This window comes from Rhizobium sp. BG4, assembly GCF_016864575.1.
Lineage (GTDB): Bacteria > Pseudomonadota > Alphaproteobacteria > Rhizobiales > Rhizobiaceae > Rhizobium.
Map to the genome: position 1 here is coordinate 225,242 of NZ_CP044125.1, position 446,759 is coordinate 672,000.

Sequence of the window (446,759 nt, forward strand, 5' to 3'; positions counted from 1 at the left end):
CGCCCATCATGCGCAGCCCGGCGATCCGGCAAAGTTTGCGGCTGGTATCGTGACGCTTGTCAAGGCCGAGAACCCACCGCTGCGCATGCCCTTCGGCAGCGACACGGTTGCCAAGCTCGGCGAGAAGAATGCCTTCGTCGAGCAGGAGCTTTCGGCCTGGCGGGCGCTTGCGGTCTCGACCGACTTCGCGGCCTGAAGCAGACCTCATCGCCAAAACGCCGCCCGCGGGTTACGGGCGGCGTTTCGGTGTCTCAAGCGATATCGATCACCAGCTTGCCCTTGGCCTGGCGTTCCTCGATCAGGCGATGCGCCTCGGCGGTCTCTTCGAGCGTGAAGCGGCGGGCATCGAGGCGCGGGACGAGTTTTCCGGCTTCCGCAAGCCTGGTTGCCTCCTGCATGATTTCGCCGTGGTGCTCTCGGCCCTCGCCGGTCAGGAGCGGCAGCAGTGTGAAGACGCCGGAATAGCTCGCGGCCTTGAAGGAGAGCGGCGCCAGCGCATGCGTGCCCCAGCCGAGGCTGGTCACCACATGGCCGAAACGCTTGACGGCCTTGAAGGCGGCATCGAGCCCTGCCCCGCCGACCGTGTCATAGACGAGATCGAAGCCCTTGCCGCCGGTATATCTGGCGACATAGTCCTCGACGCTTTCGGCAGTGTGGTCGATCGGGGTCGCGCCGAGGCTGCGGATGTAATCGGCCTTGGAGGCGCCATCGGCAGCGTAGACGTCGGCGCCAAATGCCCTGGCGATCTGAACCGCGACATGGCCGACACCACCGGCGCCGCCAAGGACCAGAACGCTCTGACCGGATTTCACGGCGGCGCGGTCGACCAGTCCTTCCCAGGCGGTGATGAAGACCAGCGGCAGGGCTGCCGCCTCGCGCATCGTCAGGTTCGCGGGCTTGATCGCCAGCAGGCGGGCATCGACAGCGGCGAATTCCGCCAGCGAGCCCTGCACGCCGCCGACGCCGCCGGTCATGCCATAGACCTCGTCGCCGCGGCGGAAGCCGGAAACGCCCTGGCCGACCTCTTCGACGACACCGGCCATGTCGATGCCGAGAATGGCAGGCAGCGGCTGGCGGGCATGCTCTGCGGCACCGGCGCGGATCTTGGTGTCGAGCGGGTTGACGCCGCTCGCTTTGATGCGAACGAGGACTTCGCCGGCAGCAGGCTTCGGGCGGGCGATCTCGGCCAGCCGGAACGGTGCATTGTGGTTTTCAAGGATCAGGGCTTTCATCGTGCTCATGTCGGTCACTCCGGTTTCGATGGCCGGATGATCTCCCCAACGCGATTGAATGAAAATCAAAGATATCGCATGATCTCCATTCATTATTGAATGAGGCAATCATGGAATGGAGCGATGTCAGGATCTTTCTCGCGATTGCCCGCGAAGGCACGCTCGGCGCTGCCGCCCGCAAGCTCGGCCAGACGCAGCCGACCATGGGGCGGCGGCTGAAGGCGCTGGAGGCGGCGACCGGCCACATGCTGTTTCAGCGAACGGCCGACGGCTTCGTGCTGACCGACGAGGGCAGCATCGTCCTGCAGCATGCGTTGCGGATGGAGGAAGAGGCCGTTGCGCTGGAGCGGCAACTGCAAGGCAGCACGCGATCGCTCGAGGGCATGCTGCGGATATCGTGCTCTGACTGGTTCGGCCTTCACATGCTGACGCCGGTTCTGGCGGAATTCTCGCAGGCACATCCGAAGGTTTCGGTCGAATTGCTCACCGATGCGCGGCTTCTCAACCTCTCACGGCGCGAGGCCGATCTGGTGTTCCGCATCCGGCCGTTCACCGAACCTGAGGTGATCTCACGCAAGCTGATGCATATCGGCTATGGACTTTACGTTGCGAAAGGCGCGCCTCACCCAACGGCAGGAGACGGCAGCGGCTTTACCATCGTCACCATGGACGAGGCCTTTGCCGAAATGCCGGATGTGCATTGGGTGACGCGGACCTTCCCGAAGGCGACGATCACCATGCGCAGCAACAATCGCGATGTGCAGGCGGCCCTTTGCGCCCGCGGTGCGGGAATGGCCGTTTTGCCGCGGCCGCTCGGCGATCATTTTCCGGGATTGGAGCGCGTCGACGTGCCCGAAGCGCCGCCGGGGCGCGATACGTTTCTCGGCTATCACCGCGATCTCAAGCGGCTACCGCGGCTGCGGGCATTCATGGATGTGGTGATCAGCCGGCTCACTCCGGCCGGCTGATCACTGGTCGGTGACTTACTGCAGGGTGCGTGTCGGGATCGCCTGTGCGGCAACGCCCGGAGCGGCAGCGGGAACACCGTTGCCATCGAGGCCGGTCGCCACGACGGAGACGCGGAATTTGCCATCGAGGTTGCGGTCGAAGATCGCACCGACGACGATGTCGGCATCGTCCTGAACCTCGTCGCGGATGCGGCTTGCGGCTTCGTCGACTTCGAACAGCGTCATATCGGAACCGCCGGAGATCGAAATCAGCACGCCCTTGGCGCCCTTCATCGAGATGTCGTCGAGCAGCGGGTTGGCGATTGCCGCTTCGGCGGCCTTCATCGCACGGCTCTCACCGGCCGCCTCGCCCGTGCCCATCATCGCCCGGCCCATGCCGCGCATGACGGATTTGACGTCGGCGAAGTCGAGGTTGATCAGACCTTCCTTGACGATGAGATCGGTGATGCAGCCGACACCGGCGTAGAGAACGCGGTCGGCGGTCATGAAGGCATCGGCGAAGGTGGTCTTCGCGTCGGCGATACGGAACAGGTTCTGGTTCGGGATGACGATGACGGTATCGGCGGCTTGACGCAGGGCCTCGATGCCGATCTCGGCCATCTTCATGCGGCGGTTGCCCTCGAAGGTGAAGGGCTTGGTGACGACGCCGACGGTCAGGATGCCGGCCTGGCGCGCGGCGTGGGCAATCACGGGCGCCGCACCCGTTCCGGTGCCGCCGCCCATGCCGGCGGTGACGAAGCACATGTGCGAACCGGCCAGGTGATCCATGATCTCGTCGATCGATTCCTCAGCGGCCGCATGGCCGACTTCCGGCAGCGAACCGGCGCCGAGACCTTCGGTGACATGCGCACCGAGCTGGATGCGGCGCGAGGCCTTGGAGGTGGCGAGCACCTGGGCATCGGTATTGGCGGCGATGAAATCGACGCCCTCAAGATTTTCTGCGATCATGTTGTTGATCGCATTGCCGCCGCCGCCGCCGACGCCGATTACCGTAATACGCGGCCGCAGTCCCGAAATGCCGCTCTTGGCGTCCGTCATCCCATTCTCCTTTGATGCAAAGTGTATGCCCCGCCCTCGTTGCGGAACAGCGAATCGAGCGTCAGGTTATGGCTGCAAGAAGGCAGAGGCAGGGCGAAAGAACAAGATGGAGACCATCCGAAATAAAATACGGAACCTTTTCCACTGTCGTGCATTGTGGGGGATTCATGTCACCATCTAACGGAGAGGAGAAAAGCTGAAATGCCTAGCATTGCCGCACGCCAGACCGTCGCCCCGCCGCATGATCACGTCCTGACAGTCCAGGAGGCGCTCGAGCCGCTGTTCCTGGCGCTCGAACAGGAAGTCGAGGTCAAGATGGTGGCCGCAGCCCTTCGCGCCGGCTGGTCAGCCGAAGACGCGGTGGCCGCCATCGACGAGCTGCGCCGCAACGAACTCGTCGACCCTCCGGCCACGCATTAATTTGATGGCCCGCGAAAAATTGTCATTCGCCATCGCGCGCGAATGACCTAAGTCTAGCGCGACACTTCATGTTCGCGGAGCCTCCCCATGTCCTTCAAATCGATCTGCGTTTACGGCGCCGGTGCGCTCGGTGGCGCCATTGCGGCAAAGCTTGCCGCCGCCGGTAACGGCGTCACTATCTCCGCCGTCGCCCGCGGTGCCCATCTCAAGAGCATCCGCGAAAACGGCCTGAAGCTTTACGAAGCCGGCGCCGAAAAGCCGATCAAGGTGGAGATCACCGCGACCGACGATCCGTACAGCCTGCCGAAACAGGACCTGATCATCACCGGCCTCAAGGGCCATCAGCTCGGCGATGCGGCCGAGGGCATTGCTGCGCTCCTTAAGGACGGCACGCGGGTGATGATGATCCTGAATGGCATTCCCTGGTGGTATTTCCACCGCGACAGCCAGAGCCCGCATGCCGAGCTGCAGTTCGAAGAGCTCGATCCCGCGGGACGCCTGTGGCGGCTGATCGGACCGGAGCGCGTCATCGGCTGTGTTGCGATGCAGGGCGCCGAAGTCGTCAATCCCGGCGAGATCCAGCTGTCCAACAACGGCCGCTATATCCTCGGCGAGCCCTCGGGCGAGATGAGCGATGATCTCGAAGGCATCAAGGCGCTGCTGACGGCTGCCGGGCTCAACGTCTCGATGACGCCGCGCATCCGCGACGAGATCTGGAACAAGCTGACCGGCAACGCCGCCTTCAATCCGCTCAGCGCGCTGACACGAGCCCTGATGACCGACATCATGGCCGACCCGGCACTCTACGACATGGTCGGCAAGATCATGAACGAGGTGCGCGCCGTCGGCACAGCGCTCGGCGCGAAATTTTCGATCACCATCGAGGAACGCCTCGAGCAATCCCGCCATATCGGCGCCGTTAGAACATCGATGCTGCAGGATCTTCTGGCTGGCAAAGCGCTGGAGATCGTGCCTCTGAGCGGCATGGTCGTGGCGCTCGGCCGCCTTGCCTCGGTGCCCACCCCGGTATCCGAGACGGTGCTGGCGCTCGTCTCGCAACTCGACATCGAGAATCGCCGCGGCGCCTAGCGCCCGGCCTTTATGCTTTTCATATATGGCGCGTGAGGGCGCGGAATGGATTTCCTACGGGCCGCGGGATTAGCCTTTGCCGAGAATGCAGAGGTAATCCCATGCGAGACGTCATGCCTGCCAATCCGCTTCCGCGCCGCCCGCGCCGCGGCGCCACTCCGCGCCTGATGCGCGAACGCCGCACGGCGCAGGTGCTGATGGTGTTCGGCATCATCCTTGCCTGCGTCGAGCTCTACGTCATCCTCGGCTGGATGTGAGGCCCCGATGCGACGCAATGTTTGGCCGCGCCTTTCCGGCGCGATCACCCCGCTCGTCACGCCTTTCCGTCACGGCGCCGTCGATATCGCCAGCTTGGAGCGGTTGACCGAATGGCAGATCGCCAGCGGCATCGGCGGCCTGGCGGTCTCGACCGTCACCGGTGAAGGCCCTGTTCTCTCCGATACGGAGCGCGACCTTGTTCTCTCGACAGTGCTGCGCGCTGCCGATGATCGCGTGCCCGTCATTGCCGCGACGGGTACGAACGGCACGGCGAGCACGATCGCGCTCACAAGACGCGCCGAAGCGCTCGGCGCCAGCGCAGCCCTCGTCACCGTTCCCTATTACTCGAAGCCGGGACAGAAGGGCATTCTGCGGCATTTCAGCGAGCTTGCCTCGGCATGCAGCCTCCCCTTGATCATTTCAAGCGATCCCGGCCGTACCGCCTCGCCGTTGCTGCCATCGACCCTCGATGAACTGTCGCAGACCGGCACGATCTTCGGCCTGCTCGATGCCGGCGGCGACATCGGCACACTCGCGCCTTACCGCGACCGGCTCCACCTGTTCACCGGCAACGCGGTGGCGGCACCGGCCTTCATAGCTTGCGGCGGAGACGGCATCATCGCGCCCGCCGCCAATGTGCTGCCGAAGCTCGTGACCTCGCTGCAGCATGCGTCTGTCTGCGGGAACCTTCCGGCAGCGCTCGTGCTTGCCGACCGCCTTGCGCCGCTCGCCGAAGCGATCGGCGATGGTGAGCCTGCCAATATCAAATTCGCGCTCGGCGCCTTCCCCGGCATCCCCGCTGATGTGCGCCTGCCGCTGGTTCCTGCTGAGCAAATCGTGCAGGAGGCAATCTGTGCGGCTCTGCAGAGCTGCACCTCCCCGGTGCGCCATGCGCTATCCCTATGAGATTTTTATAGTTTCAGCCGTGGCCGCGAATGGAACGCCAACCGCACTCACCATAGATTTCCAGTGCTAGCCCGCAACGTTCCAAGGCAGATGCGGGAAAACTTCGAAAGGACATATCGATGTCACGACTTTCTTCCGGCGCGTCCGCCGATCCGCTTCAACGCAACAACGCGCCCGCCCGCTTCACCATCGGCAGGAACAGGCGCGGACAGTGGATCGTTGCCGACCGCGACGGACTGGTCGGCGGCCTCTTCATCAACGAGGCCGCCGCCCTGCATTTCGCCGCTGCGGAGTGCAATCACAACCCGGCCGATATCTGCCACGCGGCAGACGGAACACTGATGGAATTCGGCTTCTCCGACGGCAGCGGCATGCGGCTGCACTAGGCGCTACAGGCTCCCGTTGTGCCAAACCGGGAGCCTTCGCCGCCAGGCTGCCAAACCTTTCCTTAACCGCGCAGCCTTAAGATCACCGGTCAAATAGCAGCCAGTTTTCGGGACCGATGAGCAAGCCGAATTTCCGCTTCAAGCATTACGACCTTCATGAGCAGCGTGCCGGCACGATCGTCGAAGTGGCGCTGAATGCGGTGAACAACGTTCGCCTGATGACGGCACCGCAGTTCCAGCGCTTCACTGAGGTTCTCGATTTCAAATATATCGGCGGCGTCGCCAAGAAATCGCCGGTCAAGATGGTGATCCCCGATAGCGGGCATTGGCACCTGATCGTTGATATGGAAGGCCATCACGGTCTGGCGGAATCCGCCGTCAAGGTGATCGCGGCACCCGGTGGCCAGAAGAAAGCCTCCTGACGCCCTGCATCAGCGCGGATTGCGCTCTCTCCTGAGCTTCGACCACCATTCCAGCCGCTTGCGGATTTCCCGCTCGAAACCGCGCTCCGGCGGATCGTAGAAGGTCTTGCGGCCCATCTTCTCCGGGAAGTAATCCTGGCCTGAAAAGGCATCGGGCTCGTCGTGATCATAACGATAGCCCTCGTTATAGCCTTCATCCTTCATCAGCTTGGTCGGTGCATTGAGGATGTGCTTCGGCGGCAGCAGCGAGCCATTCTGCTTGGCCGCCATGATCGCCGCCTTGAAGGCCGTATAGACGGCATTGGATTTCGGCGCCGTCGCCAGATAGACGCAGGCCTGCGCCAGCGCCAGCTCGCCTTCCGGTGAGCCGAGATAGTCGTAAGCGTCCTTGGCGGCGTTGCAGATGACGAGCGCCTGCGGATCGGCAAGGCCGATATCCTCGACGGCCATCCGCACCAGACGGCGGCCGAGATAGAGCGGGTCTTCTCCGGCATCGAACATGCGCGCCAGATAGTAAAGCGCCGCATCCGGATCCGAACCGCGGACCGATTTGTGAAGCGCCGAAATCAGATTGTAGTGGCCGTCCTGCGCCTTGTCATAGACGGGCGCCCGGCGCTGAACGATGCGCATCAGGCCTTCGGTATCGAAGACCTCGCTTGGGCGCGCGGCGCGCCAGACCTCTTCGGCGAGCGTCAGGACGGCGCGGCCATCGCCATCGGCCATGCGCAGCAGGCTGGCGCGGGCGTCCTCCGTCAGCGGCAGCGGCTTCTGCTCGACCTCCTCGGCGCGCTTCAGCAATTCGCTGAGGCTTTCCTCGTCATGTGACTTGAAGGTCAGTACGCGGGCGCGTGACAGAAGAGCGGCGTTGAGCTCGAAGGACGGGTTCTCGGTGGTAGCGCCGACGAGGATGACGGTGCCGTCCTCCATCACCGGCAGGAAGCTATCCTGCTGGGCGCGGTTGAAGCGATGGATCTCGTCGACGAAGAGCAGCGTCTGGCGGCCATCCATGCGGCGCAGCCGGGCGGCCTCGAACACCTTCTTCAGATCGGCGACACCGGAGAAGATCGCCGAGATCTGCTCGAAGGCGAGGCCTGCCTCGCCCGAAAGCAGGCGCGCCACCGTCGTCTTGCCGGTTCCGGGCGGTCCCCAGAAGATCATCGAACCAAGCGATCCGCTCTCGATCATCCGCCGGAGAACGCCGTCCTCGCCGGTCAGGTGGCCCTGCCCCGCGACTTCAGACAGCGTCTGCGGCCTCAACCGATCGGCAAGAGGCCGCCGGCTGGCGACCTCATCTGGAATGCGCGGTGCGAAGAGATCATCACTCATCGGAAGAACTGCCTGATCCTCTGGCCGTCACGCTCGATTTCGACGCGCCAGAGACCTGCATCGTCGGATGCGATCTGCGACAGCTGCTCGGTGGTCTGCACCGGCGTGCCATTGATGGCGACGATGATATCCTTCGGCTCGAAGCCGAGACGGGCGGCCGGAGAGTCATCCTTGACCTCGGCGACGACGACGCCGGTCGATTCCGTCGGCATGCGCAGCTCGTCGGCAACGCGCGGCGAGAGGTTTTCGACGACGGTGCCGGTGAAGGGCGTGCGGCCGCCGATGGTGCGCTGGTCGCGCGGCGAGGTTTCGGGGGCGCGATCGAGCTTCAGCGCAACCTGCTGTTCGCCGCCATTCTCGACCACGCCCAGCTTGACCGTATTGCCGAGGCCGGCCGTCGTCAGACGATAGAGGAGCGCATCCGGATGCTCGACCGGGATGCCGTTGACCGAGGTGACGATCTCGCCGGCCTTCAGGCCAGCCTTCTGCGCCGGGCTACCGTCGGCCACCTTGACGATCAGTGCGCCGCGGGCCTTGTCGAGGCCGAGCGCTTCGGCGACTTCCGAGGTCACGGCGTCGAAGGTGGCGCCGACATAGGGCCGCTCGAAGGACTTCACGCCGGCATCGGCCGAGGTGAGGAAGACCTTCACCAGATTGGCAGGGATCGCAAAGCCGATACCGTTCGAGCCGCCGCCGCGGGAGAAGATCGCCGTATTGATGCCGATCAGCTCGCCCTTCATGTTCATCAGCGCGCCGCCCGAATTGCCGGGATTGATCGAGGCATCGGTCTGGATGAAGAAGCCGAACTCGTTTTTGACGACCTGATTGCGGGCGAGCGCGGAAACGATGCCCGAGGTCACCGTCTGGCCGACGCCGAAGGGGTTACCGATGGCGAGTACGAGATCGCCGACCTCGACGGCATCCGAATTGCCGATCGGCAGCGTCGGGAAATTGGCCTTGGTATCGATCTTCAGCACTGCGAGATCGAGGCGATCGTCACGCAGCACGACCTTGCAGGGAAACTCGCGGCCATCGGAGAGCGCCACCTTGATATCGTCGGCGCCTTCGATGACGTGGTTGTTGGTGACCACGGTGCCGTTCGCCTCGACAATGACGCCCGAGCCGAGCGACGACTGCTTCTCCGACCGGTTCGGCATCTGCTGGCCGAAGAACTGCTCGAAGAAGGGATCGCCGGCAAAGGGCGACTGCCGCTGCACGGTCTTTTCGGCATAGACGTTCACAACCGCGCCCGAGGTCTGCTTGACCAGCGGGGCGAAGGACAGCTGCATTTGCATCTGGCTCTGCGGTACGGTTTTCGCGTCCTCGGCATGCGCGCCGAGCGGCAGGAGAACCGCGAGCGCAAAAAGCGGGACAAACGAACGTTTCAACAGGCCTTGCATTGGAATCCCTTCTGAAATGCTTCCGGATCAGTGTTGTAGCGCCGGACGCTAGAAAGGAAAGAGGGCGGAAGCATGGAAGCTTCCGCCCGCCTGATGATGCTTCCGGCCTGCGAGTTTGATTCAGCAAAGCCGGATATGGAATTGATCGGCAAGGCAAAAGACCTCACCTGGTCACCGCAGCGTGACATCCACCTCGCAGAGAGACCCTAGAAGGCAACCTCGAGGTTCTGGCGGTCCTGGGCGATGACCCGGCAGGTGGTCTCGAAGCCCTCGCCCTTGATCGCCAGAATGAATTCCGGCGGGATCCCGGCCGAGTTCGAAACCGAGAGGCCGGCGCTATCGGCGCCGAGCGACTTGATGGTGCAGTCGATGGTCGAGCGGCGGTCGTTGAACAGGATAGAGCCTGCCTTCAGGACGCGGCGGCGGGCGCCTGCCGAACCTTCGGACCGGATGGAGTTCCACGATACGCAGCGATCGCGCCCGCTGTTCTTGGCGTGGTACATCGCGGCATCGGCCTGGGCGAGCAGCGTTTCGATATCCTTGGTGATGATCGACATCGAGGAGATGCCGAAGCTCGCGGTTACCGTCAGCGCGCCAAAGTCGCCCTGGATCGGCTGGGCCGAGATCGCCGCGCGCATCTTTTCGGCCACGGCTGCGGCACCCTCGCGGTCGATATGCGGCAGCACGATGCAGAATTCCTCGCCGCCGAGGCGACCGAACAGATCGCCGGCCCTGAGATTGGCCTTGCAGGTCGCGGCTACCGCACGCAGCACCTGATCACCCGCGGCATGGCCATGGGTATCGTTGACGCTCTTGAAGCGGTCGATATCCAGCACGATGGTGGAGAGATTGTGCTGATGGCGGATCGCCAGCGAAATCAGCTGGTCGGCTTCCTGCTTGAAGGCGCGCCGGGTCAAGGCTTCCGTCAGGCTGTCGGTCGCCGCTGATTGCAGCAGTTCGATACGGTCCATCGCCGCACCCGCGAGCTCTTCCAAGATAGCGAGGTCGCGGGCGCCGAAGGATCGCGGCCGGCGATCGATGGCGCAGACCGTTCCGATGATATGCCCCGCCTTGGTCGTCAGCGGCACGCCGGCATAGAAGCGGATATGGCTGTCGCCGGTGACTGCCGGATGCTGCGCGAAGCGTGGATCCTTGGTGGCATCCTGGACGATGACGGGCTCTTCGTAATCGACGACATAGCGGCAGAACGTATCTTCCCGCGGCACTTCATCGGCAGTGAGGCCAGAGCAGGCCTGATACCATTGCCGATGCGCATCGATGAGCGAGACGAGGCCGATATCGATCGCGAAGATCTGCTTGATCAGCCGGACGATGCGATCGAAGCCCTCGTCTCTTGGCGCGTCGAGAAGATCGAGCTGCTCCAACGCGGCCAGACGCTCCATTTCCCGCTTCCGTGCGTCTGCGGAAGACTTACCGAATGCACGTGCAACGACCATTGCCGCATTGCTCCTCAACCGACCGATATAGCGATGCATCCCATATATTGGTGAACAAATCGGATATATTGCATTTAGCGAATCCTTCATATTCCGATCGAGGCATGGCTGAAGGCGACGGCCGACCTGCGATCTTGATTCAGGAAATGCGCATATGGAATTGATCGGAAAGGCAAAAGCCTGGGCGAAGTCACTGAAGCGTGACGTCACGGCGCTGTGGCTCGCGGCCCGCGATCCCAGGGTGCCATGGTATGCGAAAGCGGTCGCCGCGGCCGTCGCCGCCTATGCACTGTCGCCCGTCGACCTCATTCCGGACTTCATCCCGGTGCTCGGCTATCTCGACGATCTGATCATCGTACCGCTCGGCATCATGCTGGCGATCAGGCTCATCCCGCAGCCTGTGATGGCGGAGCTGCGCCAGCAGGCTGCAGAGCGCGCGGGGCGGCCTGTCAGCCGGGCCGGATTGATTTTCATCCTTGCCGTATGGGCCTGCTGCATCATCTTTCTGGTCCGGGCGTTCCTATAAGCGCCTGCCAGGAAACAGGATCATAGCCCGCATGAAAGCAGCCATCGCCGCCCTCGCCTTCTCGACCGTCTCATTGCTCGCCCCCCTCGCACATGCCGCGAGCTTCGACTGCGATGCCAAGGAGCTGAAGCCCGACGAAAAGGCGATCTGCGACAACCGGGCACTCAACGACGCCGACGTGAAGATGGTCACCACCTTCGACCTGCTCTCCGGCCTGCTCGCCATGGGCACGCGCGGCACCCTGCAGGACGAACAGACGGCCTGGCTTAAGAAACGACAGGATTGCCAGGCGGACGCCGCCTGCATCAAGGCGGCCTATGACGAGCGGATGAAGCAGCTCGACGAGACGTATAAGAATATCAATCGGCCGCTTTAGCGTTTAGCCGCCAAGTTGAGCTCGGATTGCCGATATCACCACCGCAAGCGCGGCATCCGGTAGCCGTCCGATCCGGTCGATCTGCGATGTCTCGACGGTGGCGATCTTCGCCGGTCGAACGACCGAAGGCGCCGGCAGGCCTGCCGTCTGATGATCAGAGATCGCAACATCTCCGAGCCATGGCCGATTTTCGGCCGAGGTTATCATGACGGCCCAGACGAGAGCATCATTCTCGCCGAGCGAACCGGCGGAAACAACGAGCGCCGGACGCCGCTGGCGCGTATCGCGATCGGTATAGGGAAAGGGCACCCGTATGATGTCACCCTGCTCAAAGGTCGGCATAGGCTTTCCGATCGGCTTCGCTATCCCATTCCGAGAAGGTCGCAAAAGGATCGTCGGACATCGGTTCGGCAGCCCGCGATATCACCACGCGATTGTCAGCCTCCAGCGTATAGACGATGGAATCCCCTTCCTTCAGGTGCAACGCGGAGCGCACGGCCTGCGGGATCGTCGTTTGAGCCTTGCTGGTCATCTTGCTTGTGATCATCATTCACCTCGGAATGGAATGTAAGGAAATTCCTTACCGATGACAACGGCGGATAAGCAAACCGTGCCGAGACCCGGAACCTCTGAAAACGAAAAGACCCGCTGCCGATGAGACAGCGGGTCTTCTGATCAGATCGAAGCTTTTCAGCTTATTCCGGCAGGATCCGGACTGCGCCGCGATCGGCACTGGTGGCGAAGGCCGCGTAGGCCTTTAGTGCCGTCGTGACGTTGCGCTTGCGGACTTCGGCCGGGCGCCAGCCCTTGGCTTCCTGTTCGGCGCGGCGTGTCGCCAATTCGGCGTCGCTGACACGCAGGCTAATGGTGCGGTTCGGGATGTCGATGTCGATCATGTCGCCCGGCTGGACGAGGCCGATCGTGCCGCCGTTGGCGGCTTCCGGCGAAGCGTGGCCGATCGACAGGCCCGAGGTACCGCCCGAGAAGCGGCCGTCGGTGATCAGTGCGCAGGCCTTGCCGAGGCCCTTCGACTTCAGATAGCTGGTCGGATAGAGCATTTCCTGCATGCCCGGGCCGCCCTTGGGGCCTTCGTAGCGGATGACGACAACATCGCCGGCGACGACTTCGTTGCCGAGAATGGCCTTCACGGCGGCGTCCTGGCTTTCATAGACCTTGGCCGGACCCGAGAATTTCAGGATCGATTCATCGACGCCTGCGGTCTTCACGATGCAGCCGTCGAGCGCCAGATTGCCCTTCAGGACAGCGAGACCGCCATCCTTCGAGAACGGATGCTGGGCATCGCGGATGACGCCGTTTTCGCGGTCGAGATCGAGCTCGTCCCAGCGGGCGCTCTGGCTGAAGGCAACCTGTGTCGGTACGCCGCCGGGCGCTGCGCTGAAGAGCTTCAGGGCGACGGGATTGTCCGTGACCGAGATATCCCACTGCGCCAGTGCGTCGCCAAGCGTCGGCGAATGGACGGTCGGCAGGCCGGCATTGATCAGCCCGGCGCGGTTCAGCTCCCCGAGGATCGCCATGATGCCGCCTGCACGGTGGACATCTTCCATATGGACGTCGGACTTCGCCGGTGCGACCTTCGACAGGCACGGGACACGGCGCGACAGGCGGTCGATGTCTTCCATGGTGAAGTCGATTTCGCCCTCGTGGGCGGCTGCCAGAATGTGAAGAACGGTATTAGTCGATCCACCCATGGCGATATCGAGCGCCATGGCATTTTCGAAGGCGCCCTTGCTGGCGATGGTGCGCGGCAGTGCCGTTGCATCGTCCTGCTCGTAATAGCGCTTGGCGAGTGCCACGACGCGGCGGCCGGCCTCGAGGAAGAGTTCCTTGCGGTCGGAATGCGTGGCGAGCGTCGAGCCGTTGCCGGGCAGCGACAGGCCGAGCGCCTCGGTCAGGCAATTCATCGAGTTGGCGGTGAACATGCCGGAGCACGAGCCGCAGGTCGGACAGGCAGAGCGCTCGATAACCTTGACGTCCTCGTCGGAAACCTTGTCGTCGGCAGCCGCAACCATGGCATCGACGAGGTCGAGCGCGTGGGTCTTGCCGTTGAGCACGACCTTGCCGGCCTCCATCGGACCGCCGGAAACGAAGATCGTCGGGATATTGAGGCGCAGCGACGCCATCAGCATGCCGGGGGTGATCTTGTCGCAATTGGAGATGCAGACCATGGCGTCGGCGCAGTGAGCGTTGACCATGTATTCGACGCTGTCGGCGATCAGCTCGCGCGACGGCAGCGAATAGAGCATGCCGTCATGGCCCATGGCGATGCCGTCGTCGACGGCGATCGTGTTGAATTCCTTGGCGACGCCGCCGGCCGCTTCGATTTCGCGGGCGACGAGCTGGCCGAGATCCTTCAGGTGGACGTGGCCGGGCACGAACTGCGTGAACGAGTTCACCACCGCAATGATCGGCTTGCCGAAATCGCTGTCCTTCATGCCCGTGGCGCGCCAAAGGCCGCGCGCACCCGCCATGTTGCGGCCGTGGGTCGTGGTTCTCGAACGATAGGCTGGCATCGGTGTCTTCCTCAAAGTGCCGGATTTATCTGCGATATAGGGCGGCGAAGCTGTTTGCTGGCCGGCGATCGCCGTATTTTTGAATTGTCCTAATCCAATCGGCAGGGGCTGTCACTACCGGCAAGGGCAAATCCGGTACGGCGCGCGCGGCGTCCATCGGGCATATACGGAGCGGAGGAGCCTTTTGTTACAGGCTATTCCTTCACATCCGAACACAAAAAATTGGCTTTCCGTCAGGCCGGTTCAAGGCCTAGACACTAATCTGAAAACGCCGATCATGCGTTTAAAGAGATATTTGGGCCGCCCCCAGCCCAGGAGGTTTGAAATGCCGACCTACCGCCCCCGAAGATCCGCTCGTCGGAGATCACGCCGCATCAGGTCTATCTGCGCCGCCGCGAATTTCTCGGCGCTGCAACGCTTGGCGCCATGGCGCTCTACGGCGCCGGAAAGGCAAGCGCTGCCGCCCTCAATGCCGTCGACAGCAAATATACCGTCGATGAGAAGACGACGCCCCTGAAGGACGTCACCACCTACAACAATTTCTACGAGTTCGGCCTCGACAAGGGTGACCCAGCAGCGCTTTCGGGCGACTTCAAGCCCCTGCCCTGGACCATCAAGGTCGACGGCATGGTCAACAAGCCCGGCACTTTCGATCTCGATGCGCTGATGAAAGAATTCCCGGTCGAGAGCCGCACCTACCGGATGCGCTGCGTCGAGGCGTGGTCGATGGTCATCCCCTGGGATGGCTTTCCGCTCGCAGCACTGCTGAACAAGGTCGAACCGCAGGGAAGCGCCAAGTACGTCGCCTTCGAGACGGTCGTCCGCCCGGAAGAAATGCCGGGCCAGAAGGGCATCTTCCAGTCGCTGGAATGGCCCTATGTCGAGGGCCTGCGCCTCGATGAGGCCATGCATCCGCTGACGCTGCTTGCCGTCGGTCTCTACGGCCAGACGCTGCCGAACCAGAACGGCGCACCGATCCGCCTCGTCGTGCCGTGGAAGTACGGCTTCAAAGGTATCAAGTCGATCGTCCGCATCACGCTCACCGACCAGCAGCCGAAGAACACCTGGCAGGTCACCAACGCCCAGGAATACGGCTTCTATGCCAATGTGAACCCGGCGGTCGATCATCCGCGCTGGAGCCAGGCCACCGAACGCCGGATCGGCGAGAGCGGCTTCTTCGGCGCCAGCCGTCACCCGACGCTGCCCTTCAACGGCTATGCCGATGACGTGGCAAGCCTCTATTCCGGCATGGATCTCAGGGCGAATTTCTGATGGCGGGTTTTTCGTTCAGCCTGCCGAAGCGCTGGCAGCCGGCTTCGGTCTGGGCACTCTATGCCGTCGGCCTGCTGCCGGCGGCCTGGACCTTCTATCTCGGCGCCACCGACCAGCTCGGCGCCGATCCGGTCAAGACCTTCGAGCTGTTTCTCGGCCTCTGGACCATCCGCTTTCTGATCCTGACGCTTGCCGTCTCGCCTGCCCGCGATCTGCTGGGCTGGAACTACTTGCGCTATCGCCGGGCGCTCGGCCTGCTGACCTTCTATTACGCGCTGATGCATTTCACCGTTTACATGGTGCTCGATCAGGCGATGGACCTTCCCGCCGTCGTCGACGACGTCCTGAAGCGCCCCTTCATCATGTTCGGTATGGCGGGCCTCGCCCTGCTCGTCCCGCTCGCCGTCACATCGAACAATTTTTCGATCCGCAAGATGGGCATGAAATGGATCTGGCTGCACAAGCTGATCTACATCATCGCCGCCGCCGGTGCCCTGCATTTCGCGCTGTCGACGAAGATCCTCGACCTTGAGCAATATATCTATGTCGGCCTGATCATCCTGATGATTCTCTATCGCTCGTGGCGCCCGATCGCAAAGAGCCGCAAGCGCGCGGCACAGGGGCGCCAGCGCGGGCAGGCTGCGGCGACGGTCTCCTAACCGGTGGCCCGCGCCAGCTTCGCATCGATGAAGTAGGCCGCCGCTATGCCGAGCGTGTAGGAGACGATGTTCCAGATCGAGAAGATGCGGCCGATCAGCAGCGCTCCTGTCAGCGTCAGCCTGAAGGCGTCGAGCCACGGCGTGTGATAAAGCCGGAAGAACTCGACCGCGGCCGAAAGAACGACGGCGAGAACTGCAAGGTTCAGGGGCCGGACGCGCGGAGCGAACAGCAGGCTCAGGATGAGAAACACCATCCCGCCCCAGAGGGCCGCTGCGCCATAATTGACGATGATAAACGGCAAGCCGACGGGATACCCGAACCGGCGCAATAACAGTCCCGCCGCGATGACCAAAAGCGTAGCGACGGTATATCCTGCCCTCGAGCCGAGACCATTTTTGAACATCACAGGCTCGGTCACAATCTTAGCCACTTCCTCGATACTAGCTGCAGGTCGATCCGGCGGTTTGGTTCGAGTCCATCCGGATTAGCTTGCCCACTCCTGCTCCCCCGGTCCTCCGATGTCAAAGCCTCTTGCTCTCCGCATGCTCCTGCCGGCTCTCGACGAGCACCTGACCGCCATACCCGAGGCGCAGGGATTGCGAGGCATCAGACGCTTCGCCGTCGAATTCCTCTATTTCGGGATCAAGGAGGCGCGGGCTTCGCTGTTTGCGGGGTTGTTCTTTCTCGCGGTCTTTGCCGTCCCCCGCGCCGGTCTATTCGGTCTCGCGCGCTATGACCTGCTCTTGGTGATCGCGCTGGCGATCCAGGCCGCGATGGTGCTCACCAAGCTCGAGACGCTGGACGAACTGAAGGCGATCACGCTGTTTCACTTGATCGGCTTTGCTCTCGAGGTCTTCAAGACCTCTAGCAGCATCCAGTCCTGGTCCTATCCCGATTTCGGCTATACCAAGCTCTTCGGCGTGCCGCTGTTTTCAGGCTTCATGTATGCAGCGATCGGCAGCTACGTGATCCAGGCCTGGCGCGTGCTGGACCTCCGAGTGCGCCACCATCCGCCTTACTGGATGGCGACGCTGGCCGCCACAGCGATCTATGCGAATTTCTACACCCACCATTATATCGGCGACTATCGCTGGTATATCGCGGCCTGCACCCTTGGCCTCTATGCCCGCACGACCGTCATCTTCCGGCCCTATGACCGCGACAGGCGCATGCCACTGCTCGTCGCCTTCGTGCTGATCGGCTTCTTCATCTGGCTTGCCGAAAACGTCCACAGCTTCCTCGGCCTTTGGCAATATCCGAACCAGATCGGCGGCTGGTCAGTCGTCCATATCGGCATCTGGAGTTCATGGTCGCTGGTCGTGGTAATGACCTTCACGATCGTCGCCAATCTCAAGCACTTCAAGGAACGGATCCACGTGCCCGAGTGAGAAGTGCTCACCACCACAAACGAAAACAGCCGGGCTTTGCAGCCCGGCTGTTTTGCTTCCGGAGAACCGGAAAGAATTAAGCAGCTTCGGCCGCAGCGGCTTCGGCTTCGACGCGGGCCTTGTCGGCTGCGCCCTTGGCGTTGACGTCGCGGTCAACGAACTCGACGACTGCGAGAGCAGCGTTGTCGCCCTGGCGGAAGCCAGCCTTCATGATACGCAGGTAGCCGCCGTTGCGGGTTGCGTAGCGCGAAGCGATGGCGTCGAAGAGCTTGGCAACGACAGCGGCGTCGCGGATCTGCGAGATCGCCTGACGGCGAGCGTGCAGGTCGCCGCGCTTGCCGAGGGTGACGAGCTTTTCAACGATCGGACGGATTTCCTTTGCCTTCGGCAGGGTGGTCACGATCTGCTCATGGGTGATGAGCGAAGCCGCCATGTTGGCAAACATTGCCTTGCGGTGGCTGGCAGTTCTGTTCAGCTTGCGGCCGGCTTTTGCGTGGCGCATTGCTATTCTCCTTTGATGCAGGGCTCTTCGCTTCTAGCGGGCCTGCCGTTTCCTGGCACATACAGGCGATCTGCCTGCTGTTTGACTGGGAAAGGCAGCCTCAGAGCCTGCCTTTTTGGTTCTTAATACTGGTCTTCGTAACGCTTGGCGAGATCTTCGATGTTCTCGGGCGGCCATGCCGGCACTTCCATGCCGAGGTGCAGACCCATGGAAGCGAGAACTTCCTTGATTTCGTTCAGCGACTTGCGACCAAAGTTCGGGGTGCGGAGCATTTCTGCTTCGGTCTTCTGAATGAGGTCGCCGATGTAGACGATGTTGTCGTTCTTCAGGCAGTTTGCCGAGCGAACAGACAGTTCGAGTTCGTCTACCTTCTTCAGGAGCGCCGGGTTGAAGGCCAGTTCGGTGACGGCTTCTTCCTCGGTTTCCTTCTGCGGCTCGTCGAAGTTGACGAACACGCCAAGCTGATCCTGGAGAATGCGAGCCGCGAAAGCGACGGCATCTTCACCGGAGATCGAGCCATCGGTTTCGATGGTCATGTTCAGCTTGTCGTAGTCGAGAACCTGTCCTTCGCGGGTATTTTCAACCTTGTAGGACACCTTCTTGACCGGCGAATACAGGCTGTCGACCGGGATGAGTCCGATCGGAGCGTCTTCCGCACGATTGCGCTCGGCCGGAACATAGCCCTTGCCGTTGTTGACGGTGAATTCCATACGGATTTCGGCGCCCTCGTCGAGCGTGCAGATCACATGCTCGGGGTTGAGGATTTCGATATCGCCGACCGTCTGGATGTCGCCAGCCGTTACAACGCCCGGGCCCTGCTTACGCACGACCATGCGCTTTGCGTCGTCGCCATCCATCTTGATGGCGATTTCCTTGATGTTGAGCACGATGTCCGTAACGTCTTCGCGGACGCCCGGGATCGAGGAGAATTCATGCAGCACGCCATCGATCTGCACGGCCGTAACAGCGGCACCGCGCAGCGACGACAGCAGAACGCGGCGAAGCGCGTTGCCGAGGGTGAGGCCGAAACCGCGCTCCAGCGGCTCTGCTACGAGCGTCGCCTTGGTGCGCGAGCTCGAAGAGAACTCGACCTTGTTCGGCTTGATCAGTTCCTGCCAGTTCTTCTGAATCATGTCTTTGCCTTCCGTTCGTTACCACCATCCAATCGTGGTAACCGAGCTTGAGAAACACCGGGAGCGCGCTGGCGCTCACCGGTGTTGTGAGTGGCGATGATCAGACGCGGCGCTTCTTGCGCGGGCGGCAGCCATTGTGCGGGATCGGCGTCACGTCGCGGATGGACGTGATCATGAAACCAGCAGCCTGGAGCGCGCGCAGAGCGGATTCACGGCCGGAGCCCGGGCCGCAAACTTCGACTTCCAGCGACTTCATGCCATGTTCCTGAGCCTTCTTGGCGCAGTCTTCAGCAGCGATCTGGGCAGCGAACGGGGTCGACTTGCGCGAACCCTTGAAGCCCTTGGCACCAGCGGACGACCAGGCAATGGCGTTGCCCTGTGCGTCGGTGATGGTGATCATCGTGTTGTTGAAGGTCGAGTTGACGTGCGCCACGCCCGACGAGATGTTTTTACGTTCGCGACGGCGAACGCGTACGGCTTCCTTGGCCATTCTTATCCCTTTCTTGGATATCGTCACCGCCGTAATACCAGCGGCTCCACCAGAGCAATGCCTTGAGGCACCGCTCCAAACTCAAAAGAGGCCGGCGGACCGCCAGCCTCCCCTTCCCGGTTTCCCGGAAATTACTTCTTCTTACCAGCGATCGCCTTTGCCGGGCCCTTGCGGGTGCGGGCATTGGTGTGCGTGCGCTGACCGCGAACCGGCAGGCCGCGGCGATGACGCAGGCCGCGGTAGCAGCCGAGGTCCATAAGGCGCTTGATGTTCATCGCGGTGTCGCGACGAAGATCACCTTCGACCTGGTAATCGCGGTCGATGGTTTCGCGGATCTGGAGCACTTCGGAGTCCGTCAGCTGATGGACGCGCTTGTCAGCCGGAAGACCGACCTTCTCCATGATTTCCTGTGCGAATTTCGGACCGATCCCGTGAATGTAGGTCAGCGCGATAACAACGCGCTTTGCAGTCGGGATGTTGACGCCAGCGATACGTGCCACGCCTGTTCTCCTTGCATTCCTGTTGCCATCCGGCAAGAGGGCTTCGTTATGCCGCCCTCAAGGGGCCGCTCGTTCATATTGGGGTTCGTAACATGTCAAAACGACCGAACCCGGACTTCGTAGGAAATCCGCGCCGATCGCATCAAATGTCGCGAGTTGGCGCGGTGTTTAACGGAATCAGTGCCGAAACGCAACCGCTTCCGCCAAGTTTATTTTCGAGGCTCTAGAGCTTCGAAAGAATGGCGTCGATCTCCGTCGTGACATGATCGATGTCAGCCATTCCATCGACCACCTTCAGCTTACCCTTGGCATGGTAATAGCCGATCAGTGGCGAGGTTTCCTTGTAGTAAGCGGCCAGACGGGTCACCACGGTCTCGCGGTTATCGTCGGGGCGGCGCTTGAAATGGGTCAAACCGCAGCGATCGCAGACCCCTTCCACCTTCGGCTTGACGTTGGTGTCGTGATAGCCGGCGCCGCAGTTGGCGCAGGTGTAACGGCCGGAGACGCGATCAGCGAGAATCTTGTCGTCGACTTCGATCTCGATGACGGCCGAAAGCTCTATGCCCTTGCCCTTCAGCATCACCTCGGTGGCATCCGCCTGCACGAGCGTGCGCGGGAAACCGTCGAGGATGAAGCCATTGGCGCAATCCGGGGCATCGAGACGCTCGGAGACGATGGCATTGACGATCTCGTCAGAAACAAGCTTGCCCGCGTCCATGACGGCCTTTGCCCGCTTGCCCACCTCCGTGCCGGCCTGAACGGCTGCACGGAGCATGTCACCGGTGGAGAGCTGCGGAATGCCGTGCTTCTCCACGATCCGCTGGGCCTGGGTCCCCTTACCCGCGCCCGCGGCCCCAAAAGTATGAGTCTCATCGCCCCCTCTTTCCTCCACGCAACTTCGATTTCTTGATCAGTCCTTCGTACTGCTGTGCAATCAGGTGACCCTGAATCTGCGCAACCGTATCAAGAGTTACGCTAACCACGATCAAAAGCGAAGTCCCACCAAGGGATAATGGGATGCCGGTTTGCGACACCAGGATCTCAGGCAGGATGCAGACGAACACGAGGTAGATTGCGCCAATGACCGTGATTCGGGTCAGGACGTAATCGATATATTCGGCGGTACGCTCACCCGGACGGATACCCGGAATGAAGCCGCCATGCTTCTTGAGATTATCGGCCGTGTCCTTCGGATTGAAGACGATAGCCGTATAGAAGAAGGCGAAGAATGCGATAAGTGCGCCGTAGAGCAGCATGTAGAGCGGCTGGCCGTGGCCGAGCGCTGCGACGATCGAGGTTGCCCAGGACGGCAGAGCGGTCGTGTTGGCAAAGCCTGCAACGGTTGCCGGCAAGAGCAGCAGCGACGACGAGAAGATCGCCGGGATGACGCCCGAAGTGTTGAGCTTTAGCGGCAGGTGCGACGTATCGCCCTGGAACATCCGGTTGCCGACCTGACGCTTCGGATACTGGATCAGAAGGCGGCGCTGGGCACGTTCGACGAAGACGATGATGGCGATGACGGCGATCGCGATGACGATGACTGCGAGAATCAGCGTCGTCGACAGAGCGCCGGTACGGCCGAGCTCGAGGGTGCCGGCAAGCGCGCTCGGAAGACCGGCGGCGATACCTGCGAAGATGATCAGCGAGATGCCGTTGCCGATGCCGCGCGAGGTGATCTGCTCACCGAGCCACATCAGGAACATCGTGCCGCCGAGCAGCGTGATGACGGTGGAAATCTTGAAGAACCAGCCCGGATCGACCACGAGGCCGTTGCCGCTTTCGAGGCCAACCGCGATGCCATAGGCCTGCAGCGTGCCGAGCAGCACCGTGCCGTAGCGGGTGTACTGGTTGATGATCTTGCGGCCCTGCTCGCCTTCCTTCTTCAGGTTTTCGAGCGCCGGGACGACCGAGGTCATCAGCTGCACGATGATCGAAGCGGAGATGTAGGGCATGATGCCGAGCGCGAAGATTGCCATGCGCTGCACGGCGCCGCCCGAGAACATGTTGAAGAGGCCGAGAATGCCGCCTGCCTGGCCGCGGAAGGCCTGGGCATAAGCTTCGGGGTTGAGACCCGGAAGCGGAATGTGCGTACCGAGCCGGTAGACGAGGAGAGCTGCCAGTGTGAACCACAGGCGCTTCTTGAGATCCTCGGCTTTGGCGAAGGTCGAAAAATTGAGGTTGGAAGCCAACTGTTCCGCTGCAGAAGCCATGCGATTCTCCGCGCTACCTCTTCCGGCGCTTCGCGAATTGGGCCGGATCCGGAAAAGGCTGTCTATTATTTAAAGCCGGGCTTCGGACGGATTGCTGGCGCAATCGATGCCTCACCCTTGATTTCGTCGAAACCTGACCGTTGCGGGGTGCAACGTTTCAGGTTTTGTGAGGCCCACATATGGGAGCAAAATCGCCCGGTGTGAAGCACCCCGGGCGACATATCATAAGATTATTATTCTGCCGCTGCGGCAGAAAGAAGCGTGATGGAACCGCCAGCTTTTTCGATCTTCTCGACGGCAGACTTGGAAGCGCCTGCAACTTCGAGCTTGATCTTGGCCTTCAGTTCGCCGCCGGAGAGGACGCGAACGCCATCCTTGGTACGGCGGATAACGCCAGCAGCCTTCAGGGCAGCTGCGTCGACGGTCTGCTTGGCATCGAGCTTGCCGGCATCGACGGCAGCCTGGATACGCTCAAGCGACACGACAACGAAGTCGGCCTTGAAGATGTTGTTGAAGCCGCGCTTCGGCAGACGACGGTAGATTGGCATCTGACCGCCTTCGAAGCCATTGATGGCAACGCCGGAACGGGACTTCTGACCCTTGACACCACGGCCGCCGGTCTTGCCGGAGCCCGAGCCGATGCCGCGTCCGAGACGCTTGCGGCTGTGCGTAGAGCCTTCGTTGTCCTTGATTTCGTTCAGTTTCATGATCGTATCCTCTGGCTTACTTCTCGTCGACGATGCGAACGAGATGCTGCACAGCACGGATCATGCCACGAACGGAAGGGGTATCTTCCAGCGTGCGGCGGCGGTGCATCTTGTTGAGGCCCAGACCGATCAGCGTGCGCTGCTGAACGTCAGGACGGCGGATGGGGCTGCCGATCTGCTCGACGGTGATCGTCTTTGCTTCGGTCTTCTTGGTAGCCTTGGCCATAGGTCAGACTCCTCTTATTCTTCAGAGGCGTTGCCGGAGGCGGCACGGCGAGCCTGGAGCGTAGCATACTTGATGCCGCGCTGAGCTGCGATGTCCTTCGGGTGAACCTGATGCTTCAGAGCGTCGAAGGTTGCGCGAACCATGTTATACGGGTTCGAGGAACCGGTCGACTTGGCGACAACGTCGTGAACGCCGAGCGTTTCGAAAACGGCGCGCATCGGACCACCGGCGATGATACCGGTACCGACCTTAGCCGAACGCAGCAGAACCTTGCCGGCGCCGTGGCGGCCGTGAACGTCGTGATGCAGGGTACGGCCTTCGCGCAGCGGCACGAAGATCAGCTCGCGCTTGGCAGCTTCGGTTGCCTTGCGGATAGCTTCCGGCACTTCGCGTGCCTTGCCATGACCGAAGCCAACGCGGCCCTTCTGGTCACCAACAACGACGAGAGCGGCGAAACCGAAACGGCGGCCACCCTTAACAACCTTAGCAACGCGGTTGATCGCGACCAGCTTGTCGACGAATTCGCTATCGCGCTCTTCACGGGCCTGGCGGTCTTCCCGCTGCGGCCTTCTTTCCTGTGCCATTGTCCTCTTCCTTTTTCTTTTCCGGGTGCAATCGGCAAACAAAATGAGGACCGCCCCGGCCTCCCCTTCGGAGACGCCTGCGGTCCGGTGAGATCCGGCCGGAGCTTTTGAGGCTTCCGGCCGGAAACTTTATTAGAAGGACAGACCGCCTTCGCGGGCTGCGTCTGCCAGGGCCTTGATGCGGCCGTGGTAGATGAAGGCGCCACGGTCGAATACGACCTCCTTGACGCCTGCCTTCGTTGCGCGCTCTGCAACAAGCTTGCCTACGAGGGCAGCTGCTGCGGTGTCAGCACCGGTCTTCAGAGAACCGCGCAGATCCTTATCGAGAGTCGAGGCAGCCGCGAGGGTCTTGCCGGCAACATCGTCGATGACCTGAACATAGATGTTCTTCGAGGAGCGATGAACCGACAGGCGCGGACGGCCATTGGCCACCGACTTGAGATGACGGCGCACGCGGTTGGCACGACGTGCAAGTGCTTCTTTCCTGCTAGCCATTTCGCGTGATCCTTACTTCTTCTTGCCTTCTTTGCGGACAATCCGCTCTTCGGCATACTTAACGCCCTTGCCCTTGTAAGGCTCAGGACCGCGATATTCGCGGATTTCAGCGGCAACCTGGCCGACCTGCTGCTTGTTGATGCCGGTGACGACGATTTCCGTCGGCTTCGGCACAGCGATCGTGATGCCCTGCGGCGGCTCGTAAACTACGTCGTGGCTGAAACCGAGAGCCAGCTGCAGGTTCTTGCCCTGAAGCGATGCGCGGTAACCGACGCCGTTGATTTCGAGCTTGCGCTCGAAGCCGTCCTTAACACCCTTGAAGATGTTCTCGATCATCGTGCGGGACATGCCCCACTTCGAACGAGCATCCTTGGACTGGTTGATCGGAGCAACCGATACCGCGTTGTCCTTGAACTCGAGCTTGATTTCGTCGTTGGCGACGAAGAAGAGCTCGCCCTTCGGACCCTTTGCGGTGACCTTCTGGCCGTCAACCGATGCCGTCACACCTGCTGGAACCGGGACGGCTTTTTTACCGATACGAGACATGTTTCAATCCTGTCTGTTCGTTATGGAGTTCCCCTGCTCTGATCTTAGAAGACCGAGCAGAGAACCTCGCCGCCTACGTTCTGTTCGCGAGCCTGGTGATCGGCCATCACGCCCTTCGGGGTCGAAAGGATGGTGATGCCGAGGCCGTTCGCGACCTGCGGAATGGACTTGACCGAGACATAAACCCGGCGGCCCGGCTTGGACACACGGCCGATCTCACGGATCACCGATGCGCCTTCATAGTACTTGAGTTCGATGCTGAGCTCCGACTTGCCATTGCCGAAATCGACAACGGAATAGCCACGGATGTAGCCTTCGGACTGCAGAACATCGAGAACACGTGCACGGAGCTTCGAAGCAGGCGTCGAGACCGACGACTTGCGGCGGGAAGCGCCGTTACGGATACGGGTGAGCATATCGCCCAACGGATCAGTCATTGTCATCTAACCTGCTCCTTACCAGCTGGACTTGACGATGCCCGGCACCTTGCCGAGATTGCCGAGTTCACGCAGCGCGATACGCGACATGCGCAGTTTGCGGTAGTATGCGCGCGGACGGCCCGATACTTCGCAACGGTTGCGAATGCGGGTCTTCGATCCATCGCGCGGCAGGGATGCCAACTTGATCGAGGCCTTGAACCGCTCTTCGATCGGAAGAGACTGGTTCATGATGATCGCCTTCAGAGCTGCGCGCTTGGCAGCCTGATTTGCGACCGTATTACGGCGGCGCTTGTTCTTTTCAACTGCGCTGGTCTTCGCCATGTCAGGTTCCTTTTCTACGCTCGTCGTTACGGTTACTGACGGAACGGGAAGCTGAACTCTGTGAGCAGAGCGCGTGCTTCGTCGTCCTTCGTTGCCGTCGTGCAAACGATGATGTCCATGCCCCACATCTGATCAACCTTATCGTAGTTGATCTCAGGGAACACAATGTGCTCCTTGATGCCCATGGCGAAGTTGCCACGGCCGTCAAAGCTCTTCGGGTTCAGGCCGCGGAAGTCGCGAACGCGCGGGAGCGCGATGTTCACGAGACGGTCCAGGAACTCGTACATGCGGGCGCCGCGGAGGGTAACCTTCGCGCCGATCGGCATCTGTTCGCGGACCTTGAAGCCAGCGATAGAGTTGCGTGCACGGGTGATAACCGGCTTCTGACCAGCAATAGCGGCCAGGTCAGCTGCAGCAACAGTCGGCTTCTTCGAATCAGCCGTTGCTTCGCCAACACCCATGTTGATGACGATCTTGTCGATCTTCGGGATCATCATTTCGTTGGCGTAGGAGAACTTCTCCTGCATCGCATTGCGAATGCGCTCAACGTATTCCTTCTTGAGCCGCGGCTCGTACTTTGCCTGAGCCATTAGATCACCTCACCGGAACGCTTGGCCACACGGACCTTCTTGCCGTCAACGACCTTGAAGCCAACGCGGGTCGGCTTGCCGTCCTTGTCGACGATTGCAACGTTGGACAGGTGAACCGAGGCTTCCTTGTTGATGATGCCGGCTTCCTGGGTCTGCGTCTGGCGCTGATGGCGCTTTACGACGTTGACGCCACGGACAACCGCGCGATCTTCCTTCGGCAGAACCTGGAGGACTTCGCCGGTACGGCCCTTGTCCTTGCCCGTGAGCATGACGACCTTGTCGCCTTTACGAATCTTCTGCATCGGTCTCGCTCCTTACAGTACTTCGGGAGCCAGCGAGATGATCTTCATGTGGTTCTTGGCGCGAAGTTCGCGCGGAACCGGTCCGAAGATACGGGTGCCGATCGGCTCTTTCTTGTTGTCGATGAGAACTGCTGCGTTCGTGTCGAAGCGAATGACGGAACCATCCGCACGGCGGATGTCCTTGGCGGTGCGAACAACAACCGCCTTCATAACGTCACCCTTCTTCACGCGGCCGCGCGGGATCGCTTCCTTGATCGAAACGACGATGACGTCGCCGATCGAGGCATACTTGCGCTTCGAGCCGCCCAGCACCTTGATGCACATGACACGACGCGCGCCGGAATTATCCGCGACGTCGAGGTTTGTTTGCATCTGAATCATATCAGGTCGCCTTTTTGGTTTACCGGACTGGTTGGGCTTTCGCCCCCTACCCCGCTTATGAAAATTTGTCAGCCGACCGAGCCCGCAAAACGGGCACAGAAACGGCAATAGCTTGAATAGCGCGGGAAAAATCGTGCCAAGGTGGTTTCCCGGTGGGACCTTCCGTGCGCTCAAAGCAAAAGAACGCCCGGCTTTCGAGCGTTCTGACGCTGCTTCATACAGATATTTCCGCGAGACGCAAGGCCTCGCGAGAAATTCTTACTTGCCCTGGGCGGCGATAACCGTCCAGCGCTTGTCCTTGGAGATCGGAGCGCATTCCTCGATGGAAACGGTGTCGCCGATCTTGTACTGGTTGTTTTCGTCGTGGGCCTTGTACTTCTTGGAACGACGAACGGTCTTCTGAAGCAGCGGGTGAGCGAAACGGCGCTCGACGCGGACTACTACAGTCTTCTCGTTCTTGTCGCCAACGACGACGCCCTGCAGAATGCGCTTCGGCATGTTATTCTTCCTTTACGCCTTTGCTTCTGCCGCCTTCTGGCGGGCAATGGTTTTCACGCGGGCGATGTCCTTGCGGACTTCGTTGATGCGCGAGGACTTCTCGAGCTGGCCGGTTGCCTTCTGGAAGCGCAGGTTGAACTGCTCCTTCTTGAGGTCGGCGAGCTTGTCCTTGAGCTGATCGGCCGTGAGGCCGCGGACTTCTTCGGCTTTCATCTGCCTCTCCTTACTCTGCAATGCGCTGTACGAAGCGCGTCTTGACCGAGAGCTTGGCAGAGCCGAGACGAAGCGCCTCACGGGCGATTTCTTCGCTGACGCCGTCGATCTCGAACATCATACGGCCGGGCTTGACCTTGCATGCCCAGTATTCAACGGAGCCCTTACCCTTACCCATACGGACTTCGGTCGGCTTCGCGGTTACCGGAACATCAGGGAACACGCGGATCCATACACGGCCGGCGCGCTTCATGTAACGCGTGATCGCGCGGCGTGCCGCTTCGATCTCGCGTGCATTCACGCGGTTCGGCTCCTGAGCCTTAAGGCCGAATTCACCGAAGGCGAGGTCGGAACCACCCTTGGCGACGCCCTTGATGCGGCCCTTGAATTGCTTGCGGTACTTGGTACGCTTTGGCTGCAACATTTTCTTATTCTCCGAACTTCTTTGCCACCAACGCTATCAAGCGTTGTCGCGGCGACGATCGCGGTCGCGGCTTGCCGGACCCTGAGCGTCACCCTCGAGTGCGCGGCGCTCGGAGGCCATCGGATCATGCTCAAGGATTTCGCCCTTGAAGATCCAAACCTTGATGCCGCAGATGCCGAAAGCGGTTTCCGCTTCAGCTGTGCCGTAGTCGATGTCAGCGCGCAGCGTGTGCAGCGGAACGCGACCTTCGCGGTACCATTCGGTACGAGCGATTTCAGCACCGCCGAGACGGCCTGCGCAGGTGATCTTGATGCCTTCGGCACCAAGACGCATTGCAGACTGAACAGCGCGCTTCATGGCGCGGCGGAAAGCCACGCGACGCTCGAGCTGCTGGGCGATCGACTGAGCAACGAGCGTTGCGTCGACTTCCGGCTTGCGCACTTCAACGATGTTGAGGTGCGTTTCGGAGTTCGTCATGTCCGACAGCTTCTTGCGGAGCTTGTCGATGTCTGCACCCTTCTTGCCGATGATCAGACCCGGGCGAGCCGAGTGGATCGTGACGCGGCACTTCTTGTGCGGACGCTCGATGACGACCTTGGCGATACCAGCCTGCTTCAGTTCGCTCATGACGAACTTGCGCATCTTCAGGTCTTCGTGCAGCAGCTGACCGTATTCGGCATTGTCCGCAAACCAGCGGCTATCCCAGGTACGGTTGATGCCAAGACGGAAACCGATTGGATTGATTTTCTGACCCATTATGCGGCCTCCTCTTGTGCCTGCACTTCGCGGACCACGATCGTGAGGTGCGCGAACGGCTTCTCGATGCGAGATGCACGGCCGCGGCCACGAGCGTGGAAACGCTTCATGACGATCGACTTGCCGACGTAGGCTTCTGCTACGACAAGCGTGTCAACGTCGAGATCGTGGTTGTTCTCAGCGTTGGCGATCGCAGATTCGAGCGTCTTCTTGACGGCACCTGCGATGCGCTTGCGGGAGAACTCCAGCTCAGCGAGTGCACGGTCGACCTTCTTGCCGCGGATAGCCGCAGCAACCAGGTTGAGCTTCTGTGGGCTGACGCGGAGCGTGCGGGCGACTGCTTGCGCCTCGTTGTCCTTCAGCCGGCGTTCGGCTTTTGCCTTGCCCATTGTTACTTCCTCTTTGCCTTCTTGTCCGCGCCGTGACCGTAGTAGGTCCGCGTCGGAGAGAATTCACCGAACTTGTGACCGACCATGTCTTCGTTGACGCTGACCGGTACATGCTTGCTGCCGTTGTAGACGCCGAAGGTGAGACCGACGAACTGCGGCAGGATCGTGGAGCGGCGGCTCCAGATCTTGATTACTTCTGCACGTCCGCCTTCACGAACCTTCTCAGCCTTCTTGAGAAGATAGCCGTCAACGAACGGACCTTTCCATACTGAACGAGCCATTGGAGACTTCCTCTCTTACTTCTTACGCTGATGACGCGAGCGCATGATGAACTTGTCGGTCGACTTGTTCGACCGGGTGCGCTTGCCCTTGGTCGGCTTGCCCCACGGGGTAACCGGATGACGGCCACCAGAGGTGCGGCCTTCACCACCACCGTGCGGGTGGTCGACCGGGTTCATGACAACACCGCGGTTATGCGGACGCTTGCCGCGCCAAACCGTACGACCGGCCTTGCCGTCGTTGATGTTGGCGTGATCCGGGTTGGAAACGGCACCGATCGTCGCCAGGCACGAGCCGTGGACGAGGCGCTGTTCGCCAGAGTTCAGGCGAAGGATCGCCATGCCGGCGTCGCGGCCGACGAGCTGTGCGTAACCGCCAGCCGAACGAGCGATCTGACCGCCCTTGCCCGGCTTCATTTCCACGTTGTGGATGATGGAGCCGACCGGGATGTACTGCAGCGGCATGGTGTTGCCGGGCTTTACGTCGACAGCCTTTTCAGAAGCGATGACCTTGTCGCCTGCAGCGAGGCGCTGCGGAGCGAGGATGTAGGCCTGTTCGCCGTCCGTGTAGCTGACGAGCGCGATGAATGCAGTACGGTTCGGGTCGTATTCGATACGCTGAACGGTGCCTTCGACGTCGAACTTGCGACGCTTGAAGTCAACGATACGGTACGTACGCTTGTGACCGCCGCCGATGAAGCGGGCAGTGATACGGCCGAGGTTGTTACGACCGCCGCTCTTGGTCAGACCTTCCGTCAGCGCCTTGACCGGCTTGCCCTTCCAGAGGCCAGAACGGTCGACGATGACCAGCTGACGCTGGCTCGGGGTCGTAGGATTGAATGTTTTCAATGCCATTGTTTTATTCCTCAGAGACCGGTGGAGACGTCGATCGTCTGGCCTTCAGCCAGCGTTACGACAGCCTTCTTCACGTCCTGCTGCTTGCCGGCAAAACCGCGGAAACGCTTGGTCTTGCCCTTGCGGAGCAGCGTGTTGACGGCCGTGACCTTGACGCCGAAGAGCGCCTCGACTGCAGCCTTGATTTCCGGCTTCGACGCCGTCTTGGCGACATTGAAAACAACCTGGTTGTTTTCCGATACCAGAGTGGACTTTTCGGTGATCGCCGGCGAGACGATCACATCGTAGTGGCGAAGATCGGTCACTTGAAACGCTCCTCTAGAGCTTCAACGGCAGCCTTGGAAAGCACGAGCTTGCCGCGGCGCACGATGTCATAAACGTTGATGCCCTGGATCGGGAGAACATCGATGTTCGGGATGTTCTGGGCAGCGAGCTTGAAGTTGCCGTCGAGCTCAGCACCACCGATGAAGAGCGCGTTGGTCAGGCCGAGCGTCTCAAAGGTAGCGGCCAGAGCCTTGGTCTTGGCTTCAGCAGCAACGAGGTTGTCGATGATGATGACATCATCCGACTTCAGCTTTGCCGAGAGAGCGAGACGCAGGCCGAGAGCGCGAACCTTCTTGGGAAGGTCGTGTTCGTGGCTGCGAGCAACCGGGCCGTGAGCCTTACCACCGCCGCGGAACTGCGGAGCACGAGCCGAATGGTGACGAGCGCGGCCCGTACCCTTCTGCTTGTACATCTTGGCGCCGGTGCGCGAAACGTCCGCGCGGCCCTTTGCCTGGTGCGTGCCCTGCTGCTTCTTGGCAAGCTGCCAGCGGATGACGCGGGCAAGAATGTCTTCGCGGGGCTCGAGACCGAAGATCGCGTCAGAGAGAGAAACCTTCCCTGCGTCTTTTCCCTCGAGGGTCTTGACGTTGAATTCCATTGGTCTGGCTCCCTTACTTCGCGGCCGACTTGACGGCGTCGCGCACGATGATCCAGGCACCCTTGGAACCGGGTACTGCACCCTTGATCAGGATCAGACCACGATCTTCGTCGGTCGAAACCACTTCAAGGTTCTGAGTCGTTACGCGCGTCTGGCCCATGTGACCAGCCATCTTCTTGTTCTTGAAAACCTTGCCCGGATCCTGGCGCGAGCCCGTCGAACCGTGCGAGCGGTGCGAAACCGACACACCGTGCGTGGCGCGGAGACCGCCGAAGCCGTGGCGCTTCATGGCGCCGGCAAAGCCCTTACCAATGGTCGTGCCCGTCACGTCGACGAGCTGACCTGCTGCGAAGTGACCAGCCTTGAGCTCGGTACCGATCTCCAGCAGGTTGTCTTCCGAAACGCGGAATTCCTGGAGCTTGGCCTTCGGCTCGACGTTAGCGACAGCAAAGTTGCCGCGCATCGCCTTGGACGTGTTCTTAACCTTCGCCTGGCCAGCACCGAGCTGAACTGCGGTATAGCCATTCTTTTCTACAGTGCGCGTTGCGACGACCTGGCAGCCGTCCATACGCAGTACCGTTACCGGAACATGTTCGCCAGCGTCGTTGTAGACGCGGGTCATGCCCACCTTCTGTGCAATCACACCTGAACGCATCGGTTCAATCCTTCCAAATCCGCTCGAGCCAGGCTCAGAGCTTGATCTCAACATCGACACCGGCGGCGAGATCGAGCTTCATCAGCGCGTCTACCGTCTGCGGGGTCGGATCTACGATGTCGAGGAGGCGCTTATGCGTGCGCATCTCGAACTGCTCGCGGCTCTTCTTGTCGATGTGTGGGGACCGGTTAACCGTAAACTTCTCGATGCGAGTCGGAAGCGGAACGGGGCCCCGGACGCTTGCGCCGGTGCGCTTCGCCGTCGACACAATCTCGCGCGTGGAAGCATCGAGAATTCGGTGATCGAACGCCTTCAGGCGAATGCGGATATTTTGGCCGTTCATTCGACATTATCCTTGTGTTCTGTTTTTCGCGCGCCTTTCTCAAGACGCGTTTTTTGTTTTCGCTAAGGCGGACCACCGGTTTCAAAGATCGAGAAGGACACCGCGGAACGGCATCCCTATCCACTCTTCGGGCCTTTTCAGCCCACCTTATTGTTAGTTTTATTCGCCGCTTCGAAAACCGAAGCAGCACGCAAACAGCGCTCGCGCGCCATGTGCAACATTTCTGTGTAATAAGCAAGCGGCTAGAGCCGCTCACATCATAATAATGTCATCGAATCGGCCGCCCCTCTTGGAGGCGGCCGTTTCTCTGATTACTCGACGATCGAGGCAACGATGCCGGCGCCGACGGTACGGCCGCCTTCGCGGATAGCGAAGCGCAGCTTTTCTTCCATCGCGATCGGAACGATCAGCTCGACGTCAACCGTGACGTTGTCGCCCGGCATAACCATTTCCGTGCCTTCCGGCAGCGTCACGATGCCCGTCACGTCCGTCGTGCGGAAGTAGAACTGCGGACGGTAGTTGGTGAAGAACGGCGTATGACGGCCGCCTTCTTCCTTCGTCAGGATGTAGGCTTCTGCCTTGAACTTCTTGTGCGGCTTGACCGAACCCGGCTTGCACAGGATCTGACCACGCTCGACGCCGTCACGGTTAACACCGCGAACCAGAGCGCCGATGTTGTCGCCGGCCTGGCCCTGATCGAGCAGCTTGCGGAACATTTCAACGCCGGTAACCGTCGTCTTCGAAGTCGCGCGGATGCCGACGATTTCGACTTCTTCGCCAACCTTGACGATACCACGCTCGACGCGGCCCGTAACAACCGTACCGCGGCCCGAGATCGAGAACACGTCTTCGATCGGCATCAGGAACGGCTGGTCAACCGGACGCTCAGGCGTCGGGATGTAGGCGTCGACCTGAGCCATCAGCTCGCGGATCGCGTCTTCGCCGATCTTCTTGTCGGAATCTTCGAGAGCGGCCAGAGCCGAACCCTTGACGACCGGGATGTCGTCGCCCGGGAAGTCGTAGGACGACAGCAGTTCGCGAACTTCGAGCTCGACGAGTTCGAGAAGCTCGGCGTCGTCAACCTGGTCGACCTTGTTGAGGAACACGACGATAGCCGGAACGCCAACCTGGCGAGCGAGCAGGATGTGCTCGCGGGTCTGCGGCATCGGGCCGTCAGCAGCGGAGCAAACCAGGATCGCGCCGTCCATCTGTGCGGCACCGGTGATCATGTTCTTGACGTAGTCGGCGTGGCCGGGGCAGTCGACGTGCGCGTAGTGGCGGTTCGGGGTCTCATACTCGACGTGCGCCGTCGAGATGGTGATGCCGCGTGCCTTTTCTTCCGGAGCAGCGTCGATCTGGTCGTACGCCTTGAACTCGCCGAAGTACTTCGTGATCGCTGCCGTCAGAGACGTCTTGCCGTGGTCAACGTGGCCGATCGTGCCGATGTTTACGTGCGGCTTGTTGCGCTCAAACTTACTCTTTGCCATTTTCGGCTCTCCATTTTGCTAGGCCCCGAAGGGCGCTAATTCTTGTTATCGGTCAATTGGTATTCCGGTCACTTCTGACCGGAATACTTTGCCTGGATTTCAGTTGCGACGTTCGACGGGACCGGCGCGTAGTGATCGAAGGTCATCGTGTACTGAGCACGGCCCTGCGACATGGAGCGCAGGTTATCGACGTACTTGAACATGTTCGCCAGCGGAACGTTGGCGCTGATGACGATCGCGATGCCGCGCTGTTCCTGGCCCTGAATCTGGCCACGGCGGGAGTTCAGGTCACCGATGACGTCGCCGACGTAATCTTCCGGCGTTACGACTTCGACCTTCATCATCGGCTCGAGGAGCTGAGCGCCGGCCTTCTTGGCTGCTTCACGGAAGCAGGCACGCGAAGCGATTTCGAACGCCAGGACCGACGAGTCAACGTCGTGGAAGGCACCGTCAACGAGCGTCGCCTTGACGCCCAGCATCGGGAAGCCAGCCAGCGGACCGGACGACAGAACGCTTTCGATACCCTTCTGAACGCCCGGGATGTATTCCTTCGGAACAGCACCGCCGACGATCTTGGATTCGAACTTGAAGTCGTCGCCTTCCGGGTTCGGTTCGAAGATGATCTTGACGCGTGCGAACTGACCGGTACCACCAGACTGCTTCTTGTGCGTGTAGTCTTCTTCGTGCTGACGCGTGATCGTTTCACGGTAAGCAACCTGCGGAGCACCGACGTTGGCTTCAACCTTGAACTCGCGACGCATACGGTCGACGAGAATGTCGAGGTGAAGTTCGCCCATGCCGGCGATGATCGTCTGGCCGGATTCCTGGTCGGTCTTGACGCGGAAGGACGGGTCTTCAGCAGCGAGGCGATTGAGCGCGAGGCCCATCTTTTCCTGGTCGCCCTTGGACTTCGGCTCGATCGCGATCTGGATGACCGGCTCCGGGAATTCCATGCGCTCGAGGATAACCGGCTTCAGCGGATCGCAGAGCGTATCGCCAGTGGTGGTTTCCTTGAGGCCGGCGAGAGCAACGATGTCGCCTGCGAAGGCTTCTTCGATGTCTTCACGCGAGTTGGAGTGCATCTGCAGCATACGGCCGACACGCTCGCGCTTGTCCTTGACCGTGTTGATGACGGATACGCCCTTTTCGAGCTTGCCCGAGTAGATACGAGCGAAGGTAAGCGAACCAACGAAGGGGTCGTTCATGATCTTGAACGCCAGCATCGCGAGCGGCTCGGCGTCGTCAGCGTGACGCTCGATTTCGGCTTCGGTCTTGAAGTCGATGCCCTTGATGGCCGGAATGTCGAGCGGCGACGGCAGGTAGTCGACGACGGCGTCGAGGAGCGGCTGAACGCCCTTGTTCTTGAAGGCGGTGCCGCAGAACATCGGGTGGAACTTGACGTCGATCGTGCCGCGGCGAACCAGGGCGCGGATCTTGTCGTTGTCCGGCATGTCGCCGTTCAGGTAAGCTTCCATCGCTTCTTCGTCGATCTCGACAACGGTCTCGATCAGCTTTTCGCGATATTCTTCAGCCTTGGCCTTCAGGTCATCCGGGATTTCGACGACGTCCCACTGGGCGCCGAGCGATTCATCGCGCCAGACGAGAGCGTTCATTTCGATCAGGTCGACGACGCCCTTGAAGTCGCTTTCTGCGCCGATCGGCAGCTGCATGACGACAGCCGTTGCGCCGAGACGGGTCTTGATCATCTCGACGGAGCGGTAGAAGTCCGCACCGGTCTTGTCCATCTTGTTGCAGAAGATCATGCGCGGAACATTGTACTTCTCAGCCTGACGCCAGACGGTTTCCGTCTGCGGCTCAACGCCGGCGTTGGCATCGAGAAGAGCAATAGCACCGTCGAGAACGCGCAGCGAACGCTCGACTTCGATGGTGAAGTCGACGTGGCCGGGGGTGTCGATGATGTTGAAGCGGCGCATCTTGCCGTCACGGCCCTTCCAGAAGGTCGTGGTGGCAGCAGACGTGATCGTGATGCCACGCTCCTGCTCCTGCTCCATCCAGTCCATGGTGGCTGCGCCGTCGTGCACTTCGCCGATCTTGTGCGACTTGCCGGTGTAGTAAAGGATACGCTCGGTCGTCGTCGTCTTGCCGGCGTCGATGTGCGCCATGATACCGAAATTACGGTAGTCTTCGATTTTATATTCGCGAGCCATAATGGACTGCCTTTCGATACCGTTCGGGATTACCAGCGATAATGCGAGAACGCACGGTTGGCGTCAGCCATCTTGTGCGTGTCTTCGCGCTTCTTGACCGCGGAACCACGGTTGTTGGATGCGTCGAGAAGCTCGCCCGACAGACGATCGATCATGGTCGTTTCGTTGCGCTTGCGCGCAGCGGTAATCAGCCAGCGAATAGCAAGGGCCTGGCGGCGCTCAGGGCGGACATCAACCGGAACCTGATAGGTCGCACCACCGACGCGGCGCGAGCGGACTTCGACGTGCGGGGCAATGTTGTCGAGGGCGGCGTGGAAAACGACCAGCGGCTCCTGCTTGGACTTGCCCTGTACGGAGTCAAATGCGCCGTAAACGATGCTTTCAGCAACGGACTTCTTACCATCGAGCATGATGGCATTCATGAACTTCGTGACAACCAGATCGCCGAACTTGGGATCCGGGTTGATTTCACGCTTTTCTGCTCTGTGACGTCTGGACATACTTCTCGTCTCTTAATTGTTAGGGCGCTCAACCACGCGGAGAACCTCGCGCAGCGCCGGGGATTTCAAAACCGAAATTACTTCGGACGCTTCGCACCGTACTTCGAACGGCGCTGCTTGCGGTTCTTGACACCCTGGGTATCGAGAACGCCGCGGATGATGTGGTAACGAACACCCGGCAAGTCCTTGACGCGGCCGCCACGGATCATGACGACAGAGTGTTCCTGCAGATTGTGACCTTCGCCCGGGATATAGCCGATGACTTCGAAGCCATTGGTCAGGCGGATCTTGGCGACCTTACGGAGAGCCGAGTTCGGCTTCTTCGGGGTCGTGGTGTAGACGCGGGTGCAGACGCCGCGCTTCTGCGGGTTTTCCTGCAGAGCAGGAACCTTATTGCGCTTTACGTTCGCCTGACGCGGCTTGCGGATAAGCTGGTTTACGGTAGGCATTCAACCATCCCTTACGTTAATCTGTACCCTTTCGGGCGTAAATCGCGCCGTCTCCGGCAAGATCACACGCTAGTCTCAATGCGCAAAACGTGGCCCGATCCGCTTTCGCAGATGGACCACCGAGGGCAGAGGACGCAAAAGACATGCGTCATGCGTGCAGGCATCATATCTTCAACGTGCGTTTCGAACCTTGTTTGAGGAGAACTCCAGGGCAAGGCGCCCCAGAAAGCCATGCCTCACATGGGTTCCGATGGCGCGGGTACTACTGGTTTCCCTCACCTACGTCAAGGCCGCGCCGGAAATAATCTTTAACGGAATGCCTTGAAATGCCGGGCTATCGCCCTCTTTGCAGGGGTTCCGGCGGAATTTTGAAGCACCCGGCCAAGTTCAACTTGGGGCCGACATGAAAAGCCGCTAAGGAATCGGCGATTGCAAGCGAAATCCGCTGAGAGCGGATTCGTATTTTCGAATCGTCACGTACCCGAAGGACATGAGCATGATCGCGAGCCCAGACAATGACAACAATTCCGAAGGCCCGATGATCTTCATCATCATCGGCAAGGGCTACGAGACGGATGGCAGCGAAGGCGTCGACCTGCACGTCATGCTGAAGGCCGCCGACGACGACAGCGCGGTGCGCGAGGCGCTCAACGCGCTCGCCGAAGAAGGCTTCATCGAAGCCGACCTCGACCAGATCGGCATGCTGACCGAAGTGCCGGAAGAAGAGCCGCACGCCTCGGCCTATCAGGGCGCCCTCGAGGGCGAAGTCTCGATCATCCGCTTCAGCTGATGCCATGGTGCCGGACGCACATAAGGTCCTGATCTATGCGACCTGGCGCGGCCGGCTTCTTGTATTCGACGAGCCGGACTTTCCTGAGATCGAGTTTCAGGTACCTGGCGGAACAGTTAAACCCGGCGAAGCAACAGCCACCGCGGCGCTTCGCGAGTTCACGGAAGAAACCGGCCTAAAGCCCAACCGCCCTCTCCTGCCTCTGGCTATCGATGAGTACCGCTTCAATCGCGAAAACCGAAGCATCTGGCATCGGCGTCATTATTATACCGTAGCTCTACTCGGAACCTATCCCGAAAGCTGGCTTCATCACGAGCTGACGCCATTCGACGGTGGACCGCCGATCGTCTTTCGATTCCGCTGGCTGGAAATCGCCGAGGCCCGGACAAAGCTTGGCTATGGAATGGCGCATTGCCTCCACCGCCTCGGCGGCTAATGCGATCACCGCACCGCGGCCAATATGCCGCAGCCTCTGACACCGTTCTGTCATCTTCGCCAAACAATCCTCGGCTACCCGCGGGGTGCATTATTGCCCCCAAGGAGTCTCCCGATGCGTTCCATTTCCAAATTCGTTGCTTTCGGCCTCGCGGCCGCGATTGCCTTTTCGGCCCCGGCCTTTGCCGAAGAGAAGGCCAAGCCCTTTACCGACAATACCGAAGTCAACCTTTTGAACCTGCTGCCGCCGCCGCCGGCCAACGATTCCGCCAAGACCAAGGCCGAGATCGGCGAACTCCTGAAGATCCAGGTGACGCGCACGCCCGAGATGGAAGCCCGCGCGGTTGCCGATGCCGAGGAGAATGTCTGGCGCTATGCCGACGTGATCGACAATCCGAAGTTCACCAAGGAGAACCTGCCGAAGTTCTCCGCCTTCTTCGACCGCATCGTCGAGACCGAAGCCGCCGTCGTCGACCCGGCCAAGGACGTCTGGAAGCGCACCCGCCCTCACCTCCTCTATCCGGATCTCGTCAAGCCGGTCGTTCCGCTCTCCAAGTCCGGTTCCTATCCGTCGGGCCACACGACGCTCGGCACGCTGATGGGCGTCGTTCTCTCCAACATGGTTCCGGAGAAGAAGGACGCGATCATGGCGCGCGCCTGGGAATACGGCTGGAACCGCGTGATCGGCGGCATCCATTACCCAACCGATATCGAAGCTGGCCGCATTGCCGGTATCGCGACGGCACAGACGATCATGCAGCATGATGACTACAAGGCGGAATACGAAGCCGCCCGCACCGAGCTGCGGACCGTTCTCGGCATGTGATATCGCCAGCATATGATCTGAAGGCCGCGGCGAAAGCTGCGGCCTTTTGCTTTGCTGAAATCTGACGAGCTGAACTTTTCGGCGCCCTTGCCGTTCACCGGAGACATTTGCACTGTCCTGGGGAGGCACCGATGGCTCAATGCGAATATTGCGAGCGGGAGATCCCGCCGGGCCTGCTGATCTGCCCACAATGCGGGCAGCGGCCGCCCGGCGATGAGGAGCGAAAGCGGCGGATGAAGCGGATCTCCGTCGTCATCGGCATCACCGGCGTCTTCATGCTGCTGCTTCTACTGCGCGATGCAGCCATGCGCGGGACGATCCCGCACTTTTCCTAAGCCCTAAAAGAAAAACCGCCCGGATTGCTCCGGGCGGTTTTCGATTTCCAAGACGCTGGTCGCTTATTCGGCGGCCGGAGCGTTTTCGGCAGCCATGTCCTGCAGCATCGGCGTGGCCGATTCTGCACCACTGCCCTTGCGGCGCTCTTCGAGGATCATCTCGTCGCGCGACGTGGCGATGCGACGGATCTGGGTCATCGTACCGCCGGTACCAGCCGGGATGAGGCGGCCGACGATGACGTTTTCCTTCAGACCCTGCAGGCCGTCGGTCTTGCCGGCGATCGCAGCTTCCGTCAGCACCTTCGTCGTTTCCTGGAAGGACGCGGCGGAGATGAAGGACGGGGTCTGCAGCGACGCCTTGGTGATACCGAGCAGAACCGGATCGCCGTAAGCGGGCTTCTTGCCCTGTTCGATCAGGCCGTCGTTGACGTCCTCGAGCTCGATACGATCGACGTTGTCGCCGACGATATAGGTCGAGTCGCCTGCATCGGTGATTTCCACCTTCTGCAGCATCTGACGGACAATCACTTCGATGTGCTTGTCGTTGATGACAACGCCCTGCAAGCGGTAGACTTCCTGGATTTCGTTGACCAGGTACGAAGCGAGTGCCTCGACGCCCTTGATCGCCAGGATGTCGTGCGGAGCCGGGTTACCGTCGAGGATGTAGTCACCCTTTTCGATATAGTCGCCTTCCTGAAGGTGGAAGGGCTTGCCCTTCGGGATCAGGTATTCGACCGGCTCGACACCGTCTTCCGCCGGCTCGATGATGACGCGGCGCTTGTTCTTGTAGTCGCGGCCGAGGCGGATCGTACCATCGATCTCAGCGATGATGGCGTGATCCTTCGGACGGCGGGCTTCGAACAGTTCGGCAACGCGCGGCAGACCACCGGTGATGTCCTTGGTCTTGGCGCTTTCCAGCGGCGAACGTGCGAGAACGTCACCCTGGGAGACCTTCGTGCCCGGCTCGACCGACAGAATGGCATCGACCGAGAGCAGGAAGCGGGCGTCACCACCACGCGACAGCTTCATGACATTGCCGCTGGCGTCCTTGATGACGATTGCCGGCTTCAGGTCGGAACCGCGCGGCGTCGAACGCCAGTCGATAACCTGACGCTTGGTGATGCCGGTGGATTCGTCGGTCGCTTCGAGAACGGAGAGACCGTCGACCAGGTCTTCGAACTGAACGGTACCGGCTACTTCCGTCATCATCGGACGGGTGTAGGGGTCCCACTCTGCCAGACGCTGACCGCGCTTGACCTTGTCGCCTTCGTCGACATGCAGCTTCGAACCGTAGGCGACGCGCTGCGAGGAGCGCTCCACACCACGCTCGTCCAGGATCTGGACGGTCATGTTGCGGCCCATGGCAACGAGGTTGCCTTCCGAGTTACGCAGAACGTTGCGGTTCTTGATCTGGATCGTACCTTCGTACGAGGCTTCCAGGAACGACTGGTCGACCACGTTTGCCGTACCACCGAGGTGGAACGTACGCATGGTGAGCTGCGTGCCCGGCTCGCCGATCGACTGAGCCGCGATGACGCCGACTGCTTCGCCCATGTTGACAGGCGTACCGCGAGCAAGGTCGCGGCCGTAGCAGACCGAGCAGACGCCCGTCTGAACTTCGCAGGTCAGAGCCGAACGGATGCGGATCGACTGGATACCAGCCTTTTCGATCTCGATGACATCGGGCTCAAGGATCATCTTGCCAGCGTCGACAAGACGCTCGCCGGTGATCGGATGATCGATGTCGTCCAGAGCCGTACGGCCGAGGATACGAGCGCCGAGCGAAGCGACGACCTGACCGGCATCGACGATGGCGGTCATGGTGAGGCCCTTGTCGGTACCGCAATCCACGAGGTTGACGATGCAATCCTGCGCGACGTCGACGAGACGGCGGGTCAAGTAACCGGAGTTAGCCGTCTTCAGAGCGGTGTCTGCGAGACCCTTACGGGCGCCGTGGGTCGAGTTGAAGTACTCGTTGACGGTCAGACCTTCCTTGAAGTTCGACGTGATCGGCGTTTCGATGATTTCGCCCGACGGCTTGGCCATGAGGCCGCGCATGCCGCCCAGCTGGCGCATCTGGTTCGGAGAACCACGGGCACCCGAGTGCGACATCATGTAGATGGCGTTCATCGGCTTCTGGCGGCCGGTGTTCGGATCGAACTCGACAGCCTTAATGCGGGCCATCATGTCTTCAGCGACCTTTTCGGTAGCCTTGCCCCAGGCGTCAACGACCTTGTTGTACTTCTCGCCCTGAGTGATCAGGCCGTCGTTGTACTGCTGCTCGTATTCCTTGACCAGGTTTTCGGTGTCGCCAACGATCTTTGCCTTGGTTTCCGGAATGACCATGTCGTCCTTGCCGAACGAAATGCCGGCGCGGCAGGCATGGGCGAAGCCGAGCTGCATGATGCGGTCGCAGAAGATGACCGTGTCCTTCTGGCCGCAGTGACGGTAGACCGTGTCGATCATCTTGGAGATGTTCTTCTTGGTCATTTCCTGGTTGCAGACGTCGAAGGTCACCTTGCCGTTCTTCGGCAGGAGTTCGCCGATGAGCAGACGGCCCGGAGTCGTTTCATAGATCTTCGAGTACGGCTTGCCGTCTTCGCCGATCGACTTGAAGCGGCCGCGGATCTTGGTGTGCAGCGTCACGACCTTGTTTTCAAGCGCGTGATGCAGCTCGCCGAGATCGGAGAAGGCCATGCCTTCGCCCGGCTCGTTCTGGTTCATGATCGCGAGGTAGTACAGGCCGAGAACCATGTCCTGCGACGGAACGATGATCGGTGCACCGTTTGCCGGGTGCAGGATGTTGTTCGTCGACATCATCAGAACGCGGGCTTCGAGCTGGGCTTCGAGCGACAGCGGCACGTGAACGGCCATCTGGTCACCGTCGAAGTCGGCGTTGAAGGCCGTGCAGACGAGCGGGTGCAGCTGGATGGCCTTGCCTTCGACCAGGGTGGGTTCGAAGGCCTGGATACCCAGGCGGTGCAGCGTCGGTGCGCGGTTCAGGAGAACCGGATGCTCGCGGATGACCTCGTCGAGGATATCCCAGACTTCCGGCTTTTCCTTTTCAACCAGCTTCTTGGCCTGCTTGACGGTCGAGGAATAACCCTTGGCGTCGAGGCGGGCGTAGATGAACGGCTTGAAGAGCTCGAGCGCCATCTTCTTCGGAAGACCGCACTGGTGCAGCTTCAGTTCCGGACCGGTCACGATGACCGAACGGCCGGAATAGTCGACGCGCTTGCCGAGCAGGTTCTGACGGAAGCGGCCCTGCTTGCCCTTGAGCATGTCGGACAGCGACTTCAGCGGACGCTTGTTGGCGCCGGTGATGACGCGGCCACGGCGGCCGTTGTCGAACAGCGCGTCCACAGATTCCTGCAGCATGCGCTTTTCGTTGCGGATGATGATGCCCGGAGCGCGCAGTTCGATCAGGCGCTTCAGACGGTTGTTACGGTTGATGACGCGGCGGTACAGATCGTTCAGATCCGACGTCGCGAAACGGCCGCCATCGAGCGGAACGAGCGGGCGCAGGTCCGGCGGGATGACCGGGACGACCTTCATGATCATCCATTCCGGACGGTTGCCGGATTCCATGAAGTTCTCGACGATCTTCAGGCGCTTCATCAGCTTCTTCTGCTTGAGATCCGACGTGGTGTCGGCAAGCTCGGAGCGCAGATCGCCAGCGATCTTCTCGAGGTTCATCGATGCCAGCATCTCGTAGATGGCTTCAGCACCGATCATGGCGGTGAACTGGTCTTCGCCGTATTCGTCGACGGCCAGCATGTACTCTTCTTCCGTCAGGAGCTGGTGCTCCTTCAGAGCGGTCAGGCCCGGCTCGGTGACGATGTAGTTTTCGAAGTAGAGAACGCGCTCTACATCCTTCAGCGTCATGTCGAGCAGGGTCGAGATGCGCGACGGAAGCGACTTCAGGAACCAGATGTGGGCAACGGGAGCGGCGAGCTCGATGTGGCCCATGCGCTCACGGCGAACGCGCGACAGCGTGACTTCGACGCCGCACTTTTCGCAGATGATGCCCTTGTACTTCATGCGCTTGTACTTGCCGCACAGGCATTCGTAGTCCTTGATCGGTCCGAAAATGCGCGCGCAGAAGAGACCGTCGCGTTCCGGCTTGAACGTACGGTAGTTGATGGTTTCCGGCTTCTTGATCTCGCCGTAGGACCAGGAGAGGATCTTCTCCGGCGATGCGATAGAAATTCGAATGCTATCGAAATTCTGTGCAGGCACCTGCGGATTGAAAAGATTCATGACCTCTTGGTTCATGCCTGTCTCCTTCATGGGCGGATGCGCCCTTAGCTTGCGATCGACGGCGGCAAATCCCGGGAGCCGCGCCAACGCTCAAAACGACAATAACCGCAGAATGCGGCGAAATCGTCCCTGCCCGGCCAACACGTTACGGGGCCAGAGCGGGAACGGTGTGCGCTGATTTACAGCGCACACCCTATCAGATGGTTACTCGGCTGCGTCCGGCAGCTGGCTCGCCTGCTGTTCATCGACCTTGGAGTTCTCCAGTTCGACAGACAGACCGAGCGAGCGCATTTCCTTGACGAGAACGTTGAAGCTTTCGGGGATACCCGCTTCGAACGTATCGTCGCCACGGACGATGGCTTCGTAGACCTTGGTACGGCCGGCGACGTCGTCCGACTTGACCGTGAGCATTTCCTGCAGCGTGTAAGCCGCACCGTATGCTTCCAGTGCCCAGACTTCCATTTCGCCGAAGCGCTGACCGCCGAACTGCGCCTTGCCGCCCAGCGGCTGCTGGGTAACGAGCGAGTAAGGACCGATCGAACGGGCGTGGATCTTGTCGTCGACAAGGTGGTTCAGCTTCAGCATGTAGATGTAGCCAACCGTGACCTGACGGTCGAACTGCTCACCCGTACGGCCGTCGTAAAGGGTCGACTGACCGCTTTCCTTCAGACCGGCGAGAGCCAGCATCTCGTTGACGTCACCTTCGTGCGCACCGTCGAAAACCGGCGTCGCGATCGAAACGCCGCGCTTCCACTGGTCGGCAAGACGCAGGACCGACTCGTCGTCGAAATCCTTGACCTGCTCGGCCTTCGGACCTTCGCCGACAACGTCGCCGATCGTCTTGCGCAGAGGCTCGATGTTGCCGCTCGCCTTGTAGGCTTCCAGCATGTCGCCGATCTGGCGGCCCATGCCGGCGCAAGCCCAGCCGAGATGCGTTTCGAGAATCTGACCGACGTTCATGCGCGACGGCACGCCGAGCGGGTTCAGAACGACGTCGACATGCGTACCGTCTTCGAGGAACGGCATGTCTTCGACCGGCACGATACGCGACACGACACCCTTGTTGCCGTGACGGCCGGCCATCTTGTCGCCTGGCTGGATCTTGCGCTTAACAGCGACGAAGACCTTGACCATCTTCATGACGCCCGGAGGCATTTCGTCGCCGCGCTGGACCTTCTCGACCTTGTCCATGAAGCGCTGTTCAAGGCGCGACTTGGATTCGTCGTACTGGCCACGCAGAGCTTCGAGTTCGCTCTGGACCTTCTCGTCTTCGACGGCGAACATCCACCACTGCGAGCGGGGATATTCGGAGACGACGGCGTTCGACAGCTCGGCGCCCTTCTTGAAGCCCTTCGGGCCCGCGATGGACATCTGGCCGCGGAGCATGTCGATCAGACGGCCGTAGACGTTACGGTCGAGGATCGCCTGCTCGTCGTCGCGGTCCTTTGCAAGACGCTCGATCTCTTCGCGCTCGATTGCCATCGCGCGCTCGTCCTTCTCAACGCCGTGGCGATTGAAGACGCGCACTTCGACGATCGTGCCGTAGGTGCCGGGCGGCATGCGCATGGACGTGTCGCGCACGTCGGATGCCTTTTCACCGAAGATGGCGCGCAGAAGCTTTTCTTCCGGCGTCATTGGGCTTTCGCCCTTCGGCGTGATCTTGCCGACGAGGATATCGCCTGGCTGAACTTCGGCGCCGATGTAGACGATACCGGCTTCGTCGAGGTTCTTCAGCGCTTCTTCCGAAACGTTCGGAATGTCGCGGGTGATTTCTTCCGGACCAAGCTTGGTGTCACGGGCCATCACTTCGAATTCTTCGATGTGGATGGAGGTGAACACGTCGTCAGCAACGATACGCTCGGAGAGCAGGATCGAGTCTTCGTAGTTGTAACCGTTCCACGGCATGAACGCGACGAGCGCGTTGCGGCCGAGTGCGAGATCGCCCAGGTCCGTCGACGGGCCGTCGGCGAGAATGTCGCCGCGGTTGACAACGTCACCGACGGTGACCAGCGGACGCTGGTTGACGCAGGTGTTCTGGTTCGAACGCTGGAACTTCTGCAGGCGGTAGATATCGACGCCGGACTTGCCAGCCTCGAGGTCTTCCGTCGCACGGATAACGATACGCGTCGCGTCGACCTGGTCGACAACGCCGCCGCGGCGGGCGCCGATAGCAGCGCCGGAGTCGCGGGCAACGACCGGCTCCATGCCGGTGCCGACGAACGGAGCTTCAGCACGCAGCAGCGGAACGGCCTGACGCTGCATGTTCGAGCCCATGAGAGCGCGGTTGGCGTCGTCGTTTTCCAGGAACGGGATGAGAGCGGCTGCGACCGAAACGACCTGCTTCGGCGAGACGTCCATCAGGTTCATGCTGTCGCGCGGAGCAAGCATAACTTCGCCGGCGTGACGGCAGACGACGAACTCGTCAACGAAGGAACCGTCCTTCTCGAGCGCGGCGTTGGCCTGTGCGACGTAGTATTTCGCTTCTTCCATGGCCGACAGGTAGAGAACGTCGTTCGTCACCTTGCCGTCGACGATGCGGCGGTACGGGCTTTCGATGAAGCCGTACTTATTGACGCGCGCAAAGGTCGCCAGCGAGTTGATGAGACCGATGTTCGGACCTTCCGGCGTTTCGATCGGGCAAATACGGCCGTAGTGGGTCGGATGAACGTCGCGGACTTCGAAGCCTGCGCGCTCGCGGGTCAGACCACCCGGGCCAAGTGCCGAGAGACGGCGCTTGTGGGTGATTTCCGAAAGCGGGTTCACCTGGTCCATGAACTGCGAAAGCTGCGAGGAGCCGAAGAATTCGCGGACGGCAGCTGCTGCCGGCTTGGCGTTGATCAGATCCTGCGGCATGACCGTGTCGATTTCGATCGAGGACATACGTTCCTTGATCGCGCGCTCCATACGGAGCAGGCCGAGACGGTACTGGTTTTCCATCAGTTCGCCGACGGAGCGAACGCGACGGTTGCCGAGGTTGTCGATGTCGTCGATTTCGCCCTTACCGTCACGCAGTTCGACGAGCATCTTGACCACGGCCAGGATGTCGTCCTTGCGCAGGATGCGGACGGTGTCGTCGACCTGGAGGTCGAGACGCATGTTCATCTTCACGCGGCCGACGGCGGAGAGGTCGTAACGCTCCGCATCGAAGAACAGCGAGTTGAACATGGCTTCGGCCGATTCCATGGTCGGCGGTTCACCCGGACGCATGACGCGGTAGATGTCGAACAGAGCGTCCTGACGGTTCTCGTTCTTGTCTGCGTGCAGCGTGTTGCGGATGTAGGCGCCGACATTGATGTGGTCGATACCGAGAACCGGGATCTCGTCGAAACCGTTCGACAGGATGACCGGCAGGGTCTTCTCGTCGATTTCGTCGCCGGCTTCGAGATAGATCTCACCGGTCGAGTAGTTGACGATGTCTTCGGCCAGGAAGTTGCCGTACAGGTCGTCGTCAGACGCCTTGAGAGCCTTCAGACCCTTTTCGGAGAGCTGGCGGAGCAGACGCGGGGTCAGCTTCTTGCCGGCTTCGACAACGACTTCGCCGGTGTCGGCGTCGACCATCTCGGTGATCGCCTTGGCGCCACGCAGCGTTTCCGGCTTGAAGGGAATGCGCCAGCCTTCGCCGTCGCGCTTGTAGAGCGACTTCGTGTAGAAGGTGTCGAGGATTTCCTCACCGTCCATGCCGAGGGCCATCAGCAGCGACGACACCGGAATCTTGCGGCGGCGGTCGATACGGGCATAGACGATGTCCTTGGCGTCGAATTCGATATCGAGCCAGGAACCACGATACGGGATCACGCGGGCAGCAAAGAGCAGCTTGCCGGAAGAATGGCTCTTGCCCTTGTCGTGATCGAAGAATACGCCCGGCGAACGGTGCATCTGCGAAACGATGACGCGCTCGGTGCCGTTGACGATGAACGTACCGTTGTTGGTCATAAGCGGCATGTCGCCCATGTAGACGGACTGTTCCTTGATGTCCTTGATGGACTTCGCGCCGGTATCCTCGTCGATATCGAACACGATGAGGCGCAGCGTCACCTTGAGGGGCGCTGCGTAGGTCAGGTCGCGCTGACGGCATTCATCGACGTCGAACTTCGGCGGCTCGAATTCGTAGGAAACGAATTCCAGCATCGAAGCGCCGGAGAAATCCGTGATCGGGAAAACAGACTTGAAGACGGCCTGAAGGCCTTCATCAGGGCGGCCGCCCTTGGGCTCTTCAACCATCAGGAACTGGTCGTAGGACGCCTTCTGAACCTCAATGAGGTTCGGCATCTCTGCGACTTCGGGGATTTTACCAAAAAACTTGCGTACGCGCCTACGACCGTTGAACGAAAGGGTCTGAGCCATCGTCGCTCCTTCAAAAATTGCATCCGGGCCTGCAACGGACGGGAACCGATGGCCAGTCGACCCCGTCAACCAATGGGTTGGTTCAATCTCGTCTCACTTCCCGAAACAAGAGGCCGGATTGCCTTCATGCTGCGGTTCGAGACCATCCTCTTGAAGAACCCATTACCCAAAAGCCGTTTTCACGCGGCTTTTGGGTAATTTGTTCAGGAAAACGGCAAATGGGAGACGGTAAACATACCGCCTCCCAGATGCAGTTCAAGATTACTTGACGTCGGCCTTTGCGCCAGCGTCTTCAAGCTTCTTCTTGATGTCGGCAGCTTCAGCCTTGGAAACGCCTTCCTTGACAGCCTTCGGAGCGCCTTCGACGAGGTCCTTGGCTTCCTTCAGGCCGAGGCCGGTGATGCCGCGGACTTCCTTGATGACGTTGATCTTGTTGGCGCCAGCGTCAACCAGGATAACGTCGAACTCGGTCTTTTCTTCTTCAGCCGGAGCTGCAGCGCCACCAGCGCCACCAGCAGCAGCAACTGCTACCGGAGCAGCAGCAGAAACGCCCCACTTTTCTTCGAGCATCTTGGAAAGCTCAGCAGCTTCCAGGACGGTCAGAGCAGAGAGGTCTTCAACGATCTTTACGAGATCAGCCATGTTATCAGTTCCTTTTGTTCGGTTCGAACCGGTGTTTTATAAACAGCAAAAAACCGCCTTATGCGGCTTCGTCCTTCTTGGCGTAAGCCGAGAACACGCGAGCAAGCTGGCTTGCCGGTGCTGCAACAACGCCTGCGATGCGGGTAGCCGGGGTCTGAATCATACCGACCAGCTTTGCACGCAGTTCGTCCAACGACGGCAGGGTCGCAAGCGACTTGACTGCATCGGCGTTGAGCGTGGTTGTTCCCATGGCGCCGCCCAAAACAACGATCTTATCGTTGGTCTTGGCGAAATCCACGACGACTTTCGGAGCGGTGATCGGGTCATTGCTGTATGCAATGAGCGTCTGACCGGTGAAGAGATTGGAAATCCCTTCCGCTTCCGTACCCTGAAGGGCGATCTTGGCCAGGCGGTTCTTCGCGACTTTGACGGTACCGCCAGCTGCGCGCATCTTCGAACGGAAGTCGTTCATCTGCGCGACTGTAGCACCAGCATAGTGGGCCACGACAACCGAGCCCGAAGCCTTGAAGACTTCGTTCAGTTCCGTGACGAATTCGCGTTTTTCCGCTCTTTCCACTGCCTATCTCCAGTTGGCAGGACCTGTAAGGCCCTACCGGGTTGCCTTTTGCCTCCCGGAATCAATTGCGATCCCAAGCGACGCTTGAGGATCCTGTCCCCTCGCGCTTCGCGCCAGAAAAGGCCGAAGGCACAAGGCATCCAAGGCTCGAACCGGATCAATGAAGCGAACTTCAGAAATTCGGGTCTTACCCGTCTCATGCAGGCCAAGTGATTAAGGGAAAACCACCTGCAATCTCGGACAGGATTCCGGATTTCTCCGGAATATCCCGGCCCCTTGCGAGGCCGGAATTCTTGCTGCCGGGCAAAAGCCCGGCAAATTCACTAGGCGGCCGGAGCCGTGACCGAGCCAACCTCGATCTTGACGCCCGGACCCATGGTCGAAGAGATCGCTACGCGCTTGACGTAGTTACCCTTGGCGCCGGCCGGCTTTGCCTTGATGACGGCGTCAGCGAAGGCGCGGATGTTTTCTTCCAGAGCCTTGGCATCGAAGGATGCCTTGCCGATGCCGGCGTGTACGATACCGGCCTTTTCGACGCGGAATTCAACGGCGCCGCCCTTGGAAGCCTTGACGGCACCCGTGACGTCCATCGTTACCGTGCCAACCTTCGGGTTCGGCATCATGCCGCGCGGGCCGAGAACCTTACCGAGACGGCCGACGAGCGGCATCATGTCGGGGGTCGCGATGACGCGGTCGAAATCGATCTTGCCGCCCTGGACGATGTCGACCAGGTCTTCGGCGCCGACGATGTCTGCGCCTGCAGCCTTGGCTTCGTCAGCCTTGGCGCCGCGGGCGAAAACAGCGACGCGAACGTCGCGGCCGGTGCCGTTCGGCAGGTTGACGACGCCGCGGACCATCTGGTCGGCGTGGCGCGGGTCAACGCCGAGGTTCATCGAGATTTCGATGGTCTCGTCGAACTTGGCGACAGCACGCTCCTTGACCATGCCGATGGCGAGGCCGAGTGCGTAGAGCTTCGTGGGATCAACACCTTCGTTGATCTTCTTGGTGCGCTTGCCTGACATGGTCTTAACCTACCACTTCCAGGCCCATGGCGCGGGCAGAGCCCTCAATCATCGCCATTGCACCTTCGATATCTGCTGCGTTCAGATCCTTCATCTTGGCTTCGGCGATCGACTTGATCTGAGCCTTGGTGAGCTTGCCGGCGTTGGCGCCCTTGCCAGGCGTCTTCGAACCGGACTGGATCTTCGCTTCCTTCTTCAGGAAGTAGCTGACCGGCGGCTGCTTCATGATGAAGGTGAAGGACTTGTCCTGGTAATAGGTGATGACGACCGGGATCGGCATACCCTTTTCCATTTCCTGCGTAGCCGCGTTGAACGACTTGCAGAATTCCATGATGTTAATGCCACGCTGACCAAGCGCCGGGCCGATCGGCGGGGACGGGTTAGCCGATCCTGCCTTGACCTGAAGCTTGAGCTGGCCTGCAACTTTCTTAGCCATATCTCTCTGCCTTTCACTGACGGCCGGTTGCCCGGCCCTTGATGCCGGATTGCTCCGGCGGCTGCGGTTGCGTGGTTCGGATAATTGAGACCCGGCTAAGGCCCCTCACCTTCCACGCGCTGCGGCTTTCGCCGCCCGAAGGCCAGCCCCAAGGACCAGCCTCCGATTCTTGAAATCAGACCTTCTCGACCTGACCGTATTCCAGCTCGACGGGCGTCGCGCGGCCGAAGATCGATACTTCCACCTTCAGGCGCGAACGCTCTTCGTCCACATCCTGAACCGTGCCGTTAAACGAGGCGAACGGACCATCGGAAACCCGAACCTGCTCGCCGATCTCGAAGCTGACCGAGGCCTTCGGACGTTCGACACCTTCCTGGACCTGACCGAGAATGCGCTCGGCTTCGGAGTCCGGGATCGGAACCGGCTTGTTGTCGGAACCGAGGAAGCCCGTGACCTTCGGCGTGTTCTTGATCAGGTGGTAGGCTTCGTCGGTCAGGTTCGCGCGAACCATAACGTAGCCCGGGAAGAACTTGCGCTCGCTGTCGACCTTGCGGCCGCGGCGCACTTCAACCACCTTCTCGGTCGGCACAAGGATCTTTTCGAACAGGTGCTCAAGCCCCTTCTGGCGAGCCTTGTTCTCGATGTCCTCGGCAACCTTCTTTTCAAAATTCGAATACGCGTGGACGATGTACCAACGTGCCGCCATCTTTTATCTCCACCCGATCAGTTGCTGACGTTGAGCACGAAGCTCAGAAGCCAGCTGATCAGCTGGTCGGCAGCAAAGAAAAACAGCGCGGCAAAAACCACCATTACCAGAACCATGATCGTCGAGATCATCGTCTCACGGCGCGACGGCCAAGTGATCTTCGCCGTCTCGGAGCGAACCTGCCGGAGAAACGCTAGTGGATTGGATTTGGATGCCATCGACTGCCCACGCAATTACGGCGCGTAAAGCTGAACATATCAGCCCCACGCACCGCGTGTCTGTTGAACCCTACATAAACACCGATTCCCAATTCGACAAGAGGGAAACCGAAGTTTAACGAAATTAGCGGATGCGCGGCGCACTGGCCATTCAGCCTCGCCGTTCCTCGCCAGATACGGCCTCGGCCATATCGAAGCGCCCTGTTAGCACAACCGATCACCGGATTGCAATGCGCGAAGACGATCTTTCGTGCACAACTCCCCGAACGTTAGTTCGGCATCTCACCATAAAGGCGAAGCTCGATCGGACCAAACCGGCGTTCGACCACGATGGAGCGTCCGGAGCCGATTGCTGCGGCTGTCAGGCCGTTGGGATCGTAGAGATCGGCGCGGCGCGCCACCAGCCAGACACGATGGGGATTGCCGAGCCGCGCTGCGAGATCGGCGACATCGGCCTGCGTGATCGCCGGGGCTCCAAGGTTGCCGATGTAACGTCGTTCGCCGGCTGGCGCGAGATATGGAAACTCCCCGGAAGGTAGGTCACGCCGGCTGCGTCCGAATAATACCGGAAGCCCACGCCGAGCTCATTCGGGACGGCCAATATGGCATCACCCGGGCGGACGTCTGCAGCGATCGTGGCGCTCAGTTCACGCAGATCCTCGATTGGTGGAGCGGCATATTGCATTGTCACTGCATGGAGATTTGCCAACAGAAGCACAGCAAGCGCAGCACTTCGCACCGGCACACTTCTCGATATGCCAACAATGCCACAGGCGGTCAGCACCATCAGTATCGGCCCCATCCACCCGAATAGGCGATCGATGTAGATCGGCTTGAAGGCGAAGCTGATAATCAGCACAAGCGACAGCGGCACGCAAAGAATGATGCCGAGCATGACCGCAAGCTGCGGCTGACGCCGCCACATGAACCAAAGGCCCGGTACAGCAAGAAGGCAGGCAAGCACCGCGGGGGTTCTGCCGCCGCCGGCCAGAATCCAGGCGCTGATCAAGTCGAAGCGCGACAGCTCGATCCAGAACTGCATGGCGCCGAACGCCTGACTTTGCTTCAAGAACCAAGGCAGGAATGGAGACCAGAGAACCAACGCTCCAAAGCCCGAAATCACCGCAACAGCCAGCAACCGCCTGCAATCAGCGGCCGGCAACATCAACGCGGCGACGCCAAGTGCGCACCAGATACCGAAAGCAACAAACAGCGCCGTATTGTGACACCAGAGCAGCAACCCGCCTGATAGCGTGAGAACCACGGCTGCGGATGCCACGGAGCGCAGACCAATCCCCGGCTGACGGTAGACCAGCGTGACCAAGCGAGCGGCGGCGATGATCGCGATGGTGACGGCCAGCGTCTCCAGCGCGTAGGGCCGGGCTTCCTGCGCGTATTTTATATTTCCGGCGTTCATCGCCAGAAGCAGGCCGGCAAGGAGAGAAACCGCCTCCCCCTCCCGGCCAAGCTTTAATAGCCGCCCCGAGAGCGAGACTAACAAAACTGTCGCAACGCTTGCCGCGAGGGATAGGCCGCGCAAGCCGGCTTCACTCGCTCCGAACAGCCAACGCCAGCCCTTCAGCAGCGTATAATAGAGCGGCGCGTGCGTCTCGTATTGCGGCACGGAGTGCCAGAGCTCACCAAGCGGCAACGCCGAGAACCAGGCGCTATACGCCTCGTCCAGCCACAAGGAGCGGGAGGCTAGTCCCGGGGTCCGCAGAGCGGCAGCGAAGAAGACTATCGCAACCACGCCGATCCAGAAGAAGCGCAGCGCCACGTCTCGCCTTCCGCCCTCAGGAATACCGGCGACGCCAAGACCGGCCTGCGCTGATTGCGATATCACTGCGCCTTGGTCGCTCAAACACGGCTCCCGTAGCGGCCCTTGACGATGAAGATCGGCCGCTGCTTGACCTCGAAGTAGATGCGCCCGACATATTCGCCAAGAATGCCGATGCCGATCAACTGGATACCGCCTAGCAACAGGATCGCCGTCGCTAGCGACGCATAGCCCGGTACGTCGACACCCCAGACCATCGTACGGATCACGAGCATCACGGCGCGCAAGATCGCGCATACGGCGACGAACGCTCCGATGTACGTCCATATGCGCATCGGCAAGGTGCTGAAACTCGTCACGCCCTCGAGCGCGAAGTTCCAGAGCTTCCAGAAGGAGAATTTGGTTTTTCCGGCAGCGCGCGGCTCGCGCATATATTCAACCTCGGCCGTCGGAAAGCCGACCCAGGCAAAGAGCCCCTTCATGAAACGATGGCGTTCCGGGAGCATCGCAAGCGCATCGGCCACTTCGCGGCTGATCAGACGAAAATCGCCGGCATTTTCGGGAACCGGCACATCGGAGAGCTTGTTGTGAAGGCGATAAAAGGCCGAAGCCGTCCAGCGCTTGAGCGGGGTGTCCGAGGAACGGTCTACCCGCTTGGCAAGGACAACGTCATATCCTTCCCGCCACTTTGCCACCATCTTGCCGATCAGTTCCGGGGGATCCTGAAGGTCGGCGTCGATCGGCACGATGATATCGCCCCTCGCCTCCTGTATCGCCGCCGACAGTGCGGCCTCCTTGCCGAAGTTGCGGCTGAGGTCGAGCACTCGAATTCGAGCATCAGCCCGGCATGCAGCAAGCAACACTGCAAGTGTCTGGTCGCGGCTTCCATCATTGACGCAGACGATCTCGAAATCGATGCCGTCGATCCGGCTGAGCTCCGCGGTCACGCGGGCGAAAAACTGCGGGAGAACGTCCTGTTCGTTGTAACACGGCACGACAAGTGACAGCAGCGGCGCCGCAGTAGCGCGATCCATCGGAGCGGCATCGCTTGATAACGCGACGTCATCGAGCCCGGGTGGCTGAAGACTGCGGCTCTGCGCCGGATTATTTATGGTTTCTGGATGCACATCGTTCTCCGCCAGCCGGTCGCGGAAGAGAAATCCATGCAGATAACGACCGGTCACAATCCAGTCGGAAAATAGTCCATGAAAAGATAAGGAAGTCTGAAAATGGCAGGGGCAGAGGGGCTCGAACCCCCGACCTGCGGTTTTGGAGACCGCCGCTCTACCAACTGAGCTATACCCCTTTACGCTTTCGTTTCAGCTCCTTGGCCATTCGGCCGAAGCGCTTCCGCAAAGCATGGCGCTCCCTTTAAGACGGCGGCAAAGGATTGGCAAGTCCCGTTTTCGATTTTTCCCAATCCTCTGCCGCTTCAAGACGTTTCCGTCAGACCTTCACGTGGTTGCGCCAGTTGTGTTCTTCCTTGAAGCCCAGCACTTCGCGGATCTTGCGGTTGGAGAGAAGCCCCTCGTATTCGCCGATCTCGCGGGTGAAGGGAACGTTGGGGAAAAACCGTCTGGCGAGTTCCTTCGACGGCGTATTGGCCGAGACGGTGTCGTTCGCGGCGTTGAAGACCTGGTAGCCGAGACCATCCTTCTCGATGCAGAGATGGCAGATCTGGCCGAGATCGCGAGCATCGATATAGCTCCAGGCGATGCGCTTGCGAATCTCCGGATCGGCGAAGAAGGCGGGGAACTTCTCGTATTCATGCGGCTCGATGACATTGCCGATGCGCAGCGCATAGATGTCGGCGCCGGTGCGTTCGGCAAAGGCCCTTGCCGTCTTCTCGTTGATCACCTTCGACAAGCCATAGGAATCCATCGGATTGACGTCGTAATCTTCGTCCAGCGGAAACTGGTGGAAATCGCGATGTCCCTCGGCGAAGCAGACGCCATAGGTCGTCTCGCTCGAGGCGACGATGATCTTGCGGATGCCGAGCTTCACCGCTGCTTCGATGACATTATAGGTCCCCATCGTGTTGATGCGGAAGGTCTCGTTGTCAGGCTTGATGAGGATGCGCGGCACGGCGGCAAAATGAATGACCGCGTCGAACGGCTGGACGCCCTTCCCGCTCTCGAGATCGGGAAAGTCACGATGCATCGACAGCGCGTTAAAGACCTGGCCGCTATCGGTGATGTCGGCGATCAGATTGGTGACGCCGGGGCTTTCCAGCGGCACGAGATCGATATTGTGGACCTCATAGCCCTTGGCGACCAGCCACGGCACGGTGTGCCGCCCTGCCTTGCCCGAACCACCGGTGAAAAGAATACGCTTCTTCATGAAATATCCTCCGCGTCATGAAAATCGCAGGGATAGATAAAGGCTTTGCAGCGGAGCGCAAGGGTGGCGCCGCTGCGTCAGGCTGCCTCGACCTCGGGGATGGCGGCAAGCGCCGTCGCCATAGCGTCCTTTTGGACCTTGATGTCGTAGCTCACCTGCAGGTTCATCCAGAACTCGGGCGTCGTGCGGAAGAATTTGGCGAGCCGCAGCGCAGTATCGGTCGTGATGCCCACCTTCCCAACCGCGATACGCTCGATACGGGTCCGGGGAACGCCGAGCTTCTTCGCCAGCATATAGGGCGAGATTTCCAATGGCTCGAAATAGAGCTCCCGCAGGATTTCACCGGGATGGATCGCCGGCAGAATATTCTCAACCATGGTCCATAGCTCCATTCATTCTAATGATAGTCCGTGATTTCGACATCGCCCGGTCCGCTTTCCGTCCAGACGAAACAGATGCGCCATTGCTTGTTGATGCGGACGGAATGCTGCCCTTCCCGGTCTCCCGCCAATTTCTCCAAGCGATTTCCCGGCGGGGATCGAAGGTCGTTGAGATCGGCCGCGGCATTCAGCACTGCCAGCATCAGCTGCGTCCTGCGAACAAGATCAGCAGGAAACCCTTTCGGATCGATCCATCGGCAATCGATTGGCTGAGTTTGTCCTTATATGATCGGATCACCGGGCGGCTCGCATTAGTATCATACGATGATACCAATCGAAGTCAACAAAAACGAAAAAGGCCCCGCTGTTTCCAGCGAGGCCCTCTTTATTCAATGCGACAGTCGATTACTCGACGATCGAGGCAACGATGCCGGCGCCGACGGTACGGCCGCCTTCGCGGATAGCGAAGCGCAGCTTTTCTTCCATCGCGATCGGAACGATCAGCTCGACGTCAACCGTGACGTTGTCGCCCGGCATAACCATTTCCGTGCCTTCCGGCAGCGTCACGATGCCCGTCACGTCCGTCGTGCGGAAGTAGAACTGCGGACGGTAGTTGGTGAAGAACGGCGTATGACGGCCGCCTTCTTCCTTCGTCAGGATGTAGGCTTCTGCCTTGAACTTCTTGTGCGGCTTGACCGAACCCGGCTTGCACAGGATCTGACCACGCTCGACGCCGTCACGGTTAACACCGCGAACCAGAGCGCCGATGTTGTCGCCGGCCTGGCCCTGATCGAGCAGCTTGCGGAACATTTCAACGCCGGTAACCGTCGTCTTCGAAGTCGCGCGGATGCCGACGATTTCGACTTCTTCGCCAACCTTGACGATACCACGCTCGACGCGGCCCGTAACAACCGTACCGCGGCCCGAGATCGAGAACACGTCTTCGATCGGCATCAGGAACGGCTGGTCAACCGGACGCTCAGGCGTCGGGATGTAGGCGTCGACCTGAGCCATCAGCTCGCGGATCGCGTCTTCGCCGATCTTCTTGTCGGAATCTTCGAGAGCGGCCAGAGCCGAACCCTTGACGACCGGGATGTCGTCGCCCGGGAAGTCGTAGGACGACAGCAGTTCGCGAACTTCGAGCTCGACGAGTTCGAGAAGCTCGGCGTCGTCAACCTGGTCGACCTTGTTGAGGAACACGACGATAGCCGGAACGCCAACCTGGCGAGCGAGCAGGATGTGCTCGCGGGTCTGCGGCATCGGGCCGTCAGCAGCAGAGCAAACCAGGATCGCGCCGTCCATCTGTGCGGCACCGGTGATCATGTTCTTGACGTAGTCGGCGTGGCCGGGGCAGTCGACGTGCGCGTAGTGGCGGTTCGGGGTCTCATACTCGACGTGTGCCGTCGAGATGGTGATGCCGCGTGCCTTTTCTTCCGGAGCAGCGTCGATCTGGTCGTACGCCTTGAACTCGCCGAAATACTTCGTGATCGCTGCCGTCAGAGACGTCTTGCCGTGGTCAACGTGGCCGATCGTGCCGATGTTTACGTGCGGCTTGTTGCGCTCAAACTTACTCTTTGCCATTTGAATGCTTCCTGTGAACGAAATGGGTGACCCCGGCGAACCGGTTTAGTGCCGCCGTTTAAGGCTTTCGGCGGGATTGCGCAAGACCTAATTGCGAACGGTCTTCCGGGCTTTGCTGCCCATATGGGAGACAATCTTCGGCGCACAAGATCGATGCCGCTCGAGACTGCAGAATTATTTGAAAATGAAAAGAAAACCTGGAGCGGGTAGCGGGAATCGAACCCGCGTATTCAGCTTGGAAGGCTGCTGCTCTACCATTGAGCTATACCCGCGGGATTGGTCCGATCGAGACGAATGGTGGAGAGAGTTGGATTTGAACCAACGTAGGCTGAGCCAACGGATTTACAGTCCGTCCCCTTTAACCACTCGGGCATCTCTCCATAACTTTTCGTCTGGATCGGAAGACCAAGCTTGCGATCGTTTGGCGTCGCCGCCCTCGATCTGCGCCGCGTATATGACCGGTGCGTTTTCACATGTCAACACGAAGACAAAAGAAAAAATGTGAAAAAATTCATTGCCTGTTGAAAGGCCGGGAGACGAATGAGACCTATGCGCAGCGAGATCGCGCCGCTATAAAGCCGCATGAGCAAAGACAACAAATCCGGCGGCAAGCCCGCAACCGAAAAAACCCCGCGCGACACGCATTACGCAACGCTGCGCCGCCAGCACCGCGATGCAAAACGCGAGCGTGGCGAGATCCCCACCCCTGCCCCGCAAAAGCGCAAGCGCGGCGGCGACGACTGGAAGCCGCCGGTTCTGGCGCCCGAACAGGTCTATCTCTATGGCCTGCATACAGTGCGCGCCGCGCTCGACAATAAAGAGCGACGCAACATCAAGCTTTCGGTGACGCAGAATGCGCTCGCCCGCCTGGAGATCGATCCCGAGACACTCGGCATTCCGGTCGAGATGGTGGCGCCGCATGATATCGACAAGATGCTTGGCCCCGACGCCATCCACCAGGGCGTCATGCTGGAAACGCGGCCCCTGCCCGTACGCCGGCTGGAAGCGCTGAAGGACAGCCCGCTGCTTCTGGTTCTCGACCAGGTGACCGATCCGCACAATGTTGGCGCCATCATGCGCTCGGCCGTCGCCTTCAATGCCGGTGCCGTGATCACCACGCAGCGGCACAGCCCGACCGAATCGGGCGTGATGGCAAAATCGGCCTCCGGCGCCCTCGAACTCATTCCTTATATACAGATCACCAATCTCGCCGATGCGGTGGGCGAGCTGCACAAGCTCGGCTTCGTGACGATCGGGCTTGATTCGGAAGGACCGGCGCCGCTCGAAGGGACCTTTACCGGAGAGAAAGTGGCACTCGTTCTCGGCTCCGAGGGCAAGGGCCTGCGGCAGAAGACGCGCGAGACGGTCAATGCCCTGGCGCGGCTCGACATGCCGGGCGCGATCAAATCGCTCAACGTCTCGAACGCGGCAGCGATCGCGCTCTATGCGGCGCGGCTTTATCTGGCGAAATAGGAGAGATCCGCCGGCGGACTCAAAATGAACGCATGCGGCGGCTAGAAGCCGCCGGACCGAAACGGCAAGCGAGAAGGAAGCACTCCGGCATGGCAATCCGGCCCCTCCTGTTCGGCATTCTGTTCATCGCAGTTTTCGTCGGCATCATCCTCAGTCTGGTCTGGGTCGATCCCTCCCAGCCGACACGGCAATCCGACCCGCTGGCGCCCTCGCCACCTGCCGTTACCGACCCCACAGCGCCTGCTCCTGCGCAATAGGCGCCTGGAACCACAAACCGCACCGCGCGTTTGCCTCGCAGATTAACGCAAGGAAAACCGCATGCGAATCATGATCGTGGTCGTAGTTCTGATGGTCGGCTCGGTGCTCAGCATCGTGATGATGACGCCATCCGGCGCCGGACAGACCGGCAACGGCGCCAAGATCGAGGCTAGCATCAACGAGCCTGTGCAGCAGTAGACCTGAAATCCATCACCTGATGTGCAAAGCCCCGGCATGACCGGGGCTTTCTGCTGTCAGTTGCTGGCCTTCTCGACGGTGATCTCGCCGAACTCGTCGATCATCACGGTCCAGCCGTCGGGCTCGGCATCCGGATCGGTCTTCAGGTAGACCGTGGCGAAGAGGCCCGGCTGCTTGATGATGCCGGTGGAATTCTCCGGACGGATATCGGTCACATAGGGCTTGATGTCGGTGAACTCATGCAGCTCGAGCGTGGAAACGACCTCGGGGCCTTCGTCGGCCTGGGCAATCTGCTGCAGGTAGACCTTGGACGTGCGGTCCGGCTGACGGACGGCGAAGATCTTGTAGTAGCCGTGCCGCGGCTCCGCACTGATGGCAGCCGGCTGGGCTGCACCTGGCGCGCGCTCGATGGCAATCTCGCCCTTCGCCTCTTCCCAGTAGCCGGTGCTCGTCGCAAAGGTGATCGACGACGGCAGGATTGTATCGGCGGCTGGTGCTGCAACCGCTATGCCCGCGCTTGAAAAAAGAGCGGCGGCCAGAAGTAAGTTTGCGGCTCTCATCTCAATCCTCGAATTGTTCTGCCAGAATGCGGTCGGACCAGGAGCGGTCCGGATCGGAGAGGATGCGTGCTGTCATATGTTCCGACTGGGCGATGCGCACATGCAGCACCGACTTGACCTCGGAATTATCGGCAACGGCATTCACCGGCCGCTTCTCCGCTTCCAGAATATGGATATCGACCGTCACCTTGTTCGGCAGCAGCGCGCCGCGCCAGCGCCGCGGACGGAAGGCGCTCACCGGCGTCATCGCCAGAAGCGGCGCCTCCAGCGGCAGGATCGGACCATGAGCCGAGAGATTATAGGCCGTCGAGCCCGCCGGCGTTGCCACCATCAGGCCGTCACAGATCAGCTCTTCGAGCCGCACATGGCCATCAACCTCAACCCGCAGCTTGGCCGCCTGGTAGGACTGGCGAAACAGCGAGACCTCGTTGATCGCAAGTGCTGTCGAATTGGTGCCATCGGCATTGGCTGTCGTCATCTGCAGCGGACGGAAGACATTCTCGACGGCAGCGCAGATACGATCCTGCAGATCCTCCGTCTTGTAATCGTTCATCAGGAAGCCGACGGAACCGCGGTTCATGCCGTAAACCAACTTGCCGCTGTTCATCGTACCGTGCAGCGTCTGCAGCATGAAGCCATCGCCGCCAAGCGCGACAATGACATCGGCCTCCTCGGCCGGCACATCGCCATAGATGCGAATCAATTCCTCACGCGCCGCCAGCGCCTCGGTGGCGGAAGATGCCAGAAAACCAAGCGTCTGAAATGACCGGCCCATGCAATGCCCTTTATGATGCTCGCCTAGCTAAAGGATAAAGGGCTTGTGCGACAAGGTGTTTTGCGCGGTGATGTGTTCGCCCGGTACGGTGCAATATATCGGCACGGCACGGTCCACCGTTCACGAATTCGCGCCGATGCCGGATTTTGCCTTTACACAGGGACAGAATCTGCTAGTTGGCACGCAATGCCCTTGTAGCTCAGTTGGTAGAGCACCTGATTTGTAATCAGGGGGTCGCGGGTTCGAACCCTGCCGGGGGCACCACTTCCTTCCAGAAATTGGTGTTGCGATCGCCGTCTCAAGAACCTTCGAGACAGTGCGCCGCGAACTTGACACTGCCCGATGGCAGGCCTCAACCTCAAGCTCACTGAATGAGAATCAAAACCCGGGCATGCCTGTCATGATCGGGCGATCAGGAAGGTTTTCGATTGAGCGGCATCGACGGTAAATCGGCGGGCAAGCGCGAAAGCAAAGGCGGCATCACAAGTGCCGCCATCATTCTTCTTGTAGTTTCTGTCGCCGTGATGCTGCCGGCGCTCGGTTTCGGCGATATCCTACGCGGCCAGGATGCGCTGATCCACGCCCGCTGGCAGGCAGCCTATGCGCCGGTGTTCTGGAGCGGCGATATTTTCCCGCGCTGGCTTCCGGATATGAACAAGGGCTTCGGCAGCCCGGTGTTTTTCATCTACCCGCCGCTTTCGCAGATGTTTGCGGCGCTGGCCTATCCGCTTGCCCCCGGCACCGAATGGACGTCCTACCGGATCGCACTGTCCGTCACCGTGGCGATATTCGCCGGGGCGTTCGGCACGTTTCTCTGGCTCAAGAACCACACAGCGAGCCGCTCGGCGCCGATATGGGGCGCCATCGCCTATACGCTAGCGCCCTATCATTTATTCATCGATACCTATTTCCGTGGCGCCTTTGCCGAGGTCTGGTCGTTTGCGCCGTTGCCCTTCGCCTTGCTGGCCGTAGACCATTTCTTTCACAAGGTTCATGCCGCCTTTGCCGGGCTTGTATTGTCGCTCGCCTGCGCGATCCTGCTGCATGCGCCCTCGGTGCTGATCACCGTGCCGGTCGTCGGCCTCTATGCGGCTCTCGCAGCGTGGCGGCAGAGGAGCCTTGCTCCCTGCCTCCTGTTTCTCGCTGCCGCGGCGACGGCCATGTTGCTTTGCGGCGCGTATCTTGGCACGGCGCTGACGCAGGTGAACATGATTCGCAGCGAAAAGCTGTTTGGCGGGTTACTGGTCTCGACGAAATGGCTGCTGGGGCGAAACGTCTGGCCCGATATTCCGATCATGGTCATGGTCATTGTGGCGGCTGTCGCGCAAGTCGGCGTGGCGATCGATCTGTTTCGCAATGCAGTCACCCGAGAGCGGACGGGCCTGTTCACGTCTCGTCTCACTTTCCCGCTAATCCTCATGATCGTGTCGGTCATCATGACGACCGATATCAGCGAACCGCTCTGGAGCCTCAACACGCCGCTCAACCGCATTCAGTTTCCCTGGAGACTGCTGTCGATCCAGGCGCTTGCGATTGCCATCCTCTGCGCCTACGCGATCGACAAGGCAAACGTCCCGGCCACGGCAGTAGGCGCCGTAGCGCATAGGAGCGTCTTCTTTGCAATAGGGCTGATGCTGGCGATCAACGCCGCGCTTTATATCTTTTGCATCGTGTATGGCGGCGATTCAGGGCGGGTGCGGGAGGCGCTCATCGAAGACACGACAGATGCCCCAGAATATCAGCTGGGTGACATTAAGTTGCTGGAGGCGCATTTTCCCGGCAATGCACGAACGCTGGCGCTCTCCGGCAGTGGCGATATCGACGTGACGCAATGGAAGCCGCGGCGGATCGAGCTGGCAACCAGTTCACCGGAGGAGATGCGCGTCGCGATCAGGCAGTTCGCCTATACCGGATGGCAATACAGCCAGGATGGCGGTCCGATGCAGGATGCCGGCATCTTGAGCGACGACGAGCCAGTCGTCGTGATCAGCATTCCTCCGGGTGCCCACAACACCGTCATCTCGATGCCGCCGACGAAACAGGAAACTGTGGGATGGATGGCTTCGCTCGGTGGATTGTTGTGCCTTGCCGCTGGAACGGCTGCATTGGCCAGGTGGCGCCCCGCCCACACTGGCGACATCGGTTTCGGTCGAGCAACGCAAGCTCGGCAGAATTGATGTCGGCAACCGTTCTGCGCGCCGCCTCCCTCCGCATGAACCTAACATGAAGCCCGTCTTCAGAGCGAGTTCAGGCCGCGAGGGCCAACCTTGGGCATGAACTACCAAGGAGATGCGTTATGAAAATCGCCCATTTTGCCATTGCGGCCGTTCTTTCGATCGGCTCGGCCTTCGTTGCAGCGGAGCCTGTCTCGGCCATGCCGCGGTCGCAGGCGCCAGGTGTGGCTGTGGAAAAGAGCGATGTCGTTCAGGTCCGGCACCGTCACTACCGGAACAACCATCGTTACTATTACCGCCATGGCTGGCGCTATAATCGGCACCACTATCGTGACTGGCGCGCCGAGCGGCGCTGGCGGGAGCATCGCTACTGGCGATATCACGACCGTTACTACCGGCCGCATCGCAACGGCGTCTATTTCCGCCTGAACCTCTAGAACGAAAAAGCCCCGGGAGACCGGGGCTTTCTTTATTCACATGCCTGCAGCGATCAATCGATATCGTCGACGACGGCGTCGGGCTTGCCGCTGATGCGATGCGCGAGAGCCGCTTCCATGAACTCGTTGAGTTCGCCGTCGAGAACATCGCCCGGAGCGGTGCTGGCAACGCCGGTGCGCAGGTCCTTGACCAGCTGGTACGGCTGCAGGACGTAGGAGCGGATCTGGTGGCCCAGCCGATATCGGTCTTCGATGCGGCTTCGGCGCTGGCGGCGTCTTCCCGCTTCTTCAGTTCCGCTTCGTACATACGGGCACGCAGCATGTCCCAGGCCTTGGCGCGGTTCTTGTGCTGCGAGCGTTCCTGCTGGCAGGCAACCACGATGCCGGTCGGGATATGGGTGATACGCACGGCCGAGTCGGTCGTGTTGACGTGCTGGCCGCCGGCGCCCGAGGAACGGTAGGTATCGATGCGGCAGTCGCTCTCGTTAATCTCGATGTTGATCGAGTCATCGACGACGGGATAGACCCAGATCGACGAGAAGGACGTGTGACGGCGCGCGTTGCTGTCATAAGGCGAGATACGCACCAGGCGGTGAACGCCCGATTCCGTCTTCAGCCAGCCATAGGCATTGTGGCCCTTGACGAGCAGGGTCGCGGACTTGATGCCCGCTTCTTCGCCGTCATGGACTTCCAGAAGCTCGACCTTGAATTTCGAACGCTCAGCCCAGCGAGTGTACATGCGCAGAAGCATGTTCGCCCAGTCCTGGCTTTCCGTGCCGCCGGCGCCGGAATGGACTTCGAGATAGGTATCGTTGCTGTCGGCTTCGCCCGAGAGCATGGCCTCGACCTGGCGGCGCGCGGCTTCGGCCTTCAGGCCCTTCAGCGCTTCCTCGGCCTCGGTGACGACGCTCGCATCGCCCTCTTCCTCACCCATCTCGATGAGCTCGATATTGTCGTTCAGCTGCTGCTCGAGCTGCCGCACGCCGTTGATGCCGTCATCCAGCTGCTGGCGCTCGCGCATCAGCTTCTGTGCTTCCTGGGCATCGTTCCAGAGGTTCGGGTCCTCTGCCTTGTTGTTCAACCAGTCCAGCCGTCTTATCGCCTGGTCCCAGTCAAAGATGCCTCCTCAGCAGGGTGATAGCCTGCTTGGTTTCATCGACTACGTTTATGATCTCCGCGCGCATTTTCCTGCTTCTTTGCGTTGGTCTTGAGCTGGCCCGTCAAATAGTTGCGGCGGCCGAGGATGTAAAGCCCGCAGCCGCCGCCTGGCGTTCGACGAAGGTGATTAGTAGAGGCCGCCGCTGTTCGACTGAACGGCCTGGTTGGCCTGCGGCGAGGTCTTCAGGATCTCTTCCGGAGACATGGTGCTGTCCATGCCGATGACCGAGAAGCTGTCGGCCGGGCCGGTGCCGGGCTTGAAGGCTTCGATGATCGTGTTCGGATCGCCTTCCTGCGCCGCCATGCCGGTCTTGCGGTCGATGGCGACGAGGTTCATGCCTTGCGGGATCACGAATTTCGACGGCGGCATGTCCTTGACGGCGGCCTGCATGAACTCGTTGAAGATCGGCGCCGAAAGGCCGCCACCCGTACCGCCGCGGCCAAGCGGCGCCGGCGTATCGAAGCCCATGTAGAGACCGGCGACCAGATCCGGCGTGAAGCCGACGAACCAGGCGTCCTTTTCATCGTTGGTGGTACCGGTCTTGCCGGCGACATCGCGGCCGCCGAGATCGATCTTGCCTGCAGCGGTACCGCGGGTGATGACGCCCTGCATCATCGAGGTGATCTGGTAGGCGGTCATCGGGTCGAGAACCTGTTCGCGGTTGTCGACGATGTTCGGCTCTTCCTGGTTCTGCCAGTCGCCGGCATTGCAGCCGTCGCAGACGCGCTCTTCATGCTTGAAGATGGTCTTGCCGTAGCGGTCCTGGATGCGGTCGATCAGCGTCGGCTTGATCTGCTTGCCGCCATTGGCAATGACCGAATAGGCCGAGACCATGCGCAGAACGGTGGTTTCGCCGGAGCCGAGCGACATGGCGAGCAGCGGCGGCATCTTGTCGTAAATGCCGAAGCGCTCGGCATATTCGGCAACGATGTTCATGCCAAGGTCGTTGGCGAGGCGGACCGTCATCAGGTTGCGCGAATGCTCGATGCCCGAACGCAGGGTCGAGGGGCCGCCGACTTCGCCGCCGTAGTTCTCAGGCTTCCAGACCTGACCGCCGGAGACGATCTCGATCGGGGCGTCCATGATGACGGAGGCCGGCGTATAGCCGTTGTCCATCGCGGCTGCGTAGACGAAAGGCTTGAAGGAGGAACCCGGCTGGCGCATCGCCTGCGTCGCACGGTTGAATTCCGACTGGCCGTAGGAGAAGCCGCCAGCCATGGCGAGAACGCGGCCGGTTTTCGGGTCCATGGCAACGAGGCCACCCTGAACCTTCGGTGGCTGCTGCAGCCGGTATGATGTCGATGTCTCACCGCCCTGGCGCGCGACATAGACGACGTCGCCTGGCGACAGAACGCCCTCAGGCGACTTCGCCGTCTTGCGGTCGCCAGTCGACGAGCGATAGGCCCACTGCATGTTCTTTGCCTGGATGGTACCGCGCTCGCGATCCGGGCCGATCTTGCCGCCACCGTCCTTCGGCGGCTGCAGGCCGATATCGACGCTGTCGTCGGATACGGCGAGAACGACGGCAAGGCGCCATTCGGGAACGTCCGACAGGGCCGGAATGTCGGCGAGAGCCTTGCCCCAGTCGGCAGTCGTGTCGATCGTCTTGATCGGGCCGTGGAAACCGCGGCGCTCGTCATAGGTCGTCAGACCATCCTGCAGGGCGCGGCGGGCCGCCAGCTGCATCTGCGGATCGAGCGAGGTGCGGACCGAGAGACCGCCTTCATAAAGCGCCTTCTCACCGAACTGGTCGATCAGCTGACGGCGAACGGCTTCGGCGAAGTAATCGGAAGCAAAGAGCGACGGGCCGGTGCTGCGGGCGGTGACGCCGAGCGGCTGCTTTTTGGCTTCTTCGCCGTCTTCCTTGCTGACATAGCCGTTTTCGACCATGCGATCGATGACCCAGTTGCGGCGCTCAAGCGCTGCTTCCGGGTGGCGGAACGGATGGTAGTTTGCCGGGCCCTTCGGCAGCGATGCCAGATAGGCGGATTCGGCGATCGTCAGTTCGGTGACCGACTTGTTGAAATAGGTGAGTGCTGCGCTACCGATACCGTAGGAGTTCAGGCCGAAGAAGATTTCGTTCAGATAAAGCTCGAGGATCTTGTCCTTGCTGTAAGCCTGCTCGATGCGGAAGGAGAGGATCGCTTCCTTGATCTTGCGGTCGATCGTCTGGTCCGAGGTCAGAAGGAAGTTCTTGGCGACCTGTTGGGTAATCGTCGAGGCGCCGACCGGGCGGCGGCCGGAGCCGAAATTCTGGACGTTGACGAGAATAGCGCGGCCGAGACCGGTGAGGTCGACGCCCGGATGGTTGTAGAAATTCTTGTCTTCAGCCGAAAGGAAGGCAGCCTTGACGCGGTCCGGGATTGCCTGGATCGGCAGGAACAGGCGCTTTTCCTTGGCATATTCGGCCATCAGCGCGCCGTTACCGGCGTGAACGCGGGTGGTCACGGGCGGCGCATAGCTGTTCAGCACGGCGTAATCGGGGAGATCCTTCGCGACGTTGGCCAGATAAACGGCCACGACAGCTGCTGCGCCAAGAAACATGACGCAAGCAATGCCGAAGAAATATCCAAGAAGTCTGATCATGTTGGGCTACCGGTATTCCAAATCTTCAATCGGCGCAGGCGGTATCATCGCATCAGATCGCGCAATTTACACGTTGCGCGCGGCTTACTCCATGCGCGGCACTGCGACAAGCCGATTCCGCCTCTCGGGTCAGAAACATAGCCGGGAGTAACGGCCTGAATGTGAGCAAAATAGGGCTCCCCTGCCCCATTCCACTGCCATCCTCAGCTTTCGCTCAAACTGTCACATCTTCGCCACGGCATCAGCCGCCATTGGCGGCAACCGACGAATGGTATCGCTTTACGGCATCGGTCAGCAGATCGGCCATCTTCAGCCGCCACTGGTCGTCGAGGAGAAGCTTCTCATCCTCGACATTCGAGAGGAAGCCGAGTTCCAGCAGGATAGAGGGCACGTCGGGTGCGCGCAGGACCTGGAAACCGGCATGCCGGTGCGGATTGTTGATCGTGCCGATCTGATCCTTGAAGGAGCCAAGCACATTCTCGGCAAGCGAGATCGAGAAAGCCTGGGTCTCGCGCCGCGTCAGGTCGAGCAGGATGTCGGCGACTTCAGGCGGCTCGGCAACGGTTTCCTTGCCTGCGATCTGGTCGGAGAGGTTTTCGCGCTCTGCAAGATCGGCGGCGAGCTTGTCGGATGCCTTGTCGGAGATCGTGTAGACGGTGGCGCCCCTGATATCCTTTTGCTTCAGCGTATCGGCATGAAGCGAGATGAACAGGCCGGCATGGTGCTGGCGGGCAAGCTGCACGCGCTCGGAAAGCGACAGGAATTCGTCGCTATCGCGGGTGAGGAAGGCCTTGATGCCGGGCTCGCGGTTCAGCCGGTCGGCCAGCGCCTTGGCAAAGGCAAGCGTCACCTGCTTTTCCTCGGTCTTGGTGTCGACGCCGATCGCGCCGGTATCGATGCCGCCGTGACCGGCATCGACGGCAATGATGAAGTCGCCGGGCTTCGGCGCCTCTCCGGCCGGTATCGCGCTCGTCACCTGCTGATCGGCCGGATCGCTCCAAGACTGGCCTTTGACGAGGGCCGCGAATTCCTCCTTGGTCGTCATCTCGGCATCGAGCACCAGGCGGTGGCCCTTGCCGTCCTCATCCTTCTGCACCTTGGCGATCGCCAGTTTCACCGGTTTGATCGCCGTCAGCACGATGCGGGCACTGCCCTCGCCCATCGCGCCGTAGCGGATATCCTTGAAGAGACCGCGGGCACCGAGCTGCTTGGCATCGAAGCCGAAGGCGGTCGCCGGCAGGTCGATGACGATACGCTCGGGATTGGCGATGTAGTGAACGGAGAAAGCCGGTTCGCGGTCGAAATCGACGACGATGCGGGTGCGGGCGTCATCGCCGATGATACGTGCGCCATAGGCAAGCAGCGGTTCGGGCTTGCCGCCATCGGCAGCCGAAGCAGGTCCCACATGAAGACACAGCGCGACGGCAACGAGCGCGCCCGCCAAAACATTCATCCGCCTGCCGGATTGCCCTTTAGCGGGCCGCTCCCTCTTAACCAATCGACCGCCACACCCTATCTGTCATTGCATATCGGTCCCGGACGCCCGCCAGCGCCGTCAGGCTCCCCCGAGCCTTGTAACACAGCGCATGCCGAATCAGGACCGTTTATCCCCGATTTTCTATGCGTGCCGAAATCCATCAATATTATGGCACATTTGGCTTTTCCCTTGCTATTGTGACAGAGAAACCATACAACGAATTCAGGTTAGAAGTGCTGACGGGATAGAGTCGCCGCGAAGGCTGCCAACCCCACGAGGACCTGGCGCCGCAACCGGCAATCGTCCGCCGTCATATGTGTTTCTAGCCGAGTGAACTGGATTCTGAATTTTCCGGCGTATGCGGAAACTTCATCGGTGGATAGCCACCAAACGCTCTGAGGAGCAAACCCATCGGACCTACGGGTCTTAGTATTGTCGATCTCGCTTGGTCATAATGGTGTCGCAGCAGGTTTTATCCAAAGTCTACAGGCCCCGGGAGAATATCTTCCCCGCTGTTGCCTGGCTGCTGCCTACCCTCCCGAACCAATCGCGACTTTCATTATCCGGCGCAACCGCTCATAACCGTTCCCTGCCTGTCCTAGACACCGGCGGGAATGCGCGTATCGGGCTGCGCCGAGGAGCACAGCTTACATGGCAGACAAAATGCTTATCGACGCGTCTCACGAGGAAGAGACGCGCGTCGTTGTCGTTCGCGGGAACCGCATAGAAGAGTTTGACTTCGAGTCGCAGCACAAGAAGCAAATCCGCGGCAACATCTATCTTGCTAAGGTAACGAGGGTTGAGCCCTCGCTGCAGGCCGCTTTCGTAGATTACGGCGGCAACCGGCACGGCTTCCTGGCCTTTGCCGAAATCCATCCCGATTACTACCAGATCCCGCTGGCCGACCGTCAGGCCTTGCTGCGCGCCGAAGCTGAAGAGCATCGCCGCGACGACGACGTCGAGCATGTCGAGACCGCGCCGATGAACGATCCGGCGAACCAGGAGCAGCCCGATATCGGCATCGTCGCCAAGGACGAGCCTGCCGAGGAAGTCGCAGCCGAGGCTCCGGCCGAGGCAGAAGCTCCGGTTGCCGAAGAAGCCGCTCCGGCCAAGAAGAAGGCCGCGGCCAAGCCGCGCCGCAGCCGCAAGAAGGCTGTCGAAACCACCGCGACCGAAGACGCCGTTCCGACCGATGTCGAAGCACCGGTTGCTTCCGTCGACAGCGACGACGATTCGAACGGCGGCTCGATGGCTGCAATGGTCGAAAGCGACTCGATCTCGGAAGAAGTCGATTCCCGCCGCCGCGGCCATGACGACGATGACGACGACGATCACGACCATGAAGAAGAAGTGATCGAATCCGTCGGCGCCGAAGACGCGATGGAAGAAGTGCCGGATCGTGCAGCCCGCCGTCCGCGCAAGCAGTACCGCATCCAGGAAGTCATCAAGCGCCGCCAGATCCTGCTCGTGCAGGTCGCCAAGGAAGAGCGCGGCAACAAGGGCGCGGCTCTCACCACCTATCTGTCGCTCGCAGGCCGCTACTCGGTTCTGATGCCGAACACGGCGCGTGGCGGCGGCATTTCGCGCAAGATCACCAACCCGCAGGATCGCAAGCGGCTGAAGGAAATCGCCCGCATGCTGGAAGTGCCGCAGGGCATGGGCGTGATCCTTCGTACCGCCGGTGCCAACCGCACCAAGGTCGAGGTCAAGCGCGACTTCGAATATCTGATGCGCCTGTGGGAGAACGTCCGCACGCTGACGCTCGCCTCGACGGCTCCCTGCCTGGTTTACGAAGAGGGATCGCTGATCAAGCGCTCGATCCGCGACCTCTACAACAAGGATATCGGCGAGATCATCGTTGCCGGCGAAGAAGGCTACCGTGAAGCGAAAGACTTCATGAAGATGCTGATGCCGAGCCACGCCAAGGTGGTTCAGCCTTACCGCGACATTCACCCGATCTTCTCGCGCTCCGGCATCGAGGCACAGCTCGACCGCATGCTGCAGCCGCAGGTGACGCTGAAGTCCGGCGGCTACCTGATCATGAACCAGACGGAAGCGCTGGTTTCGATCGACGTCAACTCCGGCCGTTCGACGCGCGAGCACTCGATCGAAGACACGGCGCTGCAGACGAACCTCGAAGCCGCCGACGAAGTGGCGCGCCAGCTTCGCCTTCGCGACCTTGCCGGCCTGATCGTCATCGACTTCATCGACATGGAAGAAAAGCGCAACAACCGCGCTGTCGAGAAGCGTCTGAAGGAATGCCTGAAGAACGACCGCGCCCGCATCCAGGTCGGCCGCATCTCGCATTTCGGCCTTCTGGAAATGTCGCGCCAGCGCATCCGCGCTTCGGTTCTGGAATCGACGACGCAGGTCTGCTCGCATTGCGGCGGCACCGGTCACGTCCGTTCGCAGTCCTCCGTTGCCCTGCACGTCCTGCGCGGCATCGAGGAATATCTGCTCAAGAACACGACGCACGATATCACGGTACGCACCACGCCTGACATCGCGCTCTACCTGCTCAACCACAAGCGCCAGTCGATCGTCGATTACGAAACCCGCTTCGGCGTGGCGATCGTCATCGGTGCCGACAACAGCATCGGTTCGCAGCATTTCGCGATCGATCGTGGCGAGCCGGTCGAGAACCCGGTCAAGATCGAAACGCTCTTCAACTTCGCGGCTATCCCCGACGATGACGACGACGATGTCGTGATCGAGATGGACGAGGAAGAAGACGAAGAGCTCGAAGAAAAGGCAGCCAGCGCCGAGCGCCCTGCCCAGCAGCGTTCGGAAAGCGACAGCGAAGGCGGTAACCGCAAGCGCAAGCGCCGCCGCCGCCGTCGTGGTGGCCGTGGTGGCAATGGCGACCAGGCTTCAGGCCTCGAAGCCTCCGCTGAAGACGGCGCCGACGAAACGGAAGGCGATGAGGACGAGGCAGAGGGCGATGAAGCCGCTGCAACCGAAACCCGCGCCGAAGGCGATAGCGACAACGAGCAGCGCCGCAAGCGCCGCCGCCGTGGCAAGCGTGGCGGACGCCGCAACCGTGACGAAAACGGCGAACTGAGCGCCGATGCCGCCGACGGTGAAGGTGAAGGCGACGCCGAGTCGGAAGCTGAAGCCGGCGAGACCGCCGCGGTCGAAACCCAGGCCGAAGTGATCGAAGCCGTTGCAACTGATGCAGCCGAGGGCGAAGGCGCCATGGCAGCCGTCGAAACCGGTGCCTTCGTCACCGAAGAGGTCAAGCCTGCCAAGGGTCGCGGTCGTGGCCGCCGCAAGGCAGCTGCATCGCCGGTCGAAGAGCCTGTTGTCGCCGAAGAAGCGCCTGCAGCCGCTGCAGAGCCGGAAGCCGAGACTGTCGAAGCATCCGCCGATCTCGCCGCTCCTGCTGCTGAAGCCGCTGCGGCCGAAGAAGCAAAGCCGGTCCGTGCCAACCGCGAATCGAACATCTCCTCGTCTGCGCCGACCGTGAAGTCGACCCGCGAGGCTGCCGAGGCCGAAGGCGACGGCAAGCCGAAGAAGGCCGGCTGGTGGCAGCGCCGCGGCTTCTTCTAAGAAGCCTAACAGTTCAAAACAAAAATCCGGCCGTGGAGACGCGGCCGGATTTTTTTATGGCTTAAGGATTGATTGGGATCGGCGAAGGCTCAGACTTCGACATGGATCGCTAGAACGGCGGTCGCGGCGTGGTCGCGGACGTTATAGCGCAACTCGCCCTCGACCTTGACGAGGACGTAGGACTTGCGGCCTTCCTTCAGCTTGGCATCGATGTGATCGGTATCGAAGGGGCTGACCAGCGTCACCATATGCGAGCGGTCGGTTTCGAGGCTTCCGAGCTTCTGCAAAGAGGTCAGTATCTTGACCCAGTCGCGGTCGTCCGGAAGGTATATGATAAAGCGGTTCACTGCCTGCTCCTGAACAAGAAGCAGACGTCATATCACCCTCCAGCGTGACCTGAGCGTGACACCACCGGCAGTTATCAAAGGCATCGGAAGAGCCCGCTTTCCTGCTACCGGAAAGACATTTTCATGAGTAAGGCCGGAAGTACGGATGTAGCGCCATGCCGATTTTCAGGCCTCGCCGGCGCCGAAGACGACCGCGTCCAGCCAGGGATTCGAGAACTTGCGTTCCGGGTCCATCCTGTTGCGAAGATTGACGAAATCGCCAAACTTCTCATAGCGCGCACCGATGCCGCGCTCGTTGAAGACCTTGCCCCAATGCGGCAGCGCGTCGAAAGCCTGGAGCGCCTCCTCGATATGACGAACCGCCTCGTTGACGGCATCCTGATCCCGCTGCCAGGTGAAGTGCATCGATAGCGTATCGCGCTGATATTGAGGGCTGAGCCAGAGCGTGTCGGCTGCGACGGTACGGAACTCGCCGGCCTGGATAAGCGGCGCGAAACGCTCGCGAATCTTCAGCAATGCCTCGATTGCGGCTGCGCCATGCTGCCGGGGCACGTGGAATTCCGACTGTATCTCCGCGCCGCTGCTCGGGGTGAAGCCCATCTTGAAATGCGGCAGCCGGTCGGACCAGCGTCCGTAGCGGCCGAGCTGCTCCGTCGAGTTGCCGGCGTCGAGCCCGATGATCGGGTGACGGTTCACCGTGGCGCGCACCGCGCCATGGAGCTCTGCCGGCCAGTCAGCGTCGGAAGCCGTCCGCTTCAGCCAGATTGCCCCCGCCTTCTCCGCCCATTGCGTGAAGACGCTGACGCTGTAGCCGGCGGCCATGATCTGATCGAGATTGGCAAGCAGCTGATCCCAGGCGAGATCCTCATAGACGCTTTGCGCGATTCCGAATTCCGGTCTTACCTCGAGGCTTACCCGCGTCACGATGCCGAGCGCGCCGAGATGGACGACCATGCCGTCAAAGCCGGGCTCACCGCGCCTGACCTTGACGAGGCTGCCGTCAGCGGCGACGAATTCCAGAGCGGATACCGCGGTCGCCAGATTGCCGTTGCCGTCGCCCGATCCATGGGTGGCCGTGGCGATCGCGCCGGCAATCGAGATATGCGGCAGCGAGGCGAGATTGTGGATTGCCAGCCGCTGACCGTGGAGAAACTGGGCGAGATCGCCATAGGTCCAGTGACCGCCGACGCTGACCTCCGTGCCGTTGCTCTCGACCACCGGATTGGCGGGCATATCCGTCAGCCGGATCGCGGTGCTGCCATCGGCGATACCGTTGAAGGAGTGGCCGGAGCCGACTGCCTTCAGCGATCCCGATCGCGCAACGATGCCACAAAGCTCATCCACCGAGGTGGGGCTGAGGCATTCCCTGAAGCTGTAATGATAGCTCTCCGCCCAATTGGCTGCCGGAATCTGACGCACGCTACGAACCCTCCCGAATCCATTGTCACCTCGACGTTAGCCGAAACGCACCGGATTGAAGAGGCCGCTTGCCGTCAATTCCGTCCTGCCAGATAAGGCAGGGCGAAGAGATAGAGGCCGCTGAAAAGCAGCAGGAACAGCGGCAGAAGCGGTGAATAGACGACCCATGCCGGCGGCGTGCCGAAGGCCATGGTTGCGAAATTGGCGGCGACGGTCACCGTAAAGATGATCGAGATCCAGCGGTGCGCCTGCCGGATAAATCTGCTGAAAGCCACTGTTTCCTCCCTGAAGATATGGCCGAGATTCAAGCGCGCGCCAGCAGCTGCTCGAGGTTCTCGAAGAACTTGTGCCAGCCTGCGCGTGCGCCCATGAAGGCCTGCTGCTGGTCGGGGCGGAATCCGGATTGCTCCATGCGCAGATGAGTGCCCTTCACCGTCGGCGTCAGGGTCCACGTCACGACGCTTTCGAGGCCATGGGCGTCCCAGCTGTAGGAGAGCGTCCTGTTCGGTTCGACTTCGCGGACCGCGCAATCGACCGAGCCCCAGTCGCCGCTGAACTTGAAGCGGTGGTCGACCACCGGCTTGAAATCGTTCCGCATCAGCCAATCCTGCAAGAGATGCGGCTGCGTCAGCGCGCGCCATATCTTTTCCGGCGGAAAGGCGATCTCCCGCTCGACGATCACGGTGCGCCGTTCGTGGGTTGCGTCGCTCATTGGTCCATCCTCTTCAAAAGCTCTTCGAGATCATCGAACCGGCTCTCCCAGAAGCCGGCCATCTTCGTCGTCCAATCCGCCAGCGGGGCCAGAGCCTCGATGCGGGCGCTGTAATGCGTCTGGCGTCCCTCATGCCGGTCGCGCACTAGGCCCGCCTGCTTGAGGACGGCGAGATGCTTCGAGACGACGGGCTGCGAGACCCCTGCTCCCGATGTCAGCACGCCGACCGTCTTCTCGCCCTCCAGACACAGGCGCTCGAAAAGCGCGCGGCGGGTCGGATCGGCGAGCGACCGGAAAAGCAGGTCCTGGGTGCTTTGTGTTTCCAATTCATACCTCATTGGCTATGGGTTTATTCATAGCCATATGGGTATTGATTAGTCAAGAGGCTTGTGAACGGGCTCCGCTCGAACGCAGACAGGCCTTCACGTTGCCGCTACCCTAAAAGCAATGATTCCAGCACAAGGCCCCTCCACTGGCATGACCGAGATCTTAGACGCGCCGGATATGCGCCGCGGCCTCCACCTGTTCACCGATGGCTCCTTCGATCCGAAGTCCGGCCACGGCGGCTGGGCATTCGCTGCGTATCGCGACGGCGCCGAAATCGCATCGGCATCCGGTGGCGTCGTTAAGGCCGAGAATAACGGGATGGAACTGCGGGCAATCCTGGAAGCGGCGCGGTGGGTCGATGCAAACGCATCTGGCGAGACCGCAGTCATCTGGACAGACTCGGCCTATGCCATAAAGGGCTGCACGCTCTGGAGGCCGATCTGGCGGAACAACGGCTGGAAGAAGATCGGCGCCAACGCCAATCTGAGGAATCGGGCGATCGCCAACAAGGACATCTGGCAGGCGATCGACGGCGCGCTATCGCGCAACGCCGCCTTGACGATCGCCTGGTGCAAGGGCCATGCCGGCATCGGCGGCAATGAGCGGGCCGATGAGCTGGCGGAGCGCGGGCGCCTGTCGCTTCGCCCGCTCACAAACTGATTCAAGCGCCTGCGGAATTGATTCAGGAAACAGGCGCAAGCGCAGGAAAACAGACTCTATTTCAGCCAGCCGGCCATGCGCTCGACGGCCTCAGCGATCTCCGATTCGGATCCCGCGTAGGACATGCGCATCGTCCTGTTGCCCTCCAGCGGATCGAAGTCGAGACCCGGCGTTGCCGCGACATTGATCTCAGCCAGCATGCGCTTGGCAAAGGCCATGCTGTCATTGCTGAAGCGTGTGACGTCGACATAGGCGTAGAAGGCGCCATCCATCGGCGAGGCTACCGGCAGGCCGATCTCCGGCAGGCGGCGGAGCAGGAAGTCGCGGTTTGCGGCATAGCTCGCCTTGTAGACGTCGAGCTCGGCCGCAGCGCCGAGCGCTGCCGTCGCGGCGATCTGCGAGAGTTCCGGCGGCGAGATATAGAGGCTCTGGGCGACGCGCTCGATCGGGCGCACCAGGCGCTCGGGAAGCACCATCCAGCCGATCCTCCAGCCCGTCATGCAATAGTATTTCGAGAAGGAGTTGATGACGATCGCCTCGTCCGTCAGCTCCAGCGCGCTGGTCTCCTCACCGGCAAATGTCAGGCCGTGATAGATTTCGTCGGAGATGAAGGCGATCGAATTGGCGGCGCAATAGTCCGCAAGCGCCTTCAGCGCCGCTCTGCCCGTCACCGTTCCGGTCGGGTTTGCCGGGCTAGCGAGCAGGATGCCCTTCAGCTTCACGCCATTCTCGCGCTGTGCGGCTTCCAGGCTTTCCGGCGTCAGCGTGAAATGCGTCTCGGCCGTCACGGCGACTTCGATCACCTTCAGTCCGAGGGCGCCGAGGATGTTGCGATAGGCCGGATAGCCGGGCCGAGCGATCGCCACGGCGTCACCGGCATCGAAGAGCGACAGGAAAGCGAGATTGAAACCGGCAGACGAGCCTGTGGTGATGGCGATCCGCGCCGGATCGATCTCCAGACCGTGACGATCGCGGTAGTGCCAGGCGAGAGCATGTTTCAGCCGCGCTGTCCCCAGCGCATCGGTATAGCCGATCTTGCCTTCCGCAAGTGCCGCGCGGGCTGCCTCGAGCGCTGCCTGCGGGGCCGGATGCGAGGGCTGGCCGACCGCCATGGAGATGACCGGGTGGCCGGCGGCGCGCCGTTTGGTCGCCTCGGCCAGGACATCCATGGCGTGGAATGGCTCGACTTCGCTGCGCTTCGATACGGAAAACAAGGTCTGATAACTCCGGATATTCAATTGCGGCCAGACAATTGCCGCATTATCAGGTTCATCACAATCCCGCGATTGCGCGGCGATCCAGAAAAATCCTGTTTGATGGCCGGGCCGCACACCGTAATTTGATGCTTCGCATTCAAGCCCATTAACCGGGCGATGTTATGAAGCGGCATCGCATTCGATCAGCCGACGAGGACACAATGGCTCTCTTTCCGAAAACCTTCACCGCCCTTGCGCTCGCTGCCAGCTTTGCCATGCCGCTTCCAGCGCTTGCACTCGACGATGCGCAGAAGAAAGAATTCGGCGAGTTCATCAAGGAATACCTGATCCAGAACCCCGAGATCATGCTCGACGTTCAGGACGCCCTGCAGAAGAAGCAGGAAGAAGCCCGTCTCGTCAAAGCCAATCAGGTGATCAGCGAGAACAGCAAGAGCATCTTCGACGCCAAGGACGATATCTCGATCGGCAATCCGAAGGGCGACGTCACCATCGTCGAGTTCTTCGACTATAATTGCGGCTATTGCCGCCACGCGCTCTCCGACATGCAGACGATGCTGAAGAAGGACAAGAATGTCCGCTTCGTGCTGAAGGAATTCCCGATCCTCGGACCGGAATCGGTTGCCGCCCACAAGGTTTCGGACGCTTTCCGCAAGCTGGCGCCGGAGAAATACAAGCAGTTCCACCTGGCGCTGCTCGGCGGCGAAGGCCGTGCGGATGAAGACAGCGCCATGGAAGTCGCCTCCTCGCTCGGCGTCAACGAAAAGCAGATCCGCGACGAGATGGCGAAGAGCCCGGATACCGGCTCGGTGCAGAACGCCTATGACCTGGCGCAGAAGCTCGGCATTTCAGGCACGCCGTCCTATGTGATCGGCAACGAGCTGGTGCAGGGCGCGGTCGGCTTCGACGACCTGGAAGCCAAGGTCAAGAACATGCGGACCTGCGGCAAGACGAGCTGCTGAGGCTCTCGCCCATCAAATCGCCAAAATCCAAGCGTTTCAGCCATGTGGACAAATATGGCACGATTCGGGATGCCTACCCCAAGGGCTTTCATTAAGGCCATGGGGAGTCTATAGGTTGCCCTCGTGCATTCAATGGAACACTCGATGACGCAAACGATTTTCGTCCTGAACGGGCCAAACCTGAACATGCTGGGCAAAAGAGAACCCGGCATCTACGGTGGCAAGACGCTTCAGGACATCGAGGCGGATTGCCGGGCTGCGGGCAAGGAACTCGGTTTCGAGATCGACTTCCGCCAGAGCAACCACGAAGGCACGCTGATCGACTGGTTCCATGAAGCCAACGACAAGGCGGCAGGCGTTGCCATCAATGCCGGCGCCTACACGCATACATCCATTGCACTGCATGATGCGATCAAGGCTATTTCCATTCCGGTGATCGAGCTCCATATCTCGAACGTGCATGCACGCGAAGAATTCAGGCACAAGTCGATGATTGCCCCTGCCTGCAAGGGTGTAATCGCCGGCTTCGGCCCCCACAGCTACATTCTGGCGCTCCAGGCGCTGAAGAACCTCACGGCATAAGAAGAAGACAGGGCAAACACTCATGGCTGAAAAGAAATCCGGTATCGACCAGGCACTGATCCGTGACCTCGCGAACATCCTCAACGACACGGACCTGACGGAAATCGAAGTCGAGCAGGACGATCTGCGCATCCGCGTTTCGCGCGGCGGCAACATGCAGTACGTCCAGGCGCCGATGGCGGCTCCGGCTTACGCTGCTGCTCCGGCAGCTGCAGCACCCGCCGCTGCCGCGGCACCGGCCGCAGCGGCCGCTCCGGCGCGCAACCCGGCCAACACCGTCAGCGCTCCGATGGTCGGCACTGCCTATATGGCACCGGCTCCGGGCGCGCGCGCTTTCATCGAAGTCGGCTCGACCGTCAAGGAAGGCCAGACGCTGCTCATCATCGAAGCGATGAAGACCATGAACCAGATCCCGTCTCCGAAGTCGGGCAAGGTCACGGAAATCCTCGTCGAGGACGGAAGCCCCGTCGAATACGGCCAGGCCCTGGTCGTCATCGAATAAGGCGGGCGTCATGGTCTCCAAAATCCTCATTGCAAACCGCGGTGAAATTGCGCTGCGCGTCTTGCGCGCCTGCAAAGAGCTCGGCATTCCCTGCGTCGTGGTTCACTCCACGGCAGATGCCGACGCCATGCATGTGCGCCTCGCCGACGAGAGCGTCTGCATCGGCCCGCCGCCTTCGCGTGACAGCTATCTGAACATTCATCAGATCGTTGCCGCCTGCGAAATCACCGGCGCCGACGCGGTTCACCCGGGCTACGGCTTCCTCTCCGAGAACGCCAAGTTCGCGGAAATCCTCGAAGCCCACGGCATCACCTTCATCGGCCCGACGGCGGAGCATATCCGCATCATGGGCGACAAGATCACCGCCAAGACGACGGCGCAGGAACTCGGCATCCCCGTCGTTCCCGGCTCCGACGGCGAAGTGAAGACCGAAGAAGATGCGCTGAAGACGGCGGCCGAAATCGGCTATCCGGTTCTGATCAAGGCAACCGCCGGCGGCGGTGGACGCGGCATGAAGGTTGCCAAGTCCGAAGCCGACCTGATCGAGGCATGGTCGACGGCCCGTACCGAAGCGGCTGCCGCTTTCGGCAACGAAGCCGTCTACATGGAAAAGTATCTCGGCAAGCCGCGCCATATCGAAGTTCAGGTATTCGGTGACGGCGAAGGCAATGCGATCCATCTCGGCGAACGCGACTGCTCGCTGCAGCGCCGCCACCAGAAGGTCTGGGAAGAAGCCAATTCTCCCGCCCTCAACGTCGAGCAGCGCATGAAGATCGGCCAGGTCTGCGCCGACGCCATGAAGAAGCTGAAGTACCGCGGCGCCGGCACGATCGAGTTCCTCTACGAGAACGGCGAGTTCTATTTCATCGAAATGAACACCCGTCTTCAGGTCGAGCATCCGGTCACCGAAGCGATCACCGGTATCGACCTCGTGCATGAGCAGATCCGCGTTGCCTCCGGCGGCGGTCTCTCGGTGACGCAGGACCAGATCACCTTCGAAGGCCATGCCATCGAATGCCGCATCAATGCCGAGGACGCGCGCACCTTCGTGCCCTCGCCCGGCACGATCACGCATTTCCATGCGCCCGGCGGTCTCGGCGTGCGCATCGATAGCGGCGCGTATCAGGGCTACAAGATCCCGCCCTATTACGACAGCCTCATCGGCAAGCTCATCGTGCACGGCCGCACCCGCGTCGAATGCATGATGCGCCTACGCCGCGCGCTGGACGAATTCGTCGTCGATGGCATCAAGACCACGCTGCCGCTGTTCCAGGACCTGGTTTCCAACCAGGACATCGCGAATGGCGACTACGACATTCACTGGCTGGAGCAATATCTGGCCAGCACCAAACCGGCCTGATCCGGAATGGCAGGGTCGCGCAGGAAGTCCCCAGGTATTACCCCGGAGATCCTCCTGCGCGCCTACTCCATCGGCCTCTTCCCGATGGCCGAATCGGCTGACGACCCGGAAATCTTCTGGGTCGAGCCGGAGCTTCGCGGGGTGATCCCGCTGGACGACTTCCACATTTCGAAAAGCCTGGCGAAGACCATTCGCCGAAAGCCGTTCGACATCCGCTTCAACTCGGATTTCGACGCGGTGATCTCGGCCTGCGCCGAGGAAACGTCCGGGCGGCCGAGCACCTGGATCAACGGCACCATCCGGCAACTCTATTCGACGCTCCATCGCATCGGTCATGCGCATTCGGTCGAGGCCTGGGACGGCGATGAACTGGTCGGCGGCCTCTATGGCGTTTCGCTGGGAGCGGCCTTCTTCGGCGAGAGCATGTTCTCGCGACGCACCGATGCCTCGAAGATCTGCCTCGTGCATCTGGTCGAGCGGCTGCGGGAGAAGGAATTCAAGCTGCTCGATACGCAGTTTACCACCGAGCACCTGAAGACGTTCGGCGCGATTGATGTTCCGAAGGAAGAGTATGCCGTGATGCTTGATGCGGCGATGGATTCGCCTCATCTGCAGTTTTAGGGGCAGAGCGCCCGCCCTCCTCCTTCGAGGCCCTTTGGGCACCTCAGGATGAGGGCTCTCTTGGGTCGTTGCGCTTATCGTGGGGTTGCGGTTGGTGCGCCCGCCCTCGCCCTTCGAGGGTCGCCTTGCTCCCACCTCAGGGTGAGGGCTTCTCTATCTTGAATGCAGCTTCCCACACGACGGCATATGCTCCGCCCTCATCCTGAGGTGCCCGAAGGGCCTCGAAGGACGAGGGTCGGCCACAAGAGCCAAACCAATCAGAAATTCACTTGGCCTTTGCAGCGCCATCCGGCGCCGGCACGTCGGACTGCGCCTTGCAGTCCTTCAGCCAGACGTCATAGATCGGATGCTCGACGGCATTCAGACCCGGGCTGTCGGCGAACATCCAGCCTGTGAAGATGCGGCGGATCTTGCGGTCGAGGGTGATCTCGTCGACTTCGACGAAACCGTCGATCTTCTGCGCTTCCGACTGGTCGCGCGAATAGCAGGCCTTCGGCGTCACCTGCAGGGCGCCGAACTGGACGGTCTCGTTGACATAGACGTCGAAAGTGGTGATGCGGCCGGTGATCTTGTCAAGGCCGGAGAAGACGGCGACAGGGTTTTCGATGCGCGCGGCGGAGGCCGCCTGCGGCAGGAAAGAGGAGCCAAGCGCCAGGGCGATCCCGGCGGCACGCAGGACATGGTTCCGCGTGAAAAGCTGCATATCTACCCGTCTCCACCGCATCTCAAGATAATGGCCGCAGCTTCTGCGGCCAACCTGCGGGTAAAGGTCAATTGTGGCCAAAAGCGGGGCCGGATGGCCCGCTTCGCGGTCGAGAAACTCAGTTGCCCGGCGTCCAGGCGTCGTAGTCGCCGGTAACGCGCGGACGCTCGCCCGTTGCGGCCAGCGAACCCGGCGGACGGTAAGCCTGCGGCGAACCGGTCGGGTTGGCGCGGTGCGCCTTTTCCCATTCCTTGGCCGCGTAGTTTTCCTTGGACGGCGGGGTATCGGTGCGGTGATGCATCCAGCCGTGCCAGCCCGGAGGAATGGCGGAGGCTTCGGCATAGCCGCTGTAGATCACCCAACGCTTCGGCAGGCCGTAGGAAGACAGGCCGCCTTCGTAATAGACATTGCCGAGCTCATCTTCGCCAACACGCTTGAAGCCGCGAAGCGCAAACAGTGTTCCCAGCGTGTAGTGGTTCCACCAGGTGAAAATGTGCAGCAGGAAGTTCTTCATGTCTGTTCCTTGTGCTTGAGGGAGGTCAAGCGGGACTGGAATTCGTTCACTCGCTTATGCCGCCGGAAGACCTGATTGTCCAGTGATTCCAGATCGGCACAGGCTCATTTCAGGGCCATCTTGAAGCCGAGATGCGACGGCTCAAAGCCCAGGCGCTCGTAGAAGCGGTGTGCATCCTTGCGCTTGCCATTGGAGATCAGCTGAACGCGGGAGAAACCGCGGCTTTTTGCCTCTGCGATGCAGAACTCGATCATTTGCCTGCCGATGCCCTGCCCGCGCAAATCATCGCGCGTCTGCACCGCTTCGATGATCATGAAGGAGGCGCCGCGGCCGGTCAGCGTCGTCGCTATCGAGGTCTGAAACGTGCCGGCAACTTCGCCGGACAGTTCGGCAACATAGAGCGTCTGATCCGATGACGCGGCAATCGCGGAGAAGGCCTGCAAATAGTCAGGAAAGGCAGCCGCGTCTGTCGTATCGCCGTGGCCGCCGATATCGTCGGCGGCAAACAGCGCGATCAAGGCGGCAAGGTCGGATTCCCGGGCTTCACGAATGATGAGCTTGCCGGTCATGAGGCTCTCAGTGGGTGGGGAGGTGTTTTTCGAGCACGAGCGTGGCGATGCCCGACTGGCCGGGACCGACATTCTCGTTGCGGCCGACTTCGGCGAAGCCGAGCCTGGTGTAGAAGCTGATCGCTTCGGCGTTCTTCGGCTCCACCTCGAGGCGCATGATCTCGGCGTCGGGGAAGCAGGTTTCGAGCTCGGCGAACATGTCGCGGCCGATGCCCTGACGCTGCAGCGCCGGACGAACATAGAGAAGATGCAGCACTGCGGTCTTCGCCATGTCCGTGGACATCACGGCATAGCCGACGCCGCCGATATCCTTGCCGCTATCGGCAACGACGAATTCGGCGTTCTTCTTCGCCAGCCGCTCTTTCAGGGCTGCCGGAGAAAACAGATGGGCGATGAGTTCGTTGACCTTCGGCTCGCCATAAAAGCGATCGTAGGCGGCGTGAAAGCTCTCGACCAGGAGAGTGCGAACCTTCTCCAGATCACGCTCACCGGCGGTGCGGACGAAATAGACCATTGTCGCTTTCCTGTGGCGCGGCGGCAGCGCGGTGCTGCCGCCTGCCGAGGTTATTCCTCGACGATGCCGAGCTTGGCCTTGACCAGCGCCTGGACGGCCTGCGGATTGGCCTTGCCGCCGGTTGCCTTCATGACCTGACCGACGAACCAGCCGGCCAGTGTCGGCTTTGCCAGAACCTTGGCGACCTGATCCGGGTTGGCGGCGATGATCTCGTCGACAGCCTTTTCAATGGCGCCGGTGTCGGTCACCTGCTTCATGCCGCGGCTTTCGACGATCTCGGCCGGGTCGCCGCCTTCGTTGAGAATGATCTCGAAGAGGTCCTTGGCGATCTTGCCGGAGATGGTCTCGGCCTTGATCAGGTCGATGATGCCGCCGAGCTGGGCCGGGGAAACCGGAGTCGATTCAATGTCTTTGCCGAGTTTGTTCAAGGCGCCGAGCAGGTCGTTGATGACCCAGTTGGCAGCCATCTTGCCATCGCGGCCAGCGGCAACGGCTTCGAAATAATCGGCAATCGCCTTTTCCGAAACCAGAACCGAGGCGTCATAGATCGACAGGCCGAGTTCGCGCACGAAGCGCTCCTTCTTGTCATCAGGCAGCTCCGGCAGATCGGCCTCGAGCGCCTTGATGAAGGCGTCGTCGAATTCGAGCGGCAGCAGGTCCGGATCGGGGAAGTAGCGATAGTCATGCGCATCTTCCTTGGAGCGCATGGAGCGCGTCTCGCCCTTGTTCGGGTCGAAGAGGCGGGTTTCCTGATCGATGCTGCCGCCGTCTTCGAGAATGCCGATCTGGCGGCGTGCTTCGTATTCGATCGCCTGGCCGATAAAGCGGATCGAGTTGACGTTCTTGATTTCGCAGCGCGTGCCGAAACCTTCGCCCGGGCGGCGCACGGAGACGTTGACGTCGGCGCGCATCGACCCCTCGTCCATGTTGCCGTCGCAGGTGCCGAGGTAGCGGACGATCGAGCGCAGCTTCGTCATATAGGCCTTGGCCTCATCGGACGAGCGCATGTCGGGCTTGGAGACGATTTCCATCAGGGCGACGCCCGACCGGTTCAGGTCGACATAGGACATGGTCGCATGCTGGTCGTGCAGTGACTTGCCGGCGTCCTGTTCCAGATGCAGGCGTTCGATGCCGATCTCGATATCCTCGAACTGGCCCTGGCGATCAGGACCGAGAGAGATGACGATCTGGCCCTCGCCGACGATCGGATCCTTGAACTGCGAGATCTGATAGCCCTGCGGCAGGTCGGGATAGAAATAGTTCTTGCGGTCGAACAGCGAGCGCTTGTTGATCTGCGCTTTCAGGCCGAGACCGGTGCGCACCGCCTGCTTGACGCATTCCTCGTTGATGACGGGCAGCATGCCGGGCATGGCCGCATCGACGAGCGAGACGTTGGAATTCTGCGGCTTGCCGAATTCGGTCGAAGCGCCGGAGAACAGCTTCGAATTCGACAGCACCTGCGCATGGACTTCCATGCCGATGATGACTTCCCAATCGCCAGTGGCGCCGGGAATGAAGCGTTTCGGATCAGGCGTGCGAACGTCGACAAGGGTCATTTGATGCTCTTTGGAAGGCTGTTCTTTTCATCTGGTGAGGTAAAGGAAATGGCTTGCGGGTGCAAGGCTTTCGGCGCGCTTGAGCTATCGGCTCCCGTTTTCGGGCTGTTAACAGCGGCGCGCTAGCATTGATCCATGATCGCCTCTCATCTGCTTCAACTCGCCGCCCTGCTTCTCGGCTACAATCTCTTCGTCTTCGCAACCTATTTCATCGACAAGCGCGCCGCGCGGCTGGGACATCGGCGCGTCAGCGAGCGGACCTTGCTGATGCTGGCATTGTTCGCCGGCAGCCCGGGCGCCATCACCGCACAGCGTCTGCTGCGTCACAAGACGCAGAAGGAGCCGTTCCGCACGCTTCTCATGGGAATCGCCGCACTTCATATCGTGCTGATTGGCGGAGCTGTTGCGTTTTTCACCGCACGCCGATTGGGGCTCGTCTAGAAATCCGGCCCATAGGTGCCGTCGCCGGCGCTTTCCAGCGGCTTGGTCAGGCCGACGGATGGCACGTCGCGGTCGAGCTTCGGATTATAGACGATCGATAACCAGTGGATGGCATAGCCATGCTTCTGGAAGAAATTGATCGCCTCGTTGTTTCCCGAATGCGTCTGCATGCCGGCGCTGGAAAAGCCCTGATCGGCGATATCCGTCTCGATCTGCGAAAGCAGCGCGGCACCGACGCCCTGACGGGTGAAGGAAGGGTCGATCCAGAAATCCGAGATCGTCTCGTCGAATTTTTCCCGCGCGGCCCAGCCGACGATCTGACCGTTGAGCTCGGCAACGGTGATCGTCAGCCAGCTGTTATGGGTGAAGTTCGAAAAGGCACTGCGCGCGGCATCGAGCAGCGCGTCCGTCTCGCCCATGGCCGCCATCGCCTTTTGCCAGGCTCTGAGGCCGATCTCACTCAAAAGGTCCGCCTCGCCCTCGCGGGCATTGCGAATGTGGATCATGGAACCCCCGTTCAATGATCAAAGTAGAACACCGAATCGCCAGCTTTTCCATCGGTTTGCGCGGCTTGCGCACCGTTTTTGCAGGCCCGTGGCGAATCCGGCGCGCTTGACGGCAACCTGTGCGTGGGTTAGGCAAACCTTATGTTGAATTCGTCTGAGACCCGCTAAGGGCCCTGCCCGCAAATCTCTTTGCGCGCATGGGCCAGAAAAAAACGAAGCCCCGCCGTTCGCCTTGAACGACGGATCGTTTTTTATGCGCTTTCGAGCGCTACGACCGGATCAACACGACAATGGACATTTCACGCGCCGAACAGCGCATCCTGCACCTGCTCGCCCAGGGCGGCAGGATCGAACTCACCCGCGGCGAAAACCGCGTAATCGAGAAGCTGCAACTCTTCACGAGAGAAGGCTGGGTCTTCTCCGGCCTCGACATCCTGACCTTCCGCAAGCTGAAGCAGAAACGGGCGATCCGCTCACAGGGCGGCAAGCCCTACCGGATCACCGAGCGGGGTTTGGTGCTGGTGCGGGCGGAGCAGGATAACAGGTGACGATTGTGGGTCAGCTCGCTGATGAGCTGGCCCACCTCTAAATCGACAGGGTTGGCGCAAAACCTTCTTCGCGCTATCTTAGTGTTATGAGCGATCTGCGAGACACCATCCCTGTCGAAGACCTGACCGAAGTGCAGCCCACTGCGGCTGCCGACGCGGGCTATGATGCATGGAAGGAAAAGAAGATCCGAGCCGCACTGAAGCAGGCGGATGATCGCTCCTCAATGGTCCCGGCAAAAAAGGTCTGGGAACGTTTCGGGTTTGAACGTTAGTTTCACGCCACAGGCCACCGCCGACCTCAGCGAAATTCATAGCTATATCAGGGAATTCGACCCGAGTGCCGCCGATAGGATTCTCTCGCGCATCCGGCAAGTCATCGAGATATTCGAGAATTTCCCTCTGCTCGGCCGGGAGGGCAGCATCAACGGCACGCGAGAATTCGCGATTTCCGGACTGCCCTATACGATCGTCTATCGCATCATCTCCGCCGTCGATCTCGATATCCTGACCATCGTCCACCAACGCAAGCTTTATCCGCCGCAGCAGGATTGAAGTCATGCGCGGCTGGATAGCTCAGCCTTCATCGCAGCCCACTCCTCAGCAAGCGTCCCAGTCCCGCGGGATCGTCCAGCGCGGCGGTACCAATAGTCCGCATTCCAGTCGTCGCCTTCGATGCGGTGGCAAAGGGCGTGGCCCCAGTCGAAGGGACGCTGCCCTTCGTGCGCCTGGCAGATATCGTGAACCGCGGTCCACTCCGCGCCCATGACGAAACCGGCGGCCGCGAGGCGGTCGAGGGACGCTATCAGATTTTCGAGATCAGTTTTGGACATGGCCACCTCCCAGCGTTGCCTACCCCAGATGCATTTCGAGGTTCACCTTTTCAAGGTCTATTCCGAGGCTCGCGCCGGCATCGGAAAACTCCACCTCTCCCTCGACACTCCGGCAGTAGAATTGACTTCGCCGACCACGATGTGGTCGGCGACGGTCATTTTCCGAATTGTCAGTCCGCTTACCACCACTTGGCAGGCGAGAACTTGCCGGCAGCCTGTTCGATGACATGCGCGGTCTTGAAGAGGGTTTCCTCGTCGAAGGGCTTGCCGATCAGCTGGAGACCGAGGGGCAGGCCCTTGTGGTCGAGACCGGCGGGAACGGCGATGCCCGGGAGACCTGCCATGTTGACAGTCACCGTGAAGATGTCGTTCAGGTACATGGCAACAGGATCGGCAGCCAGATTTTCGTCGGCGACGCCGAAGGCCGAGGACGGGGTGGCGGGCGTCAGGATGGCGTCGACACCGGCATCGAAAGCGATTTCGAAGTCGCGCTTGATCAGCGTACGGACCTTCTGGGCCTTGATGTAGTAAGCGTCGTAGTAACCGGCCGAAAGAACGTAGGTGCCGATCATGATGCGGCGCTTGACTTCCTTGCCGAAGCCCGCGGCGCGGGTCTTCTCGTACATGTCGGCAATGTCCTTGCCATCCACGCGCAGGCCGTAGCGAACGCCGTCGTAACGGGCAAGGTTCGAGGACGCTTCGGCGGGAGCCACGATGTAATAGGCCGGAAGGGCGTATTTCGTGTGCGGCAGCGAGATGTTGACGATCTCGGCGCCAGCATCCTTCAGCCAGGCGATACCCTGCTGCCAGAGAGTTTCGATCTCCTCCGGCATGCCATCGACGCGGTATTCGTTCGGGATACCGATCTTCATGCCCTTCAGCGATTTGCCGAGTGCGGCTTCATAATCCGGAACCGGCAGATCGACCGAAGTCGTGTCCTTGGCATCGACTGATGCCATCGACTTCAGGAGGATTGCGGCATCGCGCACGTCGCGGGCGATCGGGCCCGCCTGGTCGAGCGAGGATGCGAAGGCGACGGTGCCCCAGCGCGAGCAGCGGCCATAGGTCGGCTTGATGCCGACGGTGCCGGTGAAGGCTGCGGGCTGGCGGATCGAACCGCCGGTATCGGTCGCGGTAGCGCCGGCGCAGAGATGGGCCGCAACGGCAGCGGCCGAACCGCCAGACGAACCGCCCGGAACGAGCTGCTGGTTGGAGCCGGAGGCGCGCCAGGGGTTGATGACCGCGCCGTAGTGCGAGGTCTCGTTCGACGAGCCCATGGCGAATTCGTCCATGTTCAGCTTGCCGAGCATGACGGCGCCATCGTCCCAGAGGTTCTGGGTGACGGTCGATTCGTAGCGCGGCTCGAAGCCGTCGAGAATGTGGCTGCAGGCCTGGGTGTGGACGCCGACGGTGGCGAACAGATCCTTGATGCCGAGCGGAATACCTTCGAGATCACCAGCCTTGCCGGCAGCGATACGCTCATCCGACTTCTTCGCCATGACGCGGGCGAGATCGGGGGTGGTCTTGATATAGGCGTTCAGCTGGCCATTGGCCGCGTCGATCGCCGAGATATAGGCTTCGGTGAGTTCGGTCGCGGTGATCTCTCTGGCGCGCAGCTTCTCGCGGGCTTCGGCAATGGTCAGGCTGGTGAGTTCGCTCATGGTCTCTACTCGGATATCTCTGTTGGTAACGGGTGTCGGAAAAAGCGGCAGCGCTTATTCGACGACTTTCGGCACCAGGAAGAAATTGTGGTCGGTGACGGGGGCGTTGGCGACGACGTCGTCGGCCTTGTTGCCGTCGGTCACCTGGTCGGTCCGCTTCTTCATCGCCATCGGCGTAACGGAGGTCATCGCCTCGACGCCTTCGACATTCACTTCGGAGAGCTGTTCGACGAAGCCGAGAATGCCATTGAGCTCGCCCACCATGCGATTTGCCTCGTCTTCGGAGACGGCTATACGGGCAAGGCGCGCAACGCGCTTAACGGTGGCAAGATCGACGGACATGGCATACTCCGAAAGGGAAATTTCCCACTCGCTATAAAGGCCATGTCCGCCTTGTGCAACGGGCTAAGGCCAAATCTCGCTACCCAGAAGGAGCGTCAGCAGGTGTCCTAGATCATCCGTACTCTGGAAGTGCTTCTTCGACACCAAGCGGTGACCCAATCGGTCATTCTTCTTACCTTGGGCGTCGCCTTTGGTATGTTTGACGACCTTCATCTGAGAAATATCGGGGAGACTGCTGCCCGGTGCTCCTGCGAACAACCGGAATTCTCTGAAGTCCAACTCATCATCAACCGTGATCCAGATCACGCATCCAGAAGGCTTGTCGGCCAATCGCATGCTCACGTTAACATCGGAGCGTTTGCCGCCTACGCGACTAACTTTCAGCTGTATATGCCGGGTAACGTTTTTACAGGTCAGAACTAGATCATAGCCACCAGCGTCGAATTCGCTTTTCAGTATTTCCGCATCGACCACATCCCGTTGCCAAAGGCGTTGGAGTACTGCGCCGACGAAAAGATGCTCGATAATATTCTCGCGCAAAGTCGAATGCAGCGAATGCTTATCTCTGTCGTCCAATTTATCTGCCCCACGTTGTCCATAGGGCAGATAAATTCATCAACCAGCAAGTGTCAAAGCCACAGCGTTTCGCCCGGCTTGATTGCCTTCACTTCGGTCTTCGAACCTTCCATGCCGGAGACGAACTTGTCGGCGGTCTGGTCGATGATCGGGAAGGTGCCGTAATGGCAGGGGATCGCGGTCTTGAAGTTGAAGTAGCGCTGGCAGGCGAGAGCCGCCACAGCACCGCCCATGGTGAATCGGTCGCCGATCGGCACGAGGCCGATATCGGGCTGGTGCAGCTCGTTGATCAGCGCCATGTCGGAGAAGATGTCGGTGTCGCCCATGGCGAGGATCGAGGCTTCGTCGTCGAAATGCAGCATCAGGCCGTTGGCATTGCCGAGTGCATGGGCGATGCCGTCTTCGGTGACCTGTGCGGAGGAATGCAGCGCATTGGTGAAGGTCGCCGAGAAGCTGCCGAGCGAAATCGTGCCGCCGGTATTGCCCATTTCGATCTTCGAGACGCCCTTGGCGGCAAGCCAGGAGCCGAGATCGGCATTAGCGAGGACGGTGGCGCCGGTTTCCTTGGCAAGTGCAATGGTGTCGCCGACATGGTCGCCATGGCCGTGGGTGAGGAGAATATGGGTGACGCCCGCCGATACATCCTTGATGTCCTGTCCCTCGAAGGAAGAGTTATAGGTCAGGAAGGGGTCAAGGAGGATAGTTGCCTTGCCGGTTTCGATGCGGAAGGCGGAATGACCGAGCCAGGTGATCTTCATGAAATGGGTCCCTTATTATCAGATGCAAAAGCGGATTTCGCTTGTTATGGACATAGCCGATATGGCCGCAAAGAAAAGCGCCGCAGGCTTCAATTTGTTTTGACGGGATGAAACGCCGATGACAGTGATGACGATCGAGGAGATGGCTGCCGCCCTGCGGCCCGGACAGGCGATCGCGGGCCTCGATCTCGGCACCAAGACGATCGGCCTTGCGATGTCCGATCTCGGCCGCCGCTTCGCCACACCCCGGCCGGTTCTGAAGCGCGAAAAGTTCACGCTGGACGCCGAGGCGCTGCTGGCTTTCGCGGAGAAGGAAAAGGTCGCGGGTTTCGTGATCGGACTGCCGATGAATATGGACGGCTCTGCCGGTCCCCGCGTTCAGGCGACGCGCGCCTTCGTGCGCAACATGGAGCAGAAGACCGCCCTGCCCTTCGTCTATTGGACGAGCGGCTTTCGACGGTGGCGGCCGAACGGGCCTTGCTTGAGATGGATGTGTCGCGCGCCAAGCGGGCTGAGCGGATCGATTCCGCTGCGGCAAGCTTCATTCTTCAGGGCGCTCTGGACAGGCTGTCGGCGCTTTCGAGATCAGCCGATTTCGACGACTGACGCGCCGCCCACCAGGCCGCGATCTTCTTGCGGCGGCGGAAGGCGATGATGGCGATGACGACGAGGCTATCGACGGCGATGGCACGGGCGACGAGCGGCGGAATGGTTTCCGGCGGAACGCCGAGGATCTTGCCATAGACCTCAAATGTCAGGTCGTGAACCTGCCGGCTCAGCATGAAGATGCCGAAATTGATGTCGTAGTAGGAAAGCCAGTACCAGCCGCTCAGGAAAACGATCGGACCCAACCAGAAGATCAGGAACCACTTCATGCGGCCTCCCCTCGGTGACGCCAGGTGTTTCTATAACGCCAGGCTGCCGGACTTTCGAGACCGACAACCCAGGTCGACAATGCCATGACGCTCAGGACGACCGCCGGGACGGTGATATCGAGGGCGAGCACCGCGAAAAACATCATCGCGGCGACAAGCAACGCAGCTTTGGCGGCTCTGGTTCCCATCATGGGTCCTGACAGCTAAGAATTTAACTGCCGGTACCCTGTCGCCTTAACGCCGATGGCGCAACGTAAACCATTTGTTAAGGTTAACGGCCGGGCGGACGCCTGTGGATGACCGGACGGACGATCAGCCGTAGACGCCGCGAACGATGCGCTTGACGGCGAGTGCCGCCTTTTCCCAGTCCTTGGCATTCTTCAGCGGCAGCCCGGCGCATTGGCCGCCGGCAGCGGCCGAGAGCACCAGATGCTGGATGGCGGCGAAGAGAATCGCATTGACGGCAGCGGTATCGACGCCCTTCGGGGGCGTCAGCGAGCCGCGCATACGGTCAAGCCATACCGACAGCGCCTTGGATCTTGCTTCCGAGAGCCGCCTCACCTGCTCGGTATTTTCCGAGACTTCCCAGGCAACGATGCGGCGCATCAGCGGATCGTCGCGCAGCGCCTCGAGGAAGAGCAGCGACAGCCGCTCCATCAGGTCGCCATAGGTCAGCAGGAACATGCCGCCGGTATCTTCCGGGATACGGTCCTTGACCCAGGTGCCGAGATCGGCGCCGATCGCCTCGACCAGACCGTTGAGACCCCCGTAATAGCGGTAGATCAGCTGCTTGTCGCAACCGGCGCGGCGGGCCACCGCGTTGATGCCGAAATTCTGGAAGCCTTCCTCGGCGAGCAGCGCCTTGGCGGCGTTCAGGATCGCCTTCTCGGTGGCGCTGCGGTCGCGGATGCGCTTTTCCGGCTCGCCGGGGGCGACAGGCGCCAAAACCATGGTGTCGTTCAGCATATCGAGGCCGATTCCGTTCGTGTCACTACAAGGTGAGTAACAACGGGGTTTCGGCCCGGCAACGTTCAAGCCCTTGAAAGCTTGTGGATAGACGGCGCGCTCCACAGATGTCTCCTCGCGGAGACACCTAGAGATACTGGCCGAACCAGACGGAGCGGTCTGCCGATGCCACCAGCGGCGGCGCCAGACGCTCGAAGCCGCGGGAGGCCCAGAAGCGCTGGCCGCTGACATTCTCGGCATTGGCGCCGAGATAGACGCCCTTCACCCCGGCCTCGCGCGCCGTCGATATCCAGAGATCGAGAAGCCTAGTGCCGAGCCCCCGCCCCTGCAGGCGCGGCAGCAGGTTCATGTGGATATGGGCGGGAAAGGCCGCCACCCTCGGTGCGAAAGCGGCTTCGGGATGATGGATCGTGTGGATGCGGCGTTCGTCGGCATTCCAGCCCGCGGGATCGCCTTGCGGCTCCTCATAGCGGGCGCGCAGGGCCGGCCACCATTCACGCTCGAGTCTCGCTTCGAAAGCCGCCGTATCATGGGGGCCGACGATATAGCCGGCGACGCCCTCTTCGTCCTCGACGACGAATGAGGTGTCGGGGCTCAGCACGATGTAGGGCGCCGAGTAGATGTGGCCTATCAGCTGGCCGTCTTTGTAAAGACGGGTAGCATCCTTGCCGGCATCGCCTGTTAGCAAAGAGATGGCGTAGATCTGGTCGAGATCGCCAAGACGGGCCTTGCGGATTTCGCTCATGCGTCAGCTGGCCGGCGGGTAGAGGAGATCGACGATGTAGCTCGCATCGAAACGGGCATCCAGCATGCCGTAGGTGGCGCGCCAGCCGCCGGCGAGACGGGTTTCGATAAAGGCATCGGCGATGCGTCCGGCACCGAGACGGTAGAGCTCGGCGGCACCGGCAGCGAGCGCCAGCTGTTCGATCAACAGGCGGGCAGCGCCCTCGTCGCGCTCGCAAAGCGCCATGGCAGCGCGCAGCACGTCGATGGTCTTCTTGCCGGCTGGACCGAGATCGCGGGCGAGACCGGCGAAAACCGTCTCGAACAGATCCTTGCCGCGCGAGAGCACCCGCAGCAGATCGAGCGCCATCACATTACCGGAGCCTTCCCAGATCGCGTTGACCGGGGCCTCTCTGTAATGACGGGCGATCGGGCGTTCCTCGATGTAGCCGCTGCCGCCGATGCATTCCATCGCTTCATAGATGAGCGCGGGGGCGATCTTGCAGCACCAGTATTTGGCAACCGGCGTCATGACGCGGGCGTAGGCCGCTTCCTCCGCATTGTTGCGCGCCTTGTCGAAGGCATCGGCAAGACGGAAGGAGAGCGCCGTCGCCGCCGCCACGTCGAGCGCCATGTCGGCGAGAACGCGGGTCATGATCGGCTGGTGGACGAGCATCTTGCCGAAGACGCTGCGGCCGCGGGTGTGATGAACGGCTTCGGCGAGCGACGCGCGCATGATGCCCGACGAGGCCAGCGCGCAATCAAGCCGCGTCAGTGTCACCATGTCGAGGATGGTGCGGATACCGGCATCGGGACCGCCGAGCAGAAAGCCGAACGTGTCGTTGAACTCGACTTCCGAGGAAGCATTCGAGCGGTTGCCGATCTTGTCCTTCAGGCGCTGGAACTGCAGGCCGTTGGCGGAGCCGTCTTCGAGCAGGCGCGGAACGAGGAAGCAGCCCATGCCCTCCTTGGTCTGCGCCAGCATGATGAAGGCGTCGCTCATCGGCGCCGACATGAACCACTTGTGGCCCGAGAGACGGTAGATGCCTTCGCTGACCTTTTCGGCCGAGCTCTTGCTGGAGCGGACGTCCGTGCCGCCCTGCTTTTCGGTCATGCCCATGCCGATCGTCACGGCAGTCTTTTGCATGGCCGGCTTGTTCGACGAATCGTATTTACGCGACAGGATCTTCGGCGCCCAGTCCTTCTGGACGGCGGGCGACGCCGAGAGAGCAGCAACAGAGGCGCTCGTCATCGTCAGCGGGCAGAGATGGCCGGATTCGAGCTGCGCCGTCAGGTAAAAACGGGCGGCGCGGATCTTGTGCGACTGGTCCTTGGCATCGGCATCGGCCTGCGGATCCCAGACGGAGGAATGCAGACCGACGGACATCGAACGGCGCATCAGCGCGTGCCAGGCCGGATGGAACTCGACGACATCCAGACGCTCGCCGCGCGGGCCATGGGTGCGCAGCTGCGGCGTGCCCTGGTTTGCCATGCGCGCCAGCTCCTGCGCCTCCGGAGAGGTGACGTAGCGGCCCATGTTTTCCAGGTCTTCACGCGTGCCGCGCGGCAGCCCTGCCGTCAGGTCGACGATCAGCGGATCGGAGCGGTAGGCATTGATACCTGACCAGAGGCTTGGCTGGTTCAGCTCGGCGAGTTTTTCTTCAGCGGGAGTCATGAGTCGCTTCTATTGCATGAGCCAGACAAAGGGAAACCGGAACTTGACGATTTCAACCTCAGCTCTAGCGGATTTACGGCAAAATTGCATGGGGACATAAGCCTTTGCCCACAGCGCAAGCTTGCGGCGGCGGGCAGCACTCATTATAGACCCCACCGGTATAGCAAGAGGCAGGTCCATGGTCTTTTTTCCCCACCGCCACCTCATCGGCATCAAGGGTCTCACCGAGCAGGATATTACCTATCTCCTCGACAAGGCCGACGAGGCCGTCAAGATCAGCCGTCAGAGAGAAAAGAAGACGTCGACGCTGAGAGGGCTGACACAGATCAACCTCTTCTTCGAAGCTTCGACGCGAACGCAGGCATCCTTCGAACTCGCCGGAAAGCGGCTCGGCGCCGACGTCATGAACATGTCGGTCGGCAACTCGTCGGTCAAGAAGGGCGAAACGCTGATCGATACGGCGATGACGCTGAACGCGATGCGCCCCGATGTGCTGGTCATCCGCCATTCGAGCGCCGGTGCGGCCGCCCTCCTCGCACAAAAGGTCTCCTGCTCGGTCGTCAATGCCGGCGACGGACAGCATGAACATCCGACGCAGGCACTGCTCGATGCGCTGACGATCCGCCGCGCCAAGGGCAAGCTCTCGCGCATCATCGTGGCGATCTGCGGCGACGTGCTGCATTCGCGCGTCGCACGTTCCAACATCCTGCTTTTGAACGCCATGGGCGCCCGGGTCCGCGTCGTCGCTCCGGCGACGCTGTTGCCGGCCGGGATCGCAGACATGGGCGTCGAAGTCTTCCATTCGATGAAGGAAGGCCTGAAGGACGCCGATGTCGTGATGATGCTGCGCCTGCAGCGCGAGCGCATGTCCGGCGCCTTCGTGCCGTCGGTGCGTGAATATTACCACTTCTACGGCCTCGATGCCGAAACGCTGAAGGCGGCGAAGGAAGATGCGCTGGTCATGCATCCGGGTCCGATGAACCGCGGTGTCGAAATCGCATCCGAAGTGGCCGATGGCCCGCAGAGCGTGATCGCCGAGCAGGTCGAGATGGGTGTTGCGGTGCGCATGGCGGTGATGGAGACGCTGCTTGTTTCCCAGAACCAGGGACCTCGCACTGAAGGAGTGGGCGCATGAGCAACCTCGTCCTCAAGAACGTCCGCATCATCGACCCCTCACGCAATCTCGATGAAACCGGCACCATCATCGTCAAGGATGGCGTGATCGTCGCATCGGGCAAGGATGCGCAGAACCAGGGCGTGCCCGATGGCGCCGAAGTGCGCGATTGCAACGGCCTCGTCGCGGTCCCCGGCCTCGTCGACGCCCGCGTGCATATCGGCGAGCCCGGTGCCGAGCACCGCGAGACCATCGCATCGGCCAGCCGTGCTGCGGCAGCGGGCGGTGTCACCTCGATCATCATGATGCCGGATACCGATCCTGTGATCGACGACATCGCGCTCGTCGAATTCGTCAAGAAGACCGCCAAGGACAAGGCGCTCGTCAATGTCTATCCGGCAGCGGCGATCACCAAGCATCTGGCCGGCGAGGAAATGACCGAGATCGGCCTGCTGATGGAAGCCGGCGCGGTTGCCTTTACCGATGGTCGTTCAAGCATCCATGACACGCAGGTGCTGCGCCGGGTGATGACCTATGCGCGCGAATTCGGCGCCGTCATTTCCTGCGAGACCCGCGACAAATATCTCGGCGCTACCGGCGTCATGAACGAAGGGCTGTTTGCAAGCTGGCTCGGTCTCGGCGGCATTCCGAAGGAAGCCGAGCTGATACCGCTCGAACGCGATCTGCGCGTCGCGCAGCTGACGCGCGGCAACTATCACGCGGCAATGATCTCGGTGCCGGAATCGGTCGATGCGATCAAGCTTGCCAAGAGCCGCGGCGCCAAGGTCACCTGCGGCATCTCGATCAACAATCTGGCGCTCAACGAAAACGACATCGGCGAGTACCGCACCTTCTTCAAGCTCTACCCGCCGCTGCGCACCGAAGACGATCGCGTGGCGATGGTCGAGGCGCTGGCCAAGGGCGAGATCGACATCATCGTTTCCTCGCATGATCCGCAGGACGTCGACACCAAGCGCCTGCCCTTCGGCGAAGCGGCTGATGGCGCCGTTGGCCTCGAGACCCTGCTAGCGGCGGCCCTTCGGCTGCATCACAGCGGCCAGGTCAGCCTGATGCGGCTGATCGATGCGATGTCGACCCGCCCGGCACAGATCTTCGGCCTCGATGCCGGAACGCTGAAGCCCGGCGCCAAGGCCGACATTGCGCTCATCGATCTCGAAGAGCCTTGGCTTGTCGCCAAGGACATGCTTCTGTCGCGCTCGAAGAACACGCCTTTCGAGGACGCCCGTTTCTCGGGCCGGGCGGTCGCGACTTACGTGGGTGGAACGAAGGTACATTCGCTGGACTGAGGAGGCCGCGCATGAATCAGAACGAAACCGAAAGGCATTTCCAGCAGCGCAATCTCGACAAGGACATGGCGGAGGCACACAAAAACGCCTTCCCCGTGCTTTCGAAGAAGCAGGCGTCGCGGCGCTACTCTTCGACCGTCGTGCTCGGCACGGTGTTCGTGGCGCTCTGCACGCTGATCGCCACCCTGCTCGGCGGCGCTGAAATCTGGATGATCGAAAACGGCTAAGGCAAGCGGCATCGGGACAATGCTGCGAAGGAAAAGGTAGAGGGGCATGATTTCGGAACTCACCAACTGGCAGATCGCCTTGCCGATGGCGCTTGTGGCAGCCGTCGTCGGCTACCTGCTCGGCTCGATCCCCTTCGGTCTGATCCTGACGCGGGCCGCCGGTCTCGGTGACGTCCGCAATATCGGCTCCGGCAATATCGGCGCCACCAACGTGCTGCGCACCGGCAATAAGAAGCTTGCGGCCGCAACGCTGCTGCTCGATGCGCTGAAGGCAACGGTCGCCGCCTGGATCATGGCCTATGTGGCAGGGCCGGAAGCCGGCGCGATTGCAGGTCTCTTTGCCTTCCTCGGCCACCTCTTCCCGGTCTGGCTCGGCTTCAAGGGCGGCAAGGGCGTCGCTACCTATATCGGCACGCTGCTCGGCATCGCGCCGCTTTTCGTCCTCGTCTTCGCGGCCATCTGGCTCGCGATGGCCTTCATCTTCCGTTACTCGTCGCTGGCGGCGCTGACGGCCATGCTTGTCATTCCGGTTGCATTGTGGATATTTGGAGCCGAAAAGGTTGCAGCCGTCATGGCGATCATGTCGGTCATCTCCTATTACAAGCACAAGGCCAACATCTCCCGGCTCCTAAGCGGGACGGAAAGCAAGATCGGGGCGAAGGGATAAGATGAGCGCCGAAAGCGCAAGGCCAAAGGGAATTGCGCTTTCAGACCGGCAACGGATCGCCTGGCTGCGTCTCATCCGCTCCGACAATGTCGGCCCTGCCACCTTCCGCGATCTCATCAATCATTTCGGTTCCGCCGAGGCGGCACTGGCTGCCCTGCCCGAGCTCTCAGCCCGCGGCGGCGCAACGCGCGCCATCAAAATTGCGACCGAACACGAAGCCCATCGCGAGCTTGAGATCGCCCGCCGCTTCGGCGCCCGTTTCATCGGCATCGGCGAACCCGATTACCCCCAGGCCCTGCGCCAGATCGACGGCGCACCGCCGCTGATTGCCGTCAAGGGCGACGTTTCCGTTCTCCATCGCCCGGCCGTCGGCGTCGTCGGCTCCCGCAATGCCTCGATCAGTGGTGCGAAGTTTGCGGCGATGATCGCCAGGGATTGCGGACGGGCCGGATATGCCGTGGTCTCCGGCCTGGCGCGCGGCATCGATACGGCCGCCCATCGCGCCAGCCTCGATACCGGCACCGTCGCCGCGCTCGCAGGCGGTCTCGACCAGCCCTACCCACCCGAGAACGTGCCGTTGCTGGAGGAAATCTGCGAGGGGCGCGGACTGGCGATCAGCGAAATGCCGTTCGGCTGGGAGCCCCGCGCCCGCGATTTCCCGCGCCGCAACCGACTGATCGCCGGCATGTCGCTCGGCGTTGCTGTGGTCGAAGCGGCCACGCGTTCGGGATCGCTGATCACCGCACGTCTTGCCGCCGAATTCGGACGGCTGGTCTTTGCCGTTCCCGGCTCGCCGCTCGATCCGCGCTGCCAGGGCACCAACGGATTATTGAAGGACGGGGCGATGATCATCACCTCGCCCGAGGACGTCATCGAGGCGCTAGCGCCGCTCTCGCAGCTCGACCTGTTTTCGGCACCGGTTGCCGAGGAGCCTGCGGGCAACGGCAGCGATCTCACGCCTCCTGATGATTCCGATCGCGCGCGGATTGCCGATGCGCTCGGGCCGACGCCTGTCGAGGTCGACGACATCATCCGGCATACCGGCCTTCCGGCGGCGTCCGTCTATCTCGTTTTATTGGAGCTGGATATTGCCGGACGGCTGCACCGGCATGCCGGCGGCATGGTCTCCCTTGCGATGGGAGACTGAGTGCACTACATGCGGTTGTGAAGTTCGCCCGCCTCAACATAGGCCATCTCGATCAGATAGCAGAGCATGCTGGCGTCCTCTTTCTCGGCAACCTGACGCAACTCCGCCAGCATCTGCCGGATGAAGGCGATGTTTTCGCGCGAAGCCGATCTGTCGGTTCTCTTGTTGAAACCCTTGGGCGACATGGACAGTCTCTGAATGACGGACGGCTGCTTGGGAGGGGCCTTGACCACACTTCAAAAACGATAACGCAATTATCTTAAATTGCAATACGTTTATAATCCCTCTCAGGTTGTATCGCGTTGCAAAGCGTAAAATTGAAGCAAACCCCTTGACCGAAGCGATTTCCCTGTCCATGTCGGAGAACCGGCAATCTGCAAGCGGCAAGTATTGCGCTCATCCTCCCGCCGGGCGCGGTAGTTTTTAGAGAATCATCATGAATGTAGTCGTGGTAGAATCGCCTGCGAAGGCAAAGACGATCAACAAGTATCTGGGCTCCGGATACAAGGTGCTCGCCTCCTTCGGTCACGTCCGCGACCTGCCTGCAAAGGACGGATCGGTTCTGCCCGATCAGGATTTCGAGATGCTGTGGGAGGTCGATGGGGCCTCGGCCAAGCGCATGAAGGATATTGCCGATGCGGTGAAATCCTCCGACGGCCTGTTCCTGGCGACCGACCCTGATCGCGAAGGCGAAGCGATCTCCTGGCATGTCCTCGACATGCTCAACAAGAAGAAGGTGCTCGGCGGCAAGACCGTCAAGCGCGTCGTCTTCAACGCCATTACCAAGAAGGCCGTTCTCGATGCGATGGCCGAGCCGCGCGATATCGACGTGCCGCTGGTCGACGCCTATCTGGCGCGCCGCGCTCTCGATTATCTCGTCGGCTTCAACCTGTCGCCGGTGCTGTGGCGCAAGCTGCCGGGCGCCCGTTCGGCCGGCCGCGTGCAGTCGGTTGCGCTGCGCCTCGTCTGCGACCGTGAATCCGAGATCGAGCGCTTCATCTCGGAAGAATACTGGAACATCTCGGCGCTCCTGAAGACGCCGCGCGGTGACGAATTCGAAGCCAGGCTGGTGGCTGCCGATGGCAAACGCCTGCAGGCCCGCTCGATCGGCAACGGCGAAGACGCCGGCAGGCTGAAGGCCCTGCTCGACGGCGCCTCCTATGTCGTCGACAGCGTCGAAGCGAAGCCCGTCAAGCGCAACCCGTCACCACCTTTCACAACCTCGACCCTGCAGCAGGCCGCATCCTCGAAGCTCGGCTTCTCGGCATCGCGCACCATGCAGGTGGCGCAGAAGCTTTATGAAGGTGTCGATATCGGCGGCGAGACCGTCGGTCTCATTACCTATATGCGTACCGACGGCGTGCAGATGGCGCCCGAGGCGATCGATGCGGCACGCGCCGCGATCCTCGACCAGTTCGGCGGCCGGTACGTTCCCGACAAGGCCCGCTTCTATTCCACCAAGGCGAAGAACGCCCAGGAAGCCCACGAAGCAATCCGCCCGACCGACTTCAACCGCTCGCCGGATCAGGTGCGCAAGTATCTGGATGCCGATCAGATCCGGCTCTACGACCTGATCTGGAAGCGCGGCATCGCCAGCCAGATGGCGTCGGCCGAAATCGAGCGTACGACCGCCGAGATCACCGCCGAGAACGGCGGCCAAACGGCCGGTCTACGCGCTGTCGGCTCCGTCATCCGTTTCGACGGCTTCATCGCTGCCTATACCGACCAGAAGGAAGACGGCGAGCAGAGCGACGACAACGACGACGAAGATGGCCGCCTGCCGGAGATCAATGCCCGCGAAAACCTCGCGAAGCAGAAGATCAATTCGACGCAGCATTTCACCGAGCCGCCGCCGCGTTATTCGGAAGCCTCGCTGATCAAGAAGATGGAAGAGCTCGGCATCGGCCGTCCGTCCACCTATGCGGCAACGCTCGCCACCCTTCGCGACCGCGAATATGTGACGATCGACAAGCGCAAGCTGATCCCGCATTCCAAGGGCCGGCTGGTGACCGCTTTCCTCGAAAGCTTCTTCACCAAGTATGTCGAATACGACTTCACCGCCGATCTCGAAGAGAAGCTCGACCGCATCTCTGCCGGCGAACTGAACTGGAAGCAGGTTCTGCGCGATTTCTGGCAGGACTTCTTCTCGCAGATCGAGGACACCAAGGAACTGCGCGTTACCAACGTGCTGGACTCGCTGAATGAATCGCTGGCGCCGCTGGTGTTTCCGAAGCGCGAGGACGGCAGCGATCCGCGCATCTGCCAGGTTTGCGGCACGGGCAACCTGTCGCTGAAGCTCGGAAAGTACGGCGCCTTCGTCGGCTGCTCGAACTATCCGGAGTGCAACTATACCCGTCAGCTCTCCTCGGAGAACAATGGCGAGGGCGAAGGCACCGCACTGAACGAACCGAAGAACCTCGGCACCGATCCGACGACGGGCGAAGAGCTGACGCTGCGTTCCGGCCGTTTCGGACCCTACATCCAGCGCGGCGACGGCAAGGATGCCAAGCGCTCCTCTCTGCCGAAGGGCTGGAAGCCTGAGGATATCGATTACGAGAAGGCCATGGCGCTGATCTCGCTGCCGCGCGATATCGGCAAGCATCCCGAGACCGGCAAGATGATCTCTTCCGGCATCGGCCGCTACGGACCGTTCCTGCTGCATGACGGCAGCTACGCCAATCTCGAGACGGTCGAGGACGTGTTCTCGGTCGGCCTCAACCGCGCTGTCACCGTGATCGCCGAGAAGGCGAGCAAGGGGCCGGGCGGGCGTACACGCGGCACACCGGCGGCACTGAAGGAGCTCGGCGATCACCCCGATGGCGGACCGATCACCGTGCGCGACGGCAAATACGGTCCCTACGTCAACTGGGGCAAGGTCAACGCGACGCTGCCGAAGGGCAAGGATCCGCAGGCGATCACCGTCGAGGAAGCCTTGGAGTTGATCACGGCCAAGGCCGGCAAGGCGCCGGCCGCGAAGGGCAAGGCCAAGGCGAAGACGGCCGCCGCCGAAGGCAAGGCGACCAAGACCGCCGCCAAACCGAAGGCTGCTGCGAAGCCCAAGGCCGCGGCAAAGCCGAAGGCTGCCGCCAAGACGACGAAGGCCAAGGCGCCGGCGAAACCGAAAAAGAGCTGAGTGTGAGCAAGATACCGCGCGAGAAGACTAGGGGCACGGGCAAGCGTCCGGGCAAGATCGGCCGCGCGGGCAACGATGCCCCCGCCGAAGAAGCGAAGATCACGCCCGGCGCCATGCCGTCGCGCGAAGTGATCCTGCGCTTCATCGCCGACCATCCGCAGAAGGCATCGAAGCGCGAGATCGCCAAGGCATTCGGCCTGAAGGGCGATACGCGCGTCGAGCTCAAGCATCTGCTGCGCGACCTCGAGCAGGAGGGCATGCTGCAGAAGACGCGCAAATCGCTGATCCGGCCGGGCGCCCTTCCCCCGGTCACCGTGCTCGACATCACCACCCGCGACAAGGACGGCGAGCTGATCGGCCGCCCGGCCGAATGGCCGGAGGATCAGGGCGTGGCACCTGCCGTCGCGATTCGCCAGACTTCACCTGCTGGACGCCAGGGCAAGGGCAAGGCGCCCGTCGCCGGCATGGGCGACCGGGTTCTTGCGAAGATCTTTCCGGCTGCCGACCGAGGCGGCCCCGCCTACACCGCCCGCATCATCAAGGTTCTCGACAAGCGCCGCGGCGCCAGCATGGGCGTGTTCCGCACCGCCCCCGGTGGTGCCGGACGCCTGCTGCCGATCGAACGGCGCGGCGAGGAGATGGTGATCGACCCTGATTATACCGGCGGCGCCAAGGACGGCGACCTGGTCGAGGTCGAAATCGCAAGGCTCGGCCGTTTCGGCCTGCCGCGCGCCAAGGTGCTCTCGGTCGTCGGTTCGGTCGGTTCCGAAAAGGCGATCTCGATGATCGCGATCCATGCCCATGGCATCCCGAATGTCTTCCCGCAGGCTGTCATCGACGAGGCTGAGGCTGCCAAGCCCGCCTCGATGTCGCATCGCGAGGACTGGCGCGACGTGCCGCTGATCACCATCGATCCGGCTGATGCCAAGGACCATGACGACGCCGTCTACGCCGAAGCCGACCCCTCGCCTGACAATGCCGACGGCGTGATCATCACAGTGGCGATCGCCGACGTTTCCTATTACGTCCGGCCGAAATCGCAGCTCGATCGTGAAGCGCTGAAGCGCGGCAACTCGGTCTATTTCCCGGATCGCGTCGTGCCGATGCTGCCGGAGCGGATCTCCAACGACCTCTGCTCGCTGCGCGAAGGCGTCGACCGGCCGGCGCTTGCCGTACGCATGGTGTTCTCCAAGGAAGGCCGCAAGATCGGCCACACCTTCCACCGCATCATGATGAAGAGCGCTGCAAAGCTCTCCTACCAGCAGGCGCAGGCGGCGATCGACGGCAAGCCCGACGACAAGACCGGTCCGATGCTGGAGCCGATCCTGAAGCCGCTGTGGAACGCCTATGCCGTGATGACGCGCGGCCGCGACCGGCGCCAGCCGCTCGAGCTCGACATGCCCGAGCGCAAGATCCTGCTGAAGGGCGACGGCACCGTCGACCGCGTCGTCGTGCCGCCTCGGCTCGATGCCCACAAGCTCATCGAAGAGATGATGATCCAGGCCAACGTCTCGGCTGCCGAGACGCTGGAGAAGAAGCGCCAGGTACTGATCTACCGCGTGCACGACGGCCCGACACTGGCCAAGCAGGAAATCCTGCGCGAGTTCCTGGCGACACTCGGCATCTCGCTTGCCAAGGGCGGCAACATGCGCGCCAACAACTTCAACGGCATCCTGGCGAAAGCCGACGGCACGCCGCATCAGACGATGGTCAACGAGATGGTGCTGCGCTCGCAGAGCCAGGCGATCTACAGTCCCGAGAATATCGGGCATTTCGGCCTCAACCTGATGAAATACGCGCATTTCACCTCGCCGATCCGCCGCTATGCCGACCTGATCGTGCATCGCGCGCTGGTGGGTTCGCTGGGGCTCGGCGAAGGCGGCATCACGCCCGAGGAAGAAGCCTCTCTCGACGATATCGCCGCCGAAATCTCGACCTTCGAGCGACGCGCCATGGCCGCCGAGCGCGAGACCGTCGACCGCCTGATCGCCCATCACCTTGCCGGCCGCGTCGGCGAGGAATTCGAGGGCCGCGTTTCCGGCGTCACGAAGTCGGGACTATTTGTCGCCCTGCCGGAGTATGGAGCAGACGGCTTCATCCCTATATCTACTCTGGGCCAGGACTATTTCATCTATGACGAGGCGCATCAGGCGCTGTCGGGTGAGAAGACTGGGCTCGGATACCGGCTTGGCGACAGCGTGACGGTGAAGCTTGCGGAAGCCATTCCGCTTGCAGGCGCGCTGCGCTTCGAGATGGTCAGCGAAGGCCGCGCCATGCCGACGGCGGTGCGCTCCTTCCACAAGGCCGGCCGCCGCGACAACCGCATGGCCGCCCGCAAGAAGGTCGGCACGAGACCGCCGAGAGGCCGGCGCTAGAAACGCCAGAGGAAAGAGCGATGACGACGCCTGCACAGGAACAGCCGATCCAATATGGCGGAAGCGACGCTTCCGAACGCCCGCTTGGCCGCTCCATCATGCGCGGCATGCTGAACAAGTGCCCGCATTGCGGCAGCGGCAAGCTGTTCCGCGCCTTTCTGAAGCCGGTCGACAATTGCTCGGCCTGCGGCGAAGCGATGCATCATCACCGCTCCGACGACCTGCCGCCCTATCTGACGATCTTCGTGATCGGCCACGTCGTTCTCGGCGGCTACATGCTGACCGATCTCGTCTGGCCGCTGCCGATGTGGCTCACCTTCGCGATCTGGGCGCCGGTGACGCTGCTTTCCGCCCTCCTGATCATCCAGCCGATCAAGGGCGGCGTCATCGGCCTGCAATGGGCGCTGAGGCTGCATGGTTTCGGCGGCCATAGCGACGATCACGACGTCTACGAGATCCCCGGCCGCGACCAGCCGTAAGCGGCATCGCGGCGACCTTCACCGTCCAGACATAATTCGCTTGTATTGGGCAACGCTCACGAACTGTGCGGGCGGCTTTTGCTGCGCGCATATGTTCTCCGGCGAATAAAATGGTGCGCGTTTTCTTGACCGATCTGACGTTCGACTATTCGATCTATTGCATTCTGCGCCGGACTTCCCGTAAAGCTCTGCCCGTCACCTGGTTTTGGCATCTCTGTGCCCTTCTATGTGGCACGAGACGGGCGATTCGTTTCAGTCATTCAAGGATGGATATATGTCTCAGCCGAGAAACGGCACGCCGGGCGATGTTGAAGAAATCCATTGGCCGTCGCTGGTTGCCGCCGTCTCGTCGATCTCTGCTGTCGGCATAGCGATCGGACTCGGACTGCCGCTGCTCTCCATCATTCTCGAGAAGCGCGGCGTTGCCTCCACTCTTATCGGGCTCAACACGGCGATGGCCGGCGTGGCCGCCATGGCTGCGGCGCCTGTGACCACCAAGCTCGCCCATAAATACGGCGTCGCCTCCACCATGCTCTGGGCGGTGGTGATCTCGGCGCTCAGCGCCATCGGCTTCTACTATGCCCAGGAATTCTGGATGTGGTTCCCGCTGCGCTTTGCCTTCCATGGCGCGACGACGACGCTGTTCATCCTCTCCGAGTTCTGGATCAACGCCGCATCGCCGCCGACGAAACGTGGTTTCGTGCTCGGCATCTACGCGACTGTGCTATCGCTGGGGTTTGCCGCCGGGCCCCTGCTCTTCTCGATCCTCGGCAGCGACGGCGTCTTGCCCTTTGCCGTGGGCGCCGTTGCCATCCTGCTTGCCGCCATCCCGATCTTCGTCGCCCGCAACGAGAGCCCGGTGCTCGAAGAGAAGCCGGAGCTGCATTTCATGCGCTACGTCTTCCTAGTGCCGAGCGCGACGGCTGCCGTCTTCATCTTCGGCGCGGTCGAGGCCGGTGGCCTGGCGCTTTTCCCGATCTATGCGACGCGCGCCGCCTTTACCGAATCGCAGGCCGCCCTGCTGCTGACCGTGATGGGAATCGGCAACGTCATCTTCCAGATCCCGGTCGGGCTTCTTTCCGACCGCATGAAGGACAAGCGGCCGTTGCTGGCCGCCATGGCCACAATGGGCCTGATAGGCTCGCTGATGCTGCCACTGCTCGTCCATAGCTGGGCGATGATGGCGGGCGTGCTGCTCTTCTGGGGCGGCTGTGTGGCCGGTCTCTATACAGTTGGTCTCAGCCACCTGGGCTCGCGCCTGACGGGTTCGGACCTAGCGGCCGCCAATGCCGCCTTCGTCTTCTGTTACGCCGTCGGCACGGTTGCCGGTCCACAGGTTATCGGCGCGGCCATCGATGTCGCGGGGAATAACGGTTTTGCCTGGGCAATTGCCGGTTTCTTCGGGATATATGCGGTGCTTTCAAGCATAAGACTGCTTTTCATTAGAAAGCGGGGTTGACTTTTCGGGCGGGATTCGTAGTTTCGCGCCAGAATTTGCCGTGGAGCCCATCCGGCTTGCCACGGCTTTCATTTTATTAAAGGCAGGACGACCATGGCCAAGGCTACCACAATCAAGATCAAGCTGCTGTCGACGGCCGACACCGGTTTCTTCTACGTCACGACGAAGAACAGCCGTACGATGACGGACAAGATGACGAAGACCAAGTACGACCCGATTGCTAAGAAGCATGTCGAGTTCAAGGAAACCAAGATCAAGTAATCCTTGATCCCTGGGTTTTAAAAAGGCGCGCGCCCAACGGCTGCGCGCCTTTTTCGTTTTAAGGTCTCTCATCGCGGGAAATGTTAGCGCAAACAAAAACGCCGCCCTACCGATCTATCGGCAAGGGCGGCGTTTTTACGAAAGGGGGTCGGCCAGCAAGCAACGCGGCACGAGGAACCGCTTAAGGTTGCGAACTAGCCGACCGACCCCACGACCCAGGAGATGCGGCGGACCTGAGCATCATGGGGTATCTCGGCCTCCCGGTTCCGGGAGCGCTTTTCTTATGGCTCGATAATTTGCCCGAAAATGAAAGAAAATCAACAAATTCTTAATGATTAGATTTCTTAGCTTGCTTCTATGGTTAAAAGTCCAATTTTGGGGCAGGCCCGAAAACAACGAATCACGTTTCTTTACTTGATGAAGAAAAACGCGATTGAATATAACCATAAATATACATCAGTACAATTATGGCGATCTTCCGTTACGTCAGGCGGACGCGTTACATCTCGCCGAATAGTAATACCACGATAACTCTATAAATTGCGGCAGCTATGCTTTACACGCGATACTTAGATTGATTCTATTCGTGAAAATGAGCACAAATTACCCTCAAATTGGACGATCGGGCGCGCTCTCCATTTTTGGGGTATTTGGTTGAAAACCGCCCGGCGCTTTGGCGGCTGCATCATTAAAATTTGTTAATCTTTCGCCGCCACCAGTGGAAACTGAGGATAACCTACGCGGCAAAGGCGCTCCGGCGTCAGGCCGCTGCAGCAACGACTCGGTTGCGGCCAGTATTCTTCGCTTCATAAAGCGCGAGATCGGCCTGCTTCATCAGCTGATCGGGCGTCAGTACGCTCGACAGACGAGAGGCGATACCGAAGGACGCGGTGACTTTCAACTCTTCGCCGGTTGACTTCAGCGTGAAGCCGCTGGTCTCGACCGATGCACGCAGGCGCTCGGCAACGGCGGCAGCCACCTCCGGCGAGGTATCGGGCATGATGATGACAAATTCCTCGCCGCCGTAGCGGCAGGCGAGATCGGCGCCGCGCACCGTGGAGCGGATGCGGTTGGCGAATTCCTTGAGCACCTCGTCGCCGGCATCGTGACCGTAGGTGTCGTTCACCTGCTTGAAGCGGTCGATATCGGTGATCAGCACCGAGAGCGGCTTGCCGCGCGCCATCGAGCGGTTGAACAGCACGTTCAGGTGATTATCGAGATAGCGGCGATTGTTGAGGCCGGTCAGCGCATCGGTGACGGCGAGCTCAATCGTCTGCTTGACGCTGGCGCGCAGGCGGTCGTTAAAGCGCTTGCGGCGGATCTGCGTCAGGCTGCGGGCGACCAGCTCGTTCGGGTCCAGCGGGCGGACGATATAATCGTTGACCCCGAGATCGAGCGCCCGGATGACCATCTCGTCATCGCCCTGATCGGTGACGATCAGGATAGGCAGGAAGCGCGTGCGCTCCAGCGAACGGAACTGCGAGCAGAGGCGCAGCGGATCGTAGTCGTCGAAATTGCTATTGACGATGACTAGTTCGAAGGCGTTTTCCGCGGCTTCGAAGAGCGCCGCCTGCGGATCCGAGATTGCCGTAATGTCGGCGATCGGCTTCAGCGTCCTGATGATGCGTTCCTGGGAATTGGCGCGGCCATCGACGAGAAGGACCTGCCCTGCATCCTCGGCGCGCCCCTCGCCTGTCCGCAAGAGATCGTCGATCCCCATGGTCTGCGCCGTCTCGGCGCGGATGCGCAGTTCGTCGCTCAGCGTCTTCAGGCGCAGCAGGCTCTTCACCCGCGAGATCAGCTGCAGGTCGTTGACCGGCTTGGTCAGGAAGTCGTCGGCACCGGCCTTCAGGCCGCGCACGCGGTCGGCCGGCTGATCGAGCGCGGTGACCATGACGACGGGAATATGCGAGGTCTTCTGGTTGGCCTTCAGCCGCTCGCAGACCTCGAAGCCGTTGAGGCCCGGCATCATCACGTCGAGAAGAATGATATCGACCTGATTGCGCTCGCAGATCGCCAGCGCCTCATAGCCGTCGGCAGCCGTCAGGACATCGAAATACTCCGCGACCAGCCGCGCTTCGAGCAGCTTCACGTTTGCCGGAATATCGTCAACAACCAGAATGCGCGCAGTCATAGGCTTCTTTCCGATGCGCTAGGCATCGCCGAGATAGGTCTTGATCGTTTCGATGAATTTCGGGACGGAGATCGGTTTTGAGACATAGGCCTCGCAACCGCCCTGGCGGATACGCTCCTCATCGCCCTTCATCGCAAAGGCGGTGACGGCGATGACGGGAATGACGTGCAGCTCGTCGTCTTCCTTCAGCCACTTGGTCACCTCAAGCCCGGAAACCTCCGGCAGCTGGATGTCCATCAGGATCAGGTCCGGACGATGTTTGCGAGCAAGATCAAGCGCTTCCATGCCATTTCGGGTCTGGATCGTGGTATATCCGGATGCCTCGATCAGGTCGCGAAAGAGCTTCATGTTGAGCTCGTTATCTTCTACAATCATCACCTGTTTGGGCATGGCAAGCTCGTTCCTATGTTCCGTCCCTGCAAATGTCCGCCTGACGTGAAGCGACATGCGAACGCGCGGCTCGACGAAACCGATAGCGGCAAGCTACCGGTATTTGGTTGAAAAAAAGGTAACTTACCCAGCGAAATGCAAAGCAACTTCAAGACTTCGAAACAACTCGCCAGAGATCCGCATGAAACGGCGATTGCCGTACTTGGCTGGCTCGCCAACGAACCCGACATGTTCTCGCGATTCCTGGCGCTGACAGGCGTCGAGCCGGGGCAGGTGCGCAACGCCATCAACGATCCGGGCTTCCTCTCGGGCATGCTCGATTTCGTCATGCAGCACGAGCCGACAGCCATGGCATTCTGCCAAGCCACAGAGACACCGCCGGAAGCGCTGACGGCTGCCTGGCAGCACTTCTCGTCGCCAGGCCTCGATTCCGGGCAGTATTGAAACCAATGCTGATCAACGGTCTCGACACATCCCATGTACGCCTCGGCGACAGGCCGCTGATCGTCTGCGATGTCGACGACGTCGTCTTGCAGTTCATCGTGCCGTTCGAGCGCTTTCTTGTCAGCGAAGGCTACCGGCTGGTGCCGCGCTCCTTCAAGCTGCATGGGAATATCGAGACGGCGGATGGCGCGCCAGCCGATGACGTGACAGTCAGCCGCTTGATCGAGACCTTTTTCGAGCGGCAGGAAGACTGGCAGGCGCCGCTGGCGCTTGCGGGGGAGAGCCTCGCCGCGCTGTCTGCGACAGCCGATATCGTTCTGCTCACGGCCATGCCACCCGTCTACCGCGACCAGCGCCGCCGGCTGCTCGACCGGTTCGAGCTCGACTATCCGTTGCTCGCCTCGCTGCAGCCGAAGGGGCCGATCGTCAAGGCCCTGCATGGCGCCCGCGACCTGCCCGTCGTCTTCATCGACGATATGGTGCGCAACCTGCATTCCGTGCACGAGCATGTCGATAGCTGCCTGCTGCTGCATCTGATGCCTGTATCGGAGATTCATCGCTTCGCGCCCTCCGCCATGGATGGCATTGCCAAGGTTGCGGGATGGGAAGAGGCCGCCGCCCATATCGGCGAACATCTGTCGTTGCCGCCGGCGTCTGCCCGCGGCTGACTGTCTACCCCCATCGATGAAACGGCCTCAAAATGCCGTCTGATATCCAACGCCTGGCTGCTCCTCTTGTCTTGAGACTCGAAAGCTTAGAGCGTAAAGTCGCCATGTTCAACATTTGTTCCAGCGATGACTCACCCTGCGCCTGACAAGACACACGGCTTCTGTCGCGACTGCCTTGCCGAGCAGAAGGGCGAAGCGCGCCGTTGCACGGCCTGCGGCAGCCCGCGCGTCGTGCGACACAAGGAGCTCTACGGACTGACGCTGGCGCATATCGACTGCGACGCCTTCTATGCGGCTGTCGAGAAACGCGACAATCCGGAGCTCGCGGACAAGCCCGTCATCATCGGCGGCGGCAAGCGCGGTGTCGTCTCCACCGCCTGCTATATCGCCCGTATCCATGGGGTGCGTTCGGCCATGCCGATGTTCAAGGCGCTGGAGGCCTGCCCGCAGGCGGTCGTCATCCGGCCTGACATGGAGAAATACGGCAGGGTCGGCCGCGAGGTTCGCAGCATGATGCAGGAGCTGACGCCGCTGGTGCAGCCGCTGTCGATCGACGAGGCCTTCCTGGAGCTTGGCGGCACTGAGCGCCTGCACCACGATCCCCCTGCCCGCACGCTGGCGAAATTCGCCCGGCGGGTCGAAAAGGAGGTCGGCATCACCGTTTCCGTTGGCCTCTCCTATTGCAAATTCCTGGCGAAGGTCGCATCCGATCTGCAGAAGCCGCGGGGGTTTTCGGTGATCGGCCGCGAGGAAGCGGTCGAATTTCTGGCGCCTCGCCCCGTCACCACGATCTGGGGCGTCGGCAAGGCATTTGCCGCCACGCTTGAATCCGACGGCATCCGCACGATCGGACAGCTGCAGCAGATGGAAGAGACCGACCTGATGCGCCGCTACGGCAGCATGGGCCAGCGCCTCGCCCGTCTCTCGCGCGGCATCGACGACCGCGAGGTGCATCTGAACGAGGCGGCAAAGAGCGTCTCGGCGGAGACGACATTCTTCGAGGATATCTCGCGGCACGACGACCTGGTGCCGATCCTGCGCAATCTCTCCGAGAAGGTCTCCTGGCGGTTGAAGAAGGATGACATCGCCGGGCATACCGTGGTGCTGAAGATGAAGACCGCGGACTTCAAGCTCCGGACGCGCAACCGGCGGCTCGAAGACCCGACCCAGCTTGCCGACCGAATATTTCGCACCGGCATCGAGCTTCTGGAGAAGGAGACCGACGGCACGAAATTCCGCCTGATCGGCATCGGCGTCAGCGATCTCTGCGATCCCGGCCGCGCCGATCCGCCCGATCTGATCGACCAGCAGTCGACACGGCGGGCGGCGGCGGAAGCGGCGATGGACAAGCTGCGCGACAAGTTCGGCAAGGGCACGGTCGAGACCGGCTATACATTCGGCGGCGGCAAGCGCGAGCGCTAGACCGGTTCGACCGCGTGCAGTTCGGCGAGAACGGCTGCCTTGTTCAATGCCGCCTGCGCGTAATCCGGTACCTTTTCAAGGGCATGCGAATAGCTCTCGACGGCTTCGTCGAGACGGCCCATGCGGCGCAGGACATTGCCGCGATTGTTGAAGGCCGTGGCATAGCCGGGCGACAGGGCGATCGCCCGGTCATAGCTCGCCAGCGCCGCCTCATCGCGCTTCAGGGCCGCCAGGATGTTGCCGCAAGTGCAATGGGCGGCGGCATCCTCCGGCCGCAGTGCCAGGGCCTCTGTGACCTTGCTCTGCGCGGCATCAAATTTGCCCTGCTGCAACAGAACCAGCGCCAGCTGATGATGGGCGGCGAAGTGAGTAGGCTCAGCCTCGATGACGCGGCGATAGCCTGACGCGGCCCGATCGAGCGCGCCCTGGCGGTGATCGTTGACCGCGGTCTGCATCAATGTGTCGAGCTCGCCCGCATTGGCCGGCCGGCGGCGGGCGGTTTCGAGGTTGGCCCAGAGGGCGCGGCCGCGCGCATGATCCGGATCAGCCGCAAGGATCTGCCGGCAGCAGAGCGCGGCATTTTCCAGATCGCCCTTCGCCGCCATATGCGAGGCACGGGTGCAGACGGCATCCAGCGATCGCGGATCGAGGCGATCGCCGATATTGCGCTCCGAGACCGTCATCACCCGGCGGCGCTCCACCTGGTGCTGTTCGGCGCCGAAGGTGAACTTGTAGGCGTAATCGCCGGTGCCGAAGTCATAGACACGAAAGCCGTTCTCGATCGCCCAGCGCAGGCAATAGCAATGCAGCGCGAAGCCCGGACTGTGAGACTGCGCCTCGCTATCCCGCCCGCCGATAAAGCAGTGCATCGTCTTCTTCTTATGGTCGAGATAGAGGATCTGCGCGGCAACCGCCCTGTCCTCCTCCCAGAGTACCGGCACGAAAAGCGATCCGTCATCGAGGGAACCGCGCAGCATCTTGCGGCAACCATCGATTATCCCCGCCGCATATTCCGGCTGGCGCGCACCCCATTGCGCATTCCACATGGCGTAGAAGGTTTCGAGGTTCTGCTCGAATGTCTCTGATGTCGTGTGGGTGATGTGCATCCCGTGCTTGCCGTTCGCAAGGTCGCGCAGCGCCCATCGCGCGTTGCGGCGCGTCTTGGGGCTGAGACGGGTGCTGAGGAAGGTCTCGAAATCATCCTCCAGCGGAATATAGACATAGGCGTCGTGATCGATGTCTTCGCCGGCATCGGTGATATGGCTGGCGCGGACCACCTTTGCCGGGACGAAATCGGCGCGCGGAAAGCTGCCGATCAGCGCCTGCAGGCGCTCGTCCGAGAGATAGATTTCATCGAGATTGAAGCGGCGCCAGTTGAAGGTCTGCAGGCTGGCGGCGAAAGCGGCCATCGCATCGTCCATCTGCTCCGGCAGCGAGAGGATGCCGCTATAGACCGAGAACGGCATGCCGGCCATGTGAATGGCATTGTAGAAGCCGTGGCCGGGCTCGAAATCGAGGCGGATCTGCAGCGGCAGGAAGGCGACATAGGCCGTGCCCTCGGCAGGTCTCGCCGCCAGAACATGCCAGTTGCCGCGCGTTTCCAGATAGCGCCGCATCCAGTTCCAGGACATGAAATAATGCGATTCCGGATCGGCATCGTAGACCGCTTCCCAATCCGGGCGCAGTCTGTCGAGCTCGTCGAACGCGGATACAATATCGACGTACATGGCGGGTCTCCCAACCGCTTAGTCCCGGCAGATTTGCATATATTCGATCACCCTACAATAAGCGGCCGCTTGATCACTAATGCGTGAGACGCGAAGCCGGGTGGCGCGGGTCAAGCCTTCCTTAAACTTCGTTGAATATTGTCCCAGCCAAGTATTGCGTATTGGTTGGGTAACATGTTCTCGCGTATTGTTTTCGGCCTCGGCTTGCTGTCGGCGACCGCCTTGGTGAACCCTGCTCTTGCGGCAGACGCCCGGACGCTGCAAATCATCGTCTCCAAGGACAAGCAGTCGCTTGCCGTCTATGACGGCACGGAGGTCGTGGCGACCTCGAAAGTCTCGACCGGCAAGCCCGGCCATACGACGCCGAGCGGCATCTTCTCGGTGCTCGAGAAGAAGAAATATCACGAATCCAATCTCTATTCGGCTGCACCCATGCCCTGGATGCAGCGGCTGACATGGTCCGGTATTGCGCTGCACGAGTCGAATTCCGTGCCGCGCTATCCGGCCTCGCATGGCTGTGTGCGCATGCCCGCCGCCTTCGCCAAGGAACTTTACAAGATGACGGACCTCAGCGTTCCCGTCATCATCAGTAATGCGGCCGTGGCGCCCGAACCGATCAACCATCCGGCGCTGTTCCGCCCGAATGCGCCGGAACCGGCGCTCCTGCTTTCCGACGTGCAGCTGCGCCCGGCAATCGGCAGCAGCGATGGCGAGCCGGTGCAGCTGGCGATGAATACGGTCTCGGCCTCGCTGATCCCGCCTGTCGCAGCGGCGCCCGAAAATGTCGAGCCGATCCGCATCCTGATCACCCGGCGCGCCCAGCGCGAGGCGGTCATCGACATCCAGACCTACCTCAATCAGCTGGGCTTCAACGCCGGCAATCCCGATGGCCTGCTCGGCCCCTCGACGGTGCAGGCGATCAACGCTTTCAAGGCATTGCGCCCCGCGCAGTTCAAGGGCGACCGTACGCTGACCAGCGATACTCTCCTAAGGGAAGTTTACGCCGCTGTCGGCAAGGGCGAGCCGCCGAACGGCGTGCTGATGATCCGCCAGGATTTCAAGCCGCTGTTCGAGGCGCCTGTGATCATCGACAATCCGCAGCTGGCGCTCGGCACGCACTTCTTCACGCTGCATAAGGTGGATCAGGAGAACGGCACGGCCGACTGGCTGGGCCTGACGCTCGACAACAATCTGCCTTCGCAGACGATGAAGCGGCTCGGCATCAAGACGCAGGAGGGCTCGATCATCATGGGCAGCCCGATCAGCAACGCGCTGTCACGCATCCAGATCCCGGACGAGACGCGCAAGCGCGTCGACGCGCTGCTTGCCGCCGGTTCGACGATGACGATATCCGATACCGGCATCGGCCCGGAGACCGGCGCCGGCACCGATTTCATCACCGTGACGCGTTAGACGAGCTCGACATCGATAATCCCGGGCGCGGCGCGCAATGCAGCCGCGATCTCCGGCGTGATCCGGTATTTCTGCGGCAGCGCCACCTCGACCTCGCGCTTGCCATCTTCCTTGATGACGATGAAGGACACGAGGCCGTCGCCCTTGGCATTCAGGTGCGCAGCGACCGCCTTCAGCGGACCGGAATCACGGACATAGACGCGCAGTGCCTTCTGCATCTGCAGCGATTTCTCTTCCAGCGACTGGACGGTCTGCAGGCGCAGGCTGACGCCTTCCGGGCGCTCTTCACCGGTTGCCGTGATCACGAAGGATTTTCCGGGCTCCAGGATATCGCGATACTGGTTCAGCATCTCGGAGAACAGCACGGATTCGAACTGGCCAGACGAATCCGAGAAGACGATGATGCCCATCTTGTTGCCGGTCTTCGTCTTGCGCTCCTGCTTGGAGATGACTGTGCCGGCGAGACGCCCGTTGGCGGCACCCTGCTTCACCGCCGCCGAGAAATCCGCGAAGGTCTGGACGCGCATCTTCTGCAGCAGGCTGTTGTAGGTGTCGAGCGGATGAGCCGTCAGGTAGAAGCCGAGAACCTGGAATTCCTTGAGCAGGCGCTCCGAGGCAAGCCAGGGCGAGAATGGCGGCAGCGCGATCTTCTCGGGGCCTGACGACAGAGCGCCGCCGAAGATGTCCGACTGGCCGCTCAGCTTGTTTTCCTGGGCGCGCTGCGCATAGCCGAGAACGCGGTCGAGACCGGCCGAAAGCTGGGCACGATCGATATTGAAGCAATCGAAGGCACCGGCATAGATCAGGCTTTCCAGCACGCGGCGGTTCACCTGGCGCGGATCGATGCGCAGGCAGAAATCCTCGATGCTGGCGAAGGGCTTGTCGCCGCGGACCTGAACGATGTGCTCGACGGCGTTTTCGCCGACGCCCTTGATCGCCGCCAGCGCGTAGTAGATCCGCTGGTCGCCGGTTTCGAAATGGCGGAAGGAGGTCTGCACCGAGGGCGCGATGACCTCGATGCCGAGACGCTTGGAATCCTGGCGGAAGTCGTTGACCTTGTCGGTGTTCGACATGTCGAGCGTCATCGAGGCGGCCAGGAACTCGACCGGATAATGCGCCTTCATATAGGCCGTCTGATAGGAGACGATCGCGTAGGCGGCGGCGTGCGACTTGTTGAAGCCGTAGTTGGCGAACTTCGCCAGCAGTTCGAAGATGTTATCGGCCTGCGGCTTCGATACGCCGTTCTTGACGGCGCCGTCGACGAAGCGCTCGCGCTGCTGGTCCATTTCGGCCTTGATCTTCTTACCCATGGCGCGGCGCAGAAGGTCGGCCTCGCCGAGCGAATAGCCCGACAGAACCTGAGCGATCTGCATGACCTGCTCCTGGTAGACGATAACCCCCTGCGTCTCCTTCAGCAGGTAGTCGATGGTCGGATGGATAGACTCGACCTCTTCCTCCCCATGCTTGCGGGCATTATAGGTCGGGATGTTTTCCATCGGTCCCGGACGGTACAGCGCCACCAGAGCGATGATGTCCTCGATGCAGTCGGGCTTCATGCCGATCAGCGCCTTGCGCATGCCGGCACTTTCCACCTGGAACACACCGACCGTTTCGCCGCGCGACAGCATCTCGTAGGTCAGCTTGTCGTCGAGCGGGATGGAGGCGAGATCGACCTCGATGCCCCGCTTCTTGCAGAAATCGACGGCGACCTTCAGGACGGTCAGCGTCTTCAGGCCGAGGAAGTCGAACTTCACGAGGCCGGCCTGTTCGACCCATTTCATGTTGAACTGGGTGACCGGCATATCGGAACGCGGGTCCCGATACATCGGCACCAGCTTCGACAGCGGGCGGTCGCCGATGACGATACCGGCGGCGTGCGTGGAGGCGTGGCGGTAGAGACCCTCGATCTTCTGGGCGATATCAAGGAGACGAGCGACAACCGGCTCCTTGTCGGCCTCTTCCTGGAACTTCGGATCTTCCTCGATCGCCTTGTGCAGAGGCGTCGGATTGGCCGGGTTGTTGGGCACCATCTTGCAGATCTTGTCGACCTGGCCATAGGGCATTTCGAGCACGCGGCCGACGTCGCGCAGGGCGGCGCGGGCCTGCAGCGAACCGAAAGTGATGATCTGCGCCACCTGCTCGCGACCGTATTTCTTCTGCACGTAACGGATCACCTCTTCGCGGCGATCCTGGCAGAAGTCGATATCGAAGTCCGGCATCGAGACGCGTTCCGGATTGAGGAAGCGTTCGAAGAGCAGCGAGAAGCGCAGGGGATCGACGTCGGTGATGGTCAGCGCATAGGCGACCAGCGAACCCGCACCCGAACCACGGCCCGGGCCGACGGGAATGTCATGCTGCTTGGCCCATTTGATGAAGTCCGCAACGATCAGGAAGTAGCCGGGGAACTTCATGCGCTCGATGACGCTGAGCTCGAATTCCAGCCGCTCGCGGTAATCCTTCTCTTCGTAGCCTGCCGACATGCCGAGCGTCGCGAGGCGCATATCGAGCCCCTCCTCCGCCTGGCGGCGAAGCTCCAGCGCCTCGGCGCGCTCGGCTTCCTCGGGATCGGCGGTGGCGCCGGTGAAGCGCGGCAGGATCGGCTTGCGGGTCTTCAGGACGAAGGAGCAGCGCCGGGCAATCTCGATCGTGTTCTCAAGCGCCTCCGGCAAATCGGCAAAGAGCTTCGCCATCTCGGCGCGGCTCTTCAGGTAATGGTCCGGCGTCAGGCGGAAGCGGCTGTCGTCGGAAACGATGGCGTTATGGGCAACCGCCATCAGCGCGTCATGCGCGTCGTAGTCGTCGCGCGTCGGGAAGAAGGCCTCGTTGGTGGCGACCAGCGGCAGGTCGTGCTCGTAGGCGAGACCGATGATCTTCTGCTCATGGCGCTTGTCGTAAGTGCCGTGGCGCTGCAGCTCGACATAGAGCCGGTCACCGAACAGTGACTTCAGCGTCAGCAGCCGCGATACGGCCGGCGCCAGGTGCCCCTGCTTGAGGGCCATATCGACCGGGCCGCTGAGCGAACCCGTCAGCGCGATCAGGCCTTCTGTGCCCGCCTCTTCCAGCCAGGACGAGCGAATGTGGATCGCCTGCCCGTCCTCGCCACCGAGATAGGCGCGGCTGACGAGATCGACGAGACGCTCGTAGCCATCATCGCTGGCGGCAAGGACGACGATCGACGGGAGCTTACCCATCATCTGCTGGCCGCCGCGCTTCTCGATTTCCAGGCCGTCTTCCATGTCGATCGACAGCTGGCAGCCGATGATCGGCTGAAGGCCCTCGTCCATGGCTTTTTGCGAGAATTCAAGCGCGACGAACAGGTTGTTCGTATCGGTGATGGCGATCGCCGGCTGGCTATCGCCCGCAGCCTTGTAAAGAACCTTTTTCAGCGGCAGCGCGCCCTCGAGCAGTGAATAGGCCGAGTGCACGCGCAGATGAACGAAGCCCGGCGTCCCGCCGATAAATCCGCTCTCTGCTTCCGCCATGACACGTCCCTTCAATCGCCCGTATGAATCGGCGCCATTGTCGGTCGTGGCCGTGGAGATGTCCAGAAGAAGACCCCGTCTTGAACCGCATGGCAGCCATGCGGTCCCCTGAAAAATTACATTGCCATCAGGATCAGCGAGAAGCTGGCAACGAACATTGCGATGGAGGTGAATGCTGCGACGTCACGGATCATGTCAGTCATTTGGCTCTCCTTTACTCGTTATGTTTTTAGTTTGTTCCACTCTTGTTCTTTCGTCAACAGGAATCTTTTCCGTTTGGTTAACGTGCGTCCGGGGGCGTTCGCCCACATCTCCCTGCCGGCGGCAACCGTTATGTTCTGCATTTGTTCTTTACAGAAGGCCACGCGTCTGCGACAACGCTCGCAGGAGGCGCGCCATGTATCTCACCTTGCTCAATGACTTCATCGTCGAGGCGAAATCGAGGACTTACGTGGGTGGCGGCAGTCCCCGCCCATCCTGCCGTCCGGGGTCGCATGACATCGGCTACGAGCGTGGCGAATGGCGCTATCTCGACAGCTATTTCGGCGGAACGGATTTTTGCGGCCAGGAGACGGTCTGGCTGAATGGCGAGCCCATCTGGGCGATGAACTATTTCGGCCACATCATCGAGCCCGGGCTGATCGACGGCAGCCGCGCCGGCGCCGTCATCAAGGCGGCCCTGTCGTCGATGTATTCCGAAAAGAAGCGATTCCTCGGCGGCATGGAATTCGACCACGCCTTCGGCTTCTATATCGACAACAGCGAGGGCGACTGCGCACATTTCCGTGGCATGGAAATGATCATCGTCGAGGAAAGGCGCGCCTATGAACTCGACTACCGCGGCGGCCTGATCCGGCTCTGAGGCTCAGAAGTCGACGACCTTGCCGTCGCTGATCGTCACCCGGCGGTCCATGCGGCTGGCAAGCTCGTGATTATGCGTGGCGATCAGGGCCGCCAAACCGGACTGGCGCACCAGCGCCTCCAGGGCGTCGAAGACGTAGTTGGCGGTTTCCGGATCGAGATTGCCGGTCGGCTCGTCGGCGAGCAGCAGGCTCGGCGCATTGGCAACGGCGCGGGCGATCGCCACGCGCTGTTGCTCGCCGCCGGAGAGCTCGCCCGGGCGATGGGCACCGCGATGGCCGATGCGCATGTAGTCGAGCAGCTGCTTGGCACGCTCGGCAGCTTCCTTGCGCGGCAGGCCCGAGATCATCTGCGGCATCATGATGTTTTCCTGGGCCGAGAACTCGGGCAGCAGATGATGGAACTGGTAGACGAAGCCGATCTCGCTGCGGCGGATCGCCGTGCGCTTATCGTCGGACAGTCCGTTGCAGGCATGGCCGTTGATGCTGACCTCACCGTCATCAGGATGTTCCAGGAGACCCGCCAGATGGAGCAGCGTCGACTTGCCGGTGCCCGAGGGCGCAACCAGAGCGACGATCTCGCCGCTATGCAGCGTGAAGTCGGCCCCCTTCAGGATGGAGAGCACCGTATCGCCCTGCCCGTAGTGACGCTCGACGCCGGAAAGCTTGAGAACGACATTGCGTTTCATGGAGTTCAGCATTCCTTATTCGTAGCGCAGCGCCTGCACCGGATCGAGCCGCGAAGCCCGCCAGGCCGGGAAGATGGTCGCAAGAAAAGACAGCGTCAGAGCCATGATGACGACCGAAGTCGTCTCGCTGACGCTCATCTGCGCCGGCAGCTGGCTCAGGAAGTAGAGCTGCGGATTGAAGAGTATCGTTCCGGTGATCCAGGAGAAGAACTGGCGGATTGACTCGATATTGATACAGACGACAACGCCGAGCAGAACGCCGGCGAGCGTACCGACGATACCGATCGCAGCCCCCGTCATGAAGAAGATGCGCATGATGGCGCCGGAGCTCGCCCCCATGGTGCGCAGGATGGCGATATCGCTTCCCTTGTCCTTCACCAGCATGATCAGACCCGAGATGATGTTCAGTGCCGCGACGAGCACGATCAGCGTCAGGATCATGAACATGACGTTGCGCTCGACCTGCAGGGCCGAGAAGAAGGTCTGGTTGCGCTGGCGCCAGTCGGTGATGGCGATCTGGCGGCCCGCGGCAGCCTCCACCTTCGGCCTCAGATTGTCGATATCATCTGGATTGCTGGCGAAGAGCTCGATCGATTGCACCAGCCCTTCGGAGTTGAAATAGAGCTGCGATTCCTCGAGCGGCATGTAGATGATGGCGGAATCATACTCCGACATGCCGATTTCGAAGACACCGGAGACGGTATAGGACTTGACCCGCGGATTGATGCCCATCGGCGTGACGTCACCTTCGGGCGAGATCAGCGTGATCGTATCGCCCGCCTGCAGGCCGAGCTGGTTGGCCATGCCGGAGCCGATCAGCACGCCCTGCCCGGACATGAAACCGACGAGGTCGCCCGACTTGATATTGTCGGAGACGGTCTTCAGCTTGGTCAGATCTTCCGGGCGAATGCCGCGCACCAGCGCGCCGGTGCCAGCACCGCCCTGACCGGAGGCCAGCGTCTGTCCCTCGACGAGCGGCAGGGCCATGCGGATGCCGGGAACGGCGGCGAACTTTTCCGTCAGCGCCGCATAATCGGTGAAGGGCGCATCGACCGGCTGAACGATCATGTGGCCGTTGATGCCGAGGATGCGCGAGATCAGCTCGGTGCGGAAGCCGTTCATCACGGCCATGACGATGATGAGCGTCGCGACGCCGAGCATGATGCCGACGAAAGAGAAGCCGGCGATGACCGAAATGAAGGCTTCCTTGCGCCGGGCGCGCAGATAGCGCCAGGCAACCATGCGTTCGAAGGTGGAAAATGGCTTGCTCGCCGGACCGAAGCCGGATTTCGAACCCCGCTTGTCCACTGCTGCCTCTGCCATTTCGCCTCCGTTATCAGCCCAAGAGCTTATTGATTGCCGCGTCGATGGTCATCGTCTCGCGGGCGCCCGTCTTGCGGTCCTTGACTTCCACTTCGCCGTTCGCGACCGCGCGCGGGCCGGCGATGATCTGAACGGGAACGCCGATCAGGTCGGCCGTCGCAAACTTAGTTCCGGCGCGATCGTCGGTGTCGTCATAGAGGACGTCCTTGCCACCCTTGGAGAGCGCTGCGTAGATCTTCTCGCAGGCACTGTCGCAGGCGGCGTCGCCGGCCTTCATGTTGATCACGATCGCATCGAACGGCGCGACGGAGGCCGGCCAGATGATTCCGTTCTCATCATGCGATGCTTCGATGATGGCGGGAACAAGGCGTGTCGGGCCGATGCCGTAGGAACCCATGTGAACATTGTGTTCCTTGCCGTCGGGACCCTGAACCTTGGCGCCCATCGGCTCGGAATATTTCGTGCCGAAATAGAAGATGTGGCCGACTTCGATACCGCGGGCCGACAGGCGTTCGCCTTCGGGGATCGCGTCAAAAGCGGCCTCGTCATGCATTTCGGAGGTCGCGGCATAGAGCGACGTCCACTTGTCGAAGACGCTTTCCAGGCCTTTGACGCTGTCGAAATCCGTGTCGGCTTCCGGAATGTCGAAATTGACGAAATCCTTGTGGCAGAACACTTCGGACTCGCCGGTGTCGGCAAGGATGATGAATTCGTGGCTGTGGTTGCCGCCGATCGGGCCGGTATCGGCGCGCATCGGGATGGCGCGCAGACCGAGACGGTCGAAGGTGCGCAGGTAGGCCACGAACATCTTGTTATAGGAGTGGATCGCCCCCTCCTTCGTCAGATCGAAGGAATAGGCATCCTTCATCATGAACTCGCGCGAGCGCATGGTGCCGAAGCGCGGACGGATCTCGTCGCGGAACTTCAGCTGGATGTGATAGAGGTTGAGCGGCAGGTCCTTGTAGGACTTGACGTAGGCCCGGAAGATGTCGGTGACCATTTCCTCGTTGGTCGGGCCGTAGAGCATCGGACGGTCCTGGCGGTCCTTGATGCGCAGCATTTCCTTGCCGTAGGCGTCGTAGCGGCCGCTTTCCTGCCAGAGCTCGGCGGACTGCAGCGTCGGCATCGACAGCTCGATGGCGCCGGCGCGGTTCTGCTCTTCGCGGATGATGTTGTTCACCTTGTCGAGAACACGCTTGCCGAGCGGCAACCAGGAATAGATGCCCTGCGACTGCTGGCGGATCATGCCGGCACGCAGCATCAGCCGGTGGGAGACGATTTCCGCCTCCTTGGGGTTTTCCTTCAGGATGGGCAGGAAGTAGCGGGACAGACGCATGGCGGATTCCAGAGCAGTTGGGATTCCACTTCAATCGCGGAATCGACGGCATTCGTTAATGGTGGGAGCGTTCATAGCTGCTTCGCAGCCGGAAAGAAACCCGCGAGCAGCGCAAGCAGCCTTCCGCAGACGCAAGTTGGCGTCCGGAAAACGCAAATGCAGAAAAAATCGCGCGTTTATAAGGGCTTGCATCAAAATCTTGTCAACAGGAATTTTTTGCCCGACTGTAGCAAAAATGCAAAAAAAGCTGGTGACAAAGCCCAATCTTTGAGCTAGTTTCAGCTCACAAAACAGGCAAGGAGATAAATTCTTGCCAATTCGCGGTCAAGTCTTGGGAGGATCAGATCTTAGGCGCGCTCGTCGCAGCCCCGGCAACGGTTACAGATCACGCGATACTTAAAACAAGGCTTTTAGCCTTGTTTTTTTTGGTTTTTCGGTCCATTCCCTAACGTGAACATCAGAGAATTGACGTAACGGCAGACATCGCTGCCGCCGCGTGAGCTCTTTGCATCATGTTGATGACAGCCGTATGACGGCATTTTCGCTGGCGCTAACACATATGCTCAAAGATTGAGCAAAAGCCCTATTCGATATTGAAGCTCGGGCCGATCTGCGGCAGGGCATCGAAGCCCCAGCCGAAATAGGTCGAAGACACGTACCAGGCGCCGTAGATGATCGCCGAAATCACTGTCGTCAGCGAGAAGACGAAGAGCGGCCGGAAGCGCGCCGGAGCGCTCGGAACCGTGCCGAGCACCACCTCATTGTCTTCCGCCTGGGTGCGCAGACCGATCGGCAGAACGGCGAATAGCGTGAGCCACCAGACGATGAAATAGACGGCGAAGCCCTGTAGGAAAATCTGCAGCATGGCGGGTCCCAAATCGCGTTACGACCATCGCAACGCCGCGCTTATAGAGTGGAATGGCGCAAAGCTCAAATCACGCCGCGACCAATGCTGGGGACTAGGTCACTCTGCCGCAGAAGCGGCTGTCAGACCTGCTCGAGCTCGATCAGTGTGCCGAAGAAATCCTTGGGATGCAGGAAGAGCACCGGCTTGCCATGGGCGCCGGTCTTCGGCTCGCCATTGCCAAGCACCCTCGCCCCTGAGGTGATCAGATGGTCGCGGGCGGCGGTGATGTCGGCGACCTCGTAGCAGATGTGGTGCATGCCGCCCGATGGGCTCTTTTCGAGGAAGGCGGCGATCGGCGAGTTCTCGCCGAGCGGTTCCAAGAGCTCGACCTTGGTATTGTCGAGCTCGACGAAGACGACGGTGACGCCGTGCTCCGGTAGGGGCTGCGGCGCCGATACCCTGGCGCCGAGCGTATCGCGGTAGCTGGCCGTCGCAGCGGCGAGATCGGGGACGGCAATCGCGATGTGATTGACGCGGCCGAGCATGATCAGACCTTGGTCAGGAAGGCGGTGACGACGGGCTTCTTGCCCCAGGCGTGGTTGGCGGCGGCGCGCACGGCGCGGCGGATCGCCTCCTGCACCATGTCGAGATCCTTGCGGCGGGCGCGCGGAATGCTCTCGACAGCGCCGATGACGGCGTCGAACAGCGTGTCTTCCATCTCGTCGCCTTCGTCGTCATAAACCGGCAGACCGATGGCGACGAGATCCGGCTCGCCGATGATGTCGTAGCGGCTGTCGAGCACAACGTTGACGGCGACATGACCGACATAGGCGAGCTTCTTACGCTCGCCGATACCCATCTCGTCGAAATCGCCGATCAGCGAGCCGTCCTTGTAGATGCGGCCATGCGGGGCTTCGTCGATGACTTCGGCCGGACCAGGTGCCAAACGCAGGATGTCACCATTGCGTACGCGCGGCACGCTTGCGATGCCGGACTGCTCCGCCAGCTCCTTATGCGCCGTCAGATGCGTCGCCTCGCCGTGGACGGGCACGACGATCTTCGGGCGAACCAGCTGATACATCTTTTGCAGCTCGTTACGGCGCGGATGGCCGGAAACGTGGACCAGCGCTTCACCGTCGGTGATGATATGGACGCCTTGCTCGACGAGGCCGTTCTTGATGTCCTGGATCGCCTTCTCGTTGCCCGGGATGGCGCGCGAGGAGAAGACGACGATATCGCCGGCGGCGAGCGCCACATTGCGCATCTCGTCGCGCGAGAGCTTGGCGAGTGCGGCGCGCGGTTCGCCCTGGCTGCCGGTCAGGATCACCACGACCTTGTCGCGCGGGATGTAGCCGTATTCGTCTTCGGAGATGAAGGGCTTGATGCCTTCCATGATGCCGATGTCGCGCGAGACGTCGACGACGCGCTTCAGCGAGCTGCCGAGCAGCAGCACTTCGCGGCCGGCGGCCTCAGCAGCCTCGGCGACGGTGCGGATACGGCCGACATTCGAGGAGAAGGTGGTGATCGCCACGCGTCCCTCGGCATTCTCGATGATCTTGCGCAGGCTTTCCGAGACGTCCTTCTCCGAGGGCGAGACGCCGTCGCGCAGGGCGTTGGTGGAATCGCACATCAGCGCCAGAACGCCTTCGTCGCCGAGTTGGCGGAAGCGGTTTTCGTCGGTCAGCGGCCCGAGCGACGGCTCGTGGTCGATCTTCCAGTCACCGGTGTGAATGACGTTGCCGAGCGGCGTGCGGATCATCAGCGACATCGGCTCGGGGATCGAGTGGTTGACGGCGACGCCTTCGATGCTGAAGGGGCCGACATTGATCGTGTCGCCTGCCTTGAAAATCGTGACCGGCACTTCGCCGATCGCGTCCTTCTCGAAATTGCGCTTGGCTTCGAGCAGGCCCGCGGTAAAGGGCGAGGCATAGACAGGAACATTGAGGCCCGGCCAGAGATCGGCCAGCGCGCCGTAGTGATCCTCATGGGCGTGGGTGATGATGATCGCCTTCAGGCTTTTGCGCTCGGTGGCGAGATAACGGATATCGGGCAGCACGAGATCGACGCCCGGCAGGTCCGGACCCGGAAAGGTCACGCCGCAATCGACCATGATCCACTGGCGGTGATCCGCGGGGCCATAGCCGTACAGAGCGAGATTCATGCCGATCTCGCCGACGCCGCCCAGCGGAAGAAATACCAGTTCGTCTTGTTTCGCCATTAGGTCCTACTATCCAAAGAAAACGTCGCCGGCGGCGATCTGCATCATCCTGCCTGCGCCGGTATCGAGCATCAACAGCCCATTATCATCAATTCCAGCGAAATGGCCGGAAATCGACCTGTCCGGTAAATTCACGGTAATCTTCTCGCCGACGCCGCAGGCGACTTCGCGCCAGCGCGCGGTGATTTCCTTGATGCCGCGGCCGGCGTTCCAGACATCCAGCACTTCGGCCATCGAGGCGAAGAGATGGGCGAAGAGCTCCTCGGGCGAGGCCGAGCTGCCCTGCTCGCGCAGACATGTCACCGGATACATCGGGTTGTCAGGCATGACCGAGACATTGATGCCGATGCCGATCACCAGCGCATAGCGCCCGTCCGGCAGCTGCTCGCCTTCGACGAGGATGCCGCAGGTCTTCTTGCGTCCGATCAGGATGTCGTTCGGCCATTTGACCTCGAGCGGCTCGGCGCCCGGCGGCAGGACCTGGCGGATCGCCTGATGGACAGCGACAGCAATCGCCAGCGGCAGCGATCCCATGCGCTCCATCGGAGCCAGATCGATCAGAAGAAGGGAAGAATAGAGATTGCCGGGTTCGGAGACCCACGGGCGTCCGCGGCGGCCGCGGCCGCCGGTCTGCCTGACCGCGGTCACCCAGAGGAGGCCGGGGTCCCCTGCCCGGGCTCGGGCAAGGCATTCTGTGTTGGTCGAAGGTGTCTCCGTCAGGGCTTCGTGCCTGATATCGCCGAGCGATATCCGGCGCCGCGCTGGAGACATCATCAGAACAGCGTCGCTGCCGCCAGCTCAGCCGCACCGCCGATCGGACCGCCGATGAGAACATAGGCGAGAACGAACAGGCCGGAGAGACCGTAGACCAGCTTGAGGGCGCCGGAGACGCGGGCAAACTCGCCCTTGGCTTCATCGAACCACATCAGCTTGATGACGCGCAGGTAGTAGTAAGCGCCGACGACCGATGCGAGAACGCCGATGATGGCGAGCGCATAGAGCTTGGCTTCGATGGCTGCGACGAAGACGAAGTACTTCGCGAAAAAGCCAGCGAGCGGCGGGATACCGGCAAGCGAGAACATCAGGATGGTGAGAACCGTCGCCATGAACGGGTTGGTGCTCGAGAGACCCGCCAGATCGTCGATCGCTTCGACAACGGTGCCATCCTTGCGGCGCATCGACATGATGATCGCAAAGGAACCGAGCGTCATGACCATGTAGATGACCATGTAGAGCATGACGCCGGAGACGCCCGTCTGGTTGCCGGCTGCGAGGCCGACCAGCGCATAACCCATGTGACCGATCGACGAATAGGCCATCAGTCGCTTGATGTTCTTCTGGCCGATAGCCGCGAAGGAGCCAAGCAGCATAGAGGCGATCGAGATGAAGACCACGACCTGCTGCCAGTCAGCCATGATCGGCTGGAAGGCGGTGATGACGATACGCGTCATCATGGCCATGGCGGCAACCTTCGGAGCGCTCGCCAGGAAGGCGGTGACCGGGGTCGGCGCACCTTCGTAAACGTCGGGCGTCCACATGTGGAACGGCACGGCCGAGATCTTGAAGGCGATACCGGCGAGGATGAAGACCAGGCCGAAGATCAGGCCGAGCGAACGCGCGCCTTCGACATTGAGCGCCTGGGCGATATCGGCGAAGTGCGTATGGCCGGTGAAGCCATAGACCAGCGACATGCCGTAGAGCAGCATGCCCGAGGACAGCGCGCCGAGGACGAAATACTTCAGGCCGGCTTCCGTCGACTTGACGCTGTCGCGGTTGATCGCAGCGACGACGTAGATCGCCAGCGACTGCAGCTCGAGGCCGAGATAGAGCGCGATCAGGTCGTTTGCCGAGATCATCAGCATGATGCCGAGGGTGCAGAGCACGAGGAGAACCGGGAACTCGAACTTGTCGAGCTGATTTTCCTTGGCGTGGCCGAGCGACATGAAGAGTGCCACGAAGGAGCCGGTCAGCGCCGTCACCTTCATGAAGCGGGAGAAGCCGTCCGCCTTGTAGACGCCGCCAAAGGCGAGGCCGTTGGACGGGATGAAGATCAGCCAGAGAGCTGCAGCCGCGAACAGGATCATGGCGAGCACGCTCACCAGACGCCCGGACCGCTCGCCCGTGAAGACACCGATCATCAGCAGGACAAGGGCGCCTACCGCGAGGATAAGCTCCGGCGCGGTGAGATGCAGGCTTGCAAGAATGGTTTCAGCGGTCATGTCCAAAAAGTCCCGTCATCAGTTCATCGACAGCGCAACGTTCTGCGCTGCGTGTACGGCGGCCGTATAATTGTTCACCAGCATGTCAACCGAAGCGGCCGTCGCATCGAAGACCGGAGCCGGATAGACACCGAAGAAGATGGTCAGCGCGATCAGCGGGTAGAGCAGCATCTGCTCACGCGGCGAAAGATCGAGCAGAGCCTTCAGCTTTTCCTTTTCAAGCGCACCGAAGATCACGCGGCGATAGAGCCACAGAGCGTAGGCAGCCGACAGGATGACGCCGGTGGCAGCGAAGAGTGCAACCCAGGTGTTGGCGCGGAAGACGCCGATCAGGGTCAGGAATTCGCCGATGAAGCCCGAGGTGCCCGGCAGACCGACATTGGCCATGGTGAAGACCATCATCGCCACTGCGTATTTCGGCATGTTGTTGACCAGGCCGCCATAGGCCGCGATCTCGCGGGTATGGGTGCGGTCGTAAACGACGCCGACGCAGAGGAAGAGCGCGCCAGAGACGATGCCGTGCGACAGCATCTGGAAGATCGAGCCCTGAACGCCCTGCATGTTGGCGGCGAAGATGCCCATGGTCACGTAGCCCATGTGCGCTACCGACGAGTAGGCGATCAGCTTCTTGATGTCGTCCTGCATCATCGCCACCAGCGAGGTGTAGATGATGGCGATGACGGACAGTGCGAAGACCATCGGCGCGAAGAAGTCGGAGGCAACAGGGAACATGCCGAGCGAGAAGCGGATCAGGCCGTAGCCGCCGAGCTTCAGGAGCACGCCTGCCAGGATGACGGAGCCGGCCGTCGGCGCCTGAACGTGCGCGTCGGGAAGCCAGGTGTGAACCGGCCACATCGGCATCTTGACGGCGAAGGAGGCGAAGAAGGCCAGCCATAGCCATGTCTGCATCTGCGGCGGGAACTTGTAGGCGAGCAGCGCCGAGATATCGGTCGTGCCGGCCTGCCAGTACATCGCCATGATGGCGAGCAGCATCAGCACCGAGCCGAGCAGCGTGTAGAGGAAGAACTTGTAGCTCGCATAGACGCGGTTCGCGCCACCCCAGACACCGATGATCAGGAACATCGGGATGAGGCCGGCTTCGAAGAAGACGTAGAAGAGCACGATATCGAGCGACACGAAGACACCGACCATCATCACTTCGAGGATGAGGAAGGCGATCATGTATTCCTTCAGGCGCTTCTCGATCGAGAGCCAGCTTGCCAGCACGCAGAAGGGCATGAGGAAGGTCGACAGGATGACGAACAGCATCGAGATGCCGTCGACGCCGACATGGTAGCCGATGCCGGTACCGAGCCAGGCGTGCTTCTCGACCATCTGGAAGCCCGGATTGGCGTTATCGAAGCCAGTCCAGATCAGGAGCGACAGCAGGAACGTGACGATCGTCGTGATCAACGAGATGTTGAGCACGTTGCGGCGGCCGTTCGGGCCGTTTTCATTCATCAGCAGCAGAAGCACCACGCCGACGAGCGGCAGGAAGGTGACCGTTGTAAGAATAGGCCAATCGGTCATCAGAACGAACTCCCGAGCATCATCCAGGTAACGAGCGCTGCAATGCCGATCAGCATCGCGAAGGCGTAGTGATAGAGGTAACCGGTCTGCAGGCGGACCACGCGGTTCGTGACATCGACGACGCGGGCGGCAATGCCGTTCGGGCCGTAGGTATCGATGACGCCGACGTCACCCTTCTTCCACAGGAAGTTGCCAAGAGCCTTGGCGGAGCGGACGAAGAGGAAGTCGTAGAGTTCGTCGAAGTACCACTTGTTGAGCAGGAACTGGTAGAGGACGCGGTGCTGCTGCGCGAGAACGCGCGGCGTCGACGGCGACTTGATGTACATGTACCAGGCGGTCACGAAGCCGATGACCATGGCAATGAACGGGCTGAGCGCGACCAGGGCCGGAACGTGATGGAAGTGCTCCAGCAGTTCGTTTTCCTTGGAGGTAAACAGCGCGCCCTTCCAGAATTCGGCATATTCTTCGCCATAGAAGCGGCCCTCGAAGAGGAAGCCGGCGAAGACTGCGCCGATTGCCAGGATGTAGAGCGGCACCAGCATGACCTGCGGCGATTCATGGACGTGATGCATGACTTCGTGGGAAGCGCGCGGCTTGCCGAAGAAGGTCAGGAAGATCAGGCGCCAGGAATAGAAGCTGGTGAACAGAGCGGCGATGACGAGCAGCGTGAAGGCGAAGCCTGCAGCCGGCGAGTGCGACGCGTAGGTAGCCTCGATGATCACGTCCTTCGAGAAGAAGCCCGCAAAACCGATCGGAGTGAACGGAATGCCGACGCCAGTGATGGCGAGCGTACCGATCATCATCATCCAGAACGTGACCTTGATGTGCGGACGCAGGCCGCCCATGTAACGCATGTCCTGCTCGCCATCGACGGCGTGGATAACCGAACCGGCGCAGAGGAAGAGCAGTGCCTTGAAGAAGGCGTGCGTAAAGAGATGGAAGATCGCGGCACCATAGGCCCCTACTCCGAGCGCCACGAACATGTAGCCGAGCTGCGAGCAGGTGGAATAGGCGATGACGCGCTTGATGTCGTTCTGAACGAGACCGACCGTTGCCGCGAAGAAGGCAGTGATCGCGCCGATGATGGTGACGAAGGTCAGCGCATCATGCGACAGTTCGAAGAGCGGCGACATGCGGGCGACGAGGAAGACACCGGCGGTAACCATGGTCGCGGCATGAATGAGCGCCGAAACCGGCGTCGGGCCTTCCATGGCGTCCGGCAGCCAGGTGTGCAGCAGGAACTGAGCCGACTTACCCATGGCACCCATGAAGAGCAGCAGGCAGACGGCGGTCAGCGCATGCGTCTTGTCGAGCTGCATGCCGAAGAGGTTGAGAACGACTTCGCTGGCAGCTTCTGCACCTTCATGCGGCGCGAAGTTCGCAGCGTTGGCGAAGATCGTGTCGAAGTTGATGGCGCCGAAGAGAACGAAGACGCCTGCGATACCGAGCACGAAGCCGAAGTCGCCGACGCGGTTGACGATGAAGGCCTTCATCGCCGCAGCCGAAGCCGACGGCTTCTTGAACCAGAAGCCGATCAGCAGATAGGACGCCAGACCAACGCCTTCCCAGCCGAAGAACATCTGCAGCAGGTTGTCGGAGGTCACCAGCATCAGCATGGCGAAGGTAAAGAGCGACAGATAGGCGAAGAAGCGCGGACGATGCGGGTCATGGTGCATGTACCCGATCGAGTAGATGTGCACGAGCGTCGAGACCGTGTTGACGACGATCAGCATGACCGAGGTCAGCGTGTCGATGCGCAGGGACCAGGAGACGTCGATGCCGCCGGACTGGATCCAGCGCAGGACTTCAACCTTGATCGCGCCTTCCGGATGGCCGAGGGCCACCGTGAAGAAGACGTACCAGGAGAGAGCGGCGGCGATGATCATCAGGCCGCTGGTGACATATTCCGATGCCTTGGCGCCGATCGCGCGGCCGAAAAGGCCGGCGATGATTGCGCCGATCAAGGGAAGAAAGACGATAGCCTTATAGAGGAACATGAGCCGCTCAGCCCTTCATCATATTGACGTCTTCGACCGCGATCGAACCGCGGTTGCGGTAGAAGACAACGAGAATTGCAAGACCGATGGCCGCTTCCGCAGCCGCGACGGTCAGAATGAAAAGTGCGAAGACCTGGCCGACGATGTCGTTGAGGAACGACGAGAAGGCGACCATGTTGATATTGACCGCAAGCAGGATCAGCTCGATCGACATGAGAATGACGATGATGTTCTTGCGGTTCAGGAAGATGCCGAAGACGCCGAGCGTGAAGAGGATGGCGCTGACCGTCAGGTAATGGGAAAGACCGATGACCATGTTCTTGTTCCTTGTCCCTGCGCTTAGAGGCCCTGCCCCGGCTTGACGGTGACCACCTCGACGGCGGTCGCCGGCGTACGGGCAACCTGCTGGGAAATATTCTGACGGCGAATGTTGGTGCGGTGCCTCAGCGTCAGCACGATCGCACCGATCATCGCGACGAGAAGGACCAGACCGGCGATCTGGAAGAAGTAAACGTAATTCGTATAGAGCACGTCACCGAGCGCCGCCGTGTTGGTGCGCTCCGTCAGAGCCGGGATCGGCATGGCGACGGTCTTGGCAATCTCGGGCGAGATCACGCTGCCGCCGATGACGATGATCAGCTCAGCGGCAAGGATGATGCCGATCAGCGCGCCGATCGGCGCATATTCGAGAACGCCTGCGCGCAGCTCCGTGAAGTCGATGTCGAGCATCATGACCACGAAGAGGAAGAGAACCGCGACCGCGCCGACATAGACGACAAGCAGGATCATCGCCAGGAACTCGGCGCCAAGCAGCAGGAAGAGGCCCGCGGCATTGAAGAAGGTCAGGATGAGGAACAGAACCGAGTGAACCGGGTTCTTTGCCCAGATGACCATGAACGCCGACGCGACCGCGACGAAGGCGAAAAGATAGAAAAATAGAGCCTGCAGACCCATGTTGGTGCCTTTTTCATCTTCCCCCGGGCAGCCGGGAGTTTCCCTGCCCGATGAAGCTCCGTCTACCCTGAAGGGCCGGCAAAGCTCCGGTGCATGTTGACCGCGGGCGGCTGTCGCCTGCCCTGCGGCATTTCAAATTCCAATCAGCGGTACGGCGCGTCGATCGCGATATTGCGCGCGATTTCGCGTTCCCACCGGTCGCCGTTGTCGAGAAGCCGCTGCTTGTCGAAATAAAGCTCTTCGCGGGTTTCCGTGGCGAATTCGAAATTCGGGCCTTCGACGATCGCATCGACCGGGCAGGCTTCCTGGCAGAAGCCGCAGTAGATGCACTTCACCATGTCGATGTCGTAACGCACCGTACGGCGGGTGCCGTCATTGCGGCGCGGGCCGGCTTCGATGGTAATCGCCTGAGCGGGACAGATCGCTTCGCAGAGCTTGCAGGCGATGCAGCGCTCTTCGCCGTTCGGATAACGGCGCAGTGCGTGTTCGCCGCGGAAGCGCGGAGAAACCGGACCCTTTTCGAACGGGTAGTTGATCGTCGCCTTCTGCTTGAAGAAGTAGCGCATCGACAGAAAGAATGCGCCGACGAATTCCTTGAGGAACAGCGAGCTGACGGTGTTTGACAAGCTTGCCATCTTCAACCTCCAAATTTGCCGGAAACGAGGGATGTCATGATCATGCCCATCCCGTCAGTTTCAGCACGAATGCAACGATAATGACCATGGCGAGCGACAGCGGAAGGAAGACCTTCCAGCCGAGGCGCATCAGCTGGTCGTAGCGGTAGCGCGGCACGAATGCCTTGACCATCGCGAACATGAAGAACACCAGGCACGACTTGAGCATGAACCAGATGATGCCCGGGACCCAATTGATGAGCCAGAAATCGACCGGAGGCAGCCAGCCGCCGAGGAAGAGGATCGTCGTCAGCGAGCACATCAGGCAGACGGCCGCATATTCGCCGAGCATGAACATCATGTACGGCGAGGAACCGTATTCGACCATGAAGCCGGCAACCAGTTCCGATTCCGCTTCCGGAAGGTCGAAGGGCGGACGGTTGGTTTCAGCGAGCGCCGAGATGAAGAAGATGATGAACATCGGGAACAGCGACAGCCAGTGCCAGTCGAGGAACGAGCTGGGCAGGCCGAGCTTGGTGCCGAGGCCGGTCTGCTGAGCCATGACGATATCCGTCAGGTTCAGCGAACCCACGCAGAGAAGAACGGTGACGATGACGAAGCCGATCGAGACTTCGTAGGACACCATCTGCGCAGCCGAGCGGAGCGCGCCGAGGAACGGATACTTCGAGTTCGAAGCCCAGCCGCCCATGATGATGCCGTACACTTCGAGAGAGGAGATCGCGAAGATGTAGAGAATGCCGACATTGATGTTGGCGATCACCCAGCCGTTGGAGAACGGGATGACGGCCCAGGTGGACAGTGCCAGAAGCACGGTCACCAGCGGTGCCAGCAGGAAGACGACCTTATTGGCGCCGGCCGGAATAACCGGTTCCTTGAAGACGAACTTCAAAAGGTCGGCGAAGGACTGGAAAAGGCCGAAGGGACCAACCACATTGGGTCCACGGCGCAGCTGAACGGCTGCCCAGATCTTACGGTCGGCAAGCAGAATGTAGGCGATGAAGACCAGCAGGCAGACCAGGAGCAGCAGCGACTGACCGACCATGAGAAGGCCAGGCAAGACATAAGTTGAAACAAACGATTCCATAGTCCCCTGCCCTTACTCTGCCGCGACTTTGAAGTTGTTGCGGGCCAATGCCGAGCACTCGGCCATGACAGCCGAGGCACGCGCGATCGGGTTCGTCAAATAGAAGTCTTTGACCGGTGAAGCAAACCCGGATTTGTTCATCTTCCCGGCTTTTTTCGCAACTGCGGCAATTTTGGCGCTGTCGCTTTCAGCGATCTCGTCGATGGCTGCGAAATGCGGGAATGCCGCATAGAGCTTGCCGCGCAATTCGCCAAGCGAATCAAAGGGAAGCTTCTTGCCGAGCACGTCGGAGAGAGCACGCAGGATCGCCCAGTCTTCGCGGGCATCGCCCGGCGCGAAACCGGCGCGGTTGCCCATCTGGACGCGGCCTTCGGTGTTGACCCAGGTACCGGACTTTTCGGTGTAGGCGGCAGCCGGAAGGATGACGTCGGCGTTATGCGCGCCCTGGTCACCGTGCGAGCCGATATAGACCGTGAACTTCGCGGCCTTGTTGGTGAAATCGAGTTCGTCGGCGCCGAGCAGGAAAAGCACGTCCATCGAGGACAGCATATCCGCAGCGTTGACGCCCTTGGAGCCCGGAACGAAGCCGAGGTCGAGGCCACCGACGCGGGCTGCTGCCGTGTGCAGGACTGCAAAGCCGTTCCAGCCGTCGGCAACTGCGCCGACCGTACCGGCGAGCTTGGCGGCGCTGGCGAGAACGCCTGCACCGTCAGCGCGCGACAGGGCGCCCTGGCCGATGATGATCAGCGGCTTCTTGGCGTCAGCCAGAACCTTGGCGAAGGCATGGTTGCCGTCGACGAGATCCTTCAGCGTATCCGGACCAGCGCCGAGATATTCGTAGTCGTAGCGCATTTCGCCGGCTTCGCCGATCACACCGATCGGGAAACCGCCACGGCGCCAGCGCTTGCGGATGCGGGCGTTGAGAACGGCGGCCTCGAAGCGCGGGTTGGCGCCGATGATGAGCAGCGCGTCGGCTTCTTCGATGCCCTGGATCGTCGGGTTGAAGATGTAGCTTGCGCGGCCGAGCGACGGATCAAGTGCCGTCCCATCCTGGCGACAGTCGAGGTTCTCGGAACCGAGCGACTTTACCAGTTCCTGCAATGCGTACATTTCCTCGACGGTTGCGAGGTCGCCGGCGATGGCGCCGATCTTCTCGCCCGTGGTGCCGGCAACTGCCGTCTTGATGGCGCCGAAGGCTTCGGCCCAGGTTGCCGGCTGCAGGCGGCCGCCCTTGCGGACGTAAGGACGATCGAGGCGCTGCGTCTTCAGGCCGTCCCAGATGAAGCGGCTCTTGTCGGAAATCCACTCTTCGTTGATCTGGTCGTTGACGCGCGGCATGACGCGCATGACTTCGCGGCCGCGGGTATCGACACGGATGGCAGAGCCGAGCGCGTCCATGACGTCGATCGATTCCGTCTTGTTCAATTCCCACGGGCGGGCCGTGAAGGCGAAAGGCTTGGAGGTCAGAGCGCCGACCGGGCAGAGGTCAACGACGTTGCCCTGCAGCTCCGAGGTCATCGCCTGCTCGAGATAGGTGGTGATTTCGGCATCTTCACCGCGGCCGATCAGGCCGAGTTCGGAGATACCGGCCACTTCCGTGGTGAAGCGGACGCAACGCGTGCAGTGGATGCAGCGGTTCATGACCGTCTTGACGAGCGGTCCGATATACTTGTCTTCGACGGCGCGCTTGTCTTCCTGATAGCGCGACGTGTCGATGCCGAAGGTCATCGCCTGGTCCTGCAGGTCGCATTCGCCACCCTGGTCGCAGATCGGGCAATCCAGCGGATGGTTGATCAGCAGGAATTCCATCACGCCTTCGCGGGCCTTCTTGACCATCGGCGTGTTGGTGAAGACTTCAGGCAGTTCGCCGTTCGGGCCGCCGCGGATATCGCGAACGCCCATGGCGCAGGAAGCCTGCGGCTTCGGCGGGCCACCCTTCACTTCGACGAGGCACATGCGGCAATTGCCGGCGACCGACAGTCGCTCATGGAAGCAGAAGCGCGGAACTTCAGCGCCGGCTTCCTCACACGCCTGAATGAGCGTGTAGTGATCCGGGACCTCGATCTCGTTACCGTCAATCTTCAGTTTTGCCATCGTCACTCAGTCCTGTTTCCCGTTCGCCGGATGGCGGCAAACAAACCTTATTCTGCAACATGACCGCTGCCTGGCGGGATTTCGTCCCCGCTGGCACCGGTGTCGCCCAAATTGTCTTTCCCCGGCCCGGGGAACCCGAGACCCGATCGGCTGGCCTGAGCGAGGCCCCTGCCCCGTCATCCCTGCCTTATTCCCTCCGGCCGCTTGGGTCAGCCAGAAAAACTCAAACTCACTTGCGGCGCTTCGCCGCGAGAGCCTTGGCCTGACCGCGCCAGTCGTCGCGGGCGATGCGACCGTCGAAACCGAGCTCGGTGTCGATGCCTTCCGCTTCCGCATCGCTCCAGGCTGCGATCGCAGCGAAGGTGCGGATGCCCCTGGCGTTCAGAACCTGCTCCAGCTTCGGACCGATGCCCGAAATCAGCTTCAGGTCGTCGGCCTTCCTGGCTCGGGTTGCCGGCTTCTTCGCAGCGACAGGAGCCACCTTCGGCTCCGGCGTTGCGACGATCGACAAGGCCGCCTTCTTGGCTGCAGCCGGCCGGATATTCTCCGGCTTGATGCGAACCTCGGGCTTTGCAGCCTGCGGCGGCGTCTCGTCGAGCGCTTCGGCAATCCGGCTCGTCGCTTCGAAGGCGCCTTGCAGCGCACCGAAGAAAGCGCCGGCCATCTGCGTCGAGAAACCGATGCCGACGGCGGTTGCCGCTGCCATCGCCGCAGCCGGATGGGCCATCATCGGATGGATCGGCATCGAGCGGGCATTCTCCAGCATCTCGGCAGCAAGACGGCCGAAGTCAGCCGAGAAATCGGCCGCTCCCTGCTTGTCCTTGCCGCCCGATGCCTTCGTCATCGCTTACTCCGCAGCCTCCAGAACCGCGCCATGATCCATGGCGCTGGCCGTGTACTGGTCGATACGCGCTTCGATTTCCGGACGGAAATTGCGGATCAGACCCTGGACCGGCCATGCAGCAGCATCGCCGAGCGCACAGATGGTGTGGCCTTCGATCTGCTTGGTGACCTGGAACAGCATGTCGATTTCGCGCTTCTGGGCGTTGCCCTTGGCCATACGCTCCATGACGCGCCACATCCAGCCGGTGCCTTCGCGGCACGGCGTGCACTGGCCGCAGCTCTCGTGCTTGAAGAACGCCGAGATGCGGGCGATCGCCTTGATGACGTCGGTGGACTTGTCCATGACGATCGCGGCAGCCGTACCGAAGGACGAGCCGACAGCGCGCAGGCCGTCGAAGTCCATCGGGCAGTCGATGATGTCCTTGGCGGGAACGATCGGGCACGATGCACCGCCCGGAATGACGGCGAGCAGGTTGTCCCAGCCGCCGCGGATACCGCCGGCATGACGGTCGACCAGCTCACGGAAGGTGATGCCCATCTCTTCTTCGACGGTGCACGGCTTGTTGACGTGACCCGACAGCATGAACAGCTTGGTGCCGACGTTGTTCGGACGGCCGATCGAGGAGAACCAGCCGGCGCCACGGCGCAGGATGGTCGGAGCAACGGCAATCGATTCGACGTTGTTGACCGTCGTCGGGCAGCCGTAGAGACCCATGTTGGCCGGGAACGGCGGCTTCAGGCGCGGCTGACCCTTCTTGCCTTCAAGGCTTTCGAGCAGCGCGGTTTCTTCGCCGCAGATATAGGCGCCGGCGCCGTGGTGGACGTAGATGTCCATCGGGTAGCCGAGCTTGTTGCTCTTGCCGAGCAGGCCGTAATCGTAGCACTCGTCGATCGCCGCCTGCAGCGCTTCACGCTCGCGGATATATTCGCCGCGGACGTAGATATAGGCAGCATTGGCGCCCATGGCGAAGCTGGCGATAACGCAGCCTTCGATCAGCGTATGCGGATCGTGGCGCATGATGTCGCGGTCTTTGCAGGTGCCCGGTTCCGATTCGTCGGCATTGACGACGAGGTAGTGCGGACGGCCGTCGGATTCCTTCGGCATGAAGGACCACTTGAGACCGGTCGGGAAGCCTGCGCCGCCACGGCCGCGAAGGCCGGAAGCCTTCATCTCGTTGATGATCCAGTCACGACCCTTTTCGAGGATCTGCTTGGTGCCATCCCAGTGGCCGCGGCTCATCGCGCCCTTCAGGGACTTGTCCTTGAGGCCGTAGATATTGGTAAAGATGCGGTCTTTATCTTGTAACATGCTTCACCTCTTACCGCGGCTTCTTGCCGAAGACCTTGATATATTCCGCTTCACCGCCCTTGGCGAGCGCCTTGGCCTGCTTGACCCAGTCGTCGCGTTCGATGCGGCCCTTGAAATTCAAGTATCCATCGACCCATTCGCGTTCAGCCTTCTTCCACGCCGCGACTTGCGCGAAGGTGAAGATGCCGAGTTCGTTCAAAATACCTTCGATCTTCGGACCAACGCCGGAGATCAGCTTGAGATCGTCGGGTGCTGCCGGCTTGGCGATCCCTGCAGGACGGTTCTTGTCCTCCAGCGACGGCTTTGCGGCGGCCGGAGCGGCAGCAGCCTTGGCAGGCTTCTCGGCAACGGCCGGAGCAGCTTCAGCAGCAGCGTTCTTGGCAGCAGCCTTCGGCGCCGTGTGCGGCGTCTTCAGCGTCGGATTGGTTTCCGCATCCGTGCTCTTCGGGCGAGCGGCCTCAGACGGCGGAACGCTGACAGCGTCGGCCTCAGCCTTCTTCGCGGAAGTCTTGGCCCTCGCCTTCGGCTCTTCGCTCAGAAGCGACGTCGGGCCGCCTTCCGGCGACGAGAAGTGACGGTCGATCTGCGGGCCGGGCGTGATGCTGGCGCCGTTGCCGGCGTTGAACGTGTCGATGATCTCTTCGAGACGCTCAGGCGTCAGATCCTCGTAAGTGTCCTTGCCGATCATGATCATCGGTGCGTTGACGCAAGCCCCGAGACATTCGACTTCTTCCCAGGACAGCGTGCCTTCGGCGTTACGCTCGAACGGATGCTGGTGGATCTTGCTGCGGCAGACGCCCATCAGCTTTTCCGAACCGCGCAGCATGCAGGGCGTGGTACCGCACACCTGAACGTGGGCGCGCGTGCCGACCGGACCGAGCTGGAACTGGGTGTAGAAGGTCGCAACCTCGAGCACGCGGATATAGGCCATATCCAGCATGTCGGCGACCTTTTCGATCGCAGCGCGCGTGACCCAACCATCCTGCTCCTGCGCTCGCATCAGCAGCGGAATGACCGCGGACTGCTGACGGCCTGCGGGATATTTCTGGATCGTCTTATCCGCCCAAGCCGCGTTTTCGTCATTGAAGGCGAATGCGGCAGGCTGGAATTGATCTTCGGCTAGTCGACGAACGGACATTCTTCCTCACGCCTTGTCAGTTTAGGGTCCCACACTGCGAAGCTGTCAATGACTGCATCTCGCATGCGTAGGCCGACTGGTCTTTCTGCAAAAACACTACGAATTTCTTGCCATTCGGTACGGCGGCCTTGATCTGGTAACCCTTGGACAAGAGCTCCCCCATCGTGGCCCGACCGCTTGGCGGCGTTACTTCATCAGAACCGAGCTTAGGGCCGAATCCCTGCGTGTTGTTGTCCTGGGCGAAAGCCGAGGCGGCAACGAGGAATGCAGCGGCCGAGAGCACGGTGAGCTTCATCAGCGATCAACCTCACCGAAGACGATGTCGAGCGAACCGAGAACGGCGGCGACGTCGGCCAGCTGATGACCGCGGCACATGAAATCCATCGCCTGAAGGTGGGCATAGCCCGGGGCGCGGATCTTGCAGCGGTACGGCTTGTTGCTGCCGTCGGACACGACGTAGACGCCGAATTCGCCCTTCGGCGCTTCGACGGCGGCGTAAACTTCGCCGGCCGGAACGTGGTAGCCTTCGGTGTAGAGCTTGAAGTGGTGGATCAGCGCTTCCATCGAGCGCTTCATCTGGCCACGCTTCGGCGGAACGACCTTGCCGTCAACAGACGAGAACGGGCCGGTCTTGGCATCCGACAGCAGGCGGTTGACGCACTGCTTCATGATCTTGCAGGATTCGCGCATCTCGATCATGCGGATCAGGTAACGGTCGTAGCAGTCGCCATTCTTGCCGATCGGAATGTCGAATTCGAGATCCGAGTAGCACTCGTAAGGCTGCGAGCGGCGCAGGTCCCAGGCAGCGCCCGAACCGCGAACCATGACGCCCGAGAAGCCCCAGGCCCAGCAATCTTCCAGCGAGACGACGCCGATATCGACGTTACGCTGCTTGAAGATGCGGTTGCCAGTCAAGAGGTCGTCGATATCGTCGAGCTTGGACGGGAATTCGTCGCACCACTTGCCGATATCCTGGACCAGCTCTTCCGGCAGATCCTGGTGAACACCACCCGGACGGAAATAGGCAGCATGCATACGGGCGCCACAGGCGCGCTCGTAGAACACCATCAGCTTTTCGCGCTCTTCGAAGCCCCAGAGCGGCGGCGTCAGCGCACCGACGTCCATAGCCTGCGTCGTGACGTTCAGAAGATGCGAGAGGATACGGCCGATTTCCGAATAGAGAACGCGGATCAGCTGGCCGCGGATCGGGATGTCGATGCCGAGCAGCTTTTCGACGGCCAGGGCATAGGCATGCTCCTGGTTCATCGGTGCGACGTAATCGAGACGGTCGAAATAAGGGACCGCCTGCAGATAGGTCTTGGTTTCGATCAGCTTCTCGGTGCCGCGATGCAGCAGGCCGATATGCGGGTCAACACGCTCCACAATTTCGCCGTCAAGCTCCAGGACAAGACGAAGAACGCCGTGCGCCGCCGGATGCTGCGGTCCGAAATTGATGTTGAAGTTGCGGACGTTATGTTCTGTCATGCTGCCTGCTCCGGGCCAGATGCGCTGTCAGCTAAGCGAATGGCGAATAGCGAATAGCGAATAGTTGCATTCCGTTTCATTGCTTCTCCTGAAGATTTCGTATCAGCGCGCGCAGCATCCTGCCGATTTCGTCGCATCTGTCCGTCATCTTCCTGAACTCGACCTCGCGGATCAATCCGACCCTTTGCGAGATGAGCATATGCGTTTCCAATTCCTTCAGCGAACCCTGGGCAATCCGCAAGAACTGAACGAAACTTCCCGTGACTTCACGGCCGTGACCTTCAGCAATGTTGGCTGCGACTGATGTCGCAGCCCTGCGGATTTGAGCAGTCAGACCGTAAGCCTCCTCCCTTGGAAATCCCTTGGTTAACTCGTAGCAATCGACAGCCAAGTCGATGGCCGCCTGCCACACCTTGAGATCTTTGTAGGAGCTTATCGTCTGCGCACCCTTTCCAACTATTCGCTATTCGCTACTCACTATTCGCTTCTTACTGCTTCGCCTTCTCATCACCCGGCAGCACATAATCCGTGCCTTCCCAGGGTGACATGAAGTCGAAGTTGCGGAATTCCTGCTTCAGTTCCACCGGCTCGTAGACGACGCGCTTGGCGGCGTCGTCGTAGCGGACTTCGACGAAACCGGTCGTCGGGAAATCCTTGCGCAGGGGGTGCCCCTCGAAACCGTAGTCGGTGAGGATGCGGCGCAGATCGGGGTGACCGGTGAAGAGGACGCCGTACATGTCCCAGGTCTCGCGCTCGAACCAGTCGGCGCCCGGATAGACGGCGCAGGCGGACGGCACCGGCGTATCTTCGTCGGTCGCGACCTTGATGCGGATGCGCAGGTTCTGCTTCGGAGACAGGAGATGATAGACGACATCGAAGCGCAGCTCGCGCTGCGGCCAGTCAACGCCGCAGATGTCGATCATGTTGACGAAGCCGCACTTGGCGTCGTCACGCAGGAACGTCAGCAGCGCGATCAGGTTTTCACCCGTCGTCGTCAGGGTCAATTCGCCGAACTTCAGCTGCGACGCGGCAACCAGGTTGCCACGCGCTTCCGAGATATAGGACGACAGCTCAGTGAGGGCTTCGCTCATATGTCTTGTCCTTAACCCTTACCGCTCGATCGTGCCGGTGCGCCGGATCTTCTTCTGCAGCAGGAGCACGCCGTAGAGCAGCGCTTCCGCCGTGGGGGGACAGCCCGGCACGTAGATGTCGATCGGCACGACGCGGTCGCAGCCGCGAACAACCGAATAGGAATAGTGATAGTAGCCGCCACCATTGGCGCAGGAGCCCATCGAGATAACGTAGCGCGGCTCAGGCATCTGGTCGTAGACCTTGCGGAGCGCGGGGGCCATCTTGTTGGTCAGCGTGCCGGCGACGATCATGACGTCGGACTGGCGCGGCGAGGCACGCGGCGCAAAGCCGAAACGCTCGACGTCGTAACGCGGCATCGACAGCTGCATCATTTCGACGGCGCAGCAGGCGAGACCGAAGGTCATCCACATCAGCGAGCCGGTACGGGCCCAGTTGATCAGCTCGTCGGTCGAGGTGACCAGAAAGCCCTTGTCGGCGAGTTCATTGTTGATCTCACCGAAGAACGCGTCGTTGGCGCCGATCGGCTTGCCGGTCGAGGGATCGATGATCCCCTTCGGAGCCTGCGAAACGAGCGGCTGATTGCCGGCGGGGGTCACTCCCATTCCAGGGCTCCCTTCTTCCATTCATAGATAAAGCCGATGGTCAGCACACCAAGGAAGACCATCATGGACCAGAAGCCGAACCAGCCAATGGCGCCGAAGGAAACGGCCCAGGGGAAGAGGAAGGCGACTTCAAGGTCGAAGATGATGAAGAGAATCGACACGAGATAGAAGCGGATGTCGAACTTCATGCGGGCATCGTCGAAGGCATTGAAACCGCATTCGTAAGCAGAGAGCTTTTCCGAATCAGGCGCCTTGAAGGCAACGGCGAACGGCGCAATCAGAAGCGCCAGGCCGATAACGAGAGCGATACCAATGAAAATAGCGATCGGAATGTAATTACCGAGCAGTTCAGTCATCATGTTCATCCCTGCTTGCCGGCTGCGCCGGGCGGCACAATGGGCAAATGCCCGGCAAGCGAACGTGCGTTGCAACAAGCCGTGGTTAGCGCAGGCTGAGCCACGGCGCAAGACTTTTAGAAGACCAATTCCAACTGCAATGATGCGACATTATCAAGCAGCTGCAACGATGTCGCGACAAATCCGCGTAAGTTGCGAAAGGCTGCATGGCAGCCCACCAAAATCTGCATGGCTTGGAGGAGAAATGGCGCGAGTGACGGGGCTCGAACCCGCGACCTCCGGCGTGACAGGCCGGCACTCTAACCGACTGAGCTACACCCGCGCATTGCGAAGGAAAGACCGGACAAGCACCTTTCGGCACCTCTTGAAAATGGCGCGAGTGACGGGGCTCGAACCCGCGACCTCCGGCGTGACAGGCCGGCACTCTAACCGACTGAGCTACACCCGCACTTCATTTCAAGCAATCCGGAGGCTTTCGCTTCCTTCACCGAGGCGGGCTGGCCGCTTCGATGAGCGGCTAACTAAGGGGTTCGCATTTGAGTGTCAAGCAGGTTTGGAGACAAAACGATGACAGCACAGAAATTGTTTTGGGCCACCCCGGGACAGCCTCCAATGGCACCCCGGCACATACGCGCCCGCACACATGAGAGGTACCGCGCCACCGCCAAGCAGCGCGCCTCCCCTCCCCTTTTTCCACAGGCAACCGACCCGCGGAAATCCGGGCTTGCCGCTGCCGCCCTCCAAAAAAATCAAAAAATCTTCACAAACACTCTTGCGGTTTTTTCCCGATCCGCATAGATCACGGCCACCGACGCGGCGGGCCGAACAGGCTTCGTGACGCGAGGGCGATTAGCTCAGTTGGTAGAGCGCCTCGTTTACACCGAGGATGTCGGGAGTTCGAGTCTCTCATCGCCCACCATTCTTTTCCTTATGTTGTCAGATATCTGCACCTCAGGCGCATTTCGCGGCTTTGCTCACGCGCACAACGAAAAAGCGCGGCATTTGCCGCGCTTTCGATGATTCCCGCTGCCTGACGCGCTCAGGCGCGGTCGCGGATGTTGTAATAGATCATCACGCCGACGCTCCAGGCGAAGAGGCAGCCGAGCAGGACCAGAATCGAATCAAGAAGGCGCTTCGGGTATTGCGCCTCCTCCGACAGCGTCGGACGGATGAAGGTCGCGAGATAGCGCTCCTTGCCATTCGCATCGATTCTCGCTTTCTCCAGGCTCGCCATGGCGGCTGTGTAGGCCTTCTCGGCGAATTCCTCTTCGGTGGCGAGATTCTGGAATTTTTCGATACGTCCGGCGACATCAGACGATGCGACGTTGTTGCCGGCGCCGCTGCCCAGCCGCTCCTTCTCGGTCGCGATCTGTTCGCGGATGCTGCTCATCTGCGCCTTCAAAACTTTGATACGCGGTGATTCTTCCGCCATCTGGGTCCGCGCCGTGGTCAGCGTCGTGTTCAGGCTGGCAAGCTTGCCTTCGAGTTCACCGATGATCTGCGAGGCGACCTTGGCGCCCTCGACAGGATCGACTTCCTGAGAGACGTCACGGTACTGGCGCACTTCGGTGCGCGCCTTCAGCAGCCGGTCCTCGGCGAACTTCACTTCCTGCTGGGCGCCGCGCATGATCTCTTCGCGAGCCCGGTCGGATAGCGTGTTGATCAGCGCTTCGCTCCTGCCGATGATGAAATTGGTGAGGTTCTGGGCATCGTTGGGATCGAAAGCCCGAAGATCGAGTGTCATGATGCCGGAGGCGTGGTCAAAGCTCACGGCAACCATGTTGCGCCAATATTCAAGCTTGTCCTCGATCGGCAGGCCCGGCGTCAGCGAGAAGAAGAAATCCCCTCCCCGCCGCGCGAACATCTTCTCCACATCGAAATTCTTCGAGACGTCGGCGAGCATCTCTTCGCTTCTGATGTAGTCGATCAGGATAAAGCCGTCCGAGACGGTGCTCGAGCCGGAAGCCTGCGAGAAGATGCCGAGAATGTCGCCTGCCGAGGCCGCCTCGATGCTGCGCACCGAGAAGGAGGCCGAGCTGTGATACTGGTCGGCGGCGATGAAGGCCATGTAGAAGCTGGCTGTCGATGCCGGCACGACGACGCAGAGCGCGAAGGTGGCGGCAATGATCGCATGGCGCCATTTGACGGGCTTGAGCAGACGTTTGATGAGACCCGGCTTTGCCTTGCCCTTGACGCCCTTGCGGGCCGATCCGTCATCCGTGCCAAGCAGCAGATGCAGATTCGGGGGGCCTTCGCGGGCACCTTCGGCTTTGCGGCAACAGGTGGATCAACTCTTACCGGCTGTGCCTCGGCGCCATCGATCCGTGCAGGTGTCTTGTCCGCAGCCGGACGTCCTGGATTTTCGCTCACCTGTCCTCGCCCTTCATTTCATTCTCATATTGCGGTCATGCGCTTCGATCGCATGCTCGACATCTTCGTAGTAAGTCAGTTTGCCATCTTCCAGCACGATGCCTGTGTCGCAGTAGTCGCGAATGGTCGATGTCGAATGCGATACCATGACCACATCGGAATCCTGGAGGCGATCCTCGAAGACCGCCTTGCACTTGGCCTTGAAATTCGCATCCCCGACGGCGGTAATCTCGTCGACCAAGTAGTAGTCGAAATTGACGCCCATCGATAGCCCGAAGGCCAGACGGGCCTTCATGCCCGAGGAATAGGTCGATGTCGGCGCTCTGAAAAACGGGCCGAGATCGGCAAAATCGGCGACGTAATCGACAAGCTGTTCTGTATCGACGCCATAGATGCGCGCGACGAAACGGACATTCTGCTCGCCCGTCATACTGCCCTGGAAGCTTCCGGCAAAGCCCAGAGGCCAGGAGACCTTGGCGCGGCGGACGATGCGCCCCGAATCGAGCTGGATCGTCCCGGCGATCAATCGCAGCAGCGTCGACTTTCCCGCGCCGTTTCGGCCAAGCAGCCCAACGCTCTTGCCGCGCGGCAAAACGAGATTGACCCTGTTGAGGATCGTCTTGTTGATGCCCTTGGCTCTGGCGAATTTGGTCGCCTCCTCGAGCCTGATCATTCTTTTCTCAACACATGCTTGTAGCCGGTAAACGTCAGCATACCGGCGAAAAGCCAACAGGCGGTGAAGCTGTATAGATACGGCATATCAAGCGAGCCGGGATCATATTCGGAATAGAAGCCCGAGCGAAATCGCATCAGGACATGGCAAAGCGGATTGATGAGCAGCATCTCGCGAAAAGGATGCGGGATCAGGTCCGGCAGGAAGAACACGCCGGCCACCATGAAAAGCGGCCGGTTCACGATGCCGAATATCTGCTCGTAGATTGGAAAGCGCAGAAACATCACGTTGTTGAAGAGCGCGGCGCCCAGGCCGAGCAGGCAGGCGAGCAGGCTTGCCTCCAGGATGGCGGCCCAATCGAGAACCAGCGGCGTCTTCAGGAACAACGAGATCGTGCCCAGGATGACGGCAGCGACCGCCGATGTCGTTCCGAGCTGCAGCAGGAAGCGCGCAAAAACCGGATCGACGGCCGCGACGTTGGGGTAGCTCAGCAACGCCTTGTTGGACTTCACAGCCCCGTTCACGTAGGTGACGACGGCGGAATAGAACTGAAAGCCGATGTAACCGGTGGCGAAAAATAGCGGAAAGCTGGTGCCGAGCGCCGGCTTGTGCGCGATGGCTCCGAAAATGACCGTCAGAAAGATGATATACGCAGCCGGGTCGAGGATCGCCCAGATGTATCCGCCGGGCTTGCTTCCGAAGCGCGTGGCCATCTCGCGAATCAACAATGCGGCGACGACACGAAAATGTGAGCCGACATAGTATCCGAACTGTTGGCCTTGTGCTGGCTGCATTCCTATCCTTCAAGCACTGTCTGGCGCCCGCCACCGGCAGATGCAATGGTTGCCGCGTTCGATATCGCGCCGCCATTGCAACGGCGTGTGCCTGCTTATACTACAACTTGAAGAGTGGCCGCTAGCTACTCAATCAGCGAGACCAGACGACGATGAAAACACGCGAAGAACGGCAGGCGCAGCGCGCGGCGATGCCGCGGACACAGCTTTCGGCTCACCATATGGAGAATGCCAAGCTCCTGCCGGATCGAGGGGAGCTGCTCTACCGCATTCCGAACGGCGGCGTGGGCGTCGAGGTCGGGGTGGCCTTTGGCGAGTATACGGCCGAGATCGTCGAGAAGAATCGCCCTTCGCAGCTCTTCCTTATCGATCCCTGGGGGATGGACCGTTACAGTTCCGGCCTGCATGACGTGCAGACCAAGTTCGAGGCGGAGATTGCTTCCGGACAGGTCACGCTGATGCAGGGCACGTCTCTGGAGAAGCTCAACGAGTTCGAGGACGGGTTTCTCGACTGGGCCTATATCGATACCGACCATTCCTTCGAGCTCACCTGGCAGGAGCTCCTGCTCTGCGACAGGAAGGTGAAGCGGACGGGGCGGATTGCCGGGCATGATTTCTGCACCGGCAATACGGTGAAGCCGATGGTCTATGGCGTGGTCGAGGCCGTCACCAAGTTCTGCAAGGATTATGGCTGGCAGTTCGAGTTCGTGACGGTCGAATCACACGCGCATTTTTCCTACTGCCTGAAGCGGCTCTGACAAAGCTGCGGCGGCCGGCACGGATGCCGGTCGCCTTTCCTGCCGGATGCTCACGCCTGACGCGAAACGCTCCAGCCCTTTCCTGCATACTGATCGTCACTGACATGCTCCATCCAGTCGACCGGAGAGCCGTTCAGCGCTTCCTGGATGGCAATGTGGCTCATTGCCGTGTGGGGCGCCGCACCATGCCAGTGCTTTTCGCCAGGCTCGAACCACACGACGTCGCCGGGGCGGATCTCGCGGATGTCCTGCCCCCAGACCTGCACGAGGCCCTTGCCTGACGTCACGATCAGCGTCTGCCCCAGGGGATGCGTGTGCCAGGCGGTGCGGGCGCCGGGTTCGAAAGTGACGGTGGCGGCGCGGACGCGGGCGGGATCCGGCCCTTCGACGATCGGGTCGAGGCGGACGGTGCCGGTGAAATAGTCGGCGGATGGCCTGGTCGAGGGCCGCGATCCGGCCTGCTTGATGTCCATTGTGATTCTCCTGCGATTGATCCGGTGCGTGCGTGCAAACGTAGGTCAGTGACAGGATGATTTGAAGTGGAGGAAGACCATGCGACGCACCGGTCTCATCATCATCGCCGCGATTCTCGCCATCATCGCCCTGCCGCATCTGGCGAGTGCGCGCGATTTCGCGCTCGAGGATTTCTTTGCCGGGCGCAGCGTGGCGCAGGGAGAGTTCAAGGCGATCAACGGCGTCGACCGCAAGTTTCGCGTGGCGCTGACCGGCCGCTGGAACGGCAGGCAACTGACGCTTCGTGAGGATTTCGTCTATGCCGACGGTCAGCGCGAGCGGAAGACCTGGCGCTTCATCAAGACAGCGCCCGGCCGCTACAGCGGCACCCGCGAGGATGTGGTCGGCCCGGCGGAGGTGACGATCAAGGGCGACGTGGCGCGCTACAGCTATCTCGTCGATATCGCGCCTGGGCCAAAGCAGAATATCGTCCGCTTCCACGATACGATCCGGCGCCAGCCTGATGGGACCCTGCTGAATACCGCCTGGGTCAGCAAATTCGGCTTCCCGGTTGCCACCGTGCGGGTCGTCTTCTCGAAGAAGTGAGGCCCTGCCCTATCTCCCTTGCGGTCGCGCGCTTGCCGCCCTCTGCGGCGGCTGCTAGGTGCGATGCAGTTTCATCACGAGGGAGATTTTCCATGAAAGAGCATAGTTTCGGCCGCATGCCGTTTTCGGTCACCAATGTCGGCTTCGGCGCCTGGCAGATCGGCGGCTCCTGGGGTGACGTCAGCGAGGCCGATGGCCGCGCCGCCCTGAACGCAGCACTCGATGCCGGCATGACCTTCATCGACACCGCCGACGTCTATGGCGACGGCCGCTCGGAAAAGATCGTCGCCGACGTCCTGAAGAGCCGCGGCGGCAAGCGCCCGATGGTCGCCACCAAGGCCGGACGCCGCCTGAACCCGCATGTCGCCGACGGCTACACCAAGGCCAATCTCGAAGGCTTCATCGACCGCAGCCTGAAGAATCTCGAGGTCGAGAGCCTCGACCTCGTGCAGCTGCACTGCCCGCCGACGGAGGTGCTTTACCGCGCGGAGGTCTTCGAAGGCCTGAACGAGCTGCAGAAGGCCGGCAAGATCAAGGGCTACGGCGTCAGCGTCGAGAAGGTCGAGGAAGCGCTGAAGGCGATCGAATTCCCTGGCGTCGAGAGCATCCAGATCATCTACAACATCTTCCGCCAGCGCCCGGATCACCTGTTCTTCCAGGAAGCCCGCCGCAAGAACGTCGCGGTGATCGCCCGCGTGCCGCTCGCCAGCGGCCTGCTCTCCGGCAAGATCACCCGCGACACGAAATTCGCGACCGACGACCACCGCAACTTCAACCGCAACGGCGAAGCCTTCGATGTCGGCGAGACCTTTGCCGGCGTCCCCTTCGAGGTCGGCCTGCAGGCGGTCGAGGAAGTGCGCAAGCTGGTGCCTGCGGGCGCCACGATGGCCGCCTTCGCGCTGCGCTGGATCCTGATGCATGAGGCCGTTACCGTGGTCATCCCGGGCGCCCGCAATGCCGAGCAGGCGAAGGCGAATGCCGAGGCTGCCAGCCTTGCACCGCTTTCTCAGGACGTGATGGCCGCGACGCGCGAGATCTACGAGCGGCTGATTGCGCCGCATGTGCATCATCGCTGGTAGGATTTGCACGGATTGAATGAGAGACGGCCGGGTTATTGCCCGGCCGTTTCTATTTGCGAGGACCTCTCCTCCTCTCCCCTCATTCCTGTGCTTGTCACAGGAAACCAGCCGACGCGCGTCTGCGCGGCGGGAAAGAGACTCTTCTGCCCAAGGACTTGGGCAGGCTGGATTCCTGTGACAAGCACAGGAATGAGGGAGGTGGTTGGAATGGGCGCGTCACATTCCGCCAACGTCCACTGAAACAAAAAGGCCGGGCTTGCGCCCGGCCTTCCTAATCTCATGCTGCCTGAACAGCTCAGTTCGTGCCGACCAGGTTGACCGGGAAGAACAGGGTCTCGCCGGAGGAGTCGCTGACGCCGTCGTTGTCGGTGACGGCGTAGGGCTTGCCGGCGGCGTCGAAGGTGAAGCCTTCGAGCTTGTCGAGGACGTAGCCGTTGGTTGCCGTCTTCAGTTCGTCGAGGAAGTCATGAGCTTCCGCCTTCTTGACGACCGGAAGTTCACCGCCGAGCTTGGCGGGCTTCAGGTCGGAGATGGCGACCTTGTAGAGCTTCTTCAGCTTGGCAGCATCGCCGACGAGGTTGTCGCGCTCGATGATGTAGACGCTGTCGCCATGGGCGGAGATTTCCGAGAGACCGACCCAGCCGTTTTCAGACTTGTCGAGCGGGTAGCGCACAGCGCCCCATTCCTTGCTCTTCGGGTTGTAGGAGACGAGCTTGACAAAGCCCTTCTCGTCGTCCTTCCACTCGCGCTGTACGGCCATCCACAGCGTCGCGTCGTCGCCGGAGCCAACGATCGTCACGCCTTCGAAGCCGTAGCGGATTTCGTTATCCGTCAGTTCCTTCGGCAGCGCGATCTCTTCCTTGATCTCGCCCTTCGGGTTGACGTGGTAGAGAGCGTGGGGCAGCAACTTTTCGCTATTGCCTTCCGAAGCCAGCCAGAACCAGCCCTTGGCGTCGACGGCGATGCCTTCGATGTCGAGCTTCTGGGCAGCGGCGCCATCGCGCTTGACAGTCATGGCATCGGTGATGACGGCAGGCTTCTTGGTGGCGTCGATCGTGTAGATCGTCGGCTGATTGCCGAGAACGCTGTCGGACACGGCAAAGAGCTGGCCGGCCTTTTCAGGAACGGCAGCAAGGCCCGAAAGCGCTGCGAAGCCGATCGGATTGCCGTCCTTCTCTGCCGAGACGATCTGCGGATAGGCCTTTTCGCCTTCGCTGCGCTCATAGATCATGACATGCGAGCGCGGGCCGCCGTCTTCGCCGAGATCGGCTTCGTTGGCCGTGGCGAAGAGATTGCGGCTCGGGATGGCGATCGCGCCTTCCGGCGAAACGCCCGACGGCAGGATCTGGAGCAGTTCCGGATCAGCGCCGGTGTCCTTGAAGACGCCGACGACCGAAGCGCGCTCTGCGAGCAGGAAGAACAGCTGGTCGTCGCCGAACTTGGCAGCTTCAAGACCTTCAGGCTCGACGCCCTTCGAGGACGAGCGTCCCTCGGGATAGTGGCCGAGATGGGCAACGGCGCGCTCGAAGGACGAGCCCGATTCGTAGAGAACCTTGCCGGTCTTGTCGAAGACGGTGAAGCCGCGCGAGCCGCCTTCATAGTCGCCTTCGTTGGCGACGACGAGACGGTTGTCGTCCAGCCACTTCACGGCGTCGGGCTCGCGAAGAACGCCCTTGGCTTCGCCGGTGAACTTCAGCTGGCCGTCCTTCTTGGTGTCGATGCCGGAGAGATCGGTGCTGCCGGCGGTGAAATGCGTCTTCACCGTACCGGTCTTGCCGTCGATGATGACGATCTCGTTGTTTTCCTGCAGCGTCAGGGCGATCTCGTCCTGGCCGTTGAAGGAGACGAATTCGGGCTCCGGATCTTCAGGCGCGATGCCGGCGAGACCCGTCAGCGTGACGTGCTTGATGGTGCCGCAATCGACAGTGCCGTTCTTGACCTGGAAGAGCACGAGATCGCCAGCCGGCATCTGCGGGATCTTGCCGTCGTTGATGTCTTCGTCACGCTCGTTCTCGATGGCGATCGTGCCGAGCGTCTTGTCCTTGTTGAGAGCGATCGAATCCGGCTGGCCGCCGAGATCGCAGGTGTTCTCGATCTTCTTGGTGGCAACGTCGACGATGGCCAGGCGGCCCGACGGCTTGACCTTGCTTTCGCTGGTGTTGACGGCGACGAGCGCCTTGCCCGAGGTCGAGGTGACCGACGTCGGCTCACCGTCCATCATCAGTGCGCCCAAGGCCTTCGGGGCCTTGGCGTCGGTGATGTCGACGAAGCCGATCGCGCCGAGCGGGCTGTCGCTGTAGATCAGCGTGTTGCCGTCGTCGGTTGCGGTGATGATTTCTGCAGAGGTCGTCGAAAGCTTGTCCTTGCCTTCAGGCAGGTTCGAAGCGACTGGAAAAGATGCGATGCGATTGAAAACAGGCTCGGCAACTGCCGGAAAGGCAACAGAAGCCAGGAGCACGGCAGCGAGCGCTGCCTTGCGCGATGAAATAGTCATGAAATCCCCCATGCGTCGAAAAATCGAAACATGGGGGTTTTGAGGGAAGCGGATGACAGGCAGATGACAACGGGCGCAATTTTGCACCGCTTTGCATCAGGCCGCATTTTTCTCCCGGCGCATCTCGTTGCGCATGATGAAGAGCGACGCCATCAGGATCAGTGCGGCGCCGAGCCAGAGATAGCCCGCCGGCGCATAGCCGAAGAACAGCCATCCGGCGAGAACATTGAGCGGCAGCTTCAGGTCGTCGAAGGGCTGGACATAGGCGGCGTCGGCGACGGTGTAGGCCAGCGTCAGCAGATATTGCGCAAAGACGGTCAGCAGACCGGCGAAGACGAAGAGCGCCAGGGTCATGCCCTGCGGCACCTCGAAACCGGCCACACCCGCGAGCACGCCGTTGATCGGCGTCAGCAGCACCAGCAGCCAGACGGTGATGGTCTCCGGCTTCTCGATGCCGGTCAGGCTCTTGGTGATTAGCGACGACGCGCCCCAGAAGAGCGCCGAGATAATCGGAAGGAGTGCCGCCCAGGTGAAGGCGTCCGACCATGGCTGCAGGATGATCATCGCCCCGGCAAAGCCGACCGCCGTCGCCGCCCAGCGTGCCGGGCCGACGCGCTCGCCGAGAAACAGGCGGGCGCCGAGGATGATGAAGAAGGGCGAGGTCATGACCAGCGCGATCGCCTGCCAGATCGGCACCGAGGCCAGACCGGACACCCAGGCTTCGACCCCGAGGGCTGCGAGCGCCACGCGAACGATATGGCGCCAGGGGTAAGAGGTGCGCATTGCCGAGAAGCCGGCGCGGCGCAGGAAGGGAAGCGAGAAGAGGAGCGCGAAGGCATATTGCCAGAAGGCGGCGGAAGCGGCTGCGAAGCCGAGCTTCATCGTCAGCCATTGGGTGACGACATTGAGAACGGAAAAGGCAATGCCCGCCAGCACCATGAAGGCGGCACCGGCCACCGCACGCGACGAGGAAAAAGCAAGGGAAGTCTGATTCATGTCTTTCATCCAGAAAGGGACCAACACAAATCAGGACGCATGATCGCAGGACGGCAGCCGGACAGACCCCTGCCCCGCTCACAGCTTGCGATCATTCTCTTTCATCCGGACTATACCGTCGGCTCCGGAATTGCACCGGATCTGCTGACCCCCGGCCTCTGACGGCCGAAGCGCTCGCGGGCTTGGGCCGAGACCCTTTACCGCCGGTGGGGACTTTCACCCCGCCCTGAGAACCGCCGATCCGTAGATCAAAGGCCTGCGCTCCGCAAGGCCAGGGAAATGCGAAAAGGGTCCGGCTTTCGCCGAACCCTTCGAAGTCATGCTCTTCTACCGGTAGCCGGTCTCAGAACTCGGACCATTCCTGCTTCACCGCGGCATTGCCGTGGGTGGCATAGGCGGGAGCCGGTGCCGCACTGCGCTGCGGGCGGGCCATGGCGGCTGCGGTCTGGCGCAAGGCGGATGCATTGGTCTCCGTGCGGCTGCCGCCGAGCTGGAACTGGCCGATCAGCTGGTTCATGCGATCGGCTTCGGCGGCGAGCGTGGCGCTGGCGGCATTGGTCTCTTCGACCATCGCAGCATTCTGCTGGGTCACCTGATCCATCTGGTTGACGGCGCTGTTGACTTCGGAAAGGCCGGTCGACTGTTCGCGCGACGACGTGGCGATGGCGTCCATGTGCTGGTTGATGGTGACGACCAGCTGTTCGATGGTCTTCAGCGCCTCACCGGTTTCGCGCACCAGCTTGACGCCGCCTTCGACTTCAACCGACGAGTTGCGGATCAGGTCCTTGATCTGCTTTGCGGCCTGGGCGGAACGCTGTGCCAGTTCACGGACTTCCTGGGCAACGACGGCAAAGCCCTTGCCGGCTTCACCGGCACGCGCCGCCTCAACACCGGCGTTCAGCGCCAGCAGGTTGGTCTGGAAGGCAATCTCGTCGATGACGCCGATGATGCTGGAGATCTGGTTCGACGACTGCTCGATCCGCTCCATCGCATCGACGGCATTGGCAACAACCGTGCCGGAAGCCGTGGCGCTGCGGTTTGCCTGGATCGCCACCTGGCGGGCCTCGTCGGCGCGCTTGGAGGAGTTCGAGACGTTGACGGTGATCTGATCAAGAGCGGCTGCCGTCTCCTCGAGCGAAGCGGCCTGCTGTTCGGTGCGCTTGGAGAGATCCTCGGCGCCCTGACTGATCTCGCGCGTACCCCCGGTGATCGAGACCGCCGACTGGGCGACGGCGCGGAGCGTGCCGCCGAGCTGCGAGATCGCACCGTTCAGGTCGTGGCGGAGCGCCTCGAAATCAGGGGCGAAGGCATCGTTGAGCTGGAAGTCGAGCTCGCCGGCTGCGAGGCGGCGCAGACCACCGGCCAGACCGGCCGTTGCCTGCTCGAGGCGCTGCTGGGCGGCAGCTTCTGCTTCGGAAGCAAGGCGAGCCCTGTCGGCCTCGGTCTTGGCGCGGGTCATCTCGGCATCGGCCTGCAGGCGCTGATTGTCGATCGCGGCAAGACGGAAGATCTCGACGGCATTGGCCATCTGGCCGATTTCGTCCTCCCTGCCCTTCCCCGGAATTTCCGACGCGGTGTCGCCGGCGGCCAGACCACGCATCGACTTGGTGATGCGGACGATGGGGCTCGCGATGCCCGAAATGCCGAAATAGATCGCGGCGAAGACGATCAGAGCGCTGAGGCCGAGAACGGCGGAGATCAGCGTCAGGGTCGTGGAATACTGGCTGCGGCTTTCGGCGAGACCGGCAGCAGCTGCGTCCTCGTTGAAGGCGACGAGCTTGTCGACATTGTCAGCCAGGATATCGGCGACCGGGCCGAGGTTTGCGTCGAAGGCATTGATCGCGTCCTGCTGCTTGCCGGCCTTCGCCAGCGCGATCATCTTCTGGCCCTCTTCGATATATTTCTGCGAGGAGCTGTCCATCTCCTGATAGATGCCGCGCTCGACATCGGTATCGACGAGGTCCTGATAGGCGAGGACCGTCTTGCGGAGCTTGGCTTCGCGCTCGCCGATCTTCTTTTCCAGCGCCGCCTCGTCGCCCGAGGTGCGGCCCATCGCCAGGTCGCCGTAGGAGCCGCGCAGCGAATAGCGGGCAAGCTGGATATCCTTGGCCTTGGAAATGCCGGGATGCATGCTGGTCGCGAACAACTCGTTGTTCTTGTTGGAATCGCGCAGGCCGGTGACGGCGATATAGCCGGTGGCTCCGAACATTATGGTGAGAACGGCGAAAATACTGATCATTGCCGTCTTAATATCAGGACGCTTCATCGAAAGACCTCATGAAAAACACGCCGCTACCGGCGCCAAAAATCAAGCAACAGAAAAAGGGAAAGCGGCGTCATGCCGACCGGATACGATCGGAGAGCAATGAAGGACGACCGTTGGGGGCGGATCGTATGGATCAATATTTAATCGAATGTGAACGATGCACGGCAGCTATTGCCAGAGAACTGCGCGCTTCTGCGCGGTGAAGCAAAGCCCTGAAATGCGAAAAGGGTCCGGCTTTCGCCGAACCCTTCGAAACTTTACCTGCCGGTCTCGTTATCCGGCGGCCAAGTTAAACCGGATTAGCCGTTGACGGCATCCTTCAGGCCCTTGCCGGGCGTGAACTTCGGCACGTTGCGAGCCGGAATATCGACTTCAGCGCCGGTGGACGGGTTACGGCCCTTGGTAGCTGCGCGATGAGAAACGGTGAAGCTGCCGAAACCGGCGAGGCGTACGTCGCCCTTCTTCTTCAGTTCGCCCTGGACAACGTCGAAAACAGCGTCGACAGCAGAAGCGGCATCAGCCTTGGTGAGGCCAGCCTTTTCAGCAACTGCGGACACGAGTTCATTCTTGTTCATGTTTCCACCCCTTTCAATGGTTTGAAACGACTCAAATCTGTAAGCCAGGCACAGAATAGGTTTCATCAGGCCCGCCGCAACCCAAAAGCCCTGCAAATCAAGGAAAAGCAAGCACCTCCGGCAGGTTTTCACAAAAAAGGCTGGCGATTTACGCCAGCCTTTTTCAGGATTTGCAGCAATTTGACATAAATGCGGCGGATATCGCTCAGTGAGCGATGCCGGCACCCGTGTCATCAAGGCCTTCGACCGTTGCGATGACCGGCGTTTCAACCGTTCCATCCCATTCGATCGGCTCCGGTCTGCGGATCAGAGCATGCTTGATCACCTCGCCCATGCGGGATACCGGGATGATCTCCATGTTGTTCTTCACGTTATCCGGAATCTCCGCCAGATCCTTGGCGTTCTCTTCCGGGATCAGCACCTTCTTGATGCCGCCGCGAAGCGCTGCAAGCAGCTTTTCCTTCAGACCACCGATCGGCAGGACGCGGCCGCGCAGGGTGATTTCACCCGTCATCGCCACGTTCTTGTCGACCGGAATACCAGTCATGATCGAGACGATCGCGGTTGCCATGGCCACACCAGCAGACGGACCATCCTTCGGCGTTGCGCCTTCCGGCACGTGGACGTGGATGTCGGACTTGTCGAAGCGCGGAGGCTCGATACCGAAATCGACGGCGCGCGAGCGAACGTAGGATGCAGCAGCCGAGATCGACTCCTTCATCACGTCCTTCAGGTTACCGGTGACCGTCATGCGGCCCTTGCCCGGCATCATCACGCCTTCGATCGTCAGCAGCTCGCCGCCGACTTCCGTCCATGCGAGACCGGTGACAACGCCGACCTGATCTTCGCGCTCGGCTTCGCCGTGGCGGAAGCGCGGAACGCCCAGGTAGGTGTCGATGTTCTCGGCCGTGACATGAACCGACTTGGTCTTGCCCTTGATGATCTCGGTGACCGCCTTGCGGGCGAGCTTCATCAGCTCGCGCTCGAAGGAACGGACACCTGCTTCGCGAGTGTACTGCTGGCTGATCGCCATCAGGGCATCGTCGCTGACCGAGAACTCGTTCGGCTGCAGCGCATGTTCCTTGATGGCCTTCGGCAGCAGGTGCCGCTTGGCGATCTCGCGCTTTTCATCTTCGGTGTATCCGGCGATACGGATGACTTCCATGCGGTCCATCAGCGGAGCCGGAATGTTCAGCGTATTCGCCGTCGTGATGAACATGACGTCGGACAGGTCGTATTCGACTTCCAGGTAGTGGTCCATGAAGGTCGAGTTCTGCGCCGGGTCCAGCACTTCGAGCAGAGCCGAAGACGGATCGCCGCGGAAGTCCTGGCCCATCTTGTCGATTTCGTCGAGCAGGAAGAGCGGGTTGGACTTCTTCGCCTTCTTCATCGACTGGATGACCTTGCCGGGCATCGAGCCGATATAGGTACGGCGGTGACCGCGGATTTCAGCTTCGTCACGAACGCCGCCGAGAGCCATGCGGACATACTCACGGCCGGTCGCCTTGGCGATCGACTGGGCGAGCGAGGTCTTGCCGACGCCCGGAGGGCCGACGAGGCACAGGATCGGGCCTTTGATCTTGGTCGAACGGGCCTGGACGGCCAGATACTCGACGATGCGTTCCTTGACCTTCTCCAGACCGAAGTGATCGGCCTCGAGGATCTTCTCGGCATTGTTGAGATCGCTCTTGATCTTGGACTTCTTGCCCCACGGAATACCGAGCAGCCAGTCCAGATAGTTGCGCACAACGGTGGCCTCAGCCGACATCGGGCTCATCTGGCGCAGCTTCTTCAGCTCCGCATCGGCCTTTTCACGGGCTTCCTTGGACAGCTTCGTCTTGGAGATGCGCTCTTCCAGTTCGGCCATCTCGTCGCGGCCTTCCTCGCCGTCGCCGAGCTCCTTCTGGATCGCCTTCATCTGCTCATTCAGGTAGTATTCGCGCTGGGTCTTCTCCATCTGGCGCTTGACGCGCGAGCGGATGCGCTTTTCGACCTGCAGAACAGAGATCTCGCCTTCCATGAAGCCGAGCGCCTTTTCGAGACGAGCCTTGACGCTGGTGGTTTCCAGCATTTCCTGCTTCTCGGTGATCTTGATCGACAGATGCGATGCGACCGTATCGGCGAGCTTCGAGTAGTCGTCGATCTGGCTGGCAGCGCCGACAACTTCCGGAGAGATCTTCTTGTTGAGCTTCACGTAGCTCTCGAATTCCGAGACGACGGAGCGCGACAGCGCTTCCAGCTCGACCGGATCGTCATGCGGCTCTTCGAGCACATGGCCGAGGGCTTCGTAGAAATCTTCACGGCTGGTGTAGGCGTCGATCTCGGCGCGGGCGCGGCCTTCGACCAGGACCTTCACGGTGCCGTCGGGCAGCTTCAGCAGCTGCAGGACGTTGGCCACGGTGCCGACATTGTGGATCGCGGACGGATCCGGATCGTCATCGCTGGCGTTGATCTGGGTAACGAGCATGATCTGCTTGTCGGAACCCATGACTTCTTCAAGCGCACGGATCGACTTTTCGCGGCCGACGAACAGCGGCACGATCATGTGAGGGAAGACTACGATGTCGCGCAGGGGCAAAACAGGATAGGCAACACTGCTCGCTACAGACGTTTTCTTCGTCATTTCTTATTCCTTTCCGTCGTCCCGTTTCCGGGCTCTCTGGCGCGGCCGCTTGGGACCCGGCCGGCACTCTCACTTGCCTATACAAGTGGAGGTTCTTCTTACGCTTTTCAAGCCACGCTAACGCCCGCGCTCCCTGCTTGTGACAGACTTATTACAATGGAACGCCAACACTATGACGCGCGTAACTGTAGTGGCGCTTACCAATTCCGGACCGGCTAAAACACAAGGCCGGAAAACACGCTACGGAATCATTCCATCATTGCCAAGGACGCGGCTTTCCGCAACGTCAGGAACAGCGTTTTCAAGCTTCTTCTGCAACAATTAACAGGCCCGGTCCCGGTTCTCAAAATAGAAAGGGGCCTGCCGACGGCAAGCCCCTAAATCTAACCATGCTGTCTACGACTATCAGGCAGAGGCGTTGGCCTTCTCATCCTGACGGTCAGCGTAGATGTAGAGCGGACGGGCAGAGCCGCGGGCAACCTCTTCCGAGATGACCACTTCGCGAACACCTTCCAGCGCCGGCAGTTCGAACATCGTGTCGAGCAGGATCTTTTCCATGATCGAGCGAAGGCCGCGGGCGCCGGTCTTGCGGACAATCGCCTTGCGGGCGATTTCGCGAAGAGCGTCCTCGTGGAAGGTCAGTTCCACGTCTTCCATCTCGAACAGGCGCTGATACTGCTTGCTGAGCGCGTTCTTCGGCTCGGACAGGATCTGGATCAGTGCGTCCTCGTCAAGATCTTCCAGCGTCGCCAGAACCGGCAGACGGCCGATGAATTCCGGGATGAGGCCGAACTTGACCAGATCTTCCGGCTCAAGCTCGCGCAGGACTTCGCCGACGCGACGGTCATCAGGAGCCTTGACGGTCGCGCCGAAGCCGATCGAAGTCTTCTCGCCACGGGCGGAGATGATCTTGTCGAGGCCTGCGAAAGCGCCGCCGCAGATGAACAGGATGTTCGTCGTGTCGACCTGCAGGAACTCCTGCTGCGGATGCTTGCGGCCGCCCTGCGGCGGTACCGAGGCAACCGTGCCCTCCATGATCTTCAGCAGTGCCTGCTGCACGCCCTCGCCCGACACGTCGCGGGTGATGGACGGGTTGTCGGACTTGCGGGAGATCTTGTCCACTTCGTCGATATAGACGATGCCGCGCTGGGCGCGCTCGACATTGTAGTCGGCAGCCTGCAGCAGCTTCAGGATGATGTTTTCAACGTCTTCACCGACATAGCCGGCTTCCGTCAGCGTCGTCGCATCGGCCATCGTGAAGGGAACGTCGATGATGCGGGCGAGCGTCTGGGCAAGATAGGTCTTGCCGCAGCCGGTCGGGCCGACCAGCATGATGTTCGACTTCGCCAGCTCGATTTCGCCGTTCTTGGTCGCATGCGCGAGGCGCTTGTAATGGTTGTGAACGGCAACCGACAGGATCTTCTTCGCCTGGCGCTGGCCGATGACGTATTCGTCGAGAACCTTGATGATGTCCTGGGGCGTGGGAACGCCGTCACGGGACTTGACCATCGAGGACTTGTTCTCTTCGCGAATGATGTCCATGCACAGTTCGACGCATTCATCGCAGATGAAAACCGTCGGTCCGGCAATCAGCTTCCGGACTTCGTGCTGGCTCTTTCCGCAGAAGGAGCAGTACAGGGTGTTTTTAGAGTCGCCGCCGTTGCTGCCGCTGACCTTGCTCATATCACTTTCCTTCCAGCACGCCGCATTTCAAGGTGAAATCGCGGTCCACTCAATGGCCCGCCAGCCCGCTCCGCCACCGGAGCGTCAGCCGGCCAAGCTTTAAAGGGGTAAGAACCGGAACCTAACCCAACACGCTCAAGTTCCGGCGGCAACGAATTCCCCTTCGAATGCCGAATGCTATGTCATAAAAATTCAACATAGCATTAATACTTATTCTTAGCGTGTTCGCTCCGCGATTAAACCCCTTGTTCAATCACAATTGGGATAGAACTGTGGCAGCGAAAACACCATCCCAATTATTCACTAGGCCGCATCGCCTTCCATCTCGCTGCGCGAGGTCAGGACCTTGTCGACGACACCCCAGTCACGGGCTTCGTCGGCAGTCATGAAATGGTCACGGTCGAGGGTCTTTTCAACTTCGTCGTAGGTGCGGCCGGTATGCTTGACGTATACCTCGTTCAAGCGGCGCTTCATCTTCAGGATGTCGCGGGCGTGACGCTCGATATCCGAAGCCTGGCCCTGGAAGCCGCCGGACGGCTGGTGAACCATGATGCGGGAGTTCGGCGTTGCGAAGCGCATATCCTTGTCGCCGGCGCAGAGCAGCAGCGAGCCCATGGAAGCGGCCTGACCGATGCAAAGCGTCGAGACGGCAGGCTTGATGAACTGCATCGTGTCGTAGATCGCCATGCCGGCGGTGACGACGCCACCCGGCGAATTGATGTAAAGGGCGATTTCCTTCTTCGGGTTTTCGGCCTCGAGGAAGAGAAGCTGGGCGCAGACGAGCGTCGCCATGTGATCCTCGACAGGACCCGTCAGGAAGATGATGCGTTCCTTGAGCAGGCGGGAATAGATGTCGTAGGAGCGTTCACCGCGATTGGTCTGTTCTACAACCATCGGCACGAGGGCCATAGCGGTATCGACTGGATTTCTCATGTGCGTCCTTTGTCAACGTCTTGCCGGCAGGGCCGGGAATCAAAGAAAATGCCTTACCCCTACATAGAGTGTCCCTGCCCTCTACTTCAAGACACGCATAAGGATAACGTTAAGAAGCAAGCGGGCGGTGGATAAGGCTTTCCCCTGCGATGTAGCTCCTATCTCCGAATTGCCTCTTAACGGCGAGAGACTGCAGGCCGCCAGCACAGCTTTTCTCGGCGACAGGATGAAGCAAAGCTTAATCCATCCGCAGGTGCTTTCGGACGTTCACGCTTTGGAAACGCTAACCGAGAATATCGCCGGCAGGCCCGCATCGAATTAATCAACTGGCGAGCTTTGGCGAATGACTATGCCCCGGATTTTGATGGGGTATTGCCGTGTTTAATATTGCTACAGGATTGGCGATCTGGTGCTCGGAAGCGATGACGCTCGCGTTGCTGCTGTTCATGGCCTGGCGCCACAACACGCGCAATCGTGCCTATCTCATCTGGGCGCTCGGCTTCCTGTTGAACGGCGCGGGTTTTGCCATGGTGGCGCTGCGCGGACAAATCCCCAACATTTTGTCGATCGAAGCCGGAAATGCCGTGGCGCTTGCCGGCCAGAGCGCCTGGGTCGCCGGTTTCATGGTGCTCGACCGCCGCAAAATCGAGTGGTGGGCGCTGCTGCCGCCGGCCGTTTGGCTCGCCGGCGTGTTCCTGCCCTGGGTCGCATCCGACTACGGCAACCGCGTCATTCTCTATAACCTCGCCTCGGCAACGGGCGCGACCGGCCTTGCCATGGCGGTTGCCACAGGCAATGTCAGGGGCGAGCGCACGCGCAGCAAGCTTGCCGCGATCTTCGTCGTCCAGGGCGTCCTCTGCTTCTCCGTGGCGCTGATGATGGCACTGACCTTGCCAACCGACGCGCAAGCGACCAATTACGGCGGTGCGGCGGCCATGGCGAGCGCCTTCCTGCTGACGATCGCCTTCGCGCTCACCTGCCGCATGATCATGGAACGCTCTGAAAGGCATTTGCGCGTGTTGAGCCTCACGGATTCACTGACCGGCGTCTGGAACCGCCGCGGCCTGTTTGCCCGCTTCGACGCCATCCAGGAAAAGGCGTTTGACGAGAAGCGCCAGGTCGCCGTCCTGCTGTTCGACCTCGACCATTTCAAACGCGTCAACGACCGCTTCGGCCATCAGGCGGGCGACGCCGTACTCTCCGCCTTTGCGCTGACGGCGCGCCAGTTCGTGCCGCACAATGTCTTCGGCCGTATGGGCGGCGAAGAGTTCGCGGCCTTTGCGACCGTTGCCGACCAGACCGAAGCGGAAGCGCTGGCGGAATCGATCCGCGCCGAATTCTGCCGCCTGCCGATCGCCACCGGCGAGGCGATCGTGCCTGCAACCGTCAGCATCGGCGTTGCCATTTCTTCGGCAATCGAAGCCAATGTCGACAAGATGATCTCCGCCGCCGACCGGGCGCTCTATGCCGCCAAGGGCGCCGGGCGCAATTGCAGCGTCATCTTCGGCGAACAGGAAACCGCAGCCCCTGCCCCGGCGCAGATGGACCAGAATGCCGGCGAACTCGTTCCTACCGTCGACGACCAGGTCGAGGCGCTGCGCCGCATGGGATCGCTCTCCCGCGCCGGTTGACGCGCGAGCCTCCCTCACGTCTTTTCGAGGCTTGGCAAATCCGCTAAGCCTCGGATCATGATGATAGCACCCTTCCTTTCGATCGATCCCGATACCCGCCGCGTCTCTCTCGACAGCAGCGATCCTGCTTTCTACGGCAACCCGAACGCCGTCTATTCGGCGCTCCACCAGCATTGTCCGACCTTCTACTGGGAACAGCAGAAGCAGTGGTTCTTCACCGGCTACGACCATGTGAACAGCCTGCTGCGCGACCGCCGTTTCGGCCGCCAGATCCTGCATATCGCGACCCGCGAAGAGCTCGGCCTGCCGAAGCCCGACCAGCATGTGGCAAATTTCGATCTCGCCGAGCGGTATTCGCTTCTGGAGCTAGAGCCGCCGGAGCACACGCGGCTGCGCACGCTCGTCAACCGCGCCTTCGTTTCCCGCCATGTCGAGCGGATGAAACCGGAGCTCGAAGAGCTCGCCAACCGGCTGATCGACGACTTCCAGGACAAGGGCGAAGTCGAGCTGCTCTCGGCCTTCGCCGACATCATCCCGGTGACGATGATCGCCCGGATGATCGGCATCCCCGAGGAGATGGGGCCGCAGCTTCTCGACTGGTCGCACGCCTATATCCGCATGTATCTCTTCGGCCGCACCCGCGAAGACGAGGACGGCGCCGAGAAGGCCGCCAAGGAATTTTCCGATTACCTGAAGACGGTGATCGCCGAGCGCCGCGCCAATCCGCGCGACGATCTGCTCAGCCACATGATCCATACGGAGCATAAGGGTCAGTTCCTCACCGAGGACGAGCTGATCTCGACGACCATAGTGCTGCTCAATGCCGGTCACGAGGCGACCGTTCACCAGATCGGCAACTCGGTGCGGGTCATCCTTGATAACGGCTGCGATCCCGCCCTCCTCTTCAAGGACGAACCGACAACGGAGCGGACCGTCGAGGAAACGCTGCGCATCTGCGCGCCCGTTCACATCTTCCAGCGCTGGGCGCTCGAGCCCGTCGAGATCGACGGCATCTCCTTCAAGCGCGGCGACAAGGTGAGCCTCATCCTGGCGGCCGCCAATCTCGACCCGGCGAAGTTCACCGATCCCCTCACCTTCAAGCCGGATCGCAACGAAGCCCCCAACCTCTCCTTCGGCGCCGGCATCCATTTCTGCATCGGCGCGCCGCTGGCGCGTCTCGAGCTCAACATCGTCCTGCCGATCCTCTTCAAGCGCCTGCCGGGTCTCCGGATGGCGAAGGTTCCGGAGGTCAAGGACGTCTACCACTTCCACGGGCTGGAGAGGCTCGATCTGGCGTGGTGAGCTCAGCGCTTATCCGCAATCTCCCCAAAGCCGCCGATTTCGCGCAGGAGCTTGCGGTATATGGCACTCGGGTAGTCGGCGGCCGAGCGGACCGGCATGGCGAAGGCGCCTGGGCCGCCAATGACCTCGCGGTGGAAATAGGAGAACAGAGCTTCCGGCGAGAGCGGCGGCTCGTCATCGTCGTGCTCGCCGCGGGCGCTGATGACGAGAGCGTTGATGGTCATGCCGCCGGCGATCAGTTCTCTTCGCACCGGCTCGACATCGCGGCCGATGCTGTTGACGCCGTCGCTGGAGATGTTGACGACGAGGCGTTCGGGCGCGTAGCCGCTCTGGCGTAGAAGCGACGCCGAATAGGAGAGCGCCTCGCTGATCGAGGTGCCGCGGCGCAGTTTCGTCGGGGAATTCTCCGCAAGCCGCAGCGAGAACATCCAGCAGTCGGCCTCGTCCTTCAGCAGCGTCCATGGGATGATCATGCGCTGACCATGGTCGCCACCCCATTCGAAATAGGCAACGGCGATGCGGCCATATTTCCCGCGGCCGATCGCGTCGATGATCTCGGGCTGGCGGAAGGCGGCGACGAAACCCTCCTGCTGCATCGCCTTTTCGCGCGGATCCATCGATGTCGAGACGTCGGCGGCAATCACCAGCGCCAGATCGATCCTTTCGCTGGCAGCGGCGTCCGATGTCATGCAGATCGAAAGCAGAACTCCTGCGACGGCTCCATGCAGAAGCCATCGGCGCATCATTGTCCGAACCATGGTGCCCCCCGCGCGGCATGCCGCTAGCGATGCGGCCGTCTTATCGAAAGCACCATCGGCTGTACATTAGCACATTTGGATACGCCTATATGGATATAACCGAGCGGTTGCGGCGTCAGCCGTAACGACCGGTGATATAGTCCTCGGTGCGCTTGTTCTTCGGTGCCTGGAAGATCTGCGAGGTCGGGCCGTATTCGACGAGTTCGCCGAGATACATGAAGGCTGTGTTGTCGGAGATGCGGCTCGCCTGCTGCATGTTGTGCGTGACGATGACGATGGTGAAATCGGTCTTCAGCTGCGACACCAGTTCCTCGACCTTGGCGGTAGAGATCGGGTCGAGCGCCGAGGTCGGCTCGTCGAGCAGCAGCACTTCCGGGCGAAGGGCGACGGCGCGGGCGATGCAGAGACGCTGCTGCTGGCCGCCGGAAAGGCCGAGGCCGCTGCCCTTCAGCTTGTCCTTCACTTCGTCCCAGAGGGCTGCCTGGCGCAGCGCCTGCTCGACGCGGACGTCCATGTCGGCCCTGCCGAGGCGTTCGTGGTGGCGGATGCCGTAGGCGATGTTGTCGTAGATCGACATCGGGAACGGCACCGGCTTCTGGAACACCATGCCGACGCGGGCGCGCAGCTCGTTCATCGAATAGCGCGGGTCGAGGATGTTCTCGCCGTCGAGCTTGACCGTGCCGGTGGCGCGCATCTTCGGATAGAGCATGTAGATGCGGTTGAGGATGCGCAGCAGCGTGGACTTGCCGCAGCCGGAGGGGCCGATCAGCGCCGAGACCTGACGTTCGGGGAAATTGAGGCTGACGCTGCGGATGGCATGGGCATCGCCGTAGTAGAAGTTGACGTCTTCAAGGGTGAGCTTGTCGTTAGCCATCGGCGTCGCGGTCCTGCGGGTGTCTAATGTGGAGGAAGATTGCAGCATCATTTGCCACCTTTGCGGTTCAGAACGGCGCGGGAACCCACGCTGAGCAGCAGCACGATTGCGGTCATGACGAAGGCGCCGGCCCAGGCGAGCACATGCCATTCGTCATAGGGGCTCATCGCATATTGGAAGATGACGACCGGGATGTTGGCCATCGGCTCGGACATGTCCGTGCTCCAATACTGGTTGTTGAGCGCGGTGAAGAGCAGCGGTGCCGTCTCGCCGGAGATGCGGGCGACAGCGAGCAGGATGCCGGTCAGAATACCGGCGGACGCTGCGCGATAGAGCACGGCGACGGTGACCTTCCAGCGCGGAATGCCGAGCGAGAGTGCAGCCTCGCGCATGACGTCTGGCACCAGCCGCAGCATCTCGTCGGTGGTACGCACGACCACCGGCAGGAAGATGAAGGCGAGCGCGATGCCGCCGGCATAGCCGGAAAAGTGGCCGGTCTGGCGCACGACGAGCTCGTAGACGAACAGGCCGATGATGATCGACGGCGCCGACAGCAGGATGTCGTTCATGAAGCGGATGATATCGCCGATCTTCTTGCCGCGGCTGAATTCGGCGAGATATGTGCCGGCCAGCACGCCGACCGGCGTGCCGATGATGACAGCGAGAACCACCATCATCAGGCTGCCCATGAAGGCATTGGCAAGACCGCCGTCTTCGCCCGGCGGCGGGGTCATTTCGGTGATGAGCTTCGGGCTCAGCGCCGAGAGGCCGTTGATCAGCGTCGTCCAGAGGATCCAGATCAGGAAGATGAGGCCGAGGCCGGTGGCGGCGACGCAAAGCGTCAGCGCGATGGCGCTCTTGATCTGGCGGCTGCGATAAAGGGAGGAGGAAACGCTCATGTTACTCGCCTCTCTGCTTTGCCATGCGCAGCAGCATCAGCTTTGCAGCCGCAAGGACGATGAAGGTGACGACAAAGAGGATGAAGCCAAGCGCGATCAGCGACGACAGATAGATGTCGGTATCGGCTTCGGTGAATTCGTTGGCGATGGCGGCGGCGATCGAGTTGCCGGGCTCCATCAGCGAGATCGCGATGTTGTGCGTATTGCCGAGCACGAAGGTGACGGCCATGGTTTCGCCGAGCGCACGGCCGAGGCCAAGGAAGATGCCGCCGACGACGGCGGTGCGGGTGTGCGGGATGACGATATCGCGCACCACTTCCCAGCGGGTCGAACCCAGCGCATAGGCCGATTCCTTCAGCTGCGCGGGTACGACGAGGAAGACGTCGCGCATGACCGAAGAAATATAGGGAATGATCATGATCGCCAGCACGATGCCTGACGTCAGCATGCCGATACCCATCGGAGCGCCGGAGAACAGCAGACCGATGCCGGGGATCGGCCCAAGCCAGTCGATCAGCGCCGGCTGGACATAATCGGACATGAAGGGGGCGAAGGTGAAAAGGCCCCACATGCCGTAGATGATCGAGGGAATGCCGGCGAGCAGCTCGATGGCGCCGCCGATCGGTCCGCGCAGCCAGCGCGGCGCGACTTCGGTGACGAAGACGGCAATGCCAAGGCTGATGGGAACGCCGATCAGCATCGCCAGCGCAGAGGTGACCAGCGTGCCGTAAATCGGCACCAGACCGGCAAAGTGCTGGGCGACGGGATCCCATTCGGTGCCGGTGATGAAACCGAAGCCGAAGGTGCGGAAGGCCAGAAGCCCGCCCCATGCCATGGAGATTGCAGCGGCCAGAAGGGCTGCGAGAACGAATAGGCCGCAGCCCATCACGATCCAGAAGAAAATGCGGTCGCCGGTGGCGCCATCGCGGCGCTTCACCTCCGGCCCAACGGCCGGCAGCGATGCCAGTGCTTCGCTCATATCTATACTCGACTTGCTTTTGAGGGGGCTTCAAAGCAATCGGGGCAGAGAGAAACGCTCCCTGCCCCGGCATTCACGGAGGACTTAGCCCTTGAAGGACGCGGTCCAGTAATCTTCGATCTGCTTGACCAGGCTGGCCGGCAGCGGAACGTAGTCGAGGGAAGAGGCTTCCTTCTGACCGTTCTCAAGCGCCCACTTGAAGAAGGCGAAGGCGGCCTTGGAGCGCTCGGCGTCCTTCGGCTGCTTGTACATGATCGCCCAGGTGGTTGCGGTGATCGGCCAGGCCTTTTCGCCCGGAGCGTTGGTCATGATCAGGTAGAAGTCCTGAGCCTTGCCCCATTCGGCGCTGGCAGCAGCAGCCGAGAAGCTGTCTGCATTCGGCTTCGGATACTGGCCGGCAGCGTTCTCCACGAGAACGTAGGGCAGCTTGTTCTGCAGGGCGTAGGCGTATTCGACGTAGCCGATCGAATCCTTGACGCGGGTGACGTAGGCAGCAACGCCTTCGTTGCCCTTGCCGCCGATACCGACCGGCCAGTTGACGGCGGTGCCTTCACCGACCTTGGACTTCCAGTCCGGGTTGACCTTGGAGAAGAAGTTCGTCCAGTTGAACGAGGTGCCCGAGCCGTCCGAGCGGTGAACGACGGCGATCTGGCTGTCGGGCAGCTTGAGGCCCGGGTTCAGGTCGGCGATGGCCTTGTCATTCCACTTGGTGACGTTGCCGAGGTAGATGTCGGCGAGAACCTTGCCCGAGAGCTTGAGTTCGCCGGACTTGATGCCCTTGACGTTGATGACGGGAACGATGCCGCCGACGACGACCGGGAACTCGCCGAAGCCACCGGCCGAAAGGTCTTCAGGCTTCATCGGAGCGTCGGAAGCGCCGAAATCGACCGTTGCAGCCTTGATCTGGGCGATACCGCCGCCCGAGCCGATCGACTGGTAGTTCAGCTTGTCGCCGGTCTGCTTGTTGTAGTCCGCAGACCACTTGGACAGAACCGGATAGACGAAGGTCGAACCAGCGCCGGTGATGTCGGCGGCAGAAGCGGAGACTGCGAAAGCCGCAGCCAGGCCGGCGCCGAGGCAGGCCGAAAGAAGTTTCTTGGTGAGCATTATGGTCTCTTCCCTGAATGGAACGAACAATCGACGAGACCGGCGCCATGGAGGGGGTATCCATTGGCAAGGGCGCTGAAATTTCCCGTCGCAAAGGCGGGCTAGGCGCTGCACATTACAGTTTGATGACAGTTCTGCGACAGTTCGGAGTCAGCCTGTCAGGACACACACGGCGTGCAAAGATGTTCGATCACTAAATCAAGGATTTAGCCGTTAAAGCCATGTAAACATTACAAAAAGTTAATGTCCGGCTGCGTTGGTTTGACGCAGCCGGACATATCGGATGCCGTCAGGCGACGCCGTAGCGGGCTGCCGGCTTGTCATGAGAGAGGTTCGGAGCAAGTGCTGCGCGCGCCGCGTCAAACGCATTCCAGTCAGCAGCATCGGGCAGTGACGGGATCGTGACTAGCTCACCCCGGTCGAAGCCGGCAAGCGATGCCTCGACCATATCGCCGGCATCCATCACCATCGACGGCGGCAGCTGCTCAAGCGAGCGGCCGCTGCGCTCGAAGATTTCGGTGCGCGTCAAGCCGGGCAGAACGGCCTGTACCTTGACGCCTTTGCCCGCAATCTCGGCATTGATCGCCTGCGTCAGATTGAGAACGAAGGCCTTGGTGCCGCTGTAGACGCCGTTGAAGCGCTCGGCGAGCAAGGCCACGACCGATGCGATGTTGATGATGCCGCCCCTGCCCCGCGCCGCGAAGGTCTGGGCTGCAGCAATGCCGAGACGGTTCACGGCGACGACATTGAGCTCGATCATCGTCTCAAGATAGTCGATGTCATCTTCGAGCAGCGTTCCCCGTGCGCCGATCCCGGCATTGTTGACAAGGAGAGTGATCGACGCATCCTCGCGCAACCGCTTCTCGACCTTGCGCACATCGTCGCGGCTGGTCAGGTCGGCAGCAAGCACTTCGGCCTCGATCCCATGCTCCGCCTTCAGCTTCCCAGCAAGCGCGGAGAGCCGGCCGGCATCGCGCGCGACGAGCAGCAGATCATAGCCGCGCTTGGCGAGGCGATCGGCATAAGTGGCGCCGATGCCAGAAGACGCTCCCGTGATGAGAGCGGTACCGAGAGAAGAGCGGGACATGAGGCAATCCTTTCCATCATTGGATTTAGTGGTATATGCCACTATATTGAGACGAGACGGATTATCCGCAAGAGCAGCCGCGAGATTTTTTAACGCCGATGTTGACGGCAGAGGGCCGAAGCGCGGATACCGGCGCAAGGAGAATGGCGATGAGTGATCAGAACACGCGTTTCGAGAGCTGGCAGGTCTGCAGCAACAGCGCGATCCGCCGTGCCACGCGCCAGCTCGGCCAGCTCTTCGACGAGGTGCTGGCGCCGAGCGGCCTGAAGGGTACGCAGCATACGCTGCTGACGCAGATCCATATGAGCGGCAATCCCTCGCTGAAATTCCTGGCCGACAGCATGGTCATGGACCTTTCGGCGCTCGGCCATACGCTGAAGCCGCTGATCCGCGACGGCCTGGTGGAACTCGTGCCCGACACGAAGGACCGGCGCGTCAAGCGCGTGACGCTGACCGCTTCTGGCCTCGCAAAATGGGAAGAAGCCCACCGCCTCTGGCAGGACGCCCGCCAGCGCTTCGACCATAACTTTGGCCCCGAAGCTGCCCAGGAACTGCGCAACGCCCTCAATCTGATCTCGTCCGATACTTTCGCGGACAGTTTCCGGCAGTGAGGGTTAGAGCCAGGTGTAGCCGCCCCGGCTCTGGGGACTGCAAGTGATCTCCGGACGGGAGGATATGTCCGGACTGTTGAAGCGGCTCTCCCGCTTGAAGGTCCAGCTGCCGTAGGACCAGTTGAGGACCCTGCGCCCGTCGGGATCATCGATGACCAGAATGGCATGGTTGCGAAGATATAGCGCTCCCCCACCATGCTGCGTTACCGGCTGTTCGCGCAATGTCAGTATCGACAGGTCAAGAGTATTGCGGACAGGCTCCCCGCCGGACTGAATGCAGTAAGAACGGCCTGCGGCAATTTCGACCGCTGACCGGTGCACTGCGGCTGCGGTGCCCGCGGTAACGAGGCCGATCGTCACGAAAGCCAGAAAGCCGACGGCGCAGATCCGTTTGAGAAACGCATCCGGCCACGCGAGCCTTCGATAAGCGGCAGCGCAGGCCAGCGCTATCGCGGCAACCATAGTGATGGCGATCATACCTGACATGCGCGCCAGCAGGCCGAACCAGATCAGGAATATCGCCGGCAAAATCGCAGCAAAGAGAATGGCCGCCAGCCAATCGCTTGCATTGGAATACCGCGTGAGCGCGGCCTCGCCTGCAGAGTAAGCAGACCTCACGGAACCGGACCGGGTTTTGCGGGCGGCGACAGCACGGACAGCGAGCGGAACGGAAAAGACCAGCAGCGATGCGGATGTCAGAACAATCGCCAAAGCGACATCGAGGCCCATCCGGTCATCGAAACGCGAGGCTGTCCAGACCCGGTAGTTCACGCAGGCAAGAACGACAGCCAGCAGCCAGAAGACCTTCTCCCAATGGCGATCGAGGCGTAGGGCGAGCCATCCCAGCGCCGCCAAAGGCACGACTGCGACGATCAGGGAGAAGGCAAGGACCGCAATCATCCGCAACGACGCCTACAGCCGGATCACGTAATCCTTGCGAGTCGTTTCAATGACTTCCCAGGTTCCCTTGAAGCCGGGTCTGAGGATCATGCGGTCACCGGCCTTGAGGTGAACGGCGGCGCCGCCGTCTTCGGTGACGATCGAGTGGCCGGAGAGGACGTTGAAATATTCCCATTCGTCGTAGGAAATGCGCCACTTGCCGGGTGTCGCCTCCCAGATGCCGGCGTAGAGGCCGCCTTCGGCTTCCTCGAAATTCCAGGTGCGGAACTGCGGATCGCCGGCGAGGATGCGGTCCGCATCGGGAGCACCGGCCTCCGGTTCGACGGCGTCGATATCGAAAACGAACTGGTTCGGCATAGGGCCTCCTAGCGGGCGGATGTGAGGAGCTTCATGCCGAAGCCCATGAAGATGACGCCGGCCATGGCATCGATGACGCGGCGGCCGCGGGCATAGGCACCGGCAACGGCCGGATTGCGCAGGATCGTCAGCACCAGCGTGTACCAGAGCGACGAGACCAGGACCATGGTGGCGACGGCAAGCGCGCCGTGCATCCAGGAGTGATCGGCCGGCAACGTCGCGGCGAATAGACTGGCGACGAAGAAGGCGGATTTCGGATTGGCGAGATTGGTGGCGAGGCCGGACCAGAAAGCCTGCTTCGGGCTGATTGCGGGGCGCAGCACGGGTTCGCCCGGCAGCGCGCCGTGCCGGTAGGTGCGCCAGAGCAGCTTGGCGCCGAGCCAGAGAAGATAGGCGCCACCGGCGATCTTCAGGAAGAGATAGGCGAAGGGGGCGGCCGCAAATAGCGCGCTGATGCCGAGCCAGCCCGCCAGTCCCCAGCAGAAGGTGCCGAGAATGACGCCCGCGATCACCGCGACCGCAGCGCGCGCAGAGCCTTCGAGCGCCGTGCGCACCACGAGGAAGAAATTCGGGCCGGGCGTGATGGCGGCAACGGCCCAGATGGCGGCAACGGAGAGAAGAAGCATGGGGCTGCGGACTCGCGAGAATGGATTTCGAGCGCGAGCTTAGAGGCTTTGCATCCGGCGGCCAAGGCCGTGGGCGGCGCTATTCCAGCCCGACGCGCTTTGCTCCATCTCGAAAGGGTGCCTGATCGGCCGGGGCCAGATGGAAGGCGATGAAGAAATCGTCCATGCGATAGCCGGGATATCGCTGGTTCAGTGCCGCGACATGCGCCCGCCCCTCATCGAGCCGGCCGGCGATCGCAAGGCAGAACGCGGCGATCGCCATGATATGGGCATGCGCATTCGGGCGGGCCGCCGCCCTCGCCGCCCAATCGGCTGCCTCGTCGAAACGGCCGAGGCGCACCAGCGCGATCGCCCGGCTGGCCAATATGCCGAAGAGCATCGGATCGAAGGGGCTGAGCGATTGCGACTGGTCGGCTGCGGCCAGCGCCGACAGCGGATCGCCGGATTGGCATTGAACGAAGGCCAGCGAATAATGCGCGATCGCAAAGCTCGGGCTGAGATCGACGGCCTGCTGCAGCTCGGCGACCGATTGATCATGCTGCTTGCGCAGGAAATGTGCCCGGCCGAGGGAGAGATGGGCGGCCGGATCGCGGTCGTCGGCCATGAGACCCTGATTGGCGGCGCGATAGGCGAGCTCGGTTTCCGCGTCGCGGTCCGCCCAATGCTGGAAGGCGCTCTGAAAGTGGGTGAAGGAAAGCCCGGCATAAGCGCGTGCGAATGTCGGATCGAGGCTGATCGCCGTTTCGAAGAAATTCCGTGCCTGGTCGTTATCACCCTTGGTGAAGCGAAACATGTGCCAGAGACCGCGGTGATGCGCCTCCCAGGCATCCAGCGAATTGGGCGGCTTCAGGATGGCGCGGTTGCGTTCCAGCGTCTCCACCTCGCGCTCGATCGAGGCGACGACGCGGGTGCCGATCTCTTCCAGCAAGGTCAGCGTTTCCGCCGCGTTCTGATCGAGGCTGTCGGCCCAGACGATGGTGTTGGTCCGCGCCTCCGTCAGCTCTAGCCGGACGATAAGGCGGGTTGCGATGCGCTCGAAGGTGCCGTTGACGACGTAATCGACATCGAGTGCGGCGGCGATCTCGCCGGGAGAGCGCGGCCGCTCCCTCAGCGCAAACATCGTGCCCTGGGCGATCACCCGCAGCGTGCGCAGCTTCGAGAGCCGGGTGATGATGTCATAGACCAGCGCATCCGCCGTGCCGCCGGGGATCGCCAGGGCCGACATATCGTTGAAGGGCATGACGGCGATCGAGGCGCGGCGGGCGCCGCTCTTGGCCGGCTCCGGCGGTTGCGGCTCGGCGGGCTGTGCAGCTGCTGAAGTTCTCGCACTTCGGGCGCCTTCCCAGGTCCGGCGCAGCGAACCGGCATCGAGCCCTTCAGCGGCGAAGGCTCTGGCCGCAGCCTTCATATGCTCCTCCGCCTCGCGGACGCGGCCCTCCGAGGCGAGTGTCGCCAGCAGCAGTTCATGCGGTTTCAGATCGAAAGGGGCGATCTCGATCCAGCGGTCGAGATAGGGAAGCCGTTCGCTGGCATCGAGCCGATCGGCGATGGCTGCGAGGATTTCCGCCTGGATTTCACGGAAGCGGCGGCGTTGGGAAACCAGCCATGTCTCGAAGGCCGGATGGCGCTCGATGACGAGGCCATCGAGGAACTCGCCGGATGACCGGTCCGCAAGCCGGCGCAGCCGCTCCTGCGGCAGGCCGCCCAGTCCCTCGCGGCAAGCGGCAGTGGCCTCGACGGCATCGATGGCGCAACCGGCAAGATCGAGTGCGACGGTATCGCCATGGGCGATGATGCGCTCGCCGATCAGCGAGCGGATCCGGCTGAGGCACCAGCGCAATTCGCCGCGCGGATCGTCTGCCACGTCCCAGAGGAGATCGCAGAGCTGCGCCCTGCCCTGCGGATAGGGAGCAAGGATCAGATAGGCGAGCAGCGCCCGCACCTTGCGCGATCCCGGCAGCTTCAGTTCCGCTCCCTCACGGCGGATGACCATCGGCCCGAGGAGGCAGATTTCGAGCGGCGGCCGCTGCTGGTCCGCCGTTTCCACGGTCGTTCCCACGCCTGATGACACGGCGCCCCCCATGGCCTGCGCCTATACCAGAGCCGTTCGAAGCGGCAGCATCTGTTCACCGGGCGGCCGCTCTTTCACGCTCAACCAATGTGACCCAGGGAGGTCCAAATGTCTACTTCCGCGGCCCTTGCCGGCATGCCCGCTCAACCTGTAACCGATCTTGCAGCGCTGAAAGCCCGCCAGCAGGGCGCCTGGTCATCGGGCGATTACGCCGTCGTTGGAACGACGCTGCAGATCGTCGGCGAATGCCTCTGCGAAGCGCTCGATCTGCGTGCCGGTTCGAAGGTTCTCGATGTTGCGACCGGCAATGGCAATGGCGCGTTGGCCGCCGCCCGCCGCTGGTGCGAGGTGACCGCCACCGATTACGTCCCTGCCCTTCTCGACAAGGCGATGGAGCGGGCGAATGCCGACCGGCTGGCGATGGAATTCATGGAGGCCGATGCGGAGAACCTGCCGTTCAAGGATCAGAGCTTCGACTATGTCATGTCGATCTTCGGCGTGATGTTCACGCCCGACCAGGAGCGCGCCGCCGCCGAGCTCACGCGCGTCTGCAAGCGCGGCGGGTCGATCGGCTTGTCGAACTGGACGCCGGATGGCTTCATCGGCCAGTTGTTCAAGACGATCGGCAAGCATGTGCCGCCACCGGCCGGCGCCCGCTCGCCTGCCCTCTGGGGCACGCGCACCAGGCTCGAGGAGCTGTTTCCGGCCCATGTCGCGTCGATTGCCGCGACGCCGCGCCAGTTCGTGTTTCGCTACAAGTCGCCGGCGCATTGGCTGGAGGTGTTCCGGACCTTCTACGGTCCGGTGCTCAAGGCCTTCGGCGCGCTGGACACGGCTGACCAGATGGCACTTGCCGGCGAGCTGACCGACCTGATGATCCGCTTCAACCGGGCCGAGGACGGAACGATCGTGGTGCCGAGCGACTATCTCGAAGTGGTCATCACACGGCACTAGAGGGGGCGCAGGCATGCAGCGGGCGGAAGCGTCCGCTGCATGTCGCGAGACAATTTCACGAGGCATATCATGTCCGAGACGAACGAATTCATCTCCGAGGTGACGAAGGCCGCCCATCAGCTCCAGACGCTTGGACAGGATGAGGCCCACCATCTGATCCTCCGGTCGGTCACCGAGATACGCACGATGCGCGCGCTGGTCGGCATTCCGGCCAACAGCAATCACGACGCCGTCTTCGATCTCCTGAAGATCGCCACGTCGGCCACAAGGCAGACGCCCGGAGATCTCGCACGGGCGCTGCTGATGGCGGCCGACATGATGCGCACGCTCGACATGGTGATCGACAGCCGCGCCGCCATCTGCCTGACCGGCACCTGCCAGTCGAAATAGCCGCTCGGGGGCCTCTCAGATGTGGTTCGTCAGAGATCGCCGGGCCGGCCGTCAGGAAGACGCGACGATGCCGCGCAAGAGCAGGTCGATGCCATCCAGATAGTCCTTTCGGTCGCCGTGGGCGGGCAGCTGCGCCGCCACGCTGCGCGTAAACGGATAGCTCTCGGGATCGAGTTCCGACCAGGCTGCCGCGACCTCCGCGAGAAAACTTGCTCGTTCAAGCCCTTGGACACCTGCAAGCTTGGCGTTTGCCGCGTTTTGGCCCGCCACGCCCAGAATGTACTTGAGCAAGGCAGAAACGGCAGACCATTCGTGTTCGGCAGAAACGCCGAGCAAGCGGACCTGCTGACCGATGCGCTCGAAAATGCGCACCATCGGCAACTGCCCGGGCGCCGACATCAAAGCCGCGCCGACCCATGGATGGGCGTCGATGGCATCGAATAGATCCAGCGCCAGGGCGCGGATCGTTTCCTGCGGCGATGCTCCCGCCGGCTTTGCTTCCATTGTCCGGGCGATGATCTCGTCACAGGCTGCCGTCACAAGATCGCTTTTACCAGCGACGTGCCAATAGATGGCACCCGGCCCCGTCGCGAGCAACTTCGACAACGCCTGGAAGGTCAGGCCGCCTTCTCCGCCTTCATCCAACAGCCGGATAGAGGCGTCGATAATCTGTTCTCTGGTGAGGGACCGCTGCCGCCTCGATCGTGTGTCGTTCCGTTCTTTCATGGAATATCCTTGACATGAATGGAACGGCATTCCAACTATGGAATGACATTCCATTAGAGTTGCGAGGCAGTTTGTCATGCAGAAATCAGTAACGATCATCGGTGCCGGTCTTGGAGGGCTCATGCTCGCCAGGGTCCTCCGCGTCCACGGCATCACATCGACCATCTACGAAGCAGAGACGTCTCCAATCGCACGCGGCCAAGGTGGTATGCTGGATATCCACGAGGAGAACGGACAGCGGGCACTCAAGGACGCCGGGCTGTTCGACGAGTTCACGAAGCTCGTCCACCCTGGCGGCCAGCAGAGCCGGGTCCTCGACATACACGGCAAGGTCCTGTTCGATCATCCGGACGATGGCACCGGCGGCCGGCCGGAAGTTCCGAGAGGCGAGCTTCGCCGTATTCTGATCGAGTCGCTTTCTGACGGTGCGATCCGCTGGGATCACAAGGTGACGTCGATCAGCGCGCTGGGCAGCGGGCAACATCTGGTGAAGTTCGCGAACGGTACGACAGCGGCCGCCGATCTTCTCGTAGGCGCAGATGGGGCGTGGTCGAAGGTGCGCCCGCTCATTTCAAGCGCCAAGCCGGCTTACTCCGGCATTTCGTTCATCGAGACCTATCTTCGCGATGCCGACGCCAATCACAAGCCGACCGCAGATGCCGTCGGCGGCGGTTCGCTGTTCGCCGTCGCTCCTGGCAAGGGCGTCCAGGCTCACCGCGAACCGGGCCAGGTATTGCATGCCTACATCGCCCTGAAGCGCGCGGAAGAATGGTTCGAACGCATTGACTTCTCCGATCGTGCGGCAGCATGCGCCGCTATCGCCGGAGAGTTCGATGGTTGGGCTCCCGAACTCACCGCCCTGATCACGCGTGCCGACACAGTGCCGGTTCTGCGGATGCTCCACACTCTGCCCGCCGACCATCGTTGGGATCGCGTTCCCGGCGTGACGCTTGTCGGCGACGCGGCGCATCTGATGATCCCCTCAGGTGAAGGGGCCAATCTGGCAATGTACGATGGCGCGGAACTCGGGAAAGCGATCGCCGCCCATGAGGACGATATCGAAACAGCGCTTTCTGTATATGAACGGGAACTCTTCGCTCGCAGCGCGGCTGCGGCAGTGGATGCCACCGGGATGATGGACGTGCTGTTTTCGATGCCGTTCCAGATGTTGAAGGTCACGGCACTGTTTACGCCATGGGCGTCGATAAGCCTCAGGCTGTAACCGTGAGCGGGTCGTCGCGCTCAGGGGAAAAATTCCAACGACTGAATGGGAGAACGCCCTCGATCATCACGACGGCTCCCGATCACTAAAGGGGACGAACGTCCGACCGCTGGGACGCCGATCCTCTGCGGCGATGCGCAGGTATTCGCGGGTGATCAACGGCGATCCTCGGTTGATCGCCATGTGACCTGAAGGAACGATCACGTTCATGATCTTCCCAGCCGAGCCGCCGCCGATCGTGATGAAATCATGCATGTATTCATCCTTGTGGAGATTGGAGGACGATGCGAACGGGAGCCTGGCATCGACATCCGCGAGAAAGGTTTTGAGGCGGCCGCGGCCCGCTGGCTTCGAATGATCGAACTCCGTCATTGGGAAATTCGGGAATAGTCCTCGGTTGTAGAGCTGCTTGTTCGCCTCGACGGCGACTTGGACGCTCCGCAGTCCTGCGAGCAGGATGTTGCACTGTCGCTGATTTGCGATGTGCTGAAGCAGCGCAGCATGAGAAGACGCTTTGGTTCTCGAGACCTCAAAAAGGAAATGCGCGTCGTCGATGATAAGGAGTTCCGTTTCCATGTCGCCGAGGCGGCGGGTGACGGTGGAGTTCATGGACGACAGAGTCATCCGAGGAATCGTCGACGCGCCGGTCGCGGTGAAAATCTGGCGCGCGAATTCAATGCGATCCCAGTCTTCCCGTGCCTCAACGTAAGCGACGGGGACGCGCCATCCTCGTTCGCCAAACACGGGCGGATGCTTGGTGGCGTAATACTGAACGAGGAAGGACTTTCCTGTTCGCGAGTCTCCGATCACCCCGCCGATCGAGCCGGAGGCATGCTTTCCGCCGTCGATGGGCCTGTGAAACCTGTCGATGAATTCGAGTCCCTTGTTGAACCGGCGGTGAGGTACGATCAGGAACGTAATCATGTCCTGACGTTTTTCGACGGGAAGACTGGCGGCGGCTCGTCGCTCCTCGTCCGATGTAAATGCCGTCAGATGGAATTCCGGAAGAAATCTCAGCTGTGGCTTGGCGAGTTCCAGGTTGGCCATCAATCGTCCTCGTCGTTGTCGTAAAGTTTCCGCAGATGTTCGATGTCGTCCGTGTCTAGGTAGCCGGACAGGTGTCCTCGGTGTTCCGCTACGCCGGGTTTCGGCTTGGGCTGTTTAAGCGCGGCATGTTCCGCAGCCTTCGCCACCAAAGGGTCGCGGGGAACGAGCCGACCGTCCTCATCGCGCTCGTGGATAACGGCCGGCGTATCGTCGGCGCGATAGTCGTTAGCGGCGGGAGAGGCGCGTTTGCGACCGCGCGGAGAGAAGGGATTGGCGTGATCGATGAAACCCGAACTGGCCGCTGCGCTCGTGACCGTTTCCGCGACACGACTGCGGCGCGTCTTGTTGGACACCCCTCGGTAGAACGCGACGAGCTTGTCAGCGGTCTTATGTTTGTTGCGCTCGGCATGGATTGCGCTCAGGTCATCCCCAAACGCCTTCAACGACGCCTCCAAGTCTCTGATGTTGGTCACGGAACGGCGACTGTGCTTGTTGTGATGCTGGATGGCGCGCTTGTGCTGATAGAGCCGAAGACCACTTGCATAGCTCAGATCGGCGGCGACAGCGGGCACCTTGACCGCCGTGTCCGCACCCGGAACGGTCACGTAGATGAAGCCAAGGTCGGAAGGATCGCGACAGCACTTGTAGAGCGTCGTCGGCTTGCGTGGTTTCCTGGCCTTTGCCCTGTTCGGAGGGGTACTCGTCGGCGACGTTGCCATCACCACCAGTTCAGGCGACGAATAACGGATGTAATCCCAAACGATGCAGCCGTCCTGGATGGCCGCCTCGTGTTGTTCGCCGGAAAGCCTGGCGAAGATTTCGGGATTGATCGGCTGGCGATTGCCCGTCTTGTGGATGTTATCGTCAAAGAGCTGCTGAGGAATGCCTTTGAGGCTTCGGAGGAAGCCCAATCCCTTGTGAGACGACCTGTTGTAGTCTCAGACCCACGCGGTGATGTGCTTTACCAGCTCGGAGAACGTGATCTTCGGCTGCCCCAGTTCCTTTTCCTTGCCGCCCTCCTTGCGCCTCACAACGTTGGAAAGAGTGGTCCCGGGAAGATTATGAATGAGGCTGTCGTTCAAGGTCCTGATCGTTCGCTCGAGCCCACCCTTGGAGTTCGGTTCGCCAGGTCGGACCTCGTGTAAGGTGACGCCGATCTCGTCGCAGAACGCCCTCATGTTGTCGCTCTGTAAGTGGGTGTCGGCATCCACCACGAGAACGCTCATGAGACCGTGCATGGTCCAGTCGAGGCCTGGGTACTCGGACATGTCTTTCGGGTAGACGGCTTGCTTGAAGCCGTGGAGGAACGCCTCGAAACTGGGCTTCCCAAAGAAAACCGTGAAACCAATGACGCCCGCGCTCATGCGGTCGCGAAACAGGATGATGTTGGGCCGTCCCCAGATGTAGCTGTAGAAGTCGTCGAAGACGGTTACGTCCAACTCCGTATAGTCAACCTCGACGACTTCGAGCGGGACGGTCGGCAGAAGCTGCGGAATTCGCAGGTCATGGATGCGCATCGCCGTCTCGAGGTCCTTGCGCAGGACATCACGCGTGAAATGATCGACACCGTAAAACCGCCTCTCGATTGTCGACTGATGTGGTTTGACGATGTTGCCCTCGTCGTCGGTAACAAGGGGAATGAGGTCCTTGTTCTCTTGCTTGAGAAGGAGCTTCTCGTACGCCTCACGCGCATCGAGTGCTGTCCCCTTGGGCAACGACCAAGCTTCCTCGACCGCTTCACGGAACAGGTCTTCGAGGCGATCACAGTAGGCATGCTCGCGATTGCCGCGTGACTTGCCAGGAGCCACCGCCAGCAGACGGTTGAACGGGTTGTCGATGTACGCGCGGATAGCATTTTTGAGGGTGTTGTAGCAGGGAGGCGTTTCGTCTCCGATCTTCGCTGCGTGCTTCAGGGCGGCACTGAGGATCAACTTGCGCTTGGGCATGACAGTGCCCTTCCCGCCTTCTCTCAGGATCGCTACGACGTAATCAAGCTTTCGCTCCCCAGCCTTTCTCTGCTCGGGATCAAGCGCGATCGAGGTCTCGATGTTCCTCCCCGTCTGCTTCGATTCATGCGGAATAAAGCGTCCCTGTCGCTCGAGCTGGCTGATTTGCCAGTTTGAAAGATGGCCAGGCTGATCGCTTGCTACGTTCTGGACATGGAATTTTCCCCCAAGGCCGTTCCACTCGGCATAGGAAACGACAATGAAGTGTCCGATCTTTGATCGCTCGACGTTGATGATCGAGAACCGATAACCCTTGGGGAAGCTATAGACTTGGACCTTCTCGCCTTCCCTCGGATTGGTGGGGATGTCGAGTTGTCGGATGTCGAGTGCCACCGGCAAGTTGTCGCGCTTGAGGAAGTCATTGTGTCTGACGAGAGACATGTCTCAGTCCTCCCCATCGATACCATCAGCGGTCACAAACGTGACTCGCGTGTTTTCCGAGATGGGCATCCCGAGATCGATCTGGACTTCTCCGGAGATGGCAAGCTGAAGCACGCAGGCGACGGCTGCCTCGCGGTCTTCATAGCGGGACAAATCGACGATCCAGCCAATGGTCGTTGCTCCCCCGCCAAGCCCGTCGATGACCCGGCGTACTGCGCGCATGGCCTGCGGATCACGGGCGCGGTTGTCGCGCCATAGGCGGCGGACGTTGTCCATGCGAGGCTGCATGTGGATGGCAAGCTCGGTGATGATCGAGTAGCTGGCACCGAATTGGTCGGCATACGCTTGTTCGAGCTGCCCCCTGCTTCGCTCGCGGAACCATTGCTCTTGCAGGATGGCTTCTGAGACGACATCAGCATAGATCACACCCCCATCCACCTTGAGGATGCCAAGGGTGGGAATATGAGTGGCCGTCCCATTCGGTCCGTAGCGGTCGAACGTCTGATACTCGAGCTTCAAAGGATACGGTGAGATCAGCAGGACGGAGGGATCGACCTCCAGATGCCAGAGGTAATCCCGCATCAAAGGCTCGGCGGCACGAATGCCCTTCCCGGAAACAGACTTTCGAGATGGCACGTGGTTCGGGGTTCCCCGGCTTTCTTTCTCTTTGGGACCTGAAAGACAGGCTCATGGCCGGGTGCGAACCCGTACGGCAACCTATCTCTCATTGCCGCCCTCTCTCGCAGCGCGCTCGGCTTTGCCTTTCTGGCTGGGGTGAGGACGACGATTTTGGTGATCGTCTCGGCCGAAACGCCAAGGCGTTCGGCCTGTGCGGTCGAAATTTTGAATGGCGGCGGACTTGGTGTGATCCGAACAAACATACGCAGTTCTCCATTCCGGCGCGCATAGCGGCCGGTTAACGCTGAACAAAACAGAGCGACGTCACGTCAGGCCGCTAAGCGACCTATTCGGAAGGTGGAGGATGCAAGTTTTCTCATGAAGACCCGCTGGAGCTAGTGGACTTGTCATTCAGATGGCAGCCGTAAGCGTTCCGGTTTCCCGGTCGGCTTTATATTCGGACTGTTAAAACCATCATGTTCGACATTGCTCTTCCTGCGGTTGGGATCGCGAGGCATCGCCTTCAATCAACGATCGATTCGAACAAATAGCGAACACATTTGATTTGTCAAGAGGGTAAAATGCTTGCGGGCACGGAAAACCGGTCACGCACGCGGGTATCGCCACGTGTCAACGATGCGTTAACCTCCACCGGTCATAGTGGGAAGGCTTAGAGAAGCATGCATACCTCCTTTCTTTCTTTGTCGGGAAGGATGGCAATGAGAGAGCCGGGCCGGTCGCCAAACCAGTTTTTCGCCGGCTCTCTCCTCCTCCCCGAAAATTCGATGGATTGTGATCGAGTTCGTTTGCCGAGGTCGAGCTTGTCGTCATCTACTTAAAGAGAACTTAACGGCTTCCAGAGCGACTTCGGCTTCATCGGCACCACGAGAAGGCCGCGTTAACTTTTCCGCACTCACGCTACGCTGCCATTGCAGGAAAGCCTGTGTGCCTCCGCCAAAAACCGCGAGTTCTTAAATTACCAAAATGCACTCGCTCGTCTCGCCATCTCCCATCGGGGTCTATGTTTGAAAGAATGGACGTCGACACGTTTCGCGGCAGACGTGACGGAAGCCTGCTGAGGCTCTGGTCTATCTCATTCGACACTTTGCCTGTCGTATGAGCCCGGCGTACCGGAGACCGATTGAGTTTTTCGAATTGTGGACTTCACGTGGCGTCTTCAATTGTGCCGCGCGACGGGGTCTTCGATAAAGAGTAACATTGCCCAGCGGCGCGGCTCCATCCGAGCGGTCTCCGCTCCGTGCGCCGCGACCGCGAGTTCTGTAATTTCTTGGAGGCGGTCTTTCGAGGTGGGTCGGTAGTGACCGCGGGAGGATTGACCTTGGATTGGTCTTCTGGCTGGCTTCGCGCGACCTCTGTCGCGCGGCAATGGGTTAACAAAACGGCCTTCGAGCACAACCAAAAAAAATTTCAAAAGACTGCTTTTTCTCGAAGTTCGACCACCGAAAGCGCCCTGTTTTCAGGGGTTTTGGTGGTCGACTCAATACAACCTGCTCAAAAAAGTTGTCAAAGGAACTGACGTAGGTGTCAGAGGTTTGTGACGAACTACATCAGATCTTCGCCAGCGACTGTTCGAGGTCGGCGATGATGTCCTTAACGTCCTCGATGCCGATCGACAGGCGCACGACATCAGGGCCGGCGCCGGCGGCGATGCGCTGCTCGTCGGTCAGCTGGCGGTGGGTCGTGGAGGCCGGGTGGATAACCAGCGAGCGGGTGTCGCCGATATTGGCGAGGTGCGAGAAGAGCTCCAGGCCTTCGACGAAGGTCTTGCCCGCCTCGTAGCCGCCCTTGACACCGAAGGTGAAGACCGAGCCGGCGCCCTTCGGCGAATAGCGCTGCTGCAGCGCATGGTTCGGATCGTCTTCCAGGCCGGCATAGTTGACCCAGGCGACCTTGCTGTGCGCCTTCAGCCATTTGGCGACGGCAAGGGAGTTCTCGCTATGGCGCTGCATGCGCAGCGGCAGGGTTTCGATGCCGGTCAGGATCAGGAAGGCGTTGAAGGGCGAGATTGCCGGCCCGAGGTCGCGCAGGCCGAGAACGCGGCAGGCGATCGCAAAGGCGAAGTTGCCGAAAGTCGAGTGCAGCACCACGCCGTTATATTCCGGGCGCGGGCTCGACAGCATCGGGTAATTGCCGGATTTCGACCAGTCGAAGGTGCCGCCATCGACGATGATGCCGCCCATCGAATTACCGTGGCCGCCGAGGAACTTGGTCAGCGAATGGATCACGATATCGGCGCCGTGTTCGATCGGGCGGATGAGATAGGGCGAAGCCATCGTGTTGTCGACGATCAGCGGCAGACCGTGCTTGTGGGCGACCTCGGCGATCGCTCCGATATCGACGAAGGTGCCGCCCGGATTGGCGAGGCTTTCGATGAAGATCGCCCGGGTCTTGCCGTCGATCTGGCTTTCGAAGCTCTTGGGATCGGCGACATCGCCCCAGCGCACCTGCCAGCCGAAATTATCGAAGGCGTGGCCGAACTGGTTGATCGAACCGCCATAAAGGCGCTTGGCGGCGACGAAATTGTCGCCCGGGCGCATGATGGTGTGGAAGACGATCATCTGCGCCGCATGGCCGGAAGCGACGGCGAGAGCGGCCGTGCCGCCTTCGAGTGCGGCAACGCGCTCTTCGAGCACGGCCTGCGTCGGGTTCATGATGCGGGTGTAGATATTGCCGAAGGCCTGCAGGCCGAAAAGCGAGGCGGCGTGGTCCGCGTCGTTGAAGACGTAAGCCGTCGTCTGGTAGATCGGCGTCGCGCGGGCGCCGGTCGCCGGATCGGGCTGCGCACCCGCGTGAACTGCCAGTGTATTGAAGCCAGGATTATTGCTTGCCATGAGGCCCTCCCATCGTTGTCGATGGCCGCAGCATAACCAAGGCGCAGCAAATGTTAATCGCCTGCCGTTTCAACCAACGGAAGAAACGTGGAAAATCCGTTCGCTATCCCGCAAGCCGCGGAATTTCGATTGCCGGGCAGCGGTCCATGACCACCTTGATGCCGCCGGCTTCGGCGCGCCGGGCCGCATCGTCATCACGCACGCCAAGTTGCGCCCAGATGACCCGCGGACGGACGGCGAGCGCCAGCGTCTCGGTCACCACTTCCTGCAGATATTCCGAAGCGCGGAACACATCGATCATATCGACCGGCACCGGTATATCCTCAAGCTTGCCATAGACCAGCTGGCCGTGAATCTGCTTGCCCGCCTGGCCGGGATTGACCGGGATCACCTGATAGCCGCGCGAGAGCAGATATCCCATCACGCCGTTGCTTGGCCGCGCCGGGTTTGGCGAGGCGCCGGTGAGAGCGATCGTCCGCACCGAATTCAGTATGTCGGCAATATAGCTGTCGCTGTAGTGATCGTGATCCATTGGCCCGTCCCCCGTCGGCATTTTTCCACCCAGTTGAAACCTGCAGTTATTTGGAGCGTATATATAGCCATAGGGTTCCCAAGGAGGAATGGCCCATGAAAAAACTTGCGCTCACGCTCGCCATCGTTCTGGTGGCATCTCCGTCTTTCGCGATCTCCCGTCTCAACCCGCTGGCGATGAGCTGCGCCAGTGCCCGGGCGGCGGTGCATAACCAGGGCGCGGTGATCTTCCGCTGGACCTCGCCGCGCGGCCTGCCGCTCTACGACCGCTTCGTGCGCAACAGCCGCTATTGTGACGCCAACCAATATGCCGAGTGGAAAAACATACCGACTCGCGACGATCGCTCCTGCCCGGTGCTCAATTGCCAGAACATAGACAATCTGGACGGGAATTTCCTGATTCCAGACAATTCATTGTGACGTATCGGGGCGTGTGAGAAACCGCTCTCACCCGGGAATGCCGGGCGCTGCATTTCGCGCATTTGCGAGGCCATTGCGATGAAATGCAGCCTATGGGAGCACAATTTTCACGATGCCAGAATAATAGAATAATCTCTATATTTCAGCAGGATAACCAGTTGGTGAATAGATCCGGACACAGATGTTCCACTTCCGTTTCATCTTTAAGCCAGCTTCGTTCACGCATATATTAGAAACACCTCACAGTTGAGTTCGGCGAATCGGAATAAACGCATGAGGAGTGCTCGCAAAACGGGTCCATGCAAAGTCCCGTCTTTGGATTTTGCGAGCCTCGAACAACCGATAAACGTGCCGTCAGGTTGCAAAATATGACAGGCGCATTGCTTTTTGCCCGGCCGGGGCTCATACCGCTGCAGCAGTCTCGCCCCACCGTTTCCGGTCTCGATCGTGCCCCTCGACGTCATTCTTCTGGTTCTCTTCGGCGCTCTTCTCCATGCGACATGGAACGCCATCATCAAGGCCGGCGTCGACAAGTCGCTGGATGCGGCACTGGTATCGGCGGGTGGCGCGGTCTCGGCCCTTCCCTTCCTCGCCTTCCTGCCGCTGCCCAATGCGGCGGCATGGCCGTTCATCGGCTGCTCGGCGATCCTGCAGTTCGCTTATTTCCAGCTGGTGGCCGGCGCCTACAGGGCGGGTGATATCGGGCTGGTCTATCCCTTGATGCGCGGCTGCGCGCCGCTTCTGATTGCCGCGACCAGTAGCTTCGTGCTTGGCGAAACGCTGACCGGTGGCGCCTTGATCGGCACGATGACGATCTGCGCCGGCATTCTGACGCTTGCCTTCGAGGCCCGGCATGGCAGCCGCCACGCGATCATGCTGGCGCTGATCAATGCCTGCGTTATCGCCACCTATACCTATGTCGACGGCATCGGCGCCCGGCTTTCCGGCAATGCGATTTCCTATACGCTGTGGATGTCGCTGCTGCCGCCGGTGCTGCTGTTTGCCTGGGCGATCTCGCGCCGCGGCGCCCGCGTCGTCGCCATCCATGTCCGGGTGCACTGGTGGCGCGGGCTGATCGGCGGCGCAGGCTCGATCGCTTCCTACGGTTTCGCACTCTGGGCGATGACCAAGGCGCCGGTCGCAACCGTCGCGGCGCTGCGCGAAACCTCGATCCTCTTCGCGCTGATCATCTCGGTGCTGGTGCTGAAAGAACGCGCCAGCCCTTGGCGCTACCTCGCCGGCGTCATCATCGCCGCCGGCGGGTTGATCCTGAAGCTTGGGTAGCTTCAGGCGGCCGACTGCGCGGGAATGACCTCACGCGAAATCTTCTCGCCATTTTCCCGTTCGGCAACGGCAAGATCGAAGGCCGACTGCAGGCTCAGCCAAAACTGCGGATCATTGCCGAAATAACGTCCCAAACGCAGCGCCGTGTCGGGACTGATGGCGCGTCGCTCGTTCAAAATCTCGGATACCCGGCCCGAATTGATGCGCAGCGCCAAGGCAAGCGCGTTGCCGCTCATATTGCGAGCCTCAAGCTCTTCCTTGAGAATGCTTCCGGGGTGAACCTCAAACATGTTCGTCCTCAATGATAGTCGACAATTTCCACATCCCAGGCGTGGCCGTCTTCGAAGCGGAAACACAAGCGCCACGGCCCGTTGACAATCATCGCCCATTGGCCTTTGCGATCGCCCGACAACTTGTGCAAGCCCACTGATTTCAGCGGGCTCAGATCGTCGAGTGATTTTGCGTTGTGCAGCATGACCACGCGCTGCTTTGCCTTAACGACGTCGAGGTCGGAAAACTTCGACTTGCCGGTTTTCAGGAACTGTTCAGTCGCGCTTGTCGCCACGCTACGGATCATTCGCCAAACATACTACGCGCGGCGTAGTATGTCGAGCGTTACTCCTCCGGCCAGACCGGCATGCGCTTGCCGAGGAATGCGCCGATCCCCTCTTCTGCATCGGCTGTCAGCATACTGTCGACCATGGTTTCGGCGGCGAAGGTGTAGGCTTCCTCAATCGGCATTTCGAGCTGGCGATAGAAGGCTTCCTTGCCGATGCGGATCGCTTCCGGCGATTTCGAGGCGATGACGGAGGCGTATTTCGTCACCACCTGCGTCAGATACTGCTTCGGCACGATGCGGTTGACGAGGCCGAAATCCTTGGCGGTCGAGGCGTCGATGGTTTCGCCGGTCAACAGCATTTCCATCGCCTGCTTGCGATGCGCGGCGCGCGATACGGCGACCATCGGCGTCGAGCAAAACAGACCGATATTGACGCCCGGCGTGCAGAAGGTCGCTGTGTCGGTGCAGATCGCCAGATCGCAGGAAGCGACCAGCTGGCAGCCTGCTGCCGTCGCCAGGCCGTCGATCTCGGCGATCACGGGCTTCGGCAGACGGGCGATCTCCAGCATCAGGTCGGCCGCCAGCGCAAAGCTCTCCTCGAAGAAGGCGACGCCGTCGTCGGCATCGGCGCGGTGTGCGGTCAGCTCCTTCAGGTCATGCCCCGCAGAGAAGACGTTGCCGGTCGAGGCGATGATGACGACGCGGACCGCGGAGTCTTCGCCAGCGGCCTGGAGTTCGCCCATCAACGTTTCCATGACGGCGATCGACAGGGCGTTGGCTGGCGGATTGTTCAAGGTCAGCCTGAGAACGCCGTCATTCAGCTGGCGCAGCACCAGCGCGCCCTCACCCGCCTTGTCTGGATCTTTCCGGAAGGAAACGACTTCGGCCATTGGTCTAACTCCCTGCATGTATCTTTCGTGCTAGATGTTCTGCCACAGCCAGCCGGCAATTTCGAGGAGAAGCGATGCAACCGGTCATGACGATCGACGAGGTCCACCGTTTTCTGGAGACGGCCTTTCCGCAGATCCACACGGACGGACGCGTGCTGGAGGTGATCGATATCGCGCCCGGCAAGGCCTCGATGCGGCTCGATCCCTCAGAACGGCATCTGCGGCCGGGCGGCACGGTTTCCGGCCCGGCGCTTTTCACGCTGGCGGATGTCACCGCCTATGTCGCCGTGCTCGCGCATATCGGCCCGGTGGCGCTTGCAGTGACCACAAATCTCAACATCAATTTCCTCCGATTGCCGAAGCCGGAGCCGACCTTTTGCACCTGCCGGATTCTCAAGCTCGGCAAGCGTCTGGCGGTGATCGACGCCTCGATCTTTCAGCGCGATGAGAGAGAATTGATCGCACAGGCCACCGCCACCTACTCGATTCCGCCGCGATAAATATGAGGTATCATAATACCGTATACTTATCATATTGATTTTGCTTATCTATTTTTTCGAGTGCCCGGTTTCGCGATATTGACCGCAGAAGGCATTGCCTCTATACACACCGCCAGAAACGCAGCCTTTCCGGGCTGCTTTCTTTTTGGTGCGTCCCAGGACCACTAAACCAAGCAACAAGAAACGCCCTTCGCCTTCGGGCACAAGGGATCCAAAAGAGAGTAACTACTATGGCAACTTTCTCCCAGAAGCCTGCAGAGGTGGAGAAGAAGTGGGTCATCATCGACGCCGAAGGGCTTGTCGTTGGCCGTCTCGCTTCCATCATCGCTATGCGCCTGCGCGGCAAGCACAAGGCAACCTTCACGCCCCACGTTGACGACGGCGACAACGTCATCGTCATCAATGCCGACAAGGTCGTATTCACCGGCAAGAAGTACTCCGACAAGGTTTACTACTGGCACACGGGTTACGCAGGCGGCATCAAGGAGCGTACCGCTCGCCAGATCATCGAAGGCCGCTTCCCGGAGCGCGTTCTCGAGAAGGCCGTTGAGCGCATGGTTCCGCGTGGCCCGCTCGGCCGTCGCCAGATGAAGAACCTCCGCGTTTACGCTGGTTCCAACCATCCCCATGAAGCACAGCAGCCGACCGTCCTCGACGTCTCCAAGCTGAACAAGAAGAACGTAAGGAGCGCCTAAGAATGGCTGACCTCTCCTCCCTGAAGGATCTCGGCACGTCCGCTGAAGCAGCTGCTCCGGTTCACGTCCGCAAGGTCGACTCGCTTGGCCGTTCCTACGCGACCGGCAAGCGTAAGGACGCCGTAGCCCGCGTTTGGGTCAAGGCCGGCTCCGGCAAGATCATCGTCAACGGCAAGGACTTCACGGCATACTTCGCCCGTCCGGTTCTGCAGATGATCCTGCGTCAGCCGATCGTCGCTGCTGCCCGTGACGGCCAGTTCGACATCATCGCAACGGTTGCAGGCGGCGGTCTTTCCGGCCAGGCCGGTGCCGTTCGTCACGGTCTGTCCAAGGCTCTCACCTACTTCGAACCGGGCCTGCGCTCGGTCCTGAAGAAGGGTGGCTTCCTGACCCGCGACAGCCGCGTCGTCGAGCGTAAGAAATACGGTAAGGCCAAGGCCCGCCGTTCGTTCCAGTTCTCGAAGCGCTAATCGCTTTCTGGATATACTTTTTGGAAAGGCCGGGTGCAAACCCGGCCTTTTCTTATTGGCGGGACGCGTGCTTTGACATCCCGAATTTGTGAACTATAATTCACAGATGATCGAAGTTCGCCAGACTGCCTTGTTCGGGAAATGGCTCGGCGAGCTTCGGGACGCGCATGCCCGCATCCGCATCGTCACACGCATCCGTCGCCTGGAACTCGGCAATCCCGGTGATGTCAAACCGGTCGGCGGTGGCGTCAGCGAGATACGCATCGACTACGGACCTGGATACCGCGTCTATTTCACCCGTGTTGGCGACGCGATCGTCATTCTCTTGTGCGGCGGGGACAAATCCTCGCAAAGCCGAGACATTGCCCAGGCCAAGCAATTGGCGAAGGAGATCTAAGATGCCTCTCGAAACCACGCGCTTCGACGTTCAGGATCACCTGAAGACGGAGGATGAGCGCATGCTCTATCTCGAAGCGGCGTTCGAAGACGGCGATCCAGCCCTCATTGCCCACGCCCTCGGAGACGTCGCTCGCGCCGCAGGCATGAGCGCGGTCGCCAAGGAGGCGGGCGTCACCCGCGAGGCGCTCTACAAATCGCTGAGCGAAACCGGAGATCCGCGGCTTTCGACATTCTTCGGCGTGATCAAGGCCCTTGGCCTGAAAGTCTCGATCTCGCCTGCTGATGCGGATGCCGCCTGACGCCTATTCCTCCTTGTGAAAGAAGGCCTCAAGCCGGTAGCCATCGGGGTCGATGATGAAGGCGGCGTAGTAGAACTGGCCGTAATCCGGGCGGATGCCGGGAGGTCCGTTGTCTTCGCCGCCATTGGCAATGCCGGCGGCGTGGAAGGCGTTGACGGATTCTTCGCTGGGCGCGGTGAAGCAGAAGTGCAGACCAGATCGCCGGTCGGCCGGGACCGGGCGCTCGACCTGGCTCACCCAGAAGGCCGGGCCATCGGCACCGTAGCCGACCGTTCCGTCGAAATTCGACAGCCGCTCATAGCCGAGCGGCGCAAGCAGCGCATCATAGAAGCGGCGTGAGCGCTCCAGATCCTTCACCCCAATCGATACGTGATCGAACATGCCCATGGGCGCCTCCTTGTCCGTTTCCGCAAACTTCATGGAAGCGATTGCCGAAGTCAACGCGGCATTCGGCAGCCCTGGCTTGCCCGATAAGGGACCGGCTGTTAAACCGGACGAGGTTTTCAACCGGACAAGACAGGACCTGACATGGGAGCCACCCCGTCCGCAGACAGATAGGCCGCAGCGACCCTTGATGTTGTTGCGGCGTCTGTCCCGTCAATCCAGACCGATGAGAAGGCAGATCGCCGTCGAATGAACGTTCGAACGGATGAAGACCCATGCCTTTTCGAAACAGAGACTGGACATACCCCTCCCCGTGGCGATGCTTCTGCTTGCGCCCTTCGATATCCTGGCTTCGCTTGCCATGGATATCTATCTGCCCATCGTGCCCCAGATGCCGGCAGCGCTCGGCACATCGGCCACCGTCATCCAGCTGACGCTCAGCCTCTACATGCTGATGCTCGGCGCCGGACAGCTGCTGTTCGGCCCGCTCTCGGACCGTATCGGCAGACGGCCCGTGCTGCTCGGCGGCGCGCTGCTCTTTGCCGGTTCGTCGCTGATACTGGCCGCCACCTCCTCCGCGCCGCTCTTCGTCGTCTTCAGGCTGCTGCAGGCGGCGGGAGCATCGGCGGCGCTGGTCGCGACATTCGCCACTGTGCGGGACGTCTATGCGGCGCGGCCTGAAGGCGCCGTCATTTATAGCCTGCTCGGCGCCATCCTCTCCTTCGTCCCGGCTCTCGGGCCGATTGCCGGTGCGCTGATCGCCGGTCATTTCGGATGGCGGGCGATCTTCATCCTGCTTGGCGCGCTGATGCTGACGGCGATGATCGCGGCCCTCGCACGATGGCACGAGACCCGGCCGGAGACGGCGGCTGGCGCGGCAATCGGCATCGGTACGATCCTCAGAAGCGGTGCCTTCTGGACCTATACGATCGGCTTCAGCGCGGCGATGGGGTCGTTCTTCGTGTTCTTCTCCACCGCGCCCCGCGTGCTGATCGAAAGGGCCGGTTTCTCGCAGATGGCTTTCAGCCTCTCGTTTGCGACATCGGCGATGGTGATGATCGTTGCCGCCCGCTTTGCCGGGCGCTTCGTCAAGCGCTGGGGAACAGCGGGCAGCCTGGCGCGGGGCATGGGGCTGCTCATTCTCGGCGCGATGCTGCTCGGCTTCGGCGAACTCTTTCTCGCGCCGTCTTTCGTCAGCTTCATCCTGCCGATGTGGATCATCTCGCTCGGCATCGTCCTGACGACGGCGGTGACGGCGAATGGGGCGCTGGCCGATTTCGGCGACAGGGCGGGCACGGCGGTGGCGCTCTATTTCTGCATCCAGAGCCTGATCGTCGCCTGCGCCGGGACGGGATTCGTGCTCGTTCTCGGCGGCGATACGGCCTGGCCGCTTGCGGGCTTCTGCACCGTCTCGGCTGCGGTGACGCTGCTGGCACTCCGGCGCCGCAGGTAAGAGACGACGCGATGGCGGCGGCCCGCCTGCCGCCATCGCTTGCAATCAGCAGCATCCTCGCCTAGGCCTGTCTTCCGAAGAGGAATTGCCATGTCTAGCCAGCCCTCACCCTTCGCTGAAACGCCAGAGCCGCCCTATTACGTCGTGACCTTTTCGTCGACGCGAACCGAGGGCGATCATGGTTATGGCGCCATGGCCGACCGGATGGCCGAGCTTGCGTTGCAGCAGCCGGGCTGTCTTGGCGCCGAGAGCGCCCGCGATGCCGGCGGCTTCGGCATCACCAATTCCTATTGGGCCGATGAGGAGAGCCTGAAGGCCTGGAAGCAGGTCGCGAGCCATCTTGCCGCCCAGCGCATCGGCCGCGACCGCTGGTACAAGCAATACAAGGTTCGCATTGCGCGGGTAGAACGGGCCTATGAATTCACCGCCCCGGATGACGGCGAGCAAGCCTGAGATCGGCGGACAGCCGTCGCTCGGAGCCTTCGCTTGCAATCGGCGGCATCCTCGCCTAGGCCTTTCTTCCGAAGAGGAATTGCCATGTCCAGCCAGCCCTCACCCTTCGCAGAGACTCCGGAGCCGCCTTATTTCGTGGTGACCTTTTCGTCGCAGCGCACGGGCGAGGAAAGCGGCTATCTGGAAATGGGCGGCGCGATGGTGGAACTCGCGCAACAGCAGCCCGGCTATCTCGGTTTCGAAAGCGCTCGGACCGCCAGCGGCTTCGGCATCATCAATTCCTACTGGAAGGACGAGGCGAGCATTCTCGCCTGGAAAGCGGTCGTCGACCATGTCGAGGCGCAGCGCCGCGGCCGGTCCGACTGGTATTCACGCTATGAAATTCGCGTCGCGCTGGTGCAGCGCGCCTATGGCTTCGACAAGACTGCCGCGACAAAGGGAGATTAACTTGGCCAATAAGACCATCGACCACGCCTTTACGGCTAAGAGCCTAACCTCTGCCGCCAGCGACCCGACATTTGCGGGCGCGCTCTCCTTCATGCGCCGCCGCTTCACCAAGGACCTGAAGGGCGTCGATGTTGCCGTCTGGGGCGTGCCCTTCGATGCCGCGGTCTCCAATCGGCCGGGCACGCGGTTCGGGCCGCAGGCGATCCGCCGGGCATCGGCGATCTTCGACAATGATCCGCAATATCCGTTCAACCGCGATCTCTTCGCCGACATGGCGGTCATCGATTACGGCGATTGCCTGCTCGACTACGGCAATCACCAGGAGACCCCCGCAGCGATCGAGCGTCAGGCGACCACGATCCTCGACAGCGGCGCCTTCATGCTGACGCTCGGCGGCGACCATTACGTCACCTGGCCGATCCTCAAGGCGCATGCCGCCAAGCACGGGCCGCTGGCGCTGGTGCAGTTCGACGCGCATCAGGATACCTGGCTCGACGACGCCGGGCGCATCGACCACGGCTCCTTCGTGGCGCGCGCCGTGCGTGACGGCATCATCGACCCGGACCGCTCGATCCAGATCGGCATCCGCACCCATGCGCCTGACGATTGCGGCATCCAGATCCTCTACGGCCATCAGGTCGAGGAGATGAGTGCGGGCGAGATCGCCTCGACGATCATCTCGCATACGAAGGGCGCACCGGCTTACCTGACCTTCGACATCGACTGCCTCGATCCGGCCTTTGCGCCGGGTACCGGCACGCCGGTCGCCGGCGGCCCGTCGAGCGCCAAGATCCTGTCGGTTCTGCAGCGGCTGCATCAGCTCGATATCCGGGGCGCCGACGTCGTCGAGGTCTCGCCGCCCTATGATCACGCCGACGTCACCGCCATTGCGGGGGCGACGGTCGCGATGTATATGCTGGGCCTTCACGCCGAAAGGCGCGCGGCCGCCAAGTGACGGCTGTTATCAAACTGATTCAACTTCATGGCAAACTGATTCCGAAAGAACCCGGAACCTATTGAAAGCGCAGGATTATCATGGCAGCGAAGATATTCATCGATGGCGAAGCTGGTACGACGGGTCTGCAGATCCGTGAGCGCCTGGCTGGCCGCCGCGATATCGAGCTGCTGTCGATCCCGGCCGAAAGCCGCAAGGACAAGGCCGTTCGCGCCGAGCTTCTGAACAAGGCCGACGTCGCCATCCTTTGCCTGCCTGACGATGCGGCCAAGGAAAGCGTCAGCCTGATCGAGAACGACACCACCAAGGTGATTGACGCCTCGACGGCGCATCGCGTCGCCGAAGGCTGGGCCTATGGCTTTGCCGAACTCAGCAAGGATCAGGCCGGCGTCATCGCCTCTGCCAAGCGCGTCGCCAATCCGGGCTGCTGGCCGCAGGGCCCCATTGCGACGCTGCGTCCGCTGATCGAAGGCGGCCTGCTGCCTGCCGATTTCCCGGTGACCGTCAACGGCATCTCGGGCTATAGCGGCGGCGGCCGGACGATGATCGAGGACTATGTCGCCAAGGGCGAGGATGCGCCTGAGTACATGCCCTACGGCCTTGGCTTCAAGCACAAGCACCTGCCGGAACTGCAGCACTATGCCAAGCTCGGCCGCGTGCCGTTCTTCCAGCCTGTCGTCGGCAATTTCGCGCAGGGCATGGTCGTCACCGTGCCGCTGCAGCTGTCGCACCTGCCGAAGGTGCCGACCGGTGCTGAAATCCATGCCGCGATCGCCGATTATTTCGCCGGCATCAAGGGCGTCGTCGAAGTCGCGCCGTTCGAGAGCACCGAGCGCACCCCCGATCTCAACCCCGAGATCTACAACGACACCAACCGCATGCGCCTGCACGTCTTCGCCAACGACGCGAACGCGCAGGCCCTGCTGGTCGCCGTCTACGACAATCTCGGCAAGGGTGCCTCGGGTGCCGCCGTCCAGAACATGGACCTGATGATCGGCGCCTAAGCGCCACGCCTGATTTCCGGTGGCTGCATCCATGCGGCCGCCGGCAGCCCACTTCCGCAGGCAATCATGTCCGCCTCCCTCTCCTTCGACAGTTTCTCGTCCTGGCTCGTGTCAGCGCTTCCCGATCACGGCGTCCCTGCCCTGATCGCCTTCGCTCTGATCGCCGGGCTTGCCCGCGGCTTCTCCGGGTTCGGGGCGGCGCTGATCTTCATTCCGCTTGGCGGCGCGATCGTCGGCCCGAAGCTGATCTCGCCGGTGCTGCTGGTCATCGATGGATTGGCGACGCTCGGGATGATCCCGGATGCCTGGCGCAATTCGAACCGGCGTGAGGTCTTCGTGATGATTGCGGGGGCGGCGCTCGGCGTTCCCGCAGGAACGGCAGTGCTGACGCTGATGGATCCGTTGCTGCTGCGCTGGATGATCTGTGCCGTGGCGATCTGCCTGCTGGCGCTCTTGGTTTCCGGCTGGCGCTACCACGGCGAGCCGTCTGCGCCGCTGAGCTCAGGCGTCGGTCTGCTGGCCGGGTTGTTCAGTGGAGCCGCCCAGCTCGGTGGACCGCCGGTGGTTGCCTATTGGCTCGGCGGCAAGAGCGACTTTCAGCGCGTGCGCGCCAACGTGATCTTCTACTTCTCGATCTCCACGATCTTCAGCACGATCAGCTATTATGTCGGCGGCCTCTTCGTTCAGGCCGTCTTCGCGCTGACGATCGTCATTCTCCCAGCCTATGCGGTCGGGCTCTACGGAGGCTCGAAGCTGTTCGGGCTGGCGAAGGAAAGTACCTTCCGCCTGATCTGCTATCTCCTGATCGGAGCCTCCGCGATATTCGGTCTGCCCGTCCTCGACGGCATCCTTCGTTAGGCGGGCTGGCGCAGCAGGCCCATCTTGACGCTGAGCTTCTCGCCCGGGCCATGCGCAAAAGCAAAGAGCAGGCCGGCCAGGAAGGTGAAGTGATCGACGAAGAAGCCGAACTCGGCCTGATTACCTTCCCAGCGGTTCGGACCGTGGAAAGCGAAAGCGAGGAAAATCACGTAGACGCCGGCAAGCAGCGCCGCTTCGCTGAAGAAGGCGCCGGTGAGGAAGGCTACCGCCAGACCGACTTCGAAGAAGGCCGCCACCCAGGCGAGGAACAGCGGGAACGGAAATCCTGCGGCGGCGATGTAGCCCGCGGTTGCGCCCATATCCATGAACTTGAAGCTCGTCGCCATCAGGAACATCGCACCGAAGATCAGTCTTGCGGCGAGAATTGCTATTGTCTTTGCCATTGTCCTACCCTCTTTCGTGGCCGCAGCCATTGTGGAACCATGTCACAAGGACGGGTGGCAGGCAGCATTGCCGACAGGGGCGCGATATTTTTCTCACGGCATCAAAAAGCCGCGGCGCATGGCACCGCGGCTTGAAGAATTCGGGAATGTGTCGGCGCGTCAGCTGCGCTCGGCAATCACCGTCTGGCGGGTGAATTCGCCGTAGTAACCCCGCCAGTTGGCGACGGCGAAGCCGAAGACGACGAGTGCGCCGCCCTGATGCAGCAGGCCCCAGTGCAGCGGCACATGCAGCAGCAGCGTGGTGATGCCGATCGCCGCCTGGATGGTTACCAGCGCGAAGAGCACGACCGCGCGGCGGGCATGGGTGGTCTTCGGCGCAGCGCGCAGCGCCATGATCATGTTGATCAGCGTCAGCGCGAAGAGCGTATAAGCGCCGATACGGTGGATGAACTGCACCGTCTTCGGGTTCTCGAAGAAATTGATCCAGGCCGGCTGCTGGATCAGCAGGTCGCCGGGAACGACAGAGCCATCCATCAGCGGCCAGGTATTGTAGGTGAAACCTGCATCGAGACCGGCCACGAGCGCGCCGAGATAGATCTGGAACAACGAGAAGATGGCGATAACAGCGGCCCAGGTCTTCGAGCTCGAGGTCGGCGGCGCCTCATTGGAATGCGGCGAGAGACCGCGCATGATCCACATGCACGAGGCAAAGATCAGGCAGGCCATGACGAGGTGGGTCGCCAGGCGGTACTGGCTGACATCGGTGCGCACCGCAAGACCAGACGAGACCATCCACCAGCCGATGAAGCCCTGGAGACCGCCGAGCGCCAGAATGCCCGCCAGCGGCCAGCGCAGGCGGCGCTCGACCTTGCCGGTGACCCAGAAATAGAGGAGCGGCAGCGCGAAAATGACGCCGATGCCGCGGGCGATCAGGCGGTGCGCCCACTCCCACCAGAAGATGCCCTTGAACTCCTCGACCGTCATGTCGCTGTTTAACTGCTGGAACTCGGGAATGCGCTGGTAGAGCTTGAATTCCTCGTCCCATTCGGCCGCGTTCAGCGGCGGGATGACGCCGTGGATCGGCTTCCATTCGGTGATCGACAGGCCCGAATTGGTGAGACGCGTCGCGCCGCCGACAAGCACCAGACAGAAGAGCGCAAGCAGCACGAAACCCAGCCAGATGCGAATGGCGCGGCGGTTGCGGTCCTGCTTGCGGACTTCGCCCCGGATTGCATGCTCGGTGGTGATATCTGCGACGGCCATGATTGCTCCTTGTTATCGGCAGTTGATTTGCCCTAGCGGCTCATGCAAAACAAGCCCCGAACCTTTGCGGCATGCCGTCGCGCTGGTTCCATCCTGCAATCCGGAAGCCAAGACTGATGCCCGTTCGCCTGCGCAAATTCATCGGCACGATCCTGATCATCATCCTCGTGCTCGGCTATGCGCTGATCGCGAACACGATCGCGGTGGCGACGCTGGGCGAAGCTCCCTGGTGGGGCCATCTCCTCTATTTCGCGCTGACCGGCCTGATCTGGATCCTGCCCGCAATGCTGATCATCAAGTGGATGGCAGGCCCGAAGCAGCAATAGGCATTAACAGGCAGATAACCCTGATCTGCGGAAAACCCGCCTGTTTGGCTTGCGTTTAAACCCTCTCTAGGCCTTGGCCGCTATATCTTCCGGTACGCAATCTTGACCGGAGATCTCCCGTGCGGACGCAGAAGCTCGATGCCGACCACCAGCCGCTTGACGATGCAGGCAAGGCCGATGCCGGTATTTCCCGGCTGAGATCGGTCGGCGCGCAGCTGGCGATCGCTGATCTGGACATCACCGTCCACACAAAACTGGAGCCGTTGGAGAGCGACTGGCGGGCGCTTGAGAAAGATCCCCTCGCCTCGCTGCATCAGGGCTATGAGTGGTGCCGCTCCTGGGTGCGCGCCTATGACAGGCCGCTTGCCGTGCTCAAAGGCACCGCGCAGGGCAAGGCCGCCTTCATCCTGCCGATCGAGATCGAAAGCCGCCAGGGCGTGCGGATCGCCAAGTTCATCGGCGCCGATCACAGCAATATCAATACCGGCCTGTTCTCGGCCGCCTTCCTCGAAGGCGCAGGCGGTCTCGATGCCGGTCGTTTCGCAGCGATCCTGAGAGAGGCGCTGCACGGTAAGGCCGATCTGTTGCTGCTGCAGAACATGCCGCTGGAATGGCGCGGGCGGGAAAACCCGCTGAACCTACTGCCGATGGTGCAAAACCAGAACCACGCCTACCAGCTGCCGCTGCTCGAAAATTTCGAGGCGACGCTGAAGCAGCTGAATGCCAAGAGCCGCCGCAAGAAATTCCGCGTGCAGTCCAAGCGGCTGGAGGCAATCGGCGGCTTCGACTATATCGACGGCGGCTCACCCGCCGAACAGCATGCGCTGCTCGACCTGTTCTTCAGGCAGAAGTCCGAGCGCTTCCGTTCGCTCGGTCTGCCCGACGTCTTTGCCGATGCCGCGACGAAGGCATTCCTGCATGGGCTCATCGATATCCGCGACGGTAGCGACTATGGCCTGGAAATGCATGCGCTGCGGTTGAAGGGTGAATTCGACGGCAAGATTGCGGCCGTCTCGGGCATCTCGCGCAAGGGCGATCATGTGATCTGCCAGTTCGGCGCGATCGACGAGAACCTCGTTCCGGATGCCAGCCCCGGCGAATTCCTCTATTGGCAGATGATCTCCGGATTGCAGAACAAGAGCGTCGCGCTCTTCGATTTCGGCCTTGGCGACCAGACCTACAAGCGCTCCTGGGCGCCCGTCGAGACCGACCATCATGACGTGGTTCTGCCGCTATCGCTGAAGGGACGGATTGCAGGGACGGCGCATCGCGCCATCACCCGCAGCAAGGCCTATATCAAGGCGCGGCCGGGCTTTTACCGAGCAGCCCAGCGCCTGCGCGCCAAGATCGGTATCTGACCGCCTCAGGCGGCGTGGCGGGTGAGATCGGGCTCGGCGCTTTCGCCGCCCGACATCAGCACGACGCGCTGGTAACCGGCCTTTTCGAACTCGGTCATGGCGGTTGCGAACTCGTCTTCCAGCACTTCCGGCATGGAGAGGATGATCTCGACATCCTTGCTGCGCGTCAGCCGCGACACGCCGGCGACATCGGCCGCGCCGCATTCGACGATGACGATATCGTAAGCCGACATCAGCGCATCGAGCAGCAACGACAGGCGATCTGCACCGCGCATCGCCTTGCGAACGTCGCTGATCCCCTGCGGGATGAGATGCGCATCCGACGAGCGGTCGCCATGGATCGTGTCGCCGAAGGCAGCTTCGCCGCAGAGCAGGTCGGTAACGCCAGGCGCTTCCAGGTCTTCGGCCATCATCGCGGTCGGATAGCCGGAGCCGGTCATATCGACGAGGATGGCGCGCTGGCCGGAGGCGGCGAGCCTGCGGGCAAGCGCAACGGTGGCTGCGGAGCCGTCGTCACCAGTCGGTGAAATGGCGATTGCGAGCGGCGCACGGCTGCCGGTGAGATAATCGGCAACGGAGCCGATCGAGAATTCGTTCTCTTCGACAGCTTCGACGGCGACGGCGAGCTCTTCGGTTTCAGGTTCTTCTGCCGGGGCAGAGAGCATGCTGGGGGCCACGGCACGTTTCGTCTTTGCGGGAGCGGCAACGATAACCGTTTCCTCTTCCTCGATACGGGCAACCGGCAAGGCGGGACCAACAGGACGCAACGCGCGGCCGCTGAAGAGCTCGGCGAGCATGATGACGATCGAGGTGATGATCAGCGTTGCGAAGGCGGCGACGATGACGATCGGGACGACCTTCGGGAAATAGGGATCGACCGGCTGGATCGCCTTGGAGACGACGCGGGCATCGGCCGGGCTGGAATTGCTGTCGGCGCGCGATGCGGCTTCGCGGTAACGCACCAGATAGGTTTCGAGCAGCTGGCGCTGGGCATTGGCTTCGCGCTGCAGCGCGTTCAGGCCGACTTCGTCTTCCCCGGCCTTGGCGCTGTTCTGCTGCAAAGCGCCGGACTGGCGCTCGAGCTCGGTGGCGCGCAGATCGGCGACCTTGGACTCGTTCTCAATGCTGGTCAGGATCTTCTGCGTTTCGGCGCGGATCTGCGTCTTGATGTCGGCGAGCTGGGCGCGGAGACTGCGCAGGCGCGGATGGTTGTTGAGCAGCGAGATGCTGAGATCGGAGATCTGCGACTGCAGTCCGGACTCGGTACCCTTCAGGCGCTGCATCGACTGCGAATTCATGATGTCGGGCAGCGTATCGGAGGCTTCGCCGGAGGACAGCGCGTTACGCACGGCCTGGGCGCGGGCTTCGGCATTGGCCTTCTCGCCGCGCACCCGGGTCAGTTCGGCGGAGATATCGTTCAGCTGCTGCGTCGGGAAGTTGCTGCCGCCATTGGTCGGCAGCAGGCCGTGCTGAGCGCGGTATTCGGCGACCTTCTGCTCGGCATCATTGACCTTCTGGCGCAGGCTTTCGATTTCAGGCTCGAGCCAGCGGGTGGCTTCGGAATTGGAGGCGAGCTTGGCGCCGCTCTGGGTAGCGAGATAGACCGATGCCATCGCATTCGGAATGCGGGCGGCGAGCTTCGGATCCTTGGAGGTGAAGTTGATGCCGATGACGCGCGAGCCCGGCACCTGGAAGACCTGCAGGCGCTCGGTGAAGGCATCGATGACGCGCTCTTCAGGCGGGTTTTCAGCCGGGTTCTTCTTCAGATGCAGGGCAACGAGGATATCCGTCAGCGCCGAGCCGTTGGCTGCCTCGTCGAATTCCGGGAGCTCGTAGAGCTTCTCGCTGTTGATGACCTTCTTGATCAGGTCGGCGGACTGCAGGAGCTGCACCTGGCTCGCAATATTCAGCTCGTCGAGCAACGGGCCTGCCGTGGCGTCGGATGTCTGGGTATTGGCGAAGGCCGGCGCGCGCTGCTCGATCAGCAGGCGCGTCTCGCCGCGATATTTCGGCGCGATCATCTTGGCGCCGGCGAAGGCAACCCCTGCCCCGATCAGCGTGATCGCAACGACCTTGAGCCGCCGTTCCCATACGGCACGGACAAGCTGGCCAAGATCGATGTCGACATCCTGATTTCCCGATACGCCGGACATACTCGTACTCCAAGAACAAAGGTGCCGCGAAGCGTAAACGACTATAGTAACCCAAGCGTTAATTGCCCCGCCCTCAAGTAAGAGGCGGGAGAATGCACGGAGCACAAAAAAAGCTGCGGATTTTTACCAGCCATTAACCCTAACGGATCGATAACGGCGGGGACCAATTTGTTTTCTGTGAGCCTGCACGGATGCCCCTCGCTACGCCAAAGATGTTTCTGGCCCTCGGCCTTGCCGCGATGACTGCGGTCCTGAGCGGCTGCAACACCTATAAGCCGGCGCCGAAGGCTTTCCAGCAGGCGACGATCCAGCCCTATACGCTGGATAGCGGCGACCGCCTGCGCATCACCGTCTTCGACCAGCCGAGCATGACGAACAGCTATACTGTCGATCAGGCCGGCTATATCGCATTCCCGCTTGTCGGCCAGGTCCCTGCCCGTGGCCGCACCCTGCAACAGCTTTCCGGCCAGCTGGCTGGCAAGCTGCGCCAGGGTTATCTTCGCGATCCCGATGTCACCATCGATGTCGATCGCTACCGCTCGATCTTCGTCATGGGCGAAGTCGGCCAGCCCGGCCAATACGCCTATGTTCCCGGCCTGACGGTTCAGAATGCCATCGCCGTTGCCGGCGGTTACACCTCGCGCGCCAATCAGGCCAGCGTCGACGTGACGCGCAAGATCAACGGTCAGGTCATCACCGGCCGCGTCAACATTTCCTCCGCCATCATCGCTGGCGACACGATCTATGTACGCGAACGGCTGTTCTGATCTGACATGACAGACGAACAACGGCCTCTCCGCATCATTCACTGCTTCAGGTCGCCGATCGGCGGAATCTTCCGTCATGTCCGCGATCTGGTCGAGGAGCACAGTAAGGCCGGTCACGAAATCGGCATTCTCTGCGACAGCTCGACCGGTGGCGAGCACGAGGACCGGCTGTTCGACGATATCCGTCCCTATCTGTCGCTTGGGCTGACGCGCGTGCCAATCCGCCGCGCCCCTGGCATCTCCGATATTCCGGTGATCTGGGATACATACAAGACAATCAAAAGTTTGCGGCCTGATGTGCTGCACGGACACGGCGCCAAAGGCGGTGTGCTCGCGCGGCTCGTTGGCTCAGCCCTGCGGGTGAACAGGTATCGCGTAGCCCGCCTCTATACTGCGCATGGCGGAAGCCTGCATTATTCCCGCACCTCGCTCCTCGGGCAGTTCGTGCTCAAGATGGAGCGGCTGCAGGAATATCTGACCGACGCGCTCGTCTTTATCTGCGAATACGAGCGCGACACCTATGCCAAGAAGGTCGGCAAGCCGAAAACCAAGACACGGCTGATCTATAACGGCATCGGGGAACGGGATTTCCAGGTCATTCCCACCCGATCCGATGCGGTCCACTTCATCTATATCGGCATGCTTCGGGACCTTAAGGGTCCCGATCTTTTTGTGGACGCTTTCGCCAAGACCGAGCGGCTGGCCGGGCGCCCCCTCTCCGCATTGATGATCGGCGACGGGCCGGATCGCGACAAGTACCGCGACATGATGGTCGAACGCGGCCTCGGCAAGCGCATCAGCATGCTGCCTGCAATGCGCGTGCAGGAGGCTTTCACGATGTCGCAGAATGTCGTCGTGCCGTCACGCGCCGAGGCCATGCCCTATATCGTTCTCGAAGCGCTCGGCGCCGGCAAGACGGTGATCGCCAGCCGCGTCGGCGGCATCCCGGAAGCGCTCGGCAAGGAGAGCGCAGCACTGGTGACGCCGGGTGACGCGACCGACCTCGCGCGGGTCATGGCCGAGGCGCTTGCCAAGCCCGAATGGGGGCATCAGACCATGCCTTCGACGGAAGCCGTGAAGGCGGTGTTTTCAGCGCCGGTGATGGCGAGAGATGTGCTGAAACTATACTACGAGCTCATCGGCCAGACGCCGACATCTTCAAATATATAAGATCCTGTAAACCTTTCTTAGGGGCTTCCTGCTATGCCGTTTGTATCAACGAGCGGCGGAAGCCTCATGAACAAGGCAGAAAAGAGCGGTCAGTTCGACGTCGAAACGCTGCGCAAGCAGGTCTCGGACATCCATGCGCGCGGCGATACGGCCGAGAAGGCGGATGAGGCAGGGTCGATCAACCCCTACGCCCTGCAGATCGCCGAACAGTTTCGCGAAGGCACGCATTCGCCCGCCATCATCATCGGCCAGTTTCGGCTCTTCGAATTCGCCTCGCAATTCGTCATTGGTCTCCTTGCCTTCCTGATCTGGCCGGGAGACGGCAGCACCGAGACCTTCGCCTCGCGCGTCGCGCTCGCCTTCTTCATCTCCGCCTTTGCCGTCGTCAGCCTGCAGATCAGCGATACCTATTCGATCCCGGCGCTGCGCTCTCGCGTGCGGCTCTTGCCGCGGATCTTCCTCTCCTGGGCAGCCGCCTTCCTGCTGACGGAAATGGTCTTTGCGCTGTTCAACGAGACCTCCTGGGCGAAGATCAACCTGCATCTTGCCTGGTTCTCGGTCGCCGGCCTGTTCCTCATCGGCACCCGCTTCCTCGTCGCCTACGGCATCCGCAACTGGGCGCGCAACGGCGTCATGGAGCGGCGCGCCGTCATCGTCGGCGGCGGCGATCCGGCCAAGGATCTGATCCGCCTGCTCGAATTGCAGCCCGATAACGACATCCGCATCTGCGGCATTTTCGACGATCGCGGCGAGAAGCGCTCGCCGATCATGGTCGCCGGCTATCCGAAGCTCGGCACCGTTGCCGAACTCGTCGAGTTCGTGCGCCTGACGCGCATCGACATGCTGATCATCGCCCTGCCGCTCAGCGCCGAAGCCCGCATCCTGCAGCTTCTGAAGAAGCTCTGGGTGCTGCCGGTCGATATCCGCCTTGCCGCCCATGCCAACCGCCTGCGGTTCCGCCCGCGCGCCTATTCGCATGTCGGCACCGTGCCGATGCTCGACATCTTCAAGAAGCCGATCCAGGACTGGGACTCAGTCGCCAAGCGCGGCTTCGACATCTTCTTCGCGACACTCGCCCTGCTCCTGCTCTGGCCGGTGATGATCGCGACGGCTGTTGCCATCAAGCTGACCTCGAAGGGCCCGGTCTTCTTCATGCAGAAGCGCCACGGCTTCAACAACGAAGTCATCAACGTCTTCAAGTTCCGCTCGATGTACACGAACATGAGCGACCCGAGCGCGAAGGCGGCCGTGACCAAGGGCGACCCACGCGTCACCCCCGTCGGCCGCTTCATCCGCAAATCGTCGATCGACGAGCTGCCGCAGCTCTTCAACGTGCTGCGCGGCGAGCTGTCGCTGGTCGGTCCGCGTCCGCATGCCGTCGCTGCCCAGGCCCACAACCGCGCCTTTGGCGATGTCGTCGAGGGCTATTTCGCCCGCCACCGCGTCAAGCCCGGCGTCACCGGCTGGGCGCAGATCAATGGCTGGCGCGGCGAAGTCGACAATGACGAAAAGATCAAGTTCCGCACGGCCTACGATCTCTATTACATCGAGAACTGGTCGCTCTGGTTCGACCTGAAGATCCTGTTCCTGACGCCGATCCGGCTGCTCAATACGGAAAACGCCTATTGAGCGCGATCGAGGCGACATATCCGCGCGTCGCCGACCCGCAGCGCGTGACGCTGCGTATCATCGGCTCGGCGCTGGTCGCCTTCGGCGTATTCCTCTCCGGCTTCGTCATCGACGAGCCGGCGCCCTACGAGCTCTGGATGGCCGGGCTGACCGGCATCTGGTTCATCCTCGGGCTGCGCATCTCCCGCTACAGCGGCATCCTGCTGGCGCTGCTCATCACCTTCAATGTCGGCGGCATGCTGTCTCTGACTCAGATGAAGGACATGACGGGCGGGCCGATGTATATCGCCGTCTCGACCTTCCTGGCGCTGACATCGGTCTTTTATGCCGCGATCATCGAGGACAATGCCAAGCGCCTCGTGCTGATCTTCAACGCGTGGGTGTTTGCCGCCGTCATCACCTCGCTGCTCGGCATTCTCGGCTACTTCCACGCCTTCCCCGGCTCGGAAGTCTTCACGCTCTACGACCGCGCCAAGGGCGCCTTCCAGGATCCGAACGTCTTCGGTCCGTTCCTCGTCGCCCCATCGCTCTACCTCGTGCACGGCATGCTGACGCGCAGCCTGCTGAGCTCGCCGGTCCGCGCCCTTGCGCTGCTGATCCTGGCGCTCGGCGTCTTCCTGTCCTTTTCGCGCGCCGCCTGGGGCCTCTTCCTGCTGACGATCGTCATCCTGATCTTCGTCATGCTCCTGAAAGAACGCACCGGCGCCTTCCGCCTGAAGATCCTGCTGATGTCGATGACGGCGGTGATCCTGATGGTCGCGGCACTCGTCATCGCCCTGCAGATCCCGCAGGTCGCCGACCTCTTCAGCACCCGCGCACAGCTGGTGCAGCAATATGACGGCGAATATCTCGGCCGATTCGACCGCCACCGCATCGGCTTCCAGATGATGATGGAGCGGCCGCTCGGGATCGGCCCGATGGTGTTCGGCACGATCTTCCCCGAAGACGAGCACAATATCTGGCTGAAGTGCCTGACGACCTATGGCTGGCTCGGCTTCGTCACCTATGTCTTGATGCTGATCTGGACCATCTATCTCGGTTTCAAGAACCTGCTCAAGGATCGCCCCTGGCAGCCCTTCCTGATGATCGCCTGGATCTGCGTCATCGGCCATGCGACGATCGGCAACGTCATCGATATCGACCACTGGCGCCACGTCTATCTGCTGTTCGGCATCGTCTGGGGCTGCGCCGCACTGGAGCACCGCCACCAGCTCGCCGAGATGCGCAAAACCGGCGTCAGCGCCACTTGAGAAGCGGCCCGTCCGCGCTAAACTTCTCCTCATGATCACGGGAACACAGATACGCGGCGCCCGCGCCATGACGGGCATGAGCATCGAGGAACTGGCCGCTGCATCCGGCCTTTCCGCAAAAATCGTTTCGGCGCTCGAACAGGGCGAAGGCAGCGGCGAGCCGCAGGCCTTTCTCGCCGCCAAGCACGCGCTGGAGGCGGCCGGCATCATCTTCATCGCCAGCGGCAATCATGACGAAGGCGGCCCCGGCGTGCGCCTCAAGGCACGCGGCAACGGCGACGACGGCCTGCGGCCCGAAGAGCTCAACGCCACCAATGACGATTAATCCGGAACCAAACCGGCCTTCACGCGTTTTCTGCGCGCAATCAATGCGTTGAGGGAAATCATCTTGAATCGTAACAGCAGTCTTTATTTCGTCATCGGCGCGCTCGTGGTCGTCGTCATCGGCCTTGGCGCCTATATTTATCGTGAAGAAAGCAAGCCGGAGGGCGTCGAGCTCAGCATCGGCCAGAACGGCATTTCCGTCGAGCAGAAGTAATCTTCAGAGATAGGCCTTGGTCAGGGCGGCGAGCTTTGCGCCGTCTCTGACACCCTGCCGGTAAAGCTGGATCATCACCGCGCCCAGGCGCTCGGCCTCCTGCGTGCGGCGGCCGACGCCGCGGTCCTCGCAGACTTCATCCAGGACATTGGAAATCACGTCGAGATCGTCCGAAAACAGCGGGAGGTCGCGCGGATGGATAGTCGTGTCGAGCATCGAGGCGGCACTTCCTGAAAGCCTGACGCAGAATACCTGCAGCGGCAGATGAGATCGGGAACGCCTGCACTATGCGCGCGGATTTCACGCTTTGCAACTCTCTGAAATTTAGCGGGAACAAAGGAACATGCCCGGCGTTCGATGCCAGGTTCAAATCAGTACAAAGACCGTGTCATGAGTCAGAGAAGCTTCCCCTCCCCCGTTCGCGTCAAATCCGCAACCGCAGACCTGATCATCTCCACCGCCTGGGATGCCGTCGAGTTCCTGAAGCGCTGGCCGGGCAACCGCGGCCGCGAATACCGCATCGCCATGCAGCATTGCCTCGACGCGCTCGACGGCCTGATCAGCGCCAGCAAGGCACGGCTTTCCTTCATCACCGCCGCCCGCATCGCCGGGCTGCTTGCCTGAACGGCCGAGGCGGCGGTCAGTGCTTGCGCAGCGGCACGACCTCGGCCAGCCGCGGATGCAGAGCACCTTCGGTGATCGCCCTGCCGCTGAGTTCGATGAGATATTCCCCGGCAAGCTCCGTCAGCGCTATCGCGACATCGCCTTCTGCCCATCCGGCCCTGACAGCCTCGTCCGTCAGCGCCTGAAACGCCTCGACAAGCCGCTCCCGCGAACCGTCCATCATCCTGCGACCGGTCATTGCTGTCCCTCCGCTGCGCCATCTGGCGTTTCGTCAGGATACGTGCGGTAGCGGCGAAAAGACGAGAACTATTCACAAAAGGTAGCGGCCAATTTTGGTGGGGTCGAGCGGACGCGCGTAGACGTGAAGCGTCCAGGCTGAGGGTCACCTAGTGAGACCTAGGTGGAAATTCTTGCTTTGCTCTGTTTTCCGTTGGGTCATCCCTGGCCCCAGGGATAGAGCGGCTTTAACCCGCCAATCCGTAGCAACGTAGCAGCGCTAGAAAACGTGTTGAAGAACTAGAAGCTAGAGTTGCAAGACTCGGCGACTAAGATCACCTTTTCCATGTAATATTTTGCGACGTGTAGGGAACGGACATGGCGTCGAATTTCGAAAGATACGAGAAAGATATTGAGCGCTTGGGGAAGTTTGGCGCGAAGCTTACCATGAGCCTCCAAAAGCTGACGCGCCCAAAAGATCCCGTCATACATGACTTCGCGCCTGAAGAGGTTGAGAACCTGCCGGACTTTGGTGCCAATTATCAAGCTTGGTATTCGGAGTCCTTAGCGTTGGTGAAGCAACTCATCCCCGAGCGCGAAGACGACTTCCGTAGCTACTACCAGCATAAAGGACAGCGCTCCACCATCATGTGGGCGAACTATACGATTAGCGATGCCCTGCGCGGTGTTCAAACCCATGCCGGGGTTACCCCTGCCGCCGCAATCCCAGCCATGTTCCAACAATTCAATATTATCAACGGTCTTCGGAATAGGTTCAGATCGTCACTGTATGACATAAGGACGCTTGTCCACGCCGACGTACTAGATGACGAACTGCACGCCGCCGAAGTGCTGAACACAAGCGGCTTTGTACGCGGCGCAGGCGCGGTTGCTGGTGTGGTTTTGGAAGGCCACCTTGGGGCGGTTTGTGCTCGTCACGGCTTGGCGATCAAGAAAAAGCATCCCACTATTTCAGACTTTTACCAAGCTTTGAAAGACGCTAGCGTTATCGATCTCGTGCAGTGGCGTTTCATCCAACACCTCGCGGATATTCGCAACAAATGCGATCACAAGGCGCCGACGGACCCGACAGCTACAGAAGTTGCAGAGTTGATCGAGGGCGTTCGCAAGATCACCAAGACAGTTATGTAGATCGGGATTGCAGTGGACTGATAAGGAAGGGATTACGTGTTTCTTGGGCCCATTCCGCGACCGGGCAGGAATTGGCTTCATTGAGTGGCAAGAAAAAATCGTGAGCTTTCCGTGCTCTTTTGTGGATCTTTTATCCTTTTCGTTCTCCTCTAGGCCATCTCGGCCCTTGGGGGAGAGAACGAAAACCCTTGGTGTTCAAGGGTTTAAATGGTCGGGGCGACAGGACTTGAACCTGCGACCCCTTGACCCCCAGTCAAGTGCGCTACCGGGCTGCGCTACGCCCCGACCTGCCTAAACGGCTTGCATCGTTTAGTTTTTCGACGGCTTGAATGCAAGCGGAAAAAGGATCTATCCGCTCAAAAAGCCGACAGTTGATTACGCCCTGGCGATCGAGACGGCGCCGGGCTTGGTTTCGACGCGGAAATCCGTGTAGCCGTCGGTTTCGGCGTGAGGTGTTTCGAAGGGCGTTGCGTGGGTCGTGGTGATGACGACGACGTCGGCGCCGGCGGCTTCACCGGCGAGAATGCCGGCGACGGCATCTTCGAAGACGAGGCAACGGGCCGGATCGACGCCGAGGCGCTTGGCGCCGAGGATGTAGCATTCCGGGCTCGGCTTGCCCGCCGAGACTTCCTCGCCTGTTACCATGACCTTCGGCAGCGGAATGCCGGCCGCCTTCAGGCGCTTGAAGGCGAGTTCGGCGGGGGCCGAGGTGACGATCGCCCAACGGTCGTCCGGCAGGCTCTTGACGAAATCGATGGCGCCGGGGATTTCGATGATGCCCTCGACATCCTCCATCTCGGCGTCGAGCAGCAGCTTTGCCTCATGGAAGGGATCGACGCCCGGCAGGCCGAGATTGCGGACGGTATCGGAGGCGCGAACGCCGTGCACGGTCTTCATGAACACCTCCGGCTCAAGGCCGTGGCGCTTTGCCCAGTCGCCCCAGACGCGCTCCACGACGGCGATCGAGTTCACCAGCGTGCCGTCCATGTCGAAGAGGAAAGCGTCGTAGTCTTTGCCGAAGATATTGGAGTTGGGCACTGCGTATTCCTTGTCTGCTAGGTGATTGGCGGGCGATGGCCGGGTTCAACCGGTCTGCTTTTCCATCGGCCAGGTGTCCGAGAGGCGGTAGCCCGCGGGATAGGGGTCGGAGGGATCGAGCATCAGCTGCTGCGTTCCCGTCACCCAGGCGCGGCCGGAAATGATCGGCACAATGCCCGGATTGCCGCCGATATCGGCTTCGGAATCGATCGAGCAATGGAACTCGGAGCCGATGATCGAGCGGCCGGTGAACCTGTCGCCGACCTTCATCTGGCCCCTCGCATGCAGGACGGCCATGCGCGCCGAGCAGCCGGTTCCGGTCGGCGAGCGGTCGATCTTGCCCGGCCGGATGGCGACGGCATTGGCGCCGGTCAGGATGCCGTTCTCGACGGCGACGGGGGCCGCGAACTGGCAGAAGGAGATGTGGTCCCAGCCGCTGTTGACGGGATGGACGAAGCCGAGCTGTTCGTTGGCGGCTTTGGTGATCTTCATGCCGAGTTCGGCGAGATCGCGGGCCTCGTGCGGGGCGATCGAGAAGCCGAGCGCATGGGCATCGACGATGACGAAGCTGTCGCCGCCATAGGCGGTATCGACGGTCAGCGTGCCGAGCCCCTCGACCTCCAGCTTGGCATCGAGCTTGTCGGCGAAAGAGGCGACGTTCTTGACGCTGATGCGCTCGGCCTTGCCGTTGCGGCAGGTGGCAGTGACCTCGATGAGACCGGCCGGCGGCTCGAGGATCATCTTGGTTTCCGGTTCCTGCATCGGGATGATGCCGGTGTCGAGGAGCACGGTCGAAACGCAAATCGAGTTGGAGCCGGACATCGGCGGCGTGTCGGCGGGCTCCATGATGATCCAGCCCATCTGCGCCTTCGGGTTTTTCGGCGGCACCAGCAGGTTCACATGGCGGAAGACGCCGCCGCGCGGTTCGTTGAGCACGAAATTGCGCAGCGTCTCATCCGTAGCGATGAAGCGGGACTGATCCCAGACCGTATCACCGGGCGGTGGCGCGACGCCGCCGACGATCACATCGCCCACCTCGCCTTCGGCGTGGCAGGTAACGACATGGATGACCTTGGATGTTCTCATCGCCCCCAACTCCTCTTCAGGCCTCCTGTCTAACCGTGGCAGCGGCGCTTGCCAAGGTCAGTAGCGGCCATCCGGGTGGGTCGCCTCGCGGACATTGGCGAGGCCGCGATTGGCGTCCTTGCTGCCGGTCGCAGCCGCCGCCTCGAAGACGCGGGTGGCATCGCCATACATCTTGAGGTTCAAGTAGCAGTAGCCGCGCAAGACCATCAGGTCGATGGTTTCCTGCTTCAGCTGGGCGCGCTGGTCGAGATAGATCAGCGTTTCGCGATAGCGCTTGGCGCCATAGGCCGAGAGCGCGCGGTCGGCGAGGATGGCGACCTGCAGCTCGGCGGCGCGCTGGCGGTTCTGTGGGGCGCGGGTTGCGGAGACGGCAGCGTTGTTCGACAGGCCGGCGCGCAGATAGGCGAGGCTCTGGCCGTAGGCAGCATCTTCGCGGTTCTGGCGCGCCGGGCTCTTCAGCGCCGTCTCGAAGGCGGCAATCGCTTCCATCGGGCGGTTGAGATCCATCAGGCACCAGCCGCGGGTCAGCGCATCGCCGGGGCTCAGCATGCTGGCATCGATCGTCGTGGCGCAGCCGCGGGGGGCGCGTGCCGTCTGCTGAACGGCGGCGGGCCGGGACGGCTCGGCATCGTAGCTCGCAACCTGCGTGCGCTGGCGCTGAACCGGCTGCTGGTAGGCCTGCTGCTGTTGCACGGGCTGATACTGCTGCTGCGCCGGCTGATATTGCTGGGGCGCCTGCTGGTACTGTTGCTGTTGCACCGGCTGCGGCGTGGGCGCGACGGCGACGGGCGCATTGGTCTGTGGCGCCTGGGTCGGGCCGGGCAGCGGCGCGGAGGCGTTCGGCGTCAGCGACGAGGTGTCGTCGAGCGTAGCGATACGCTGCGAGCGGCCGGCCCAGAGCCTCTGGACTTCGGCAACGCCCTTGCGGTCGTTCAGCTGCTCGCGGGTGATCGCCAGGCCATAGGCGGAAGGCTCGTCATCGGGCTTCCAGCGCAACGCCGTTTCGAACCAGCGCGCGGCCGTCTGCGGTTGATTGAGCGAACGGGCATACCAGCCATATTGCTGGGCGGTCGGCACGTATTTCTGGGCGATGATTTCGGTCGCCATGCGGCCGAGCACGTCCTCGGTAATGTTGGCCGGGGCTGCAGCGCCATCAGGTTGGCGGTGGCAGCCAGATAGGTGTCCATCGCGTCCTTGGAATCGTTGCGCCACTTGAACATGACGTCTTCGGCTTCCTGTGGCGCCTTGCGATCGACCAGCGCCAGCGCGAGGCCTTCAGAGGCCGAGGCGCTGTCTTCCTTGGTGCGGGCGGCACGGAACCATTTTTCGGCATCGGTCGCATTCTGGCGGCGCAGCTGGTACCAGCCGAGCAGCAGCGCATCGGCCGGTTCGCCCTGGGCTTCGGCAAGGCGCTCGACGCGCGAAATGTAATCGGCAGCGATCGTCAGCTTGTTGTCGGCATTGCCTTCGGCGAGGAAGCGGCGGGCAAGGTCGTCACGAATGCTGTCGAATTCACGCGCGCCGCTGACGGCCGGCTGTTCGAGCGCCAACAGCGACTGCATCGGCTGGTACGGCAGCACGGCTGCGGCCTTCTGGATGGTCGCCAGGCGCTCCTGCGGATTGGTGCAGTTCTTCAGGATATAGGTATAAGCGTCGATGCCGCGCTGCTGGCGGTCCGTATCGACGAAGGCTTCGGCGACGCGCCAGAGGACATCGATATCGCTGCAGGTCAGCAGGCTCGGCGTTGCGGCGCCGATATCGACGACGGTCGCATATTGCTTGAGATCGGATGCATTGATCAGCCGCGCACGGGCTTCGGCGACATCCAGGCGGTCGAGCAGGTCGGCCGGCGGCTGCCAGGCGGGCTCGGCGGTCTGCCGGTTGGCGATCGCCGAACGCAGCTCGGCATAGCGGCCCTCGGAATAGAGCTGCCACATGGTCTCGAGCTGCTTGTCGCCGCTTTGCGGCACGGCCAGCGGATCGGCCGGGGGAACCCAGTTCGGATAGAGCGCCTGAAGACGGGAGATTTCAGCCTGCAGACGCACCTTGTCGCCGCGGCTGGCGAAATAGCGCAGCGCGCTTTCATCGACCTTCGGCTGCCCCTGGGCCTGGCTCTGCGGCTGCGCAGCAGCTGTTGCCGGTACGGGCTGCGTCTGCTGTGCTGTCTCGACCGGAGCAGCATCGGCATTGACCGGTGCGGCCGGTGTCACGGTGACCGGCGGAACGGCCGAAACCGGCGCCTGTCCCTGCCCTTGCGCCTGCGTCTGGGCAGTCAGAACGGGCGCTGCAGCCTGCAGCCGGTCGGTGATCGCCTGAACGTCGATCTTCGGGTCAGCCGGCGCATCCGGACCCTTGATGCGCTCCATCAGCATCAGGTTAGGAGCGTTGTCTTCTTCACCAATCCCGAAGCGCTGCTGTAGCGCCGCGCGATCCTTCAGGCCGGTAATGACACCAGCCACGACGACTGCCGCGGAAATTGCAACGAGAGAGGACTTCACAGACACTCCGGATGTTTCTCCCCAACGAATGCCAGCCCGAGCAGCTGGAGGGTGGACGGATAGTAGAGCGCTGGCGAGAACTGCAGAGCTGATTCTGGCAGTTTCGCACCATGCACCACACAGGCCACAACATCGTTAACAATTCGATAACCAGCATCCGAAAGCGCGGCTTTCGGTTTACCAGTGGTGAGATCGATGGTGGCCGGAGCCCCGTCCACCGTCATGCCCTGCTGCAGCCGTCCGAAGAGCTCGGCGTCGGTCACACCGGCCCGCGCGAGATAGAGCGGGATGCGGATCGCGTTATACGCAAACTCGGCATCGAAGCCCTCTGCAGGTGCCGGCATGCGCGCCAGGCTCACCCATTCGGCCGGCAGCTTGCGCGGGCCGAACTGCATGCTGCGCAACAGCGCCAGACCATCGTCGTTGAGCTTCTGCCACTGGTCGGAGGGCGCCAGCAGCGCCATGACCGGCAGCGCCTCGTAGATCCAGTAGGATGGGTTGATGACGGGACCATCCTTGCGGCCGGGCGGCATGAAACCTTCAACGCCGGGCATCAGCAGCGTGCGGCCGCCGGATTGAACGACGGCTTCGGTCAGCAGCGAATGCGCCATCTTGGCGGCCGCCTCGATATATTCGGGCTTCTTCCAGGCAGCACCGGCAAGCGCCAGTGCGTAGGCAATCAAGAGGTCGCCGTCGGAGGCGTTGTTGATGTCGGTTACGTGCGGCTTGGAATTCGGATCCCACTTCCAGACCGCCAACCCGTCATTGCGCAGCAAGAGCTCGGTGCGGGTGAAGTACCAGATCTGCTCGAAATCGGAGGGGCTGTTGGCGAGGTAGGAAAGCAGCAGGCCATAGCCCTGCCCTTCGCTGTGGCTGATATTGCCGTTGCCATTGTCGATGACACGGCCGGTCTGATCGAGGAACTGCGTCTTGTAGGCCGCCCAGGCCTGAGGAGCGACCAGAACCTGTTGTGCCGCGGCTGGCTGCCACAGCAGGTTGAGGGCAACGACGCCCGCCATCAGCCGCGTCGCGATCCCCCTCATTTTCCTCGTCCCAGTCTGCCGAGCATGCTCGATGTCGCGACGCCGATCAGCATCGACAGGACGACCAGCAGGAAGGCGTAGGAGAGAATGTTGGTCGACAGCCAGTTGGCGGCGATCAGGCGATAGTTGGCGATCGTCCAGGTCTGCGACGGCACGAAATCGAAGCGCGTCACCGGGACGCTTTCGACCTTGCCCGTTTTCGACGAATAGGTGGTGATGTGGCCTGATATCTGCGGCCAGTTGGCCTGAGAGGTCAGCGCTTCGGCGCCTTCGCGCAGATCCTTTGCCGAGGGTGCGGTGACCAGCGTCCAGGTGCCGTTGCCTTCAGGGCTCGTGCCCTGCGCCACCATCATCGTTGCGACATTCGACGGGGCGAAGACTTCTTCGGCGCCCGGCACGAATTGCAGCGAGCTCAGCGAAATGTCGAAGTTGCGGCGCATCCATTCCTGGAAGGCGGTGACCTGCCCCTTCCAGGCGCCGCCGCTGACCTTCGAACGCCATTCGTCGAAGGCGGCGTTGGTGTCGGGTGCTGCTGCGCCGGTATCAGGCACGGGACGCCACGAGGCCTGGCTGGCGGTCGCGACATTGACCTGCGACAGCGCCGTTGCCGGAAGCTGCGAGATCGAGCCGATGAACATCGCGTCGCGGTCGCCGATCGTGCTCGGCGAGGCCGAGGTTTCGATATCGATCGGGTGACCGGCCATGCTCGCCATCTGGCCGAGCAGCGTTGCCGCAGCGGAGAGCGTATCGGCATCGGCGCGGTCCAGGAACAGCGGCATCGGCGCGGTCAGGCGCCCATAGGGATAGGCAGTGCCGGCCATCGCCGCGAGGTTCGGCCGCTGCCCGACGCGGGCGAAATCCGGCATGTGGAATTCGGTCGTATCGAAGAGCGCGAAACGCGGCGTGCCACCGGCCGTCGAGCCGGGCGCGCAGGCGGCGTCTTCCTTGGTTTGCAGGATCGCTTCGAGCGCCAGCTCGTTCAGGCCCGGCTTGAAATGCCGCATCGTGACGCGGATCGGCAGATGGCGCAGGATGCCGCCGCCGGTCGAAGTGATCGGCACGGTCGAGGCGATGTTGCCGTTGACATAGATGTCGATATGGCTGCCGGGGAGCACGTTCTCCGTATAGGCGGCATCGAGCAGCACGGTCGCTTCGCCATAGGCATTGGCATAGAAATCGGCGGGAACGGCGACGTTGAAATCGGTGCGGAAGCGGCGGCCGGAGAATTCGGTGGTCTTGACGCCGAGCTTCTGGAAGCTGAGGCGCGTGTCCTCGAAAAGCAGCGGCGCATCCGGCGCCGTCCAGCGCTGCGTCGTCAGCACGTCACGGCGTACATCGGGCGAACGGTCGGTGGGCTGAACGATCGTATCGATCGCCTGCGAGATCGCCGGCCAGGACGGGCCGCTGATCAAGAGTACCGTCGAGCCCGTCCGCGGATCGGTCGCGAAGGTGGCGAGCGGGGCGGACTGGACGGCCGGAGGCAGCGCCGGGAAGTAAGGCGCGAGCTCGGCCGGCGTGCCGACGAGAACGGTGAGCTTACCGGCACCACCGGTCGGCAGGCGATCGGCGCTGAAGGAGAAAGTCTGGTTCGGCATGCCGCTGAGAACGGACAGGCCCTGCGTCAGGCGCAGCAGCGGCTTCGTCGTACCCGGCTGCTCGAGCGCCGGGACCAGCAGATCGAATTCGGTCTTGCCCGCGCCATCGACGCCGATTGCGCGGATCGCATCGGTGCTCGACAGGCGCGCGGCATCCTGCCCTGCAAAGCTGAAATAGGTCTGTGACGGATCGATATTCGACCACAGCTCATAGGTGGACTGGATGCTGCAATCGGTGCGGTGACGCTGGTTGGTCTCGAAGGTCAGCAGATTTGCGCCCGGCTGCAGCAGCCCGCGCGGCACGTCGAAGCTGACGGAGGACTGGCTGTCGGGCGAGCCCACCTGCTGCTGGCCGACCGGCCGGTTGTTGATCAGCACGGTGATCTGCGAGGCCTCGGGGGCGACGACGATCGAGTTCTGATAGGCGAAGTTGAACTTTGCCGGTGCGGCCGCCTGCTCGGGCGTCAGATAGACGGACCAGGACTTGCGGTCATATTCGCCTTCCAGGCCGAACTTGGCGGCAGGCACGACATAGCGCACGACGTTGCCGGCTGCACGGGCGGTGGCTGCCGCATCCGGCGTCGCAGGCGTCTGTTGCGGCTGCGCTGCGGGCTGCTGTGCGGCGCCGGGCGACGCGGGAACCGGGGATGCCGGGACAGGTGCCGGAGCGGCCGCGGGCTGCGACAGGACCGGCGGCGTTGCCGGAACGGCAGGAACGGGTGCAGGTTGCGCAGCGACGGGTGCGGCTGGGACAGGTGCGGCGGGAACCGGCGCCGGCTGCGCAGGAGCTGCCGCCGGCTGCTGGGCCGGAACCGTCATGCGCGGCACCATCGGCTGCAGGCCGGCCGGACGCTCGCCGGACATGTCGAAGGGTGCGGGCGCCTGCGCGGTCTGCGCATAGGCGATCGCCGAGGCACTGAGAAGCAGAGCGGAGGCAGCGGCAAGCTTCTTCATCAGCCGTTCGCCTTTGCCGTCTGTTGCTGTTGCTGCTGTTGCGCCTCGCGCTCCGGCCGCATGCTGCGGAAGAAATACACCAGGCCGCGGCTGGTCTGATAGAAGGACAGGCCGAGGAACCAGATGGTGCCGCGGATGAGGCCCGGGTTGCGGCGGCGGCTCTGCTGGAACTGCGTCCACTGGTCGGAGTTCGCAAACATCAGGTCGGCGATCAGGCGGTGGTCGAGAGCGTTCTTCGGAACATACTGGCAGCCGACCATGGTGATGTCGCCCGAAGGCTCCATGTTGCGGACGATGAGCGGCAGGGTTTCGAGATCGGCGCCGCTATAGGGGCGGAAGCGGATTTCGCCCTCGGCCCCGACGGTCATCTGATCGAGCTGCTTGTTGAAGACATGCAGGCGGGCGCCGTGGACGGAGACGTCCTCGATCGAGGCCGTGTACCATTTGCCGTTGACCCCGAGCTCGCAGCGGCGGTTGACGCGCACGCGCCGCGACGAGGAGCGCTCGCCGCGCTCGGAGACGACGCCCAACGCACAGCCGGCCATGATCAGGTTGATGATGTTCCAGCCGCCGACGACGAGCGTCACATCGGCCTTATAGGGCTCGGCATAGATGCGGTAGATGGTGATGATCAAGGCGATGATCTGCACCGCGAAGATGACGAAGAACGGACGGCTGATTTCCGACAGCCGGCTGACGGCGATCGACTCGTCCTTCGCCGTGACCTTGAAGGTCGGCTTGCGCGGATTGAGCATGACCGAGACGACGGCGGGCAGAAGGTGGACCGTCTGCACATATTCGTAGAGCTCCGAGATCCACGGCCAGCGGAACGAACCGTAGAGATAGTTCTGCATCATCAGGTTCACGAGCATGTAGGCCAGCGTATAGGCCAGGAACTCGCCGCCCGACGCGGTGAAGATTTCGAGATCGAAGAACAAGTAGAAGAGCGGCGCGAAGAGGAAGATCGTGCGCGGGAACGGGAACAGCCAGAACAGCGTCGACGACATGTAGCAGAGACGCTGCGGGATCGTCAGGCCGCGCTTCAGGAGCGGGAAGCGGAAACGCAGGATCTGCATCATGCCCTGCGCCCAGCGGCTGCGCTGGCCGATGAAGCTCGCGAAGGTGGCGGGCTGCAGGCCGGCGATCAGCGGCTTGTCGACATAGATCGAGTTCCAGCCGGTGCCATGCAGCGCCAGAGCGGTCTCGCAGTCCTCGGTGATGCTGATACCGGAGAAGCCGCCCTGGCTCTCCAGCGCCTTGCGGCTGAGAACGGCTGCGGAGCCGCAGAAGAAGGCGGCATTCCACTTGTCGAGACCGCGCTGGATGATGCCGTAGAACATCTCGTTCTCGCTCGGCATGTTGTCGAAGGTGCGCAGGTTGCGCTCCAGCGGGTCGGGATTGATGAAGAAGTGCGGCGTCTGCACCAGGAAGAGCTTCGGGTCGTCGTCGAAATAGCCGACGGTCTCCAGCAGGAAGTCGCGGGCCGGCGCGTGGTCGGCGTCGAAGACGGCGATCAGTTCGCCGGTCGAGTGTTTCATGCCGTTGTTGAGGTTACCGGCCTTGGCATGCTCGTTGCGGTCGCGCGTCAGATATTTGACGTCGAGATCTTCGCAGAGCTGCTTCAGTTCGGCGTGACGCGCGACTGCGGCCTGTGCCTCGACGAGCTTGTTGGAATTGCGCTTCTGCAGCGTGCCGCCGTCATCGAGCAGCCAGACATGCAGCTTCTCTTTCGGATAATCCATCGCCTTGGCGGCCGCCAGCGTGTTGGCAAGCAGGTGGGCGTCTTCGTTGTAGGAGGGAACGAAGACGTCGACATGCGGGAAGCGCTCCTCGCGCGCGGCACGCGACGGGCGCGGCGGCAGCGGGGTGGCGACGATGAAAAGGCTGAGCGCCAGCATCGCCACCGAATACATTTCGGCGAGATAGAGCAGCAGGCCGGGGATGAAGTTTTCCAGCTGATTGACCGGCGGCAGCGTGTTGGTCGTGCGCCAGTAGACGTAGCGCAGAACGATCGCCGTGCCGAAGGCGAGCGCGATCAGGCGCCAGGTCCCCTCGCCCTTCATCACCTTGATGATCGCCATGATGGTGACGACGGTGATGCTGGCGATGAGCTGGGTCTGCAGGTTCACCGGCAGCGTGATCAGCGCAATCGTGCAGAGCGAGACAACCGCCCATATCAGGATGCTTCGGGCCTTATGCATCGACGTTCCTTCGAAATGACAGAACCGGGCCATGAGGCCCGGGCATGCAAGTCTATCTCCGGCAGGCGGCCGTCATGGCCGCATCGCCTATGCAGTCTGGCGAGGGCACGGCGACACCGCCTGCCCGCGCGGATTGTTGTGCCGGAGCCGCCGGCTGAGCGGGACTGCCCGGAGCAACCATCTGCGAGCTCTGTTGCGGCGCATCCGGCAGCGGCACGCGCGGCCCGACGGGCGGCGCCTGCTGCACGACCGGCTGCGGTGCCACGGCGGGCTGTGGCCGCGTGACGACGGCACGGCGCACGGTGGCGCGGTTGACAGCCTGCGGCGCCGGTTCATAACCGAGCGGCATCGACATCTGGCGATAGCCGCCCTCATCCGGATAGATCGGCGTGCCGGTCTGACCGAGCGTCGGGTCGGCGCCGCGAACGTCGCCGTAGGGGTTCCAGATTTCGCCGTTCAGCGTGCCGGTGATCGTGTAGCCATACATGACGGCGAGCAGCTGGCGCTCGCTGGCGCGGGCATCGCAAAGCCGGAGCTTCACCTGGATCATGCCGAAATTGCGGGTCTGCGTATGCGCGGCGCGGCTGGAGCGGATTTGCTGCCAGCCATAGATGCAGGTATCGCCACCGCGGCTGCGGCCGGAAGCGTAGGAGAACGGGCCGTAGCTGTTCTGCAGGAAGGTCGTGTTGCGCGCCATGGCAACGCCGGGCACGGAAGCGAAGGCTTCGCGCGACATGCCGGTTTCGCTGAACATCCTGTAGCCGGCGCTTCCGGTATCCGGATTGGAGCCGCTGGCGCCCAGGAACTGCACCTTCATGAAATTCTGGCCGGGAACCGAGGACGACGTGAAGAGCGACAGCGTCTGCTCGACGCCATTGCCGCGCTTGGTCTCGACGACGCTGACGATCGACGGCCCGCCGGGCGGCGGCATGACCAGCGCCTTTTCGCTGGCAATGGCTTCCGGGCCGGACGGCTGCTTGACGCTGCCGCTCGTTGTACTGCAGCCGGCCATTACGCCCGCCACCGCAACGATCGATATCAGATTCAGCAAACGCATTCAGGGAGCCGCCGTTATCGTCTTTCCTGTTCCCCAAAACGGGAAAATTCGCCCAGCGGTTTCTCGAATCAACAAGCCGCCAGCATTCAGGATGGAATAAACGCCGCTTATGGTTAATCACTTATTAACGGGATACGCAGAGATCGCGGGCAAAAGGTCTCAGCAGCGACCATCGGGAAAGGCTAAGCCGCGGATGCGCCATCCGTTTTAGTAAGGACTCAATTACTATCATTGCGCTTGCCGGTTGAAATGCGCCCCTGCCGCTCGCACATTGACATATGGCAGGAGGAAGAGTGGAGGAGTGAATGAACGCGGTGACAGAACGCGGGATACACGATCCGGTCGCGCCCGAAGAGGTCGATGTGCTTCAGGCCGTCTTCGATACGGTGGCGGCCGAGCGCCAGCTTCACAAGCAGAGTGTGGAGGCGCTGGATGTCGCCCGCAGTGTCATTCGCTTCTATTTCGACGGCATCCAGGACTACGATACGCTGCTCGCGATGATGCGCGTAGAGCTTGCCGCCCGCTGAGATCGGGCGGCTGATTTGGGAACAACGAACTTTCCGCCACGTTTCCATGACGGCTGGGTAGGAAAAGGAGTTTATCCCATGCGCAAGATCATGCTGGCCACGGCCGCCGCACTGCTGACGGTTAGCTCTGCTGCCTTCGCGCAGAGCACCGTAATCGTCACCGATCCGGCTCCCACCGGTGCGATCGTCCTTCCGGGCGAAGTCCGCACCTATGTGATGGAGCAGCAGACGCCTTCGGTCGTCTATGATGGCGATGTGGTCGTCGGCACGACACTGCCCGATACCGTCGAAGTCCATACCGTCCCCAATATGGATGGCTATGCCTATACCGTGGTCAATGACCGCCGTGTGATCGTGGAACCGCAGACGCACCGCGTCATCCAGGTTCTCGAGTAGACCGGCGTGTGTCACAAGACCGCGGAGAGAAAGGGGCGAGACCTGGAGGTCCCGCCCCTTTCCTCGTTCATGAGGACACTGTTTCCACGACCTTCCGCTCGCTCGACGGCGTTTCATCACTCGCCAAACTGGCCAAGTGATCGGCAAGCCTCAGCGCCAGAGCGATGGCCGGCAGCGTCGGATTGGCCTGTCCACCCGTCGGAAAGACACTGCTGCCGGCGACATAGAGATTGCCGACATCGTGCACCCGACAATCGGCGTTCACCACGCCGCTGCCGGGATCATCCGACATGCGGGTCGAGCCGATCTGGTGGTAGCCGTCGAGTGCCTGATCCCTGACGGCATCGTGCCGCTCGTCACAGCGGTGGATGTAATCGAGATGACCGAGCTTCTCGCGCCGCAGCCACCGATCAATGATCTCGTGGGAGCGGACGATGGAATCGAAATCCTGCATGCCGAACCGCAGGTCTATTTCGAGACCGGCCGCTTTCCCCTCGACTTGCGTCCGTAGCCGGACGATGCTTTCGGCATTCGGCGCCTGCTCGGCGTGATAGCGCAGCAGATAGCGGCGGCGCGGATTGCGCACCGCGCCCGCCGCCCGCCGGAAGCGCCGCAGCAGCATGTCGAATAGCGTCCGCGCCGCACCCGGGATAACGGCGACATCGTTGCGGATGTTGCGCCAGTGGGCGCGGTAGAGGCGCTGCGGCGTGATCGACGTAGCAGGCGCCAGGCCACGGGCAATGCGCGGGTAGAGGCCGGTCAGCGCGAAGATCAGATAGACCAGCGACAGCGCGCCGCTGCCATGGCTGGGATCCGCGATCGAAAGGCTCTCCAGCCAATAGGCGGCATTGAGCAATCCGTTCGCCGCCTGCACCGGGGGATCGATCATCAGGCGCTGGCGAACGATATCGCCGCCGCTCGCCTTGCGAAACCAGAGCAGGTCCTCGGTCTCGACATTGTTGAATTCGATGACGCCGAGATAGCCGGTCAAATGTCCTGCATAGAAGCGTCCGAGCGGTCCTTCCCGTCCACCGAATTTCTCCGGATGCCTCTCCTGCGCGGCCAGCAAAAGCCGGGTGTTTTCGAGACCGCCTGCCGCGAGTGCGTAGCGGCCGGCCCGCAGGTCCCTCCGGCCCTCCGATGTCAGCAGTTCCAGCCCCTCGATATCTCCATCGCCGGAGACCATCATGGCGCTGACGCGCGCATTGGTGATCACCGTGATACCGGCGGCGGCGACCAGGCGCTCGCGATATCTGCCGCCGAGATCAGGCTCCGGCGCCCAATGCTCCAGCGAATCCATTCGCACGTCGCCTTCGACTCGCGACTTCATCACCGAAGCCCTGGGATCGCAGCCGAGAAAATTCAGGGCATCGGGATAGTAGGGTTGCAGCGCGTCAGCCGGGATCGGCCAGCCCGACATCGGGACGTGGCTGCGCCTTCCGAAATCCAGCGGATCGAGTGCCACGCAGCGGCCGCCCAAAGCCGCGACGTGCCGCCGATGCCACTTGCGACCGAGGCCGCGCTTTCGACGTGATGACCGTTGGTGAAATGGACGGGACCGGGTGCGATATCGCCACCACTGCCGTCAGCGGAACCTGCCTCGACAATCGCTACGGAAAGACCGCGTTCGGCGCAGCGGAAAGCCAGCGAAAGGCCGACCGGACCGGCACCGACGATGCATATGTCAGATGAAGGTAATGCCCGGGCAGCGCCGTCTATAATCATCCAGAATTCCCCGTGCCGGATGCCTTACGGGGAGTTAGCTAGAAGCAAGGGCCATTGAAACAAGGGCAAAAGCGACTTCAGTCAGCGTACCTGATCGAGCAGGCGCTTGCATTCCAGGAGGTCGTAGAGCGCTTCCTGGAGCAGCGCGCGGTCTTCCTTGCCGACGCTCGACTTGCCGATCGAGACCTCGCCCTGCTCATCCTCGCCAGCGACGAAATTGAAGAAGCGGCGGGTGATCGGCGCCTTGGCGCGGCCGACGAGCTGGTCTTCATCGGCCATGCTGACGCGGGGTTCGGAGGACGAAGAGCCGCCGCCATCCTTGGAACTCGCCGCCAGCGCCTCCACGCTTGCGAGATCGCCATGGGCGACGGAGACGACAAACTTGTTGCCGTTGGTCTTCAGGAGCTTCTGCACGCCCTTAATCGTGTAGCCGTGATCATAGAGCAGATGACGGATGCCCTTCAGCAGATCCACATCTTCAGGGCGATAATAACGGCGTCCGCCGCCACGCTTCATCGGCTTTATCTGCGGAAAACGAGTTTCCCAGAAGCGCAAGACGTGCTGCGGCAGATCAAGATCATCCGCAACTTCGCTGATGGTTCGAAAAGCATCAGGGCTCTTGTCCAACGTCCTACTCCCTACGCGACCTCGGTGGCGGTCCAATCCGCGACTCATCATATTTCAACGGTTTGAACCGCCGAATTCAAGTCACGTCTTCGGGTTCCCACAGTTCGCGGGCAATGACATCAATGATTTATCGATTAGGCAGAGCCGATGGAACGGGCTCAGGAGGCCGGATTTGCAGGCTTCTGCTTGACCTTGCGCAGCGTGTGAGCCTTGAGAATCCGGGTCTTCAGGACGTTCGACGCCTTGAAGGTCATGACGCGGCGCGGCGAGATCGGCACTTCTTCGCCGGTCTTCGGGTTGCGGCCGATACGCTCGTTCTTGTCGCGCACCTGGAAGGTCGCGAAGGAGGAGAGCTTGACCGTCTCTCCGCGGACGATGGCGTTGCAGATTTCGTCAATGACGGTTTCGACGAGTTCGGCGGACTCTGTTCGAGAGAGACCAACCTTCCGGAAAACTGATTCCGCCAGGTCTGCTCGCGTCACTGTCTTTCCGGTCATGGTTTCCCCGCCCAAGCTGCAAAATATCTTATGAAAGCGAGCAAAGACTATTTGTCTTGCGCCTTACGGTCAAGCTCTTGTTCGTCGTCAGTTTTTTGCGATTTGCAGCACTACCAGCGCAGCAGCACGGCGCCCCAGGTGAAGCCGCCGCCCATGGCCTCGAGCATGACGAGATCGCCCTTCTTGATGCGTCCGTCACCGGCTGCAACGGCAAGCGCCAGCGGAATGGAAGCCGCCGAGGTGTTGCCATGCAGATCGACGGTGATGACGACCTTTTCTGGGGCGATGTTCAGCTTCTTGGCCGAACCATCGATGATGCGTCGATTTGCCTGGTGGGGGACCAGCCAATCGAGATCGTCAGAGGTCGTGCCGGTGGCGTCGAATGCCGCCTGGATGACGTCGGTGATCATGCCGACCGCATATTTGAAGACTTCGCGGCCTTCCATGCGCAGCTTGCCGACGGTGCCGGTGCTCGACGGGCCGCCATCGACGAAGAGCTTGTCCTTGTGCGAGCCGTCGGAGCGCAGATGCGCGGTCAGAACGCCGCGATCCGAGGTCTTGCCCTCGCCTTCGGAGGCTTCGAGAACCAGCGCGCCGGCGCCATCGCCGAAGAGCACGCAGGTGGTGCGGTCGTTCCAGTCGAGAATGCGCGAGAAGGTCTCCGCGCCGATGACGAGAACGCGCTTGGCGAGGCCGCCGCGGATATAGGCGTCAGCCGTGGTGACGGCATAGACGAAGCCGGTGCAGACGGCCTGAACGTCGAAGGCGAAGCCATGGCTCATGCCGAGACGGTTCTGGATGTTGACCGCAGTTGCCGGGAATGTGTTGTCAGGCGTCGAGGTCGCACAGATGATCAGGTCGATATCGGCGGGCGTCAGGCCTGCATTGTCGAGTGCTGCGCGCGCGGCCTGCTCGCCGAGCGACGACGTCGTCTCGCCCTCGCCTGCGACATAGCGCTGGCGGATGCCGGTACGCTGGACGATCCACTCGTCCGACGTGTCAACGACATCTTCCATGTCGCGGTTGGTCATTACGCGTTTCGGAAGTGCGGCTCCGAACCCGCGAACCACTGAACGGATCATTCTTGCTAAACCCCGTCGCTCACGCAGCTTCCGGCCCGATGGGCGGCTGCCGCTTGGCATGATATTTCTTGAGATCGTTTTCTATTTTCTGATTGAGGCCATTCTTGGCCATGTCGTAACCGACTTCGATCGCGGCCGCGATACCTTCGGCATTGGCGCCGCCATGGCTCTTGATGACGATGCCGTTCAGGCCGAGGAACACGCCGCCATTGACCTTGCTCGGGTCCATCTTCTCGCGCAGCATGTCGAAAGCGCTTTTCGCCAGCAGATAGCCGATCTTGGCCATCAGCGTGCGCGACATCGCTGCACGTAGATAGGTGCCGATCTGCTTTGCCGTGCCTTCGGCGGCCTTCAGCGCGATATTACCGGAGAAACCTTCGGTGACGACGACGTCGACCGTGCCCTTGCCGATATCGTCGCCTTCGACGAAGCCGGAATATTCGAGCGAATCAAGATTGGCTTCGCGAAGCAGGCGGCCCGCTTCCTTGACCTCTTCCTGACCCTTGATCTCTTCGACGCCGACATTGAGCAGGCCGATGGTCGGGCGCTCGATTTCGAAAAGCGCGCGCGCCATGGCGCCGCCCATCAGGGCGAAATCCATCAGCTGCTGCGAATCCGCGCCGATCGTCGCGCCGATATCGAGAACGATGCTCTCGCCGCGCAGGGTCGGCCAGATGCCGGCGATCGCCGGGCGTTCGATATTGGCCATGGTGCGCAGACAGAATTTCGACATCGCCATCAGCGCGCCGGTATTGCCCGCCGACACCGCAACATCGGCATCGCCCGACTTCACGGCTTCGATGGTCCGCCACATGCTGGAGACGTAGCGGCCGCGGCGAAGCGCCTGGCTCGGCTTCTCGTCCATGCGCACGGCAACCTCGCAGTCATGGAAGACCGACTTGGCTGCGACCTTGGGGAACTTGGCGAGAACGGGCTCGCACTCTTCCTTCAACCCGTAGAAAACGAAGGAAATATCCGGATGCCGCTCCAACGCTTTGGCGGCACCTGGGATGACAACCTGGGGACCAAAGTCGCCGCCCATGAGGTCGAGAGAAATTCTGATCACGCGTCCCTGATCCTTCTTTTTCGCCGGGGGAGGCGAAATTTCGGCCAAAATACCGGTTTTCCCATCGCTTACAACTGAATTGTGTCAAATACCCAACGGGTATTCAGTCCTTCTTCCAGTCCTTGAGCGCAGCGAATGGCGACGGCTTCTTGTCGTTCTGGCCATCGTCCTCGATATGCCCGTTGAATTCGATGCCGGGCTTGCGCGGATAGGGATCGATCGCCATCGCGGCAAATTCGGTCACCACGGCGCCGGCATCGATGCTGTCGCCAGTGAAGGGTTCCGGCAGATCCGGACCATCGGGATCGAGCACCATCTCGCCGGCATCATTGGCCGGGCGGCGGGCAAGCTTGGAATTTTCCGGCACGAAGATCTGCTCGAAGGGCTCGTCGATATCCGAGATAACGGGCTCGAGCGTCACGACACAGGCCTGTACGATGCGGGCATGCACCCTGCCCTTGACGCGGATACCGTCCTTCTTCCAGCGGTTGACCTGCAGCTCGGCGCGCAGCTCATCGACGGAGAGAATGTTCCAGCTCTCGGCGAGCGCCTTACGCTCCTTCTCGTCGGCTTCGAGGCGCACCTCGACGGGATTGGCCGAGATATGGCCGACCTTTACCAGATAGGAAAAGGGAATGGCGTCGTCCTGATGTTTCATGTCTTCCTCCTCAGGCCGCGTCCGGCAGCGTCGCCGAGCCGGTCGCTATCTGATCTTCGGACTGCTCCGAGAGTGCCGCTTCGGCCTTGAACATCCAGGCGGCGAGCGCGCTCATGTCGGCCGGAGCTTCCGCCTTCGGGTGAATGTTGCGCGACAGCGCCGTGGAGAGTGCTTCGCTGTCACCGGCATCCATCGCCTTGGAATAGGCTTCGAGGCGGCCGTAGAACATGCCCGCCAGCTTCTTCATGCGCTTCGGCACGCTGTTGTCGCCGATGCCGAGCTCGCGGATCGAATAGTCGATATCCTGAAAGAAGGCGTCGACGATCTCCTGGGCGATCTCCTGGCCGCTGGTGCCGGAGGCCCGCGTGCGGCGGAAGAATAGGATCATCACCAGCGAAAGCATCTCGAAGCGGCCCATGACGGTGTCGGGCACATCCATGCTTTCGTAGAACTCGGGCGTGCGGGCGGCCGACGTCAGCGTCGAATACTGCCGCTCGACGATCGCCTGATTGTTGTTTTTCTTACGAAAGAGCCCGAAGATCATTGTTTTTTCCGGAAATGCCTCATTCTTCACGCGGAGTTGCGTGGGCCGTGTTGCATGAATTCGAAAGCTGGTTTACCGAAGCAGGCGCGAATTGCAATGCCGAAGGTGGCCACTTTCGGGACAGCGCCCTTTCAGGGCAGCGACGCGGCGAATTGGGAGAATTCGACCCCGGAAAGGCCACAAAGGTTTTGCATCAGCGGTGCTTCGCATGGTCAAAAGCCGCCTACCGATACTCAAGGGGAGTAGATGTCGTTGAAGAAACGGTATTTCAAGTCTGACGTAAAGTTCTTCAGCAGCGCGGCCATTGCCATCATGATTGCCTCAGCAGGACTGACCGGTTGCCAGACCGGCACCGTGCTGAACGGCGGCTATGTCGTCGATCAGGAATCGTTGAACCTCGTACCCGAAGGTTCGAGCCGCGAACAGGTTCTCCTGTCGCTCGGCACGCCCTCGACGACGGCGACCTTCGACAACGAAGTCTTCTATTACATCTCGCAGAAGCGCACGCGCTCGATCGCCTACCAAAAGCTCAGGGTGGTCGATCAGAGCGTTCTCGCCATCTATTTCGACAAGGACGGCGTCGTGGCACGCCGCGCCAACTACACGCTGCAGGACGGCAAGGTGTTCGACACGATCTCGCGCGTAACGCCGACCGGCGGCCGCGAGCTGACCTTCCTTCAGCAGGTTCTCCAGGGCGGCGCGGGCAGCGCGGCAAAGAGCCTGTTCGGTACGCCGCAGGGCAACCCGCAGAACCCGGCCAGCATCCAGTAAGCACTGGAACGCATCAGACAATAAAGAAACCCGCCGGAGCGATCCGGCGGGTTTCTTCGTTTCAGTCCTTCCCTTCCCTTACATGCCGGCGAGAACCGCGAGCAGCAGGAGAGCAACGATATTGGTGATCTTGATCGCCGGGTTGACGGCCGGACCGGCTGTATCCTTGTAGGGATCGCCGACGGTATCGCCGGTGACGGATGCCTTGTGGGCTTCCGAACCCTTCATGTGACGATTGCCGTCCTTGTCGACGAAGCCGTCTTCGAAGGACTTCTTGGCATTATCCCATGCGCCGCCGCCCGAGGTCATCGAGATGGCGACGAACAGGCCGTTGATGATCACGCCGAGCAGCGAGGCGCCGAGGGCGGCGAAGGCCGAGGCCTTTGAGCCCGAGATCAGCAGCACGCCGAAATAGACGACGATCGGCGCCAGCACCGGCAGCAGCGACGGGATGATCATCTCGCGGATCGCCGCCTTGGTCAGAAGGTCGACGGCGCGGCCGTAATCCGGCTTCTCGGTTCCCTGCATGATGCCCGGCTTCTCGCGGAACTGCTTGCGCACTTCCTCGACGATCGCGCCGGCCGCACGGCCGACGGCGGTCATGGCGATGCCGCCGAAGAGATAGGGGATCAGGCCGCCGAACAGCAGGCCGGCGACGACATAGGGGTTCGACAGATCGAAGGAGATCGTGCCGATGCCCGCAAAGTACGGATACTGGTCGCCGTGAGCCGCGAAATACTGCAGGTCGTTCGAATAGGCGGCGAAGAGAACCAGCGCGCCGAGACCGGCGGAACCGATCGCGTAGCCCTTGGTGACGGCCTTCGTCGTGTTGCCGACGGCATCGAGCGCGTCGGTCGACTTGCGCACTTCCGGCGGCAGGTGGGACATTTCGGCGATACCGCCGGCATTGTCCGTAACCGGCCCGAAGGCATCGAGCGCGACGATCATGCCGGCAAGGCCGAGCATCGCGGTCACCGCAATACCGGTGCCGAACAGGCCGCCGAGCTGGAAGGTAGCGAGAATACCGCCGACGATGACGACCGCCGGCAGCGCCGTCGATTCCAGCGAGACCGCGAGGCCCTGGATGACGTTGGTGCCGTGACCGGTGACCGATGCCTGGGCGATCGAGACGACCGGGCGCTTGCCTGTGCCGGTATAGTATTCGGTGATGACGACGATCAGCGCCGTGACGACGAGGCCGACAAGACCGCAGATGAAGAGGTTCGTGCCGGTAATGTCATGCCCGGCGACCATACCCAACGAGCCCCAGCCGACGGTCAGCGAAGTTGCTGCACCAAGGCCGATGATCGACAGCAGACCGGTGACGATGAGGCCCTTGTAGAGGGCGCCCATGATCGAGCCGTTCGAGCCGAGCTTGACGAAGAAGGTACCGATGATCGAGGTGATGATGCAGACGCCGCAGATCGCCAGCGGATAGATCATCGCCGACTGCAGGATCGGCGCACCGGCAAAGAAGATCGCCGCGAGAACCATGGTGGCGACAACCGAGACCGCATAGGTTTCGAAAAGGTCGGCCGCCATGCCTGCGCAGTCGCCGACATTGTCGCCGACGTTATCGGCGATGGTTGCCGGGTTGCGCGGATCGTCTTCCGGAATACCGGCTTCCACCTTGCCGACGAGGTCGCCGCCGACGTCTGCGCCCTTGGTGAAGATACCGCCGCCGAGACGGGCGAAGATCGAGATCAGCGAGGCGCCGAAGCCGAGTGCGACCAGCGCATCGATGACTTCGCGCGAGCCGGTGTCATGACCGAGCACGCCGGTCAGGATGTAATAGTAGATAGAGACGCCGAGCAGCGCCAGACCGGCAACGAGCATGCCGGTGATGGCGCCCGACTTGAAGGCGATGTCGAGACCTGCCGAGAGGCTGTGGGAAGCAGCCTGGGCCGTGCGCACATTGGCGCGGACCGAAACGTGCATGCCGATGAAACCGGCGGCACCGGAGAGTACGGCGCCGATCAGGAAACCGATCGCGGCCGTGCCGGAGAGAAGCAGCCATGCTGCAATGAAAACAACGATGCCGACAATGGCAATGGTCTTGTACTGACGCGTGAGGTAGGCCTGCGCGCCCTCGCGGATATAGCCCGCGATCTCCTGCATGCGGCTATTGCCCTGATCGGCGGCCAGCACCGAACGGGTTGCCCAGATGGCATAGACCACCGAGAGCAGACCGCATGCGATTACGCATAAAAGAATGGTCATTTCGCTCTTTCCTCCAAAAGTGCCGGAACACTCCTCCGCCCGGCCACGCAAGCAGCCGAATCGTCTTCTCTCCTCAGAAACGCTCTAGCTTTGCGTGCGGAGATTGCTTGGTGGAAAACACGACGTCAAGACCGCAAGGGCCTAGAACCCTTGCAGCACAATGGATTGAGCGATTTGGTCCGATGGAGGACGGAGGAAGCTTACTTCCTGGTGTCGCCGCGTACCTGCTTGGCAATGCGATCGAGAACGGCATTGACCAGCTTCGGCTCGTCGTCTTCGAAGAAGGCCTGGGCGATTTCCATATATTCCGTGACGATGACGGCGACGGGAACGTCCTTGCGATCGGTCAGTTCGAAGACACCGGCGCGCAGGATGGCGCGGACCGTGCTGTCGAGACGCGACAGCGCCCAGTCGTCCTGCAGGGCAGAGGCGATCAGCGGATCGAGGCGGCGCTGTTCGCGCACCACGCCCGATACGATCGAGCGGAACCAGGACGGATCGGCCTTCAGATAGGTCTCGCCGTCAATTTCCTGGCCGAGGCGATGGGCCTCATATTCGGCGACGATTTCCAGCACGCCGGTGCCGCCGATATCCATCTGATAGAGCGCCTGTACGGCAGCGAGACGCGCAGCACCCCGCTGATTGGCCGACTTTACCTGGCGCTCCGGAGTTTCGTTGGTCATTCAAGCCCACCCAGTTTCTTCTTCAGCTCGATCATCGTGAGAGCTGCACGGGCAGCAAAGCCGCCCTTGTCCTTGTCGGAGCGGCGGGCGCGGGCCCAAGCCTGCTCGTCATTTTCGACCGTCAGGATGCCGTTGCCGATGGCAAGGGACTCGCTGACCGCCAGATCCATTATTGCACGCGAGGATTCGTTGGAGACGATATCGAAATGATAGGTCTCGCCGCGAATGACCATGCCGAGGGCGACAAATCCGTCATACAGCACGCCGCCATTGTCTGCCCCGTCGAGCGCCATGGCAATGGCCGGCGGAATTTCGAGCGCACCGGGAACGGTGACGACGTCGAACGTGGCACCGGCTTCCTTCAGCGCGTGGGTCGCGCCCTCGAGAAGGGCGTCAGCCATGTCATCGTAGAAGCGTGCTTCGACGATCAAAATATGGGGAGCATCATCCCGGGCCATGGTTCACCTTCGGTTTTAGAGAGTTCAGCCGTGCAGCAGGCCGCGGTCAAAACACGCCTACGCACGAATGGCAAGCAAATTCCGATCATGGCTGAAATGCAAATCCTGAAATCACTGCAAGCATATAGCGGCAGGTTATGCTGCACTGCATCAAGGACGGCCTCCGGCCGCCTCGATCATGGCGAAAAGAAGGCAGCAAACGTGAAGAATAATTAACGCGATTTCAGTGACTTAGCCCATTGAAGGGAGAGGTTTTGCGCCCCAATTCCTTTCTCGTAACGCAGACGATCCCCTGCACGACAGCCGACCGTCAGAGCAGATGAAAGGACACTACCATGAACCGCGTTGCTAAGATTGCCATCGTTTCCGCTTTCTCCTCTCTCGCCTTCGTCGGCGTCAGCCGTGCGGAAAACCTGAGTATGAACTCCGCCTCCGGGATCGAGCACACCTTGCGTACGTTCCAGGGCAACGACTTCGCCGTCCAGCAATATCAGGACTGGCGCAATATCGACAGCATGGACCAGTTCGGCCCGCGCTCTGCCCCGGTACGCGACGCCCAGGAAGTCCATCAAATCCAGGCCTCGATCGACGCCAACAAGAGCCTTACCCGCAAGCTCGCGGATCAGGGCGTCAGCGTCAGCAATGTCATCAACGCCGAACAGGCGGCGGATGGCAGCATCACGATCTATACCGATTAACAGCAGACGGGCGGCGCGTTCCTCACGCGCCGCCCGTCCATTTATCCTGCCCCTACTCTTGAAAATTGCATGCGAATGATGGTCTGTTGCGCCCTCAAAGGGAGACGAGACATGCCATCAGAAACAACCAAGCCGGTGATTGACCCCACCACGCTCGCACTCGAGCACTGGACGCAGGGCACGCTTTACGAAGGCACCGACATTTCTTTCGGCAAGCTTCTCGGCCTTTCCAATCTCGGCGTCAGCTATAACGAAGTGCCTCCGGGCAAGTCGGGCTGTCCGTTCCACAATCACCATGTCGAAGACGAGCTGTTCATCGTGCTTTCGGGCAGCGGCGAATACCGCTTCGGCGCCGAGCGGCATGCGATCTCCAAGGGATCGGTCCTCGGCGCGCCGGCAGGAGGCCCCGAAACCGCGCATCAGATCCTCAACACGGGGAGCGAGCCGCTGATCTATATCGGCGTCTCGACGATGTCGCCGACGGAGATCGTCGAATATCCCGATTCCGGTAAGTTCCTGGCGAAGACCCGCAAGGATGGCGGCTATCCGAGCTTCCGGGTCATCGGCCGCTCGGACGAGAGCCTCGACTACTGGCACAACGAACCCGGCGCATAAGACAGAAAGCGATTTTCAATGCTGAATATTCCGACGATCGAGACGGAGCGCCTGATCCTGCGCCCGCACCGGAAAACCGATTTCGAGGCCTACGTCACCTTCTGGGCTGATGAAGACGTGGTGCGCCATATCACCGGCGTTCCGAGCACGCGCGAACAGACCTGGGCGCGGCTGCTGCGCGCCACCGGCATGTGGCACCATATGGGCTTCGGCTTTCTCGCCATCGAGGAAAAGGAAACCGGCCGCTTCGTCGGCGAATGCGGCTTTCTCGAAACCCGCCGCGAAATGACGCCGTCGATCGAGGGGACGCTGGAAACCGGCTGGGCGCTCTCGCCGCACTTCCATGGCCGCGGCTATGCGAGCGAGGCGCTGCAGGCGATGATCGGCTGGGCCGAGCAACGCTTTCCCGACATGGAGATGACCTGCATCATCTCGCCGGAAAACGCGCCGTCGATCCGCCTTGCGGGAAAGCTCGGCTTCCGCGAGGTCACCCACACCGATTACAACGGTGAGATCATTCTGTTTTCGCGGCAGGGAACTCGGCAAGCCTAGCGGCGTAGCGGGCCATGGTGTCGACTTCGAAATTGACGAAGTCGCCTGCCTTGCGCTCGCCCCAGGTCGTGACCTCGAGCGTGTGGCGGATCAGCAGCACGTCGAAATCCGCGCCGTCAACGGCGTTGACCGTCAGCGACGTGCCATCGAGAGCGACCGAGCCCTTCGGCGCCACGAATTTTGCCAGATGTTCCGGTGCGCGCAGGCGATAGCGCGTTGCGTCGCCTTCGGCCGTCACGGAGAGGATTTCCGCCTTGCCGTCGACATGGCCGGAGACGATATGGCCGCCGAGCTCGTCGCCGATCTTCAGCGAGCGCTCGAGATTGATGCGGCTTCCGGCCTTCCAGCCGGCGATCGTCGTCAGCCGCAGCGCCTCTTCCCAGGCTTCGACCTCGAACCAGCGGCCGTTGCTGCCTTCGTCCGGCAGGCCGGTGACCGTCAGGCAGACGCCGGCATGCGAGATCGAGGCGCCCATATCGATGGTCGCCGGATCATAGCTCGTCGCAACGCGCAGCTTGACGCCCTCGTTCATCGGGGAAACGGATTCGATCGTGCCCATATCAGTGACAATGCCGGTGAACATCAAAGCTCTCTTTCGTATTCGTCCATCCGGTCGGAGCCGAATGAAAATGTGCCCCTGTGGGCGAAACCGGATGGCATATCGGTCTTCGTGACCGGCGATTCAATACCATCGGCGCCGATCACCACATCGCCCTGATAGAGCTGGATGCGATCGACGAGACCGGTATCGAGGAAGAGTTTCGCGGTCCGGGCACCGCCTTCGACGATCAACGAGGAAATGCCGCGCGATGCCAACGCCGGGAGCAGGACTTCCGGGTGATAGGGATTGCAGTAGAGGACTTCGACGCCGAGGGCCTCGAGGGCGGTGCGACGGGAGTCGAGATCATCTTCGGTGCTGGTGGGTGGGTTACCCCCTCTGCCCTGCCGGGCATCTCCCCCACAGGGGGGAGATTGGCTGGGAGCCACCGCTCGCTTTAACATCCATTGCTTGGGGAGGTGCCGTCCGCGGGTCGATCTCCCCCTTGTGGGGGAGATGCCCGGCAGGGCAGAGGGGGGTGAACCCTCGACGACGGCCAGATCCGACACCTCTTCCCGCGCCACAACGATCACCGGCACCTGCCGAGCCGTCCGCGCAAGCTTCCCCGTCACCGGCAGCGACAATGCCGGATCGAGCACGATCCGCACCGGCGAGCGATCCTCCTGCCTCGCAATCCGCACCGTCAGTTCCGGATCATCGGCAATCGCCGTACCGATACCAACGAGAATGGCATCCGACTGTGCGCGCAACTTCTGCACCTCGGCGCGCGCGGCGGGCCCGGTGATCGCCACCTGCCCATCGCCCCGGCGGCCGATCATGCCGTCGGCGGAAACTGCAAGTTTGAGAGTCACATAGGGCCGCTTCTTCGTCTGCCGGGTGAGATAGGCGGCGAGCGAGCGCCTGCCCTCATCCTCCAGCACGCCGATATCGACCTTGATGCCGGCATCGCGCAGCATGCCGATGCCGCGGCCGGAGACCCGCTCATCGGGATCGGTGACGCTGATGACGACGCGGGCGACGCCGGAGGCGATCAGCGCGTTGGCGCAGGGCGGCGTCTTGCCGAAATGCGAACAAGGCTCGAGCGTCACATAGGCGGTGGCGCCCTCTGCCCTCTCCCCGGCCTCGGCCAGCGCCTGCGGCTCGGCATGCGGACGGCCGCCGACAGCCGTCGTGCCGCGGCCGACGATCTCGCCGTCCTTGACGACGACGCAGCCGACGGAGGGGTTGGTGGAGGTTTGCCCAAGATGCAAAAGGCCGAGGCTTATAGCCTCGGCCATGTAACGTTCATCGTCTGATGTTGATGTCATCGCTCAACTGTCCAGAGTATCGCGGCCGATCTTGGCGTTGATCTCGGAAATGACCTTCTCGAAATCTTCGGCATGCGAAAAATCGCGATAAACCGAGGCGTAGCGGACGAAGCCGACGTCATCCAGGCTCTTCAGCGCTTCGAGAACCTGAAGACCGATGGCCTCCGAACCGATCTCGACCTCACCGGAGCTTTCCAGACGCCTGACGATGCCGGAGACGGCGCGTTCGATGCGGTCGCGATCGACCGGGCGCTTGCGCAGCGCGATCTCGAAGGAGCGCACGAGCTTGTCACGGTCGAAAGGCACCTTGCGGCCGGTCTTCTTGACGACCATCAGCTCGCGCAGCTGCACGCGCTCGAAGGTCGTGAAGCGGCCGCCGCAATCGGGACAGATACGCCTGCGGCGGATGGACGTGTTGTCCTCCGCCGGGCGTGAATCCTTGACCTGTGTGTCTTCCGATCCGCAGAATGGGCAGCGCATGCGCTATCCTTAGCCGATGTAGTCGTACATTGGGAAGCGGTTGGTGAGGTTCACCACCTTGTCCCGTACGGCGCCTTCGACAGCGGCATTGCCTTCGTCGGAATTGGCAGCCTTCAGGCCGTCGAGAACCTCGACGATCAGGTTGCCGATTTCCTTGAACTCGGCTTCCTTGAAGCCGCGCGTCGTGCCAGCAGGCGCGCCGAGGCGGACGCCCGAGGTGACGAACGGCTTTTCAGGGTCGAACGGAATGCCGTTCTTGTTGCAGGTGATGTAGGCACGGCCAAGCGCTGCTTCGGCGCGCTTGCCGGTGGCGTTCTTCTTGCGAAGGTCGACGAGCATCAGGTGGTTGTCGGTGCCGCCGGAGACGACGTCGAGGCCGCCTGCGATCAGGGTTTCGGCAAGCGCCTTGGCGTTCTTGACGATCTGGGCCGCGTAATCCTTGAATTCCGGCTGCAGCGCTTCCTTGAAGGCAACGGCCTTGGCAGCGATGATGTGCATCAGCGGACCGCCCTGGAGACCCGGGAAGACGGCCGAATTGAACTTCTTCGCCAGATCTTCCTCGTTCGTCAGGATGACGCCGCCGCGCGGGCCGCGGAGCGACTTGTGGGTCGTGGTCGTGGCAACATGGCAGTGCGGGAACGGCGACGGATGCTGGCCACCGGCAACGAGACCGGCGATATGGGCCATGTCGACCATCAGGTAGGCGCCGACTTCATCGGCGATCTCGCGGAAGCGCTTCCAGTCCCAGATACGGGAGTAAGCGGTGCCGCCGGCGATGATCAGCTTCGGCTTGTGGGTGCGCGCCTTCTCGGCAACGTCGTCCATATCGAGCAGGTTGTCGCCTTCGCGAACGCCGTAGGAAACGACGTTGAACCACTTGCCGGACATGTTGACCGGCGAACCGTGCGTCAGGTGACCGCCCGAGTTCAGGTCGAGACCCATGAAGGTATCGCCCGGCTGCAGGAGCGCCAGGAACACGGCCTGGTTCATCTGCGAACCGGAGTTCGGCTGGACGTTGGCGAAGTTGACGCCGAAGAGCTTCTTGGCACGCTCGATCGCCAGTTCCTCGGCGATATCGACATACTGGCAGCCGCCGTAATAGCGCTTGCCCGGGTAACCCTCGGCATACTTGTTGGTCATGATGGAGCCCTGGGCTTCCAGCACCGCGCGGGAAACGATGTTTTCCGAGGCGATGAGTTCGATCTCGTGCCGCTGGCGGCCGAGCTCCTTTTCGATCGCGCCGAAGATCTCCGGATCGGTATCGGCAAGATTGCGATTGAAGAAGGTCTGAGTGGAAGCATTGGTCATGGCGGGCTCCTCAACTGGAATGGCCGCAGCTTTAGCCTTCCGTTTGCGCCAGAGCAATACGAAGAACGACATTTGCTGGGCAATCTACGCGCGGGGTGACCTCCCTCCCTCATTCCTGTGACGAGCACAGGAATGAGGGAGGAAAGGTCTTGCCAAACAAAAAAGGCCGCGCAATCCGCGCGGCCTTTCCAAACTCAAGGAGAACCAGCCCCTACTGAACCGGCTGTTCCGTCGTCGCCGTCGTATCCAGCGCCAGTTCGGCATTGCCGTCCATCTGGTAGATGTCGTCGCGGAACTGGACGATGCCGTCGGGCATGCCCCAGGCGGAGATGTAGACGAAATAGACCGGCACTTCTTCGGCGAGCTTGATCGGCGTGTTGACGCGGCTGGCGATGACCTGTTCCATCTGCTGGCGCGGCCAGCCGGGGGTCTCGCCGAGCAGCCAGGTCGTCAGGTCGCGGACGTTCTGGACGCGCACGCAGCCCGAGGATTCGAAGCGCATGAGCTTGTTGAACAGGCCCTGCTGCGGCGTGTCGTGCATGTACTCGCCGTTCTTGTTGTAGAAGTTGATCTTCGTCGACGCCATGGCGTTGATCTTGCCCGGGTCCTGGCGGAAGGTCAGGTTCGGTGCCTTTTCGGCATTCCAGTCGATGGTTTCAGGCGCGACTTCGCTGCCCTTGCCGTCGATCAGGCGAATGTTGTTGCGCGTCAGGTAGGTCGGGTCCTTGCGCATCAGCGGCACGATGTCCTTTTCGACGATCGAGCGCGGAGCCGTCCAGTATGGATTGAGGATGACTTCGTAGATCTTCGAATTGACAAGGTGCGTCGGGCGGCTCAGACGGCCGACGATCGCGTTATGGCGGGTCGCGACGCTGCCATCCTGAACGGCTTCTACGTAAGCGGCCGGAATGTTGACCATGACGTGACGGCGGCCGAGATCTTCGGGGAAGGTCTGCAGGCGGATCAGGTTGGTGTTCAGCTGCTGCAGGCGCACATCGACCGGGATGTTCATCGCCTTCAGCGTGAATTCGCCGATGACGCCATCGGACGGAAGGCCGTGGCGGGCCTGGAAGCGCTTGACAGCACCGTCGACATAGGAGTCGAACGAGGACGACATGCCGGCTTCCTGCGGAAGATCGCCGGTGGCGAAGAGACGCTGGCGCAGCGCCTGGACCGACTGATCGGTGACGCCGAGCTGCAGGCGCTGATCGGCCGGCGGATTGACGGTCGGCCAGCCGCCGGCAGATGCGATCTGCTGGTACTGGGCGATCGCCTGCTGCATGCTGGAAACGGACTGCGGTCCGAGGATCGGGGTATTGGAAACGATGGCGTTTGCGGTGCGCGATGCGGCCTTGGCATCGAACTGATCGTCCCAGTCGCCGCGTTGAGGCGCATTGATCAGCGCATCGACGGCCGTCTGCGCCAATGCCGGGGCGGCCAGTGCGCTGACACCGAACGTTGCCGCGGAGGCAAGAAATGCGCGGCGCGAGAGAGCTTCAATTCCGTTTTTCTTCGACATAGTCCCAACCACTGAATGCCGCAGCTCTGAGAGGAAAACCGCGGGCTTTGCGAGTCACTGCGCGATAACGCAGACCACTATCATTCCGTTCTGCGGCGCATCACCGATTTTCCGCGTCCAGCCATCACAAGATTGCGAGCCGGAAGCGTGAATGCGTGAACTGCTGTTCGAGGGCGCCGTCTGCTGTGCATTTCCGCTGCCATACCAATATGGCCAATTCGTGTCGCCTGCCCTTCCGGGCACCTACCAGCGGTAGGAGACGGCACGCATCAAACCATAGCAATCCGTAAACGGTGCTGGTTAATAACGGCTAAAAAACGGCCTGAATACAGGCGATTACGCTTGGCAGGCATGCGTTGCAAAGATGACACGCTGGCGGCGAACGCGCAAAACCGGACGCGCAGGGAACGCATCCGGTTTTCTTCGACCTTGGAGGAGGTCTTGTGCCTTAGAGGCGGTACATGATGCTGTCGTTCCAGAAGCGGTCGAGGCGCTGCAGGAGCTTGTTCATCTGGGTGAACTCGTCGGTGCCGATGCCGCCGACCTTGTCGATCGAGGTGATGTGGCGTTCGTAGAGCTTGGCGACCGTCTCGGCGATCTCGGTGCCGGTTTCCGTCAGGCTGATGCGGACGGAGCGGCGGTCGATGCGCGAGCGCTGGTGGTTGATGAAGCCGAGGTCGACGAGCTTCTTGACGTTGTAGGAAACGTTGGAGCCCAGGTAGTAACCGCGGGAGCGGAGCTCGCCGGCGGTCAGTTCCGAGTTGCCGATATTGAAGAGCAGGAGCGCCTGGATGGCGTTGACGTCGCTGCGGCCCTGACGGTCGAATTCGTCCTTGATGACGTCGAGCAGACGGCGGTGCAGACGTTCAACAAGATGAAGGGATTCCATGTAAAGATCACGGATGTCCTGATCCTGCTGGTCACGGAAGTTCGATACCGCCTGCGGCTTGATTTTCGTGTTCATGATGACTGCCTCACTGTTTGTTTGGCGGTGTTGGTTTTCTTCCCGCCTTGAGACAGACCCTATCGAATACAAATAAAATTCTACTTAAACTGCAGGCTTAACAGCACCTTACCGAAAACCTCCCGTTGTATCAGGGTAAATCAACGCTTACCTGACGCCGCTGGCGGCGCCGCTCGAACCAGAGCGCGACGCGGAATGCGAGGTACATCACGGCCACCAGAACATGGGTGATGACGATCAGATGGTTGGAGCCGAAAGTCTCCGGCAGGAAGCCGTGCATCAGCACCTGCAGGCCGGCTGCAAGCACCCAGACGACCGGTCCCCAGGAGACCGTGAGCCATAGCCCCAGCGAGGCGACGGGGAAGACGACGGCGAGCGTCGTGGCCGCCACTTTCCAGGGAAGGCTGAGCAGATCGAAGCGGCCGGCGCCGAACAGCGAGTAGCCGACCAGCATGCCCCAATATTGCAGGCCGAACCAGAAACAGGTGATCGCCACCAGCCTCAGGAAGAGGATGAACATCAGGTCGGTCAGCGTGCGCTTCGGCAGGGCCGGAGAATCATTTTCCATGGGGCGGACTTTATGTTTGCCTTCTGCACTTCGCCAGACGGGATGAGGCGGCGCGGCCAATCGTCCGGTTTGGTTTTCGAAGATGGCATGATAATGAGCGCGCCAGCAAATGGAATGGCCAGGGACAAGACAATGCAGGACAAGACCCACCTCGTCGACGACATTACCGGACACCGCCGCATGCGCCGCAACCGCAAGGCCGACTGGACGCGCCGCCTGGTGCAGGAAAACCGGCTGACGGTGGATGACCTGATCTGGCCCGTCTTCGTCGTGCCCGGCAGCGGCATCGTCGATCCGATCCCGGCCATGCCCGGCGTCGTCAGGATGAGCGTCGACAAGCTCGTCGAAGCCGCCAAAGAGGCCGCCGATCTCGGCGTGCCCGCCATCGCCACCTTCCCGAATATCGAGATGGAGCTGCGCGACGAGACGGGTTCTAACAGCCTCGAGGCCAACAACCTGATCAATCAGGCGACGATGGCGCTGAAGAAGCATGTGCCCACTATCGGCGTGATCACCGACGTGGCGCTCGACCCCTTCACCAGCCACGGGCATGACGGGATCCTGCGCGGCGGCGAGATCGTCAATGACGAGACCGTCGAGCAGGTGGCGCGCGCCGCCGTCATGCAGGCCGATGCCGGTTCCGATATCATCTCGCCTTCGGAAATGATGGATGGCCGCATCGGCGCCATCCGCCGGGCGCTCGATGCGAGCGGCCACCAGAATGTCGGCATCATGAGCTATGCGACGAAATTCGCTTCGGCCTTCTACGGCCCCTACCGCGAGGCGATCTCGACCGGCGGCCTGCTGAAGGGCGACAAGAAGACCTATTATATCGACCCGGCCAACGGCACCGAGGCGATCCGCGATGCGGCACTCGACGTCGAGGAAGGAGCCGACATGCTGATGGTCAAGCCGGGCCTGCCCTATCTCGACATCTGCTGGCGGATGAAGGAGGCTTTCGGCCTGCCGACCTTCGCCTATCAGGTTTCCGGCGAATATTCGCAGATCAAGGCGGCGGCGGCAAACGGCTGGATCGATGGCGAGCGCGCGATGATGGAAACGCTGCTCGCCTTCAAGCGCGCCGGCTGCGACGGCATCCTGACCTATTTCGCGATCGAGGTCGCCCGGGCGCTCGCCAAACGCTGAAAATGGCGCATCATTGCATCTCCGGCCGCCGACACCATATCAGTGGCATCGTTTCACAAAGGAGACCCTAGATGAGCCTGAACCCCAACCCCGTCTATGCCGCACCGGAAGACTGGCGCGCCTATAGCGGGACGCTCAGCCGGCGGGTATTTGCGTTCATCCTGGATTACATCATCGTACTGCTGCTGTGCATTCCGGCAGCGGTGGTGCTGTTCTTCCTGTCGATCGTCACGCTCGGCCTCGGCTTTTTCCTCTATCCGGCGCTCTTCGTGCTGGTGGCGGGCATTTATTTTGGCCTCACGGTCGGCGGTCCGGCGCAGGCCTCGCTCGGCATGCGCGCCATGGGCATCCAGATGATGCGCGTCGACGGACGCCCGCTCGATTTCCTGACGGCGATCGTTCACCTGGCGTTGTTCTGGATCCTGAACTCGGTGCTGACGCCGTTGATTCTTCTGGTCGGCCTGTTTACCGAGCGCAGCCGCCTGATCCACGACTTCCTGGTCGGCACGGTCACGGTCCGCACCGCCTGACCGCGGAAATAAAGTCCCCGGCTGGCCTTTGCGGGCCGGTTCGGGGCGCCATATCAAAAAGCTACGACAAAATGATAGCGCGGAGAACCCGGCCGCGCTGTTGACGTTTTTTATTCTTAAGTCATGCTGTCAAGATTGACGGTCACCGAAGGAACCATCCGCGTCAGATGAATACGCAGTCAACGCCATCCCCTCAGTTTTATCTGACGGCACCGGCTGCATGCCCGTATCTGCCGCAGGAGATGGAGCGCAAGGTTTTTACCCATCTCGTCGGCCCCCGCGCCGCCGAAATGAACGATATCCTGACGCAGGGCGGTTTTCGCCGCTCGCAGAACATCGCCTACCGTCCTGCCTGCGAAGCCTGCCGCGCCTGCGTTTCCGTGCGCATCCTGGCACAGGAATTCCAGCCTACGAAATCGATGAAGCGGGTGCTGGCCAATAACAGCGACCTGATCGCCACCGAATTTCCGGCCCAGCCTTCGAGCGAGCAATATTCTCTGTTTCGCCGCTATCTCGACTACCGCCACCAGCAGGGCGGCATGTCCGACATGACGGTGCTCGACTATGCGATCATGGTCGAGGACACCCACGTCAATACCCGAATCATCGAATACCGCCGGCGCGAGGAAGGCTCCGGCCTCGAAACCCGGCCGCGCGGCGAGCTTGTCGCAGCAGCGCTGACCGATACGATGAGCGACGGTCTCTCCATGGTCTATTCCTATTTCAATCCGGAATATGAGCGACGCTCGCTTGGCACCTTCATGATCCTCGACCATGTGAAGCGCACCAAGGCGCTCGGCCTTCCCCATGTCTATCTCGGCTACTGGGTGCAGGGATCGCGGAAGATGGACTACAAGACCCGCTACCAGCCACAGGAGCATCTGACGCCACGCGGCTGGGAGCGTTTCGATCCATCGGTGTTGGAAGAGAGTGGCGGGGAGTAAGGCGGCCTGCCCTGCGTGAGCAGCGCGGCACTGCATAACGACAACGCCGCGCCAGCTTTGGCGAAAAGCTAGCTCGCCAGCCGATCGACTTGGTCGACCTCCCGCTCCAACCCTTCCATCACATGCGCCCAGCCCTGGCGGGTCTTTTCCTCGTGAGCGGACCATTCGGAGCACATTTCATGCGTCAGCGTCAGACGGCAGCCGCTGCCGAGCGGTTCGAGGTCGATCTGGACGCGGTCGGTGCAGTGGTCGTGATCTTCGACGGAAAAGCTGAAGACCATGCGTTTCGGGCGGTGAAGGTCGAGGAAGATGCCGCTGTGGCAGGCATCGCCGGTCGGGCGGCGGTCGACGACGAGGAAGCGTCCGCCGACATGGGCGTCGATTTCGGCGCGGATGACATGGCCGTCATCGGTGGCGAAGAGGAAGCGCTTGGCGATCGCAGGATTCAGCCATGCGTCATAGACGACGGATGGCGGCGCCTTGTAGCTATGCGTAACGGTGAGTTTGATCTTTTCGGCGGCAGACATTGATTTTTTTCCTCCGTGTTTTGGGCTCAGAGCACACCGCAAGGCATTGCCTTGCGGGGCCATTCCGTCCGCCTTTCGGAATGGAGCCGTTCCCAGTTTTTGGTGACAGGACTGAGATAGAGGAAGCGAGCCGCCCGCCAAGGGCGGATCGCCAAATTGTTACCGATGTCAGCCGGCGAACTTGCCGCTGCGCGGGAAGCCCTTCGGAACGGTGCGTCCGGCCGTTGCGCGGTCGGCCAGCCATTCGGCGAGCTCGTCCTTGTTCTTGTTGAACATACGGCCTGCGCTGTCTTCCCATGACAGGCCCGCATCGATCGCGAAGCAGCGGACGTCGGAGATGCCGCCATCCTTGTAGCGCTGCAGGCGAACGCCCTTGCCGCGGGCCATTTCCGGCACCTGCGCCAGCGGGAAGACCACCATCTTGCGATTCTCGCCGACGACGGCGACGTGATCGCCGCTGACCGGAACGATCAGCTTGGTCTCGTCAGGCATGGAGACGTTCATGATCTGCTTGCCCTTGCGGGTGTTGGCAGCCATCTCGCTTTCCGCCACGACGAAGCCGTTGCCGGCCGTCGAAACGATCAGCTGCTTGCGCTGGGGATCGTGAACGAAGGCGGTGAGCACGTCCTGATCGTTGTCCATGTCGATCATGATGCGCAGCGGCTCGCCATGGCCGCGCCCGCCAGGCAGCTTGTCGCCGCCGAGGGTGAAGGCCTTGCCGCCGGTGGTGACGATCAGGATCTTGTCCGTGGTCTGGGCCGGGAATGCCACCTTGAGCGCATCGCCCTCCTTGAAGGTCAGCGATGCCGTGTCGGAGATGTGCCCCTTCAGCGCGCGGATCCAGCCCTTTTCGGAGACGACGACGGTGATCGGTTCCTTCTCGATCATCGCCTGCTGGATCGCCTCTTCGTCGGCTTCCGGCGCATCGGCAAACTGGGTGCGGCGGCGGCCGAGTTCGGTCGCCTTGGCGAATTTCTTCTTCACTTCGCCGATTTCCCAGGCAACCGTCTGCCACTGCTTCTCGTCGGAAGCGAGCAGCGCCTCGATGCCGGCCTTCTCGGCGGTCAGTTCGTCGAATTCCTTGCGGATTTCGAATTCTTCGAGCTTGCGCAGCGAGCGCAGGCGCATGTTGAGGATGGCTTCGACCTGGATTTCGGTCAGATCCCAGCGGGCGACCATCACCGGCTTCGGCTCGTCTTCCTCGCGGATGATGCGGATGACTTCGTCGATATTCAGATAAGCGATCAACAGACCGCCGAGAATTTCGAGACGCCTTTCGATCGCGGCAAGGCGGAAGCGCGAGCGACGCTGCAGCACGTCGCGGCGGTGGTCGAGCCATTCCTTGAGAACCTCGTTCAGCGCCATGACGCGCGGAATGCGGCCCATGGAGAGAACGTTCATGTTCAGCGGGAAGCGGCTTTCGAGCTCGGTGAGCTTGAACATCGATTCCATCAGGATCGTCGGATCGACGGTGCGGTTCTTCGGCACCAGAACGATGCGGACGTCCTCGGCGGATTCATCGCGCACGTCTTCGAGCAGCGGCAGCTTGCGGGCAAGCAGCAGCTCGGCGATCTTTTCGATCAGGCGCGATTTCTGCACCTGGAACGGAATTTCGGTGACGATGATCTGGTAGCCGCCGCGGCCAAGATCTTCGGTCTCCCACTTGGCGCGGGTGCGGAAGCCGCCGCGGCCGGTCTTGTAGGCCTCGACGATGCTGGCGCGGCTGTCGATGATGATACCGCCGGTCGGGAAATCCGGGCCGGGAATGAAGGATTCGACCAGCGTCTCGACCGTCGCGTCCGGATGCTTGATGAGATGCAGGGCCGCATCGCAGAGTTCGTGGACGTTGTGCGACGGGATGGAGGTCGCCATGCCGACGGCGATACCCGAGGAGCCGTTTGCCAGAAGATTCGGGAAGGAGCCCGGCAGAACCACCGGCTCCTCGTCTTCCTCGTTATAGGTCGGGCGGAAATCGACGGCGTCCTGCTCGATACCATCGAGCAGGAGCGCGGTGACTTCGGTCATGCGGGCTTCGGTGTAACGATAGGCGGCGGCGTTGTCGCCGTCGATATTGCCGAAGTTCCCCTGCCCGTCGACCAGCGGATAACGCTGCGAGAAATCCTGCGCCAGACGCACCAGCGCATCATAGACCGACTGGTCGCCATGCGGGTGGAATTTACCGATGACGTCACCGACGATACGGGCGCATTTCTTGAAGGCCGCATTCGGCCGGATGCCCATCTCGCTCATCGCGTGGATGATGCGGCGGTGAACCGGCTTCAGGCCGTCGCGCACGTCAGGAAGGGCGCGGTGCATGATGGTCGACAGTGCATATGCCAAGTAACGCTCTTCGAGCGCAGCCTTGAGGTCGACCGGAAGGATGCTGTCGTCGTCTCCGCCAGAGGGCGGCAAAATCTCTTGTCCCATAGGCCTTGACTAGCCTAGAAGGCTCTCCACGGCAAGGAATCGGGAGGCTTGCGCCTGTGGATGACGTACCAGAATGACATCATGTGGCCATCAAGCATCGGCACGTCATTTGGACTTCGTTTTCTTTGCCTATCAACTAAAATTTAGAGTTCGCATCAATATAACGCGCGTCAACTTCGCAATAGACTAGCCTTAACCGCCACTAGAGGATTTCGTCATGACCTTTTACCGGACCACCCGGCTTATGCTTTCCGGCGCAGCATTCCTGTCGCTCGCCACCAGCGCATTCGCCCTTGATGGCCAGGATCTGCTGAAGAAGCTCAACGCCGCCTATATCGCCCAGGGCGGCACGCTCGTCGCTGACGGCGTCGATGTCGACGACACGACCGTGACGCTGAAGAACGCAAGCTTCAAGCCTGCGGCCGGCGATGCTCTGAAGATCGGCGACATCACCATGACCGGCGTCGAGGAAGACGAAGACGGCGGCTACTACATCGAGGAAGCAGCCTTCCCCGACATCAATGTCAGCGAAGAAGGCACGACGATCTCCGCCAGCGACATGAAACTCGGCGGCATCTCGATCCCGGCCGATGCAACCGGCGACGGCGTCGATTCCATGCTGCTCTACGAGACGGCCCATACCGGCCCGTTCAAGGTTTCTAAGGACGGCAAGGACATCTTCTCGCTCGGCCAGACCGACATGAACCTGACGCTGCGCGAAGACGAATCCGGCTTCGACTTCGACGGCGCCTTCAAGAACATGAAGGCAGACCTCACCGATGCTCCCGATCCGCAGTACAAGGAAGGGATCGAGAAGCTGGCGCTCGAGCATGTCAACGGCGACATTACGATGAAGGGCGCCTGGGATCTCGGCCCCGGCACGATCGACATTTCCGAATTCGCCTTCGACGTCACCAATGTCGGCCGCCTGAACCTCGCCTTCAAGATCTCCGGCTACACGCCTGCCTTCATGAAGTCGCTGCAGGAAGCCGCCAAGGCTTCGGAAGCCAACCCGAACAAGGAAGAAGCACAGCAGGCTCTCGGCCTCGCAATGCTCGGCCTGCTGCAGCAGCTTTCGTTCAACAGCGCCGAAGTCCGCTTCGACGACGCCTCGATCACCAAGCGCGCGCTTGAATATGCCGGTTCGAAGCAGAACATGACCGGCAAGCAGATGGGCGACGCGCTGAAGGCAATGGCGCCGCTCGCCGTCGCACAGCTCAACGTTCCCGAGCTGCAGAACGCGATCTCGGCCGCCGTCAACACCTATCTCGACGACCCGAAGAACTTCGCTGTCTCGGCAGCACCGGCCCAGGCCGTGCCGTTCCCGACGATCATGGGCGCTGCCATGGGCGCACCGAACACGCTGCCGAACGTTCTCGGCGTGAAGATCACGGCAAACCAGTAAGGTTCAGCCTCGCTGAAACGAAAAGCCCGGCAGCGATGCCGGGCTTTTTTGTTTGTCAGTGCGAGCCGGTGGAGGCCAGTGCAGCATCACCCTTGTCATGCAGGGCGAAGCGGTCGAGCATGTTGGCGCTCGCCTCGTTCAGGCCGCGGACATCGACGGCGATGCCGCGGCGGCGATATTTCAGGACCACCTTGTCGAGCGCGCCGACGGCGGTGATGTCCCAGAAATGCGCGGCGGTGACGTCGATGACGACTGACGTCACCTGCTCCTCGAAGTCGAAGGCAGCGGAGAAGCTTTCCGCCGAGGCGAAGAACACCTGGCCATCGACAAGATAGGTCCGGATACCGGCTTCCGCATCCAGCGACGAGCGGACATGGAACAGCTTGGCGACCTTGCCCGCGAAGAACACACCCGACAAGAGAACGCCGACCAGCACGCCCTTCGAAAGATCATGGGTCGCAACGACGGTGACGACCGTTGCCAGCATGACCAGCGACGACGATGGCGGGTTGCGGCGAATGTCTAGGATCGAGCGCCAGGAGAAGGTGCCGATCGACACCATGATCATGATCGCCACCAGCGCCGCCATCGGCACGACGCGCAGGATATCGTCGAGCACCAGAAGCAGGATCAGAAGGAAGGCACCGGCCACGAAAGTCGACAAACGGCCGCGGCCGCCCGACGCGATATTGATGCCGGACTGGCCGATCATCGCGCAACCACCCATGCCGCCGATCAGGGCCGACGCGATGTTTGCAGCCCCCTGCCCGTAGCATTCGGTGTTCTTGTTGCTCTGGGTATCGGTGAGATCATCGACGATCTGCGCCGTCAGCAGCGATTCCAGCAGGCCGACGGCGGCAAGGCCGATCGAATACGGGAAGATGATCTGCAGCGTCTCGAATGTCAGCGGCACCTGCGGGATCGTGAAAACAGGCAGGCCGGTCGGCAGCTCGCCGAGATCGCTGACCGTGCGGACATCGAGCCCCAGCATGACCGTTGCCGCCGTCAGCACCGCGATCGCCACCAGCGGCGATGGGATGACCTTGGTGATGTAGGGGAAGAGGTAGATGATGAGCAGGGCCGCGGCGATCATCACATAGGTCGTCTGCGGCATGCCGATCAGCTCCGGCAACTGCGCCATGAAGATCAGGATCGCCAGCGAATTGACGAAGCCGGTCATCACCGAGCGCGACACGAAGCGCATCAGCCGCCCGAGTTTCAGCATGCCCGCAATCATCTGCAGGATGCCCATCAGGATCGTGGCAGCGAAGAGATATTGCAGGCCATGCTCGCGCACCAGCGAGCCCATCAGCACCGCGGTTGCAGCCGTCGCCGCCGAGATCATGCCCGGCCGGCCGCCGGCGATGGCGGAGACGCAGGCAATGGCAACCGAGGCGAAAAGCCCGATCTTCGGATCGACGCCGGCAATGACCGAAAAGCCGATGGCCTCCGGGATCAAGGCGAGCGCCACAACGATGCCGGAAAGAATGTCACCACGAATGTTCGAAAACCATTCGCGCTTGTAAGCGGAGAGTTTGTTCATGTCGGATTGTTCACAAGGTTCAGCGCGACCGGACGCAAGTCCGGTTCAACATATTGGAAGATGTTGTGCGTTGTCTGGCGGATCGGCGGCCAGAAGAGCCACCCGGAGTTTCACCGGGTCCGGGGCGAATGGCCGGACTATAAAAGCAGCTTTGGCACTGCGCAATATGAAAAGCCCGGCATATAGCCGGGCTTTTCGAACTCTAGCGAAGGAAAGCTCAGTCCTTCTTGGGCTGCGGCATGACGCGCAGCGACAGTTCCATCAGCTGCTTCGGCGTTGCCGGCGACGGCGCGTTCATCAGGAGGTCCTGCGCCTGCTGGTTCATCGGGAACAGCGTGATTTCGCGCAGGTTCTTGGCGCCGAGCAGCAGCATGACGATGCGGTCGATGCCGAATGCGCAACCACCATGCGGAGGCGCGCCGTACTGGAAGGCGCGGTACATGCCGCCGAAGCGTTCTTCGACATCCGCCTGGCTGAGACCGACCAGTTCGAAGGCCTTGACCATGGCTTCCGGCGACTGGTTACGGATCGAGCCCGAGGCGATTTCGAAGCCGTTGCAGACGGCGTCGTACTGGTAGGCCTTGAGCGACAGCGGCTCCTTGGTCTGCAGTGCCTCGAGACCGCCCTGCGGCATCGAGAAGGGGTTGTGCGCGAAGTCGACCTTCTTGTCTTCCTCGCTCCATTCGTAGAACGGGAAGTCGATGATCCAGCACAGCTCGAACCGGTCGCGGTCAACGAGGTTCAGGTCTTCACCGGCCTTGGTGCGGGCTTCGCCTGCGAACTTGTAGAACTTTGCCGGTTCGCCGGCGACGAAGAAGGCGGCGTCGCCTGCTTCAAGGCCGAGCTGAATGCGCAGGGCTTCGGTGCGCTCTTCGCCGATGTTCTTGGCAAGCGGGCCGGAACCGGCAACCTTGCCGTCCTCTTCCTTCCAGAAGATGTAGCCGAGACCCGGCTGTCCCAACGACTGCGCCCAGGCGTTCATGCGGTCGCAGAATGCGCGGCTACCGCCGGTCTTGGCCGGGATCGCCCAGACTTCGACCTTCGGGTTTGCGGCGATCATGCCCGCGAAAACCTTGAAGCCGGAGCCGTCGAAATGTTCGGTGACGGCCTGCATCTCGATCGGGTTGCGCAGGTCCGGCTTATCGGAGCCGTATTTGCGGATAGCGACGTCATAGGGAATTCGCGGCCATTCCTTGGTGACCGGCTTGCCTTCGGCGAACTGCTCGAACACGTTGGTGATGATCGGGGCCATCGTATCCCAGACATCTTCCTGGGTGACGAAGCTCATTTCGACGTCGAGCTGGTAGAATTCGCCCGGCAGGCGGTCGGCACGCGGATCTTCATCGCGGAAGCACGGCGCGATCTGGAAGTAGCGGTCGAAACCGGCAACCATCAGCAGCTGCTTGTACTGCTGCGGCGCCTGCGGCAGCGCGAAGAAGGTGCCGGGATGGATACGGCTCGGAACGAGGAAGTCGCGCGCGCCTTCCGGCGAGGATGCCGTCAGGATCGGCGTCGTGTACTCGCCGAAGCCGGCCGAGGCCATGCGGTTGCGGATATCCGAGATGATCTGCGTGCGCTTGACGATGTTCTTGTGCAGCGTTTCGCGGCGCAGGTCGAGGAAGCGGTACTTGAGGCGAACGTCTTCAGGATAATCGGGCTCGCCGAAGATCGGCAGCGGCAGTTCCTTGGCAGCGGCCAGAACTTCGATTTCCTGGGCGTAGAGTTCGATCTCGCCGGTTGCCATGTTCTTGTTGACGGTGTCTTCCGTACGGGCCTTCACGAGACCGTCGATGCGGATGACCCACTCGCCGCGAACGGCTTCGGCGGTCTTGAAGGCCGGAGAATCCGGATCGGCAACGACCTGGGTGATGCCATAATGGTCGCGAAGATCGATGAAGAGAACGCCGCCATGGTCACGAACGCGGTGAACCCAACCGGAAATCCGGACGGTCGAGCCGACGTCCGACTTGCGGAGGGCGGCACAGGTGTGGCTGCGGTAGCGATGCATAATCTCTATTCCCGATGTCTGCTGAGACGGCTGCAAGGGCAAATTTCCACCCTCAAGCGCCGACAAGAAAATCGGGCGGACAAGCGCATGGACGGTCTGATTTGTCAAGACTTGGCGCGAGAGCGGGCCGGTTTCACGGCGGTTTATTGCCACCGCCACTGCGGCAGTTTGGCCGGTATTTGCTTATTGATGAAACCGCCAGTCAACTTTAAAGATGGCGCATATCAGCTGCCGGAGCCTCGCATGCCCCTCCTCACCCGCCGAAATCTGCTCAAAGCCTCAGCCGTCGCCGGTGCTTACGGCGTCGGGATCGGTGTCGCCGGGAAGTTCGGCTTTGCCGAGGCCGCACCCGAGCCGCAGCTGTTGAAGGCGGTGAAGACCGAGGCCGTACTGACGGAATTCGGCCCGACCAAGGATATCATGACGTGGGGCGACCAGGGCGTGCCGCCAGTATTGCGCATGCAGCGCGGCAAGCCCTATGCGGCGCGCTTGACGAACACTCTCGACGAACCGACGACGATCCACTGGCATGGGCTGCGCATCGACAACAGGATGGACGGCGTGCCGTTCATGACGCAGCCCTACGTCTATACCAACGACAGCTTCGACTATAATTTCACGCCGCCGGATGCCGGCACCTTCTGGTATCACCCGCATTGCAACACGCTGACGCAGATGGGTCACGGCATGACCGGCGTCATCGTCGTCGAGGACGCGGCCGATCCTCTCTTCGATGCGGAAGTGGTGCTCAACCTGCGCGACTGGCGGCTTGGCGGCGACGGGCAGTTCATCGCCCCCTTCCGGCCGCGCGATGCGGCGAAAACCGGCACCTACGGCACGGTGCGCACCGCCAACTGGCATCAGGAGCCGCAATATGACGCGCCGGCCGGCGGGCTGGTGCGGCTGCGCATCGCGATCACCGATGTCACCCGCATCTATTCGCTGAAGATGGAAGGCGGCGAGGCCACCGTCATCGCCATCGACGGCAATCCGGTCCCGAAGCGCTTTCCGCTCGAGCTTCTGCAGCTCGGCCCGGCCAGCGTCTGGACCTCGCCGTGCGCATGCCCGACAGCGAAGGCGCGGTCGCGACGCTCGAAGACATCCGCGGCACGACGCCAAAGACGCTCGCGAAGCTGCGCGCCACCGGCCAGTCGCTGAAGCGCGACGTCGCCGATCTAGGCGGGATTGCCGCCAATCCGGTGCCGGAGGCCGATCTTTCCTCGGCGGAAAAGATCCCACTGATACTGAGCGCCACCGCCGAGAACGCGCCCGTCGACAGCATCTGCGGCACGCTGGGCTACAGCTTCTGGGCCATCAACAAGGTGCCGTGGCCGGGCGATACCGCCGATCCGACGGCGCCGCTCGCAGAACTCAAGCAGGGCAAGAGCTACATCTTCCAGCTTGAGAACGTCACCCCTCACCTGCACCCGATCCATCTGCACGGCATGAGCTTCAAGGTCATCTCGTCCTCAACGCGCGAAGTCATGCCTGTTATCTCCGACACCTACCTGATCCAGCCAGACGAAAAGGTGCAGCTCGCCTTCGTCGCCGACAATCCCGGCGACTGGCTGCTGCATTGCCATATCATCGAGCATCAGAAGACGGGCATGACGAGCTACGTCAGGGTTGCTTAGGGCGATTGCACGATGAGCGCATAGATTGTATCAAGGTGTAAGAAACACCTTTCGAGCAATCCAGTATGAGCCTTGTAGAAAACGAGCGAACCAAACTTACCGCGACCTTCCTCAATGGCATTGCCATTGCCGTCTTCGCGGTCGGCTCCTTTGCTCCGACGATTGCAAGCCTCGGCGCAACCGGGACGACCTCGACAACCATCCGCATGATCGCCGTTATTTGTCTTCTGGCCTCGGGTGCATTACATTTGACGGCAAGAGGCACACTGAGAGGATTGAGAAATGACAACTGATCAGTTCATCAATTTTCTGATCATGCCTGTAGGCGGGCTGATCTTCGGCCTCATTGCGCTCTATGCCACGCGCAACAAGCGCGGCAAGGATGAAATGCGTCCCGGCAAATAGCGGCTTCTGCGCAACACGCACCGGTTCAACGTATTGACATATCTCTTCGAAAGGAGAAGGAAGGTTAACCGACCTTTTTCCTTGTGAATGAATTGATATGATCGAAACCACCGCCGATTTGGCGGCCGCGTGCAAAGAGCTGGCCAAGTCTGACTTCATCACGATCGACACCGAGTTTCTGCGTGAAACGACCTTCTGGCCGGAGCTTTGCCTGATCCAGATGGCGAGCCCGACGACAGAAGTCATCGTCGATCCGTTGGCGAAGGGCATCGATCTGACGCCATTCTTCGAGTTGATGGCGAACACCGCCGTCCTCAAGGTTTTTCACGCCGCGCGGCAGGATATCGAAATCATCTTCAACCGTGGCGGGCTGATCCCGCATCCGATCTTCGACACGCAGGTCGCCGCCATGGTCTGCGGCTTCGGCGACAGCGTCTCCTACGACCAGCTGGTCAGCCGCACCAAGGGCGTGCAGATCGACAAGTCGTCGCGCTTCACCGACTGGAGCCGCCGCCCGCTTTCCGAAAAGCAGCTCGATTACGCGCTGGCCGACGTCACGCATCTGCGCGACGTCTATCTCTATCTCAAGGACGAGCTCGCCCGCGAAGGCCGCTCCTCCTGGCTTTCCGAGGAGATGGACATCCTCGAAGCGCGCGAGACCTACGATCTCCACCCTGACGATGCCTGGCAGCGCCTGAAGATGCGCCTGCGCAAGCCGCAGGAACTGGCGATCCTGAAATATGTTGCCGCTTGGCGTGAACGCGAGGCGCGTTCGCGCAACGTGCCGCGCTCGCGCGTATTGAAGGACGACGCGATCTACGAGATCGCCCAGCAGCAACCGAAGGATACGGAAGCGCTCGGACGTCTCAGGACGATTCCGAAGGGCTGGGAGCGTTCGTCCTCCGGCGCTGCGGTCCTCGAAGCCGTCAACGAAGCACTGGCGCTGCCGAAGGCCGACATGCCGCATGTGCCGCGTCACACGCAAGCGCCGGAAGGTGCAGCCGCCGCGGTCGAGCTCCTCAAGGTCCTGCTGAAGCTGATCTCCGAAAAGCATGGCGTGGCGCCAAAAGTCATCGCCAACAGCGAAGATCTCGACAAGATTGCTGCCGAAGGCGAGAAGGCCGAGGTTTCGGCGTTGCACGGCTGGCGCCGCGAGCTGTTCGGCGAGCCTGCGCTGCAGCTCATCAAGGGCGAAATCGCGCTGCGCTTTGCCGGGCGCAAGGTCGATACCGTCCTTCTCTAAATTGCCCGCCTTCGAAATGCCTTGACCGGCGACTACATCGCCGGACACTATCAGGCAAATCAAGGCGATGGCGCATGCGGGAAATTTCTCCGGTCCAGAACTGGCTGCTTTTGACGCTGGTCATGGCTGGCAGCGGCGTGCTCTACGACGTGCTGTTTTACGGCGACAGCCGGCCGTTCATCGGCGCCACCTTTGCCCTGTTCATCGGCATGCCGATCCTCGCCTTCGAGCGCAAGGCGATCCTGCGCGGGCTGTCGCGGCGCATCCAGAAGCTGCCGACGTTCACCTATTTCCTGGCGCAGCTTTTCATCTACGAAGTGCTGATGAGCGCCGGCTTTGCCGTTGCCGGCGTTCTCCTGCGCGCCGTCGGCGCCATCCAGCCGACCTCGTGGATCGAGGCCACCATCCTGCCGTTCAACGTCTTCATGTATGCGCTCGTCGTCTGCGCGGCGATCATCTTCGTCGTGCGGGTGCGCGAGTTGCTTGGGCGAGACGTGTTCCTGGCGATGCTGACCAGCCGCTACCGCAATCCGGTCAGCGAGGAGCGCATCTTCCTGTTCGTCGATCTCGTCGATTCCACGCCCTTCGCCGAGAAGCATGGCGACCTGCGTGCCCAGCAGATGTTGAATTCGCTGTTTGCCGCCTTTGCCGAACCGGTGCGCCGCAACAGGGGCACGATCGACGATTACGTCGGCGATTCCGCCATCATCACCTGGCCGCTTGCCCGCGGCATGAAGAATGGCCGCTGCGTGCGCTGCGTCTTCGATATCCTGAACGCGATCGAGAAAGAGGCGCCAAGCTGGCTGAAGCAGTATGGGCAGGTGCCGCGGCTGCGCGCAGCGCTCCACGGCGGTTTCGTCATCACTGCGGAAATCGGCGTCGATCACCACAAGATCACCTATTTCGGCGACACGGTGAACACGACCTCGCGGCTTGAATCGCTCTGCAAGACGCTGAACCGGCCGATCCTCATTTCCAGCGAGCTCGCCAACCGGATGACGCTGCCCGACTTCGTCAATGCCGAGGATCTCGGCATGCACGCACTGAAGGGCCGCGGCCAGGGGCTTGGCGTCATGGCGCTCGCCCAGGCCATCCCGGCCTCTGCACAGTCACCAAAGCTTCACTCAACCGTCAATTCGGCGACATAGATCGGCTGCTAATCGGGACCGCCACTTCATTTTTTGGGGGTCTCCATGAAAAAAGCTCTTTTCGCTTCCGTTTCCTTGTTTCTTTTGATTGCGACGTCCGCTTCGGCCGACCAGCAGGAATTTACCGCCACTCTTGCTGGACAGGCGATCCTGCCTGCCAACACGATGACGCCGGCTCCTGCCGATGCCCCTGAATTTCTCAAGCATTCCGGCAAGTTCACCACGTCGGATCGCAAGCGCACCGAGGCGCTCGGCACCGTGCCGGGCAAGGACGGCGCCCGCGTGACCGATATCAAGCTGCCGTTCGACGGCCAGCCGATCCAGGGCTTCTCCGGCATCAAGACGATGCCCGACGGCACCTTCTGGACCCTCTCGGACAACGGCTTCGGCTCAAAGTTCACCTCGTCGGACTCGATGCTCTTCCTGCACCGGATGAAGTTCGACTGGGCGACGAACAAGGCTGACGTCGTCGAGAACCTGTTCCTCTCCGATCCCAACAAGATCGCCCCCTTCCCGATCGTCATGGAAGGCTCGGACAAGCGGTACCTGACCGGCGCCGATTTCGACATCGAATCCGTGCAGCCGGTCGCCGACGGTTTCTGGCTCGGCGACGAGTTCGGTCCTTACCTCCTGAAGTTCGACACCAAGGGTCAGCTCACCGACGTCATTCCGACGACCGTCGACGGCAAGCCGGTCATCTCGCCCGACAACGCGCTGATCCAGCTGCCGGGCACGCCGGTCGGCAAGAACCCGGTCTTCAACCTGAAGCGCTCCGGCGGTTTCGAAGGTCTCGCCATGTCGAAGGACGGCAGCAAGCTTTACGGCCTGCTCGAAGGCGCGCTCTATCAGGACGACGGCAAGATGGAGACGGTTGACGGCCACACGGCGATCCGCGTCATCGAGTTCGACGTCGCCTCGAAGAAGTGGACCGGCCGTAGCTGGTTCTACCCGTTCGAAGACAAGGGCGCCTCGATCGGCGACTTCAACATGCTGGACGAAACGACCGCGCTCGTCATCGAACGCGACAACGGCGCCGGCACGAAGGACAAGGCCTGCGCCGATCCGAAGCAGCCGAAGCCGGATTGCTTCGAGGCTCCGGCCGAGCTGAAGCGCGTCTACAAGATCGAGTTCAACGATGCCAACGCAGGCAAGGCCGTCCGCAAGATCGGCTATATCGACCTGCTCAACATCAAGGACCCCGACAACAAGAAGAAGGCCGGCAGCAAGGATGGCGTCTACGACATGCCGTTCGTAACGATCGAGAATGTCGATCGCGTCGATGCCACGCATATCATCATCGGCAACGACAACAACCTGCCCTTCTCGGCCGGCCGCGCCGTCGACAAGGCCGACAACAACGAGTTCAGCCTGCTCGAAGTCGGCGACTTCCTGAACGCCAAGTAAGCGCCGGATCCGGCTTGCAAAACGGGGAGCGTCCGGCCATGGCCGGGCGCTTCTTTTTGTATTGGGCGATATCATTGCGCTGCCGCCGGAATCGCGTAGTGATGCGCGGGCATCCCGCGAAAATTGCTCTTTGCTTGGTCAAGACAATGAAGTTGCAGAGGCTGATCGTCACCGGTGCAAATGGGACCGGCAAGAGCCACTTTGCCAGAGAGCTGGCGGCGGCACGTCCTGACATTCCCCTCATTTCCTATGATGCCATCAAACTTACCAGCGAGTGGAAACGCCGCCCGCAATCCGAAATCGCGGCAGCGCTTTCAGATGTCATTCAGGGCCGCAGCTGGATTCTGGAAGGCGGCCCAAGCCTGCTGCCTCAAGCCATCAAATACGCCGACGGCGTCATGTGGCTAGATCCTCCTGAATGGCTGAGAGCCTGGCGCCTGTTTGCACGGCCCCTCCGCAATCTCGGAAAGACGCGACCGGAGCTTCCCGATGGCAATGTCGATTGGCCGTGGCAGCAATACGGATTTGCGATACGAAGCCTGCGAAATCGCACCAGATTTCAAAGTGATATCACCGCTCAGCTCGCCGCCGCGAGCGCTTTGCGCGTCTGGCGCATCAGAAGCGCGACGGAGGGCGCGTCAGCGATTGCCGAATGGCGACGCACTGTGGCTTAGGATCAGATAACGAGCGGCATCGAACCCGCATCTCCACGCGATCCATGTGATGACAGAGCCCCTCCCGGGCGATACCTTGCCCGCCAGCTCAAGGGTATCCTCATGGCAAGGAAGCGCGATCGCGAGGTGAAGTCCTGGTACGAGGCCCCGGCGCCGGCGATCTGTCCGCTCTGCGGGCGCGTCGTGCCGGAGGATCAGCGTGACGAGCATCATCTGGTGCCGAAGAGCCGCGGCGGGCGTGAGACGCAGGTGCTGCACCGCATCTGCCACCGCCAGATCCATGCGCTGTTCTCGGAAGCGGAGCTGGAGAAATCCTATCCGACGATCCCGCAGCTGCTGGAACATCCGGCCATCCGGAAATTCGTCGCCTGGGTGCGCAAGAAGCCGCCGGGCTTCTACGACGGGACGCGGAAAAGCGGTCTGCGGCGGTGATCGCGCGGCGTCACATCTTGACGCCCGGCAATGCCGCCGCCTGCCTGATCCATGCGGCAAACTGCGCCTCATCCATCGCGTCTGTCTCGCGGATATCGAGATAGCGGACCTCGGCCTGTTTCGATTGTCCGGGCGGGATGGGGTCGAGCAAGCCGCCCTGGAAGAAGGAGACCTTCACGTATTTCTCGAAGCAGTGGAGGCCCAGAAACCAGGTCTTCTCGCCTGCCCCATAAAGCGGCGAGTTCCATTTGACCGCCTTGCGCACGCCAGGAAGGGCCTGCTGCACCAGCCGATCAATATTGCGGCAGACCTCCTGCTTCCAGCCGGGCACGGCGTCGATATAGGCCTGGACCGGAGCGTCGCCCTCCCCTTCGGCATCTGCGGGTTGCCGCCCGCCAGCAGTTTCGGCTTTTCCAACGGTGTCCTCCTTCCGTTTCAGTGAAGGAGCCTAGCAGAAGGCGGGCTCTCTGTCCGCCTTCTGCCGGCCGTGTCAGGCGGGCATCGGCTCGCGCTTGGCGAGCTTCAGGCCGAGAACCAGCGGAATGCCGACCGCATAGAGCGCCACGACCGAGAGCCAGATGGCGCCCGGCCAGGCATCGCGCACGACGAAATAGAAGCTCGAAAAGCCGAGCGGCGCGATGATCGAGGCAAGGCTGACGACGGAGGCGAGCACGCCCTGGAACTGGCCCTGCTGGTCTTCGCCGACCTGGCGGGTCGCCAGTGACTGCAGCGCGGGAACGCCGATGCCGCCGAGGGCAAAGAGCGGCATGATCGCAAAGATCATCCAGCCCTCGGTCGCAAAGGCCATGACGGCAAGCGCGATACAGACGGCGCCGACGCCGGTGAGGATGGCCGTGCGCTCGCCGAGCAGCTTGACGGCAGGCCCCGGCAGGAAAGCCTGCGACAAGGTCTGGCAGATGCCGAAGGTGCCGAGCGAAAGCCCGATCCAGAGGCCGTTCCAGTGGAAGGCATCGCTGCCCCAGAGCGCCCAGCAGGTGCCGTAGGCTTCGCCGGTGCCGCTGAAGACAAAGAAGATCAGGATCACCGGCAACAGGCTCTTCATCGAGAAGATCCAGCGCAGCGGCCGCAACGGATTGAGCGCGGCAAGATCGATCCTCTCGCGGCTCGGCTTGCGCGTTTCCGGCAGCACGGCGAATGCCAGCAGGAGATTGGCAGCGTTCAGCACTGCCGCGGCGATGAAGGGCAGCCGCAGCCAATAGTCCCGAGCGCGCCGCCAAGGACGGGGCCGATGATGAAACCGATGCCGAACATGGCGTTCAGCAGGCCGAAGCGTCTGGCGCGCATCTCGGGCGGCGAGATGTCGGTGACATAGGCGGTGGCGACGGAGACATTGGCGCTCGTCAGCCCGGCAATGGCGCGGCCGATCAGAAGCATCCAGAGATTGGGAGCGAAGGCGAGTACCAGATAGTTGATGGCCGCTCCGCCAAGGGAGATCAGCAGAACCGGGCGGCGGCCGAGCCGGTCGCTCAGCGCACCGAGCACCGGCGCGAAGACGAACTGCATGGCCGCATAAAGCGCGGTCATGATGCCGATATACTGGGCCACCTTATCGGCATGGGTGACCTCCTGCAGCAGCGAGGGGAGAATGGGGAAGATGAGGCCAATGCCGCCGGCATCGAGGACAATGGCGGTAAAGATAACAACAAGCGGTCTGTTCATGGCGCGATCCTATCGACGCAAACGCGCGGCGCGCACGCCGGGAGCTTGCGATTGGAGGCCTGACGAGGTCAGGCATTACAGGTTTGGGAAACGCTGGCCGAACCATGCGCATAGCGGGCATGGCTGACTTGTACTCGGCCGCCTGGACGACAATTCGTCCACCTGTTTACTCACGCCGATGGCGGATCAAGGGAAGCAGCCGCTTTTCGCGACCGGGATGATGTACACCCGGCCGCGGGCCGCGGCAAGCCCTTCGCCATTCAGTTGACCGCTTCGCCTTCGCGGAAGACGAGCTCGAGGAGGATGCCGCCCGGCGTGCGGACGAAAAGGCGGCGCTCGCCGAGATCCGGCAGATCCATGGTGGAATAGGGTATGGCTGCGGTGTCGAGCTTCCGGCGATGGGCGTCATAGCCTTCCAGCCGGAAGCCGACATGGTCGATCGTCTCCGCATTGCGGCCAACGGCGGCGCCGCCACCCGGGATCAGGTGAACGACGGGTTCGCCGCCGCTATAGAGCCAGTAGCCGGGGAAGCCGAAATCGGGTCGGCTTCCCGTGGTCAGGCCGAGCAGGTCTTCGAGAAAACGCCTGGTCGCCTCCAGATCGGCAGTGCGTAGCGTAACGTGATCTATGAGCATGGCATCACCCGATCACGCCGCCGCCATCGACGCGGACGGTCGAGCCAGTTGCGAAAGGCGTCGTCATCAGGAACAAGACGGCATTGGCGATATCGGAAGGCTTGCCCACCGTCTTTGCCGGCAGCGAGCCCGCGACACGCTCGAACATCGCGTTGCGGTTCGTCTCGTCCATCTTCGACCAGAGCGGCGTATCTATCAGGCCTGGCGAGACGGTGTTGACACGCGCCGGGGAGAGTTCGAGCGCGAGGCCCCGGGCCAGCGATTCCAGCGCCGCATTGATGGCGCCCTGAAGCACAGAGGATGCCGAGGGGCGCTCGCTCAGAAAGCCGGAAATGAAGGTCAGCGAGCCGCGTTCGGCAAGCTTTGCTGCCCGGGCGATGCGATAGGCGCCCCAGAACTTGCTCTCCATGGCGCGCTTGGCGTCGTCGAGCGAAAGCTTGCGCACCGGGCCGGAGGGCGTTTGCGCCGCCGAGATGACGATGTGGTCCCATGCTTCGTTTGCCGCGAAGAAGGCGTCGATCCCGGCCTCATCGGCGGTGTCGATGGCGGCGGTGCGCACGCCCTGCCCGATCCGGCTGGCGGCTTCGGCAAGCTTGTCTGCCGAGCGGGATGCGATCGTGACTGCGGCACCGGCGGCGGCGGCCTGCTCTGCAACGGCCAGACCGATACCGGAACTGCCGCCGACCACGAGAACGCGTTGATTTGCAAGGGATGTCATCTGCTGCTCTCCTCTTTGCGGCAACCGTGCCGCCGTTTCGATGAGGGGACAATAGTCCGGCGCCTCTCTTGCCGGAACGGAGATTGTCGTCGACTGTCTCTTGCGATATTAGCAATAATATGAGCGACAATTTTCTCGACATGCTGGTCTTCGTGCGCGTCGTGCAGGCGGGAGGCCTCTCCGCTGCGGCACGCGAGCTGAACTTCTCGCTGACCGTCGTCAGCCGCAAGCTGTCTCGGCTTGAGGAGAGGCTCGGGGTGCGGCTGGTCAACCGGACGACGCGCTCGCTGGCGCTGACGGAAGAAGGCGCACGCTTCTACGAACGCTGCGTGCAGATCCTCGCCGAGATCGACGATGCCGAGACGGAAGCGTCGAGCGGACGGGATACGGCAAGCGGGCTTCTCAAGGTCACGTCGACCTTTGCCTTCGGCTGCCGCTGGCTGGCGCCGATCCTCAAGGAATTCCAGGAGGCGCATCCGGAGCTTCTGGTGCATCTCGATACCGATGACGGCGTCGTCAATATCGTCGAGGAAGGCTACGACCTTGCCGTGCGCTTCGGGGCGCTTTCGGATTCCAGCCTGATCGCCCGGCAGATCGCCCCGAACCGCCGCGTCATCTGCGCCTCCCCCACCTATCTCGACCGCCGCGGGCGGCCCACGGCGATCGACGACCTGCCCGGCCATGACGTGATCGCCTTCGGCGAGCCGCCCAACACGCACTGGGTCTTTGCCGACGGGCGCAGCGCGAATGTCCGGTCCAAGCTGACGACGAACAATGGCGAGCTCGCGCATCGCTGGGCACTAGCCGGCGCCGGGCTGGTGCTGAAATCGATCTGGGATGTGCGCGACGATATCGATAGCGGCAAACTCGAAATCGTGCTGCCGGAGGCGAGGCTCGCGGCAGCGCCGATCCACGTCGTCTTCCCTCACAGCCGCTTGGCGGCGGCGAAGGTCCGGCTGTGCATCGACTTCCTGTCGCAGCGGCTGCGCAAGACCGCCGTTGCCGAGACAGCGCTATGACCAAGTGGCGGGCTCATGTAATGAGTTCAGCTCCAGATAGGGGAAAGCGCCGTTGAGCCAGCGAATTTCCGATTTCGACGCCAGCCTGCTGATGACATTCGACACGCTTCTGAAGGAGCCGAATGTCACGCGGGCGGCGGCGCGGCTGAACATCAGCCAGTCCGCCCTCTCCGCCCGCCTGAACCGGCTCCGGCATCTGCTCAACGATCCGCTGTTCATCCCCTCCGTCTCCGGCCGCGGAATGACGCCGACGCCTCATGCCGTCGCCCTTCAGCCGGAACTCACCCGGCTGCTGGAGCGCTTCGAGGATTTCGTCAACACCGCCCATCTCTTCGATCCGGCAACGAGCAAGCGGGTTTTCCGGATCGCCGCGACCGATAATCCCGCCGCCATCCTGGCGCCCGATCTCATTCCGCTGATCAAGGCGCATGCGCCCGAGGTCAGGATCGCCTTCACCCTGCCCGACAAATCGAAGATCGCCGGGCTGTTGGAACAGGGCGAAATCGATCTCTTCGTCGGCGCGGCGGAAGACGGATCGAATGAGCTGATATCGAGCACGCTCTTCGAAGAGAAGTTCATGACCGCCCAGAGGCGCGGCCATCCCAGGGGAATGCGGGAGCTGACGCTCGACGAATTCTGTGCCCTCGACCATATGCTGATCTCCACCAGCGGCGGGCATTTCACCGGCATGATCGACAATGCGCTGGCCGAGACCGGCCGCGAGCGGCGGGTGTCCGTATCGGTGCAGAGCTATGCGATGGCGCCGCTGGTGCTGGCGAGCACCGACTGCATCTGCACATTGCCGCTTCGCTTCCTGCAGCGCTTCACCGATACGCTCGATCTGTTCGAGCCGCCGGTGGCGCTCTCGCCGTTCAGCATCAATCTGTTCTGGCACCCGCGCATGCGCGCCGATCCGGCGCATAGCTGGCTCAGGAAGATGGTGATGAGCGCCTCACGGCCAGCCAAGAGCTGAACCCGGCGGCAGGCGGAGATATCGATCGGCGCGCTAGGTGCGATCCACAGGATCGATTGGTCAACATACTCACGCATCGGCATGGTCGCGGCACGCCTTCCCCTCGCGAAGGCCGCGACAAAGGATATAGCCGATGCTTGATTTCTATTTTCACGCGACACCGAACTCAATGAAAGTGGCGGTGCTGCTGCACGAACTCGACCTCGCCTTCAAGGTTCACCCGATCGATATCTTCAAGGGCGAGCAGCACGCACCCGAGTTCCTGAAGATCAATCCCAACGGCAAGGTGCCTGCCCTCAGCGATGACGGCGTGACGGTCTTCGATTCCCACGCCATCCTAATCTATCTCGCCGGGAAGCATGGGCGCTTCATCCCTGCCGGTGCCGTCGAGAAGGCGGCGATGCTGTCCTGGCTGCAGCTGGTGGCGACCGGCCTCTCGCCGTTCTCGGGACAGGCGATCCACTTCCTGCACTATGCGCCGGAGGATATCCCCTATGCGAAGAACCGCTACGTGAAGGAGCTGGAGCGTCACTACCGGGTGCTCGACCAGCGCCTCGGCGCATCACCCTGGCTGGCGGGAGCCGAATACAGCATTGCCGACATGGCGCTGTGGGGCTGGGCGGCGTCTGCCGGCTATGTGTTCGGCGAGAAAGGCTTGGACGACTATCCCAACGTCGCCCGCTTCATGCAGACGATGGCGGAGCGGCCTGCCGTCCAGCGCGCCCTGCTGCTGAAGCAGGAGCATACGTTCAAGCACACGCTCGACGAGGAAACGCGCAAGGCGCTGTTCCCGCAGAACGCCGCCGCCTAACTGAGACAAACGGGAATGCGGCCGGAAGACCGCATTCCCTGAGACTTATTCGAAAACGAAGGCGAGGCGCTTGTTGGTGAGCTTCGCAAGCTGCTGCAGGCGGCCGTCGAGGCGTTCGCCGGTGAAGTCGTGATATTCGTGCGGCACGACGAGCTCGATGTCGATATCGGGCTGCGCCGACTTGCGGAAATGCAGGTTCTTCACCAAGCCCGGCATCGATGCCGAGAACAGGTAGACGACGCGCAGCATGCCGCCCAGGAGCTTGGCGCGGTCGACGAATTGCGGGCCGGCGATGGTCGCCAGCGGCGCCGTCGAGCCGTCGTCGTGCAGCCCCTCGAAGCGGTAGTAATTGGTCAGCGCGATGAAGGCGCGGCCCGGGTGGCTGATACCGACGAAGGACGAGTGGGCAATCAGGTTCAGCGCCTGCAGGCCGCGATAATCAGGATGCGCGCGCCAGCTGATATCGGCGAGCAGGCAGGCAGCCTGGCGGTAGCGGGATTCTTCCTCGGTCTCGGTGATGCCGAAACAGGGCATCATCCGGCCGGTCCATTCGGCCAGTTCGCGCGCATGCTCGGGTGAACGGGCACGCAGGATCGCGAGTTCACCGGCAGCGGCCAGCAGCGGATCGGCGCGGCGCTCGCCTTCCGACAGCAGCGAATAGAGATAGCCTTCGCGAACGCCCTGCGCCGAGAAGGAAATGATCGAGGGCTTCATGGCGCTCAACACTTCCTTCATGGCGACGGCGCCGAAGGGAAGCAGTGCGCGGCGATGCTTGGAGACCGCCTGGAAGGCTGGGTCCTTGCTGTCTCTTGCGACTTCGACCTGATCGAGGAACTGCATCATGCTGTCGAGCGTGACTTCGTAGCCCTGCATCATGTGCAGCGGATACTGGGTCATCTCCATGTGCAGCTTGGCGATGTTTCGCCAGGTGCCGCCGACGGCATAGAAGGTGCGGCCGGTGCCCTTCCCCAGGATCTTCGTGGCGCTGCGCACATGCTTGCGGGCAAAGCTGCGGGCCTTGTCGAGCGAGCCGCCGGCATATTCCGACAGGCGCAGGCCGCCAAGCGGCAGCGTGATGCCGGTGCCGATCTCGCGTTCCCTGATATCGATGAGCTCGAGCGAGCCGCCGCCGAGGTCGCCGGCGATACCATCGGGATGGAAAAAGCCACTGACGATGCCGAGGGCGGAAAACTTTGCTTCTTCCTCGCCCGAGAGCACGCGGACCTTGCGCTTCAGGATGGTCTCGGCCTTGTGGATGAAATCCGGGCCGTTGGAGGCTTCGCGTGCGGCAGCGGTCGCGAGCACATACATGGTCGCGGCGCGGGCCTGATCGGACAGGGCCTTGAAACGGTGGAGAGCTGTCAGCGCCCGGTTGACGCTGTCCTCGTCCATCTTGCCGGTCAGCGCGATGCCTTTGCCGAGGCCACACAGAACCTTTTCGTTGAAAAGGATCGCAGGCGAGCGCGACATACCTTCATAGATGACCACGCGGATCGAGTTCGACCCGATATCGACGACGGAGACCGGGGCAATCCCTGGCAGGCGCCCCTGGGCTTCTGATTCAACCATGCAGGTCCAGTTATCTCTTGGTCCGGCCGGAAAGCAGACCGGCAATCAGCTTGGGCGCACTGGATTTCAGGGCTTCACCGCGGCCGGAAAGGCTGGGGTTGGTCATGAAATACTGCTGCGCGTTGAACGGCTCCTCGCCCTTGCGCACCTCCATGCGCCTGGACGTTCCGTCGGGCAATATCTCGTAGCTTTGCTGATTGTCAATGATATTGCCCAGCATGATCTGGGACAAAACCTGCTCCTTGACGGTCGGATTGGTCAGCGGCACCAGCGTCTCGACGCGGCGGTCGAGGTTGCGCGGCATCATGTCGGCCGATCCGATATAGACGAGCGCCTTGTCCGACGGCAGGCCATAACCGTTGCCGAAGCAGAAGATGCGGCTGTGTTCCAGGAAGCGGCCAACGATCGACTTGACGCGGATATTCTCCGACAGGCCAGGCACCTGCGGGCGCAGGCAGCAGATGCCGCGCACGACCAGATCGATCTCCACGCCGGCATGGCTCGCCGTATAGAGCGCGTCGATGATCTCGGGGTCGACGAGCGCGTTCATCTTCATCCAGATCGCCGCCGGCGCGCCGTTCTTCGCATGCATGATCTCTTCGTCGATGTGACGCAGGATGCGCGAGCGCAGCGTATAGGGCGAGACCGCCAGCTTCATGCTTTCTTCCGGCTCGCCATAGCCGGTGATGAAGTTGAAGATATTCGCCATGTCATGGGCGATCACGGGATTGCAGGTGAAGAAGGACAGGTCGGTGTAGATCTTCGCGGTGATCGGGTGATAGTTGCCGGTGCCGAGATGGCAGTAGCTGCGTAGCTTGCCCTCCTCGCGGCGCACCACCAGCGACATCTTGGAATGGGTCTTCAGTTCGATGAAGCCGAAAACGACCTGCACGCCGGCGCGCTCGAGGTCGCGCGCCCAGCGGATGTTCGCTTCTTCGTCGAAGCGCGCCTTGAGCTCGACCAGCGCCGTCACCGACTTGCCGGATTCGGCCGCATCGATCAGCGCACGGACGATCGGGCTGTCGTTGGAGGTGCGGTAAAGCGTCTGCTTTATCGCCAGAACGTCAGGATCGCGCGCAGCCTGGAGAAGGAACTGGACCACCACGTCGAAGGACTCGTAGGGGTGGTGAACCACCATGTCCTTTTCGCGGATGGCGGCGAAGCAGTCGCCGGCATGCTCGCGGACACGTTCGGGAAATCGGGCATTGTAGGGCGGAAACCGAAGATCGTCGCGCGGCGCCTTGGTGATCTCCGACAGCGTGTTCAGCGCCAGCAGACCCGGCAGAACGGCGATGCGGTTTTCGGGAACGCTGAGCGCCTGGACGACGAAATGGCGCAGCGAGGCCGGCATTTCGGAATCGGTCTCGATACGGATCACCTTGCCGCGGCGGCGGCGCTTCAGCGCCGTTTCGAAGAAGCGCACGAGATCTTCGGCTTCTTCTTCGACTTCGATATCGCTGTCGCGGATGATGCGGAACGTACCCGAACCCTGCACCTCATAGCCCGGGTAGAGCCGGTGGATGAAGATGTTGGCGACGTCCTCGAGCGTGATGTAGCGGATCGTGTTGCCATCATCGGGCAGGCGCACGAAACGGTCGAGCGCCGGCGGCAGGCGCAACAGCGCCGTCATCGGCTCGCGGCCATGCTTGCTGGCGAGCTGCAGGCCGATCGAGAAGCCGAGGTTCGGGATGAACGGGAACGGATGGGCGGGGTCGATCGACAGCGGCGTCAGGACCGGGAAAATCGCCTGCTCGAATTCGGTCGCCAGCCACTGACGGTCGGTGTCGCTCAATGCGCCCGGGCGGACGATCAGGATGTCCTCGCGGGCCAGATACTGCTGGAGCACGGCAAGCGATGCCTGCTGCTCCATCTGCAGATTATCGATCTCCTGCAGGATGGCATCGAGCTGCTCGGCCGGCGTCTTGCCGTCGGGCGTGCGCACGGCGATGTTCTGGCGCACCTGGGCCTCAAGGCCGGCGACGCGCACCATGAAGAATTCGTCGAGGTTGGCAGCCGAGATCGACAGGAAACGGACACGCTCAAGCAGCGGATGCTCGGTGTTCAGCGTCTCTTCGAGAACGCGGCGATTGAACTGCAGCCAGGAAAATTCCCGGTTGATGAAGCGCTCGGGGCTCTGCAGCAATTCTGCAAGTGGAGGGACGGCGGAGGACGCTTCCGGCTTCGGTTCCTGATGCTCCGCAACTGCACTGTCCATAGGCCGATCCGTCCCCATTTATTCGCCATCGCGAATTATATCAGTTTCACGACAGAACTGTGACAGTCAATCGACCGGGCCGGAATTTCCCAATTCATTCAATACTTCGGCCGCCATTGCCCGGGTGATCTTCGTGCCGCGCGACCAGGCGAGCCGGTCGAGCCGCTCGACGATCGTCTGGGCGGCGTTCAGCGAGCGTTCCATCCGGTTGACGATATAGAACACCAGTTTGTCATCTATATTAAGCTGCCGGTCAGAGAAGAGCTTGACGATCACCTGCGACAACAGCTCCTCATCCGGCTCGCCGATCTCGACGACGGTGGCGGCTTTCAGGCGCGACCGCAGGTCGGGAAGCTCGACCGGCCAGGACATCGGCCAGAGGCGGCTCGTCATCATCAGGCTATGGCCGTTTTCGCGCACGCTGTTGATGACGTGGAAGAGCGCCGTGTCATCGAAGCCTTCGCGGTCGACATCCTCGAACAGGACGGGACCGGCAGCGGCAGCGACTGCGGCATCGGAGCCGGCCTTCGGATGGATGCTCTGTGCGCCGCTATGCTCCTTCCAGATGCTGGCGAGATGCGACTTGCCCGAGCCGCCGGGTCCGGCCAGGATGACCACAGGCGACGGCCATTGCGGCCAGGCATCGACGATGGTGACGGCAGCACTCAGACGGTCGGAGATCAGGAGATCGTCACGACCGCTCGCGGCATCATGGGTAAAGACCAGCGGAAGCTGCTCTCCGGCCTTGCGCTTTGCATCGTTCATTTGGATTCGGCTTTGCTCTTGCGGGCAACAGACTTCGACTGACCCGCATAAAGATCGCTCTCAAGGTAGCGCGACAGGGCAAAGCGGACAAGAACGCCGACGGCAGCGGCTGCAGGCACCGCGATCAGCAGGCCGACGAAGCCGAAGAGCGCGCCGAACGCAAAGAGCGCGAACATCAGCCAGACCGGATGCAGGCCGACGCTGTGGCCGACGAGCTTCGGCTGCAGGATATTGCCTTCGAGAAACTGGCCGCTGAAGAATACGGCCAGCACGGCGCCGACCCAGATGTAATCGGGCCAGAACTGCACGATGGCGACGCCAACGGCGATCAGCAGGCCGAGCATCGAGCCGACATAGGGAATGAAGCTGATCATGCCGGCGAAGAGACCGATCAACAGGCCGAAATTGAGGCCGACCAGCGACAGACCGGCGGCATAGTAGATGCCGAGGATGAGGCAGAGCGAGCCCTGCCCGCGGATGAAGCCGGCGATGGCCTGATCGATCTCGCGGGCGATCTGGTGGACATTGGCAACGTAGTCGCGCGGAATGTAACGGTCGATCTGCGCCACCATGCGGTCCCAGTCGAGCAGCATGTAGAAGGCGACGACGGGTGTGACGATCAGCAACGAGATCAGGTTGACGACGGCAAGGCCGGAGCTCCAGATCTGCGCGAACAGGCCGGTCAGGAAGCCGACGCCCTGCGAGAGGATTTCCGAGAAATTGTTCTTGATCGTGCCGAGCTGGCTCTTGATCCATTCCGGCAGCAGCGAATTCTGCGAGGTGGTGATGAACTGCTGCAGCTGATCGATATAGCCCGGGAACTTGCCGGCGAAATCGGTGAACTGGCTCGCCAGGATCGGGATCAGCGTCATCAGCGCAATGACGATCACCAGCACGAAGCAGACGAGAATGACGATCGTGGCCATCATCCGGCTGAGGCCGATACGCTGCAGCCGGTCGGCGACCGGATCGAGGAAATAAGCGATCGCCATTCCGGCCAGGAACGGCAGCAGGATGGAGCTGAAGACGAGCAGGAACAGGATGAAGAATGCGAGCACGCCGAGCCAGAAGAAGACCTGGCGCTTCAGACTTGTCCCGCTGACCTGATTTGGCATCGATTACCCCGTGTTGTCCCGCCCGCGACACGATTTTGGCCGCGAACGCTTTCAAAGCACATAGGCTGCAGCCCGGAAGATGGTCAACCCTGCCCGGAGAAATCCCATTCGCAGACCTTGAAAGAGCGGGAAATTGGGGCTTTTCTCTGTGCACCGCCTTGCATAAAGCGCACTCTCATGCAATTGCGACCGGCATGTGAAGCGGTCATTTGTCCGCATTTTGTCCGCACGTGCAAAACCCACCGGAGAGCAGCATGAGCCAGTCTGGGAAAAACGGCCTGACCTATAGCGATGCAGGCGTCGATATCGATGCCGGCAACCTGATGGTGGAGAAGATCAAGCCTGCCGTGCGTTCGACGCGCCGCCCCGGCGCCGATGGCGAAATCGGCGGCTTCGGTGGTCTCTTCGACCTCAAGGCGGCGGGCTTCAAGGATCCGGTTCTGGTTGCCGCCAATGACGGCGTTGGCACGAAGCTGAAGATCGCGATCGACGCGGATTATCACGACACCGTCGGCATCGACCTCGTTGCCATGTGCGTCAACGATCTCGTCGTCCAGGGCGCCGAGCCGCTGTTCTTCCTCGACTATTTCGCCACCGGCAAGCTCGACCCGAACCAGGGTGCGGCGATCGTCGAAGGTATTGCCGCGGGCTGCCGCGATGCGGGCTGCGCGCTGATCGGCGGCGAGACCGCTGAAATGCCCGGCATGTATTCCTCCGGCGACTACGACCTCGCGGGCTTTGCCGTCGGCGCTGCCGAGCGCGGCGAACTGCTGCCGGCAGGCGACATTGCCGAAGGCGACGTCATTCTCGGCCTCGCCTCCTCCGGCGTTCACTCGAACGGCTTCTCGCTGGTACGCAAGATCGTGGAACTCTCCGGCCTCGGCTGGGATGCACCGGCACCCTTTGCAGAAGGCAAGAAGCTCGGCGAAGCGCTGCTGACGCCGACCCGCATCTATGTGAAGCCGCTGCTGAAGGCGATCCGCGAGACGAAGGCGATCAAGGCGCTGGCCCACATCACCGGCGGTGGTTTCCCTGAAAATATTCCGCGCGTGCTGCCGAAGCATCTGGCCGCCGAGATCGACCTGTCGGCCGTCAAGGTTCCGGCCGTATTCTCCTGGCTTGCCAAGACCGGCGGCGTCGAAGCCAAGGAAATGCTGCGCACCTTCAACTGCGGCATCGGCATGATCGCCGTCGTTTCGGCTGAGAATGTCGAAGCCGTGACCAAGGCGCTCGAGGCCGAAGGCGAGAAGATCGTCGTGCTCGGCCGGATGATCGCCCGCGCAGAAGGCGCGACCGGCACCCAGTATCAGGGTACGCTCGCCCTATGAGCACGCCGCGCAAACGCGTCGTCGTCTTCATCTCCGGCGGCGGCTCCAACATGCTGGCGCTCGTCGCCGCGGCGAAAGCCGCAGACTTCCCGGCGGAGATCGTCGGCGTGATCTCGGACAAGGCGGATGCCGGCGGCCTCGCCAAGGCGGCCGCCGAGGGCATCCCGGCCTTCGCCTTCGTGCGCAAGGACTATGCCAGCAAGGAAGCTCATGAGGCGGCGATCTTCGAAGCGCTCGATACGCTCTCGCCCGACATCCTCTGCCTCGCCGGCTACATGCGCCTGCTGAGCGCGACGTTCATCCAGCGCTACGAGGGACGGATGATCAACATCCACCCTTCGCTGCTCCCCCTCTTCCCCGGCCTCCACACCCACCAGCGCGCCATCGACGCCGGCATGCGGATCGCAGGCTGCACCGTGCATTTCGTCACCGAAGGCATGGACGAAGGCCCGGTCATCGGCCAGGCGGCAGTACCGGTGCTCTCGGGCGATACGGCCGACACGCTGGCCGGACGCGTGCTCACGGTCGAGCATCAGCTCTATCCGCAGGCGCTGAGGCTGTTTGCCGAGGGCAAGGTGCGGATGGAAGGCGGCAAGGCTGTCGGGACCGGTGCCGGCGCTGCGGCGGGGACTGAGCGGGTTATTTCGCTGATCGGGTGATGTTGACCGGTCCGCCGATGCGGATCATCATGGCTCCGGTATTGATGGAGCCCGCGCATGACGATAACCGTCAGCATCGATGAAGCCAGCCTCCCCGAACTTCTCGCCATGGTCGAGGCTGGTGAGGAGATCGTCATCGTCCGCGACGGGATGCCGGTGGCCAAGATGGCTGCGGTCGTTGCGGATGACGAGAAGCGCAGGCAAGCGATAGAGGCCGTCCGCGCCTTCCGGAAAACGATGCCTGCTATCACCCAGGAAGAAATTGCGGAATGGAAGACGATAGGCCGGCGATGACGGCCAAATTCGTTGTCGATTCTTCCATTGTGTGCAGTTGGGTTCTCCCAGACGAAAGCTCATCGATCGCGGCTGCCGCATTCGTCCATCTGCAAACCGCCGACGCGATTGCTCCCGATCTACTGTGGCACGAAGTGCGCAATGTCCTGATGATGGCCAGGAAGCGCAATCGCATCACCTTCGACAAGGCTTGTGAAGGTGTGAAACTCTTGCGTGGACTAGCTATCTTCACGCAGCGCTCGTCGAGCGACGACACGATTCTCGATCTGGCAGAACGGCATCAATTGACGGCCTATGACGCGGCCTATCTGGCGCTGGCGATCGAATCCAGGCTGCCGCTCGCCACGCTAGACAGGCAACTGATCGCAGCGGCAGCGCGCGAAGGCGTGCCGCTGCTCTCTGATTAGGCCGCAATCGCCTGAAGCCGATGCAGCGTGCCGTCGCTATAGACGAACTGCCCGGCGCGGAACGTCGCGCGGATGCGGTGCACATCCCCCTTCTCGACCGCCACCAGATCGGCGCGCTGGCCGAGCGCGATCTCGCCGCGATCCAGCAATCCGGCCGAGCGGGCGGCATTCGACGTTGCCATGGCAACGGCGGCCGGCAGGTTGTTATCCATCGCGTCGGCGATCTTGAAGATACCGGGGACGAAGGCGGCCGGGTGGTAGTCGGCGGCGATGACGGAGAGAAGGCCAGCCTTGGCGGCATCGAGGGCGCTGAGATTGCCGGACATCGACTGGCCGCGCAGCGCGTTCGGCGCGCCCATCAGCGTCCAGAGGCCACGGCGGCGGGCTTCTTCGGCGGCCGGCAGCGTGACCGGGAATTCGCTGATCGTCACGCCGAGATCATGCATCTCGGCAACCTTCTCGGCGCTGTCGTCATCATGCGAGGCGAGCGACAGCTTGTGCTGCAGCGACAGCGCGACGATCTCCCGGAGCTTCGCGTCGATTGCCGGATCCTCGCGCATGGCGATGCGCTTCTGGACGATTTCCAGCGCCATTTCCTTGGTGATCGCGCGGCGCTCGGAAATGCTCGCGACATAGGCTTCGATATTGTTGTACTGGCCCTGCCCCGGCGTGTGGTCGGTCAGCGAGACCATGTCGACCTGATCGGCAGCGAGCAGCTTTTCCAGCGTGGCCGCGGCGCCGACATTGGTGATCTCGTAGCGCGCATGAACCTTGTGATCGATCAGCAGCGAGTTGCGCAGACGATTGATGCCCTCGATGACGGCAGAGGTGGTCGCCAGCGAACGGACATGGCCGTAGACGCTCTCGGTCGCAAAGGAGATCGCCGCATAGGCCGTCGTCACGCCGGCTGCGGCGAGCTTCTTGTCGAGCTCGTGAATACCGAAATCGATCGGCATCATCGCATTCGGGCGCGGCGCGATCTCGCGCTCGATCATATCGCCATGCAGATCGACGAAGCCCGGCATCAGGAAGCGCCCGCCGCCATCGATCGCCGCACCGGCGACCGGCGCATCACGGATCTCGGCGATGACGCCATCCTCGACACGCACCGAGCCGTGGCTCACGATTTCACCGGGAAGGACGAGCGTGAAATTACTGAGCCACATGATTTTTCTCCTGTTGGGGCAAGGCGGGAAGACAAACCGCAGCGCATAGGCCGGATTCGTGACAAACGCGTGAAAACACCGTGGCGCGCGGCTATTTTCGGGCTAGCGCCAGATCCCTTTGTTCATCGCCGCCCATTGCAGCAGGATGATCGTCTTCATGTCGCGGATGTCGCCGTTGCCGATCATGGCCAGCGCGTCGTCGAACGCCACTTCCAGCACCTCGATATCCTCATGCTCCTCGGCCAGTCCGCCACCGTTTGAAACGCGATCTGCGGTATCGACCTCGGCGGCGAAGAAGTGGACGATTTCGGCGTTGGAGCCGGGGGAGCTGTAGGCCTTGAACAGGAAGCGGACGTCGCGGATGCGGAAGCCGGTTTCTTCCATCGCCTCGCGGCGGATGGCAGCTTCGGGCTCGTCGCCGTCGAGCAGGCCGGCGGGCGTCTCGAACATGAAGGGCATCTCGCCGTGCAGATCGGGCGGCAGGCGATATTGGCGCACGAGCACGACGGTGCCGCGCTTGGCATCGTAGAGCAGGATCGTTGCGGCCGGGGTGCGGTGATAAACCTCGCGGTCGAGCCGGTGGGTTACGCCTTCGGAATCGGTATAGTCGATCTTATAGGCGCTGAGCTTGGTCCAGCCCCGGGAGAGCACGGTTTCGCTGACGATTTTGGCGCCAGCCTTCTCGAATTTCGTCATGCGGCGTCCTTGCGTAGCCAGACCTTGTTGTCGTGGACGGCGGCACCGCCATAGGGCGCGACGGGATCGGCGCCGGTGAGCACGTTGATCCCCTCGCCGTCAACATGCGCCTTGTTCGGCCACAGGCCCTCGGCGATGAGGACGCCGGGCTTCACTTCCTCGGTGATCTTCACGTGGATGCGCAGGTCGCCCCTGGTGTTGCCGATGCGGACGAGATCGCCGCTCTCGATGCCGTTCGCTTCGGCATCGGCCGGATTGACCATTAGTTCCGGGCGGCCCTCCTTCTGGCGCGAGGTCTTCGTCTCGGCGAAGCTCGAATTGAGGAAGTTGCGGGCTGGAGAGGTGGCGAGGCGGAAAGGATGGTCGGCATCGGCGAGCTCGATGACATCCACCTGATCCGGGAAAGCAGGCAGCTGCTCATGCGGGCCGAAGGCGCCGAGGACTTCAGGCGGCTTGTTCGGCGCGGCGCCATTCACCCAGTCCGGGCGGAAGTGGAACTTGCGGTCGGCGTGGGCAAAGCCGTTCAGGAAATGCGCGTCGTCGAATTCCGGCTGGCGGTCGAACCACTTGTTTTCGAGGAAATAGTCGTAATCCGGCAGATTGCTGTCCTTCAGCACGCGATCGACCATTTCGCGCGCCGTAAAGCCAAAGCCCGGTCGGTCGGCGACGCCGAGGCGCTTGGCGAGCTCTTCGATGACGAAGAGATTGGTACGAACGGTTTCCGGCGGCTCGACGAGCTTGGGGCCGAGCAGAATGTGGTTCTGGCCGCCGGCGCGGTAGATATCGTCATGCTCGACGAACATCGTGGCCGGGATGACGATATCGGCCATCTCGGCGGTATCGGTCATGAACTGCTCGTGGACGGCGACGAAGAGATCGTCGCGGGCAAAGCCCTGTTTCACCAGCCGCTGCTCGGGGGCGATATTCACCGGATTGGTGTTCTGGATCAGCATGGCGGTGACAGGGCCGCGGTGGCGAAGCGCCACAGCATCACCGGTCAGCGCCCGGCCGATCTGCGACTGGTCGATCATCCTGATGTCATGATCCTTCATCGACTTGCCGGTCAGTTCCGCATTGTTCATGCGGAAGATATCGCTGTTCGAATGGAAGGCGCCGCCGCCCTCATATTGCCAGGAGCCGAGAACGGTGGCGATCGAGGCGGCCGCATGCATGGCGACCGCGCCGTTGCGCTGGCGGGTGAACCCGTAGCCGAGGCGGAAATAGCTCTTTTTCGTGGTGCCGACGAGTTTGGCGAAATCCTCGATCTCGGCGACGGAAAGCCCGGTGATCCCGGCCGCCCATTCCGGCGTCTTGGTCTTCAGATGCGCTTCGAGACCGGCGGGATCGTCGGCAAATTTCGCCATATAGGCGCGGTCGGCATAGCCGTCGCGGAAGGCGACGTGCATGACGGCGCAGGCGAGTGCGGCATCGGTGCCGGGCTTGACGATGAGCGCCATGTCGGCCTGCTTCATCGTCGGGTTGTCGTAGATATCGATGACGACGATCTTCGCGCCGCGTTCCTTGCGGGCCTTAATCGCGTGGGTCATGACATTGACCTGCGTGGCGACCGCATTGGTGCCCCAGATGACGACGCAATCGGTGCGCGCCATTTCGCGCGGATCGGGGCCACGCAGCGTGCCGGTTGCCATCGTGAAGCCGGTCCATGCCGGGTTGGTGCAGATCGACGAGAAGAAGCCGGAATAGCGCTTGGCATGACGCAGGCGCTCGATCGAGTCGCGCTGCACCCAGCCCATGGTTCCGGCATAGAAATAAGGCCAGATGGCTTCACTGCCATCCTTGGCTTCCGCCTTGACGAAGGCATCGGCGATCTCATCCAGCGCGTCGTCCCAGGATATCTGCTGCCAGCTGCCAGCCCCCTTGGCGCCCTTGCGGCGTAAGGGATGCATCAGTCTGTCAGGGTGATAAAGGCGCTCGGCATAGCGGGCGACCTTGGCGCAGATGACGCCCGACGTATAGCTGTGGTCGCCTGCCCCGCGCACGCGGCCGATCCGGCCGTCATCGGTGATATCGACCTCCAGCGCGCAGGTGGAGGGACAGTCGTGCGGACAGGCGGTGTGCCCGACCCGGGATTTCGCGTGAATGGGGGTCGCAATGTTCATATGATTTCTATATGCGAAGCGGAAAGCGGCCAAAAGCCGGAAAGTGCGCCGATCAGGCGAATTCATGACAGGCATCAGCAACGATGAACTACCGCCATATCTATCATGCGGGCAATTTTGCCGATGTGCTGAAGCATGCGGTGCAGGCACGGCTGATCCGCTATCTGCAGAAGAAGGACGCTGCCTTCCGCGTGCTCGATACGCATGGCGGCATCGGCCTCTACGACCTCTCTTCCGAGGAAGCCCAGAAGACCGGCGAATGGCAGACGGGCATCGGCAAACTGATGGAGGCCGATCTCGATCCGCAGGTGGCCGATCTGCTTGAGCCCTATCTCTCGGCGGTTCGCGAGCTCAATCCTGAAGGCGGTATCCGCTACTATCCGGGTTCGCCGAAGCTTTCGCGGATGCTGTTCCGCCCGCAGGACCGGTTGTCCGCCATGGAGCTGCATCCGGAAGATTTCGTGCGGCTGCATCGCCTGTTCGAAGGCGACCACCATGTGCGTATCACCGAGCTCGACGGCTGGCTGTCGCTCGGTGCGCATCTGCCGCCGAAGGAAAAGCGCGGCATGGTGCTGGTCGATCCGCCATTCGAAGAGGACGGCGAGTACGAGCGGCTGGTGGACGGACTGGTGAAGGGCTACCGCCGCTTCCCGGGCGGCACCTATTGCCTGTGGTATCCGCTGAAGAAGGGCGCGCCGATCAAGGAATTCCACGAGGCGCTGCAGGCGACCGGCATTCCAAAGATCCTCTGCGCCGAACTCAGCGTGCGCAGCGACCGGGGCATCACCGGCCTGACCGGCTCCGGGCTGATCATCGTCAACCCGCCCTTCACGCTGAAGGACGAATTGCACCGGATGCTCCCTGCCCTCAAGGATATCATGGCGCAGGACCGCTACGCATCGCACCGCGCCTTCTGGCTGCGCGGCGAAGAGAAGGCCGCGCGGGACGATTGACGCCTGCCCAACGACGACTGGCCATCGCCCCGATTGACCATGACGGCGGCGTGCGGAATAGTCCGCCGCGCCAACGCATTTCCATAGGTGTATGATGAAGCTCCTCTGCGCAACGACCTCACCCTATTCGAGCAAAGTCCGCATGGCGGCGCGCTATCTCGAGCTCGATGTCACGGAAATCCGCGTCGATACCAATGCCGGCCCGGCGATCCTCGTCGACAACAATCCGCTGGGCAAGATCCCTACCCTTCTGACCGACGATGGCGCATCGGTTTTCGACAGCATCGCCATCATGCATTATTTCCACCGGCTGAAGAAAAAGAAGCTCTATCCCGACAAGAACGGCAAGCGCACCGAGGCCGAGATTTTGGAAGCGCTTTGCGACGGCATCTGCGACTGCCTGCTGGCGATCGTCTATGAACGGCGTTTCCGGGACGAGGAAAAGGTGCATCAGCCCTGGATCGACCGGCAGTGGAAGAAGGCCGTCAGCGGCCTCAACCATATCAGCGCCCATCCGCCGAAACTCGGCAAGAAGCTGCACGGCGGCCATTTCGCCCTCGCTGCCGCAATCGGCTATCTCGACCTGCGCTTCAAGGGCCAGTGGGAAGCGGATCATTCCGAGCTGATCGGTTGGATCCGGGATTTCGAGAAGAAGTTCCCCGCCTATCCCGATCTCAAACCGCAACAATAAAAAAGCCCGGCTCGAAGCCGGGCTTTTTCTTTGACCGGAAACCGATCAGAACTTCACGCCGATACCGACCTTGACGCTCTGCTCGTCATAGCCGCGCGAAACGCTGCCGATGCCGGTGTCGTAGTTCTTGTTCTGGTAATCGCTGAAGCGATATTCGACGCGAGCGGTGATGTTGTTCGTGACGAAAGCTTCTGCGCCGACGCCGACGGTGTAGCCGTAGGAGGTCTTGTCGTCAGAATCGCCGCCAGCGCTAACCTTGTTGTTGGTCGCAGCAAGACCAGCCGTGCCGTACAGCAGGAAGGGGTTCAGGTCGTAGCCAACGCGGCCGCGAACGGAGCCGTTGAAACGGTTCTTTTCGGTAACGCCGCCAGCCGAATGGTCGAGGCCGGAATAACCGAGGTCGGCTTCAACACCGTAAACGATCTGACCAGCCTGCCAGTTGTAGCCCGTGTAGAGCTGACCACCGAGGGCGTAGCCGTCACGGCTGTTGTTGAAGTCACCCATGTTGTAGGTGCCTGCACCGCCGAGGTAGAAGCCTTCCCAGTTACCTGCCGGGGTAACCGGCTCGTTCTGGGCTACCGGAGCTTCCGGGACCTGGTCAACTGCATCGGCAGCATTTGCAGCGGTGAAGCCGGCTACGACGAAGGCAGAAGCCATCAGGCTAGCAATGAGTGTACGCATACTTGTCTCCTTTCAGTCCCGCGCTCTTCGTCAACTGTTTTACACCGAAGCATTCGCGAGCAATTACTAGATGTCCCTCTCGGATCGAGGGTGAAAGTGGAGCCCAATTGCGGATTTGAAAGAGCCAAATTGTGAAATGATTGTGGCGGCGGGGTGGCTGAAATTCGATGTTGCTATAGCGCAACAGACTATTTGTTAACCATAATGAATGGTTAAATTAACAATACTTATTTTACGAAAATCTATTCTCAAATAATACATAGAATAAATCGGCCTGAAACGCAATTGCATTCACCTATTTATCTACTCTTCGCCCGCCCCTATATAGGAAGCACTTAGCTTCATTGATGACGAAGGCAAGCTTTTGAGCGGGAAAAGACTTAAGGCCGCACTGGTAACCGGTGCCGCCAAAAGAATAGGCCGGGCGATTGCCAAGGATTTGGCGGATAACGGCTTTTCGGTCGCAGTTCATGCGAATGGTTCGCTCGCCGAAGCCGATCGCTTTGTGGCCGAATTGCGACAGAGCGGTGCGCGGGCGATTGTGGTCCAGGGCGATCTTACAAAAATAAATGAGACGGCAAGCCTGATCGAAAAGGCTTCTGCGGAGCTCGGACCGCTCGATCTTCTGGTCAACAACGCCTCGATTTTCGCCGAAGATTCGCTGCGCAAATTCGACGCCGCAATCTGGGACGAGCATTTCGCCGTGCATCTCCGCGCGCCGTCGATTCTCGCCGCCAAGTTCGCCGAGCAGCTGCCGGATGGCGCCGACGGGCTGATCGTCAACATCATCGACCAGCGCGTCTGGGCGCTGCGGCCGAGCTTCTATTCTTATACGCTGTCGAAATCGGCGCTGTGGACGGCGACGCAGACGATGGCACAGGCGCTGGCGCCGCGCATCCGCGTCAACGCGATCGGGCCCGGCCCCTCGATGCCGAGCGAGCGGCAACTGCAAGAAGACTTCCAAGCGCAGGTCGCAGCCCTTATCTTGAAGAGGGGTCCTGAACTGGAGGAATTCGGACGAACGATTCGTTTTCTGTTCGAAACGCCCTCGGTCACAGGCCAGATGATTGCACTCGACGGCGGCCAGCATCTCGCGTGGCAGACGCCGGATGTGCTGGAGATCAAGGAATGAATGCCAAGAAGCTGCCGGATGGCGGTGTTCTTTATGATGAGATCGACGAGACGGATGACGATATCGAGGTGGAGGGCGAACCTTCCGCCGCGCCGATCTCTGCCGGGATCGACTGGAACGAGGGCGGGATCAACGAGACCGGCCTAACCGGCCAGGAGCTGATCGGCGAATTCGTCAAGCGACTGCCGAACAGCCCGGGCGTCTATCGCATGTTCAATGCCGATGGCGATGTGCTCTATGTCGGCAAGGCGCGCAGCCTGAAGAAGCGTGTCAGCAACTATGCGATGGGGCGCGTCCACTCGAACCGCATCGCCCAGATGGTCCGCCAGACGGCCCATATGGAGTTCGTGACGACCCGCACCGAAATCGAGGCGCTGCTTCTCGAAGCGAATCTGATCAAGCGCTTGCGGCCGCGCTTTAATGTGCTGCTGCGCGACGACAAGTCGTTTCCCTATATCCTGATTACCGGGGATCACCGGGCACCGGCGATCTTCAAGCATCGCGGCGCGCGTGCCCGCAAGGGCGAGTATTTCGGCCCCTTCGCCTCGGCCGGCGCCGTCGGGCGGACGATCAATTCGCTGCAGCGCGCCTTCCTCATCCGCACCTGTACCGACAGCGTCTTCGAGACGCGCACCCGCCCCTGTCTGCTCTATCAGATCAAGCGCTGTTCGGGTCCGTGCACCCACGAAGTCAGCGATGCCGGTTATGGCGAACTGGTGCAGGAGGCGAAGGACTTCCTTTCGGGCAAGAGCCAGAAGGTGAAGGCGCATATGGCTGAGGCCATGAATGCCGCCGCCGAGGATCTCGATTTCGAGCGCGCCGCCGTCTATCGTGATCGCCTCGCCTCGCTGTCGCACGTCACCAGCCATCAGGGCATCAATCCTGCCGGTGTCGACGAAGCAGACGTTTTCGCCATCCACCACGAAGGCGGGGTTTCCTGCATCCAGGTGTTCTTCTTCCGCACCGGGCAGAACTGGGGTAACCGCGCCTATTTCCCGAAGGCCGACCCGCAGCTGACGAGCGCCGAGGTGTTGAGCGCGTTCCTGGCGCAGTTCTATGACGACAAGCCGGTGCCGAAGCAGATCATGCTGTCGGAAACCGTCGACGAGATGGAACTGCTGTCGGCTGCCCTCGGCGAGAAGGCCGGGCACAAGGTCTCGATCCTCGTGCCGCAGCGCGGCGAGAAACGCGATCTGGTGGATCACGTCGTCGGCAATGCCCGCGAGGCGCATGGGCGCAAGCTCGCGGAAACCGCATCGCAGTCGCGGCTGCTCGACGGCTTCAAGACGACATTCAATCTTCCCTACGTGCCGCAGCGCGTCGAGATCTACGACAACTCGCATATCATGGGTACCAATGCGGTCGGCGGCATGGTGGTCGCGGGGCCGGAGGGTTTTGTGAAGAACCAGTACCGGAAGTTCAACATCAAATCGGCCGACATCACCCCGGTGACGACTTCGGGATGATGAAGGAAGTGATGACCCGGCGCTTCCAGCGCCTCATCAAGGAAGAGGGCATTCCAGATCGCTCGCAGCCCGTTGCTACCGGCATCGACGCCGCCGACATGCCCTTCCCGGCATGGCCGGACGTTATCCTCATCGACGGTGGTCAGGGGCAGATGACGGCCGTCCGGGCAATCCTCGAAGAACTCGGCATCACCGACAGCGTCATCGCCATCGGCGTCGCCAAGGGTGTCGACCGCGAAGCAGGACGCGAACGCTTCTTTCCGCCGGGCAAGGAGAGCTTCTCGCTGCCGCCGCGCGATCCGGTGCTCTACTTCATCCAGCGCATGCGCGACGAGGCGCACCGCTTTGCGATCGGCTCGCACCGGGCGCGGCGCAAGAAGGAGATGGTCAAGAACCCGCTGGACGAGATCGGCGGCATCGGACCGTCGCGCAAACGCGCGCTGCTGCAGCATTTCGGCACCGCCAAGGCCGTCTCGCGCGCAGCGCTTTCCGACCTGATGGCAGTCGAGGGTATTTCGGAGGCGGTGGCCAAGGTGGTCTACAATCATTTTCACGACGACGCCGCGAAATAGGCTGTTACGGTCGCAAATTCCACGCAAAGGACAGCGAAAACCAGAAAGAATGTTGACGGTCGAGGGCCAAAGCCGTCATCTACGGGCACATCATTTCAGAGAACAGATTCATGGCATCGCGCGCATACAATATCCCGAACCTGCTGACCTACGGACGCATTCTTGCGGTGCCGCTGATCGTCATCTGCTTCTTCGTCGAGGGACGGCTGCAGAGCTCGGATCTCGCCCGCTGGGTCGCATTCTGGATCTTCGTCATCGCCTCGGTCACCGACTTCCTCGATGGCTATCTGGCCCGCATCTGGAACCAGACGTCGAATATCGGCCGCATGCTCGATCCGATCGCCGACAAGCTGCTGGTCGCCTCGATCCTGCTGCTCGTTGCTGCCGACGGCACGATTGCCGGCTGGTCGATCTGGGCGGCGATCATCATTCTCTGCCGTGAAATACTGGTCTCCGGCCTGCGCGAATATCTGGCGGCGCTGAAGGTCAGCGTTCCCGTGACGCGGATCGCCAAGTGGAAGACGACGGTACAGCTGGTCGCCATCGCCTTCCTGCTGGCAGGCCCCGCCGGTGACGCCGTGCTGCCCTACACGACGCAGATCGGCATCGGCCTTCTGTGGATCGCCGCGCTGCTGACGATCTATACCGGCTACGACTATTTCCGCGCCGGCCTCAAGCACATCGTGGACGAAGAGTGATGACACGCCTCGTCTACTTCGCCTGGGTGCGCGAGCGGATCGGCAAGAGCGAGGAAGAGATTTCGCTGCCCGCCTCCGTCGTCACCGTCTCCGATCTTCTGAGTCATCTGAAGGGCTTGGGCGAAGAGTATGAGACCGCGCTTCAATATGAGAACGTCATCCGCGTGGCGCTCGATCAGGAGCATGTGGAGCACGACGAACCGATCGGGAATGCCCGCGAGATCGGGATTTTTCCGCCGATGACGGGTGGGTGAGACGGTGAGCGCCGTGCCAGTCCGCCCCCCTCTGCCCTGCCGGGCATCTCCCCCACAGGTGGGGAGATTGGCTGGACGCACCGGCTTCCCCAAACAATTGACGTTGCAGAACCACCCAACGCAGGAATGGCGCGAGGAGCACGCCACTCGTAATCTCCCCACCCGTGGGGGAGATGGCCGGCAGGCCAGAGGGGGGCTGGCACGGCACACCCTCTCCGCCTCCGCGAGGGTGTGCCCATGACCCCCACCATCCGCGTCCAGCGCGACGATTTCGACCTACAGGCCGAAACCACCCTCCTCACCAAGGGCAAACCCGGCATCGGCGCCATCGTCACCTTCACCGGCCTCTGCCGCGACGAAGGCGGGACGCTTTCGGCGCTGGAGCTTGAGCACTACCCGGGCATGGCGGAAGCCGAGATGCTCAGGATCGCCAATCTCGCCATCGAGCGCTTCGAGCTCAAGGGCCTCACCGCCATCCACCGCTACGGCAAGATCGCGGCAGGCGAGAATATCGTGCTGGTCATCGCCGCCGCCCCGCATCGGCAGGCAGCCTTCGACGGCGCCAATTTCGTGATGGATTACCTGAAGACCTCGGCGCCATTCTGGAAGAAGGAACATGCCAGAGACGGCAAGAGCGGCGACTGGATCGCCGCCAAGGACAGCGACGACAGCGCCCGCGACAAGTGGAAATGAGCAGAACCTTTTAAGGTATTGCCCGCTCCCGCCGGCTCATCACCAGCAGGAAGACCAGCAGCGAGAAGACCGCGAAGTCGCGCCAGAGGAACGAGCCATAGGCCGTCCAGAGCGTTTCCGCGAAGCCGACACCTGCCGCCCCGCCCGCTGATTTCAACGGATCGGAATAGCCGCCGGCGGCCGAGATCATCAGCACTTTCAGGCCGAAGAGCAGGCCGGCGCCAAAATCCATCGTGCCGTAATAGAAGGTCGTGAGGATGCCGCAGCAGGTGGCGAAGAAGATGGCTGCCACATAGGCGATCAGGAAGACGCGGCCGGAGCTCGTGCCGCAAAGTTCGGCGGCGAGCGGATCATCGGTGACGGCGCGCCAGATGCGGCCGAGGCGGGTGTAGCGCAGGATCAGTGCTCCCGCTGCAATCAGCGCGATCATCATGCCGGTATTGACGAGCTGCATCAGCGTCAGCGTCACCTTGAAGGAGGCGTCGCTCCAGAGCACGACCGTGCTGTTCAGCAAGGGCGGCAGCCAGAGCTCGCGGGTCTGCGAGGCGAGCCTTACCGTTTCCATCAGCAGGATGGTGACGCCGAGTGCGGCGACAATAACCGTATTGGCGGAGCGGCGCACCAGCGGCCGCATGATGCTGCGGCCGATCCAGAAGCCTGTGAGCAGCGAATAGACGAAGGACAGGCCGATGCCGATCGCCAATGCAGCGGGCAGCACCAGCCACAGCTTGTTATAGGCGAAATCGGTGAACAGCAGCAGGATCTGGCCGGCGAAAGCGAACATCGCGCCATAGGTGATATCGGCCCGCTTGGTGACGCCGAAGGCCAGCGAATAGCCGAAGGCCAGCGCCGCATAGAGCGCGGCGAGCGGCACGGCATTGGCCAGTTGCTGCAGCAGATATCCCATTCACATGCTCCGTATCGCCTAAAATAATAACTGGCAAAATAGGTTTTACCAGTTATATTTTCAGCATGAGCTTTACCTGGACCCCGCATCGCTTTTCCGGCGGCGCTTTGGCGCTCGATGTCGCCAACAGCGTCATTCTGCGCCATGATGCCGAGCGCAGCATCGACCGTTTTGCCTCGACCGCGCAACTCGACGCCTTTCCGGCTGCAGCGACGGAATTCTGTGCCGAGCGGGCGCTGTTCGGCGATGTCCTGCCGGTCCATCAAGAGAACCGGCCGGCCTTTCTCGGCCTTCGCGAGGCTGTTGACCGCTATTTCCGCCAGCGGGTGCTTGGCGAAGCCGATGATGCGACGCTGGCCGATCTTCTGGAGCGGATCGCATCGGCGCTGCGCGGGGCGCGGCCGGATGGCCTCGATGCGGCGACGGCGCATTCGGCGCTACGGCTGATCGCCATGCCGGATCCTGACAGAATGAAGATATGCCGGAACTGCGGCTGGCTGTTCATCGACCGCAGCAAGAACAGGAGCCGCGCCTGGTGCGACATGGCCGTCTGCGGCAACCGGGCAAAGGCCAGCCGCCATTACCGGCGCAAGAAGGAGGAGATGCCATGAAGATCAAGGCGATTGCCGCGCTCGGCCTCTCGGCCCTGCTGATCGCAGGCTGCCAGCGCGAAATGGAAAAGATGGTCGAAGTGACCGGCCACATGTTCGTCTTCAACTACCGCGTGGCGACGGCCACCTATCTGGTGACGCTGCGAAAGACCTCGCCGATCCCCGATGGCGCCGTGGCGATCGCCGAGTTCGAAAACCCGGCGGGCGGCGATCCCATCACCCTGCAGGAGAAGATCTTCCCCGCCTGGGACAAGATCACCCTGCAGAGCCCGGCGATCCACTGCGTGCGCAAGGACAAGCCGTACAGCGCCAAGATCAAGCTGGTCTCCGCCGACGGCAAGACGCTGCAGGAACTGCAAACGCAATTCGTCTCCGATGTCGACCAGGCGGCGATGCTGCCGAGCAAGCCGCTGGTGGTCGGGCCATTCTACAATAAGAATCCCGAGGTGTTTAAGGCTGACGGGACGGTGGATTATTCGAATACGGACAAGTGTCCGGCGGTTTGAGGGGTCCGCGCCCGGAGCCCCCTCATCCGCCTGCCGGCACCTTCTCCCCAAGGGGAGAAGGGAACACGCCGCAACCTCTCCATCCCTTCTCCCCAGCGGGGAGAAGGTGGCCCGATAGGGCCGGATGAGGGGGCCGCACACGCCAATGCCCAACAGCACCCAAACAAAAAGCCGGAGCAAAAGCCCCGGCTTCAAGAGTCATTTCAATCACTTCAGCCCTCAGGCTGACATTCCGATTCAGCCGACGATTTCGGTGTCGGAGAACCAGTACTTGATTTCCTGGGCAGCGGTTTCAGGAGCGTCAGAGCCATGAACCGAGTTTTCGCCGATCGAGAGAGCGTGAACCTTGCGGATCGTGCCTTCGTCAGCGTTTGCCGGGTTGGTTGCGCCCATGATTTCGCGGTTCTTCAGGATGGCGCCTTCGCCTTCCAGAACCTGAACGATGGTCGGGCCCGAGGTCATGCCTTCAACGAGTTCGCCGAAGAAGGGACGTTCCTTGTGAACGGCGTAGAAGCCTTCAGCTTCGCGCTTGCTCATCCAGACGCGCTTGGATGCGACGACGCGCAGGCCGGCGTCTTCGAGCATCTTGGTGATAGCGCCCGTGAGGTTGCGCTTCGTTGCATCAGGCTTGATCATCGAAAAGGTGCGTTCAATCGCCATTGGGTCAAATCCTCTGGTTTAGCGGGAAAAGTGGGCGGTCTTTACCCGCCCGCCGCCCCGAAAACAAGGGGGATGAGGCAATTTCACGCCGCTGTCACAGTGCGCCCCCGGCTTTCGTGAAGATCGAGGCAGCGATCGAGCCATGCGATAACCGGATCATCCGGCGCCAGCATCGAGAGCCCCGCGGTGACCCGGAGCCATTGCAGCGCGCTAAAGACGATATAGTCGGCAAAGAGCGGGCTCTCGCCGCCGATGAAGGGCTGGAACTTCAGCATGTGGCGCATCGGCTCCAGCTTGGCGGCGAAGGCTGCCTCTTCGGCGGCGCGGTTCGCCACCACATCCTCCAGCTTCCGGCCGAGCCGCTGCTCGCGGCTTTCACGGAAATAGGCCTTGTCGCCCTCGTCGAGCGCGCCATGGATATCCATCAGCGCTATGCGCATGATCGCGGTATGGATCACCATCTGCGAATAGCCCTCGACTATGCGCGACAGCGCCTTGCCGCCCTCGCCGCCAAACAGCGAGGGGCGATCGGGATAGGCTTCCTCCAGATAGAGGGCGATCGCGAAACTGTCGGTGACGAGGTGGCCGTTATCGTCGAGCACCGGCAGGGTCGGCGAGAAGCCGCCGCCGATTTTTGCGATACCGGCATAGGTCGTCGGGATCTCCTCAAAGGCCAGGCCCTTATGCGCCAGCGCCATCACCGCCTTCCAGCAATGCGGAGAAAAGAAGTGCTGCGGATTGGCGCCGCAGAGCGAATAGAGCGCAAGCGTCATGGCGATCCTTTCATGAATGACAGGCGCATTTCACGGCAAAGCGGCGCGGCAATCAAATGACGAAATCTGATGGGCGCCATCGTCTTTGGTGAGCGCCGCTTCAAGGTTGCATTAACCGCATTTGCGCCTTTCCGACCGTGCCCAGCCGGAGATACTGAAAATTCAAGCTATTTTAAAATCTGCGGCGCATAGCGGGAAGATAAGCCGCGGCTAAAGCAGTGCCGAAGGTGCGAGGAACGGTGATGCAGAACACAACCAGGAATGCAGCACAGCGCGAGGGCGCCCGCCCTGCCCCGCAGAACGACGCCCAGAAGATCGCCGAGCATATGGCACGGCTGAACATTGCGGGCAGCCCGCGGAACTACGAGCTGCTGCACGAAGCCGTCTGCGGCCGCAACACGGCGCTCGCCACCGACATCTCCGCGCTCGGCAGTCATCCGGCGCAGGCCCGGCTCGATGAACTCGGCCTCAAATACCGGCTCGTCAGCCATTGCGGCCTTGCCGCCGAAACGGCCGGCACCGAGGCCAGCAAGCTGCTGCGCGAGGCGGCCGATCGTCTCTCTGACGGGCTGAAGCAGAAATATGCCTTTGCACGCGCGGCCGAAACGCTGCTGCAGTCGCTCTCCGGCAATTCCGAACAGGGCCTCGACGCCTTCATGAGCGAGATGGAATATCTCGCCTCGTCGCTCGCATCGGTGCTCGCCGCCGAGACCGAGCTCGAAGCCAAGCTGCTCTCCGATGTCGAGCGGATCGAGACCCTGGAGCGCGGCGTCGCCGCCGCCCAGGCCGCTTCCGTCACCGACCCGCTGACCGGCCTTCCAAACCGCATCGCGCTCGCCAAGACGATCGGTGATCTCTACGAGGGCGAGGATGCCGCCGGCAGCGCGCTTCTCATGGTCGATATCGACGACTTCCGCCAGCTGAATGCCAAATACGGCGTGCAGGCCGGCAACAAGCTGATGAAGAAGCTCGGCAACCTGTTCCGCAAGTCGATCAAGAAGAACGATTTCGTCTCGCGCGTCGAAGGCGACGAATTCGCCTTCCTGTTTGCCAATGTGGGCATGCGCGATGCGATCGCCATCGCCGACCGCCTGCGCCAGTCGGTCGAAGAGAACATGGTCTTTGCGACCTCGGACAAATCCGATCCAGGCAAGCTGACGATCTCGATCGGCATCGCGCTCAGCGGCGATGCGGCGACCGGCACGCAGCTCCAGGCCAATGCCCGCGTGGCCTTGCTCGCCGCCCAATCCAACCGCCGCCAGCCGATCCAGGCTTTCGGCCGCTGAGGCCCTAGGCGACCTTCAGCGACGCGCCCGCCTTCCAGCTCGCGCCGCCGGTGCGGAAGCCGGACATCAACTGCTCAAGCGTGTCGGCTTCGCGGGAAAGTGCTGCCGTCGCTGCGGAGGTCTCCTCGACCATTGCCGAATTCTGCTGCGTGCTGCTGTCGATCTGCGCGATGGCGGAGCTGATGTCGCGCAGGCCGGTCGCCTGTTCACGGGCGCCGGTGACGATCGTGGTGACATGCGAGCTGATCTCGGTGACTTCGGCAGCGATCTTGTTCAGCGCCTCGCCCGCCTGATCGACGAGCGTGACGCCGCTGCGGACGTGGCCGCTCGAGGCGGTGATGAGCTGCTTGATCTCCTTGGCGGCCGTCGCCGAGCGCTGGGCGAGCTCGCGCACTTCCTGCGCCACCACCGCAAAGCCCTTGCCTGCCTCGCCGGCGCGCGCAGCCTCGACCCCGGCATTCAGCGCCAGGAGATTGGTCTGGAAGGCGATTTCGTCGATGACGCCGATGATCTGGTTGATCTCGCGGGCGCTGTTTTCGATCCGGCCCATGGCATCGACGGCGCTGGTGACGATCTCGCCGGAGTGCTCCGCACCGCTGCGGGCGCGGGAGACGAGGACGCCCACCTGATCGGCCGTCGCGCTCGAATGGCGCACGGCATTCTCGACGCTCTCCAGCGCCGTGACGGTTTCCTGGATGGCTACCGCCTGCCGCTCGGTGCGGACGGAGAGGTCGCGCGCCGCATCACTGATCTGGCCGGCGCCGCTGCGCACGGTCGCCGTTGCATCGGTTGCCTGGGCGACGGCGCTCTGCAGGTTTTCGACCGACTGGTTGAAATGGGCGCGCAGATTATCGAGATCGCCGGCCAGCCGCTCGCCGATGCGAACCTGCAGGTTGCCGGAGGAAAGCTCGCTCAGCGCACCATGCAGGGTCTTGACGGCGAAGTCGATCGCGGCGCGCTCGTGCTGCTTTTCGGCCTCGCGCTGATGGCGCTCCTGATCCGCCATCCGGTCTGCCTCGCGCGCCTTGGCGCTCATGTCACGCTCGGCGGTCTGCGCGGCCTGAGCCGCAGCGATACCGGCATCGGCGGAAGAGAAGGAAAGCGTCACAGCCCGCGTCAGGCCGATCAATGCACCGGCCTGAAGCACGAGGACGACGGCGTGGAGGATGACGCGATCGAAACCGGAGGCGCCCGGGAAGACGGCGAGCGGCGCCAGGACATAGAGCAGCACGTGATGCAGCGCGACGACGCCGGCATAGGCCACGACCGCCTTCCAATCGATCCAGGCGGCGCAGATCGCCAGCGACGCGAAGAAATACATGTGGATGTCGATCTGCAGCCCCGAGCCTTCGAAGGCATAGACGAGGATCGAGACGCTGACGGCATGGGCGATCGAACTGATGATCCGTGTATTGGCGCCGGTACGGTCCTTCGCCCAGTTGGCGGTCGCCAGTGCAGCGACGAGGAACTGCGCGATCACAGGCATCGCCTGGAATTGCTCGGCGGCGACGATCTGGTGCAGCGCCGTCAGAAGCGCGTTCACCCATAGCAGGCCGACGACATAGGGGCCGACCATATTGCGCAATTTCTCAAGCGAATTCATTCAACTCTCCTTTTGCAGGCAACCCACCGCCAGAGCATGGTTGAGAACGAACAGCGCACCGGAACGTCTCAGGCGCGCGGGGAAATTATCGGCATCGGAATAGGCAACGGCGATCCAGGAAAATGCGCCTGGAGCGACGAAGGAGCCACCGGCCGTACCGATGACATTGATGACATGGCCGGCAGGTTCGCTAGGTTCTGTGACCACGACGACGAAACGCCCCGATGGCATGGCAGCCACGGAAAGGAAAAGGCAGAAAAACATGATGAAATATATCAATATCTTTCTGCCGCTTATCTCGGCGCGATCAGAATGCATAGCAGCTTCAAACGTCATGAATTCAATACTCGAAATATATACATTCAGATTTAAGCATTTATTACCGAACATGTTCTTGCGATCACGCAGAGACTATTAGAAAATACTCTTCAGAAGTTGCAGATGCGGCGACTTCGGCGAACGACTGCAACTTCTGCCCGAGCATTTGCGAAAGCGCGCGACGGCCTTGCCTTGATCCGCCGTTTCGGCCAAAACGCCGGGCATGATCACGATTACCGAAATCTCTGCCCGCATTGCCGGGCGCCTTCTCCTCGACCATGCCAGCGTGACGCTTCCGGCGGGTACCAAGGCAGGCCTTGTCGGGCGCAATGGCGCGGGCAAGTCGACGCTTTTCCGCATCATCACCGGCGACCTCGGTGCCGAGACCGGCAGCGTGTCGATCCCGAAGAATGCGCGCATCGGCCAGGTGGCGCAGGAAGCGCCGGCGACGGAGCAGTCGCTGATCGAGATCGTGCTTTCGGCCGACAAGGAGCGTGCCGCGCTTCTCAAGGAAGCTGAAACGGCGACCGATGCGCATCGCATCGCCGAAATCCAGACGCGGCTCGTCGATATCGACGCGCATTCGGCAGAAGCCCGCGCCGCCAGCATTCTCGCCGGCCTCGGCTTCAGCCAGGAAGCCCAGCTGCGGCCTGCCTCCTCCTACTCCGGTGGCTGGCGCATGCGCGTGGCGCTCGCCTCGGTGCTGTTTGCCGAGCCTGATCTCCTGCTGCTCGACGAGCCGACCAACTATCTCGACCTCGAAGGCACGATGTGGCTTGAGGATTACGTGCGCCGCTACCCGCATACGGTCATCGTCATCAGCCACGACCGCGACATGCTCAACAACGCAGTCAATTCGATCGTCCATCTCGACCAGAAGAAGCTGACCTTCTATCGCGGTGGCTACGACCAGTTCGAGCGCCAGAAGGCCGAAGCCGACGAATTGCAGATGAAGGCGAAGGCGAAGAACGATGCGGCGCGCAAGCACCTGCAGAGCTTCATCGACCGCTTCAAGGCCAAGGCCTCCAAGGCCCGCCAGGCGCAGTCGCGCGTCAAGGCGCTGGAGCGCATGGGAACGGTTGCCGCCGTGATCGAGGACCACGTCCAGCCGATCACCTTCCCGAGCCCGAAAAGCAGCCGGCCTCGCCGATCGTCGCCATCCAGGGCGGCGCCGTCGGCTATGAGCCGGGCAAGCCGATCCTGAAGAACATCACGCTGCGCATCGACAATGACGACCGCATCGCCCTCCTCGGCTCCAACGGCAACGGCAAGTCGACCTTCGCGAAGTTCATCGCCGGGCGCCTGAACGCCGAGAGCGGCGACCTCCGGGTCGCCTCCAATCTGAAGATCGGCTTCTTCGCGCAGCATCAGCTCGACGATCTCGTGCCGAACGAGACGCCGGTGGAGCATGTGCGCCGCCTGATGCCGACCGAACCCGAGGCCAAGGTGCGCGCCCGCGTCGCTCAGATGGGCCTTGCGACCGAAAAGATGGCGTCGGCCGCCAAGGACCTTTCCGGTGGCGAGAAGGCACGCCTGCTGATGGGCCTTGCCGCCTTCCATGCGCCGAACCTGCTGATCCTCGACGAACCGACCAACCATCTTGATATCGACAGCCGCCGGGCGCTGATCGAGGCGCTGAACGACTATGACGGCGCGGTCATCCTGATCTCGCACGACCGCCACCTGATCGAGGCGACCGTCGACCGGCTCTGGCTCGTCAATAACGGCACCGTCTCCAATTTCGACGGCGACATGGACGAGTATCGCGACCTGATCGTCTCCTCCGGCAGGAAGAAGGACGAGAAGGTACAGAGTGCCGACGATCCGGCGAGCAAGGCCGAGCAGCGCAAGCTGAATGCCGACAAGCGCGCCTCGCTGGCGCCGCTCAAGAAAAAGATCAACGAAATCGAATCGTTGACGGGCAAGCTGGAGAAACAGATTCAGGCGCTTGATGCGGAACTTGCAGATCCGGTTCTCTACGAGAAGGCGCCCGCCAAGGCGGCCGAGAAGGCCAAGCAGCGCGGCGAAGCGGCAGCAAAACTTTCCGCTGCCGAAGAGCAATGGCTGGAGCTTTCGGCCGAATATGAAGAGGCTATGGCAGGATAGCCACAAGCGCCCGGAAAAGGCTGCGGCAGAAGGGCACAAGTTAACGGCCGGACATCCGATTTAAACCGATCGTTAACCATAATTCGAAAGGTTGTCTCAACATTCATTACTGATTTGTTGAGCCCCTTTCATGTCCCGTATCGCCCTTCTTTCGAGTGTCGTTCTCGCGCTTGCCCTTTGCGGCTGCCAGACAACCAAGCAGCCTGCCCCCGACAAGACGATCAAGACGTCTTCGATCAAGACCGAGGAGAGCACTGCGGGCTTTCCCAAGCCCGCCAATCTCGCTTTCGGCGAAACCCATCATCTTGCCGGCCGCGTGCTGACCGTTTCATCGCTCAAGGATTTGAAGCTGGAGCCGAAGGAAGTCGTGCTCTCCTTCGACGACGGCCCGATTCCCGGCCGCACCGACCGGGTGCTCGCAACGCTCGACCGCTTCGGCGTCAAGGGAGCCTTCATGATGGTCGGCGAAATGGCGGCGCTGCATCCGGAGCTGGCGCGGCGCGTCGCCATGGAAGGCAACACGATCGGCAGCCACACCTACAAGCATCCGAACCTCAACACGCTGTCCTTCGACCAGGCGATCGCCGAGATCACCCGCGGCGAAGCGGCCGTGACCAAGGCGACCGGCACCGACGTCAACTTCTTCCGCTTCCCCTATCTCGCCGACAGCCGCAAGCTCCGCTCTGCCGTCGCGGCGCGCGAGATGATCGTCATGGATGTCGATGTCGACACCAAGGACTATTTCAGCTCGACGCCCGAACAGGTGGCCGACCGCGCCATGAACCGGCTGCGCCAGCGGGGCCGCGGCATCATCCTGATGCACGACATCCACAAGCGCACCGCGGCCATGCTCCCTGCCCTGCTCGCGCGCCTGGAAGCCGAGGGCTACAAGGTGGTGACGCTGAAGTTCAAGCGGGACGACAAGCCCGTCGTCATGGCTTCGCTTTGAGGGTGACATGGGCGCTTGCCCGGCTGTAGAGTTCTGTTAAAACAAGCGCCCAATAAATCATACTTTTGAGCACACCGGAGCGAGCACCTCTCATGTCCCCTATCAACCTCGCCATCGTCGGCGTCGGCAAGATCGTCCGCGACCAGCATCTTCCTTCCATCGACAAGAATGCCGACTACAAGCTCGTCGCGACGGCGAGCCGCCACGGCACGGTGGAGGGCATCCAGAGCTTCACGACGATCGAGGCGATGCTCGAAGCTGTTCCCGAGATCGACGCCGTCTCGCTCTGCATGCCGCCGCAGTACCGCTACGAGGCAGCCTACAAGGCGCTGTCGGCCGGCAAGCATGTGTTCCTCGAAAAGCCGCCGGGCGCGACGCTGAGCGAAGTGGCCGATCTCGAAGCGCTGGCTGCGGCCAAGGGCGTCTCGCTGTTTGCCAGCTGGCATTCGCGCTATGCCGCGGCCGTCGAGGCAGCCAAGGATTTCCTTTCGAAGACCGAGATCAAGAAGGTTCACGTCATCTGGAAGGAAGACGTGCGCCACTGGCATCCCAACCAGGACTGGATCTGGCAGGCCGGCGGCCTCGGCGTCTTCGACCCCGGCATCAACGCCCTGTCGATCGTCACCCACATCCTGCCGCGCGCCATCTTCCTGACCGGTGCGACGCTCGAATTCCCTGAGAACCGCGACGCACCGATCGCCGCCGACCTGCATTTCCGCGACGCCGGCGCGATGACCGTCCATGGCGAATTCGACTGGCGCCAGACCGGCAAGCAGAGCTGGGACATCATTGCCGAGACGGCGGCAGGCACGATGGAACTGGCCGAAGGCGGCTCAAAGCTTTCGGTCAACGGCGAGCTGACGTTCTCGGCGCCCGAGGAAGAATACCCCTCGCTCTACCGCCGCTTCGCCGAAATCATCAAGGCCGGCCAGTCCGACGTCGACCTGGCACCGCTGCGCCACGTCGCCGATGCCTTCATGCTCGGCAAGCGCAAGTTCGTGGAAGCCTTCCACGATTGATCACAGGGACGATGCGGCGTCTACGCGCCGCATCCCCAACCTGAAGCGAGGGCGGAGATGGCCGAAGACAAACCGGAACTGACCGCCCTCCTCAAGGAAGTCGCCGAGACCCCGAAACGCGACAACAGCGCCTACCACGCCGCCATGGCCGAAGCCCGCCAGGCCTTCGAAAAGGCCGAAGCCGTCCTCGGCGGCCCGGTGCGGCTGAAGACCAAGACGAAACTCAAGCGCAACGGCGACTATGTCGTGAAGTGGACGTTCAAGCGGGATGGCTGAACGTGCCTAGTTTGAAGGCTTAGGCCTTCTTCTCCCAGCGCCCCTCGGGCGTCTGCTGCCAATAGGTGAGGTTATGCCCCTCGCCTTTCAGCTTCTTCCATTGGGCGCGCGCGCCTTCCAGCTGTTCCGGATCGTAACCGTCGAACATGAAGACGATGCGCTCATAGGCATCGGCTTGCGGTGGTTCGGCGCCATCGACAATGAAGCGGACGGTCGCCTGGTTGGCGTTATCGCCGGTGACCGTGAGCAGAACCGGCTGGTTTCCTGCCAGTTCGCTCTCATCGGTGCCGTGCGGCAGAAAACTGTCGTCCCTATAGGTCCAGAGATGGGTGTCGAGCGCATCCCGTCTTGCCGGCTCCTTCATCTGGATGGCGACGCGCCAGCCGCGTTCGACGCTCTTGTCGACGAGCGGCGGCAGCGCGTCCTCCAGCTTGGATTCCGTCAGATGGTAGAAAAGGACTTCGGTCATGCCTGCATTCCAGCCTGTGATCAGGCCTCGTAATGGTCGCGCACGAGCTGATCAAGCAGGCGCACGCCGAAACCGGAGCCCCAGGACTGGTTGATCTCGTCCTGCGGCGAGCCGAGCGCGGTGCCGGCGATATCGAGATGCGCCCAGGGCGTTTCCTGCACGAAGCGCTTCAGGAAATGCGCCGCGGTGATCGAACCGGCATAGCGGCCGCCGGTGTTCTTCATGTCGGCGAATTTCGAGTCGATCATCTTGTCGTAATCGCGGCCGAGCGGCATGCGCCAGAGCTTCTCGTTGGTGGCGAGACCGGCGGACGTCAGCTGCGCCGAGAGCGTGTCGTCGTTCGAGAACAGACCGGCATGGACATTGCCGAGCGCGACCATGATGGCGCCGGTCAGCGTTGCCAGGTTGATCATGAAGCGCGGCTTGAAGCGGTCGTTGCAATACCAGAGCGCATCGCAGAGCACGAGGCGGCCTTCGGCATCGGTGTTGATGATCTCGATCGTCTGGCCGGACATCGAGGTGACGATATCGCCGGGGCGCTGCGCGTTGCCATCAGGCATGTTTTCCACAAGACCGATGATGCCGACGGCATTGACCTCCGCCTTGCGGGCGGCGAGCACATGCATCAGGCCGGTCACGGCTGCGGCACCGCCCATGTCACCCTTCATGTCTTCCATGCCGGCAGCCGGCTTGATCGAGATGCCGCCAGTATCGAAGACGACGCCCTTGCCGATGAAGGCGATCGGCCGGTCCTTCGCCTTGCCGCCCTTCCAATGCATGATCGCCAAACGCGGCGGACGGACGGAACCCTGGGCCACGCCGAGCAGCGCCCCCATGCCGAGCCGCTTCATTTCGCGTTCCGTCAGGATTTCCACTTCGACGCCGAGTTTCTCGAGCTCCTTTGCCTTGGCGGCAAATTCGACCGGGCCAAGCACATTCGGCGGCTCATTGACGAGATCGCGGGCGAGATTGACGCCCTCGGCGACAGCCTCGGCATCGGCCAGCGCCTTCTTGGCGCCGGAGGCATCGGCAGTGACGATCGTCACCTTGGCCGACTTGCCATTCGCCTTGTCGTCCTCGTCGGACTTCTTGGTCTTGTAATTATCGAAAGCGTAGGCGCGCATGAGCATGCCGAGCGCAAAGCCGGAGGCAGCCTTGGCGTCGATCGCCGCACCCGGCGCATCGATGAAGATCGTCGCCTTGTCGGCGCCCTTGATCTTGCCGGCAGCGATACCGCCGAGCTTCAGCCAGTCATGCGCAACCAAATCCTGCGGCTTGCCGAGACCGATGACGAAGAGTCGGTCCGCGGGGGAGCCTTCGGGGGCGACGAGGTCGAGTGCCGACATCGCCTTGGCGGAAAACTTGGCGATCTTCGAGGCCTTGGCGATGACGCCTGCGGGGTCGGCAATCTCTGCGCCAGCCGCAAGTTCGCCGTCGCCAGCCTTCAAGAGAACGGTAAGGCCGCCGCTAATCTTGGCGGATTTCGCGAATGAAATATCGAATTTAACAGACATGTCTTCTCCTTGGGATTCGCAGCGGAATCCTCTCCGGCGGCGATCATTCCGGGTTTCATGTCCGAAAACAAGACGTGATCGCCGGGCCATGGACAAATCCGCGCCGCCGGGGCAGAAAGCCAGCGCGCCGCGGGAAGGCCTGGCCAACGGAAGACATCGACAGTGATTGCAGCCCTCAAGACCTATATTTCCGGCTGGAGAATCAGCTTTCCGCCGACCGCTGCCGATATTTTCGTCGGGCTCTTCTGCCTGTGGTGGCTGCTGCTCGTCATCTTCTACGCCTTTCCCGGCATCGATCTGGCGACCTCCCGCTACTTTTTCACGCCCGCGACCTGCGACGCCACCGCGCTTGCCGGCGATGTCTGCGGCTCCTTCACGCTGGCCGGCAACTGGTTCCTCAAAAATCTCCGCGTTATCTTCTTCCGGCTACCCTACGTGGTGGCGATCGTTCAGCTCGGCTTCCTGATCGCCTGCTACACGCAGCATGGAGCGACGTTCAACGCGGTCCGGGCACGTAATCTTAAGGTCGCGCTCGGCTCGCTGCTGATCGGCCCAGGCCTGATCGTCAATCTGATCCTAAAGGAACATTGGGGCCGCCCTCGCCCGGTTTCCGTCACCGAATTTGGCGGCATGATGGACTTCGTCCAGGCCGGATCCTTCGCGGGCAAATGCGTCAGCAACTGTTCGTTCATCTCAGGCGAAGCGGCAAGTGCCGGCTGGCTTCTCTGTCTGCTGGTATTCATTCCGCAGCCGGCGAGAACCGGGCTTTTCCTGCCAGTTGTCGCAGTGTCGCTGCTGACGCCCATGATGCGGCTCGCTTTCGGCGGCCATTTCCTTTCCGACATCATCCTCGGCTGGCTGCTCGCGGTCGTCGTCTTTGCCGGTCTCTACGCGTTCACAGATTCGTCACACCGCCCAAAAAATTCTGAAATTTGAATGAATTTTTGAGCCGGACCGGTCGCAAAAGCGAAACAAACATCGTAGATGGAATCCGCTGCGGGGCGTTTGCCCGGCGGATCGTTCAAGGGCAGGCATGAAACTTCTCGAGATCTACATATTGCGGCGCGTCGGCCAGATGTTTTTCGTAGCGCTGCTGCCAGTGCTTGCGATCATCTGGACGACTCAGGTGCTGCAGCGCGTCAATCTCGTGACCGACAGCGGGCAATCCGTCGGATCGTTCGCGATGCTGGCAACGCTGATCCTGCCGTCGATCATTCCGATCGTCCTGCCCTTCGCTCTCGTCATCGGCATCACCCAGACGCTGACGACGATGAACAACGATTCCGAGCTGACCGTCATCGACGCTGCCGGGGCCAAGCGCAGCATCCTGGTGCGCCCGATCCTGTTGCTTGCGGCCGTCATCAGCGTTTTCTCTTTCTTCGTCGACAACGTCGTCGAACCGAAGGCTAAGACCGGCGTCCGCCAGATGGTAGCTGAGACCTACGCCGACCTGCTCTCGACCGTCATTGAGGAGAAAAACTTCCGCAAGATCGACGACGGCCTGTTTGTGCAAATTTCCGAACGTCTCGCGGGCCGCGTCCTGCGTGGGCTCTTCGTCGTCGACGAGCGCGATCCGGCCTTCGACATGATCTATTATGCGCGCGAAGGCGCCGTCGACCAGAGCGGCACGTCGCTGCTCATGAAGGATGGCGAAGTCCAGAGAAAGACCCGCGACGGCAACGTCTCGATCATCCGCTTCGATTCCTATTCGTTCGACCTGTCGGACCTGACGGAAAACCGTGGCGAGGCGACGCTGCGCGCCAGCGACCGCGATCTGTCGTTCCTTTTGAACCCCGACCCGACAGATAAGGATTACATTGCGAAACCAGGCAGTTATACCGCCGAGCTGCATCGGCGCCTGACGGACTGGACGCTGCCTTTCGTCTTTGCTCTGATTTCACTGGTGATTGCCGGCGACGCACGCTCGCATCGCGAAGCGCGCCTCCACCCGATGATCTCGGCGCTCGGGATCGCCTTTGCTCTTCGCTGGGCATCTTTCTACGCTGCAAACGAGATCGATACGCGCCCAGCCTACACGGTGATCCTTTACGGCATCCCTGTTGTCGCTTCGCTGATTGCGATCGTCCTTCTCAATTTCCATCGGCGACTCGTTCCGACGGCCATCAGCAATCGCCTTTCGGCGATTTCGCGTCTTTTGAGCGGCTATCTAGGCCCGCGTAAGAACGGAAAATCGGGAGGTGCCGCATGATTTTCGGCACGCTTGGGCGTTATTTCTTCCGCCGCTACATGGTGACGACCGTCTGGTTCTTCCTGGGAATCATCAGCATCGTCTTCCTGATCGACTTCAGCGAGACCGCGACCCGAATGTCCGGCCTTCCCGGCTACACGGTTGCGAGTGGCCTGTTGATGACGGCGGTTCGTCTGCCGCTGCTTTTGCAGCAGACTATTCCATTCATCGCCCTCTTCGTCGGCATGACCGTGCTGATCGGGCTCAACCGGAAATACGAACTGGTCGTCACTCGCGCGGCAGGCATTTCCGTCTGGCAGTTCATGACGCCCTTCGTTGTCGGCGCCTTGCTGCTTGGCGTCTTGACGGTCACGGTCATCAACCCGATTGCCGCTTGGGGCCAGCGCCAGGCCGCGCTCGTCGAGACCGATTGGCGCGGGCAGGACAAGCTTGCCAACAAGGCATCGCAGATCCCGTGGATTCGTCAGATCAGCGGCCAGGACGACGTTATCATCGGCGCGCAGACGATCCTCGAGAACGGCACGCTGCTGACCGACGCGGTGCTTATCCACTTCGATTCGGATGGCCGGGTGATCCTGCGCCAGGATGCGAAGTCGGCAAAGTTGGAAGATGGTTACTGGCTTCTTAAGGATGTGACGGAGCGCCGCCCCGGCGAAATCGTCCAGCGTAAGCCAACGGTACAACTGCGTACCAATTTGAAGCAAGATTTCGTCAGGGAGCGCCTGACTCCACCTGAAACCATTGCTTTTTTTGATCTTTCTAATCGAATTGAAATTGCGAAATCCTTCGGTGTTCCGACCAAGGCGCTGGAGACGCAATTCCACTCACTGCTGTCGCAGCCGCTGCTTCTCGTAGCGATGACTCTCATTGCTGCAACAGTGTCCCTGAAATTTAGCCGGTTCAACCAATCGAGGTCCGTGATTCTGGGTGGCATCATCTCAGGCTTCGTGCTTTATGTGCTGACCGTGCTTGTAAAAGCATTTGGAAGCAGCGGAGTTGTGCCGCCTTTCGTGGCGGCCTGGATTCCGGTAGTCGTCGCGCTGGCACTCGGCGCAACGATTCTGCTTCATCAGGAGGATGGCTAGTGGCGGCAGGCGACCGCAAGACTTTTAGTAAACAGTTGGTTGCCCTGCTCGCAGGCGCGACTCTGCTCAGCTATTCCGGCAGCATTCCAGAAGTCTTTGCACAGGAAAATCCAGCTATCCAGAAGCTGCAGCCGAAGGTCCAAGAGGGCCAGAAGCTGGTGCTTTCGGCAAACGAACTGGTCTATAACAAGGACCAGCAGATCGTTTCCGTCACGGGTGGCGTTCAGATCAATTACGCCGGCTACAAGCTGGTGGCGCAGCGCGTCGAATACAATCAGAAGACCGGCCGGATGATGGCGCTCGGCAACATCGAGATGATCAGTCCCGATGGCAACCGGATGTATTCCGACAAGCTTGACGTCACTGACGATTTTGCCAATGGCTTCATCAACGCTCTCCGTATCGAGACAGCGGACAATACGCGCATCGTCGCCGAAAGCGGTGAGCGCGTCGGCGGCACGCAGATGATCCTGAACAGGGGCGTCTATACGGCCTGCTTGCCCTGCGCTGAAAACCCTGAAAAGCCGCCATTTTGGCAGGTCAAGGCTGAACGCGTCATCCAGAACGGCGAGAAGCATACCATTCGCCTGGAGAAGGCTCGCTTCGAGCTGCTCGGCACTCCGATCGCTTACATTCCGTGGATCGAAGTCCCAGATAACACCGTGAAGCGCAAGTCGGGTTTCCTGTTCCCGACGATGAGCACGTCGCAGAATCTCGGATTCGGGCTCTCCATTCCGTATTACTACGTGTTCTCGCCGAGCATGGACGCAACGGTGACGGGTACCGGTTATACCGAGCAGGGCTTCCTGCTTGATGGCGAGTTCCGTCAGCGTTTCGAGAACGGCACACATACGCTTCGGATGGCGGGTATCAACCAGCTCAATCCGGAGAACTTTACGAGCGATACGAGCGATCAGCGCGAAAACCGCGGCATGATCGCCTCGCAGGCCGAGTTCAAGATCAATCCGCGCTGGACCTTCGGCTGGGACGTCATGTATCAGTCCGACAACAACTTCTCGCGGACTTACAATCTTAAAGACTACAACCAGACAACGCATACCAACCAGATTTACCTGACGGGCCTCGGCAAGCGGAATTACTTCGATCTGCGCTCATTCTATTTCGACGTCCAGGATGCGGATCCGACGAGCGAAGCCGAAAAGCAGCAGGCGATCGTCTATCCGACGATGGACTATCACTATGTCGCGCCGCAGCCGCTGGCAGGTGGTGAACTGTCGCTCGACGTCAATCTGACGAATATCTCGCGGACGCATGACAGCTTCTTCGACAACCCGCTTGGCGACGACAGGTTCTCGCTCAAGGGGCAAACTGCGCGCCTCAGCGGCGAGTTGGAATGGAAGCGGACCTTTGTGACGCCAGCAGGCGTCCTGATCACGCCGCTGCTTGCTGCGCGCGGCGATGCGTTCTCGCTCAATGTCGACGACCCGAACTCGATCAGCGGCACCTCCGTCTACAATGGCGACTTCGACAACGGCGATGCGGCGACCCGCGGCATGCTGACTGCCGGTCTCGAAGTCCGTTATCCGTTCCTGATCACGACCTCCAACAGCTCGCATGTGATCGAACCGATCGCGCAGGTTTATGCGCGCCCGGACGAGCCGCTTGCAGGCGCCCTGCCGAACGAAGATGCGCAGAGCTTTGTCTTCGATGCGACCAACCTGTTCGATCGTGACAAGTTCTCGGGTTATGACCGTATCGAGGGTGGCACGCGCGCCAATATCGGCTTCCAGTACACGGGCACATTCGACAGCGGCTACAAGCTGCACGGTATCTTCGGCCAGTCCTTCCAGCTCGCCGGTGACAACTCGTTCGCCAGCCCCGATCTGGTCAATGCAGGCGCCGAATCCGGCCTCGAAACATCGCGCTCCGACTATGTCGGTCTTGGCGGCATCGAGACGCCTCAGGGTCTGGCTCTCGCAGCATCCTACCGTCTCGACGAGAAGGACTTGTCGTTCCGCCGTGGTGATTTCACTGCAGGCTTCCAGAACGACACGTTCCAGAGCCAGTTGATCTATACCCATATCACCAAGCAGCCGGACTACGGCCTCCTGGAGGATGCGGACGAATTGCAGACGAAGGCGTCGGTCAAGTTCAAGGATTACTGGTCCATCTTCGGCGGCATCGCCTGGGATCTGAACAACGACGTCATCGCCCGCAAGAGCATCGGCCTCTCCTACGAAGATGAGTGCACGATCTTCACGATCGCCTATACCGACAAGCGCGACCTGAGCGACGAGTCCGCAAGCGACTGGACGATCGGCGCCAAGTTGACGTTCCGCACGCTGGGCGACATCAACGTCGGCAACTTCGACGATCCGGACAAGAAGATCTACAACAACTAAGCGTACAGAGCGGCGGCGAAAGAAAGAGAGCCTTTCTTTCGCCGCAAGACTTTTGCAGGACATTGCCGTCAGCAATTATCTGAGGCATAGGAAAGCATCATTTCGTTGGAAATGACGTCCTGTAGTCTCGATGGAAGGAAATAGGCGCGCATAGACTGTGTCGTCTAGGGAAGGGTCGATAGATGATTGGCGCCAGAAGAACGGTTACGGCAATCCTTGCAGGCGCTGCGATGTGCATCGCGGCTGCCGCGTTTCAGCCGGCCTTTGCCGCAAGCGAAGTCAAGGCCGTTGTCAACGGCACGGCGATCACCTCCGGTGACGTTGCCAAGCGTGTGGCCTTCCTGAAGCTGCAGCATCAGAAGGCAGATGCGAAGAGCGCCCAGGAATCGCTGGTCGACGAAGCGCTGAAGCGCCAGGAAGTCGCCCGCGTGCGCATGTCGGTCTCCAAGGACGACGTCGACGCCTCCTTCGCCCGTTTTGCGCAGGGTAACAAGCTGACCGTTGCGCAGCTGACCGACATTCTGACCCGCGCTGGCGTCGGTGCCGACCATTTCAAGCAGTTCATCGCGGTGCAGATGAGCTGGCCGCGCGTCGTCAATGCGCGCTTCGGCTCCGCCGGCCGCATGTCGAGCAGCGATCTCGTCTCGCGCATGATGGAAAACAACAAGCAGAAGCCCGAGACCACCGAGTATATGCTGCAGCAGGTGATCTTCGTGGTGCCGCAGTCGAAGAAGGGCATCACCGCCAAGCGCAAGAGCGAAGCGGAAGCATCCCGCTCGAAGTATCCAGGCTGTGATCAGGCGAAGGTCTTTGCCGCGACCATGCGTGACGTTTCCATCCGTGATCTCGGCCGCATGCTGGCCCCGCAGCTGCCGGCAGACTGGAAGCCGCTGGTCGAGCAGGCCAAGGGCAACACGACGGCAACCCGCGTGACTGACAAGGGCGTCGAGTATCTGGCGATCTGCAGCCAGCGTCAGGTTTCCGACGACACGGCCGCCGAGATGGTGTTCCGCCAGGAAGACCTCGACAAGGCGAAGGCCAACAAGGAAGCGCCGACCGACGAGAATTCCAAGAAGTACCTCGACGAACTGCGCTCCAAGGCGCAGATCATCTATCGCTGATCGCCATGGCAGTCCCCTTCTCGCGGCCACTGGCGCTGACGCAGGGTGACCCGGCAGGGGTCGGCCCGGATATCACGCTGACGGCGTGGCTGCGCCGCCGCGAGCTCGGTCTTGCGCCGTTCTTCTTCATCGGCGATCCCGACGTGCTGGCCGTGCGTGCCCGTCAGCTCGATGTTACCGTGCCGATCCGCCACGCGGATGCCGGCACTGCTGGCGAAATCTTTGCCGAAGCTCTGCCGGTCCTGCCGATAGCGGCCGGCGTTGAAGTCGCTGCCGGTGAACCGCATGTGGCGACGGCCGCCGGAACGATCGCCGCGATCGAGACCGCGGTCGCGCTGACCCACAAGGGCGAAGCGCTTGCGGTCGTGACGAACCCGATCGCGAAGTCAGTGCTTTACGAGGCGGGCTTCAAATTCCCTGGACATACCGAGTTTCTTGCCGATCTCGCAGCACGCGCGACGGGTAAGGCCATGACGCCGGTCATGATGCTTGCCGGACCGAAACTGCGCGCCATTCCCGTCACCATCCATATCCCGATCAAGGACGTGCCGCAGGCGCTGACCGGCGCGCTGATCGTCGAGACCTGCCGCATTGCCAATGCCGACCTGATCGAGCGCTTTGGGATCGCCCAACCGCGCCTTGCGGTGGCCGGTCTCAATCCGCATGCGGGCGAAAGCGGCACGATGGGCCGCGAGGACGAGGACATCATCCATCCGGCCGTGCAGCAGTTGCGCGCCGAGGGCATCGATGCCATCGGCCCCCTGCCCGCCGATACGATGTTCCATGACGAGGCCCGCGCCCGCTACGACGTCGCCGTCTGCATGTATCATGACCAGGCGCTGATCCCGGCCAAGGCACTCGGCTTCGACGATTCCGTCAATGTCACGCTTGGCCTGCCCTTCGTGCGCACCTCCCCCGATCATGGCACCGCCTTCGGCATTGCCGGCAAGGGCATTGCCCGCGAGCACAGCCTCGTCGCCGCACTGAAGCTCGGCGCCCAGCTGGGCCGCAACGCCGAGAGCCGCCGCTGATGGCTGCACTCGATGGCCTGCCGGCGCTGCGCGACGTCATCCAGCGTCACGGGCTCGACGCCCGCAAGGCGCTCGGACAGAACTTCCTCCTGGACCTCAACCTGACGCAGAAGGTTGCCCGCACTGCCGGCAGTCTCGAGAATGCGACCGTGTTCGAGGTTGGCCCAGGTCCCGGCGGCCTGACGCGTGCAATCCTGGCGCTCGGCGCCAAGAAGGTGATTGCCGTCGAGCGCGATCCGCGCTGCCTGCCGGCGCTTGCCGAGATTGCCGATCACTATCCGGGCCGTCTCGAGGTCATCGAAGGTGACGCGCTGAAGACCGATTTCGAGGCTATGGCGCCTGCGGGTCCGGTCAAGATCATCGCCAACCTGCCCTATAATGTCGGCACGCAGCTTCTGGTGAACTGGCTGCTGCCGAAGCAGTGGCCGCCCTTCTGGGAGTCGCTGACGCTGATGTTCCAGAAGGAAGTCGGCGAGCGGATCGTCGCCGAACAGGACGACGATCACTACGGCCGCCTCGGCGTGCTCGCGGGCTGGCGCACTCAAGCGCATATGGCCTTCGACATTTCCCCGCAGGCCTTCACGCCGCCGCCGAAGGTGACGTCGACGGTTGTGCACCTGACGCCGCGTGAAAACCCGATCCCCTGCTCCGTGGCCAACCTGGAGCGGGTCACGCATGCCGCCTTCGGCCAGCGCCGCAAGATGCTGCGCCAGAGCCTGAAGCCGATCGGCGGCGAGGCGCTGCTGCAGAAGGCGGGTATCGATCCGCAGCGGCGGGCCGAGACGCTTTCGGTGGATGAGTTTTGTTTGCTGGCGAATAGCCTCTAGGGAACTTGTTCGGACATTGGGCGCGGGGCGACCAAGTCCTTAGGCGCGCGCGACTTTTCTTTTCAGGCTAATGAGTCATTCGCCGCGCGGACGCGCGGCGGCTGGGTTCTTGTGAAGAGCACAGGAACCAGGGAAGTTCGCGGAGCCCCCGGCCCGCCCCTCAGAGAACCGGCGTTTCTTCCAGCAGCTTGGTGACGAAGTCGAAGACGCCGTGGCCGCGGTCTCGGCGGAGACGCTCGGCCTTGACGATCGACTGAACGGAGTCGAAGGCTTTCTCGAGATCGTCGTTGACGATGACATAGTCGTATTCGCGCCAGTGGCCGATTTCGGCGCGGGAATTGGCCAGCCGCTGGGCGATGACTTCTTCGGAGTCTTCGGCGCGACGGTGCAGGCGCGATTGCAGCTCGGTCATGGTCGGGGGCAGCACGAAGATCGAGACGACGTCAGCCGACATCTTCTCCTGCAGCTGCTGGGCGCCCTGCCAGTCGATGTCGAACAGCATGTCGCGTCCTTCGCTCATCGCCTGTTCGACGGGAGCGCGCGGCGTTCCGTAGAAATTGCCGTGAACCTCGGCCCACTCAAGAAGCGAATCGGAATCGCGCAGCACCTCGAATTCACGGATGCTGACGAAGCGATAGTGGATGCCCTCGACCTCGCTCGGGCGGCGCTGGCGCGTTGTGACACTGACCGACAGACCGATCTGGCTATCCTGCGCCAGAAGCGTGCGGGCAATCGTCGATTTTCCGGCGCCCGACGGCGATGAGATGACAAGCATCAGGCCGCGGCGCGCGATCTGAATGGGCGACGTTTTCGTCGGTTGCATGGATCACTCCAGATTCTGGACCTGTTCGCGGAACTGGTCGATGACGACTTTCAGTTCAATGCCGGCGGCGGTCACGGCCGAGGCATTCGATTTCGAACAGATGGTATTCGATTCCCGGTTAAATTCCTGTGCAAGGAAATCCAGCTTGCGGCCGACAGGGCCGCCTTTTGCCAGCAATTCGCGGGCAGCGGCGACATGCGCCTTCAGCCGGTCGATTTCCTCGCGAAGATCAGCCTTGGTGGCAAGCAGCGCCGCCTCAGCATGAAGGCGATCGCGATCGAGCGCTGCGGTGCCATCGAGCAGCATCGCCACCTGCGTCTTCAGGCGCTCGGCGATCTCCTGCGGCGAACGCGAAGGGTCGCGCTCGATGGTCTGCGTCAGCCTTTCGATGGTCGAGACATGGTCGAGGAGTACGCGCGACAGAGCCGCCCCCTCCTGCTCGCGCATCAGCTTCAGATCGGCAAGCGCGCCGACGAGGCCGCTGACGACATCGGCATCACGGGCAGCGAGTGCGTCTTCGCTGTCTTCGCTCTCGCGGAACTCCACGAGGCCGCGGATCGACAACAGCGTGTCGAGCTTCAGCGGCTCCGGATCGATGATGCCTGCCAGCTGGTCGCGCAGGGCAAGAACGGTCGCCAGCGCATCCTGATTGAGAACTGTTTCGAAGCGGTTCTCGCCGGCAGAAACCGAGAGGTTCGCCTGCATGTTGCCGCGGCTGAAGGTTTCGCCCGCCATGCGGCGCACGTCCACCTCCATCCGCTCCAGGCCGGGCGGCAGGCGCAGGCGCAGGTCGAGACCCTTGCCGTTGACCGAGCGCAGTTCCCATGCCCAACGCCAACGGCCGCTCGTTCCCTCACGCCGTGCAAAACCGGTCATGGACTGCAAAGCCATGCGAGCCTCCGAAATCAGTTGGTCTTCTTTTTCTTCTGGGCGGCAGGCGCATCCGCCTGTGCTTCGGGCTGGCCGTCCACCGCGATATTCGGATCGGCGCCCTTGTCGGCTTCCAGCTTGCGCCAGCGCCTGACATTGGCATTGTGGTCGTCGAGGGTGGCCGCGAAGACGTGGCCGCCGGTGCCGTCGGCAACGAAATAGAGGTCCTCGGTCTTCCAAGGGTTAGCCACGGCTTCCAGCGCATCGCGGCCCGGATTGGCAATCGGCGTCGGCGGCAGGCCCTTGATGATATAGGTGTTGAAGGGCGTGTCCTTCTTCAGGTCCGACTGATAGATCGGCCGGTCAGCCGGCTTGCCGTCGCCGCCGAAGAGGCCGTAAATGATCGTCGGATCCGACTGCAGGCGCATGCCCTTGCCGAGACGGTTGAGGAAGACGGAGGCGACATGGGCGCGCTCGTCCGGCACGCCGGTTTCCTTCTCGACGATCGAGGCGAGTGCCACCAGCTCTTCCTTCGACTTCAGCTGAAGCGCCGGATCGCGCTTGTCCCAGATCTGCTCGACGAGCTTGGTCTGGGCGGCTGCCATCTGGTCGACGATCTCGCCGCGCTTAGTGCCGCGCGAGAACTTGTATGTATCCGGCCGCAGGCTGCCTTCAGCAGGAAGCACGGTCGGCAGCTCGCCTTCCAGAACCTGGTCCTCGTTCATGCGATTGAACATCTGGCGGACCGTCAGGCCCTCAGGGAAGGAAATCGAATAGAGGATCGACTTGCCCGACTTCAGCAGCTCCATGATGTCGTTCATGGAAGCCTTGGCCTTGATCTCGTATTCACCAGCCTTCAGGCTTTCGCCTTCGTTCAGATGGGTGGCCGTCAGATAGCGGAAGATGCGGGCGTCGGAGATGATGTTGTTGCGCTCGAGATTGCTCGAAATCTCGGAGAGACCGGCGCCGCTGCGAACGATGAAGTTGGTGTTCGTCTCGAGCGGGCCCGGATCCTGATAGCTCGAGATCGCGTAGTAGAAGGCAAAGACCGCCGCGGCGCAGCCGAGCACCACCAGCGTCATCACGAAATTGAGGAAGATCACGACCTGGCTGCGCGCCTTCTTGGAGCGCTTCGGCGGCTCCGGAACGCGTTCCGGGCGCAGCGCTTCAGTCGGCGATTTCGGAATGATCCGGCCGTTCTGTGCCTGCTGCTCGCCCTGACCCGGCGTTTCGTTGCTCTGGTTCGTGTCGCTCACCCGGCATTCCTCTATATTTGGCCCCGTCTGCTTTTTAAGAAGCAATACGGCAAAAAACAGGTGGGCCGCCGCCACGAGGTGCCGGCCCTGCCTTCGTGCTCTGCCAAAATGCGCCGTGGCGCCCGCCTGTTAGGCGGCGTAGCGGCGCAGAACCAGCGATGCGTTGGTACCGCCGAATCCGAAGGAATTCGACAGTGCCACATTGATTTCCCGCTGACGAGCCTTGTGCGGAACGAGATCGATGGCCGTTTCGCGCTCGGGGTTGTCGAGGTTCAGCGTCGGCGGGGCGACGTTGTCGCGGATCGCCAGCGTCGTGAAGATCGCTTCGATAGCGCCTGCGGCACCGAGAAGGTGACCCGTTGCCGACTTGGTGGACGACATCGAGATCTTCGAAGCGGCATTGCCGACGAGGCGCTCGACGGCGCCGAGCTCGATCGTGTCGGCCATGGTCGAGGTGCCGTGGGCGTTGATGTAGTCGATATCGGCAGGCGTCAGGCCGGCGCGCTTCAGCGCCATCGCCATGCAGCGCTGTGCGCCTTCGCCGTCTTCCGACGGTGCGGTGATGTGATAGGCGTCGCCCGACAGACCATAGCCGACGACTTCGGCATAGATCTTGGCGCCGCGCGCCAGCGCATGTTCCAGCTCTTCGAGAACGACGATGCCGGCGCCCTCGCCCATGACGAAGCCGTCACGGTCCTTGTCGTAGGGACGCGAAGCCTTGGTCGGGTCGTCGTTGTGCTGGGTCGACAGCGCCTTGCAGGCGGCAAAGCCCGCGAGCGAAATGCGGCTGACCGGGGATTCGGTACCGCCGGCAACCATGACATCGGCATCGCCGAGTGCGATCAGACGGGCAGCATCGCCGATGGCGTGCGCGCCGGTCGAGCAGGCGGTGACGACGGAGTGGTTCGGGCCGCGCAGCTTGTGGCGGATCGATACCTGGCCGGAGACCAGGTTGATCAGGCGGCCGGGAATGAAGAATGGAGAGATGCGGCGCGGGCCCTTGTCGCGCAGCGTATAGCCCGCTTCGACGATGCCCTCGATGCCACCGATGCCGGAACCGATCAGCACGCCGGTGGCGATCTGGTCCTCGTCGGTCTGTGGATGCCAGTTTGCATCCTTCAGCGCCATGTCGGCCGCAGCCATGCCGTAGATGATGAAGGGATCGACCTTGCGCTGTTCCTTCGGCTCCATCCAGTCATCGGGATTGAAGGTGCCTTCGGTGCCGTCACCGACGGGAATGCGGCAGGCGATCTTGGCGGGAAGATCTTCGACTTCGAACTCGGTTACGAGGCGGGCACCGTTCTTGCCTTCGAGCAGACGCTTCCAGGTGATTTCAGTTCCGCATCCCAAGGGTGATACCATACCGGTACCGGTGATAACGACCCGTCTCATCGAGTGTCCCCGCCTATAGTCTTCTTGAAATTGGGCTTAGCCCCAAATGAAAAGGGCGGACTCGTGGCCCGCCCTTTGAAAATCGCTCAGGATTAAGCCTGGGCCTTTTCGATGAACTTGACTGCGTCGCCGACGGTCAGGATCGAGTCAGCTGCGTCGTCAGGAATTTCAACGCCGAATTCTTCTTCGAACGCCATGACCAGTTCGACGGTGTCGAGCGAGTCTGCGCCCAGATCGTCGATAAAGCTTGCGCCTTCGACAACCTTGTCGGCATCGACGCCAAGATGATCAATAACAATTTTCTTTACGCGTTCTGCGATATCGCTCATGTCGGTTTCCTCGACCTTATGTCCTGATCAGAGTGCCTTCTGGCACCCCTACCCTGTTTCAGCCTACGGCGCCCTCTCGACGCCTTCAGCAAACTCGTTGGCCCGGCTTCCAGGTGTACCAGGCTGGCTCAAAGCCTGCCGGTTCGCCTTGTTTCTCGGGACGACTGTTCACAGTCATTGGCCCGCTTAACACGGTTTATGTCTGCCGCAAAGCCAGAAAATCAACCCCGCCAGATTGGTCAACACGCTATTGACGTGAAAAACGGTGACGGGGCCGGTTTCCTGTTTCAGATCATGGCCATGCCGCCGTTTACGTGCAGCGTCTGGCCCGTCATGTAGGCTGCTTCGTTGGAAGCGAGATAGGTAACGGCAGAAGCAACTTCGGCGCCCGTGCCCATGCGCTTCATCGGGATCGCGCCCATGATCGCGTCCTTCTGCTTGTCGTTCAGCTTGCCGGTCATGGCAGACTCGATGAAGCCGGGGGCGACGCAGTTGACGGTGACGTTGCGGGTGGCGATCTCCTGCGCCAGCGACTTGGTGAAGCCGATCATGCCGGCCTTGGAAGCACAGTAGTTTGCCTGGCCCGGATTGCCGGTGACGCCGACGATCGACGTGATGTTGATGATGCGGCCGAAGCGGCGACGCATCATCGGATGGGTCAGCTCGCGGGTCAGCAGGAACATCGAGGTCAGGTTGACTTCGATGACGGCGTCCCAGTCCTCGTCGCTCATGCGAACGAAGAGGCCATCCTTGGTGATGCCGGCATTGTTGACGAGAATATCGACGCCGCCGAGCTCTTCTTCGGCCTTGGCGCCGAGCGCCTTGACTTCGTCACGGTTCGACAGGTTCGCCGGGAAGATCTTGACGCGGTCGCCGAGATCGGCGGCCAGCGCTTCGAGCTTTTCGACGCGCGTGCCGTGCAGGCCGACGATGGCACCCTGCTTGTGGAGGATACGGGCGATTTCCTCGCCGATGCCGCCGGATGCGCCTGTGACGAGAGCCTTGCGGCCGGTAAGATCGAGCATGGATGCGTTCCTTATGTCTGGTGGGGCCGATCAGGCCATGAGGGCGGCGACGGCTGCGTCGATATCGGCGGCCGTATTGACTGCAATGCCATTGACCGTCTTGTCGATGCGGCGCGCGAGGCCCGTCAGCACCTTGCCGGAGCCGAGCTCGTAGAGCGTCGTGACGTTATTTGCGGCGAACCATTCGACCGTCTCGCGCCAGCGGACCTGGCCGGTGACCTGCTCGACGAGAAGCTTGGCAATCTCGTCTGCATCGCTGACCGGTGCAGCGCGGACATTGGCGATGACGGGAACGATCGGATTGGACTTGGCAACGCCGGCGAGCGCTTCACGCATCGCGTCTGCGGCCGGCGCCATCAACGTTGAATGGAAGGGCGCGGAGACCGGCAGCAGGATGGCGCGCTTGGCGCCCTTGTCGGTCGCGAGCGCCGCAGCCTTTTCGACGGCTGCCTTCTCGCCGGAGATGACCAGCTGACCGCCGCCATTGTCGTTGGCGATCTGGACCGAACCGAGGGCGGACGCCTCTTCGCAGACGGCGATGACGTCAGCCTGCTCGAGGCCGATGATCGCGGCCATGGCCCCGACGCCGACCGGAACGGCTGCCTGCATGGCATTGCCGCGGATGCGCAGAAGACGGGCGGTATCGGCGAGCGAGAAGGTGCCGGCAGCGCAGAGTGCGGAATATTCGCCGAGCGAATGGCCGGCGACATAGGAAACCTTGGACTTGAGATCGAGGCCCTTGGCCTGCAGAACGCGAATGACGGCCATGGAGACGGCCATCAGCGCCGGCTGGGCGTTCGCCGTCAGCGTCAGCGTCTCTTCGGGACCTTCGAACATGATGGAGGACAGCTTTTCGCCGAGCGCCTCGTCGACTTCATCGAAGACAGCGCGGGCTTCGGCGAAGTTTTCGGCAAGCTCCTTGCCCATGCCGACAGCCTGGCTGCCTTGGCCCGGAAATGTAAAAGCGACCGTCATTTCTATATCCCTATTATGTCATTTGGGCGATTTCGCCTCCAATTGACGTTCTTTCCTGAGGAGTCAATAGCCCGTTCGCGGTCTCCAGAGCCTTTTGCAGGTGCGAAAAACCGGGCTTTTTGCACTTGCGCTCGCCGAATTCGCACTTAAATTTGCGCCGCCCCAGCGCGGGTTCCGCCGCACACTTGCTTTCAAGGTTTTCCAATGAAGTTCAACAAATTAGGCCGTACAGACATATCGGTTTCGCAAATCTGCCTCGGCACCATGACCTGGGGCTCGCAGAACAGCGAGGCAGAAGCCCACGCGCAGATGGATTACGCCGTCGAAAAGGGCGTGAACTTCTTCGACACCGCCGAACTCTATCCGACGACGCCGCTTTCCTCGGAAACCTACGGCCACACCGAAGAATTCATCGGCAGCTGGTTCGCAAAGACCGGCAAGCGCAAGGACATCGTGCTGGCGACCAAGGTAGCCGGCCACGGGCGCTCCTACATCCGCGGCGGCGAAGGCGCCGATGCCAAGAACATCAAGCTTGCCGTCGAAGCCAGCCTCAAGCGCCTGAAGACCGACTATATCGACCTCTACCAGATCCACTGGCCGAACCGTGGCCATTTCCATTTCCGCCAGAACTGGCACTACGACCCCTTCAAGCAGGACCGCGCCAAAGCCGTCGCCAACATTCTCGATATTCTTGAGGCGACGGATATCCTGGTGAAGGAAGGCAAGGTGCGCGCGCTCGGTCTCTCCAACGAGACGACCTGGGGCATCCAGAAGTACCTGACGCTCTCGGAGCAGAAGGGCCTGCCGCGCGTCGCCAGCGTCCAGAACGAATATAACCTCCTCTATCGTCACTTCGATCTGGATCTCGCCGAACTCTCGCATCACGAAGATGTCGGCCTGCTCGCCTATTCGCCGCTCGCCGCCGGCATTCTCTCCGGCAAGTATCAGAGTGGCGTGAAGCCTGAGGGATCGCGCGCCTCGATCAACGGCGACCTCGGCGGCCGCCTGCAGCCGCTGCAGGAAGCACCGACCAAGGCCTATATCGAGATCGCCGCCAACCACGGCCTCGACCCCTCGGCCATGGCACTCGCCTTCTGCCTCACCCGCCGCTTCATGGCCTCGGTGATCATCGGCGCGACGACGATAGAACAGCTGACGACCGATCTCAGCTCGGTCGATGTGAAGCTGTCGGGCGACGTGCTTGCCGAGATCGAGAAGGTCCACCGGCAGTATCCGATGCCGCTTTGATCATAGAGAAAGGCCGCGCGTGCGAAACGTGCGGCCAGCCCTTGCCTTCTGCCGAAAAATCCGTATAAGCGCCCCTGTTCGAAACCCGGTCTTCTGGCTGGTGGCTGAACGGAGGGCCGGTTTCCTTTAGGGGAATCGTTCGGAACGGAAGCGTTCCAGCCTCCCGTGTCTCCGCTCTCGACCGTCTCGGAAACGCTTTTCTTGCCTGGGTCCGCCCAATCAGGAGCAGTCGTTGAGGCTTAGCCGCCGAATACCGGGTTGACCAAACGCAAGAAAGGCAAAGCTGTCATGGCTCTTTATGAACATGTATTCCTTGCCCGGCAGGATATTTCCGCTCAGCAGGTCGACGCCCTCGTAGAACAGTACAAGGGTGTGATCGAAGCTAACGGCGGTAAGGTCGGGCGCGTCGAAAACTGGGGCCTCAAGTCCCTCACGTACCGCATCAAGAAGAACCGCAAGGCACATTACGTCCTCGTGGACATCGATGCACCGGCAGCTGCGATCCAGGAAATGGAACGTCAGATGCGCATCAGCGAAGACGTCCTGCGCTACATGACGATCGCTGTTGAAAAGCACGAAGAAGGCCCGTCTGCCATGATGCAGAAGCGCGACCGCGACGACCGCGGCCCGCGTGAAGGTGGCGACCGTGGCCCGCGCCGCGAGTTCGGTGACCGTCCGCCGCGCCGTGACGGCGACTTCCAGCGTGGCCCGCGTCCTGATCGCGCTCCCCGCGAAGACCGTGCATAAGGAGATATAAGAATGTCTGAAGCTTCCTCCGCTCCGGTCCGCCGCCCGTTCCATCGCCGCCGCAAGACCTGCCCGTTCTCGGGCGCTAATGCTCCGCGCATCGACTACAAGGACGTCCGTCTCCTGCAGCGCTACATTTCCGAGCGCGGCAAGATCGTTCCGTCCCGTATCACGGCTGTTTCGCAGAAGAAGCAGCGCGAACTCGCTCAGGCGATCAAGCGCGCCCGCTTCCTCGGCCTGCTGCCGTACGTCGTCGCCTAATCGGCTGACGAGACCAAATCGAGGGAAGGCAGCAATGCCTTCCCTTCTCCCTTTCGCGATGGGCGCGGATCGGAACTCTTAAAACCCATGTTGAGGCCTTTCTGAAACTGATTCAGAAAACGCCCTCTAACTGCTTGATGAAGCAGGACAGCGACCGTGAACAAACTGGACTTTAAAACGCTTTTGACCGGCGCCCTTGCCGGCATTACCGCCGCACTGCTGGTGCTCGGCGCGAGCGTTCAATTGTCGTTCAGCGCCGTCCTTTACGCGGCTTCCGCGCTTCCCATTCTTCTCGTCGGCCTCGGCTGGGGCAATGCTGCGGCCATCTCCGCCGTCGTGACTGCCGCCGTGCTCGGCGCCATCGCCATCTCGCCGACCTTCGCGCTGATGATGACGCTGGTGACGCTGCTGCCGGCCGGCTGGCTCAGCCACCTCGCCAATCTGGCGCGCCCCGCTTCCGAGCTCGGCGGTCCCGATCATCTGATGGCCTGGTATCCGCTGTCCGACATCCTGCTGCATCTCTGCGCACTCGTGACGCTCGCCGTCATCGTCACCGGCTTCATGATCGGCTACGGCCCGGATCTCGTCAGCCAGATGGTCGATGCGCTGTTCACGTCCTTTGCCCAGCAGCAGCCGGAAGTGAGCCTCGATCCGGCTGCGACGGCGCAGACCAAGTCGCTGCTGCTGCTGATGCTGCCAGCCATCCAGGGCGCCATGTGGGTGGTGCTCTTGTTTGCTGCCTATTACATCGCGACCCGCATCGTGAACGCTTCGGGCCGGGCGCTGCGTCCGCGCGAAGACATTCCGTCCGCGCTTCGGATGAATCGCAACTCGATTTTCGTCTTCCTCGCCGGTCTGGCTGCCACCTTCTTCGGCGGCGTTCCGGCGATGATCGGAGCAACCGTCGTCGGCACGTTCGGCGCCGGCTTCCTGCTTTCCGGCTTCGCCTCGCTGCATTTCCGCACGCGCGGCAAGGACTGGCGCCTGCCGGCGCTGATCCTTCTCTACCTGGCATCGCTCATCCTGATGCTGCCAGCCTTTTTCATCCTGGTCGTCGGCCTGTCCGATACGCGCAAAGCGATCGCACTGACCCCCAACAAGGATGCCGATGCCCCCAAACAAACAGATTCGAACATCTAAGAAAGGAACTCTAACATGGACGTCATTCTCCTCGAACGTATCTCCAAGCTCGGCCAGATGGGCGAAACCGTAAAGGTTCGCGACGGCTTTGCTCGTAACTACCTCCTGCCGCTCGGCAAGGCTCTGCGCGCCAACGAAGCCAACAAGAAGCGCTTCGAAGCCGAGCGTGCAACGCTCGAAGCCCGTAACCTCGAGCGCAAGTCGGAAGCCCAGAAGGTTGCCGACGTTCTCGACGGCAAGTCCTTCATCGTCGTCCGTTCGGCTGGCGAAACCGGCCAGATGTACGGCTCGGTTGCTGCTCGCGACGTCGTCGACATCCTCGGCGCAGAAGGCTTCAACATCGGCCGCAACCAGGTTCACCTGAACACGCCGATCAAGGCAATCGGCCTGCACAAGGTTGAAATCCAGCTGCATTCGGAAGTCGAAATCCACGTTGAGCTCAACGTTGCCCGTTCGGCTGAAGAAGCTGAGCGCCAGGCCAAGGGCGAGACCCTGACCTCGGTTGACGCGATCTACGGCGTTGACGAAGACGCTCTGCGTCCGGAAGACTTCTTCGATCCGGAAGCTGACGGCCTCGACGAAGACGAAGCATAAGCTTCTCTCCGATACAGCATACGGAAAGCCCGGCCTCGTGCCGGGCTTTTTCGTTTCAGGGGCCTACTGGTTCTCGGCAACACTCTTCAGAGGTGCTGCGCTCTTATCGATCCGCACCACGACCGAGAGGCCGGGCGACAGGTCCTTGGCCAGATCCTGCCCGGGATCGATGCTGATGCGCACGCCGACGCGCTGGGCGACCTTGGTGAAATTGCCGGTGGCGTTATCGGGCTTGATGACGGCGAATTCCGAGCCGGCGGCCGGCGAGAAGCGTTCGACGCGGCCAGTCAGCCGGTGATGGCCGAGCGCATCGACCGAGACCGAGACCGGCTGGCCGACCTGCATCCCATCGAGCTGGGTTTCCTTGAAATTGGCGATCACCCAGACGTCCTCGGGAACCACCGCCATCATCTGCGTGCCCAATGTGACGTATTGACCGATCCGCACGCCGATCTCTCCGAGATGGCCGTCGCGGGGTGCCACGACCGAGGTGTTCTGCAGGTCGATTTCGGCGAGCTGGACCGCCGCCTCGGCACCGGCGACATTGGCTTCCAGAGAGGCACGATTGACGATGATCGTCGCCAGGCTTTGCTTGGAGACTTCGAGGGCGGCCTGCGCCTGATTGAGCGCCGCCTTCGCCTGCTCGAGCGTCGCCTGGGCGGCTTCGGATTCGCTGGCCGAAGCGATGCCGCGGTTGCTCAGATTATCGACGCGATCCCAGGCAAGCTGGGCGCGCTTCAGCGCCGCCGTGGCGCTGTCGATCTGCGCCTGGCTGGAGGTGATGCTGGCTTGCGCCGAGAGCTCCTGCTGATGCGAATTGGCAAGCGAGGCTTTCTGGCCGTCGAGGGCGGCGCGCGACTGCGCCAGCTTCTGGGCATAGATGCGGTCATCGATCTTGGCGAGCACCTGCCCCTGCTTCACATGCTCGTAATCCTTGACCGGGACATCGACGACATAGCCGCTGACCTGCGGGCTCATCAGCGTCACATAGCCGCGGACATAGGCATTGTCGGTCGTTTCCACCGAGGTGACGAAAGGCGGCAGGCGCCAGGCATAGAGCACCAGCAGGATGCCGGCGGCACCGGCGATCAGCACGATCAGAGAGGTGGGCGAGCGGAGGGATTTGAACATGCGAGTGGGGCCTCTGGCTCAGGATTGCGCAAGGACGGCCTCCGGCCCGTTCTGCCAGGGCCGGCGCTTCCATGCGAGATGGAGAAGAAGGACGACGAGACCTGCCAGGCAGGACAGGAAGATGACGTAGAAGGCGTCGTTATAGGCCAGCACATAGGCCTCCCGCGTCACCTGCTGGCCGAGCAGCGAGAGACCCTCGGCATTCAGCAGCGTCTTGTCGGTGATGACCTTGCCGTAGGCCGCCGAAAGCTGCGAGACGCGCTGGGCGACGATCGGGTCCGTCAGCAGGATATGCTCGACGAGGACGTTGGAATGAAACTTCTCGCGGATGACGACGAAAGTGCCGAGCACCGACGAGGCAAAGAGCGAGCCGATCGACTGGGTGAACAGGAAGATCACCAGGAAGTTGACGATATAGGGCATGCCCTTGGCGAGAACGGCCGCGAAGCCCTTGGACATGACGGGCGGCAGGAACATCGCCGCACCGGCCGCGACCATCGCCTGGCTTAAATACATTTCCGGCGGCCGCGTCAGGCTGGTGGACTGGCTGTCGATATAGGCGCCCGCCGCGATCAGGATCAGCGCCAGTACATGCGCGGTCTCCACATAGCGCGTCATCATCAAATAGGCGCAGAACAGGCCACCCGCGAGCGACGAGAGCAGGATGATCGCATAGAGATGGATCGTCTGGTCGTTGAGCAGGCCGAGCTGCTGGTAGAAATTCGCAGCCGTCGTCGACTGCTCCGAGGAGACGAAGCGGAACAACAGCAGGAGACCGGCCATGCGCATGTTCGCGCCCGAGAAGACGAAGCGCAGGTCGAGCATCGGATTGGCGCGCGGCAGCTCGATCAGGAACATCAGCGTCAGCGCGCCGATCGAGACGGCAAGCACGATGCCGAGCCAGGATACTTCGAACCACCAGTAGAGCCGCCCGAGCGTCAGGACGACGGCCAGGCAGCCGAAGCTGATGGCGAGCAGCAGGTAGCTCAGGATATCGAGCCGCTGGATGACCTTGGCGCGCGGTGGCGCCGTGAGCGGCAGCAGATAGATGACCGGCAGGGCAATCAGCGCCAGCCCCATCTCGAAAGTGTAGAGCGCGCTGTAGCCGCCGAGATCCAGCAGCGACGGCGAGATGATGCGGGCGATCGGCGCTGCAAACAGCGTGTTCATCAGCGCGAGGCTGAGGCCCACCGAGAGCTTCTTCTCCGGCGGGAAGGCTTCCAGCATGTAGAGGAAGCCGAGCGTCGAGAGTGGGGCGGCGGCCATGCCGCTCAAGGCGCGCACGACGATCGCCGAATGCAGATCGGTGATCAGCAGGTTCATCATCGAGGCGAAGAGGAAGCAGATGATGCTGAACTCGGCAAAGCGGCGCAGGCCATATTGCGTGCGGATCTTGAAGAGCGCGATGGCAAGGCTGGCATAGGGCGCCATATAGGCGGCGGACAGCCACGACACCTTGATCGTGGTCGCCGAGAACGAGCCCTGCAGCTGGTAGATATTGGCGGTGATCAGGTTCATCCCCAACCCTTGGGTCAGGAAGAACAAGACCGAGGAGGCCATGTAGAGCGGCACCTTCCAGCGCGCCAGCGGCACCGGCAAGGGCGGCGCTGCGGGCGGCGGCGTGACGGCCTCTTCCTCGCCCTTGCGGGCGGCTACAGCATTGTCGTTTGCTGTCTCGGCGAGGCTCATTCACGCGTCCTCATTGTCCGCGAACGGCCGCCAGGTTCGCCTGCATTGCGCGGATAACATTCAAGGTAGTCCTGAGATCGCTTTCGGGAATACCGGCGATGATCTGGCCGCGCACTTCCTCCGCGAGCCCCTCGACTTCTGCGGCGACCACCCTGCCCGCATCGGTCATGTAGATCTCCTTGGCGCGGCGGTCGGAGCCGGCGACACGGCGCTCGACATAGCCCTGCCCTTCCATCGCATCGAGGATGCGCACGAGCGTCGGGGTTTCGAGCTCGAGGCGGTCTGCGAGCTCGCGTTGGTTGATGCCGTCCTTCTTGTTGAGATTGAAGAACACCCGGGCGCGCGGCAGCGTCATGTTGCGTTCCCTGACCCTGGCATCGAAAGTCGCTCTCAGCTTGCGGGTGAAGGCAGCAATGTCTTCGATCAATTCGCGGCCGAGCAGCTTATTCGCCATAGATTCCAGTCCAGTTAGTTAGTGTGCTAATTATATTATTACTATCTAAAGCAGATTTGGCATTTTTTCAAGTACTAACTCGGATGGCTTACGGGTAAAATAGCCATCAGTAAAAATGCAGGCTGAGTCGCAGCCGGGCCCGTGTCCCCAAGGTGACACGATAGCATTTTTTGTCCACAGGCTTTGAAGCGCTGTGGACAAGTCGAACAACGTGCAAAGCGCAGTGGATTTTGAAGACCGGCAGGCGCTGTTGCCGCCATGCACTTGCATTTGCAGGTGGCAGTCTTCAAATCCGGGATAGAAACGACAGAACGGATGACGATGAACGACGCCGCGCGAAAGATTGCCGCCGTTGCTCCTGCCGAGCAGCATTACCGCGAAGCACCCAACAATATCGAAGCGGAGCAGGCGCTTCTGGGTGCTATCCTGATGAACAACGACGCCTATTACCGGGTGTCCGACTTCCTCAAGCCGATCCATCTCTATGAGCCGCTGCACCGGAAGATCTTCGAGGTCGCCGGCGATATCATCCGCATGGGCAAGATCGCCAATCCGGTGACGATCAAGACCTTCCTGAAGGCCGACGAGAAGGTCGGCGACATGACGGTCTCCGAATATCTCGCCCGCCTCGCCCGTGAGGCCGTCACCATCATCAATGCCGAGGACTATGGCCGCGCGATCTACGATCTGGCGCTGCGCCGCGCGCTGATCACCATCGGCGAGGACGTCGTCAACATCGCCTATGACGCACCGCTCGACATGCCGCCGCAGGCGCAGATCGAAGACACCGAGCGCCGCCTGTTCGAGCTCGCCGAAAACGGCCGCTACGACGGCGGCTTCCAGTCGTTCAACGACGCCGTGGCGCTGGCGATCGACATGGCTGCCGTCGCCAAGGAGCGTGATGGCGGTCTCTCCGGCATCTCCACCGGCATCCATTCGCTCGACGGCAAGATGGGCGGTCTGCAGCGCTCCGACTTGATCGTGCTCGCCGGACGTCCGGGTATGGGCAAGACCTCGCTCGCCACCAACATCGCCTATAACATCGCCGCCGCCTATGAAGGCGAAGTGCAGGCGGACGGAAGCTTCAAGGCGAAGCAGGGCGGCGTCGTCGGATTCTACTCGCTCGAAATGTCGTCCGAACAGCTCGCCACCCGTATCATCTCCGAGCAGACGGAAGTCTCTTCCTCGAAGATCCGCCGCGGCGACATCAACGATGCCGATTTCGAAAAGCTGGTCGCCTGCTCGATGATGATGCAGAAGGTGCCGCTTTATATCGACCAGACCGGTGGTATCTCGATCGCCCAGCTTTCGGCTCGCGCCCGCCGCCTGAAGCGCCAGCGCGGCCTCGATTGCCTCGTGGTGGACTATATCCAGCTGATGACCGGCGCCGGTAAGGGCGACAACCGCGTTCAGGAAATCACCCAGATCACCACCGGCCTCAAGGCGCTCGGCAAGGAACTCAACGTTCCCATCATCGCCCTTTCGCAGCTGTCGCGTCAGGTCGAAAGCCGCGACGACAAACGCCCGCAGCTCTCCGACCTTCGTGAATCGGGCTCGATCGAGCAGGACGCCGACGTCGTGCTCTTCGTGTTCCGCGAGGAATATTACGTCAAGAACCTCGAGCCCCGCGATCCCGCCGATCCGAAATACGCGGAATGGGAAGCACTGTTCGAAAAGGTCAAGGGCACCGCCGACGTCATCATCGCCAAGCAGCGCCACGGACCGACCGGCACCGTCAAGCTCGCCTTCCAGTCGGAGTTCACCCGCTTCGCCGACCTCGCCGAGCCGTCGTTCACGCAGTACGAAGAACACTGAGCAGCGTGGCTGCAATCTGACACCGAGCCCTCATGTTGGCATTATCGCCAACATGAGGCTTTCTTATCGACGCCGTAGCGTAGTCGCCTCGCACGACCGTCACCTCTCCGATCCCCCTAATCTACCCACACGGCCACGGCCAGCGCTGCAAGGTTTTCGCCGACAGCTTGTAGTCCCGCGCAGACTATCCAAGATCGAAGACTATGCCGTTGGCGTTTAGCCAGTGAACTAACCAGCTACCCGCGAAATAGATTATAAACGGCGCTCCAGTTGCGCCAAAAATGAATGCCGGCTTGCGGATGTGCGAGGGGTCGTCTTCCTCCCATATTGCTCTGGCCGCGATATAATTTGCCTCAAACTTGGTATTTTTCTTCGGCGCGACCACGCCACTCAAAAAGAACAACGGAATAGAAGTCGCAAACATAAGTGCGCAACTTGTGGCTTGGAACGGCGAGAAAAAGACGGTCGAACCGTGTTCGTTGTGTTTTAAATACAAGTTCAAAGCGAGGTCGGGAGATCGCGGGGCGAGATCGACCCATCGTGATTGCAAGAATAGCAAGCAGATAAAAGACGCGATTCCGTAGCCTGCCAGGCTGCCACTGATGACATTTCTGATCTTGTTGGCGATCATTTCGCAACTCGAGGATTAACTCTGGAGTAAATACAACTAAAGACTTTCCGGCCGCCCATGCAATCGGTCTTTGCTGGCGTAGTAAACTTCCTCCTACTGAGAAGCATTCCCTGATGACAGCAATGTTCGCCGCCGTCACAATCATGCCCGCAACTCTCCGGAAGCCAGGGTATCCGCTGTAGCCGCGATGTGAACGCCACTTCGATGAGCGGGAAGAGTCCTACTAACTCACGACAGTCAACAAACTGAGCCATGATTTTTTGAGAAATGCAGAGAATACACGAGGACACCGTGCCGCTCATCGAATGGGATCTTGTGTTGCCTGACAAGAATGACATTGCTGCAATGCAGCGACGGGGTTCCCCTCACAGGTCATGAGCTTTAGACTGGCCGGAGACTCCTCTCCGGCCCTTATTCTTGATGTGTGCGATGACCGATATTTCCGACAGCTTCGAAGACGACCCTTTTGAATCCGCCGGCCTGCGGCTGACGGTGGATCTTTCCGCCCTCGCCCAGAACTGGCAGGACATGGCGCGGCGTTCTGGAAAGGCGCGCGCCTCGGCCGTCGTCAAGGCGGATGCCTATGGCATGGGGATCGAGGATTCCGGCGAGGCGCTCTATATGGCGGGCGCACGCGACTTCTTCGTCGCGACCGTCGACGAGGGCGTGACGCTGCGCCTCTATGCGCCCGATGCGCGGATCTTCGTGCTGTCGGGCATCTGGCCCGGAACCGAGCGGCGCTTCTTCGAGAATGATCTGGTGCCGGTCATTTCGTCCGAAGAGCAGCTCGCCTTCTGGATGGCGGTGCTTTCCGACTATGGCGATTATCCCTGCGCGCTGCATGTCGATACCGGCTTCAACAGGCTCGGTCTTCACATCGACGAGGCGCTGGCACTCGCCGACGACGTCTCGCGGCCGGCGAGCTTTGCGCCTGTTCTCGTGATGAGCCATCTCGCCTGCGGCGACGATCAGCTGTCGCCGATGAACAAGCAGCAACTTGAATCATTCCGCAGGGTTACCGCCGCCTATGAAGGTATCGAATCAAGCCTTGCGGCCTCCGCCGGTGTGTTTCTCGGCGAAAATTATCATTTCGACCTGACGCGCCCGGGCATCGCCATCTATGGCGCCGAGGCCGTCCACGGCATAAAGAACCCGATGCGCCCTGTCGCCACCGCCGAAGCCCGGGTGATCCAGGTCAAGACGGTGCGCGCCGGTGAATCCGTCAGCTACGGGCGGGCGCTGAAGCTGACCCGCGACAGCCGACTGGCGATCGTTGCCGCCGGTTATGCCGATGGCTACATGCGCAGCCAGTCCAGCGGCGGGGTGCCGCTGCGCAATGCGCTGCCGCAGGGCGGTCAGGGCTTCTTCGAGGGATATCACGTTCCGGTCGCCGGCCGTATCACCATGGACCTGACGATCTTCGACGTCACTGATCTGCCCGAAAACCTGATCCGCGCCGGCGATTACATCGAGCTCTTCGGCAAGAATATCCTCGTCGACGATGCGGCACGCGCCGCAGGCACGATCGGCTACGAGATGCTGACGAGCATCGGGCTGCGTCACGAGCGGAAATACGTGGTCGACGAGGAATAGTCCTCAGCGCGTCGTCAGCGCCAGGCGAACCCCGAGTGCGACGAGCAGCGCGCCGAGACCGCGATCGAGCCACAGGCCGATCTTGCGATTGCCCTTGACGAGCGCGGCCAGCTTGCCGCCCGCCAGGATCAGCGGCGGCTCGATGAAGACGGCAACGGCGATGATCAGCAGGCCGTGGACGGCGAGCTGCAACCAGACCGGCCCCGCGCCTTCGACGACGAATTGCGGCAGGAAGGCCAAAAAGAAGATCGCCACCTTCGGATTGAGCAGCGACACCAGCACGCCCTGCCGGTAGATGCGCTGCCAGCTCATGGTCTCCGCCGCAGCCTCGACGAAACCGCCCTCACCGCCCGACCGCAGCGCCTGGATGCCGAGCCAGACGAGATAGGCGGCACCCGCCCACTTCACCGCCGAGAAGGCGAAGGCAGAGGCGGCCAGCACTGCGGAGAGGCCGAAGGCGGCGAAGAGCACATGCAGGCAGGCGCCCGTCCACACGCCGAAGACCGCGGAAAAGCCGGCGCGCGTGCCGCTCTTGATCGTATGGCCGAGAATGAACGCCATATCCGGACCCGGCGACAGGTTGAGGAGCACGGCGGCGGTCAGGAAGGTGATCCAGTGGGCAAGCGAATAATCGAGCATGGGCAATGTTCCTATGAATATACAACGCAGCCTGCCACTGCGGCTGATGATAGGAAAATCATTAGTTTTGATTGATGCGCCCAGACGCAATGGACGGGCGGCCACTCTTGGCGAGCGGCCACCCCAATTCGGTTACTCTTCGTCGGAGCCGCCGTCTCCGTCGTCACCGTCGCCGTCATCAGCGCTATCGTCGCTGTCGTCGGCTTCATCGGCGCTGGTCTCTTCGTCCGTCGCCGATTCCTCCTGCGTCATCGCTTCCTCGACGGTGGTCTCTTCGCTCTCGTAGGACGACTCGATGGTCTCCGTTTCCTCGGACACATATTCCGAGTAGGAGAACGAGGCGTCGGACGTATCGCTTTCCCACGTCGCCACTTCGGTCACCGAGACGGCTTCGCTATAGGATTCCATCGTGATGACGGCCGCAACGGCCACAGGCGTACCGTCCCGCTGAAGGGAAAGCGCAATATCCGAATGACCGGCCTTCAGGTCGCGTCTAACCGCGACATCGACGTCGACAGGTTTATGAACCTTATGGCCATGAACCTCGGAGAGAACGTCGCCCGGCTTGATCCCTTGCTTGTCGGCAACACCACCCGGCTTGACGGAAAGAACCAGCACACCATGCTCTCCCTTGGCGAGCTTGAACTTCTTGGCGACGGCCTTGTTGACCGGCAGCAGAAGCGCATCCAGAGCCTTGGAAATGGAAGGTGCCGGCATTCCGTCTGCAGGGGGCGTTGCAGCGGCTGCGGGATATATTGCGAGCGGCGAAGCGATGTTCGCGGCAATCACCAGCGCGCGAACAGCAAGGTAGGTATTTCTCAAGTCAATCTCCACCGTAGATGCGAGCCGGCCGATGCCGTCTCCGCGTGTCATAAATGGCCCTCTCTCATTAAGAATTTGCCAATAGATCAGCAGATCATGAAACTAAAGTCGCATGCGCGTGTGCTGCTTGCGCCGTGTGCCTATCCCCTGTTGCGTCGGAGCAAGAACGGACCGACATATGGATGAAAGAGCGAATCATCCGCGACCGGATGATGCCGCCAACTCCAGCATCGAAAGTCCAACCTGATGGCGAAGGCCAGAACTCAATTCACCTGCCAGAACTGCGGCACGGTCCATAACCGCTGGGCCGGGAAGTGCGAAGGCTGCGGCGAGTGGAACACCATCGTCGAGGAAGATCCGATGGGCGGCATCGGCGGCGGACCGGCCAAGACGCCGAAGAAGGGACGTCCCGTTGCCCTGACCGCGCTCTCGGGCGAGATCGAGGAAGCGCCGCGCATCCATACCGGCATTTCCGAGCTCGACCGGGCGCTCGGCGGCGGCTTCGTGCGCGGGTCGGCCGTGCTCGTCGGCGGCGATCCCGGCATCGGCAAGTCGACGCTGCTTATGCAGGCCGCCGCCGCGCTCTCGCGCCGCGGCCACAAGATCATCTATGTCTCGGGTGAAGAGGCCGTTGCTCAGGTGCGCCTGCGCGCGCAACGGCTGAGTGCGGCCGATACCGACGTGATGCTGGCCGCCGAAACCAATGTCGAGGACATCCTCGCGACGCTTGCCGAGGGAAAACGCCCCGATCTCGTCATCATCGATTCCATCCAGACGCTGTGGAGCGATCTGGCGGAATCGGCGCCGGGCACCGTCACCCAGGTCAGGACCGGCGTGCAGGCGATGATCCGTTTTGCCAAGCAGACGGGTGCTGCCATGGTGCTCGTCGGCCACGTCACCAAGGACGGCCAGATCGCCGGTCCGCGCGTCGTCGAGCACATGGTCGATGCCGTCCTCTATTTCGAAGGCGACCGCGGCCACCACTATCGCATCCTGCGAACCGTCAAGAACCGCTTCGGTCCGACCGACGAGATCGGCGTCTTCGAAATGTCCGACAAGGGGCTGCGCGAAGTCGCCAACCCTTCCGAGCTGTTCCTCGGCGAGCGCAACGAGAAATCCCCGGGTGCGGCGGTGTTCGCCGGCATGGAGGGCACGCGGCCGATCCTCGTCGAAGTGCAGGCGCTGGTGGCGCCGACTTCGCTCGGCACGCCGCGGCGCGCCATCGTCGGCTGGGACTCGGCACGGCTTTCGATGATCCTTGCCGTGCTCGAAGCCCATTGCGGCGTGAAGCTCGGCCAACACGACGTCTATCTCAACATCGCCGGCGGCTACCGGATCTCCGAGCCGGCAGCCGATCTGGCCGTCGCTTCGGCCCTTGTTTCCTCGCTTGCCGGTATTGCTCTCCCGGCCGATTGCGTCTATTTCGGCGAAGTCAGCCTGTCGGGGGCCGTCCGACCGGTTGCGCACACCGCCCAGCGCCTCAAAGAAGCCGAGAAGCTGGGATTTTCTGCAGCGCTGCTTCCAACAGCGACCGCCGATCTGCCGAAGGGCACCGGGGGACGCTGGAACGAGATAGAGAGCCTGCCGGACCTGGTGGCGCGCATCGCCGGATCGAAGGGTGCGCTACGACGTGTGGAAGACGACGGTTGATCCTTTCATTGCCGTAAACGGTAGTGATATAGGATGCACACGAATGAGGCGCGGCCCGCTTGCGGAAACGCAGCAGCCCTGGAGTTGAATTTATATGCCCATTACGATTTTCGACGGTATTGTCATCGGCGTCGTGCTCTTCTCCGCCGTATTGGCGATGGTCCGCGGCTTTTCCCGTGAGGTCCTGTCGATCGCAAGCTGGGGCGGTTCTGCTGCCGCAGCCTACTACCTCTACCACTACCTGGTGCCCTACGCGAAGAAGTACACCGACGACGACCGCATCGCGATCGTCGGCTCGGCCGCCGTCGTCTTCCTGATCGCGCTGATCGTCATCTCCTTCATCACCATGAAGATCGCCGATTTCATCATCGACAGCCGCATCGGCGCGCTCGACCGCACGCTCGGCTTCCTGTTCGGCGCCGCACGCGGCATTCTTCTGCTGGTCGTGGCCGTCGCCTTCTGGAACTGGCTGGTCGATGCCGATCACCGTCCGGCATGGGTCAACAACGCCAAATCCAAGCCGTTCCTCGACTCGATGGTCGTGAAACTGCAGTCGGTCCTGCCGGAAGAGTTCGCCCAAATGATACGCACCAGCGTGATGGACAAAATTCAGCCGCAGGGCGAGAATACGGGCAATGCCAATGCGCCGGCAGCAGACCAGGCGCCGGCAGACGATGCAGCACCGGCCGCCCCTGCAGGCGGCGCGCAACCGCAGTCGAATTGACACAGTGTTCAACAGCTTGACCTGCACGATGGCAATTGCCATTTGAGCGGGACGTACAGTAAAGGTCCGGCCGGGCATCCGCTCTGCCGGGCCTCAGCCGTTTAAAACGCATGATGACGGCGTCATGCTATGGAAAGCCGATCCATTCTTGTGAGAGCAAAGGCCCGCATCGATGAACCAGTCCTATTCCCTGACGCTCAATGACGAACTCGATGGGGATACGCTCCATGAAGAGTGCGGCGTCTTTGGTATTCTCGGCCATGACGATGCGGCAACGCTGACGGCGCTCGGGCTTCACGCCCTGCAGCACCGCGGCCAGGAAGCCGCCGGTATCGTCTCCTTCGACGGATCGCGGTTCCATTCCGAGCGCCATATGGGCCTGGTCGGCGACCACTATACCAACCCGACGACGCTGGCCCGCCTGCCCGGCAATATCTCGATCGGTCACAACCGCTATTCGACGACGGGCGAAGTGGCGCTGCGCAACGTTCAGCCGCTGTTTGCCGAACTCGAAGTCGGCGGCATCGCCATCGCCCACAACGGCAACTTCACCAACGGCCTGACCCTTCGCCGCCAGCTGATCGCCGGTGGCGCCATCTGTCAGTCGACGTCGGACACGGAAGTCGTCCTCCACCTGATCGCCCGCTCGCGCTACGCCTCGACCGCCGACCGCTTCATCGACGCCATCCGCCAGATGGAAGGCGGCTACTCGATGGTCGCGATCACCCGCACCAAGCTGATCGCCGCCCGCGACCCCACCGGCATCCGTCCGCTGGTTATGGGTGAACTCGACGGCAAGCCGATCTTCGCATCCGAAACCTGCGCGCTCGACATCATCGGCGCCAAGTTCATCCGCGACGTCGAGAATGGCGAAGTCATCATCTGCGAAATCCAGTCCGACGGCTCGATCACCATCGACGCGCGCAAGGCCGGCAATGGCCAGTCGGAACGCCTCTGCCTGTTCGAATATGTCTATTTCGCCCGTCCTGATTCCGTCGTCGGCGGCCGCAGCGTCTACGTTGCCCGCAAGAACATGGGCATCAACCTTGCCAAGGAAGCGCCCGTCGAAGCCGACGTCGTCGTTCCTGTTCCCGATGGCGGCACGCCGGCTGCGCTCGGCTACGCGCAGGAAAGCGGCATCCCGTTCGAATACGGCATCATCCGTAACCATTATGTCGGCCGTACCTTCATCGAGCCGACGCAGCAGATCCGTGCCTTCGGCGTGAAGCTCAAGCATTCGGCCAACCGGGCGATGATCGAAGGCAAGCGCGTCGTGCTGGTCGACGATTCCGTCGTGCGCGGCACCACATCGCTGAAGATCGTGCAGATGATCCGCGATGCCGGCGCCAAGGAAGTGCACCTGCGCGTCGCCAGCCCGATGATCTACTATCCTGATTTCTACGGCATCGACACGCCTGATCGCGAAAAGCTGCTCGCCAACCAGTACGAAAGCCTGGAAGCGATGTGCAAATATATCGGCGCGGATTCGCTGGAATTTTTGTCGATCAACGGCCTCTACCGCGCCGTCGGCGGCGAAGACCGCAACGACGCCCGCCCGCAGTTCACCGACCACTATTTCACCGGCGACTACCCGACCCGCCTCCTCGACAAGGACGGCGAGAAAATGGGCCGCAAGGTCTCGCTGCTGGCGACGAACGGGTAAGGCTTGCCCTTTGGGGCATTAGCCGGGACGTTATCACCCGGAGTCCCCTCACCCTACCCTCTCCCCCAAGGGAGAGGGGATGTTGGCGTAAGCGGGTACCGCAGTCATGCCTTCTCCCCTCGGGGAGAAGGTGCCCGAAGGGCGGATGAGGGGGCCGCAGATGCAGGCCTCTCCCTCTTTCAACACGAAAGACTCTCCTGCGCGCAAAGACTTGCGCGCGCTGGATCCCTGTGACAAGCACAGGGATGAGGGAGGCGAGGTTGGCGGCTCGCCAAAAGCGACCATTCAATCGTTCCCACAAAGAACTCAAAGACCAGCCCCGCGCGGCATCAGGACGGCAGTATGAACATCAATCTTGAAGGCAAGATCGCGCTCGTGACCGGCGCTTCCCGCGGCATCGGCTATTTCACCGCGCTCGAACTCGCAAAGGCCGGCGCGCACGTCATCGCCTGCGCCCGCACCGTCGGCGGTCTCGAAGACCTCGACGACGCGATCAAGGCGGTCGGCGGCAGCGCCACGCTGGTTCCCTTCGATCTCGCCGACATGGAAGCCATCGACCGTCTCGGCGGCTCGATCTTCGAACGCTGGGGCAAGCTCGACATTCTCGTCGCCAATGCCGGCGTGCTCGGCGTCATCTCGCCGATCGGCCATGTCGAGGCGAAGACCTTCGAGAAGGTGATGAACATCAATGTCAACGCCACCTGGCGGTTGATCCGCTCGGTCGATCCGCTCCTGACCCGCGCCGAAGCCGGCCGCGCCGTCATCCTCTCGTCGGCTGCCGCGCACAAGTGTCGTCCGTTCTGGGGTCCCTACTCCGCCTCCAAGGCCGCCGTCGAAGCGCTCGCCCGCACCTGGGCCGGTGAAAGCCAGTCGACGCCGCTGCGCATCACCAGCGTCGATCCGGGCGCCACCCGCACCGCAATGCGCGCCCAGGCCGTTCCCGGCGAAGACCCGGCATCGCTACCGCATCCCTCCGAAGTCGCCAAGGCGATCCTCCCCCTCCTCGGCCCCGGCGTCACCGAAACCGGCAAGCTCTTCATCGTGCGCGAAAACAAGCTGGTGGATTACCACCTGCCGGCGTGAACTAGCTTCCCTTGATGGCTCCTCGAATTGTGCTACATATGTAGCACTCTCGGGAGCGCAACAATGTCCATCACCACCAAGATCAGACGCCAGGGCGGAGCTGCGATCGTCACGCTGCCGCCTGCCGTTCTGAAAATGATGCAGGTCGAGGTCGGCGATCAGCTTTCGCTCGATGTCGCCAATGGCGAATTGATCGGCCGGGCGACACGCCCTGCAAAGAAGCGGTACTCGCTCAGCGAATTGCTGGAGGGAGCCGACGAAATTCGCGCGCTCAACGCTGAAGTCGCCGATGCGCAGGATGGCGATCCGGTGGGCCGCGAAATCTGATGATGGTCCGCAGCAACGTTCCGAAGCGCGGCGACGTCTATTGGATCGATCCGCACCCTGTCGCCGGGCGCGAGATGAAGAACCGGCACCGTTTCGTCGTCATCACGCCGCGCGAAATCAATGCTCTCGGCGTGAGCATGACCGTGCCGATCACCAACGGCGGCGCCTTCACCCGTGATGTCGGCCTGGCCGTTGCGATTTCCGGGCATGACACGACGGGCGTTGCCGTCTGCAATCAGGTCCGCAGCTTCGACATTGCCGCGCGCATCCAGCAGAAGACCGCCCAATATATCGAAACGCTCGACGAGGCGACGATGAGCGAAATCGTCGCGCGCGTGGTCAGCGCCATCGATCCGGCGCCGGAAGGCTAGCTCACCGGCCGCACGAAATACGGCTCGAGCGCGCTTCCCGGGCAGAGCGCGTTGAGATCGACCGCACCCTTGATCCCCTCCACCTTGCCGTCGTCGGCGAATTGCCAGAGCGACCAATTCTGGCAGTCCGGCTGCTGACCGATGTTGCGGATCCACAGGAGATGCGGCGGGAAGCGGGTTTCGTTGCCCTTGAAATACTGCTCGAAGAAGCTCTCGTTCATGTAGAAGACCGGCTCGCCGGGATAGCGGCCGTTCAGCCGGGCATAGAAGGCTGCGATTTCGGCGCTGAGTTCGTCCAGCGTCGGCACCTTGCCGCAATTGCCGGTGAATTCGAGGTCGAGCGCCAGAGGCAGGGCGTCGGCTTCGGCGGGGATGGTGGCGATGACGTTATCGGCCTGCTCGGCGCCGGGGCGGCAGAAGGTGAAGAAGTGATAGGCGCCGCGGACGATCCCGGCCTGCTTTGCTGCCTGCCAGTTCTCGGCGAATTTCCGGTCGCGGTGATCACCGCCCTCGGTCGCCTTCATGATGGCGAAGCGGATGTTCGGTTGATCCTTCAGGCCCCCCCAATCGATGTCGCCCTGGTGATGGCTGATGTCTATGCCCTGGATCGGATAATCTGCGAGGGATGGCGGAGAGAACGGCGTCATGGCGCGATCGTATGCCAGATAGGCGCCGCAGGCGACAGCCGTCAGGATGATCGCGGTGATGAACAGGAGGAAGACGCGGCGCACGGGGTTATCTCATCTGTTTCGGCTGTGGTGATAGCATGGAAATACCGTAACTTTGACGCCCGGCCCTTCGCTTTCGCTTCGGGCGTTCGGCCCTGCAATCGATTCGCTGGATCGATTGCTGCGGCTTTGCCGCATCGGGCCTCACCCCCACTTGACCGATGGCCGTTCCCGCGCCATAAAACGCGCCATGAAAACGGTTATCTGCATTAACTGCCGGAAGATTATTCGCTAGCGCGCTCGCTGGCCTGGCCGTTTTCGTCTCCCAAATACGCAAAGATGAGAAACGCCCCGGCCCGCCGGTGGCAGTATTTTTCGGATCATTGCATTGGGAGAACAGGACATGGCCGGCCCGGCTGAACTCAAGCTTTACAACACGCTGACGCGCGAAAAGACGGCCTTCGAACCGATCGATCGCGACAATGTCCGCATGTATGTCTGCGGCCCGACCGTTTACGATTTCGCCCATATCGGCAATGCCCGCCCGGTCATCGTCTTCGACGTGCTGTTCCGGCTGCTTCGCCATGTCTATGGCGCAGACAAGGTCACCTATGCGCGCAACATCACCGACGTCGATGACAAGATCAACGCCCGGGCGCTTCGCGACTATCCCGGGCTGCCGCTGAACGAGGCGATCCGCCGCGTCACCGAGAAGACCGAGACGCAGTTTCTCGACGACGCCAAGTCGCTCGGCTGCCTGGAGCCGACGCACCAGCCGCGGGCGACCGAGAACATTGCCGGGATGATCGAGATCATCGAAAAGCTGCTCGATAACCGCCATGCCTATCAGGCCGAAGGCGAAGTGCTGTTCGACACGCGCTCGATGGCCGATTACGGCCAGCTCTCGAAGCGCAACCTCGACGAACAGCAGGCGGGCGCGCGCATCGCCGTCGATGCCCACAAGAAGAATCCTGGCGATTTCGTGCTCTGGAAGCTGTCTTCCGAGAGCGAACCCGGCTGGGAGAGCCCCTGGGGCCGCGGCCGTCCGGGCTGGCATATCGAGTGCTCGGCGATGAGCCAGCGCTATGTCGGCGAGGTCTTCGACATTCACGGCGGCGGGCTGGACCTGATCTTCCCGCACCACGAAAACGAGATCGCCCAGTCGCGCTGCGCTCACGGCACGGAGGTGATGGCGAATGTCTGGATGCATAACGGCTTCCTGCAGGTCGAAGGCCGCAAGATGTCGAAGTCCGAAGGCAATTTCGTCACCATCTACGAGTTGCTGCACACGGAGAAATTCGGCGGCCGGAAGTGGCCGGGCGAAGTGTTGCGCGTGGCGATGCTGATGACGCATTACCGCGAGCCGATCGATTTCTCGATCAAGCGGCTGGAAGAAGCCGAGCGCCTGCTCGCCAAGTGGCCGGCAGCCGATGCCGGCGATGCGGCACCGGACGCCGCGGTGCTTGCGGCACTGGCAGACGACCTCAACACGGTCGCCGCGGTGCAGGCGCTGCATGCGCTGGCGCAGTCCGGTGATGCTGCGGTGTTTGCGGCGAGTGCTGCGCTGCTCGGTGTGCTGCCGGAGAAGACGGAGGTCGATGAAGCCGTCGCGATCGAGATCGACCGTCGTGTTGCGGCGCGGCTTGAATTGCTGAAGGCGAAGAACTTTGCCGAGGCGGACAAGCTGCGTGATGAGCTGTTGGCGGAAGGCGTGCAGCTGAAGGACGGCAAGGATGCGGCGACCGGAGAACGCGTGACGACCTGGGAGTTGAAGCGGTGAGCCTACGGGTCTTGACCAAGTCCCCTCCCCAACCCCTCCCCACAAGGGGGAGGGGCTCAGCGGCCGCCTTGCCTGCTTTGGACCTTGCAGTTTGCGCCGACGCGTCGACAGTGTCGGCAAGCGGTGCCACGGGTAAGCCCTCCCCCTTGTGGGGAGGGTTGGGAGGGGTCTTTCTCCAAGACCCGGGATCACGGAGGAAGGTCCAATGACTGTTTACACCGGCGGATGCCAGTGCGGTGCCGTTCGCTTCCGGGTGGAGGGCGAGCTGACGCATTCGTCGATCTGTCATTGCCGGATGTGCCAGAAGGCGTCTGGAGGGTACTACGCGCCGCTGGTGTCCGTCCGCGGTGCGGAACTCGCGTGGACGCGCGGCGAGCGCAAGCGTTTCAAGTCCTCGAACTTCGCCTTCCGCGGCTTCTGTGGCGATTGCGGTACGCCGCTGACCTATGAGGCGCCGGATGGGCTGGCGATTGCCGCTGGCGCCTTCGACGATCCCGCGGCGCTGCCGCCGACGATCCAGTATGGCATCGAGGCGAAGCTGCCCTTTACCGACCGGCTGCATACGCTGCCGGGCATCCGAACCGAGGATGATGTCGAGGCGGCCGAGTTCATCAACGACATCGTCTCCTACCAGCACCCCGATCACGACACCGCGGCCTGGCCGCCGGAGGAGAAGGCGTGAGCGCAAGCGCGGATAGAAGCGGCGGTTGCCAATGCGGCGCGGTGCGTTACCGGGCCTCGGGCGAGCTCGGCTATCCGCATCTCTGCCATTGCCGCATGTGCCAGAAGGCGGCAGGCAATTATTTCCTGCCGCTTGCCGGTGTCTTGCGCGCTGATTTTACGCTGACGCGCGGCGAGCCGAAATGGTTCAGCTCTTCAGATCTCGTGCGACGCGGCTTCTGCGCCGAATGCGGCACGCCGCTCTTTTACGATATCCCGGAAGCCGATTTCATCAATATCACGCTCGGCTCGCTAGACGATCCGCAGTCCGTCGAGCCGGTGGCGCAGTCGAACATGGGCACCCGCATGCGCTGGTTCGATGATCTCGACGCCCTGCCCGTCGAGCCGGAACCCGAAAGCAGCGAGCGCGAAGACACGATCGCATCGAGCAACCACCAGCATCCCGATCACGATACCATTCAGTGGCCCCATGGAGCAGCAAGATGAGTGAACCCATTCGAACAGGCGGCTGCCAGTGCGGCGCGATCCGCTTCCGCATCTCGGGAAAGATCGGCCGCCCGTCGATCTGCCATTGCCGGATGTGCCAGAAGCAGTTCGGCGGCTTCTTCTCGGCGCTGGTGACGGCCCCAGAGGACGGCATGGAATGGACGCGCGGCGAGCTCAGCTATTTCCAGTCGTCGATCAATATCGACCGCGGCTTCTGCAGCAATTGCGGCACGCCGATGACCTACCGGCATCCCGGCGGACTGGAGCTGGCGATCGGCACCTTCGACGAGCGCAGCGACCTGCAGCCGCAGATCCAGGTGAACCATGAGGCGCGCCTGCCCTGGGTCGAGAAGATCTTCGACGCCCCTGTGCATACCGACCCGGATTTCTATTCGCGCCAGGAAGCGATCATCTCCTTCCAGCATCCCGATCACGATACCGAAACATGGCCCGCGAAAGGCTTCAAGGCATGACCGAAGTGTTGCGTACGCTCTATCCCGAAATCGAGGCCTATGCCTCCGGCCATCTCGATGTCGGCGACGGCCACAAGATCTATTGGGAGCGCTCGGGCACGCCGGGCGCCAAGCCGGCCGTCTTCCTGCATGGCGGCCCGGGCGGCGGTTTCTCGCCCGTTCATCGCCGGCTCTTCGATCCCAGGCTCTATGACGTCATGCTGTTCGACCAGCGCGGCTGCGGAAAGTCCACGCCGCATGCCAATCTCGAGGCCAACACGACTTGGGATCTGGTGGCTGACATCGAGCGGCTGCGCGAAATGGCGGGCGTCGAGAAATGGCAGGTCTTCGGCGGCTCCTGGGGCTCGACACTGGCGCTCGCCTATGCCGAGAAGCACCCGGAACGGGTCTCCGAACTCATCGTGCGCGGCATCTACACGCTGACCAAGGCCGAGCTCGACTGGTACTATCAGTTCGGCGTCTCCGAGATGTTCCCGGAAAAATGGGAGCGTTTCACCGCGCCGATCCCGCCCGAGGAGCGCCACGAGATGATGCACGCCTATAACCGCCGCCTCACCGGCTCCGACCGGGCGGTGGCGCTTGAAGCCGCACACGCCTGGAGCATCTGGGAAGGCGAGACAATCACGCTCTTGCCGGAGAAATCCACCAGCGGCAAGTTCGAGGAAGCCGAGTTTGCCTATGCATTCGCCCGCATCGAGAACCACTTCTTCGTCAATGCCGGCTGGATGGACGAGGGACAGCTGCTGCGCGACGCGCACAAGCTGAAGGACATCCCCGGCGTCATCGTCCACGGCCGCTACGACATGCCCTGCCCCGCCAAATACGCCTGGCAGCTGCACAAGGCCTGGCCGAAGGCGGAGTTTCATCTGATCGAGGGCGCGGGCCATGCGTTTTCGGAGCCGGGGATTCTGGATCAACTGATCCGGGCGACGGACAAGTTTGCGGGGAAATAGGCTGGCCCAGTGGGTGCCGGCCCCCCTCTGCCCTGCCGGGCATCTCCCCCACAGGTGGGGAGATCCGCTGGGCGCAGCCGCTCGCTCCAACCTGAATTGTTTCGGGAGATGCGAGCCGCAAGTTGATCTCCCCCCTTGTGGGGGAGATGCCCGGCAGGGCAGAGGGGGGTGCGCCTCCCCGAACACAACGCATGAAGCAGTGACCGCCTTGGAGGCATCGCAATGACCAGAGAACGCATCTACCTCTTCGACACGACGCTCCGGGACGGGCAGCAGACGCCCGGGATCGATTTTTCGGTCGAGGACAAGATTGCGATTGCGGCGATGCTGGATGATTTCGGTCTCGATTATGTCGAGGGCGGCTATCCCGGCGCCAACCCGACCGATACCGCCTTCTTCAGCGAGAAGCGCACGACGGCCGCCCGCTTCGTCGCCTTCGGCATGACCAAGCGGCCGGGGATCTCGACTTCCAACGATCCGGGCCTCGCCACGCTGCTGCAGGCCAAGAGCGATGCGATCTGTTTCGTCGCCAAGAGCTGGGACTACCATGTGAAGGTGGCCCTCGGCTGCACCAACGAGGAAAACCTCGAATCCATCTCCGAAAGCGTCAAGGCCGCGGTTGCTGCCGGCAAGGAGGCGATGGTCGATTGCGAGCATTTCTTCGACGGCTATAAGGCCAATCCGGAATATGCCACCGCCTGCGCCAAGGCCGCCTATGATGCCGGCGCGCGCTGGGTGGTGCTCTGCGACACCAATGGCGGCACGCAGCCGCCGGAGATCCGGGCGATCGTCGAGGCGCTGATTTCAGCCGGCGTTCCCGGAGACTGTCTCGGCATCCATGCCCATAACGACACTGGCCAGGCGGTCGCCAACTCGCTCGCCGCCGTCGAGGCCGGCGTGCGGCAGATCCAGGGTACGCTGAACGGCATCGGCGAACGCTGCGGCAATGCCAATCTGGTGACGCTGATCCCGACGCTGGCGCTGAAGGATGCCTATTCGACCCGTTTCGAGACGTCGATCGACGAGGATCGGCTCATCAATCTGACGCGCCTGTCGCATGCCTTCGACGAGCTCTTGAACCGCTCGCCCGATCACCAGATGCCCTATGTCGGCGCCTCCGCTTTTGCCACCAAGGCCGGCATCCATGCCTCGGCATTGCTCAAGGATCCGCGCACCTACGAGCATGTGAAGCCCGAAAGTGTGGGCAATTTCCGCAAGATCATGGTCTCCGACCAGGGCGGCAAGGCGAATTTCATCAATGCCCTGAAGCGCCGCGGCATCGAGGTCGGCAAGGATGATCCGAAGCTCGACCTCTTGATCTCCATCGTCAAGGAGCGCGAGGCGTCCGGCTATGCCTATGAGGGCGCCGATGCGAGCTTCGAGCTGCTCGCCCGCCGCACGCTCGGCACCATCCCGGAATTCTTCGGCATCGACGGTTTCCGCGTGATGATCGAGCGCCGGTTCGACAGTCTCGGCCGCGTCAAGATCGTTTCGGAAGCGGTGGTGAAGATCACCATCGACGGCCAGACGCTGATGTCGGTCGCCGAGGCAGAAGGCCCGGTCAACGCGCTCGACCTCGCGCTGCGCAAGGATTTCGGCAAATACCAGCACGAGATCGACGACCTCGTGCTTGCCGACTTCAAGGTGCGTATCCTCAACGGCGGCACCGAGGCCATCACCCGCGTCCTGATCGAATCGATCGATTCCAGCGGCGTGCGCTGGTGGACGGTCGGGGTTTCCGAAAATATCATCGACGCCTCGTTCCAGGCGCTGATGGATTCGGTTATCTACAAGCTGATGAAGAACCGGCAGCTGGCGGGGAAGATCGCGGCGGAGTGAGCGGATGTGGAATTCCACATCTGGCAAATCAAAAGTCCTTCACATCCATTCACGGAAATGAATTGGCCTATTCACGTCGGTTAGGTTAGAGCGGGCTCCATAACAATAAAATATGGAAACGCCCCCATGTCCGTCGATGCGACCGCGCCGATCATCAAGAACGAGGATAGTCCGCGAGGATTTGCCTTCGCGCTGACTGCCTATCTCTTGTGGGGCTTCCTGCCGATCTACATGAAGGCGCTGTCGCATATCTCGCCGGCAGAGGTTATCGCGCACCGTGTTCTCTGGTCGGTTCCGATCGCGGGGCTCGTGCTTCTGGTGCTCGGTCGCACGCAGGAAATCCGCGATGCGCTGCGTTCGCCGCGGATGATCGCCATGGCGACGCTGACGGCAGCGCTGATCACCGTCAACTGGGGCACCTATGTCTGGGCGATCGGCGCCGGGCATTCGCTCGATGCGGCGATCGGCTATTTCATCAATCCGCTGATCAGCATCTTCATGGGTTCGGTACTGCTCAAGGAAAAGCTGCGGCCGATGCAGATGGCAGCGATCGGGCTGGCGGCAATTGCGGTGGTGGTGCTGATCGTCGATGGCGGCGGCATGCCGTGGATTGCGCTGACGCTCGCCTTCAGCTGGGCCTTCTACGCCTTCTTCCGCAAGACGCTGCCGCTCGGACCGAACCAGGGCTTCCTGCTCGAGGTGCTGATCCTCAGCATTCCCGCGATCCTCTACATCCTCTACCTGGAACTCGTCACCGGCGAAGGCCATTTCATTGAGACCGGCTGGAGCGATACCGCCCTCCTGCTCGGCTGCGGCCTCGTCACCGCCCTGCCGCTGATGATCTATGCCAATGGCGCCAAGCTCCTGAAGCTCTCGACCATCGGCATCATGCAGTATATCGCGCCGACGATGATCTTCCTGATTGCCATCTTCGCCTTCCACGAGCCGCTCGGCACCGCGCGCATGATCGCTTTCCCGCTCATCTGGGCAGGTCTGGTGCTCTATACGCTGTCGATGCTGAAGGCGACGCGCGGGCGCTGAGCGCCCGCCTAACGTCTTACATTTTGGAGAGAACCTCGTCCTCGCCGCCGCGATCGGCGGCGATTTCGGCTGCCTGCGCCATGATCGCCGGAATGATGCCGGAGACGTCGTCGATGACGAGCGGCTGGACGCGATGGGCGGTGTGGATGAAGCCTTCTTCCGTCATGTGCTTCATCAGCTCCATCATCGGATCCCAGAAGCCGTTGATATTGGCGAAGACCATCGGTTTTTCGTGGCGGGCGAGCTGTGCCCAGGTCATGATCTCGACGATCTCTTCCAGCGTGCCGATGCCGCCCGGCAGCGCCACGAAAGCGTCCGAACGCTCGAACATCATGTGTTTGCGCGCATGCATGTCAGGCGTTACAATCAGTTCGTTGAGCTGGCCGAGCGAATGGCGCGTCGCTTCCATGTCGATCAGGAATTCCGGGATGATGCCGGTGACCTGGCCGCCCGCCGAAAGCACACCGCTGGCAACCGCCCCATGATGCCTTTCGTGCCACCACCGTAGATGAGCCTTAACCCATATTCGGCAATTTCCTTGCCGAGCGTGCGGCCGGCAGTCATGTATGCAGCGTCGCGTCCCGGCCTGGAGCCGCAGTAGACGCAGATGGATTTTATCGAGTGCGATTGATCAGTCATGGGGCCAAACAACTATTCCGGGGCTGGGCAGTCAAGAAAAATGAGGCAAAACCTACGTCTTAAGCGTAGGTGATCGCCTTGGATGCTTGTGAAGAGCGACGGGAATCGCTAGCAATTTCTGATACTACGGCACATTTGCCGCCTGGGGAGAATGAATGATGAGAAACCGCGCCGGCTTGCTGGCCCTCGCAGTGCTTGCAATTGCAATCCTTCTTATGGTCTTCGTGGTCATGCCCCGGATCGGCGGAGACGCGTCCAAGGTCGGCGATGCGATCAACCAGGCAAGCAACGAAGTCAAAAATACGGTCGAAGAAGCAGGCAAGACCGCCCGCAACGCCGTTGCCGATGCTGCCGCCACCACAGAGAAGGTCGGCCGCCTGACGGCTGACGCCGGACAGTCTCTCACCAAACTTAAGGCGCTCTTCGCCGACGGCAAGACCCCGGCTGCAGATGCGCTTGCGGCTGCCAAGACGAAGGCGACCGGCGCGCTGCAGGCGATTGCCGATTTTGCAGCGCCTGACGGCATCGACCCGGCGACCGCCGCGATCATCACCAAGGCCAAGGACGGCGCTTCGAAGGCGCTCGCCACCATCCAGGCGCTTCCTGAAAATGCCGCCGATGCGCTGGCCGCGCTCCTCAAGGCAGAATCCGAACTGACCGGCGCACCGGCAGCTCAGCCCGGCACGGCTCCCCAGCCGCAGGCTGACACGACGGCCCAGGCGCCGGCAGCAGCCGATGCCAACGCACCGGCCGCAACGGCGCCCGCCGCCGATCAGGCGAATGCCGGTCCGAAGATCCCGGCCTTTGACGTTCTGCGCGTCGAACCCGATGGCTCCACCGTCATTGCCGGCTCGGCCGAGCCGAACGGCAAGCTCGAAGTCGTCGATGGTGACAAGGTCGTCACCACGACCGATGTCGGCCCCTCCGGCGACTTTGCAGCCGTGCTCGACAATCCGCTCGGCCCCGGCGATCACCAGCTGGTGCTGAAAGTGACCGGCAAGGACGGCAAGGTTCAGACGTCGGAAGAAGTCGCGACCGTTTCCGTGCCGAAGGACGGCAGCGGTGCCGAGCTCCTCGCCATGGTTTCCAAGCCGGGTGAAGCAAGCCGCATCATCACCGCTCCGAAGGCCGAGCAGCAGACCGCTGCGGCTACGCCTGCCGCGAACGGTGCGACGCCCGCCCTGCCCGCAGCTTCCACCGATATCGCCAACACCGCACCGGCCGTTCCCGCCGCTCCGGCTGAAGTCATGGTCAATGCCGTCGAAATCGAAGGCAACAAGATCTTCGTTGCCGGTACGGCCAAGGCCAATGCCAACGTGCTCGCCTATGCCGACGACAAGCTGATCGGCAAGGCACGCGCCGGTGGCGACGGCCATTTCGTCATCGACGGCGCCATGGATCTGGCCGTCGGCGACCACAAGATCCGCGTCGATGTCGTCGATGGCGCCGGCAAGGTTCTCGTGCGCGCCGCCGTCAACTTCAACCGTCCGGAAGGCGATCAGGTTACCGTCGCTGCACAGACCTCTGCGCCGAGTGCTGCGCCGGCCGCGGCAACGCCCTCGATGGTGCCGCTTGAAGAAGGCGAACTCGCCAAGCTGAAGACGGATGCCGGCAAGGCTTTCGCTCTGCTGAAGGGCCTGTTCGTCAATGGCCAGCTTCCCGGCAACGAGCAGCTCGCCGCCGCCCGTTCGGCGACCGAGTTTGCGCTGCGCTCGATCTCGGAATTCCGCCCGTCGGTGGATGCCCGCGCCGAGTTCAAGGAAACCGCTGCCAAGTCCTCGCAGTCGGCAGCAAGCGCGCTGACGACGCTGCAGGCGCTGCCGCGTGATGCCAAGTCCGTTGGTGCGGCGATCGACAAGCTCGCCTCGATCATCGACGAGCTGACGACCGTTCCGGCTGCACCCGAGGCACCGGCCACTCCGGCTGCACCCGCACCGGCGACCAACGAAGTCGCATCGGGCAACAGCAGCGAGCCGAAGACGATCGAGCAGGCGCCGCTGACGACGAGCAACAACACCGTGATCATCCGCCGTGGCGATACGCTCTGGCAGATCTCGCGCCGCGTCTATGGCGCCGGTGTCCGTTACACGACGATCTACATGGCCAACGAGGACGAGATCAAAAACCCGGACCGCATCCTGCCGGGCCAGATCTTCGGCGTTCCGAAGGACGCGCTGCCGAACTCGGAAGAGCTGCATCGCAAGCTGAAGGCCGGCGAACACCTCTAGGCTTTGTGTCATTATGACGAAAAGGCCGGGCGAACCTCTCGCCCGGCCTTTTGCTTTGGCGGTTTGCCGTTGCATTCGGGCGCTGCAAATCCTATGTGCCGGGAAACGGCGAGACTGTCTGGCGGAGGCTCCGAAAGAGCCGATCCGCCTTTTGCAATTTGCCGCTATCGAAAACGATCAAAGCCCTGCCCCCGGGCTTGGAGATAGACATGGCAAACAAGACGGTCTCTGATTCCAACCTGATGCGCACGCTGTTCAATCTCTGGCCCTATATGTGGCCGAACGAGCGGCCCGACCTGAAGATGCGCGTCGTCTGGGCGTCGGTCTATCTGCTGGTCTCGAAATTCGTGCTGCTGCTCGTCCCCTACTTCTTCAAGTGGTCGACCGATGCGCTGAACGGCAAGACCGATCTTCACACCAATCTTCCGCCGCTGCTGACCGGCGCCATCGCGCTGATCATCGCCTATAACCTGACCCGCCTGATCCAGCTGGCGCTCAACCAGCTGCGCGACGCGCTGTTTGCCAGCGTCGGGCAGTATGCGGTGCGCAAGCTCGCCTACAAGACCTTCGTGCACATGCACGAGCTGTCGCTGCGTTTCCATCTGGAGCGCAAGACCGGCGGCCTGTCGCGCATCATCGAGCGCGGCACCAAGGGCATCGAAACGATCGTCCGCTTCACGATCCTGAACTCGGTACCGACGGTCATCGAATTCCTGCTGACGGCCTTCATCTTCTGGTGGGGCTACGGCTTCTCCTATCTCGCCGTCACCGCCTTCACCGTCTGGGCCTATATCTGGTTCACGATCCGCGCCAGCGACTGGCGCATCGCCATCCGCCGCTCGATGAACGACAGCGACACGGACGCCAATACCAAGGCGATCGATTCGCTCCTCAACTTCGAAACCGTCAAATATTTCGGCAACGAGGAGATGGAGGCCAAGCGCTTCGACAAGTCGATGGAGAAGTACGAGAAGGCGGCAACCGACGTCTGGACCTCTCTGGGATGGCTGAACTTCGGCCAGGGCGTCATCTTCGGCATCGGCACGACGATCATGCTGGTTCTCTCCGGCCTAGCCGTCCAGCGCGGCGAGCAGACGGTCGGCGACTTCGTCTTCGTCAATTCAATGCTCCTGCAGCTTGCCGTGCCGCTGAACTTCATCGGCTTCGTCTATCGCGAAATCCGCCAGGGCCTCACCGATATCGAGCAGATGTTCGATCTTCTGGAAGTGAAGGCCGAGGTCACCGATGCGCCCGACGCCAAGCCGCTGGCGATCGGCCAGGGTGCCATCAGCTTCAGGGACGTGCATTTCTCCTACGATCCGGCCCGCCCGATCCTGAAGGGCATCTCCTTCGACGTGCCCGCCGGCAAGACCGTCGCCGTCGTCGGCCCGTCCGGGGCCGGCAAGTCGACGCTGTCGCGCCTGCTCTACCGCTTCTACGATATCCAGAGCGGGGCGATCACCGTCGATGGCCAGGATATTCGCGGACTGACGCAGAAAAGCCTGCGAACGGCGATCGGTATGGTGCCGCAGGATACCGTGCTCTTTAACGACACGGTCGCCTACAACATCCGCTACGGCCGCCCGTCGGCCAGCGAAGCAGACGTGAAGACGGCCGCCGAGATCGCCCAGATCGCCCATTTCATCGAGCTGCTGCCGGAAGGTTTCGACACCAAGGTCGGCGAGCGCGGGTTGAAGCTTTCGGGCGGCGAGAAGCAGCGCGTGGCGATCGCCCGTACCATCCTGAAGGCGCCGCCGATCCTGATCCTCGACGAGGCGACATCGGCGCTCGACACCACGACGGAAGGCGAAATCCAGGCCGCTCTCGATGCCGTGTCGAAGAACCGCACCACGCTGGTCATCGCCCACCGGCTGTCGACCGTCATCGGCGCCGACGAGATCATCGTGCTGAAGAGCGGCGAGATCGCCGAGCGCGGCACGCATGGCGAACTGCTTGCCAAGAACGGCCTCTACGCCTCGATGTGGAACCGCCAGCGCGAGGCAACCGCGGCCGAAGAACACCTGAAGCAGGTGCGCGAGAGCGACGAAATGGGCGTTGTCACGCGCCTTGCGCCCGCCACCTGACCATCTGAACAAAACGGCCGATTTGCCGTTTTGCTGTTTAGAACCTTGACACAAAGGCCGCCGCAGCGGCCACGGCATTGCCCCGGCCGGAGTTTTTCTATAACCAGCGGTAACGAAAAAACCGAGGAGACCGGCGCATATGAGCCTGCTTGATACCGTTCGAAACACCATCGTTCCGGTCCATAAGGAAGGCTATCCTTTCGTCGCCGCCTTCTTCGTCGCGTCGCTGCTGCTCGGCTGGCTGTTCAAGCCGCTGTTCTGGGTCGGCCTGATCCTGACGCTGTGGTGCGCCTATTTCTTCCGTGATCCGGAGCGCATGACGCCACAGGACGACGATCTCGTCATCTCGCCTGCAGACGGCAAGGTCTCGTCGATCCAGATGGTGACGCCGCCGGCCGAGCTCAATCTTGGCAGCGAGCCGATGCTGCGCATCTCCGTGTTCATGAACGTCTTCAACTGCCATGTGAACCGTTCGCCGGTGCGCGGCCGCATCGTCAGCATCAACTACCGCTCCGGCAGCTTCGTGAATGCCGAGCTCGACAAGGCCAGCGAAGACAACGAGCGCAACGGCCTCGTCATCGAGACCGCGCATGGCAATATCGGTGTCGTGCAGATCGCCGGCCTGGTTGCGCGGCGCATTCTCTGCTGGGCCAATACCAACGAGCCGCTCGATGCCGGTGAACGCTTCGGCCTGATCCGCTTCGGTTCGCGCCTCGATGTCTTCCTGCCTGCCGGTGCTGCGCCCCGCGTCGCACTGGGCCAGACGGCGATTGCCGGCGAGACGGTGCTTGCCGAATTCGCCTCCGCCAAGGGTCCGGTCATCAGCCGCCGCATCTAAGACGATCAGGAGCGACAGATGGAGACGCCTTTCCCACCTTTCGAGCCCAACGGACCGAACGATTCGGCGCGTGGTCCGAGACTGCGTGAAATCCCGCTCCGGCTGGTCGTTCCCAATCTCATCACCATTCTCGCCATCTGCGCCGGCCTGACCGGTATCCGCCTCGCCTTCGAGGGCCGTTACGAGCTTGCCGTGATGATGGTGCTGCTCGCCGCCTTCCTCGACGGCATCGACGGCCGTATCGCGCGGCTGATGAAGGCGACGTCGAAATTCGGCGCGCAGATGGATTCGCTCGCCGACATCGTCAATTTCGGCGTGGCCCCTGCCCTCGTCGGCTATGTCTATGCGCTCGACCAGGCCCGCTCGATCGGCTGGATCGCGGCGCTGATCTATGCGATCGCCGCCGGCCTGCGCCTTGCCCGCTTCAACGTCATGTCGGAGCGCGAGAACCGGGCGCCCTGGCAGTCGGAATATTTCGTCGGCGTGCCCGCGCCCGCCGGCGCCATGCTGGTGCTGGCGCCCGTCTATCTCGGTTTCCTCGGCCTGGAGACGGACCGCCTCTTCGCGCTCCTGTCGTCCGCCTATACCGTTCTCATCGCCTTCCTGCTGATCAGCCGCCTGCCAGTCTGGTCGGGCAAGCAGGAGGGCAGCAAGCTGCGCCGCGATCTGGTGCTGCCGCTGATGCTCGGTGTCGTTCTCTATGTCGCGCTGCTGATGAGCTACACCTGGGAGATCATGGTCTTCACCGTAGTCATCTATCTGATATCGCTGCCCTTCGGCGCTCGGCGCTGGAAGAAGAAATACGGCACGCTGACGATCGAGGAACCCGGCGTCGGCGAAGACGATATGGGCCGCCATATCTGATTTGATTAGCACGCTACTCATGCGTGCTTTTCGCATCAAGCCTCGCGCAAAGTTTTCGCCTTACACACTTCCTGATAATCGATGCCTCTATTTTGTCGCTATTGCCGACAAAAGAGCAAATCAGAACATGTCCAGGGAACACGTAAGGAGAGTATCGTGACCTCGAAGAAGACTGGCTCCACGGAACAGCCGGCCAAGCATGACCTCAGCACCCACTACCGCCCGCTCGGCCTGAAGGCCGTGCTGGCAGCAGCACTGATGCTGAAGAAGCCTGCCCTCATCAAGAAGCCCGCCTAAGCGGCCGCGAAAAAGCGGATGAGCAGGCTGATCGCCAGCAGGCTCATGACGACACCGATGATGACGTCGAGAACCCGCCAGGCGGCGGGTTTCGCGAAGACCGGCTGAAGCAGCCGCGCTCCATATCCCAGCCCGAAAAACCAGACGAATGACGCAACGGCAGCACCGATGCCGTAAGCGAGGCGATCTGCGCCCTGATAGGCCGCCGACAGGCTGCCGAGCAGCACCACCGTATCCAGATAGACATGCGGATTGAGGAAGGTGAAGGCGAGGCATGTGGCGACCGCCGCCTTCAATCCCAGCGCCTGCGGCGCCCCGGCCTGCATGGCGCCCGGATGTAGGGCACGGCGGAAGGCCATGAAGGCATAGGAGCCGAGGAAGACGGCGCCGCCAAGCGTCACCACCGAGATCAGCACCGGAGACTGCGATACCAGCGTACCCAGACCGCCCACACCGGCGGCGATCAGCAGCGCATCCGACAGCGCGCAGATCAGGCAGAGAATGAAGACATGCGAGCGCAGCAGGCCCTGGCGGAGAATGAAGGCATTCTGAGCGCCGATGGCGATAATCAGGGATGCGCCAAGGAAGAAGCCCGAAAGGGCAGCCGAAATCGAGATCATGAAGATGGTCCGGGAATGAGAAGATTGGAAATCAGAAGAAGCTGAGCTGCCCGTCGCCGGGCTTCTTGGCAGGTGCCTTCGGGGGCTTTTCGAGAACGACGGGCGTCTGCAGGTCCTCGCCCATGTTCGCCACCTTGTTGACCTTGTCGGAAACAGGGATGGCTTCGAAGAAGTCTTCCTCGACAGGCCTCATCAGGTCGGCAACCTCGCGCGGCTCCTGCGTCTTGCAGTCGAGCCAGCGGGTATAGTCCTCGGGCTTGATGACGACGGGCATCCGGTCGTGGATCGGCGCGATCGCAGCATTGGCCGCCGTCGTCAGGATCGCGCCGGTATCGACTTCCGAGCCATCGGCCGACGACCATGTCTCCATCAGCCCGGCAAAGGCAACGATGCCGCCATGCTTCGGCTTGATCCAGTAGGCCTGCGATTTCTCGCCGCTTTCCTTCGACGGGCGGTGCCATTCGTAGAAACCGCTTGCCGGGATCAAGACGCGGCGGTGGCGCATGGCGGCGCGGAAGGACGCCTTGCCAATCGCCGTTTCGGCCCGGGCATTGATCAGCAGCGGAAATTCCTTGGGATCCTTGACCCAGGAAGGCGTGAAGCCCCAGCGCACCAGGACGGCGCGGCGATCCGGAAGATTGCTGCCCTTCTCCGGCGTTTCTCCGGAGACGACGACGAGGATCGGCTGCGTCGGCGCAATATTGTAGCGCGCCGGAAAGTCCTCGAGCTCAAAAAGCCCGAGCAGGTCCTGCAGCTCTTCCGGAGATATCGTCAGGGCGTAGCGTCCGCACATGCCCTGTCTTTGCACCCTGCCGCGCAACGGTCAAGGGTGGGCTCAACTGCGTGGCGCAAAGAGGATGATTGCTGTTCCGGCAAGGCAGATCGCGGCGCCGCCGATGTCCCACCGGTCGGGAATGCGGTTTTCGACGAGCCACAGCCAGAGGAGCGAGGCGACGATATAGATGCCACCGTAAGCGGCGAATGTGCGCCCCGCAGCCTCGCTCGGCACGAAGGTCAGCAGCCAGGCGAAGAGCGCCAGCGACACCATGCCCGGCGCCAGCCACCAGACGGACTTGCCCATCTTCAGCCAGGCCCAGAAGGCGAAGCAGCCGGCGATCTCGAAGAGCGCGGCAAAGGCATAGATCAGATAGGTCAGCGGGCTTCTCTTCGAATCGATGCTGCGTTAGTCAGGTTCATCGATACGCTCGGCGATCGCCCCGCAATTCGCAACCGGCAGAGCCACGGAAACGGCAGAAATGACTTCGACGGCCAAGGCAGCATCCTCCGCCATCCTCGAACGCGACGGCAAATATCTGCTGGTGCTGCGCCGCAATCCGCCATCCGCCGACATGTATGCCTTTCCGGGCGGCCGCGCCGAAGAGGGCGAGACGCCCGATGAGACGGCGCTGCGGGAATTCCAGGAAGAGACCGGTATTGTGGCTCGCAACCCTCAACTCTTTTCGGTCTACGATCTGAAGACGCATGCGCCCGATGGCAGCGTCACCAGCCATTTCTTCCTGTCGGTCTTCACCGTCGAGGCGGATGCCGATGCCGTTGCGGAAGCCGCCGATGATGCCGCCGATCTCGGCTGGTACAGCGTGGACGAGATCCGCCGGATGCCGGTGCCGCAATCCGTTCTCGAATGCGCCGAGCGGCTGGCGCTTCGACAATAACGGCGTGGAAACTCCGCCACGCGCCTTGTTCCCGACACGGCTTGCGTATCAACTGTTCACATGATTCCCGTACGACGCGTTGTTTTGTCCCTGTTCTTGTGCGCCGGTGCAGCGATGAGCGCGCCCGTCTGGGCACAGGGCAAGAATGCGGCGGCGCCTGCGGCACCCGAGGCACCCCCGCCTCCACCGGCGGCCGTACCCTACGACGACAAGCTTTTGCGGTTTGCGGAAGTGATCGGTTCGGTGCATTACCTGCGCACGCTCTGCAAGGCGCCAGGCGGCGACGAGTGGCGCAACAGCATGCAGCAACTGCTTGATTCCGAAGCGAAAGACGAGCCTCAGCGCAAAGAGAAGCTGACCGCTGCTTTCAACCGTGGATACCGTGCCTTCGCATCCGTCTATACCGATTGCACCGCATCGGCGATCGTGGCAGAAGAGCGCTACCGTAACGAAGGTGCAACACTTGCCACAGAAATTACTTCGCGGTTTGGAAATTGACGTTTAATTAACCTGTTTTCACTCCCGCGCGTGTCGTTTTGGGAAAAGGCTGATAGAGTTGTTAACCAGGCAGTAAGGCATGCAGTTCGAGGAAAAGAAAATGGAACCGAGCCTCAACGACATCGACGACATGATCGTCCATGAAAAGATGCAGGCGGCTTTGGAGTACCACAACGAAGCTTGGGCTGACGGCATGGCCGACGGCATCGAGCCTGAGATCATCGCCGACACCGCCATCATTCACGCCCTTCGCGAAACGATCCGCCTGCATGGCGAAAACAGCGCGGAAGCCCTGCTCGATTCGCTGCGTGAACGTATGCTTGCTGGCGAGTTTTCTCCGAACCGCAGACTGCAGTAAAAGTTAGAGAGTCGGATGCACACCGGTAAGGACAAGGCCCCGCGGCGGCTGATCGCGCCGCTTCTCGTTGCTCTATGCGCTGGCGCCGGCATTTTCGCGGCACCCGCAGCCTTTGCGCTTTCGGAGCTGCACAAGGCGCCCGGACAGCCTGATCCGCAGGCGACCGACCAGAAGAACACCCAGCAGACGCAGACACCGCCGGCGGCGACGCCCGGCGTGCCGATGCCCGATCCGCTGGTGAACAAGGATCATGCGGCGCAGAGCACCGACAAGACGCCCGGCGCATCAGACAGCGGCAAGCCCGTCGACGTGATCTACGACATCACCAAGGTTCCCGAGCCCGTGCGCAAGATGCGCGAACAGATCGTCGAAGCAGCGGCTTCCGGCGACCTCGAGCGTCTCCGCCCGCTGATGGGCACCGGCGCACAGCAGACGCAGGTCAGCGTCGGCCAGCCGACCGACGATCCGATCGGCACGCTGAAGGACCTTTCGGGCGATCCTGACGGCGACGAAATCCTGGCGATCATCCTCGACGTCATCTCCACCGGTTTCGTGCATGTCGGCGCGGGGACTGCCGATGAGGCCTATGTCTGGCCCTATTTTGCCGAGAAGGACCTGAAGGCGCTGACGCCGCCGGAGCGCGTCGAGCTGCTGCGCATCGTCACCGCAGGCGATCTTTCCGACATGCAGGAATTCGGCGGCTACAATTTCTATCGCCTTGGCATTGCGCCCGACGGCAAGTGGAAGTTCTTCACCGCCGGCGATTGATCGCCCCTGCCCGCCGCTTGCAGCGGCGGCGCGGAAGACTTAACTCTGAGCGATCACGAACGCGACAGGTTTCGCCATGCCCTCCGTCTTTCTTCCGCACCGCGCCCTTCTCAGGATCGGTGGCGCTGACGCCGGGTCATTCCTGCAGAACCTCATCACCACCGATATCGTCTCGATGGCGCCGGATGAGGCACGCCCCGGCGCGCTACTGACGCCGCAGGGCAAGATTCTCTTCGATTTCATGATCTGGCGCGATGGCACGGATTTCGTCATCGAGACCGAGCGCGAGCAGTTCGAAGCGCTGACGAAGCGGCTGACCATGTACAAGCTGCGCGCCGCCGTGACGCTTGCGCCGGTGGACGCCGAGGGCGTGACCGTTTCCTGGGACAGCGATGCGGCCGATGGCGCTGCCGACAGCCGCTTTGCCAGGGCGGGCATCACACTTCGCCGCCAGGCCGGAAAGCACGGCACTGACGACGCTTCGCTCTATGACGGCCTGCGCGCGGCGCATGGTGTCGTCACCTCGGGCGCCGACTTCGCGCTGCAGGACGCATTCCCGCATGACGTGCTGATGGATCTGAACGGCGGGCTCTCCTTCAAGAAGGGCTGCTATGTCGGCCAGGAGGTCGTATCCCGCATGCAGCATCGCGGTACGGCGCGGCGGCGCGTGGTGACGGTTTCTGCTGGCACACACCTGCCGGCATCGGGCACGGAGATCACCGCAGGCGGCAAGCCGGTCGGCACGCTCGGCACGGTCAGCGGCAAGAGCGGGCTGGCGATCGTGCGCATCGACCGCGCCGGCGAAGCGATGGCTGCGGAAACGCCGCTGCTTGCCGGTGACGTGCCTGTCACGCTCGCCCTGCCCGGCTGGAGCGGCCTTGCCTTCCCGTCCACATCCGACGAGGCCAGCGCGTGACCAAGCCGCCCCGCGCCTGGCAGCGCATGCTCTCCGGCAGGCGGCTCGATCTTCTCGATCCCTCGCCGCTCGATGTCGAGCTCAGCGATATCGCCCACGGTCTTGCCCGTGTTGCGCGCTGGAACGGCCAGACCTCGGGAAACCACGCCTTCTCCGTTGCGCAGCACAGCCTTGTCGTCGAGGACATCTTCCGCCGCCTCAACGAGGCGAGTGCCAGCGACTGCCTGATGGCGCTGCTGCATGACGCCCCGGAATATGTGATCGGCGACATGATCTCGCCGTTCAAATCTGTCGTCGGCGGCGGCTACAAGACCGTCGAGAAGCGGCTGGAAGCGGCCGTGCACCTGCGCTTCGGCCTGCCGCCGCATGCCTCGCGCGAGCTCAAGGACAAGATCAAGAAGGCCGACACCATTGCCGCCTATTTTGAGGCGACCTGCCTTGCCGGCTTCACTTCAGTCGAAGCGCAGAAGTTCTTCGGCCAGCCGCGCGGCATCACCAAGGAAATGCTGCTGATCGAGCCGCTGCCGGCCACCGAGGCGCAGCAGCTGTTCTGTGATCGCTTTGCGGCGATCGAGGCACTCAGGAGCGCCAAGCCGTGACGCGGATCGTCGTCTCGCCGCTTGCCCGCATCGCCGAGATGGCCGTGCGCCACGGCGCCCGCGAGATGGTGAGCCTGATGGCCAAGGAGCAGGCGTTCCACCGCCCGGGGGTGATTTCCGCCAGCCGCCATCTGCTGCTGCATATGAACGACATCGCCTTCAAGGGTACCGGCAATCTGGTAGCGCCCGGCGAAGCGCATGTGCGCGAGATCATCGACTTTGCCGCCGCCTGGGACCAGAGCGCGCCGCTGCTCGTTCATTGCTGGATGGGCGTGTCTCGATCACCGGCGGCTGCCCTTGTCGCAGCCCTTTCGCTGGTGCCCGATCAGGATGAGACGGCGCTTGCGGAGCGGTTGCGCGCCGCCTCCCCCTATGCCACGCCGAACACCCGGATCATTGAGATCGGCGATGCGCTGCTCGATCGCAAGGGCAGGCTTGTCGATGCCGTGCGCGCCATCGGGCGCGGCGCCGAAGCCGACGGCAATGCGCCTTTCATGTTTACGATCGCGCCCGAAAAAGCCGGTTGACGCTCCCCCACCCTGCCCCATCTAGCCAAGTGCAATGGAAATTCGAGGTGTGGCAGCAGGCATGGAACAGGCAACAGACGTCATCGTAGCAACCCGGACAGCACTCAGCCAGGCAAGCGCGCTTGCCGTCCAGTATTCCTTCTCGATCCTTGGCGCGATCATTCTCCTCATCGTCGGATGGGCGATGGCGAGCTTCGTCAGCCGCTGGGCCTATGAGGGGATTTCGCGGGTGCGGGGCATCGACGAAACGCTGGCGCGCTTCTTCACCAACGTCCTGCGCTACGCTCTCCTCATCCTCGTCTTCATCACCGTGCTCGGCCAGTTCGGGGTGCAGACGGCCTCGATCATCGCCGCTCTCGGCGCTGCCGGCCTGGCGATCGGCCTGGCGCTGCAGGGGACGCTGCAGAATATCGCGGCCGGCATCATGCTGTTGATCCTGCGGCCTTTCCGGGTCGGCGAATATATCGAGACCAGCAGTATTTCGGGCACGGTGCGCGAGATCGGCCTCTTCGCCACCGAGTTCAAGACCGGCGACGGGCTCTACCGGCTGGCGCCGAACTCGATCCTCTGGAACACGCCGATCACCAATTACAGCCGCGAACCGACCCGGCAGAACGAACTGAAGGTAACGGTCGCCTATGCCGACGACATCGACGCGGCGATGGACCGGCTGCTGTCGATCAGCAAACAGGATTCGCGCGTGCTGAAATCGCCGGCGCCGGCCGTGTTCATCGATACGCTCGGCGGCGCGACGCTCGGGCTGACGCTGCGTTACTGGGCCAAGACCGGTGACTGGTGGGCGCTGAGCCGCGACATGGTCAAACGCGTCAAGCTGAGCTTCGACGAAGGCGGCCACCTGATCCCGGTCTCCGCCGCCAATGGCAATGCGGTTCCGGAACCCGAGCCGGAGGAAGCGCAGAAACCGGCCCGCCGCCGCGCCTCCTCCAAGGATCAGACGACGCGTCAGTGACGCAGGGCGGAACGTTTTGACTCCCTGCCGGTTAATCTCTCAAGGAGATTGACCATGCCGCTGCCGAACTACCGGGACACATTCCTCCAATGCCTGACGACGCTGAAAGGGCTCACGGCGCAATCGGAGGAGTATGTCCGGTTTCGCTGGCAGGCGATCTATCTCACCCGCGGCCGGTTCTCCTATTTCTTCCGCGGCGCGCTGGATGGCGCCAGCATCGGCTTTTCCGGCCAGCAGATCGACCTGACGAATGGCGAGGTCAGCATCATTCCCGCCCGCTCCGTCGGCCTCTATGGCGCGACCTTCGGGCTGAACGAAGCGATTACTGCCTATAGCGGCCCGCAGAAATCGGTGATCGAGGTGGCGCATGCCTTCAACGAGGAGAGCGAGATGGATTATCACCCCGAGTTCTTCTACGTGCGCATGAACCTGCTGCACACCGCAAGCGACAGCAAGATGGGCTTTGCCCGCGATCCCCGGCTTCGCGAAAACACCAATCTGATCTTCGTCGGACTGGAAGACCAGATGACCGCCGACCTGCTGGAGGAAAGCGACATCGCGCGCTGGGTGGCGCAGGAGAAGCCGATGGCATCGACCGAATGGTATGCCGAGCGGTATTATTACAGCTGAGCGTTAAGCCGAGCCCTCACACACAACACCGCACCCGGCGCCCCCTCGTGGCAACGTCCCTTCTCCCCTCGGGGAGAAGGTGCCCGGAGGGCGGATGAGGGGGCCCCGCGCCGGAGGGCAAATCAATCCCCTACTCGATCACTCCACAAGCCAGCCGCTCACCCGCATCACCCGCCGGCTGGCTGCGGTAGTCGTCGGAATTGGCGTGGATCATCAGCGCCCGGCCGCGGATGCCGTCTTCCTTGCCGTCGAGGCTCACCATGCTGTCGAAGACCTGGGCGCGCAGGATGCCGTCCTGGCCGACATACTGGTTCGGCAGGTCGCCGGCATGGGGACCCTTGGCCGCCAGGAAGCCGTGCTCGGCCTTGGTCGGGTTGAAGTGCTTGCCGGCCGATTCGTGGTGCGTTGCCGGATCGCACTTGCCGGTTTCGTGAACGTGGAAGGCGACCCATTTGTTGGCCGGGAGACCTGCAATCTCGGCCTCGATGAAGACGCCGCCATTGGCGGCTGCCGTCAGCGTCGCCCGGCCGGTTTCCTTGCCCTTGGCATCGACGAAATTGGCGGTCGCCGTCTGCTTGTCCTGCGCATTGACGGCAAAGGCCGCCGCGGCGAAGGCGAAGGCCGCGAGCGCGATTGTCTTTTTCATGAGGGTTTCCTTCCGCTTGGCTGTTCGTTGTCCAACGTCTCAAGCCGGAAGGGGTTCCTGCAAAACAAAAGCCGGCCACGAGGACCGGCTTCGTACAATCGCCATTCCCGGCGCCTCAGGAGGCGATATCGAGATCGTACTGGCCGTAGGTGTTGCGGTAAACATCCGGAAGGCCGTCGTCGTTGGATGCGCTCATCGCCATGTCGCTTACGCCACCGCGAAGGCCCATCATCAGGGCGAGAACATTGTCGGTCGCCGTCGAGCGCGGCTCGGACTGCGGTTCGTCTTCGCTCAGCTGAGCGAGAATTCCAGGCTTTTCATCGGCAGCACGCTCGCCACGGCTCAATACGCCGTCGCCATTGGTGTCGAGCCGCGAAAGCGTTGCCAAATAGGCATAGGCCGTATCTGAAACTGATGAAACATTGCTCATGCAAACCTCCGTTCACCGTCTCTGTCCGGTGATGGCTGTACGCAATACAAAATGTTGGACGATCAAAACTGACTCGGTGAATACCGTGCTTAGTGAGTCGGGTCAATAAGCTGTTAACTTCGCATTAAGGAAGGTTGACAAAGAGTTTTCACCTGTGGCCCGGGCGCCGTTTTCCACGGCTTCCCGCCTTCGCCAAAAGCCTCATTGCAACTGGCGGCGCGAGGCCTTATCTCGGGCGTCCATACCAACAATTGCGGTGACGAGAATGCATCAGGCCGAAGCCTTTGCCCCCTTCGAAAGCCTTGCGGCAGAGCTTATTCCATTCGCCACGGAAGGCGACGACGGTTCGCACGATCTGGCGCATGTGCTGCGCGTCTTCAAGAACGCCATGCGTATCCAGAAGAACGAAGGCGGTGACGCCCGGATCCTGGCAGCCGCCGTGCTGCTGCACGATTGCGTCGCCGTCGAGAAAAGCTCGCCGCTGCGTTCCAAGGCATCGGCGCTCGCCGCCCAGAAGGCATCGGGGATCCTGCAGAAAATGGGCTGGACGGCAGAGGATATCGCCGCCGTCGCCCATGCGATCACCGCGCACAGCTTCTCCGCCAATGTGACGCCCGAGACGCTCGAGGCGAAGATGCTGCAGGATGCCGACCGGCTGGACGCGATCGGCGCCGTCGGCGCGGCGCGCTGTTTCTACATTGCCGGGCGCATGGTCTCGGGGCTCTACGATCCCTTCGATCCCGATGCCAGGGAGCGCCCGCTCGACGACAAGCGCTATGCCATTGACCACTTCCAGACAAAGCTGTTCAAACTGGCCGACGGCTTCCAGACGGAAGCAGGCCGCGCGCTTGCAGCCGAGCGCGACAAGCGGCTTCGCGATTTCCTCGCGGATTTCATGGACGAGATTTAGGAGACGGGCATGCGCATCAGCGATCTTTTCATCTATCCGCTCAAGAGCGCACGCGGCATTGCCATCCCCTTCTCCGATATCGACGCTTTCGGCCTGCCGGGCGATCGCCGGGCGATGATCACCGATGCTCAGGGGCATTTCATCACCCAGCGCGAATTGCAGGATCTGGCCCGCATCGAGGTGCGCCCGGAAGCGTCCGCTTTCCGCCTGTTGATGGATGGCAAGGGCGAGATCGCCGTGCCGCCGCTGCAGCCTGGCCGGCGCATGGATGTGTCGGTCTGGAAAGAGCCGGTGAACGCCGCCGTTGCCGATGACGACAGCAACCGCCGTCTCTCCGAATGGCTGGGGCGCGAGGTGAAGCTGGTGTTCTTCGACGGCGAGGCGAAGCGCATCGCCAGCACCGAATGGGCGGGCGGCGAAACGCCCGTGACTTTTGCCGACGGCTATCAGATCCTGGTGACGACGACCGGTTCGCTGAAGGCGCTGAATGCCGATCTTGCGGCCCACGGCGAAGGCGCCGTCGGCATGGAGCGGTTCCGCCCGAATATCGTCGTCGACATCGACGAGCCCTGGCCGGAGGATCGCTGGGCGGCGATCGAGATCAACGGCATCCGCTTCGATCTCGTCAAACCCTGCGCCCGCTGCATCATGACCACGCAGGACCAGCAGACGGGCTCGCGCGATGTGCCAAACCCGATGCCCGCCATGGGGCGCCTGCGCATGTCGGCGGACCGGCGCGTGCCCGGCCCGCTCTTCGGCTGGAACGTGACGCCGCGCGGCAGCGGCAAGATCGCCGTCGGCGACACCGTCACCGTGCTCGAGCAACGTGCCGAGGGCTGGCCGCTGAAGGTGCGCAACCGCGCCTAAAGGCCAGCAAGCGCCCGGTCGATCTCGTTCATCACATCTACGGGCAGCGGCCCTTTCGCCAGAGCGCCGGCATTTTCCTCGACCTGCGCCACCGTGCGGAAGCCGGGGATCGGCAGCGTGCGCGGCGAGCGTGCCCAAAGCCAGGCGAGCGCGCCCTGCGTCAGCGTGCGGCCGCCATCGGTCAGCAGGTTACGGACGGCCTCCAGGCGGGCGGCGAATTCCGGCGCGATCTTGCCATCCTTGAAATAGACCATCCAGTCGAGGCTGGCACCGCGGACATCCTTCTCGCCAACCGTCTTGCCCGGCGTGAACTTGCCGCTGAGCAGACCCATGGCGAGCGGGCCGCGATTGATCGAGATCAGGCCGTTCTTCTCGACGACATCGATCATGTCGGGCACCGGCTCGAAGACATTCATCGTATGCTGGATCGAGACGAAACCGTTGCGATGGACATGGCGGGCGGCGCGGTCCGTGTAGTCGGTGCTCCAGCCGAAAGCATAGACCTTGCCCTCTGCCTTCAATCGCTCCAGCGTGTCGAAGACCTCGTCGGATGCTTCCGGCGGGAAGTCGTTGAGATGGAACTGCAGGAGATCCAGCCGCTCGCGGCGCAGGCGGCGGAGCGATGTCTCGGCCGAAGCGCGGATGAAGGCCGGATCGGCAAAGGCGCCGGTCGCCTGCCTGGTCTTCTCGTCGGTCGCGTGGCCGAACTTGGTGGCGATGACGATGTCGTCGCGATTGCCGATGGCACGGCCGACGATCTCCTCGGAATGCCCTGCCCCGTAATTCGATGCGGTATCGAAAAAGCGGATGCCGAGATCGACGGCGCGCGCGATGGCGCGGAGCGATTCGGCGTCATCGACCTCGCCCCAGCCGAGCGGCACATCGCCGGCATAGAAGGGACCGCCGATCGCCCAGCACCCCATGCCGAGGCGCGGGATCTCGCGGCCGTTCCATAGCGTGATCGTCGTCGCGTTGTCGGGTTTCGTCAGCATGTCATCCTCCTCGATCATCTGCCGTTGCAGGCAGAGATAGGCAGCGCCGAGCGCGGGGTAAACCGCCAGGGCTGCAGGATATCTTTCACGGGTGAAAAACCGCTATTCAGGCCGGCAGCTTGCCGCCTGCCGCGAGGGGATGCGCCGCACCGGGTGGCAGCGCCCTGAGGGAGGGGTCGAGTGCCTTCAGGGCCGCCTGGATAAAGCCATCGCGGGCCGAGACGGCATCGATGCCGCGCGGCTCGTAGACATGGCGGTGCAGGAAGAAGCTGGTGAGCCGGAAACCGGCGAGCAGGCTGTCGTAATCGGCGGCGTGATTGCCCTCCTCCGACAGGAAGGTCGGCAGGACCAGCATCTTGTCGGCATAGGGCTTGCCCGCCGCGCGGCAGACGGCGCGGCCGGATTTCGGCGAGACATAGGCGAGATCGTTACGCACCCCCGTGGCGGCGCATTCGGTGAGGTCGATGCCGTAGCCGAGGTCGTTCAGCACCGCGAGCTCGAAGCGGACGAAGAGCTCGCCGGCATCGGTCGGATTGTGGAGATTGTCGAGGATGACTTCGAGCGCATCGTAGAGATGCGGATGCGGGTCGCGCTCCGGCAGCAGCCGCAGCAGCGCGCCCATCGCCTGCACGCCGTAAACGGCGGTGGCGCTCTCCATCAATCTCGCCGCGCGCAGTTGCAGCGGCTCGATGCGGAATTCGCCGAGATGCTCGTCGAGGCGGGCGCGCCAGATGACGTCGACCTCGTTGCCCGGCTGCAGCACCGGCTGCATGCTGCGCGAACGGCCGGAGCGCACGAGGCCGAGATGGCGGCCGCGGTCGCGCGTCATCACTTCGGCGATGACGCTTGTCTCGCCGTGGCGCTTCACGCCCAGAACGATTGCATTGCCTTGCCACTGCATCGGCAAAATCCCAAAACTTCAGGAATCGATCCTAGAGCAACCGCCCGCAAAAGTCATTGAAGGGCGTCATTCGCCCGGGAATAGCTTGGCGAGGAAATCGCGCATGGCGCCTTCGTCGAAGGGCTTCACGAGAAGCGGCACCTGCTGCAGGTCGGCGGGAAAATCCGTGGTGTCGGAATAGCCGCTGACGAAGCCGAAGGGGATCGAACGCTCCTTGAGATGACGGGCAAAGCCGAAGCTCATCGACTCGCCGAGATTGACGTCGAGCAGCGCGAAATCATAGGTCTCGGCGCTGACGGCCTCCATCGCCTGATCCAGGCTGTTGGCAATGTCGATCGTCTCAAGGCCGACGGCGCGCAGGATATCTTCCGCTTCCATCGCAATGATGAGACTGTCTTCCAGAACCAGAACACGGGTTGCGTTCATGATTTATGCCCCTCGCTGTGCGCCGCTGACGGCGCGCACCGTCTTCTCAAACCGCATTTCTACCTCTGATGCCCCTCTTGGCCGCCGCGATTGCAAAATCTCGCGGTCCACACCCTAACTTCCCCACCTGCTCGATAGAAAGCAAACCGGGAGGAAAAGTGGCATGTCCGCACCTTATTTTCCATAGCACCGATTTGCATTTAAAAAAGACATAGTTGTTGAAACGCTCATATAAAAGGGCGCCGGCCCTCCGCAAGCCCTTCCCAGCCGGCGATCTCCAAGAGGCCCTCGCCGTTCAGCACCTCGCAGCCGCGCTCCTGCCAGCGGATCAGTCCGCGCTCGGCCAGTTTCTTCAGCGTCTTGTTGGTGTGGACGATCGACAGGCCGAGCGTATCGGCAATGTGCTGCTGGGTGATCGGGATGAATTTTCTGCCGTTGAACAGGTTGAGCCGCTTGCCGCGTTCATAGAGGAAGGCGACGAGATAGGCGGCGCGCTCGAGCGCGGTGCGGCGGCCGATGCTCAGCAGATGCTCGTCGAGGATTCGCTCCTCCTGCGCGGCGATCCAGGTGATGTCGAAGGCGAGCGACGCATGCTTGTTATAGAGCGTCATCAGCTTGTCGCGCTCGAAGACGCAGAGCGAGACGGGTGACAGCGCCTCGACCGAATGCTGCATCTCGTCCATGATCGTGCCCTGCAGGCCGATCAGGTCTCCGGGCATCACATAGTTCAGGATCTGGCGGCGGCCGTCTTCCAGTGTCTTGTAGCGAAAGCCCCAGCCGGAGAGCACGGTGAAGAGATGGGCGCTGTTGGCGCCTTCGACGAGGATCGTCGCCCCCGCATCGGCGGCAAGCTCGCCCTTCTTGAAGCGACTGACGAAATCCAGTTCGTCACCGCTGAATTCCCTGAAATGCGGCAATGGCCGCAAGGGACATTGCTCGCACGGTGTCTTGAACGAATGCGCTGGTTTTGCCGTTGCCATCCCTGCCCGAGCCCGCAAAAATCGGCGCCGCCGGTCCGCAGCGCCGTTCGATGCTGGAAATGCGACGGCGGGGATTTTGTTCCGCGAACGGCCGGGATTTTTTATTGAAAAACAATGGCGTGAGGAGAGCAAGCGGGATTTCTTGCCGCTGGGTTCTTGGAGCCCCCTCATCCCCGGCGCAACAAGTTGCGCCTGAAACCTATCGGGCCACCTTCTCCCCAAGGGGAGAAGGGAACGGGAACGTTGCGGCTAGTCCCTTCTCCCCTTGGGGAGAAGGTGCCGGCAGGCGGATGAGGGGGCTACGGGCGCTGCAATCAAAGTTCTTGCACCGCCCCACCCCCGTCAGCGCGGGAAATCCAGGCCCATCTCGCGGAAGCGTTCCGGGTCATCGCCCCAGTTTTCGCGCACCTTCACGAACAGGAAAAGGTGGACGTTCTGCTCGAGGATTTCGGAGAGCTCGCGGCGCGATGCGGACGAGATCGCCTTGATGGTTTCGCCACCCTTGCCAAGCGCAATCTTCTTCTGGCTGTCGCGCTCGACATAGATGACCTGCTCGATGCGCACCGAGCCGTCCTTGCGCTCTTCCCACTTCTCGGTCTCGACGTGAGACGAATAGGGAAGTTCCTGGTGCAAGCGCAGGAAGAGCTTTTCGCGGGTGATTTCGGCGGCGAGCTGGCGCATCGGCAGATCGGAGATCTGGTCTTCCGGATAGTACCAGGGGCCTTCAGGCAGCGTCTTGGCGAGATAGTCCATGACATCGTCGCAGCCCGAGCCGTTTTCGGCCGAGATCATGAAGGTCTGGTCGAACTGGACGGTCTGGTTGGCGGTGGCGGCCAGCGCCAGCAGCAGTTCGCGGTTGACGCGGTCGATCTTGTTCAGGACGAGGATCTTGCGCTGCGGCACATCCTTCAGGCCTTCGAGAATGGCTTCGGCATCGCCACGCAGACCGCGCTCGCTGTCGATCAGCAGCATGATGACATCCGCATCCTTGGCGCCGCCCCAGGCCGACGTCACCATGGCGCGGTCGAGCCGGCGGCGCGGCTTGAAGATGCCTGGCGTGTCCATGAAGACGATCTGTGCGTTGTTGTGGATCGCGATGCCGCGCACGATGGCGCGCGTCGTCTGAACCTTGTGGCTGACGATCGACACCTTGGCGCCGACCAGCCGGTTGACCAGCGTCGACTTGCCGGCATTGGTCGGCCCGATCAGGGCAACGAAGCCGGAATGCGTTGGGCCATGCGTTTCTTGGGCGCCATCATGCGCCATGTCGTTTTCTTCGGTCATCGTTCCGTCAATTCCCGGCAGAGGACTTCTGCCAAATAGCTTCGCGTTCGAGCATTCTTGTCGCTGCGGCCTGTTCGGCTGCGCGCTTGGAGCGGTCGATACCCGTTTCCGGGGAGACACCGGCCACTTCCACCGTCACCGTGAAGCGTGGATCATGATCCGGCCCGGTGCGTTCTTCAACACGATATAGGGGCGTCACGCCAAATTTCGCGTGGGCCCATTCCTGCAATTCGGTCTTCGCGTCACGGCGAGCGCCATCGGCACGCACCGCCCGCTTCTCCCAGAACTTCAGGATGAAGCGGCGGGCGGTCTCCAGACCACCGTCGAGATAGAGCGCGGCGATCAGGCTTTCGACCACATCGGCGCGCACGTTCATCATCCGCTTGCCGGTGAGTTTCTTCACGTCGGCGCCAGTGCGGATGAAAAGATGCAGGTCGAGCTCGTCGGCGACGGCCGCGCAAGTGTCTGCGCTGACCAGCTGGTTCAGCCGGACAGAGAGCTCACCTTCCGCGGCAGTGCCGAAGGTCTTGAAAAGCAGCTCGGCGATGCAGAGGCCAAGCACTCTGTCGCCGAGGAATTCGAGACGTTCGTAATTGCCGCCCTTCTGCGTTCGGGCGCTGGCATGCGTCAAGGCGCGGTCCAGGCGCTCCTTCTCGGCGAACTCGTGACCGATCAAGGCTTCAAGCTTGGTCCGGTCTGCCGCCGAGAGCGTCTGAGCCTTGCTCATTCAACGACCTTGAAGAGACGGTCCCAACGCATGTTGGACGGCCATTTCCAGATTTCGCGGAACGAGGTGTCATTGCCGAGCGAGAAGAAGATGACGCTGGCGCGGCCAACGAGGTTCTCGGCGGGCACGAAGCCGACGTCGAAGCGGCTGTCCAGCGAGTTGTCGCGGTTGTCGCCCATCATGAAGTAGTGACCTTCGGGAACGACGAATTCCTGGGTGTTGTCACCACGGGACACCGGCGACTGGTCGAGCGTGTCGTAGGTCTTGCCGTCATCCAGCGTTTCGCGGAAAACCGGAACGTCCTGGCCCGGATCCTGCGCATAGTCGGAATTGAAGGTGCCGTCTGCGACCTTCGGAACCGGCTTGCCGTTGATCAGGAGAACGCCGTTCGTCACCTGGATCTTGTCGCCCGGGAGGCCGACGACGCGCTTGATATAATCGATCTCAGGGTTCGGCGGGAAGCGGAAGACGACGATGTCGCCGCGCGCCGGTTCGCTGCCGAAGATGCGGCCGCTGAACAGGTTCGGCGAGAAGGGCAGCGAGTATTTCGAATAGCCGTAAGCGAACTTGTTGACGAAGATGTAGTCACCGACCAGGAGCGTCGGCATCATCGAGCCGGACGGGATGGTGAAAGGCTGGAAGAAGACGGTGCGGATCACCATCGCCAGCAGCAATGCCTGGATGATGACCTTGATGTTTTCCCACAGAGCGTTCGGCTTGGTATCGGCTTTTTCGGACACGCAGTCTTATTCCTTAAAGGCGCCGAAGCGGCGCAATTCTATAGTTGCTTCTCTCTAGCGGCTTCGGCCGGTGGCGGCAATGGCGCGAACATTAAAAGCGACGACAGGCCGCGGCTCAGCCTGCTTCCGGCAGCGCCTCGATGATCACGAATGCCTGAGCAAGCGGATAATCATCGGTTATTGTCAAATGAATGACCGGACGGTGCCCGGCAGGCATCATCGCTTCCAGGATGACGGCAGCCCCACCCGTCAGCTTCATCGTCGGCTTGCCGCTCGGCAGGTTGACGACGCCCATGTCCTTCCAGAAGACGCCCTGGGCGATGCCGGTGCCGAGCGCCTTGGAGCAGGCTTCCTTGGCGGCAAAGCGCTTGGCGTAGGATTCGGCGCGGTTCGCGCGGCGGTCGGAGCGGGCGCGCTCGACATCGGTGAAGCATCGCTGCGTGAAACGCTCGCCGAAACGCTCGATCGATTTTTCGACGCGGCGGATGTCGATGAGGTCGCTGCCAATACCGATGATCATGAAAGGTCCTTCTGCGGGCGGAACGTCAGACGGTGGGCACGTCATGCACCTGATGGCTGAGACGCAGCTTGGCGCGCTCCATCAGGCGGGCGCGGCGGCGGGACTGGAAGCCCCTGACGGTGTAGAACGTCAGCGCGTAAAGCACAACCGAGGTGACGGCACCGGGCGGGATGGCGCCGATCAGCATCGGCTCCAGCACGGGGCGCCAGAGCTCGGTGAAATTCAGCTGGTGGAACATCTCGTGGAGATCGATCGACTGGCCGCCCAGCGTATCCTTGCGGGCGAGCACGAGATGGCCGATTTCCCAGGTGATGCCCCAGATGAAGGGATAGGTCAGCGGATTGCCGAAGGCGGCGCATCCGAGTGCCGCGGCCACCATGTTTCCCGAGAGAAAATAGGTGATCACGAAGGCCATGATGAAATGCACGCCGATGAACGGCGTCCAGGACACGAACACACCAGCGGCCACGCCCGCCGCAACAGCATGCGGCGAGGCCGTCAATCTCATGACGCGCATTCTCAGATAGCGCGCGGGACGCAGAAAGCCTTTGCGGGGCCACAAGGCCTCCCGCATTCTCTCGCGAAATCCTGCAGGTTTTCTACGGCGGAACAACATGGCGGCTATTTAGTGCAGCGCACCTCACCATGACAAGAGCGGCGAAAAATCACGGGGTCCGCCTACCGCTCTTTGCTATCGTCACACTTTTCAGTGTCTACTCACAGGGCGCACATAATGCATGGCGCCCCATCACATCTTCGCAAGTATTAACGGGTACGGAACAGACCGCGGTCAACCTGACGCTGACGATACTCAAGATCGATACGGTCGTACGAGCCGTTCAGGTAGGCCATTTCACGTTCCTGAGCATTCGGAGCGCGAAGAGCGCGGGCGATTTTCTTGATAGGACCAAACATAGCGTTGCCTCTTTCTTTCGTTCATTCTCTGATGACACGGAAGATAAGTGCTGCAGCGCACAATTACCAACGCTCTAATACAGGTGCAGCCATGCGCATTGCGCATGCCTCGCCTTTTCGTCGTGCAAATTCGGTCACAAAACGATCATAAAATGTGCAGACGCCTCAGTCGTAGAGGCGCCGCACCGTCGCAATGCAGTCCAGTTCCTTGAGCTGGGCGAGCATCTGGTTCAGCTGGCGGAGGTCCCAGACCTCGATATCCAACGTCATTTCGGTGAAATCGGCGGCAACGCGCACCGTGTTCAGGACGCGGATGTTGACGTCGAGACCGCCGACCGTCTGCGCCACTTTTGCAAGGGTGCCCGGCTCGTTCAGCGCATTGACCATGATGCGGGCCATGAAGCGAGACTTGTTGGCCTCGTCGAGATCCCAGCGTACGTCGATCCAGCGGTCCGGCTGATCGTCGAAGTGCTGGAGCGCCGAAGACTGGATCGGGTAGATGGTGATCCCCTTCCCCTTCTCCATGATGCCGACGATGCGATCGCCGGGCACGGCGCCGGTGGGTGCGAACTGCACGGCGATGTTGCTGGAGATGCCGCGGATCGGCACGGCATCGACGCCCGCCTCGCCTGCCAGCAACCCGGCTTCGGCGCCTTCCTTGGTCTTGCCCGGCACCTTGAAGATCATGCCCGAGGCGCTGCGGACGTTGAACCAGCCTTCATCGCCGCTCGGCTTGACGGTGACGCGCTCGTCCTGGTGATCCGGATAGACAGCGCGCAGCACGTCGAGCGAGGACATCTCGCCGCGGCCGACGGCGGCGATGGCGTCCTCGACATCCTTCTGGCCGAGGCGGTGAAGCGCGGGCTTCATGGCATCGCGCGAGAAGATCTTGCCGGCGCGGTCGAAGGTGCGCTCGAGAATGCGGTGGCCAAGGCCGACATATTGCTTGCGGATCGCCATGCGGGTGGCGCGGCGGATGGCGGCGCGCGCCTTGCCGGTGACGACGATCTCTTCCCAGGCCGCCGGCGGCACCTGCACGCCGGAGCGGATGATCTCGACTTCATCGCCATTTGCCAGGCGCGTCACCAGCGGCATGATGCGGCCGTTGATCTTGGCGCCGACCGTGGTGTCGCCGATATTGGTGTGAACGGCATAGGCGAAGTCGATCGGTGTCGCCCCACGCGGCAGCGCGATCAGCTTGCCCTTCGGGGTGAAGCAGAAGACCTGGTCCTGGAAGAGTTCGAGCTTGGTGTGTTCGAGGAATTCTTCCGGGCTGTCGCCCTCGGCCAGCGCCTCGATCGTATGGCGCAGCCAGGAATAGGCATTGGATTCGCGCGAGAGGATGTCGCCCTCGGGGCTGGTCGCACCGTCCTTGTAGAGCGTGTGCGCGGCGATACCGTATTCGGCGATCTCATGCATGCGCTTGGTGCGGATCTGCAGCTCGATACGCTGCGAGGACGGACCGACGATCGTGGTGTGCAGCGAGCGGTAGTCGTTCTGCTTCGGCGTCGAGATATAGTCCTTGAAGCGGCCGGGCACGACGCGCCAGCGGGTGTGGACGATACCGAGCGCCCGGTAACAGGCCGGGATCTCATCGACGAGGATGCGAAAGCCATAGACATCGGAGAGCTGCTCGAAGGAGAGCGACTTCGACTGCATCTTGCGGAAGACCGAATAGGGCTTCTTCTGGCGGCCCTTGACGTAGACGCTCTCCATGCCGTTCGCCACGAGCAGATCGCGCAATTCCGTCTCGATCTTCTTGACCAGGCCTTCATTGCGCTGGGAGAGCTCCTCCAGGCGTTTGGTGACGGTCTCGTAGGCTTCCGGATTGATATGGCGGAACGAGAGTTCCTCGAGCTCGTCGCGCATGTCCTGCATACCCATGCGGCCGGCGAGCGGCGCATAGATATCCATCGTCTCTTCCGAGATACGGGCGCGCTTGTCGGCAGCCATATGGTCCAGCGTGCGCATGTTGTGCAGGCGGTCGGCGAGCTTGACGAGCAGCACCCGCACGTCGTCGGAAATGGCGAGCAGCAGCTTGCGCAGGTTTTCGGCCTGCTTGGCCTTCTTGGTGACGAGGTCGAGCTTCTTGATCTTGGTGAGGCCCTCGACGAGACGGCCGATATCCTCACCGAACAATTCGTCGATCTCGGCGCGGGTCGCCGTCGTGTCCTCGATCGTGTCGTGCAGCAGGGCGACTGCGATCGTCGACTCGTCGAGATGCATGTCGGTCAGAATGGCGGCGACTTCGAGAGGATGGGAGATGTAGGGATCGCCGCTGGCCCGCTTCTGCTGGCCGTGCTTCTGCATGGCGTAGACATAAGCTTTGTTCAGCAGAGCTTCATTGGCATCGGGCTTGTATTTCTGCACCCGCTCCACGAGCTCATACTGACGCATCATGCCGCAACAACTCCGATAAAAATAAAAGCGCGCCAATCAACGATTGGCGCACAGATTGGCAATAATATGCCCTAGCAATAAAGGCGCAAGATTGACGATTGGTAATCGTCAATAAAGCCGCGAGACTTAGTAGTCGTCGCTCTTTTCCGGCGGCACGAGGCCTTCGATACCGGCAAGAAGTTCTTCTTCCGACATCTGGTCGAAAGTGATGGTTTCCGGCAGGTCGTCCTGCTCTTCGCCATCGGCAGCGGCAACACCGCCGGCAGCAATCAGGCTTGCCGGATCGGGCTCGGGCTCGTCGACTTCGACGTGCTTCTGCAGCGAATGGATCAGGTCTTCCTTCAGATCGTCGGGAGACAGGGTCTCGTCGGCGATTTCGCGAAGGGCTACAACCGGGTTCTTGTCGTTGTCGCGATCGATAGTGATCGAGGCACCCTGGGAAATCAGCCGGGCGCGGTGGCTGGCAAGCAGAACCAGCTCGAAGCGGTTCTCAACTTTGTCGATGCAATCTTCTACTGTGACACGGGCCATTGCCTGTCCTTTGCGGTCGTGATCTCGGGATTGACACGCCCGATACAATTAAAACCCGGCGAATTCAAGTTTTTCGTGCGTTGACCCGTAGTTTCCGGGCTATCCTGTTAAAATCACACAGGGAATATGACATTTCCACCAATAGTTGCTTGGAATATGCCGAATCGTGCCCTAAATCTCCTGTATATGAATAATTCATAAATTACGGATTATTCCTCTCGGCAGGCAAGTCATTGTTTTTATGTGATTTTGGCGAGAGCCCATTTGGATTACTCTAATTGGATTGGCAAGCGATGTTCGACCCACGGGAAAAAATTGCACTCTTCATTGATGGCGCCAACCTCTATGCGGCATCCAAGAGCCTCGGCTTCGATATTGACTACCGGAAGCTGCTGAAAGCCTTCCAGAAGCGCGGCTATCTGCTGCGTGCTTACTATTATACGGCGTTGATCGAAGACCAGGAATATTCGTCGATCCGCCCGCTGATCGACTGGCTTGACTATAACGGCTACAAGGTCGTGACCAAGCCTGCGAAGGAATTCACCGACTCCATGGGCCGCCGTAAGATCAAGGGCAACATGGATATCGAACTCGCGATAGACGCGATGGAACAGTCCGAAACCGTCGATCACCTGGTGATCTTCTCCGGCGATGGTGATTTCACGACGCTGGTGGAAGCGCTGCAGCGCCGTGGCCGCAAGGTTTCGATCATCTCGACGATGGCAACGCAACCGCCGATGATCGCCGACGATCTGCGCCGCCAGGCCGACCATTTCATCGACCTTCTGTCGCTCAAGGCCGAAATCGGCCGCGATCCGTCCGAACGTCCGCAGAAGCCGGTCGCCGAGACCACGGCTGCCGCCGACAGCGACGACTGACCAAGACGGCCGGTTGCAACCGGCCGCATCATTCCCTGGAAATTTGTGAGTTTCGCAGCCGGTCACGATCGGCTGCACCAAGCGGTTGCGCCTCGCAGGCGCTGAGGAACTCGCGCGAAGGCGGCTGAAGGATCAGCCGTTGTCCTTCATCAACCGGCTCTTCTGCCGGTTCCAATCGCGTTCCTTCTCCGTCTCGCGCTTGTCGTGCAGCTTCTTGCCCTTGGCGAGCGCCAGCTCCATCTTGGCGCGGCCGCGATCGTTGAAATAGATCTTCAGCGGCACGAGCGTCATGCCTTCGCGGTTGATACCGGAGCGCAGGCGATTGATCTCACGGGCCGAAAGTAGCAGCTTGCGGCGACGGCGCGGCTCGTGATTGAAGCGATTGGCCTGCAGATATTCCGGCAGATAGGAATTGATCAGCCAGATCTCGCCATCCTCATCCGACGCATAGGATTCGGCGATATTGGCCTTGCCCTCGCGCAGCGACTTGACCTCGGTGCCCTTCAGCACGAGGCCTGCCTCGTAGGTATCGATGATCTCGTAATTGAAGCGCGCCTTGCGATTTTCGGCGACGATCTTCTTGACGACACGCTGGCTGCCTTTGGGGGCCATGACGAAATTCCAATTCTTGGGGCGCGCAACGGCGCGCCCTCATTTGCTGCCCATTATGTAGGGGAACTGCAAGTGCTTGTGAAGACAGGAGCCCTGCCCTCACCCGCAGCTTAGTTCAGGAGGCCGGCGTGGCGGAGCGCCGCGTCCATGGCCGCCTCGGTGCCGGCTTCCAGCGAGGAGACCAGCGGCGAGCGGACATTGCGGCTCATACGGCCGAGCTTGTTGAGGCCGTACTTGGCGCCGCAGACGCCCGGCTCCATGAAGACGGCCTTGTGCAGCGGCATCAGGCGATCCTGATATTCCAGCGCCTTCACGTAATCACCCGCAAGCGTTGCCGCCTGGAACTCCGCACAGAGGCGCGGAGCGATATTGGCAACGACGGAGATGCAGCCGACGCCGCCATGGGCATTGAAGCCCAGCGCCGTCGCGTCTTCGCCGGAAAGCTGGCGGAAATCATTGCCGCAGGTAATGCGCTGGTCGGAGACGCGCTCGATCTTGCCCGTCGCGTCCTTGACGCCGACGATGTTGGAATGCGCCTTGGCAAGCACACCCATCGTTTCCGGCGACATGTCGATCACCGAACGGCCCGGGATGTTGTAGATGTAGATCGGCAGCTTGACCGCTTCGGCGATCGCCGAGAAATGCGCGATCAGGCCCTTCTGCGTCGGCTTGTTGTAATAGGGCGTGACGACGAGAACGGCATCCGCGCCTGCCTTTTCGGCATGCTGGGCGAGCTCGATCGCTTCGCGGGTGTTGTTCGAACCGGCACCGGCCATGACGGGCACGCGCTTGGCAGCCGCTTCGATGCAGAGTTCCACGACCCGTTTGTGCTCGGCATGCGACAGCGTCGGCGATTCGCCGGTCGTCCCGACAGGAACGAGGCCGCTGCTTCCCTCTTTGATCTGCCAGTCGACGTGAGCAGCGAAAGCCGCCTCATCAACATTGCCGGCATCTGTGAAAGGGGTGACGAGGGCGGGAATGGATCCCTTGAACATGCAGAACTCCCTAAGGCCGAAATCCACGCTTCGGCCGCATTCTTTGGATAAGAGTTGCGCACCATAGAGCGGTGAAAACGCCGCGACAAGCGTGGTGAGATCGGTTTAGGGCAAATTCCGATATCAAATGTGAACGAAGTTTACCGGTTCCGGTAAGCTTTCATTAAGATGCCGTTTGCGAGACTTGGGGCCACGTTTTCGTTGCGAGTATCCCGAATGAAAAGAGCTGTCCTGATCCTGACCGCCCTCGGCCTTTCGGCCGCCGCGTGGGGCAGCGCCGCGTCGCCATTGCCGCAGACGGACATTCCGGTACCCGACGCCAAGCCCCTCGGCTATCTGCCGCAGACCTCCGCCCCCGAAGCGATCATGACCGGCGCCATTCCGCGCACCGTCGCACCGATCAATGGCGACTTGAAGAGCGGCCTCGACGCGCTCTCGGCCAAGAACCCGCAGCAGGCAATCTCCATCCGCGACGGCATGGCCAAGGGAACGCTCGACCGGCATATCCTGACCTGGGCGATCGCCATGTCGGGCCTCAAAGGCGTGCCCTCCTACGAAATCGCCGGCGCCTCCCAGGAACTGAAGGGCTGGCCGGGGCTTTCCAGGCTGCGCGCCAATTCCGAGCGCGCGCTCTATGACGAGAACCCCGATCCGGCAGCGGTGCTCGCCGCCTTCGGCGAGACGGCACCTGAGACGACGCAGGGCGCGATCGTTCTGTCCCGGGCCTTGATTTCAGCCGGAAAGCAGCAGCAGGCCGCCAAATATATCCGCAAGGTCTGGCGCGGCGAAGGGCTGGACAAGGACACCGAGGACAAGGTCCTCGCCGAGTTCTCCGGCCTGCTTTCCCCCGCCGATCACAAGGCGCGCATGGACTATCTCATGTATCGCGGGCGCACGGCGCAGGCCAAGCGCTTCGGCGACATGGGCCAGGCGCAATCGCTCTACAAGGCTTGGTCGGCCGTCGCCGCCAAGGCACCGAACGCGGCTGCCCTGCTCAATGGCGTCGATGCGAAGTGGGGTACCGATCCCGGCTATCTCTTTGCCCGCATCGAATATCTGCGCAAGCAGGACAAATATGCCGAAGCGGCCAAGCTTCTGGCGCAGATGCCCTCGAAGCGCGACGAACTCGTCAATGCCGGCGAATGGTGGAACGAACAGCGCATCGTCAGCCGCGGCCTGGTCGATCAGGGTCAGTTCGCCGCCGCCTACAAGATCGTCGCCAACAGCGTTGCGACCAGCACGGCCGATATCGTCGAAGCCGAATTCCATGCCGGATGGTATGCGCTGCGTGGGCTTCAGGAGCCGGAGGCCGCCGAGACGCATTTCCGCAAGATCCTGCAGGTTTCCAGCGGACCGCTTTCGGTCTCGCGCGCCTGGTACTGGCTCGGCCGCGCCGCGGAAGCCGGTGGTCCCGGCAAGTCCGCCGAATTCTACACCAAGGCCGCAAGCTTCCCGAGCACCTTCTACGGTCAGCTCGCCAGCGAACGCCTGGGCCGCAAGACACTGAATGTCGCCTACCCCTCGCCGAGCGCCGCGGACCGGCAGAACCTGCAATCACGCGAAGCCGTGCAGGCAATCTCCCGCCTTGAGGCTGCCGGCCATGGATGGCGCGCCGCGACCCTTTATCTGGCGCTCGCCGACCAGATCCAGAGCCCCGGCGAGCTTGCGATCCTGACCGCGCAGGCCGAACGCTCCGGCGACCATCACCTCTCGCTGCAGATCGGCAAGATCGCCTATTCGCGCGGCATCGATGTCGCAGCCCTCGCCTTCCCTGTCGGCGTCATCCCGTCGAGCGCCAATATTTCCGGCTCCGGCAAGGCGCTCGCCTATGCGATCGCCCGCCAGGAAAGCGCCTTCAACCCGGCCGCCGTCTCCGCCGCCAACGCCCGCGGCCTGCTTCAGCTACTGCCGGGCACGGCCAAAGCTGTCGCCAAACGCCATAACATCACCTTCTCCGCCGACAAGCTGACGGCCGACGCCGGCTATAACGCCACGCTCGGCGCCCATTATCTGGGCGAACAGATCGACGCCTTCGGCGGCTCCTACATCCTGACCTTCATCGCCTATAACGCCGGACCGAAGCGTGTGCCCGAATGGATCGCCCGCTACGGCGACCCGCGCGGCAAGAATATCGACGAGATCGTCGACTGGATCGAGCGCATTCCTTCCCCGAGACGCGCAACTATGTGCAGCGTGTGATGGAGAATTACGAGGTCTACAAGGCAAGGCTGGGCCAGACGCCCGATATCGAACGCGACCTGATCGGCGGCCGCTCCTCCTGAGACCGCTTGCAGATTGAGGCGCCGGCGCTAACCTCCCTGGCAACAGGGAGATGACGATGACGACGAATTTCAATACCGGCTTCGTAGCGCAGACGATCACCACGGCCGACGGCCTCAAGCTGCATGCCCGGGATTACGACAGCGCGCATGGAGACGCCCTCCCCGTCATCTGCCTGCCCGGCCTGACGCGCAATTCCCGCGACTTCCACCAGTTGGCGATCATGCTTTCGAGCCATCCCCAATCCCCCCGCCGCGTCATCGCCTTGGACTATCGCGGCCGCGGACAATCGGATTGGGATCACAACAAGGCCAACTACAACATCGCCGTCGAGGCGCAGGATGTGCTCGCCCTTTGCGAAACCCTCGGCATCCACCGCGCCATCTTCATCGGCACCTCCCGCGGCGGACTGATTCTGCATCTGATCGCCGTGATGAAGCCGGAGCTGCTGGCGGGCGTGGTGCTGAACGATGTCGGGCCGGTGCTTGAGGTCGAAGGGTTGCGGCATATTCAGAACTATCTCGGCCATGCCAGAGCGCCCCGTGATTGGGACGATGCGGCGGCCATCCTGCAGGATCTACACGGCAAGGCGTTTCCGGCGCTCGGCTCGGAGGACTGGCGGGAGATGGCGGAGGCGCTCTACCGCCGCGATGGCGATCGCGTCGTCAGCGATTTCGACCCCGCGATTGCGGAAGCGATGGTTGCGGCGGATCTCAGCAAGCCGTTGCCGGAGATGTGGGCACAGTTCGAAGCGATGAGACTGGTGCCGCTGCTGGTCGTGAGGGGTGAGAATTCGACGCTGCTCTCGGAGGAGACGGTCAGGGAGATGGCGAAGCGGCACCCAAAGAGCGAGAGGATCATCGCCGCCGAGCAAGGGCATGCACCGCTGCTGCATGTTGATGGGATTGGCGAGCGCGTCGTGCAGTTCGTCAATGCCTGCGGATAGACGAACAACGCCTTTTCTAACGAACTAAGCCCGCAGCAATACCCGCAATACAAAAAGCCCGGCTCAAAGAGCCGGGCTTTCCTGATTAGACCGAAGTCAGATCAGATTAGAATGCACGCTGCAGGCGGAAGAAGCCCGTTACGCCATCCAGGTCGCCGCCGGTGAGGTCGGAGTCGTGGTTGACGTAGGTGACTGCCAGCTTCGTGGAGAGGTTCTCAACGATCTGGTAGTCGAGCGTTACGCCAGCGCGCCACTCATGACCACCGTCCCAACCGTCGCCGCCAGCTGCGGTGAGGGCTTCCGGATCGACGTTAGCCGTGTACTGAACGCCGGGGGTGATCGTGAACTTGTCGGTTGCCTTGATAGCGTACTGAGCAGCGATAGCCCATTCACCGTTGAAGTAGTACTGGCTCGGGCCGGAAGACCAGATGCCAGCGATACCGAAGGTGCCCGGACCAACATCAGCCGTCAGACGAGCGCGGATTGCGCCGTTTTCAGCGTCGACGTCGTAGCCACCGATCACCTGATAGGTGAAGGCGCCAGCAGTGCCGCCGACAGCAACGTCGATACCGACGTTGTTCGAGCTGTTCTGCAGGTCAACGGTGCCAGCAGCGATCGAGGTTGCAACACCACCCTTGATGCCATTGAACTGCGAGGCATTGCCGGCGTTGCCGCCGAGCTCTTCAACAGCGATACCAGCGTAGAAGTCGCCAGACTCATACTGATAACGGATCGAGTTGAAGCCCGTCGAACCGGAGTTCGTTACGTCGAATTCGCCCGAGAAGTCATCGTCCCACCAGTTGTAGATACGGCCGACACGCAGACCAGCGATGTCGATGTATGCGGTGTCGAGAACAGTCTCGTTGGTGGAAGCAGCGCCGCCGCCCGTGTAGTTAGCCTGGTAAACGATTACGCCGGTGAGCGGGCCGTATTCGGTGTCGCTCTTAGCCGTGAACTGAACCTGACCGCGGGTCTTGGCATTCCAGTCTTCGCCGCCGTCGTTGTCGAACGCATCGCCGAAGCCGAAGTTTACGTCAAAACGAACGTAGCCTTCGATCTTGAGGCAGGTTTCGGTGCCCGGGATGTAGAAGTAGCCAGTGCCGTATGCGTCGCAAACGCGAACGTATTCTACTGCTTCCGGCTCAGCTGCGACGATTGCGTCGGCAGCCTGTGCGCCAGATACTACTGCCAGAGCAGCAGCGGAGCCGAGAAGAAGGCTCTTGATTGTCATTGGTGACCTCCAATTCAAAGTTTCGATCGGGTCTGGGATTTTTCGCCGTTAGAGCAGCGTTCCCTGCCCCATCCCCATGTTTCAAGAAGTCGGACGATCAACCGCCCTCGCTTCCGAGGTTGAAAATACAAGACGGCGTCCGTCACGCAATCACCAACTGCCACCTTTGTGCTGTTTGCATCTGCCTTCACAGACCCCTGTTGCTCAAAGGACACAAAATAGACATACGCCCCATCGGCTTCTTTATACTTCGTTAAGAAACTCCCGGTTTTGCAGGGGTTTAGCGCTATAGAGCATGTGGAGAAACCGGCGATATGTGCCGCAATGATACCGGTTTTCCGCCGGATTCGGGGCTTTTCGTGATTTGCTTATAAAGGTGCCGATGCTGCAGCGAAGCAGTTCGAAGCTTGCCGAGCCGCGGTGAATCACTGACCGGCGCCGATGATTCCCGATTTTGATTCTGCACCGCGCTGAATTCGATTCCATCAACGACAAAATCCGCCGGAAGGATTCGCGGCGGACGATTCAGAATTCGATGCTGGGAAATCTCTAAGAAGGATGGCGGAGAAGATGGGATTCGAACCCACGATACCCTCTCGGGTATACTCCCTTAGCAGGGGAGCGCCTTCGACCACTCGGCCACCTCTCCGGTGCGAGCCTGATAGAGTCATTCGACTGGTGAAGCAAGCGGTTTTTCGGCTTTTCACAGTCGAGATCAACAGTCTCGCGGTCTTTATGCCAACAGCTGCTTCAGATCGGCCGAAGCGTCGGCCAGAACGGCCTTGTCCGGGTTGATTCCGGTTTCCAGCATCTTCTTGCCCGTCACATAGGCCTTGGCGTCGTTGATCGCATCGACGGCGATGAACTGGCCGTTCCTGAAATACCAGATCGAATGGGCGCCTTCGCGGGCGCCGGGGCGCAGCAGCGTCTGGTCGTAGCCGAGATTGAAGCCGGCGATCTGCAGCTTCACGTCATACTGATCCGACCAGAACCACGGCTTCGGATCGTAGGGAGCATTGCCCCCGGCGATGACGGCGGCTGCGGCATCGGCCTGGTCGACGGCGTTCTGCACCGATTCGAGGCGGATGCGGCCGCCCTGCCAGGGGAGCACGGCGCAATCGCCTGCAGCATATATGGAGGGATCGGAGGTACGGGCGAACTCGTCGACGACGATCCCGTTGGCGACTTCGAGACCGGCTTCCTTGGCGAGCTGGTCGTTCGGGACGACGCCGATGCCGACGATGGCGAAATCGATGTCGATGACCGATCCGTCCGAAAGTTCTGCGCCGGTGACGCGGCCGTTGGCGCCGATCAGATGCTTCAGACCGGTCTTTTCGCGGATGACGACATCGTGGGTTTCGTGAATCACCCGGATGATGTCAGCCGTCTCCTTGGCGGCGACACGCTGAAGGATCCGGTCGGCCATTTCGATGACGGTAACTTCGAGGCCGAGATGGCGGGCAACGGCCGCCGCTTCGAGGCCAATATAGCCGCCGCCTATAATAAGGACTCGGCGGCCCGGGCGCATTTCGCCGGCAAGCAGATCGGCATCGCGCTTGTCACGGGCGACATAGACGCCTTCGAGATCGCCGCCGATCGAAGCCGGCAGCTTGCGCGGCGTCGAGCCTGTCGTCAGCGCCAGCGCTCCATACTTTATAGAGGAGCCGTCCTGCAGCACCACCTGCTTTGTGTCGCGCTTGATCTGCTCGACCCAGGTCGAGAGGCGGATCTCGACGTTATTATCCGGGTACCACTGCTCCGGGCGAAACAGCAGGCGGTCGAAGCTCATCTCGCCGAGGAGATATTTCTTGGAGAGCGGCGGGCGCTGGTAGGGCAGCACGTCCTCGGCACCGAGAATGGTGATGGGGCGGGTGTCCTTCAGGGCGCGCAGCTTCGCCGCCATGGCGAAGCCTGCCTGCCCTGCGCCGATGATTACCAGTCTGTCCGTCACGGTCCCGCTCCCTGCATTCGTTATTGAGGCGAGAGGTAGTCCCCGCCCCTTGCGCCGTCAACAGGAAGAGACTGTCTCAGATCTCGATCCAGCGGCGCTCGTGGAACGACTGTGCCATGGCGTGAACAGACTTCTCTATCCTAAGACCGTCTTCAAATGTGACCAAGGACGACGGCTCACCGGATATTGCGCGGATCAGCTCGCGGCATTCGATGATCTTCAGATCGTTGAAGCCGAGACCGTGGCCGGGCGCCGGGATGAAGCGGTCATAGGGCTGGTGGGCGGGGGCCGCGAGAATCTTGCGATAGCCCTGCTCGGTGCCGCGGCCCGTCGCCTGATAGAGATCGAATTCGTTCATCCGCTCCTGATCATAGGCGATCGAGCCCTTCGAGCCGTAGATCTGCAGGGCAATGCGACCCTTGCGGCCCCATGCGGCGCGGTTGGCCATCAGCACGGCGGAAATACCGCCGCCGAGGCGCATCAGCACGTTTGCCGCATCGTGATTCTCGACGGCGCGGCGGCCGCCTTCCTTCAGCGGGCGGTCGGCATAGGGCTTCACCATATCTGTAATGACTGCCTCGACATGGCCGAACAGATACCAGAGCAGCGACAGCGGATGGACGGCAAAGTCGTCGAGCGCGCCATAGCCGGCCGAAAGTTCGCTCTTCCAATAGAAGAAGACATCGGCATCGGCCATGAAGTCTTCGTCCATCTCGACGCGGATGTGATTGACGGTGCCGATCGCGCCTTCCTCGATCAGCGCCTTGATGTGGCGCATGATCGGGTTCTGGATATAGTTGTAGCCAAGAACCGCGACCTTGCCGGATCGTTTGGCGACCTCGAGCATGCGCTGCGCATCGGCATAGGCGGGCGCCATCGGCTTTTCGCACCAGACGTGCTTGCCGGCCTCGAGCGCCGCAATCGCCATTTCGGCGTGGAACTGGTTGGGGGTGGTGACCGAGACGACATCGACCTCGGGATCGGCGATCAGCGCCTTCCAGTCGGCCGTCGCCTTCTCGAAACCGAATTCGGAGGCACGGGATTTCGCCAGCTCGGGATTGGCCTCGGCCAGATGCACAAGACGCGGCCGCTCGACATCGCCGAAGACGGTCTTGACCGCGTTCCAGGCCAGCGCGTGGCACTTGCCCATGTAGCCGGTACCGATCAGACCTATGCCAAGTGGCTTCATTTTGCGTATCCTCCTCCGAAAGCGAGGCGATTTTTGGAATATTTAGACCATTTTGACAAGGTGCTAATGTTGCGAAATTTGCGGCATTCGACCCGCTTCAATGTCTAAAATACTGAAAACTCAGCATATTAAAAACAATTAGGATCGACGGGAGAAATCATTTATGGTGCCGATTATGGAATATATGTTTCATTTCTTGGGTTGTTCGCATGGATGAAGACGCAAAAACGCTGACGCGCGTGCCCCGCGATTTCGAAAGCCTGCGCAGCACCATCATCGAACGCAAGGCGAGCATGCCGAAGCGCCTGGCGCAGGTCGCGGCCTTTGCACTCAGCAATCCTGACGAAATTGCCTTCGGCACCACGGCGAGCATTGCGGCCGCCTCGGAAGTGCAGCCGTCGACGCTGGTACGCCTGGCGCATCATCTGGGATATGAGGGCTTCTCGGATCTGCAGAGCATTTTCCGCGAGCGCCTGCGCGACCGCACGCTGAGCTATGAAGAGCGGCTGGTGACGCTGGAGCAATCCGGCGGCGATGACGAGGATGCCAATCTGCTCACCGGCTTCATCGGCGCGGCCAGCCAGTCGATCAGCCGCATGGCCGCGACCGTGCAGAGCGAGACGTTTACCCGCGCCGTCGATATCCTTGCCGCGGCCGACACGATCTATCTGATCGCCAAGCGCCGCTCCTATCCACTGACGGCGCATATGACCTACGCGTTTTCGAAGCTCGGCATTCGCCACCAGATCGTCGCCTCGCCGAACGGCGTCGACCTTGAGATGGTGCAGTTCGCAACGCCGAAGGATGCGGCGATCGCTGCCAGCTTCTCGCCCTATGCGGCCGACAGCCTTTCGCAAGCGGAGGAGCTTGCGGATCGCGGCGTGCCTGTCATCGCAATCACCGATTCGGCATTTTCGCCGCTCGCGTCCCGCGCCACCTGCTGGTTCGAGGTTGCCGAGGCCGATTTCGCCGGTTTCCGCTCGCTCTCGGCCTCGATGGCGCTGACGATGGCGCTTCCGGTCGCCATCGCGGAGCGGCGGCGCAAAACACAGAGCCAAAAGCCTGCGAAAAGCAAAATGGAATAAACATTCCGAATTGACAACAAGACGGAACCGTTGTTTCATTATTGCCAATTCGCAGGCGCTGGACGCCGCACAAAAATGAGCGGGAGGATACTATGGTACAATCGAATCCGGGTTCGCAGCCCGAGGCAGCTCTCGATGTGATCACCATCGGCCGCTCGTCCGTCGATCTTTACGGCCAGCAGATCGGCACGCGGCTTGAGGATATCGGCTCTTTCGCGAAGTCCGTCGGCGGCTGCCCGGCGAATATCGCGATCGGCACGGCGCGACTCGGCTTGAAGTCCGCCCTCATCACCCGCGTCGGCAACGAGCAGATGGGCCGCTTCATCATCGAGCAGTCGGCGCGCGAAGGCGTCGAGACCAAGGGCATCACGACGGACAAGGAGCGGCTGACGGCGCTCGTGCTTCTGGCGGTCGAGGCCGAAGGCGTTTCGCCGATGATCTTTTACCGCTCGGACTGCGCCGACATGGCGCTCGATGAAGGCGATGTCGACGAGGACTTCATCAAGTCGTCGCGCGCCGTTCTTGTTTCCGGCACGCATTTCTCCCGCCCCAATACCGAGGCGGCACAGCGCAAGGCGATCCGTATCGCCAAGGCGAATGGCCGCAAGGTGATCTTCGACATCGACTACCGCCCGAACCTCTGGGGTCTTGCCGGTCATGCCGAGGGCTTCGAGCGTTATGTGAAGTCCGACCGCGTCTCCTCGAAGATGAAGGAAACGCTGCCGGACTGCGACCTGATCGTCGGCACGGAAGAAGAGATCCTGATCGCATCAGGGGCCGACGACGTGCTTGCGGCGCTGAAGGAAATTCGCCGCGTCTCTCCGGCGACCATCGTGCTGAAGCGCGGCGCCATGGGCTGCGTCGTTTATGACGGCCCGATCAGCGACAACCTGGAAGACGGCATTGTCGGCCAGGGTTTCCCGATCGAGGTGTTCAACGTGCTTGGCGCCGGTGATGCGTTCATGTCCGGCTTCCTGCGCGGCTGGCTGAAGGACGAGCCGCTGAAGACCTGCGCCACCTGGGCGAATGCCTGCGGCGCCTTCGCCGTCTCCCGCCTCCTCTGCTCGCCCGAATATCCGACCTGGGCCGAGCTCGACTTCTTCCTGACCAAGGGCAGCGAACATCGTGCGCTGCGCAAGGACGAGGCGATCAATCACATTCACTGGGCGTCGACCCGCAAGGGCGACATCCCGCTGTTGATGGCGCTGGCGATCGATCATCGTTCGCAGCTGACCAGCGTCTGCGACGAACTCGGCGTCGACTACAAGCAGATCGTCGCCTTCAAGCGGCTGGCCGTCGAGGCTGCCGCCCGCGTTGCCAACAAGCGCAGCGGCTACGGCATGCTGATCGACGAGCGCTTCGGCCGCGATGCCTTCTTCGATGCCGCGACCAAGAATTTCTCCTGGATCGGCCGGCCGGTCGAACTGCCGGGCTCGAAGCCGCTGCGCTTCGAATTCAGCCAGGATATAGGCTCGCAGCTGGTCGAATGGCCGCTCAACCATTGCATCAAGTGCCTGTGCTTCTATCACCCGGATGATCCGGCGGAACTGAAGGCCGAGCAGCAGCAGAAACTGCGCACGCTGTTCGAGGCCGCACGCAAGGTTGGCCGCGAGCTGCTGGTCGAGATCATCGCCAGTAAGAACGCACCCTTGACCGACGATACCGTCTCGACGGCAATGGAAGAGCTTTACGCACTTGGCATCAAGCCGGACTGGTGGAAGCTCGAGCCGCAGGCTTCGAGCGCTGCCTGGAAGAAGATCGACGCCGTCATTGCCAAAAATGATCCATGGTGCCGCGGTATCGTGCTGCTTGGGCTCGAGGCGCCTGCGGACGAGCTGCTCAAGGGCTTCGAGGCGACGCTTGCCGCCCCGTCGGTCAAGGGCTTTGCCGTCGGCCGGACGATCTTTGCCGATGCCGCCCGTGGCTGGCTGTCCGGCAAGATGAGCGACGAGGACGCGATATCGGATATGGCGGGACGTTTCCGCCAGCTGACGGAAGCCTGGCTGAAGACGCGCGGGCTGAATTGAAGGTTTGAGGATTAAACCCCTCCCAACCCCTCCCCACAAGGGGGAGGGACTTAACTTGAGGCACCGCCTCGCTTCGCAAATCAGCGTTCTCGCGAACGCAACGTTGCGATGAAGCGCGGAGAGCCCGACGGGTTAGCCCCTCCCCCCTTGTGGGGAGGGGTTGGGGAGGGGAAGAGACAGAGCGAAGGTTCGGGAGGACCCGATGGGTAAGACAATCCGTTTGACGATGGCGCAGGCTGTTGCGCATTTCCTGAAGAAGCAGATGACCGTCATTGACGGCAAGAAGGTTCCGATCTTCGGCGGCGTCTGGGCGATCTTCGGCCATGGCAACGTGGCGGGCATGGGGGAAGCGCTCTATCAGGTGCGTGGCGAATTGCCGACCTATCGCGCCCATAACGAACAGGGCATGGCGCATGCCGCGATCGCCTTTTCCAAGGCAAGCTTCCGCCAGCGCTTCATGGCCTGCACGACCTCGATCGGCCCCGGCGCACTGAACATGGTGACGGCTGCCGGTGTGGCGCATGTCAACCGCATTCCGGTTCTCTTCCTGCCCGGCGACGTCTTCGCCAACCGCGCGCCCGATCCGGTGCTGCAGCAGATCGAGGATTTCGGCGATGGCACTGTTTCGGCAAATGATGCCTTCCGCCCGGTGTCGCGCTATTTCGACCGCATCACCCGCCCGGAGCAGATCATCTCGGCGCTGAAGCGCGCCATGCAGGTGCTGACCGATCCGCTCGATTGCGGCCCGGTGACGCTGTCGCTCTGCCAGGACGTCCAGGCGGAAGCCTTCGACTATCCGGAAAGCCTGTTCGAAGAGAAGGTCTGGTCTACCCGCAGACCGCAGCCGGATGCCGATGAGCTGGCTTCGGCGATCGCGCTGATCAAGACGGCCGAAAAGCCCGTCATCATCGCCGGTGGCGGCGTGCTCTATTCGCAGGCGACCAAGGAGCTCGCGGCCTTTGCGGATGCGCATGGCATTCCGGTTCTGCTGACCCAGGCCGGCAAGTCGGCGATCGACGAGCGCCACGCGCTGGCGCTCGGCTCCGTCGGCGTGACCGGCACGTCTGCCGCCAATGCGCTGGCTGAGGAGACCGATCTCATCATCGCCGTCGGCACCCGCTGCCAGGACTTCACCACCGGCTCCTGGGCGCTGTTCAAGAACGACAAGCTGAAGATGCTCGGCCTCAACATCGCCGCCTACGACGCCGTCAAGCATGACGCGCAGCCGCTGGTCGCCGATGCCCGCGAAGGGCTGAAGGCACTGTCCAAGGGACTTTCCGGCTGGAAGGCGCCGGCAGCACTTGCCGAGAAGGCGACAAAGGAAAAGAACATCTGGATGGATGCTGCCAACAAGGCGATGGCCTCCACCAATGCGGCGTTCCCCTCCGACGCGCAGGTCATCGGCGCCGTGACGCGCTCGATCGAGCTCGAAAAGGCGATCGGCCTTTGCGCTGCGGGCGGTCTTCCCGGCGAAATGCACAAGCTGTGGCCGGCGACGGCGCCGGGCAGCTATCACATGGAATATGGCTTCTCCTGCATGGGCTACGAGATCGCCGGCGGTCTCGGCGCCAAGCTGGCGCATCCCGAGAAGGAGGTCTTCGTCCTCGTCGGCGACGGCTCCTACATGATGCTGAATTCTGAGCTCGCGACCTCCGTCATGATGGGCCTGAAGGTCAACATCGTGCTGCTGGATAACCGCGGCTACGGCTGCATCAACCGCCTGCAGATGGCAACCGGCGGCGCCAACTTCAACAACCTCCTGAAGGACTCCTATCACGAGGTCATGCCGGATATCGACTTCCGCGCCCATGCCGAAGCGATGGGCGCCGTCGCCGTCAAGGTGTCCTCGATTGCCGAACTGGAAAAGGCGATCGCCGATTCGAAGAAGAACGACCGCACTTCGGTCTTCGTCATCGACACCGATCCGCTGATCACCACTGAGGCCGGCGGCCACTGGTGGGATGTCGCAGTTCCCGAAGTCAGCCCGCGCGGCGAGGTCAACAAGGCGCATGAGGCCTATCTGAAGGCCCGTGCGGCGCAGCGGGCTGGTTGATTTGAGAGATTAGAGCCCGGAGCCCCCTCATCCGCCCTACGGGCACCTTCTCCCCGCTGGGGAGAAGGGAACGGAGGCGGCGCGGCAAATCCCTTCTCCCCTCGCGGAGAAGGTGCCGGCAGTCAGGTGCAAGTTTTGCACCGGGGATGAGGGGGCTCCGGGCTCACCGATTTAAAAGAATGACGAGGAGAATTTGCAATGAAGGCCAAACTCGGCATGTCGCCCATCGCATGGTGGAACGACGATCTTCCTGAGCTCAGCGACGACGTGTCCCTCGAAGAATGCCTGCGCCAGTCGCGCAGTGCAGGCTTCACCGGCATGGAACAGGGCCGCCGCTTCCCGAACAATCCCGGCGAGATGCTGCCGATCCTGCGCGCCGCCGACGTGACGCTCTGCGGCGGCTGGTTCTCCGGCACGCTCGTCAACGAGGAACTTGCGGCCAACAAGGATCGCATCGCGCCGATGATCGAGCTGTTCAAGGCCGTCAACGCGCCCTGCATCGTCTATGGCGAAGTCGGCCGCTCGATCCAGGGCGACCGCTCCAAGCCGCTCGCCACCAAGCCGCGCCTTTCCGATGACGAGATGAAGGCCTATGGCCGCCGCGTCACCGAATTCGGCGAATGGTGCGCCGATCAGGGCATGCCGCTCTCCTATCACCACCACATGGCGGCCGTAGTCGAGACCGAACCGGAACTCGACGCCTTCATGAAGAATTCGGGCGCCGGCATTCCGCTGCTGCTCGATGCCGGGCATCTGGCGTTTGCCGGCGGCGACGTGCTGCGCGCCATCAACAATCACCACGCCCGCATCAACCACGTTCACGTCAAGGACATCCGGAAGCCTGTCGTCGACGGTCTCGACCGCAGCAGGCAGTCGTTCCTCGACGCGGTGGCGCTCGGCGCCTTCACGGTTCCCGGCGATGGCTCGCTCGATTTCGCCGCAATCGTCCAGCGTCTTGCCGACCACGGCTACGAAGGCTGGTTCGTCGTCGAGGCCGAGCAGGATCCGCGCAAGGCACCGCCGCAGAAGATGGCCGAGATCGGCCATGCCGAACTGATGCGGGTGATGACGGCGGCCGGTTACACGGTCGAGACGGAAGGTTTCCCGAAGGGGGCTTGAACGCGAGAGCCGTGGGGCGTGATACCCCCCTCTGCCCTGCCGGGCATCTCCCCCACAAGGGGGGAGATCGACTCGCAGGCAGGTTTTCGCCAGACAATGAGAGTAGAGCGAGTGGCCGCCCCTAGATGATCTCCTCCCTTGTGGGGGAGATGTCCGGCAGGACAGAGGGGGTGGGCGCACCCTCAGTTCATAAGATCGAGGAGAAACACCAATGCCAAACCTCAAGGTAAAACCCTCCGGCACCAGCGGCCGCGTCACGCATGTGACGCCTGAAAGCGCCGGCTGGACCTATGTCGGTTTCGACATGCACCGGCTGAAACCCGGCGAGACCGTGTCCGGCGAGACCGGTGAGCGCGAGGTCTGCCTCGTCTGGGTCAGCGGTAAGGGCAAGGCATCTTCAGGCACCCGCGATTTCGGCACGCTCGGCGAGCGCATGAGCCCGTTCGACGGTGCGCCGCACGCCCTTTATATTCCGATGGAATCGGCCTGGTCGGTGACGGCCGAGACCGATCTCGAGCTTGCCGTCTGCTCGGCCCCCGGCGGTGGCACCTATGAGGCGAAGGCGATCCCGCCGGGCACGCATCCGGCGCTGACCCGCGGCAAGGGCACCAATGTCCGCTACGTCAACAACATCATGCCGGAAGACGATGCATCGGCGCACTCGCTGCTCGTCGTCGAGGTGATCACGCCGGGTGGACACACCTCTTCCTATCCACCGCACAAGCACGACCAGGACAATCTGCCGAACGAGAGCTTTCTGGAAGAGACCTATTACCACCGTCTCAACCCGCCGCAGGGCTTCGGCTTCCAGCGCGTCTATACCGACGACCGGTCGCTCGACGAGGCCATGGTGCTCGAAGACGGCGATGTGACGCTGGTGCCGAAGGGCTACCACCCCTGCGCCGCAACGCATGGCTACGACCTCTACTATCTGAACGTCATGGCCGGTCCGAAGCGCGTGTGGAAATTCTACAATGCGCCGGAGCACGAGTGGCTGCTGAAATAATCTGCCGCTCGATCGCTAAATAATCTGACAGCGGGCGAGCCGTGCACATGGTTGACTGCCTCCATCGAAACAACAGCGATGGAGCAATATCATGCACGGCTCGACCACCCTCCTTTCCGGCCGCGACGGCCGCCTGCCGCAGATGGCGCAATCGCGCCTGCTGGCCATTCTCCTCTCCTTCTATCGCTGGACGGCGCGCAAGCTCAGGGAGCGGCGCAACCTCAATGCCGTCATGGAACTCTCCGATGCGCAGCTGAAGGATATAGGGCTTTCGCGCTACCAGACCGAAAGTGACGTGCACGTCTATTGCCGCGACTGAACTGTGCTAGTGTGCCTTTCCAATCTCCGGATGATGTGATGCCGCAATTTTCGACAGCGCTGCTTTTGAAGACGGACACCGTCGCCATCCGCGACGTTGTCTGCAATGGCGAATGCCGTCATCGCAGCGGCGAGGAATGCGCCCACAAGACCAGCCTGGTCTATCCCTATCGCGGCGTCTTCATGCGCCATGTCGGGCGCAACGATACGGTGGCGGAAGCCAACCAGATGCTGTTCTTCAATGCCGGCCAGGGCTACCAGATCAGCCACCCCGTCGATGGCGGCGATGCCTGCATCGATCTGTCCGTCGACGATGCCCTGCTTGCCGAACTCGCGCCCCGTGACCAGATCCAGGCGGGCGAGCTTTTCGGCTTCCGCCGCCAGCGCCGCCGGATCGATCCGCGGGCGCAGGCGCTCGTCGCGCTCCTCCGTCACGGGTTGCGCCAGAATGCGGCCGAGACGCTGGAAGCGGAAACGCTGGCGCTGACGCTCGTGCGCCGCTCGCTCGGCGAACGGACCTCGCATGCGGCAGCCGCGACCACCGGGCGGCAGAAGCTCGTCGATCGCGCCAAGCTGGTGCTCTCCTCCGATCTCGCAAGGCGTTGGACGCTGGCGGAAATCGCCACCGAAGTCGGCGTCTCGCCCGTCTATCTCACGCAGGTTTTCCAGCAGGTGGAGGCGACGCCGCTCTATCGCTATCAGCTGCGGCTGCGGCTTGCCCGGGCGCTTGATCTGCTCGGCCAGTACGACGACCTAACGGCGCTCGGGCTCGATCTCGGCTTTTCCAGCCACAGCCATTTCACCTCCTCCTTCCGCCAGGCCTATGGCCAGACGCCGGGCGAATTCCAGCGTGCGGCACGGCTTCGTCCGCGATAAGTCGCTAAAGAATTCGACAGCGAGGCCGGTGCCTCCGGTGGTTCTATGGTCCTGTCCCGAACGGGATCACCAACGGAGGATCGGACGATGAAGAAGACCACATGCGCCGCCTGCGACTGCGAACTCGGCCACGACGCCATCAGCGTCAAGCTCGGCGGCACGACCGTCGAAGTCTGCTGCGAGGAATGCGCCAAGGCGCTGAAGGAGGCCGATACGGCGGCGACGGCGGGCAAGAAGGACTGAGGGTAAGGCCCTCGCCCCCTCATTCCTGTGCCCTTAGGGCTGCGCCCACGGGATGTCACAGGAATCCAGCCGCCGTGCGTCTGCGCGGCGAGAAGAGTCTTTCCTGCCAAGGACTTGGGCAGGCTGGATCCCTGTGACGAGCACAGGGGATGAGGGTGGGTGGGGTGAGCGCTACAACACCTCGCCGACCGCCTTCTCGGGCAGCACCCTATTCACACCGGCAACAACCCATACCGCCACCCCATCCGCCGCGCATTCCGCGCGAGCACCGCAAAGGCGAGCATGAACATGCAGGCTTCGGCGAAGACCGGGACCATCCAGATGCCCATCTCGCCGAAGGCGTGCGGCAGGAGGAAGGTCAGCGGCAGGGTGAAGAGATAGGCGCGCGACAGGCCGAAGATCGCCGCCCGTCTGGCATCGCCGATCGCCTGGAAATAGCCGGACAGCACGATCATCTGGCCGAACAGGAAATAGGCGCCGACAGTCCAGGGCAGGATGCGGGACACTTCGGCGATGACGACGGGGTCGGCGACGAAGATGTGGCCGAGGCGCGTTGCCGAGAGTTCGACGATCAGTTCGACGCCGGCGCAATAGACGAGCGCCGAGATCAGCGCGATCTGCAGGCTGCGGCCGACGCGATCGCTAAGCCCCGCCCCGTAGTTATTGCCCGCGATCGTCTGGAAGGCGATGTTGAGGCCGAGCAGCGGCAGGTAGGCGACGGTCATGACGCGGGTGATGATGCCGTAGGCGCCGACGGTCGCGACATAATCCCCCTCGCCCCAGATCGACAGGTTGAAGATGACGGCGGCCGAGCAGAGCGAGATGCCGATGAAGCCGAGGCTCATCGGCGCGCCGAGCGCCAGGATCGGCTTCCAGTCCGAGAGCGGGAAGCCTGTGGCCGGCCGCAGCGCCGCGGCGTTTCGCCAGCGGTAGACGAGCACCGCGATCAGGCAGATCGCCTGCGCCAGCACCGAGCCGAGCGCCGAGCCGGCAACGCCCCAATGCAGGATCGCCATGAAGAACCAGTTGGCGGCGATGTTGAGGGCGGATGCCGCCAGCATGACAAGCGTCATGAAGCCGATCCGTCCTTCGCTGCGCAACGCATCGATATTGAGCGACAGGAAGAAGGCGACGGGTGCTGCGCCCACCATGATGCCCATGAAGGTGCGGGCGTTTTCGGCGACGGCGAGATCGCCTGCCGCCGCATTGCCGACGATGCGCCAGCCGACGCTCCAGTAGATCAGGTTGACGATGAGGACGACGGCGATCGCCAGGGCATGGGCGGCCGCGAAGGTGCGGCGCGCGGCATCGCGGTTACCGGCGCCGAGCTCGCGGGCGAGAATGCTCGCCATGCCGTTCGAGACGAGCGATTGCAGCGCCACGACCATCATCAGGCCGGGGAAGATCAGGGTGACGGCCGAAAGTGCCCCGGCGCCGACATAGGCGCCGAGGAAATAGGCGTCCACCACGGCAAACAGGCCGTTGATGGTGGTGATGAGAATGATCGGCGCTGCCGTGCGGGCAAAGACCCTGGGCAGCGGCGCGGTCAGAAACGGATTGGTTGCGGATACGGGTTTCATCGATGGAGTCCGGCTATCGAAATGAATGATCAGATGTCGAGGACGAGCTGCGGCAGACCGTTCGAGGTCTTGCGCGGCGAGATGCCGTTGCCGTCCACCTGCGCGTTGATGCGCTGGCGGAAGGCCGAGAAGCTCTCGAAGGTCACGACATCGACGGGTTCGTCGAAATGGATGGTGATGTTGTGCAGCCCGCCATTGGTCTGCGCCAGCGCCAGGATCCGGCCCGAGAAGGGCTGGTTCAGATAGCGGCCGCGCACCTGCGCCCCGACCGAAAGGAGCGAGACAGGCTCGGCATTCGGGCGGGTGGCGAGCGCTGAGAGCGTGTTCCAGTCACGCGCGCCATATTGCTGGGCAATGAGTTCGAGCGCGGCGCTATGGGAGAGCGCACTGCCGCGGGCTTCCATGGCCTGGCGCAGGCGTTTCGCCTGAGCCTTCAGCTCGTCGATGGATGGATAGGTCGTCGTCACAGGTTCAGCCTTTCGGAAGGCATGCCATTATCGACTGTGAATGGGAGCTCGCATTGCCGTCAGTCAGCATGCACCGGATGGCCGTGACTATGAAAACGAGGCTTCACCATGGACTTTCATCCGCGAGCGGCCGGTGCCTCGAACCGCCTTCTGTATGTGGGAAAGCGGCTTTCCTGTCAAGAATGCCCCATAATGACCACGCGCGGCGGGGCATAACCACCGGAAACAAAGCGCTTTTTGCCGCCAGCCACGCATAAGGCTCAAAATTTACCAATGCTTTTCAGAACTTATCAGCATTCGCGTGTTACATTTCAATCATACAACCAGCGGAGGCTGACGTGGCCTTTCAGATGCACCTCAATGACGGCAACCAGGAGCAATCCTACCGAGACTTCACTCTGGACCGGCCCGGCAAGATTATCTTCGTCGGCCACCATCTCAGCACCGGCACGCAGGTGCGCTGCCTGATCCGCACGATCAATCTCGGCGGCGCGGTGCTGGAAGTGAGCCCTTCGGTGGAGATGCCCAACCACTTCTTCCTCGAAATCCTCGGCATCCACGACGAGATCGGCTCGACCGTCGTCAAGCGAGAGGGCGACCTGGTGACGATCAGCTTCAACATGCTGATCAATGCGGAATTCCTGCACCATGTCCTGCGCCTGAGCTTCGAAACCGGCGTCTAACTTCCCCTAAACGAAATACGGGCAGCCCCGGCTGCCCGCATGTTACATGGCCTCGAGATATCCGGTTACGCTGCCAGATGCCGCTCGATCTGGTCGACCGGCAGGTTGGTGTAGTCCTTGGCGACTTCGGCGGAGATCGCGGCCTGCGCGTCGGCGCTCAGCACCGGGCGCAGCGTCCCCAGCGCACGCGGCGGGGCGACGAGGACGATGCGGCGGGCATCCTTCCGGTGCACAAGATCGTCCATCTTGGCGGCAACCTGCTTCAGAAACTCGGCTTCGGCCTGTGCCTGCCAGTCTGTCTGCTCGATCGCGCTGCCGCTCAGTCCGTCGGGCGCATAGGAGCGGCCCGGCTTGTCGGTGCCGAGTTCGCGTGTCGGTGCGCTCGGTTGCGTCAGGGTTTCCTGCACCTGCAGATTCATGATCTGCGCGTCACCGGCATTCTGCATGAACAGCGCCTTCGCGCCATCGCAGACCACAACCCAAGATTCCCAAGGCACTCTGATGTCGGCCATTTGTCTTTCCTCTTGATTGTTTGCTGAAGCGGCAAAGCGCCTCATCGACTAGGGCAAAACGTGCAGGAATTGAAAGAGTTCGCGCGCCGGGCGCATAAATCGATTCACGCAGGCAATCCAATTTGTGAACGGCGCGTAGAGACCAGCAAAAGGAGAGACGCCATGAAGACCGCCCTCGTCGCCTATGCCGGTTCGTTCGCCACGCTGCTGGTGCTCGATGCGATCTGGCTCGGCCTCGTCGCCCGCACTTTCTATCGCGACCAGCTGGGCGAACTGATGCTGCCGCAGCCGGCTTTCGGCATTGCCGCGCTCTTCTATCTGTTCTTTGCCGTCGCCGTCGTCGTGCTCGCCGTGCTTCCGGCGGTCAATGCCGCCTCGCTCGGCACGGCGCTTGCCTATGGTGCCATTCTGGGACTGGCCGCCTATGGCACCTATGACATCACCAATCTTTCGACGCTGAAGAACTGGCCGGTGACGATGAGCTTGGTGGATATGGCCTGGGGCACCTTCGTGACGGCGGCAACGGCTGCCGGCGGCTATGCGGCGGCGCGCGCCTTCGGCTGATCGCCATCCCGCCGCGGCACAGGCTGTGCCACGTAAGCACAAAATTCATAATCACTAAAATTGTCTTGATGTCTTTGACGAATGCGCAAAACATTCGTGTGAGGCTCTGCCATAACGGGCCGGGATGAGCTTGGCCCAGACGGAGGACTGCACGATGTCCATGGATCGGGCAACGCATCTTGCGACTGTGAAATCTGAGGTCTACGACCAGCGCTGGGAGCAGTTTCAGGTGAACCGCCCGGCGCGGATCATCGCCGTGCGCCCCTGTCTCACCGGCATGTCGCTCAGAAGCGCGGAGATCCTCGATATCTCGCGCGGCGGCGCCACCTTCCTGGTCTCGTCGACCGCCGGTCTTCCCAAGCACTATTACCTCAACATTCTCGGCCTCGCCTATCGCATCGGCTGCGCCGAGGTCTATCGCAACAAGGAGCGCATCGGCGTCCGCTTCATCAACGTTCTCGATCCGGAAGTGCTGCGCCGCGTGGTACGCGCCGACTTCATGGCCGGCAATGTCGAAGCCATGGAAGCGCGCCGCGGCGGACGCATCACGGCGATGCAATAGGGCCGATTCTGGAATAATCTTCCTTGCCATGAAGGGAGCGGCGCTTATTGTTGGCGCCGCTTTTGTCTTATTCGGGATCCCGCATTTCCATGTCCGCCTTTTCGCGCTTCACACCGCTGGTCAGCGCCCTGCCCTCCACCGTTCCCTTCGTCGGCCCAGAGGCCATCGAGCGCCAGCGCGGCCTGAAGGTCGCGGCCCGCATCGGCGCCAATGAAAACGGCTTCGGCCCGGCGCCTTCCGTGCTCGAGGCGATGCGTGCTGCGGGCGGCGATATCTGGAAATACAACGATCCGGAGAATTTCGAGCTGCGCGAGGCACTGGCCGCCCATCTCGGTATCACCTCGGCGAACATCGCCATCGGCGGCGGCATCGACGAGCTGCTCGGCCAGATCGTCCGCCTCGTCATCGAGCCCGGCATGCCCGTCGTCACCTCGCTCGGCGGCTATCCGACCTTCAATTTCCATGTCGCCGGTTTCGGCGGCCGTCTCGTTACCGTTCCCTATGTCAACGACCGGGAAGATCTGGACGGGCTGCTCGACGCGGTGAAGCGCGAGAATGCGCCGCTCGTCTATTTCGCCAACCCTGATAATCCGATGGGCAGCTGGTGGGATGCCGACAAGATCGTCGCCTTCGCACGCGCCCTGCCCGAGACCTGCCTGATGGTTCTCGACGAGGCCTATAGCGAGACCGGACCGGCAAGCTCACTTCCCTCGATTTCTTCGCTGATCGACCTGCCGAACATCGTGCGCACCCGCACCTTCTCGAAGGCCTATGGTCTGGCCGGCGCCCGTGTCGGCTACGTGATCTCGACGCCGGGCACGGCGCAAGCCTTCGACAAGATCCGCAACCATTTCGGCATGAACCGGCTGGCGACGGCCGGCGCTCTCGCCGCGCTGAAGGACCAGGCCTATCTCGCCGAAGTCGTCGGCAAGATCCAGGCGGCGCGCGAACGCATCTCGGACATTGCCCGGGCAAACCAGCTGTCGCCGCTGCCCTCGGCCACCAATTTCGTGGCAATCGATGCCGGGCGCGACGGCACCTATGCGCGGGCGATCGTCGACGGGCTGATGCAGCATGGCGTCTTCATCCGCATGCCGGGTGTGACGCCGCTCAACCGCTGCATCCGCGTCAGCGTCGGGCCGGAAGCCGATATGGCGCTGTTCGAGCAGTCGCTGCCGCAGGTATTGCGCACGCTCGACTGAAACGAAAAAACCGCGCCGGCCTTGTTTCTGCCGGTCGCGGTTTCGTTCTCCTGGCTGCAGCCCCGTCCAAAGTGCCCCGCCAGCCCCCTCTTTTTGAGGTTGTTATTCTTGTCTGATTTTTCGATGCAGCTTAGTGGATGGTCATCCACTCGCGAGCCGCACGGAGCGCCTCGACGATCTGCATCTTGTTCATCGAAGCGGCGACATCGGCGCGCAGTTCGGCGGCACGGTCGCTGCCCTTGATGGCGGCGATGTTCAGCCACTTGTGCGCGGCGACCAGATCGACGTCGCAGCCGCGGCCGGTTGCATACATCAGACCCATTTCGCAGAAGACGTCGGCGTTCTTGTCGCCACCCATGGTGGCCATTTCAGCATTGTGCATTTCAAAGCGTGCCATCGGTTTTATCCCTGTTTAGCCTGTTGTCGACTTGCCCTGTTTTACCGTCCGGGCCGTGCCGTCTATCGCAGCTTTCGGTCCCTTCGGTGCGGCGGGTTTGCCCCGCTCGTTTGATGGCTTCACTATGCTCCAGGCCTTTCAAAAAACGCCTAAAATGCATGATTAATTTGAGACAAACAAAGTCCAAATGCTTGGTAAACTTGGGTTTTTGTTAAACATCGCGAAGCCTGCAAATTAAGGAGTTTCGAGACAATTTTACGAAAGATTCAGATTTCGAAATCAACGCTTCGTTCACCACGAAACGAGCAGGCAAATCGGGAAACCGGAAATATCGGCTGTCGGCAACCCCGGAAAACCGGGCTTTTGCGGCTCAGTCTTATTTACCTTTACGTTCGCGTCAGTTATTTTTCGCCGGCGTTTTGAACATCAGGGAGGAATGGATGGTCCGCACACTTATTCTCGCAGGCGCGGTGGTACTTTCGGCAGGGCTCGCGCATGCCGACGAGGTGATCGTCGGCAACTGGAAGACGGTCGCCGGCGATACGGCAGAGATCGCCCCCTGCAGCGGCGGCTTCTGCGTGACGCTGAAGACTGGCAAGTTCGCCGGCAAGAAGATCGGCACGCTATCCGGCACCGGCGGCACCTATACAGGCGAAATCACCGACCCTGCCAACGACAAGACCTATAGCGGCTCCGGCACGGTTTCGGGCAGTTCGCTGAAGATGAAGGGCTGCGTTCTGAAGGTTCTCTGCAAGTCGCAGACCTGGACGCGGCTGTAAGGGCTATTCTTCCTCGCCGCTTCTGGATCGGGAGTTAGAACGGCCCGTCGAAGCCGGAGCCCCCTCACCCTACCCTCTCCCCGCGGGGGAGAGGGGAAGTTGGCGGAAGCGGCATCCTCGACTTTCCCTTCTCCCCTGGGGAGAAGGTGGCCGGAAGGCCGGATGAGGGGCTCCAGCCACCACACTTCCTTCATTCCTGTGACAAGCACAGGGATGAGGGCGAAGGCAAGCGCGCCCAATGCTTCCCCCAAACCCGTCAATATTCCTGAACGCCATATGAACCGGCATCTCAGCACTCGTTCAGCCGCCCTGTGTCAGAAGGGAGGCAAGAATGAAGGGGCTTATGGGTTAGGGAATATGGACGTGCAAATCTTGGCAAGACGTTTCACCATCATCACGCTGTTTGCGGCGCTGTTTGCGATCAGCTTTTCGGCAGCGGTCGTGCATGGCGGCGGCGGCGGCGCCCAGTCGCATTTCGGCGCCAACTATACCTGCCTGGAATCCTCCAGCCCCTTCTGCTCGGGCGAGCATAAGTAGGTAGCGCGGGCGAGCCCGCCCGCCGTCGCTTGCGTGTTGCACATGGCAACCTATAATGCGCCATGAGCAAACGAATCTCTCCATTAGCACCCCTCGATATTTCCTCTCCGCCAGCCTTTGAACCGCAAAGCTTCGACGACCCGGCAAAGGCCGTCGACGCGCTGACAGAGCTTTACGACCGCAACACGGCCTTCCTGATCGACAGCTTCACGGCGATCGCTAAGGGTGCGCCGATCACCGCGCGGCACCGGGCCTTCTATCCGCAGGTCAGCATCGAGACGACGAGCTTCGGCCATATCGACAGCCGTCTTTCCTACGGCCACGTGACCTCGCCCGGCGTCTATACGACGACCGTGACGCGTCCGAAGCTGTTTCGCCATTACCTGAAAGAGCAGCTGGCGCTTCTGATGAAGAGCCACAACGTTCCCGTCGTCGTCTCCGAATCCTCGACGCCGATCCCGCTGCATTTCGCTTTCGGCGAAGGCGCCCATGTCGAGGCCTCCGCATCGGCCTTCATGGATATTCCGATGCGCGATCTCTTCGATACGCCGGACCTGAATACGACGGACGACGAGATCGCCAATGGCGAATATATCCCGCCACCCGGCGAGCCCTCGCCGCTTGCGCCCTTCACGGCACAGCGCATCGACTATTCGCTCGCCCGCCTCGCCCACTACACGGCAACAGGCGCGCAGCATTTCCAGAACTTCGTGCTGTTTACGAACTACCAGTTCTATATCGACGAGTTCTGCACCTGGGCCCGCAAGCTGATGGCCGACGGCGGCGATGGCTATACGGCCTTCGTCGAGCCTGGCAATATCATCACTCATGCAGGCTCCAGCACGCCCGAAGGCGATGCGACACCCGGCCGCCTGCCGCAGATGCCGGCCTATCACCTGAAGAAGAAGGGCCATGCCGGGATCACCATGATCAATATCGGCGTCGGCCCCTCCAACGCCAAGACGATAACCGACCACGTCGCGGTGCTGCGCCCGCATGCCTGGCTGATGCTCGGCCACTGCGCCGGCCTGCGCAACAGCCAGCGCCTCGGCGACTATGTGCTGGCGCATGCCTATATGCGCGAGGACCACGTTCTCGACGACGACCTGCCGGTCTGGGTGCCGATTCCGGCGCTCGCCGAAGTACAGGTGGCGCTGGAAGCAGCCGTTGCCGAGATCACCGGTTACGAAGGCTTCGAGCTGAAGCGCATCATGCGCACCGGCACCGTCGGGACGATCGACAACCGCAACTGGGAACTGCGCGATCAGGCAGGCCCGGTGAAGCGCCTGTCGCAGGCCCGCGCCATCGCGCTCGATATGGAATCGGCGACGATCGCCGCCAACGGCTTCCGCTTCCGCGTTCCCTACGGCACGCTGCTCTGCGTTTCCGACAAGCCGCTGCATGGCGAACTGAAGCTGCCGGGCATGGCGACAGCCTTCTACCGGACGCAGGTGAACCAGCATCTGCAGATCGGCATCCGCGCCATCCAGAAGCTGGCGGCCATGCCGCCAGAGGCGCTGCATTCGCGCAAGCTGCGCAGCTTCTTTGAAACGGCCTTCCAGTAAGCCTACCTGACATCGCGGTCCGCAATCACCTGCGGACCGCTGTCTGCGGGGCTCGACAGTTCGAGCCCGGAGATGACGGCCGCGAAGACCGCGACAGCAAACATCAGCCGCACGAGCAGGCCGCGCAGATCGAAGCCCTGCATGTCATAATATTCGTCAGCGCTGACCGGCGCTCTTTTGCGCGCGGCCCAGCTTGCAATTCCAATCTCCAGAATTCCCATGATCGTGACTCCAATGGTTTCGACGATCATGGTCGTTTGCGCCTCCGCGCTTTCGACAGCGGGAGGCCAACAAAGATTTTTCCCGCACCTGTCGATTTCCGCCTAGTCTCTTCGTCCAAGGGCTGTGAGAGGCAGCCAGGAGGAAAGCCACAATGCGATATCTATGCCAGGTATGGTTCGAGCCATCGGTGCTCGAACGGATGAGTGACGAGGAGAAAAGGACACTCGACCGGGATTCGGCCGGATACGATCTCGACCTGGAGGTCAGCGGCCATATGATCCATGCCGAAGCGCTGCAGGCGCCGAGCGCGGCGGTGACCGTGAAGGTCCGCAACGGCGAAATGGCGATGACCGACGGTCCCTTTGCCGAGACCAAGGAACAGCTCGGCGGCTTCATCCTGATCGAAGCCAAGGATCTCAACGATGCGATCCGGGTTGCTGCCGGCATTCCGCTGGCGAAATACGGCTCGATCGAAGTCCGCCCGGTCCATGACTTCAAGAGCAAGCTGCAGGAGGCCGCGCGATGAAATTCCTCTGCCAGATCTGGTTCGACACCGAAAAGAGCAAGCAGGTGACCCAGGCCGAATGGGACAGGCTGACGGAGCAATGCATCCTCAGCGACAACCGCTGGCGCGACAGCGGACACCTGCTGACGGCGCTGGCGCTGCGCGAGCCAGAGAGCGCGGTGACGGTGCGCGTCACGAACGGTGCACTCAGCGCCACGGACGGGCCGTTCGCCGAGATCAAGGAACATCTCGGCGGCTTCGTGCTGATCGAGGCCCGAGACATCAGCCAAGCGACCGAAATCGCCTCGGCATTCCCGATCGTCGAATATGCCTCGATCGAGGTGCGGCCGGCCTATTCGATCGAAGATGGGGTGTGAGCCGATGCGTTATCTCTGCCTCATCTACAATTCTGCTGACCGCGATGGAACGCTGACCCGGGCCGAAGGGCATCAGCTGGTCGCCGCGCATTTCCGTTTCGACGAGGAGCTTCGTGCCGACGGGACGATGATCCATGCCGATGCGCTGCAGCCGCCGGAGACGGCGACGGTGCTGCGGGTGCGGGACAACCAGCTGCAGGCGACCGACGGCCCCTATGCCGAGACCAAGGAGCATCTTGCCGGGTTCTACGTCATCGAGGCACCCGACGATGAAGCGGCAAAAGAGATCGCCGCGCGGATCCCATCGGTGTGTTTCGGAGCGGTCGAGGTCCGGCCGGTGCGGCTTCTGACATTGCCGGAGTAGCGTTTGGACAGGGTGATCGAGGATATCTACCGCTCGCAGTCGCGCCGGGTTCTGGCGACGCTGATCCGTCTGCTCGGCGATTTCGACCGGGCGGAGGAAGCGCTGCACGACGCCTTTGCCGAGGCGGCGCGAACCTGGCCGCGCGACGGCATTCCCGGCAATCCGGTGTCCTGGCTGGTTTCAGCCGGGCGCTTCCGGGCGATCGATCATATTCGCCGCCGGGCGCGTTTCGACGCGTCCGTGCAGGATATCGAGGACAGCCTTTATCCCGCACCAGAGGAGGCAGACGACATGGACGCGATTGCCGACGACATGCTGCGGCTGATCTTCACCTGCTGCCATCCCATAATTCCGGCCGAAGCGCAGGTGGCGATGGCGCTACGCGAAGTCTGCGGCCTGACGACGGAAGAAATCGCGCATGCCTTCCTCGTCCCCGCGCCGACGGTAGCACAGCGGATCGTGCGGGCGAAGAACCGGATCCGTGCTGCGGAGATCCCCTACGAGGTGCCGGAGAAACCTGAACTGCCGGAGCGGCTCGACCGGGTGCTGCACGTCATCTACCTGGTCTTCAACGAGGGCTACTCGGCGTCGTCAGGCAGCGCTGTCGTGCGGAGCGGCTTGACCGGCGAAGCGATCCGGCTGGCGCGGCTGGTCGGCGAGCTGCTGCCGCACCGGGATATCGATGGTCTCCTGTCGCTGATGCTGCTGCAGGATTCGCGGCGGCTGGCGCGATCGAGCGATGACGGTCGACTGGTGCTGCTCGACGAGCAGGACCGCTCCGCATGGGATCGCGGCAAGATCGTCGAGGGGCTGCAGCTGCTGCAGAGCGCGATGGCTGGCGAAGAGGTCGGGCTCTATACGGTGCAGGCGGCGATCGCCGCCGAGCACTCGAAAGCGGCAACACCCGAAGCCACGAACTGGCGGCAGATTGCCCGCTATTACGATCTGCTTGCGGCAGCCCAGCCCTCGCCCATCGTGGCGTTGAACCGGGCCGTGGCGATCGCCATGTCCGAGGGTTTCGAACAGGGTCTGGCGATCGTCGACGGCATCCTGCAATCCGGCGATCTCGAGCGCTATCATCTGGCGCATTCGGCGCGCGCCGATTTCCTGCGCCGCCTCGGGCGGATCGCGGAGGCAATCGAGGCCTATGAGCGTGCGCTGTCGCTTTGCCAGCAGGAGCCGGAGCGGAACTTCCTGAGGAGGCGGATTTCAGAGCTGACGGCGGCGGCCGAAGGGCAGTGAGATCGCCGTCCCCGTCAGCGCCGAGACGATGATCAGCAGATGGGCATTGATGCTCGCCTGCGCCAGTGCCGCCAGCGCTTCCTTCCCGCCCAAGGCGCCGAAAGCGACGGCACCGGCGGTGATGCCGGCCGGATAGGTGCCGACGCCGCCCGGCGCATGCACCGGCAGAACGGATGAGAGCTCGCCGCCGAGCGCGCCGCCGAAGCTCGCGGCCAGCGGCAGCACGCCCATCAGGCTGAGCGCCCAGGCAAGGACCAGAACCTTCACCAGCCAGTTCACCGCCGTCATCGCCCAGGCACGCGCAAAGGCGATGCCATCGACCGGCAGGCCGTTCTCGATCTCAGCCAGAAAGCCCTGCGCCTTCTTCGGCGCCAGCTTGAAGCCAAAGCGCAGCAGCGGTTTGCGGACGATGAAGGCTGCGACCGGGAGCACCAGGAATGCGGCCCAGATGATCCATGCAATCAAGCCGTTACCCGCTTCGCTTGCCAAACCGATTCCGGCTGCCGCAAGCAATGCATGAAGATCGAGGAGGCGCATGACGAGAAGCGCCGAGGTGCCGCGCGCCAGCGGAATGCCGAACTCGGTGCGCATCAGCAGCGGGAAGCTGGTCTCGCCGCTGCGGAAGGGCAGCATGATGTTGAGCAGATTGTGGATCTGGGTAACGCGAAACAGCGTGCGGAACTGGCCGGATGTCTCGCGCGGGAAGTAATCGAGGATGCGCCAGGTGCGCAGGAAATAGGTGCTGGTCAGGAGAACGAGCGCGATGGCGATCGGCAGGACGCCGACGGCTGCCCATTGCGCCAGGATGGAGGACCAGCCCCAAAACCATTCGATGAAGAGTGCATAGGCTGCGACGATCACGACGGTGAGCAACGTCATGCGATTGCGTGCGAACCAGGATTGTCGGCTAGCGCCAACCGGAGAGTTCATGTAGTAGGCATCCTGACTTTGGGCGGCGACGGCCGCCTGCTTGGCCATGAACGGCCTTTTAGGAGCAATAAGAGTTGCAGACAATGTCAGAGTCGCTTTCGAGCGCAAATGATGCCGGAACGCCGCTTGAGCTTTCGCTCGTGGTTCCGATCTTCAACGAAGAGGAAAGCGTCGGCCCGCTCGTCGAGCGGATCTGCGAGGCAATGGCTCAGTATCCGAGCAGCTGGGAGCTGATCCTGGTCGATGACGGCAGCACCGATGCGACGCTCGTCAACGCCAAGAAATATGCCGGCCGCGCCGGGCTCACGCTGCGCATCGTCGAACTGCAGCGCAATTTCGGCCAGACGGCCGCCATGCAGGCCGGTATCGACACGGCCCGCGGCCGCCTGATCGCCACCATGGACGGCGACCTGCAGAACGATCCGAAGGACATTCCTTCGATGGTCTCCGAACTCGAGCGCCGCGAACTCGACCTGCTGGTCGGCTGGCGCAAGAACCGCCAGGACGGCCTACTGCTGCGCAAGATTCCCTCGTGGTGCGCCAACTATCTGATCGGCCGCATCACCGGCGTGAAGCTGCACGATTACGGCTGCAGCCTGAAAATTTACCGCGCCTCGATCATCAAGCAGGTAAAGCTGATGGGCGAAATGCACCGTTTCATCCCGGCCTGGGTTGCCGGTGTCGTCCCGAGCTCGCGGATCGGCGAAGTGCCGGTGACGCATCACGCGCGCCAGCACGGTGTCTCGAAATACGGCATTTCGCGCACCTTCCGCGTGATCCTCGACCTGCTGTCGGTGATGTTCTTCATGCGCTACAAGGCGCGTCCCGGCCACTTCTTCGGTTCGCTCGGTCTCGGCTTCGGCGCTATCGCGGCACTGATCCTGCTTTATCTGTTCTTCGACAAGTTCATTCTCGGCAATGACATCGGCACCCGCCCGATGCTGATGGTCGGCGTTGTTTTCCTGCTGTCCTCGGTGCAGCTGATCACCACCGGCATCCTCGCCGAAATGATCGCCCGCACCTACTACCGCGACGACGCCTCGCCGAACTACATCGTCCGGCAGATCTTCGATGGAAGCCAGAGTTAAGGCTCAGCCGGGTATCCACCCGGTCCAATCGTTCGGCAGATCGATCGGCAATGCACTCATTCTGCTTGCCGCCTACTTTCTGCTGAACATTGCCCTTCGCGTCGCGCTGCCGCATTCGCTGGAGCTCGACGAGGCAGAGCAGATCTTCTACTCGCAATATCTGCTCGCCGGGTATGGACCGCAGGCGCCGTTCTATAACTGGCTGCAATATGCGATCGTCGCGGTCGTCGGACCGTCGATCTGGGCGCTGACCGTGCCCAAGAACATCCTGCTGTTTCTCTGCTACGTCTTCTACGGGCTGGCGGGACGCGAGGTCCTGAAGGACCGCTCCGTGCAGGCGGCCTCGATGCTGGCGCTCCTGACGCTGCCGCAGGTCTCGTACATGCCGCAGCAGGACCTGACGCATACGGTCGCCCTGCTCTGCGCAACCTCGCTTTTCCTGTTCGGCTTCTTCCGGACGCTCGAAAGGCCGAGTTTCGGCAGCTATATGCTGCTCGGCATCGCCACCGGTATTGCCGTGATCTCGAAATACAATTTCGCGCTCATACCGCTGATCGCGATCGCCGCCGCAATTCCCGACCGCGAGTGGCGTCAGCGCCTCTTCGACTGGCGGATCTTGCCGGCGCTTGCCGTGTCGCTCGCGATCGTCATGCCGCATCTGCTGTGGCTCTACGGCAATGTCGACCAGGCAACGGCGGGGACGCTCAGCAAGATGGTCGATAGCCGTGAGGCAACCGACATCTTCCCGGCCGGCGAAGGGCTGCTTTCGTTCGTCGTCGCGCTCATCGCGTTTTCAGCGCTCACCATCGTGATTTTCGCCGCATCCTTCCGGCGTGACCTCATCCGCGCCCTCAAAGCCGGAGACCGCTGGACGCGGCTGATGGAGCGGATGATCGCCATCAGCCTGATCGCAATCGTCGGCGTGATCCTGGTGACCGGCACGACGCACATCCGCGAACGCTGGCTCGACCCGTTCCTGCTCATCCTGCCGCTTTACATTTTCCGCAAGCTGGAAGTATCCGGCGCCGATTTCGGCCTGCCGCTGCGCCGCTTCCTGCGCGCCGTCCCGATCCTGATGACGGTCGTGGTCACCATCCTCACGGTGCGTGTGGTGGCCGGGGAGCATATAGGCTCCTACACCAAACTGAACATTCCCTTTGCCGGTCTTGGCCGCGTGCTCGAGGGCCAGCCGCGCCCGGGGCTGATCATCGCGGGCGACCGCCACGTTGGCGGGAACCTCAGGCTCGTCTTTCCCGACACGCCGATCATGATGCCCGGCTTCCCTGATCCCGGCCTGCCGAACGATCTGCTGACGAAGGGTCCGCTGCTCTTCATCTGGCGCGGACCTGAGGGCAAAGAGGCGCCGATGCCGCCAGAGTTTTCGACCTGGATCACGGATAACAATGGCGAGGTGACGGGCATCGGCACGCTCGCGCTTCCCTATTATTTCGGCAAGAGTGGCGACACTTTCGCCTTTGGTTACGCTTGGGTTGGGCGCAAATAAAATGGAAAGCACTGATAACAAGGCCGGCAAAAGCGGGATCGGCTGGGTCTTCGGCTTGCTGGCTTTCTATTTCGTGCTGCAGGTTATCGTCCGCATCGCCATGCCGCCAACGCTCGGCCTCGACGAAGCGGAGCAATCCTTTCGGTCACAATGGCTGGCCGCTGGATACGGGCCACAGCCGCCGTTCTACAACTGGCTGCAATATGCCATCTTCTCGTTCAGCGGCGTCTCCGTGCTGGCGCTTGCGGCGACGAAGAATACGCTGCTCTTCATTTCCTATCTGCTTTACGGCCTGACGGCGCGCCGATTGCTGCGGAACGATGCGCTCGCGGTTATGGCGACGCTCGGGCTTATTACCTTGCCGCAGGTGGCGTTCGAGATGCAGCGCGACCTGACGCATACGGTCGCCGTGTTCTTTTCCGGATGCCTCTTCCTCTACGGCTTCATCCGCGCGCTGCATAAGGGCGATACGCTGGCCTATCTTATTACCGGTGTCGGCATCGGCCTCGGCTTCCTCTCGAAGTACAATTTCGCGCTTCTGCCGATTTCCGCCCTGCTTGCCGTTCTCTTCGATCAGCAGATGCGCAAGCGGGTGTTCGACTGGCGCATTGGACTGACGGCACTCGTCACCATCGCGATTGCCACGCCGCACCTGTTCTGGCTCAAGGACAATCTCGGCTTCGCCACGGCTCGCACCCTGGAGAAGCTGACGGATAACGACCATGCGAGCTATATTCTGCAGGTTCTGACTGGCACCGGCTCGCTGCTGTTGGCAGTCATCGGCTTCTGCGCCGTCACCGTGCTGGTCTTCGCGATCGTATTCCGCAAGCCGTTGCTCTCCGCCTTTTCGGGGAGCTCCGAATGGACGCGGCTGTTCGGGCGCATGATGCTCTTTTCGATGCTCGGCATTCTCCTGCTGGTCTTCTTCGGCGGCGCCTCGCAGGTCAAGGACCGGTGGCTCGTGCCGCTGTTCTTCGTGATGCCGCTCTATCTGGCGCTGAAGATCGAGGCATCGAAGATCGACGCTGGCCAGGCGTTGCGCCGCTTCATGCCGGTCGTCGCGATCATCATGATCGCCGTCCCGTCGATCCTCTTCGGCCGGGTCGCGATGGCAAGCCTCAACGGTGATTACGAGCGGCTGAACACGCCGTTCCTGCGCGCTGCCGAAGCGCTACGGCAGAAGGCTGATCCCTCAGCAATCGTCGCGGAAGGAAGCCTCCTTGCGGGCAACCTTCGCAAGGACCTCTACCCCGTTACCGTCGTGTCGCTCGATTATCCGGGCTTCAAGCCGGATATTGCGATATCGAAGGAACATCCGTTGCTGATCGTTTGGCCAATGGGCACTGCGGGTGAAAGCGGGCTGTCGGCGAAGGCTACGGAATGGCTGAAACAGAGGCCGGATCTCGCGGGTGCCGTCCCTGAGATCTCGACCATCGACGTTCCCTATTTCTATGCCCACAAGGGCGAGACCTACCGGTTCGGCTATGCGCTGATCGCGCCGCCCGCCCCCTAACCCCGCAACTCCTTCCAGGCCGCATCCAGCGCGATCTTCGTGATCCGCGCCATCTCATCCACCTCCGCATGGCTGATGACCAGCGGCGGCGAGGCGAGCATGCGGTCGGCGGTGGCGCGCAGTACCAGGCCGTTGGCGAGCGCGTGGTTTCGCACCAGCGATCCCACCGCGTCGGGCTTTTCGAAGCGGGTGCGGGTCTTCTTGCCGGCGGTAAGCTGCAGGGCGGCCATCAGGCCGACGCTTGCGGCTTCGCCGACGAGGTCGTGATCGGCGAGCGCGCCCCAGGCTTTCGCGAAATAGTGGCCGATGTCGTCGCGGACGCGCTCGACCAGTTTCTCGTCTTCGATGATGCGCAGGTTTTCGAGCGCGGCGGCGGCGCAGACGGGGTGGCCGGAATAGGTGAAGCCGTGGTTGAAATCGCCGACATCGTTGATCAGCACGTCGGCAATGCGATCGGACACCAGCACGCCGCCGATCGGCAGGTAGCCTGAGGAGAGGCCCTTGGCGATCGGGCAGAGGTCGGGCTCGACGCCGTAATATTGGTGACCGAACCATTCGCCAAGGCGGCCGAAGCCGCAGATCACTTCGTCGGTGACGAGCAGGATGTTGCGGGCCTTGCAGATGCGGGCGATCTCCGGCCAGTAGGTTTCCGGCGGGACGATGACGCCGGCGGCACCCTGGATCGGCTCGGCGACGAAGGCGGCGACATTCTCCTCGCCGAGCTCGTCGATCTTCGCTTCCAGTTCGCGGGCGACTTTCAGGCCGAATTCGGCGGGCGAGAGATCGCCGCCCTCGCCGTACCAGTAGGGCTGGCCGATATGGACGATCCCCGGGATCGGCAGGTCGCCCTGCTCGTGCATGTATTTCATGCCGCCGAGGCTGGCACCGGCGACGGTCGAGCCATGATAACCGTTTTTGCGGGCGATCACCGTCTTCTTCGAAGGCTTGCCGACGGCGCTCCAATAGACGCGCGCCATGCGGAACCAAGTGTCGTTGGCCTCCGAACCGGAGCCGGTGAAGAAGACGTGGTTGAAGCGATCGCCGGCATGGGCGGTCACCTTCTCGGCGAGCAGCGTCGTCGGCGTGCTCGTGGTGCCGAAGAAGGTGTTGTAATAGGGCAGCTCGTTCATCTGCCGGGAGACCGCATCGGTGATTTCCTTGCGGCCGTAGCCGACATTGACGCACCAGAGGCCGGCGAAACCATCCAGATATTTCTTGCCTTGATTATCCCAGATGTGAACCCCTTCGCCGCGCTCGATGATGCGCGTGCCGTCGGCGTTGAGCTTTTTCATGTCCGAGAAGGGGTGAAGATGATGGGCGGCGTCGAGGGCGGCGAGATTTGAGCGCTGGTAAGTATCGGACATGATTTGCGAAACACCTGCAGAGATTGAAAGGATCTTCCCAATGGGTTACGACCTTGGCCTGCTCAGAGGGGATTTTCAAGATCATGACGGCTGACAAGATGCACGGCAAAGCTGCAACTGACGAGCCCTGGATCGAAATCATGCTTGTCGGCATGAACGGCGACCTGCGCGGCAAGCGCATTCCGCTCGATGCACAGAAGAAGGTCTGGGCCGGCGAGGTGCGCCTGCCCTCCTCGACGCAGTCGCTGGATATCTGGGGCGACGACAATGACGACATTACCGGCCTGTCGCTGACGATCGGCGATCCCGACGGCCTTTGCATCCCCGACCAGCGCAGCCTGGCACCGCTGCCCTGGGCGCCCGAGGGCTCCATGCAGGTGCTGGCGACGATGCACGAATTCGACGGCAGCCCGAGCTTCATGGATCCGCGCGCCATCCTGGCTTCGGTGCTGAAGCGTTATGACGAGCGCGGATTGACGCCCGTCGTCGCCACCGAGCTGGAATTCTACGTGGTGGAACAGGACTGGCTGGAGACCGGCCGCCCCTCCCCGCCGAAGAAGCTGACCTATCGCGGCGAGCCGAACGGCTACCAGCTCTACGACATGGGCGCGACGGATGCGCTCGACGACTATCTCAAGACCGTGCGCGGCTATGCGAGCACGATGGAACTGCCTGCCGATGCGACGACGGCGGAATTCGGCCCCGGCCAGTTCGAGATCAATCTGCTGCACCGGCCGGATGCGCTGGCAGCCGCAGACGACTGCATCTATCTGAAGCGCGTCGCCGAGCAGGCAGCGAAGCGGCACGACCTGAAATCCACCTGCATGGCCAAGCCCTATTCCGACCATGCCGGTTCCGGCCTGCATGTGCATGCGAGCATCGTCGACAAGGATGGCCGCAACATTCTGGACGCCAAGGGCGGCGAGCCTAAGTTGCTGAAGTCAGTCACCGCGGGCATGCTGAAATCGATGCGCGAGGCGCAGCTGGTCTTCGCGCCCTTCGCCAATTCCTACCGCCGCTTTCAGCCGGGGTCGTTTGCGCCTGTTGATCTCACCTGGGGTTATGGGCATCGCGGCACGGCGATCCGCATCCCGGATATGAATGGCCCGGCGGCCCGTGTCGAGCATCGCGTCGCCGGAGCCGACGCCAATCCCTATCTGCTGCTGGCAGCAATCCTCGGCGGCATGCTGTTTGGTCTCGACGGCGATCTCGACCCGGGCGAAGAGACGACGCCTTCGCATGTGCCTGAGAATACCGAGCGGCTGACGCATGATTTCCTGACGGCGGTTGAAGCCTTCCGCGCATCGCCCTTCATCAAGGATGTCTTCGGCGCGCGCTATCAGAAGCTCTACGGCGATACGAAATACAAGGAAGCGCTGGCCCATCTGCGCACCGTGTCTGATTTCGACTACCGCACCTACTTGCCGCGCATCTAGGCGGCAGGCTCCCGCCGTTCCGTCTCGTCGTTCTGCGCGGCGAGACCCTGCCTGACGAGAACCTTCAGCTCTTCCGGGTGCAGCTGCAGGCGGATGTCGCGCTCAAGCGGCAGCAATTCGCCATCCATGACGCAATTGGATTTGGCGCGCATCTTCGGGAAATGCAGATGCACCTCGGCCGGATGCATCACCATGACATCAGCGTTATCGCGGACCTTGCCGCGCAGCATATCGAAGGCGAGCCTCGCGACGCCCATCGGCCGCAGCGGCTTCGCAGTATAGAAGCCGAGTTCGCCGCTGCGCAGATTGTCGGCATAGAGCAGCGCGTTTTCGCCGAAGGGATTGTTGGAGACCGAGACTGCCGAGACGCGGCGGCGCTCGCGGACACCCAGCGCCTCGAACTCGACCTCGAATTCCGGCGGGTTCATCACCACGCCGAAGGCGGCGCGGGTGCTGGCGCGCATCTTTCCGAGGCGGGAGCGGAAGCTGTAGGAATTGCGGTAGCGCACCATGCGGGCGTGAAGACCGGCGGAGAACTGGTGGATGAAGGGGCGGCCGTTGGCGCTGGCGATATCGACGTGATCGACCTCGCCGAAGGCCAGCGTATCCAGCGCCTGCCAGATATCGAGCGGCACTTTCAGCGAGCGGGCGAAAAGGTTCATCGTGCCGGCAGGGATGACGCCGAGCGCAACGCCGTTCTTCCAGGCGATCGAGGCAGCCGCCGAAATCGTGCCGTCGCCGCCACCGGCAACGATGCCGTCGATATCGTCGCGGCGGGCGGCGCGTTCCATGGCCGGAACGATCTCCTTGCCGGGAAAAACGATGGCTTCGAAGTCATGGCCAGCCTCGCGGAATGTCGCCTCGGCCTGCCGCTCATAGGCTTCCATATCCGTGGTGCGGAACGTGCCACCATCCTTGTTAAAAAAACCGACAAGCTTCATGCGGTATCCATGCCCCCACGGCGAATTGCAAATCACAGCTAGAGATGGTTTTGCGATAGGCGATTTCAAGCGCGCAGCTAGTTTGCGCAGTGCGGCGGCAAGCCTTGGCAAATGCTAATAATGCAATGGACGTATGCCGATAACAGGACGCTGCACTGCAAAAAATGCACTCGACGCTCTGCCGCCAATCAGGGATAGAATGCAAAATGGAGGCACGTACCTCCCTTCCCGCCATAGACAGGCCGACACCGGAGCCGAACGCTTCCGGTGAACCGCTTTTGATACATGCCCAAGGAGCTCCCGTGAGCCAGATCGCCGTAGACGATTCCCTCGATGCACCGATTGCGGAGGCGCCTTCGCCGATGGCGGTCGCGCTGGTGCAGCTGGCGCTTGCCTGCGGCGGCTTCGGCATCGGCACGGGTGAATTCGCGATCATGGGTCTGCTGCCGAATGTGGCAGGCACCTTCTCGGTCACCACCCCGCAGGCGGGTTACGTGATCAGCGCCTATGCGCTCGGCGTCGTCATCGGCGCGCCGGTCATCGCCGTGCTTGCGGCGAAGATGGCGCGGCGCTCGCTGCTTCTACTGCTGATGGGCATCTTCGCCGTCGGCAATATCCTCAGCGCCATGGCGCCGACCTTCGAGAGCTTCACGCTGCTGCGCTTCATCACCGGCCTGCCGCATGGCGCCTATTTCGGCGTGGCGGCGATCGTCGCCGCGTCGATGGTGCCGGTTCACAAGCGGGCGCGCGCCGTCGGCCGCGTCATGCTCGGCCTGACGATCGCCACGCTGCTCGGCACGCCGCTTGCCACTTTCTTCGGCCAGTCGCTCGACTGGCGCATCGCCTTCACCACCGTCGGCGTCATCGGCCTCGTGACCGTGGCGCTGATCTGGTACTACGTGCCGCGCGATCAGGTGGAGGAAGGTGCAAGCTTCATGCGCGAACTCGGCGCCTTCAAGCGCCCGCAGGTGCTGCTGACGCTCGCCATTGCCGCTGTCGGTTACGGCGGCATGTTCGCGATGTTCAGCTATATCGCCGATACGACGATGAAGGTGGCGATGCTGCCGGCCAGCATGGTGGCTGTGATGATGGTGCTGTTCGGCATCGGCATGAATGTCGGCAACGTGCTCGGCTCCTGGCTCGCCGACAAGTCGCTGATGGGCACGATCGGCGGCTCGCTGATCTTCAACATCGTCGTGCTCAGCTGCTTCTCGCTGACGGCCGCCAATCCGGTCATGCTCGCCGCCTGCGTGTTCCTGACGGGCTGCGGCTTTGCGGCGGGCCCTGCCCTGCAGACCCGCCTGATGGATGTTGCCGCCGATGCGCAGACGCTGGCGGCCGCTTCCAATCACTCGGCCTTCAATATCGCCAATGCGCTCGGCGCCTGGCTCGGCGGCCTGGTCATCGCCTGGGGCTACGGTTACGCCTCGACGGGCTATGTCGGCGCCTTCCTGTCGTTCCTCGGTATCTTCGTCTTCGCGGCGTCGCTACGCCTGGAGCGCCGCAGCCGCAGCGCCTGAGGCTTCGCGCAATTCCATGCCATCGGGGCGGCAGAACACATGTTCGTCGCCCCAGGCAGCCAGCGCCCGGATGACCGGCTTCAGCGTCTCGCCGAGCGGCGTCATCGTATATTCGACGCGCGGCGGCACGACCGGATAGACCTTTCGCGAGACCAGCCCGCAATCTTCGAGCTCGCGCAGCTGCTTGGTCAGCATGCGCTGCGTCACCGCCGGAAGCTTTCGGCGCAGCTCGTTGAAGCGCAGCGTTCCGTCCATCAGATGGAACAGGATGACGCCCTTCCATTTGCCATCGAGAAAGCTCAACGTCGCCTCCACCGGGCAGCCGGGGAAGTTCTTCGTCAGCTTGGCGCGGGGCAGAGACATTTGACGGTATCCTTTTGGGTACTACGTACAGAATTTGTGCATTCTTGCGTTAACAGAGCATAAGACGCATCTAGCCACTGTGCAACAAACACAGGAGTTTCCCATGCGCGCCGTCGCCTACAAGACCCCACAGCCGATCGCGGCAGAAACCTCGCTCGTCGATGTCGAGCTACCCGTTCCCGAGGCCACGGGGCATGACCTGCTGGTCGAGATCAAGGCCGTCTCCGTCAACCCTGTCGATGTCAAGATCCGCGCCAATGTCGCGCCGCCCTCCGGCGAGCTGAAGGTCATCGGCTGGGATGCGGCCGGTGTCGTTAAGGCCGTCGGCCCCGATGTAACGCTGTTCCAGCCGGGCGACGAGGTATTCTATGCCGGTTCGATCACCCGCCCCGGCTCCAATGCCGAATTCCATCTCGTCGATGAGCGCATCGTCGGCCGCAAGCCGAAGACGCTCGATTTTGCCGCAGCGGCCGCCCTGCCGCTGACCTCGATCACCGCCTATGAGGCGCTGTTCGACCGGCTGAAGGTGCAGGATGCCGTACAGGGTGCCGCCCCTTCCCTGCTCGTCATCGGCGGCGCCGGCGGCGTCGGCTCGATCACCATCCAGATCGCCCGCGCGCTGACCGATCTGACCATCATCGCCACCGCTTCGCGTCCGGAAACGCAGGAGTGGGTGAAGGAACTCGGCGCCCATCATGTGATCGACCATTCGAAGCCGATCGCCGCGCAGGTGGCCGCCCTTGGTATCGGCGCACCGGGCTTCGTCTTCTCGACCACCAATACCGACCAGCATCTGGCCGAAATCGTCGAGGTGATCGCACCGCAGGGCCGGTTCGCGCTGATCGACGATCCCAAGGTGCTCGACATCATGCCTTTCAAGCGCAAGGCGATCTCGGTGCATTGGGAGCTGATGTTCACCCGGCCGATCTTCGGCACGCCTGACATGATCGAGCAGCACAAGCTTCTCAACAGGATTTCAGAGCTCGTCGATGCCGGGAAAATCCGCACGACGCTGACCGACACGGTCGGCACGATCAACGCCGCGAACCTGAAGAAGGCGCATGCGATGATCGAGACCGGCAAGACCAAGGGCAAGGTCGTTCTGGCAGGTTTCTGACCGGCGTCTCGCCCGGAAATATCCGGTAAATCATAATCGCAAAGAATGCCGCGCCGGATGGTGCGGCATTCTGCCATTAAGCACATATCCCAGTTGACTTTTTTAGCATTCAGGACCACCTGTTCCTGACGCGGACGGCGCTGCGCCGGACGCGGATATCAACGGAGCCATCATCACGATGCCAAGCGACAGTAGCAGTCGATTGCCTTTGCCGTACGCGGCCCTTTCGCGCTGACCTGGATGCTCCGGGCTCGCCCGATCGGACGCTACGGCGGATCGACGGAAAGGCGAGCTAATGAATATCAATCGCTTCCCCCTGCGGGCCGGCAATGCCGCGCGCGCTTTCATGACCAACAATAAGGTTGCGACCATCGCCGAACGCGTCGAGTCGCTGAATGCACTCGCCCCGGCCGAGGTTTCTCGCATCCTGTCGCGTATGCCGCAGGAGTATGCGGTCAACATTCTCGACCGGCCGGAACTGCGCAACGCCTCCACCGTGCTGGCGCTGATGGACCGCGCCGATGCCGCACGCCTGCTGCACGGCATGTCGAACGACCGTGTCGCCGACGTTCTGCTGGAGCTCGACACCGACACCCGCACCCGGCTGTTCAACAGCCTGGAAGAGCCGGTGCGCGTCGCTATCCAGCACCTGATGGGCTATCCGGCCCGCACCGCAGGCAGCATCATGACGACCGAGTTCGTCAGCGTGCCCGGCAACTGGACGGTCGAGCAGACGCTTGCGCATGTGCGCCATGTCGAGCGCTCGCGCGAGACGGTCTATGCGATCTATGTGCTGGATGAGAATTCGGGCGCGCTGCTGCATGTCGTGACGCTGCGCCGCCTGATCACCGGCGAGCCCGATGCCTCGATCCTGACCGTCGCCCAGAAGGGCACGCCGGTTGCCGCCGATCCGCTGATGAAGCAGGAGGACGTGGCACGGCTGATCCGCAAGCACGACCTGCTGGCGCTGCCCGTCGTCGACGATCATGGCCTGATCCTCGGCATCGTCACCGTCGACGACGTGATCGATACGATGATCGCCGATACGACCGATGGCGCCCAGCGCTTCGGCGGCATGGAGGCCCTCGGCAAGCCCTATATGAAGATCAGCTTCGGCGGCATGATCCGCAAGCGCGCCGGCTGGCTCTGTGCCCTCTTCCTTGGCGAGATGCTGACGGCGAGCGCCATGCAGCATTTCGAAGGAGAGCTAGAGAAGGCCGTCGTGCTGACGCTGTTCATCCCGCTGATCATGAGCTCCGGCGGCAATTCCGGCTCGCAGGCGACATCGCTGATCATCCGGGCGCTGGCCGTCGGCGAGCTGAAGCTTTCGGACTGGTGGAAGGTGCTGCTGCGCGAACTGCCGACCGGCGTCGTGCTCGGCGCCATCCTCGGCCTCGTCGGCATGCTGCGCGTGTTCTTCTGGCAGAGCGCCGGGCTCTACGATTACGGCCCGCACTGGGTTCTGGTCGGGATCACGGTATTTGCAGCGCTGATCGGCATTGTCACCTTCGGTTCCGTATCGGGCTCGATGCTGCCCTTCGTGCTGCAGCGGCTGAAGCTCGATCCGGCAACGGCATCGGCTCCGTTCGTGGCAACGCTCGTCGATGTGACCGGCCTGGTGATCTACTTCTCGGTCGCCCTGATGATCCTCACCGGGACGCTTCTCTAGAAGCGATCGGCAGGCAGAGCGGCGTGCCGTCCACCGGGTGCGGCACGACCGCCGCATCCACTCCGAACACCGCCTTTATCAGCTCCGGCGTCAACAGCGCGCCGGGGCTTCCTGCTGCGTGGATGCCGCCATCGGCAACGGCGATGATGTGATCGGCATATTGTGCCGCATGGTTCAGGTCGTGGACGACCATGACGACGGTGCGGCCGCGATTGCGGTTCAGGTCGCGCAGCAGTTCCAGCACTTCCAGCTGATGGGCGATATCGAGATAGGTGGTCGGCTCGTCGAGCAGCAGGATCGGCGTTTCCTGCGCCAGCGCCATGGCGATCCAGGCGCGCTGGCGCTGACCACCGGACAGACGGTCGAGCGGGCGAGAGGCGAGATCGGAAAGGCCGGTGGCCGCAAGCGCCCCATCGACGATCTCCTCGTCATGAACAGATGTGCGCGACAGCAGTCCCTTGTGCGGATGGCGGCCGAAGCGGCAGAGCTGGCGTACCGTCAGTCCATCAGGCGAGACGGGGCTTTGCGGCAGCAGCGCCAGCGCCTGGGCGATCGCCCTGCCCTGCATCGCCGAGATTTCCTTGCCATCGAGATAGACCGTTCCCGAAGCGGGTTCGATGATGCGGCCGAGTGCTTTCAGCAAGGTGGATTTGCCGCTGCCGTTGGCGCCGATCAAAGCGGTGATCTTGCCGTCGGGGATCGAGACATCGACATTCTCAAGCACGCGGATGGCCGCGTAGCCGAGCGTCAGCTTTTCTCCGGCAAGGCGGGATTGCACGGCGCTATTCATGGCGGCCGGTCTCCTTGATGAGCAGGAAAATCAGATAGGGACCGCCGATGACGGCGGCGGCGATGCCGGCCGGGATTTCGTTCGGCAGCGCCACAAGCCGCCCCGCCAGATCAGCGGCGGAGAGCGCGAGCGCCCCCATCAGCGCGCTGGCGGGAACGAGATGGCGCGCACGCGGGCCGACCATCAGCCGTGCCGCATGAGGCGCGAGCAGGCCGAGAAAGCCCATGCTGCCGACGCTGGCGACCGCACCGGCGCAGAGCAGGACGGAGACAACGATCAGGCCGCCGCGCAGCACTCCCGGCGACATGCCCAGACTGATCAGCGTATCGTCGCCGAAGCCCCCGGCATCGAGCCTGGCGGCGGCGATCAGGATCAGCGGCAGGCAGGCGACAAGCCACAGGCTGAGGATCAGCACATCGGCGGCGGAACTGCCATAGACGCTGCCCGCCAGCCAGACCATCGACTGGTCGGCGCGGGTCGGGAAGATCACCATGACATATTGCATCAGCGCCTGGGCCAGCATGCCGAGCGCCACGCCGACGAGCGCCAGCGCCGCAATGCCGCCGCCGAACGCGCGGCCGATGACGAGCAGCAGACCGGCGCCGATGACGGCACCGAGAACCACACCCGACGGGATCGACCAGATCGCCCAGGCGGGCGGCGTCAGCATGCCCGCAAGGAAAGCGCCGAGACCGGCGCATTTGGTGATGCCGACGACATCCGGCGAGGCCAGTGGATTGCGCAAGGCGCCCTGCAGGAAGACACCCGCGAGACCGAAAGATGCGCCGGCGAGGATGGAAACGGCGACCCGCGGCGCCCGGTATTGCATCACGATGAAGGCATTCTTGCCACCGCCGATGCCATCGAGCACCTGGGCGATGCTGAGGGTGACGGCGCCAACGGTCATGCCAAGGATGGCGAGAACGGCGATCAGGACGGCGATGGTGAGGCAGACCGTCAGTGCCCGGCTATTTCTTGCGGCAAGCGCACTCATCGGACCCGCTGCCTCCAGAGGATCAGCAGGAAAGCCGGAGCGCCGACCAGTGCGGTGACGATGCCGACGGGCATTTCCGAGGGGAAGGCAGCGATACGGCCCGCAAGATCGGCAGCGTTCAGCAAGAGCGGCCCGGCAATGGCGCTGAGCGCGATGACGGTGAACTGGTCGCCGCCAACGAGCCTGCGGATGATATGGGGCACAAGCAGGCCGATGAAGCCGATCGGGCCGCTGACGGCGACGGCAGAACCGGCGAGCACAACGATCAGCGCCGCAGCCAGCCCGCCGACGCGCCGCGCATTCTGGCCGAGCGACACGCCTGTCGTGTCATCGAGCGCCAGCACGCCGAAATGGCGGCCGGCCAGCAGCGCCGTGCCGCCGCCGAGGATCGAGAACGGCAGGATGATCCAGACCTTGTCCCATTGCGCGCCGTTGATCGATCCGGCGAGCCAATAGACGATATCCTGCGCCGCATTGTTGGCGATCAGGATCGCCTGGACGAGCGCGGCAAGCACGAGCTGGATGGAAATGCCTGCGAGCGCCAGCTTCATGTCGTTCATGGCGCCCGAGACCGACAGCGCCCACATGGCGACGCCGACGGCCGCCGCACCTGTGAATGCGGGCCAGACGGTGCCCGCGCCCTTCAGCTCCGGTACTGCGATCAGGCAGAGGACGATGACCAGCGAAGCGCCGGCATTGATGCCGAAGGTCTGCGGCGAAGCGAGCGGATTGCGCGTCAGCGTCTGGATCAGCACCCCGGCGACCGCCAGATTGGCGCCGACCATGACGGCAAGCAGCGCCCGCGGCAAGCGGACATCCCAGACGAGCGCGCTATCGGGCGAGCCATCGGGTGAGACGAAAAGCGAGAGAGCGCGGAGAACCGGGAGCTCCGAAACGCCGAAGGATATAGCAGCAATAATGACCGCAGCGAGCGCGGCAAGCAGCAGGCAGCCGAGCGCCAGCGGCTGCATCCGCCGCTCCTCAACGCTTCGTGCTGCCGCCGCTTCGCTCACCGCTGTCAGGCCTTGTAGACCTTGGCGAGGATTTCGCGGGCGATCATCTCGGCGGTCTTCAGCCCGCGGAAACGCGAGAACTGGTTGCGATCGACCTCGAAAATGTTGCTGTCCTTGACGGCCGAGATGTTTGCGAAGGCGCTGTTGCTCTTCCACTGGTCGAGCACAGTGCCACCGGCATCGGTCGCGACCAGGAGCACATCGGGATTGACGGCGATCAGCCGCTCGAGGCCCGCCCCGCTTTCCACCGCGTCGGAAGAATCGACCGCAGGCGTCAGGCCCATCGCCTTGAAGACGGAGCCGGTAAAGGACGAGGATGTGTGGAGGCTCATGGAATCGGGCGTCGCGACCGCCAGCAGGAAGCGGCGCTTTTCCCCGGCCGGGATCTTGGCGACCAGCGCTGCAACGACAGCCTCGTGATCCGCCACCGCCTTCTCGCCCTTCGCCTTGTCGCCCAGCGCATCGGCGATGGTGACGACGCCTTCCTTGATCGTCTGGTAGCTGCCTTCCCAGCTGTTCAGGACAATGGTGGGCGCGATGGCGCTGAGCTGCGCATAGATTGCCGAATGGCGGATTTCGTCGGCGATGATGAGATCGGGCGTCAGAGCGCTGACGAGCTCGAGGTTCGGCTCCAGCCGGGTGCCGACGGAGCTGTAATCGATCTTCTTGCCGAGCAGCTGCTCGATGCGCTTCGGCTGGTTGTCGTCGGTGATGCCGACGGGCACGACGCCGATCGCATCGAGAGACTGTACGAAGGAGAATTCGAGCGCCACGACGCGCTGCGGCCTGCCCTTGATCTCCGTGGAGCCGAGCCGGTGCTCGATCGTGCGGGCGGCGTCATCGGCAAAAGCCGGGCGGGCAACCAGCGCAGCACCGGCAGCGCCGAGGAGAAGGCCGAAATTGCGGCGGGATATCGGGTTCTGAAACAGGCTCACATCAAACTCCCAGCTGAAATTGCGGGAGGCGGGTCCCGCTTCAAAATTCCGCTACAGAATTGACGTGCAGACTTCAAGTAAAGTTTACAAAAACTCTCACCTTATTTTTTCTCAGGCAGTTTCAGGGCGCCGTGGGTCTTCATGCTGCGGATCGCGAAGTTCGAGCGGATGTCGCTGACATTGGGCAAGGTCAGCAGCGTTTCGGTCAGCAGACGCTCATAGGCGGCAAGATCCTCGACCACCACCTCGGCCAGAAAATCGGCCGTTCCCGAGATCAGGAAGCAGGAGACAATTTCGGGGATTGCCAGAAGCGCGGCCTGCTGCGCCTCGGAATTCTCGCGGGTATGATGCGCGACCTTGAACTCGACGAACACGGTGAGCCCAAGCCCGACCTCCTTGCGGTCGATATCGGCGCGGTAGCCGCGGATGACGCCCGACTTTTCGAGGTTGCGGATACGGCGCAGACAGGGCGACGGGGAGAGGTTCACCTTCTCGGCGATCTCCACATTGGTGGCCCGCGCATCCTCCTGAAGGCACTTGAGGATGGCGATATCGAATTTATCGAGATTTGGCATATCCGATAACTTTCAAAGATGATCTTGGCAGATAATTGCCAGTATCACGATTTCTTTGCCATAGATAGCAAGGACATGCCGGGGCCTTCCGGCCTATCTTCTTTCCAACCGGAGATCATCCGGACCACGGAAAGATAGAGCCATGGCCAGCATCAGCCTCACCAACGACAAGTCCCCGTCCCTGCTTCCCGGCTATGCGGGCGGCACGGTGACCGTGCTTATCTGGGCTTCGTGGTTCCTCGCGACGCGCCACAGCGCGGCGACGCCGCTCGGCTCGATCGATATCGGCCTGATCCGCTACGGCATTCCAGCACTCGTGCTGGCACCGGTCTGGCTGAAGACTGGGTTGCTGCCGAAGGGCCTGCCGCTGCATCTCTTGGCGCTGATGGTTGCTGGTGCCGGTGCCGTCTTCTTCCTCGTCACGACGCTGGCGATCCATTCGACGCCTGCCGCCTCATCCGGCATCCTGCTCGGCGGCTCGATGCCGCTTGCAACCGCCGTTATCGGCATCCTGCTCTTCGGCGAGCGTCCCGACATCACCCGCAAGCTCGGCCTCGCCGCAATCGTCGGCGGCGTACTGATCCTGCTGATCGAAAGCCTCGCCGATGCATCGCTTCCCTGGACGAGCTTCGTCATGCTGCCTGCCGGTGCCGTGCTCTGGGCAAGCTATACCCACGCCTTCCGCCGCAGCGGCCTGACGGCGCTGCAGGCAAGCGCCCTCGTCGCCATCTGGTCGTTCCTGGTGATTGCCGTCCTTGCCCTCGCCTTCGGCACCTCGCTGGCGCAGGCAAGTGCTGCCGATCTCGGGCTGCAGGTGCTGAGCCAAGGCGTGCTTTCGGGATTGGTGGCGATGGTCGCCTATGGCACCGCGGTCAAGACGCTCGGCGGCACGCAGGCCGCAGCCTTCACCGCGCTCACGCCGGTCCTCGCCACGATCGGCGGCGGCATGTTGCTCGGTGAACCCGTCGGCATGGCGGAGATCGCCGCCGCCGTCATCACCGGCATCGGCGTCGCGCTCTCGACGGGCATTGCGGCCAGACGCCGCTAGTCATTCCTCACATGAAAAGCCCGGCTGAGACGCCGGGCTTTTTTTGCATTCAAGCCTGCATCACCACGACCTTGGCGCCAGGCGCGACGCGATCATAGAGATCGATGACATCATGGTTGAGCATGCGGATGCAGCCACTCGACATCGCAAGGCCGATCGATTGCGGCTGATTGGTGCCGTGGATGCGGAAATGGGTGTCGTTGCCGCCGCGGTAGAGATACATGGCGCGAGCGCCGAGCGGATTGTTCGGGCCACCCGGCATGCCGCCGGCGAGCCTGCGGTAGCGCTCTTCGCGGCGCTGCATGTTTTCGGTCGGCGTCCAGCTCGGCCATTCCGCCTTGCGCCCGACATAGGCGCCACCGGCAAAGGCCAGCCCCTCGCGGCCGACGCCGACGCCATAGCGCATCGCCCTGCCATCGCCGAGGATGTAATAGAGGCGGCGCGCGGGCGTATCGACGACGACGGTGCCGATATCATAGCTCGAAACGTAGGAGACTTCCTGACGGCGCAGTTCAGGATCGACCTTGTCGAGCGGCATGGCCGGAAGCGGAAACTTCTCGGCCGGGAGAGCCGCATAGTTGGCGCGGTGATCAGGACCGCTCGACGCGCATCCGGCAAGAAGTGCGGAAACGCCCAAAACGAAACCGCGGCGGGAAATCGACATCGAAACAGGTCCTTAACGTTCGGTTGATGCGACCGAAGTTAATGAGATTATGGTTAATGAACCGCTAAGCGCGACCGTGGAAGTTGAGTTAGGACAAGAGGATATGGGACTGCATCATTGAATGATGCATCATCCGATGCTATTTTTGATGCATCAGGAGACGACAATGCGCACCACGATAACGCTGGACGATGAACTGCTTGAGAAGGCACGCCGCTATACCGGCGTGGCGGAGACGCCCACCCTCATCCGGCTGGCGCTCGAAGGGCTCGTTCAACGCGAAGCGGCAAGACGCCTTGCCGACCTGGGCGGCACTGAACCGAATATTGAGGCGCCGCCGAGACGGCGGTTTGGTCCGGTCGAGCCGGAATGATCCTTATCGACAGCTCGATCTGGATCGATCACTTTCGCGCTGCGGATGACTACCTGGACGCGTTACTGCGGTCGGAGAATGTCATCATTCACCCGTTCGTCATCGGTGAATTGTCGCTTGGGCATATTTCTCGATATGATGCGATCATGACGATGCTCGCGGACCTGCCGGTCATTTCGGTCGCGGACGACGCCGAAGTTCGCCACATGATCCGTAGCAACAAGCTGTTCGGCACGGGCATCGGCTATATCGATGCCCATCTTCTCGCCTCGGCCCTTCTATCTCAACGGCACACGCTCTGGACTCGCGACAAGCGGCTGCACCGCATAGCGAGCACGCTCGGTGTCGCCATGCCGTTTCACCTGCACTAAGCCACTTCACATATTCGGATAAACCGGCCCCTCGCCGCCCTGGGGCGGAACCCAGTTGATGTTCTGGTTGGGGTCCTTGATGTCGCAGGTCTTGCAGTGGACGCAGTTCTGGGCGTTGATGACGTAGGTCTCCTGCCCGTCCTTCTCCACCCATTCGTATACGCCGGCAGGACAGTAGCGGGTCGAGGGACCGGCGTAGATGTCGTGCTCGGATGACTTCTGCAGGGCCATGTCCTTGACCTGCAGATGCACCGGCTGATCTTCCTCGTGGTTGGTGTTCGACAGGAACACCGAGGAGAGGCGGTCAAAGGTGAGCACGCCATCCGGCTTCGGATATTCGATCTTCTTGTGCTGCGAGGCAGGTTCCAGGGAGGCGGCGTCGGTCTTGCCGTGGCCGAGCGTGCCGAAGAAGGAGAAGCCGAACAGCGTATTGGTCCACATGTCGAGCCCGCCGAGGCCGATGCCGACAAGCGTGCCGAACTTCGACCAGAGCGGCTTGACGTTGCGGACCTTCTTCAGGTCCTTGCCGATGGCTGTCTTGCGCCATTCGTTCTCGATCTCGACGACCTCGTCATTGGCGCGGCCGGCGGCGATCGCGTCGGCGATCTTTTCGGCGGCAAGCATGCCCGACAGCACGGCGTTGTGGCTGCCCTTGATGCGGGGAACGTTGACGAAACCGGCCGAGCAGCCGATCAGCGCCCCACCCGGGAAGGTCAGTTTCGGCACCGACTGGTAGCCGCCCTCGGTGATGGCGCGGGCGCCGTAGGACAGCCGCTTGCCGCCCTCGAAGGTGCCGCGGATCGCCGGGTGCGTCTTGAAGCGCTGGAACTCTTCGAAGGGATAGAGATAGGGGTTCTTGTAGTTCAGGTGCACGACGAAGCCGACGGCGACCATGTTGTCTTCGAGGTGATAGAGGAACGAGCCGCCGCCCGCCGCCATGCCGAGCGGCCAGCCGAAGGAGTGCTGCACCAGACCCTGCTTGTGGTTCTCCGGCTTGACCTGCCAGAGTTCCTTGATGCCGATGCCGAATTTCTGCGGCTCGCGATCCTTCTGCAGATCGAACTTGGCAATGAGCTGCTTGGCGAGCGAGCCGCGCACGCCTTCGCCGATCAGCACGTATTTGCCCATCAGCTCCATGCCGCGGGTAAAGTTCGGGCCGGGCTCGCCGTTCTTCTCGATGCCCATGTCGCCGGTGGCGACGCCGATGACGGCGCCCTCGTCGTTGTAAAGCACTTCGGTGGCGGCAAAGCCCGGATAGATCTCGACGCCGAGCGCTTCGGCGTGGCCCGCGAGCCAGCGACAGACGTTGCCGAGCGAGACGATGTAATTGCCGTGATTGTTCATCAGCGGCGGCATCAGGGCATTCGGTAAGCGGATGGAGCCGGCGGGGCCGAGCACCAGGAAGTGGTCGGCATTGACTTCGGTCTTGAAGGGATGATCGCTTTCCGAGCGCCAGTCCGGCAGCAGGCGGTCGATGCCGATGGGATCGACGACGGCACCCGAGAGGATATGCGCGCCGACTTCGGCGCCCTTCTCAAGCACCACGACCGAAAGATCCGGATTGACCTGCTTCAGGCGGATCGCGGCCGACAGGCCGGCCGGTCCACCGCCGACGATCACCACGTCGAATTCCATGCTTTCGCGTTCCGGAAGCTCAGTCGTCTCGGTCATATCAGTCAGGTCTCCGCTCGGCCGTTCGCCCGGCCACATTCCCCATCTGGGGTAATCTCTTGTCAAAACCGGAAAGCATTGTCGAGCCGGGAAGCGACAGCCAATCCTCCAATTCGCACAATGATTTCCTCCGTGCTCATAAACCTATTTAACGTTTACGTTCACGTCAATTATGCGACGCCGATTTTGCGTCTCTCTGCGCTTTCCTTTCCCACTGGCGGCGCCTTATACAGAAGCACGACATCAGGAGGACATCATGGATCTCGGCATCAAGGGCAAACGCGCACTCGTTCTGGCTTCATCCCGCGGCCTTGGCCAGGGGATCGCAGTGGCTTTGGCGCGCGAGGGCGCAAACGTGCTGCTCTGCGGGCGCAGCGGCGAGCAGCTGGAAGCCAATTGCAAGGCGATCAATGCCGAGGGCAACGGCAAGGCCGACTGGATCTGGGCCGATCTCGGCGACGAGAACTTCGTCGCGACGGTGACGGCGGCGGTCAAGGAGAAGTTCGGCGGCCTCGATATCCTCGTCAACAATACCGGCGGCCCGACGCCCGGCACGACCGAGGAGATGAGCGCCGAGAAGCTCGAGACCTATTTCTTCTCGATGGTGCTACGGGTCATCACACTGACCAACGCGTTGCTTCCCGGCATGAAGCAGCAGGGCTGGGGCCGTATCCTGACGGTCGCCTCCTCCGGCGTCATCGAGCCAATCGCCAATCTGGCGCTCTCCAATACGCTGCGCCCTGCCCTTGCCGGCTGGAGCAAGACGCTGGCCTCCGAGATCGCCAACCATGGCGTCACCGCCAACCTGCTGCTGCCGGGCAGCATTCTGACCGGCCGCCTCGACGAACTCGATGGTGCGGCAGCAAGACGCACCGGCAAAAAGATGGACGAAATCCGCTCGGAAAAGGAAGCGCGCATTCCAGTTGGGCGCTACGGGAAGGTCGATGAGTTTGCGGCGACGGCGGCGTTTTTGTGCAGCGAACCAGCAAGTTACATCACGGGGTCATTGATCCGTTGTGATGGTGGAGCGGCCCGCTCAGTGTAGTCGACTGATGTAGCGACCCAGTATATATTAGTCACGGACTAATATTACGGAATGTTCATTACGAAAATTTAAGCTGTTATAAACGCTTAGTGATCGTAAGCGGCGAATAATGTCTTTTTTGCGCCGCAAAATAAGCGGCTCAGTTAGAGCATAGAATTCGCCCCATTCTGTTTAAAACCGGTCTCGCTCATGAAGAAATTCTGGATCACAGTCAGCGTCGTTGCAATTGCCGCAGTCGGCCTCTGGCAGTTCGGCAATCGCATTCCCTATGCACAGCAGATTCCCTATCTTTCGAAACTGATCAAACAGCCCGCCCATGGCAGCGGCAAGGGAGACGGCAGTGCTGCAGGCGGCGACCAGCAGGCTGCGGCAGACGGCCAGACAGCCGGCCAGGGTGACGGTCAATCCGGCAACAAATCGGGCGGCGGTGGCGGACATCGCCGCGGCACAAATGGCCCGACCGTGGTCAAGACCGTGGCAGCAGCCCAGACGGCGTTGCCGATCGACGTGACCGCCTCGGGCTGGGCCGTCGCTGACGACAACACGACGATCGCTGCCCAGGAACAGGGCCAGATCGTCAACATCAACGTCCAGAACGGCGCGACCGTCAAGGCGGGCGACCTGATCGCCAAGCTCGACGACAAGTCGGCCAAGGCCGCCGTCGACAAGGATCAGGCGATGATCGTACGCGATCAGGCGACCCTCAACGGTGCCGATATCGCCTACAACCGCGCCCAGGACCTTGCCAACCAGAAGGCCGGCACCCAGGAAAGCGCCGACCAGGCGAAGGCGACCCGCGACAGCGCGGCCGCCACCGTCGAGGCCGACAAGGCCGCACTCGCCGCCGACCAGGTGACACTCGACCATACCGAAATCCGCGCCCCCTTCGACGGCCGCCTCGGCGACGTCGCAATCAGCAACGGCGCCTTTCTCAATGCCGGTTCGGCTATCGTCACGATCGCCAAATACGATCCGGTTTATGTGCAGTTCAATCTGCAGGAACGCTACCTCAAGGAGCTGAAAACGGCGCTGGCCAACGGCCCGGTCGATGTCAGCACCGCGCCGGACACCTCCAAGGGCGAGGTGCGCAAGGGCGCAGTCAGCTTCTACGACAACACCGTCGACAAGGCTTCGGGCACGATCGTCGTCAAGGCACGCTTCGAGAACGCCTCCGGCGCCCTCTGGCCCGGCCAGTCGGTCAATGTCGTCGTGCATTTCGAGAACAAGGAACAGCAGGTCGTGGTGCCGACGGTCGCCGTCAGCCCCGGTCCGAACGGCTTCTTCACTTTCGTCGCCAAGGACGGCAAGGCACAGCTGACGCCGGTCACCGTCGCGCGCTCCAATGGCGGCTTCTCGGCGATCTCCGCCGGTCTTTCGGCAGGCGACCATGTCGTCATCGAGGGCCAGGGCCAGCTGACCGACAAGCAGGCGATCAACGAACAGTTTGACGACAAGGCGCTGAACGTTGCTTCGGCCGCCGACACGATGCAGCAGCAAACCGACAACGCTAGCGCGGGGACTGAGGAATGATTCCGAATTTCTGCATCCAGCGTCCGGTCGCCACGACGCTTCTGGCGATCGGCGTTGTTCTCGCCGGCTTGGCGGGATACCAGCTTATTCCGGTCGCCGCCCTGCCCCAGGTCGACTTCCCGACGATCAACGTTTCGGCCCAGCTGACCGGCGCCTCGCCGCAGACGATGGCGACATCGGTCGCCACGCCGCTCATCAAGCAGTTCGAAACCATCCCCGGCATCAGCGAAATCAGCTCTTCGAGCTCGCTCGGCAATACCAGCATCGTCCTGCAGTTCGATCTGAACCGCGATATCGATGCGGCAGCGGCCGACGTCCAGGCGGCGATCTCCCACGCCACCCGCCAGCTCCCTGACAACCTGACGACCCCGCCGAGCTACCGCAAGACCAACCCGGCCGACGCGCCGATCATGCTGATGGCGGTGCAGAGCGATACGATGCCGCGCAGCAAGCTCGACGAGATTGCCGAAGACATCATTTCGCCGTCGCTTTCCACCCTCCCCGGCGTCGCCGAAGTTTCCGTCTACGGCGCGCAGACCTATGCGGTGCGCGTCGAGGTCGATCCCAGCAAGCTGCAGGCCCGCGGCATCGGCGTCGATACAGTCAACCAGGCGATCGCAGCCGCCAACAACCAGAACCCGGTCGGCACGCTGCAGAACAAATCGCAGACGATGACGATCAACGCCAATACGCAGCGCACCAATGCCGAGCAGTTCCGCTCGCTGGTCATCGCCTCGCCGAACGGCGCAGCAATCCACCTGAGCGACGTCGCCACGGTGGAAGACAGCGTCGAGAACCAGAATACCGGCAGCTGGTATGACGGCAATCGCGGCATTATCCTGGCGATCCAGCGCCAGCCCGATGCCAATACCGTCGATGTCGTCGATGCGATCAACGCCAAGCTGCCGCAGCTGCATGCGGAAATTCCGCCTTCGGTCAAAACGGTGATCATGAACGACGCCGCGCAGCCGATCCGCGCTGCTATCGCCGACGTCAAGTTCACGCTGCTCCTCACCATCGGCCTCGTCGTTCTGGTGATCTATCTGTTCACCGGCCACATGACGGCAACGATCATTCCTGGCCTTGCCGTGCCGCTGTCGCTGATCTCGACCTTCGGGATGATGTATGTGCTGGGCTACAGTATCGACAACATCTCGCTGCTCGGGTTGACGCTCGCGGTGGGTCTCGTGGTCGACGATGCGATCGTCATGCTCGAAAACATCTTGCGGCATGTCGAGGACGGCATGCCGGTGCGCGAGGCGGCGATCAAGGGTGCCGGCGAAGTCAGCTACACCATCATCTCGATGTCGGTCTCGCTGATCGCGGTCTTCATCCCGATCTTGTTGATGGGCGGCGTCGTCGGGCGCGTCTTCAACGAGTTCGGCATGGTGGTCGCCATCGCCATCGTCTCCTCGGCGATCGTCTCGCTGACGGTGACGCCGATGCTCGGCTCGCGGCTTGGCGAGGGCCACAGCCGCCCGCCGCTCTTCGTGCGTCTCTTCGACGCCGGCTTCGAACGGACGCTGCGCGGTTACGACCGTGCCGTCGGCTGGTGCCTGAAGCACCACATGACGGTCATCGGCGTGTTCTTTGCGTCGATTGCCCTGACCATCTATCTGTTCATGACGCTGCCCGCGAGCTTCTTCCCGCAGGAAGATATCGGCCGCCTGCAGGTCTCGACCCAGGCCCGCCAGGATATTTCCTACCAGGCCATGGAAGCGCTGCAGAAGCAGGCCGCGGCCGTCGTCGGCGCCAACCCGGCCGTCGATCACGTCATGTCGACCGTTGGCGGCAACGCCCAGAAACCCCTGAACAACGGCACGATCTTCGTGCAGATGAAGGACAAGGACAAGCGCCCGCCGCTCGATCAAACCCTGCGTGAACTGCGCACGGCGCTGAACAAGATCCCCGGCCTGCAGGCCTTCGTCACCCCGAACCAGAGCCTGCGTTTCGGCGGCCGCCAGACGGCCAGCCAGTATCAGCTGATCGTCCAGGCGCTGAGCGCCGACACGACCAACCTCTGGGCCAACAAGATCATGACGACGATGCGCCAGGATCCGCGCTTCACCGACGTGACCACCGACGCCCAGAACAACGCGCTGCAGGCGAATATCGTCATCGACAGCGAAAAGGCTGCCGCCTTCGGCATCAACAACGACCTGCTGCGCACAACGCTGCAGGAAGCGTTCAGCAGCTATACCGCTGCCGAAATCCAATCCACCGGCGACAGCTACGACGTCATCGTCGAATATGATACCGGCAAGCCCTGGGACGACCAGCAGCTCGCCGAGATCAACGTCGCCTCGTCCAACGGCACGCTCGTGCCGCTGTCGAACTTCGCGCATGTGGAACGCACGACAGGCCCCGTCACTATCAACCAGACCGGCCAGCTCGTCTCGACCACCGTGTCCTTCAACCTGCCGGGTGGCGAATCTCTCGGCGACGCTACGGCGGCGATCGATCAGATCAAGAAGGACATCAACATGCCGACCGACGTGTTCACCAGCTATGGCGGCACGGCGCAGATCTTCCAGCAGTCGCAGGGCAATACGCCTTACCTGATCCTGGCGGCGGTCCTGACGATCTATGTGGTGCTTGGCGTTCTCTACGAGAGCTTCATCCATCCGCTGACGATCCTGTCCGGCCTGCCGGCCGCGGCTCTCGGGGCGCTCCTGGCGCTGAAGGTCATGGGCCTCGATCTGTCGATCATCGCTCTCATCGGCCTGTTGATGCTGATCGGTATCGTCAAGAAGAACGCGATCATGATGATCGACGTGGCGCTGGAAAACCTGAGGTCGACATCGATGTCGGCCTCGGAGGCGATCCACGAAGCCTGCGTCCGCCGTTTCCGGCCGATCATGATGACGACCTTCTGCGCCCTGCTCGGTGCCCTGCCGATCGCGCTCGGCACCGGTGCCAGCTCGGAACTGCGCCAGCCGCTCGGCATCGCCGTTGTCGGCGGCCTGCTGGTCTCGCAGGCGCTGACGCTGTTCATCACACCGGTGATCTTCGTCGAGATGGGCCGCTTCGAAAACTGGCTCGGCCGGCTGTTCAGCCGCAAGAAGAAGCACGATACGCCGGCCAACGAGGATGGCGAGCCCGAGGCACGGGCAGTCGCTGCCGAATAAGACAAAAGGGCGCCTCAAGGGCGCCCTTTTCATTTAGCGGCCGGTCACGAGCTTTGGCAGATTATCGGCGAGAATGCCCGCGTCGTGGCCCATCATGGCCAAGGGCACGGCCCTCCAAGTCGGCTTGCGAGGCCCAATCAAACGATGATATCGGCGGTCGGGCATAAATTGAATTAGGTCATCACATGGTTCGGCCCTACCTGCCCCTCAATGCGCTGCGCGCCTTCGAGGCCGCTTCCCGGCATCTGAGTTTCACCCGCGCGGCGATCGAGCTCTGCGTCACACAGGCGGCTGTCAGCCATCAGGTGAAGCTTCTCGAACAACGGCTCGGCGTCACGCTCTTCCGCCGCCTGCCGCGCGGGTTGATGATCACCGAGGAGGGTCTTGCGCTGCTGCCGGTGCTGCGCGAATCTTTCGACCGGATGGCCGACATGCTGGAGCGCTTCGAAGGCGGCCAGCTGCGCGAAGTGCTGAAGATCGGCGCGGTCGGGACGCTCGCCGTCGGCTGGCTGCTGCCGCGGCTTGCCGATTTCCGCACCCGCTTTCCCTATATCGACCTGCGGCTGTCGACCAACAACAACCGTGTCGATATCGCCGCCGAGGGCCTCGACTATACGATCCGTTTCGGCAACGGCGCCTGGCACGATATCGAGGCGGAAGCGCTGTTCGAGGCGCCGCTCTCGGTCCTCTGCATCCCACCGATCGCCCGGCAGCTGAAGACGCCGGAGGATGTCGCGGGCCAGACGCTGCTGCGCTCCTACCGCTCTGACGAGTGGCCGAGCTGGTTCGAGGAGGCCGGGCTCGCGGCGCCACCGATCCTCGGCATGGTCTTCGATTCCTCGGTGCTGATGGTCGAGGCGGCGATGCAGGGTGCGGGCGTTGCGCTCGCCCCGCCACTGATGTTCTCGCGCCAGCTGGCATCCGGCGAGATCGAGCAACCCTTCCCCATCTATATTTCCAAGGGCAGCTACTGGCTGACGCGGCTGAAGTCGCGGCCGGTGACACCGGCGATGGAAAACTTCCGGCGCTGGCTGCAGGAGATGTCGGCGGAGACCCGCGGCAGCTGATCCCGGCGGGTTGCTTTCGCCTTCGTCCTGTGCGATCACCCGCCCTCTCAAAAATTCGCGGGCGCGCATTTGCCGCCCTTTGTCACATCCGGTTCATCTCTTCCCGGTTCAAAGCATTTTTACTGATTTAAGGAGCACGGCCATGGCACGGGCGCTCGGGCTTGATTTCGGCACGACCAATACGGTTCTGGCAATGGCGGATGGCGCCAATGCCACACATTCGATGAGCTTCACCAGCGCGGCAGGCACTGCCGACAGCATGCGCACGGCGCTGTCGTTCATGAAGGATCCGCAGCTCGGCGCATCGGCCTTGAAGGTCGAGGCGGGTGCGGCGGCAATCCGGCAGTTCATCGACAATCCCGGCGATTGCCGCTTCCTGCAGTCGATTAAGACATTTGCCGCCAGCGCCCTCTTCCAGGGCACGATCGTCTTCGGCAAGCGCCAGAGCTTCGAAGACCTGATGGAGGTCTTCATCCGCCGCCTGCGCGCCTATGCCAGCGACAACTGGCCGTCCGACGTCAGCCGCATCGTCGCCGGCCGCCCGGTGCATTTCGCCGGCACCACCGCCGATCCGGCGCTTGCGACGCAGCGCTACAACGAGGCGCTGTCGCGCTTCGGCTTCCCGGAAGTGCATTACGTCTATGAGCCGGTCGCAGCCGCCTTCTACTTCGCGCAGAACCTGAAGGCCGATGCCACCGTTCTGGTCGCCGACTTCGGCGGCGGCACCACCGACTACTCGCTGATCCGCTTCGAGACCGTCGCCGGCAAGCTGACGGCGAAGCCGATCGGCCATTCGGGTGTCGGCATCGCCGGCGACCATTTCGACTATCGGATGATCGACAATGTCGTCGCGCCGCAGATCGGCAAGGGGAGTCATTTCAAGAGCTTCGACAAGATCCTTGAGGTGCCGTCGAACTACTATTCGAGCTTCGGCCGCTGGAACCAGCTGTCGATCTTCAAGACCTCGCGCGAGTTCGAGGACCTGAGGAAGCTGGTGCGGACTGCCCTCGAGCCGGAAAAGCTCGAGCTCTTCGTCGATCTCGTCGATCACGACGAGGGCTACCCGCTCTATCAGGCGGTCTCTGCCACTAAGATGGCGCTCTCGGCAAACGAGGAAGCGGCATTTGATTTCGGCCCGCTCGGCCGCAGCGGTCACCGCACGATCAAGCGCAGCGATTTCGAAGGCTGGATCGGCGAAGACCTCGCCCGCATCGAAGGCGCGCTCGACGAGGTGCTGGAAAAGACGCAGACGCGCGCTGATGGCATCGACAAGGTGTTTCTCACCGGCGGCACGTCCTTCGTGCCCGCCGTGCGCCGCATCTTCACCGAGCGCTTCGACCAGGACAAGATCGAGACCGGCGGCGAACTGCTGTCCATCGCCCACGGCCTGGCGCTGATCGGCGAGCGCGACGACATCGCGCAATGGACTGTGCAATAGCCGCTTAGGCGGGCGGCCGCACTTTCATTGCCGCCGCTCGTCCGTTAAGGTTGCCGCATGATCTCCGCCAACGACCTCTCCCCGGCCGAACTTGCCGCGCTTTTGCATTTCCATGCAGATGCGGGTGTCGAGTGGCTGCTGGAGGAAGAGGCGGTCGACCGCTTTGCCGAATTCGAGGCGATGAAGGCGGCGCGCCGCGCGGCGGCACCTCAGCAGGCTCCGCAACAAAACACGCAGCCGCACAGCCGCACCACGGCGCCTCAGCGCCAGGCACCAGCTGCCGCCAGCGCTCCGGCAGCCCGGCCGCAACCCGCCATTCCCGATGGCGAAGCCGTCCAGCAGGCGCGCTTTGCCGCCGAGAGCGCCCGCTCGCTTGCGGAATTGAAGACCGCGCTCGAAGCCTTCAACGGCTGCAATCTGAAACACAGCGCCCGCTCGACGATCTTTGCGACCGGCGATGCGGCGAGCGGCATCATGGTGATCGGCTCGGCGCCGAGCGCCGAAGACGACCGCGAGGGGCAACCCTTTGCGGGACGCCCGGGCGCCCTTCTCGACAAGATGCTGGCTGCGATCGGCCTCGACCGTTCCGGCATCCTGCTGACGCAGGTCATTCCCTGGCGCCCGCCGGGCAACCGCGTGCCGTCGCCCGCCGAGATGGATATCTGCCGCCCCTTCATCGAACGGCAGATCGCGCTTGCAGAGCCGAAAGCCATCCTGCTGTTTGGAAATTTCGCGGCGCGCGTCTTTTTCGGGGAAACGGATACGATCCACGGGCTGCGCGGCCAGTGGAAGGAAATCGGCGCCGGCGGGCTTACGATCCCGGCAATCGCCACATTGCATCCGCAGGATCTGTTGACCGCGCCGGTCAATAAGCGCTTGGCCTGGAACGATCTTTTAGCGTTTCAGCAGAAGCTGCGCGATCTCGATCTGATTACAAAATAGCCAATCTTAAAGATTTTATGAAACGACCCATGCGCTTTATGCATGGCTGCGTCTCATTTAGGTGCATTGCAGAATCGATGCTGCGCTGCAATATATACTCGTGTCTTGGGAGGAATCTGACAGGAACCAAGGCAATGAACACACGTTTTCGTCCTATACACTGCGGGTTTGAAACCCTACGCCTCGCGAGCGACGCGGTTCGCACGACGCAAGGCTACAGCCGTCTCGGCTTCGCGACCAACGAACAGATGATCGCCCGTGGCACCGGCATCACCGGCCGCACGACGCGTCCGGCCGCGATCTTCGCCGATTTCCAGGAATATTGAGTAACCGCGCCGCCCAGCCGGGCGCGCGGATGGAGTTACGCATGGCTGCCGTCATCATCTCGCTTCTGCGCAATATCGAAACGATCGAGCATATCCGCGCCGCCGTCTGTGCTGCGAAGGAATATGAGCGCGAGCTCTGCTCGACGCAGACGGACCGCAAGGCGACCGACGTCGCAGCGATCGCGCTCTAAGCGCAGACCGCAAACCTGACCGGATCGCGCTCGATCTGCATCTTGGCGGCTTCGAATGCCTGGTCGATATAGGCGAACTTGATCGCCTGCCAGCCGCAATATTCCCTCAGGAATGCACCCGAAATCCAAAGCTGCGTCTTCTTCGGCTCGTCGTACCAGCCGAGACATCCCGTCTGCACCGCCTTGGCGAATAGACGTTGCAGATGCGTGCGCGACATCATGAAATCGCCCGCCAGATTACGCGTCTCGATACGGCCGGCGTCATAGCGCTCGCCTTCGCAGGTCTCCAGATCGATCTTCGAAACAAGGTGATCGACGACGAGGCCGCCGGCTTCGGTCCACATGAAGAGTGCCACCTGCTCCGGCGGCTCGCGCCAGCGGGAATCCTTCAGGCAGTTTTCGGCAACCATCGGCTGGGCGATGCGGATCAATTCCGGGTTCGCCTGGAAACAGGCGGCGCGGTTGCCGCCATCGAGAACGTCGAGTGCTGCAAGGTTCGAGAGAAACCACCCCGCCATCGCCTGATGACTGACATCGGCAGGTTCGAAATGCCGGGGACGGCGCCGCTCCTCGCCCGGCGTATGGGCGATGAAGCGGTAGGTGATCAGCTCTTCGATGAAATTGAGAACGGTGTTGCGGCTGGCGACCCTGTGCTCGGTGATGCACCCCGTCAGCGCCACGGCGGTAAAGCCGGATGACGGGTCGGAGGGGTCATGCCGCAGGCTCAGGCCATAGGCCGTCTGCGTCAGGAGCCAGCGCTGGTGGGAGGCAAGCAGCCGCGCCAGGCGCGGGGCAGCGTCGAACATGCCGCGCATGTTGCCTGCGAGCAGGCGGATAGCGGCGAGGAAGTTCGGATGCTGAGCCAGTTCGTCCGCCGAAAATGCCATAAGCGCCCCCGCTCGCAAGCCAGCTTCCGGAGCTACCACTTCAGGGACATTTCCGTCCGGCGTCAGTGGCCATTCGCATATGCAAGGCTTTGAATAAATGAAACTTCGTCAGTTTCATCAACCATATTCAGCGGGTCATGTGTATCCCAAGATTTCGCCAGTACATTCCCGCCAAAAGCGCGAATCGACAGCTAAAACAACCGGAAAGCCTAGCCGCCGCCGCCGGCGCGCTGGGCGTTGCGCCGTTCCAGACCGAGCTGGTGCTCGCGGTGGATGATGTAGATGCCGGCAGCAACGACGATCGCCGTACCGACCATCATGTGCCCGCCTGGCACATCGCCGAAGACGACATAGCCGATCACGCCACCAAGCAGGATCGATGTGTATTCGAACGGGGCAACGGTGGAGACATCGGCATGGCGATAGCTCTCGGTCAGCAGGATCTGCGCCACCCCGCCGCAAAAACCGGCGACGATGAGATAGAGCGTCGTTTCCAGATCGAGCGAATACCAGCCGAAAGGCAGCGTCAGCAGCGAGCAGAGCGAGGCGATCATCGAGAAGTAGAGTACGATCGTCGCCGTCCTCTCTTCCTCGACCAGCTTGCGCACCTGGATCATCGCCATGCCCGCCAGCACTGCCGACATCAGCACGCAGATGGCACCGAGCGCCTGCTCGGCCTCGATGCCGCCGGCGCGAAACAGCGTCAGCTTCGGCCAGGAGACGATCGCCACACCGACGATGCCGAAGAACACCGCGCTCCAGCGATAGAGCCGCACGCGCTCGCGCAGGAAGACGGCCGCGAAGATGACAGCGATCAGCGGCGTCGCGTATCCAAGCGCGATCGCCTCGGGCAGCGGCAGATGCATCAGGCCATAAAAGCCGAAACCCATCGAAACGATGCCGATCGTGCCACGCTTCACATGGCCAATAGGATTGGCGGTGTAGAAGGCTGCCTTCAGCTGCCCGCGATAGGCGAGATAGGCCATGATCGGAAAGAGCGCGAAGAAGGAACGGTAGAACGTGACCTGCCCTGGAGCGACATCGGTTCCCGCAAGCTTGATGAAGGTCTGCATGCACAGGAACACGACCACCGACGAGACCTTCATCAGGATCCCCCTCATCGGGTTTCTCAGTACCGATTCCATGTCTTCCAATGCTCGCTTGCGGGAGGAGGCCGCCGACTCGGCGGCACATCGAAGTGCGGCACCATCGTAACCAAAGAGATCAGGCGTTGGGAAAAATTTCCGAAGAAAAGCGAATTTTGCGGACGTGCCAGGAAAAGTCCGCACGCCATGCGGAAAAGAAAGATCAATGGTCTTTGCTTTAAGTTTAGTTCAGACTTTAATGTAATCATCGCCCCCAAAATTTACGGCGGGGATTCCGTCCCTGTCTCGGTCATATCGATAAAGGTCTTCAGGGAACACTTATGCGTACAGACACAGGCCAGGTCATTAATCTGGCAGACTACCGGCCCACCGATTTCGTCCTTGAGCGCGTGGACCTGACCTTCGAGCTTGACCCGACGGAAACGAAGGTCGAGGCGCGGCTGATCTTCCATCGCCGCGAAGGTGTCGATCCGAAGACGCCGCTGATCCTCGATGGCGACGAGCTTTCCCTGTCTAGCCTGCTGTTCGATCAGATGGAAATGCCGGCGGAGCAATATACCGCAACGGCCGACAGTCTGACGGTCAGCGATCTCCCTGCGAGCGAACCGTTCGAACTGACGATCACCACGATCATCAATCCTTCCGAGAATACCCAGTTGATGGGCCTCTACCGCACCGGCGGCATCTACTGCACCCAGTGCGAGGCCGAGGGCTTCCGCCGCATCACCTATTTCCCCGACCGCCCTGACGTTCTGGCGCCCTATACGGTCAACATCATCGCCGACAAGGCGCAGAACCCGCTGCTGCTCTCCAACGGCAACTTCCTCGGCGGCGCCGGTTACGGCGAAGGCAAGCATTTCGCCGCCTGGTTCGATCCGCATCCGAAGCCGAGCTACCTCTTTGCGCTGGTCGCCGGCGACCTCGGCGTCATCGAAGACACGTTCACGACGATGAGCGGCCGCGAAGTGGCGCTGAAGATCTATGTCGAGCACGGCAAGGAGCCCCGCGCCGCCTACGCCATGGACGCCCTGAAGCGCTCGATGAAGTGGGACGAAGAGGTCTTCGGCCGCGAGTACGACCTCGACATCTTCATGGTCGTCGCCGTCTCCGATTTCAACATGGGCGCGATGGAGAACAAGGGCCTCAACGTCTTCAACGACAAATACGTCCTTGCCGACCCGGAAACCGCGACCGATGCCGACTACGCCAATATCGAGGCGATCATCGCGCATGAATATTTCCACAACTGGACCGGCAACCGCATCACCTGCCGCGACTGGTTCCAGCTCTGCCTGAAGGAAGGCCTGACGGTTTATCGCGACCACGAGTTCTCGTCGGATCAGCGCTCGCGCCCGGTCAAGCGCATTGCCGAAGTTCGCCACCTGAAGTCCGAGCAGTTCCCGGAGGATGGCGGCCCGCTCGCCCATCCGGTACGCCCGACAAAGTATCGCGAAATCAACAACTTCTACACGACGACGGTCTATGAGAAGGGCAGCGAAGTGACGCGCATGATCGCGACGCTGCTCGGCAAGAAGGCCTTCAAAAAGGGCATGGACCTCTATTTCGATCGCCATGACGGCCAAGCCGTGACGATCGAGGATTTCGTCCAGTGCTTCGAGGAAGCGAGCGGCCGCGATCTCTCGCAGTTCTCGCTCTGGTACCATCAGGCTGGCACGCCGCTGGTCACCGCGTCCGGCACCTATGATGCCAAGGCCAAGACCTTCACGCTGCAGCTCGAGCAGATGGTTCCGGCCACACCCGGCCAGGCCGACAAGAAGCCGATGCATATCCCGCTCAGCCTGGCGCTGTTTGCCGAAAGCGGCAAGGCGATCAAGCCGAAGTCGGTCGATGGTGCGGAATATGCCGATGAGGTCCTGCACCTGACCGGCCGCACGCAGACCGCCGTCTTCCACGGCATCGCCTCGCGCCCCGTCGTCTCGATCAACCGCAGCTTCTCGGCGCCGATCAACCTGCATTTCGATCAGGCACCGGCCGATCTCGCGCTGCTTGCCCGCCACGAGACCGATCATTTCGCCCGCTGGCAGGCGCTGACCGATCTGGCGCTGCCGAACCTTCTCAAGGCCGCCCGCGATGCGCGTGATGGCAAGGCGGTCGCCTGCGAACAGACCTTCGTCGACACGCTGCTTGCAGCCGCCTCCGACGACGCGCTGGAGCCCGCCTTCCGCGCCCAGGCGCTGGCGCTTCCGAGCGAAGCCGATATCGCCCGCGAACTCGGCGGCAACAATGATCCCGACGCGATCCATGCCGGCCGCCAGGCGGTGATGAAGCAGATCGCCGATCAGGGTGCTGCCATCTTCGCCACGCTGTTCGAAACGATGACGACACCGGGCGCCTTCAGCCCGGATGCCAAGAGCGCCGGCCGCCGCGCGCTGCGCAACGCCGCCCTCACCTATCTCTCCTATGCGGAGAACACGCCGGTTCGTGCCAAGGCCGCCTTCGACGCCGCCAACAACATGACCGAGCTTCTGCATGCCCTGACGCTGCTGGCGCACCGCTTCCCCGACAGCGCCGAAGCGATCAGCGCGCTGACCGCCTTCCGCGACCGCTTCTCCGAAAACGCCCTCGTCGTCGACAAGTGGTTCTCGGTGCAGGCAACGATCCCGGGTGCCGGCACGCTCGACCGCGTCAAGAAGCTGATGGACAGCCCGCTTTTCAAGCGCACCAATCCGAACCGCGTGCGCTCGCTGATCGGCACCTTCGCCTTCACCAACCCGACCGGCTTCGGCCGCGCCGATGGCGAAGGCTACCGCTTCCTGGCCCGCGAGATCCTCGACATCGACCAGCGCAACCCGCAGCTCGCGGCGCGTATCCTGACATCGATGCGGTCGTGGCGCTCCCTGGAGCCGGCGCGTGCCGATTTCGCCCGCGCCGCCCTGATGGAAATCGAACGGGCGCCCGGTCTCTCGACCGACGTGCGCGACATCGTCGAGCGTACGCTCAAGGGGTGATTTGCAAGCGAAAGGCTTCGCCGCTATCGGCGGAGCCTTTTCGGAATCCCCAAAAAATCAGCACTTATAAATAGTTAACAGATTTTTACCTTTGCCTCTGGACACGGCGAATCAGGAGTGATTCATTGGGTCAGGTTCGAGCGGCGGCGCTGCGAATCACACGAGGGATCAAGGTTATAGCGATGATGAACGTGCGGCGGGCAACTGCGGCCGAGGGACGGCTGCGTGTTGATTTCGGGGCGTTGCGGGGTTGGTCTCGGGCCACTCAGAGCAGCCGTCTAGCTGTCAGCCGCTCCGGCGCTCCGCGTCTTCCGCAGGTCGAAACCATCCTCAAGCGCGCCATCCCGGCGCTGATTATCGCCTTTCTCTCCGTCGTTGCCGCCTCGCACATCTTCGGGATGATGTCGGAATATTCGCGGATGGGCGCAGCCGCCCGCCACGCAACGTCGCTCTCTGCTGCTGCGGCCGCCGCCGTCTTCACCGATGCCGGTCAGCTCTTCGAGGCCGGCAACGCCGCCGAGGCGCAGGCCCGCCTTTCGAAGTTTCTGCCGCAGGACCGGCTCGACAGCGGCTCGTTCATTCTCCTCGTCCAGGCCAGCGGCAAGGTCTTTGCCGCATCGGCTGCGGGCGTCTCCTATGTCGGCTCCAACGTCGCCGACTTCTTCCCCGAAGTCTCTGCCATCCGCCGCTTCGGCGACCGTGCTGGCGTCATCGAAACGACGATCAGCGGCGATCCCCATTATGCCGAGATCAGCCTCGTCGGCGGTGCGGGCGGCTACATCGTCGCTGCCACCTCGCTCGATCAGATCGGCAAGCTCTGGCGCGAAGAGCTGACGCTCAACGTCACGCTGTTTGCCGGTATTTCCTCGATCCTGCTCGTCATTCTCTATGCCTATTACATGCAGGTCCGCCGCGCCCGTGATGCCGACGACATTTTCGTCGAATCCAACCAGCGCGTCGAAACCGCACTGTCGCGCGGCCGTTGCGGCCTCTGGGATTTCGATTTCGAAAACCGCGAATTCTTCTGGTCGCGCTCGATGTACGACATGCTCGGCCTGCCGGCTTCCGACAAGACCATGTCCTTCAACGAGGCTGCCCGCCTGATGCATCCTGAAGATGGCGGCCTGCACGAGATCGCCCGCTCGATCGCCAAGGGCACTTCCGGCCAGGTCGACCAGATTTTCCGCATGCGCCATGCCGCCGGTCACTATGTCTGGATGCGCGCCCGCGCCCAGATGATCCGCAGCAATTCGGGCCGCATGCACATGATCGGCATCGCCATGGATGTCACCGAGCAGCACCGGCTGGCTCAGCGCTATGCCGAAGCCGACCAGCGCCTCGCAGACGCGATCGAGTGCACCTCCGAGGCATTCGTCCTCTGGGACAAGAACGACCGCCTGGTCATGTGCAACGCCCACTTCCAGCAGGCTTACGGCCTCCCTGACAGCGTGCTGGTTCCCGGCACAGAGCGCAGCGTCGTCAATGCCGCAGCCGCCCGCCCGGTCATCGAGCGCCGCATGGTCGATTCGAACGGCGCCGGTCACTCGCGCACCGCCGAAGTGCAGCTCGCCGACGAGCGCTGGCTGCAGATCAACGAGCGCCGCACCCGCGATGGCGGCATGGTCTCGGTCGGCACCGACATCACGCTTTTGAAGCGCAACCAGGAGCGCCTGCGCGACTCCGAGCGCCGCCACGTCGCGACCATCGGCGACCTCAAGGCATCGCGCCAGACGCTCGAACACCAGAAGGCCGAGCTGTCGGTCGCCAACGCCAATTACCTCGTCGAGAAGGAACGCGCCGAAGCCGCCAACAAGGCAAAGTCGGAATTCCTCGCCAACATGTCGCATGAGCTGCGCACGCCGCTCAACGCCATCCTCGGTTTCTCGGAAATCCTGCAGAACCAGATGTTCGGCCCGCTCGGCTCGCTGAAATACGACGAATATGCCCGCGATATCCACGATAGCGGCCAGCACCTGCTGAACGTCATCACCGACATTCTCGACATGTCGAAGATCGAAGCCGGCCACATGAAGCTGCACCGCGAGACCGTCGATCTCGCCCCGCTCATCGAAGAGAGCCTGCGCTTCACCGCCATTCCGGCTGCCGAGAAGAACATCGTCATCGAGCAGCGCCTCTGCGATGGCATGACGCTGACGGCAGACCGCCGCGCCATGAAGCAGATCCTGCTCAACCTGCTCTCCAATGCCGTGAAGTTCACCAATGACGGCGGCCGCATCGCGCTTCGCACCCGCCGCGACGCCAAGGGCCTGATCGTCACCATCGCCGATACCGGCATCGGCATCCCGCGCAAGGCGCTGACCAAGATCGGCCAGCCCTTCGAGCAGGTCCAGAGCCAGTATGCCAAGAGCAAGGGCGGCTCGGGTCTTGGCCTGGCAATCTCGCGCTCGCTCACCTCGCTGCATGGCGGCAACATGCGCATCCGCTCCCGCGAAGGCGTCGGCACCGCCGTCACCTTCCGCATCCCGGATGCTGCCCGCTAAGCTTTAACGGTTACCTGAAAGATCTTCCGCACAGCCTTCGACAGCCGTTTCACTTCGCCTTCCAGCGTCTTGATATCAGGGCAATCGCCGGCGCGGCAGACGAGCTCGACGAGGCCAGACGGCGCCTCCTTCGAATCGAACAGACCATCGATGCAGAGCCGGATCAGCTGCGACAGCTCCGTATAGAGATGGAACGCCTCGAGGCAGGTGTCGAGATCGGCAGGCGCCATCAGCTTGCCGCCGAGCGCCTTCAGCGCCTCGCCGGTATTCAGCCCGTTGACCTTCACCACCGAGGCCTTGGCCGGCGCCACCAGCGCCAGATACTGCGCGATGAACTCGATATCGATGACGCCGCCGGGGATCAGCTTCAGATCCCAGCCGCTCTCCGGCGCCTTTTCCTTGTCGATGAGATCGCGCATCTCGGCGACATCGCGGGCGACCTTGGCCGTATCGCGCTTGGCAGACAGGACATCGGAAATGATCCGCTCTGCAGCTTCCGTTAGGCTCGCATCGCCGCAGATCAACCGGGCGCGGCTGAGCGCCATATGCTCCCAGGTCCAGGCTTCCTCACGCTGATACTTCTCGAAGGAATTGATGCGCGTCGCCACCGGCCCCTTGTTGCCGGAGGGGCGAAGCCGCATGTCGACTTCGTAGAGAATGCCTTCCGCCGTCGGCGCCGAAAAGGCGGCGATGAGGCGCTGGGTGATGCGGGTGAAATAGCGCAGCGCATCGAGCGGCTTCTCGCCGTCGGATTCGGCAGCCGTATCGTCGTAATCGTAGAGCAGGATGAGATCGATATCGGAGCCGGCCGTCAGCTCGAAACTGCCGAGCTTACCCATGCCAGCAACGGCAACCCTGCCGCCCGGGAAACGGCCATGCGCCGCCTCGATCTCCTTCAGCACGCCGTCCAGCGCCGCCTCGATGATCAGATCGGCAAGATGGGTAAAGGCCCGCGCCGCCATGGCGCCGTTGATCGCCCCGGTCAGCAGCCGGATGCCGATCAGGAAACGCTGCTCGGCGGCGAAGATGCGCAGCCGGTCGAGCAGTTCCTCGTAGTAGCGGGCCTGCACCAGCGATGCCTTGAGACGCTCGCCGAGATAATCGCGCGTCGGCAATTCCGCCATCAGGCCGGGATCGAGCATGCCGTCGAAGACATGCGGCTTGGCGGCAATGACCTCCGCCAGCTTGGGCGCCGAGGACATGATATTGACGATCAACGACAACAATGCGGGATTGCTGCCGAGCAGCGAGAACAGCTGGATCCCGGATGGCAGCCCGGAAATGAAGCTGTCGAAGCGCAGCAGCGCCTCATCGGCCCGCTTGCTCTCGCCGAAGACACGCAAGAGCTCCGGCGTCAGCTCCGTCAGCCGCTCGCGCGCCTCGACCGATTGCGTGGCCCGGTATCGGCCATAGTGCCAGGTGCGGATGATGCGGGAAATGTCGGACGGGCGCTCGAAGCCGAGACGTTTCAGCGTCTCCAGCGTGTCAGGGTCGTCGTTCTGGCCGGTGAAGACAAGATTGCCGGTATCGGTCGAAAGCTTGTTTTCCTGTTCGAAGAGCCGCGCATAGCGCCGCTCCACCGTCCTGAGCACCTCCACCAGCTTCTCGGAGAAGCTCGGCGTATCGCTGAAGCCCATCATGAAAGCGATGCGTTTCAGATCGGCTTCCGTTTCCGGCAACAGATGCGTCTGCTCGTCACGCACCATCTGGATGCGGTGCTCGACATCGCGCAGGAACCAGTAAGCATCCGTCAGTTCGTCGCGGGTTTCCGCATCGATCCATTTCGCCTTGGTGAGCTCGGCGAGCGTCTCCTCGGTGCCGCGGCTGCGCAGCACGGGCATCCGCCCCCCGGCGATCAGCTGCTGCGTCTGCGCGAAGAACTCGATCTCGCGGATGCCGCCGCGGCCGAGTTTGACGTTGTGCCCCTTCACCGCGATCGCCCCGTGCCCCTTGTGGGCGTGGATCTGCCGCTTGATCGAATGGATATCGGCGATCGCCGCATAGTCGAGATACTTGCGGAAGACGAAGGGCACGAGGCCGCGCAGGAAATCCTCACCGGCAGCGAGATCGCCGGCAACCGGTTTCGCCTTGATGAAGGCCGCCCGCTCCCAGTTCTGTCCCCTGCCCTCGTAATAGATCATCGCCGCATCGACAGAGATCGCCAGCGGCGTCGAGCCGGGGTCGGGACGCAGCCGGAGATCGGTGCGGAACACATAGCCGTCCGCGGTCCGCTCCTGCAGGATGCGCACCAGCCGGCGCATCAGCCGCGGATAGATTTCGATCGCATCGTCAGGATCGGGCACGATGCCCGCCTGCTCGTCGAAGAAGACGACCAGATCGATGTCCGAGGAGTAATTGAGTTCGGAGGCGCCGAGCTTGCCCATGCCGAGTACGATCAGGCCGGAGCCCTCGCTCGGCTTGGCGACATCCTTCAGGACCAGCTTGCCGCCCTCATGCGCCGACATCAGCAGATGGTCGATTGCAGCGGCAACCGAGGCCTCGGCGAGCGCGCTCAGCCAGGCCGTTGTCTGGCGGCCGTCGAAGATCCGGGCGAGGTCGGCAAGCGCGATCAGGAAGGCGACCTTGCGCTTGATCTGCCGCAGCCTCGCCATGACGGCGGATTCGGCCGGCAATGCGCCGTCGACAGGTTTCCAGCAGGCGCGCGCCTCCTCGATCAGCCCTTCGATCTCAGGCTCCAGCGGCGCCGAGATCGCCGCTGCCAGCACGGCATTGTCGATATTGGCGACCTCGCGCAGATAGGGAGACAGGGTGAAGGCGGCGGCGATGAAATCGAGCAGTTGCCCACCGGATTTCACCATCGCGGCAACAGTGGGCTCTTCGCGGCCGATCTCCGCGAGATCGCTCAGCGCCAGCTTCAATTCGGCCTGGTTCAGCGGCTTCAGCGCCACCTCGCCAGCGTCCTTCAAGAGATGTGTCGACTTCTTCAGCATCCCGCCTCCCTGCTGCAACGCGCCGGATTCGCGTTGTCTCGCATGCGCTTAACCTAGAGCGGCAAACGCCGGGAGCCAATACCGTCTTTCAGTGCTCGAAACTCAGGCGGGCTTGACCGGAAAATGCATGGTCACCGTCAGGCCACGCCCTTCTTCCTTGTCGGGATAGGTGTCGGAAAGCTCGAGTGTCCCGCCATGCAGTTCCATGACGGCCTCCACCAGCGACAGGCCAAGCCCGGTCCCCGGCTTCGACCGGCTCTCGTCCAGCCGCACGAAACGCTTGATCACCGCCTCGCGCTTGTCGGCGGGCACACCGGCGCCGCTATCGGCCACCGAGAGGCAAATGGCGTCCTGCCGACGCGCCAGCTTGATGGCGATCTGGCCGTGGCCGTCGCAATCGACGGAATATTTGATCGCATTGTCGATCAGGTTGAACAGCGCCTGGCCGATGAGCTCGCGGTTGCCCTGCACGGAAATCCCGGGCTCGATATCCGAGGTCAGCGTCAGCCCGGCATCGTCGGCCACCGGCTCGTAAAGCTCGGCGCTGTCGGCAACGATCGCCGAAATCTCCACCGTCGACATCTCGGCAGCCACCGATCCCGCCTCGACACGCGAGATCATCAGCAGCGCGTTGAACGTCCGGATAAGTTGGTCGGATTCCGAAATGATCCCTTCGAGCGCCACGCGGCGCTGCTCGCCGTCATCGGTATCCACCGCGTCGGCCGCCTTGTTGCGCAGCCGCGTCAGCGGGGTCTTCAGGTCGTGGGCGATATTGTCGGAAACCTGCCGCAGGCCTTCGTTGAGCTTCTCGATACGCTCCAGCATGGTGTTCAGCGACACCGAGAGGCGGTCGAATTCATCGCCGGAGCCACCGACCGGCAGGCGCTGCGAGAGGTCGCCGGCCATGATCTTCTTGCTCGCCGCCGACATGCGGTCGATGCGTTTCAGCGCGTTGCGGCCGATGCCGAACCAGATGATCAGCGCGCCGAGACCCATGATCGCCAGCGCCACCATCAGCGCCTGGCGCACCAGCACGCGGAAGCGTTCCGGCTCCCCAAGGTCGCGGCCGACGAGGATGCGCAAGCCGTTGTCGAGCACGAAGATATTGGCGATTGCCATATGCCTGCGGTCGAGACCGCTTTCGGCATAGCGCTGGTAGAAAAAGGGAACCGAGGTCCAGCCCGTCTCCTCGAAGACACCGGGCTGCACCGAGGCTACGTTACCCGCCAGGATGTCGCCCGAAGGGCCGGCGATGATGTAGAGATTGGCGCCCGGCTGGCGGGAGCGGCGCTCCATCGAGCGCAAGAGCGCGTTGATGCCGCCGGTATCGTAGGCGCGCTTGACCTGATCGACCTCCTGCTGCACCGCCTCGCGGATCTGCCCCGTCAGCAGGCGCTGCGACATCGCCGTCACGTAAATGACGAGCGTCGCGGCGCAGATGGCGAAGAGCAGGATGTAAAGGGCCGAAAGGCGGACTGCGGTAGATCGGAAGAGAAACCAGAAACGGTTCATCCCTCATCCTTGATCATGTAACCCGCCCCGCGGATCGTCTTCAGCAGCGGCTGGCTGAAGTCCTTCTCGATCTTCGAGCGCAGGCGCGAGACATGCACGTCGATGACGTTGGTCTGCGGATCGAAATGGTAATCCCAGACATTTTCGAGAAGCATGGTGCGGGTCACGACCTGACCGGCATTCTTCATCAGATATTCGAGAAGGCGGAATTCGCGCGGCTGCAGCGGGATTTCCTTGCCGCCGCGGCGCACTTCATGAGAAAGCCGGTCGAGCTCGAGATCGCCGACGCGGTATACGACGTCCTGCTCCGGCGTGCCCTTGCGGCGGCCGAGAACTTCGACACGGGCGAGCAGCTCGCTGAAGGCATAGGGCTTCGGCAGATAGTCGTCGCCGCCGGCACGCAAGCCAGTCACGCGGTCATCGACCTGTCCGAGAGCCGAAAGAATGAGAACCGGTGTGTGAACGCCCTTGCGGCGCAGCTCGCTGATGACGGAAAGGCCGTCGCGGCGCGGCAGCATGCGGTCGATGACAATGACGTCGTAGGTATTTTCCGAACCCATGAAGAGACCGCTCTCGCCGTCACTTGCGTGATCGACGACGATCCCGGCCTCGCGAAAGGCTTTCGTCAGGTATACCGCAGCTTCGAGGTCATCCTCGATGATGAGAATCTTCATGCGGCTGACATTACCTGCCGGTTTTGTTTCGGCAAGGCTCAATACGTCTTCCTGTTGCGCTTGGGTCATCGCGGCACCTGTGGATGGAACGGAAGGGAGCCGCGCTGGGCTGGAAGCGCGGCTCCCCTTCTCTGGCGCATCATGGGGATGCGCCGGTCAAGGCTGTGGGGGTCAACCTTGGCTGTTGATCGGAAGGGCGACGAAGCGGCTGCCGTCCTTCGACTGGATCTGGAAGAGCGCCCGGGTGCGGCCGTCCTTCTTCGCCTGGTTCAGAACCTTGACGACATCGTCAGCGCTCGAAACCTGCTGGTTGTTGACCGAGGTGATCGTCTCGCCTTCCTTGATGCCCTTGTCGGCAGCGTCGGAATTCGGGTCGATACCGGTGATCGCCAGGCCCTTGCCGTCATCGGCCGGGCCGACCGTCAGGCCGAGATCGGCAAGCGCCTTCTCGGAAGCCGGTGCCTGCGGCTCCTGCTGCTGATCGCTGTCGTCGTTGGAAGCGTCCTTCTGGTCTGCCGGCAGCGTGCCGAGCTCGACGGTCAGAGACTGCGCCTTGCCGTCGCGCCAGATCGACACTTCGACCTTCTTGCCCGGCTGCATCGCGCCGATGCGGCGGCTGAGGTCGCGGGCATCCTTGACGGTCTCGCCGTTGACGGCGGTGACGACGTCACCGGCCTTCATTCCGGCCTTCTGGCCGGGCGTGCCGTCCTGGGCAGACACGACGAGCGCGCCGTTGGCTTCGGAAAGGCCGAGAGAGTCGGCGATGTCCTTGGTCACCGGCTGGATCTGCACGCCGAGGTAACCGCGCGAAACCGTACCGTCCTTCATCAGGTCGGCGACGACGTCCTTGGCAGTCGAGGCCGGAATGGCGAAGGCGATGCCGACGCTGCCGCCCGACGGCGAGAAGATCGCGGTGTTGATGCCGACGACCTGGCCGTTGAGGTTGAAGGTCGGGCCACCGGAGTTGCCGCGGTTCACGGCGGCATCCACCTGCAGGTAGTCGTCATACGGACCGGAGCCGATGTCGCGGCCGCGGGCGGAGACGATACCCGCGGTCACCGTGCCGCCGAGGCCGAACGGATTGCCGACTGCGACAACCCAGTCGCCGACGCGGACATTGTTGTCGTCGGCCCAGTTGACGTAGGTGAACTTCTTGCCCTTGCCGTCGACCTTCAGCACGGCGAGGTCGGTGCGCGGGTCCTTGCCGATCAGCTTGGCGTCAAGCTCGGTACCGTCGTTCATGACAGCAACGAAAGCCGAACCGTCGGAAACGACGTGGTTGTTGGTGACGATATAGCCGTCTTCGGAGATGAAGAAGCCGGAGCCCTGGGCAACAGGACGCAGACGGCCGGGGCCGCCAGGACCACCGGGGCCACCCGGACCGCGATCGCCGAAGTGGCGCGGCGGACGCTGCTGGCCATCCTGGCCGTCACCGCCGTTCGGACCCTGCTCGCCGAACTGCTTGAAGAAGCGCTTCAGCGGGTGATCGTCCGGCAGGTCGTCAAAACCACGGCCGTTGAAATCGAAGGAGAAACCGTTGCCGTCGTCGGAGGCCGGCTTGATGCGGGATTCGACACGGACAGAAACGACGGCCGGCGAAACGGCGTCGACGACATTGGCAAAGCTCGGAACCTGCGGCGCCTGAACATTGACGGCTTCGGCATAGGAACGGGTGATCTCAAGCGGCACGCCAGTGGCAAGCACGGCGGCTGCGAGACCTGCGACGGTCGAAGCCTTGAGCGCAGTGGCAAGGGAGGGAGTCTTGAACATTATAGGCACCTTCTCTTCTTCATTTAGTCGGTCCGGCCCCCGGTCGGGATCGGCTGATGAAGGAAGATATAGGATGCGAGACCTTACTGCGAACTGTCTGGGCAATGAAAAATTTGTAATGTTGAGAGCGCCACAGCTTTCGGCTGCAACGCACGCAACGGGCCGGATTTCCGCAGGACTCAGGCCTGGCGGTCAGTCCGCATCAACTCGTCGAGCTTGGCCTGTTCGTCTGCCGTAAGACGGCTGCCGGTCGGTTTGCCGGTCCGGCGGCGTGCGAAGACGATGAGCGAAATGCCACCTGCCAGGATCAGCACGATGGGCGCGCCCCAGAGCATCACCGTGCGGATACTGAAGCGCGGCTTCAACAGCACGAATTCGCCGTAGCGGGAAACGATATAGTTCAACACCTGCTCGTCACTGTCGCCATCCTTGATGCGCTCGCGGACAAGAAGGCGCAGATCCTTGGCCAGATCGGCATTGGAATCGTCGATCGACTGGTTCTGGCACACCATGCACCGCAACTCCGCCGACAACGTCCGCGCCCGGCTCTCCATCGCCGGATCGGGGAGCACTTCGTCGGGGTTTACGGCGAAGGCGGGGAGTGGCGAGAGGAACGCGGCAAGTACGAGGAAGAGCCGCAGCGAGCGCCACAATCCCCTTCCCCCTCGGGGAGAAGGTGTCCGTCAGGACGGATGAGGGGCCACGCGTGCTGCCGGTTGCTTCTCGCTGATGCTCGAAGGCTTCGCAGCTGCGCTGCTTATCCCCCTCATCTGCTCTTCGGGCATCTTCTCCCCGCTGGGGAGAAGGGAGAAACCACGAGCGTCTCATTCCGCCGGCTCCATCGCCGGAGCCGATGGCTTCGCCGCCTTCGCCTTGCGCCGCGGCGCACCAATGCGCAGACGCCGGTCGCTTAGCGACACAAAGCCCCCGATCGACATGATCAACGCCCCGCCCCAGATGCAGAGAATGAACGGCTTCCACCAGATGCGCACAACGATGCCACCGTCATTGGTGGGGTCACCGAGCGAGACATAGAGCTGGCTCAACCCAAAGGTCAGGATACCCGCCTCCGTCGTCGGCATCTGCTGGGCGACATAGACGCGCTTTGCAGACCAGACATCGGCGACTTCGACACCGCCGCGGCGGATGCTGAAGTGACCGCGGTCTTCCTTGTAATTCGGACCGGTCGCCGGCTGCATGCCGTCGAAATGCAGCGAATAGCCGCCGGCATCCGTGGTCTGGCCCGGCTTCATCTCCAACACATGTTCCGTCGCAAAGGTCGAGACCGCGACGATGCCAAGAACGGTGATGCCGAGACCGGCATGCGCAAGCGCGGTACCGAAGGCGGAGCGCGGCAGGCCGGTCAATCTCCGCCAGGCGACGTTCGCCGCCACCTTGCCGATACCGGCGCGATACCAGAGATCAGCGGCAGCGCCGAAGACGAGGAAGAGACCGGCAGCAAGGCCGAGAACCGAAAGAACCGGCCCGCCATGCTCGATATAGAAGAAGATCAGCGCCGCCACGAAAGCGAGGCCCGCGACGACGTAGAGCCGCTGCAGCACGCCGAGCAAATCGCCGCGCTTCCAGGCCAGCAGCGGCCCGAAGGGCACCACCAGCAGCAGCGGGATCATCAGCAGCCCGAAGGTCATGTTGAAGAAGGGCGGGCCGACGGAGATCTTGTCGCCGGTCAGCGTTTCCAGAAGCAACGGATAGAGCGTTCCCGTCAGCACCGTACCGCAGGCAACCGTCAGGATCAGGTTGTTCAGCACCAGCGCGCCCTCGCGCGAAATCGGCGCGAAGAGACCACCTGCCGAAAGCAGCGGCGCACGGAAGGCGAAGAGCGACAGCGCGCCACCGATGAAGATCATCAGGATGCAGAGGATGAAGACGCCGCGGCTCGGGTCGCTGGCAAAGGCATGGACCGAGGTCAGCACGCCGGAGCGCACCAGGAAGGTGCCCATCAGCGACAGCGAGAAGGTCAGGATCGCCAGCAGCACCGTCCAGATTTTCAGCGCCTCGCGCTTTTCCATGACGAGCGCCGAATGCAGCAGCGCGGTTCCCGCCAGCCATGGCATGAACGAAGCATTCTCGACCGGATCCCAGAACCACCAGCCGCCCCAGCCGAGCTCGTAATAAGCCCAGTAGGAACCCATGGCGATGCCGAGCGTCAGAAAGGTCCAGGCAGCCAGCGTCCACGGGCGCACCCAGCGCGCCCAGGCAGCATCGATCCGGCCTTCCATCAGCGCCGCGACGGCGAAGGAGAAGCAGACGGAGAAGCCGACATAGCCGAGATAGAGAAGCGGCGGATGGATGGCGAGGCCGATATCCTGCAGCACCGGGTTCAGGTCACGCCCCTCTGCCGGTGCCGGATCGAGACGGACGAAGGGGTTGGAGGTCAGCAGGATGAAGAGGATGAAGGCAACCGAGACCCAGGCCTGCACTGCCAAGACATTGGCCCGCAGCGTATCCGGCAGATTGCGTCCGAACAGCGCCACCATGGCGCTGAAGAGCGCGAGGATCAGCAGCCAGAGCATCATCGATCCCTCGTGATTGCCCCAGACGCCGGAATATTTGTAGATCAGCGGCACCAGCGAATGCGAGTTCTCCCAGACATTCTCGACCGAGAAGTCGGAGACGACATGCGCATAGGTCAGGACGCCGAAGGAGAAGGCGACGAGGCCGAAGAGAACGATCGAGCCTAGCGGCGCGACGTCCATCATCGCCTGGTCGCGTCGGCGGGCGCCGATGACGGGGACGACCGAGAGAATGATCGCCGTCGCCAGCGCCAGCACGAGTGCGTAGTGGCCGATCTCGATGATCATTGCGCGCCCTCGCCTTCCTTCCACAGCCCCTGGGATTTCAGCCGGTCGGCCACTTCCTTCGGCATGTATTTCTCATCATGCTTGGCAAGCACGGTATCGGCAATGAATTCGTGGCTCGATGCCTCGAACTTGCCTTCGGTCACCACGCCCTGCCCTTCACGGAAGAGATCGGGAAGAATACCGGTATATTTGACCTTGACCGGCTGACCGCCGCCGTCGGTCACGGCGAATTCGACGGTCGAGCCGACACCGCGCACGACGCTACCCTCGCCGACGAGACCGCCGAGACGGATGCGCGTCTCCGGCGCCACCGGCGTCTTGGCAAGATCGGCCGGCATGTAGAAATAAGCGACGGACTGGCTGAAGGCGAACATCACGAGCAGCACCGCGGCAATGATAAAGCCCATGCCGCCGCCGATTACCGCCAGGCGCTTCTGCTTGCGCGTCATTCCGTTACCCCCTCGTTCGCAATACCCAGCTCGCGCCCCAGTGCGAGCAGCTGCTTGCCTTGATCGCCGTCAGCCGGGAACACGGCGAGCCCGCGTTTCAGCGCGTCGGCCGCGCGATCCTTGTCGTTCAATACGGCATAAGAGCGGACGAGCCGCACCCAGCCCTCGAAATTGTTGGGATCGGCCTTCAGCTTGGCGTCCAGGCTATCGACCATGCCGCGGATCATCTGCTGCTGGTCCGCCGGGCTCATGGTCTGGGCCGCGGCCACATCCTCCTGCGTCGGTCCGCCGGGCGCATTTGCACCGGCGGCAACCGGCGCGCCGCCATTCTTGGCGATATGATCGTTGACCAGCGGCAGCCACGGCGCATCGGCAGGCGATTCCTTGGCGATCGCCTCGAAGGCAGCCTTGGCCTGCTCAGCCTGTCCGGCCTGCTCCATGCTCAGCGCCACGTAGAATTTGGCGCGCGGATTGTCGGGCTCGATCGACAGCGACTGTTCCAGCGTCTGGCGCACCTCCGGCGTCACCATGCCGTTGGAACCGGCCATCAGCGACTCCGCCAGGCCGTCGAGGCGCATCGCGCTCGGTCCAAGCAGGCGGATAGCATTGCGATAGGCCTTCTCGGCATCGGCGATGCGCATCGCATTGAAATAGATCGGCGCCAGCACGTCCCAGCCCTTGCCGTCATCCGGGTTGAGCGCCAGATGGCGCTCCGCCTTGGAGACGAGGATCGCCATGTCGTTGCCGGGATTTTCGAGCCGTGCCTGGAGCGGTTGCGATGGCAGGCCGGGCCGTCCCATCGCAACGTAAAGACAGAGCCCGATGGCTGGCAGCAGTAGCAGGATGAAAGCCTCGCTGAAGCGGTGATGGCGCGCCGCCTTCGGCTCGGCGGCAGGACCCGTCACCGAAACGGCGATCAAGCGGCGGCCGATCTCGGCGCGCGCATAGTCGGCTTCGTCGGAGGTGATCAGGCCGCCCGAGAGGTCGCGGTCGAGCTCGCGCAGCTGGTCGCGATAGACCGCAGCCTCGCCTGCGCGCGTGTCGTCAAGCGTCTTTCCGCCGCGCAGGAGCGGGTAAAGCAGCAGCGCGGCCACAGCCGCCGTCATTGCAGCAACAAGAATCCAGAAAAGCATAAC

Annotated in this window: 450 protein-coding genes, 9 tRNA genes, 13 pseudogenes, 1 riboswitch and 1 other annotated feature (1 of these 474 cut by a window edge); of the genes and pseudogenes, 208 read left to right on the plus strand and 264 right to left on the minus strand. The window is 61.9% G+C overall.

The genetic code is table 11. The features are described 5' to 3' along the window. Positions 1 to 196, plus strand: partial view of an oxidoreductase gene (locus F2982_RS01195; protein ID WP_203429014.1) — the 3' end only. It extends 638 nt beyond the left edge of the window; 196 of the gene's 834 nt are visible here — the last part of the coding sequence; the start codon falls outside the window, past its left edge; its stop codon occupies positions 194 to 196. 55 nt (positions 197 to 251) lie between these two features. Here the strand turns inward: F2982_RS01195 and F2982_RS01200 are convergent, their stop codons facing one another. Further along, positions 252 to 1,250: a zinc-dependent alcohol dehydrogenase family protein gene (locus F2982_RS01200; protein WP_203429015.1), complete on the minus strand. Its 999-nt coding sequence runs from the start codon at positions 1,248 to 1,250 to the stop codon at positions 252 to 254. A 92-nt stretch (positions 1,251 to 1,342) separates the two neighbouring features. Here F2982_RS01200 and F2982_RS01205 point away from each other — a divergent pair, with 92 nt between their 5' ends. After that, complete coding sequence (locus F2982_RS01205) at positions 1,343 to 2,200, plus strand: LysR family transcriptional regulator (RefSeq protein ID WP_203429016.1); 858 nt, start codon at positions 1,343 to 1,345, stop codon at positions 2,198 to 2,200. 15 nt (positions 2,201 to 2,215) lie between these two features. Here the strand turns inward: F2982_RS01205 and ftsZ are convergent, their stop codons facing one another. Then, on the minus strand, positions 2,216 to 3,238 hold the full coding sequence (gene ftsZ / locus F2982_RS01210) for a cell division protein FtsZ (RefSeq protein ID WP_112711502.1): 1,023 nt from the start codon (positions 3,236 to 3,238) through the stop codon (positions 2,216 to 2,218). Between the two features lie 201 nt (positions 3,239 to 3,439). Between ftsZ and F2982_RS01215 the strand changes: the two genes are divergently transcribed. From F2982_RS01215 to F2982_RS01240, 6 genes are all read left to right on the plus strand, one after another. Further along, positions 3,440 to 3,658 (plus strand): hypothetical protein, encoded by a 219-nt coding sequence (locus tag F2982_RS01215; protein ID WP_130282461.1) that lies wholly within the window; start codon positions 3,440 to 3,442, stop codon positions 3,656 to 3,658. A gap of 87 nt (positions 3,659 to 3,745) precedes the next feature. After that, the gene (locus F2982_RS01220) at positions 3,746 to 4,747 is read left to right on the plus strand and encodes a 2-dehydropantoate 2-reductase (protein WP_203429017.1); all 1,002 of its coding nucleotides are present in this window, start codon (positions 3,746 to 3,748) and stop codon (positions 4,745 to 4,747) included. A gap of 101 nt (positions 4,748 to 4,848) precedes the next feature. Further along, complete coding sequence (locus F2982_RS01225) at positions 4,849 to 5,004, plus strand: hypothetical protein (protein WP_203429018.1); 156 nt, start codon at positions 4,849 to 4,851, stop codon at positions 5,002 to 5,004. Between the two features lie 7 nt (positions 5,005 to 5,011). Next, positions 5,012 to 5,911 (plus strand): dihydrodipicolinate synthase family protein, encoded by a 900-nt coding sequence (locus F2982_RS01230; protein ID WP_203429019.1) that lies wholly within the window; start codon positions 5,012 to 5,014, stop codon positions 5,909 to 5,911. 119 nt (positions 5,912 to 6,030) lie between these two features. Continuing rightward, positions 6,031 to 6,297: a hypothetical protein gene (locus F2982_RS01235; protein ID WP_203429020.1), complete on the plus strand. Its 267-nt coding sequence runs from the start codon at positions 6,031 to 6,033 to the stop codon at positions 6,295 to 6,297. Between the two features lie 116 nt (positions 6,298 to 6,413). Continuing rightward, complete coding sequence (locus F2982_RS01240; protein ID WP_203429021.1) at positions 6,414 to 6,719, plus strand: DUF1883 domain-containing protein; 306 nt, start codon at positions 6,414 to 6,416, stop codon at positions 6,717 to 6,719. A gap of 9 nt (positions 6,720 to 6,728) precedes the next feature. Here F2982_RS01240 and F2982_RS01245 read toward each other — a convergent pair whose 3' ends face one another. Continuing rightward, complete coding sequence (locus tag F2982_RS01245) at positions 6,729 to 8,045, minus strand: replication-associated recombination protein A (protein WP_203429022.1); 1,317 nt, start codon at positions 8,043 to 8,045, stop codon at positions 6,729 to 6,731. Further along, positions 8,042 to 9,445: a DegQ family serine endoprotease gene (locus F2982_RS01250; protein WP_203429023.1), complete on the minus strand. Its 1,404-nt coding sequence runs from the start codon at positions 9,443 to 9,445 to the stop codon at positions 8,042 to 8,044. The genes F2982_RS01245 and F2982_RS01250 overlap by 4 nt, the downstream gene beginning before the upstream one ends. Before the next feature lie 72 nt (positions 9,446 to 9,517). Here F2982_RS01250 and F2982_RS01255 point away from each other — a divergent pair, with 72 nt between their 5' ends. After that, positions 9,518 to 9,655, plus strand: a complete 138-nt coding sequence (locus F2982_RS01255) for a hypothetical protein (protein WP_162708600.1) — start codon at positions 9,518 to 9,520, stop codon at positions 9,653 to 9,655. Here the strand turns inward: F2982_RS01255 and F2982_RS01260 are convergent. Beyond that, a complete protein-coding gene (locus tag F2982_RS01260; protein WP_203429024.1) occupies positions 9,652 to 10,902 on the minus strand; it encodes a sensor domain-containing diguanylate cyclase in 1,251 nt (416 codons plus the stop codon). The genes F2982_RS01255 and F2982_RS01260 overlap by 4 nt on opposite strands. Positions 10,903 to 11,056: 154 nt before the next feature. Between F2982_RS01260 and F2982_RS01265 the strand changes: the two genes are divergently transcribed. Together F2982_RS01265 and F2982_RS01270 are read left to right on the plus strand one after the other, a co-directional pair. Continuing rightward, positions 11,057 to 11,428 carry a YkvA family protein gene (locus tag F2982_RS01265; RefSeq protein ID WP_112711493.1) on the plus strand — a complete coding sequence of 124 codons (372 nt, stop codon included), beginning with the start codon at positions 11,057 to 11,059 and terminating at the stop codon, positions 11,426 to 11,428. A 31-nt stretch (positions 11,429 to 11,459) separates the two neighbouring features. Next, positions 11,460 to 11,804 carry a lysozyme inhibitor LprI family protein gene (locus tag F2982_RS01270; protein WP_112711492.1) on the plus strand — a complete coding sequence of 115 codons (345 nt, stop codon included), beginning with the start codon at positions 11,460 to 11,462 and terminating at the stop codon, positions 11,802 to 11,804. 3 nt (positions 11,805 to 11,807) lie between these two features. Here the strand turns inward: F2982_RS01270 and F2982_RS01275 are convergent, their stop codons facing one another. From F2982_RS01275 to ilvD, 3 genes are all read right to left on the minus strand, one after another. After that, positions 11,808 to 12,146 (minus strand): type II toxin-antitoxin system PemK/MazF family toxin, encoded by a 339-nt coding sequence (locus tag F2982_RS01275; protein ID WP_203429025.1) that lies wholly within the window; start codon positions 12,144 to 12,146, stop codon positions 11,808 to 11,810. Continuing rightward, on the minus strand, positions 12,133 to 12,354 hold the full coding sequence (locus F2982_RS01280) for a type II toxin-antitoxin system PrlF family antitoxin (protein WP_246777491.1): 222 nt from the start codon (positions 12,352 to 12,354) through the stop codon (positions 12,133 to 12,135). Before F2982_RS01280 ends, F2982_RS01275 begins: the two co-directional genes overlap by 14 nt. A gap of 145 nt (positions 12,355 to 12,499) precedes the next feature. Continuing rightward, entirely contained in the window at positions 12,500 to 14,335 is a 1,836-nt protein-coding gene (gene ilvD, locus F2982_RS01285) for a dihydroxy-acid dehydratase (RefSeq protein WP_199629445.1), read from the minus strand. A 325-nt stretch (positions 14,336 to 14,660) separates the two neighbouring features. Here ilvD and msrP point away from each other — a divergent pair. Together msrP and msrQ are read left to right on the plus strand one after the other, a co-directional pair. Continuing rightward, positions 14,661 to 15,607 (plus strand): annotated as a pseudogene (msrP, locus tag F2982_RS01290) (protein-methionine-sulfoxide reductase catalytic subunit MsrP). Next, entirely contained in the window at positions 15,607 to 16,266 is a 660-nt protein-coding gene (msrQ, locus tag F2982_RS01295; RefSeq protein WP_203429026.1) for a protein-methionine-sulfoxide reductase heme-binding subunit MsrQ, read from the plus strand. Before msrP ends, msrQ begins: the two are co-directional and overlap by 1 nt. Here msrQ and F2982_RS01300 read toward each other — a convergent pair. After that, positions 16,263 to 16,670, minus strand: coding sequence for a DUF2809 domain-containing protein (locus tag F2982_RS01300; RefSeq protein WP_203429027.1), 408 nt, complete (start codon positions 16,668 to 16,670; stop codon positions 16,263 to 16,265). The genes msrQ and F2982_RS01300 overlap by 4 nt on opposite strands. A gap of 139 nt (positions 16,671 to 16,809) precedes the next feature. Between F2982_RS01300 and F2982_RS01305 the strand changes: the two genes are divergently transcribed. Further along, entirely contained in the window at positions 16,810 to 17,655 is an 846-nt protein-coding gene (locus F2982_RS01305; RefSeq protein ID WP_246777574.1) for a DUF817 domain-containing protein, read from the plus strand. 76 nt (positions 17,656 to 17,731) lie between these two features. Here F2982_RS01305 and rplQ read toward each other — a convergent pair whose 3' ends face one another. From rplQ to rpsL, 31 genes and pseudogenes are all read right to left on the minus strand, one after another. Further along, positions 17,732 to 18,157: a 50S ribosomal protein L17 gene (gene rplQ, locus F2982_RS01310; protein ID WP_112711485.1), complete on the minus strand. Its 426-nt coding sequence runs from the start codon at positions 18,155 to 18,157 to the stop codon at positions 17,732 to 17,734. 122 nt (positions 18,158 to 18,279) lie between these two features. Continuing rightward, positions 18,280 to 19,290: a DNA-directed RNA polymerase subunit alpha gene (locus F2982_RS01315; RefSeq protein ID WP_112387893.1), complete on the minus strand. Its 1,011-nt coding sequence runs from the start codon at positions 19,288 to 19,290 to the stop codon at positions 18,280 to 18,282. Positions 19,291 to 19,390: 100 nt separating this feature from the next. After that, positions 19,391 to 19,780: a 30S ribosomal protein S11 gene (gene rpsK, locus F2982_RS01320; RefSeq protein ID WP_003547577.1), complete on the minus strand. Its 390-nt coding sequence runs from the start codon at positions 19,778 to 19,780 to the stop codon at positions 19,391 to 19,393. A gap of 131 nt (positions 19,781 to 19,911) precedes the next feature. Next, positions 19,912 to 20,280: a 30S ribosomal protein S13 gene (gene rpsM, locus F2982_RS01325; RefSeq protein WP_112711484.1), complete on the minus strand. Its 369-nt coding sequence runs from the start codon at positions 20,278 to 20,280 to the stop codon at positions 19,912 to 19,914. 223 nt (positions 20,281 to 20,503) lie between these two features. After that, a pseudogene (locus tag F2982_RS01330) lies at positions 20,504 to 21,153 on the minus strand (adenylate kinase). After that, positions 21,150 to 22,490, minus strand: coding sequence for a preprotein translocase subunit SecY (secY, locus tag F2982_RS01335; protein WP_112711482.1), 1,341 nt, complete (start codon positions 22,488 to 22,490; stop codon positions 21,150 to 21,152). The pseudogene F2982_RS01330 and the gene secY overlap by 4 nt, the downstream one beginning before the upstream one ends. A gap of 233 nt (positions 22,491 to 22,723) precedes the next feature. Then, a complete protein-coding gene (gene rplO, locus F2982_RS01340; RefSeq protein ID WP_112711481.1) occupies positions 22,724 to 23,197 on the minus strand; it encodes a 50S ribosomal protein L15 in 474 nt (157 codons plus the stop codon). A 16-nt stretch (positions 23,198 to 23,213) separates the two neighbouring features. Next, on the minus strand, positions 23,214 to 23,423 hold the full coding sequence (gene rpmD / locus F2982_RS01345) for a 50S ribosomal protein L30 (RefSeq protein ID WP_112711480.1): 210 nt from the start codon (positions 23,421 to 23,423) through the stop codon (positions 23,214 to 23,216). Positions 23,424 to 23,437: 14 nt separating this feature from the next. Next, positions 23,438 to 24,007 carry a 30S ribosomal protein S5 gene (gene rpsE, locus F2982_RS01350; RefSeq protein ID WP_112711479.1) on the minus strand — a complete coding sequence of 190 codons (570 nt, stop codon included), beginning with the start codon at positions 24,005 to 24,007 and terminating at the stop codon, positions 23,438 to 23,440. A gap of 132 nt (positions 24,008 to 24,139) precedes the next feature. Next, positions 24,140 to 24,502, minus strand: coding sequence for a 50S ribosomal protein L18 (rplR, locus tag F2982_RS01355; RefSeq protein ID WP_112711478.1), 363 nt, complete (start codon positions 24,500 to 24,502; stop codon positions 24,140 to 24,142). 12 nt (positions 24,503 to 24,514) lie between these two features. After that, on the minus strand, positions 24,515 to 25,048 hold the full coding sequence (gene rplF, locus F2982_RS01360) for a 50S ribosomal protein L6 (protein WP_112711477.1): 534 nt from the start codon (positions 25,046 to 25,048) through the stop codon (positions 24,515 to 24,517). Between the two features lie 44 nt (positions 25,049 to 25,092). Beyond that, positions 25,093 to 25,491: a 30S ribosomal protein S8 gene (gene rpsH, locus F2982_RS01365; protein ID WP_003547562.1), complete on the minus strand. Its 399-nt coding sequence runs from the start codon at positions 25,489 to 25,491 to the stop codon at positions 25,093 to 25,095. Between the two features lie 12 nt (positions 25,492 to 25,503). Then, on the minus strand, positions 25,504 to 25,809 hold the full coding sequence (rpsN, locus tag F2982_RS01370) for a 30S ribosomal protein S14 (protein WP_112711476.1): 306 nt from the start codon (positions 25,807 to 25,809) through the stop codon (positions 25,504 to 25,506). A gap of 32 nt (positions 25,810 to 25,841) precedes the next feature. Continuing rightward, positions 25,842 to 26,399 carry a 50S ribosomal protein L5 gene (gene rplE, locus F2982_RS01375; protein WP_112711475.1) on the minus strand — a complete coding sequence of 186 codons (558 nt, stop codon included), beginning with the start codon at positions 26,397 to 26,399 and terminating at the stop codon, positions 25,842 to 25,844. Beyond that, the gene (gene rplX, locus F2982_RS01380) at positions 26,399 to 26,701 is read right to left on the minus strand and encodes a 50S ribosomal protein L24 (protein ID WP_112711474.1); all 303 of its coding nucleotides are present in this window, start codon (positions 26,699 to 26,701) and stop codon (positions 26,399 to 26,401) included. The genes rplE and rplX overlap by 1 nt, the downstream gene beginning before the upstream one ends. A gap of 12 nt (positions 26,702 to 26,713) precedes the next feature. Continuing rightward, positions 26,714 to 27,082, minus strand: coding sequence for a 50S ribosomal protein L14 (gene rplN / locus F2982_RS01385; protein WP_003547558.1), 369 nt, complete (start codon positions 27,080 to 27,082; stop codon positions 26,714 to 26,716). A gap of 258 nt (positions 27,083 to 27,340) precedes the next feature. Beyond that, entirely contained in the window at positions 27,341 to 27,580 is a 240-nt protein-coding gene (rpsQ, locus tag F2982_RS01390) for a 30S ribosomal protein S17 (protein WP_004674926.1), read from the minus strand. Between the two features lie 12 nt (positions 27,581 to 27,592). Next, a complete protein-coding gene (gene rpmC / locus F2982_RS01395; protein WP_007531673.1) occupies positions 27,593 to 27,793 on the minus strand; it encodes a 50S ribosomal protein L29 in 201 nt (66 codons plus the stop codon). Positions 27,794 to 27,803: 10 nt separating this feature from the next. Continuing rightward, positions 27,804 to 28,217, minus strand: a complete 414-nt coding sequence (gene rplP / locus F2982_RS01400) for a 50S ribosomal protein L16 (protein ID WP_003573792.1) — start codon at positions 28,215 to 28,217, stop codon at positions 27,804 to 27,806. A gap of 36 nt (positions 28,218 to 28,253) precedes the next feature. Continuing rightward, on the minus strand, positions 28,254 to 28,973 hold the full coding sequence (gene rpsC, locus F2982_RS01405) for a 30S ribosomal protein S3 (protein ID WP_018857109.1): 720 nt from the start codon (positions 28,971 to 28,973) through the stop codon (positions 28,254 to 28,256). Continuing rightward, positions 28,973 to 29,362 (minus strand): 50S ribosomal protein L22, encoded by a 390-nt coding sequence (rplV, locus tag F2982_RS01410; protein WP_007531667.1) that lies wholly within the window; start codon positions 29,360 to 29,362, stop codon positions 28,973 to 28,975. Before rplV ends, rpsC begins: the two co-directional genes overlap by 1 nt. A gap of 2 nt (positions 29,363 to 29,364) precedes the next feature. Beyond that, entirely contained in the window at positions 29,365 to 29,643 is a 279-nt protein-coding gene (gene rpsS, locus F2982_RS01415; protein WP_007531666.1) for a 30S ribosomal protein S19, read from the minus strand. A 15-nt stretch (positions 29,644 to 29,658) separates the two neighbouring features. Then, positions 29,659 to 30,495, minus strand: a complete 837-nt coding sequence (gene rplB / locus F2982_RS01420; RefSeq protein ID WP_112711473.1) for a 50S ribosomal protein L2 — start codon at positions 30,493 to 30,495, stop codon at positions 29,659 to 29,661. An 11-nt stretch (positions 30,496 to 30,506) separates the two neighbouring features. Further along, positions 30,507 to 30,800, minus strand: coding sequence for a 50S ribosomal protein L23 (locus F2982_RS01425; protein ID WP_112711472.1), 294 nt, complete (start codon positions 30,798 to 30,800; stop codon positions 30,507 to 30,509). Next, entirely contained in the window at positions 30,797 to 31,417 is a 621-nt protein-coding gene (gene rplD, locus F2982_RS01430) for a 50S ribosomal protein L4 (RefSeq protein WP_112711471.1), read from the minus strand. The genes F2982_RS01425 and rplD overlap by 4 nt, the downstream gene beginning before the upstream one ends. Positions 31,418 to 31,430: 13 nt before the next feature. Further along, positions 31,431 to 32,072 carry a 50S ribosomal protein L3 gene (gene rplC / locus F2982_RS01435; protein ID WP_008521348.1) on the minus strand — a complete coding sequence of 214 codons (642 nt, stop codon included), beginning with the start codon at positions 32,070 to 32,072 and terminating at the stop codon, positions 31,431 to 31,433. Positions 32,073 to 32,106: 34 nt separating this feature from the next. Continuing rightward, a complete protein-coding gene (rpsJ, locus tag F2982_RS01440) occupies positions 32,107 to 32,415 on the minus strand; it encodes a 30S ribosomal protein S10 (RefSeq protein ID WP_003547547.1) in 309 nt (102 codons plus the stop codon). A 311-nt stretch (positions 32,416 to 32,726) separates the two neighbouring features. Next, positions 32,727 to 33,902, minus strand: coding sequence for an elongation factor Tu (gene tuf / locus F2982_RS01445; protein WP_130282487.1), 1,176 nt, complete (start codon positions 33,900 to 33,902; stop codon positions 32,727 to 32,729). A gap of 68 nt (positions 33,903 to 33,970) precedes the next feature. Further along, the gene (gene fusA, locus F2982_RS01450; protein WP_112716894.1) at positions 33,971 to 36,070 is read right to left on the minus strand and encodes an elongation factor G; all 2,100 of its coding nucleotides are present in this window, start codon (positions 36,068 to 36,070) and stop codon (positions 33,971 to 33,973) included. 29 nt (positions 36,071 to 36,099) lie between these two features. After that, positions 36,100 to 36,570, minus strand: a complete 471-nt coding sequence (rpsG, locus tag F2982_RS01455) for a 30S ribosomal protein S7 (RefSeq protein ID WP_112716896.1) — start codon at positions 36,568 to 36,570, stop codon at positions 36,100 to 36,102. Positions 36,571 to 36,647: 77 nt separating this feature from the next. Next, positions 36,648 to 37,019 (minus strand): 30S ribosomal protein S12, encoded by a 372-nt coding sequence (gene rpsL / locus F2982_RS01460; protein ID WP_003547537.1) that lies wholly within the window; start codon positions 37,017 to 37,019, stop codon positions 36,648 to 36,650. Positions 37,020 to 37,515: 496 nt separating this feature from the next. Between rpsL and F2982_RS01465 the strand changes: the two genes are divergently transcribed. The 4 genes from F2982_RS01465 (at position 37,516) to F2982_RS01480 (ending at position 39,405) form a co-directional block, all read left to right on the plus strand. Beyond that, complete coding sequence (locus F2982_RS01465) at positions 37,516 to 37,809, plus strand: transcriptional regulator (protein ID WP_112716928.1); 294 nt, start codon at positions 37,516 to 37,518, stop codon at positions 37,807 to 37,809. Positions 37,810 to 37,813: 4 nt separating this feature from the next. Beyond that, entirely contained in the window at positions 37,814 to 38,245 is a 432-nt protein-coding gene (locus F2982_RS01470; RefSeq protein ID WP_203429029.1) for an NUDIX domain-containing protein, read from the plus strand. A gap of 114 nt (positions 38,246 to 38,359) precedes the next feature. Continuing rightward, a complete protein-coding gene (locus tag F2982_RS01475; RefSeq protein WP_112716902.1) occupies positions 38,360 to 39,070 on the plus strand; it encodes a phosphatase PAP2 family protein in 711 nt (236 codons plus the stop codon). A gap of 131 nt (positions 39,071 to 39,201) precedes the next feature. After that, the gene (locus F2982_RS01480) at positions 39,202 to 39,405 is read left to right on the plus strand and encodes a hypothetical protein (RefSeq protein WP_203429030.1); all 204 of its coding nucleotides are present in this window, start codon (positions 39,202 to 39,204) and stop codon (positions 39,403 to 39,405) included. A gap of 63 nt (positions 39,406 to 39,468) precedes the next feature. On the opposite strand, the gene rpoC is transcribed toward F2982_RS01480, so the two are convergent. The 17 genes and pseudogenes from rpoC to F2982_RS01565 form a co-directional block, all read right to left on the minus strand. After that, positions 39,469 to 43,680: a DNA-directed RNA polymerase subunit beta' gene (gene rpoC, locus F2982_RS01485; RefSeq protein ID WP_130282491.1), complete on the minus strand. Its 4,212-nt coding sequence runs from the start codon at positions 43,678 to 43,680 to the stop codon at positions 39,469 to 39,471. A 189-nt stretch (positions 43,681 to 43,869) separates the two neighbouring features. Then, positions 43,870 to 48,009, minus strand: a complete 4,140-nt coding sequence (gene rpoB / locus F2982_RS01490) for a DNA-directed RNA polymerase subunit beta (RefSeq protein ID WP_203429031.1) — start codon at positions 48,007 to 48,009, stop codon at positions 43,870 to 43,872. A gap of 261 nt (positions 48,010 to 48,270) precedes the next feature. Next, entirely contained in the window at positions 48,271 to 48,651 is a 381-nt protein-coding gene (rplL, locus tag F2982_RS01495; protein WP_112716908.1) for a 50S ribosomal protein L7/L12, read from the minus strand. A 58-nt stretch (positions 48,652 to 48,709) separates the two neighbouring features. Beyond that, positions 48,710 to 49,228 (minus strand): 50S ribosomal protein L10, encoded by a 519-nt coding sequence (rplJ, locus tag F2982_RS01500; RefSeq protein ID WP_112716910.1) that lies wholly within the window; start codon positions 49,226 to 49,228, stop codon positions 48,710 to 48,712. A gap of 323 nt (positions 49,229 to 49,551) precedes the next feature. Next, positions 49,552 to 50,250 (minus strand): 50S ribosomal protein L1, encoded by a 699-nt coding sequence (gene rplA, locus F2982_RS01505; RefSeq protein WP_112716912.1) that lies wholly within the window; start codon positions 50,248 to 50,250, stop codon positions 49,552 to 49,554. 4 nt (positions 50,251 to 50,254) lie between these two features. Further along, positions 50,255 to 50,686: a 50S ribosomal protein L11 gene (rplK, locus tag F2982_RS01510; RefSeq protein ID WP_112716914.1), complete on the minus strand. Its 432-nt coding sequence runs from the start codon at positions 50,684 to 50,686 to the stop codon at positions 50,255 to 50,257. Between the two features lie 175 nt (positions 50,687 to 50,861). Beyond that, the gene (gene nusG / locus F2982_RS01515) at positions 50,862 to 51,392 is read right to left on the minus strand and encodes a transcription termination/antitermination protein NusG (RefSeq protein WP_112716916.1); all 531 of its coding nucleotides are present in this window, start codon (positions 51,390 to 51,392) and stop codon (positions 50,862 to 50,864) included. A gap of 17 nt (positions 51,393 to 51,409) precedes the next feature. Next, positions 51,410 to 51,610 carry a preprotein translocase subunit SecE gene (gene secE, locus F2982_RS01520; protein ID WP_203429032.1) on the minus strand — a complete coding sequence of 67 codons (201 nt, stop codon included), beginning with the start codon at positions 51,608 to 51,610 and terminating at the stop codon, positions 51,410 to 51,412. Between the two features lie 361 nt (positions 51,611 to 51,971). Beyond that, positions 51,972 to 53,471 carry a hypothetical protein gene (locus F2982_RS01525; protein WP_203429033.1) on the minus strand — a complete coding sequence of 500 codons (1,500 nt, stop codon included), beginning with the start codon at positions 53,469 to 53,471 and terminating at the stop codon, positions 51,972 to 51,974. Further along, positions 53,468 to 54,421: a glycosyltransferase family 2 protein gene (locus tag F2982_RS01530; RefSeq protein WP_203429034.1), complete on the minus strand. Its 954-nt coding sequence runs from the start codon at positions 54,419 to 54,421 to the stop codon at positions 53,468 to 53,470. Before F2982_RS01530 ends, F2982_RS01525 begins: the two co-directional genes overlap by 4 nt. 196 nt (positions 54,422 to 54,617) lie before the next feature. Continuing rightward, a tRNA-Trp gene (locus tag F2982_RS01535) sits at positions 54,618 to 54,693 on the minus strand. Positions 54,694 to 54,833: 140 nt separating this feature from the next. Next, positions 54,834 to 55,727, minus strand: a complete 894-nt coding sequence (locus tag F2982_RS01540) for an NAD(P)-dependent oxidoreductase (RefSeq protein WP_203429035.1) — start codon at positions 55,725 to 55,727, stop codon at positions 54,834 to 54,836. Between the two features lie 77 nt (positions 55,728 to 55,804). Next, the gene (locus tag F2982_RS01545; RefSeq protein WP_203429036.1) at positions 55,805 to 56,104 is read right to left on the minus strand and encodes a HigA family addiction module antitoxin; all 300 of its coding nucleotides are present in this window, start codon (positions 56,102 to 56,104) and stop codon (positions 55,805 to 55,807) included. A 20-nt stretch (positions 56,105 to 56,124) separates the two neighbouring features. Then, positions 56,125 to 56,405, minus strand: a pseudogene (locus F2982_RS01550) (type II toxin-antitoxin system RelE/ParE family toxin). Positions 56,406 to 56,512: 107 nt separating this feature from the next. Continuing rightward, positions 56,513 to 57,688 (minus strand): elongation factor Tu, encoded by a 1,176-nt coding sequence (tuf, locus tag F2982_RS01555; RefSeq protein WP_130282487.1) that lies wholly within the window; start codon positions 57,686 to 57,688, stop codon positions 56,513 to 56,515. Between the two features lie 198 nt (positions 57,689 to 57,886). Beyond that, a tRNA-Gly gene (locus tag F2982_RS01560) sits at positions 57,887 to 57,960 on the minus strand. Positions 57,961 to 57,983: 23 nt separating this feature from the next. Continuing rightward, positions 57,984 to 58,068: transfer RNA gene (locus F2982_RS01565), tRNA-Tyr, on the minus strand. Between the two features lie 202 nt (positions 58,069 to 58,270). Between F2982_RS01565 and rlmB the strand changes: the two genes are divergently transcribed. The 3 genes from rlmB to F2982_RS01580 all read left to right on the plus strand — a co-directional run bounded on the left by rlmB (position 58,271) and on the right by F2982_RS01580 (position 59,617). Further along, the gene (rlmB, locus tag F2982_RS01570) at positions 58,271 to 59,161 is read left to right on the plus strand and encodes a 23S rRNA (guanosine(2251)-2'-O)-methyltransferase RlmB (RefSeq protein WP_203429037.1); all 891 of its coding nucleotides are present in this window, start codon (positions 58,271 to 58,273) and stop codon (positions 59,159 to 59,161) included. Between the two features lie 89 nt (positions 59,162 to 59,250). After that, the gene (locus F2982_RS01575) at positions 59,251 to 59,418 is read left to right on the plus strand and encodes a hypothetical protein (RefSeq protein ID WP_199628677.1); all 168 of its coding nucleotides are present in this window, start codon (positions 59,251 to 59,253) and stop codon (positions 59,416 to 59,418) included. Between the two features lie 61 nt (positions 59,419 to 59,479). Then, on the plus strand, positions 59,480 to 59,617 hold the full coding sequence (locus F2982_RS01580) for a hypothetical protein (protein WP_165402738.1): 138 nt from the start codon (positions 59,480 to 59,482) through the stop codon (positions 59,615 to 59,617). Between the two features lie 56 nt (positions 59,618 to 59,673). On the opposite strand, the gene F2982_RS01585 is transcribed toward F2982_RS01580, so the two are convergent. Continuing rightward, complete coding sequence (locus F2982_RS01585) at positions 59,674 to 60,177, minus strand: hypothetical protein (protein ID WP_203429038.1); 504 nt, start codon at positions 60,175 to 60,177, stop codon at positions 59,674 to 59,676. Between the two features lies 1 nt (position 60,178). Beyond that, positions 60,179 to 60,952 carry an NAD kinase gene (locus F2982_RS01590; protein ID WP_112720409.1) on the minus strand — a complete coding sequence of 258 codons (774 nt, stop codon included), beginning with the start codon at positions 60,950 to 60,952 and terminating at the stop codon, positions 60,179 to 60,181. A 188-nt stretch (positions 60,953 to 61,140) separates the two neighbouring features. On the opposite strand from F2982_RS01590, the gene F2982_RS01595 reads away from it, so the two are divergent. The 3 genes from F2982_RS01595 to F2982_RS01605 all read left to right on the plus strand — a co-directional run bounded on the left by F2982_RS01595 (position 61,141) and on the right by F2982_RS01605 (position 63,563). Further along, a tRNA-Thr gene (locus F2982_RS01595) sits at positions 61,141 to 61,216 on the plus strand. A 164-nt stretch (positions 61,217 to 61,380) separates the two neighbouring features. Next, positions 61,381 to 63,129: a hypothetical protein gene (locus F2982_RS01600; protein ID WP_203429039.1), complete on the plus strand. Its 1,749-nt coding sequence runs from the start codon at positions 61,381 to 61,383 to the stop codon at positions 63,127 to 63,129. 119 nt (positions 63,130 to 63,248) lie between these two features. Continuing rightward, complete coding sequence (locus F2982_RS01605; RefSeq protein WP_203429040.1) at positions 63,249 to 63,563, plus strand: hypothetical protein; 315 nt, start codon at positions 63,249 to 63,251, stop codon at positions 63,561 to 63,563. A 53-nt stretch (positions 63,564 to 63,616) separates the two neighbouring features. On the opposite strand, the pseudogene prfB reads toward F2982_RS01605, so the two are convergent. The 3 genes and pseudogenes from prfB to F2982_RS01620 form a co-directional block, all read right to left on the minus strand. Beyond that, positions 63,617 to 64,747 (minus strand): annotated as a pseudogene (gene prfB, locus F2982_RS01610) (peptide chain release factor 2). A gap of 101 nt (positions 64,748 to 64,848) precedes the next feature. After that, positions 64,849 to 67,308, minus strand: coding sequence for a penicillin-binding protein 1A (locus F2982_RS01615; RefSeq protein ID WP_112720413.1), 2,460 nt, complete (start codon positions 67,306 to 67,308; stop codon positions 64,849 to 64,851). Positions 67,309 to 67,549: 241 nt separating this feature from the next. Further along, complete coding sequence (locus tag F2982_RS01620; protein ID WP_203429041.1) at positions 67,550 to 68,761, minus strand: N-acetylmuramoyl-L-alanine amidase; 1,212 nt, start codon at positions 68,759 to 68,761, stop codon at positions 67,550 to 67,552. 675 nt (positions 68,762 to 69,436) lie between these two features. On the opposite strand from F2982_RS01620, the gene F2982_RS01625 reads away from it, so the two are divergent. Continuing rightward, positions 69,437 to 72,334, plus strand: coding sequence for a ribonuclease E/G (locus tag F2982_RS01625; protein WP_203429042.1), 2,898 nt, complete (start codon positions 69,437 to 69,439; stop codon positions 72,332 to 72,334). A gap of 89 nt (positions 72,335 to 72,423) precedes the next feature. On the opposite strand, the gene F2982_RS01630 is transcribed toward F2982_RS01625, so the two are convergent. From F2982_RS01630 to F2982_RS01650, 5 genes are all read right to left on the minus strand, one after another. After that, positions 72,424 to 72,681, minus strand: coding sequence for a hypothetical protein (locus tag F2982_RS01630; RefSeq protein ID WP_112720416.1), 258 nt, complete (start codon positions 72,679 to 72,681; stop codon positions 72,424 to 72,426). 165 nt (positions 72,682 to 72,846) lie between these two features. Further along, on the minus strand, positions 72,847 to 74,100 hold the full coding sequence (locus F2982_RS01635) for a D-arabinono-1,4-lactone oxidase (protein WP_203429043.1): 1,254 nt from the start codon (positions 74,098 to 74,100) through the stop codon (positions 72,847 to 72,849). Between the two features lie 74 nt (positions 74,101 to 74,174). After that, entirely contained in the window at positions 74,175 to 74,375 is a 201-nt protein-coding gene (locus tag F2982_RS01640) for a hypothetical protein (RefSeq protein WP_112720418.1), read from the minus strand. Positions 74,376 to 74,404: 29 nt separating this feature from the next. After that, positions 74,405 to 74,812: an SRPBCC domain-containing protein gene (locus tag F2982_RS01645; protein ID WP_203429044.1), complete on the minus strand. Its 408-nt coding sequence runs from the start codon at positions 74,810 to 74,812 to the stop codon at positions 74,405 to 74,407. Next, on the minus strand, positions 74,809 to 75,138 hold the full coding sequence (locus tag F2982_RS01650) for a metalloregulator ArsR/SmtB family transcription factor (protein ID WP_112720420.1): 330 nt from the start codon (positions 75,136 to 75,138) through the stop codon (positions 74,809 to 74,811). Before F2982_RS01650 ends, F2982_RS01645 begins: the two co-directional genes overlap by 4 nt. Before the next feature lie 151 nt (positions 75,139 to 75,289). Here F2982_RS01650 and F2982_RS01655 point away from each other — a divergent pair, with 151 nt between their 5' ends. Then, complete coding sequence (locus F2982_RS01655) at positions 75,290 to 75,799, plus strand: ribonuclease H (RefSeq protein ID WP_203429045.1); 510 nt, start codon at positions 75,290 to 75,292, stop codon at positions 75,797 to 75,799. A gap of 56 nt (positions 75,800 to 75,855) precedes the next feature. Here the strand turns inward: F2982_RS01655 and F2982_RS01660 are convergent, their stop codons facing one another. After that, entirely contained in the window at positions 75,856 to 77,013 is a 1,158-nt protein-coding gene (locus tag F2982_RS01660; protein WP_203429046.1) for an aminotransferase class I/II-fold pyridoxal phosphate-dependent enzyme, read from the minus strand. A gap of 203 nt (positions 77,014 to 77,216) precedes the next feature. Here F2982_RS01660 and F2982_RS01665 point away from each other — a divergent pair, with 203 nt between their 5' ends. The 5 genes from F2982_RS01665 (at position 77,217) to aat (ending at position 81,040) form a co-directional block, all read left to right on the plus strand. Beyond that, on the plus strand, positions 77,217 to 77,975 hold the full coding sequence (locus F2982_RS01665) for a DsbA family protein (RefSeq protein ID WP_203429047.1): 759 nt from the start codon (positions 77,217 to 77,219) through the stop codon (positions 77,973 to 77,975). Positions 77,976 to 78,119: 144 nt separating this feature from the next. Beyond that, positions 78,120 to 78,557 carry a type II 3-dehydroquinate dehydratase gene (aroQ, locus tag F2982_RS01670; protein ID WP_112720423.1) on the plus strand — a complete coding sequence of 146 codons (438 nt, stop codon included), beginning with the start codon at positions 78,120 to 78,122 and terminating at the stop codon, positions 78,555 to 78,557. Between the two features lie 22 nt (positions 78,558 to 78,579). Beyond that, the gene (gene accB, locus F2982_RS01675; protein WP_112720424.1) at positions 78,580 to 79,059 is read left to right on the plus strand and encodes an acetyl-CoA carboxylase biotin carboxyl carrier protein; all 480 of its coding nucleotides are present in this window, start codon (positions 78,580 to 78,582) and stop codon (positions 79,057 to 79,059) included. A gap of 10 nt (positions 79,060 to 79,069) precedes the next feature. Continuing rightward, positions 79,070 to 80,419 (plus strand): acetyl-CoA carboxylase biotin carboxylase subunit, encoded by a 1,350-nt coding sequence (gene accC, locus F2982_RS01680; RefSeq protein WP_130282528.1) that lies wholly within the window; start codon positions 79,070 to 79,072, stop codon positions 80,417 to 80,419. Positions 80,420 to 80,425: 6 nt separating this feature from the next. Then, positions 80,426 to 81,040 (plus strand): leucyl/phenylalanyl-tRNA--protein transferase, encoded by a 615-nt coding sequence (gene aat / locus F2982_RS01685; protein ID WP_203429048.1) that lies wholly within the window; start codon positions 80,426 to 80,428, stop codon positions 81,038 to 81,040. Positions 81,041 to 81,305: 265 nt separating this feature from the next. Here the strand turns inward: aat and F2982_RS01690 are convergent, their stop codons facing one another. From F2982_RS01690 to gatB, 5 genes are all read right to left on the minus strand, one after another. After that, on the minus strand, positions 81,306 to 81,743 hold the full coding sequence (locus F2982_RS01690) for a DUF2155 domain-containing protein (RefSeq protein ID WP_130282532.1): 438 nt from the start codon (positions 81,741 to 81,743) through the stop codon (positions 81,306 to 81,308). A 118-nt stretch (positions 81,744 to 81,861) separates the two neighbouring features. Next, positions 81,862 to 82,257: an NADH:ubiquinone oxidoreductase subunit NDUFA12 gene (locus F2982_RS01695; protein ID WP_112720428.1), complete on the minus strand. Its 396-nt coding sequence runs from the start codon at positions 82,255 to 82,257 to the stop codon at positions 81,862 to 81,864. A gap of 104 nt (positions 82,258 to 82,361) precedes the next feature. After that, a complete protein-coding gene (locus F2982_RS01700) occupies positions 82,362 to 82,826 on the minus strand; it encodes a GNAT family N-acetyltransferase (protein WP_203429049.1) in 465 nt (154 codons plus the stop codon). Between the two features lie 7 nt (positions 82,827 to 82,833). After that, positions 82,834 to 83,340, minus strand: coding sequence for a GNAT family N-acetyltransferase (locus F2982_RS01705; protein ID WP_199628713.1), 507 nt, complete (start codon positions 83,338 to 83,340; stop codon positions 82,834 to 82,836). Between the two features lie 50 nt (positions 83,341 to 83,390). Continuing rightward, on the minus strand, positions 83,391 to 84,896 hold the full coding sequence (gene gatB / locus F2982_RS01710) for an Asp-tRNA(Asn)/Glu-tRNA(Gln) amidotransferase subunit GatB (RefSeq protein WP_203429050.1): 1,506 nt from the start codon (positions 84,894 to 84,896) through the stop codon (positions 83,391 to 83,393). A 135-nt stretch (positions 84,897 to 85,031) separates the two neighbouring features. Here gatB and F2982_RS01715 point away from each other — a divergent pair, with 135 nt between their 5' ends. After that, the gene (locus tag F2982_RS01715) at positions 85,032 to 85,337 is read left to right on the plus strand and encodes a DUF1294 domain-containing protein (protein WP_203429051.1); all 306 of its coding nucleotides are present in this window, start codon (positions 85,032 to 85,034) and stop codon (positions 85,335 to 85,337) included. On the opposite strand, the gene F2982_RS01720 is transcribed toward F2982_RS01715, so the two are convergent. After that, on the minus strand, positions 85,334 to 85,843 hold the full coding sequence (locus F2982_RS01720) for a GNAT family N-acetyltransferase (protein WP_203429052.1): 510 nt from the start codon (positions 85,841 to 85,843) through the stop codon (positions 85,334 to 85,336). The genes F2982_RS01715 and F2982_RS01720 overlap by 4 nt on opposite strands. A gap of 290 nt (positions 85,844 to 86,133) precedes the next feature. On the opposite strand from F2982_RS01720, the gene F2982_RS01725 reads away from it, so the two are divergent. From F2982_RS01725 to F2982_RS01735, 3 genes are all read left to right on the plus strand, one after another. After that, positions 86,134 to 86,391: a YjhX family toxin gene (locus F2982_RS01725; protein WP_112720434.1), complete on the plus strand. Its 258-nt coding sequence runs from the start codon at positions 86,134 to 86,136 to the stop codon at positions 86,389 to 86,391. A gap of 86 nt (positions 86,392 to 86,477) precedes the next feature. After that, on the plus strand, positions 86,478 to 86,663 hold the full coding sequence (locus F2982_RS01730; RefSeq protein ID WP_130282545.1) for a hypothetical protein: 186 nt from the start codon (positions 86,478 to 86,480) through the stop codon (positions 86,661 to 86,663). Beyond that, positions 86,653 to 86,943: a type II toxin-antitoxin system RelE/ParE family toxin gene (locus F2982_RS01735; protein WP_203429053.1), complete on the plus strand. Its 291-nt coding sequence runs from the start codon at positions 86,653 to 86,655 to the stop codon at positions 86,941 to 86,943. Before F2982_RS01730 ends, F2982_RS01735 begins: the two co-directional genes overlap by 11 nt. Before the next feature lie 2 nt (positions 86,944 to 86,945). Here the strand turns inward: F2982_RS01735 and F2982_RS01740 are convergent, their stop codons facing one another. The 5 genes from F2982_RS01740 to F2982_RS01760 all read right to left on the minus strand — a co-directional run bounded on the left by F2982_RS01740 (position 86,946) and on the right by F2982_RS01760 (position 90,558). Next, positions 86,946 to 87,221: a hypothetical protein gene (locus F2982_RS01740; RefSeq protein WP_203429054.1), complete on the minus strand. Its 276-nt coding sequence runs from the start codon at positions 87,219 to 87,221 to the stop codon at positions 86,946 to 86,948. Positions 87,222 to 87,400: 179 nt separating this feature from the next. Further along, the gene (gene gatA / locus F2982_RS01745; RefSeq protein ID WP_130282551.1) at positions 87,401 to 88,882 is read right to left on the minus strand and encodes an Asp-tRNA(Asn)/Glu-tRNA(Gln) amidotransferase subunit GatA; all 1,482 of its coding nucleotides are present in this window, start codon (positions 88,880 to 88,882) and stop codon (positions 87,401 to 87,403) included. Positions 88,883 to 88,936: 54 nt separating this feature from the next. Beyond that, the gene (gene gatC, locus F2982_RS01750; RefSeq protein WP_112389713.1) at positions 88,937 to 89,224 is read right to left on the minus strand and encodes an Asp-tRNA(Asn)/Glu-tRNA(Gln) amidotransferase subunit GatC; all 288 of its coding nucleotides are present in this window, start codon (positions 89,222 to 89,224) and stop codon (positions 88,937 to 88,939) included. Between the two features lie 63 nt (positions 89,225 to 89,287). Next, a complete protein-coding gene (locus tag F2982_RS01755; protein WP_203429055.1) occupies positions 89,288 to 89,800 on the minus strand; it encodes a hypothetical protein in 513 nt (170 codons plus the stop codon). 53 nt (positions 89,801 to 89,853) lie between these two features. Next, a complete protein-coding gene (locus F2982_RS01760; protein WP_203429056.1) occupies positions 89,854 to 90,558 on the minus strand; it encodes a metal-dependent hydrolase in 705 nt (234 codons plus the stop codon). A gap of 118 nt (positions 90,559 to 90,676) precedes the next feature. Between F2982_RS01760 and ruvX the strand changes: the two are divergent. After that, positions 90,677 to 91,164: pseudogene (gene ruvX / locus F2982_RS01765) on the plus strand (Holliday junction resolvase RuvX). Here ruvX and F2982_RS01770 read toward each other — a convergent pair. The 5 genes from F2982_RS01770 to F2982_RS01790 form a co-directional block, all read right to left on the minus strand. Continuing rightward, positions 91,107 to 91,433 carry a DUF6105 family protein gene (locus F2982_RS01770; RefSeq protein ID WP_112720441.1) on the minus strand — a complete coding sequence of 109 codons (327 nt, stop codon included), beginning with the start codon at positions 91,431 to 91,433 and terminating at the stop codon, positions 91,107 to 91,109. The pseudogene ruvX and the gene F2982_RS01770 overlap by 58 nt on opposite strands. Next, a complete protein-coding gene (locus tag F2982_RS01775) occupies positions 91,430 to 91,621 on the minus strand; it encodes a hypothetical protein (RefSeq protein ID WP_199628874.1) in 192 nt (63 codons plus the stop codon). The genes F2982_RS01770 and F2982_RS01775 overlap by 4 nt, the downstream gene beginning before the upstream one ends. A 124-nt stretch (positions 91,622 to 91,745) precedes the next feature. Beyond that, positions 91,746 to 92,399: a TetR/AcrR family transcriptional regulator gene (locus F2982_RS01780; protein WP_199628721.1), complete on the minus strand. Its 654-nt coding sequence runs from the start codon at positions 92,397 to 92,399 to the stop codon at positions 91,746 to 91,748. Positions 92,400 to 92,526: 127 nt separating this feature from the next. After that, entirely contained in the window at positions 92,527 to 93,144 is a 618-nt protein-coding gene (locus tag F2982_RS01785) for a GNAT family N-acetyltransferase (protein ID WP_203429057.1), read from the minus strand. 3 nt (positions 93,145 to 93,147) lie between these two features. Beyond that, positions 93,148 to 94,797 (minus strand): acyl-CoA dehydrogenase family protein, encoded by a 1,650-nt coding sequence (locus F2982_RS01790; protein WP_203429058.1) that lies wholly within the window; start codon positions 94,795 to 94,797, stop codon positions 93,148 to 93,150. A 178-nt stretch (positions 94,798 to 94,975) separates the two neighbouring features. Here F2982_RS01790 and F2982_RS01795 point away from each other — a divergent pair, with 178 nt between their 5' ends. Genes F2982_RS01795 through dprA form a run of 5 tightly spaced genes read left to right on the plus strand, consistent with a single transcriptional unit; the run spans position 94,976 to position 99,259 of the window. Next, positions 94,976 to 95,932, plus strand: coding sequence for an aspartate carbamoyltransferase catalytic subunit (locus F2982_RS01795; protein WP_199628724.1), 957 nt, complete (start codon positions 94,976 to 94,978; stop codon positions 95,930 to 95,932). After that, the gene (locus F2982_RS01800) at positions 95,929 to 97,218 is read left to right on the plus strand and encodes a dihydroorotase (protein ID WP_130282565.1); all 1,290 of its coding nucleotides are present in this window, start codon (positions 95,929 to 95,931) and stop codon (positions 97,216 to 97,218) included. Before F2982_RS01795 ends, F2982_RS01800 begins: the two co-directional genes overlap by 4 nt. Positions 97,219 to 97,229: 11 nt before the next feature. Beyond that, positions 97,230 to 97,445, plus strand: coding sequence for a hypothetical protein (locus F2982_RS01805; protein WP_112720447.1), 216 nt, complete (start codon positions 97,230 to 97,232; stop codon positions 97,443 to 97,445). 46 nt (positions 97,446 to 97,491) lie between these two features. Beyond that, positions 97,492 to 98,112, plus strand: coding sequence for a glycerol-3-phosphate 1-O-acyltransferase PlsY (plsY, locus tag F2982_RS01810; RefSeq protein WP_203429059.1), 621 nt, complete (start codon positions 97,492 to 97,494; stop codon positions 98,110 to 98,112). A 1-nt stretch (position 98,113) separates the two neighbouring features. Then, positions 98,114 to 99,259 (plus strand): DNA-processing protein DprA, encoded by a 1,146-nt coding sequence (dprA, locus tag F2982_RS01815; RefSeq protein ID WP_203429060.1) that lies wholly within the window; start codon positions 98,114 to 98,116, stop codon positions 99,257 to 99,259. A gap of 5 nt (positions 99,260 to 99,264) precedes the next feature. Here dprA and F2982_RS01820 read toward each other — a convergent pair whose 3' ends face one another. Then, positions 99,265 to 99,444, minus strand: coding sequence for a hypothetical protein (locus F2982_RS01820; protein WP_112720450.1), 180 nt, complete (start codon positions 99,442 to 99,444; stop codon positions 99,265 to 99,267). Positions 99,445 to 99,695: 251 nt separating this feature from the next. On the opposite strand from F2982_RS01820, the gene topA reads away from it, so the two are divergent. The 5 genes from topA (at position 99,696) to rpmG (ending at position 106,966) form a co-directional block, all read left to right on the plus strand. Beyond that, on the plus strand, positions 99,696 to 102,392 hold the full coding sequence (gene topA / locus F2982_RS01825) for a type I DNA topoisomerase (RefSeq protein WP_203429061.1): 2,697 nt from the start codon (positions 99,696 to 99,698) through the stop codon (positions 102,390 to 102,392). A 2-nt stretch (positions 102,393 to 102,394) separates the two neighbouring features. Continuing rightward, the gene (gene rnr, locus F2982_RS01830; protein ID WP_203429062.1) at positions 102,395 to 104,767 is read left to right on the plus strand and encodes a ribonuclease R; all 2,373 of its coding nucleotides are present in this window, start codon (positions 102,395 to 102,397) and stop codon (positions 104,765 to 104,767) included. Between the two features lie 20 nt (positions 104,768 to 104,787). Beyond that, a complete protein-coding gene (locus tag F2982_RS01835; RefSeq protein WP_203429063.1) occupies positions 104,788 to 105,246 on the plus strand; it encodes a DUF983 domain-containing protein in 459 nt (152 codons plus the stop codon). A gap of 274 nt (positions 105,247 to 105,520) precedes the next feature. Further along, complete coding sequence (locus F2982_RS01840; RefSeq protein WP_112720489.1) at positions 105,521 to 106,705, plus strand: MFS transporter; 1,185 nt, start codon at positions 105,521 to 105,523, stop codon at positions 106,703 to 106,705. 93 nt (positions 106,706 to 106,798) lie between these two features. Then, on the plus strand, positions 106,799 to 106,966 hold the full coding sequence (rpmG, locus tag F2982_RS01845; RefSeq protein WP_003587245.1) for a 50S ribosomal protein L33: 168 nt from the start codon (positions 106,799 to 106,801) through the stop codon (positions 106,964 to 106,966). Positions 106,967 to 107,726: 760 nt separating this feature from the next. Here rpmG and F2982_RS01850 read toward each other — a convergent pair. Together F2982_RS01850 and F2982_RS01855 are read right to left on the minus strand one after the other, a co-directional pair. After that, entirely contained in the window at positions 107,727 to 109,100 is a 1,374-nt protein-coding gene (locus tag F2982_RS01850; RefSeq protein WP_203429064.1) for a PleD family two-component system response regulator, read from the minus strand. 18 nt (positions 109,101 to 109,118) lie between these two features. After that, entirely contained in the window at positions 109,119 to 109,490 is a 372-nt protein-coding gene (locus F2982_RS01855; RefSeq protein WP_003547430.1) for a response regulator, read from the minus strand. A gap of 135 nt (positions 109,491 to 109,625) precedes the next feature. On the opposite strand from F2982_RS01855, the gene F2982_RS01860 reads away from it, so the two are divergent. The 3 genes from F2982_RS01860 (at position 109,626) to F2982_RS01870 (ending at position 112,024) form a co-directional block, all read left to right on the plus strand. Then, the gene (locus F2982_RS01860; RefSeq protein WP_203429065.1) at positions 109,626 to 109,934 is read left to right on the plus strand and encodes a DUF3572 domain-containing protein; all 309 of its coding nucleotides are present in this window, start codon (positions 109,626 to 109,628) and stop codon (positions 109,932 to 109,934) included. 5 nt (positions 109,935 to 109,939) lie between these two features. Beyond that, positions 109,940 to 110,602 (plus strand): hypothetical protein, encoded by a 663-nt coding sequence (locus tag F2982_RS01865; RefSeq protein ID WP_203429066.1) that lies wholly within the window; start codon positions 109,940 to 109,942, stop codon positions 110,600 to 110,602. A 126-nt stretch (positions 110,603 to 110,728) separates the two neighbouring features. Further along, positions 110,729 to 112,024 carry a DNA polymerase IV gene (locus tag F2982_RS01870; protein ID WP_112720457.1) on the plus strand — a complete coding sequence of 432 codons (1,296 nt, stop codon included), beginning with the start codon at positions 110,729 to 110,731 and terminating at the stop codon, positions 112,022 to 112,024. Here the strand turns inward: F2982_RS01870 and F2982_RS01875 are convergent. Beyond that, a complete protein-coding gene (locus tag F2982_RS01875) occupies positions 112,021 to 113,751 on the minus strand; it encodes a GNAT family N-acetyltransferase (RefSeq protein WP_203429067.1) in 1,731 nt (576 codons plus the stop codon). The genes F2982_RS01870 and F2982_RS01875 overlap by 4 nt on opposite strands. A 174-nt stretch (positions 113,752 to 113,925) precedes the next feature. Here F2982_RS01875 and F2982_RS01880 point away from each other — a divergent pair, with 174 nt between their 5' ends. After that, positions 113,926 to 115,164, plus strand: coding sequence for a L,D-transpeptidase family protein (locus tag F2982_RS01880; protein ID WP_203429068.1), 1,239 nt, complete (start codon positions 113,926 to 113,928; stop codon positions 115,162 to 115,164). On the opposite strand, the gene dnaE is transcribed toward F2982_RS01880, so the two are convergent. Further along, the gene (dnaE, locus tag F2982_RS01885; protein WP_203429069.1) at positions 115,161 to 118,646 is read right to left on the minus strand and encodes a DNA polymerase III subunit alpha; all 3,486 of its coding nucleotides are present in this window, start codon (positions 118,644 to 118,646) and stop codon (positions 115,161 to 115,163) included. The two genes, F2982_RS01880 and dnaE, sit on opposite strands and share 4 nt — an antisense overlap. Before the next feature lie 397 nt (positions 118,647 to 119,043). Here dnaE and F2982_RS01890 point away from each other — a divergent pair, with 397 nt between their 5' ends. After that, entirely contained in the window at positions 119,044 to 119,508 is a 465-nt protein-coding gene (locus F2982_RS01890) for a DUF5680 domain-containing protein (protein WP_203429070.1), read from the plus strand. 3 nt (positions 119,509 to 119,511) lie between these two features. On the opposite strand, the gene F2982_RS01895 is transcribed toward F2982_RS01890, so the two are convergent. The 26 genes from F2982_RS01895 to F2982_RS02020 form a co-directional block, all read right to left on the minus strand. Beyond that, the gene (locus tag F2982_RS01895; protein ID WP_112720490.1) at positions 119,512 to 120,195 is read right to left on the minus strand and encodes an ABC transporter ATP-binding protein; all 684 of its coding nucleotides are present in this window, start codon (positions 120,193 to 120,195) and stop codon (positions 119,512 to 119,514) included. A 15-nt stretch (positions 120,196 to 120,210) separates the two neighbouring features. Continuing rightward, the gene (locus tag F2982_RS01900) at positions 120,211 to 121,518 is read right to left on the minus strand and encodes a lipoprotein-releasing ABC transporter permease subunit (protein WP_203429071.1); all 1,308 of its coding nucleotides are present in this window, start codon (positions 121,516 to 121,518) and stop codon (positions 120,211 to 120,213) included. Between the two features lie 13 nt (positions 121,519 to 121,531). Next, a complete protein-coding gene (gene proS / locus F2982_RS01905; protein WP_130282592.1) occupies positions 121,532 to 122,854 on the minus strand; it encodes a proline--tRNA ligase in 1,323 nt (440 codons plus the stop codon). 583 nt (positions 122,855 to 123,437) lie between these two features. Further along, positions 123,438 to 123,719 (minus strand): DUF1467 family protein, encoded by a 282-nt coding sequence (locus F2982_RS01910; RefSeq protein ID WP_112720464.1) that lies wholly within the window; start codon positions 123,717 to 123,719, stop codon positions 123,438 to 123,440. A 122-nt stretch (positions 123,720 to 123,841) separates the two neighbouring features. Beyond that, positions 123,842 to 124,246 carry a methylmalonyl-CoA epimerase gene (mce, locus tag F2982_RS01915; protein ID WP_203429072.1) on the minus strand — a complete coding sequence of 135 codons (405 nt, stop codon included), beginning with the start codon at positions 124,244 to 124,246 and terminating at the stop codon, positions 123,842 to 123,844. A gap of 2 nt (positions 124,247 to 124,248) precedes the next feature. Beyond that, complete coding sequence (locus tag F2982_RS01920) at positions 124,249 to 125,919, minus strand: ribonuclease J (RefSeq protein ID WP_112720467.1); 1,671 nt, start codon at positions 125,917 to 125,919, stop codon at positions 124,249 to 124,251. A 9-nt stretch (positions 125,920 to 125,928) separates the two neighbouring features. Further along, entirely contained in the window at positions 125,929 to 126,693 is a 765-nt protein-coding gene (locus F2982_RS01925; RefSeq protein WP_203429073.1) for a biotin--[acetyl-CoA-carboxylase] ligase, read from the minus strand. Further along, entirely contained in the window at positions 126,693 to 128,138 is a 1,446-nt protein-coding gene (nuoN, locus tag F2982_RS01930) for an NADH-quinone oxidoreductase subunit NuoN (RefSeq protein WP_112720491.1), read from the minus strand. The genes F2982_RS01925 and nuoN overlap by 1 nt, the downstream gene beginning before the upstream one ends. Positions 128,139 to 128,156: 18 nt before the next feature. Further along, positions 128,157 to 129,668 carry an NADH-quinone oxidoreductase subunit M gene (locus tag F2982_RS01935; protein ID WP_203429074.1) on the minus strand — a complete coding sequence of 504 codons (1,512 nt, stop codon included), beginning with the start codon at positions 129,666 to 129,668 and terminating at the stop codon, positions 128,157 to 128,159. Beyond that, positions 129,668 to 131,665 (minus strand): NADH-quinone oxidoreductase subunit L, encoded by a 1,998-nt coding sequence (nuoL, locus tag F2982_RS01940; RefSeq protein ID WP_112720470.1) that lies wholly within the window; start codon positions 131,663 to 131,665, stop codon positions 129,668 to 129,670. The genes F2982_RS01935 and nuoL overlap by 1 nt, the downstream gene beginning before the upstream one ends. Positions 131,666 to 131,672: 7 nt before the next feature. After that, entirely contained in the window at positions 131,673 to 131,981 is a 309-nt protein-coding gene (gene nuoK, locus F2982_RS01945; RefSeq protein WP_018900202.1) for an NADH-quinone oxidoreductase subunit NuoK, read from the minus strand. A gap of 23 nt (positions 131,982 to 132,004) precedes the next feature. After that, the gene (locus F2982_RS01950; RefSeq protein WP_112720471.1) at positions 132,005 to 132,619 is read right to left on the minus strand and encodes an NADH-quinone oxidoreductase subunit J; all 615 of its coding nucleotides are present in this window, start codon (positions 132,617 to 132,619) and stop codon (positions 132,005 to 132,007) included. 143 nt (positions 132,620 to 132,762) lie between these two features. After that, positions 132,763 to 133,254: an NADH-quinone oxidoreductase subunit NuoI gene (gene nuoI / locus F2982_RS01955; protein ID WP_112720472.1), complete on the minus strand. Its 492-nt coding sequence runs from the start codon at positions 133,252 to 133,254 to the stop codon at positions 132,763 to 132,765. A gap of 40 nt (positions 133,255 to 133,294) precedes the next feature. Further along, positions 133,295 to 134,338 carry an NADH-quinone oxidoreductase subunit NuoH gene (gene nuoH, locus F2982_RS01960; RefSeq protein WP_112720473.1) on the minus strand — a complete coding sequence of 348 codons (1,044 nt, stop codon included), beginning with the start codon at positions 134,336 to 134,338 and terminating at the stop codon, positions 133,295 to 133,297. A gap of 12 nt (positions 134,339 to 134,350) precedes the next feature. Beyond that, positions 134,351 to 136,432 carry an NADH-quinone oxidoreductase subunit NuoG gene (nuoG, locus tag F2982_RS01965; RefSeq protein ID WP_203429075.1) on the minus strand — a complete coding sequence of 694 codons (2,082 nt, stop codon included), beginning with the start codon at positions 136,430 to 136,432 and terminating at the stop codon, positions 134,351 to 134,353. Between the two features lie 229 nt (positions 136,433 to 136,661). Beyond that, a complete protein-coding gene (locus F2982_RS01970) occupies positions 136,662 to 137,276 on the minus strand; it encodes a 5' DNA nuclease (RefSeq protein ID WP_203429076.1) in 615 nt (204 codons plus the stop codon). A gap of 3 nt (positions 137,277 to 137,279) precedes the next feature. Then, positions 137,280 to 138,584, minus strand: coding sequence for an NADH-quinone oxidoreductase subunit NuoF (gene nuoF / locus F2982_RS01975; RefSeq protein ID WP_112720476.1), 1,305 nt, complete (start codon positions 138,582 to 138,584; stop codon positions 137,280 to 137,282). Positions 138,585 to 138,594: 10 nt separating this feature from the next. Continuing rightward, positions 138,595 to 139,722: an NADH-quinone oxidoreductase subunit E gene (locus F2982_RS01980; protein WP_203429077.1), complete on the minus strand. Its 1,128-nt coding sequence runs from the start codon at positions 139,720 to 139,722 to the stop codon at positions 138,595 to 138,597. A 16-nt stretch (positions 139,723 to 139,738) separates the two neighbouring features. Continuing rightward, on the minus strand, positions 139,739 to 140,017 hold the full coding sequence (locus F2982_RS01985) for a hypothetical protein (protein ID WP_199628745.1): 279 nt from the start codon (positions 140,015 to 140,017) through the stop codon (positions 139,739 to 139,741). Continuing rightward, positions 140,017 to 141,207: an NADH-quinone oxidoreductase subunit D gene (locus F2982_RS01990; protein ID WP_199628746.1), complete on the minus strand. Its 1,191-nt coding sequence runs from the start codon at positions 141,205 to 141,207 to the stop codon at positions 140,017 to 140,019. Before F2982_RS01990 ends, F2982_RS01985 begins: the two co-directional genes overlap by 1 nt. A gap of 76 nt (positions 141,208 to 141,283) precedes the next feature. After that, on the minus strand, positions 141,284 to 141,619 hold the full coding sequence (locus tag F2982_RS01995) for a four helix bundle protein (protein WP_246777492.1): 336 nt from the start codon (positions 141,617 to 141,619) through the stop codon (positions 141,284 to 141,286). Between the two features lie 76 nt (positions 141,620 to 141,695). After that, on the minus strand, positions 141,696 to 142,298 hold the full coding sequence (locus F2982_RS02000; protein WP_112389671.1) for an NADH-quinone oxidoreductase subunit C: 603 nt from the start codon (positions 142,296 to 142,298) through the stop codon (positions 141,696 to 141,698). Positions 142,299 to 142,316: 18 nt separating this feature from the next. Continuing rightward, positions 142,317 to 142,901 carry an NADH-quinone oxidoreductase subunit B gene (locus F2982_RS02005; RefSeq protein WP_112389670.1) on the minus strand — a complete coding sequence of 195 codons (585 nt, stop codon included), beginning with the start codon at positions 142,899 to 142,901 and terminating at the stop codon, positions 142,317 to 142,319. Continuing rightward, the gene (locus F2982_RS02010) at positions 142,892 to 143,257 is read right to left on the minus strand and encodes an NADH-quinone oxidoreductase subunit A (protein WP_112720492.1); all 366 of its coding nucleotides are present in this window, start codon (positions 143,255 to 143,257) and stop codon (positions 142,892 to 142,894) included. The genes F2982_RS02005 and F2982_RS02010 overlap by 10 nt, the downstream gene beginning before the upstream one ends. A 245-nt stretch (positions 143,258 to 143,502) precedes the next feature. Next, positions 143,503 to 143,579, minus strand: a tRNA-Asp gene (locus F2982_RS02015). A 49-nt stretch (positions 143,580 to 143,628) separates the two neighbouring features. Continuing rightward, positions 143,629 to 143,705 (minus strand) — tRNA-Asp (locus F2982_RS02020). A gap of 395 nt (positions 143,706 to 144,100) precedes the next feature. Here F2982_RS02020 and F2982_RS02025 point away from each other — a divergent pair. Beyond that, positions 144,101 to 144,176: transfer RNA gene (locus tag F2982_RS02025), tRNA-Val, on the plus strand. 120 nt (positions 144,177 to 144,296) lie between these two features. Here F2982_RS02025 and F2982_RS02030 read toward each other — a convergent pair. From F2982_RS02030 to F2982_RS02040, 3 genes are all read right to left on the minus strand, one after another. After that, positions 144,297 to 145,352: an RkpR, polysaccharide export protein gene (locus F2982_RS02030; protein ID WP_203429078.1), complete on the minus strand. Its 1,056-nt coding sequence runs from the start codon at positions 145,350 to 145,352 to the stop codon at positions 144,297 to 144,299. Positions 145,353 to 145,640: 288 nt separating this feature from the next. Then, positions 145,641 to 146,300: an ABC transporter ATP-binding protein gene (locus F2982_RS02035; RefSeq protein WP_203429079.1), complete on the minus strand. Its 660-nt coding sequence runs from the start codon at positions 146,298 to 146,300 to the stop codon at positions 145,641 to 145,643. Beyond that, positions 146,297 to 147,094, minus strand: coding sequence for an ABC transporter permease (locus tag F2982_RS02040; RefSeq protein ID WP_203429080.1), 798 nt, complete (start codon positions 147,092 to 147,094; stop codon positions 146,297 to 146,299). The genes F2982_RS02035 and F2982_RS02040 overlap by 4 nt, the downstream gene beginning before the upstream one ends. A 152-nt stretch (positions 147,095 to 147,246) precedes the next feature. On the opposite strand from F2982_RS02040, the gene F2982_RS02045 reads away from it, so the two are divergent. Then, positions 147,247 to 147,852 carry a class I SAM-dependent methyltransferase gene (locus tag F2982_RS02045; protein WP_203429081.1) on the plus strand — a complete coding sequence of 202 codons (606 nt, stop codon included), beginning with the start codon at positions 147,247 to 147,249 and terminating at the stop codon, positions 147,850 to 147,852. Between the two features lie 50 nt (positions 147,853 to 147,902). On the opposite strand, the gene F2982_RS02050 is transcribed toward F2982_RS02045, so the two are convergent. Continuing rightward, the gene (locus tag F2982_RS02050) at positions 147,903 to 148,325 is read right to left on the minus strand and encodes a cupin domain-containing protein (RefSeq protein WP_203429082.1); all 423 of its coding nucleotides are present in this window, start codon (positions 148,323 to 148,325) and stop codon (positions 147,903 to 147,905) included. A gap of 79 nt (positions 148,326 to 148,404) precedes the next feature. On the opposite strand from F2982_RS02050, the gene F2982_RS02055 reads away from it, so the two are divergent. Together F2982_RS02055 and F2982_RS02060 are read left to right on the plus strand one after the other, a co-directional pair. Continuing rightward, positions 148,405 to 148,911: a DUF3833 family protein gene (locus F2982_RS02055; RefSeq protein WP_203429083.1), complete on the plus strand. Its 507-nt coding sequence runs from the start codon at positions 148,405 to 148,407 to the stop codon at positions 148,909 to 148,911. A 92-nt stretch (positions 148,912 to 149,003) separates the two neighbouring features. Continuing rightward, positions 149,004 to 149,990, plus strand: a complete 987-nt coding sequence (locus F2982_RS02060; RefSeq protein ID WP_203429084.1) for an aldo/keto reductase — start codon at positions 149,004 to 149,006, stop codon at positions 149,988 to 149,990. 295 nt (positions 149,991 to 150,285) lie between these two features. Here F2982_RS02060 and F2982_RS02065 read toward each other — a convergent pair whose 3' ends face one another. The 7 genes from F2982_RS02065 to clpP form a co-directional block, all read right to left on the minus strand. Continuing rightward, a complete protein-coding gene (locus F2982_RS02065; RefSeq protein ID WP_203429085.1) occupies positions 150,286 to 152,496 on the minus strand; it encodes an esterase-like activity of phytase family protein in 2,211 nt (736 codons plus the stop codon). Between the two features lie 84 nt (positions 152,497 to 152,580). Then, on the minus strand, positions 152,581 to 153,480 hold the full coding sequence (locus F2982_RS02070) for a DMT family transporter (protein WP_203429086.1): 900 nt from the start codon (positions 153,478 to 153,480) through the stop codon (positions 152,581 to 152,583). A gap of 89 nt (positions 153,481 to 153,569) precedes the next feature. Further along, positions 153,570 to 153,718, minus strand: a riboswitch (FMN riboswitch). 105 nt (positions 153,719 to 153,823) lie between these two features. Further along, complete coding sequence (locus F2982_RS02075; RefSeq protein WP_203429087.1) at positions 153,824 to 155,746, minus strand: HAMP domain-containing methyl-accepting chemotaxis protein; 1,923 nt, start codon at positions 155,744 to 155,746, stop codon at positions 153,824 to 153,826. 299 nt (positions 155,747 to 156,045) lie between these two features. Further along, positions 156,046 to 156,321: a DNA-binding protein HupB gene (gene hupB / locus F2982_RS02080; RefSeq protein ID WP_112718664.1), complete on the minus strand. Its 276-nt coding sequence runs from the start codon at positions 156,319 to 156,321 to the stop codon at positions 156,046 to 156,048. Positions 156,322 to 156,526: 205 nt separating this feature from the next. Then, a complete protein-coding gene (lon, locus tag F2982_RS02085) occupies positions 156,527 to 158,944 on the minus strand; it encodes an endopeptidase La (RefSeq protein WP_112718666.1) in 2,418 nt (805 codons plus the stop codon). 405 nt (positions 158,945 to 159,349) lie between these two features. After that, a complete protein-coding gene (gene clpX / locus F2982_RS02090) occupies positions 159,350 to 160,627 on the minus strand; it encodes an ATP-dependent Clp protease ATP-binding subunit ClpX (RefSeq protein WP_112718668.1) in 1,278 nt (425 codons plus the stop codon). Positions 160,628 to 160,930: 303 nt separating this feature from the next. Next, complete coding sequence (gene clpP / locus F2982_RS02095) at positions 160,931 to 161,560, minus strand: ATP-dependent Clp endopeptidase proteolytic subunit ClpP (RefSeq protein WP_112718670.1); 630 nt, start codon at positions 161,558 to 161,560, stop codon at positions 160,931 to 160,933. 377 nt (positions 161,561 to 161,937) lie between these two features. Here clpP and F2982_RS02100 point away from each other — a divergent pair, with 377 nt between their 5' ends. Further along, entirely contained in the window at positions 161,938 to 163,191 is a 1,254-nt protein-coding gene (locus F2982_RS02100; protein WP_112718674.1) for a GGDEF domain-containing protein, read from the plus strand. A gap of 57 nt (positions 163,192 to 163,248) precedes the next feature. Next, positions 163,249 to 164,493 (plus strand): cytochrome P450, encoded by a 1,245-nt coding sequence (locus F2982_RS02105; RefSeq protein WP_203429088.1) that lies wholly within the window; start codon positions 163,249 to 163,251, stop codon positions 164,491 to 164,493. A gap of 2 nt (positions 164,494 to 164,495) precedes the next feature. Here F2982_RS02105 and F2982_RS02110 read toward each other — a convergent pair whose 3' ends face one another. From F2982_RS02110 to F2982_RS02135, 6 genes are all read right to left on the minus strand, one after another. Further along, positions 164,496 to 165,251 (minus strand): DUF1194 domain-containing protein, encoded by a 756-nt coding sequence (locus tag F2982_RS02110; RefSeq protein WP_203429089.1) that lies wholly within the window; start codon positions 165,249 to 165,251, stop codon positions 164,496 to 164,498. A 115-nt stretch (positions 165,252 to 165,366) separates the two neighbouring features. After that, a complete protein-coding gene (gene pstB / locus F2982_RS02115) occupies positions 165,367 to 166,176 on the minus strand; it encodes a phosphate ABC transporter ATP-binding protein PstB (protein ID WP_203429090.1) in 810 nt (269 codons plus the stop codon). Further along, the gene (gene pstA, locus F2982_RS02120) at positions 166,173 to 167,024 is read right to left on the minus strand and encodes a phosphate ABC transporter permease PstA (protein WP_112718687.1); all 852 of its coding nucleotides are present in this window, start codon (positions 167,022 to 167,024) and stop codon (positions 166,173 to 166,175) included. The genes pstB and pstA overlap by 4 nt, the downstream gene beginning before the upstream one ends. Before the next feature lies 1 nt (position 167,025). Next, complete coding sequence (pstC, locus tag F2982_RS02125) at positions 167,026 to 168,003, minus strand: phosphate ABC transporter permease subunit PstC (RefSeq protein WP_112718689.1); 978 nt, start codon at positions 168,001 to 168,003, stop codon at positions 167,026 to 167,028. Between the two features lie 84 nt (positions 168,004 to 168,087). After that, positions 168,088 to 169,110 (minus strand): phosphate ABC transporter substrate-binding protein PstS, encoded by a 1,023-nt coding sequence (pstS, locus tag F2982_RS02130; RefSeq protein WP_203429091.1) that lies wholly within the window; start codon positions 169,108 to 169,110, stop codon positions 168,088 to 168,090. A gap of 289 nt (positions 169,111 to 169,399) precedes the next feature. Continuing rightward, positions 169,400 to 170,197 (minus strand): SDR family oxidoreductase, encoded by a 798-nt coding sequence (locus F2982_RS02135; RefSeq protein WP_203429092.1) that lies wholly within the window; start codon positions 170,195 to 170,197, stop codon positions 169,400 to 169,402. 149 nt (positions 170,198 to 170,346) lie between these two features. On the opposite strand from F2982_RS02135, the gene F2982_RS02140 reads away from it, so the two are divergent. Continuing rightward, the gene (locus F2982_RS02140; protein ID WP_203429093.1) at positions 170,347 to 170,808 is read left to right on the plus strand and encodes a MarR family transcriptional regulator; all 462 of its coding nucleotides are present in this window, start codon (positions 170,347 to 170,349) and stop codon (positions 170,806 to 170,808) included. Positions 170,809 to 170,811: 3 nt separating this feature from the next. Here F2982_RS02140 and F2982_RS02145 read toward each other — a convergent pair whose 3' ends face one another. From F2982_RS02145 to F2982_RS02160, 4 genes are all read right to left on the minus strand, one after another. Then, positions 170,812 to 171,708 (minus strand): hypothetical protein, encoded by an 897-nt coding sequence (locus tag F2982_RS02145; protein ID WP_203429094.1) that lies wholly within the window; start codon positions 171,706 to 171,708, stop codon positions 170,812 to 170,814. A 12-nt stretch (positions 171,709 to 171,720) separates the two neighbouring features. Further along, positions 171,721 to 172,065 (minus strand): cupin domain-containing protein, encoded by a 345-nt coding sequence (locus F2982_RS02150; protein WP_203429095.1) that lies wholly within the window; start codon positions 172,063 to 172,065, stop codon positions 171,721 to 171,723. A gap of 8 nt (positions 172,066 to 172,073) precedes the next feature. Next, on the minus strand, positions 172,074 to 172,691 hold the full coding sequence (locus F2982_RS02155; protein WP_203429096.1) for a LysE family transporter: 618 nt from the start codon (positions 172,689 to 172,691) through the stop codon (positions 172,074 to 172,076). 79 nt (positions 172,692 to 172,770) lie between these two features. After that, positions 172,771 to 174,762, minus strand: coding sequence for a tetratricopeptide repeat protein (locus F2982_RS02160; RefSeq protein WP_246777493.1), 1,992 nt, complete (start codon positions 174,760 to 174,762; stop codon positions 172,771 to 172,773). A gap of 108 nt (positions 174,763 to 174,870) precedes the next feature. On the opposite strand from F2982_RS02160, the gene F2982_RS02165 reads away from it, so the two are divergent. Beyond that, on the plus strand, positions 174,871 to 175,716 hold the full coding sequence (locus F2982_RS02165) for a methyltransferase domain-containing protein (RefSeq protein ID WP_203429098.1): 846 nt from the start codon (positions 174,871 to 174,873) through the stop codon (positions 175,714 to 175,716). A 69-nt stretch (positions 175,717 to 175,785) separates the two neighbouring features. After that, positions 175,786 to 176,106 (plus strand): hypothetical protein, encoded by a 321-nt coding sequence (locus tag F2982_RS02170; protein ID WP_203429099.1) that lies wholly within the window; start codon positions 175,786 to 175,788, stop codon positions 176,104 to 176,106. A gap of 51 nt (positions 176,107 to 176,157) precedes the next feature. Here the strand turns inward: F2982_RS02170 and F2982_RS02175 are convergent, their stop codons facing one another. Further along, on the minus strand, positions 176,158 to 176,832 hold the full coding sequence (locus F2982_RS02175) for a TetR family transcriptional regulator (RefSeq protein ID WP_203429100.1): 675 nt from the start codon (positions 176,830 to 176,832) through the stop codon (positions 176,158 to 176,160). A gap of 121 nt (positions 176,833 to 176,953) precedes the next feature. Between F2982_RS02175 and F2982_RS02180 the strand changes: the two genes are divergently transcribed. Continuing rightward, on the plus strand, positions 176,954 to 178,054 hold the full coding sequence (locus tag F2982_RS02180; protein ID WP_246777494.1) for an NAD(P)/FAD-dependent oxidoreductase: 1,101 nt from the start codon (positions 176,954 to 176,956) through the stop codon (positions 178,052 to 178,054). A 66-nt stretch (positions 178,055 to 178,120) separates the two neighbouring features. On the opposite strand, the gene F2982_RS02185 is transcribed toward F2982_RS02180, so the two are convergent. The 6 genes from F2982_RS02185 to F2982_RS02210 all read right to left on the minus strand — a co-directional run bounded on the left by F2982_RS02185 (position 178,121) and on the right by F2982_RS02210 (position 185,490). Continuing rightward, positions 178,121 to 179,101 carry a TniB family NTP-binding protein gene (locus F2982_RS02185; protein WP_203429102.1) on the minus strand — a complete coding sequence of 327 codons (981 nt, stop codon included), beginning with the start codon at positions 179,099 to 179,101 and terminating at the stop codon, positions 178,121 to 178,123. Further along, positions 179,101 to 180,012, minus strand: a complete 912-nt coding sequence (locus F2982_RS02190) for a hypothetical protein (protein ID WP_203429103.1) — start codon at positions 180,010 to 180,012, stop codon at positions 179,101 to 179,103. Before F2982_RS02190 ends, F2982_RS02185 begins: the two co-directional genes overlap by 1 nt. A 27-nt stretch (positions 180,013 to 180,039) precedes the next feature. Beyond that, positions 180,040 to 181,488, minus strand: coding sequence for a DDE-type integrase/transposase/recombinase (locus F2982_RS02195; RefSeq protein WP_203429104.1), 1,449 nt, complete (start codon positions 181,486 to 181,488; stop codon positions 180,040 to 180,042). Between the two features lie 3 nt (positions 181,489 to 181,491). Beyond that, positions 181,492 to 182,070, minus strand: a complete 579-nt coding sequence (locus F2982_RS02200; protein WP_203429105.1) for a hypothetical protein — start codon at positions 182,068 to 182,070, stop codon at positions 181,492 to 181,494. A gap of 1,604 nt (positions 182,071 to 183,674) precedes the next feature. Next, the gene (locus F2982_RS02205) at positions 183,675 to 184,958 is read right to left on the minus strand and encodes an O-acetylhomoserine aminocarboxypropyltransferase (RefSeq protein ID WP_203429106.1); all 1,284 of its coding nucleotides are present in this window, start codon (positions 184,956 to 184,958) and stop codon (positions 183,675 to 183,677) included. 103 nt (positions 184,959 to 185,061) lie between these two features. Further along, entirely contained in the window at positions 185,062 to 185,490 is a 429-nt protein-coding gene (locus tag F2982_RS02210) for a CoA-binding protein (RefSeq protein WP_112718710.1), read from the minus strand. A 95-nt stretch (positions 185,491 to 185,585) separates the two neighbouring features. Here F2982_RS02210 and F2982_RS02215 point away from each other — a divergent pair, with 95 nt between their 5' ends. Beyond that, on the plus strand, positions 185,586 to 185,909 hold the full coding sequence (locus F2982_RS02215; RefSeq protein ID WP_112718711.1) for a hypothetical protein: 324 nt from the start codon (positions 185,586 to 185,588) through the stop codon (positions 185,907 to 185,909). 447 nt (positions 185,910 to 186,356) lie between these two features. Continuing rightward, a complete protein-coding gene (locus F2982_RS02220) occupies positions 186,357 to 187,193 on the plus strand; it encodes an EamA family transporter (RefSeq protein WP_112718713.1) in 837 nt (278 codons plus the stop codon). Positions 187,194 to 187,195: 2 nt separating this feature from the next. Here F2982_RS02220 and F2982_RS02225 read toward each other — a convergent pair whose 3' ends face one another. The 3 genes from F2982_RS02225 to F2982_RS02235 all read right to left on the minus strand — a co-directional run bounded on the left by F2982_RS02225 (position 187,196) and on the right by F2982_RS02235 (position 188,642). Further along, positions 187,196 to 187,429 (minus strand): HigA family addiction module antitoxin, encoded by a 234-nt coding sequence (locus F2982_RS02225; protein WP_246777495.1) that lies wholly within the window; start codon positions 187,427 to 187,429, stop codon positions 187,196 to 187,198. Between the two features lie 62 nt (positions 187,430 to 187,491). Next, entirely contained in the window at positions 187,492 to 187,770 is a 279-nt protein-coding gene (locus F2982_RS02230; RefSeq protein WP_203429107.1) for a type II toxin-antitoxin system RelE/ParE family toxin, read from the minus strand. A 38-nt stretch (positions 187,771 to 187,808) separates the two neighbouring features. Continuing rightward, positions 187,809 to 188,642, minus strand: coding sequence for an enoyl-CoA hydratase (locus tag F2982_RS02235; RefSeq protein WP_112718716.1), 834 nt, complete (start codon positions 188,640 to 188,642; stop codon positions 187,809 to 187,811). Positions 188,643 to 188,716: 74 nt separating this feature from the next. On the opposite strand from F2982_RS02235, the gene F2982_RS02240 reads away from it, so the two are divergent. The 5 genes from F2982_RS02240 (at position 188,717) to F2982_RS02260 (ending at position 191,005) form a co-directional block, all read left to right on the plus strand. Beyond that, positions 188,717 to 189,142: a PaaI family thioesterase gene (locus F2982_RS02240; RefSeq protein ID WP_203429108.1), complete on the plus strand. Its 426-nt coding sequence runs from the start codon at positions 188,717 to 188,719 to the stop codon at positions 189,140 to 189,142. A 230-nt stretch (positions 189,143 to 189,372) separates the two neighbouring features. Further along, complete coding sequence (gene rplM, locus F2982_RS02245) at positions 189,373 to 189,837, plus strand: 50S ribosomal protein L13 (protein WP_112718718.1); 465 nt, start codon at positions 189,373 to 189,375, stop codon at positions 189,835 to 189,837. A gap of 2 nt (positions 189,838 to 189,839) precedes the next feature. Next, the gene (gene rpsI / locus F2982_RS02250; RefSeq protein WP_112718719.1) at positions 189,840 to 190,307 is read left to right on the plus strand and encodes a 30S ribosomal protein S9; all 468 of its coding nucleotides are present in this window, start codon (positions 189,840 to 189,842) and stop codon (positions 190,305 to 190,307) included. 106 nt (positions 190,308 to 190,413) lie between these two features. Further along, positions 190,414 to 190,704, plus strand: coding sequence for a type II toxin-antitoxin system RelE/ParE family toxin (locus F2982_RS02255; RefSeq protein WP_199628769.1), 291 nt, complete (start codon positions 190,414 to 190,416; stop codon positions 190,702 to 190,704). A gap of 1 nt (position 190,705) precedes the next feature. Next, positions 190,706 to 191,005 carry an addiction module antidote protein gene (locus tag F2982_RS02260; RefSeq protein ID WP_130282662.1) on the plus strand — a complete coding sequence of 100 codons (300 nt, stop codon included), beginning with the start codon at positions 190,706 to 190,708 and terminating at the stop codon, positions 191,003 to 191,005. Between the two features lie 3 nt (positions 191,006 to 191,008). Here the strand turns inward: F2982_RS02260 and F2982_RS02265 are convergent, their stop codons facing one another. Beyond that, entirely contained in the window at positions 191,009 to 191,386 is a 378-nt protein-coding gene (locus F2982_RS02265) for a VOC family protein (RefSeq protein WP_130282878.1), read from the minus strand. Between the two features lie 322 nt (positions 191,387 to 191,708). On the opposite strand from F2982_RS02265, the gene cml reads away from it, so the two are divergent. From cml to F2982_RS02295, 6 genes are all read left to right on the plus strand, one after another. Then, positions 191,709 to 192,842, plus strand: a complete 1,134-nt coding sequence (gene cml / locus F2982_RS02270) for a CmlA/FloR family chloramphenicol efflux MFS transporter (RefSeq protein WP_246777535.1) — start codon at positions 191,709 to 191,711, stop codon at positions 192,840 to 192,842. 90 nt (positions 192,843 to 192,932) lie between these two features. Beyond that, on the plus strand, positions 192,933 to 193,295 hold the full coding sequence (locus tag F2982_RS02275; RefSeq protein WP_203429110.1) for an antibiotic biosynthesis monooxygenase: 363 nt from the start codon (positions 192,933 to 192,935) through the stop codon (positions 193,293 to 193,295). A gap of 84 nt (positions 193,296 to 193,379) precedes the next feature. Next, positions 193,380 to 193,742 carry an antibiotic biosynthesis monooxygenase gene (locus F2982_RS02280; RefSeq protein ID WP_203429111.1) on the plus strand — a complete coding sequence of 121 codons (363 nt, stop codon included), beginning with the start codon at positions 193,380 to 193,382 and terminating at the stop codon, positions 193,740 to 193,742. Between the two features lies 1 nt (position 193,743). Then, positions 193,744 to 194,697, plus strand: coding sequence for an agmatinase (gene speB, locus F2982_RS02285; protein ID WP_130282670.1), 954 nt, complete (start codon positions 193,744 to 193,746; stop codon positions 194,695 to 194,697). Positions 194,698 to 194,777: 80 nt separating this feature from the next. Beyond that, a complete protein-coding gene (argC, locus tag F2982_RS02290) occupies positions 194,778 to 195,701 on the plus strand; it encodes an N-acetyl-gamma-glutamyl-phosphate reductase (protein ID WP_203429112.1) in 924 nt (307 codons plus the stop codon). Between the two features lie 66 nt (positions 195,702 to 195,767). Further along, positions 195,768 to 196,559: a sulfite exporter TauE/SafE family protein gene (locus F2982_RS02295; RefSeq protein WP_203429113.1), complete on the plus strand. Its 792-nt coding sequence runs from the start codon at positions 195,768 to 195,770 to the stop codon at positions 196,557 to 196,559. Here F2982_RS02295 and F2982_RS02300 read toward each other — a convergent pair. Then, positions 196,556 to 196,963: a DoxX family protein gene (locus F2982_RS02300; RefSeq protein ID WP_203429114.1), complete on the minus strand. Its 408-nt coding sequence runs from the start codon at positions 196,961 to 196,963 to the stop codon at positions 196,556 to 196,558. The two genes, F2982_RS02295 and F2982_RS02300, sit on opposite strands and share 4 nt — an antisense overlap. A 159-nt stretch (positions 196,964 to 197,122) precedes the next feature. Further along, positions 197,123 to 198,226 (minus strand): COX15/CtaA family protein, encoded by a 1,104-nt coding sequence (locus tag F2982_RS02305; RefSeq protein WP_203429115.1) that lies wholly within the window; start codon positions 198,224 to 198,226, stop codon positions 197,123 to 197,125. 116 nt (positions 198,227 to 198,342) lie between these two features. Between F2982_RS02305 and F2982_RS02310 the strand changes: the two genes are divergently transcribed. Next, positions 198,343 to 198,552: a DUF2842 domain-containing protein gene (locus tag F2982_RS02310; RefSeq protein WP_112718728.1), complete on the plus strand. Its 210-nt coding sequence runs from the start codon at positions 198,343 to 198,345 to the stop codon at positions 198,550 to 198,552. 119 nt (positions 198,553 to 198,671) lie between these two features. Then, a complete protein-coding gene (locus tag F2982_RS02315; protein WP_203429116.1) occupies positions 198,672 to 199,910 on the plus strand; it encodes a GNAT family N-acetyltransferase in 1,239 nt (412 codons plus the stop codon). A gap of 5 nt (positions 199,911 to 199,915) precedes the next feature. Here the strand turns inward: F2982_RS02315 and F2982_RS02320 are convergent, their stop codons facing one another. Continuing rightward, the gene (locus F2982_RS02320; RefSeq protein WP_203429117.1) at positions 199,916 to 202,063 is read right to left on the minus strand and encodes a Wzz/FepE/Etk N-terminal domain-containing protein; all 2,148 of its coding nucleotides are present in this window, start codon (positions 202,061 to 202,063) and stop codon (positions 199,916 to 199,918) included. 191 nt (positions 202,064 to 202,254) lie between these two features. Between F2982_RS02320 and F2982_RS02325 the strand changes: the two genes are divergently transcribed. The 6 genes from F2982_RS02325 to F2982_RS02350 all read left to right on the plus strand — a co-directional run bounded on the left by F2982_RS02325 (position 202,255) and on the right by F2982_RS02350 (position 207,417). Then, a complete protein-coding gene (locus F2982_RS02325; protein WP_112718731.1) occupies positions 202,255 to 202,830 on the plus strand; it encodes a polysaccharide biosynthesis/export family protein in 576 nt (191 codons plus the stop codon). A gap of 6 nt (positions 202,831 to 202,836) precedes the next feature. After that, the gene (locus F2982_RS02330; RefSeq protein ID WP_203429118.1) at positions 202,837 to 204,000 is read left to right on the plus strand and encodes a glycosyltransferase family 4 protein; all 1,164 of its coding nucleotides are present in this window, start codon (positions 202,837 to 202,839) and stop codon (positions 203,998 to 204,000) included. Positions 204,001 to 204,066: 66 nt separating this feature from the next. Next, positions 204,067 to 205,629 (plus strand): undecaprenyl-phosphate glucose phosphotransferase, encoded by a 1,563-nt coding sequence (locus F2982_RS02335; protein ID WP_203429119.1) that lies wholly within the window; start codon positions 204,067 to 204,069, stop codon positions 205,627 to 205,629. Continuing rightward, positions 205,626 to 206,879, plus strand: a complete 1,254-nt coding sequence (locus F2982_RS02340; protein WP_203429120.1) for an O-antigen ligase family protein — start codon at positions 205,626 to 205,628, stop codon at positions 206,877 to 206,879. The genes F2982_RS02335 and F2982_RS02340 overlap by 4 nt, the downstream gene beginning before the upstream one ends. 31 nt (positions 206,880 to 206,910) lie before the next feature. Continuing rightward, a complete protein-coding gene (locus F2982_RS02345) occupies positions 206,911 to 207,204 on the plus strand; it encodes a helix-turn-helix transcriptional regulator (RefSeq protein ID WP_203429121.1) in 294 nt (97 codons plus the stop codon). Between the two features lie 63 nt (positions 207,205 to 207,267). Continuing rightward, positions 207,268 to 207,417, plus strand: coding sequence for a hypothetical protein (locus F2982_RS02350; protein ID WP_165402739.1), 150 nt, complete (start codon positions 207,268 to 207,270; stop codon positions 207,415 to 207,417). A gap of 3 nt (positions 207,418 to 207,420) precedes the next feature. Here the strand turns inward: F2982_RS02350 and F2982_RS02355 are convergent, their stop codons facing one another. After that, positions 207,421 to 207,633 carry a hypothetical protein gene (locus F2982_RS02355; RefSeq protein ID WP_112718736.1) on the minus strand — a complete coding sequence of 71 codons (213 nt, stop codon included), beginning with the start codon at positions 207,631 to 207,633 and terminating at the stop codon, positions 207,421 to 207,423. A gap of 174 nt (positions 207,634 to 207,807) precedes the next feature. Here F2982_RS02355 and F2982_RS02360 point away from each other — a divergent pair, with 174 nt between their 5' ends. Further along, positions 207,808 to 208,041 (plus strand): DUF982 domain-containing protein, encoded by a 234-nt coding sequence (locus F2982_RS02360; RefSeq protein WP_199628785.1) that lies wholly within the window; start codon positions 207,808 to 207,810, stop codon positions 208,039 to 208,041. Between the two features lie 16 nt (positions 208,042 to 208,057). Here F2982_RS02360 and F2982_RS02365 read toward each other — a convergent pair whose 3' ends face one another. Further along, positions 208,058 to 208,279: a hypothetical protein gene (locus F2982_RS02365; protein WP_199628786.1), complete on the minus strand. Its 222-nt coding sequence runs from the start codon at positions 208,277 to 208,279 to the stop codon at positions 208,058 to 208,060. A 356-nt stretch (positions 208,280 to 208,635) separates the two neighbouring features. On the opposite strand from F2982_RS02365, the gene F2982_RS02370 reads away from it, so the two are divergent. Then, positions 208,636 to 209,409: a hypothetical protein gene (locus tag F2982_RS02370; RefSeq protein ID WP_203429122.1), complete on the plus strand. Its 774-nt coding sequence runs from the start codon at positions 208,636 to 208,638 to the stop codon at positions 209,407 to 209,409. A 208-nt stretch (positions 209,410 to 209,617) separates the two neighbouring features. Here F2982_RS02370 and F2982_RS02375 read toward each other — a convergent pair. From F2982_RS02375 to bcsN, 8 genes and pseudogenes are all read right to left on the minus strand, one after another. After that, a tRNA-Pro gene (locus F2982_RS02375) sits at positions 209,618 to 209,694 on the minus strand. Between the two features lie 90 nt (positions 209,695 to 209,784). Continuing rightward, complete coding sequence (locus F2982_RS02380) at positions 209,785 to 210,396, minus strand: HAD family hydrolase (protein ID WP_130282880.1); 612 nt, start codon at positions 210,394 to 210,396, stop codon at positions 209,785 to 209,787. Positions 210,397 to 210,492: 96 nt separating this feature from the next. Then, complete coding sequence (locus F2982_RS02385; RefSeq protein WP_203429124.1) at positions 210,493 to 211,533, minus strand: proline racemase family protein; 1,041 nt, start codon at positions 211,531 to 211,533, stop codon at positions 210,493 to 210,495. Positions 211,534 to 211,590: 57 nt separating this feature from the next. Continuing rightward, positions 211,591 to 214,031: pseudogene (locus F2982_RS02390) on the minus strand (cellulose synthase). Further along, positions 214,028 to 215,074, minus strand: a complete 1,047-nt coding sequence (locus F2982_RS02395; protein WP_203429125.1) for a glycosyl hydrolase family 8 — start codon at positions 215,072 to 215,074, stop codon at positions 214,028 to 214,030. Before F2982_RS02395 ends, F2982_RS02390 begins: the two are co-directional and overlap by 4 nt. Then, on the minus strand, positions 215,071 to 217,623 hold the full coding sequence (locus tag F2982_RS02400) for a cellulose biosynthesis cyclic di-GMP-binding regulatory protein BcsB (RefSeq protein WP_203429126.1): 2,553 nt from the start codon (positions 217,621 to 217,623) through the stop codon (positions 215,071 to 215,073). The genes F2982_RS02395 and F2982_RS02400 overlap by 4 nt, the downstream gene beginning before the upstream one ends. After that, positions 217,623 to 219,824: a UDP-forming cellulose synthase catalytic subunit gene (bcsA, locus tag F2982_RS02405; RefSeq protein WP_112718827.1), complete on the minus strand. Its 2,202-nt coding sequence runs from the start codon at positions 219,822 to 219,824 to the stop codon at positions 217,623 to 217,625. Before bcsA ends, F2982_RS02400 begins: the two co-directional genes overlap by 1 nt. Before the next feature lie 52 nt (positions 219,825 to 219,876). Beyond that, entirely contained in the window at positions 219,877 to 220,881 is a 1,005-nt protein-coding gene (bcsN, locus tag F2982_RS02410; RefSeq protein WP_203429127.1) for a cellulose biosynthesis protein BcsN, read from the minus strand. 305 nt (positions 220,882 to 221,186) lie between these two features. Here bcsN and F2982_RS02415 point away from each other — a divergent pair, with 305 nt between their 5' ends. Then, positions 221,187 to 221,408, plus strand: coding sequence for a hypothetical protein (locus F2982_RS02415; protein ID WP_112718744.1), 222 nt, complete (start codon positions 221,187 to 221,189; stop codon positions 221,406 to 221,408). Between the two features lie 78 nt (positions 221,409 to 221,486). Further along, the gene (locus F2982_RS02420) at positions 221,487 to 221,804 is read left to right on the plus strand and encodes a DUF1236 domain-containing protein (RefSeq protein ID WP_112718745.1); all 318 of its coding nucleotides are present in this window, start codon (positions 221,487 to 221,489) and stop codon (positions 221,802 to 221,804) included. A gap of 67 nt (positions 221,805 to 221,871) precedes the next feature. Here F2982_RS02420 and F2982_RS02425 read toward each other — a convergent pair whose 3' ends face one another. The 7 genes and pseudogenes from F2982_RS02425 to F2982_RS02460 all read right to left on the minus strand — a co-directional run bounded on the left by F2982_RS02425 (position 221,872) and on the right by F2982_RS02460 (position 228,059). After that, entirely contained in the window at positions 221,872 to 223,269 is a 1,398-nt protein-coding gene (locus F2982_RS02425) for a GMC oxidoreductase (RefSeq protein WP_246777496.1), read from the minus strand. A gap of 341 nt (positions 223,270 to 223,610) precedes the next feature. After that, positions 223,611 to 224,204, minus strand: coding sequence for a MerR family transcriptional regulator (locus F2982_RS02435; RefSeq protein WP_112718747.1), 594 nt, complete (start codon positions 224,202 to 224,204; stop codon positions 223,611 to 223,613). Between the two features lie 110 nt (positions 224,205 to 224,314). Continuing rightward, positions 224,315 to 224,653, minus strand: coding sequence for an integration host factor subunit alpha (locus F2982_RS02440; RefSeq protein ID WP_112718748.1), 339 nt, complete (start codon positions 224,651 to 224,653; stop codon positions 224,315 to 224,317). Positions 224,654 to 224,763: 110 nt separating this feature from the next. Beyond that, positions 224,764 to 225,735 carry a beta-ketoacyl-ACP synthase III gene (locus F2982_RS02445; RefSeq protein WP_112718749.1) on the minus strand — a complete coding sequence of 324 codons (972 nt, stop codon included), beginning with the start codon at positions 225,733 to 225,735 and terminating at the stop codon, positions 224,764 to 224,766. 19 nt (positions 225,736 to 225,754) lie between these two features. Then, positions 225,755 to 226,801: a phosphate acyltransferase PlsX gene (gene plsX / locus F2982_RS02450; protein ID WP_112718828.1), complete on the minus strand. Its 1,047-nt coding sequence runs from the start codon at positions 226,799 to 226,801 to the stop codon at positions 225,755 to 225,757. 103 nt (positions 226,802 to 226,904) lie between these two features. Continuing rightward, positions 226,905 to 227,459 (minus strand): DUF177 domain-containing protein, encoded by a 555-nt coding sequence (locus F2982_RS02455; RefSeq protein WP_112718750.1) that lies wholly within the window; start codon positions 227,457 to 227,459, stop codon positions 226,905 to 226,907. Positions 227,460 to 227,469: 10 nt separating this feature from the next. Continuing rightward, a pseudogene (locus tag F2982_RS02460) lies at positions 227,470 to 228,059 on the minus strand (ubiquinol-cytochrome C chaperone family protein). A gap of 190 nt (positions 228,060 to 228,249) precedes the next feature. Between F2982_RS02460 and F2982_RS02465 the strand changes: the two are divergent. After that, on the plus strand, positions 228,250 to 228,774 hold the full coding sequence (locus tag F2982_RS02465) for an outer membrane protein assembly factor BamE (RefSeq protein ID WP_112718752.1): 525 nt from the start codon (positions 228,250 to 228,252) through the stop codon (positions 228,772 to 228,774). 78 nt (positions 228,775 to 228,852) lie between these two features. Here the strand turns inward: F2982_RS02465 and F2982_RS02470 are convergent, their stop codons facing one another. The 3 genes from F2982_RS02470 to ribH all read right to left on the minus strand — a co-directional run bounded on the left by F2982_RS02470 (position 228,853) and on the right by ribH (position 232,135). Then, entirely contained in the window at positions 228,853 to 230,994 is a 2,142-nt protein-coding gene (locus tag F2982_RS02470) for a sodium-translocating pyrophosphatase (RefSeq protein WP_199628792.1), read from the minus strand. 200 nt (positions 230,995 to 231,194) lie between these two features. Continuing rightward, a complete protein-coding gene (nusB, locus tag F2982_RS02475; protein ID WP_112718754.1) occupies positions 231,195 to 231,677 on the minus strand; it encodes a transcription antitermination factor NusB in 483 nt (160 codons plus the stop codon). Beyond that, positions 231,674 to 232,135 (minus strand): 6,7-dimethyl-8-ribityllumazine synthase, encoded by a 462-nt coding sequence (gene ribH / locus F2982_RS02480; protein WP_130282710.1) that lies wholly within the window; start codon positions 232,133 to 232,135, stop codon positions 231,674 to 231,676. Before ribH ends, nusB begins: the two co-directional genes overlap by 4 nt. Positions 232,136 to 232,470: 335 nt before the next feature. On the opposite strand from ribH, the gene F2982_RS02485 reads away from it, so the two are divergent. The 3 genes from F2982_RS02485 to F2982_RS02495 all read left to right on the plus strand — a co-directional run bounded on the left by F2982_RS02485 (position 232,471) and on the right by F2982_RS02495 (position 234,000). Then, on the plus strand, positions 232,471 to 232,833 hold the full coding sequence (locus tag F2982_RS02485; protein ID WP_112718756.1) for a hypothetical protein: 363 nt from the start codon (positions 232,471 to 232,473) through the stop codon (positions 232,831 to 232,833). Positions 232,834 to 232,944: 111 nt separating this feature from the next. Continuing rightward, positions 232,945 to 233,448, plus strand: a complete 504-nt coding sequence (locus F2982_RS02490) for a cupin domain-containing protein (protein ID WP_203429130.1) — start codon at positions 232,945 to 232,947, stop codon at positions 233,446 to 233,448. A gap of 18 nt (positions 233,449 to 233,466) precedes the next feature. After that, entirely contained in the window at positions 233,467 to 234,000 is a 534-nt protein-coding gene (locus F2982_RS02495; protein WP_203429131.1) for a GNAT family N-acetyltransferase, read from the plus strand. Here F2982_RS02495 and F2982_RS02500 read toward each other — a convergent pair. From F2982_RS02500 to F2982_RS02530, 7 genes are all read right to left on the minus strand, one after another. After that, on the minus strand, positions 233,963 to 234,583 hold the full coding sequence (locus F2982_RS02500; protein ID WP_203429132.1) for a riboflavin synthase: 621 nt from the start codon (positions 234,581 to 234,583) through the stop codon (positions 233,963 to 233,965). The genes F2982_RS02495 and F2982_RS02500 overlap by 38 nt on opposite strands. Then, positions 234,583 to 235,866, minus strand: coding sequence for a bifunctional diaminohydroxyphosphoribosylaminopyrimidine deaminase/5-amino-6-(5-phosphoribosylamino)uracil reductase RibD (gene ribD / locus F2982_RS02505; RefSeq protein WP_203429133.1), 1,284 nt, complete (start codon positions 235,864 to 235,866; stop codon positions 234,583 to 234,585). Before ribD ends, F2982_RS02500 begins: the two co-directional genes overlap by 1 nt. A 3-nt stretch (positions 235,867 to 235,869) precedes the next feature. Continuing rightward, complete coding sequence (nrdR, locus tag F2982_RS02510) at positions 235,870 to 236,346, minus strand: transcriptional regulator NrdR (protein WP_112718761.1); 477 nt, start codon at positions 236,344 to 236,346, stop codon at positions 235,870 to 235,872. A gap of 9 nt (positions 236,347 to 236,355) precedes the next feature. Beyond that, positions 236,356 to 237,654: a serine hydroxymethyltransferase gene (gene glyA, locus F2982_RS02515; protein WP_112718762.1), complete on the minus strand. Its 1,299-nt coding sequence runs from the start codon at positions 237,652 to 237,654 to the stop codon at positions 236,356 to 236,358. Positions 237,655 to 237,865: 211 nt separating this feature from the next. Next, on the minus strand, positions 237,866 to 239,173 hold the full coding sequence (locus F2982_RS02520; RefSeq protein WP_112718764.1) for a L,D-transpeptidase family protein: 1,308 nt from the start codon (positions 239,171 to 239,173) through the stop codon (positions 237,866 to 237,868). A 448-nt stretch (positions 239,174 to 239,621) separates the two neighbouring features. Then, positions 239,622 to 240,137, minus strand: coding sequence for a MarR family winged helix-turn-helix transcriptional regulator (locus F2982_RS02525; RefSeq protein ID WP_112389587.1), 516 nt, complete (start codon positions 240,135 to 240,137; stop codon positions 239,622 to 239,624). Between the two features lie 130 nt (positions 240,138 to 240,267). Continuing rightward, positions 240,268 to 240,705 (minus strand): DUF6163 family protein, encoded by a 438-nt coding sequence (locus F2982_RS02530; RefSeq protein ID WP_199628799.1) that lies wholly within the window; start codon positions 240,703 to 240,705, stop codon positions 240,268 to 240,270. Positions 240,706 to 240,837: 132 nt separating this feature from the next. On the opposite strand from F2982_RS02530, the gene hemB reads away from it, so the two are divergent. The 3 genes from hemB to F2982_RS02545 all read left to right on the plus strand — a co-directional run bounded on the left by hemB (position 240,838) and on the right by F2982_RS02545 (position 243,325). After that, the gene (hemB, locus tag F2982_RS02535) at positions 240,838 to 241,851 is read left to right on the plus strand and encodes a porphobilinogen synthase (protein WP_203429134.1); all 1,014 of its coding nucleotides are present in this window, start codon (positions 240,838 to 240,840) and stop codon (positions 241,849 to 241,851) included. A gap of 71 nt (positions 241,852 to 241,922) precedes the next feature. Further along, complete coding sequence (locus F2982_RS02540; protein ID WP_199628801.1) at positions 241,923 to 242,381, plus strand: RDD family protein; 459 nt, start codon at positions 241,923 to 241,925, stop codon at positions 242,379 to 242,381. A 167-nt stretch (positions 242,382 to 242,548) separates the two neighbouring features. Continuing rightward, a complete protein-coding gene (locus tag F2982_RS02545) occupies positions 242,549 to 243,325 on the plus strand; it encodes an arginyltransferase (protein ID WP_203429135.1) in 777 nt (258 codons plus the stop codon). 68 nt (positions 243,326 to 243,393) lie between these two features. Here the strand turns inward: F2982_RS02545 and F2982_RS02550 are convergent, their stop codons facing one another. Together F2982_RS02550 and parC are read right to left on the minus strand one after the other, a co-directional pair. After that, positions 243,394 to 243,852 (minus strand): SRPBCC domain-containing protein, encoded by a 459-nt coding sequence (locus F2982_RS02550; protein WP_112718770.1) that lies wholly within the window; start codon positions 243,850 to 243,852, stop codon positions 243,394 to 243,396. Between the two features lie 168 nt (positions 243,853 to 244,020). Next, positions 244,021 to 246,279, minus strand: a complete 2,259-nt coding sequence (gene parC / locus F2982_RS02555) for a DNA topoisomerase IV subunit A (protein WP_203429136.1) — start codon at positions 246,277 to 246,279, stop codon at positions 244,021 to 244,023. A gap of 217 nt (positions 246,280 to 246,496) precedes the next feature. On the opposite strand from parC, the gene F2982_RS02560 reads away from it, so the two are divergent. Further along, on the plus strand, positions 246,497 to 247,684 hold the full coding sequence (locus tag F2982_RS02560) for a hypothetical protein (protein WP_199628804.1): 1,188 nt from the start codon (positions 246,497 to 246,499) through the stop codon (positions 247,682 to 247,684). A 55-nt stretch (positions 247,685 to 247,739) separates the two neighbouring features. Here F2982_RS02560 and F2982_RS02565 read toward each other — a convergent pair whose 3' ends face one another. Both F2982_RS02565 and aspS read right to left on the minus strand, forming a co-directional pair. Beyond that, complete coding sequence (locus F2982_RS02565) at positions 247,740 to 249,227, minus strand: SulP family inorganic anion transporter (RefSeq protein ID WP_203429137.1); 1,488 nt, start codon at positions 249,225 to 249,227, stop codon at positions 247,740 to 247,742. 68 nt (positions 249,228 to 249,295) lie between these two features. Then, positions 249,296 to 249,351 (minus strand) — a sequence feature (sul1 is cis-regulatory element that is thought to sense ions involved in sulfur or methionine metabolism; They are found in Alphaproteobacteria). 93 nt (positions 249,352 to 249,444) lie between these two features. Continuing rightward, entirely contained in the window at positions 249,445 to 251,235 is a 1,791-nt protein-coding gene (gene aspS / locus F2982_RS02570) for an aspartate--tRNA ligase (RefSeq protein ID WP_203429138.1), read from the minus strand. A gap of 243 nt (positions 251,236 to 251,478) precedes the next feature. Here aspS and F2982_RS02575 point away from each other — a divergent pair. The 8 genes and pseudogenes from F2982_RS02575 to F2982_RS02605 all read left to right on the plus strand — a co-directional run bounded on the left by F2982_RS02575 (position 251,479) and on the right by F2982_RS02605 (position 258,175). Then, positions 251,479 to 252,869 (plus strand): annotated as a pseudogene (locus tag F2982_RS02575) (multicopper oxidase family protein). A 65-nt stretch (positions 252,870 to 252,934) separates the two neighbouring features. Beyond that, positions 252,935 to 253,162 (plus strand): amino acid transporter, encoded by a 228-nt coding sequence (locus tag F2982_RS02580; RefSeq protein ID WP_112718776.1) that lies wholly within the window; start codon positions 252,935 to 252,937, stop codon positions 253,160 to 253,162. After that, positions 253,152 to 253,274, plus strand: a complete 123-nt coding sequence (locus tag F2982_RS32005) for a hypothetical protein (RefSeq protein ID WP_281438208.1) — start codon at positions 253,152 to 253,154, stop codon at positions 253,272 to 253,274. Before F2982_RS02580 ends, F2982_RS32005 begins: the two co-directional genes overlap by 11 nt. Before the next feature lie 97 nt (positions 253,275 to 253,371). After that, positions 253,372 to 254,517 (plus strand): ribonuclease D, encoded by a 1,146-nt coding sequence (gene rnd, locus F2982_RS02585; RefSeq protein ID WP_203429139.1) that lies wholly within the window; start codon positions 253,372 to 253,374, stop codon positions 254,515 to 254,517. A gap of 74 nt (positions 254,518 to 254,591) precedes the next feature. Beyond that, positions 254,592 to 255,665 (plus strand): adenylate/guanylate cyclase domain-containing protein, encoded by a 1,074-nt coding sequence (locus F2982_RS02590; RefSeq protein WP_112718778.1) that lies wholly within the window; start codon positions 254,592 to 254,594, stop codon positions 255,663 to 255,665. Between the two features lie 45 nt (positions 255,666 to 255,710). Continuing rightward, positions 255,711 to 257,069: an esterase-like activity of phytase family protein gene (locus tag F2982_RS02595; protein ID WP_203429140.1), complete on the plus strand. Its 1,359-nt coding sequence runs from the start codon at positions 255,711 to 255,713 to the stop codon at positions 257,067 to 257,069. Positions 257,070 to 257,107: 38 nt separating this feature from the next. Next, the gene (locus tag F2982_RS02600; RefSeq protein ID WP_246777497.1) at positions 257,108 to 257,743 is read left to right on the plus strand and encodes a DNA topology modulation protein FlaR; all 636 of its coding nucleotides are present in this window, start codon (positions 257,108 to 257,110) and stop codon (positions 257,741 to 257,743) included. A 102-nt stretch (positions 257,744 to 257,845) separates the two neighbouring features. After that, positions 257,846 to 258,175, plus strand: coding sequence for an HNH endonuclease (locus F2982_RS02605; RefSeq protein WP_130282736.1), 330 nt, complete (start codon positions 257,846 to 257,848; stop codon positions 258,173 to 258,175). Positions 258,176 to 258,185: 10 nt separating this feature from the next. Here F2982_RS02605 and F2982_RS02610 read toward each other — a convergent pair whose 3' ends face one another. The 4 genes and pseudogenes from F2982_RS02610 to F2982_RS02625 form a co-directional block, all read right to left on the minus strand. Next, positions 258,186 to 258,461, minus strand: a complete 276-nt coding sequence (locus F2982_RS02610) for a DUF1801 domain-containing protein (protein ID WP_348652511.1) — start codon at positions 258,459 to 258,461, stop codon at positions 258,186 to 258,188. 204 nt (positions 258,462 to 258,665) lie between these two features. Beyond that, a pseudogene (locus F2982_RS02615) lies at positions 258,666 to 259,855 on the minus strand (TCR/Tet family MFS transporter). Between the two features lie 260 nt (positions 259,856 to 260,115). After that, positions 260,116 to 260,490, minus strand: coding sequence for a VOC family protein (locus F2982_RS02620; protein WP_203429141.1), 375 nt, complete (start codon positions 260,488 to 260,490; stop codon positions 260,116 to 260,118). 4 nt (positions 260,491 to 260,494) lie between these two features. Further along, positions 260,495 to 261,208, minus strand: a complete 714-nt coding sequence (locus F2982_RS02625; RefSeq protein ID WP_203429142.1) for an SDR family oxidoreductase — start codon at positions 261,206 to 261,208, stop codon at positions 260,495 to 260,497. 119 nt (positions 261,209 to 261,327) lie between these two features. Between F2982_RS02625 and F2982_RS02630 the strand changes: the two genes are divergently transcribed. The 3 genes from F2982_RS02630 (at position 261,328) to F2982_RS02640 (ending at position 264,011) form a co-directional block, all read left to right on the plus strand. Beyond that, positions 261,328 to 262,227 carry a LysR family transcriptional regulator gene (locus F2982_RS02630; protein ID WP_203429143.1) on the plus strand — a complete coding sequence of 300 codons (900 nt, stop codon included), beginning with the start codon at positions 261,328 to 261,330 and terminating at the stop codon, positions 262,225 to 262,227. Between the two features lie 52 nt (positions 262,228 to 262,279). Beyond that, the gene (locus F2982_RS02635; protein WP_246777498.1) at positions 262,280 to 263,200 is read left to right on the plus strand and encodes a LysR family transcriptional regulator; all 921 of its coding nucleotides are present in this window, start codon (positions 262,280 to 262,282) and stop codon (positions 263,198 to 263,200) included. Positions 263,201 to 263,333: 133 nt separating this feature from the next. Then, entirely contained in the window at positions 263,334 to 264,011 is a 678-nt protein-coding gene (locus tag F2982_RS02640) for a glutathione S-transferase N-terminal domain-containing protein (protein ID WP_203429144.1), read from the plus strand. A gap of 45 nt (positions 264,012 to 264,056) precedes the next feature. On the opposite strand, the gene ppx is transcribed toward F2982_RS02640, so the two are convergent. The 4 genes from ppx to F2982_RS02660 form a co-directional block, all read right to left on the minus strand. Beyond that, entirely contained in the window at positions 264,057 to 265,580 is a 1,524-nt protein-coding gene (gene ppx / locus F2982_RS02645) for an exopolyphosphatase (RefSeq protein ID WP_130282748.1), read from the minus strand. A gap of 10 nt (positions 265,581 to 265,590) precedes the next feature. After that, positions 265,591 to 267,795 (minus strand): RNA degradosome polyphosphate kinase, encoded by a 2,205-nt coding sequence (locus F2982_RS02650; protein WP_112718788.1) that lies wholly within the window; start codon positions 267,793 to 267,795, stop codon positions 265,591 to 265,593. A 66-nt stretch (positions 267,796 to 267,861) separates the two neighbouring features. After that, on the minus strand, positions 267,862 to 268,560 hold the full coding sequence (gene hdaA / locus F2982_RS02655) for a DnaA regulatory inactivator HdaA (RefSeq protein WP_203429145.1): 699 nt from the start codon (positions 268,558 to 268,560) through the stop codon (positions 267,862 to 267,864). After that, complete coding sequence (locus F2982_RS02660) at positions 268,557 to 269,675, minus strand: AI-2E family transporter (RefSeq protein WP_112718790.1); 1,119 nt, start codon at positions 269,673 to 269,675, stop codon at positions 268,557 to 268,559. The genes hdaA and F2982_RS02660 overlap by 4 nt, the downstream gene beginning before the upstream one ends. Before the next feature lie 254 nt (positions 269,676 to 269,929). Between F2982_RS02660 and purM the strand changes: the two genes are divergently transcribed. Genes purM through F2982_RS02680 form a run of 4 tightly spaced genes read left to right on the plus strand, consistent with a single transcriptional unit; the run spans position 269,930 to position 272,363 of the window. After that, positions 269,930 to 271,003 carry a phosphoribosylformylglycinamidine cyclo-ligase gene (gene purM, locus F2982_RS02665; RefSeq protein ID WP_112718791.1) on the plus strand — a complete coding sequence of 358 codons (1,074 nt, stop codon included), beginning with the start codon at positions 269,930 to 269,932 and terminating at the stop codon, positions 271,001 to 271,003. Then, positions 271,000 to 271,662, plus strand: a complete 663-nt coding sequence (gene purN, locus F2982_RS02670; RefSeq protein ID WP_203429146.1) for a phosphoribosylglycinamide formyltransferase — start codon at positions 271,000 to 271,002, stop codon at positions 271,660 to 271,662. The genes purM and purN overlap by 4 nt, the downstream gene beginning before the upstream one ends. A 57-nt stretch (positions 271,663 to 271,719) precedes the next feature. Further along, positions 271,720 to 271,956: a type II toxin-antitoxin system prevent-host-death family antitoxin gene (locus F2982_RS02675; protein ID WP_203429147.1), complete on the plus strand. Its 237-nt coding sequence runs from the start codon at positions 271,720 to 271,722 to the stop codon at positions 271,954 to 271,956. Then, positions 271,932 to 272,363: a type II toxin-antitoxin system VapC family toxin gene (locus tag F2982_RS02680; RefSeq protein ID WP_203429148.1), complete on the plus strand. Its 432-nt coding sequence runs from the start codon at positions 271,932 to 271,934 to the stop codon at positions 272,361 to 272,363. The genes F2982_RS02675 and F2982_RS02680 overlap by 25 nt, the downstream gene beginning before the upstream one ends. Here the strand turns inward: F2982_RS02680 and F2982_RS02685 are convergent. The 3 genes from F2982_RS02685 to F2982_RS02695 all read right to left on the minus strand — a co-directional run bounded on the left by F2982_RS02685 (position 272,360) and on the right by F2982_RS02695 (position 276,345). Further along, positions 272,360 to 273,529: an alpha-D-ribose 1-methylphosphonate 5-triphosphate diphosphatase gene (locus F2982_RS02685; protein ID WP_203429149.1), complete on the minus strand. Its 1,170-nt coding sequence runs from the start codon at positions 273,527 to 273,529 to the stop codon at positions 272,360 to 272,362. The genes F2982_RS02680 and F2982_RS02685 overlap by 4 nt on opposite strands. A gap of 102 nt (positions 273,530 to 273,631) precedes the next feature. After that, the gene (locus F2982_RS02690; protein ID WP_203429150.1) at positions 273,632 to 274,225 is read right to left on the minus strand and encodes an NUDIX domain-containing protein; all 594 of its coding nucleotides are present in this window, start codon (positions 274,223 to 274,225) and stop codon (positions 273,632 to 273,634) included. After that, complete coding sequence (locus tag F2982_RS02695) at positions 274,222 to 276,345, minus strand: molybdopterin oxidoreductase family protein (protein ID WP_246777499.1); 2,124 nt, start codon at positions 276,343 to 276,345, stop codon at positions 274,222 to 274,224. The genes F2982_RS02690 and F2982_RS02695 overlap by 4 nt, the downstream gene beginning before the upstream one ends. A gap of 83 nt (positions 276,346 to 276,428) precedes the next feature. On the opposite strand from F2982_RS02695, the gene F2982_RS02700 reads away from it, so the two are divergent. Both F2982_RS02700 and F2982_RS02705 read left to right on the plus strand, forming a co-directional pair. Further along, positions 276,429 to 277,298, plus strand: coding sequence for a 23S rRNA (adenine(2030)-N(6))-methyltransferase RlmJ (locus F2982_RS02700; RefSeq protein WP_203429152.1), 870 nt, complete (start codon positions 276,429 to 276,431; stop codon positions 277,296 to 277,298). 94 nt (positions 277,299 to 277,392) lie between these two features. Next, on the plus strand, positions 277,393 to 277,989 hold the full coding sequence (locus F2982_RS02705; protein ID WP_130282768.1) for a glutathione S-transferase: 597 nt from the start codon (positions 277,393 to 277,395) through the stop codon (positions 277,987 to 277,989). A gap of 45 nt (positions 277,990 to 278,034) precedes the next feature. Here F2982_RS02705 and F2982_RS02710 read toward each other — a convergent pair whose 3' ends face one another. After that, on the minus strand, positions 278,035 to 278,670 hold the full coding sequence (locus F2982_RS02710) for an outer membrane protein (RefSeq protein WP_199628818.1): 636 nt from the start codon (positions 278,668 to 278,670) through the stop codon (positions 278,035 to 278,037). A 364-nt stretch (positions 278,671 to 279,034) separates the two neighbouring features. Here F2982_RS02710 and F2982_RS02715 point away from each other — a divergent pair, with 364 nt between their 5' ends. The 5 genes and pseudogenes from F2982_RS02715 to F2982_RS02735 all read left to right on the plus strand — a co-directional run bounded on the left by F2982_RS02715 (position 279,035) and on the right by F2982_RS02735 (position 283,485). Then, complete coding sequence (locus F2982_RS02715) at positions 279,035 to 279,802, plus strand: SDR family oxidoreductase (RefSeq protein WP_203429153.1); 768 nt, start codon at positions 279,035 to 279,037, stop codon at positions 279,800 to 279,802. Next, positions 279,799 to 281,840: pseudogene (gene uvrC, locus F2982_RS02720) on the plus strand (excinuclease ABC subunit UvrC). Before F2982_RS02715 ends, uvrC begins: the two are co-directional and overlap by 4 nt. A gap of 110 nt (positions 281,841 to 281,950) precedes the next feature. After that, positions 281,951 to 282,538 carry a CDP-diacylglycerol--glycerol-3-phosphate 3-phosphatidyltransferase gene (gene pgsA, locus F2982_RS02725; RefSeq protein WP_203429154.1) on the plus strand — a complete coding sequence of 196 codons (588 nt, stop codon included), beginning with the start codon at positions 281,951 to 281,953 and terminating at the stop codon, positions 282,536 to 282,538. Beyond that, positions 282,538 to 282,792 carry a molybdopterin converting factor subunit 1 gene (moaD, locus tag F2982_RS02730; protein WP_199628821.1) on the plus strand — a complete coding sequence of 85 codons (255 nt, stop codon included), beginning with the start codon at positions 282,538 to 282,540 and terminating at the stop codon, positions 282,790 to 282,792. The genes pgsA and moaD overlap by 1 nt, the downstream gene beginning before the upstream one ends. A gap of 231 nt (positions 282,793 to 283,023) precedes the next feature. Next, a complete protein-coding gene (locus F2982_RS02735; RefSeq protein WP_203429155.1) occupies positions 283,024 to 283,485 on the plus strand; it encodes a molybdenum cofactor biosynthesis protein MoaE in 462 nt (153 codons plus the stop codon). A gap of 10 nt (positions 283,486 to 283,495) precedes the next feature. Here the strand turns inward: F2982_RS02735 and F2982_RS02740 are convergent, their stop codons facing one another. Continuing rightward, entirely contained in the window at positions 283,496 to 284,392 is an 897-nt protein-coding gene (locus F2982_RS02740; protein ID WP_203429156.1) for a branched-chain amino acid ABC transporter permease, read from the minus strand. A 65-nt stretch (positions 284,393 to 284,457) separates the two neighbouring features. On the opposite strand from F2982_RS02740, the gene F2982_RS02745 reads away from it, so the two are divergent. After that, entirely contained in the window at positions 284,458 to 285,003 is a 546-nt protein-coding gene (locus F2982_RS02745; RefSeq protein ID WP_203429157.1) for a CGNR zinc finger domain-containing protein, read from the plus strand. Continuing rightward, positions 285,000 to 285,509, plus strand: a complete 510-nt coding sequence (locus F2982_RS02750; protein ID WP_203429158.1) for a hypothetical protein — start codon at positions 285,000 to 285,002, stop codon at positions 285,507 to 285,509. Before F2982_RS02745 ends, F2982_RS02750 begins: the two co-directional genes overlap by 4 nt. Positions 285,510 to 285,746: 237 nt before the next feature. Here F2982_RS02750 and ndk read toward each other — a convergent pair whose 3' ends face one another. Continuing rightward, complete coding sequence (gene ndk / locus F2982_RS02755) at positions 285,747 to 286,169, minus strand: nucleoside-diphosphate kinase (protein ID WP_016553456.1); 423 nt, start codon at positions 286,167 to 286,169, stop codon at positions 285,747 to 285,749. Between the two features lie 83 nt (positions 286,170 to 286,252). Further along, on the minus strand, positions 286,253 to 286,942 hold the full coding sequence (locus F2982_RS02760) for a glutathione S-transferase family protein (protein WP_203429159.1): 690 nt from the start codon (positions 286,940 to 286,942) through the stop codon (positions 286,253 to 286,255). 242 nt (positions 286,943 to 287,184) lie between these two features. On the opposite strand from F2982_RS02760, the gene F2982_RS02765 reads away from it, so the two are divergent. Then, on the plus strand, positions 287,185 to 288,228 hold the full coding sequence (locus F2982_RS02765) for a GGDEF domain-containing protein (RefSeq protein ID WP_148195330.1): 1,044 nt from the start codon (positions 287,185 to 287,187) through the stop codon (positions 288,226 to 288,228). 4 nt (positions 288,229 to 288,232) lie between these two features. Here the strand turns inward: F2982_RS02765 and F2982_RS02770 are convergent, their stop codons facing one another. Beyond that, complete coding sequence (locus tag F2982_RS02770; protein ID WP_203429160.1) at positions 288,233 to 289,831, minus strand: methyl-accepting chemotaxis protein; 1,599 nt, start codon at positions 289,829 to 289,831, stop codon at positions 288,233 to 288,235. Next, on the minus strand, positions 289,832 to 290,167 hold the full coding sequence (locus F2982_RS02775) for a hypothetical protein (RefSeq protein ID WP_203429161.1): 336 nt from the start codon (positions 290,165 to 290,167) through the stop codon (positions 289,832 to 289,834). It abuts the gene before it with no gap. Positions 290,168 to 290,372: 205 nt separating this feature from the next. Here F2982_RS02775 and F2982_RS02780 point away from each other — a divergent pair. The 4 genes and pseudogenes from F2982_RS02780 to F2982_RS02795 all read left to right on the plus strand — a co-directional run bounded on the left by F2982_RS02780 (position 290,373) and on the right by F2982_RS02795 (position 294,499). Beyond that, positions 290,373 to 292,255 (plus strand): annotated as a pseudogene (locus tag F2982_RS02780) (ABC-F family ATP-binding cassette domain-containing protein). Positions 292,256 to 292,385: 130 nt separating this feature from the next. Further along, positions 292,386 to 293,204 (plus strand): polysaccharide deacetylase family protein, encoded by an 819-nt coding sequence (locus F2982_RS02785; protein WP_203429162.1) that lies wholly within the window; start codon positions 292,386 to 292,388, stop codon positions 293,202 to 293,204. Positions 293,205 to 293,296: 92 nt separating this feature from the next. Continuing rightward, complete coding sequence (locus F2982_RS02790) at positions 293,297 to 294,223, plus strand: Gfo/Idh/MocA family oxidoreductase (protein ID WP_203429163.1); 927 nt, start codon at positions 293,297 to 293,299, stop codon at positions 294,221 to 294,223. Between the two features lie 57 nt (positions 294,224 to 294,280). Further along, the gene (locus F2982_RS02795) at positions 294,281 to 294,499 is read left to right on the plus strand and encodes a hypothetical protein (RefSeq protein ID WP_130282794.1); all 219 of its coding nucleotides are present in this window, start codon (positions 294,281 to 294,283) and stop codon (positions 294,497 to 294,499) included. A gap of 19 nt (positions 294,500 to 294,518) precedes the next feature. On the opposite strand, the gene F2982_RS02800 is transcribed toward F2982_RS02795, so the two are convergent. Further along, complete coding sequence (locus F2982_RS02800) at positions 294,519 to 294,968, minus strand: DNA polymerase III subunit chi (RefSeq protein WP_112718815.1); 450 nt, start codon at positions 294,966 to 294,968, stop codon at positions 294,519 to 294,521. A 20-nt stretch (positions 294,969 to 294,988) separates the two neighbouring features. Continuing rightward, positions 294,989 to 296,482 carry a leucyl aminopeptidase gene (locus tag F2982_RS02805; RefSeq protein ID WP_112718816.1) on the minus strand — a complete coding sequence of 498 codons (1,494 nt, stop codon included), beginning with the start codon at positions 296,480 to 296,482 and terminating at the stop codon, positions 294,989 to 294,991. 186 nt (positions 296,483 to 296,668) lie between these two features. Here F2982_RS02805 and F2982_RS02810 point away from each other — a divergent pair, with 186 nt between their 5' ends. From F2982_RS02810 to rsmA, 7 genes are all read left to right on the plus strand, one after another. Further along, a complete protein-coding gene (locus F2982_RS02810; RefSeq protein ID WP_246777536.1) occupies positions 296,669 to 297,418 on the plus strand; it encodes a phosphatase PAP2 family protein in 750 nt (249 codons plus the stop codon). A gap of 97 nt (positions 297,419 to 297,515) precedes the next feature. Then, positions 297,516 to 298,691, plus strand: a complete 1,176-nt coding sequence (locus tag F2982_RS02815; protein ID WP_203429165.1) for an LptF/LptG family permease — start codon at positions 297,516 to 297,518, stop codon at positions 298,689 to 298,691. Continuing rightward, positions 298,688 to 299,776 carry an LPS export ABC transporter permease LptG gene (lptG, locus tag F2982_RS02820; RefSeq protein WP_203429166.1) on the plus strand — a complete coding sequence of 363 codons (1,089 nt, stop codon included), beginning with the start codon at positions 298,688 to 298,690 and terminating at the stop codon, positions 299,774 to 299,776. The genes F2982_RS02815 and lptG overlap by 4 nt, the downstream gene beginning before the upstream one ends. Further along, a complete protein-coding gene (locus F2982_RS02825) occupies positions 299,776 to 302,139 on the plus strand; it encodes an LPS-assembly protein LptD (RefSeq protein ID WP_203429167.1) in 2,364 nt (787 codons plus the stop codon). The genes lptG and F2982_RS02825 overlap by 1 nt, the downstream gene beginning before the upstream one ends. Before the next feature lie 182 nt (positions 302,140 to 302,321). Next, complete coding sequence (locus F2982_RS02830; RefSeq protein WP_112718821.1) at positions 302,322 to 303,260, plus strand: peptidylprolyl isomerase; 939 nt, start codon at positions 302,322 to 302,324, stop codon at positions 303,258 to 303,260. Between the two features lie 5 nt (positions 303,261 to 303,265). Continuing rightward, positions 303,266 to 304,291 (plus strand): 4-hydroxythreonine-4-phosphate dehydrogenase PdxA, encoded by a 1,026-nt coding sequence (gene pdxA, locus F2982_RS02835; protein ID WP_203429168.1) that lies wholly within the window; start codon positions 303,266 to 303,268, stop codon positions 304,289 to 304,291. Next, on the plus strand, positions 304,291 to 305,118 hold the full coding sequence (rsmA, locus tag F2982_RS02840; protein ID WP_203429169.1) for a 16S rRNA (adenine(1518)-N(6)/adenine(1519)-N(6))-dimethyltransferase RsmA: 828 nt from the start codon (positions 304,291 to 304,293) through the stop codon (positions 305,116 to 305,118). Before pdxA ends, rsmA begins: the two co-directional genes overlap by 1 nt. A gap of 160 nt (positions 305,119 to 305,278) precedes the next feature. Here the strand turns inward: rsmA and gmk are convergent, their stop codons facing one another. From gmk to fabD, 7 genes are all read right to left on the minus strand, one after another. After that, complete coding sequence (gene gmk / locus F2982_RS02845; RefSeq protein WP_112719525.1) at positions 305,279 to 305,941, minus strand: guanylate kinase; 663 nt, start codon at positions 305,939 to 305,941, stop codon at positions 305,279 to 305,281. Positions 305,942 to 305,944: 3 nt separating this feature from the next. Further along, positions 305,945 to 306,832, minus strand: coding sequence for a YicC/YloC family endoribonuclease (locus F2982_RS02850; RefSeq protein WP_203429170.1), 888 nt, complete (start codon positions 306,830 to 306,832; stop codon positions 305,945 to 305,947). A 14-nt stretch (positions 306,833 to 306,846) separates the two neighbouring features. Continuing rightward, positions 306,847 to 308,067: an endolytic transglycosylase MltG gene (gene mltG, locus F2982_RS02855; protein ID WP_112719527.1), complete on the minus strand. Its 1,221-nt coding sequence runs from the start codon at positions 308,065 to 308,067 to the stop codon at positions 306,847 to 306,849. A 129-nt stretch (positions 308,068 to 308,196) separates the two neighbouring features. Further along, entirely contained in the window at positions 308,197 to 309,459 is a 1,263-nt protein-coding gene (fabF, locus tag F2982_RS02860; protein WP_112719528.1) for a beta-ketoacyl-ACP synthase II, read from the minus strand. Positions 309,460 to 309,551: 92 nt separating this feature from the next. Further along, on the minus strand, positions 309,552 to 309,788 hold the full coding sequence (locus tag F2982_RS02865) for an acyl carrier protein (protein ID WP_003502080.1): 237 nt from the start codon (positions 309,786 to 309,788) through the stop codon (positions 309,552 to 309,554). A gap of 287 nt (positions 309,789 to 310,075) precedes the next feature. Next, on the minus strand, positions 310,076 to 310,813 hold the full coding sequence (gene fabG, locus F2982_RS02870; protein ID WP_203429171.1) for a 3-oxoacyl-[acyl-carrier-protein] reductase: 738 nt from the start codon (positions 310,811 to 310,813) through the stop codon (positions 310,076 to 310,078). Between the two features lie 30 nt (positions 310,814 to 310,843). After that, entirely contained in the window at positions 310,844 to 311,788 is a 945-nt protein-coding gene (gene fabD / locus F2982_RS02875; protein ID WP_203429172.1) for an ACP S-malonyltransferase, read from the minus strand. A 204-nt stretch (positions 311,789 to 311,992) separates the two neighbouring features. Between fabD and F2982_RS02880 the strand changes: the two genes are divergently transcribed. The 5 genes from F2982_RS02880 (at position 311,993) to rplI (ending at position 315,778) form a co-directional block, all read left to right on the plus strand. Further along, positions 311,993 to 313,036, plus strand: a complete 1,044-nt coding sequence (locus F2982_RS02880) for an aldo/keto reductase (RefSeq protein WP_203429173.1) — start codon at positions 311,993 to 311,995, stop codon at positions 313,034 to 313,036. Positions 313,037 to 313,324: 288 nt separating this feature from the next. Continuing rightward, positions 313,325 to 313,783: a 30S ribosomal protein S6 gene (rpsF, locus tag F2982_RS02885; RefSeq protein WP_112719533.1), complete on the plus strand. Its 459-nt coding sequence runs from the start codon at positions 313,325 to 313,327 to the stop codon at positions 313,781 to 313,783. Between the two features lie 12 nt (positions 313,784 to 313,795). Continuing rightward, positions 313,796 to 314,044, plus strand: a complete 249-nt coding sequence (rpsR, locus tag F2982_RS02890) for a 30S ribosomal protein S18 (protein WP_004680498.1) — start codon at positions 313,796 to 313,798, stop codon at positions 314,042 to 314,044. A 156-nt stretch (positions 314,045 to 314,200) separates the two neighbouring features. Next, a complete protein-coding gene (locus F2982_RS02895; RefSeq protein ID WP_112719534.1) occupies positions 314,201 to 315,184 on the plus strand; it encodes a DUF2232 domain-containing protein in 984 nt (327 codons plus the stop codon). A 15-nt stretch (positions 315,185 to 315,199) separates the two neighbouring features. Next, complete coding sequence (gene rplI, locus F2982_RS02900; RefSeq protein WP_112719535.1) at positions 315,200 to 315,778, plus strand: 50S ribosomal protein L9; 579 nt, start codon at positions 315,200 to 315,202, stop codon at positions 315,776 to 315,778. 63 nt (positions 315,779 to 315,841) lie between these two features. Here the strand turns inward: rplI and F2982_RS02905 are convergent, their stop codons facing one another. Genes F2982_RS02905 through F2982_RS02915 form a run of 3 tightly spaced genes read right to left on the minus strand, consistent with a single transcriptional unit; the run spans position 315,842 to position 319,052 of the window. Next, positions 315,842 to 316,909 (minus strand): HlyD family secretion protein, encoded by a 1,068-nt coding sequence (locus F2982_RS02905; protein WP_203429174.1) that lies wholly within the window; start codon positions 316,907 to 316,909, stop codon positions 315,842 to 315,844. An 18-nt stretch (positions 316,910 to 316,927) separates the two neighbouring features. Next, positions 316,928 to 318,598, minus strand: a complete 1,671-nt coding sequence (locus F2982_RS02910; protein ID WP_203429175.1) for an MFS transporter — start codon at positions 318,596 to 318,598, stop codon at positions 316,928 to 316,930. Positions 318,599 to 318,608: 10 nt separating this feature from the next. Beyond that, positions 318,609 to 319,052, minus strand: coding sequence for a MarR family transcriptional regulator (locus tag F2982_RS02915; RefSeq protein WP_112719538.1), 444 nt, complete (start codon positions 319,050 to 319,052; stop codon positions 318,609 to 318,611). A 321-nt stretch (positions 319,053 to 319,373) separates the two neighbouring features. On the opposite strand from F2982_RS02915, the gene F2982_RS02920 reads away from it, so the two are divergent. After that, on the plus strand, positions 319,374 to 320,867 hold the full coding sequence (locus F2982_RS02920) for a replicative DNA helicase (RefSeq protein ID WP_112719675.1): 1,494 nt from the start codon (positions 319,374 to 319,376) through the stop codon (positions 320,865 to 320,867). A 184-nt stretch (positions 320,868 to 321,051) separates the two neighbouring features. On the opposite strand, the gene F2982_RS02925 is transcribed toward F2982_RS02920, so the two are convergent. Beyond that, the gene (locus F2982_RS02925) at positions 321,052 to 321,498 is read right to left on the minus strand and encodes a hypothetical protein (protein ID WP_203429176.1); all 447 of its coding nucleotides are present in this window, start codon (positions 321,496 to 321,498) and stop codon (positions 321,052 to 321,054) included. Between the two features lie 420 nt (positions 321,499 to 321,918). On the opposite strand from F2982_RS02925, the gene alr reads away from it, so the two are divergent. Further along, positions 321,919 to 323,091, plus strand: a complete 1,173-nt coding sequence (gene alr, locus F2982_RS02930) for an alanine racemase (protein WP_203429177.1) — start codon at positions 321,919 to 321,921, stop codon at positions 323,089 to 323,091. A 3-nt stretch (positions 323,092 to 323,094) separates the two neighbouring features. On the opposite strand, the gene F2982_RS02935 is transcribed toward alr, so the two are convergent. After that, a complete protein-coding gene (locus tag F2982_RS02935) occupies positions 323,095 to 323,730 on the minus strand; it encodes a LysE family translocator (protein ID WP_203429178.1) in 636 nt (211 codons plus the stop codon). A 132-nt stretch (positions 323,731 to 323,862) separates the two neighbouring features. Then, entirely contained in the window at positions 323,863 to 324,552 is a 690-nt protein-coding gene (locus tag F2982_RS02940) for a PDZ domain-containing protein (protein ID WP_112719542.1), read from the minus strand. Positions 324,553 to 324,798: 246 nt separating this feature from the next. Between F2982_RS02940 and radA the strand changes: the two genes are divergently transcribed. From radA to F2982_RS02970, 6 genes are all read left to right on the plus strand, one after another. Then, positions 324,799 to 326,202, plus strand: coding sequence for a DNA repair protein RadA (radA, locus tag F2982_RS02945; protein WP_112719543.1), 1,404 nt, complete (start codon positions 324,799 to 324,801; stop codon positions 326,200 to 326,202). A gap of 94 nt (positions 326,203 to 326,296) precedes the next feature. Then, positions 326,297 to 326,926, plus strand: a complete 630-nt coding sequence (locus F2982_RS02950; RefSeq protein WP_112719544.1) for a CvpA family protein — start codon at positions 326,297 to 326,299, stop codon at positions 326,924 to 326,926. Positions 326,927 to 327,098: 172 nt separating this feature from the next. Beyond that, a complete protein-coding gene (gene purF, locus F2982_RS02955; protein WP_203429179.1) occupies positions 327,099 to 328,589 on the plus strand; it encodes an amidophosphoribosyltransferase in 1,491 nt (496 codons plus the stop codon). 342 nt (positions 328,590 to 328,931) lie between these two features. Next, positions 328,932 to 329,672 (plus strand): SDR family NAD(P)-dependent oxidoreductase, encoded by a 741-nt coding sequence (locus F2982_RS02960; RefSeq protein ID WP_112719546.1) that lies wholly within the window; start codon positions 328,932 to 328,934, stop codon positions 329,670 to 329,672. Between the two features lie 63 nt (positions 329,673 to 329,735). Next, the gene (locus tag F2982_RS02965; protein WP_112719547.1) at positions 329,736 to 329,999 is read left to right on the plus strand and encodes a PbsX family transcriptional regulator; all 264 of its coding nucleotides are present in this window, start codon (positions 329,736 to 329,738) and stop codon (positions 329,997 to 329,999) included. Beyond that, the gene (locus F2982_RS02970) at positions 329,999 to 330,370 is read left to right on the plus strand and encodes a type II toxin-antitoxin system PemK/MazF family toxin (protein WP_246777500.1); all 372 of its coding nucleotides are present in this window, start codon (positions 329,999 to 330,001) and stop codon (positions 330,368 to 330,370) included. Before F2982_RS02965 ends, F2982_RS02970 begins: the two co-directional genes overlap by 1 nt. Here F2982_RS02970 and F2982_RS02975 read toward each other — a convergent pair. Beyond that, complete coding sequence (locus F2982_RS02975) at positions 330,367 to 331,017, minus strand: GH25 family lysozyme (protein WP_203430002.1); 651 nt, start codon at positions 331,015 to 331,017, stop codon at positions 330,367 to 330,369. The genes F2982_RS02970 and F2982_RS02975 overlap by 4 nt on opposite strands. A 424-nt stretch (positions 331,018 to 331,441) precedes the next feature. On the opposite strand from F2982_RS02975, the gene cysS reads away from it, so the two are divergent. The 7 genes from cysS to rarD all read left to right on the plus strand — a co-directional run bounded on the left by cysS (position 331,442) and on the right by rarD (position 338,291). Next, complete coding sequence (cysS, locus tag F2982_RS02980; RefSeq protein WP_203429180.1) at positions 331,442 to 332,818, plus strand: cysteine--tRNA ligase; 1,377 nt, start codon at positions 331,442 to 331,444, stop codon at positions 332,816 to 332,818. A 205-nt stretch (positions 332,819 to 333,023) separates the two neighbouring features. Continuing rightward, on the plus strand, positions 333,024 to 333,500 hold the full coding sequence (locus F2982_RS02985) for a GFA family protein (protein WP_203429181.1): 477 nt from the start codon (positions 333,024 to 333,026) through the stop codon (positions 333,498 to 333,500). Further along, positions 333,497 to 333,985 carry a GFA family protein gene (locus F2982_RS02990; RefSeq protein ID WP_203429182.1) on the plus strand — a complete coding sequence of 163 codons (489 nt, stop codon included), beginning with the start codon at positions 333,497 to 333,499 and terminating at the stop codon, positions 333,983 to 333,985. The genes F2982_RS02985 and F2982_RS02990 overlap by 4 nt, the downstream gene beginning before the upstream one ends. Next, positions 333,982 to 334,458 (plus strand): GFA family protein, encoded by a 477-nt coding sequence (locus F2982_RS02995; protein WP_203429183.1) that lies wholly within the window; start codon positions 333,982 to 333,984, stop codon positions 334,456 to 334,458. Before F2982_RS02990 ends, F2982_RS02995 begins: the two co-directional genes overlap by 4 nt. Next, entirely contained in the window at positions 334,455 to 335,411 is a 957-nt protein-coding gene (pip, locus tag F2982_RS03000) for a prolyl aminopeptidase (protein ID WP_203429184.1), read from the plus strand. Before F2982_RS02995 ends, pip begins: the two co-directional genes overlap by 4 nt. 222 nt (positions 335,412 to 335,633) lie before the next feature. Next, a complete protein-coding gene (gene cimA, locus F2982_RS03005; protein ID WP_203429185.1) occupies positions 335,634 to 337,250 on the plus strand; it encodes a citramalate synthase in 1,617 nt (538 codons plus the stop codon). A 126-nt stretch (positions 337,251 to 337,376) separates the two neighbouring features. Further along, entirely contained in the window at positions 337,377 to 338,291 is a 915-nt protein-coding gene (gene rarD / locus F2982_RS03010; RefSeq protein WP_203429186.1) for an EamA family transporter RarD, read from the plus strand. 16 nt (positions 338,292 to 338,307) lie between these two features. Here rarD and F2982_RS03015 read toward each other — a convergent pair. Beyond that, positions 338,308 to 338,930: pseudogene (locus tag F2982_RS03015) on the minus strand (TIGR00730 family Rossman fold protein). Between the two features lie 155 nt (positions 338,931 to 339,085). Here F2982_RS03015 and F2982_RS03020 point away from each other — a divergent pair. The 5 genes from F2982_RS03020 to F2982_RS03040 all read left to right on the plus strand — a co-directional run bounded on the left by F2982_RS03020 (position 339,086) and on the right by F2982_RS03040 (position 345,241). Next, complete coding sequence (locus F2982_RS03020; RefSeq protein WP_203429187.1) at positions 339,086 to 341,158, plus strand: LysM peptidoglycan-binding domain-containing protein; 2,073 nt, start codon at positions 339,086 to 339,088, stop codon at positions 341,156 to 341,158. A 209-nt stretch (positions 341,159 to 341,367) separates the two neighbouring features. Continuing rightward, positions 341,368 to 343,242 (plus strand): ABC transporter ATP-binding protein/permease, encoded by a 1,875-nt coding sequence (locus F2982_RS03025; RefSeq protein ID WP_203429188.1) that lies wholly within the window; start codon positions 341,368 to 341,370, stop codon positions 343,240 to 343,242. A 139-nt stretch (positions 343,243 to 343,381) separates the two neighbouring features. After that, a complete protein-coding gene (locus F2982_RS03030; RefSeq protein WP_112719560.1) occupies positions 343,382 to 344,080 on the plus strand; it encodes a phosphatidylserine decarboxylase in 699 nt (232 codons plus the stop codon). An 18-nt stretch (positions 344,081 to 344,098) separates the two neighbouring features. Continuing rightward, complete coding sequence (gene pssA / locus F2982_RS03035; protein WP_112719561.1) at positions 344,099 to 344,944, plus strand: CDP-diacylglycerol--serine O-phosphatidyltransferase; 846 nt, start codon at positions 344,099 to 344,101, stop codon at positions 344,942 to 344,944. A gap of 156 nt (positions 344,945 to 345,100) precedes the next feature. Further along, positions 345,101 to 345,241, plus strand: coding sequence for a hypothetical protein (locus F2982_RS03040; protein ID WP_203429189.1), 141 nt, complete (start codon positions 345,101 to 345,103; stop codon positions 345,239 to 345,241). On the opposite strand, the gene F2982_RS03045 is transcribed toward F2982_RS03040, so the two are convergent. The 3 genes from F2982_RS03045 to F2982_RS03055 are packed head-to-tail and all read right to left on the minus strand — an operon-like array spanning position 345,238 to position 347,017. After that, positions 345,238 to 345,861 carry a LysE/ArgO family amino acid transporter gene (locus F2982_RS03045; RefSeq protein ID WP_130282850.1) on the minus strand — a complete coding sequence of 208 codons (624 nt, stop codon included), beginning with the start codon at positions 345,859 to 345,861 and terminating at the stop codon, positions 345,238 to 345,240. The genes F2982_RS03040 and F2982_RS03045 overlap by 4 nt on opposite strands. 31 nt (positions 345,862 to 345,892) lie before the next feature. Then, positions 345,893 to 346,654, minus strand: a complete 762-nt coding sequence (locus F2982_RS03050; RefSeq protein ID WP_203429190.1) for an SOS response-associated peptidase — start codon at positions 346,652 to 346,654, stop codon at positions 345,893 to 345,895. Between the two features lie 42 nt (positions 346,655 to 346,696). Next, on the minus strand, positions 346,697 to 347,017 hold the full coding sequence (locus F2982_RS03055; protein WP_112719564.1) for a YnfA family protein: 321 nt from the start codon (positions 347,015 to 347,017) through the stop codon (positions 346,697 to 346,699). Between the two features lie 100 nt (positions 347,018 to 347,117). On the opposite strand from F2982_RS03055, the gene F2982_RS03060 reads away from it, so the two are divergent. The 9 genes from F2982_RS03060 to F2982_RS03100 all read left to right on the plus strand — a co-directional run bounded on the left by F2982_RS03060 (position 347,118) and on the right by F2982_RS03100 (position 352,800). Next, positions 347,118 to 347,534: an NUDIX domain-containing protein gene (locus F2982_RS03060; protein WP_203429191.1), complete on the plus strand. Its 417-nt coding sequence runs from the start codon at positions 347,118 to 347,120 to the stop codon at positions 347,532 to 347,534. Positions 347,535 to 347,594: 60 nt separating this feature from the next. Beyond that, complete coding sequence (locus tag F2982_RS03065; RefSeq protein ID WP_130282856.1) at positions 347,595 to 348,032, plus strand: TIGR02301 family protein; 438 nt, start codon at positions 347,595 to 347,597, stop codon at positions 348,030 to 348,032. A gap of 100 nt (positions 348,033 to 348,132) precedes the next feature. Beyond that, positions 348,133 to 348,390, plus strand: coding sequence for a hypothetical protein (locus F2982_RS03070; RefSeq protein ID WP_112719678.1), 258 nt, complete (start codon positions 348,133 to 348,135; stop codon positions 348,388 to 348,390). Positions 348,391 to 348,405: 15 nt separating this feature from the next. Continuing rightward, complete coding sequence (locus F2982_RS03075) at positions 348,406 to 349,158, plus strand: hypothetical protein (RefSeq protein ID WP_112719567.1); 753 nt, start codon at positions 348,406 to 348,408, stop codon at positions 349,156 to 349,158. A 76-nt stretch (positions 349,159 to 349,234) separates the two neighbouring features. Beyond that, on the plus strand, positions 349,235 to 350,074 hold the full coding sequence (locus F2982_RS03080) for a folate-binding protein YgfZ (protein WP_203429192.1): 840 nt from the start codon (positions 349,235 to 349,237) through the stop codon (positions 350,072 to 350,074). A gap of 26 nt (positions 350,075 to 350,100) precedes the next feature. Then, entirely contained in the window at positions 350,101 to 350,673 is a 573-nt protein-coding gene (locus F2982_RS03085) for an HD family hydrolase (RefSeq protein WP_112719679.1), read from the plus strand. Beyond that, complete coding sequence (locus F2982_RS03090) at positions 350,670 to 351,200, plus strand: tyrosine phosphatase family protein (protein WP_203429193.1); 531 nt, start codon at positions 350,670 to 350,672, stop codon at positions 351,198 to 351,200. Before F2982_RS03085 ends, F2982_RS03090 begins: the two co-directional genes overlap by 4 nt. A gap of 61 nt (positions 351,201 to 351,261) precedes the next feature. After that, positions 351,262 to 352,170: a mechanosensitive ion channel domain-containing protein gene (locus F2982_RS03095; protein WP_112719570.1), complete on the plus strand. Its 909-nt coding sequence runs from the start codon at positions 351,262 to 351,264 to the stop codon at positions 352,168 to 352,170. A 54-nt stretch (positions 352,171 to 352,224) separates the two neighbouring features. Continuing rightward, positions 352,225 to 352,800, plus strand: a complete 576-nt coding sequence (locus tag F2982_RS03100; RefSeq protein WP_203429194.1) for a hypothetical protein — start codon at positions 352,225 to 352,227, stop codon at positions 352,798 to 352,800. 130 nt (positions 352,801 to 352,930) lie between these two features. On the opposite strand, the gene F2982_RS03105 is transcribed toward F2982_RS03100, so the two are convergent. Both F2982_RS03105 and F2982_RS03110 read right to left on the minus strand, forming a co-directional pair. After that, the gene (locus F2982_RS03105) at positions 352,931 to 353,446 is read right to left on the minus strand and encodes a superoxide dismutase family protein (RefSeq protein WP_112719571.1); all 516 of its coding nucleotides are present in this window, start codon (positions 353,444 to 353,446) and stop codon (positions 352,931 to 352,933) included. A gap of 115 nt (positions 353,447 to 353,561) precedes the next feature. Further along, complete coding sequence (locus F2982_RS03110) at positions 353,562 to 353,876, minus strand: hypothetical protein (protein ID WP_112719572.1); 315 nt, start codon at positions 353,874 to 353,876, stop codon at positions 353,562 to 353,564. Positions 353,877 to 354,141: 265 nt separating this feature from the next. Here F2982_RS03110 and F2982_RS03115 point away from each other — a divergent pair, with 265 nt between their 5' ends. Beyond that, positions 354,142 to 354,786 (plus strand): HD domain-containing protein, encoded by a 645-nt coding sequence (locus F2982_RS03115; RefSeq protein ID WP_112719573.1) that lies wholly within the window; start codon positions 354,142 to 354,144, stop codon positions 354,784 to 354,786. A 9-nt stretch (positions 354,787 to 354,795) separates the two neighbouring features. Then, positions 354,796 to 355,653, plus strand: coding sequence for an MOSC domain-containing protein (locus F2982_RS03120; RefSeq protein WP_203429195.1), 858 nt, complete (start codon positions 354,796 to 354,798; stop codon positions 355,651 to 355,653). On the opposite strand, the gene F2982_RS03125 is transcribed toward F2982_RS03120, so the two are convergent. From F2982_RS03125 to rpoZ, 12 genes are all read right to left on the minus strand, one after another. Then, on the minus strand, positions 355,650 to 356,645 hold the full coding sequence (locus tag F2982_RS03125; RefSeq protein WP_203429196.1) for an aldo/keto reductase: 996 nt from the start codon (positions 356,643 to 356,645) through the stop codon (positions 355,650 to 355,652). The two genes, F2982_RS03120 and F2982_RS03125, sit on opposite strands and share 4 nt — an antisense overlap. A gap of 106 nt (positions 356,646 to 356,751) precedes the next feature. Beyond that, positions 356,752 to 357,546, minus strand: a complete 795-nt coding sequence (gene recO, locus F2982_RS03130; RefSeq protein ID WP_112719575.1) for a DNA repair protein RecO — start codon at positions 357,544 to 357,546, stop codon at positions 356,752 to 356,754. 66 nt (positions 357,547 to 357,612) lie between these two features. After that, positions 357,613 to 357,972, minus strand: coding sequence for a response regulator (locus F2982_RS03135; RefSeq protein ID WP_130282870.1), 360 nt, complete (start codon positions 357,970 to 357,972; stop codon positions 357,613 to 357,615). A 227-nt stretch (positions 357,973 to 358,199) separates the two neighbouring features. Next, entirely contained in the window at positions 358,200 to 358,952 is a 753-nt protein-coding gene (locus F2982_RS03140) for a Crp/Fnr family transcriptional regulator (protein ID WP_112719577.1), read from the minus strand. A 342-nt stretch (positions 358,953 to 359,294) separates the two neighbouring features. Continuing rightward, on the minus strand, positions 359,295 to 360,236 hold the full coding sequence (gene era / locus F2982_RS03145; RefSeq protein ID WP_203429197.1) for a GTPase Era: 942 nt from the start codon (positions 360,234 to 360,236) through the stop codon (positions 359,295 to 359,297). Positions 360,237 to 360,243: 7 nt separating this feature from the next. Further along, positions 360,244 to 360,963, minus strand: coding sequence for a ribonuclease III (rnc, locus tag F2982_RS03150; protein WP_203429198.1), 720 nt, complete (start codon positions 360,961 to 360,963; stop codon positions 360,244 to 360,246). Continuing rightward, positions 360,960 to 361,703, minus strand: coding sequence for a signal peptidase I (gene lepB / locus F2982_RS03155; RefSeq protein WP_112719580.1), 744 nt, complete (start codon positions 361,701 to 361,703; stop codon positions 360,960 to 360,962). The genes rnc and lepB overlap by 4 nt, the downstream gene beginning before the upstream one ends. Before the next feature lie 115 nt (positions 361,704 to 361,818). Beyond that, positions 361,819 to 362,223 (minus strand): holo-ACP synthase, encoded by a 405-nt coding sequence (gene acpS, locus F2982_RS03160; protein WP_203429199.1) that lies wholly within the window; start codon positions 362,221 to 362,223, stop codon positions 361,819 to 361,821. Between the two features lie 25 nt (positions 362,224 to 362,248). Next, complete coding sequence (locus F2982_RS03165) at positions 362,249 to 362,839, minus strand: DUF2062 domain-containing protein (protein ID WP_112719582.1); 591 nt, start codon at positions 362,837 to 362,839, stop codon at positions 362,249 to 362,251. Positions 362,840 to 362,988: 149 nt separating this feature from the next. After that, positions 362,989 to 363,138 carry a DUF3563 family protein gene (locus F2982_RS03170; RefSeq protein ID WP_112719583.1) on the minus strand — a complete coding sequence of 50 codons (150 nt, stop codon included), beginning with the start codon at positions 363,136 to 363,138 and terminating at the stop codon, positions 362,989 to 362,991. Positions 363,139 to 363,303: 165 nt separating this feature from the next. Then, on the minus strand, positions 363,304 to 365,538 hold the full coding sequence (locus F2982_RS03175) for a bifunctional (p)ppGpp synthetase/guanosine-3',5'-bis(diphosphate) 3'-pyrophosphohydrolase (protein ID WP_203429200.1): 2,235 nt from the start codon (positions 365,536 to 365,538) through the stop codon (positions 363,304 to 363,306). Between the two features lie 126 nt (positions 365,539 to 365,664). Continuing rightward, entirely contained in the window at positions 365,665 to 366,069 is a 405-nt protein-coding gene (rpoZ, locus tag F2982_RS03180) for a DNA-directed RNA polymerase subunit omega (protein WP_112719585.1), read from the minus strand. Between the two features lie 293 nt (positions 366,070 to 366,362). Between rpoZ and F2982_RS03185 the strand changes: the two genes are divergently transcribed. Then, entirely contained in the window at positions 366,363 to 366,947 is a 585-nt protein-coding gene (locus F2982_RS03185; protein WP_112719586.1) for an NYN domain-containing protein, read from the plus strand. A 132-nt stretch (positions 366,948 to 367,079) separates the two neighbouring features. Here the strand turns inward: F2982_RS03185 and smpB are convergent, their stop codons facing one another. Then, positions 367,080 to 367,559 (minus strand): SsrA-binding protein SmpB, encoded by a 480-nt coding sequence (smpB, locus tag F2982_RS03190; RefSeq protein ID WP_112719587.1) that lies wholly within the window; start codon positions 367,557 to 367,559, stop codon positions 367,080 to 367,082. Between the two features lie 110 nt (positions 367,560 to 367,669). After that, complete coding sequence (gene dapA, locus F2982_RS03195; protein ID WP_203429201.1) at positions 367,670 to 368,554, minus strand: 4-hydroxy-tetrahydrodipicolinate synthase; 885 nt, start codon at positions 368,552 to 368,554, stop codon at positions 367,670 to 367,672. A 216-nt stretch (positions 368,555 to 368,770) separates the two neighbouring features. Here dapA and F2982_RS03200 point away from each other — a divergent pair. Beyond that, positions 368,771 to 370,836 (plus strand): annotated as a pseudogene (locus F2982_RS03200) (lytic transglycosylase domain-containing protein). A gap of 56 nt (positions 370,837 to 370,892) precedes the next feature. Beyond that, a complete protein-coding gene (locus tag F2982_RS03205; protein WP_203429202.1) occupies positions 370,893 to 371,780 on the plus strand; it encodes an alpha/beta hydrolase in 888 nt (295 codons plus the stop codon). Between the two features lie 106 nt (positions 371,781 to 371,886). Here F2982_RS03205 and F2982_RS03210 read toward each other — a convergent pair whose 3' ends face one another. The 4 genes from F2982_RS03210 to F2982_RS03225 all read right to left on the minus strand — a co-directional run bounded on the left by F2982_RS03210 (position 371,887) and on the right by F2982_RS03225 (position 376,151). Next, complete coding sequence (locus F2982_RS03210; protein WP_203429203.1) at positions 371,887 to 373,011, minus strand: porin; 1,125 nt, start codon at positions 373,009 to 373,011, stop codon at positions 371,887 to 371,889. Positions 373,012 to 373,570: 559 nt separating this feature from the next. After that, positions 373,571 to 373,660 (minus strand) — tRNA-Ser (locus F2982_RS03215). 84 nt (positions 373,661 to 373,744) lie between these two features. Then, positions 373,745 to 374,962 (minus strand): FAD-dependent oxidoreductase, encoded by a 1,218-nt coding sequence (locus F2982_RS03220; protein WP_203429204.1) that lies wholly within the window; start codon positions 374,960 to 374,962, stop codon positions 373,745 to 373,747. A 76-nt stretch (positions 374,963 to 375,038) separates the two neighbouring features. Beyond that, positions 375,039 to 376,151 carry a Gfo/Idh/MocA family oxidoreductase gene (locus F2982_RS03225; protein WP_203429205.1) on the minus strand — a complete coding sequence of 371 codons (1,113 nt, stop codon included), beginning with the start codon at positions 376,149 to 376,151 and terminating at the stop codon, positions 375,039 to 375,041. 209 nt (positions 376,152 to 376,360) lie between these two features. On the opposite strand from F2982_RS03225, the gene F2982_RS03230 reads away from it, so the two are divergent. From F2982_RS03230 to F2982_RS03265, 8 genes are all read left to right on the plus strand, one after another. Then, positions 376,361 to 377,236: a MurR/RpiR family transcriptional regulator gene (locus F2982_RS03230; protein ID WP_203429206.1), complete on the plus strand. Its 876-nt coding sequence runs from the start codon at positions 376,361 to 376,363 to the stop codon at positions 377,234 to 377,236. 92 nt (positions 377,237 to 377,328) lie between these two features. Then, on the plus strand, positions 377,329 to 379,263 hold the full coding sequence (gene iolC, locus F2982_RS03235) for a 5-dehydro-2-deoxygluconokinase (RefSeq protein ID WP_203429207.1): 1,935 nt from the start codon (positions 377,329 to 377,331) through the stop codon (positions 379,261 to 379,263). 202 nt (positions 379,264 to 379,465) lie between these two features. Beyond that, entirely contained in the window at positions 379,466 to 381,316 is a 1,851-nt protein-coding gene (gene iolD, locus F2982_RS03240) for a 3D-(3,5/4)-trihydroxycyclohexane-1,2-dione acylhydrolase (decyclizing) (protein ID WP_203429208.1), read from the plus strand. Positions 381,317 to 381,514: 198 nt separating this feature from the next. Then, positions 381,515 to 382,435, plus strand: a complete 921-nt coding sequence (gene iolE / locus F2982_RS03245) for a myo-inosose-2 dehydratase (RefSeq protein ID WP_203429209.1) — start codon at positions 381,515 to 381,517, stop codon at positions 382,433 to 382,435. Positions 382,436 to 382,646: 211 nt separating this feature from the next. After that, positions 382,647 to 383,441, plus strand: a complete 795-nt coding sequence (gene iolB / locus F2982_RS03250) for a 5-deoxy-glucuronate isomerase (RefSeq protein WP_112719600.1) — start codon at positions 382,647 to 382,649, stop codon at positions 383,439 to 383,441. Positions 383,442 to 383,583: 142 nt separating this feature from the next. Continuing rightward, entirely contained in the window at positions 383,584 to 383,760 is a 177-nt protein-coding gene (locus F2982_RS03255; protein WP_246777537.1) for a DUF1127 domain-containing protein, read from the plus strand. Between the two features lie 38 nt (positions 383,761 to 383,798). Then, entirely contained in the window at positions 383,799 to 384,635 is an 837-nt protein-coding gene (locus F2982_RS03260; protein ID WP_203429211.1) for a helix-turn-helix domain-containing protein, read from the plus strand. 87 nt (positions 384,636 to 384,722) lie between these two features. Further along, a complete protein-coding gene (locus F2982_RS03265; protein ID WP_165402613.1) occupies positions 384,723 to 384,878 on the plus strand; it encodes a hypothetical protein in 156 nt (51 codons plus the stop codon). 212 nt (positions 384,879 to 385,090) lie between these two features. Here the strand turns inward: F2982_RS03265 and F2982_RS03270 are convergent, their stop codons facing one another. After that, a complete protein-coding gene (locus tag F2982_RS03270; RefSeq protein WP_203429212.1) occupies positions 385,091 to 386,458 on the minus strand; it encodes an MATE family efflux transporter in 1,368 nt (455 codons plus the stop codon). Between the two features lie 29 nt (positions 386,459 to 386,487). Beyond that, positions 386,488 to 386,925 carry a glyoxalase superfamily protein gene (locus F2982_RS03275; RefSeq protein ID WP_203429213.1) on the minus strand — a complete coding sequence of 146 codons (438 nt, stop codon included), beginning with the start codon at positions 386,923 to 386,925 and terminating at the stop codon, positions 386,488 to 386,490. 350 nt (positions 386,926 to 387,275) lie between these two features. Between F2982_RS03275 and F2982_RS03280 the strand changes: the two genes are divergently transcribed. After that, positions 387,276 to 387,608 (plus strand): hypothetical protein, encoded by a 333-nt coding sequence (locus tag F2982_RS03280; protein WP_112719681.1) that lies wholly within the window; start codon positions 387,276 to 387,278, stop codon positions 387,606 to 387,608. Positions 387,609 to 387,673: 65 nt separating this feature from the next. On the opposite strand, the gene F2982_RS03285 is transcribed toward F2982_RS03280, so the two are convergent. Beyond that, the gene (locus tag F2982_RS03285; protein ID WP_203429214.1) at positions 387,674 to 388,120 is read right to left on the minus strand and encodes a host attachment family protein; all 447 of its coding nucleotides are present in this window, start codon (positions 388,118 to 388,120) and stop codon (positions 387,674 to 387,676) included. Between the two features lie 162 nt (positions 388,121 to 388,282). On the opposite strand from F2982_RS03285, the gene F2982_RS03290 reads away from it, so the two are divergent. The 3 genes from F2982_RS03290 to F2982_RS03300 all read left to right on the plus strand — a co-directional run bounded on the left by F2982_RS03290 (position 388,283) and on the right by F2982_RS03300 (position 390,448). Then, positions 388,283 to 388,684, plus strand: a complete 402-nt coding sequence (locus F2982_RS03290) for a DUF2177 family protein (protein WP_112719606.1) — start codon at positions 388,283 to 388,285, stop codon at positions 388,682 to 388,684. Positions 388,685 to 388,838: 154 nt separating this feature from the next. Continuing rightward, positions 388,839 to 389,246: a PilZ domain-containing protein gene (locus F2982_RS03295; protein WP_112719607.1), complete on the plus strand. Its 408-nt coding sequence runs from the start codon at positions 388,839 to 388,841 to the stop codon at positions 389,244 to 389,246. Between the two features lie 89 nt (positions 389,247 to 389,335). Continuing rightward, entirely contained in the window at positions 389,336 to 390,448 is a 1,113-nt protein-coding gene (locus tag F2982_RS03300) for a pyridoxal phosphate-dependent aminotransferase (RefSeq protein ID WP_203429215.1), read from the plus strand. A 130-nt stretch (positions 390,449 to 390,578) separates the two neighbouring features. Here the strand turns inward: F2982_RS03300 and F2982_RS03305 are convergent, their stop codons facing one another. Then, on the minus strand, positions 390,579 to 390,845 hold the full coding sequence (locus F2982_RS03305) for a sel1 repeat family protein (RefSeq protein WP_112719609.1): 267 nt from the start codon (positions 390,843 to 390,845) through the stop codon (positions 390,579 to 390,581). Between the two features lie 440 nt (positions 390,846 to 391,285). Here F2982_RS03305 and F2982_RS03310 point away from each other — a divergent pair, with 440 nt between their 5' ends. From F2982_RS03310 to F2982_RS03320, 3 genes are all read left to right on the plus strand, one after another. Next, positions 391,286 to 391,624 (plus strand): DUF2147 domain-containing protein, encoded by a 339-nt coding sequence (locus F2982_RS03310; protein ID WP_203429216.1) that lies wholly within the window; start codon positions 391,286 to 391,288, stop codon positions 391,622 to 391,624. Between the two features lie 357 nt (positions 391,625 to 391,981). Continuing rightward, positions 391,982 to 392,161 (plus strand): hypothetical protein, encoded by a 180-nt coding sequence (locus F2982_RS03315; RefSeq protein ID WP_112719611.1) that lies wholly within the window; start codon positions 391,982 to 391,984, stop codon positions 392,159 to 392,161. A gap of 62 nt (positions 392,162 to 392,223) precedes the next feature. Continuing rightward, positions 392,224 to 393,726 carry an AMP nucleosidase gene (locus tag F2982_RS03320; protein WP_112719612.1) on the plus strand — a complete coding sequence of 501 codons (1,503 nt, stop codon included), beginning with the start codon at positions 392,224 to 392,226 and terminating at the stop codon, positions 393,724 to 393,726. A gap of 2 nt (positions 393,727 to 393,728) precedes the next feature. Here F2982_RS03320 and F2982_RS03325 read toward each other — a convergent pair whose 3' ends face one another. Continuing rightward, on the minus strand, positions 393,729 to 393,977 hold the full coding sequence (locus tag F2982_RS03325; RefSeq protein ID WP_203429217.1) for a hypothetical protein: 249 nt from the start codon (positions 393,975 to 393,977) through the stop codon (positions 393,729 to 393,731). 122 nt (positions 393,978 to 394,099) lie between these two features. Between F2982_RS03325 and F2982_RS03330 the strand changes: the two genes are divergently transcribed. The 4 genes from F2982_RS03330 to F2982_RS03345 are packed head-to-tail and all read left to right on the plus strand — an operon-like array spanning position 394,100 to position 396,436. Further along, positions 394,100 to 394,474: a YciI family protein gene (locus tag F2982_RS03330; protein ID WP_203429218.1), complete on the plus strand. Its 375-nt coding sequence runs from the start codon at positions 394,100 to 394,102 to the stop codon at positions 394,472 to 394,474. Further along, the gene (locus tag F2982_RS03335; RefSeq protein WP_130278608.1) at positions 394,471 to 394,830 is read left to right on the plus strand and encodes a YciI family protein; all 360 of its coding nucleotides are present in this window, start codon (positions 394,471 to 394,473) and stop codon (positions 394,828 to 394,830) included. Before F2982_RS03330 ends, F2982_RS03335 begins: the two co-directional genes overlap by 4 nt. A 4-nt stretch (positions 394,831 to 394,834) precedes the next feature. Beyond that, positions 394,835 to 395,194: a YciI family protein gene (locus F2982_RS03340; protein ID WP_203429219.1), complete on the plus strand. Its 360-nt coding sequence runs from the start codon at positions 394,835 to 394,837 to the stop codon at positions 395,192 to 395,194. Between the two features lie 3 nt (positions 395,195 to 395,197). Further along, complete coding sequence (locus F2982_RS03345) at positions 395,198 to 396,436, plus strand: RNA polymerase sigma factor (protein WP_203429220.1); 1,239 nt, start codon at positions 395,198 to 395,200, stop codon at positions 396,434 to 396,436. Here the strand turns inward: F2982_RS03345 and F2982_RS03350 are convergent. Continuing rightward, positions 396,404 to 397,366 (minus strand): lysylphosphatidylglycerol synthase domain-containing protein, encoded by a 963-nt coding sequence (locus tag F2982_RS03350; protein ID WP_203430003.1) that lies wholly within the window; start codon positions 397,364 to 397,366, stop codon positions 396,404 to 396,406. The two genes, F2982_RS03345 and F2982_RS03350, sit on opposite strands and share 33 nt — an antisense overlap. Positions 397,367 to 397,449: 83 nt before the next feature. On the opposite strand from F2982_RS03350, the gene F2982_RS03355 reads away from it, so the two are divergent. The 3 genes from F2982_RS03355 to F2982_RS03365 are packed head-to-tail and all read left to right on the plus strand — an operon-like array spanning position 397,450 to position 401,471. Next, positions 397,450 to 398,454: a glycosyltransferase family 2 protein gene (locus F2982_RS03355; RefSeq protein WP_203429221.1), complete on the plus strand. Its 1,005-nt coding sequence runs from the start codon at positions 397,450 to 397,452 to the stop codon at positions 398,452 to 398,454. After that, positions 398,438 to 399,958 carry a glycosyltransferase family 39 protein gene (locus F2982_RS03360; protein WP_203429222.1) on the plus strand — a complete coding sequence of 507 codons (1,521 nt, stop codon included), beginning with the start codon at positions 398,438 to 398,440 and terminating at the stop codon, positions 399,956 to 399,958. The genes F2982_RS03355 and F2982_RS03360 overlap by 17 nt, the downstream gene beginning before the upstream one ends. Before the next feature lies 1 nt (position 399,959). Beyond that, positions 399,960 to 401,471 carry a glycosyltransferase family 39 protein gene (locus F2982_RS03365; RefSeq protein ID WP_203429223.1) on the plus strand — a complete coding sequence of 504 codons (1,512 nt, stop codon included), beginning with the start codon at positions 399,960 to 399,962 and terminating at the stop codon, positions 401,469 to 401,471. On the opposite strand, the gene F2982_RS03370 is transcribed toward F2982_RS03365, so the two are convergent. Next, entirely contained in the window at positions 401,468 to 402,835 is a 1,368-nt protein-coding gene (locus F2982_RS03370; RefSeq protein ID WP_203429224.1) for an aspartate aminotransferase family protein, read from the minus strand. The two genes, F2982_RS03365 and F2982_RS03370, sit on opposite strands and share 4 nt — an antisense overlap. Positions 402,836 to 402,918: 83 nt before the next feature. Here F2982_RS03370 and F2982_RS03375 point away from each other — a divergent pair, with 83 nt between their 5' ends. Then, positions 402,919 to 404,271: a glutamine synthetase family protein gene (locus tag F2982_RS03375; protein ID WP_203429225.1), complete on the plus strand. Its 1,353-nt coding sequence runs from the start codon at positions 402,919 to 402,921 to the stop codon at positions 404,269 to 404,271. Here F2982_RS03375 and F2982_RS03380 read toward each other — a convergent pair. Next, positions 404,268 to 405,212: a diacylglycerol kinase family protein gene (locus F2982_RS03380; protein ID WP_203429226.1), complete on the minus strand. Its 945-nt coding sequence runs from the start codon at positions 405,210 to 405,212 to the stop codon at positions 404,268 to 404,270. The genes F2982_RS03375 and F2982_RS03380 overlap by 4 nt on opposite strands. Positions 405,213 to 405,514: 302 nt before the next feature. On the opposite strand from F2982_RS03380, the gene F2982_RS03385 reads away from it, so the two are divergent. Further along, on the plus strand, positions 405,515 to 406,732 hold the full coding sequence (locus tag F2982_RS03385; protein ID WP_203429227.1) for an MFS transporter: 1,218 nt from the start codon (positions 405,515 to 405,517) through the stop codon (positions 406,730 to 406,732). Here the strand turns inward: F2982_RS03385 and F2982_RS03390 are convergent. After that, the gene (locus tag F2982_RS03390; RefSeq protein WP_199626679.1) at positions 406,700 to 407,095 is read right to left on the minus strand and encodes a helix-turn-helix domain-containing protein; all 396 of its coding nucleotides are present in this window, start codon (positions 407,093 to 407,095) and stop codon (positions 406,700 to 406,702) included. The genes F2982_RS03385 and F2982_RS03390 overlap by 33 nt on opposite strands. Before the next feature lie 103 nt (positions 407,096 to 407,198). Here F2982_RS03390 and F2982_RS03395 point away from each other — a divergent pair, with 103 nt between their 5' ends. After that, a complete protein-coding gene (locus F2982_RS03395) occupies positions 407,199 to 408,212 on the plus strand; it encodes a zinc-binding alcohol dehydrogenase family protein (protein ID WP_203429228.1) in 1,014 nt (337 codons plus the stop codon). A 295-nt stretch (positions 408,213 to 408,507) separates the two neighbouring features. Beyond that, entirely contained in the window at positions 408,508 to 409,881 is a 1,374-nt protein-coding gene (mgtE, locus tag F2982_RS03400; RefSeq protein WP_203429229.1) for a magnesium transporter, read from the plus strand. On the opposite strand, the gene F2982_RS03405 is transcribed toward mgtE, so the two are convergent. The 5 genes from F2982_RS03405 to F2982_RS03425 form a co-directional block, all read right to left on the minus strand. Beyond that, positions 409,862 to 410,671, minus strand: a complete 810-nt coding sequence (locus tag F2982_RS03405) for an ABC transporter ATP-binding protein (protein WP_203429230.1) — start codon at positions 410,669 to 410,671, stop codon at positions 409,862 to 409,864. The genes mgtE and F2982_RS03405 overlap by 20 nt on opposite strands. Continuing rightward, positions 410,664 to 411,665 (minus strand): iron ABC transporter permease, encoded by a 1,002-nt coding sequence (locus tag F2982_RS03410; RefSeq protein WP_203429231.1) that lies wholly within the window; start codon positions 411,663 to 411,665, stop codon positions 410,664 to 410,666. Before F2982_RS03410 ends, F2982_RS03405 begins: the two co-directional genes overlap by 8 nt. Next, positions 411,662 to 412,636 (minus strand): iron ABC transporter permease, encoded by a 975-nt coding sequence (locus F2982_RS03415; RefSeq protein ID WP_203429232.1) that lies wholly within the window; start codon positions 412,634 to 412,636, stop codon positions 411,662 to 411,664. Before F2982_RS03415 ends, F2982_RS03410 begins: the two co-directional genes overlap by 4 nt. Positions 412,637 to 412,683: 47 nt before the next feature. Beyond that, positions 412,684 to 413,613 (minus strand): ABC transporter substrate-binding protein, encoded by a 930-nt coding sequence (locus F2982_RS03420; protein ID WP_203429233.1) that lies wholly within the window; start codon positions 413,611 to 413,613, stop codon positions 412,684 to 412,686. A gap of 101 nt (positions 413,614 to 413,714) precedes the next feature. Continuing rightward, positions 413,715 to 414,188, minus strand: coding sequence for an Lrp/AsnC family transcriptional regulator (locus F2982_RS03425; protein WP_112719631.1), 474 nt, complete (start codon positions 414,186 to 414,188; stop codon positions 413,715 to 413,717). A 142-nt stretch (positions 414,189 to 414,330) separates the two neighbouring features. Here F2982_RS03425 and F2982_RS03430 point away from each other — a divergent pair, with 142 nt between their 5' ends. Beyond that, positions 414,331 to 415,236, plus strand: coding sequence for a DMT family transporter (locus tag F2982_RS03430; RefSeq protein ID WP_199626665.1), 906 nt, complete (start codon positions 414,331 to 414,333; stop codon positions 415,234 to 415,236). Between the two features lie 49 nt (positions 415,237 to 415,285). Here the strand turns inward: F2982_RS03430 and F2982_RS03435 are convergent, their stop codons facing one another. Further along, a complete protein-coding gene (locus F2982_RS03435; RefSeq protein ID WP_112719633.1) occupies positions 415,286 to 415,900 on the minus strand; it encodes a L,D-transpeptidase in 615 nt (204 codons plus the stop codon). Between the two features lie 166 nt (positions 415,901 to 416,066). Here F2982_RS03435 and F2982_RS03440 point away from each other — a divergent pair, with 166 nt between their 5' ends. Further along, on the plus strand, positions 416,067 to 416,273 hold the full coding sequence (locus F2982_RS03440; RefSeq protein WP_199626663.1) for a type II toxin-antitoxin system VapB family antitoxin: 207 nt from the start codon (positions 416,067 to 416,069) through the stop codon (positions 416,271 to 416,273). Then, positions 416,270 to 416,644: a PIN domain-containing protein gene (locus tag F2982_RS03445; RefSeq protein WP_203429234.1), complete on the plus strand. Its 375-nt coding sequence runs from the start codon at positions 416,270 to 416,272 to the stop codon at positions 416,642 to 416,644. The genes F2982_RS03440 and F2982_RS03445 overlap by 4 nt, the downstream gene beginning before the upstream one ends. A gap of 6 nt (positions 416,645 to 416,650) precedes the next feature. Here the strand turns inward: F2982_RS03445 and F2982_RS03450 are convergent, their stop codons facing one another. Next, a complete protein-coding gene (locus F2982_RS03450) occupies positions 416,651 to 418,315 on the minus strand; it encodes an electron transfer flavoprotein-ubiquinone oxidoreductase (RefSeq protein ID WP_203429235.1) in 1,665 nt (554 codons plus the stop codon). Positions 418,316 to 418,571: 256 nt separating this feature from the next. Here F2982_RS03450 and F2982_RS03455 point away from each other — a divergent pair, with 256 nt between their 5' ends. The 8 genes from F2982_RS03455 to F2982_RS03490 all read left to right on the plus strand — a co-directional run bounded on the left by F2982_RS03455 (position 418,572) and on the right by F2982_RS03490 (position 427,982). After that, the gene (locus F2982_RS03455) at positions 418,572 to 419,360 is read left to right on the plus strand and encodes an SDR family oxidoreductase (protein ID WP_203429236.1); all 789 of its coding nucleotides are present in this window, start codon (positions 418,572 to 418,574) and stop codon (positions 419,358 to 419,360) included. Positions 419,361 to 419,549: 189 nt separating this feature from the next. Continuing rightward, on the plus strand, positions 419,550 to 420,890 hold the full coding sequence (locus tag F2982_RS03460; protein ID WP_203429237.1) for an efflux RND transporter periplasmic adaptor subunit: 1,341 nt from the start codon (positions 419,550 to 419,552) through the stop codon (positions 420,888 to 420,890). Next, a complete protein-coding gene (locus tag F2982_RS03465) occupies positions 420,887 to 424,018 on the plus strand; it encodes an efflux RND transporter permease subunit (protein WP_112719639.1) in 3,132 nt (1,043 codons plus the stop codon). The genes F2982_RS03460 and F2982_RS03465 overlap by 4 nt, the downstream gene beginning before the upstream one ends. Before the next feature lie 185 nt (positions 424,019 to 424,203). Continuing rightward, on the plus strand, positions 424,204 to 425,085 hold the full coding sequence (locus F2982_RS03470; protein ID WP_203429238.1) for a LysR family transcriptional regulator: 882 nt from the start codon (positions 424,204 to 424,206) through the stop codon (positions 425,083 to 425,085). Between the two features lie 142 nt (positions 425,086 to 425,227). Beyond that, positions 425,228 to 426,523, plus strand: coding sequence for an Hsp70 family protein (locus F2982_RS03475; RefSeq protein ID WP_203429239.1), 1,296 nt, complete (start codon positions 425,228 to 425,230; stop codon positions 426,521 to 426,523). Between the two features lie 57 nt (positions 426,524 to 426,580). Continuing rightward, the gene (locus F2982_RS03480) at positions 426,581 to 427,465 is read left to right on the plus strand and encodes a uracil-DNA glycosylase (protein ID WP_203429240.1); all 885 of its coding nucleotides are present in this window, start codon (positions 426,581 to 426,583) and stop codon (positions 427,463 to 427,465) included. Positions 427,466 to 427,599: 134 nt separating this feature from the next. Then, positions 427,600 to 427,791 carry a hypothetical protein gene (locus F2982_RS03485; RefSeq protein WP_130278633.1) on the plus strand — a complete coding sequence of 64 codons (192 nt, stop codon included), beginning with the start codon at positions 427,600 to 427,602 and terminating at the stop codon, positions 427,789 to 427,791. A gap of 41 nt (positions 427,792 to 427,832) precedes the next feature. Continuing rightward, positions 427,833 to 427,982 (plus strand): hypothetical protein, encoded by a 150-nt coding sequence (locus F2982_RS03490; RefSeq protein WP_203429241.1) that lies wholly within the window; start codon positions 427,833 to 427,835, stop codon positions 427,980 to 427,982. Here the strand turns inward: F2982_RS03490 and F2982_RS03495 are convergent. Beyond that, complete coding sequence (locus F2982_RS03495; protein ID WP_210341035.1) at positions 427,979 to 428,869, minus strand: hypothetical protein; 891 nt, start codon at positions 428,867 to 428,869, stop codon at positions 427,979 to 427,981. The two genes, F2982_RS03490 and F2982_RS03495, sit on opposite strands and share 4 nt — an antisense overlap. Positions 428,870 to 429,078: 209 nt before the next feature. Beyond that, on the minus strand, positions 429,079 to 430,014 hold the full coding sequence (locus F2982_RS03500; RefSeq protein ID WP_203429242.1) for a DMT family transporter: 936 nt from the start codon (positions 430,012 to 430,014) through the stop codon (positions 429,079 to 429,081). A 281-nt stretch (positions 430,015 to 430,295) separates the two neighbouring features. Between F2982_RS03500 and pepN the strand changes: the two genes are divergently transcribed. Continuing rightward, the gene (pepN, locus tag F2982_RS03505) at positions 430,296 to 432,944 is read left to right on the plus strand and encodes an aminopeptidase N (RefSeq protein WP_203429243.1); all 2,649 of its coding nucleotides are present in this window, start codon (positions 430,296 to 430,298) and stop codon (positions 432,942 to 432,944) included. A gap of 182 nt (positions 432,945 to 433,126) precedes the next feature. Further along, positions 433,127 to 435,445, plus strand: coding sequence for a PAS domain-containing sensor histidine kinase (locus tag F2982_RS03510; protein WP_203429244.1), 2,319 nt, complete (start codon positions 433,127 to 433,129; stop codon positions 435,443 to 435,445). Here the strand turns inward: F2982_RS03510 and F2982_RS03515 are convergent. From F2982_RS03515 to ccmI, 8 genes are all read right to left on the minus strand, one after another. Further along, complete coding sequence (locus tag F2982_RS03515) at positions 435,442 to 438,396, minus strand: bifunctional [glutamine synthetase] adenylyltransferase/[glutamine synthetase]-adenylyl-L-tyrosine phosphorylase (RefSeq protein ID WP_203429245.1); 2,955 nt, start codon at positions 438,394 to 438,396, stop codon at positions 435,442 to 435,444. The genes F2982_RS03510 and F2982_RS03515 overlap by 4 nt on opposite strands. Positions 438,397 to 438,498: 102 nt before the next feature. Continuing rightward, positions 438,499 to 439,908, minus strand: coding sequence for an ATP-binding protein (locus F2982_RS03520; protein WP_112719649.1), 1,410 nt, complete (start codon positions 439,906 to 439,908; stop codon positions 438,499 to 438,501). Further along, positions 439,905 to 440,651 (minus strand): response regulator transcription factor, encoded by a 747-nt coding sequence (locus F2982_RS03525; RefSeq protein ID WP_281438209.1) that lies wholly within the window; start codon positions 440,649 to 440,651, stop codon positions 439,905 to 439,907. The genes F2982_RS03520 and F2982_RS03525 overlap by 4 nt, the downstream gene beginning before the upstream one ends. A gap of 102 nt (positions 440,652 to 440,753) precedes the next feature. Further along, entirely contained in the window at positions 440,754 to 442,352 is a 1,599-nt protein-coding gene (locus F2982_RS03530; protein WP_203429246.1) for a Do family serine endopeptidase, read from the minus strand. A gap of 179 nt (positions 442,353 to 442,531) precedes the next feature. Next, complete coding sequence (locus tag F2982_RS03535; RefSeq protein ID WP_246777501.1) at positions 442,532 to 443,005, minus strand: cytochrome c-type biogenesis protein; 474 nt, start codon at positions 443,003 to 443,005, stop codon at positions 442,532 to 442,534. Between the two features lie 171 nt (positions 443,006 to 443,176). Continuing rightward, positions 443,177 to 445,174 (minus strand): heme lyase CcmF/NrfE family subunit, encoded by a 1,998-nt coding sequence (locus tag F2982_RS03540; RefSeq protein WP_203429247.1) that lies wholly within the window; start codon positions 445,172 to 445,174, stop codon positions 443,177 to 443,179. Continuing rightward, complete coding sequence (ccmE, locus tag F2982_RS03545; protein WP_025555378.1) at positions 445,171 to 445,623, minus strand: cytochrome c maturation protein CcmE; 453 nt, start codon at positions 445,621 to 445,623, stop codon at positions 445,171 to 445,173. The genes F2982_RS03540 and ccmE overlap by 4 nt, the downstream gene beginning before the upstream one ends. Then, positions 445,620 to 446,756 carry a c-type cytochrome biogenesis protein CcmI gene (gene ccmI, locus F2982_RS03550; protein WP_203429248.1) on the minus strand — a complete coding sequence of 379 codons (1,137 nt, stop codon included), beginning with the start codon at positions 446,754 to 446,756 and terminating at the stop codon, positions 445,620 to 445,622. Before ccmI ends, ccmE begins: the two co-directional genes overlap by 4 nt. Between the last annotated feature and the right edge of the window lie 3 nt (positions 446,757 to 446,759).

Excerpts from the sequence above, each read along its gene's own strand:
- F2982_RS01865 (WP_203429066.1), top strand. The coding sequence starts at position 109,940 with ATGCTGATCAACGGTCTCGACACATCCCATGTACGCCTCGGCGACAGG.
- rlmB (WP_203429037.1), top strand. The coding sequence starts at position 58,271 with ATGAGCAAAGACAACAAATCCGGCGGCAAGCCCGCAACCGAAAAAACC.
- F2982_RS03070 (WP_112719678.1), top strand. The coding sequence starts at position 348,133 with ATGGAACCGAGCCTCAACGACATCGACGACATGATCGTCCATGAAAAG.
- F2982_RS01935 (WP_203429074.1), bottom strand. The coding sequence starts at position 129,668 with ATGACCGATTGGCCTATTCTTACAACGGTCACCTTCCTGCCGCTCGTC.
- ftsZ (WP_112711502.1), bottom strand. The coding sequence starts at position 3,238 with ATGACGGACGCCAAGAGCGGCATTTCGGGACTGCGGCCGCGTATTACG.
- F2982_RS02155 (WP_203429096.1), bottom strand. The coding sequence starts at position 172,691 with ATGCTTCTTCTCTCCGTTGCCGCCATCTGGGCCGTTGCCGCCATCACG.
- pstC (WP_112718689.1), bottom strand. The coding sequence starts at position 168,003 with ATGAGCGAAGCACTGGCATCGCTGCCGGCCGTTGGGCCGGAGGTGAAG.
- gmk (WP_112719525.1), bottom strand. The coding sequence starts at position 305,941 with ATGCAACCGACGAAAACGTCGCCCATTCAGATCGCGCGCCGCGGCCTG.
- F2982_RS02700 (WP_203429152.1), top strand. The coding sequence starts at position 276,429 with ATGAACTACCGCCATATCTATCATGCGGGCAATTTTGCCGATGTGCTG.
- rplQ (WP_112711485.1), bottom strand. The coding sequence starts at position 18,157 with ATGCGCCACGCAAAAGCCGGCCGCAAGCTGAACAGAACTGCCAGCCAC.
- F2982_RS03415 (WP_203429232.1), bottom strand. The coding sequence starts at position 412,636 with ATGCAGCCGCTGGCGCTCGGCTGCCTGCTGCTTGCCGCGCTCGCTGCG.
- F2982_RS02140 (WP_203429093.1), top strand. The coding sequence starts at position 170,347 with ATGAGTGATCAGAACACGCGTTTCGAGAGCTGGCAGGTCTGCAGCAAC.
- purM (WP_112718791.1), top strand. The coding sequence starts at position 269,930 with ATGAGCCAGTCTGGGAAAAACGGCCTGACCTATAGCGATGCAGGCGTC.
- rpsR (WP_004680498.1), top strand. The coding sequence starts at position 313,796 with ATGTCTGAAGCTTCCTCCGCTCCGGTCCGCCGCCCGTTCCATCGCCGC.
- F2982_RS03210 (WP_203429203.1), bottom strand. The coding sequence starts at position 373,011 with ATGACAATCAAGAGCCTTCTTCTCGGCTCCGCTGCTGCTCTGGCAGTA.
- F2982_RS02325 (WP_112718731.1), top strand. The coding sequence starts at position 202,255 with ATGCCCCTCGCTACGCCAAAGATGTTTCTGGCCCTCGGCCTTGCCGCG.
- F2982_RS02360 (WP_199628785.1), top strand. The coding sequence starts at position 207,808 with ATGAGTCAGAGAAGCTTCCCCTCCCCCGTTCGCGTCAAATCCGCAACC.
- F2982_RS03350 (WP_203430003.1), bottom strand. The coding sequence starts at position 397,366 with ATGAACTCTCCGGTTGGCGCTAGCCGACAATCCTGGTTCGCACGCAAT.
- F2982_RS02965 (WP_112719547.1), top strand. The coding sequence starts at position 329,736 with ATGTCCATCACCACCAAGATCAGACGCCAGGGCGGAGCTGCGATCGTC.
- F2982_RS03435 (WP_112719633.1), bottom strand. The coding sequence starts at position 415,900 with ATGTCGATTTCCCGCCGCGGTTTCGTTTTGGGCGTTTCCGCACTTCTT.
- F2982_RS02065 (WP_203429085.1), bottom strand. The coding sequence starts at position 152,496 with ATGGGGGATTTCATGACTATTTCATCGCGCAAGGCAGCGCTCGCTGCC.
- F2982_RS02395 (WP_203429125.1), bottom strand. The coding sequence starts at position 215,074 with ATGAGGGGGATCGCGACGCGGCTGATGGCGGGCGTCGTTGCCCTCAAC.
- F2982_RS03115 (WP_112719573.1), top strand. The coding sequence starts at position 354,142 with ATGCATCAGGCCGAAGCCTTTGCCCCCTTCGAAAGCCTTGCGGCAGAG.
- rplC (WP_008521348.1), bottom strand. The coding sequence starts at position 32,072 with ATGCGTTCAGGTGTGATTGCACAGAAGGTGGGCATGACCCGCGTCTAC.
- F2982_RS01950 (WP_112720471.1), bottom strand. The coding sequence starts at position 132,619 with ATGGGTCTGCAGGCTCTATTTTTCTATCTTTTCGCCTTCGTCGCGGTC.
- F2982_RS03065 (WP_130282856.1), top strand. The coding sequence starts at position 347,595 with ATGATTCCCGTACGACGCGTTGTTTTGTCCCTGTTCTTGTGCGCCGGT.
- F2982_RS03080 (WP_203429192.1), top strand. The coding sequence starts at position 349,235 with ATGCCCTCCGTCTTTCTTCCGCACCGCGCCCTTCTCAGGATCGGTGGC.
- F2982_RS01700 (WP_203429049.1), bottom strand. The coding sequence starts at position 82,826 with ATGACCGGCAAGCTCATCATTCGTGAAGCCCGGGAATCCGACCTTGCC.
- F2982_RS02525 (WP_112389587.1), bottom strand. The coding sequence starts at position 240,137 with ATGAACACGAAAATCAAGCCGCAGGCGGTATCGAACTTCCGTGACCAG.
- F2982_RS02210 (WP_112718710.1), bottom strand. The coding sequence starts at position 185,490 with ATGGATCACGATCACTACAGCGACAGCTATATTGCCGACATACTGAAT.
- F2982_RS02520 (WP_112718764.1), bottom strand. The coding sequence starts at position 239,173 with ATGTCGAAGAAAAACGGAATTGAAGCTCTCTCGCGCCGCGCATTTCTT.
- F2982_RS02230 (WP_203429107.1), bottom strand. The coding sequence starts at position 187,770 with ATGATCCGTAGCGTGGCGACAAGCGCGACTGAACAGTTCCTGAAAACC.
- nuoF (WP_112720476.1), bottom strand. The coding sequence starts at position 138,584 with ATGTTACAAGATAAAGACCGCATCTTTACCAATATCTACGGCCTCAAG.
- F2982_RS01585 (WP_203429038.1), bottom strand. The coding sequence starts at position 60,177 with ATGAGAGCCGCAAACTTACTTCTGGCCGCCGCTCTTTTTTCAAGCGCG.
- F2982_RS02600 (WP_246777497.1), top strand. The coding sequence starts at position 257,108 with ATGGCCGGGCGCTTCTTTTTGTATTGGGCGATATCATTGCGCTGCCGC.
- F2982_RS02775 (WP_203429161.1), bottom strand. The coding sequence starts at position 290,167 with ATGACGTTTGAAGCTGCTATGCATTCTGATCGCGCCGAGATAAGCGGC.
- F2982_RS01530 (WP_203429034.1), bottom strand. The coding sequence starts at position 54,421 with ATGGATCGCGCTACTGCGGCGCCGCTGCTGTCACTTGTCGTGCCGTGT.
- topA (WP_203429061.1), top strand. The coding sequence starts at position 99,696 with ATGAATGTAGTCGTGGTAGAATCGCCTGCGAAGGCAAAGACGATCAAC.
- rpsL (WP_003547537.1), bottom strand. The coding sequence starts at position 37,019 with ATGCCTACCGTAAACCAGCTTATCCGCAAGCCGCGTCAGGCGAACGTA.
- F2982_RS02765 (WP_148195330.1), top strand. The coding sequence starts at position 287,185 with ATGCAGAACACAACCAGGAATGCAGCACAGCGCGAGGGCGCCCGCCCT.
- F2982_RS03470 (WP_203429238.1), top strand. The coding sequence starts at position 424,204 with ATGGTTCGGCCCTACCTGCCCCTCAATGCGCTGCGCGCCTTCGAGGCC.
- F2982_RS03310 (WP_203429216.1), top strand. The coding sequence starts at position 391,286 with ATGGTCCGCACACTTATTCTCGCAGGCGCGGTGGTACTTTCGGCAGGG.
- F2982_RS02345 (WP_203429121.1), top strand. The coding sequence starts at position 206,911 with ATGATCACGGGAACACAGATACGCGGCGCCCGCGCCATGACGGGCATG.
- F2982_RS02415 (WP_112718744.1), top strand. The coding sequence starts at position 221,187 with ATGAACGCGGTGACAGAACGCGGGATACACGATCCGGTCGCGCCCGAA.
- rpsG (WP_112716896.1), bottom strand. The coding sequence starts at position 36,570 with ATGTCCAGACGTCACAGAGCAGAAAAGCGTGAAATCAACCCGGATCCC.
- nuoK (WP_018900202.1), bottom strand. The coding sequence starts at position 131,981 with ATGGTCATCGGTCTTTCCCATTACCTGACGGTCAGCGCCATCCTCTTC.
- F2982_RS03140 (WP_112719577.1), bottom strand. The coding sequence starts at position 358,952 with ATGGCAACGGCAAAACCAGCGCATTCGTTCAAGACACCGTGCGAGCAA.
- lptG (WP_203429166.1), top strand. The coding sequence starts at position 298,688 with ATGATTTTCGGCACGCTTGGGCGTTATTTCTTCCGCCGCTACATGGTG.
- F2982_RS03315 (WP_112719611.1), top strand. The coding sequence starts at position 391,982 with ATGGACGTGCAAATCTTGGCAAGACGTTTCACCATCATCACGCTGTTT.
- rpsI (WP_112718719.1), top strand. The coding sequence starts at position 189,840 with ATGGCTGACCTCTCCTCCCTGAAGGATCTCGGCACGTCCGCTGAAGCA.
- F2982_RS02470 (WP_199628792.1), bottom strand. The coding sequence starts at position 230,994 with ATGACCATTCTTTTATGCGTAATCGCATGCGGTCTGCTCTCGGTGGTC.
- F2982_RS02750 (WP_203429158.1), top strand. The coding sequence starts at position 285,000 with ATGAAGATCAAGGCGATTGCCGCGCTCGGCCTCTCGGCCCTGCTGATC.
- F2982_RS01575 (WP_199628677.1), top strand. The coding sequence starts at position 59,251 with ATGGCAATCCGGCCCCTCCTGTTCGGCATTCTGTTCATCGCAGTTTTC.
- F2982_RS03205 (WP_203429202.1), top strand. The coding sequence starts at position 370,893 with ATGACGACGAATTTCAATACCGGCTTCGTAGCGCAGACGATCACCACG.
- F2982_RS02180 (WP_246777494.1), top strand. The coding sequence starts at position 176,954 with ATGCTCGCCAGGGTCCTCCGCGTCCACGGCATCACATCGACCATCTAC.
- gatA (WP_130282551.1), bottom strand. The coding sequence starts at position 88,882 with ATGAGCGAACTCACCAGCCTGACCATTGCCGAAGCCCGCGAGAAGCTG.
- F2982_RS03305 (WP_112719609.1), bottom strand. The coding sequence starts at position 390,845 with ATGGCACGCTTTGAAATGCACAATGCTGAAATGGCCACCATGGGTGGC.
- F2982_RS02550 (WP_112718770.1), bottom strand. The coding sequence starts at position 243,852 with ATGTCTGCCGCCGAAAAGATCAAACTCACCGTTACGCATAGCTACAAG.
- iolC (WP_203429207.1), top strand. The coding sequence starts at position 377,329 with ATGGTACAATCGAATCCGGGTTCGCAGCCCGAGGCAGCTCTCGATGTG.
- ccmI (WP_203429248.1), bottom strand. The coding sequence starts at position 446,756 with ATGCTTTTCTGGATTCTTGTTGCTGCAATGACGGCGGCTGTGGCCGCG.
- F2982_RS01235 (WP_203429020.1), top strand. The coding sequence starts at position 6,031 with ATGTCACGACTTTCTTCCGGCGCGTCCGCCGATCCGCTTCAACGCAAC.
- F2982_RS03375 (WP_203429225.1), top strand. The coding sequence starts at position 402,919 with ATGACGGCTGACAAGATGCACGGCAAAGCTGCAACTGACGAGCCCTGG.
- F2982_RS02050 (WP_203429082.1), bottom strand. The coding sequence starts at position 148,325 with ATGGACATCAAGCAGGCCGGATCGCGGCCCTCGACCAGGCCATCCGCC.
- F2982_RS02055 (WP_203429083.1), top strand. The coding sequence starts at position 148,405 with ATGCGACGCACCGGTCTCATCATCATCGCCGCGATTCTCGCCATCATC.
- F2982_RS02580 (WP_112718776.1), top strand. The coding sequence starts at position 252,935 with ATGAGCCTTGTAGAAAACGAGCGAACCAAACTTACCGCGACCTTCCTC.
- F2982_RS01305 (WP_246777574.1), top strand. The coding sequence starts at position 16,810 with ATGCTCCTGCCGGCTCTCGACGAGCACCTGACCGCCATACCCGAGGCG.
- rpsJ (WP_003547547.1), bottom strand. The coding sequence starts at position 32,415 with ATGAACGGCCAAAATATCCGCATTCGCCTGAAGGCGTTCGATCACCGA.
- F2982_RS01985 (WP_199628745.1), bottom strand. The coding sequence starts at position 140,017 with ATGAAGCTCACCGTGCTCTCGGCCGCTGCATTCCTCGTTGCCGCCTCG.
- F2982_RS03260 (WP_203429211.1), top strand. The coding sequence starts at position 383,799 with ATGCCGCAATTTTCGACAGCGCTGCTTTTGAAGACGGACACCGTCGCC.
- F2982_RS02040 (WP_203429080.1), bottom strand. The coding sequence starts at position 147,094 with ATGCAGCCAGCACAAGGCCAACAGTTCGGATACTATGTCGGCTCACAT.
- F2982_RS03380 (WP_203429226.1), bottom strand. The coding sequence starts at position 405,212 with ATGAAGCTTGTCGGTTTTTTTAACAAGGATGGTGGCACGTTCCGCACC.
- F2982_RS01970 (WP_203429076.1), bottom strand. The coding sequence starts at position 137,276 with ATGACGAAGGCATCGGGCGGCAAGGACAAGCAGGGAGCGGCCGATTTC.
- fabG (WP_203429171.1), bottom strand. The coding sequence starts at position 310,813 with ATGCTCGATCTTACCGGCCGCAAGGCTCTCGTCACAGGCGCATCCGGC.
- clpX (WP_112718668.1), bottom strand. The coding sequence starts at position 160,627 with ATGAGCAAGGTCAGCGGCAGCAACGGCGGCGACTCTAAAAACACCCTG.
- argC (WP_203429112.1), top strand. The coding sequence starts at position 194,778 with ATGGCAGCGAAGATATTCATCGATGGCGAAGCTGGTACGACGGGTCTG.
- rpsE (WP_112711479.1), bottom strand. The coding sequence starts at position 24,007 with ATGGCACAGGAAAGAAGGCCGCAGCGGGAAGACCGCCAGGCCCGTGAA.
- F2982_RS03300 (WP_203429215.1), top strand. The coding sequence starts at position 389,336 with ATGTCCGCCTTTTCGCGCTTCACACCGCTGGTCAGCGCCCTGCCCTCC.
- nuoL (WP_112720470.1), bottom strand. The coding sequence starts at position 131,665 with ATGTTCCTCTATAAGGCTATCGTCTTTCTTCCCTTGATCGGCGCAATC.
- rsmA (WP_203429169.1), top strand. The coding sequence starts at position 304,291 with ATGGCTGCACTCGATGGCCTGCCGGCGCTGCGCGACGTCATCCAGCGT.
- F2982_RS03105 (WP_112719571.1), bottom strand. The coding sequence starts at position 353,446 with ATGAAAAAGACAATCGCGCTCGCGGCCTTCGCCTTCGCCGCGGCGGCC.
- ribD (WP_203429133.1), bottom strand. The coding sequence starts at position 235,866 with ATGACATCAACATCAGACGATGAACGTTACATGGCCGAGGCTATAAGC.
- F2982_RS03465 (WP_112719639.1), top strand. The coding sequence starts at position 420,887 with ATGATTCCGAATTTCTGCATCCAGCGTCCGGTCGCCACGACGCTTCTG.
- mgtE (WP_203429229.1), top strand. The coding sequence starts at position 408,508 with ATGAATATCAATCGCTTCCCCCTGCGGGCCGGCAATGCCGCGCGCGCT.
- era (WP_203429197.1), bottom strand. The coding sequence starts at position 360,236 with ATGACCGAAGAAAACGACATGGCGCATGATGGCGCCCAAGAAACGCAT.
- F2982_RS01255 (WP_162708600.1), top strand. The coding sequence starts at position 9,518 with ATGGAAGCTTCCGCCCGCCTGATGATGCTTCCGGCCTGCGAGTTTGAT.
- F2982_RS02605 (WP_130282736.1), top strand. The coding sequence starts at position 257,846 with ATGGCAAGGAAGCGCGATCGCGAGGTGAAGTCCTGGTACGAGGCCCCG.
- F2982_RS02385 (WP_203429124.1), bottom strand. The coding sequence starts at position 211,533 with ATGAGAACATCCAAGGTCATCCATGTCGTTACCTGCCACGCCGAAGGC.
- F2982_RS02465 (WP_112718752.1), top strand. The coding sequence starts at position 228,250 with ATGTCGTTGAAGAAACGGTATTTCAAGTCTGACGTAAAGTTCTTCAGC.
- rpsK (WP_003547577.1), bottom strand. The coding sequence starts at position 19,780 with ATGGCCAAGGAAGCCGTACGCGTTCGCCGTCGCGAACGTAAAAACATC.
- clpP (WP_112718670.1), bottom strand. The coding sequence starts at position 161,560 with ATGAGAAATCCAGTCGATACCGCTATGGCCCTCGTGCCGATGGTTGTA.
- F2982_RS03335 (WP_130278608.1), top strand. The coding sequence starts at position 394,471 with ATGAAATTCCTCTGCCAGATCTGGTTCGACACCGAAAAGAGCAAGCAG.
- F2982_RS01895 (WP_112720490.1), bottom strand. The coding sequence starts at position 120,195 with ATGAAACGCAATGTCGTTCTCAAGCTTTCCGGCGTCGAGCGTCACTAC.
- F2982_RS01925 (WP_203429073.1), bottom strand. The coding sequence starts at position 126,693 with ATGATGTCTCCAGCGCGGCGCCGGATATCGCTCGGCGATATCAGGCAC.
- nusG (WP_112716916.1), bottom strand. The coding sequence starts at position 51,392 with ATGGCGGCACGTTGGTACATCGTCCACGCGTATTCGAATTTTGAAAAG.
- F2982_RS01230 (WP_203429019.1), top strand. The coding sequence starts at position 5,012 with ATGCGACGCAATGTTTGGCCGCGCCTTTCCGGCGCGATCACCCCGCTC.
- F2982_RS02595 (WP_203429140.1), top strand. The coding sequence starts at position 255,711 with ATGAAAAAAGCTCTTTTCGCTTCCGTTTCCTTGTTTCTTTTGATTGCG.
- F2982_RS02035 (WP_203429079.1), bottom strand. The coding sequence starts at position 146,300 with ATGATCAGGCTCGAGGAGGCGACCAAATTCGCCAGAGCCAAGGGCATC.
- aat (WP_203429048.1), top strand. The coding sequence starts at position 80,426 with ATGGCAGGGTCGCGCAGGAAGTCCCCAGGTATTACCCCGGAGATCCTC.
- F2982_RS01870 (WP_112720457.1), top strand. The coding sequence starts at position 110,729 with ATGACTCACCCTGCGCCTGACAAGACACACGGCTTCTGTCGCGACTGC.
- lon (WP_112718666.1), bottom strand. The coding sequence starts at position 158,944 with ATGACGAAGAAAACGTCTGTAGCGAGCAGTGTTGCCTATCCTGTTTTG.
- F2982_RS02205 (WP_203429106.1), bottom strand. The coding sequence starts at position 184,958 with ATGGCAAGCAATAATCCTGGCTTCAATACACTGGCAGTTCACGCGGGT.
- F2982_RS02075 (WP_203429087.1), bottom strand. The coding sequence starts at position 155,746 with ATGAAGCGTCCTGATATTAAGACGGCAATGATCAGTATTTTCGCCGTT.
- accB (WP_112720424.1), top strand. The coding sequence starts at position 78,580 with ATGGCTGAAAAGAAATCCGGTATCGACCAGGCACTGATCCGTGACCTC.
- F2982_RS02540 (WP_199628801.1), top strand. The coding sequence starts at position 241,923 with ATGAGCCTGAACCCCAACCCCGTCTATGCCGCACCGGAAGACTGGCGC.
- aroQ (WP_112720423.1), top strand. The coding sequence starts at position 78,120 with ATGACGCAAACGATTTTCGTCCTGAACGGGCCAAACCTGAACATGCTG.
- F2982_RS01835 (WP_203429063.1), top strand. The coding sequence starts at position 104,788 with ATGACGACGCCTGCACAGGAACAGCCGATCCAATATGGCGGAAGCGAC.
- rnc (WP_203429198.1), bottom strand. The coding sequence starts at position 360,963 with ATGAGCAAGGCTCAGACGCTCTCGGCGGCAGACCGGACCAAGCTTGAA.
- F2982_RS03120 (WP_203429195.1), top strand. The coding sequence starts at position 354,796 with ATGCGCATCAGCGATCTTTTCATCTATCCGCTCAAGAGCGCACGCGGC.
- F2982_RS03255 (WP_246777537.1), top strand. The coding sequence starts at position 383,584 with ATGGCGCAATCGCGCCTGCTGGCCATTCTCCTCTCCTTCTATCGCTGG.
- F2982_RS01205 (WP_203429016.1), top strand. The coding sequence starts at position 1,343 with ATGGAATGGAGCGATGTCAGGATCTTTCTCGCGATTGCCCGCGAAGGC.
- F2982_RS03455 (WP_203429236.1), top strand. The coding sequence starts at position 418,572 with ATGGATCTCGGCATCAAGGGCAAACGCGCACTCGTTCTGGCTTCATCC.
- F2982_RS01800 (WP_130282565.1), top strand. The coding sequence starts at position 95,929 with ATGAGCAACCTCGTCCTCAAGAACGTCCGCATCATCGACCCCTCACGC.
- pssA (WP_112719561.1), top strand. The coding sequence starts at position 344,099 with ATGGAGACGCCTTTCCCACCTTTCGAGCCCAACGGACCGAACGATTCG.
- F2982_RS01470 (WP_203429029.1), top strand. The coding sequence starts at position 37,814 with ATGGTGCCGGACGCACATAAGGTCCTGATCTATGCGACCTGGCGCGGC.
- F2982_RS01545 (WP_203429036.1), bottom strand. The coding sequence starts at position 56,104 with ATGGTTGAGAATATTCTGCCGGCGATCCATCCCGGTGAAATCCTGCGG.
- F2982_RS02380 (WP_130282880.1), bottom strand. The coding sequence starts at position 210,396 with ATGGACGGCACGCTGGTGAACTCGATCGCCGTCGTGGAGCGCGTCTGG.
- F2982_RS03390 (WP_199626679.1), bottom strand. The coding sequence starts at position 407,095 with ATGTCTCTGCCCCGCGCCAAGCTGACGAAGAACTTCCCCGGCTGCCCG.
- F2982_RS03485 (WP_130278633.1), top strand. The coding sequence starts at position 427,600 with ATGAACACACGTTTTCGTCCTATACACTGCGGGTTTGAAACCCTACGC.
- iolB (WP_112719600.1), top strand. The coding sequence starts at position 382,647 with ATGCCAAACCTCAAGGTAAAACCCTCCGGCACCAGCGGCCGCGTCACG.
- F2982_RS01720 (WP_203429052.1), bottom strand. The coding sequence starts at position 85,843 with ATGATCCACATTCGCAATGCCCGCGAGGGCGAGGCGGACCTTTTGAGT.
- F2982_RS01265 (WP_112711493.1), top strand. The coding sequence starts at position 11,057 with ATGGAATTGATCGGAAAGGCAAAAGCCTGGGCGAAGTCACTGAAGCGT.
- F2982_RS02365 (WP_199628786.1), bottom strand. The coding sequence starts at position 208,279 with ATGACCGGTCGCAGGATGATGGACGGTTCGCGGGAGCGGCTTGTCGAG.
- F2982_RS02920 (WP_112719675.1), top strand. The coding sequence starts at position 319,374 with ATGAACGACGCCGCGCGAAAGATTGCCGCCGTTGCTCCTGCCGAGCAG.
- F2982_RS03480 (WP_203429240.1), top strand. The coding sequence starts at position 426,581 with ATGATCTCCGCCAACGACCTCTCCCCGGCCGAACTTGCCGCGCTTTTG.
- F2982_RS02795 (WP_130282794.1), top strand. The coding sequence starts at position 294,281 with ATGGCCGAAGACAAACCGGAACTGACCGCCCTCCTCAAGGAAGTCGCC.
- rplN (WP_003547558.1), bottom strand. The coding sequence starts at position 27,082 with ATGATTCAGATGCAAACAAACCTCGACGTCGCGGATAATTCCGGCGCG.
- F2982_RS02790 (WP_203429163.1), top strand. The coding sequence starts at position 293,297 with ATGTCCCCTATCAACCTCGCCATCGTCGGCGTCGGCAAGATCGTCCGC.
- F2982_RS02995 (WP_203429183.1), top strand. The coding sequence starts at position 333,982 with ATGAGTGAACCCATTCGAACAGGCGGCTGCCAGTGCGGCGCGATCCGC.
- F2982_RS03360 (WP_203429222.1), top strand. The coding sequence starts at position 398,438 with ATGGAAGCCAGAGTTAAGGCTCAGCCGGGTATCCACCCGGTCCAATCG.
- F2982_RS02565 (WP_203429137.1), bottom strand. The coding sequence starts at position 249,227 with ATGAACAAACTCTCCGCTTACAAGCGCGAATGGTTTTCGAACATTCGT.
- F2982_RS03365 (WP_203429223.1), top strand. The coding sequence starts at position 399,960 with ATGGAAAGCACTGATAACAAGGCCGGCAAAAGCGGGATCGGCTGGGTC.
- rpsS (WP_007531666.1), bottom strand. The coding sequence starts at position 29,643 with ATGGCTCGTTCAGTATGGAAAGGTCCGTTCGTTGACGGCTATCTTCTC.
- F2982_RS02070 (WP_203429086.1), bottom strand. The coding sequence starts at position 153,480 with ATGAATCAGACTTCCCTTGCTTTTTCCTCGTCGCGTGCGGTGGCCGGT.
- rplF (WP_112711477.1), bottom strand. The coding sequence starts at position 25,048 with ATGTCTCGTATCGGTAAAAAAGCCGTCCCGGTTCCAGCAGGTGTGACG.
- F2982_RS02650 (WP_112718788.1), bottom strand. The coding sequence starts at position 267,795 with ATGGACAGTGCAGTTGCGGAGCATCAGGAACCGAAGCCGGAAGCGTCC.
- fabF (WP_112719528.1), bottom strand. The coding sequence starts at position 309,459 with ATGAGACGGGTCGTTATCACCGGTACCGGTATGGTATCACCCTTGGGA.
- tuf (WP_130282487.1), bottom strand. The coding sequence starts at position 33,902 with ATGGCAAAGAGTAAGTTTGAGCGCAACAAGCCGCACGTAAACATCGGC.
- rplO (WP_112711481.1), bottom strand. The coding sequence starts at position 23,197 with ATGAAACTGAACGAAATCAAGGACAACGAAGGCTCTACGCACAGCCGC.
- F2982_RS01300 (WP_203429027.1), bottom strand. The coding sequence starts at position 16,670 with ATGTTCAAAAATGGTCTCGGCTCGAGGGCAGGATATACCGTCGCTACG.
- F2982_RS03425 (WP_112719631.1), bottom strand. The coding sequence starts at position 414,188 with ATGCCAAATCTCGATAAATTCGATATCGCCATCCTCAAGTGCCTTCAG.
- nusB (WP_112718754.1), bottom strand. The coding sequence starts at position 231,677 with ATGACCAACGAAACTCCGGAGCGCCAGGTAAAGTCGGCCAATCAGCGG.
- F2982_RS03095 (WP_112719570.1), top strand. The coding sequence starts at position 351,262 with ATGGAACAGGCAACAGACGTCATCGTAGCAACCCGGACAGCACTCAGC.
- F2982_RS01980 (WP_203429077.1), bottom strand. The coding sequence starts at position 139,722 with ATGTCCGTTCGTCGACTAGCCGAAGATCAATTCCAGCCTGCCGCATTC.
- F2982_RS03405 (WP_203429230.1), bottom strand. The coding sequence starts at position 410,671 with ATGAATAGCGCCGTGCAATCCCGCCTTGCCGGAGAAAAGCTGACGCTC.
- F2982_RS02530 (WP_199628799.1), bottom strand. The coding sequence starts at position 240,705 with ATGGAAAATGATTCTCCGGCCCTGCCGAAGCGCACGCTGACCGACCTG.
- nuoH (WP_112720473.1), bottom strand. The coding sequence starts at position 134,338 with ATGGAATCGTTTGTTTCAACTTATGTCTTGCCTGGCCTTCTCATGGTC.
- F2982_RS02675 (WP_203429147.1), top strand. The coding sequence starts at position 271,720 with ATGACGATAACCGTCAGCATCGATGAAGCCAGCCTCCCCGAACTTCTC.
- F2982_RS01740 (WP_203429054.1), bottom strand. The coding sequence starts at position 87,221 with ATGTCCAAAACTGATCTCGAAAATCTGATAGCGTCCCTCGACCGCCTC.
- F2982_RS03450 (WP_203429235.1), bottom strand. The coding sequence starts at position 418,315 with ATGACCGAGACGACTGAGCTTCCGGAACGCGAAAGCATGGAATTCGAC.
- F2982_RS02710 (WP_199628818.1), bottom strand. The coding sequence starts at position 278,670 with ATGCGTACACTCATTGCTAGCCTGATGGCTTCTGCCTTCGTCGTAGCC.
- F2982_RS02590 (WP_112718778.1), top strand. The coding sequence starts at position 254,592 with ATGCGGGAAATTTCTCCGGTCCAGAACTGGCTGCTTTTGACGCTGGTC.
- F2982_RS01730 (WP_130282545.1), top strand. The coding sequence starts at position 86,478 with ATGAGCGATCTGCGAGACACCATCCCTGTCGAAGACCTGACCGAAGTG.
- fusA (WP_112716894.1), bottom strand. The coding sequence starts at position 36,070 with ATGGCTCGCGAATATAAAATCGAAGACTACCGTAATTTCGGTATCATG.
- F2982_RS01725 (WP_112720434.1), top strand. The coding sequence starts at position 86,134 with ATGGACATTTCACGCGCCGAACAGCGCATCCTGCACCTGCTCGCCCAG.
- F2982_RS01805 (WP_112720447.1), top strand. The coding sequence starts at position 97,230 with ATGAATCAGAACGAAACCGAAAGGCATTTCCAGCAGCGCAATCTCGAC.
- F2982_RS03520 (WP_112719649.1), bottom strand. The coding sequence starts at position 439,908 with ATGAACCGTTTCTGGTTTCTCTTCCGATCTACCGCAGTCCGCCTTTCG.
- F2982_RS03170 (WP_112719583.1), bottom strand. The coding sequence starts at position 363,138 with ATGTTTGGTCCTATCAAGAAAATCGCCCGCGCTCTTCGCGCTCCGAAT.
- F2982_RS02815 (WP_203429165.1), top strand. The coding sequence starts at position 297,516 with ATGAAACTTCTCGAGATCTACATATTGCGGCGCGTCGGCCAGATGTTT.
- F2982_RS03025 (WP_203429188.1), top strand. The coding sequence starts at position 341,368 with ATGGCAAACAAGACGGTCTCTGATTCCAACCTGATGCGCACGCTGTTC.
- F2982_RS03525 (WP_281438209.1), bottom strand. The coding sequence starts at position 440,651 with ATGACCCAAGCGCAACAGGAAGACGTATTGAGCCTTGCCGAAACAAAA.
- F2982_RS02630 (WP_203429143.1), top strand. The coding sequence starts at position 261,328 with ATGAGCGACAATTTTCTCGACATGCTGGTCTTCGTGCGCGTCGTGCAG.
- mce (WP_203429072.1), bottom strand. The coding sequence starts at position 124,246 with ATGCTCGGCCGCGTCAATCACATCGCGATTGCCGTCCCCGATCTCGCC.
- F2982_RS02620 (WP_203429141.1), bottom strand. The coding sequence starts at position 260,490 with ATGCTCATAGATCACGTTACGCTACGCACTGCCGATCTGGAGGCGACC.
- F2982_RS01990 (WP_199628746.1), bottom strand. The coding sequence starts at position 141,207 with ATGACAGAACATAACGTCCGCAACTTCAACATCAATTTCGGACCGCAG.
- fabD (WP_203429172.1), bottom strand. The coding sequence starts at position 311,788 with ATGACGGTCGCTTTTACATTTCCGGGCCAAGGCAGCCAGGCTGTCGGC.
- F2982_RS02260 (WP_130282662.1), top strand. The coding sequence starts at position 190,706 with ATGCCTCTCGAAACCACGCGCTTCGACGTTCAGGATCACCTGAAGACG.
- recO (WP_112719575.1), bottom strand. The coding sequence starts at position 357,546 with ATGCAGTGGCAAGGCAATGCAATCGTTCTGGGCGTGAAGCGCCACGGC.
- F2982_RS03030 (WP_112719560.1), top strand. The coding sequence starts at position 343,382 with ATGAGCCTGCTTGATACCGTTCGAAACACCATCGTTCCGGTCCATAAG.
- F2982_RS01690 (WP_130282532.1), bottom strand. The coding sequence starts at position 81,743 with ATGCAGCTTTTCACGCGGAACCATGTCCTGCGTGCCGCCGGGATCGCC.
- F2982_RS02170 (WP_203429099.1), top strand. The coding sequence starts at position 175,786 with ATGTCCGAGACGAACGAATTCATCTCCGAGGTGACGAAGGCCGCCCAT.
- F2982_RS03135 (WP_130282870.1), bottom strand. The coding sequence starts at position 357,972 with ATGAACGCAACCCGTGTTCTGGTTCTGGAAGACAGTCTCATCATTGCG.
- plsY (WP_203429059.1), top strand. The coding sequence starts at position 97,492 with ATGATTTCGGAACTCACCAACTGGCAGATCGCCTTGCCGATGGCGCTT.
- F2982_RS02185 (WP_203429102.1), bottom strand. The coding sequence starts at position 179,101 with ATGGCCAACCTGGAACTCGCCAAGCCACAGCTGAGATTTCTTCCGGAA.
- F2982_RS02200 (WP_203429105.1), bottom strand. The coding sequence starts at position 182,070 with ATGCGGGATTACCTCTGGCATCTGGAGGTCGATCCCTCCGTCCTGCTG.
- msrQ (WP_203429026.1), top strand. The coding sequence starts at position 15,607 with ATGGCGGGTTTTTCGTTCAGCCTGCCGAAGCGCTGGCAGCCGGCTTCG.
- F2982_RS01920 (WP_112720467.1), bottom strand. The coding sequence starts at position 125,919 with ATGGCGAAACAAGACGAACTGGTATTTCTTCCGCTGGGCGGCGTCGGC.
- rpsC (WP_018857109.1), bottom strand. The coding sequence starts at position 28,973 with ATGGGTCAGAAAATCAATCCAATCGGTTTCCGTCTTGGCATCAACCGT.
- F2982_RS02915 (WP_112719538.1), bottom strand. The coding sequence starts at position 319,052 with ATGGCGAATAAGCTGCTCGGCCGCGAATTGATCGAAGACATTGCTGCC.
- F2982_RS03500 (WP_203429242.1), bottom strand. The coding sequence starts at position 430,014 with ATGGAATCGGTACTGAGAAACCCGATGAGGGGGATCCTGATGAAGGTC.
- F2982_RS01715 (WP_203429051.1), top strand. The coding sequence starts at position 85,032 with ATGATCGCCTCTCATCTGCTTCAACTCGCCGCCCTGCTTCTCGGCTAC.
- F2982_RS03290 (WP_112719606.1), top strand. The coding sequence starts at position 388,283 with ATGAAGACCGCCCTCGTCGCCTATGCCGGTTCGTTCGCCACGCTGCTG.
- F2982_RS01770 (WP_112720441.1), bottom strand. The coding sequence starts at position 91,433 with ATGAAGTGGTTCCTGATCTTCTGGTTGGGTCCGATCGTTTTCCTGAGC.
- F2982_RS02850 (WP_203429170.1), bottom strand. The coding sequence starts at position 306,832 with ATGGCTTTGCAGTCCATGACCGGTTTTGCACGGCGTGAGGGAACGAGC.
- ccmE (WP_025555378.1), bottom strand. The coding sequence starts at position 445,623 with ATGACGCGCAAGCAGAAGCGCCTGGCGGTAATCGGCGGCGGCATGGGC.
- pdxA (WP_203429168.1), top strand. The coding sequence starts at position 303,266 with ATGGCAGTCCCCTTCTCGCGGCCACTGGCGCTGACGCAGGGTGACCCG.
- F2982_RS03460 (WP_203429237.1), top strand. The coding sequence starts at position 419,550 with ATGAAGAAATTCTGGATCACAGTCAGCGTCGTTGCAATTGCCGCAGTC.
- F2982_RS02960 (WP_112719546.1), top strand. The coding sequence starts at position 328,932 with ATGAACATCAATCTTGAAGGCAAGATCGCGCTCGTGACCGGCGCTTCC.
- F2982_RS02320 (WP_203429117.1), bottom strand. The coding sequence starts at position 202,063 with ATGTCCGGCGTATCGGGAAATCAGGATGTCGACATCGATCTTGGCCAG.
- dnaE (WP_203429069.1), bottom strand. The coding sequence starts at position 118,646 with ATGGCGGAAGCAGAGAGCGGATTTATCGGCGGGACGCCGGGCTTCGTT.
- F2982_RS32005 (WP_281438208.1), top strand. The coding sequence starts at position 253,152 with ATGACAACTGATCAGTTCATCAATTTTCTGATCATGCCTGTAGGCGGG.
- glyA (WP_112718762.1), bottom strand. The coding sequence starts at position 237,654 with ATGACCAATGCTTCCACTCAGACCTTCTTCAATCGCAATCTTGCCGAT.
- cml (WP_246777535.1), top strand. The coding sequence starts at position 191,709 with ATGCTTCTGCTTGCGCCCTTCGATATCCTGGCTTCGCTTGCCATGGAT.
- F2982_RS02660 (WP_112718790.1), bottom strand. The coding sequence starts at position 269,675 with ATGCCAAATCAGGTCAGCGGGACAAGTCTGAAGCGCCAGGTCTTCTTC.
- F2982_RS01615 (WP_112720413.1), bottom strand. The coding sequence starts at position 67,308 with ATGATCAGACTTCTTGGATATTTCTTCGGCATTGCTTGCGTCATGTTT.
- ilvD (WP_199629445.1), bottom strand. The coding sequence starts at position 14,335 with ATGCCAGCCTATCGTTCGAGAACCACGACCCACGGCCGCAACATGGCG.
- F2982_RS01270 (WP_112711492.1), top strand. The coding sequence starts at position 11,460 with ATGAAAGCAGCCATCGCCGCCCTCGCCTTCTCGACCGTCTCATTGCTC.
- F2982_RS02150 (WP_203429095.1), bottom strand. The coding sequence starts at position 172,065 with ATGCCGAACCAGTTCGTTTTCGATATCGACGCCGTCGAACCGGAGGCC.
- cimA (WP_203429185.1), top strand. The coding sequence starts at position 335,634 with ATGACCAGAGAACGCATCTACCTCTTCGACACGACGCTCCGGGACGGG.
- F2982_RS01665 (WP_203429047.1), top strand. The coding sequence starts at position 77,217 with ATGGCTCTCTTTCCGAAAACCTTCACCGCCCTTGCGCTCGCTGCCAGC.
- F2982_RS03340 (WP_203429219.1), top strand. The coding sequence starts at position 394,835 with ATGCGTTATCTCTGCCTCATCTACAATTCTGCTGACCGCGATGGAACG.
- F2982_RS02760 (WP_203429159.1), bottom strand. The coding sequence starts at position 286,942 with ATGACGCTTGCGCTCTATTCGCTCTGCGGCGCCAATCCGCAGCACTTC.
- gatC (WP_112389713.1), bottom strand. The coding sequence starts at position 89,224 with ATGTCCGTCGATCTTGCCACCGTTAAGCGCGTTGCGCGCCTTGCCCGT.
- F2982_RS03225 (WP_203429205.1), bottom strand. The coding sequence starts at position 376,151 with ATGAAGCCACTTGGCATAGGTCTGATCGGTACCGGCTACATGGGCAAG.
- F2982_RS01795 (WP_199628724.1), top strand. The coding sequence starts at position 94,976 with ATGGTCTTTTTTCCCCACCGCCACCTCATCGGCATCAAGGGTCTCACC.
- F2982_RS02910 (WP_203429175.1), bottom strand. The coding sequence starts at position 318,598 with ATGAGCCTCGCCGAGACAGCAAACGACAATGCTGTAGCCGCCCGCAAG.
- F2982_RS02335 (WP_203429119.1), top strand. The coding sequence starts at position 204,067 with ATGAACAAGGCAGAAAAGAGCGGTCAGTTCGACGTCGAAACGCTGCGC.
- F2982_RS01465 (WP_112716928.1), top strand. The coding sequence starts at position 37,516 with ATGATCGCGAGCCCAGACAATGACAACAATTCCGAAGGCCCGATGATC.
- F2982_RS02625 (WP_203429142.1), bottom strand. The coding sequence starts at position 261,208 with ATGACATCCCTTGCAAATCAACGCGTTCTCGTGGTCGGCGGCAGTTCC.
- F2982_RS01315 (WP_112387893.1), bottom strand. The coding sequence starts at position 19,290 with ATGATTCAGAAGAACTGGCAGGAACTGATCAAGCCGAACAAGGTCGAG.
- F2982_RS01275 (WP_203429025.1), bottom strand. The coding sequence starts at position 12,146 with ATGCCGACCTTTGAGCAGGGTGACATCATACGGGTGCCCTTTCCCTAT.
- rpmD (WP_112711480.1), bottom strand. The coding sequence starts at position 23,423 with ATGGCCAAGGCTACCAAGAAGACCGAAGCAAAGACGATCACCGTCGAG.
- F2982_RS03295 (WP_112719607.1), top strand. The coding sequence starts at position 388,839 with ATGTCCATGGATCGGGCAACGCATCTTGCGACTGTGAAATCTGAGGTC.
- rplA (WP_112716912.1), bottom strand. The coding sequence starts at position 50,250 with ATGTCAGGCAAGCGCACCAAGAAGATCAACGAAGGTGTTGATCCCACG.
- F2982_RS02135 (WP_203429092.1), bottom strand. The coding sequence starts at position 170,197 with ATGTCCCGCTCTTCTCTCGGTACCGCTCTCATCACGGGAGCGTCTTCT.
- F2982_RS02865 (WP_003502080.1), bottom strand. The coding sequence starts at position 309,788 with ATGAGCGATATCGCAGAACGCGTAAAGAAAATTGTTATTGATCATCTT.
- F2982_RS03280 (WP_112719681.1), top strand. The coding sequence starts at position 387,276 with ATGCACCTCAATGACGGCAACCAGGAGCAATCCTACCGAGACTTCACT.
- F2982_RS02355 (WP_112718736.1), bottom strand. The coding sequence starts at position 207,633 with ATGCTCGACACGACTATCCATCCGCGCGACCTCCCGCTGTTTTCGGAC.
- gatB (WP_203429050.1), bottom strand. The coding sequence starts at position 84,896 with ATGACCCTTGTCGACGTTCGCACGCCTGATCCGAAACGCTTCATTCCC.
- rplD (WP_112711471.1), bottom strand. The coding sequence starts at position 31,417 with ATGGAATTCAACGTCAAGACCCTCGAGGGAAAAGACGCAGGGAAGGTT.
- F2982_RS03060 (WP_203429191.1), top strand. The coding sequence starts at position 347,118 with ATGACTTCGACGGCCAAGGCAGCATCCTCCGCCATCCTCGAACGCGAC.
- hemB (WP_203429134.1), top strand. The coding sequence starts at position 240,838 with ATGCAGGACAAGACCCACCTCGTCGACGACATTACCGGACACCGCCGC.
- F2982_RS02110 (WP_203429089.1), bottom strand. The coding sequence starts at position 165,251 with ATGGTTCGGACAATGATGCGCCGATGGCTTCTGCATGGAGCCGTCGCA.
- F2982_RS01540 (WP_203429035.1), bottom strand. The coding sequence starts at position 55,727 with ATGAAGAAGCGTATTCTTTTCACCGGTGGTTCGGGCAAGGCAGGGCGG.
- F2982_RS01590 (WP_112720409.1), bottom strand. The coding sequence starts at position 60,952 with ATGGGCCGGTCATTTCAGACGCTTGGTTTTCTGGCATCTTCCGCCACC.
- F2982_RS02235 (WP_112718716.1), bottom strand. The coding sequence starts at position 188,642 with ATGGCCGAAGTCGTTTCCTTCCGGAAAGATCCAGACAAGGCGGGTGAG.
- F2982_RS03515 (WP_203429245.1), bottom strand. The coding sequence starts at position 438,396 with ATGCTGAAGAAGTCGACACATCTCTTGAAGGACGCTGGCGAGGTGGCG.
- F2982_RS01785 (WP_203429057.1), bottom strand. The coding sequence starts at position 93,144 with ATGAGCGAAATCCGCAAGGCCCGTCTTGGCGATCTCGACCAGATCTAC.
- F2982_RS02420 (WP_112718745.1), top strand. The coding sequence starts at position 221,487 with ATGCGCAAGATCATGCTGGCCACGGCCGCCGCACTGCTGACGGTTAGC.
- F2982_RS03445 (WP_203429234.1), top strand. The coding sequence starts at position 416,270 with ATGATCCTTATCGACAGCTCGATCTGGATCGATCACTTTCGCGCTGCG.
- F2982_RS01225 (WP_203429018.1), top strand. The coding sequence starts at position 4,849 with ATGCGAGACGTCATGCCTGCCAATCCGCTTCCGCGCCGCCCGCGCCGC.
- F2982_RS03325 (WP_203429217.1), bottom strand. The coding sequence starts at position 393,977 with ATGATCGTCGAAACCATTGGAGTCACGATCATGGGAATTCTGGAGATT.
- F2982_RS01695 (WP_112720428.1), bottom strand. The coding sequence starts at position 82,257 with ATGAAGAACTTCCTGCTGCACATTTTCACCTGGTGGAACCACTACACG.
- aspS (WP_203429138.1), bottom strand. The coding sequence starts at position 251,235 with ATGCATCGCTACCGCAGCCACACCTGTGCCGCCCTCCGCAAGTCGGAC.
- accC (WP_130282528.1), top strand. The coding sequence starts at position 79,070 with ATGGTCTCCAAAATCCTCATTGCAAACCGCGGTGAAATTGCGCTGCGC.
- F2982_RS02800 (WP_112718815.1), bottom strand. The coding sequence starts at position 294,968 with ATGACCGAAGTCCTTTTCTACCATCTGACGGAATCCAAGCTGGAGGAC.
- F2982_RS01250 (WP_203429023.1), bottom strand. The coding sequence starts at position 9,445 with ATGCAAGGCCTGTTGAAACGTTCGTTTGTCCCGCTTTTTGCGCTCGCG.
- ribH (WP_130282710.1), bottom strand. The coding sequence starts at position 232,135 with ATGGCCCGGGATGATGCTCCCCATATTTTGATCGTCGAAGCACGCTTC.
- rpsQ (WP_004674926.1), bottom strand. The coding sequence starts at position 27,580 with ATGCCGAAGCGCATTCTGCAGGGCGTCGTCGTTGGCGACAAGAACGAG.
- F2982_RS03490 (WP_203429241.1), top strand. The coding sequence starts at position 427,833 with ATGGCTGCCGTCATCATCTCGCTTCTGCGCAATATCGAAACGATCGAG.
- F2982_RS01875 (WP_203429067.1), bottom strand. The coding sequence starts at position 113,751 with ATGTACGTCGATATTGTATCCGCGTTCGACGAGCTCGACAGACTGCGC.
- pstA (WP_112718687.1), bottom strand. The coding sequence starts at position 167,024 with ATGAGCGTTTCCTCCTCCCTTTATCGCAGCCGCCAGATCAAGAGCGCC.
- F2982_RS02740 (WP_203429156.1), bottom strand. The coding sequence starts at position 284,392 with ATGGGATATCTGCTGCAGCAACTGGCCAATGCCGTGCCGCTCGCCGCG.
- F2982_RS03045 (WP_130282850.1), bottom strand. The coding sequence starts at position 345,861 with ATGATCTCGATTTCGGCTGCCCTTTCGGGCTTCTTCCTTGGCGCATCC.
- rpmG (WP_003587245.1), top strand. The coding sequence starts at position 106,799 with ATGGCCAAGGCTACCACAATCAAGATCAAGCTGCTGTCGACGGCCGAC.
- F2982_RS02105 (WP_203429088.1), top strand. The coding sequence starts at position 163,249 with ATGATGATAGCACCCTTCCTTTCGATCGATCCCGATACCCGCCGCGTC.
- F2982_RS02215 (WP_112718711.1), top strand. The coding sequence starts at position 185,586 with ATGAAAAAACTTGCGCTCACGCTCGCCATCGTTCTGGTGGCATCTCCG.
- smpB (WP_112719587.1), bottom strand. The coding sequence starts at position 367,559 with ATGGCCCCCAAAGGCAGCCAGCGTGTCGTCAAGAAGATCGTCGCCGAA.
- F2982_RS02240 (WP_203429108.1), top strand. The coding sequence starts at position 188,717 with ATGCAACCGGTCATGACGATCGACGAGGTCCACCGTTTTCTGGAGACG.
- F2982_RS03440 (WP_199626663.1), top strand. The coding sequence starts at position 416,067 with ATGCGCACCACGATAACGCTGGACGATGAACTGCTTGAGAAGGCACGC.
- parC (WP_203429136.1), bottom strand. The coding sequence starts at position 246,279 with ATGGGACAAGAGATTTTGCCGCCCTCTGGCGGAGACGACGACAGCATC.
- F2982_RS01475 (WP_112716902.1), top strand. The coding sequence starts at position 38,360 with ATGCGTTCCATTTCCAAATTCGTTGCTTTCGGCCTCGCGGCCGCGATT.
- rplM (WP_112718718.1), top strand. The coding sequence starts at position 189,373 with ATGGCAACTTTCTCCCAGAAGCCTGCAGAGGTGGAGAAGAAGTGGGTC.
- rpsN (WP_112711476.1), bottom strand. The coding sequence starts at position 25,809 with ATGGCGAAGACCAGCGCAGTTGAAAAGAACAAGCGCCGCCGTAATACG.
- F2982_RS01780 (WP_199628721.1), bottom strand. The coding sequence starts at position 92,399 with ATGCTGAACGACACCATGGTTTTGGCGCCTGTCGCCCCCGGCGAGCCG.
- tuf (WP_130282487.1), bottom strand. The coding sequence starts at position 57,688 with ATGGCAAAGAGTAAGTTTGAGCGCAACAAGCCGCACGTAAACATCGGC.
- pstS (WP_203429091.1), bottom strand. The coding sequence starts at position 169,110 with ATGCTCACCAAGAAACTTCTTTCGGCCTGCCTCGGCGCCGGCCTGGCT.
- rarD (WP_203429186.1), top strand. The coding sequence starts at position 337,377 with ATGTCCGTCGATGCGACCGCGCCGATCATCAAGAACGAGGATAGTCCG.
- F2982_RS01240 (WP_203429021.1), top strand. The coding sequence starts at position 6,414 with ATGAGCAAGCCGAATTTCCGCTTCAAGCATTACGACCTTCATGAGCAG.
- F2982_RS02060 (WP_203429084.1), top strand. The coding sequence starts at position 149,004 with ATGAAAGAGCATAGTTTCGGCCGCATGCCGTTTTCGGTCACCAATGTC.
- F2982_RS02495 (WP_203429131.1), top strand. The coding sequence starts at position 233,467 with ATGCTGAATATTCCGACGATCGAGACGGAGCGCCTGATCCTGCGCCCG.
- F2982_RS02485 (WP_112718756.1), top strand. The coding sequence starts at position 232,471 with ATGAACCGCGTTGCTAAGATTGCCATCGTTTCCGCTTTCTCCTCTCTC.
- rplP (WP_003573792.1), bottom strand. The coding sequence starts at position 28,217 with ATGTTGCAGCCAAAGCGTACCAAGTACCGCAAGCAATTCAAGGGCCGC.
- F2982_RS02265 (WP_130282878.1), bottom strand. The coding sequence starts at position 191,386 with ATGTTCGATCACGTATCGATTGGGGTGAAGGATCTGGAGCGCTCACGC.
- F2982_RS03085 (WP_112719679.1), top strand. The coding sequence starts at position 350,101 with ATGCTCTCCGGCAGGCGGCTCGATCTTCTCGATCCCTCGCCGCTCGAT.
- F2982_RS01760 (WP_203429056.1), bottom strand. The coding sequence starts at position 90,558 with ATGAAGATCACCTGGCTCGGTCATTCCGCCTTCCGCATCGAAACCGGC.
- F2982_RS03355 (WP_203429221.1), top strand. The coding sequence starts at position 397,450 with ATGTCAGAGTCGCTTTCGAGCGCAAATGATGCCGGAACGCCGCTTGAG.
- rnd (WP_203429139.1), top strand. The coding sequence starts at position 253,372 with ATGATCGAAACCACCGCCGATTTGGCGGCCGCGTGCAAAGAGCTGGCC.
- F2982_RS02685 (WP_203429149.1), bottom strand. The coding sequence starts at position 273,529 with ATGTGGCTCAGTAATTTCACGCTCGTCCTTCCCGGTGAAATCGTGAGC.
- F2982_RS02005 (WP_112389670.1), bottom strand. The coding sequence starts at position 142,901 with ATGGGAGTGACCCCCGCCGGCAATCAGCCGCTCGTTTCGCAGGCTCCG.
- F2982_RS02445 (WP_112718749.1), bottom strand. The coding sequence starts at position 225,735 with ATGATCCGTTCAGTGGTTCGCGGGTTCGGAGCCGCACTTCCGAAACGC.
- moaD (WP_199628821.1), top strand. The coding sequence starts at position 282,538 with ATGACACGCCTCGTCTACTTCGCCTGGGTGCGCGAGCGGATCGGCAAG.
- hupB (WP_112718664.1), bottom strand. The coding sequence starts at position 156,321 with ATGAACAAGAATGAACTCGTGTCCGCAGTTGCTGAAAAGGCTGGCCTC.
- F2982_RS01900 (WP_203429071.1), bottom strand. The coding sequence starts at position 121,518 with ATGGCAGAGGCAGCAGTGGACAAGCGGGGTTCGAAATCCGGCTTCGGT.
- F2982_RS01625 (WP_203429042.1), top strand. The coding sequence starts at position 69,437 with ATGGCAGACAAAATGCTTATCGACGCGTCTCACGAGGAAGAGACGCGC.
- pepN (WP_203429243.1), top strand. The coding sequence starts at position 430,296 with ATGCGTACAGACACAGGCCAGGTCATTAATCTGGCAGACTACCGGCCC.
- F2982_RS02785 (WP_203429162.1), top strand. The coding sequence starts at position 292,386 with ATGTCCCGTATCGCCCTTCTTTCGAGTGTCGTTCTCGCGCTTGCCCTT.
- F2982_RS03050 (WP_203429190.1), bottom strand. The coding sequence starts at position 346,654 with ATGTGCGGACGCTACGCCCTGACGATATCTCCGGAAGAGCTGCAGGAC.
- F2982_RS03175 (WP_203429200.1), bottom strand. The coding sequence starts at position 365,538 with ATGATGCGTCAGTATGAGCTCGTGGAGCGGGTGCAGAAATACAAGCCC.
- F2982_RS03265 (WP_165402613.1), top strand. The coding sequence starts at position 384,723 with ATGAAGAAGACCACATGCGCCGCCTGCGACTGCGAACTCGGCCACGAC.
- F2982_RS01820 (WP_112720450.1), bottom strand. The coding sequence starts at position 99,444 with ATGTCGCCCAAGGGTTTCAACAAGAGAACCGACAGATCGGCTTCGCGC.
- ndk (WP_016553456.1), bottom strand. The coding sequence starts at position 286,169 with ATGGCGATTGAACGCACCTTTTCGATGATCAAGCCTGATGCAACGAAG.
- nuoN (WP_112720491.1), bottom strand. The coding sequence starts at position 128,138 with ATGACCGCTGAAACCATTCTTGCAAGCCTGCATCTCACCGCGCCGGAG.
- F2982_RS02400 (WP_203429126.1), bottom strand. The coding sequence starts at position 217,623 with ATGAAGAAGCTTGCCGCTGCCTCCGCTCTGCTTCTCAGTGCCTCGGCG.
- F2982_RS03230 (WP_203429206.1), top strand. The coding sequence starts at position 376,361 with ATGGATGAAGACGCAAAAACGCTGACGCGCGTGCCCCGCGATTTCGAA.
- rplK (WP_112716914.1), bottom strand. The coding sequence starts at position 50,686 with ATGGCTAAGAAAGTTGCAGGCCAGCTCAAGCTTCAGGTCAAGGCAGGA.
- F2982_RS02935 (WP_203429178.1), bottom strand. The coding sequence starts at position 323,730 with ATGCTCGATTATTCGCTTGCCCACTGGATCACCTTCCTGACCGCCGCC.
- pip (WP_203429184.1), top strand. The coding sequence starts at position 334,455 with ATGACCGAAGTGTTGCGTACGCTCTATCCCGAAATCGAGGCCTATGCC.
- F2982_RS03510 (WP_203429244.1), top strand. The coding sequence starts at position 433,127 with ATGATGAACGTGCGGCGGGCAACTGCGGCCGAGGGACGGCTGCGTGTT.
- iolD (WP_203429208.1), top strand. The coding sequence starts at position 379,466 with ATGGGTAAGACAATCCGTTTGACGATGGCGCAGGCTGTTGCGCATTTC.
- F2982_RS03330 (WP_203429218.1), top strand. The coding sequence starts at position 394,100 with ATGCGATATCTATGCCAGGTATGGTTCGAGCCATCGGTGCTCGAACGG.
- F2982_RS02490 (WP_203429130.1), top strand. The coding sequence starts at position 232,945 with ATGCCATCAGAAACAACCAAGCCGGTGATTGACCCCACCACGCTCGCA.
- F2982_RS02985 (WP_203429181.1), top strand. The coding sequence starts at position 333,024 with ATGACTGTTTACACCGGCGGATGCCAGTGCGGTGCCGTTCGCTTCCGG.
- purF (WP_203429179.1), top strand. The coding sequence starts at position 327,099 with ATGAACCAGTCCTATTCCCTGACGCTCAATGACGAACTCGATGGGGAT.
- rplI (WP_112719535.1), top strand. The coding sequence starts at position 315,200 with ATGGACGTCATTCTCCTCGAACGTATCTCCAAGCTCGGCCAGATGGGC.
- F2982_RS01605 (WP_203429040.1), top strand. The coding sequence starts at position 63,249 with ATGAAAATCGCCCATTTTGCCATTGCGGCCGTTCTTTCGATCGGCTCG.
- F2982_RS01655 (WP_203429045.1), top strand. The coding sequence starts at position 75,290 with ATGACCGAGATCTTAGACGCGCCGGATATGCGCCGCGGCCTCCACCTG.
- F2982_RS01220 (WP_203429017.1), top strand. The coding sequence starts at position 3,746 with ATGTCCTTCAAATCGATCTGCGTTTACGGCGCCGGTGCGCTCGGTGGC.
- F2982_RS03475 (WP_203429239.1), top strand. The coding sequence starts at position 425,228 with ATGGCACGGGCGCTCGGGCTTGATTTCGGCACGACCAATACGGTTCTG.
- hdaA (WP_203429145.1), bottom strand. The coding sequence starts at position 268,560 with ATGAACGATGCAAAGCGCAAGGCCGGAGAGCAGCTTCCGCTGGTCTTT.
- F2982_RS01910 (WP_112720464.1), bottom strand. The coding sequence starts at position 123,719 with ATGCTGCAGATTTTCCTACAGGGCTTCGCCGTCTATTTCATCGTCTGG.
- F2982_RS02310 (WP_112718728.1), top strand. The coding sequence starts at position 198,343 with ATGCCCGTTCGCCTGCGCAAATTCATCGGCACGATCCTGATCATCATC.
- F2982_RS03370 (WP_203429224.1), bottom strand. The coding sequence starts at position 402,835 with ATGTCCGATACTTACCAGCGCTCAAATCTCGCCGCCCTCGACGCCGCC.
- F2982_RS02175 (WP_203429100.1), bottom strand. The coding sequence starts at position 176,832 with ATGAAAGAACGGAACGACACACGATCGAGGCGGCAGCGGTCCCTCACC.
- F2982_RS03320 (WP_112719612.1), top strand. The coding sequence starts at position 392,224 with ATGAGCAAACGAATCTCTCCATTAGCACCCCTCGATATTTCCTCTCCG.
- bcsA (WP_112718827.1), bottom strand. The coding sequence starts at position 219,824 with ATGCATAAGGCCCGAAGCATCCTGATATGGGCGGTTGTCTCGCTCTGC.
- F2982_RS02000 (WP_112389671.1), bottom strand. The coding sequence starts at position 142,298 with ATGAGCGAAGCCCTCACTGAGCTGTCGTCCTATATCTCGGAAGCGCGT.
- rplE (WP_112711475.1), bottom strand. The coding sequence starts at position 26,399 with ATGGCTCAGGCAAAGTACGAGCCGCGGCTCAAGAAGGAATACGTTGAG.
- F2982_RS03285 (WP_203429214.1), bottom strand. The coding sequence starts at position 388,120 with ATGGCCGACATCAGAGTGCCTTGGGAATCTTGGGTTGTGGTCTGCGAT.
- rpmC (WP_007531673.1), bottom strand. The coding sequence starts at position 27,793 with ATGAAAGCCGAAGAAGTCCGCGGCCTCACGGCCGATCAGCTCAAGGAC.
- nuoI (WP_112720472.1), bottom strand. The coding sequence starts at position 133,254 with ATGGCAAGCTTGTCAAACACCGTCAGCTCGCTGTTCCTCAAGGAATTC.
- F2982_RS02045 (WP_203429081.1), top strand. The coding sequence starts at position 147,247 with ATGAAAACACGCGAAGAACGGCAGGCGCAGCGCGCGGCGATGCCGCGG.
- dapA (WP_203429201.1), bottom strand. The coding sequence starts at position 368,554 with ATGTTCAAGGGATCCATTCCCGCCCTCGTCACCCCTTTCACAGATGCC.
- F2982_RS01580 (WP_165402738.1), top strand. The coding sequence starts at position 59,480 with ATGCGAATCATGATCGTGGTCGTAGTTCTGATGGTCGGCTCGGTGCTC.
- F2982_RS03125 (WP_203429196.1), bottom strand. The coding sequence starts at position 356,645 with ATGCTGACGAAACCCGACAACGCGACGACGATCACGCTATGGAACGGC.
- rplX (WP_112711474.1), bottom strand. The coding sequence starts at position 26,701 with ATGCAGAAGATTCGTAAAGGCGACAAGGTCGTCATGCTCACGGGCAAG.
- F2982_RS02690 (WP_203429150.1), bottom strand. The coding sequence starts at position 274,225 with ATGACGAAATTCGAGAAGGCTGGCGCCAAAATCGTCAGCGAAACCGTG.
- F2982_RS02830 (WP_112718821.1), top strand. The coding sequence starts at position 302,322 with ATGATTGGCGCCAGAAGAACGGTTACGGCAATCCTTGCAGGCGCTGCG.
- F2982_RS02705 (WP_130282768.1), top strand. The coding sequence starts at position 277,393 with ATGAAGCTCCTCTGCGCAACGACCTCACCCTATTCGAGCAAAGTCCGC.
- F2982_RS03530 (WP_203429246.1), bottom strand. The coding sequence starts at position 442,352 with ATGTTCAAGACTCCCTCCCTTGCCACTGCGCTCAAGGCTTCGACCGTC.
- proS (WP_130282592.1), bottom strand. The coding sequence starts at position 122,854 with ATGCGTCTGTCCCGCTACTTCCTGCCCATCCTGAAGGAAAACCCCAAG.
- purN (WP_203429146.1), top strand. The coding sequence starts at position 271,000 with ATGAGCACGCCGCGCAAACGCGTCGTCGTCTTCATCTCCGGCGGCGGC.
- nuoG (WP_203429075.1), bottom strand. The coding sequence starts at position 136,432 with ATGGCAAAACTGAAGATTGACGGTAACGAGATCGAGGTCCCGGATCAC.
- rpsF (WP_112719533.1), top strand. The coding sequence starts at position 313,325 with ATGGCTCTTTATGAACATGTATTCCTTGCCCGGCAGGATATTTCCGCT.
- radA (WP_112719543.1), top strand. The coding sequence starts at position 324,799 with ATGGCGAAGGCCAGAACTCAATTCACCTGCCAGAACTGCGGCACGGTC.
- F2982_RS02905 (WP_203429174.1), bottom strand. The coding sequence starts at position 316,909 with ATGTTCAAATCCCTCCGCTCGCCCACCTCTCTGATCGTGCTGATCGCC.
- F2982_RS02165 (WP_203429098.1), top strand. The coding sequence starts at position 174,871 with ATGTCTACTTCCGCGGCCCTTGCCGGCATGCCCGCTCAACCTGTAACC.
- rplB (WP_112711473.1), bottom strand. The coding sequence starts at position 30,495 with ATGGCATTGAAAACATTCAATCCTACGACCCCGAGCCAGCGTCAGCTG.
- ppx (WP_130282748.1), bottom strand. The coding sequence starts at position 265,580 with ATGGTTGAATCAGAAGCCCAGGGGCGCCTGCCAGGGATTGCCCCGGTC.
- F2982_RS01850 (WP_203429064.1), bottom strand. The coding sequence starts at position 109,100 with ATGACTGCGCGCATTCTGGTTGTTGACGATATTCCGGCAAACGTGAAG.
- F2982_RS02970 (WP_246777500.1), top strand. The coding sequence starts at position 329,999 with ATGATGGTCCGCAGCAACGTTCCGAAGCGCGGCGACGTCTATTGGATC.
- F2982_RS02745 (WP_203429157.1), top strand. The coding sequence starts at position 284,458 with ATGAGCTTTACCTGGACCCCGCATCGCTTTTCCGGCGGCGCTTTGGCG.
- F2982_RS03270 (WP_203429212.1), bottom strand. The coding sequence starts at position 386,458 with ATGAAACCCGTATCCGCAACCAATCCGTTTCTGACCGCGCCGCTGCCC.
- rpsH (WP_003547562.1), bottom strand. The coding sequence starts at position 25,491 with ATGACAATGACTGATCCGTTGGGCGATATGCTCACCCGTATCCGTAAC.
- rplR (WP_112711478.1), bottom strand. The coding sequence starts at position 24,502 with ATGGCTAGCAGGAAAGAAGCACTTGCACGTCGTGCCAACCGCGTGCGC.
- iolE (WP_203429209.1), top strand. The coding sequence starts at position 381,515 with ATGAAGGCCAAACTCGGCATGTCGCCCATCGCATGGTGGAACGACGAT.
- F2982_RS02300 (WP_203429114.1), bottom strand. The coding sequence starts at position 196,963 with ATGGCAAAGACAATAGCAATTCTCGCCGCAAGACTGATCTTCGGTGCG.
- F2982_RS02925 (WP_203429176.1), bottom strand. The coding sequence starts at position 321,498 with ATGATCGCCAACAAGATCAGAAATGTCATCAGTGGCAGCCTGGCAGGC.
- nrdR (WP_112718761.1), bottom strand. The coding sequence starts at position 236,346 with ATGCGCTGCCCATTCTGCGGATCGGAAGACACACAGGTCAAGGATTCA.
- F2982_RS03020 (WP_203429187.1), top strand. The coding sequence starts at position 339,086 with ATGATGAGAAACCGCGCCGGCTTGCTGGCCCTCGCAGTGCTTGCAATT.
- F2982_RS02275 (WP_203429110.1), top strand. The coding sequence starts at position 192,933 with ATGTCTAGCCAGCCCTCACCCTTCGCTGAAACGCCAGAGCCGCCCTAT.
- F2982_RS03165 (WP_112719582.1), bottom strand. The coding sequence starts at position 362,839 with ATGTTGTTCCGCCGTAGAAAACCTGCAGGATTTCGCGAGAGAATGCGG.
- rpoC (WP_130282491.1), bottom strand. The coding sequence starts at position 43,680 with ATGAACCAAGAGGTCATGAATCTTTTCAATCCGCAGGTGCCTGCACAG.
- F2982_RS01215 (WP_130282461.1), top strand. The coding sequence starts at position 3,440 with ATGCCTAGCATTGCCGCACGCCAGACCGTCGCCCCGCCGCATGATCAC.
- F2982_RS02880 (WP_203429173.1), top strand. The coding sequence starts at position 311,993 with ATGAAGTTCAACAAATTAGGCCGTACAGACATATCGGTTTCGCAAATC.
- F2982_RS01880 (WP_203429068.1), top strand. The coding sequence starts at position 113,926 with ATGTTCTCGCGTATTGTTTTCGGCCTCGGCTTGCTGTCGGCGACCGCC.
- F2982_RS01775 (WP_199628874.1), bottom strand. The coding sequence starts at position 91,621 with ATGGGAACCAGAGCCGCCAAAGCTGCGTTGCTTGTCGCCGCGATGATG.
- F2982_RS03495 (WP_210341035.1), bottom strand. The coding sequence starts at position 428,869 with ATGGCATTTTCGGCGGACGAACTGGCTCAGCATCCGAACTTCCTCGCC.
- F2982_RS02560 (WP_199628804.1), top strand. The coding sequence starts at position 246,497 with ATGACCTTTTACCGGACCACCCGGCTTATGCTTTCCGGCGCAGCATTC.
- F2982_RS03110 (WP_112719572.1), bottom strand. The coding sequence starts at position 353,876 with ATGAGCAATGTTTCATCAGTTTCAGATACGGCCTATGCCTATTTGGCA.
- F2982_RS03100 (WP_203429194.1), top strand. The coding sequence starts at position 352,225 with ATGCCGCTGCCGAACTACCGGGACACATTCCTCCAATGCCTGACGACG.
- F2982_RS02225 (WP_246777495.1), bottom strand. The coding sequence starts at position 187,429 with ATGAGCGGCAACGCGCTTGCCTTGGCGCTGCGCATCAATTCGGGCCGG.
- F2982_RS02145 (WP_203429094.1), bottom strand. The coding sequence starts at position 171,708 with ATGATTGCGGTCCTTGCCTTCTCCCTGATCGTCGCAGTCGTGCCTTTG.
- alr (WP_203429177.1), top strand. The coding sequence starts at position 321,919 with ATGTGTGCGATGACCGATATTTCCGACAGCTTCGAAGACGACCCTTTT.
- F2982_RS01620 (WP_203429041.1), bottom strand. The coding sequence starts at position 68,761 with ATGAATGTTTTGGCGGGCGCGCTCGTTGCCGTCGCGCTGTGTCTTCAT.
- F2982_RS01890 (WP_203429070.1), top strand. The coding sequence starts at position 119,044 with ATGTATCTCACCTTGCTCAATGACTTCATCGTCGAGGCGAAATCGAGG.
- F2982_RS01855 (WP_003547430.1), bottom strand. The coding sequence starts at position 109,490 with ATGCCCAAACAGGTGATGATTGTAGAAGATAACGAGCTCAACATGAAG.
- dprA (WP_203429060.1), top strand. The coding sequence starts at position 98,114 with ATGAGCGCCGAAAGCGCAAGGCCAAAGGGAATTGCGCTTTCAGACCGG.
- F2982_RS01840 (WP_112720489.1), top strand. The coding sequence starts at position 105,521 with ATGTCTCAGCCGAGAAACGGCACGCCGGGCGATGTTGAAGAAATCCAT.
- F2982_RS02195 (WP_203429104.1), bottom strand. The coding sequence starts at position 181,488 with ATGTCTCTCGTCAGACACAATGACTTCCTCAAGCGCGACAACTTGCCG.
- F2982_RS02280 (WP_203429111.1), top strand. The coding sequence starts at position 193,380 with ATGTCCAGCCAGCCCTCACCCTTCGCAGAGACTCCGGAGCCGCCTTAT.
- F2982_RS02950 (WP_112719544.1), top strand. The coding sequence starts at position 326,297 with ATGCCCATTACGATTTTCGACGGTATTGTCATCGGCGTCGTGCTCTTC.
- F2982_RS02370 (WP_203429122.1), top strand. The coding sequence starts at position 208,636 with ATGGCGTCGAATTTCGAAAGATACGAGAAAGATATTGAGCGCTTGGGG.
- F2982_RS03430 (WP_199626665.1), top strand. The coding sequence starts at position 414,331 with ATGGCCAGCATCAGCCTCACCAACGACAAGTCCCCGTCCCTGCTTCCC.
- secY (WP_112711482.1), bottom strand. The coding sequence starts at position 22,490 with ATGGCTTCTGCAGCGGAACAGTTGGCTTCCAACCTCAATTTTTCGACC.
- F2982_RS02455 (WP_112718750.1), bottom strand. The coding sequence starts at position 227,459 with ATGAAACATCAGGACGACGCCATTCCCTTTTCCTATCTGGTAAAGGTC.
- cysS (WP_203429180.1), top strand. The coding sequence starts at position 331,442 with ATGGCCGGCCCGGCTGAACTCAAGCTTTACAACACGCTGACGCGCGAA.
- pstB (WP_203429090.1), bottom strand. The coding sequence starts at position 166,176 with ATGATGCTGCAATCTTCCTCCACATTAGACACCCGCAGGACCGCGACG.
- bcsN (WP_203429127.1), bottom strand. The coding sequence starts at position 220,881 with ATGCGTTTGCTGAATCTGATATCGATCGTTGCGGTGGCGGGCGTAATG.
- pgsA (WP_203429154.1), top strand. The coding sequence starts at position 281,951 with ATGGCATCGCGCGCATACAATATCCCGAACCTGCTGACCTACGGACGC.
- F2982_RS02500 (WP_203429132.1), bottom strand. The coding sequence starts at position 234,583 with ATGTTCACCGGCATTGTCACTGATATGGGCACGATCGAATCCGTTTCC.
- F2982_RS02545 (WP_203429135.1), top strand. The coding sequence starts at position 242,549 with ATGAATACGCAGTCAACGCCATCCCCTCAGTTTTATCTGACGGCACCG.
- F2982_RS01480 (WP_203429030.1), top strand. The coding sequence starts at position 39,202 with ATGGCTCAATGCGAATATTGCGAGCGGGAGATCCCGCCGGGCCTGCTG.
- rpoZ (WP_112719585.1), bottom strand. The coding sequence starts at position 366,069 with ATGGCCCGTGTCACAGTAGAAGATTGCATCGACAAAGTTGAGAACCGC.
- acpS (WP_203429199.1), bottom strand. The coding sequence starts at position 362,223 with ATGATCATCGGTATTGGCAGCGACCTCATCGACATCCGCCGCGTCGAA.
- F2982_RS02680 (WP_203429148.1), top strand. The coding sequence starts at position 271,932 with ATGGAAGACGATAGGCCGGCGATGACGGCCAAATTCGTTGTCGATTCT.
- F2982_RS03410 (WP_203429231.1), bottom strand. The coding sequence starts at position 411,665 with ATGAGTGCGCTTGCCGCAAGAAATAGCCGGGCACTGACGGTCTGCCTC.
- F2982_RS01245 (WP_203429022.1), bottom strand. The coding sequence starts at position 8,045 with ATGAGTGATGATCTCTTCGCACCGCGCATTCCAGATGAGGTCGCCAGC.
- F2982_RS02440 (WP_112718748.1), bottom strand. The coding sequence starts at position 224,653 with ATGACCGGAAAGACAGTGACGCGAGCAGACCTGGCGGAATCAGTTTTC.
- F2982_RS02255 (WP_199628769.1), top strand. The coding sequence starts at position 190,414 with ATGATCGAAGTTCGCCAGACTGCCTTGTTCGGGAAATGGCTCGGCGAG.
- F2982_RS02330 (WP_203429118.1), top strand. The coding sequence starts at position 202,837 with ATGACAGACGAACAACGGCCTCTCCGCATCATTCACTGCTTCAGGTCG.
- F2982_RS02295 (WP_203429113.1), top strand. The coding sequence starts at position 195,768 with ATGTCCGCCTCCCTCTCCTTCGACAGTTTCTCGTCCTGGCTCGTGTCA.
- F2982_RS01790 (WP_203429058.1), bottom strand. The coding sequence starts at position 94,797 with ATGACTCCCGCTGAAGAAAAACTCGCCGAGCTGAACCAGCCAAGCCTC.
- F2982_RS02435 (WP_112718747.1), bottom strand. The coding sequence starts at position 224,204 with ATGAGTCGCGGATTGGACCGCCACCGAGGTCGCGTAGGGAGTAGGACG.
- F2982_RS02770 (WP_203429160.1), bottom strand. The coding sequence starts at position 289,831 with ATGAATTCGCTTGAGAAATTGCGCAATATGGTCGGCCCCTATGTCGTC.
- F2982_RS03185 (WP_112719586.1), top strand. The coding sequence starts at position 366,363 with ATGTTCGACCCACGGGAAAAAATTGCACTCTTCATTGATGGCGCCAAC.
- F2982_RS01260 (WP_203429024.1), bottom strand. The coding sequence starts at position 10,902 with ATGGTCGTTGCACGTGCATTCGGTAAGTCTTCCGCAGACGCACGGAAG.
- F2982_RS01280 (WP_246777491.1), bottom strand. The coding sequence starts at position 12,354 with ATGATGATCACAAGCAAGATGACCAGCAAGGCTCAAACGACGATCCCG.
- F2982_RS02975 (WP_203430002.1), bottom strand. The coding sequence starts at position 331,017 with ATGACGCCGTTCTCTCCGCCATCCCTCGCAGATTATCCGATCCAGGGC.
- F2982_RS01645 (WP_203429044.1), bottom strand. The coding sequence starts at position 74,812 with ATGAGCGACGCAACCCACGAACGGCGCACCGTGATCGTCGAGCGGGAG.
- F2982_RS02640 (WP_203429144.1), top strand. The coding sequence starts at position 263,334 with ATGCTTGATTTCTATTTTCACGCGACACCGAACTCAATGAAAGTGGCG.
- F2982_RS02695 (WP_246777499.1), bottom strand. The coding sequence starts at position 276,345 with ATGAACATTGCGACCCCCATTCACGCGAAATCCCGGGTCGGGCACACC.
- F2982_RS01860 (WP_203429065.1), top strand. The coding sequence starts at position 109,626 with ATGCAAAGCAACTTCAAGACTTCGAAACAACTCGCCAGAGATCCGCAT.
- F2982_RS03540 (WP_203429247.1), bottom strand. The coding sequence starts at position 445,174 with ATGATCATCGAGATCGGCCACTACGCACTCGTGCTGGCGCTGGCGACG.
- secE (WP_203429032.1), bottom strand. The coding sequence starts at position 51,610 with ATGGCATCCAAATCCAATCCACTAGCGTTTCTCCGGCAGGTTCGCTCC.
- F2982_RS02010 (WP_112720492.1), bottom strand. The coding sequence starts at position 143,257 with ATGACTGAACTGCTCGGTAATTACATTCCGATCGCTATTTTCATTGGT.
- rplV (WP_007531667.1), bottom strand. The coding sequence starts at position 29,362 with ATGGGCAAGGCAAAAGCCGAACGCCGGCTGAAGGACAACGAGGCGCAA.
- rplL (WP_112716908.1), bottom strand. The coding sequence starts at position 48,651 with ATGGCTGATCTCGTAAAGATCGTTGAAGACCTCTCTGCTCTGACCGTC.
- F2982_RS03395 (WP_203429228.1), top strand. The coding sequence starts at position 407,199 with ATGCGCGCCGTCGCCTACAAGACCCCACAGCCGATCGCGGCAGAAACC.
- rpoB (WP_203429031.1), bottom strand. The coding sequence starts at position 48,009 with ATGGCTCAGACCCTTTCGTTCAACGGTCGTAGGCGCGTACGCAAGTTT.
- F2982_RS02305 (WP_203429115.1), bottom strand. The coding sequence starts at position 198,226 with ATGGCCGTCGCAGATATCACCACCGAGCATGCAATCCGGGGCGAAGTC.
- F2982_RS02805 (WP_112718816.1), bottom strand. The coding sequence starts at position 296,482 with ATGTCTGTTAAATTCGATATTTCATTCGCGAAATCCGCCAAGATTAGC.
- F2982_RS01705 (WP_199628713.1), bottom strand. The coding sequence starts at position 83,340 with ATGGTCTATTTCGTCCGCACCGCCGGTGAGCGTGATCTGGAGAAGGTT.
- F2982_RS03075 (WP_112719567.1), top strand. The coding sequence starts at position 348,406 with ATGCACACCGGTAAGGACAAGGCCCCGCGGCGGCTGATCGCGCCGCTT.